Annotated in this window: 428 protein-coding genes, 8 tRNA genes, 1 other RNA gene and 2 riboswitches (2 of these 439 cut by a window edge); of the genes, 244 read left to right on the forward strand and 193 right to left on the reverse strand. The window is 66.9% G+C overall.

Annotation, left to right across the window (positions count from 1 at the left end; translation table 11 throughout):
* The 5 genes in view from WG901_RS01595 to WG901_RS01615 are tightly spaced (at most 53 nt apart) and all read left to right on the forward strand, a layout consistent with a single transcriptional unit that may run on beyond the window.
* Positions 1-148, forward strand: the end of a protein-coding gene (locus WG901_RS01595) for a CapA family protein (RefSeq protein WP_339585272.1). It extends 971 nt beyond the left edge of the window; only the last 148 of its 1,119 coding nucleotides appear in the window; the start codon falls outside the window, past its left edge; the stop codon is at positions 146-148.
* On the forward strand, positions 145-1,179 hold the full coding sequence (locus WG901_RS01600) for a hypothetical protein (protein ID WP_339585273.1): 1,035 nt from the start codon (positions 145-147) through the stop codon (positions 1,177-1,179). Before WG901_RS01595 ends, WG901_RS01600 begins: the two co-directional genes overlap by 4 nt.
* Positions 1,180-1,232: 53 nt before the next feature.
* Complete coding sequence (locus WG901_RS01605) at positions 1,233-2,630, forward strand: aldehyde dehydrogenase (protein ID WP_339585274.1); 1,398 nt, start codon at positions 1,233-1,235, stop codon at positions 2,628-2,630.
* A gap of 40 nt (positions 2,631-2,670) precedes the next feature.
* Positions 2,671-3,168 (forward strand): DUF3237 domain-containing protein, encoded by a 498-nt coding sequence (locus WG901_RS01610; RefSeq protein WP_339585275.1) that lies wholly within the window; start codon positions 2,671-2,673, stop codon positions 3,166-3,168.
* The gene (locus WG901_RS01615) at positions 3,165-4,526 is read left to right on the forward strand and encodes an MmgE/PrpD family protein (RefSeq protein WP_339585276.1); all 1,362 of its coding nucleotides are present in this window, start codon (positions 3,165-3,167) and stop codon (positions 4,524-4,526) included. Before WG901_RS01610 ends, WG901_RS01615 begins: the two co-directional genes overlap by 4 nt.
* Positions 4,527-4,552: 26 nt before the next feature.
* Here WG901_RS01615 and WG901_RS01620 read toward each other — a convergent pair whose 3' ends face one another.
* The 5 genes from WG901_RS01620 to WG901_RS01640 form a co-directional block, all read right to left on the reverse strand.
* The gene (locus WG901_RS01620) at positions 4,553-5,326 is read right to left on the reverse strand and encodes an OmpA family protein (protein ID WP_339585277.1); all 774 of its coding nucleotides are present in this window, start codon (positions 5,324-5,326) and stop codon (positions 4,553-4,555) included.
* Positions 5,326-6,819 carry a hypothetical protein gene (locus tag WG901_RS01625; RefSeq protein ID WP_339585278.1) on the reverse strand — a complete coding sequence of 498 codons (1,494 nt, stop codon included), beginning with the start codon at positions 6,817-6,819 and terminating at the stop codon, positions 5,326-5,328. The genes WG901_RS01620 and WG901_RS01625 overlap by 1 nt, the downstream gene beginning before the upstream one ends.
* A 19-nt stretch (positions 6,820-6,838) precedes the next feature.
* Entirely contained in the window at positions 6,839-9,025 is a 2,187-nt protein-coding gene (locus tag WG901_RS01630) for a TonB-dependent receptor (RefSeq protein ID WP_339585279.1), read from the reverse strand.
* Between the two features lie 69 nt (positions 9,026-9,094).
* Positions 9,095-10,270, reverse strand: coding sequence for a Bcr/CflA family efflux MFS transporter (locus tag WG901_RS01635; protein WP_339585280.1), 1,176 nt, complete (start codon positions 10,268-10,270; stop codon positions 9,095-9,097).
* A complete protein-coding gene (locus WG901_RS01640; RefSeq protein ID WP_339585281.1) occupies positions 10,267-11,565 on the reverse strand; it encodes an MFS transporter in 1,299 nt (432 codons plus the stop codon). Before WG901_RS01640 ends, WG901_RS01635 begins: the two co-directional genes overlap by 4 nt.
* Positions 11,566-11,635: 70 nt before the next feature.
* On the opposite strand from WG901_RS01640, the gene WG901_RS01645 reads away from it, so the two are divergent.
* From WG901_RS01645 to WG901_RS01665, 5 genes are all read left to right on the forward strand, one after another.
* Positions 11,636-12,817 (forward strand): cytochrome P450, encoded by a 1,182-nt coding sequence (locus tag WG901_RS01645; RefSeq protein ID WP_339585282.1) that lies wholly within the window; start codon positions 11,636-11,638, stop codon positions 12,815-12,817.
* 22 nt (positions 12,818-12,839) lie between these two features.
* Positions 12,840-13,841 carry a LacI family DNA-binding transcriptional regulator gene (locus tag WG901_RS01650; RefSeq protein WP_339585283.1) on the forward strand — a complete coding sequence of 334 codons (1,002 nt, stop codon included), beginning with the start codon at positions 12,840-12,842 and terminating at the stop codon, positions 13,839-13,841.
* Positions 13,842-13,843: 2 nt separating this feature from the next.
* Complete coding sequence (locus tag WG901_RS01655) at positions 13,844-14,716, forward strand: amidohydrolase family protein (protein ID WP_339585284.1); 873 nt, start codon at positions 13,844-13,846, stop codon at positions 14,714-14,716.
* A 100-nt stretch (positions 14,717-14,816) separates the two neighbouring features.
* Positions 14,817-16,058, forward strand: coding sequence for a flavin-dependent oxidoreductase (locus tag WG901_RS01660; protein ID WP_339585285.1), 1,242 nt, complete (start codon positions 14,817-14,819; stop codon positions 16,056-16,058).
* Positions 16,055-16,474 carry a DUF3237 domain-containing protein gene (locus WG901_RS01665; RefSeq protein WP_339585286.1) on the forward strand — a complete coding sequence of 140 codons (420 nt, stop codon included), beginning with the start codon at positions 16,055-16,057 and terminating at the stop codon, positions 16,472-16,474. The genes WG901_RS01660 and WG901_RS01665 overlap by 4 nt, the downstream gene beginning before the upstream one ends.
* A gap of 136 nt (positions 16,475-16,610) precedes the next feature.
* On the opposite strand, the gene WG901_RS01670 is transcribed toward WG901_RS01665, so the two are convergent.
* Positions 16,611-17,051, reverse strand: a complete 441-nt coding sequence (locus tag WG901_RS01670) for a MarR family winged helix-turn-helix transcriptional regulator (RefSeq protein WP_339585287.1) — start codon at positions 17,049-17,051, stop codon at positions 16,611-16,613.
* 82 nt (positions 17,052-17,133) lie between these two features.
* On the opposite strand from WG901_RS01670, the gene WG901_RS01675 reads away from it, so the two are divergent.
* From WG901_RS01675 to WG901_RS01690, 4 genes are read left to right on the forward strand one after another with little or no spacing between them, the layout of a single operon-like run.
* The gene (locus WG901_RS01675; protein ID WP_339585288.1) at positions 17,134-17,970 is read left to right on the forward strand and encodes a p-hydroxycinnamoyl CoA hydratase/lyase; all 837 of its coding nucleotides are present in this window, start codon (positions 17,134-17,136) and stop codon (positions 17,968-17,970) included.
* Between the two features lie 28 nt (positions 17,971-17,998).
* On the forward strand, positions 17,999-20,116 hold the full coding sequence (locus WG901_RS01680; RefSeq protein ID WP_339585289.1) for an acetate--CoA ligase family protein: 2,118 nt from the start codon (positions 17,999-18,001) through the stop codon (positions 20,114-20,116).
* Positions 20,113-21,282: a 4-hydroxybenzoate 3-monooxygenase gene (gene pobA / locus WG901_RS01685; RefSeq protein WP_339585290.1), complete on the forward strand. Its 1,170-nt coding sequence runs from the start codon at positions 20,113-20,115 to the stop codon at positions 21,280-21,282. Before WG901_RS01680 ends, pobA begins: the two co-directional genes overlap by 4 nt.
* A gap of 23 nt (positions 21,283-21,305) precedes the next feature.
* On the forward strand, positions 21,306-22,625 hold the full coding sequence (locus tag WG901_RS01690; RefSeq protein ID WP_339585291.1) for an MFS transporter: 1,320 nt from the start codon (positions 21,306-21,308) through the stop codon (positions 22,623-22,625).
* A gap of 1 nt (position 22,626) precedes the next feature.
* On the opposite strand, the gene WG901_RS01695 is transcribed toward WG901_RS01690, so the two are convergent.
* Genes WG901_RS01695 through ligK form a run of 3 tightly spaced genes read right to left on the reverse strand, consistent with a single transcriptional unit; the run spans position 22,627 to position 25,227 of the window.
* Entirely contained in the window at positions 22,627-23,508 is an 882-nt protein-coding gene (locus tag WG901_RS01695) for an amidohydrolase family protein (protein ID WP_339585292.1), read from the reverse strand.
* Positions 23,505-24,563, reverse strand: a complete 1,059-nt coding sequence (locus WG901_RS01700; RefSeq protein WP_339585293.1) for a 4-oxalomesaconate tautomerase — start codon at positions 24,561-24,563, stop codon at positions 23,505-23,507. Before WG901_RS01700 ends, WG901_RS01695 begins: the two co-directional genes overlap by 4 nt.
* Positions 24,556-25,227 (reverse strand): 4-carboxy-4-hydroxy-2-oxoadipate aldolase/oxaloacetate decarboxylase, encoded by a 672-nt coding sequence (ligK, locus tag WG901_RS01705; RefSeq protein ID WP_339585294.1) that lies wholly within the window; start codon positions 25,225-25,227, stop codon positions 24,556-24,558. The genes WG901_RS01700 and ligK overlap by 8 nt, the downstream gene beginning before the upstream one ends.
* Positions 25,228-25,347: 120 nt before the next feature.
* Between ligK and WG901_RS01710 the strand changes: the two genes are divergently transcribed.
* The 8 genes from WG901_RS01710 (at position 25,348) to WG901_RS01745 (ending at position 33,391) form a co-directional block, all read left to right on the forward strand.
* The gene (locus tag WG901_RS01710; protein WP_417602128.1) at positions 25,348-26,475 is read left to right on the forward strand and encodes a LysR family transcriptional regulator; all 1,128 of its coding nucleotides are present in this window, start codon (positions 25,348-25,350) and stop codon (positions 26,473-26,475) included.
* Between the two features lie 86 nt (positions 26,476-26,561).
* Entirely contained in the window at positions 26,562-27,362 is an 801-nt protein-coding gene (locus WG901_RS01715) for an NAD(P)-dependent oxidoreductase (protein ID WP_339586622.1), read from the forward strand.
* Position 27,363: 1 nt separating this feature from the next.
* Complete coding sequence (locus WG901_RS01720; RefSeq protein ID WP_339585296.1) at positions 27,364-28,389, forward strand: amidohydrolase family protein; 1,026 nt, start codon at positions 27,364-27,366, stop codon at positions 28,387-28,389.
* The gene (locus tag WG901_RS01725; protein ID WP_339585297.1) at positions 28,386-29,429 is read left to right on the forward strand and encodes an aromatic ring-hydroxylating dioxygenase subunit alpha; all 1,044 of its coding nucleotides are present in this window, start codon (positions 28,386-28,388) and stop codon (positions 29,427-29,429) included. The genes WG901_RS01720 and WG901_RS01725 overlap by 4 nt, the downstream gene beginning before the upstream one ends.
* Positions 29,426-29,842, forward strand: coding sequence for a protocatechuate 4,5-dioxygenase subunit alpha (ligA, locus tag WG901_RS01730; RefSeq protein WP_339585298.1), 417 nt, complete (start codon positions 29,426-29,428; stop codon positions 29,840-29,842). The genes WG901_RS01725 and ligA overlap by 4 nt, the downstream gene beginning before the upstream one ends.
* Positions 29,842-30,684, forward strand: coding sequence for a class III extradiol dioxygenase subunit beta (locus WG901_RS01735; protein ID WP_339585299.1), 843 nt, complete (start codon positions 29,842-29,844; stop codon positions 30,682-30,684). The genes ligA and WG901_RS01735 overlap by 1 nt, the downstream gene beginning before the upstream one ends.
* Entirely contained in the window at positions 30,681-31,640 is a 960-nt protein-coding gene (locus WG901_RS01740) for a Gfo/Idh/MocA family oxidoreductase (RefSeq protein WP_339585300.1), read from the forward strand. The genes WG901_RS01735 and WG901_RS01740 overlap by 4 nt, the downstream gene beginning before the upstream one ends.
* Positions 31,641-31,999: 359 nt before the next feature.
* On the forward strand, positions 32,000-33,391 hold the full coding sequence (locus WG901_RS01745) for a methyl-accepting chemotaxis protein (protein ID WP_339585301.1): 1,392 nt from the start codon (positions 32,000-32,002) through the stop codon (positions 33,389-33,391).
* A 1-nt stretch (position 33,392) separates the two neighbouring features.
* Here the strand turns inward: WG901_RS01745 and WG901_RS01750 are convergent, their stop codons facing one another.
* Both WG901_RS01750 and WG901_RS01755 read right to left on the reverse strand, forming a co-directional pair.
* Positions 33,393-33,956, reverse strand: a complete 564-nt coding sequence (locus WG901_RS01750; protein ID WP_339585302.1) for a nuclear transport factor 2 family protein — start codon at positions 33,954-33,956, stop codon at positions 33,393-33,395.
* Between the two features lie 26 nt (positions 33,957-33,982).
* Complete coding sequence (locus WG901_RS01755; RefSeq protein WP_339585303.1) at positions 33,983-34,882, reverse strand: SMP-30/gluconolactonase/LRE family protein; 900 nt, start codon at positions 34,880-34,882, stop codon at positions 33,983-33,985.
* A gap of 124 nt (positions 34,883-35,006) precedes the next feature.
* Between WG901_RS01755 and WG901_RS01760 the strand changes: the two genes are divergently transcribed.
* On the forward strand, positions 35,007-35,603 hold the full coding sequence (locus WG901_RS01760; RefSeq protein WP_339585304.1) for a TetR/AcrR family transcriptional regulator: 597 nt from the start codon (positions 35,007-35,009) through the stop codon (positions 35,601-35,603).
* A 3-nt stretch (positions 35,604-35,606) separates the two neighbouring features.
* Here the strand turns inward: WG901_RS01760 and yaaA are convergent, their stop codons facing one another.
* The 5 genes from yaaA to WG901_RS01785 form a co-directional block, all read right to left on the reverse strand.
* Entirely contained in the window at positions 35,607-36,359 is a 753-nt protein-coding gene (gene yaaA / locus WG901_RS01765; protein ID WP_339585305.1) for a peroxide stress protein YaaA, read from the reverse strand.
* A 212-nt stretch (positions 36,360-36,571) separates the two neighbouring features.
* The gene (locus WG901_RS01770; protein ID WP_339585306.1) at positions 36,572-39,052 is read right to left on the reverse strand and encodes a TonB-dependent receptor domain-containing protein; all 2,481 of its coding nucleotides are present in this window, start codon (positions 39,050-39,052) and stop codon (positions 36,572-36,574) included.
* A gap of 407 nt (positions 39,053-39,459) precedes the next feature.
* Positions 39,460-40,887, reverse strand: a complete 1,428-nt coding sequence (locus WG901_RS01775) for an efflux transporter outer membrane subunit (protein WP_339585307.1) — start codon at positions 40,885-40,887, stop codon at positions 39,460-39,462.
* A gap of 3 nt (positions 40,888-40,890) precedes the next feature.
* Positions 40,891-44,046 carry an efflux RND transporter permease subunit gene (locus WG901_RS01780; RefSeq protein ID WP_339585308.1) on the reverse strand — a complete coding sequence of 1,052 codons (3,156 nt, stop codon included), beginning with the start codon at positions 44,044-44,046 and terminating at the stop codon, positions 40,891-40,893.
* A gap of 6 nt (positions 44,047-44,052) precedes the next feature.
* A complete protein-coding gene (locus WG901_RS01785) occupies positions 44,053-45,198 on the reverse strand; it encodes an efflux RND transporter periplasmic adaptor subunit (protein WP_339585309.1) in 1,146 nt (381 codons plus the stop codon).
* 136 nt (positions 45,199-45,334) lie between these two features.
* On the opposite strand from WG901_RS01785, the gene WG901_RS01790 reads away from it, so the two are divergent.
* Both WG901_RS01790 and WG901_RS01795 read left to right on the forward strand, forming a co-directional pair.
* Positions 45,335-45,901, forward strand: coding sequence for a TetR/AcrR family transcriptional regulator (locus WG901_RS01790; RefSeq protein WP_339585310.1), 567 nt, complete (start codon positions 45,335-45,337; stop codon positions 45,899-45,901).
* Positions 45,902-46,309: 408 nt separating this feature from the next.
* Positions 46,310-54,220 carry an SdiA-regulated domain-containing protein gene (locus WG901_RS01795; RefSeq protein ID WP_339585311.1) on the forward strand — a complete coding sequence of 2,637 codons (7,911 nt, stop codon included), beginning with the start codon at positions 46,310-46,312 and terminating at the stop codon, positions 54,218-54,220.
* A gap of 309 nt (positions 54,221-54,529) precedes the next feature.
* On the opposite strand, the gene WG901_RS01800 is transcribed toward WG901_RS01795, so the two are convergent.
* The 5 genes from WG901_RS01800 to infA form a co-directional block, all read right to left on the reverse strand.
* Positions 54,530-54,605: transfer RNA gene (locus tag WG901_RS01800), tRNA-Phe, on the reverse strand.
* 84 nt (positions 54,606-54,689) lie between these two features.
* Positions 54,690-54,881 (reverse strand): DNA gyrase inhibitor YacG, encoded by a 192-nt coding sequence (gene yacG / locus WG901_RS01805; protein WP_339585312.1) that lies wholly within the window; start codon positions 54,879-54,881, stop codon positions 54,690-54,692.
* Positions 54,878-55,849 (reverse strand): Rne/Rng family ribonuclease, encoded by a 972-nt coding sequence (locus tag WG901_RS01810; protein WP_339585313.1) that lies wholly within the window; start codon positions 55,847-55,849, stop codon positions 54,878-54,880. The genes yacG and WG901_RS01810 overlap by 4 nt, the downstream gene beginning before the upstream one ends.
* On the reverse strand, positions 55,842-56,417 hold the full coding sequence (locus WG901_RS01815; protein WP_339585314.1) for a Maf family protein: 576 nt from the start codon (positions 56,415-56,417) through the stop codon (positions 55,842-55,844). Before WG901_RS01815 ends, WG901_RS01810 begins: the two co-directional genes overlap by 8 nt.
* Before the next feature lie 22 nt (positions 56,418-56,439).
* Positions 56,440-56,685 carry a translation initiation factor IF-1 gene (gene infA, locus WG901_RS01820; protein WP_168605162.1) on the reverse strand — a complete coding sequence of 82 codons (246 nt, stop codon included), beginning with the start codon at positions 56,683-56,685 and terminating at the stop codon, positions 56,440-56,442.
* A 267-nt stretch (positions 56,686-56,952) separates the two neighbouring features.
* On the opposite strand from infA, the gene WG901_RS01825 reads away from it, so the two are divergent.
* The 3 genes from WG901_RS01825 (at position 56,953) to uvrC (ending at position 62,862) form a co-directional block, all read left to right on the forward strand.
* Positions 56,953-59,508, forward strand: a complete 2,556-nt coding sequence (locus tag WG901_RS01825) for a TonB-dependent receptor domain-containing protein (RefSeq protein ID WP_339585315.1) — start codon at positions 56,953-56,955, stop codon at positions 59,506-59,508.
* A 224-nt stretch (positions 59,509-59,732) separates the two neighbouring features.
* On the forward strand, positions 59,733-60,557 hold the full coding sequence (locus WG901_RS01830) for a flagellin N-terminal helical domain-containing protein (RefSeq protein ID WP_339585316.1): 825 nt from the start codon (positions 59,733-59,735) through the stop codon (positions 60,555-60,557).
* 361 nt (positions 60,558-60,918) lie between these two features.
* Positions 60,919-62,862: an excinuclease ABC subunit UvrC gene (gene uvrC, locus WG901_RS01835; protein WP_339585317.1), complete on the forward strand. Its 1,944-nt coding sequence runs from the start codon at positions 60,919-60,921 to the stop codon at positions 62,860-62,862.
* Here the strand turns inward: uvrC and WG901_RS01840 are convergent.
* Positions 62,859-63,785 carry a polysaccharide deacetylase family protein gene (locus WG901_RS01840; RefSeq protein WP_339585318.1) on the reverse strand — a complete coding sequence of 309 codons (927 nt, stop codon included), beginning with the start codon at positions 63,783-63,785 and terminating at the stop codon, positions 62,859-62,861. The two genes, uvrC and WG901_RS01840, sit on opposite strands and share 4 nt — an antisense overlap.
* Here WG901_RS01840 and WG901_RS01845 point away from each other — a divergent pair.
* Positions 63,765-64,031, forward strand: a complete 267-nt coding sequence (locus tag WG901_RS01845) for a hypothetical protein (protein ID WP_339585319.1) — start codon at positions 63,765-63,767, stop codon at positions 64,029-64,031. The genes WG901_RS01840 and WG901_RS01845 overlap by 21 nt on opposite strands.
* 82 nt (positions 64,032-64,113) lie before the next feature.
* Here the strand turns inward: WG901_RS01845 and WG901_RS01850 are convergent, their stop codons facing one another.
* Entirely contained in the window at positions 64,114-65,865 is a 1,752-nt protein-coding gene (locus WG901_RS01850; RefSeq protein WP_339585320.1) for a cation:proton antiporter domain-containing protein, read from the reverse strand.
* A 152-nt stretch (positions 65,866-66,017) separates the two neighbouring features.
* On the opposite strand from WG901_RS01850, the gene WG901_RS01855 reads away from it, so the two are divergent.
* Entirely contained in the window at positions 66,018-66,479 is a 462-nt protein-coding gene (locus WG901_RS01855; protein ID WP_339585321.1) for a carboxymuconolactone decarboxylase family protein, read from the forward strand.
* Complete coding sequence (locus tag WG901_RS01860) at positions 66,479-67,351, forward strand: sigma-70 family RNA polymerase sigma factor (RefSeq protein ID WP_339586623.1); 873 nt, start codon at positions 66,479-66,481, stop codon at positions 67,349-67,351. The genes WG901_RS01855 and WG901_RS01860 overlap by 1 nt, the downstream gene beginning before the upstream one ends.
* Positions 67,352-67,439: 88 nt before the next feature.
* Here WG901_RS01860 and WG901_RS01865 read toward each other — a convergent pair whose 3' ends face one another.
* Positions 67,440-68,609, reverse strand: a complete 1,170-nt coding sequence (locus tag WG901_RS01865; protein ID WP_339585322.1) for a GNAT family N-acetyltransferase — start codon at positions 68,607-68,609, stop codon at positions 67,440-67,442.
* A gap of 148 nt (positions 68,610-68,757) precedes the next feature.
* Positions 68,758-70,878 carry a sodium-translocating pyrophosphatase gene (locus WG901_RS01870; RefSeq protein WP_339586624.1) on the reverse strand — a complete coding sequence of 707 codons (2,121 nt, stop codon included), beginning with the start codon at positions 70,876-70,878 and terminating at the stop codon, positions 68,758-68,760.
* 202 nt (positions 70,879-71,080) lie between these two features.
* Between WG901_RS01870 and WG901_RS01875 the strand changes: the two genes are divergently transcribed.
* The gene (locus WG901_RS01875) at positions 71,081-71,275 is read left to right on the forward strand and encodes a hypothetical protein (protein WP_339585323.1); all 195 of its coding nucleotides are present in this window, start codon (positions 71,081-71,083) and stop codon (positions 71,273-71,275) included.
* A 20-nt stretch (positions 71,276-71,295) separates the two neighbouring features.
* On the forward strand, positions 71,296-72,279 hold the full coding sequence (locus tag WG901_RS01880; RefSeq protein ID WP_339585324.1) for a fatty acid desaturase: 984 nt from the start codon (positions 71,296-71,298) through the stop codon (positions 72,277-72,279).
* A gap of 25 nt (positions 72,280-72,304) precedes the next feature.
* On the opposite strand, the gene thiL is transcribed toward WG901_RS01880, so the two are convergent.
* From thiL to hisG, 5 genes are all read right to left on the reverse strand, one after another.
* Entirely contained in the window at positions 72,305-73,189 is an 885-nt protein-coding gene (gene thiL, locus WG901_RS01885; protein ID WP_339585325.1) for a thiamine-phosphate kinase, read from the reverse strand.
* A complete protein-coding gene (locus WG901_RS01890) occupies positions 73,186-73,542 on the reverse strand; it encodes an endonuclease domain-containing protein (protein WP_339585326.1) in 357 nt (118 codons plus the stop codon). Before WG901_RS01890 ends, thiL begins: the two co-directional genes overlap by 4 nt.
* A 244-nt stretch (positions 73,543-73,786) precedes the next feature.
* Positions 73,787-74,248, reverse strand: coding sequence for a transcription antitermination factor NusB (gene nusB, locus WG901_RS01895; protein WP_339585327.1), 462 nt, complete (start codon positions 74,246-74,248; stop codon positions 73,787-73,789).
* Entirely contained in the window at positions 74,245-75,537 is a 1,293-nt protein-coding gene (hisD, locus tag WG901_RS01900; protein WP_339585328.1) for a histidinol dehydrogenase, read from the reverse strand. The genes nusB and hisD overlap by 4 nt, the downstream gene beginning before the upstream one ends.
* Before the next feature lies 1 nt (position 75,538).
* The gene (gene hisG, locus WG901_RS01905) at positions 75,539-76,204 is read right to left on the reverse strand and encodes an ATP phosphoribosyltransferase (RefSeq protein WP_339585329.1); all 666 of its coding nucleotides are present in this window, start codon (positions 76,202-76,204) and stop codon (positions 75,539-75,541) included.
* A 36-nt stretch (positions 76,205-76,240) separates the two neighbouring features.
* Here hisG and WG901_RS01910 point away from each other — a divergent pair, with 36 nt between their 5' ends.
* Positions 76,241-77,299, forward strand: a complete 1,059-nt coding sequence (locus WG901_RS01910; protein ID WP_339585330.1) for a DUF2332 domain-containing protein — start codon at positions 76,241-76,243, stop codon at positions 77,297-77,299.
* 7 nt (positions 77,300-77,306) lie between these two features.
* On the opposite strand, the gene WG901_RS01915 is transcribed toward WG901_RS01910, so the two are convergent.
* From WG901_RS01915 to WG901_RS01930, 4 genes are read right to left on the reverse strand one after another with little or no spacing between them, the layout of a single operon-like run.
* Positions 77,307-78,608, reverse strand: coding sequence for a low temperature requirement protein A (locus WG901_RS01915; protein ID WP_339585331.1), 1,302 nt, complete (start codon positions 78,606-78,608; stop codon positions 77,307-77,309).
* Positions 78,605-79,510, reverse strand: coding sequence for a pirin family protein (locus WG901_RS01920; RefSeq protein ID WP_339585332.1), 906 nt, complete (start codon positions 79,508-79,510; stop codon positions 78,605-78,607). Before WG901_RS01920 ends, WG901_RS01915 begins: the two co-directional genes overlap by 4 nt.
* Positions 79,507-79,977 (reverse strand): NUDIX hydrolase, encoded by a 471-nt coding sequence (locus tag WG901_RS01925; RefSeq protein ID WP_339585333.1) that lies wholly within the window; start codon positions 79,975-79,977, stop codon positions 79,507-79,509. Before WG901_RS01925 ends, WG901_RS01920 begins: the two co-directional genes overlap by 4 nt.
* A 12-nt stretch (positions 79,978-79,989) precedes the next feature.
* Positions 79,990-80,262, reverse strand: coding sequence for a BolA family protein (locus tag WG901_RS01930; protein ID WP_339585334.1), 273 nt, complete (start codon positions 80,260-80,262; stop codon positions 79,990-79,992).
* A 39-nt stretch (positions 80,263-80,301) separates the two neighbouring features.
* Between WG901_RS01930 and WG901_RS01935 the strand changes: the two genes are divergently transcribed.
* Positions 80,302-80,892, forward strand: coding sequence for a J domain-containing protein (locus WG901_RS01935; protein WP_339585335.1), 591 nt, complete (start codon positions 80,302-80,304; stop codon positions 80,890-80,892).
* Positions 80,893-80,972: 80 nt separating this feature from the next.
* On the forward strand, positions 80,973-82,433 hold the full coding sequence (locus WG901_RS01940; RefSeq protein ID WP_339585336.1) for a hypothetical protein: 1,461 nt from the start codon (positions 80,973-80,975) through the stop codon (positions 82,431-82,433).
* A gap of 136 nt (positions 82,434-82,569) precedes the next feature.
* Here the strand turns inward: WG901_RS01940 and WG901_RS01945 are convergent, their stop codons facing one another.
* The 10 genes from WG901_RS01945 to WG901_RS01995 all read right to left on the reverse strand — a co-directional run bounded on the left by WG901_RS01945 (position 82,570) and on the right by WG901_RS01995 (position 88,365).
* Entirely contained in the window at positions 82,570-83,019 is a 450-nt protein-coding gene (locus WG901_RS01945; RefSeq protein WP_339585337.1) for an SRPBCC domain-containing protein, read from the reverse strand.
* A 22-nt stretch (positions 83,020-83,041) separates the two neighbouring features.
* Complete coding sequence (locus WG901_RS01950) at positions 83,042-83,692, reverse strand: glutathione S-transferase family protein (RefSeq protein ID WP_339585338.1); 651 nt, start codon at positions 83,690-83,692, stop codon at positions 83,042-83,044.
* A gap of 111 nt (positions 83,693-83,803) precedes the next feature.
* Positions 83,804-84,307, reverse strand: coding sequence for a VOC family protein (locus WG901_RS01955; RefSeq protein WP_339585339.1), 504 nt, complete (start codon positions 84,305-84,307; stop codon positions 83,804-83,806).
* Positions 84,304-84,930, reverse strand: coding sequence for a glutathione S-transferase family protein (locus WG901_RS01960; RefSeq protein ID WP_339585340.1), 627 nt, complete (start codon positions 84,928-84,930; stop codon positions 84,304-84,306). Before WG901_RS01960 ends, WG901_RS01955 begins: the two co-directional genes overlap by 4 nt.
* A gap of 3 nt (positions 84,931-84,933) precedes the next feature.
* Complete coding sequence (locus WG901_RS01965; RefSeq protein ID WP_339585341.1) at positions 84,934-85,746, reverse strand: VOC family protein; 813 nt, start codon at positions 85,744-85,746, stop codon at positions 84,934-84,936.
* A gap of 3 nt (positions 85,747-85,749) precedes the next feature.
* Complete coding sequence (locus WG901_RS23830; protein ID WP_465263042.1) at positions 85,750-86,505, reverse strand: DUF1428 domain-containing protein; 756 nt, start codon at positions 86,503-86,505, stop codon at positions 85,750-85,752.
* Entirely contained in the window at positions 86,505-86,735 is a 231-nt protein-coding gene (locus tag WG901_RS01980) for a DUF4287 domain-containing protein (protein ID WP_339585342.1), read from the reverse strand. The genes WG901_RS23830 and WG901_RS01980 overlap by 1 nt, the downstream gene beginning before the upstream one ends.
* On the reverse strand, positions 86,732-87,415 hold the full coding sequence (locus WG901_RS01985) for a glutathione S-transferase family protein (RefSeq protein ID WP_339585343.1): 684 nt from the start codon (positions 87,413-87,415) through the stop codon (positions 86,732-86,734). Before WG901_RS01985 ends, WG901_RS01980 begins: the two co-directional genes overlap by 4 nt.
* Before the next feature lie 20 nt (positions 87,416-87,435).
* Positions 87,436-87,909 (reverse strand): VOC family protein, encoded by a 474-nt coding sequence (locus WG901_RS01990; protein ID WP_339585344.1) that lies wholly within the window; start codon positions 87,907-87,909, stop codon positions 87,436-87,438.
* A gap of 24 nt (positions 87,910-87,933) precedes the next feature.
* Entirely contained in the window at positions 87,934-88,365 is a 432-nt protein-coding gene (locus WG901_RS01995; protein ID WP_339585345.1) for a VOC family protein, read from the reverse strand.
* A 144-nt stretch (positions 88,366-88,509) separates the two neighbouring features.
* On the opposite strand from WG901_RS01995, the gene WG901_RS02000 reads away from it, so the two are divergent.
* A complete protein-coding gene (locus WG901_RS02000) occupies positions 88,510-89,133 on the forward strand; it encodes a winged helix-turn-helix transcriptional regulator (protein WP_339585346.1) in 624 nt (207 codons plus the stop codon).
* Here WG901_RS02000 and WG901_RS02005 read toward each other — a convergent pair.
* Positions 89,127-89,759, reverse strand: a complete 633-nt coding sequence (locus WG901_RS02005; RefSeq protein WP_339585347.1) for a glutathione S-transferase family protein — start codon at positions 89,757-89,759, stop codon at positions 89,127-89,129. The two genes, WG901_RS02000 and WG901_RS02005, sit on opposite strands and share 7 nt — an antisense overlap.
* 76 nt (positions 89,760-89,835) lie before the next feature.
* Between WG901_RS02005 and cobS the strand changes: the two genes are divergently transcribed.
* Complete coding sequence (gene cobS, locus WG901_RS02010) at positions 89,836-90,810, forward strand: cobaltochelatase subunit CobS (RefSeq protein ID WP_339585348.1); 975 nt, start codon at positions 89,836-89,838, stop codon at positions 90,808-90,810.
* A 56-nt stretch (positions 90,811-90,866) separates the two neighbouring features.
* On the opposite strand, the gene WG901_RS02015 is transcribed toward cobS, so the two are convergent.
* From WG901_RS02015 to fmt, 3 genes are all read right to left on the reverse strand, one after another.
* Positions 90,867-93,185, reverse strand: a complete 2,319-nt coding sequence (locus tag WG901_RS02015) for a putative bifunctional diguanylate cyclase/phosphodiesterase (RefSeq protein WP_339585349.1) — start codon at positions 93,183-93,185, stop codon at positions 90,867-90,869.
* Between the two features lie 105 nt (positions 93,186-93,290).
* Positions 93,291-94,079 (reverse strand): tRNA pseudouridine(38-40) synthase TruA, encoded by a 789-nt coding sequence (gene truA / locus WG901_RS02020; protein WP_339585350.1) that lies wholly within the window; start codon positions 94,077-94,079, stop codon positions 93,291-93,293.
* Positions 94,076-94,999 (reverse strand): methionyl-tRNA formyltransferase, encoded by a 924-nt coding sequence (gene fmt / locus WG901_RS02025; protein WP_339585351.1) that lies wholly within the window; start codon positions 94,997-94,999, stop codon positions 94,076-94,078. The genes truA and fmt overlap by 4 nt, the downstream gene beginning before the upstream one ends.
* Positions 95,000-95,046: 47 nt before the next feature.
* Here fmt and recR point away from each other — a divergent pair, with 47 nt between their 5' ends.
* The 4 genes from recR to WG901_RS02045 all read left to right on the forward strand — a co-directional run bounded on the left by recR (position 95,047) and on the right by WG901_RS02045 (position 98,738).
* Positions 95,047-95,643 (forward strand): recombination mediator RecR, encoded by a 597-nt coding sequence (gene recR / locus WG901_RS02030; RefSeq protein ID WP_339585352.1) that lies wholly within the window; start codon positions 95,047-95,049, stop codon positions 95,641-95,643.
* Positions 95,644-95,680: 37 nt separating this feature from the next.
* A complete protein-coding gene (gene def / locus WG901_RS02035) occupies positions 95,681-96,250 on the forward strand; it encodes a peptide deformylase (protein ID WP_339585353.1) in 570 nt (189 codons plus the stop codon).
* 194 nt (positions 96,251-96,444) lie between these two features.
* Positions 96,445-97,950 carry a DNA recombination protein RmuC gene (locus tag WG901_RS02040; protein WP_339585354.1) on the forward strand — a complete coding sequence of 502 codons (1,506 nt, stop codon included), beginning with the start codon at positions 96,445-96,447 and terminating at the stop codon, positions 97,948-97,950.
* A 17-nt stretch (positions 97,951-97,967) separates the two neighbouring features.
* Positions 97,968-98,738: a hypothetical protein gene (locus WG901_RS02045; protein ID WP_339585355.1), complete on the forward strand. Its 771-nt coding sequence runs from the start codon at positions 97,968-97,970 to the stop codon at positions 98,736-98,738.
* Between the two features lie 70 nt (positions 98,739-98,808).
* On the opposite strand, the gene WG901_RS02050 is transcribed toward WG901_RS02045, so the two are convergent.
* The 8 genes from WG901_RS02050 to WG901_RS02085 all read right to left on the reverse strand — a co-directional run bounded on the left by WG901_RS02050 (position 98,809) and on the right by WG901_RS02085 (position 104,703).
* Positions 98,809-99,198 (reverse strand): META domain-containing protein, encoded by a 390-nt coding sequence (locus WG901_RS02050; protein ID WP_339585356.1) that lies wholly within the window; start codon positions 99,196-99,198, stop codon positions 98,809-98,811.
* Between the two features lie 24 nt (positions 99,199-99,222).
* Positions 99,223-100,029 (reverse strand): TrmH family RNA methyltransferase, encoded by an 807-nt coding sequence (locus WG901_RS02055; RefSeq protein WP_339585357.1) that lies wholly within the window; start codon positions 100,027-100,029, stop codon positions 99,223-99,225.
* Between the two features lie 54 nt (positions 100,030-100,083).
* Complete coding sequence (locus tag WG901_RS02060; RefSeq protein ID WP_339585358.1) at positions 100,084-100,362, reverse strand: HPr family phosphocarrier protein; 279 nt, start codon at positions 100,360-100,362, stop codon at positions 100,084-100,086.
* A 44-nt stretch (positions 100,363-100,406) separates the two neighbouring features.
* Positions 100,407-100,811, reverse strand: a complete 405-nt coding sequence (locus tag WG901_RS02065) for a PTS sugar transporter subunit IIA (RefSeq protein ID WP_264442656.1) — start codon at positions 100,809-100,811, stop codon at positions 100,407-100,409.
* A 55-nt stretch (positions 100,812-100,866) separates the two neighbouring features.
* Complete coding sequence (gene rapZ, locus WG901_RS02070) at positions 100,867-101,853, reverse strand: RNase adapter RapZ (RefSeq protein ID WP_339585359.1); 987 nt, start codon at positions 101,851-101,853, stop codon at positions 100,867-100,869.
* A 77-nt stretch (positions 101,854-101,930) separates the two neighbouring features.
* Entirely contained in the window at positions 101,931-102,353 is a 423-nt protein-coding gene (locus WG901_RS02075; RefSeq protein WP_339585360.1) for an HPr kinase/phosphorylase, read from the reverse strand.
* Positions 102,350-103,909 carry an ATP-binding protein gene (locus WG901_RS02080; protein WP_339585361.1) on the reverse strand — a complete coding sequence of 520 codons (1,560 nt, stop codon included), beginning with the start codon at positions 103,907-103,909 and terminating at the stop codon, positions 102,350-102,352. The genes WG901_RS02075 and WG901_RS02080 overlap by 4 nt, the downstream gene beginning before the upstream one ends.
* 5 nt (positions 103,910-103,914) lie before the next feature.
* On the reverse strand, positions 103,915-104,703 hold the full coding sequence (locus tag WG901_RS02085) for a response regulator transcription factor (RefSeq protein ID WP_417602151.1): 789 nt from the start codon (positions 104,701-104,703) through the stop codon (positions 103,915-103,917).
* A 179-nt stretch (positions 104,704-104,882) separates the two neighbouring features.
* Here WG901_RS02085 and WG901_RS02090 point away from each other — a divergent pair, with 179 nt between their 5' ends.
* The 3 genes from WG901_RS02090 to WG901_RS02100 all read left to right on the forward strand — a co-directional run bounded on the left by WG901_RS02090 (position 104,883) and on the right by WG901_RS02100 (position 106,100).
* On the forward strand, positions 104,883-105,242 hold the full coding sequence (locus tag WG901_RS02090; RefSeq protein WP_339585362.1) for a hypothetical protein: 360 nt from the start codon (positions 104,883-104,885) through the stop codon (positions 105,240-105,242).
* Between the two features lie 142 nt (positions 105,243-105,384).
* On the forward strand, positions 105,385-105,897 hold the full coding sequence (locus WG901_RS02095) for a DUF937 domain-containing protein (protein WP_339585363.1): 513 nt from the start codon (positions 105,385-105,387) through the stop codon (positions 105,895-105,897).
* Positions 105,897-106,100: a hypothetical protein gene (locus WG901_RS02100; protein ID WP_339585364.1), complete on the forward strand. Its 204-nt coding sequence runs from the start codon at positions 105,897-105,899 to the stop codon at positions 106,098-106,100. The genes WG901_RS02095 and WG901_RS02100 overlap by 1 nt, the downstream gene beginning before the upstream one ends.
* A 162-nt stretch (positions 106,101-106,262) precedes the next feature.
* Here WG901_RS02100 and WG901_RS02105 read toward each other — a convergent pair whose 3' ends face one another.
* Positions 106,263-106,919, reverse strand: a complete 657-nt coding sequence (locus WG901_RS02105) for an alpha/beta hydrolase (RefSeq protein WP_217401153.1) — start codon at positions 106,917-106,919, stop codon at positions 106,263-106,265.
* A 160-nt stretch (positions 106,920-107,079) separates the two neighbouring features.
* Between WG901_RS02105 and WG901_RS02110 the strand changes: the two genes are divergently transcribed.
* Genes WG901_RS02110 through WG901_RS02120 form a run of 3 tightly spaced genes read left to right on the forward strand, consistent with a single transcriptional unit; the run spans position 107,080 to position 109,542 of the window.
* A complete protein-coding gene (locus WG901_RS02110; protein ID WP_339585365.1) occupies positions 107,080-108,132 on the forward strand; it encodes a cysteine desulfurase family protein in 1,053 nt (350 codons plus the stop codon).
* Positions 108,129-109,208: a cysteine desulfurase family protein gene (locus WG901_RS02115; protein WP_339585366.1), complete on the forward strand. Its 1,080-nt coding sequence runs from the start codon at positions 108,129-108,131 to the stop codon at positions 109,206-109,208. Before WG901_RS02110 ends, WG901_RS02115 begins: the two co-directional genes overlap by 4 nt.
* Before the next feature lies 1 nt (position 109,209).
* Positions 109,210-109,542: a 2Fe-2S iron-sulfur cluster-binding protein gene (locus WG901_RS02120; protein ID WP_339585367.1), complete on the forward strand. Its 333-nt coding sequence runs from the start codon at positions 109,210-109,212 to the stop codon at positions 109,540-109,542.
* On the opposite strand, the gene WG901_RS02125 is transcribed toward WG901_RS02120, so the two are convergent.
* Positions 109,534-110,556, reverse strand: a complete 1,023-nt coding sequence (locus tag WG901_RS02125) for a DUF4349 domain-containing protein (RefSeq protein WP_339585368.1) — start codon at positions 110,554-110,556, stop codon at positions 109,534-109,536. The two genes, WG901_RS02120 and WG901_RS02125, sit on opposite strands and share 9 nt — an antisense overlap.
* 76 nt (positions 110,557-110,632) lie before the next feature.
* Positions 110,633-111,154 (reverse strand): type 1 glutamine amidotransferase domain-containing protein, encoded by a 522-nt coding sequence (locus WG901_RS02130; protein ID WP_339585369.1) that lies wholly within the window; start codon positions 111,152-111,154, stop codon positions 110,633-110,635.
* A 102-nt stretch (positions 111,155-111,256) separates the two neighbouring features.
* Between WG901_RS02130 and parC the strand changes: the two genes are divergently transcribed.
* A complete protein-coding gene (parC, locus tag WG901_RS02135) occupies positions 111,257-113,545 on the forward strand; it encodes a DNA topoisomerase IV subunit A (protein ID WP_339585370.1) in 2,289 nt (762 codons plus the stop codon).
* 6 nt (positions 113,546-113,551) lie between these two features.
* On the opposite strand, the gene WG901_RS02140 is transcribed toward parC, so the two are convergent.
* From WG901_RS02140 to WG901_RS02165, 6 genes are all read right to left on the reverse strand, one after another.
* On the reverse strand, positions 113,552-114,202 hold the full coding sequence (locus WG901_RS02140) for a retropepsin-like aspartic protease family protein (protein ID WP_339585371.1): 651 nt from the start codon (positions 114,200-114,202) through the stop codon (positions 113,552-113,554).
* A 43-nt stretch (positions 114,203-114,245) separates the two neighbouring features.
* On the reverse strand, positions 114,246-115,409 hold the full coding sequence (locus WG901_RS02145; protein WP_339585372.1) for a CCA tRNA nucleotidyltransferase: 1,164 nt from the start codon (positions 115,407-115,409) through the stop codon (positions 114,246-114,248).
* On the reverse strand, positions 115,402-115,998 hold the full coding sequence (locus WG901_RS02150; RefSeq protein WP_339585373.1) for an NUDIX hydrolase: 597 nt from the start codon (positions 115,996-115,998) through the stop codon (positions 115,402-115,404). Before WG901_RS02150 ends, WG901_RS02145 begins: the two co-directional genes overlap by 8 nt.
* Entirely contained in the window at positions 115,995-116,540 is a 546-nt protein-coding gene (locus tag WG901_RS02155) for a DUF1285 domain-containing protein (RefSeq protein WP_339585374.1), read from the reverse strand. The genes WG901_RS02150 and WG901_RS02155 overlap by 4 nt, the downstream gene beginning before the upstream one ends.
* A gap of 239 nt (positions 116,541-116,779) precedes the next feature.
* A complete protein-coding gene (locus tag WG901_RS02160; RefSeq protein ID WP_339586627.1) occupies positions 116,780-117,289 on the reverse strand; it encodes a GNAT family N-acetyltransferase in 510 nt (169 codons plus the stop codon).
* 63 nt (positions 117,290-117,352) lie between these two features.
* Complete coding sequence (locus tag WG901_RS02165) at positions 117,353-118,498, reverse strand: PQQ-dependent sugar dehydrogenase (RefSeq protein ID WP_339585375.1); 1,146 nt, start codon at positions 118,496-118,498, stop codon at positions 117,353-117,355.
* A gap of 16 nt (positions 118,499-118,514) precedes the next feature.
* On the opposite strand from WG901_RS02165, the gene WG901_RS02170 reads away from it, so the two are divergent.
* The 4 genes from WG901_RS02170 (at position 118,515) to folP (ending at position 122,689) form a co-directional block, all read left to right on the forward strand.
* A complete protein-coding gene (locus WG901_RS02170) occupies positions 118,515-119,141 on the forward strand; it encodes a ribonuclease HII (RefSeq protein WP_339585376.1) in 627 nt (208 codons plus the stop codon).
* On the forward strand, positions 119,138-120,049 hold the full coding sequence (locus WG901_RS02175; RefSeq protein ID WP_339585377.1) for an oxidoreductase: 912 nt from the start codon (positions 119,138-119,140) through the stop codon (positions 120,047-120,049). The genes WG901_RS02170 and WG901_RS02175 overlap by 4 nt, the downstream gene beginning before the upstream one ends.
* 220 nt (positions 120,050-120,269) lie before the next feature.
* Positions 120,270-121,421 carry a site-specific DNA-methyltransferase gene (locus WG901_RS02180; RefSeq protein ID WP_339585378.1) on the forward strand — a complete coding sequence of 384 codons (1,152 nt, stop codon included), beginning with the start codon at positions 120,270-120,272 and terminating at the stop codon, positions 121,419-121,421.
* Positions 121,422-121,603: 182 nt separating this feature from the next.
* Positions 121,604-122,689, forward strand: a complete 1,086-nt coding sequence (folP, locus tag WG901_RS02185; protein ID WP_339585379.1) for a dihydropteroate synthase — start codon at positions 121,604-121,606, stop codon at positions 122,687-122,689.
* Positions 122,690-122,699: 10 nt separating this feature from the next.
* Here folP and WG901_RS02190 read toward each other — a convergent pair whose 3' ends face one another.
* From WG901_RS02190 to WG901_RS02200, 3 genes are read right to left on the reverse strand one after another with little or no spacing between them, the layout of a single operon-like run.
* Positions 122,700-123,047 (reverse strand): GFA family protein, encoded by a 348-nt coding sequence (locus WG901_RS02190; protein WP_339585380.1) that lies wholly within the window; start codon positions 123,045-123,047, stop codon positions 122,700-122,702.
* A gap of 19 nt (positions 123,048-123,066) precedes the next feature.
* Entirely contained in the window at positions 123,067-123,537 is a 471-nt protein-coding gene (locus WG901_RS02195; protein ID WP_339585381.1) for a nuclear transport factor 2 family protein, read from the reverse strand.
* 38 nt (positions 123,538-123,575) lie between these two features.
* Positions 123,576-125,000, reverse strand: a complete 1,425-nt coding sequence (locus WG901_RS02200) for a sigma-54-dependent transcriptional regulator (protein WP_339585382.1) — start codon at positions 124,998-125,000, stop codon at positions 123,576-123,578.
* Positions 125,001-125,205: 205 nt separating this feature from the next.
* On the opposite strand from WG901_RS02200, the gene WG901_RS02205 reads away from it, so the two are divergent.
* The 13 genes from WG901_RS02205 to gcvPB all read left to right on the forward strand — a co-directional run bounded on the left by WG901_RS02205 (position 125,206) and on the right by gcvPB (position 136,648).
* Complete coding sequence (locus WG901_RS02205; RefSeq protein WP_339585383.1) at positions 125,206-125,337, forward strand: aa3-type cytochrome c oxidase subunit IV; 132 nt, start codon at positions 125,206-125,208, stop codon at positions 125,335-125,337.
* Between the two features lie 2 nt (positions 125,338-125,339).
* Positions 125,340-126,461 carry an NAD(P) transhydrogenase subunit alpha gene (locus tag WG901_RS02210; RefSeq protein WP_339586628.1) on the forward strand — a complete coding sequence of 374 codons (1,122 nt, stop codon included), beginning with the start codon at positions 125,340-125,342 and terminating at the stop codon, positions 126,459-126,461.
* A 140-nt stretch (positions 126,462-126,601) separates the two neighbouring features.
* Entirely contained in the window at positions 126,602-126,958 is a 357-nt protein-coding gene (locus WG901_RS02215) for an endonuclease domain-containing protein (protein ID WP_417602160.1), read from the forward strand.
* Positions 126,959-127,237, forward strand: coding sequence for a proton-translocating transhydrogenase family protein (locus WG901_RS02220; RefSeq protein ID WP_339585385.1), 279 nt, complete (start codon positions 126,959-126,961; stop codon positions 127,235-127,237).
* A 1-nt stretch (position 127,238) separates the two neighbouring features.
* A complete protein-coding gene (locus WG901_RS02225; RefSeq protein WP_339585386.1) occupies positions 127,239-128,696 on the forward strand; it encodes an NAD(P)(+) transhydrogenase (Re/Si-specific) subunit beta in 1,458 nt (485 codons plus the stop codon).
* Positions 128,696-129,001, forward strand: a complete 306-nt coding sequence (locus WG901_RS02230) for a hypothetical protein (RefSeq protein ID WP_339585387.1) — start codon at positions 128,696-128,698, stop codon at positions 128,999-129,001. The genes WG901_RS02225 and WG901_RS02230 overlap by 1 nt, the downstream gene beginning before the upstream one ends.
* A gap of 68 nt (positions 129,002-129,069) precedes the next feature.
* Positions 129,070-129,765, forward strand: a complete 696-nt coding sequence (locus WG901_RS02235; RefSeq protein ID WP_339585388.1) for an aspartate/glutamate racemase family protein — start codon at positions 129,070-129,072, stop codon at positions 129,763-129,765.
* A 3-nt stretch (positions 129,766-129,768) separates the two neighbouring features.
* On the forward strand, positions 129,769-130,929 hold the full coding sequence (locus tag WG901_RS02240) for a deoxyguanosinetriphosphate triphosphohydrolase (RefSeq protein WP_339585389.1): 1,161 nt from the start codon (positions 129,769-129,771) through the stop codon (positions 130,927-130,929).
* 21 nt (positions 130,930-130,950) lie between these two features.
* Entirely contained in the window at positions 130,951-131,628 is a 678-nt protein-coding gene (locus WG901_RS02245) for an NAD(P)H-binding protein (RefSeq protein ID WP_339585390.1), read from the forward strand.
* Positions 131,629-131,693: 65 nt separating this feature from the next.
* A riboswitch (glycine riboswitch) is annotated at positions 131,694-131,801 on the forward strand.
* A 1-nt stretch (position 131,802) separates the two neighbouring features.
* Positions 131,803-131,927, forward strand: a riboswitch (glycine riboswitch).
* Between the two features lie 35 nt (positions 131,928-131,962).
* The gene (gene gcvT, locus WG901_RS02250; RefSeq protein WP_339585391.1) at positions 131,963-133,123 is read left to right on the forward strand and encodes a glycine cleavage system aminomethyltransferase GcvT; all 1,161 of its coding nucleotides are present in this window, start codon (positions 131,963-131,965) and stop codon (positions 133,121-133,123) included.
* A 10-nt stretch (positions 133,124-133,133) separates the two neighbouring features.
* Entirely contained in the window at positions 133,134-133,505 is a 372-nt protein-coding gene (gene gcvH, locus WG901_RS02255; protein WP_339585392.1) for a glycine cleavage system protein GcvH, read from the forward strand.
* 159 nt (positions 133,506-133,664) lie between these two features.
* On the forward strand, positions 133,665-135,035 hold the full coding sequence (gene gcvPA / locus WG901_RS02260; RefSeq protein ID WP_339585393.1) for an aminomethyl-transferring glycine dehydrogenase subunit GcvPA: 1,371 nt from the start codon (positions 133,665-133,667) through the stop codon (positions 135,033-135,035).
* On the forward strand, positions 135,032-136,648 hold the full coding sequence (gcvPB, locus tag WG901_RS02265; protein WP_339585394.1) for an aminomethyl-transferring glycine dehydrogenase subunit GcvPB: 1,617 nt from the start codon (positions 135,032-135,034) through the stop codon (positions 136,646-136,648). The genes gcvPA and gcvPB overlap by 4 nt, the downstream gene beginning before the upstream one ends.
* A 4-nt stretch (positions 136,649-136,652) precedes the next feature.
* On the opposite strand, the gene WG901_RS02270 is transcribed toward gcvPB, so the two are convergent.
* Together WG901_RS02270 and WG901_RS02275 are read right to left on the reverse strand one after the other, a co-directional pair.
* Complete coding sequence (locus WG901_RS02270) at positions 136,653-136,784, reverse strand: entericidin A/B family lipoprotein (protein WP_339585395.1); 132 nt, start codon at positions 136,782-136,784, stop codon at positions 136,653-136,655.
* A gap of 85 nt (positions 136,785-136,869) precedes the next feature.
* Entirely contained in the window at positions 136,870-137,784 is a 915-nt protein-coding gene (locus WG901_RS02275) for a DMT family transporter (RefSeq protein WP_339585396.1), read from the reverse strand.
* A gap of 80 nt (positions 137,785-137,864) precedes the next feature.
* Here WG901_RS02275 and WG901_RS02280 point away from each other — a divergent pair, with 80 nt between their 5' ends.
* The 3 genes from WG901_RS02280 (at position 137,865) to WG901_RS02290 (ending at position 139,016) form a co-directional block, all read left to right on the forward strand.
* On the forward strand, positions 137,865-138,026 hold the full coding sequence (locus WG901_RS02280; protein ID WP_339585397.1) for a hypothetical protein: 162 nt from the start codon (positions 137,865-137,867) through the stop codon (positions 138,024-138,026).
* 81 nt (positions 138,027-138,107) lie between these two features.
* The gene (locus tag WG901_RS02285) at positions 138,108-138,455 is read left to right on the forward strand and encodes a hypothetical protein (protein WP_339585398.1); all 348 of its coding nucleotides are present in this window, start codon (positions 138,108-138,110) and stop codon (positions 138,453-138,455) included.
* Positions 138,456-138,536: 81 nt separating this feature from the next.
* Entirely contained in the window at positions 138,537-139,016 is a 480-nt protein-coding gene (locus tag WG901_RS02290; RefSeq protein WP_339585399.1) for a protein tyrosine phosphatase family protein, read from the forward strand.
* On the opposite strand, the gene WG901_RS02295 is transcribed toward WG901_RS02290, so the two are convergent.
* Positions 139,013-140,542 carry a CpaF family protein gene (locus WG901_RS02295; protein ID WP_339585400.1) on the reverse strand — a complete coding sequence of 510 codons (1,530 nt, stop codon included), beginning with the start codon at positions 140,540-140,542 and terminating at the stop codon, positions 139,013-139,015. The genes WG901_RS02290 and WG901_RS02295 overlap by 4 nt on opposite strands.
* 95 nt (positions 140,543-140,637) lie before the next feature.
* On the opposite strand from WG901_RS02295, the gene WG901_RS02300 reads away from it, so the two are divergent.
* The 3 genes from WG901_RS02300 (at position 140,638) to WG901_RS02310 (ending at position 143,133) form a co-directional block, all read left to right on the forward strand.
* Positions 140,638-140,949 (forward strand): HNH endonuclease, encoded by a 312-nt coding sequence (locus WG901_RS02300; RefSeq protein WP_339585401.1) that lies wholly within the window; start codon positions 140,638-140,640, stop codon positions 140,947-140,949.
* A 183-nt stretch (positions 140,950-141,132) separates the two neighbouring features.
* Positions 141,133-142,539, forward strand: a complete 1,407-nt coding sequence (locus WG901_RS02305; protein ID WP_339585402.1) for a hypothetical protein — start codon at positions 141,133-141,135, stop codon at positions 142,537-142,539.
* Positions 142,540-142,638: 99 nt separating this feature from the next.
* Positions 142,639-143,133: a DUF6265 family protein gene (locus WG901_RS02310; protein WP_339585403.1), complete on the forward strand. Its 495-nt coding sequence runs from the start codon at positions 142,639-142,641 to the stop codon at positions 143,131-143,133.
* Positions 143,134-143,193: 60 nt separating this feature from the next.
* Here the strand turns inward: WG901_RS02310 and WG901_RS02315 are convergent, their stop codons facing one another.
* The 6 genes from WG901_RS02315 to WG901_RS02340 all read right to left on the reverse strand — a co-directional run bounded on the left by WG901_RS02315 (position 143,194) and on the right by WG901_RS02340 (position 149,760).
* Positions 143,194-143,451: an ATP synthase F1 subunit epsilon gene (locus WG901_RS02315; protein WP_339585404.1), complete on the reverse strand. Its 258-nt coding sequence runs from the start codon at positions 143,449-143,451 to the stop codon at positions 143,194-143,196.
* A gap of 5 nt (positions 143,452-143,456) precedes the next feature.
* Entirely contained in the window at positions 143,457-144,914 is a 1,458-nt protein-coding gene (gene atpD, locus WG901_RS02320; protein WP_339585405.1) for a F0F1 ATP synthase subunit beta, read from the reverse strand.
* 22 nt (positions 144,915-144,936) lie between these two features.
* A complete protein-coding gene (locus tag WG901_RS02325) occupies positions 144,937-145,812 on the reverse strand; it encodes a F0F1 ATP synthase subunit gamma (protein ID WP_339585406.1) in 876 nt (291 codons plus the stop codon).
* 66 nt (positions 145,813-145,878) lie between these two features.
* On the reverse strand, positions 145,879-147,408 hold the full coding sequence (gene atpA / locus WG901_RS02330) for a F0F1 ATP synthase subunit alpha (protein WP_339585407.1): 1,530 nt from the start codon (positions 147,406-147,408) through the stop codon (positions 145,879-145,881).
* Positions 147,409-147,410: 2 nt separating this feature from the next.
* Entirely contained in the window at positions 147,411-147,965 is a 555-nt protein-coding gene (locus WG901_RS02335; protein ID WP_339585408.1) for a F0F1 ATP synthase subunit delta, read from the reverse strand.
* A gap of 124 nt (positions 147,966-148,089) precedes the next feature.
* Positions 148,090-149,760, reverse strand: a complete 1,671-nt coding sequence (locus tag WG901_RS02340; RefSeq protein ID WP_339585409.1) for a S1 family peptidase — start codon at positions 149,758-149,760, stop codon at positions 148,090-148,092.
* Between the two features lie 26 nt (positions 149,761-149,786).
* On the opposite strand from WG901_RS02340, the gene WG901_RS02345 reads away from it, so the two are divergent.
* Positions 149,787-150,872: a bifunctional transcriptional activator/DNA repair enzyme AdaA gene (locus WG901_RS02345; protein WP_339585410.1), complete on the forward strand. Its 1,086-nt coding sequence runs from the start codon at positions 149,787-149,789 to the stop codon at positions 150,870-150,872.
* 34 nt (positions 150,873-150,906) lie between these two features.
* Here the strand turns inward: WG901_RS02345 and WG901_RS02350 are convergent, their stop codons facing one another.
* Together WG901_RS02350 and WG901_RS02355 are read right to left on the reverse strand one after the other, a co-directional pair.
* Complete coding sequence (locus tag WG901_RS02350) at positions 150,907-153,069, reverse strand: FdhF/YdeP family oxidoreductase (protein ID WP_339585411.1); 2,163 nt, start codon at positions 153,067-153,069, stop codon at positions 150,907-150,909.
* A gap of 50 nt (positions 153,070-153,119) precedes the next feature.
* On the reverse strand, positions 153,120-155,285 hold the full coding sequence (locus WG901_RS02355) for a primosomal protein N' (protein WP_339585412.1): 2,166 nt from the start codon (positions 155,283-155,285) through the stop codon (positions 153,120-153,122).
* Positions 155,286-155,362: 77 nt separating this feature from the next.
* Here WG901_RS02355 and WG901_RS02360 point away from each other — a divergent pair, with 77 nt between their 5' ends.
* The 9 genes from WG901_RS02360 to WG901_RS02400 all read left to right on the forward strand — a co-directional run bounded on the left by WG901_RS02360 (position 155,363) and on the right by WG901_RS02400 (position 165,287).
* Complete coding sequence (locus WG901_RS02360) at positions 155,363-156,100, forward strand: DUF4197 family protein (protein WP_339585413.1); 738 nt, start codon at positions 155,363-155,365, stop codon at positions 156,098-156,100.
* A 70-nt stretch (positions 156,101-156,170) separates the two neighbouring features.
* A complete protein-coding gene (fsa, locus tag WG901_RS02365) occupies positions 156,171-156,821 on the forward strand; it encodes a fructose-6-phosphate aldolase (RefSeq protein WP_339585414.1) in 651 nt (216 codons plus the stop codon).
* 151 nt (positions 156,822-156,972) lie between these two features.
* Positions 156,973-158,787, forward strand: coding sequence for a cobaltochelatase subunit CobT (gene cobT, locus WG901_RS02370; RefSeq protein ID WP_339585415.1), 1,815 nt, complete (start codon positions 156,973-156,975; stop codon positions 158,785-158,787).
* Entirely contained in the window at positions 158,787-159,455 is a 669-nt protein-coding gene (locus WG901_RS02375; RefSeq protein WP_339585416.1) for a nitroreductase, read from the forward strand. Before cobT ends, WG901_RS02375 begins: the two co-directional genes overlap by 1 nt.
* Complete coding sequence (locus WG901_RS02380; protein ID WP_339585417.1) at positions 159,452-160,120, forward strand: nitroreductase; 669 nt, start codon at positions 159,452-159,454, stop codon at positions 160,118-160,120. Before WG901_RS02375 ends, WG901_RS02380 begins: the two co-directional genes overlap by 4 nt.
* A 2-nt stretch (positions 160,121-160,122) precedes the next feature.
* On the forward strand, positions 160,123-161,031 hold the full coding sequence (locus WG901_RS02385; RefSeq protein WP_339585418.1) for an EamA/RhaT family transporter: 909 nt from the start codon (positions 160,123-160,125) through the stop codon (positions 161,029-161,031).
* 16 nt (positions 161,032-161,047) lie between these two features.
* A complete protein-coding gene (gene cysS / locus WG901_RS02390) occupies positions 161,048-162,505 on the forward strand; it encodes a cysteine--tRNA ligase (protein ID WP_339585419.1) in 1,458 nt (485 codons plus the stop codon).
* 31 nt (positions 162,506-162,536) lie between these two features.
* Positions 162,537-163,481, forward strand: a complete 945-nt coding sequence (locus WG901_RS02395; RefSeq protein WP_339585420.1) for a D-2-hydroxyacid dehydrogenase — start codon at positions 162,537-162,539, stop codon at positions 163,479-163,481.
* Positions 163,482-163,610: 129 nt separating this feature from the next.
* Positions 163,611-165,287, forward strand: coding sequence for an acetolactate synthase large subunit (locus tag WG901_RS02400; RefSeq protein ID WP_339585421.1), 1,677 nt, complete (start codon positions 163,611-163,613; stop codon positions 165,285-165,287).
* Positions 165,288-165,533: 246 nt separating this feature from the next.
* Here WG901_RS02400 and WG901_RS02405 read toward each other — a convergent pair whose 3' ends face one another.
* Together WG901_RS02405 and WG901_RS02410 are read right to left on the reverse strand one after the other, a co-directional pair.
* Complete coding sequence (locus WG901_RS02405) at positions 165,534-165,869, reverse strand: hypothetical protein (RefSeq protein ID WP_339585422.1); 336 nt, start codon at positions 165,867-165,869, stop codon at positions 165,534-165,536.
* Positions 165,862-166,065, reverse strand: coding sequence for a hypothetical protein (locus tag WG901_RS02410; RefSeq protein WP_339585423.1), 204 nt, complete (start codon positions 166,063-166,065; stop codon positions 165,862-165,864). The genes WG901_RS02405 and WG901_RS02410 overlap by 8 nt, the downstream gene beginning before the upstream one ends.
* Before the next feature lie 98 nt (positions 166,066-166,163).
* Here WG901_RS02410 and WG901_RS02415 point away from each other — a divergent pair, with 98 nt between their 5' ends.
* On the forward strand, positions 166,164-166,793 hold the full coding sequence (locus tag WG901_RS02415) for a S24 family peptidase (RefSeq protein ID WP_339585424.1): 630 nt from the start codon (positions 166,164-166,166) through the stop codon (positions 166,791-166,793).
* Positions 166,794-166,988: 195 nt separating this feature from the next.
* Positions 166,989-167,654, forward strand: coding sequence for an MBL fold metallo-hydrolase (locus tag WG901_RS02420; RefSeq protein ID WP_339585425.1), 666 nt, complete (start codon positions 166,989-166,991; stop codon positions 167,652-167,654).
* On the opposite strand, the gene WG901_RS02425 is transcribed toward WG901_RS02420, so the two are convergent.
* Entirely contained in the window at positions 167,651-168,043 is a 393-nt protein-coding gene (locus tag WG901_RS02425) for an MAPEG family protein (protein ID WP_339585426.1), read from the reverse strand. The genes WG901_RS02420 and WG901_RS02425 overlap by 4 nt on opposite strands.
* A 204-nt stretch (positions 168,044-168,247) precedes the next feature.
* On the opposite strand from WG901_RS02425, the gene rpmF reads away from it, so the two are divergent.
* From rpmF to WG901_RS02450, 5 genes are all read left to right on the forward strand, one after another.
* Positions 168,248-168,427 (forward strand): 50S ribosomal protein L32, encoded by a 180-nt coding sequence (gene rpmF / locus WG901_RS02430; RefSeq protein WP_217401048.1) that lies wholly within the window; start codon positions 168,248-168,250, stop codon positions 168,425-168,427.
* Positions 168,428-168,451: 24 nt separating this feature from the next.
* Positions 168,452-169,531, forward strand: coding sequence for a phosphate acyltransferase PlsX (plsX, locus tag WG901_RS02435; protein WP_339585427.1), 1,080 nt, complete (start codon positions 168,452-168,454; stop codon positions 169,529-169,531).
* Entirely contained in the window at positions 169,528-170,499 is a 972-nt protein-coding gene (locus WG901_RS02440) for a beta-ketoacyl-ACP synthase III (protein ID WP_339586629.1), read from the forward strand. The genes plsX and WG901_RS02440 overlap by 4 nt, the downstream gene beginning before the upstream one ends.
* Positions 170,500-170,605: 106 nt before the next feature.
* A complete protein-coding gene (locus tag WG901_RS02445; protein ID WP_264442780.1) occupies positions 170,606-170,902 on the forward strand; it encodes an integration host factor subunit alpha in 297 nt (98 codons plus the stop codon).
* Positions 170,899-171,282: a MerR family transcriptional regulator gene (locus tag WG901_RS02450; RefSeq protein ID WP_339585428.1), complete on the forward strand. Its 384-nt coding sequence runs from the start codon at positions 170,899-170,901 to the stop codon at positions 171,280-171,282. Before WG901_RS02445 ends, WG901_RS02450 begins: the two co-directional genes overlap by 4 nt.
* A gap of 6 nt (positions 171,283-171,288) precedes the next feature.
* Here the strand turns inward: WG901_RS02450 and WG901_RS02455 are convergent, their stop codons facing one another.
* From WG901_RS02455 to WG901_RS02475, 5 genes are read right to left on the reverse strand one after another with little or no spacing between them, the layout of a single operon-like run.
* Positions 171,289-171,504 carry a hypothetical protein gene (locus tag WG901_RS02455; RefSeq protein ID WP_339585429.1) on the reverse strand — a complete coding sequence of 72 codons (216 nt, stop codon included), beginning with the start codon at positions 171,502-171,504 and terminating at the stop codon, positions 171,289-171,291.
* The gene (locus tag WG901_RS02460; protein WP_339585430.1) at positions 171,501-172,043 is read right to left on the reverse strand and encodes a SixA phosphatase family protein; all 543 of its coding nucleotides are present in this window, start codon (positions 172,041-172,043) and stop codon (positions 171,501-171,503) included. Before WG901_RS02460 ends, WG901_RS02455 begins: the two co-directional genes overlap by 4 nt.
* 10 nt (positions 172,044-172,053) lie before the next feature.
* Entirely contained in the window at positions 172,054-174,774 is a 2,721-nt protein-coding gene (locus tag WG901_RS02465; RefSeq protein WP_339585431.1) for an ATP-dependent DNA helicase, read from the reverse strand.
* 41 nt (positions 174,775-174,815) lie between these two features.
* Positions 174,816-175,406 (reverse strand): hypothetical protein, encoded by a 591-nt coding sequence (locus WG901_RS02470; protein ID WP_339585432.1) that lies wholly within the window; start codon positions 175,404-175,406, stop codon positions 174,816-174,818.
* Positions 175,407-175,453: 47 nt separating this feature from the next.
* A complete protein-coding gene (locus WG901_RS02475; protein WP_339585433.1) occupies positions 175,454-176,356 on the reverse strand; it encodes a mechanosensitive ion channel family protein in 903 nt (300 codons plus the stop codon).
* A gap of 111 nt (positions 176,357-176,467) precedes the next feature.
* On the opposite strand from WG901_RS02475, the gene WG901_RS02480 reads away from it, so the two are divergent.
* Positions 176,468-178,066: a lysine--tRNA ligase gene (locus WG901_RS02480; protein ID WP_339585434.1), complete on the forward strand. Its 1,599-nt coding sequence runs from the start codon at positions 176,468-176,470 to the stop codon at positions 178,064-178,066.
* 3 nt (positions 178,067-178,069) lie between these two features.
* Complete coding sequence (locus tag WG901_RS02485) at positions 178,070-178,591, forward strand: DUF1003 domain-containing protein (RefSeq protein ID WP_339585435.1); 522 nt, start codon at positions 178,070-178,072, stop codon at positions 178,589-178,591.
* 22 nt (positions 178,592-178,613) lie between these two features.
* On the opposite strand, the gene purN is transcribed toward WG901_RS02485, so the two are convergent.
* Both purN and purM read right to left on the reverse strand, forming a co-directional pair.
* On the reverse strand, positions 178,614-179,579 hold the full coding sequence (gene purN / locus WG901_RS02490; protein ID WP_339585436.1) for a phosphoribosylglycinamide formyltransferase: 966 nt from the start codon (positions 179,577-179,579) through the stop codon (positions 178,614-178,616).
* Positions 179,572-180,666 (reverse strand): phosphoribosylformylglycinamidine cyclo-ligase, encoded by a 1,095-nt coding sequence (gene purM, locus WG901_RS02495; protein WP_339585437.1) that lies wholly within the window; start codon positions 180,664-180,666, stop codon positions 179,572-179,574. The genes purN and purM overlap by 8 nt, the downstream gene beginning before the upstream one ends.
* A gap of 71 nt (positions 180,667-180,737) precedes the next feature.
* Between purM and WG901_RS02500 the strand changes: the two genes are divergently transcribed.
* The 4 genes from WG901_RS02500 to WG901_RS02515 are packed head-to-tail and all read left to right on the forward strand — an operon-like array spanning position 180,738 to position 183,764.
* Complete coding sequence (locus tag WG901_RS02500) at positions 180,738-182,024, forward strand: heavy-metal-associated domain-containing protein (RefSeq protein ID WP_339585438.1); 1,287 nt, start codon at positions 180,738-180,740, stop codon at positions 182,022-182,024.
* 10 nt (positions 182,025-182,034) lie between these two features.
* Positions 182,035-182,628, forward strand: coding sequence for a P-loop NTPase family protein (locus tag WG901_RS02505; RefSeq protein WP_339585439.1), 594 nt, complete (start codon positions 182,035-182,037; stop codon positions 182,626-182,628).
* Positions 182,629-182,686: 58 nt separating this feature from the next.
* A complete protein-coding gene (epsC, locus tag WG901_RS02510) occupies positions 182,687-183,397 on the forward strand; it encodes a serine O-acetyltransferase EpsC (RefSeq protein WP_339585440.1) in 711 nt (236 codons plus the stop codon).
* A 7-nt stretch (positions 183,398-183,404) separates the two neighbouring features.
* Entirely contained in the window at positions 183,405-183,764 is a 360-nt protein-coding gene (locus tag WG901_RS02515) for a DUF2794 domain-containing protein (RefSeq protein WP_339585441.1), read from the forward strand.
* An 86-nt stretch (positions 183,765-183,850) separates the two neighbouring features.
* Here WG901_RS02515 and WG901_RS02520 read toward each other — a convergent pair whose 3' ends face one another.
* The gene (locus tag WG901_RS02520) at positions 183,851-184,423 is read right to left on the reverse strand and encodes a DUF4328 domain-containing protein (protein ID WP_339585442.1); all 573 of its coding nucleotides are present in this window, start codon (positions 184,421-184,423) and stop codon (positions 183,851-183,853) included.
* A gap of 140 nt (positions 184,424-184,563) precedes the next feature.
* On the opposite strand from WG901_RS02520, the gene WG901_RS02525 reads away from it, so the two are divergent.
* The 4 genes from WG901_RS02525 (at position 184,564) to WG901_RS02540 (ending at position 189,622) form a co-directional block, all read left to right on the forward strand.
* Entirely contained in the window at positions 184,564-184,932 is a 369-nt protein-coding gene (locus WG901_RS02525; protein WP_339585443.1) for a ribbon-helix-helix protein, CopG family, read from the forward strand.
* Positions 184,929-185,309 carry a PIN domain-containing protein gene (locus tag WG901_RS02530; RefSeq protein WP_339585444.1) on the forward strand — a complete coding sequence of 127 codons (381 nt, stop codon included), beginning with the start codon at positions 184,929-184,931 and terminating at the stop codon, positions 185,307-185,309. Before WG901_RS02525 ends, WG901_RS02530 begins: the two co-directional genes overlap by 4 nt.
* 15 nt (positions 185,310-185,324) lie before the next feature.
* On the forward strand, positions 185,325-187,148 hold the full coding sequence (glmS, locus tag WG901_RS02535; RefSeq protein WP_339585445.1) for a glutamine--fructose-6-phosphate transaminase (isomerizing): 1,824 nt from the start codon (positions 185,325-185,327) through the stop codon (positions 187,146-187,148).
* A 176-nt stretch (positions 187,149-187,324) separates the two neighbouring features.
* Positions 187,325-189,622 (forward strand): putative bifunctional diguanylate cyclase/phosphodiesterase, encoded by a 2,298-nt coding sequence (locus WG901_RS02540; RefSeq protein WP_339585446.1) that lies wholly within the window; start codon positions 187,325-187,327, stop codon positions 189,620-189,622.
* A 38-nt stretch (positions 189,623-189,660) separates the two neighbouring features.
* On the opposite strand, the gene purQ is transcribed toward WG901_RS02540, so the two are convergent.
* Together purQ and purS are read right to left on the reverse strand one after the other, a co-directional pair.
* Positions 189,661-190,344 carry a phosphoribosylformylglycinamidine synthase subunit PurQ gene (gene purQ, locus WG901_RS02545; protein ID WP_339585447.1) on the reverse strand — a complete coding sequence of 228 codons (684 nt, stop codon included), beginning with the start codon at positions 190,342-190,344 and terminating at the stop codon, positions 189,661-189,663.
* Entirely contained in the window at positions 190,341-190,577 is a 237-nt protein-coding gene (purS, locus tag WG901_RS02550) for a phosphoribosylformylglycinamidine synthase subunit PurS (RefSeq protein WP_339585448.1), read from the reverse strand. Before purS ends, purQ begins: the two co-directional genes overlap by 4 nt.
* 160 nt (positions 190,578-190,737) lie before the next feature.
* On the opposite strand from purS, the gene WG901_RS02555 reads away from it, so the two are divergent.
* Positions 190,738-191,649, forward strand: a complete 912-nt coding sequence (locus WG901_RS02555) for an SDR family NAD(P)-dependent oxidoreductase (protein WP_339585449.1) — start codon at positions 190,738-190,740, stop codon at positions 191,647-191,649.
* Between the two features lie 9 nt (positions 191,650-191,658).
* Here the strand turns inward: WG901_RS02555 and glmU are convergent, their stop codons facing one another.
* Positions 191,659-193,023, reverse strand: coding sequence for a bifunctional UDP-N-acetylglucosamine diphosphorylase/glucosamine-1-phosphate N-acetyltransferase GlmU (glmU, locus tag WG901_RS02560; RefSeq protein WP_417602182.1), 1,365 nt, complete (start codon positions 193,021-193,023; stop codon positions 191,659-191,661).
* 62 nt (positions 193,024-193,085) lie between these two features.
* Between glmU and WG901_RS02565 the strand changes: the two genes are divergently transcribed.
* The 3 genes from WG901_RS02565 to WG901_RS02575 all read left to right on the forward strand — a co-directional run bounded on the left by WG901_RS02565 (position 193,086) and on the right by WG901_RS02575 (position 195,647).
* Positions 193,086-193,754 (forward strand): HAD-IA family hydrolase, encoded by a 669-nt coding sequence (locus tag WG901_RS02565; protein WP_339585451.1) that lies wholly within the window; start codon positions 193,086-193,088, stop codon positions 193,752-193,754.
* A gap of 120 nt (positions 193,755-193,874) precedes the next feature.
* The gene (locus WG901_RS02570) at positions 193,875-194,747 is read left to right on the forward strand and encodes an isocitrate lyase/PEP mutase family protein (RefSeq protein WP_339585452.1); all 873 of its coding nucleotides are present in this window, start codon (positions 193,875-193,877) and stop codon (positions 194,745-194,747) included.
* Positions 194,748-194,840: 93 nt separating this feature from the next.
* Positions 194,841-195,647 carry an SDR family NAD(P)-dependent oxidoreductase gene (locus tag WG901_RS02575; RefSeq protein WP_339585453.1) on the forward strand — a complete coding sequence of 269 codons (807 nt, stop codon included), beginning with the start codon at positions 194,841-194,843 and terminating at the stop codon, positions 195,645-195,647.
* 38 nt (positions 195,648-195,685) lie between these two features.
* Here the strand turns inward: WG901_RS02575 and WG901_RS02580 are convergent, their stop codons facing one another.
* Positions 195,686-196,447 carry an SDR family NAD(P)-dependent oxidoreductase gene (locus WG901_RS02580; protein WP_339585454.1) on the reverse strand — a complete coding sequence of 254 codons (762 nt, stop codon included), beginning with the start codon at positions 196,445-196,447 and terminating at the stop codon, positions 195,686-195,688.
* Between the two features lie 154 nt (positions 196,448-196,601).
* Between WG901_RS02580 and WG901_RS02585 the strand changes: the two genes are divergently transcribed.
* Together WG901_RS02585 and WG901_RS02590 are read left to right on the forward strand one after the other, a co-directional pair.
* Positions 196,602-197,522, forward strand: a complete 921-nt coding sequence (locus tag WG901_RS02585; protein ID WP_339585455.1) for a TIGR03619 family F420-dependent LLM class oxidoreductase — start codon at positions 196,602-196,604, stop codon at positions 197,520-197,522.
* The gene (locus WG901_RS02590; protein ID WP_339585456.1) at positions 197,519-198,295 is read left to right on the forward strand and encodes an SDR family NAD(P)-dependent oxidoreductase; all 777 of its coding nucleotides are present in this window, start codon (positions 197,519-197,521) and stop codon (positions 198,293-198,295) included. The genes WG901_RS02585 and WG901_RS02590 overlap by 4 nt, the downstream gene beginning before the upstream one ends.
* Here the strand turns inward: WG901_RS02590 and WG901_RS02595 are convergent.
* Positions 198,282-198,866, reverse strand: a complete 585-nt coding sequence (locus WG901_RS02595; RefSeq protein WP_339585457.1) for a TetR/AcrR family transcriptional regulator — start codon at positions 198,864-198,866, stop codon at positions 198,282-198,284. The two genes, WG901_RS02590 and WG901_RS02595, sit on opposite strands and share 14 nt — an antisense overlap.
* 214 nt (positions 198,867-199,080) lie before the next feature.
* Between WG901_RS02595 and WG901_RS02600 the strand changes: the two genes are divergently transcribed.
* Positions 199,081-200,238, forward strand: coding sequence for an LLM class flavin-dependent oxidoreductase (locus WG901_RS02600; protein ID WP_339585458.1), 1,158 nt, complete (start codon positions 199,081-199,083; stop codon positions 200,236-200,238).
* A gap of 145 nt (positions 200,239-200,383) precedes the next feature.
* On the opposite strand, the gene WG901_RS02605 is transcribed toward WG901_RS02600, so the two are convergent.
* Together WG901_RS02605 and purC are read right to left on the reverse strand one after the other, a co-directional pair.
* Positions 200,384-203,239, reverse strand: coding sequence for a M16 family metallopeptidase (locus tag WG901_RS02605; protein WP_339585459.1), 2,856 nt, complete (start codon positions 203,237-203,239; stop codon positions 200,384-200,386).
* A 95-nt stretch (positions 203,240-203,334) separates the two neighbouring features.
* The gene (purC, locus tag WG901_RS02610; RefSeq protein ID WP_264442850.1) at positions 203,335-204,117 is read right to left on the reverse strand and encodes a phosphoribosylaminoimidazolesuccinocarboxamide synthase; all 783 of its coding nucleotides are present in this window, start codon (positions 204,115-204,117) and stop codon (positions 203,335-203,337) included.
* Between the two features lie 187 nt (positions 204,118-204,304).
* On the opposite strand from purC, the gene WG901_RS02615 reads away from it, so the two are divergent.
* Both WG901_RS02615 and WG901_RS02620 read left to right on the forward strand, forming a co-directional pair.
* Positions 204,305-204,760 carry a MaoC family dehydratase gene (locus tag WG901_RS02615; RefSeq protein ID WP_339585460.1) on the forward strand — a complete coding sequence of 152 codons (456 nt, stop codon included), beginning with the start codon at positions 204,305-204,307 and terminating at the stop codon, positions 204,758-204,760.
* Positions 204,757-205,344, forward strand: coding sequence for a GNAT family N-acetyltransferase (locus WG901_RS02620; RefSeq protein WP_339585461.1), 588 nt, complete (start codon positions 204,757-204,759; stop codon positions 205,342-205,344). Before WG901_RS02615 ends, WG901_RS02620 begins: the two co-directional genes overlap by 4 nt.
* A 5-nt stretch (positions 205,345-205,349) precedes the next feature.
* Here WG901_RS02620 and WG901_RS02625 read toward each other — a convergent pair whose 3' ends face one another.
* Positions 205,350-205,811: a low molecular weight protein-tyrosine-phosphatase gene (locus WG901_RS02625; RefSeq protein WP_339585462.1), complete on the reverse strand. Its 462-nt coding sequence runs from the start codon at positions 205,809-205,811 to the stop codon at positions 205,350-205,352.
* A gap of 143 nt (positions 205,812-205,954) precedes the next feature.
* Between WG901_RS02625 and WG901_RS02630 the strand changes: the two genes are divergently transcribed.
* A complete protein-coding gene (locus tag WG901_RS02630) occupies positions 205,955-206,332 on the forward strand; it encodes a PRC-barrel domain-containing protein (protein ID WP_339585463.1) in 378 nt (125 codons plus the stop codon).
* On the opposite strand, the gene WG901_RS02635 is transcribed toward WG901_RS02630, so the two are convergent.
* The 4 genes from WG901_RS02635 to ispH all read right to left on the reverse strand — a co-directional run bounded on the left by WG901_RS02635 (position 206,317) and on the right by ispH (position 209,777).
* Complete coding sequence (locus WG901_RS02635) at positions 206,317-207,288, reverse strand: alpha/beta fold hydrolase domain-containing protein (protein ID WP_339585464.1); 972 nt, start codon at positions 207,286-207,288, stop codon at positions 206,317-206,319. The genes WG901_RS02630 and WG901_RS02635 overlap by 16 nt on opposite strands.
* Positions 207,289-207,350: 62 nt before the next feature.
* Complete coding sequence (gene rnhA, locus WG901_RS02640; protein ID WP_339586630.1) at positions 207,351-207,785, reverse strand: ribonuclease HI; 435 nt, start codon at positions 207,783-207,785, stop codon at positions 207,351-207,353.
* A gap of 29 nt (positions 207,786-207,814) precedes the next feature.
* Positions 207,815-208,798: a homoserine kinase gene (gene thrB / locus WG901_RS02645; protein ID WP_339585465.1), complete on the reverse strand. Its 984-nt coding sequence runs from the start codon at positions 208,796-208,798 to the stop codon at positions 207,815-207,817.
* A 22-nt stretch (positions 208,799-208,820) separates the two neighbouring features.
* Entirely contained in the window at positions 208,821-209,777 is a 957-nt protein-coding gene (ispH, locus tag WG901_RS02650; RefSeq protein WP_339585466.1) for a 4-hydroxy-3-methylbut-2-enyl diphosphate reductase, read from the reverse strand.
* A gap of 65 nt (positions 209,778-209,842) precedes the next feature.
* Here ispH and WG901_RS02655 point away from each other — a divergent pair, with 65 nt between their 5' ends.
* Complete coding sequence (locus tag WG901_RS02655) at positions 209,843-210,514, forward strand: hypothetical protein (RefSeq protein ID WP_339585467.1); 672 nt, start codon at positions 209,843-209,845, stop codon at positions 210,512-210,514.
* Positions 210,515-210,522: 8 nt separating this feature from the next.
* Here WG901_RS02655 and WG901_RS02660 read toward each other — a convergent pair whose 3' ends face one another.
* The 6 genes from WG901_RS02660 to WG901_RS02685 form a co-directional block, all read right to left on the reverse strand.
* On the reverse strand, positions 210,523-211,272 hold the full coding sequence (locus WG901_RS02660; protein ID WP_339585468.1) for a lysophospholipid acyltransferase family protein: 750 nt from the start codon (positions 211,270-211,272) through the stop codon (positions 210,523-210,525).
* Positions 211,269-211,703 (reverse strand): Fur family transcriptional regulator, encoded by a 435-nt coding sequence (locus WG901_RS02665; protein ID WP_339585469.1) that lies wholly within the window; start codon positions 211,701-211,703, stop codon positions 211,269-211,271. Before WG901_RS02665 ends, WG901_RS02660 begins: the two co-directional genes overlap by 4 nt.
* A 78-nt stretch (positions 211,704-211,781) precedes the next feature.
* Positions 211,782-212,225 (reverse strand): Ros/MucR family transcriptional regulator, encoded by a 444-nt coding sequence (locus WG901_RS02670; RefSeq protein WP_339585470.1) that lies wholly within the window; start codon positions 212,223-212,225, stop codon positions 211,782-211,784.
* Positions 212,226-212,412: 187 nt separating this feature from the next.
* Positions 212,413-212,877: a GNAT family N-acetyltransferase gene (locus tag WG901_RS02675; RefSeq protein ID WP_339585471.1), complete on the reverse strand. Its 465-nt coding sequence runs from the start codon at positions 212,875-212,877 to the stop codon at positions 212,413-212,415.
* Positions 212,874-213,494 (reverse strand): tRNA (adenosine(37)-N6)-threonylcarbamoyltransferase complex dimerization subunit type 1 TsaB, encoded by a 621-nt coding sequence (gene tsaB / locus WG901_RS02680; RefSeq protein ID WP_339585472.1) that lies wholly within the window; start codon positions 213,492-213,494, stop codon positions 212,874-212,876. Before tsaB ends, WG901_RS02675 begins: the two co-directional genes overlap by 4 nt.
* A gap of 5 nt (positions 213,495-213,499) precedes the next feature.
* A complete protein-coding gene (locus WG901_RS02685; protein WP_339585473.1) occupies positions 213,500-214,075 on the reverse strand; it encodes a NifU family protein in 576 nt (191 codons plus the stop codon).
* A 352-nt stretch (positions 214,076-214,427) separates the two neighbouring features.
* On the opposite strand from WG901_RS02685, the gene WG901_RS02690 reads away from it, so the two are divergent.
* The gene (locus WG901_RS02690; protein WP_339585474.1) at positions 214,428-214,829 is read left to right on the forward strand and encodes a response regulator; all 402 of its coding nucleotides are present in this window, start codon (positions 214,428-214,430) and stop codon (positions 214,827-214,829) included.
* A gap of 116 nt (positions 214,830-214,945) precedes the next feature.
* The gene (locus tag WG901_RS02695) at positions 214,946-215,635 is read left to right on the forward strand and encodes an SDR family NAD(P)-dependent oxidoreductase (RefSeq protein ID WP_339585475.1); all 690 of its coding nucleotides are present in this window, start codon (positions 214,946-214,948) and stop codon (positions 215,633-215,635) included.
* 44 nt (positions 215,636-215,679) lie between these two features.
* Here the strand turns inward: WG901_RS02695 and WG901_RS02700 are convergent, their stop codons facing one another.
* Positions 215,680-217,074: an alginate export family protein gene (locus WG901_RS02700; protein WP_339585476.1), complete on the reverse strand. Its 1,395-nt coding sequence runs from the start codon at positions 217,072-217,074 to the stop codon at positions 215,680-215,682.
* 267 nt (positions 217,075-217,341) lie between these two features.
* On the opposite strand from WG901_RS02700, the gene WG901_RS02705 reads away from it, so the two are divergent.
* The 6 genes from WG901_RS02705 (at position 217,342) to WG901_RS02730 (ending at position 226,914) form a co-directional block, all read left to right on the forward strand.
* Positions 217,342-220,263, forward strand: coding sequence for a M16 family metallopeptidase (locus WG901_RS02705; protein ID WP_339585477.1), 2,922 nt, complete (start codon positions 217,342-217,344; stop codon positions 220,261-220,263).
* Between the two features lie 159 nt (positions 220,264-220,422).
* Entirely contained in the window at positions 220,423-221,796 is a 1,374-nt protein-coding gene (locus WG901_RS02710; RefSeq protein ID WP_339585478.1) for a class II 3-deoxy-7-phosphoheptulonate synthase, read from the forward strand.
* Positions 221,797-221,854: 58 nt separating this feature from the next.
* Positions 221,855-223,087 (forward strand): ergothioneine biosynthesis protein EgtB, encoded by a 1,233-nt coding sequence (gene egtB, locus WG901_RS02715; RefSeq protein WP_339586631.1) that lies wholly within the window; start codon positions 221,855-221,857, stop codon positions 223,085-223,087.
* A gap of 3 nt (positions 223,088-223,090) precedes the next feature.
* Positions 223,091-224,080 (forward strand): L-histidine N(alpha)-methyltransferase, encoded by a 990-nt coding sequence (egtD, locus tag WG901_RS02720; protein ID WP_339585479.1) that lies wholly within the window; start codon positions 223,091-223,093, stop codon positions 224,078-224,080.
* A 32-nt stretch (positions 224,081-224,112) separates the two neighbouring features.
* Positions 224,113-226,035, forward strand: a complete 1,923-nt coding sequence (locus tag WG901_RS02725; RefSeq protein WP_417602194.1) for a CocE/NonD family hydrolase — start codon at positions 224,113-224,115, stop codon at positions 226,033-226,035.
* 117 nt (positions 226,036-226,152) lie between these two features.
* Positions 226,153-226,914 (forward strand): SDR family NAD(P)-dependent oxidoreductase, encoded by a 762-nt coding sequence (locus WG901_RS02730; RefSeq protein WP_339585480.1) that lies wholly within the window; start codon positions 226,153-226,155, stop codon positions 226,912-226,914.
* 61 nt (positions 226,915-226,975) lie between these two features.
* Here the strand turns inward: WG901_RS02730 and WG901_RS02735 are convergent, their stop codons facing one another.
* The gene (locus tag WG901_RS02735; protein WP_339585481.1) at positions 226,976-227,770 is read right to left on the reverse strand and encodes an SDR family oxidoreductase; all 795 of its coding nucleotides are present in this window, start codon (positions 227,768-227,770) and stop codon (positions 226,976-226,978) included.
* Between the two features lie 136 nt (positions 227,771-227,906).
* Between WG901_RS02735 and lepA the strand changes: the two genes are divergently transcribed.
* Positions 227,907-229,724 carry a translation elongation factor 4 gene (lepA, locus tag WG901_RS02740; RefSeq protein WP_339585482.1) on the forward strand — a complete coding sequence of 606 codons (1,818 nt, stop codon included), beginning with the start codon at positions 227,907-227,909 and terminating at the stop codon, positions 229,722-229,724.
* A gap of 372 nt (positions 229,725-230,096) precedes the next feature.
* The gene (locus WG901_RS02745; protein WP_339585483.1) at positions 230,097-230,963 is read left to right on the forward strand and encodes an alpha/beta fold hydrolase; all 867 of its coding nucleotides are present in this window, start codon (positions 230,097-230,099) and stop codon (positions 230,961-230,963) included.
* A 40-nt stretch (positions 230,964-231,003) separates the two neighbouring features.
* Here WG901_RS02745 and WG901_RS02750 read toward each other — a convergent pair whose 3' ends face one another.
* The 4 genes from WG901_RS02750 to WG901_RS02765 all read right to left on the reverse strand — a co-directional run bounded on the left by WG901_RS02750 (position 231,004) and on the right by WG901_RS02765 (position 236,151).
* Complete coding sequence (locus WG901_RS02750) at positions 231,004-231,516, reverse strand: hemerythrin domain-containing protein (RefSeq protein ID WP_339585484.1); 513 nt, start codon at positions 231,514-231,516, stop codon at positions 231,004-231,006.
* Positions 231,517-231,621: 105 nt separating this feature from the next.
* Entirely contained in the window at positions 231,622-233,040 is a 1,419-nt protein-coding gene (locus tag WG901_RS02755) for an aldehyde dehydrogenase family protein (protein ID WP_339585485.1), read from the reverse strand.
* 62 nt (positions 233,041-233,102) lie between these two features.
* Positions 233,103-234,386 carry an MFS transporter gene (locus tag WG901_RS02760; RefSeq protein ID WP_339585486.1) on the reverse strand — a complete coding sequence of 428 codons (1,284 nt, stop codon included), beginning with the start codon at positions 234,384-234,386 and terminating at the stop codon, positions 233,103-233,105.
* Positions 234,387-234,516: 130 nt separating this feature from the next.
* The gene (locus WG901_RS02765; protein ID WP_339585487.1) at positions 234,517-236,151 is read right to left on the reverse strand and encodes an arylsulfatase; all 1,635 of its coding nucleotides are present in this window, start codon (positions 236,149-236,151) and stop codon (positions 234,517-234,519) included.
* A gap of 134 nt (positions 236,152-236,285) precedes the next feature.
* On the opposite strand from WG901_RS02765, the gene WG901_RS02770 reads away from it, so the two are divergent.
* Positions 236,286-236,696: an MbcA/ParS/Xre antitoxin family protein gene (locus WG901_RS02770; protein ID WP_339585488.1), complete on the forward strand. Its 411-nt coding sequence runs from the start codon at positions 236,286-236,288 to the stop codon at positions 236,694-236,696.
* A complete protein-coding gene (locus WG901_RS02775; protein ID WP_339585489.1) occupies positions 236,693-237,406 on the forward strand; it encodes an RES family NAD+ phosphorylase in 714 nt (237 codons plus the stop codon). The genes WG901_RS02770 and WG901_RS02775 overlap by 4 nt, the downstream gene beginning before the upstream one ends.
* Before the next feature lie 33 nt (positions 237,407-237,439).
* Here the strand turns inward: WG901_RS02775 and WG901_RS02780 are convergent.
* From WG901_RS02780 to WG901_RS02795, 4 genes are all read right to left on the reverse strand, one after another.
* A tRNA-Pro gene (locus WG901_RS02780) sits at positions 237,440-237,516 on the reverse strand.
* A 33-nt stretch (positions 237,517-237,549) separates the two neighbouring features.
* Positions 237,550-237,625 (reverse strand) — tRNA-Ile (locus tag WG901_RS02785).
* A gap of 67 nt (positions 237,626-237,692) precedes the next feature.
* Positions 237,693-238,721, reverse strand: a complete 1,029-nt coding sequence (locus tag WG901_RS02790) for a polysaccharide deacetylase family protein (protein WP_339585490.1) — start codon at positions 238,719-238,721, stop codon at positions 237,693-237,695.
* A gap of 88 nt (positions 238,722-238,809) precedes the next feature.
* Positions 238,810-240,465 (reverse strand): sensor histidine kinase, encoded by a 1,656-nt coding sequence (locus WG901_RS02795; RefSeq protein ID WP_339585491.1) that lies wholly within the window; start codon positions 240,463-240,465, stop codon positions 238,810-238,812.
* A 202-nt stretch (positions 240,466-240,667) separates the two neighbouring features.
* Here WG901_RS02795 and WG901_RS02800 point away from each other — a divergent pair, with 202 nt between their 5' ends.
* The gene (locus WG901_RS02800; RefSeq protein WP_339585492.1) at positions 240,668-241,144 is read left to right on the forward strand and encodes an Lrp/AsnC family transcriptional regulator; all 477 of its coding nucleotides are present in this window, start codon (positions 240,668-240,670) and stop codon (positions 241,142-241,144) included.
* Here WG901_RS02800 and aroQ read toward each other — a convergent pair.
* The 4 genes from aroQ to WG901_RS02820 all read right to left on the reverse strand — a co-directional run bounded on the left by aroQ (position 241,141) and on the right by WG901_RS02820 (position 242,695).
* Positions 241,141-241,578 carry a type II 3-dehydroquinate dehydratase gene (gene aroQ / locus WG901_RS02805; RefSeq protein WP_339585493.1) on the reverse strand — a complete coding sequence of 146 codons (438 nt, stop codon included), beginning with the start codon at positions 241,576-241,578 and terminating at the stop codon, positions 241,141-241,143. The two genes, WG901_RS02800 and aroQ, sit on opposite strands and share 4 nt — an antisense overlap.
* Positions 241,579-241,662: 84 nt before the next feature.
* The gene (locus WG901_RS02810; protein ID WP_339585494.1) at positions 241,663-242,013 is read right to left on the reverse strand and encodes a hypothetical protein; all 351 of its coding nucleotides are present in this window, start codon (positions 242,011-242,013) and stop codon (positions 241,663-241,665) included.
* Positions 242,014-242,092: 79 nt separating this feature from the next.
* The gene (locus WG901_RS02815) at positions 242,093-242,506 is read right to left on the reverse strand and encodes a holin family protein (protein WP_339585495.1); all 414 of its coding nucleotides are present in this window, start codon (positions 242,504-242,506) and stop codon (positions 242,093-242,095) included.
* A gap of 112 nt (positions 242,507-242,618) precedes the next feature.
* Positions 242,619-242,695: transfer RNA gene (locus WG901_RS02820), tRNA-Pro, on the reverse strand.
* Between the two features lie 205 nt (positions 242,696-242,900).
* Between WG901_RS02820 and yajC the strand changes: the two genes are divergently transcribed.
* Genes yajC through WG901_RS02840 form a run of 4 tightly spaced genes read left to right on the forward strand, consistent with a single transcriptional unit; the run spans position 242,901 to position 246,700 of the window.
* Positions 242,901-243,239: a preprotein translocase subunit YajC gene (gene yajC, locus WG901_RS02825; RefSeq protein WP_339585496.1), complete on the forward strand. Its 339-nt coding sequence runs from the start codon at positions 242,901-242,903 to the stop codon at positions 243,237-243,239.
* Between the two features lie 35 nt (positions 243,240-243,274).
* Positions 243,275-244,882, forward strand: a complete 1,608-nt coding sequence (gene secD, locus WG901_RS02830; protein WP_339585497.1) for a protein translocase subunit SecD — start codon at positions 243,275-243,277, stop codon at positions 244,880-244,882.
* Positions 244,883-244,893: 11 nt separating this feature from the next.
* A complete protein-coding gene (gene secF / locus WG901_RS02835) occupies positions 244,894-245,871 on the forward strand; it encodes a protein translocase subunit SecF (protein ID WP_339585498.1) in 978 nt (325 codons plus the stop codon).
* Between the two features lie 37 nt (positions 245,872-245,908).
* Entirely contained in the window at positions 245,909-246,700 is a 792-nt protein-coding gene (locus WG901_RS02840) for a hypothetical protein (RefSeq protein ID WP_339585499.1), read from the forward strand.
* Here WG901_RS02840 and WG901_RS02845 read toward each other — a convergent pair.
* Together WG901_RS02845 and WG901_RS02850 are read right to left on the reverse strand one after the other, a co-directional pair.
* Positions 246,697-247,884 (reverse strand): glycosyltransferase, encoded by a 1,188-nt coding sequence (locus WG901_RS02845; protein ID WP_339586633.1) that lies wholly within the window; start codon positions 247,882-247,884, stop codon positions 246,697-246,699. The two genes, WG901_RS02840 and WG901_RS02845, sit on opposite strands and share 4 nt — an antisense overlap.
* A gap of 8 nt (positions 247,885-247,892) precedes the next feature.
* Positions 247,893-248,468: a helix-turn-helix domain-containing protein gene (locus tag WG901_RS02850; protein WP_339585500.1), complete on the reverse strand. Its 576-nt coding sequence runs from the start codon at positions 248,466-248,468 to the stop codon at positions 247,893-247,895.
* Positions 248,469-248,555: 87 nt separating this feature from the next.
* Here WG901_RS02850 and WG901_RS02855 point away from each other — a divergent pair, with 87 nt between their 5' ends.
* Entirely contained in the window at positions 248,556-249,026 is a 471-nt protein-coding gene (locus WG901_RS02855; protein ID WP_339585501.1) for a DUF6456 domain-containing protein, read from the forward strand.
* A gap of 64 nt (positions 249,027-249,090) precedes the next feature.
* Here the strand turns inward: WG901_RS02855 and WG901_RS02860 are convergent, their stop codons facing one another.
* Positions 249,091-250,875, reverse strand: coding sequence for an ABC-F family ATP-binding cassette domain-containing protein (locus tag WG901_RS02860; RefSeq protein WP_339585502.1), 1,785 nt, complete (start codon positions 250,873-250,875; stop codon positions 249,091-249,093).
* Between the two features lie 118 nt (positions 250,876-250,993).
* On the opposite strand from WG901_RS02860, the gene WG901_RS02865 reads away from it, so the two are divergent.
* The 3 genes from WG901_RS02865 (at position 250,994) to WG901_RS02875 (ending at position 253,510) form a co-directional block, all read left to right on the forward strand.
* A complete protein-coding gene (locus WG901_RS02865; protein WP_339585503.1) occupies positions 250,994-251,287 on the forward strand; it encodes a PepSY domain-containing protein in 294 nt (97 codons plus the stop codon).
* An 80-nt stretch (positions 251,288-251,367) separates the two neighbouring features.
* A complete protein-coding gene (locus WG901_RS02870; RefSeq protein ID WP_339585504.1) occupies positions 251,368-252,045 on the forward strand; it encodes a response regulator transcription factor in 678 nt (225 codons plus the stop codon).
* A gap of 148 nt (positions 252,046-252,193) precedes the next feature.
* Positions 252,194-253,510, forward strand: coding sequence for a sensor histidine kinase (locus WG901_RS02875; RefSeq protein ID WP_339586634.1), 1,317 nt, complete (start codon positions 252,194-252,196; stop codon positions 253,508-253,510).
* On the opposite strand, the gene WG901_RS02880 is transcribed toward WG901_RS02875, so the two are convergent.
* Both WG901_RS02880 and WG901_RS02885 read right to left on the reverse strand, forming a co-directional pair.
* Entirely contained in the window at positions 253,511-253,642 is a 132-nt protein-coding gene (locus tag WG901_RS02880; RefSeq protein WP_339585505.1) for a hypothetical protein, read from the reverse strand. It abuts the gene before it with no gap.
* Positions 253,639-253,938, reverse strand: a complete 300-nt coding sequence (locus WG901_RS02885) for a chorismate mutase (protein ID WP_339585506.1) — start codon at positions 253,936-253,938, stop codon at positions 253,639-253,641. The genes WG901_RS02880 and WG901_RS02885 overlap by 4 nt, the downstream gene beginning before the upstream one ends.
* 77 nt (positions 253,939-254,015) lie before the next feature.
* On the opposite strand from WG901_RS02885, the gene WG901_RS02890 reads away from it, so the two are divergent.
* Complete coding sequence (locus WG901_RS02890) at positions 254,016-255,032, forward strand: polyprenyl synthetase family protein (RefSeq protein WP_339585507.1); 1,017 nt, start codon at positions 254,016-254,018, stop codon at positions 255,030-255,032.
* A gap of 28 nt (positions 255,033-255,060) precedes the next feature.
* Here the strand turns inward: WG901_RS02890 and WG901_RS02895 are convergent, their stop codons facing one another.
* Positions 255,061-255,261 (reverse strand): hypothetical protein, encoded by a 201-nt coding sequence (locus WG901_RS02895; RefSeq protein ID WP_339585508.1) that lies wholly within the window; start codon positions 255,259-255,261, stop codon positions 255,061-255,063.
* Positions 255,262-255,324: 63 nt separating this feature from the next.
* On the opposite strand from WG901_RS02895, the gene hrpB reads away from it, so the two are divergent.
* The gene (gene hrpB / locus WG901_RS02900; protein ID WP_339585509.1) at positions 255,325-257,763 is read left to right on the forward strand and encodes an ATP-dependent helicase HrpB; all 2,439 of its coding nucleotides are present in this window, start codon (positions 255,325-255,327) and stop codon (positions 257,761-257,763) included.
* Positions 257,764-257,794: 31 nt separating this feature from the next.
* Entirely contained in the window at positions 257,795-258,073 is a 279-nt protein-coding gene (locus WG901_RS02905; protein ID WP_339585510.1) for an ETC complex I subunit, read from the forward strand.
* 42 nt (positions 258,074-258,115) lie between these two features.
* On the opposite strand, the gene WG901_RS02910 is transcribed toward WG901_RS02905, so the two are convergent.
* The gene (locus WG901_RS02910; protein WP_339585511.1) at positions 258,116-258,586 is read right to left on the reverse strand and encodes a hypothetical protein; all 471 of its coding nucleotides are present in this window, start codon (positions 258,584-258,586) and stop codon (positions 258,116-258,118) included.
* Between the two features lie 105 nt (positions 258,587-258,691).
* Here WG901_RS02910 and ffs point away from each other — a divergent pair.
* The 4 genes from ffs (at position 258,692) to WG901_RS02930 (ending at position 261,319) form a co-directional block, all read left to right on the forward strand.
* Positions 258,692-258,789, forward strand: an RNA gene (gene ffs, locus WG901_RS02915) — signal recognition particle sRNA small type.
* Positions 258,790-258,833: 44 nt separating this feature from the next.
* Positions 258,834-260,669, forward strand: a complete 1,836-nt coding sequence (locus tag WG901_RS02920; protein ID WP_339585512.1) for a DNA polymerase III subunit gamma/tau — start codon at positions 258,834-258,836, stop codon at positions 260,667-260,669.
* On the forward strand, positions 260,666-261,001 hold the full coding sequence (locus WG901_RS02925; protein ID WP_339585513.1) for a YbaB/EbfC family nucleoid-associated protein: 336 nt from the start codon (positions 260,666-260,668) through the stop codon (positions 260,999-261,001). Before WG901_RS02920 ends, WG901_RS02925 begins: the two co-directional genes overlap by 4 nt.
* 150 nt (positions 261,002-261,151) lie before the next feature.
* Entirely contained in the window at positions 261,152-261,319 is a 168-nt protein-coding gene (locus WG901_RS02930) for a hypothetical protein (protein WP_339585514.1), read from the forward strand.
* Here the strand turns inward: WG901_RS02930 and WG901_RS02935 are convergent.
* Both WG901_RS02935 and WG901_RS02940 read right to left on the reverse strand, forming a co-directional pair.
* Positions 261,316-262,104 (reverse strand): TSUP family transporter, encoded by a 789-nt coding sequence (locus tag WG901_RS02935; RefSeq protein ID WP_339585515.1) that lies wholly within the window; start codon positions 262,102-262,104, stop codon positions 261,316-261,318. The genes WG901_RS02930 and WG901_RS02935 overlap by 4 nt on opposite strands.
* A 60-nt stretch (positions 262,105-262,164) precedes the next feature.
* Positions 262,165-262,560, reverse strand: coding sequence for a VOC family protein (locus tag WG901_RS02940; RefSeq protein WP_339585516.1), 396 nt, complete (start codon positions 262,558-262,560; stop codon positions 262,165-262,167).
* Between the two features lie 252 nt (positions 262,561-262,812).
* Here WG901_RS02940 and lon point away from each other — a divergent pair, with 252 nt between their 5' ends.
* A complete protein-coding gene (gene lon / locus WG901_RS02945) occupies positions 262,813-265,170 on the forward strand; it encodes an endopeptidase La (protein ID WP_417602573.1) in 2,358 nt (785 codons plus the stop codon).
* A gap of 245 nt (positions 265,171-265,415) precedes the next feature.
* Positions 265,416-265,688, forward strand: a complete 273-nt coding sequence (locus WG901_RS02950) for an HU family DNA-binding protein (protein WP_339585518.1) — start codon at positions 265,416-265,418, stop codon at positions 265,686-265,688.
* A 100-nt stretch (positions 265,689-265,788) separates the two neighbouring features.
* Here the strand turns inward: WG901_RS02950 and WG901_RS02955 are convergent, their stop codons facing one another.
* Positions 265,789-266,619, reverse strand: a complete 831-nt coding sequence (locus WG901_RS02955; protein ID WP_339585519.1) for a hypothetical protein — start codon at positions 266,617-266,619, stop codon at positions 265,789-265,791.
* Positions 266,620-266,650: 31 nt separating this feature from the next.
* On the reverse strand, positions 266,651-267,448 hold the full coding sequence (rlmB, locus tag WG901_RS02960) for a 23S rRNA (guanosine(2251)-2'-O)-methyltransferase RlmB (protein WP_339585520.1): 798 nt from the start codon (positions 267,446-267,448) through the stop codon (positions 266,651-266,653).
* Positions 267,449-267,602: 154 nt separating this feature from the next.
* Here rlmB and WG901_RS02965 point away from each other — a divergent pair.
* From WG901_RS02965 to pssA, 4 genes are all read left to right on the forward strand, one after another.
* Positions 267,603-267,688 (forward strand) — tRNA-Tyr (locus tag WG901_RS02965).
* 175 nt (positions 267,689-267,863) lie between these two features.
* Positions 267,864-269,177, forward strand: a complete 1,314-nt coding sequence (gene chrA / locus WG901_RS02970) for a chromate efflux transporter (protein ID WP_339585521.1) — start codon at positions 267,864-267,866, stop codon at positions 269,175-269,177.
* 280 nt (positions 269,178-269,457) lie between these two features.
* Complete coding sequence (locus tag WG901_RS02975) at positions 269,458-270,207, forward strand: phosphatidylserine decarboxylase (protein ID WP_339585522.1); 750 nt, start codon at positions 269,458-269,460, stop codon at positions 270,205-270,207.
* Positions 270,204-271,010 (forward strand): CDP-diacylglycerol--serine O-phosphatidyltransferase, encoded by an 807-nt coding sequence (pssA, locus tag WG901_RS02980; protein WP_339585523.1) that lies wholly within the window; start codon positions 270,204-270,206, stop codon positions 271,008-271,010. The genes WG901_RS02975 and pssA overlap by 4 nt, the downstream gene beginning before the upstream one ends.
* Here the strand turns inward: pssA and WG901_RS02985 are convergent.
* Entirely contained in the window at positions 270,958-271,212 is a 255-nt protein-coding gene (locus WG901_RS02985; RefSeq protein ID WP_339585524.1) for a hypothetical protein, read from the reverse strand. The two genes, pssA and WG901_RS02985, sit on opposite strands and share 53 nt — an antisense overlap.
* A gap of 238 nt (positions 271,213-271,450) precedes the next feature.
* Positions 271,451-271,717, reverse strand: coding sequence for a hypothetical protein (locus tag WG901_RS02990; RefSeq protein WP_339585525.1), 267 nt, complete (start codon positions 271,715-271,717; stop codon positions 271,451-271,453).
* Between the two features lie 373 nt (positions 271,718-272,090).
* Here WG901_RS02990 and rpsB point away from each other — a divergent pair, with 373 nt between their 5' ends.
* From rpsB to rpmE, 12 genes are all read left to right on the forward strand, one after another.
* Positions 272,091-272,867, forward strand: a complete 777-nt coding sequence (gene rpsB, locus WG901_RS02995; protein WP_339585526.1) for a 30S ribosomal protein S2 — start codon at positions 272,091-272,093, stop codon at positions 272,865-272,867.
* Between the two features lie 105 nt (positions 272,868-272,972).
* A complete protein-coding gene (gene tsf / locus WG901_RS03000) occupies positions 272,973-273,899 on the forward strand; it encodes a translation elongation factor Ts (protein ID WP_339585527.1) in 927 nt (308 codons plus the stop codon).
* Between the two features lie 177 nt (positions 273,900-274,076).
* Entirely contained in the window at positions 274,077-274,799 is a 723-nt protein-coding gene (gene pyrH, locus WG901_RS03005; protein WP_339585528.1) for a UMP kinase, read from the forward strand.
* Between the two features lie 2 nt (positions 274,800-274,801).
* On the forward strand, positions 274,802-275,359 hold the full coding sequence (frr, locus tag WG901_RS03010) for a ribosome recycling factor (RefSeq protein ID WP_339585529.1): 558 nt from the start codon (positions 274,802-274,804) through the stop codon (positions 275,357-275,359).
* A 68-nt stretch (positions 275,360-275,427) separates the two neighbouring features.
* Complete coding sequence (gene uppS / locus WG901_RS03015) at positions 275,428-276,072, forward strand: polyprenyl diphosphate synthase (protein WP_339586635.1); 645 nt, start codon at positions 275,428-275,430, stop codon at positions 276,070-276,072.
* A complete protein-coding gene (locus tag WG901_RS03020) occupies positions 276,059-276,742 on the forward strand; it encodes a phosphatidate cytidylyltransferase (protein WP_339585530.1) in 684 nt (227 codons plus the stop codon). The genes uppS and WG901_RS03020 overlap by 14 nt, the downstream gene beginning before the upstream one ends.
* Positions 276,743-276,744: 2 nt before the next feature.
* Complete coding sequence (locus tag WG901_RS03025) at positions 276,745-277,911, forward strand: 1-deoxy-D-xylulose-5-phosphate reductoisomerase (protein WP_339585531.1); 1,167 nt, start codon at positions 276,745-276,747, stop codon at positions 277,909-277,911.
* A 1-nt stretch (position 277,912) separates the two neighbouring features.
* Positions 277,913-279,031 carry an RIP metalloprotease RseP gene (gene rseP, locus WG901_RS03030; RefSeq protein ID WP_339585532.1) on the forward strand — a complete coding sequence of 373 codons (1,119 nt, stop codon included), beginning with the start codon at positions 277,913-277,915 and terminating at the stop codon, positions 279,029-279,031.
* Positions 279,032-279,228: 197 nt separating this feature from the next.
* Positions 279,229-281,985: an outer membrane protein assembly factor BamA gene (gene bamA, locus WG901_RS03035; protein WP_417602575.1), complete on the forward strand. Its 2,757-nt coding sequence runs from the start codon at positions 279,229-279,231 to the stop codon at positions 281,983-281,985.
* The gene (locus tag WG901_RS03040; protein ID WP_339585534.1) at positions 281,985-282,689 is read left to right on the forward strand and encodes an OmpH family outer membrane protein; all 705 of its coding nucleotides are present in this window, start codon (positions 281,985-281,987) and stop codon (positions 282,687-282,689) included. Before bamA ends, WG901_RS03040 begins: the two co-directional genes overlap by 1 nt.
* A 16-nt stretch (positions 282,690-282,705) precedes the next feature.
* A complete protein-coding gene (fabZ, locus tag WG901_RS03045) occupies positions 282,706-283,179 on the forward strand; it encodes a 3-hydroxyacyl-ACP dehydratase FabZ (RefSeq protein WP_339585535.1) in 474 nt (157 codons plus the stop codon).
* A 124-nt stretch (positions 283,180-283,303) separates the two neighbouring features.
* A complete protein-coding gene (gene rpmE / locus WG901_RS03050) occupies positions 283,304-283,531 on the forward strand; it encodes a 50S ribosomal protein L31 (RefSeq protein WP_339585536.1) in 228 nt (75 codons plus the stop codon).
* A gap of 301 nt (positions 283,532-283,832) precedes the next feature.
* Here rpmE and WG901_RS03055 read toward each other — a convergent pair whose 3' ends face one another.
* Positions 283,833-284,465, reverse strand: coding sequence for a prolyl hydroxylase family protein (locus WG901_RS03055; RefSeq protein ID WP_339585537.1), 633 nt, complete (start codon positions 284,463-284,465; stop codon positions 283,833-283,835).
* Positions 284,466-284,625: 160 nt separating this feature from the next.
* On the opposite strand from WG901_RS03055, the gene WG901_RS03060 reads away from it, so the two are divergent.
* From WG901_RS03060 to WG901_RS03100, 9 genes are all read left to right on the forward strand, one after another.
* Positions 284,626-284,702 (forward strand) — tRNA-His (locus WG901_RS03060).
* Positions 284,703-284,794: 92 nt separating this feature from the next.
* Positions 284,795-285,520: a heme ABC transporter permease CcmC gene (ccmC, locus tag WG901_RS03065; RefSeq protein WP_339586636.1), complete on the forward strand. Its 726-nt coding sequence runs from the start codon at positions 284,795-284,797 to the stop codon at positions 285,518-285,520.
* Positions 285,520-285,660 carry a hypothetical protein gene (locus WG901_RS03070; protein ID WP_339585538.1) on the forward strand — a complete coding sequence of 47 codons (141 nt, stop codon included), beginning with the start codon at positions 285,520-285,522 and terminating at the stop codon, positions 285,658-285,660. Before ccmC ends, WG901_RS03070 begins: the two co-directional genes overlap by 1 nt.
* On the forward strand, positions 285,657-286,124 hold the full coding sequence (ccmE, locus tag WG901_RS03075; RefSeq protein WP_339585539.1) for a cytochrome c maturation protein CcmE: 468 nt from the start codon (positions 285,657-285,659) through the stop codon (positions 286,122-286,124). Before WG901_RS03070 ends, ccmE begins: the two co-directional genes overlap by 4 nt.
* Positions 286,121-288,067 (forward strand): heme lyase CcmF/NrfE family subunit, encoded by a 1,947-nt coding sequence (locus tag WG901_RS03080; protein ID WP_339585540.1) that lies wholly within the window; start codon positions 286,121-286,123, stop codon positions 288,065-288,067. Before ccmE ends, WG901_RS03080 begins: the two co-directional genes overlap by 4 nt.
* Positions 288,064-288,624, forward strand: a complete 561-nt coding sequence (locus tag WG901_RS03085) for a DsbE family thiol:disulfide interchange protein (RefSeq protein WP_339585541.1) — start codon at positions 288,064-288,066, stop codon at positions 288,622-288,624. Before WG901_RS03080 ends, WG901_RS03085 begins: the two co-directional genes overlap by 4 nt.
* Positions 288,625-288,647: 23 nt before the next feature.
* Positions 288,648-289,031, forward strand: a complete 384-nt coding sequence (locus WG901_RS03090; RefSeq protein ID WP_339586637.1) for a cytochrome c-type biogenesis protein — start codon at positions 288,648-288,650, stop codon at positions 289,029-289,031.
* A complete protein-coding gene (locus tag WG901_RS03095) occupies positions 289,028-289,714 on the forward strand; it encodes a tetratricopeptide repeat protein (protein WP_339585542.1) in 687 nt (228 codons plus the stop codon). The genes WG901_RS03090 and WG901_RS03095 overlap by 4 nt, the downstream gene beginning before the upstream one ends.
* Before the next feature lie 102 nt (positions 289,715-289,816).
* Positions 289,817-291,769, forward strand: coding sequence for a potassium transporter Kup (locus WG901_RS03100; protein ID WP_417602216.1), 1,953 nt, complete (start codon positions 289,817-289,819; stop codon positions 291,767-291,769).
* Between the two features lie 48 nt (positions 291,770-291,817).
* On the opposite strand, the gene WG901_RS03105 is transcribed toward WG901_RS03100, so the two are convergent.
* The 11 genes from WG901_RS03105 to WG901_RS03155 form a co-directional block, all read right to left on the reverse strand.
* Positions 291,818-292,504, reverse strand: coding sequence for a peptidylprolyl isomerase (locus tag WG901_RS03105; protein WP_339585543.1), 687 nt, complete (start codon positions 292,502-292,504; stop codon positions 291,818-291,820).
* Between the two features lie 81 nt (positions 292,505-292,585).
* Positions 292,586-293,158, reverse strand: a complete 573-nt coding sequence (locus tag WG901_RS03110) for a urate hydroxylase PuuD (protein ID WP_339585544.1) — start codon at positions 293,156-293,158, stop codon at positions 292,586-292,588.
* Positions 293,159-293,314: 156 nt separating this feature from the next.
* Positions 293,315-293,968: an inner membrane-spanning protein YciB gene (locus WG901_RS03115; RefSeq protein ID WP_339585545.1), complete on the reverse strand. Its 654-nt coding sequence runs from the start codon at positions 293,966-293,968 to the stop codon at positions 293,315-293,317.
* Positions 293,968-294,891 (reverse strand): signal recognition particle-docking protein FtsY, encoded by a 924-nt coding sequence (gene ftsY, locus WG901_RS03120; protein ID WP_339585546.1) that lies wholly within the window; start codon positions 294,889-294,891, stop codon positions 293,968-293,970. The genes WG901_RS03115 and ftsY overlap by 1 nt, the downstream gene beginning before the upstream one ends.
* Positions 294,888-296,060 carry a MiaB/RimO family radical SAM methylthiotransferase gene (locus tag WG901_RS03125; protein ID WP_339585547.1) on the reverse strand — a complete coding sequence of 391 codons (1,173 nt, stop codon included), beginning with the start codon at positions 296,058-296,060 and terminating at the stop codon, positions 294,888-294,890. Before WG901_RS03125 ends, ftsY begins: the two co-directional genes overlap by 4 nt.
* A 3-nt stretch (positions 296,061-296,063) precedes the next feature.
* Entirely contained in the window at positions 296,064-296,876 is an 813-nt protein-coding gene (dapF, locus tag WG901_RS03130; protein ID WP_339585548.1) for a diaminopimelate epimerase, read from the reverse strand.
* An 88-nt stretch (positions 296,877-296,964) separates the two neighbouring features.
* Positions 296,965-298,014 carry an aspartate-semialdehyde dehydrogenase gene (locus WG901_RS03135; protein WP_339585549.1) on the reverse strand — a complete coding sequence of 350 codons (1,050 nt, stop codon included), beginning with the start codon at positions 298,012-298,014 and terminating at the stop codon, positions 296,965-296,967.
* A 214-nt stretch (positions 298,015-298,228) separates the two neighbouring features.
* The gene (locus WG901_RS03140) at positions 298,229-300,205 is read right to left on the reverse strand and encodes a TonB-dependent receptor plug domain-containing protein (protein WP_339585550.1); all 1,977 of its coding nucleotides are present in this window, start codon (positions 300,203-300,205) and stop codon (positions 298,229-298,231) included.
* A gap of 63 nt (positions 300,206-300,268) precedes the next feature.
* Positions 300,269-300,586 (reverse strand): hypothetical protein, encoded by a 318-nt coding sequence (locus tag WG901_RS03145; RefSeq protein ID WP_339585551.1) that lies wholly within the window; start codon positions 300,584-300,586, stop codon positions 300,269-300,271.
* Positions 300,587-300,627: 41 nt separating this feature from the next.
* On the reverse strand, positions 300,628-302,301 hold the full coding sequence (locus WG901_RS03150; RefSeq protein ID WP_339585552.1) for a putative bifunctional diguanylate cyclase/phosphodiesterase: 1,674 nt from the start codon (positions 302,299-302,301) through the stop codon (positions 300,628-300,630).
* 92 nt (positions 302,302-302,393) lie between these two features.
* The gene (locus WG901_RS03155) at positions 302,394-303,332 is read right to left on the reverse strand and encodes an isopenicillin N synthase family dioxygenase (protein ID WP_339585553.1); all 939 of its coding nucleotides are present in this window, start codon (positions 303,330-303,332) and stop codon (positions 302,394-302,396) included.
* 62 nt (positions 303,333-303,394) lie between these two features.
* Here WG901_RS03155 and WG901_RS03160 point away from each other — a divergent pair, with 62 nt between their 5' ends.
* From WG901_RS03160 to WG901_RS03170, 3 genes are all read left to right on the forward strand, one after another.
* Positions 303,395-303,835, forward strand: coding sequence for an EVE domain-containing protein (locus WG901_RS03160; protein ID WP_339585554.1), 441 nt, complete (start codon positions 303,395-303,397; stop codon positions 303,833-303,835).
* A gap of 93 nt (positions 303,836-303,928) precedes the next feature.
* Complete coding sequence (locus WG901_RS03165) at positions 303,929-304,111, forward strand: CsbD family protein (RefSeq protein WP_339585555.1); 183 nt, start codon at positions 303,929-303,931, stop codon at positions 304,109-304,111.
* A 137-nt stretch (positions 304,112-304,248) separates the two neighbouring features.
* Entirely contained in the window at positions 304,249-304,440 is a 192-nt protein-coding gene (locus tag WG901_RS03170; protein ID WP_339585556.1) for a hypothetical protein, read from the forward strand.
* A gap of 21 nt (positions 304,441-304,461) precedes the next feature.
* On the opposite strand, the gene WG901_RS03175 is transcribed toward WG901_RS03170, so the two are convergent.
* Positions 304,462-305,769 carry an MFS transporter gene (locus tag WG901_RS03175; protein WP_339585557.1) on the reverse strand — a complete coding sequence of 436 codons (1,308 nt, stop codon included), beginning with the start codon at positions 305,767-305,769 and terminating at the stop codon, positions 304,462-304,464.
* 116 nt (positions 305,770-305,885) lie between these two features.
* Between WG901_RS03175 and pgsA the strand changes: the two genes are divergently transcribed.
* From pgsA to WG901_RS03190, 3 genes are all read left to right on the forward strand, one after another.
* A complete protein-coding gene (pgsA, locus tag WG901_RS03180; RefSeq protein WP_339585558.1) occupies positions 305,886-306,479 on the forward strand; it encodes a CDP-diacylglycerol--glycerol-3-phosphate 3-phosphatidyltransferase in 594 nt (197 codons plus the stop codon).
* A gap of 427 nt (positions 306,480-306,906) precedes the next feature.
* The gene (locus WG901_RS03185) at positions 306,907-308,208 is read left to right on the forward strand and encodes a TonB-dependent receptor plug domain-containing protein (protein ID WP_339585559.1); all 1,302 of its coding nucleotides are present in this window, start codon (positions 306,907-306,909) and stop codon (positions 308,206-308,208) included.
* Positions 308,147-309,364: a TonB-dependent receptor gene (locus tag WG901_RS03190; RefSeq protein WP_339586639.1), complete on the forward strand. Its 1,218-nt coding sequence runs from the start codon at positions 308,147-308,149 to the stop codon at positions 309,362-309,364. The genes WG901_RS03185 and WG901_RS03190 overlap by 62 nt, the downstream gene beginning before the upstream one ends.
* Before the next feature lie 51 nt (positions 309,365-309,415).
* Here the strand turns inward: WG901_RS03190 and WG901_RS03195 are convergent, their stop codons facing one another.
* Positions 309,416-310,312, reverse strand: a complete 897-nt coding sequence (locus tag WG901_RS03195; protein ID WP_339585560.1) for a hydrogen peroxide-inducible genes activator — start codon at positions 310,310-310,312, stop codon at positions 309,416-309,418.
* Positions 310,309-311,547, reverse strand: coding sequence for a ribonuclease D (gene rnd / locus WG901_RS03200; RefSeq protein WP_339585561.1), 1,239 nt, complete (start codon positions 311,545-311,547; stop codon positions 310,309-310,311). The genes WG901_RS03195 and rnd overlap by 4 nt, the downstream gene beginning before the upstream one ends.
* Before the next feature lie 115 nt (positions 311,548-311,662).
* Between rnd and aspS the strand changes: the two genes are divergently transcribed.
* From aspS to WG901_RS03235, 7 genes are all read left to right on the forward strand, one after another.
* Entirely contained in the window at positions 311,663-313,447 is a 1,785-nt protein-coding gene (gene aspS / locus WG901_RS03205) for an aspartate--tRNA ligase (protein ID WP_339586640.1), read from the forward strand.
* Positions 313,448-313,551: 104 nt separating this feature from the next.
* Positions 313,552-314,460 (forward strand): hypothetical protein, encoded by a 909-nt coding sequence (locus WG901_RS03210; RefSeq protein WP_339585562.1) that lies wholly within the window; start codon positions 313,552-313,554, stop codon positions 314,458-314,460.
* Between the two features lie 129 nt (positions 314,461-314,589).
* Complete coding sequence (locus WG901_RS03215; protein ID WP_217400351.1) at positions 314,590-314,826, forward strand: acyl carrier protein; 237 nt, start codon at positions 314,590-314,592, stop codon at positions 314,824-314,826.
* Positions 314,827-314,950: 124 nt separating this feature from the next.
* The gene (fabF, locus tag WG901_RS03220) at positions 314,951-316,216 is read left to right on the forward strand and encodes a beta-ketoacyl-ACP synthase II (RefSeq protein WP_339585563.1); all 1,266 of its coding nucleotides are present in this window, start codon (positions 314,951-314,953) and stop codon (positions 316,214-316,216) included.
* A complete protein-coding gene (gene mltG, locus WG901_RS03225) occupies positions 316,216-317,190 on the forward strand; it encodes an endolytic transglycosylase MltG (protein ID WP_339585564.1) in 975 nt (324 codons plus the stop codon). The genes fabF and mltG overlap by 1 nt, the downstream gene beginning before the upstream one ends.
* 93 nt (positions 317,191-317,283) lie before the next feature.
* Positions 317,284-317,817 (forward strand): peroxiredoxin, encoded by a 534-nt coding sequence (locus WG901_RS03230; RefSeq protein ID WP_339585565.1) that lies wholly within the window; start codon positions 317,284-317,286, stop codon positions 317,815-317,817.
* Positions 317,814-318,362, forward strand: a complete 549-nt coding sequence (locus WG901_RS03235; protein ID WP_339585566.1) for a 2'-5' RNA ligase family protein — start codon at positions 317,814-317,816, stop codon at positions 318,360-318,362. The genes WG901_RS03230 and WG901_RS03235 overlap by 4 nt, the downstream gene beginning before the upstream one ends.
* A gap of 60 nt (positions 318,363-318,422) precedes the next feature.
* Here the strand turns inward: WG901_RS03235 and WG901_RS03240 are convergent.
* The 11 genes from WG901_RS03240 to WG901_RS03290 all read right to left on the reverse strand — a co-directional run bounded on the left by WG901_RS03240 (position 318,423) and on the right by WG901_RS03290 (position 336,183).
* A tRNA-Met gene (locus tag WG901_RS03240) sits at positions 318,423-318,499 on the reverse strand.
* A 93-nt stretch (positions 318,500-318,592) separates the two neighbouring features.
* Positions 318,593-319,096, reverse strand: a complete 504-nt coding sequence (locus WG901_RS03245) for a PilZ domain-containing protein (protein ID WP_339585567.1) — start codon at positions 319,094-319,096, stop codon at positions 318,593-318,595.
* 117 nt (positions 319,097-319,213) lie between these two features.
* Positions 319,214-323,662, reverse strand: a complete 4,449-nt coding sequence (locus tag WG901_RS03250) for a beta strand repeat-containing protein (protein ID WP_339585568.1) — start codon at positions 323,660-323,662, stop codon at positions 319,214-319,216.
* Positions 323,662-325,464 carry a ShlB/FhaC/HecB family hemolysin secretion/activation protein gene (locus tag WG901_RS03255; protein ID WP_339585569.1) on the reverse strand — a complete coding sequence of 601 codons (1,803 nt, stop codon included), beginning with the start codon at positions 325,462-325,464 and terminating at the stop codon, positions 323,662-323,664. Before WG901_RS03255 ends, WG901_RS03250 begins: the two co-directional genes overlap by 1 nt.
* 288 nt (positions 325,465-325,752) lie before the next feature.
* On the reverse strand, positions 325,753-326,475 hold the full coding sequence (locus tag WG901_RS03260; protein ID WP_339585570.1) for a hypothetical protein: 723 nt from the start codon (positions 326,473-326,475) through the stop codon (positions 325,753-325,755).
* A complete protein-coding gene (locus tag WG901_RS03265; RefSeq protein ID WP_339585571.1) occupies positions 326,462-328,444 on the reverse strand; it encodes an adenylate/guanylate cyclase domain-containing protein in 1,983 nt (660 codons plus the stop codon). Before WG901_RS03265 ends, WG901_RS03260 begins: the two co-directional genes overlap by 14 nt.
* 4 nt (positions 328,445-328,448) lie before the next feature.
* A complete protein-coding gene (locus tag WG901_RS03270) occupies positions 328,449-331,526 on the reverse strand; it encodes a CHAT domain-containing protein (protein WP_339585572.1) in 3,078 nt (1,025 codons plus the stop codon).
* 144 nt (positions 331,527-331,670) lie between these two features.
* Complete coding sequence (locus WG901_RS03275) at positions 331,671-331,967, reverse strand: PilZ domain-containing protein (RefSeq protein ID WP_339585573.1); 297 nt, start codon at positions 331,965-331,967, stop codon at positions 331,671-331,673.
* Positions 331,968-331,998: 31 nt separating this feature from the next.
* On the reverse strand, positions 331,999-333,513 hold the full coding sequence (locus tag WG901_RS03280; protein WP_339585574.1) for an efflux transporter outer membrane subunit: 1,515 nt from the start codon (positions 333,511-333,513) through the stop codon (positions 331,999-332,001).
* Between the two features lie 4 nt (positions 333,514-333,517).
* Positions 333,518-335,044, reverse strand: a complete 1,527-nt coding sequence (locus WG901_RS03285) for a DHA2 family efflux MFS transporter permease subunit (protein ID WP_339585575.1) — start codon at positions 335,042-335,044, stop codon at positions 333,518-333,520.
* 11 nt (positions 335,045-335,055) lie between these two features.
* Positions 335,056-336,183, reverse strand: coding sequence for an HlyD family secretion protein (locus WG901_RS03290; protein WP_339585576.1), 1,128 nt, complete (start codon positions 336,181-336,183; stop codon positions 335,056-335,058).
* Positions 336,184-336,256: 73 nt separating this feature from the next.
* Between WG901_RS03290 and WG901_RS03295 the strand changes: the two genes are divergently transcribed.
* Positions 336,257-337,054 carry a tyrosine-protein phosphatase gene (locus tag WG901_RS03295; protein WP_339585577.1) on the forward strand — a complete coding sequence of 266 codons (798 nt, stop codon included), beginning with the start codon at positions 336,257-336,259 and terminating at the stop codon, positions 337,052-337,054.
* A 2-nt stretch (positions 337,055-337,056) separates the two neighbouring features.
* Complete coding sequence (locus WG901_RS03300) at positions 337,057-337,827, forward strand: tyrosine-protein phosphatase (RefSeq protein WP_339585578.1); 771 nt, start codon at positions 337,057-337,059, stop codon at positions 337,825-337,827.
* Positions 337,828-337,836: 9 nt separating this feature from the next.
* Here WG901_RS03300 and WG901_RS03305 read toward each other — a convergent pair whose 3' ends face one another.
* Together WG901_RS03305 and WG901_RS03310 are read right to left on the reverse strand one after the other, a co-directional pair.
* A complete protein-coding gene (locus tag WG901_RS03305) occupies positions 337,837-338,706 on the reverse strand; it encodes an alpha/beta fold hydrolase (RefSeq protein WP_339585579.1) in 870 nt (289 codons plus the stop codon).
* Positions 338,707-338,749: 43 nt separating this feature from the next.
* Positions 338,750-339,463 (reverse strand): DUF899 family protein, encoded by a 714-nt coding sequence (locus tag WG901_RS03310; RefSeq protein WP_339585580.1) that lies wholly within the window; start codon positions 339,461-339,463, stop codon positions 338,750-338,752.
* A 153-nt stretch (positions 339,464-339,616) separates the two neighbouring features.
* Between WG901_RS03310 and trxB the strand changes: the two genes are divergently transcribed.
* On the forward strand, positions 339,617-340,594 hold the full coding sequence (gene trxB, locus WG901_RS03315; RefSeq protein ID WP_339585581.1) for a thioredoxin-disulfide reductase: 978 nt from the start codon (positions 339,617-339,619) through the stop codon (positions 340,592-340,594).
* Position 340,595: 1 nt separating this feature from the next.
* Here the strand turns inward: trxB and WG901_RS03320 are convergent, their stop codons facing one another.
* From WG901_RS03320 to WG901_RS03335, 4 genes are read right to left on the reverse strand one after another with little or no spacing between them, the layout of a single operon-like run.
* Positions 340,596-341,369: a hydrolase 1, exosortase A system-associated gene (locus tag WG901_RS03320; RefSeq protein WP_339585582.1), complete on the reverse strand. Its 774-nt coding sequence runs from the start codon at positions 341,367-341,369 to the stop codon at positions 340,596-340,598.
* On the reverse strand, positions 341,366-342,040 hold the full coding sequence (locus tag WG901_RS03325) for an alpha/beta hydrolase family protein (protein ID WP_339585583.1): 675 nt from the start codon (positions 342,038-342,040) through the stop codon (positions 341,366-341,368). The genes WG901_RS03320 and WG901_RS03325 overlap by 4 nt, the downstream gene beginning before the upstream one ends.
* On the reverse strand, positions 342,037-342,300 hold the full coding sequence (locus tag WG901_RS03330) for an acyl carrier protein (RefSeq protein WP_339585584.1): 264 nt from the start codon (positions 342,298-342,300) through the stop codon (positions 342,037-342,039). The genes WG901_RS03325 and WG901_RS03330 overlap by 4 nt, the downstream gene beginning before the upstream one ends.
* A gap of 51 nt (positions 342,301-342,351) precedes the next feature.
* On the reverse strand, positions 342,352-343,365 hold the full coding sequence (locus WG901_RS03335; RefSeq protein WP_339585585.1) for a GNAT family N-acetyltransferase: 1,014 nt from the start codon (positions 343,363-343,365) through the stop codon (positions 342,352-342,354).
* A 26-nt stretch (positions 343,366-343,391) separates the two neighbouring features.
* On the opposite strand from WG901_RS03335, the gene WG901_RS03340 reads away from it, so the two are divergent.
* The 12 genes from WG901_RS03340 (at position 343,392) to WG901_RS03395 (ending at position 359,321) form a co-directional block, all read left to right on the forward strand.
* The gene (locus tag WG901_RS03340; RefSeq protein ID WP_339585586.1) at positions 343,392-344,918 is read left to right on the forward strand and encodes an acyl-CoA ligase (AMP-forming), exosortase A system-associated; all 1,527 of its coding nucleotides are present in this window, start codon (positions 343,392-343,394) and stop codon (positions 344,916-344,918) included.
* A 181-nt stretch (positions 344,919-345,099) separates the two neighbouring features.
* Complete coding sequence (locus WG901_RS03345) at positions 345,100-345,741, forward strand: XrtA/PEP-CTERM system exopolysaccharide export protein (RefSeq protein ID WP_339585587.1); 642 nt, start codon at positions 345,100-345,102, stop codon at positions 345,739-345,741.
* A gap of 1 nt (position 345,742) precedes the next feature.
* Positions 345,743-347,266, forward strand: coding sequence for an XrtA system polysaccharide chain length determinant (locus WG901_RS03350; protein ID WP_339585588.1), 1,524 nt, complete (start codon positions 345,743-345,745; stop codon positions 347,264-347,266).
* Positions 347,267-347,277: 11 nt separating this feature from the next.
* Positions 347,278-348,345 carry a P-loop NTPase family protein gene (locus tag WG901_RS03355; RefSeq protein ID WP_339585589.1) on the forward strand — a complete coding sequence of 356 codons (1,068 nt, stop codon included), beginning with the start codon at positions 347,278-347,280 and terminating at the stop codon, positions 348,343-348,345.
* On the forward strand, positions 348,342-350,096 hold the full coding sequence (locus WG901_RS03360) for a TonB-dependent receptor (protein WP_339585590.1): 1,755 nt from the start codon (positions 348,342-348,344) through the stop codon (positions 350,094-350,096). Before WG901_RS03355 ends, WG901_RS03360 begins: the two co-directional genes overlap by 4 nt.
* Positions 350,097-350,111: 15 nt before the next feature.
* Positions 350,112-351,248, forward strand: coding sequence for an XrtA/PEP-CTERM system-associated ATPase (locus WG901_RS03365; protein WP_339585591.1), 1,137 nt, complete (start codon positions 350,112-350,114; stop codon positions 351,246-351,248).
* Between the two features lie 55 nt (positions 351,249-351,303).
* Entirely contained in the window at positions 351,304-352,188 is an 885-nt protein-coding gene (locus WG901_RS03370; protein WP_339586641.1) for an XrtA system polysaccharide deacetylase, read from the forward strand.
* Complete coding sequence (locus WG901_RS03375; RefSeq protein ID WP_339585592.1) at positions 352,185-353,261, forward strand: FemAB family XrtA/PEP-CTERM system-associated protein; 1,077 nt, start codon at positions 352,185-352,187, stop codon at positions 353,259-353,261. The genes WG901_RS03370 and WG901_RS03375 overlap by 4 nt, the downstream gene beginning before the upstream one ends.
* The gene (locus WG901_RS03380; RefSeq protein ID WP_339585593.1) at positions 353,258-354,490 is read left to right on the forward strand and encodes a TIGR03087 family PEP-CTERM/XrtA system glycosyltransferase; all 1,233 of its coding nucleotides are present in this window, start codon (positions 353,258-353,260) and stop codon (positions 354,488-354,490) included. The genes WG901_RS03375 and WG901_RS03380 overlap by 4 nt, the downstream gene beginning before the upstream one ends.
* Entirely contained in the window at positions 354,480-356,042 is a 1,563-nt protein-coding gene (gene xrtA, locus WG901_RS03385) for an exosortase A (RefSeq protein WP_339585594.1), read from the forward strand. Before WG901_RS03380 ends, xrtA begins: the two co-directional genes overlap by 11 nt.
* A gap of 11 nt (positions 356,043-356,053) precedes the next feature.
* Positions 356,054-357,952, forward strand: coding sequence for an XrtA/PEP-CTERM system amidotransferase (locus WG901_RS03390; protein ID WP_339585595.1), 1,899 nt, complete (start codon positions 356,054-356,056; stop codon positions 357,950-357,952).
* Positions 357,953-358,352: 400 nt separating this feature from the next.
* Positions 358,353-359,321: a crotonase/enoyl-CoA hydratase family protein gene (locus WG901_RS03395; RefSeq protein ID WP_339585596.1), complete on the forward strand. Its 969-nt coding sequence runs from the start codon at positions 358,353-358,355 to the stop codon at positions 359,319-359,321.
* A gap of 36 nt (positions 359,322-359,357) precedes the next feature.
* On the opposite strand, the gene zapE is transcribed toward WG901_RS03395, so the two are convergent.
* The 6 genes from zapE to WG901_RS03425 form a co-directional block, all read right to left on the reverse strand.
* The gene (gene zapE / locus WG901_RS03400) at positions 359,358-360,485 is read right to left on the reverse strand and encodes a cell division protein ZapE (protein WP_339585597.1); all 1,128 of its coding nucleotides are present in this window, start codon (positions 360,483-360,485) and stop codon (positions 359,358-359,360) included.
* A complete protein-coding gene (locus tag WG901_RS03405) occupies positions 360,482-360,955 on the reverse strand; it encodes a PaaI family thioesterase (RefSeq protein WP_339585598.1) in 474 nt (157 codons plus the stop codon). The genes zapE and WG901_RS03405 overlap by 4 nt, the downstream gene beginning before the upstream one ends.
* A gap of 4 nt (positions 360,956-360,959) precedes the next feature.
* Positions 360,960-361,742: a succinate dehydrogenase iron-sulfur subunit gene (locus WG901_RS03410; protein ID WP_339585599.1), complete on the reverse strand. Its 783-nt coding sequence runs from the start codon at positions 361,740-361,742 to the stop codon at positions 360,960-360,962.
* A gap of 95 nt (positions 361,743-361,837) precedes the next feature.
* On the reverse strand, positions 361,838-362,602 hold the full coding sequence (locus WG901_RS03415) for a ParA family protein (RefSeq protein ID WP_339585600.1): 765 nt from the start codon (positions 362,600-362,602) through the stop codon (positions 361,838-361,840).
* 125 nt (positions 362,603-362,727) lie between these two features.
* The gene (locus tag WG901_RS03420) at positions 362,728-364,164 is read right to left on the reverse strand and encodes an acyl-CoA reductase (RefSeq protein ID WP_339585601.1); all 1,437 of its coding nucleotides are present in this window, start codon (positions 364,162-364,164) and stop codon (positions 362,728-362,730) included.
* A 90-nt stretch (positions 364,165-364,254) separates the two neighbouring features.
* Positions 364,255-366,177, reverse strand: a complete 1,923-nt coding sequence (locus WG901_RS03425) for an alpha/beta hydrolase domain-containing protein (RefSeq protein WP_339585602.1) — start codon at positions 366,175-366,177, stop codon at positions 364,255-364,257.
* Positions 366,178-366,301: 124 nt separating this feature from the next.
* Here WG901_RS03425 and WG901_RS03430 point away from each other — a divergent pair, with 124 nt between their 5' ends.
* The 3 genes from WG901_RS03430 to WG901_RS03440 all read left to right on the forward strand — a co-directional run bounded on the left by WG901_RS03430 (position 366,302) and on the right by WG901_RS03440 (position 369,826).
* Complete coding sequence (locus WG901_RS03430) at positions 366,302-366,688, forward strand: hypothetical protein (RefSeq protein ID WP_339585603.1); 387 nt, start codon at positions 366,302-366,304, stop codon at positions 366,686-366,688.
* Between the two features lie 99 nt (positions 366,689-366,787).
* The gene (locus tag WG901_RS03435; RefSeq protein ID WP_339585604.1) at positions 366,788-367,564 is read left to right on the forward strand and encodes an SDR family NAD(P)-dependent oxidoreductase; all 777 of its coding nucleotides are present in this window, start codon (positions 366,788-366,790) and stop codon (positions 367,562-367,564) included.
* A 96-nt stretch (positions 367,565-367,660) separates the two neighbouring features.
* On the forward strand, positions 367,661-369,826 hold the full coding sequence (locus tag WG901_RS03440; protein ID WP_339585605.1) for a molybdopterin-containing oxidoreductase family protein: 2,166 nt from the start codon (positions 367,661-367,663) through the stop codon (positions 369,824-369,826).
* A gap of 68 nt (positions 369,827-369,894) precedes the next feature.
* Here the strand turns inward: WG901_RS03440 and WG901_RS03445 are convergent, their stop codons facing one another.
* Positions 369,895-372,678, reverse strand: a complete 2,784-nt coding sequence (locus WG901_RS03445; protein WP_339585606.1) for an Rne/Rng family ribonuclease — start codon at positions 372,676-372,678, stop codon at positions 369,895-369,897.
* 576 nt (positions 372,679-373,254) lie between these two features.
* Between WG901_RS03445 and WG901_RS03450 the strand changes: the two genes are divergently transcribed.
* The 9 genes from WG901_RS03450 to WG901_RS03490 all read left to right on the forward strand — a co-directional run bounded on the left by WG901_RS03450 (position 373,255) and on the right by WG901_RS03490 (position 383,781).
* Entirely contained in the window at positions 373,255-374,124 is an 870-nt protein-coding gene (locus WG901_RS03450; protein WP_339585607.1) for an N-acetylmuramoyl-L-alanine amidase family protein, read from the forward strand.
* Positions 374,125-374,193: 69 nt separating this feature from the next.
* Complete coding sequence (locus WG901_RS03455; protein WP_339585608.1) at positions 374,194-376,719, forward strand: penicillin-binding protein 1A; 2,526 nt, start codon at positions 374,194-374,196, stop codon at positions 376,717-376,719.
* Positions 376,720-376,865: 146 nt separating this feature from the next.
* The gene (locus WG901_RS03460) at positions 376,866-377,423 is read left to right on the forward strand and encodes a MarR family winged helix-turn-helix transcriptional regulator (RefSeq protein ID WP_339585609.1); all 558 of its coding nucleotides are present in this window, start codon (positions 376,866-376,868) and stop codon (positions 377,421-377,423) included.
* A 4-nt stretch (positions 377,424-377,427) separates the two neighbouring features.
* Positions 377,428-378,996, forward strand: a complete 1,569-nt coding sequence (locus tag WG901_RS03465) for an AMP-binding protein (protein WP_339585610.1) — start codon at positions 377,428-377,430, stop codon at positions 378,994-378,996.
* A 64-nt stretch (positions 378,997-379,060) separates the two neighbouring features.
* Positions 379,061-379,531, forward strand: a complete 471-nt coding sequence (locus WG901_RS03470) for a MarR family winged helix-turn-helix transcriptional regulator (protein WP_339585611.1) — start codon at positions 379,061-379,063, stop codon at positions 379,529-379,531.
* Complete coding sequence (locus WG901_RS03475; protein ID WP_339585612.1) at positions 379,528-380,604, forward strand: phosphotransferase family protein; 1,077 nt, start codon at positions 379,528-379,530, stop codon at positions 380,602-380,604. Before WG901_RS03470 ends, WG901_RS03475 begins: the two co-directional genes overlap by 4 nt.
* A gap of 134 nt (positions 380,605-380,738) precedes the next feature.
* Positions 380,739-382,061, forward strand: a complete 1,323-nt coding sequence (locus WG901_RS03480) for an acyl-CoA dehydrogenase family protein (RefSeq protein WP_339585613.1) — start codon at positions 380,739-380,741, stop codon at positions 382,059-382,061.
* The gene (locus WG901_RS03485; RefSeq protein WP_339585614.1) at positions 382,061-382,801 is read left to right on the forward strand and encodes an SDR family NAD(P)-dependent oxidoreductase; all 741 of its coding nucleotides are present in this window, start codon (positions 382,061-382,063) and stop codon (positions 382,799-382,801) included. Before WG901_RS03480 ends, WG901_RS03485 begins: the two co-directional genes overlap by 1 nt.
* Entirely contained in the window at positions 382,801-383,781 is a 981-nt protein-coding gene (locus WG901_RS03490; RefSeq protein ID WP_339585615.1) for an NADPH:quinone oxidoreductase family protein, read from the forward strand. Before WG901_RS03485 ends, WG901_RS03490 begins: the two co-directional genes overlap by 1 nt.
* On the opposite strand, the gene WG901_RS03495 is transcribed toward WG901_RS03490, so the two are convergent.
* Complete coding sequence (locus tag WG901_RS03495) at positions 383,782-384,831, reverse strand: AraC family transcriptional regulator (RefSeq protein ID WP_339585616.1); 1,050 nt, start codon at positions 384,829-384,831, stop codon at positions 383,782-383,784. It lies immediately after the preceding gene.
* Positions 384,832-385,192: 361 nt separating this feature from the next.
* On the opposite strand from WG901_RS03495, the gene WG901_RS03500 reads away from it, so the two are divergent.
* Positions 385,193-386,224, forward strand: coding sequence for a helix-turn-helix domain-containing protein (locus tag WG901_RS03500; protein ID WP_339585617.1), 1,032 nt, complete (start codon positions 385,193-385,195; stop codon positions 386,222-386,224).
* Between the two features lie 118 nt (positions 386,225-386,342).
* A complete protein-coding gene (locus tag WG901_RS03505) occupies positions 386,343-386,681 on the forward strand; it encodes a hypothetical protein (RefSeq protein ID WP_339585618.1) in 339 nt (112 codons plus the stop codon).
* A gap of 197 nt (positions 386,682-386,878) precedes the next feature.
* Here WG901_RS03505 and WG901_RS03510 read toward each other — a convergent pair whose 3' ends face one another.
* Positions 386,879-387,688 (reverse strand): enoyl-CoA hydratase/isomerase family protein, encoded by an 810-nt coding sequence (locus WG901_RS03510; RefSeq protein ID WP_339585619.1) that lies wholly within the window; start codon positions 387,686-387,688, stop codon positions 386,879-386,881.
* Positions 387,689-387,852: 164 nt separating this feature from the next.
* Between WG901_RS03510 and WG901_RS03515 the strand changes: the two genes are divergently transcribed.
* Both WG901_RS03515 and WG901_RS03520 read left to right on the forward strand, forming a co-directional pair.
* Entirely contained in the window at positions 387,853-389,529 is a 1,677-nt protein-coding gene (locus tag WG901_RS03515; RefSeq protein ID WP_339585620.1) for an FAD-binding protein, read from the forward strand.
* A gap of 29 nt (positions 389,530-389,558) precedes the next feature.
* The gene (locus tag WG901_RS03520) at positions 389,559-389,960 is read left to right on the forward strand and encodes a PaaI family thioesterase (RefSeq protein ID WP_339585621.1); all 402 of its coding nucleotides are present in this window, start codon (positions 389,559-389,561) and stop codon (positions 389,958-389,960) included.
* On the opposite strand, the gene WG901_RS03525 is transcribed toward WG901_RS03520, so the two are convergent.
* Positions 389,957-390,952, reverse strand: coding sequence for a zinc-dependent alcohol dehydrogenase family protein (locus WG901_RS03525; protein ID WP_339585622.1), 996 nt, complete (start codon positions 390,950-390,952; stop codon positions 389,957-389,959). The two genes, WG901_RS03520 and WG901_RS03525, sit on opposite strands and share 4 nt — an antisense overlap.
* Positions 390,953-391,126: 174 nt before the next feature.
* Between WG901_RS03525 and WG901_RS03530 the strand changes: the two genes are divergently transcribed.
* Together WG901_RS03530 and WG901_RS03535 are read left to right on the forward strand one after the other, a co-directional pair.
* On the forward strand, positions 391,127-392,854 hold the full coding sequence (locus tag WG901_RS03530; RefSeq protein WP_339585623.1) for a class I adenylate-forming enzyme family protein: 1,728 nt from the start codon (positions 391,127-391,129) through the stop codon (positions 392,852-392,854).
* Between the two features lie 51 nt (positions 392,855-392,905).
* Positions 392,906-393,667, forward strand: coding sequence for an SDR family NAD(P)-dependent oxidoreductase (locus WG901_RS03535; protein WP_339585624.1), 762 nt, complete (start codon positions 392,906-392,908; stop codon positions 393,665-393,667).
* 4 nt (positions 393,668-393,671) lie between these two features.
* On the opposite strand, the gene WG901_RS03540 is transcribed toward WG901_RS03535, so the two are convergent.
* Positions 393,672-394,457: a class I SAM-dependent methyltransferase gene (locus tag WG901_RS03540; protein ID WP_339585625.1), complete on the reverse strand. Its 786-nt coding sequence runs from the start codon at positions 394,455-394,457 to the stop codon at positions 393,672-393,674.
* Between the two features lie 104 nt (positions 394,458-394,561).
* Between WG901_RS03540 and WG901_RS03545 the strand changes: the two genes are divergently transcribed.
* Positions 394,562-395,200, forward strand: a complete 639-nt coding sequence (locus tag WG901_RS03545) for a nitroreductase family protein (RefSeq protein WP_339585626.1) — start codon at positions 394,562-394,564, stop codon at positions 395,198-395,200.
* Between the two features lie 173 nt (positions 395,201-395,373).
* On the opposite strand, the gene WG901_RS03550 is transcribed toward WG901_RS03545, so the two are convergent.
* Genes WG901_RS03550 through WG901_RS03560 form a run of 3 tightly spaced genes read right to left on the reverse strand, consistent with a single transcriptional unit; the run spans position 395,374 to position 397,959 of the window.
* Positions 395,374-396,399, reverse strand: coding sequence for an acyl-CoA dehydrogenase family protein (locus tag WG901_RS03550; protein ID WP_339585627.1), 1,026 nt, complete (start codon positions 396,397-396,399; stop codon positions 395,374-395,376).
* Positions 396,396-397,598, reverse strand: a complete 1,203-nt coding sequence (locus WG901_RS03555; RefSeq protein ID WP_339585628.1) for an acyl-CoA dehydrogenase family protein — start codon at positions 397,596-397,598, stop codon at positions 396,396-396,398. The genes WG901_RS03550 and WG901_RS03555 overlap by 4 nt, the downstream gene beginning before the upstream one ends.
* Positions 397,599-397,644: 46 nt before the next feature.
* Entirely contained in the window at positions 397,645-397,959 is a 315-nt protein-coding gene (locus tag WG901_RS03560) for a Rieske (2Fe-2S) protein (RefSeq protein WP_339585629.1), read from the reverse strand.
* A gap of 184 nt (positions 397,960-398,143) precedes the next feature.
* On the opposite strand from WG901_RS03560, the gene WG901_RS03565 reads away from it, so the two are divergent.
* From WG901_RS03565 to WG901_RS03590, 6 genes are all read left to right on the forward strand, one after another.
* On the forward strand, positions 398,144-399,859 hold the full coding sequence (locus WG901_RS03565; protein ID WP_339585630.1) for an FAD-dependent oxidoreductase: 1,716 nt from the start codon (positions 398,144-398,146) through the stop codon (positions 399,857-399,859).
* Positions 399,860-399,992: 133 nt separating this feature from the next.
* Positions 399,993-400,766, forward strand: a complete 774-nt coding sequence (locus tag WG901_RS03570; protein ID WP_339585631.1) for an SDR family NAD(P)-dependent oxidoreductase — start codon at positions 399,993-399,995, stop codon at positions 400,764-400,766.
* Positions 400,767-400,938: 172 nt separating this feature from the next.
* Entirely contained in the window at positions 400,939-403,275 is a 2,337-nt protein-coding gene (locus tag WG901_RS03575; RefSeq protein WP_339585632.1) for a TonB-dependent receptor, read from the forward strand.
* 139 nt (positions 403,276-403,414) lie between these two features.
* Positions 403,415-404,560: an acyl-CoA dehydrogenase family protein gene (locus WG901_RS03580; protein ID WP_339585633.1), complete on the forward strand. Its 1,146-nt coding sequence runs from the start codon at positions 403,415-403,417 to the stop codon at positions 404,558-404,560.
* Positions 404,560-405,480 carry an acyl-CoA dehydrogenase family protein gene (locus tag WG901_RS03585; RefSeq protein WP_339585634.1) on the forward strand — a complete coding sequence of 307 codons (921 nt, stop codon included), beginning with the start codon at positions 404,560-404,562 and terminating at the stop codon, positions 405,478-405,480. The genes WG901_RS03580 and WG901_RS03585 overlap by 1 nt, the downstream gene beginning before the upstream one ends.
* Before the next feature lie 233 nt (positions 405,481-405,713).
* Positions 405,714-407,966 carry a TonB-dependent receptor gene (locus WG901_RS03590; RefSeq protein WP_339585635.1) on the forward strand — a complete coding sequence of 751 codons (2,253 nt, stop codon included), beginning with the start codon at positions 405,714-405,716 and terminating at the stop codon, positions 407,964-407,966.
* 64 nt (positions 407,967-408,030) lie between these two features.
* Here the strand turns inward: WG901_RS03590 and WG901_RS03595 are convergent, their stop codons facing one another.
* Positions 408,031-408,855: an SDR family NAD(P)-dependent oxidoreductase gene (locus WG901_RS03595; RefSeq protein WP_339585636.1), complete on the reverse strand. Its 825-nt coding sequence runs from the start codon at positions 408,853-408,855 to the stop codon at positions 408,031-408,033.
* Positions 408,855-410,033, reverse strand: a complete 1,179-nt coding sequence (locus WG901_RS03600) for a DUF1214 domain-containing protein (protein ID WP_339585637.1) — start codon at positions 410,031-410,033, stop codon at positions 408,855-408,857. The genes WG901_RS03595 and WG901_RS03600 overlap by 1 nt, the downstream gene beginning before the upstream one ends.
* 97 nt (positions 410,034-410,130) lie before the next feature.
* Here WG901_RS03600 and WG901_RS03605 point away from each other — a divergent pair, with 97 nt between their 5' ends.
* From WG901_RS03605 to WG901_RS03635, 7 genes are all read left to right on the forward strand, one after another.
* Entirely contained in the window at positions 410,131-410,916 is a 786-nt protein-coding gene (locus WG901_RS03605) for an SDR family NAD(P)-dependent oxidoreductase (protein ID WP_339585638.1), read from the forward strand.
* 88 nt (positions 410,917-411,004) lie between these two features.
* The gene (locus WG901_RS03610; protein ID WP_339585639.1) at positions 411,005-411,886 is read left to right on the forward strand and encodes an FAD binding domain-containing protein; all 882 of its coding nucleotides are present in this window, start codon (positions 411,005-411,007) and stop codon (positions 411,884-411,886) included.
* The gene (locus WG901_RS03615) at positions 411,883-412,374 is read left to right on the forward strand and encodes a (2Fe-2S)-binding protein (protein ID WP_339585640.1); all 492 of its coding nucleotides are present in this window, start codon (positions 411,883-411,885) and stop codon (positions 412,372-412,374) included. The genes WG901_RS03610 and WG901_RS03615 overlap by 4 nt, the downstream gene beginning before the upstream one ends.
* A complete protein-coding gene (locus tag WG901_RS03620) occupies positions 412,371-414,629 on the forward strand; it encodes a xanthine dehydrogenase family protein molybdopterin-binding subunit (protein ID WP_339585641.1) in 2,259 nt (752 codons plus the stop codon). The genes WG901_RS03615 and WG901_RS03620 overlap by 4 nt, the downstream gene beginning before the upstream one ends.
* A gap of 3 nt (positions 414,630-414,632) precedes the next feature.
* Complete coding sequence (locus WG901_RS03625) at positions 414,633-414,875, forward strand: hypothetical protein (protein WP_339585642.1); 243 nt, start codon at positions 414,633-414,635, stop codon at positions 414,873-414,875.
* Positions 414,876-414,934: 59 nt separating this feature from the next.
* Entirely contained in the window at positions 414,935-415,735 is an 801-nt protein-coding gene (locus WG901_RS03630; protein ID WP_339585643.1) for a TauD/TfdA dioxygenase family protein, read from the forward strand.
* Between the two features lie 9 nt (positions 415,736-415,744).
* Entirely contained in the window at positions 415,745-416,143 is a 399-nt protein-coding gene (locus WG901_RS03635; protein WP_339585644.1) for a GFA family protein, read from the forward strand.
* Here the strand turns inward: WG901_RS03635 and WG901_RS03640 are convergent, their stop codons facing one another.
* Positions 416,144-417,190: an ABC transporter substrate-binding protein gene (locus WG901_RS03640; RefSeq protein WP_339585645.1), complete on the reverse strand. Its 1,047-nt coding sequence runs from the start codon at positions 417,188-417,190 to the stop codon at positions 416,144-416,146.
* A gap of 102 nt (positions 417,191-417,292) precedes the next feature.
* Here WG901_RS03640 and WG901_RS03645 point away from each other — a divergent pair, with 102 nt between their 5' ends.
* The 3 genes from WG901_RS03645 (at position 417,293) to WG901_RS03655 (ending at position 421,054) form a co-directional block, all read left to right on the forward strand.
* Positions 417,293-418,447, forward strand: a complete 1,155-nt coding sequence (locus WG901_RS03645) for a sulfotransferase family protein (protein ID WP_339585646.1) — start codon at positions 417,293-417,295, stop codon at positions 418,445-418,447.
* Entirely contained in the window at positions 418,447-419,379 is a 933-nt protein-coding gene (locus WG901_RS03650; RefSeq protein ID WP_339585647.1) for an SDR family NAD(P)-dependent oxidoreductase, read from the forward strand. Before WG901_RS03645 ends, WG901_RS03650 begins: the two co-directional genes overlap by 1 nt.
* Positions 419,380-419,536: 157 nt before the next feature.
* Positions 419,537-421,054 (forward strand): AMP-binding protein, encoded by a 1,518-nt coding sequence (locus tag WG901_RS03655; RefSeq protein ID WP_339585648.1) that lies wholly within the window; start codon positions 419,537-419,539, stop codon positions 421,052-421,054.
* A 36-nt stretch (positions 421,055-421,090) separates the two neighbouring features.
* On the opposite strand, the gene WG901_RS03660 is transcribed toward WG901_RS03655, so the two are convergent.
* The 4 genes from WG901_RS03660 to WG901_RS03675 all read right to left on the reverse strand — a co-directional run bounded on the left by WG901_RS03660 (position 421,091) and on the right by WG901_RS03675 (position 424,126).
* Positions 421,091-421,963, reverse strand: a complete 873-nt coding sequence (locus WG901_RS03660) for an OmpA family protein (RefSeq protein ID WP_339585649.1) — start codon at positions 421,961-421,963, stop codon at positions 421,091-421,093.
* A gap of 306 nt (positions 421,964-422,269) precedes the next feature.
* The gene (locus tag WG901_RS03665; protein ID WP_339585650.1) at positions 422,270-422,803 is read right to left on the reverse strand and encodes a nuclear transport factor 2 family protein; all 534 of its coding nucleotides are present in this window, start codon (positions 422,801-422,803) and stop codon (positions 422,270-422,272) included.
* A gap of 25 nt (positions 422,804-422,828) precedes the next feature.
* Positions 422,829-423,641 carry an SDR family NAD(P)-dependent oxidoreductase gene (locus tag WG901_RS03670; RefSeq protein WP_339585651.1) on the reverse strand — a complete coding sequence of 271 codons (813 nt, stop codon included), beginning with the start codon at positions 423,639-423,641 and terminating at the stop codon, positions 422,829-422,831.
* 98 nt (positions 423,642-423,739) lie between these two features.
* A complete protein-coding gene (locus tag WG901_RS03675) occupies positions 423,740-424,126 on the reverse strand; it encodes a hypothetical protein (protein WP_339585652.1) in 387 nt (128 codons plus the stop codon).
* 121 nt (positions 424,127-424,247) lie between these two features.
* Here WG901_RS03675 and efp point away from each other — a divergent pair, with 121 nt between their 5' ends.
* From efp to WG901_RS03730, 11 genes are all read left to right on the forward strand, one after another.
* Positions 424,248-424,811, forward strand: a complete 564-nt coding sequence (gene efp, locus WG901_RS03680; protein ID WP_339585653.1) for an elongation factor P — start codon at positions 424,248-424,250, stop codon at positions 424,809-424,811.
* Between the two features lie 7 nt (positions 424,812-424,818).
* Positions 424,819-425,643, forward strand: coding sequence for an inositol monophosphatase family protein (locus WG901_RS03685; RefSeq protein ID WP_339585654.1), 825 nt, complete (start codon positions 424,819-424,821; stop codon positions 425,641-425,643).
* Positions 425,644-425,680: 37 nt separating this feature from the next.
* Positions 425,681-425,764: transfer RNA gene (locus WG901_RS03690), tRNA-Leu, on the forward strand.
* A 56-nt stretch (positions 425,765-425,820) separates the two neighbouring features.
* Positions 425,821-427,137: an amidohydrolase gene (locus WG901_RS03695; protein ID WP_339585655.1), complete on the forward strand. Its 1,317-nt coding sequence runs from the start codon at positions 425,821-425,823 to the stop codon at positions 427,135-427,137.
* A 128-nt stretch (positions 427,138-427,265) separates the two neighbouring features.
* Positions 427,266-429,080 (forward strand): methyl-accepting chemotaxis protein, encoded by a 1,815-nt coding sequence (locus WG901_RS03700; protein WP_339585656.1) that lies wholly within the window; start codon positions 427,266-427,268, stop codon positions 429,078-429,080.
* 167 nt (positions 429,081-429,247) lie between these two features.
* Complete coding sequence (locus tag WG901_RS03705; protein WP_339585657.1) at positions 429,248-430,633, forward strand: TIGR03013 family XrtA/PEP-CTERM system glycosyltransferase; 1,386 nt, start codon at positions 429,248-429,250, stop codon at positions 430,631-430,633.
* Between the two features lie 10 nt (positions 430,634-430,643).
* Positions 430,644-432,767, forward strand: a complete 2,124-nt coding sequence (prsK, locus tag WG901_RS03710) for an XrtA/PEP-CTERM system histidine kinase PrsK (protein ID WP_339585658.1) — start codon at positions 430,644-430,646, stop codon at positions 432,765-432,767.
* Positions 432,764-434,131, forward strand: coding sequence for a PEP-CTERM-box response regulator transcription factor (gene prsR / locus WG901_RS03715; protein WP_339585659.1), 1,368 nt, complete (start codon positions 432,764-432,766; stop codon positions 434,129-434,131). The genes prsK and prsR overlap by 4 nt, the downstream gene beginning before the upstream one ends.
* Before the next feature lie 28 nt (positions 434,132-434,159).
* A complete protein-coding gene (locus WG901_RS03720; protein WP_339585660.1) occupies positions 434,160-435,857 on the forward strand; it encodes a tetratricopeptide repeat protein in 1,698 nt (565 codons plus the stop codon).
* Positions 435,858-435,921: 64 nt separating this feature from the next.
* A complete protein-coding gene (locus WG901_RS03725; RefSeq protein ID WP_339585661.1) occupies positions 435,922-436,971 on the forward strand; it encodes a CaiB/BaiF CoA transferase family protein in 1,050 nt (349 codons plus the stop codon).
* Positions 436,968-437,939 (forward strand): bile acid:sodium symporter family protein, encoded by a 972-nt coding sequence (locus WG901_RS03730; RefSeq protein ID WP_339585662.1) that lies wholly within the window; start codon positions 436,968-436,970, stop codon positions 437,937-437,939. Before WG901_RS03725 ends, WG901_RS03730 begins: the two co-directional genes overlap by 4 nt.
* A 130-nt stretch (positions 437,940-438,069) precedes the next feature.
* Here the strand turns inward: WG901_RS03730 and panB are convergent, their stop codons facing one another.
* Positions 438,070-438,939: a 3-methyl-2-oxobutanoate hydroxymethyltransferase gene (gene panB, locus WG901_RS03735; protein WP_339585663.1), complete on the reverse strand. Its 870-nt coding sequence runs from the start codon at positions 438,937-438,939 to the stop codon at positions 438,070-438,072.
* A 116-nt stretch (positions 438,940-439,055) separates the two neighbouring features.
* Here panB and WG901_RS03740 point away from each other — a divergent pair, with 116 nt between their 5' ends.
* Together WG901_RS03740 and WG901_RS03745 are read left to right on the forward strand one after the other, a co-directional pair.
* Positions 439,056-440,606 carry an amino acid permease gene (locus WG901_RS03740; RefSeq protein ID WP_339585664.1) on the forward strand — a complete coding sequence of 517 codons (1,551 nt, stop codon included), beginning with the start codon at positions 439,056-439,058 and terminating at the stop codon, positions 440,604-440,606.
* A gap of 32 nt (positions 440,607-440,638) precedes the next feature.
* Positions 440,639-441,367: an extensin-like domain-containing protein gene (locus tag WG901_RS03745; protein ID WP_339585665.1), complete on the forward strand. Its 729-nt coding sequence runs from the start codon at positions 440,639-440,641 to the stop codon at positions 441,365-441,367.
* Here the strand turns inward: WG901_RS03745 and WG901_RS03750 are convergent.
* Entirely contained in the window at positions 441,364-442,251 is an 888-nt protein-coding gene (locus WG901_RS03750) for an alpha/beta fold hydrolase (protein ID WP_339585666.1), read from the reverse strand. The genes WG901_RS03745 and WG901_RS03750 overlap by 4 nt on opposite strands.
* 100 nt (positions 442,252-442,351) lie before the next feature.
* Here WG901_RS03750 and WG901_RS03755 point away from each other — a divergent pair, with 100 nt between their 5' ends.
* Positions 442,352-443,116 carry an MBL fold metallo-hydrolase gene (locus WG901_RS03755; protein WP_339585667.1) on the forward strand — a complete coding sequence of 255 codons (765 nt, stop codon included), beginning with the start codon at positions 442,352-442,354 and terminating at the stop codon, positions 443,114-443,116.
* Here WG901_RS03755 and WG901_RS03760 read toward each other — a convergent pair.
* Positions 443,113-443,892 carry an SDR family NAD(P)-dependent oxidoreductase gene (locus WG901_RS03760; protein WP_339585668.1) on the reverse strand — a complete coding sequence of 260 codons (780 nt, stop codon included), beginning with the start codon at positions 443,890-443,892 and terminating at the stop codon, positions 443,113-443,115. The genes WG901_RS03755 and WG901_RS03760 overlap by 4 nt on opposite strands.
* Before the next feature lie 160 nt (positions 443,893-444,052).
* On the opposite strand from WG901_RS03760, the gene WG901_RS03765 reads away from it, so the two are divergent.
* Positions 444,053-446,080, forward strand: coding sequence for an alpha-ketoacid dehydrogenase subunit alpha/beta (locus tag WG901_RS03765; protein WP_339585669.1), 2,028 nt, complete (start codon positions 444,053-444,055; stop codon positions 446,078-446,080).
* A gap of 33 nt (positions 446,081-446,113) precedes the next feature.
* Positions 446,114-446,344 (forward strand): lipoyl domain-containing protein, encoded by a 231-nt coding sequence (locus WG901_RS03770; RefSeq protein WP_264443217.1) that lies wholly within the window; start codon positions 446,114-446,116, stop codon positions 446,342-446,344.
* 150 nt (positions 446,345-446,494) lie between these two features.
* On the opposite strand, the gene WG901_RS03775 is transcribed toward WG901_RS03770, so the two are convergent.
* Both WG901_RS03775 and WG901_RS03780 read right to left on the reverse strand, forming a co-directional pair.
* Positions 446,495-447,517, reverse strand: coding sequence for a phytase (locus WG901_RS03775; RefSeq protein ID WP_339585670.1), 1,023 nt, complete (start codon positions 447,515-447,517; stop codon positions 446,495-446,497).
* Positions 447,517-447,891, reverse strand: partial view of a TonB-dependent receptor gene (locus tag WG901_RS03780; RefSeq protein WP_339585671.1) — the 3' portion only. It continues 2,412 nt past the right edge of the window; 375 of the gene's 2,787 nt are visible here — the last part of the coding sequence; its start codon lies off the right edge, out of view — the gene reads right to left on this strand; the stop codon is at positions 447,517-447,519. Before WG901_RS03780 ends, WG901_RS03775 begins: the two co-directional genes overlap by 1 nt.

Raw genomic sequence — 447,891 nt, forward strand, 5'->3', positions numbered from 1 at the left:
CGGGCGTGACGCCGTGCCGCGGATCGTCGCGCCGGGCAGCGCGGAACACGGACAGGTGGTCGACTATCTGGCCGCGGTGACCGCAGAGGCCGGGCTCAACGCGCGCTATCAGACCGGGGCCGACATGGTCGAGCTGGTGGCGGCATGATGCGCGGGCGCTCGCTCGTCTCGGCCTTTCCGCTCGAGGGCTTCGTCGTCCTCTATCTGCTGGCCTATCTGCCCAACGTGATGATCACGCGGCTGGTCTCGACCACGCCGCATGCCGGGCTGGGCCGCCCGCTGACCGGGCTGGAGACTCTGCCTGCTTCGCTGATCGTCAGCCTGGTGCTGACCTACCTGTTCATCTGGCTCTCGGGCTGGCACCGCGATGCCAATGCCGTGCAGATCGCCGGCCGGCGCATTCCCGTGCCGACGCGTTACACGCTGATGTCGGGCGTGGGCACCTCGCTGGTGCTGTTCACGGTGCCGCTGTCCTTCACCATTCCCGACGTCTCGATCCCTTTCATTCAGTTGCTGATGCGCGGCGACGTGCTGGTGATCGCGCCGCTGGTCGACATGGCCTTCGGCCGGAAGGTGCGCTGGTGGTCGTGGGTGGCGCTGGCCATGGTCCTGGTCGCGCTGTGCATCACCCTGCTCGACCGCGGTGGTCTCAAGCTGCCGCCGCTCGCGATCCTGACCGTGGTGCTCTACACCGTGGGCTACTTCATGCGCCTGTGGGTGATGACCAAGATCTCCAAGAGCGGCGATCCCGCCTCGGTGCGACGCTATTTCGTCGAGGAGAAGGTGATCGCCCTGCCGCTGTCGGTGGTGGTGCTCGGGCTGATCTCGGCCTCGGGCATCGGCGGACAGTCTGGCGAGCTCGAATGGGGCTTCTTCGCGGTGTGGAGCGATCCGGTGATGTGGCCGCTGTTCTGGATCGGCTGCACGCTCACCGTGATCTCGGTGCTGGCGATCATCATCCTGCTGGACCCGCGCGAGAACGCCTACTGCGTGCCGCTGGAGCGCGCCGCCAGCCTCGTTGCCGGGGTTGGTGGTGCCGTCCTGCTGGCCTGGTTCTGGGGTCTGGCCATGCCGCGCACGGCCGAACTCATTGGCGCCGGCATCCTGATCGCGGCGATCGTCCTCTTGTCCATCGCGCCGCGGTTGTCGCAGCGGCAGGCGCGCGCGGAAACCAATTGACCGCCTCGCCATATTGCTATTAATTATAGCGAAATATCTCCGGGAGAGTCGAGATGGAATTCAACCGCATCAATCCGCTGACGGGCGAGGTCGCTTCGAGCGCGGCCGCCATGAAGGCCGCCGACATTCCGGCGATCGCGGCAAAGGCCGGCGCGGCGTTCCCCGCCTGGGCGGCGCAGGGCCCCAACGCCCGCCGCGCGGTGCTGATGAAGGCCTCGGCCGCGCTCGAAGCCCGCAAAGACGCGTTCGTCGCGGCGATGATGGCCGAGACCGGCTCGACCGCGGGCTGGGCCATGTTCAACCTGGGCCTCGCCGCGGGCATGGTCCGCGAGGCCGCGGCGCTGACCACGCAGATCGCCGGCGAGGTGATCCCCTCGGACAAGCCGGGCTGCCTTTCGATGGCGCTCAAGGAGCCCGTCGGCGTCATCCTGGGCATCGCGCCGTGGAACGCGCCGATCATCCTGGGCGTCCGCGCGATCGCCGTGCCGCTCGCCTGCGGCAATGCCGTGATCCTCAAGGCCAGCGAGACCTGCCCGCGCACCCACGCGCTGATCATCGAGGCCTTCGCCGAAGCCGGCTTCCCCGAGGGCGTGGTCCAGGTCGTGACCAATGCCCCCGAGGATGCGGGCGAGGTGGTAGGGGCGCTGATCGACGCGCCCGAGGTCAAGCGCATCAACTTCACCGGTTCGACCCACGTCGGCCGGATCATCGCCAAGCGCGCGGCCGAACATCTCAAGCCCTGCCTGCTCGAACTCGGTGGCAAGGCGCCGCTGCTGGTGCTCGACGACGCCGACCTCGACGAGGCGGTCAAGGCCGCGGCCTTCGGCGCCTTCATGAACCAGGGCCAGATCTGCATGTCGACCGAGCGGATCATCGTCGTCGAAGCCGTGGCCGATGCCTTCGCCGAGAAGTTCGGCGCCAAGGCGCAGTCGATGGCGACGGGGGACCCGCGCGAGGGCAATACGCCGCTCGGCGCGGTGGTCGATCGCAAGACCGTCGATCACGTCAACGGCCTGATCGCCGACGCTCTGGGCAAGGGCGCCAGGCTGCTTTCGGGCGGCGAGGCGGATTCGGTGCTGATGCCCGCGACCGTGGTCGACGGCGTGACCACAGCAATGAACCTCTACCGCGACGAGAGCTTCGGCCCGGTCGTGGCGATGATCCGCGCGCGCGACGCCGAGCATGCGATCGAGCTGGCCAACGACACCGAATATGGCCTCTCGGCCGCGGTCTTCACGCGCGACACCGCCAAGGGGCTTTCGGTCGCGCGGCGCATCAAGTCGGGCATCTGCCACGTCAACGGCCCGACGGTCCACGACGAGGCGCAGATGCCCTTTGGCGGCGTCGGCGCCTCGGGCTATGGCCGCTTCGGCGGGCGCCAGGGCATCGACAGCTTCACCGAGACGCGGTGGATCACGGTCGAGACCCAGCCCGGTCATTTCCCGATCTGATCGGAGGCGGACTATGCGGGGCATACTGGCTGCGGGAGCAATGGCTTTGACGGGAAGTGCGGCAATAGCGGGACCGGCAGCGCCGGCGCCCGGCCTCGAATATGCCTTCACCGCCACGGTGCAGGTCGCCGCGCCGATCGAGCAGGGCCAGGCCGACGGCGGCCGCAAGCGCTTCATCCCGATCACGGGCGGCACGGTTTCCGGCCCCATGCTTTCGGGCGAGGTCCTTTCGGGCGGCGGCGACTGGCAGGTGATCGAGGATCACGGCCTGACGCGGATCGAGGCGCGCTATTTCGTCAAGGCGAGCGACGGTACGGTGATCGAGATCACCAATCCCGGCGTGCGCGTGGCCGAGCCCGAGGTCATTGACCGGCTCGCGCGCGGCGAGGAAGTCGATCCGGCCGCCTATTACTTCCGCACGACGCCGCGCTTCGCGGTCGCTGCCGGCAAGCACGAATGGCTGCGCCGCTCGGTCTTCGTCGCGCGCGGCGTGCGCAAGCCCGATCGCGTGCTCGTCGACTTCTACGTGGTGCGATGAGCCTCTCCGATACGCTGTCGGCGCATGTCGCCGGCCTGACCTGGGACATGCTGCCGGATAGCGCGGCGCAGGCCGCCAGGCTGGTCCTGCTCGACGCCAGCGGCGTCATGCTCGGCGCGAGCGGGCTGGCCGAGGAAGTCCGCCCGTTCCTGCGCATGGCCGCGGCGACGGGGGCGGGGCCATGCACCGTGGTCGGCACCGATCTCACGGCCTCGGCGCCGATGGCGGCGCTGGCCAACGGCGCGCTGGCCCATGCGCTCGATTTCGAGGACGCCTTCGACCGCGCGCCCGGGCATCCCAACGCCAGCCTCGTGCCCGCGCTGATCGCGCTGGCGCAAGCGGGGGCGCCCGTCGATGGCAGGCGTTTCCTGACCGCACTCGCGCTGGGCGGCGACCTGTCGTGCCGCATGGGCCTGGCGCTGCGCCAGCCGATGGAGGCGGGCATGTGGTATCCGCCGCCGATGCTCGCCGCCTATGGCGCTACCGTCGGCGCGGCGAACCTGCTGGGGCTCGACGCGACACAGGTACGCGATGCCCTGTCGCTCACCTTATGCCAGGCGACGATGCCCGGCGAGATCAAGTACAGCGCCGGCACCGTCCTGCGCGCCGTGCGCGAGGCCTTTCCGGCGCAGGCGGCGGTGCAGTCCGCCCTGCTGGCGCGCGAGGGCGTCGCTGGCTTCGAGCAGCCGCTCGAGGGCCGCGCGGGGTTCTTCGCGCTCTATGCGGGCGGCAAGTTCGCGCCCGCCGATCTGACCGAAGCGCTCGGCGAGAGCTTCTGGATCGAGCACCTGACCTACAAGGCCTGGCCGAGTTGCCGCGGCACCCATCCGTTCATCGAACTCGCGCTGCAACTCCGCGAGGGGCTAGATCCCGCCGCGGTGGTGGCGATCGAGGTCGAGCACGACGACGTCCAGGCGATGCTGGTCGAACCGATCGAACGCAAGCGCGCGCCGGCCGTGGCGATCGACGCCAAGTTCTCGATCCCCTTCACCGTGGCACTGGCCTTGGCGCGCGGGCGCGTGGGGCTCGACGATTTCGATGTGACGGCGCTCGCCGATCCGGCCGTGCTGGCGCTGGCCGCCAAGGTCACCTGCCGGCAAGCGCCGCGCGACAGCTGGCAGCGCGGTTCGGGCGGAGCCCTGCGGATCGGGCTGGCAGGCGGAGCCATGCGCGAAGCCGCGGTCGACAACGCGCTCGGCTGCCCAGACCGCCCGCTCGGCGAAGCGGCGCTCGTCGAGAAGTTCGTCGCCTGCGCTGCTCGTGCCGCGCGGCCGCGCAGCGAGGCCGAGGTGCGGGAACTGGCGGCGAAGATCCTGGTGTTGGAAGAGTGCGAGGACGTCGGCGCGCTGTTCCGCTGATCACCGCTCCGGGAGCGAGGCTGGCCTCAGAAAACCGCCCGGATCTCCACACGGCGTTGCGATTGCCCTGGCAAGCCATCGGCCTCGGGCTCGTCGGTCGGCCTGGCGCCGGTCTGCCAGCGCGTTTCGATCACGAGCTCCGGAATAAGGCGCCTCAGGCTCTCGGCTATGGCTTCGGCGCGCTCGCGCGCGACCAGCGGGCGTTCGGCCAGGCGCTGGCCTGACACCGTCACGGGGTCGGTCGCGGCATAGCCCGTGACGACGACCTTCCGGGGCTTCGCAGCCTTGAGCCAGGTCTCGGCCTTGTCGAGCAGGTAGTCGTCGTACTGGTAGATCAGGAAGTCGTTGTCGAACTCGAAATAGACCGGGAACACGCGCTCGCCATAGGGACCCGGCGGCACCGCGCGGGCGACCGATAGCGGGTCGATGTAGCGGCCCGACAGCTTGTAGCGGCGGCCCGGATAGCCCTCGGCCGGGAGCATGTGGCGCGGGCAGGACTGATCGAGCAGGCGCGAGGTGCGCACGGGATCGAGCACCGGCGCGCCGCAGGCCTCGGGGCCGGCGGCTGCAACCTTGCCCTCGACCAGCACGGCGAAGTTCCAGTCGGGCTTGTAGGGCGAGAGCGACGTGTCCCAGCGCCGTCCCGTTGCGGGATCCTCGACCAGCCAGCAGCCCGACTTGCGGCCGGAATCGGCGTTGCGATAGGTCGGGCAGGCGACGAAGCGGACGAGCTTGCCGGTCTCCTCGGCATGGGCCGCGAGCGGCGCGGCGAGCATCAACAGGGCGGCGACAGTCTTCATCACAGCACGCTCATCAGGTTCACGAGGTCCTGCTTCTCCTGCTCGGTGTAGCCGATGTTGTAGCGTCGCTCGTAGTAGTCGACGACGCCGCGCAGGTCCTTGGCCAGGCCGTTGGAGAAATAGGGCGCGCGCGCCGAGAGCCCGCGCATCGATTGCAAGGTGATCTTGCCCGAATCCGCGCAGCGTCCCGTGGTCAGCGCGAAGCCCGGGTCCATCGTGTAGAACACGCGGCCGTAGTGCGGATGCGGGGTCTTGAGGCAGGTTACGCGGAACAGCGGCAGGTCGGGCATCGGATCGGCGAAGGGCAGGGTCGTGGTGCCGAGGTCGACCTGGCCGGGGGCGACGTCGTTCCCCATCTGCGTCATGTTGTGGCAGAACACGCAGCTGTTGCGCACGGGATTGCCGAAGCCGATCCGCGAATTGATCCCCGAGCTGTCGGTGATCAGGAAGGTCTTGTCGCGGAACACCCGCGCGCCGCGCGCGACCGAACGGCGGAATTCGAGCTGCGCCGGCGTCAGCGTCTTCGCGTCTTCGGGGCTGATCTTGTCCCAGGCGGCGAATTCGCTCCAGACGGGCTCGCCGATCGAGCCGAGGGCGCCGGGTTCGGAATCGCGCAGCTTGGCGGGGCCGCCCTTGGCGCCGAGCGTATCGAGCGCGCCGCCCTTGGTGCTGGTCTGCTGCGCGGCATAGATCGAGCGGATGAAGCCCTCGATCCGGCCGATCTGCGCGTCCGAAAGCTTGTCGAGCATCTGTAGGTGCGCGTCGCTGGCTTCGGTCATCTGCTGCTTGAGCGTGCCGAGCCGGCCGTCGGCCATGAGATTGCCCGACAGCACCACACCCGTCTCGGGATCGCGCGGCAGGGCATAGCCCTGCTTGGGATCGTAAGGGAAACCCACCGCGAGCAGGTACTTCATGTTCGCGATCGGTCGCGGCCGGCGATAGACCGAGACGTTGCCCGCGGCCGGGCCATAGCTCGGCCCCGAATTGCAGCCGTTGGGATCGCGCACCGTTTCGAGCTTGAAGTCGGGCACGACCTTGCGGCCGTTCCACACCTTGGCCGGCCAGGGGCGCTGCACGCGGATCAGCCCGCGATCGAGCAGCAGCGAATGCGAGCTACGTTCGGCCTGCGGCAGGGTGGGGCAGTTCGAGCCGTCGAACGGCGCGAACAGCGGGTCCTTGCCCTGGGTCTCCTCCCAGCGCGCGCGCGCGGTGGCGGCCGAAAGGCTCATCGAATCCGCCGGCTGGTGGCAGGTGACGCAGGCGCGGCCGTTGCGGCCGATCGGTTCGAAAAAGGGGTGGCCCTTGGTGTCGAGCGCGCCGCCGGTCAGCAGCAGCCGCAAGGTGCCTTGGGCATTGGTGTAATCGAGCTGCGCCGGGAAGCTGCGGCCATCGCCGGGCGACCACCAGCGCTCGGGCGCGTCGCCGAGCGCGCCGACCGAGGCCGACAGCGCTGCGGCGAGACCGGCCAGCGGAACGATCGCCTTACGAAACATCCCGCTGGCCCTCGCTGTCTCAGTTGCCGACCTTGACCACCAGACGCAGGCCGTAGGTCCGCGGCGCACCGTAGATGATGCCGCCGTCGGCGCTCGAGCTGTTCTGGATCTGGGTGGCGATATAGGTCTTGTTCGTCAGGTTGTTGACGAAGGCTTCGAGCTTGTACTTGTCGGTCCAGTCGAAGGTCACGCGCGCGTCGAACAGATCGCGGCCGGGGACCAGCGTGTTGACGCTGGGGAACGGCGTCGCGTTCTGCGCGGACAGGTGCGACCACTGGAAGCGCGGGGTAACCTCGAGCTCGCCGACCGGGATCGTGTACTGCACGCCGGCATTGACCGTCCACTTGGGCGAGAACGGCAGGACGCGGTCCTTGGGCACGAAGCGCAGGTTGGTCGGGCAGCCGGTGTCGGTGCCCGGCGCATTGGTGTCCGAGATACAGGCCGAGTTGGCGAACTTGGCGTCGAGATAGCCGAGGCCGCCGTTGATCTGGAACCCGCCCCACTGGCCGGTCAGCTCGAGCTCGCCGCCCCACGAATTGCCGGCCAGCGCGTTCTGCGTGGTGGGCAGGCCGCCGACCAGGCTCGAAAGCTGGATGTCCTTGTAGTTCGAATGGAACACGTCGCCGTTGATGCGCAGGTGGCGATCGAACAGCTCGGTCTTGAAGCCCAGTTCGTAGACGAAGTTGCGCTCGGGCGCGAAGTTCGGCGTGTTGGGCGTCAGATTGACGCCGCCGGCCTTGTAGCCTTTCGAGGCGGTGAAATAGATCAGGCCGTTGCCGTCGAAGTGATAGTTCACGCCGAGCTTGCCGGTGAGCTGGCTGGTGCTGGCTTCGCTGACGAAGGGCAGGGTGAAGCCCGTGCCCGGCACCGCGAGGCGCGTGTAGACCTGCTTGTCCCAGCTATAGCGGCCGCCGGCGAGCAGCTCGATCTGTTCGGTGACGTAGTAGTTGACCTGGCCGAACAGCGAATAGGAGGTGTTCTTCGCCTCGGTGATGATCGAGCTGTTCGACTGCAGCAGGTCGCGCGTGTTGCGGTTGTCGCGCAGCAGGGTAACGGGCACGTCCTCGTTGAGCAGGAAGCCGCCGACGACCCACTGGAACGGTCCCTTGCCGGTCGAGAGGAAGTTCAGTTCGCCGATCAGGGTCTTGAAGTCGGTCGTGGCGTTGCTGACGCGGCCCGGGAACAGCGCGGTGTTGGCACCCGAGGTCGGCAGGTTGGCCGGAACCGCGAGACGCGTGGCGGTGCGATCGCCATCGGTCTGGTCATGGGTGTAGCCGTCCTGCCAGGAAACCAGCGCGCGTGTCTGGACCGTGTCGGACAGGTCGTAGCGGGCTTCGGCCGAGAGGCGATAGCCGGCCTGGTTCTGGAACGAGCGCGCGTCTTCCTCGATCGTGAAGGGATCGCTGGTCACCGCGTCGAGGCGGTTCTTGACCGCGTTGTTGTCCGAGCGGACGTCGAAATATTCGCCGCGCACGTTGACGTTGAGTCGGCCGTCCATGCCGCGCAGGCGCAGGTTGGCGCGCACCGCGTCCATGTTGAGATTGCCGGGCTGGCTCTGGGCGTTGACGGCGATGTTCTTGGTGAAGCTGTCGCGCTCCTCGTGGACGTAGGCGACGCGCAGGGCGACGTCCTCGCCGCCGATGTTCGCGGCCAGGACGCCGCGATAGCGGTCGTAGTTGGCGACGGTCAGGTCACCCACGGCGGTGGTCGCGTTGAACTCGGGCTCGGGCGTGCGGACGTAGATCGCACCGCCGGTCGAGTTCTGGCCCGAGAGCGTGCCCTGCGGGCCGCGCAGCACTTCGATCGAGCCGATGTCGTAGAACGAGTGGCCGATGAACTGCTCGTGCGGGATCAACTGGCCGTCGATGTAATAGGCGACGCCGGGGTTCGAGGTCGGCGCCGACTGGGCGATGCCGACGCCGCGGATGTTGATGAAGGTCGAGCGGTTGAAGGTGTTGATCGCCACCGAGGGCGCGACCTGCTGGATGTCGTTGAGGTTGGTGACACCCTTCTTCTGCAGCTCTTCGCCGGTCAGCACCGTCGCCGAGATCGGCACGTCCTGCAGGCTCTGCTGGCGTCGTTCGGCGGTGACGATGATTTCGGACAGGCCGCCGTCATTGGCGTTGGTCGGCTCGCTCTGTGCGAGCGCGGGAACCGAAACGCCGGACATGAGAACGATAAGCGTGGCGCGGGCGATGCGAGTCATTGATCCCTCCCCAGGGTAGTGTTGATTGATTGATATGTTCTATAGCTATCGTGCAAGCCCTTGCATAGATCAAATCGACCGAGGCTGAAATAGGCCTGCCACAAAGGCGAGGAGCGCCGCGGCGACCAGCGCGATTCCCAGTCTTTCCATGTCGATAGGGGCGAAGTGGCCGAGCACGGCGGTAGCGAACCCGCTCGCCAGCATCTGCGTCGCGCCGGCGAGGCTGGTAGCTGTGCCGGCCAGGCCTTCCTCGGCGAAGAGCACGAGGGTGATCGCCGAAGGGCCGACGATTCCTGCGCCGAGCCCGAGCAGCAGCATCGGCGCGATCAGCGGCAAGGGGCCGGTGACCTGCGCCGCGGCGAGCGCGAGTTCGATCAGCGAGCCGGCCAGGATCAGGCCGGTGCCCGCCTTCAGTGCGTCGGTGCGGCGCGCCAGCCAGCCGACCAGGCGCGTGCCGGCGATGCTCGCGGCCGCGACCGCGAGGAAGCAGGGGCCGGCCTCGCTCTCGCTGAGACCGAACGAGCGCACCAGCAGGAACGGGGCCGAGGCGAGGAACATGTAGAGCGCGCTGCTGCCGCCCGCGAGCGTCAGCGCGGCGAGCACGAAGCGGCGATTGCGCAGCAGGCGGGCGACGTCGCGCGCGAGGTGCGGCTTGGCCTGGTCGGCGTCGATCCGGCGGGTTTCGGGCAGGCGCAACAGGGCGACGAGCATGGCCATGAAGGCGACGCCGGTCAGCACGGCGGGGATCAGTCGCCAGCCGCCCAGGTCCGCGAGCAGGCCGCCGATCACGGGGGCCAGCGCCGGCGAGACGAGCACGATCATCATCAAGGTCGCCTGCCGCCGGGCCGATTCCTCGCGGCCGAAGATGTCGCTGACCATGACGCGTGCGGTGACCACGCCCGCGGCGCCGCCGACCGCCTGGACCAGCCGCGCGGCGAGCAGCAGCGGCAGTCCCGGCGCCAGCGCCGAGGCCAGGGCGCCGGCGATGTAGAGCGCCAGGCCCGCGAGCAGCACGGGCCGCCGGCCGACGCGATCGACCAGCGGCCCGGCGAGCAATTGCCCGCCGCCGAGCCCGGCGAGGTAGACGCTGATCGCGAGCTGCGCCTGCTCGGGGCGCAGGTCGAGCTCATGCGCGAGCGCGGGCAGCGCGGGGACGAGCATGTGGATCGCCATCGATCCCATTGCCGAGATCGCCGCGAGCGCGAGGATCGTGGCGAGGCCCTTGCTCGCCGTCGTGCCGGTCATGCCCGCGCGAGGGTGCGGCGCGCCTGTTCGCGCGCGACGAGGCAGAGCAGCGCGCTGACCGTCGCGACGCCCAGCAGCAGCAGGGTCGGCGGCAGGAACGAACCCGAGGCCTGCCTGAGCGCGCCCATCAGCGGCGGGATCGTCGCGCCGGCGAGGCTGCCGACCATGTTGATCATGACGATCGCCATGGCGAGGCTGCCAGGCTTCAGCAGTTGCGGCGGGATCGCCCAGAAGGCGGCGACGGTGCAGCCCGTGCAGGCGCCGCCGAGTACCAGCGCGATCAGCCCCGGCAGGCCCGCGCCGAGCAGGTAGGCGCCGAGCAGCAATATCCCGCCGGCCAGCGCGGGCAGCGCGATGTGGAGGAAGCGTTCGCCGGTCTTGTCCGAATGGCGCGCATTGGCGAGCAGGCCGATTGCACTCGCCGCCCAGGGCAGCGCGACGATCAGGCCGGTCTGCGTCGGGCTGAGCCCGGCCATGCCCTCGACCACCTGCGGCAGCCAGAACATGATGCCGTAATTGCTCGCGAGGATGCAGTACCAGATCGCCGCGCAGGTCCAGCCGACCGGGCTGCGCAGTGCGGCCCAGCGCTCGGGATCGTGTTCGCCGGCGATCTTGGGCTTGCTCGCGCCGATGACGTTGGCGGTCAGCCAGGCGCGCTCGGCGTCGTTCAGCCAGCGCGCCTCGGTCGGGCGCAGCGGGAAATAGAGCGCGGCGAACAGCGCTAGGCCAAGCGCGGGCAGGGCCTCGATCACGAACATCATGCGCCAGGGCTCGATGCCGAAGGGGTTGGGCTGATCGAGCAGCCAGCCCGAAAGCGGCGCGCCGATCACCTGGGCGATCGAGATCGAGACGATCGGGATCGCCAGAATCGAGGCGCGGTAGCGCTCGGGCGCCCACTGGCTCAGGTAGAGCATCAGGCCCGAGGACAGCCCGCCCTCGGCGAAGCCGATCAGCACGCGCAGGATGTAGAGCTCCCACTGGCTGCCGACGGCGGCCATGGCGCAGGAGCAGATTCCCCAGGCGAGGGTGATCGTCGCCAGCCAGCGGCGCATGCCGACGGCCTCGTAGAGCAGCACGCTCGGATACTTGGCGAGCATGTAGCCGACGAACAGCACGCCCGCGCCGAAGCCGTACTGTGCGCTCGAGAGACCCAGCGATTCGTTCATGCGCAAGGCGGCGAAGCCGACATTGGTGCGGTCGATCGCGCCGATCAGGATGTAGAGCGCGCAAGGGATCACCAGCCGGCGGATGACCTTGGCGCCGATCCGCGCCTCCATTTCCCTCGTCGATTCCACCGCGATCCTCCCTGTTTGCAGCGATGATAGCGCTTGCATGGTCTGTGCACGATAGTTATGCATTATAGCTATGACAAGCATTCCGCAGGATTTCGATCCCGAAGCGCCCGAGGACTTCGAAAGCGCCCACCGCGACTATGCAAGGCTGCGCGGCGAATGCCCCGTGGCGCATACCGAGGGGCTCGGCGGTTTCTGGGCGCTGTCGCGCTATGACGACGTCAAGCGCGCAGCTTCGGACTCGGCGACCTTCATCACCTCGGTGCAGAACGTCATCCCCAAGATCGCCTTCACCGGCCGGCGGCCGCCGCTGCATCTCGATCCGCCCGAGCACACGCCCTATCGCAAGGCGCTCAACCCGCTGCTCTCGCTCGAACGCTCGGAGGCTTTCGCGCCCAAGACGCGCGAACTGGCGCGCGAACTGCTCGCGCCGATGGTCGCGGCGGGCGGCGGCGACATCTGTGTCGGCTTCTCGAGCCACTTCCCCGTCCACGTCTTCGGCGAGTGGATGCGGATGCCCGAGGAATGGCTCGAGACGCTGCACGACGCGGGCCGCGCCTTCATCCTGGCAGTCCACATGAACCATCCCGAGCGGATGAAGGACACCAGCCTGAAGCTCTACGAGATGGCGCGCGCGTTGATCGCGATCCGCCGCGAGCATCCCGAGGATCCGGCGGTCGATCCCGTCAGCGCCCTGCTGGAAGCGCGGCACGAGGGGCAGCCGCTGCCCGAGGAACTGCTCGTCGGCACGGTCCGTCAGGTCCTGCTCGTCGGTCTCGTCGCGCCGATGGTGATGATGGGCTCGATCAGCGTCCATCTCGCCGGCGATCCCGTGTTGCAGCAGCAGTTGCGCGAGAACCCTGCGCTGATCCCCGATGCGATCGAGGAATTCCTGCGGCTATACACCCCCTACCGCGGTTTCGCGCGCACCGCCGTGCGCGACGTCGAACTGCACGGCCGCACGATCCCCGCAGGCGAGGGCATCGCGCTGCTCTACTGCTCGGCCAACCGCGACGAGAGCGTGTTCCCGCAGGGCGACCAGTTCGTCATGAGCCGCCCCAACATCGGCGAGCACCTGGCCTTCGGGCGCGGGCCGCACAATTGCCCGGGGCTGCACCTGGGGCGCATGGAACTGCGCGTCGCGCTCGAGGAGCTGCTCGCGGCGACGCCGGGTGGCTTCGCGCTCGACGGCGAGATCACGATGAGCCGCTGGCCCGAGATCGGCCCGCTCGTCGTGCCTTTGCGCTTCGGCTGAGCGCGGGCTAGTCTCGCGCGCGATGAACGAGCTCAACGGCAGGAATCCCACGCTGGACGATGTGGCGCTGCAGGCCGGGGTCTCCTCGGCGACGGTCAGCCGCTTCATTAACAATCCCGCCGTGGTCGCCGCTGCCACCGCCGAGCGCATCCGCGCGGCGATCACCGCGACAGGCTATATTCCCAACCTGCTCGCCGGTGGCCTCGCTTCGAGCAAGTCGAAGATGGTCGCGGTGCTGATCCCGCATCTCGTCGATTCGATGTTCAACGCGACGATCGAAACGATGGTCGCCGAGCTTTCGGCTGCGGGCATGAATGTCATGCTGGGCCTCACGGGGATTTCCACCACGCGCACCAGCGAACTGATCCGCGCCGCGCTGAGCCGCCGGGTCGACGCGATCATCTCGACCGGCCCGCTCGACGCGGAAACCGTCGAGCTCGCGCGTCGGTCGCCCGCGCTGTTCCTGCAGGTCTGGGAACTGCCCGAGGACCCGCCGGGGCTCGCGGTCGGGTTCTCGCACAGGGACGCGGGTCGCGACATCGCGCGCTTCGTGCTGTCGCGCGGCTATCGCCATCCGCACCTCGTCACCGCCGACGGCACCCGCGCGCGGTTGCGGCGCGACGGTTTCGTCGAGGAATGGCAGGCGCAGGGCGGGGGCGCCCTGACCGAGACCACGGTCGCGATCCCTTCGACCTTCGGCCAGGCGCGCCGCGTCTTCTCCGAGATGCGCCGGCTCGACCAGCAGCCCGACATCGTCGTTTGCGGTTCGGACTCGCTGGCCCAGGGCATCATCGTCGAGGCCCAGGCCGCCGGCCTGCGCGTCCCCGACCAGCTTGCCGTCATGGGTTTCGGCAACAGCGCGATCGCCGGCGAGATGCGCCCGACGATCACCACGGTCGACATCGACGGCGCCCGCATCGCCCGCGAGGCGATCGCCGCGATCCGCAGCCACTCCGCTGGAGTTCCGAGCGAACACCGCTCGATCGACGTCGGTTTCCGCCTCATCGCCCGCGAAAGCGCCTGATCATGCCCATCGACCTTGCCCAGATCAAAGCCATCGACGTCCATGTCCATGCCGAGGTCTCGTGCCACGATCCCGAGGATCCGGTGATGGGCAAGTTCTTCGACGCGGCCTCGTCCTACTTCAAGGTCCCCCGCGAGCGGCCCAAGCTGCCCGAGATCGTCGAGATCTACCGCGCGCAGCAGATCGCCTTCTGCCTGTTCACCGTCGACTGCGAGAGCGGCATCGGCGCCAAGCGCGTCTCGAACTACGAGATCGCCGACTTCGCCGCGCAGCATGACGACATCTGCATCCCCTTCGCCTCGATCGACCCGCACAAGGGCAAGCTCGGCGCGCGCGAGGCGCGTGACCTGATCGAGAACCACGGCGTTCGCGGCTTCAAGTTCCACCACATCATGCAGGACATCGAGCCGGCCGCGCGGGTCGGCTACCCGATCTACGAGGTGATCGCCGAATATGGGCTGCCGGCGATCTTCCACACGGGCCATTCGGGCATCGGTACGGGGCTGCGCGGGGGCGGGGGCATCCGTCTCAAGTATGGCCAGCCGATGCTGGTCGACGACGTCGCGGTCGATTTTCCCGATATCAAGATCATCCTCGCGCACCCGTCGTGGCCCTGGGTCGACGAGAGCCTGTCGATGGCGCTGCACAAGGAGAACGTGTTCATCGACCTGTCGGGCTGGAGCCCCAAATACTTCCAGCCGCAGATCATCCAGTATGCCAACACCCAGTTGCGTCACAAGATGCTGTTCGGCAGCGACTTCCCGCTCATCCGGCCTGACAAGTGGCTCGAAGCGGCCAAGCAGGTCGGCTTCCGCGACGACGTGCTGCCGGGGATCATGAAGGACAATGCCGCGCGGCTGCTCGGGCTGGGGTGATGGGCGGCGGGTGACCGCGCTTGCATGACAGCTTTGTTATACCTAGCAGCATAAGCCGATTCTCGCGGATAGGACGCGACGGGCAGGGGTTTGGATTGCCATGAAGATTTGCATTGCCGGTGCCGGGATCACCGGTTGCACCGCCGCCATGCTCTTGGCCGAGGCTGGCCACGACGTCACTGTCTACGAGGCCGTGACCGAGGTCCAGCAGCTTGGCGTCGGCATCAACCTGCTGCCGCATGCCGTAGCGATCCTCGATCGGCTCGGCCTGGCGGACAGGCTCGAGGATCGCGGCATCGCTACCAGCGAACTCGTCTACTACAACCGTCACGGCCAGCGCATCTGGGGCGAGCCGCGCGGGCGCTATGCCGGCTATCCGGTGCCGCAAATCTCGATCCACCGCGGCGCCCTGCAGGTCACCCTGTTCGAGGCGGCGCGCGAGCGGCTCGGCGCCGATCGGGTGGTGACCGGCCATCGCTTCGTTTCGGTCAGCGACGACGAGAGGCCGATCGCGATGTTCGAGCGCGCCGACGGCAGCCGCACCGCGGTCGAGGCCGACATTCTGATCAGCGCCGAGGGCATTCATTCGGCGCTGCGCCGCCAGCGCTATCCCGACGAAGGCCTGCCGCGTTACGGCGGCCGCATCCTCTGGCGTGCGGTGACGCGAGCGAAAGGCTATCTGACCGGTGCCACGATGATCATGGCCGGGCACCAGGATCGCAAGTTCGTCTGCTATCCGATCGACAAGCCCGATGCCGAGGGCCTGCAGACGATCAACTGGATCGCCGAACTGACCGTACCGGTGATGACCGAGCGCGAGAACTGGAACAAGGAAGGCGACAAGGCCGATTTCGCCGACCAGTTCACCGGCTGGGACTTCGGCTGGCTCGATGTTGCGGGGCTGATCGACGGTGCAGCGCAGGTGTTCGAGTTCCCGCTGGTCGATCGCGACCCGCTGCCGACCTGGACCTTCGGCGCGACCACCCTGCTCGGCGATGCCGCCCATCCCATGTACCCGATCGGCTCGAACGGCGCCTCGCAGGGCATTCTCGACGCCGATGCGCTGGTGCGCGCACTGGCGGATCATGCCGATCCGGTCGAAGCCTTGCGCGCCTATGAGGCCGAGCGCCTGCCGGCGACGGCGAAGATCGTCCTCGCCAACCGCGGCAATGGCCCCGAAGTCTGCATGCAGCTCTGCGAGGAGCGCGCGCCCGAGGGCTTCGCCGAGATCGCCGAGGTCTTCGCCGAGGGCGAGCTCGAAGCCATAGCCGCGCGCTACAAGGCCGTGGCGGGATTCTCCAAGGAAGCCGTCCGGGCCAGGACGCCAGGGCTTCCGGCATGACCCCGTTCGGCCAGGAGCCGCTGTTCCGCCTCGAAGTCGAGGTGCGCGCGCCAGAGCCGCTCGATCCCGCGAGCGGCGGGCCGGTGCGGCTGGTCTCGATCACCGGCGGGCGCGTGCTCGGCGGGCTCGAAGGCGTGATCCTGCCCGGCGGGACCGACTGGCAGACCCTGCGCGCCGACGGCGCATTGGAGATCGAGGCACGTTACCTGCTCGAACTGACCGACGGCGCGCGGATCGAGCTGCAGTCGCGCGGACTGCGCGCGGCGGGGGCGAGCGGGTTCTGGTCGTCGATGTGGCTGCGCTGCGAGGCCGAGGCCTATGCCGGGCTGAACGCCACGCAGTTCCTCGCGAGCGGGCGCAAGCTCGAACCTCACGTCGCGATCGACGTCTTCGCGCTGCCGGGGTTCGCGGGCTGAGCATCCTCCCCGGAACGGGGAGGTGGCAGCCCGAAGGGCTGACGGAGGGGGCTCTCCCACGAGCGCGGCGCTAGCCGACAGCCCCCTCCACCACGCGCTTCGCGCGCGGTCCCCCTCCCCGTTTCGGGGAGGATAACTACCCGATCAACGCCTGCAGCGCCGGCACGAAGTGATCGCGGTGCTCGTCCGGAATCCGCGCGAGCAGGTCGGCCTCGAACGTCTCGGTGATCCGCCGCACGTCGATCAGCCGTTTGCGGCCCTCGTCGGTGAGCACGATCGCCTGCGACTTGCGGTCGATCGGCTCGCGCCGGATCAGACCGCTCGCTTCGAGTCGGTTGAGCAGCGGCACCATGTTGGCGCGCTGGATGTCGAGCATCTTGCCGATCTCGCTCGAGGTCATGTCCGCGCGGTCTGCGACCAGCAGCAGCACCGTCGCGTCGGAAATCCGCAGGTCCACCTTGCCCAGGCGCTCGGCGAGTTCGGCCATCATCGCATTGGCGGCGCGGCGCAGGACATAGCCGGGCAGGCCCGCCAGCGGATCGGTATCGACGGTAACCAGGGAGGCGGTCTCGGCCAAGGGATTCTCCAAAACGCTATTGACTATAGCAATCGTGTCGCTATGCAGGATAACAAACTAGATGACACCGTGGAGGTTTGCCATGTCTGATCGTGCAGAAGAAGATACCGTCGCCGTTACCGTCGAAAATCGTATCGCCTGGGTTTCCTTCAATCGCCCCGAAAAGCGCAACTGCATGAGCCCCAAGCTCAACCGCCAGATGCTGCGCGTGCTCGAGGAGCTCGAGTTCCGCGAGGACGTCGGCGTCGTCGTGCTGACGGGCGAGGGCACCTCGTGGTCGGCCGGCATGGATCTCAAGGAATATTTCCGCGAGAACGAGGCCAAGGGCCTGGGCGCCACCCGCGGCGCGCAGCGCGAAGCCTATGGCTGGTGGGAGCGCCTGCGCTGGTTCGAGAAGCCGACGATCGCCATGGTCAACGGCTGGTGCTTCGGCGGCGCCTATGGCCCGCTGTTCGCCTGCGACCTGGCGGTCACCGCCGAGGACGCGCAGTTCGGCCTGTCCGAGATCAACTGGGGCATCCTGCCCGGCGGCGGCGCGAGCAAGATCATCGTCGAGCTCACTGGCTTCCGCAATGCCATGTACCATGCGATGATGGGCGAGAACGTCGACGGCAAGAAGGCCGCCGAATGGGGCCTGGTCAACGAGGCCGTGCCCGCCGACCAGCTCAAGACGCGCGTCACGGCGATCGCCGAAGTGCTGCTGGGCAAGAACGCCCACGCGTTGCGCGCCACCAAGTGGGCGATCCGCCGCGTGCGCGAGATGACCTATGACAACGCGCAGGATTACCTGATCCGCACGCAGGAGGCGGCGAACTACTTCGACAGCGAGGGCCGCAAGGAGGCCACGCGCCAGTTCATCGACGACAAGACCTTCAAGCCCGGTCTTGGCGCCTACGACCTGGGCAAGCAGCGCGACTGATTGAGCGTCCCCAAGGGAGAAGGATAAGATGCTCGACCACACCAAGATCGCCCGCCTGCTGCGTCCCAAGTCGGTCGCGGTGGTCGGTGCCAGCGACAAGCCCGGGGCGCTCGGCGCCTCGGTGCTCGGCAACCTCGACCGCAACGGCTTTGCCGGGGCGGTCTACCCGATCAATCCCAACCGCGAGACGATCGGCGCGCGGGCTTGCCTGCCGTCGGTCGATGCGCTGCCCGAGGGCGTCGACGTCGCCGTGCTGGCGATCCCGCGCGCAGGCGTACTCGATGCGGTGAAGGGCCTGGCCGCGCGCAAGGCCGGCGCGGCGATCATCTTCTCCGCGGGCTTTGCCGAGGGCGGGCCCGAAGGCCTGGCCGAGCAGGCCGAACTGACCCGCATCGCCGCCGAGACCGGCATGGTCATCGAAGGCCCGAACTGCCTGGGCATGGTCAACCACGTCGACGGCGTGCCGCTGACCTTCGTCGAGACCGAGATCGTTGCGCCGGCCGGGCGCCGTGCGATCGGCGTGGTCTCGCAGTCGGGCGCCATGGCGGCGGTGCTTTGCACGACGCTGCTCGCGCGCGAGATGGCGGTCAGCTTCTCGGTCTCGACCGGCAACGAGGCCGCCTCGGGGGTCGAGGACTATGTCGATTGGCTTGTCGACGAACCCAACACCCACGTCATCGCGATGATCGTCGAACAGTTCCGCCAGCCCAGGCGCTTCCTCGCCGCGGCGAAGCGCGCGCGTGAGGCGGGCAAGCAGATCGTCCTGCTCCACCCCGGCACCTCGAGCGCCGCGCGCGAAAGCGCCGCGACGCACACCGGCGCCATGGCCGGCGACTACAAGCTGATGCGCGCCAAGGTCGAGCGCGCCGGCGTGGTCTTCGCCGAGACGCTCGAAGAGCTGGGTGACATCGCCGAGATCCTGGTGCGCTGCCCGAAGCTGGTGAAGCCGGAGCTGGCGGTGCTCGGGGAATCGGGGGCTTTCAAGGCGCTGACGCTCGATCTCGCCGAAGCGCTCGACCTGCCGCTGGCCGAACTCGACGACGACAACGCACCCGCGCTGCGCGCGGCGCTGCCGCCCTTCGTGCCGGTCAGCAATCCCCTCGACATCACCGCGCAGGGGCTCAGCCAGCCCGAGATTTATACCAGGACGCTGACCGCGCTGTTCGACGACGCGCGCGTGGGTGGCATCGTCGCGGGGATCATTCAGGGCGATCCGGTCACTTCGCAGATCAAGGTCCCCGCGATCCTGGCGGCGCTCGAAGGCCTCGACGGGGCGAAACCGCTGGTCTTCGCCGGGCTCGACGAGGGCGCGGGTATCCCGGCGCACCATATCGCCGCCTTGCGTGCCGCTGGCGTGCCGTGGTTCCCCTCGACCGAACGCGCCTTCCGCGCGCTGACGCGGCTCGGCAAGCTGGCGAGCCGCGACCTGACCGACGCTTCGCCCGAACCGACCGCGGTGCCCGGCCTGGCCGACGTGCTGGGCGTCGTTCCCGAATACCGCTCGAAGGCGCTGCTCGCCCCCCTGGGCATCGCCTTCCCCGCAGGCCGCTTCGCCGCTTCGGCGGACGAGGCGGCCCAGGCGGCCGAAGCCCTGGGCTTCCCCGTGGCGATGAAGGCCCAGGCGGCCGCGCTCGGGCACAAGAGCGACGCGGGCGGTGTGATCCTGAACCTGGCCGACGTGCAGAGTGTCCGCGCGGCCTGGGACCGCATGCACGCGAACGTCGCGGCCTACGACGCCTCGATCGCGCTCGACGGCGTGTTGATCGAGGCCATGGGCCAGCGCGGCATGGAAATGATCGTCGGCGCGCGCAACGATCCCGAATGGGGGCCGGTCGTGCTCGCGGGCTTCGGCGGGGTGACCGCGGAAATCCTCCAGGACGTTCGCCTGATCACGCCGGACCTGTCCGAGGATGCGGTGGTCGCCGAACTGATGCAGCTCAAGAGTGCGGCGCTGCTGCGCGGCTATCGCGGCTCGCCCGCGCTCGACGTGGCCGCACTGGCGCGGATGATCCGCCAGATCAGCGCCGTGCTTCTTATCGAGCCGTCGCTGGTCGAATTGGACCTCAACCCGGTCATCCTCCACCCCGAGGGCGAAGGCGTCGTCGCGCTCGATGCGCTGATGCTCGTGGATGGAGGAGCGGCATGAAGACCCAGGTCGCGATCATCGGTGCCGGCCCGGCCGGGCTGCTGCTCGGCCACCTGCTGCGTGCCGAGGGCGTCGACTGTGTCGTGCTCGAACGCCAGACGCCCGACTACGTGCTCGGCCGCATCCGCGCGGGTGTGCTCGAACAGGTCACCGTCGGGCTGATGGAACGGCTCGGGCTCGACGCGCGGCTCAAGGCCGAAGGCCTGGTCGAGGAGGGCTTCAACCTCGCCGATGGCGAGCGGCTGATCCGTATCGATGTCGCCGATCTCACGGGCAAGACCGTGGTCGTCTACGGCCAGACCGAGATTACCCGCGACCTGATGCAGGCCGCGCCCGAGCGTGGGCTCGAGGTGATCTACGGCGTCGGCGACGTCGCGCTCCACGCCATCGAGAGCGACGCGCCTTACGTCACCTATACCAAGGACGGCGTCGAACACCGCCTCGAAGCGCGCTTCATCGCCGGTTGCGACGGCTTCCACGGCCCGAGCCGCAAGGCGATCCCGGCCTCGGTCGCGCGCGAGTTCGAGCGGGTCTATCCGTTCGGCTGGCTTGGCATCCTGGCCGACGTGCCGCCGTGCCATCCCGAGCTGATCTATGCCAACCACGAACGCGGTTTTGCGCTCGCCTCGATGCGCAGCCACACGCGCAGCCGATATTACGTCGACGTGCCGCTGACCGAGAAGGTCGAGGATTGGTCCGACGATCGCGTCTGGGACGAACTGGCCTTGCGGCTCGGCCCTCAGGCGGCGGCCAACATCGTCCGCGGCCCGGCGATCGAGAAGTCGATCGCGCCGCTGCGCTCCTACGTGTTCGAGCCGATGCGCCATGGCAGCCTGCTGCTCTGCGGCGACGCCGCGCACATCGTCCCGCCGACCGGCGCCAAGGGCCTGAACCTGGCGGCGAGCGACGTCCACTATGCGGCCGAGGCGCTGGTCGCCTGGTTCGCCCGCAACGATGCCGATGCGGTCGCCGGCTATTCGACCAGGGCCCTGGCGCGGGTGTGGAAGAGCGAGCGCTTCTCCTGGTCGCTGACCAAGCTCATGCATCGCTTTCCCGAGGATGGACCGTTCGAGCGGGCGATGCAGGTGGCCGAACTCGACTACATTGCGTCGAGCACAGCGGCGCAGACGTCTATTGCAGAGAATTACGTCGGCTTGCCAGTATAAGGCGGCGCGCGAGGGAGAGACGAATGGCAACGATGGCAACCGGCGATCCACGCCGCACCCTGGCGCAGGCGCCGATGACGGCGCGGCAGGTGCTGGCGATCGCCATGTGCGTTCTGCTCAACGCGCTCGACGGCTTCGACGTGCTGTCGATCAGCTTCGCCTCGCCGGGCATCGCCAAGGAATGGGGCATCGACCGCGCCGCACTGGGCGTCGTGCTGTCGATGGAACTGATCGGCATGGCCGCCGGCTCGGTGCTGCTCGGCCAGATCGCCGACCGCGCCGGCCGTCGGCCGACGGTGATCGGCTGCCTGGTCATCATGGCCTTCGGCATGCTGAGCACGACCCAGGTCACCTCGATCGGCGCGCTCGCGGCGACGCGGCTGTTCACCGGGCTCGGCATCGGCGGCATGCTGGCGGTGACCAATGCTCTCGTCGCCGAATATGCCAATGACAAGTGGCGCGGCGCCGCCGTCGCGATCATGGCCGCGGGCTATCCGATGGGCGCGATCGCCGGAGGTTCGATCGCCAGCGGGCTGCTGCAGACCGGCGGCTGGCGCGACGTCTTCCTGCTCGGCGCGGGCATGACCGCGGTGTTCTTGCCGCTGGTGCCCTTCCTGTTGCCCGAGCCGGTGAGCGCGGTGCTGCAGAACCGCCGCGGCGACACGCTCGCCCGGCTCAACCGCAGCCTGCGCGCGCTCGGCCATGCGACGGTCAGAGCGCTTCCTGCGGAAGAGGCGGCGCCGCGCAAGCCGGGTCTCTCGGAGCTGTTCACGCGCGGCATGGCACCGGTCACCGTGCTGCTGACCGCGGCCTATTTCCTCCACATCATGACCTTCTACTTCATCCTGAAATGGGTGCCGAAGATCGTCGTCGACATGGGCTTCTCGCCGTCCTCGGCCGGCGGTGTGCTGGTTTGGGCGAACGTCGGTGGGCTGGTCGGCGGGCTCCTGTTCAGCGCGCTGAGCCTGCGCTTCGCGGTGCGTGGCCTGCTGGTGGTGTTCATGGTCGCCTCGACCGTGATGGTCACGGTTTTCGGACTGGGCCAGGCCGATCTGCAAGGCCTCTCGCTGGCGGCAGCGGCGGGCGGCTTCTGCACCAATGCTGCGGTGGTCGGCATCTATGCGCTGGTCGCGTCTTCGTTCCCCACCGCGATCCGCGGCGGCGGCACGGGCTTCGTGATTGGCGTGGGGCGCGGCGGTGCGGCGCTCGGCCCGATCGTCGGCGGGCTGCTGTTCCAGGCAGGCTTCGGCCTGGCCACGGTGGCGACGATCATGGCCAGCGGATCGCTGATCGCGGCCGTCGCCTTGCTGGCCCTGCCGAAGCGCAGGGCCGAAGGTTCCTGACCTAGTCGTTCCAGTACAGCGTCATCGGATTGGCCACGAGCAACTTGTGCTGGAGTTGCGGGGTCGGCGCGATGCGCGGGATCATGTCGACGAGATGGCCGTCGTCGGGGATCGCCTTCTCCATGTTGGGATGCGGCCAGTCGGTGCCCCAGAGCACGCGGCTCGAATAGTCGGACACCAGCGGCGCCACGGCATCAGCAAAGGCGTCCCAGGGTGCGCCCGCGGCGTCGAGGCGGTCGGGGCAGGTGGCCTTGAACCAGATATCGTGGCGTGAATCGAGCAGGCGGCGGAAGGCCTTCATGTCGGCGCCGTCGGGCCCCTGGGTCACGTCGGGCCGACCCATGTGGTCGACCACGACCGGCACGGGGATGGCGTCGATGAAGGGGCGCAATTCGTCGAGGATGTCGGCCTCGAAGTAGATCACGACGTGCCAGCCTGCGGGCAGCCGCCGCGCGACGTCGAGGAACCTGTCCTTGGGGGCATCGTCGACCAGGCGCTTGAGGAAATTGAAGCGCACGCCGCGGATGCCGCCGGCGTGGAGCGCGGCCAGTTCGTCTTCGGAGATCGCGGGATCGACCACGGCTACGCCGCGCGCTTTCCCATCGGACTTGGCGATGGCGTCGAGCGTCGCGGCATTGTCGGTACCGTGGCAGCTTGCCTGGACGATGACGTTGCGGCTGAAACCGAGATGGTCGCGCAAGGCGAAGAGCTTATCGGGTCCGGCATCTTCGGGCAGGTACTTCGCCTTGGCGCTGAACGGGAACTGCGCCATCGGGCCGAATACGTGGCAATGGGCATCGACCGCGCCCGGCGGCGGGATGAACCTGGGCTTAGACGGGTTGGCGTGCCAGCTTACGATACGCTGTTCGGTTTCGGCGCTCATGCGAAGACAACTCCATCCATCAGCTTGCGCGCGGTGCGCAGCAGGGCGGCGCTGGTGACCGCGCCGCTTTCATCGGTTTCGAGCACGCAGCTCATCTCGCCGGTCGGATGCTCGACCGACAGCGTCTTGCGCGGACCCTCGGGGATCACCGCGACCTCGGCCGCGGGCGAGTCCTCGATCAGGCAGGCCGTAGCAACGCTGACCGCGCCGAGCACGCCGATCGTGGCATGGGCGCGGTGCGGGATGAAGCTGCGCACGCAGATCGCGCCGCCCGCACGCGGCGGGGCGACGAGCATCATCTTGGGGACCGATTTCTCGCGCACGTCGCCCAGGTTCATCCGCTCGCCCACGGCCAGGCGGATCGCCTCGATCCGGGCCTTGAGTTCGGTGTCGGCATCGAGCGTGTCGCGGTCCTCGTAGCCGGTGATCCCGACGTCGGAGGCCTTCATCACCACGCAGGGCATGCCGTTGTCGATCAAGGTGACGGGCACCCCGTTCACCACGTCCACAGCATTGCCACTGGGCAGCAGCGCGCCGCAAGACGAGCCGGCGGTGTCGCGGAATTCGAGCGGGATCGGCGCGTGGGTGCCGGGCACGCCGTCGATCGCGGCATCGCCGGCGTAGGTCACTTCACCGCCGGGCGTCTGCACCGTGGCGATTGCGACCTGGCCCGTGTTCTCCATGAAGATCGCGACGCGCGTCTCTTCGCCTGTGGCGGCGATCAGACCGCGCTCGATGGCGAAAGGCCCAATTCCGGCGAGGATGTTGCCGCAGTTCTGCGCGTCGGTGACGATCGCCTGGTCGACGAAGACCTGGAGGAACAGGTAGTCGACGTCGATGCCCTCGCGGCTCGACTTGCTGACCACCGCGACCTTGCTGGTCAGCGGGTCGGCGCCGCCCATGCCGTCGATCTGGCGCGGATCGGGCGAGCCCATCACGCCGAGCAGGAAGGCGTCGCGCGCGGCCACATCGGCGGGCAGGTCATCCTTGAGGAAATAGCCGCCCTTCGACGTGCCGCCGCGCATCCATAGGCAGCGCACGCCGGACTCAGACATACTTCAGCCCTTCCTTCTCGAGCCGCTCGCGCATCTGGTACATGTCGAGCCCGAGCACGCCCGCGGCGAGCTTGGCGCGCTTCTCGCCCTCGTTCGCTTCGCGCGCCTGGGCGGCCTTGAGTACGGCCTCGGCATTCGCACGCGGGACCACGCAGACGCCGTCGTCGTCGGCAACGATCACGTCGCCCGGCTGCACCGCGGCGCCGGCGCAGACCACGGGGACGTTGACGGAGCCGAGGGTGTTCTTGACCGTGCCTTGCGCGAAGACTGCCTTCGACCAGACGGGAAATTGCATTTCGGTCAGGTCGCGCACGTCGCGCACGCCGGCGTCGATCACCAGGCCGCGGCAGCCGCGCGCCTGGGCCGAGGTGGCGAGAAGGTCGCCGAAATAGCCGTCCTCGCAGGGGCTCGTGGGTGCGAGCAGCAGGATGTCGCCGGCCTGGAGCTGCTCGATCGCGACGTGGACCATCCAGTTGTCGCCCGGCGGCGAAGAGATCGTCAGGGCCGAGCCGGCGATCCGCGCGCCGGTGTAGATCGGGCGCATGTAGCTGGCGAGCAGGCCGGTGCGGCCCTGCGCTTCGTGGACCGTGGCGACACCGCAGGCGGCAAGCCCGTCGATGACCTCGGGCGCGGCCCGCTCGATGTTCTGGACGACGATACCCATGGCTCTGCTCCCGAAGATACTGGCGGTCTGTCTGGTGCGCCTGCCTTGCGGCGAGGGGAAAGAGGAAGTCTCGCCAAGCGATTAGATTTCGCTAAAGATGAAGTTATGCCACTTTGGGAAATGAACCTTCGCCACCTGCAGGCCATCGTCCGGATCGCCGATCTCGGAACGATGAACGCCGCCGCCCAGGCGGTGAACCTGACGCAGCCGGCGATAACCCAGGCGTTGGGAAGAATCGAGCAACTGCTGGGCATCCCGCTTTTCGAGCGACGTCATGACGGCATGGTGCCGACCGACGCGGCGGATCTGTTCGTGCCACGCATCCGCGCCGCGCTCGAACATTTGGCAAGTTCGCACGTGACGATGTCGCGGATGCGTGCCTTGCTCGCGTTGGCCGACAGCGGTTCCTACAACGGCGCGAGCGTGGTCACCGGCCTGTCGCTGCCCTCGCTGCACCGCGCGGTCAACGATCTCTCGCTGTCGCTGCGGCGTGTGCTGGTAGAGCGGCGCGGCAAGGCCGTGGCTCTGACCGATGCCGGCCGGCAGATGGCGCGGACCTTTCGTCTCGCGCGGGTCGAGCTCGAAGCCGGGCTGGCCGAGCTCGAAGCGCTCAAGGGGCACGAGATCCGCTCGATCGCAATCGGCGCCATGCCGCTGTCGCGCGCGCGGGTCCTGCCCGCGGCGATCACGCGATTCCAGCGCCGGCATCCGCAGGTGCGCATCGCGATCATCGAGGGTTCGCGCGCCGAGCTGGTCGAACCGTTGCGCAACGGTGCGATCGATTTCATGGTCGGCGCGCTGCGCGATCCGCTGATCGAGCCCGACCTCGTCCAGCGCCCGCTGTTCCGCGATCGCCCGGCGATCGTCGCGCGCAAGGGTCATCCGCTCGAGGGCCGCGATCCGAGCCTCGCCGATCTCGCGGCCTATCCGTGGATCGTCGCCGCGCCCGGCGCGCCGCTACGCAGCACCTGGGAGCAGATGTTCGCCGAGGCCGGGCTCGAACAGCCACCGGTGCCGATCGAGTCGGGCTCGGTCATGATCATCCGCCAACTGCTGATCCACGGCGATCACCTGGCGCTGCTGTCGCTCGACCAGGTCGCGGTCGAGCTCGAGGCGCAGTGGCTGGTGGCGCTGCGCTCGGCGCCCGAGGGCATGGAGCGCTCGATCGGCGTGTCGACGCGCGCCTCATGGCGCCCGACCGCGGTCCAGGCCGAATTCATCGAGGATCTGGAGGCCGTCGCGGCTTGATGGCGTTCGGGCTCGATTAGTACCAGCTTATCGATTGGCGACACTTCCGATTTGCGACGGGGGAGGGCCGGGTGCAGTTCGAGACCATGCAGGATCGCCTTGCCCTCATCGGCTTCGGAGAGGCCGGATCCACCTTCGCCCGCGCCGCGGGCTGGGGTGACCGGGCCGCCGCTTTCGACGTCGATGCGGCGCGCGGCGCGGTCATGGCCGAATGCGGCGTGCGGCAGGCGCGCACCGTAGACGAGGCCTTCGCGGGGGTGGGCTTCGTCCTCTCGCTGGTGACCGCCGATCAGGCTGAGCGCGTGGCGCGTCACTATGCGCCATTTCTCGTTCCCGGCACGCTGTGGTGCGATTGCAATTCGGTGGCGCCCGAGACCAAGCGCAAGGCTGCGCTTGCGGTCGAGGCCGCGGGTGGGCGCTATGTCGACGTCGCCGTGCTGGCGCCGGTCGATCCGGCACGGCTGGCGGTGCCGCTGCTGATTTCGGGCGCGGCCGCAGCCGACGCCGAAGCGGCGCTGCGTCGAGCCGGTTTCAGCAATATCCGCCAGGTCGGCGAAGAGGTGGGCCGCGCCTCGGCGATCAAGATGATCCGTTCGGTCATGGTCAAAGGTCTCGAGGCGCTGACCGCCGAGATGATGCTCGGCGCCGAGGCTGCGGACGTGACCGACGAGGTCCTGGCCTCGCTCGACGCCAGCGAGAAACCGCGGCCATGGGCCGAGCGTGCCGCCTACAACCTGGAACGCATGGCCACGCACGGGCTGCGCCGCGCCGCCGAAATGGAAGAGAGCGCCAAGACGCTGTCCGCGCTCGGCGTCGAACCTATCATGACGGCCGGGACCGTCCGCCGCCAGCGCGAGCAGGCCGGCACGCCATTTGGGAGAGACTGACATGACCTTGGTGATCGACTGCCACGGGCACTACACGACCGCGCCCGAGCCGCACAACGCCTGGCGCGAGGCGCAGAAGGCGGCGTTCAAGGCCGGCCAGCCGGCGCCCGCCTATCCCGAGATCTCCGATGACGAGATCCGCGAGACGATCGAGCAGAACCAGCTGCGTCTGATCCAGGAACGCGGCGCCGACCTGACGATCTTTTCGCCGCGCGCCAGCGCCATGGCGCACCATGTCGGCGACCAGGCGATGAGCGAGGCCTGGGCCTTCCATTGCAACAACCTTATCGCGCGCGTGGTCGATCTCTTTCCCGAGACCTTCGTCGGCGTCTGCCAGCTGCCGCAGAACCCGCAGTCGGGGCTCGAGGCCTCGATCAAGGAACTGCGCCGCTGCGTCGAGGAGCTGGGCTTCATCGGCTGCAACCTCAATCCCGATCCCGGCGGCGGCCATTTCCAGCATCCGCCGCTGACGCACGAATACTGGTTCCCGATCTACGAGGCGATGTGCGAGCTCGACGTGCCGGCGATGATCCACGTCTCGGGCTCGTGCAACCCGGCGATGCACGCCACCGGAGCCTTCTACATCGCGGCCGATACGATCGCCTTCATGCAACTGCTCGAGGGCGACCTCTTCGCGCGGTTCCCCAAGCTGCGCTTCATCATCCCGCACGGCGGCGGCGCGGTGCCCTATCACTGGGGACGCTATCGCGGTCTCGCCGACATGCTCAAGAAGCCGACGCTCGACGGGCACCTGATGAACAACGTGTTCTTTGACACCTGCGTCTACCACCAGCCCGGCGTCAACCTGCTGGCCGAGGTGATCGAGACCAAGAACATCCTGTTCGGCTCGGAAATGGTCGGCGCGGTGCGCGGCATCGATCCGCAGACGGGGCACTATTTCGATGATACCAAGCGCTATGTCGATGCCCTGCCGGTCAGCGACGAGCAGCGCCACGCGATCTTCGAGGGCAATGCCCGCCGAGTCTTCCCGCGGCTCGACGCGCGGCTGAAGGACCGAGGGCTGTGACCACCTGGCTGACCAACGCCTGGTACGTCGCGGGCTGGGACGCCGAGGTCGATTCCGCGCCGCTCGCGCGGACGATCTGCGGCGTGCCGATGCTGTTCTACCGCAAGCTCGATCGTTCGGTCGTGGCCATGCGCGATGCCTGTCCGCACCGGCTGCTGCCGCTGTCGCTGGGCTTTCGCGAAGGCGACTCGATCCGCTGCAAGTACCACGGGCTCAAGCTGGGCCCCGACGGCGCGGCCGAGGAAATGCCGATCAAGACCGATCCGGTGAACCGCAAGGTCTGCGCGCAGACCTATGTCGTGCACGAACGGCACCGCTTCGTCTGGGTCTGGGTGGGCGAGGCGGAGAAGGCCGATCCGGCGCTGATCCCCGATCTGTGGCCCTGTTCGGCCGAGGGCTGGGTGTTCGACGGCGGCCACTATCCGGTCGCCGCCGACTATCGCCTGATGATCGACAACCTGATGGACCTGACGCACGAGACCTATGTGCACGATGGTTCTATCGGCCAGCAGGAGATCGTCGAGGCGCCGCTCGAGACGCAGGTGATCGGCGACCGCGCCTATGTCCGCCGCTGGATGCCGGGCATCGAGGCGCCGCCGTTCTGGCGTGGCGCGCTCAAGCGGGACGGGCTCGTGGACCGCTGGCAGATCTGCGAATTCCTGCTGCCCTCGGCGGTGATGATCGACGTCGGCGTCGCGCTGGTCGGGGCAGGGGCCAGCCTCGAAAGCCACGATCAGGGCGTGCGCGGTATGGTCGTCGACTTCATGACGCCCGAGACCGAAACCACGCATCACTACTTCTGGGGCATGGCGCGCAATTTCGACCTGGCCGATCCTGGCTTCACCGCGCGGTTCAAGCGCCAGCAGGGCGGGGTCTTCGAAGAGGATCGGGAAATCCTCGAAGCCCAGCAGAAGGCCATCCAGGCGAATCCCGATCTCAAGCTCTCGGCCTATCGCATCGACGAGGGCGGCGTGCGCGCGCGCCAGATCATCGCGCGGGCCATCAAGGCCGGCGGACAAAGCGCGGAGGCGGCGGCATGAGCCACGAAGACGAGCCCGACATCCACACCTACCTCGCGCAGTTCGACGACATCCCCGGCACGCGCGTCTACACCGCGACGCGGGCACGCAAGGGCTATCACCTCAACCAGTTCGCGATGAGCCTGATGAAGGCCGAGAACCGCGAACGCTGGAAGGCGGACGAGGCGGCCTATCTGGCCCCGTGGCCGATGACCGAGGAGCAGAAGGCAGCCGTGCTCGCGCGCGACTACAACCGCCTGCTCGACCTGGGTGGCAACATCTACTTCCTGTCCAAGATCTTCTCCACCGACGGGCTGAGCTTCGTCCAGGCGGTGAGCACGATGACGGGCATGAGCGTCGAGGACTATCAGGCGATGATGAACGCCGGCGGCCGTTCGCCCGAGGGCGTTCGGTCCATAAGGGAGGGCAACTGATGGCGCGTATCACCGCTGGCGTCGGCACCAGCCACGTCCCGCTGCTCGGCGTCGCCGCCGATGGCGGCAAGGACCGCGACGCCTATTTCGGCCCGATTTTCGCCGGCTACGACTGGACGCGCGAATGGGAGAAGGGCGAGAAGCCCGACGTCGTCATCCTCGTCTACAACGACCACGCCTCGGCCTTCGACGCCAACATCATCCCCACTTTCGCGATCGGCACGGGTGAGCGCTACAAGCCCGCCGACGAGGGCTGGGGCCCGCGCAAGGTGCCCGACGTGATCGGGGACCCCGATCTCGCCTGGCACATCGCCCAGAGCCTGATCCTCGACGAGTTCGACATGACCATCGTCAACGAGATGGACGTCGACCACGGCCTGACCGTGCCGCTGACGATGATGTTCGGCGCGCCCGCGGCCTGGCCGGTCAAGGTCGTGCCGCTGGCGGTCAACGTCGTCACCTATCCGGTGCCTTCGGGCAACCGCTGCTGGGCACTGGGCGAGGCGATCGCGCGCGCGGTCGCGTCCTATCCCGAGGATCTCAACGTGCAGATCTGGGGCACGGGCGGCATGAGTCACCAGCTCCAGGGGCCGCGCGCCGGCCTGATCAACGCCGAATGGGACAAGCGCTTCATGGACCGCCTGATCGGCGAGACCGACGAACTGCGCCACGTGCCGCATCTCGAATACCTGCGCGAAACCGGCAGCGAGGGGATCGAGATGGTCATGTGGCTGATCATGCGCGGGGCGCTGGGCAAGAAGACCCGGCTCCTCCACCGCCACTATCACGTGCCGTGCAGCAACACGGCCATCGGACATATCGTATTGGAGCCCGAAACATGAGAATCGCACTCGCCGGCGCCGGCGCCTTCGGAGAAAAGCACCTCGACGGACTGAAGCTGATCGACGGGGTGGAGATCACCTCGATCATCAGCCGCACCGGCGAACAGGCCGCGGAAGTGGCCAAGAAGTACGGCGCCAAGCACAGCTCGACCGAGCTCGAGGACGCGCTTGCGCGCGACGATGTCGATGCCGTGATCCTCTGCACGCCAACGCAGCTCCATGCCGAGCAGGCGATCGCCTGCATGAACGCGGGCAAGCACGTCCAGGTGGAGATTCCGCTGGCCGACAGCTGGGCGGACAGCGAGGCGGTTCTCAAGAAGCAGCAGGAAACCGGGCTGGTCTGCATGGTCGGCCATACGCGCCGCTTCAACCCCTCCCATCAATGGGTAAAGAACCGCATCGCGGCGGGCGAACTCACGCTTCAGGCGATGGACGTCGAAACCTTCTTCTTCCGCCGCAAGAACATGAACGCCAAGGGCCAGCCCCGCTCTTGGACCGATCACCTGCTTTGGCACCATGCGGCGCATACCATCGACATCTTCCAGTACATGACCGGATCGAAGGTCGTCGCGGCGAATGCGCTTCAGGGAACCAAGCATCCCGAGCTCGGCATCGCCATGGACATGTCGATCCAGATGAAGACCGAAGCCGGGCAGATCCTGACCCTTGCGCTGTCGTTCAACAATGACGGGCCGCTCGGCACCTTCTTCCGCTATATCGGCGACACGGGCACCTATATCGCCCGCTACGACGACCTCGTGAACGGCAAGGAAGAGCCGATAGACGTCTCGGGCGTCGACATCAGCATGAACGGGATCGAACTGCAGGACCGCGAATTCGTTGCGGCGATCCGCGAAGGGCGTGAGCCCAACAGCTCGGTGGCGCAGGTCCTCGACTGCTATCGCGTCATCGGCGAACTCGCGGCGAGCCTCGAACAGCAGGATGGCTGGTCCTAAGATCCGCGTTGCGGTCATTTTTACACTAAATTACACAAGCCCGGCGTTCACCGCGAATGCCGGGTTTTTCGCGATTCCGAAAGTCCATTCGCGGGTGCGCCGCGATTGGTGCTCCTAGGCACAAAAGCCTAGGCATTCGTACGTAGCGATTTTTTAACCATCGATCCTGTAGCCAGTCGTCCGTCGCGAGCGCTTCGCAATTGCGGAGGCGAGCGGGCGGAGCGTGCCTGAGTTCTCGGGTCGGTCCGTTCGTCTCGCATCGTTCCAAAATAGAAAAATCTTCTTCCTGAAACAGACGAGCAAACCCGCGGCGGCCGCCGTTTCCGATGGCCTTGCCCCTGGACGACTGGAGAACGACAATGCTGACGTGGTTTGAGCGCACGGCGCCGATCCGCCTGAAGTTCAAGGTTCTGCTGATCATTCACGCCAGCCTCACGGGCGGCGTTCTGGCGGCGGCTCTGTTGACCGGAGCGGGCGGACTCGTTCTCGGCGCCGCGGCGGCCTGCTTTGTCGCGACGGTCATCACCGTGCTGGTGGCGAGCCAGCGGATCTGCACGCCTTACGTCAACACGGTGGTGCGCATGGAAAGCCTGGCAGCGGGCGATACCGAGAGCCCGATCGCCTATATCGACTATCGCGACTGCGTGGGCCGCATGACCACGGCCATGTCGACCTTCCGCGACAATGCGGTAGAGATCCAGGCCGGTCGCGAGACCCAGGACAAGATCGTCGGCGCGCTCAGCGGCGGGTTGCAGCGCCTGGCGCAGAACCAGCTCGATGCCGAGTTGAGCGATGAATTCCCCGGTGCCTACGAAGCGCTGCGCCGCAATTTCAACGATGCGGTGGCCTCGCTCAAGGAAACCGTCGGCTCGGTGCGCAACACCGCCGCCAGCGTGCTGACCGGCGCATCCGAGATTCGTTCGGCCTCCGACGATCTCGCCACGCGCAACGAGCAGCAGGCCGCCTCGATCGAGGAGACCGCCGCGGCGATGAGCCGTGTCACCGGCGGGGTGCGGGATACCGCCGACAAGGCGGGCGAGGTTCAGCGTTCGATCGCCGACGTCCATCACGAAGCCGAAGAGGGCGGCCAAGTCGTCCGCCGCGCGGTTTCGGCCATGGCCGCGATCGAGAAGTCGTCGACCGAGATCACCCACATCATCTCGGTAATCGACGGCATCGCCTTCCAGACCAACCTGCTCGCGCTCAATGCGGGGGTCGAGGCCGCGCGTGCCGGCGATGCCGGCAAGGGCTTCGCCGTGGTCGCCAACGAGGTGCGCCTGCTCGCGCAACGCTCGGCCGATGCCGCCAAGGACATCAAGGGCCTGATCGACGCCAGCACCAAGCAGGTCAACGACGGCGTCTCGCTGGTCGGCGAGACCGGCACTCTGCTCGACACCATTCTCCAGCGCATCGGCGGGATCACCGTGCTCGCCGCCGAGATCGCGCAGTCGGCCGAGAGCCAGTCGGCCAATCTCCAGCACATCAATTCGTCGGTCGGCGAGATGGATCGCATGACCCAGCAGAACGCCGCCATGGTCGAGGAATCGACCGCCGCCGCGCGCAATCTTGCCGACGAGGCCAACGAACTGACCGACATGGTCGGACGCTTCCAGACCGGCACCGCCGCGCCGGTGCCGATCCGCGCCGCCGCTCCGGCCAAGCGCCGGCCGCCGGTGGCCGCGCCGATGGTCATGGGCAACCTCGCCCTGCAGTCCGAACCGTTTGGCAGCGACGACTGGGCCGAATTCTAACTCACCAACGCGCGCCGGCGCCCCCGACCACGTAAGGCCGGTGATAGGACAGGTCCTCGCGGTCGCGCGTGCCCTTGAGGAACCCCTTCACCGGCGGTGACTGCAGCCATGAGGCGTCGCCCTGCATCGCCGTCTCGACCGTCGAGCGGCGCCACAGGATGCGCCACTCGTCACCGCGCCGCTCGAGCTGGTCCATGTAGCGGCCGGCGGCGACCGTGCAGGTAAGCCCGTCGTGCGAAAGCATCGTGCCGACCACGTAGGTCTCGCAATAGGCGATATCGCCGTCGATCTCGCAGGAGTGGTTGGCCAGGTTGTGCTGGTTCATCACAAAGGCCTGGGCGTGGCCCTTGTTGGCGAGTTCGGGATAGACGGTCGCGGGTAGGGGAACGGCGCCATGCTCGTCGGCACCTTCGGGCCAATAGCAGCTTGCGGTCAGCTCGGTGTCGTGGCGATCGCGCCCGCGCGATTCGCGTACGATCACGTCGAGGATGTCCTGCCGGTCCTTGAGTTGGCGAACGGTCTTGCGCAGTTCGGCCAGTTCGCTTTCAAGATTTGCTTCACTCATCGTCGTTGTCCTGTGGCTATCCGTGATCAGGCCAGCGCGAAGCCGGCAGGCGCGATCGGCATGCCCGGAACGTCAGACCGGGCGCGGTAGAGGAAGGAGTTGGTCTGGGTGATCGCGCCGCCCTCCTTCAAGGTGTCGCCGCCGTCGGCAGGCACCGAGTTGAAATAGATGTCGCGTGCGTCCGCGCCGCCGAAGCGGAGCTGGGTGATCGAGCCGGCTGGGGTCTCGAAGCGGCCGATCGTGGTGCCGTCGGGACGCATGCGCGTCAGATAGTTCGAGCGGAACCCGGTGATCCACAGGTTGCCCTCGGCATCGAGCGCCATGCCGTCGGCGTCTTCCTTCTTGAGGAACAGCCGCTGATTGGTCAGCGCGAGGTCGTCGGTGACGTCGAACACCAGGGTGCCGTTGAAGGTATCGTTGCAGTAGAACCGCCGGTGCAGGGGGTCGTAGGCGATGCCGTTGGTGAAGCCCAGGCCATCGGCCAGCAAAATCAGCTCGCGCTCGACCGTGAGGCGATAGAGCGCGGTGGGCCGCGGCGTTTCGCCCTTTATGATCATCTCGATGTCGTTGGTGCCGAAGAAGATGCCGCCGGTGCCGTCGGGCACCAGTTCGTTGACGCCGTTGATCGGCTGGCCGTCGATGCGGTCGATCAGCCAGCCCGACCGGCCGCTCTGCGGGTCGTTCCATAGTATGCCGCCTTCGCCGGTGGAGAGCACCACGCCGCCGGCGTTCATCAGCACCCCGCCGGTCCACATGCGTTCGGGGTTGAGCACGCCGACCTTGGTGCCGTCGGGCTTCACGCCGTGGATGCCGCCGGCGATGACGTCGCTGTACCAAATCGTGTCGCGCTCGTGGTCGACCGCCAGGCCTTCGAGATAGAGGCCCGAGGCGATCGTCTCGAATCCGGCTTTCGTCGTCTCGCCCATGGGCCTCTCCCTTGCTTCGCTCGTCAAAGTGTTAGCAATTGACCTGTGCTGTCAAGCGGCTGCTCCCGGCCTTTACGGCTCCGCGCCGGAACTCTAGGCAGGGAGGCGCAAGGAACAGGGGCGAATGACGGAACAAAAGCTTGGACCCAACCGGCGCATGGGGCCTGCGGGCTCGGAAAACTGGCATGCGATGCTCGACGGGGCCGAGCAGATCCTGCGCGAGGAAGGTCACGCCAAGCTCACCTCGCGCCGCATTGCCGAGCAGATCGGCGTCAAGCAGCGGCTGGTCTACTACTACTTCCACACGATGGACGATCTCATCGTCGCGATGTTCCGGCGGTCGTCCGAGCGCGACCTGCGCCAGCAGCGCGAGGCCAGCGCCGCGCCGCGACCCTTGCGGCAGCTATGGGCGCTCAGCGCCTATTCGCACGATGCCCGGTTGATTTCCGAATACATGGCGCTGGCCAACCGCATTCCCGATCTCAAGACCGAGGTGATCCGGTTCATCGACGAATCCCGCGCGATTCAGGTGGCGACAATCACGCGAGCGCTCGATGCGTCGAAGACCGTGGCGAAGCTGCCCGCGACCGCGCTGGCGATCATCGCGACGAGTGTCGGCCTGTCGCTGAACCGTGAAGAGCAGTTGGGTCTGTCTTCGGGCCATGCCGACATGCAAGCGGTGCTCTCCGGATTTCTCGACCTCCTAGAGCCGCCGGATTGAGTTCTACGCGCGCGTGAAGCGCCAACGATCGGCCTCGCTCTCACTTGCGTCAAAGCGGTAACCGTCGCTGTCGAAGCCGCGCATCGCGTCGATGTCGGTGACGTGGTGCTCGCAGAGCCAGCGAGCCATCATGCCGCGCGCGCGCTTGGCGCTGAAGCTCACGAAGCGCGGCCCATCCGGGCCCGGCTCACGAAACTCGACTTCCACGACCCGCACGCCGGCGAGCTTGCCTTTGACGGCAGCAAAGTATTCCTGGCTGGCGAGATTGAGGATCACGCCCGATCCTTCTTCGGCAATCTGGGTGATCAGCAGTTCGGCGATGCGCTCGCCCCACCAGTCGGTCAGGCTCTTGCGCCGAGGCGCCCAACGCGTGCCCATTTCCAGGCGGTAGGGCCTGATCGTGTCGAGCGGTCGCAGCAGGCCGTACAGGCCTGACAGCATCCGCACATGGTCTTGGGCGAAAGCGATGCCTGCATCGTCCAGACTATGCGCCTCGAAGCCGGTATAGACGTCGCCGGCAAATGCGAACAGCGCGGGTCGTTCCGGGAGCTGGGAAAAGTCACGAAAGCGTTCCGCGTTGAGCTTGGCGAGGCGCGGTGAGATATGCATCAGATCCGCCAGCCGCTTCTGCGACAGGTTCGCTGCAGACTTGGCAAGGCCCTTTGCCTCAGCGGCGAAATGAGGGGTGGTTCCTTCTACCGGCGGAAGCGGGCTGTCGAAGTCGAGCGTCTTTGCGGGGGATAGCAGGGCGATCATGCCGTGGTCCGTAGCGGGGCGCTTGGCCGGCGTCAAAACCTCGGCTTGCGCCGCCGAAGCGCGCGGAGAGGGCATGCCATCTTCCACGAGCCGCGGCCCACGCGGATCGATTGCTTCAAGCCAGGGGGCGCACGTGGCGGCTTGCCATGCACCGCAGGAGAAGATCGCGCCCGCTTCCAGCCAGAAAGCGGGCGCGAAGGGATTGAAGTGGCTTAGAAGTCGAAACGAACGGAGGCCGAAACGGTGCGGCCATTGATCGCGGTGACGCTTCCGACGGTAGGCGCCAGGGCGGTCGGTACGACCAGCGTCGTAATGCCCTTGGTGTTGAACAGGTTGTTGACGTTCAGACTGACGGTCATCCGCTCGGTCGGGCGGACCTGGACGAATGGATTGACCAGCACGTAGCCGGGCATCTTGTAGTCTTCCAGATCGGTCGAGTAGCGGCTGGTGATGCCGTAGACGTTGGCCCCGATGCTGAAGAAATCGGTCGAAATCTCCGGCGTGAAATAGCCGAACAGCGTCGGCGCACCGGCCGGCTTGTTGCCGATGACGGTGGGGTCCAGCCTGTCGTTGCTGATCTCGGCATGGGTATAGGTCGCGCCCGCGGTCATGCTGAAGATGCCCGTGCGATAGGAGCTCTCGAGTTCGAGGCCGTAGGCCTTGTACTTGCGGTCGATCGTGGGGCCGAAATAGCTGTTGTGCTCGAGCGTGTTGGCCATGAACGCCGTACCGTTGAAGGTGAAGTTCGACGTGCGGTACTTGAAGCCGGCTTCGGCCTGCTTGACGTAGTCGATCAAGGCGTTGCGGTTGGCGAGGGCGCCGGTGACCGGGTTTATCGCGGAACTCCCCAGGAGTCGGTCAGAGTTCGCGCGGGCCCCGCGGCTATAGCGGGCGAAGACCGCGAAAGGCTCGGCGACGCGGTAGTTCACGCCTACCGAGTAGGACAGGTAGTGGTAGGTGTAGTCCACTGGCGAAAGGCCGTTCAGCGGCAGGAAGCCGACCTGGGTCTCCGGAAAGGAGATCGTGCCGTTGCCGTTCATGTCCTTGGGGAAGGACCCCACGCTGCCCGATAGCGCGTAGCTGGATACGGTGCCTTGCGCCCCGCCGAAGTCGTAGCGCAGGCTGCCGCCGATCGCGAGCGGGCCGGTCTTGAAGTTCAGCGAGCCGAAGGCGGCGTTGGTGTCGTAATCGACATTGATGCCCTTGCGCGGATAGCCGCCGAAGAACGTGCCATCGTAGCTGAAATAGCCGTTCTCGCTGAGCGCGAAGCCGTTTCCAGCCGTGATGTCGACCAGCGCCGCCTTGCCGCCGCCGACCACGTCGGACAGGGCCGAGGCATAGTTGGAGGAGGTCTCGGTCGTCTGGCGCGACTTGTAGAAGCCTGCGGTCGTCGTCAGTTCGCCGTCACCCAGCTTCCACACGCGGCTGACGCGGATGTCGTTGGTGATGTTGTCGAAACTGCCCAGCGTGTTGTCGGCCAGGCCCAGCGCAGCGATCAGACCGTTGCCGTTGGCGTTCGCCGGCACGAGCTGGCCCTTGTTCGGGCCGCCCGCGTAGCGCAACGTCGCGCCCGGGCCGCCAAACAGTGCGGCCACGGTCGCGCCCGGGGCGATGATCGCCGGGAACGGCGTGATGTAGCGGCCCGAGATCTTCGAGAAGCGGAAGCGTTCGGTAACGGTCCATTCCTGGATGTCGAACTGCGCCTCGAGGCCAACGCTCTTGACCTTCGTGCGGGCACCGTCGCGGATGTCGTGCACGACCGTGTTGTTGTTCTGGTCGAGTCCGAGCTGGCTGGTGATGTAGCGCGACAGGAAGGCATCCTTGTTCGCGTCGAAGCCCGGCAGCGGCGCGAACTTGAGGTCGGAGGCCGCGCCCGTGATCGTCATCGGCGAGGGCAGGTAGACCGGCGTGCGATCGTCGAGGATCTTGCCGTACAGACGGATGTGGCCGCCGGTGAACTGCTTGGTGATGTTGAACTTGAGCTGGCCGCCCTTGAGGGCATCGTAACCGGCCCTGCGCGGGCCTTCGCCCTGACGATAGAAACCGCCGATGTGGAAGCGCAGCGTGTCGCTGATCTTCGCTCCGTAGTCGAAGTCGGCGCGATACTCTTCGTAGTCGAGGCCCGTCGACAGCATCAGGGAGCCGCCTTCGACGTCGCCGGTCTTCGACATCAGGTTGATGATGCCTGCGGGCGAATTCGACGCGAAGGTCGAGGCCGAGCCGCCGCGGATCGCTTCGATCGCCGCAAGATTGAGGTCGGCGCGCATGAACATGTCGGCGCCGCCGGTGATGATGTCACCGAATTCGACGATCGGCAGGCCATCTTCCTGGATCTGCAGGAACTTCGCGCCGGTCGAGGCCATCGGCAGACCGCGGACAGTGACGTTGTTGTTCACTTCGCCGTTCGACACTTCGGAGCGGACGCCGGCGATGTTGTGGAAGATCTCTTCGAGCGAGCGCGCCGAGAGCTTCTGGATCTGGTTTTCGCGGATCGAGCTGGTCGAGATCGCGGAATCGAGAACGTCGCGCCCTTTGGCGACGCCGGTGCTGAACACCTGCTTGTTCGCATTGGGCGCTGAAACGCTCGGCGAGGTGCCGCTTTCCGAAGTGGCTTCGGCGTTCGCGTCGTTGGCCCAGGCGGGCGCAGCCAGCGCAAGCGGAGCGATGCTCAGAAAGAGATGAAATGCCCTCATGAAATTACCCTCACCCATTGTGTTCTCGGGGAGGTGGCTAGTGCGGCAATTTGGTTAATTATCGCGTTAAGGACTTTATGGTGTTGTCCGCAATTAGAATGAAAACATCGTAATGCAATGGCTGCTGGCGCAGGTGATCTCCGGGCATTCCTGGCGCCTTAAGCTGGCCGACTTGGCGGCGTTACGGGGCTCGCGGACGATGACACCGCTGAGCCATCCAGGCCTTGGCAGGTGATCGAAATGGATATAGGCTGATGCAATCGGGAAAACCCGAAGGAGAGGATCTATGACCCGCCTGGATTGGCTAGGTGACCGCTTCTGCGTTGGGCTGTGCTGGCTTGGTGTTGCCTATATCCTGTATTCGCACGTCATCGGTTGATCCTCGCGGCCTCGCGCAGATCTCCGGTTCAGTTGAGGCCACCTCCGAGCGCGCGATAGACTTCCACCGCATTGGCTTCGCGCACCAGCCGCGTGGCGACGAGATCCTGCTCCGCTGCATAGAAGCTGCGCTGCGCATCGAGCGTGTTGAGAAACCCGTCCACGCCTGCGCGGAAGCGCGCTTCCGACAATCGATAGGCCGCTTCGGAATTGCCTCTCAGCGAGCGTTGCGCGGCCAGCTGATCATCGATCGTGCCACGTCGCGCCAGGGCATCCGCGATCTCGCGAAACGCGGTTTGCAGAACCTTCTCGTATTGCGCGATCATCGCATCGCGGTTCGCCTGGGCCCCTTGCAGATTGCCGGCGTTGCGACCGAAATCGAAGATCGGCAGGTTCGCCGTGGGCGCGACCGACCAGTTTTCGCTGCCGCTGGCGAACAGGTTGGAAAGCCCGAGGCTGATCGTGCCCAGCGCCGCGGTGAGCGAAAGGCGCGGGAAGAAGTTGGCGCGCGCCGCGCCGATATCGGCATGGGCGGCGATCAGTTGATGTTCTGCCGCGGCGACATCGGGCCGGTGCAGCAGTATCTCGGACGAGAGCCCGCCGGGCAAACGGTCGAGAGTGACTCCCTTGTCCGCTAGGGCCTCGGGCAAGAGCGCCTGGGCCACGCCGGTGCCGGCGAGCAGGTTCAGCGCGTTCTGGTCCTGCGCCACCTGGGTCGTGAGTGCGGCGATATCGGCGCGGGCACGATCGTGGCTCGTGCCGGCTTGCCGGACTTCCAGATCCGACGCCACGCCCGCGCGGAAACGCGCCTGGGTCAGTTCGAGCGTCTGGCGGAAGGCGGCCTCGGTCTTGCGCGCGACCTGCAACCGTTCCTGGTCGGCGGCCATGGTCAGCCAGGCGGTGGCGACTTCGGCGACAAGCGCGATCTGGCTCGCCTTGCGGTTTTCCTCGACCGCGAAGAACTTCTCCTGCGCCGACCTGGTCAGATTGCGCACCCGGCCGAACAGGTCGATTTCCCAGGCCGATACTCCGACCGACGCTGAATAGATGTCGAAGCGTCCGGCGCCCGCGCCCACACCGCCGCCCTGAACGTTGCCTAGCGGCGACTTCTGATAGGTCGCGCCGCCGGTCGCGCTGAGGCTGGGGAAAATGTCGGCACGTTGTACGCGGTATTGCGCGCGGGCCTGTTCGACCCGGGCCAGGGCGAGCCGGAGATCGCGGTTGTTGGCCAGCGACAGTGCGATGACCTCGCGCAGCCGCGGTTCGGTGAAGAAGACCTGCCAGGACGTTTCTGCCAGCGCGGCCGCATCGCCCGTGTCGGCGGCGGGGCGATAGGCCGGACCTTGCGGCGTCTCGGCGGGGACGGGCAGGGCAGGGCGGACGTAGCGCGGCGCGAGGTTGCAGCCCGCCAGAGCGAGCGCCGTGGTCATCAGCAGCAGGTTGCGGATCGGCATCATGGCTCAGGCTTCCTGTGGGTGAGCGTGGTCGCCCGCGGCCCCGCTCGCTTCGGCCTCGGATCGATCCTGGCGGAACAGTCGTTTGACGACGAAGAAGAACAGGGGGACGAAGAAGATCGCGAGGATCGTTGCGGAGAGCATGCCGCCGACGACCGCCCACCCGATCGCGTTCTGGCCGCCGGCACCGGCACCGTTCGAAAGCGCCAGTGGCAGCACGCCGAAGACGAAGGCGAAGGAGGTCATCAGGATCGGCCGCAGTCGCAGCTTTGCGGCTTCGAGCGCGGCTTGCGCAGCCGGCATGCCCGCACGCATCTTCTCCTCGGCGAATTCGACGATCAGGATCGCATTCTTCGCCGAGACGCCGATCGTGGTGATCAGGCCGACCTGAAGATAGATGTCGTTGTTGAGCCCGGCGAGCGTCGCCGCGATCATCGCGCCCACCACGCCGAGCGGCACGACCAGAAGGACCGCAATCGGTACCGACCAGCTCTCGTAGAGGGCCGCGAGGCACAGGAATACGATCAGCAGCGACAGCGCATAGAGCAGGGGAGCCTGCCCGCCCGAAAGCTTCTCCTCGTAGGAAATGCCCGTCCATTCGAAACCGATGCCAGGCGGGAGCTTTGCCGCCAGTTCCTCCATAGCGGCCATGGCCGTGCCGGTGCTGAGCCCGGGAGCCGGCGAACCGGCGATCTGCACCGAGGATACGCCATTGTATCGCTCCAGCCGGGCGGGGCCATAGGTCCACTTTGTCGTGGCGAAGGAGGAGAACGGCGTCATCGCGCCGCCCGAGCCGCGAACGAAATAGTTGCCGAGTGCCTCGGGGGTGATGCGGAACTCGGCGTCGGACTGCGCATAGACGCGTTTAACCCGGCCCCGGTCGATGAAGTCGTTGATGTAGCTGCCACCCATGGCGACCGCGACGGTGGCGTTGATATCGGCCTGCGACAGACCGAGCGTCGCCGCTGCGACCTGATCGATCTCAAGCTTGACCTGTGGGTTGTCCTCGATGCCGTTCGGCCGGACCTGGGCCAGGCGCTTGTCCTGCGCGGCCATGTCCAGCAACTGGTTGCGGGCTTCGATCAGCTTGTCGTGCCCCAGATTGCCCATGTCCTTCAGCTGGAAGTCGAAGCCGCTGGCGTTTCCGAGCTCCGACACCGCGGGCGGGGCGAAGGCGATGATCTGGCCAACGTTGTAGCCCGCGAAATGCTGATTGGCGCGGCCGGCGACGGCAGAGGCGGTGTTGTCCGCGCCGGCGCGTTCGGCCCAGGGGCGCAGCTTGACGAAGGCGATCGCCACGTTCTGGCTCTGGCCGACGAAGCCGAAGCCGCTGACCGAGAATACCGCGGCGACATTCGCCTTCTCGGTCTCGAGATAGTATTTGCGCATCGTTTCGACCGCGCGCTCGGTCTCCTCCATGGTCGAGCCGGGCGGCAGGGCCACCTGGGTGAACATCATGCCCTGGTCCTCTTCGGGCAGGAAGCCGCCTGGCAGGCGGATGAACAGCAGCGCCATGCCGGCGACGATCAGTCCGTAGACCACCAGCGAGCGCACCCAGCGATGTTCGATGCGCCTGAGCCCGCCAGCGTACTTGTCGAGGCCGCGATCGAAGGTCTTGTTGAACCAGCCGAAGAAGCCGCCGCGCTCGCCGTGGTCGTGCTTCGAGGGCTTGAGGATCGTCGCGCAGAGCGCCGGCGTGAGGATCAGGGCAACGAAGACGGAGAGCACCATCGAAGAGACGATGGTGATCGAAAACTGGCGGAAGATCACGCCGGTCGAACCGCCGAAGAAGGCCATCGGCAGGAACACCGCGGACAGCACCAGGCCGATCCCGACCAGCGCGCCGCTGATCTCTTCCATCGACTTGTAGGCGGCTTCCTTGGGGCTCAGGCCTTCGTCCTGGATCAGGCGCTCGACGTTCTCGACCACGACGATCGCGTCATCGACCAGCAGGCCGATCGCGAGGACCATGCCAAACAGGGTCAGCGTGTTGATCGTGAAGCCCGCGGCCAGCAGGATCGCGAAAGTGCCCAGAAGTACGACGGGAACGGCGATCGTCGGGATCAGGGTCGCGCGCCAGTTCTGCAGGAACACGAACATGACGATGAAGACGAGGATGATCGCCTCGACGAGCGTGTGCACGACCTGCTCGACCGAGAGCCGGATGAAGGTCGAATTGTCGACCGGGAAATCGACCTTGATGTCGGCGGGAAAGTTCTTGGACAGCTTGGCGACTTCGGCCTTGACCGCCTCGACGGTATCGAGCGCATTGGCGCCGGGGGCCAGTTTGATGCCCAGGCCAACGGCCTCCTTGCCGTTGAACTTGGCGAGGAAGCTGTAGTTGTCGGCGCCGAGCTCGACGCGGGCCACGTCGGCCAGCCGCACGATAGCGCCGTCGCTGCCGGCGCGCAGCACGATCTGCTGGAACTCCTCGGGCGTGCGCAGACGGGATTGCGCGGTGACCGTGGCGTTCAGTGCCTGGCCTCCTACCGTCGGCAGGCTGCCGATCTGTCCGGCCGAGACCTGGGCATTCTGCGCCTGGAGCGCGGCGGTCACGTCGGGGACGGTCAGGCCGAGATTGCCCATTTTGAGTGGGTCGAGCCAGATGCGCATGGCATAGGGCGCGCCCATCAGCTGGATGTCGCCGACGCCGGTGACGCGGCTGATCGGGTCCTGAAGGCTCGAGGCCGCCAGATCGCCGACGTCGATCTGGTCGTGCGATCCGTCCTCCGAATAGAGCGCGACGACCATCAGGAAATCGGCCGTGCTCTTGGCGACGCTGAGTCCGGCGCGCTGGACTTCCTGCGGCAGGAGCGGCGTCGCCTGGGCCAGCTTGTTCTGCACCTGGACCTGCGCGATGTCGGGATCGGTTCCCTGCTCGAAGGTCAGGGTGATCAGCAGGTTGCCCGCGGCGTCGCTGTTCGACGAGAAGTATCGCAGATTGTCGATACCCTTCATCTGCTGCTCGATCAGCTGGGTCGTGGTGTTCTCGAGAGTCTGGGCATCGGCGCCCGGATAGAGCGTGCTGATCGTGACCGCGGGGGCGGCGATCGGCGGGAACTGCGCGATCGGCAGACTGCGCAGCGCGATCACGCCCGCCAGCATTACGATCACGGCGAGCACCCAGGCGAAAATGGGGCGGTCGATGAAAAAGCGCGACATGGCGGATCAGCGGCCCTTGGCCGGGGCGACCGTGATCTGGGTCGGTCGGCTCGGCGTCACGACGGCGCCGGGCTTGATGCCCATGAGGCCTTCGACGATCAGGCGGTCGCCCGGCTTGAGCCCCTCGGTGATCACCCAGTTGCTGCCGATCGGCCGCTCGGCCGTCACCTTGCGCTGTTCGACCTTGTTCTGCGCGCCCACGACCAGTGCGGTCGCCCGGCCGCGCGGGTCGCGGGTGATGCCCTGTTGCGGGGCCAGGATCGCGCGCTGGCGGACGCCTTCCACGATCTGCGCGCGGACGAACATGCCGGGCAGAAGAAGGCCGTCGGCATTGGCGAAGGTCGCGCGGAGCGTGACGCTGCCCGTCTGGGGATCGACCGCCACTTCGGAGAACTGAAGTCGGCCTTCGGCGGGATAGACGGTGCCGTTGGGCAAGAGCAATTTGACCCGCAGGCTTTCCTGGCCGGCATTGCTGAGCCCGCCGCGGGCCATGGCCATCTTGAGGTCGAGAATCTGCGCAGCCGATTGGGTAACGTCGACGAAGACCTGGTCGCTGCGCAGGATCGTCGCCAATGGATCGGCCTGGCCCGCCTGGACCAAGGCGCCGGCGGTGAATCGCGAACGGCCGATCCTGCCGGAGATGGGCGCGCGGATGCGGGCGAAATCGAGCGTGACGCGCGCCGAATCGACTGCCGATTTTTGCGCTGCAACATCTGCCCGAGCCTGGCGTGCCGAAGCCTCCGCATTGTCGAGTTCCTGCCGGCTGACGGCATTGATGCCGATCAGGCTGCGATAACGCTCTGCCTGTAGGCGGGTGGAATCGATGGTCGCCTGAGCCCTGGCGAGATTGCCGCGGGCCGTGCCCAGCGCCGCACGGTATGGCGCATCCTCGATCTCGTAGAGGACCTGCCCGGCTCGCACCATGGCGCCTTCGGTGAACAGGCGGCGGCGGATTATGCCATTGATTTGAGGTCGAACTTCCGAAGTTTCCAAAGCCGATATGCGACCTGGCAGCTCAGCCGTTAGCACGACGTCCTGCTCCTGGACCGTCACCACGCCGACTTTCGCCGGGGGCGGTGCGGGCGGCTGCTCGGCGCCGCAGGCCGCGACAAGGGCGAGCATGCCAAGCGGGAGCACGCGAACGCGGGTCATCATCTCATTCACCTGAAATAGTCGACGGCAACCGGAATGAACGTTCATTCCGGTTGCGTGCTCCTAAACGGGGCGGCTATGATGTGCAAGACCAGTTTGCTCGTTCCGGAGAGGGTTTTTTGCATTGCAGCATAAGGTGTCGGTCAAGGAGAGGGTTGTCGCTTCGGCTAAGCGATTGTTTTCCGAGCGAGGTTTTCATCGCACGGCGATGGCCGACCTGGCGCTCGACGCGCAGGTCAGCGTCGGCGCCATCTATCGGTCCTTCGCCAGTAAGGCTGACATCATCCGCGACATCATCCGGGCCGACACAGACGGTACGCTGGACGAACTGCGCGCCAACATCAGCGCCGTGCGCAGCGGTACGACGAGGGGGCATGACGCGATCGAGCAAATGGTCCTGGAATGGGCTTCGCCACAGCAGGACGACGCTCTCTACCACGAGATAGTCGCCGAGGCGCATCGTAGTCCCGAGGTCGCGCAGATGGTGACTTCGACCTGCGGCGAATTTCGCGAACTTCTTCGTGAACTCGCAACGCTCCTCAAGCCGGGCCTGACGCAGGCCGAGGTCGAGGGCGTGGCCGAATTGTTGCTGGCCTGTCTGTTCGGCATGGGCAACCGGGAGTTCACGGCTCCGACGCTGAGCCCCGAGCAGACAGCGGCGATCGTGACGCGCATCCTGTTGCAAGGCGTGAAGGCGGAATAGTCGGGCGTGGAGGATCGCCGCCCAACAACTGCGAGAGGCGCTTGCAGCAGGAAACGCGATGCAGCTGCTTGATCGTTGGAGCAAGCCGATCGGAAAGCGTATGGGATTTGCTAGCCCTGCCGACTAGGCGGTCGTCCAGATTATGGTGATCGCTTGCCGATAGCGGGCCTGCATTCAGGATCTGCAGCGAGGATAAAGAAAATACGCCGCAAGAGTTTCGGTAACGAAGCGAGCTTCTGGAATGTTCTGATATCGGGAGCATCGCATCAGCTGCATCGCTGCGATCGGCATGGCCAGCTACACTTTTTAGTATTGGCGACTGTCTTTTTTTCTTCACGAATATTCAATCCAGTCGTCATCGATGACCCCTAGCGCCCTTAACGGAATGTTAACGAAGGGCGAATCGACGTGACCAAGCTGACCAGCACCGGGACTGCCGCGACCGAGAATTTCGACACGCTTGCGACGTCTGGACCCGCCGGCACTCTGCCCGGTGGCTGGTTCTTCGCCGAAAGCGGAACCGGCGCGAACGGCACCTACGGGGCAGGTACCGGATCGAGCAATGCCGGCGATACCTACAGCTTCGGTGCCGCCGGCAATTCCGATCGCGCATTCGGCACGCTGCTCAGTGGTGCAGTAACGCCGACGATCGGCGCCGAATTCGTCAACGAGACCAATCAGACGCTCACCTCGCTGTTGATTGCCTACACTGGTGAACAATGGCGCCTGGGTGCGGTCGGCCGTCAGGATCGTCTCGATTTCCAGATCAGCTTCGATGCGACCAGCCTGACCACGGGGACCTGGACGGACGTCAATGCGCTCGATTTCGTGTCGCCTGTGCAGGCCGGCACCGTTGGCGCGCTCGACGGCAATGCCGCCGCCAACCAGACCGCCATCTCGTCCACGATCGCTCTCGAAAGTCCGCTGGCCGCAGGTGCCAAGTTCTGGATCCGCTGGTCCGACTCCAATGCGACAAGCTCCGACGACGGTCTCGCGATCGACAACTTCTCGATCACGGCCAATCCCGGGCCGGTCGCTCCGACCCCGGGCGTGTTCGGCATCGCCGCCGGCGCGGCGGCCGAAGGCGCTGGCTTCGTCGAGCTCAAGGTCACGCGCAGCGGCGGTTCGGCCGGCGCGTCCACGCTCGACTATCTGGTGAGCGCGGGAACGGCCAGCGCTGCCGATTTCGCCGGTGGCGCGCTGCCCCAGGGCCAGGTCTCGTTCGCCGACGGTCAGACCGAGGCGACGATCAAGATCGCGGTGGTCAACGACAGCGTGAGCGAAGCCGATGAGACCTTCACGGTCACGCTCGCCAATGCCACGGCCGGCACGATCGGCACCGCCGCGGCGACGGGCAAGATCCTCAACGACGATGCCCAGCAGATCGCGATCTATGAGATCCAGGGCGAGGCCCATAAGTCGACCTATGCCGGGCAGAGCGTGACCACCACCGGTGTGGTCACCGCCGTCGCGAGCAACGGCTTCTACCTGCAGGACAAGACCGGTGACGGCAACGCGCGCACCTCCGACGCGATCTTCGTGTTCACCACGACGGCGCCGACCGTGCAGGTCGGCCACGAAGCCACCGTGACCGGCAAGGTCGAGGAGTTCCTGCCCGGCAACGCCGCCACCAACCTCACCACCACCGAAATCGTCGCGACCGCGGTGTCGGTGGCCAAAGATGCGAACGGCACCGCCGTGGTCAATGCCTTGCCCGCGACCGTGCTGATCGGCACCAGCGGCCAGCTGCCGCCGACCGACGTCTTCGACGACGACAATTTTACCGTCTACGATCCGCAGAACGACGCTGCCGACTTCTTCGAATCGCTCGAAGGCATGCGCGTGACGGTCGAAGCGCCGATCGTCGTCGATCGCACCAATTCGTTCGGCGAGACCTATGTCGTCGCTTCGGGCGGCGCCGGCGTGACCGGGCTCAACGGCCGTGGCGGCATGACCATCTCAGGCAATGCCAACGGCTTCGACGACTACAACCCCGAGCGCATCCAACTCGACGATTCCAGCCTGTCGGACTTCAAGGGCAAGTATACCCAGGGCGACGAGCTCAGCGACGTCACCGGCATCATCAGCTACGACTTCCAGTCCTACGAGCTGCTGGTGACCGGCGCGGTCACCGTGACCAAGGACGCGCCGGAGCCGACCCGCGAGATCACGACGCTGGTCGGTGACGCCACCCATCTGACCATGGCGACCTACAACGTCGAGAACCTCGACCCCAGCGACAACAAGTTCACGATCCTCGCGCGTGACATCGCTTACAACCTGCGCGCGCCCGACGTGATCGCGCTGCAGGAGATCCAGGACAAGGACGGTGCGGGCACCGGCAGCGATCTTTCGGGATACGTCACCGCCCAGGGCCTGATCGACGCGATCAAGGCGCTCGGCGGCCCCGACTATGTCTACATCGAGATCACCCCGAGCGCTGCCGGCACCACGGGCGGCGAGCCCGGTGGCAACATCCGCAACGGCTTCCTCTACAACCCCGGCCGCGTCGACTATGTCGAGGGCAGCGCGGAACTGATCACCGGCGCGGCCTTCGCCAACAGCCGCAATCCGCTGGCCGCGACCTTCGAGTTCAACGGCGAGGAAATCACTGCGATCTCGGTCCATTCGAGTTCGCGCGGCGGCAGCGATCCGCTGTTCGGCGCGACCCAGCCGCCGGTCAACGGCGCCGAGGCCGCGCGCATCGCCCAGTCGGAGGCGATCCGCGACTATGTCGAGGATCTGATCGGCGCCGATACCGCGGCGCGCGTCGCCGTGCTCGGTGACTTCAACGGCTTCTACTTCGAGCAGTCGCTCGAACTGCTCGAAGCCGGTGGGCTGCTGACCAACCTCCACCGCACGCTGCCCGAGGAAGAGCGCTACTCCTACCTGTTCGGCGGCAATGCCCAGGCGCTCGACAATTTCCTGGTCAGTGGCACGCTCTACAATTCCGCGCAGTTCGATGCGGTTCACATCAATTCCGAGCAGGCCGACACCGCCGCGCGCGGCACCGATCACGATCCGCTCGTCGCCGCGTTCGAGATCAAGGGCGAGACGCCCGCGACGCCGCTGACGGTCGACCTGTCGACCTACGTCCGCACCGGCCGCTACGACTTGCCGACCACCAGCGCTGGCGTTCCGGCGAGCAACAAGCTCGCGACCGAAGCTTCGGCGATCACCTACAACTGGGACAAGGACACGCTGTTCGTCGTCGGCGACGGCACGACCGCGATCGTCGAGATCAGCAAGACCGGCCAGCTCATCGGTTCGATGACCCTGGCCGCCGGCGCCTTCGACGACATCGAAGGCCTGGCCTATGTCGGTAACGGCAAGTTCGTCATGGTCGAAGAGCGCACGCGCAGCGTCATCAGCTTCGAATACACGGCCGGCGGTTCGCTGGTCCGCACCGATACCCAGGTGGTCAAGCTCGGCACGACGACGGGCAATGTCGGTCTCGAGGGCGTGACCTACGATCCCGCAACCGGCGGCTACATCTTCGTCAAGGAAAGCGATCCGCAGGGCATCTTCCAGACGACGGTCGATTTCGCCAACGGCACCGCCAGCAATGGATCGGCGACCACCGAGAACGCGACCAACCTGTTCGATCCCGCGAAGCTTGCCCTGGGTGACATGGCCGACGTCTTCGCGCTGGCGAACCTGTCGACGATCGGCACGTCGGAGCGCGGCAACGTGCTCGTGCTCAGCCAGGAATCGGGCAAGATCCTCGAGGTCGACCGCGCGGGCAACGTGCTCTCGTCGCTGACGATCATCGGCGACGCAGGCAACAGCGCCAACCAGCAGCAGCATGAAGGCCTGGCGATGGACAAGGAGGGTAACCTCTACGTCGTCAGCGAAAACGGCGGCGGCGATGCCAGCCATCCGCAGCTCTGGGTCTACAAGCCGTCCACCGTGCCCAACGCGGCGCCGACGGCGATCGCGCTGACCAACGCCGCGACCGAGCTCTTGGAAAACACCAGCACGGCAACGCGCCTCAAGGTCGCCGACATCACGGTGACCGACGACCAGCTCGGCAACAACGTGTTCAGCGTCACCGGCGCCGACGCGCAATACTTCGAGGCCGATGCCTCGGGGCTCTACGTCAAGGCCGGCACGGTCCTCGACTACGAGACCAAGAACAGCTTCTCGGTCACGGTCCAGGTCGACGACGCGGCCGTCGGCGGCTCGCCCGACGCGACGGTGAATTACACGCTCGCGCTCAAGGACGTGGTCAACGAGGGCAGCGGTGGCAATTCGGGCCTCTACATCTCCGAAGCTGCGCCCTGGTCGAGCGGCAACAGCCCGGTCGGCGCCGACTGGTTCGAGATCACCAACGGCGGCACGAGCGCGGTCAACATCGCCGGTTGGAAGATCGACGACAGCTCGAAGGCCTTCAGCTCGGCCGTCGCGCTCAACGGCGTCATCAGCATCGGCGCCGGGGAATCGGTGATCTTCATCGAGAGCAGCACGCCTGCGGCGATCGATGCCTTCATCAACACCTGGTTCGGCGGCGTGAAGCCCGCAGGTCTGCAGATCGGCACCTACAGCGGCAGCGGTATCGGTCTCAGCACCGAGGGCGACGCGCTCAACCTCTACGACACCACGGGCACGCTCCAGGCGAGCATCACCTTCGGTGCGGCGGATGCCACCGCGCCCTACCAGACGTTCAACAACGCCGCCGGCCTCAACAACGCTACCGTCACGACGCTCAGCGAAGTCGGCAAGAACGGCGCCTTCGTGGCCGCGCAGGACAGCAACGAGATCGGCTCGCCGGGGTCGGTCGGTCGCCTGATCGTCTCGGAGGTTGCGCCTTGGTCCAGCGGCAACAGTCCGTTCAAGGCTGACTGGTTCGAACTGACCAACACCAGCACGGTCGCGATCGACATCACCGGCTGGAAGGTCGATGACGCCTCGAAGGACTTCGCTCAGGCGCTTGCGCTCAATGGCATCACCACGATCAAGCCAGGCGAGTCGGTGATCTTCATCGAGGGCAGCGCATCGCTTGCCGCGCAATTCATCGACACCTGGTTCGGGGGCAACGCACCGGCGGGTCTGCAGATCGGCAGCTATACCGGCAGCGGCATCGGGCTCAGCGCAGATGGTGACCAGGTCAACATCTACGACGCCTCGGGCAAACTCCAGGCGAACGTCATCTTCGGCGCCTCGGACAACACCGCACCCTATTCGACCTTCGACAACACCGCCGGCCTCAACGGCACGACGATCACGCAGCTGAGCGCCACGGGCACCAACGGCGCCTTCAAGGCGATCAACGACGCCAACGAGATCGGCTCGCCGGGCGGCGTCACGCCGCCGGCTGCGTCGAACAAGGCGCCGACCGCGATCGCCCTCGCCAACGCCACGACCGCGATCGAGGAGAACACCAGCACCGCCACGCGGATCAAGGTGGCCGACATCAACGTCACCGACGATGGCCTTGGCACCAACCAGCTCAGCGTCACCGGAACCGATGCGCAGTATTTCGAAGTCGACAACACCGGCCTCTACATCAAGTCCGGCACCACGCTCGATTACGAAGCCAAGCAGAGCTACGCGGTCACGGTCTCGGTCGACGACGTCACGGTGGGCGCCACGCCCGACGCCAGCACGACCTATACGCTCGGCCTCACCAACGTCGTCAACGAGGCGCCGCAGGGCAAGATCGCGATCACCGAGGTCGCGCCCTGGTCGAACGACAACAGCCCGTTCAAGGCCGACTGGTTCGAGCTGACCAACACGAGCACGGTCGTCGTCGACATCACCGGCTGGAAGGTCGACGACAACTCGAAGGACTTCACCAAGGCGCTCGCGCTCAACGGCGTCACCACGATCCAGCCGGGCGAGTCGGTGATCTTCATCGAGGGCGCTCCCGCGATCGCCGCGCAGTTCGTCGATACCTGGTTCGGCGGCACCCTGCCGGCCGGTCTCCAGATCGGGACCTATACCGGCAGCGGTATCGGCCTCGGCGCGGGTGGCGATCAGGTCAACATCTACGACGCCTCGGGCAAGCTCCAGGCGGACGTCACCTTCGGCGCCGCGGACGGCACCGCGCCCTATTCGACCTTCGACAACACCGCCGGCCTCAACGGCACGATCACGACGCTGAGCGCCGTGGGTGCCAACGATGCCTTCAAGGCGATCAGCGACGCGAACGAGATCGGTTCGCCGGGCGGGGTCGCGCTGAACAAGGGTACCGTCGCCGACGGCTATCTGAGCGGCGCGACGGTCTTCATCGACGCCAACGGCGATGGCTTGCTGACTGCCGGTGAGGCTTCCACCACGACCGACAGCCAGGGCAAGTTCACGTTCTTCAGCAACGCCACGGGCCCGATCCGTGCGGTTGGCGGCGTGAATACCGACACGAACCTGCCGAACAACTTGGTGCTCTCCGCGCCCGACGGCGCGACCGTGGTCAACCCGCTGACCACATTGATCCAGACGCTGGTGGATAGCGGCAAGACCGCGGCCCAGGCCGAAGCGGCGGTGAAGCAGGCCTTCGGTCTCGACGCCGGGCTCGCCCTCACGCAGGTCGATCTCGTCGCAGGGGCGGCCACCCCGGGGTCGCCGGCGTTCGAAGCGCAGAAGGTGGCCGCATCGGTCGCCGAAGTGCTCAACACGGTGAAGGACAACCAGGGCAACGTCGCCGACGCGCTCACGGCGCTCGGTGAACTCGCCAAGAACGGCCAGTCGGTCGATCTGACGAAGACCGAGGTTCTCGCTGAGGTCATCGGCGCCGGCCTGCCCGGCGCGGCTCCGGCGGTACTCGAACAACTGGTCCAAGAAACGCAGGACGTCACCCAGGCGATCGACGAGGCCCAGGATCTCGGCGACATCACCGATGTCCAGGAGAACGAGGCGCCGGTCGCGGTGAACGACGCGGTCAGCGTCACGGTCGATGCGACGACGGGCAACCTCTGGTCGCAGTTGCTCGCCAACGACACCGATCCCGACGGCGCTTCGACCTTGCGGATCAAGGAGGTCAATCTGACCGGCACGCTCGGCACGGTGGTATTCGACGCGGCGACGCAGACGCTGACCTATGCGGCCGACGACGATGCCTTCGACGCCATTCCGAGCGGCGGATCGGCCAGCGACACGTTCACCTACACGGTGACCGACGAGTACGGCGCGATCCACACGGCGCAGGTGGCGGTCACGGTGAACGGCAAGCCCAACACCGCGCCGACCGATCTGGCGATCAGCCATGCCGCGGTCGCCGAGAACCTGGCTGCGGGTACGGTGGTCGGCACTCTGTCGGCCAAGGACACGGTTGGCGACGTGCTCACCTACAGCCTGACGAACAACGCCGGCGGCCGCTTCGCGGTCGACGCGACGACGGGCGTCGTCACCACGACCAAGGCCTTTGACTACGAGACCGACAAGACCTTCCAGATCACCGCGCAGGTTCGCGACAAGGCGGATGCGGTAATCGCGAAGACTATCGAGATCGCGGTCGACAACGTCAACGAGGCGCCCACCGCCAAGGCCGACGCGATCGAGATCAACGAGGACGCCACTTCGGGCAATCTCTGGTCGCAGCTGATCGGCAATGACATCGACCCCGAAGGGTTCGCGATGCTGTCGATCAGCGCGGTGAGCACGTCGGGCACCAAGGGCACGGTCCAGTTCGATGCGGTGGCCAGGACGCTGTTCTACGTCGCCGACGATGAGAGCTTCGACGATCTCGACAATGGCGCCAAGACCAGCGACAGCTTCAGCTACACGGTCACCGACGGCCAGTTCACCAGCACCGCCACCGTCCAGGTCTCGGTGGCCGGCGTTTCGGATGGCGCGATCCGTATCGGCACCTTGCGCGCCGATACGCTGACGGGCACTTCGGGCGAGGATCTCATCGGCGGCCTGCTCGGCAACGACACGCTCTACGGTCTCGACGGCAACGACAAGCTGTGGGGCGGGCTGGGCAACGACAAGCTGTTCGGTGGCAACGGCAACGACATGCTCTCGGGAGACTTCGGCAACGACGAGCTCGATGGCGGCGCCGGCGATGACATGCTGTTCGGCGATACCGGCGACGACAAGCTGACGGGCGGCGCCGGCCGCGACACCTTCGGCTTCAGCCTGTTCGGCGGCAAGGACACCATCACCGACTTCAATGTCGCCGAGGACAGGCTGATGCTCGGCTTCGGCGTCTCGGTGTCGAAGACCAAGGTCAGCGACGTCAACGGTGACGGCAAGCAGGATCTGACGCTGACCCTGGGCCTGCTCGGCCTCAATGGCACGGTCACGCTGCTGGGCGTGAAGGACTATTCGCTGGTCCAGATCGACCGCGGTGACACCTTCATCAGCCAGTCGCCGTTCTAAATGCGTCGGCCCGGTTCGCTCGGCATCTTGCCGGGCGAACTGATGTGGACGCCTTCGGCGGTATAACCTAGCACCATGATCGCAGCGAAGGTGCGGTGATTGGCCTGCTGGAGGGGGGCATCATGTCGCCCATCGAGCGGCCGCCGCCGATGCGCACGACGTCGGCCAGTCGGGTGCTGCCGCCCACTCAGAGATGATCGATCAGCAGGACAATGTTGCCGGCGGCTGCCAAGTGCTCGGCGGTGCTGTAGCCCTCGTGCCCTGCGTCGCTGCGGGCGGCAACGCGTCCGTGACGTCGAACGAGGCAGATGGTGCCCGGGGACGGAATCGAACCGCCGACACCATGATTTTCAGTCATGTGCTCTACCAACTGAGCTACCCGGGCATCGCCGCGGCGGCGGGTCCGAGAGGACCGCCGCGCGTCGGAAGCGCGCCTATGGCGAAGCCGTGGCGGCTTGGCAAGCCAGAATCATTCGTCCTGTGGAAGATCGCGGCCGGGCAGGCCTTCCTCGTCGATTTCGGCGGCGGGGCCGGGCAGGGCATAGCCGTCGTCGAGCCACTTCACGAGGTCGCGGTCGCGGCAGCGGGTCGAGCAGAACGGCGCGTGGTCTTCGGCGCGAGGCTTGCCGCAGATCGGGCATTTGCGGGTAGGACGGGTCATAGGCTGACCAGTTGGGCATAGCCGCCGTCGAGCGCAAGCGCGGGTTCGTCCTGCCACCGGATTTGTTTGCCCGCGCGGCGGGCGAGGTCGTCGCGCCACGCGGGGCGGACCGCGGCGAGCACCTCCGGATGTGCCGCGACGAGCAGTGTGCCGCCACCTTCGACCCTCTCGGCGCGGCGCAGCAGCAGGCGTGCGGCGGCGGCGGTGCGGTAGCGCGCAAGCCGGTGGAGCAGCGACGGGCGTTCGAGCCGCGCGACAAGCTGGACGAAACCGAAGCCGTTGATGGCGGTGCGTTCGTGCCGCCAGTCGCCGAGCGCCTGGGCCAAGGCCTCGTCGACCGCGCGGCGATCGGCCTTGTCCGACAGGGTCGGAAAATCGATGCCGATCGATCCACCGAGGTCGAAGCGCTGCACGGCTTGGGCCACTGCGGGGATTGCGGCCAGAGCCAGCGCGCGCAGCGGCAGGATGCCGTCGATGTCGATCAGGGTCATCGCCGGCGTCGGGCTGATCGTCAGGCTGCCGCCCGCGAAGGCGATCTCGCCGGACCAGGCCTCGGCGAAAAGCTCGTCCCAGTCAGCGTCGAAGCGTCGGACCACGCGTGCGGCCAGGCCTTCGCCGCGGATCCGCTCGGCGAGCGTCGGGGCAGGGCGGAGCGCCTGTTGCGTAGGGCGCGCCTGGGCGCGCTTGAGGCGGCCGATTTCGGCGATCGCGGCACGGGTGACGACGGCCCGCAGCGGCGCGCCCTCGCTGGCCTCGCGCGGCAACTGATCGACCAGCGCTTCCTCGCCGCTGGCGAAGCGCAGCACACCGCGTTTGGCGCCCGCGGTGCGCGAGACGAGCACGGCGTCTTCAATCTGCCCCGCCGCCAACGCGCCGGGCCAGTCGATGCGCGCTGCGATGATCGAGCCGTGTTCGGTCAGGATCGCGCGATGCTCGGCGATCCCTTCCTCGATCAGCCATTCAGGCAATGGGAAAGCCCGCGGCCTTGAGCAGCGCGCGCGTCTCGTAGAGCGGCAGGCCGACGACGCCCGAATGGCTGCCCTCGATCCAGGCGATCAGGCCTTCCGCCGCGCCCTGGATGGCATAGCCGCCGGCCTTGCCGTGCCATTCGCCGCCGGCGATGTAGCCGTCGATCTCTTCGCGCGAGAGCGTCTTGAAGCGCACCACCGTCTCGGACAGCCGCTCGCGCAGCCCACCGTCTGGCGCGCGCAGCGCCACGGCCGAGAGCACGCGGTGGCGGCGACCCGACATCAGTTCTAGGCAGTGCCGCGCGGTCGTCTCGTCCTCGGCCTTGGGCAGGATGCGCCGGCCGAGCGCGACGACCGTATCCCCCGCGAGCACGTGTTCGCCGCCGCTCGCAACCGCGAGCGCCTTTTCGCGCGCCATGCGTCGCGCATAGTCACGCGGGACTTCGGCCTTGTGCGGGGTTTCGTCGATGTCTGCGGCGGCGATCCGCGCGGGTTCTAGGCCCAGGCGCGCGATCAGTTCGCGGCGGCGCGGACTGGCGGAGGCGAGGACGAGCTTAGAGGCGCTCATGCCCGCGCGATCCGATCAAAAATCAATAGGAACCGGGGCCGCCGCGGCCGGGCATGAAGCGGTAGGTGATACGACCCTTGGTCAGATCGTAAGGGGTCAGCTCGACGAGGACTTCGTCGCCCACCAGCACGCGGATACGGTTCTTGCGCATCTTGCCCGCGGTGTGGCCGAGGATCTCGTGATCGTTTTCCAACCGTACCCGGAACATGGCGTTGGGCAGCAGCTCCACCACCTGGCCACGCATTTCGAGGAGTTCTTCTTTCGCCATCGGCGAGGGGCTTCCACTTCTCATGTCTTGATAATGCGGCGCGCCATAGCTCCGAGCGCGCCAAAAGGAAAGCCTTTGGCGGTCATCTTGCAGTCAGCCCAAATCTATTATCCGCGAGTGTATCGGCGGCGTGACAATTTGATACCCCGCGCCGGCTTGTGCCGCAGCGCCGGGTCGACCATTTGCCGGAGCCGGAGAGGGACCTGACCGAATTTCAGGGTGGAGGATTTTTCGTTGCGTCCCTTGGTACTCGTTCCCCTTGCCGTCTTGGCCGCGCCCGTCTGGGCGCAGGATGCGTCGCCGGTAGAGGCTGTGCCCGCCGAAGGTTCGCCGGCGGAAAATGGTGGCGACGACGTGCTGACCGATTCCGAGGCCGGTGAGGAAATCCGCGCGATCGGCGACGAAATCCTGGTCGTGGCCACGCGTATAAAGGGGCAGGTCGAGGCACCGCAGGCGCCGCTGCTGGTGCTCGACGAGGCCGATATCTCCTCCTATGGCGCGGCCTCGCTCAGCGAGCTGCTCGAGCAGCTGAGCCCGCAGACCGGTTCGGGGCGCGGTCGCGGTTCGGGGCAGCCGGTGGTCCTGCTCAACGGCCGGCGCATTTCGGGCTTTCGCGAGATCCGCGACCTGCCGCCCGAGGCGATCCGGCGGATGGAGATCCTGCCCGAGGAAGTCGCGCTGCGCTATGGCTATCCGGCCAACCAGCGCGTCGTGAACTTCATCCTCAAGGACAATTTCGCCAGCCGTACCGTGGCGGTCGAATACGAGCCCTCGACCCATGGCGGCACGGCCGACAGCGAGATCGAGGCTGGACTGGTGACGATCAGCGGTCAGAAACGGTTCCATCTGAACGGCCGGATCAACGATACGACCGCGTTGACTGAAGCCGAGCGCGACATCGTCCAGACCGAGCGCAACACGCCGACCGTGGCGGGCGATCCCGATCCCGCGGCCTTCCGCACCCTCGTCGATGCCAGCCACAAATATGCGCTCAACGGCACCTGGTCGACCGCGATCGGCAAAGGCGCCGATGCGGCGGCCTTCACGATCAACGGTGCGCTGACGCGTAGCGACAGCCGCTCGTTCAACGGTCTCGACACGATCGCGCTGACCGGGCCGAGCGGCACGACCGAGCGACGCAGTCTGCCCGACCCGCTGCTGCGCAAGTCGCGCTCGACCAGCTTCGAGAGCGGGCTCGTGTTCAACCGGCCACTGGGGGCCTGGCAGTTCACCGCCACGGCCGACGGCAGCTACAGTGACACTCGCACCACGGTCGATCAGCCGCGCGACGCGGTGGCGCTCGCCGCACTGGTGAATGCCGCAGCAGCAGGAACGCTGGCGCCGGGCGGTCCGCTGCCGACGCTCGCCCCTGGCATCACCGATCGCGCGCGTTCGCAGGACTACGGTCTCAATTCGCTGGCGACCCTGTCGGGCACGGTCTTTCGCCTGCCCGCGGGCGAAGCCTCGCTGACGGTCAAGGCGGGCTATTCCTACACCCGTTCGGACAACAGCGATACGCGCAGCACCGCCGATCTGAGCTTCGATCGCAGCAATGCCTCGACCGGGATCAACCTCGGCGTGCCGCTCACCAGCCGCCGCAACGGCGTGCTCGGCGCGGTTGGCGACCTGTCGCTCAATCTCAGCGCAGGCATCAGCCACCTTTCGGACTTCGGTACGCTCAAGGACTGGAGCGCCGGCTTGACCTGGGCGCCGACCGAGAAGCTCAGCCTCCAGGCCAGCTATCTGGTCGACGAGGCCGCGCCCTCGCTCAACCAACTCGGCAATCCGACGCTGATCTCTTCGAACGTCGTCGTCTACGACTTCACGCGCGGCGAGACCGCGCTGGTGACGGTCGTCAACGGTGGCAACCCGGACCTCGTGCGCGAGAAGCAGCGCGACTGGAAACTGTCGGCAAATTGGGAACTGCCCTTCCTCAAGAGCTCGAATCTCGTCGTCGAATATTTCCGCAACCGTTCGACCGACGTGACGCAGGACTTCCCGCTGCTGACCCCGGCGATCGAGGCTGCCTTCCCGGGCCGTGTCGTGCGCGATGCCGTGGGCCAACTCGTCGCGATCGATCGCCGGCCGGTGACCTTCAGCGAGGTGAAAAGTTCGCGGATCCGCTGGGGCTTCAACGTCTCGGGCACGATCGGCAAGCCGCAGCCGCAGCGGCGCGACGGCTTCATGGGCATGGGCGGACCCGGCGGGCCACGTGGAGCGGGAGCGCCGGGCGGCGGCGGTCGGCCCGGTGGCGGCATGGGGCGCGGGCCGGGTGGGGGTGGACCGCGCGGCATGGGGCCGGGCGGCCCTGGCGGACCGGGCGGACAGCCGGGCAATGGCCAGGGACGCTGGAACCTGTCGGTGTTCCACAAGGTCGAACTGACCAACACCGTGCTGATCGCGCCGGGCGGCCCCGTGCTCGATCTGCTCGACGGTTCGGCGCTCTCGGCCGGCGGCGTCGCGCGCCACGGGCTCGAGATGGAGGGCGGCGTTTTCCACAAGGGCGTCGGCCTGCGTCTCAACGGCAACTGGTCGGCACCGGTGACGGTTCGCTCGACCGGCGCGCCGGGCAGTACCGACCTGCGCTTCGGCAGCCTATTGAAGCTGAATCTGCGCGCATTCGTGAATTTCGACCAGCAGAAGAAAATCGTCGACGACGTGCCCTTCCTCAAGGGCGTGCGCCTTTCGCTCAAGGTCGACAATCTGCTCGACTCGCGCCAGCGCGTGACGGATCAGACCGGCGCCGTGCCGCTGAGCTACCAGCTCGACTATCGCGATCCCAAGGGCCGCGTGGTGGGAATCGATTTCCGCAAGATGTTCTGACGCGGCCCATCATTCCGTCGTTCGCCCGCGAAAGCTTGCCGGAAGGGCAATGCGCTCACGCCCCACGATCGGATGCGGGCGAGGGGAGGTATCCGGCAACGATTTGCCGGACCGGCAAGAGAACCGGCACTTAATTTCCGCATCTGGTTGCCGCTCTAGTTCATGGCAGCCGCATCGAACCCTTTCGGTCGGCACCCTTTTTGGGTCTACTACGGGAGTTCCACATGGCGGTTATTAACACCAATATCGGCGCGATGAAGGCGGCTAACGCCGGCAACGCTGCAGCCAAGTCTCTGGGCAACGCGATGGAGCGTCTGTCGACCGGCAAGCGCATCAACAGCGCCAAGGACGACGCCGCCGGTCTCGCGATCGCCACGACCATGACCTCGCAGGTCCGCGGCATGACGCAGGCCATCCGCAACGCCAACGACGGCATTGCGCTCGCTCAGACCGCCGACGGCGCGCTGAACGAAGTCACCAACATGCTGCAGCGCGTCCGCGAGCTGTCGATCCAGTCGAAGTCGGGCACCTACCAGTCGTCGGACCGTACCAACCTGCAGGCCGAAGTCACCGAGCTCGCTTCGCAGATCGACGACATCCTGACCAACACCAAGTTCAACGGCGTGACGCTGTTCGACAAGACCTCGGCGGGTTCGGTCCAGGTGACCATCCAGGCCGGTTCGGACTCGGGCAACACGATCACCCTGACGGTCAAGGGCATCGACGGCACCAAGGCCACCGGTACGGCGCTCGACGTTTCGACGGTCACGCAGGCCGCCACGACGATCACCAACGTCGACTCGGCACTGGCTTCGATCAACACCACGCGTGCTTCGCTGGGTGCCAGCCAGAGCCGCCTGGAATCGGCGGTCAACAACCTGACCAACAACGTGACGAACCTGTCGGACGCCCGCAGCCGCATCGAAGACGCCGACTACTCGGCCGAAACGACCGCGCTCGCCAAGGCCCAGATCGTCAGCCAGGCTTCGACGGCCATGCTCTCGCAGGCCAACCAGAGCCAGCAGAGCGTCCTTTCGCTGCTCCGCTAAGAGCACCGACGAGACCGAATACGACACCTAACGACTACACAACCGATTGATCGACTGCCGCGGGTCCCTTCCCCGCGAAACACCAGAGCCCGGCGTCCTAGCCATGTCCGCCGGGCTCGCTTCTCCGTCAAACAGGCGCGACTAGTTCCCGCGCCTCCGTCGGAAGCAGGCGATCGACAGGACAAAACAGCCGGTCCCTTCCCGGCACTCGAGCTCGGTGGCCGCCATGACCACCGGGCTCTTTTCTTTGCGGGTTCGCGCTTCCGTGTCCGGTTTCGCCTTGCGTTCACGCCGCGCTGAATCGTGGACGAGGCGCTTGCGGCCTCTCCCCAATCCCGTCCGAACGCCCTATCTGGCCTGCATGGCCCGCACCCCTGCCGGAACTCCCCACGACCCCCGAGGCGCCGAACGCTTCAACGAGGATCGCGCGACCTATACCGTGCGGGGCTCGGACCAGCCCGATCTCGAGGCTGGCGTTGCGGCGATCCGTGAGACCGTGCGGACCCTGCCGGCGCGGCCCGGCGTCTATCGCATGCAGGATGCGCGCGGCGAGGTGCTCTACGTCGGCAAGGCGCGCGTGCTGCGCAACCGCGTGGCCAATTATACCCAGGTCGATCGCCTGCCGCTGCGGCTCAAGCGCATGATCAGCCAGACGCGATCGATGACGATCGTCACGACCAATTCGGAGGCCGAGGCGCTGCTGCTCGAGGCGCAGCTGATCAAGCGCTTCCGGCCGGCCTACAACGTGCTCCTGCGCGACGACAAGAGCTTCCCCTTCATCCTGCTGCGCGCCGATCACGCCTTTCCGCGGATCACCAAGCATCGCGGCGCGCGCAAGGCCGTGGGCAATTACTACGGGCCTTTTGCCAGCGCTGGCTCGGTCAACACCACGATCAACGCGCTGCAGAAGCTGTTCTTGCTAAGGTCCTGCACCGACAGCTTCTTCAGCCGGCGCGATCGGCCCTGCCTGCTCTACCAGATCAAGCGCTGCTCGGCCCCCTGCGTCGATCGCATCGATCAGGCCGGCTATGCCGAGCTCGTCTCCGAGGCGCGGGACTTCCTCGGCGGCAAGAACCAGGCCGTGCAAAAGAAGATCGAGGCGCAGATGCGCGAGGCGGCCGAGGCGATGGACTTCGAGCGTGCCGCGATGCTGCGCGACCGGCTGCGCGCCGCGACCTTCATCCAGGGCAGCCAGGCGATCAATGCCGAAGGCCTCGGCAATGCCGATATCTTCGCCATGGCCTGCAAGGGCGGGCAGGTCGCGATCCAGGCCTTCTTCATCCGCGGGGGCCAGAACTGGGGCCACCGCGCCTTCTTCCCGACGCACACCGAGGGCCTGTCCGAAGAGGAGGTGCTGACCGCCTTCCTCGCGCAGTTCTACGAAGAGGTGCCGCCGGCGCGGACGATCCTGATCGACCGTGCGCTGCCCGAGGCCGAACTGGTGGCCGAGGCCTTCCGCGAGGCGGCGGGCGGCAAGGTCGAGATCTCGGTGCCGCAGCGCGGCGATCGCAAGCGGCTGATCCAGCAGGCGACGCGCAACGCCGCCGAAGCGCTCGACCGGCGCATGGCCGAAAGCGGCAGCAAGGCCAAGATCATGCGCGAGGTCGCCGACTTCTTCGAACTGCCGGAGGTCCCGCAGCGGATCGAGGTCTACGACAACAGCCATATCCAGGGCGCTCACGCGCTTGGCGCGATGATCGTCGCCGGGCCCGAGGGCTTCCTCAACGGCCAGTACCGCAAGTTCAACATCAAGACCGCCCAGACCAACGACGACTTTGGCATGATGCGCGAGGTCATGGCCCGCCGCTTCGGCCGCGCGATGACCGAGGACCCCGATCGCCAGAGCGGCACCTGGCCCGATCTCGTGCTGATCGACGGCGGCAAGGGACAGATGTCGGCGGTGCGCGAGGTGGTCGAGGAACTCGGGGTCGAGGACCTGCCGCTGATCGGCATCGCGAAGGGTCCGCACCACGGCCGCGACGGGCGCGAGGTGTTCCACTTTCCCGATGGCCGCGAGAAGATGCTGCCGGTCAATTCGCCCGTGCTGTTCTATCTCCAGCGTCTGCGCGACGAGGCGCACCGCTTCGCCATCGGCGCGCACCGCGCCAAGCGCAGCCGCGCGATCACGGCCTCACCGCTGGACGAAATCCCCGGCATCGGTCCCGCGCGCAAACGCGCGCTGCTGCTGCATTTCGGCACGGCGGGGAAGGTGCGTGCGGCCAGCCTCCACGACCTCCAGCGCGCGCCCGGCGTCAGCGCGGCCGTGGCCCAGACGATCTACGATTTCTATCACCCGAACGGTTAGGCGATCATCAGCATCTCGGGCGCGACGCCGACCCATTCGACATAGGACGGCGGGCTCACCCAAGGAGCGCGGGTCTTGCCGCGGAAGCGGCGCAGCAGGTCGGTGAAGCCGCTGACCTCGGCCTCGAACTCGATCTGCGAGACGCGGTTGTCGTCGAGGATTCGGGGCAGGGCCAGCAGGTTTGCACCCTTGCGCGCGAGCCCGGCCTGGCAGGTCGTCGCGCTCTTGATCGCGGCGTCTTCCAGCACCGGGCGATGGGTGTGGTGCCAGCGGCCGCTCGGATAGCAGAAATGATCGAGCGGTCGGCCGAGCAGCGGCTCGATCGCCGCCCGGTTGTCGCGCAATTCGGTGGCTGCGGCGATGGGGCACTCGGGGAATTGGTGGCGATGGGTGTGGAGCTCGATCGCCATGCCCCCGGCCTCGAGTTCGCGCGCCTCTTCGGGGGAGATCAGGCTGAACTGGCGGCCCTTGCGGATTTTCGCGTAGTCGACGTCGAGCGCTTCGCCCAGACGCTGCGACAACGCGACCCTGCCGGCTTCATCGAGCTGGGTCGTGCCATGGGCGAAGATCTGCGCACTGGCGGCCGCGCGGTTTTCGGGTGTGAGATCGAATGCCGACGCTTCGGCCAGCGCCGTGACGCCGAGCCGTGACAGGTCGACCCGGCGCTTCGGCGATTTCCAGCACATGTAGTCGACCGCGAGTTGGAAGATCGGGGTCGACTTCTCGAAGTAGTAGGATGTCAGATAGAGCGTGGAGGGGAAGGCGTAGCGGTGCAGGACTTCGCGCGCGATGGCGTGGACGCTGTGGAAGCCGTCGTCGATCGTGATCGTTACGGGATCGCGCGGCAGGCTGCCGTCGGCGAGCCGATCGACAGCCTCGCTCAGCGGCAGGACCGTATAGCCGTGATCCTTGAGATAGCGCATCCGCCGGTCGAGGAAGCCGCGCTGGACGAACAGAGAACCACGGAACTGGTCTTCATCGTCAAGCGCGAAGCCGTGATAGCAAAGAATGCGAAGATCCTGGCGCGTGAAACGCCGTGCCAGAGTGAAAAGCCCGGCCAGCTTGCACAAATGGAATATCGTAAGGATCAACCGTCGCTTGATCACTGCCGCCACCCGTATTCCCAGCGGGGCATCCCTGATACGCCCCTTCAGGGCACCGGCCTATAAATTCAACCGTTAAACAACCGATGTTTTTTGGCCTAAGGTGCCCTTCGGAAACACTTTATTGCAATTGGTGGGGCCGTGGAAATCAGGGCTCGCGGCGGCCGGGCTGGGTGATGATACGGTCGCGTGCGGCGCGAAGATCACCCGTCTCGATCTGCTTGGCCAGGCGTTCCTTGTCGCGCGCACGGTACATGTCCTCGGCACGGTCGATGTCCTCGGGGCTGACGTCGAGCCCTTCCAGCGCCAGCCGCGACATCTTCATCGCCGATTCGAGCACTTCGCGCACCACCGCGGCGGCGGGCGTGTTGCCGAGCCGTACCGAGGATCGGCGATCGTAGCCGCGGATGTAGATCGCCGCGCGCGGGAAGGCCTCGTGCACGGCTTCGACCATCTCGGCGCTGAGCTGGTCGCCGTCGAGGCAGAACAGGATCAGTTCGGCTTCGGCGGCCCCGGCCTGGCGCAGCAGATCGAGCCGCGTACCGTCACCGAAATAGACCTTGGCGCCGAAGCCGCCGGCGATATCGATCATCTCGATGTCGGTGTCGATCAGCGTCACCGGGATGTTGCTGGCGATCAGCATCTGCGCGACGGTTTGGCCGAAGCGGCCATAGCCGACGACGAGGGCGTTGGCGCCGTCGGCCTCGGGGCCGTCGCGCTCTTCGGTGCGTTCGACCGGAGCCTCACGGAAGCGCTTCGTGGCGGCCATCAGGAACGGCGTCGTCGCCATCGACAACGTGACGATCGCGCCGAACAGGCTCGCGGCGTCGGAGGCGATCAGATAGGCCTTCTGCGCCTGGGCGAAGAGCACGAAGCCGAATTCACCGCCCTGGCTGAGCAGCACGCCGAGCGCGAGCGCCGCGCGCCAGGTCATGCGGAAGGCCATGCCGATCGCGAAGATCACCAGCGCCTTCACCGCGATCAGCGCCAGCGCCATCGCGATGACGAACAATGGCCGTTCGGCGATCGCATGCAGGTTCAGCATCATGCCGACGGTCAGGAAGAACAGGCCGAGCAGGATCGAGCGGAACGGCTCGACGTCGGCCTCGAGCTCGTGGCGATAGGGCGAGTCCGCGAGCATGACGCCGGCGACGAAGGCGCCCAGCGCGGTCGACAGGCCCAGCGCTTCCATCAGCGCGGCCGAGGCGATGACGGTGAACAAAGCCGCGAAGACGAACATCTCGCGCTCGCCCATATTGCCGATCAGGCGGAACATCGGCCGGATCAGGAAGCGTCCCGCGGTAATGAGGCCAGCCACGGCGGCAAAGGAATAGAGTGTCAGCAGCCAGCCCGGCGGCCCGCCCATGTCGGCGGGATTGCGGCTCATCGCCGTGATGATCGTGATCAGCGGGATGATCGACAGGTCCTGGAACAGCAGGATCGCGAAGGCGCGCTCGCCGAACGGCGTGCGCATGCGGCCCGAAGAGCGTAGCAGCGGCAGCACCTGCGCGGTCGAGGAAAGCGCCAGTGGCAGGCCGAGCGCGAGCGCCGCTTCCCAGGAAAAGCCCACGGCCAGGATCACGCCGGAAATCGCCAGACCGCAGAGCGTCACCTGGAGCAGGCCGAGTCCCAGGATATCGCGCTTCATTCGCCACAGGCGCGAGGGGTTCAGCTCGAGCCCGACGACGAAGAGCAGCAGGGTGATGCCCAGTTCGGCGATGCCCAGCTTGGACTCGGCATCGCCGACCATGTCGAGCACCTGCGGCCCGACGAGGATGCCCGCGACGAGGAAGCCCAGGGTCGCACCCAGGCCAAGCCGGCGGAACAGCAGGACGAAGACGAGCGCGAACCCAAGCAGCAGGAAACCGTCCTGCAGCAGCGAAGCTTCGGCGTCGTGCATCAGGCGGCGATAAAGTGCGGGAGGAGCATGGCCGCCTTCCTGCGCAATCGCAGCTTGGCGCACAAGCTATCCTGAAGTTTTTTTGATCTTCATGTCACAGCGACCGCGGCCGTTTCGTCATGTCGGTACAACCCAGCAAAGGACCTCTGACCATGACCCCCAAGCTCAATCCCTATACCGCCGCGCCCGAGATCATGAAGCCGTGGATGGCGGTGTCCGACGCCGTCAACACCAGCCTCGAGCACAGCCTCGTCGAACTGGTGAAGCTGCGCTCGTCGATCCTCAACGGCTGCGCCAACTGCATCAACATGCACGCCGCCGACGCCCGCATGGCCGGCGAGAGCGAGCAGCGGCTCTATCTCGTCGCGGCCTGGCACGAAGCGCCGGTCTTCACCCCGCGCGAGCGCGCCGCTCTCGCCTGGACCGATGCCTTGACGAAGCTCTCGCAAGGGCACACCCATGAGGCCGCGTGGGACGCGCTCGCCGAGCAGTTCACCGAGGAGGAGCGCGTGAACCTGACGCTGCTGATCAACGTCATCAATGGCTGGAACCGGATCGCCACGGCCTTCGGCCTGTGGATCGAAACCCCCGCCACGAAGAAGCTGGCGGCGTGATGCATCCGGCGACGCAGGAAGCGGCAGGGCATGAAAACGCGGCACGCGTATTCGATCCGTTGCGGCCGCGGCTGACCCGCGTCGCCTACCGCATGCTCGGCTCGGTCGCCGATGCCGAGGACGTGGTGCAGGAAGCCTTCATCCGCTGGCTCGGCACCGACCGCGCGGCGGTGCGCGAGCCCGAGGCCTTCCTGCACCGCACGGTGACGCGGCTCTGCCTCGATCAGCTCAAGTCGGCGCGTCACCGGCGCGAAACCTATATCGGCCCCTGGCTGCCCGACCCGATCGTCGAGGAAGAGGAGGTCGAGGACGTGACCCTGCCGCTGATGCTGGCGCTCGAGCGGCTGTCCCCGCTCGAGCGGGCCGCGTTCCTGCTCCACGACGTCTTCGGACAGAGCTTCGACGAGGTCGCCGTCACGATCGATCGCGACGCCGCCGCCTGTCGACAACTCGCCAGCCGCGCACGCAGCCACGTGCGCGATGCACGGCCAAGGTTCCAGGTCGAAAAACAGCGCGGGCTGGAGATTGCCGAGGCGTTCTTTGCCGCCACCCGCAGCGGCGACATGACCGCGCTCGGCGCGATGCTGGCCAGCGACGTCTCCAGCCATTCGGATGGCGGCGGCAAGCGTCCGGCGGCGATGCGCCTGATCCAGGGGGCCCGCCAGCTATTGCGGCTGCATCGCGGGCTCTCGGTGATGTATCGCAAGTATCCCTCGCGCCTGGTGCGCAAGGGCTTCGTCAATGGCCTGCCGGGCTTCGTCACGCAGGAGGCCGACGGCGAACTGCAGACCACGGCGCTCGAGATCGAGGATGGCAAGATCGTGGCTATCTACGTCATGCGCAACCCGGACAAGCTGAAGCACCTGCACTGACCGCGCGATCCAGCGCCTGTGGATAAGTCTGTGGGCAAGCGGTGGGTAAGCTGTGACGGAAGCTGTGGAATGCGGTGGAGAACTGCGCTCAGCCGTCCAGCCCGGTCGGGTTGCGGCCCAGTTCGGCGAGGGCGACGAGCGCGAACGCGGCGCGACGTGCGCGGCCGCCTATGGCGATCGAGAGACGGCCGATCGCGCGGCGCTCGCGCCAGATATGATCGATCATCGGATGATCGGCAGCGGCACAGCTGTCGCTCCAGGCGATGTCCGTCCGGTCCAGGATCGCCAGGTTCTCGCGCTGGAGCAGAACGCCCGGCGAGAAGCGCGCGTAGCGTTCGTCGAAGGCGGTCTTGAACGAGAAGGCGCCGGGCGACGCGAGGAAGGTTGCCAGCATCGCGATCGGCGCGCCGTCGAGCGACAAGGTCAGCCGCTCGAGCCGGCCGCGGGCCGCGGCGCCAGGAAGGCTGTCGCGGAAGAGTTGCGCGCTACCCGGTGCGGTCGCCAGCGCCGAGCCGGCCAGCCCCTTCCAGCCGGCCTGTTCGAGCGCGAGGAAATGCTCGATCCAGAGGGCGAGGCCCTCGGCATCGTCGCGGCGCTCGATCGTGACTTCGCCGAGTTCGGAAAGGCGCGCGAACTGGCGGCGCAGTTCCTTGCGCTTCTTGCCCGAGAGCGTCGCTTCGAAATAGGCCTCGGGCGTGTCCCGGCTGCACAGGAGCGCGCGCTCCTCGCGGTGGACGAGATGGGCATCGCGGCGCTGCTCGGCCAGGACCTCGACGAGCGCTTCGTGCAGGGCGCCTGCAAGCGGCATGTGTGCCAGATGCAGGAACAGTCCGAGCCCGGCCTGGCGATCGGCCCAGGTCAGCACTGCGCGCCAGAAATGGCGCTCGAGCCCGGCGGCGACGAGTGGCGCGCCGAGGAAGCAGTTGGCGTGGAGCCAGGTCGCGAGGTGGGGCAGGGGCTTGCCGTAATAGCGCCGCGGCCGGGCCAGCGGCAGGAGCCCGGCCAGTTCACCGTCGACCTCGAATCGCAGGATGACAATGCCGCCCTGCGGATCGAAAGCGGCGAGCGCGGGCAGCAGGTACCAAGACTCGAAGAAAGGATTGGGTTCGGCGGCGCAGACCGCGAGCGCGTCCCAGGCGACGATCTCGTCTGCGAGGCTCCGCCACGGCACGGCGTCGAGCACGAACGCGGGCTGGCGCACGGCCGCGGCATCGGGCCGCGTCGCAGGCTTGGGGAGAGACCCGGCCTTGCTCGCCACGCTGGTACTTCCTTGCAACGGAAGCTCGCGCGCTCCCACCGTGGAACTAGCAGGCGAACGCCAACGAATTGCTAACGAAGGCCCCAAGCAAAACCCCGCCCGGATCGCTCCGGACGGGGTTCGCCATCACCTTTGCCGGGGGCTGAAGTCAGCCGGCGGCATGGCTCGCCAAGGCTGCCAGGAGAAGCAGCGCGACGATGTTGGTGATCTTGATCATCGGATTGACGGCCGGACCGGCGGTGTCCTTGTAGGGATCGCCGACCGTGTCGCCGGTCACCGCGGCCTTGTGGGCTTCGCTACCCTTGCCGCCGTGGTTGCCGTCCTCGATGTACTTCTTGGCATTGTCCCAGGCACCGCCGCCCGAGGTCATCGACAGCGCGACGAAGAGGCCGCCGACGATGACACCCATCAGCAGGGCGCCGAGCGCGGCGAAGGCGTCGGCCTGGCCTGCCACCGCCTCGATGACGAAATAGACGACGATCGGCGCCAGCACCGGCAGCAGCGAAGGCACGATCATCTCCTTGATCGCGGCGCGGGTGACGAGGTCCACCGTGCGGGCATAGTCGGGCTTGGAGGTGCCCGCCATGATCCCCGGATTGTCGCGGAACTGGTCGCGCACGTCCTTGACGACGTCGCCCGCGGCGCGGCCGACGGCGGTCATGCCCATCGAGCCGAACAGGTAGGGCAGCAGTGCGCCGAGCAGCAGGCCGACGATCACATAGGGGTTTTCCAGGCTGAAGCTGACTTCGAGCGTCGGGAAGAACTCCTTGAGATCGGTGGTATAGGCGGCGAACAGCACCAGCGCGGCGAGGCCGGCCGATCCGATCGCATAGCCCTTGGTCACGGCCTTGGTGGTGTTGCCCACGGCGTCGAGCGCGTCGGTCTTCTCGCGCACGGAGTCGTCGAGCCCCGCCATTTCGGCGATGCCGCCGGCGTTGTCGGTGACGGGACCATAGGCATCGAGCGCGACGACCATGCCGGCCAGAGCCAGCATCGCGGTGGCGGCATAGGCGATGCCCATGAGGCCGGCGAGCTTGAAGGCGATGACGATGCCGGTGACGATCACCAGCGTCGGCAGCGCGGTCGATTCCATCGAGATCGCCAGGCCCTGGATCACGTTGGTACCGTGGCCGGTTTCAGAGGACTTGGCGATCGAGCGCACCGGGCGATAGTTGGTGCCGGTGTAGTATTCGGTGATCCAGATGATCAGGCCGGTGATGACCAGCCCGAGCAGCGAGCAGTAGAACAGCGAACGGCCGGTGAAGCCGTCCCCATTGCCCAGATCCGGCCCGATCGCGATCTCCATGGAGCCGAGCGCATAGCTGATCGCCCACCAGATCGCCGGGACCGAAAGGACCGCGGTGACCAGGAAGCCCTTGTACATGGCGCCCATGATGTTCTTGGAGCCGCCGAGGCGGACGAAGTAGGTGCCGATGATCGAGGTGACGATGCAGACACCGCCGATCAGCAGCGGCAGCGCCATCAGCGCCGGGAGCAGGTCGCCCGCGCCCTTGAGCAGCAGCGCGGTCAGCACCATCGTTGCGCCGACGGTGACGACGTAGGTCTCGAACAGGTCGGCGGCCATGCCGGCACAGTCGCCGACGTTGTCGCCCACGTTGTCCGCGATCACGGCGGGGTTGCGGGGATCGTCCTCGGGAATGCCGGCCTCGACCTTGCCGACAAGGTCGGCGCCGACGTCGGCGGCCTTGGTGAAGATGCCGCCGCCCAGACGCGCGAAGATCGAGATCAGCGAGGCGCCGAAGGCGAGGGCGACCAAGCCATCGACCACGGTGCGATCCTCGCCGCCGACGGTGTAGCCGCCGGGACCGGTCAGGTACCAGTAGAACACCGCGATCGCGAGGAGCGCGAGGCCCGCCACGAGCATGCCGGTGATCGCGCCCGCGCGGAAGGCCAGGGTCAGGCCTTCCTGCAGGCCCTTCTGCGCGGCGGCCGCGGTGCGGACGTTCGAGCGGACCGAGATGTTCATGCCGATGAAGCCGGCGACCCCCGAGAGGATCGCGCCGATCGCGAAGCCCAGCGCCGAGATGCCGCCCAGAGCCCAGCCGACGATGACGACGACGACCACGCCGACGATCGCGATCGTCGTATACTGGCGCTTCAGGTAAGCCTGTGCGCCTTCCTGAATGGCCGCTGCGATTTCCTGCATTTTCTCATTGCCGGCCGGGCTTCCTAGCACCTGGCGGCTGGTGACGAAGCCGTACAAGACGGCAAGCAATCCCAATACTATAGCGATTGTGACGAGATCCACGTAGGCCCCCTTCATCCTGTTTCCCAATGATTGCGCCCTTCTTTGGGGTCGCAAGTTGTCAAGGGCTATCGACTGGTCGGGGTACTTGCAAGCGTTTCGCCGCCGTTCTCTTCCGTTTGTCCTGGATCCGGAAAATAGGGCAGCGCTTCGACCAAAGTCGGCCTTGCTTGCCGGACTCCATGGTTTATGTGATGTTAACTGTATGGAAGTCGCACTCAAGAAGCTGTTCGTGGTGATGCCGCTGATCTTCGGGATCGGCTTCATCGCGCCGCTGATCGCGCAGACCATGGCCGCCTGGCACTGGGAGGCTCCGCTGGGGCTGACCCGCGTGAGCTTTGGCCTGACGGTGGGCTCGCTCTGGGGACTCTATGCGACGCTCCGCGGACGTTGGGTCTAGGCGATTGATTGGCGGGGGCCATGAACGACATCAATGACCTGATGCTGGGCGGCCAGGCCGCTGCCGGCGAACCGATCGAGGCGCTGACCCGCGAGGGGCCGGCAATCCCGCTGGCGCGTCCCGACCGCGATCTCGATGCCCATACGCGCAAGACGCTCGCGCAGATGGAGCGCGAGATCGGCCAGAAATATGGCGCGCACAACGTGCGGACCTGGCCCTACGTCGCGATCGCGCTGATCTGCTTCGCGGTCTTCGTGGCAACCTTTCCGCTGGCGATCATGGGCGTGATCCCATTGTGGCTGGGCTGCGCGATCAATTCGGTCTTCGTCGCGGGCGGCTATGTCGTCAGCCATGAGGCGATGCATTCGAACCTCGGGCGAGAGGGCACCAGGCAGCGCTTCTGGAACGAGCTGACCGGCTGGATAGCCGCGGTTCCGCTGATCCTGCCGTTTTCGATGCTCAAGGCGATGCACCTGCTGCATCACCAGTATACCAACGATCCCGACAAGGACCCCGACGCGATCCACTCCGCGTCGAACGTGTTCATGGCCGTGATCAAGTCCTGGCTCAACCGCCAGCCGGGCGCGGGCGGCACCGCCGCGCGCTGGCGCCGGCACATCGGCGAACTCGGCACGCCCGAGGCCAAGGCCGCGCTCAAGCACACGATGGCGATCCAACTCGTCGTGCTCTCGTTCTTTTTCGCCATGGCCTGGCAGGGCTATGCGATCGAAGTGGCGCTGCTGTGGTGGCTGCCGCGGCATATCGGCCTCAGCTATATCCACGCGGTGCTATCCTGGGCGCCGCACCAGCCGCACAGCGGAGTCGGCCGCTACGACAGCACGGCGATCATCCGCCACAAGCTCGGCCATTGGGGGGCGTTGGGGATCGACTTCCATCTGGTCCACCATCTTCACCCCTATATTCCGGTTCACGCCTGCAAGGCCGCCTACCGCGAGATGAAGCCGATCCTCGAAGCACGCGGCGTGGACTGCAGCGCGCACTGATACGATCGCGGCGTCGTAGACCGCCTCAGCCGTGTTCGAAGCCGAGGCCGGCGCTCTCGTCGATCGCCGCACCGTCGAGCAGCAGCGGTGCCGCACCCAGCAACAGGACCTCGCCGACCGGATGGGCCGCGACCGAAAGCGCTGCGTCGCGTGGTGCGGTGAACAGCAGCTGGTAATCGTCGCCCCAGCGCAGCGCGTCGGCGCGGCGCGCTTCGGGCGCGGCGATCGGTACGGCCGCGCTGTCGATCGCCAGGGTGACGCCGCTGGCGCGGGCGATCCGCGCGGCGTCGAGCAGCAGCCCGTCGGAGACGTCCATCATCGCGGTCACCAGCGGCGCCAGCTTCTGGCCCTCGGCGAGCAGTGCCTGCGGGCGGCGATAGGCCAGGCTTTCTTCGCCATCGGCGCCCAGGCCGCTTTGCAATGCCTCCAATCCCATCATCGCCCCGCCGACGGGGCCGGTAATGTAGAGCCGGTCTCCCGGTTCGGCTCCGGCGCGCGAGGGGACGGGCCGATGCGTCGCCCGACCGATCGCGGTGAGCCCCAGCGCCTGGGCACCGTTGCCGGACACGGTGTCGCCGCCGAGCAGCGGCGCGCCGTAATGCGCCAGCGCTTCTTCCAGCCCGGCCAGGAACCGCGCGTCGTCGCCGCCGAGCATATAGCCGAGCAGCACGCCCACGGGCTCCGCACCCTTGGCCGCGAGATCGGACATGTTGGAGGCGACGAGCTTCCAGGCGACGTCGGCCGGATCCTGTTCGGGCAGGTAATGGACGCCAGCGACCATCACGTCATGCGTTAGCACGACCGCCTCGCCGCCGAACTCGACCACCGCACAATCGTCGTCGAGCCCGCGGGCGCCGGGGTGGCTTGCCATCCGACGCAAGGCGGCGATGAAGGCGAGTTCGGAGGTCATGCGGGTGCATTAGAGTGCGAGAAGAACTGCGCCAACCGCATCATGCATCCGTCGCCGTTTTCCAAGACGTCGTTGTTCCAGAAGCGGATGACCCGGTAGCCTTCGGTTGCGATCGCGGCGGATCGCGGGGCGTCGCTTTCGGGTGTGTGTTGTCCGCCGTCGATCTCGATGACGACTTTCAGCTGGTGGCTGGCGAAGTCGGCGATGTAGTGACGGATGGGCACCTCGCGGCGGAAGTGGGCCGTGGGGAAGTTTTCCTTGAGCAACCGCCACATGCGTTTTTCCGCTTCGGTCGGGTTCCGCCGCAGGTTGCGGGCGCGGCTGACCGAGATGGCGGGCGGGTGCTTCTTCACGGGCCGCACTCTACTTCTTCCCCGTGAAAGGGGGAAGCCGAGTGCATTCTCTTCACCTCCCCCTTGATGGGGGAGGGATACGGAGGCTTGAGACCCCGGACTTGTTCCGGGGGAACTAGCCGCAGTTGGGTGGGGGTGAGGTGCCGGCGGGTGCTGCGCTTGCCGGCACCCTCACCCCCATCCAGCTACGACTAGGCAGCAAGCTGCCAAGTCTTCGCATCCTTCCCCCATCAAGGGGGAAGAATTAAGAGCGAACCGCCTTCGCCACGGCGTCGAGCACGCCGTTGACGAATTTCGCCTCGCGCGCTTCGAAGAAGGCGTGGGCGACGTCGACGTATTCGCTGATCGCGGTGCCGGTCGAGACGTCGGGGCGGGCGAGGATTTCGTAGCTGCCGGCGCGCAGGATCTGCAGCATGGTCTTGTCGAGCCGCTCGATCTTCCAGCTGTCGGCCAGCTTGCTCGCGATCAGGTCGTCGATTTCGTCGCGGCGGGCGATCGCGCCCTTCACGACGTCGTCGAAGAACTTCACCTCGGCGTCGACGTACTGGCTGTCGTCGACCTCGTCGTCGATCAGCCCGCCGAGGCGGTGGCGGTGGAACTCGTCGAGCAGCGGCGCGAGGAGCGTGCCCTCCATGTCGTGCTGGTAGAGCGCCTGGACGGCGGCGAGGCGCGCGGCGGCGCGGGCGCGCGAACGACCGCCGCTCACTGGCCGAGCCTCACGGCAACAGAGCGCGCGTGCGCGGGCAGGCCCTCGGCCTCGGCGAGGGCGACGGCGGCAGGGCCGATCGCGTGGAGGGCGCTCTCGTCGAGCTGGATGAAGGAGGTTCTTTTCATGAAATCGAGCACCGATAGGCCGGAGGCGAAACGCGCCCTGCGGCCGGTGGGAAGGACGTGGTTGGGACCGGCGACATAGTCGCCGACCGCCTCGGGGGTCATGCGGCCGAGGAAGATCGAACCCGCGTGGCGGATCGCATCGGCGAGCACCTGCGGATCGTCGACGGCGATCTCGACGTGTTCGGCGGCGAGCGCATTGGCGAGCGCGGGGGCTTCGTCGAGGCTGGCGACCTCGATGATGACGCCGTGGGTGTTCCAGGACTCGCTGGCGACGCGCGCGGTCTGGAGCAGGGCGAGTTCGACGCCCACCCTGTCGGCGACGGTGTCGGCGAACAGCGGATCGTCGGTGATCAGGATCGACTGCGCGGCGGGATCGTGTTCGGCCTGGCTCAGCAGGTCGGCGGCGATCCAGTCGGGGTCGTTCTGGCCGTCGGCGATGACGAGGATTTCGCTCGGCCCGGCGACCATGTCGATGCCGACGACGCCGTAGAGCTGACGCTTGGCCTCGGCCACCCAGGCGTTGCCGGGGCCGGTGACGACGTCGACCGGGCGGATGCGCTGGGTGCCATAGGCCAGCGCGCCGACCGCCTGCGCGCCACCGATGCGCCAGATCTCGTCGACCCCGGCGATGTGGGCGGCGGCCAGGACCAGCGGATTGATCTTGCCCTTGGGCGTCGGCGTGACGACGACGAGGCGTTCGACCCCGGCGACCTTGGCGGGGATCGCGTTCATCAGCAGCGACGAGGGATAGGCGGCGCGGCCGCCCGGCACGTAGAGCCCGGCGGCATCGACCCCGCGCCACTTGGCGCCGAGGCGCACGCCGGCCGCGTCGGTATAGTCGCGGTCCTCGGGCAGCTGGGCTTCGTGGTAGGAGCGGATGCGCTGCGCGGCGAGTTCGAGCGCGGCGCGCAGTTCGGGGTTGAGGTTGTCGTAGGCCTCGCGGCAGTCGGCCAGCTCGATCCGCCAGTTGGCGTCGTCGGCCAGCGAGTGGCCGTCGAAGCGCTGGGTCAGTTCGGCGAGCGCCGCGTCGCCGCGGTTGCGCACCTGTTCGAGGATCAGCGAGACGTCGCGCGCGACGTCGTCGTCGCTCTCGCGGCGGTCGCGGACCAGGCGCTGGAAGGCCTTGTCGAAGCCCGGATCACGGCTGTTGAGGCGCAGCATCTTAGGCGGCCTTCGCTTGTGCGACGAGCGCGCGGAAGCGCTCGACCAGCGCGCCGACGCGTTCGTCGGTCTTGAGCGCGGCGCGGTTGACGATCAGCCGCGCCGAGATCTGCAGGATCTGCGAGGTCTCGACGAGGCCGTTGTCCTTGAGCGTCTTGCCCGTTGAGACGAGGTCGACGATGCGGCTGGCGAGGCCGAGACCAGGGGCGAGCTCCATCGCGCCGTTGAGCTTCACGACCTCGGCCTGGATGCCCAGCTTCTCGAAGTGCTTGCGCGTGAGATTGGGATATTTGCTGGCGACGCGCAGGTGGCTGGCCGAACCGTTGCCCGACTCCTGCCCTACCGGCTCGGCGACCGACAGGCGGCAGTGGCCGATGTCGAGATCGACCGGCGCATAGAGGTCCGAATAGGCGAATTCCTCGACCACGTCCGAGCCGACGATGCCGACCTGGGCGGCGCCGTGGGCGACGAAGGTCGCAACGTCGAAGGCGCGCACGCGGATCAGGCGCATGTCGCCGAACTCGTCGCCCTCGCAGGCGAAGGACAGCGCGCGCGACTTCTTGTCGTGGAACTCGGCTTCGGGCACCACACCGGCATGGGCCATCAGCGGCAGCGCCTCGTCGAGGATGCGACCCTTGGGCACGGCGAATGTCAGCGGCTTCAGCATCGGCCGCGCATAGTCGGCGACAGGCGAAAGGGCAACATGGAGCAGGCACCGAGCAGCATCAGCGTGGCACAGGCCTTCGCCAACCAGGTCGCCTATTGCCGCGCCAACGACGCGCCGATCACCGCGCGCGTGGTCGCGGCATTGGCCGCGCAGCTCGACGATCCGCAGGCGGGCGCCTTCGTCCGCCGCATCCGCGACTGGCCGGGCGCGCCTTTGGCCGATGCCCTGCCGCTGCGCGCGACCGGCGGGATCCATGCGCTGCACCAAAGCGGCCGTGCGCCCGAACTGGCAGCAATCTATGCCGACGAGCCCGCTGACGATCGCGCGGTACTGGCCGAAGTGATCGGCGCGCATGAAGCCTTCCTTGCACCTTGGCTCGACGGGCCGCCGCAGACCAACGAGGCCGGCCGCTCCTGGGGCTTCGTCGCGGCGATGCTGTGGCTGGCCGACAAAGGGCTGCCCGAGCGGTTCCAGTGCCTCGAGATCGGCTCGAGTGCGGGCATCAACCTGATGCTCGATCGCTACGGCTACGACCTCGGTGGGGTGAAGGTAGGGCCCGAGCAGGGTGCGGTCATGCGTTTCGCGCCCGAATGGCAGGGGCCGCCGCCGCCCGACCGGGCGATAGACGCGGTTTCGCTCAAGGGTTGCGACGTCGCGCCGCTCGATCTGACCGATCCTGCGCAGGCGCTGAAGCTCAAGGCCTATGTCTGGCCCGAGCATGCGGTGCGCTTCGAGCGGCTCGACGCGGCGATCGCCGCGTCGCGGGTGCAGAAGCCCGATCTCGTGCGGATGAACGCGGCCGATTTCGTCGAACAGCAGCTGGCCCTGCCGCAGGAAGCGGGCACCACGCGCATGCTGATGCATTCGATCGTCTGGCAATACGTTCCCGCCGATCAGCAGGCGCGGATCACCGCGGCGATGGAGGCGCATGGCGCTGAGGCCACGCTGGAACGCCCGCTGGCCTGGGTCGCTCTCGAGGCCGATCGGACCTTGCTGCAGCACGGATTGCGCGTGCGCTACTGGCCGGGCGGCGAAGAGGCTGTGCTCCTGGCCGGTGCCCACGCCCACGGCGCGCGGGTGGAATGGCGCGGCTGACCTGTAGCTACTGCGGCCTTCGCGGCCGGCCCATGCCCGCCAGACGCCAGTTGGTATAGCGCCGCAGCAGCCGTCCCAGCCACCAGCCGCGGCGTTCCATGCGTTCGATCCAGCCGCCGTGGTACGAGCCCCATTCCCAGAGCGCCACGAAGGCGAAGGTCAGGGTCGAGCCCGCATAGAACAGCAGGGTCGGCGGATGCGTCAGCCACCCCCAGACCACGAGCGCGGTCGCCAGCAGCAGGCCCACGGTGTGCGAGGGCGGGAACCAGGCGTTGCGGCTGGTGATCCGCTTGAAGGTCATCGTGCCGCCGAGGAACAGCGCCATGCCGCCCGCGGTGACGAGCAGGAAGTCGCCGTGGACCGGTTCGAGCGGATGCGCGAGCGTCAGCTCGTCGGCGACCGCGATCAGGATCACGCCCGCAACGATGGGTATGTGCCAGTAGGTGAAGGCATCGCGCCCGACGATGCCCGGATGTTCATGGTGCTCGATATGCTCGGCGCCGCGTTTGGCGCCGACGTCGAAATAGACCCACCACATCGCGAAGGAGCCGAGGAAGGCGGTGAGGAAGGCGAGGATCGTCGGCAAGGTCGGTTCGAGCTTGCCGAAGGTGGCGCCGGTGATCAGCACGCCTTCGCCGAGCGCGATGATGATGAACAGCGCGCAGCGTTCGGCCATGTGGCCGCCGGCGATCTCCCAGTCGTCGGGAGTCGAACGGCCGAGCCGCGGCACCCAGTAGAAGAAGATCGGCCCCAGCGATTCGATCGTCAGCGCCGCCGCCCACCAGGCCATACGTTCGGCAGGATCGGCGGTCAGGCCGCCGATCAGCCAGAGCGGCGCCGAGGCGACGAACCACAGGGTGATCCGCACGAGGCTCCAGTTGTCGTCGCGCGTCCACTCGCCGCAGACCCAGGAGACGTAGAGCGAGCGGCCGATCTGCAGCGTGCTGTAAGCCACCGCGAAAGTCAGGCCGGCGCCGGCAAAGGCGTGCGGGATCGCGCTCGACAGGATCAGGCTGACGACCATGACGAGTCCGAGAAAGAGCCGATTGCCGCCGTGATCGGGATCGATCCAGTTGGTCGCCCAGGTCGTGTAGATCCAGGCCCACCAGACCGCGAGGAACAGCATCGCGGTCTGCAGCGCGCCCACCCAGTTCAGGTGTTCAAGGAGACCGTGCGAGAGCTGGGTGATCGCGAAGACGAAGACGAGATCGAAGAACAGCTCGATATAGCCGACCGCGGCATGGCTGCCATGGACCTGGCGGACGAGCGAGCTGCCCGGGCGCCTGGCGCTTTCGGGCGCGTCGCTCACGGGTAGGAGACGATCTTGGGCCGCCCATCGGGCAGCGGAATGAATTCGGCCTCGTCGCCGGGCACCTTGGGGAAATTGCCTGCACGCCATTCGAGCGCGGCATGTTCGATCCGCTCCTTCGACGAGGAGACGAAGTTCCACCAGATGTGGCGCGGGCTGGCGAAATGCTCGCCGCCGAGCAGCATCACGCGACCGCCGCCACCCGAGGTCAGCTTGAGCGGCACGCCGGGCGCGAGCACGGTCAGCTCGTAGAGTTCGAGCGCGACGCCATCGATCCGCGCCTCGCCGCCGACGAGCATGACCGCGCGTTCGTCGGCCTCGGCATCGATCGGGATCGCCGAGCCGGCATCGAGCAGGATCTCGGCATAGATCGTCTCGGCATACTGCGTGGTCGGCGCGGTCTGGCCCCAGAGCGTGCCCATGATGACCCGCGCACGCGCGCCGTGACCTTCGACCAGCGGCAGGCCGCTACGGCTCTCGAAGGCGGGGGCGATCTCCTCCTTGCCATCGGGCAGGGCGAGCCAGGTCTGCATGCCGTAGAGCGAAGGGCCGCCCTCACGTTCCGTTTGCGGGCTGCGCTCCGAATGGACGATGCCCGTGCCTGCGGTCATCAGGTTGACCTGGCCGGAGCGGATCGTCGCATAGGTGCCCAGGCTGTCCCGGTGATCGATCGCGCCTTCGAACAGCCAGGTGACCGTGGCAAGGTTGATGTGCGGATGCGGGCGCACGTCCATCGCCTGGCCCGCGTCGAGCTTGGCCGGGCCGAACTCGTCGACGAAAATGAAGGGGCCCACCATCTTGAGCCGCGGCGAGGGGATCGCGCGGCGCACGGTGAAGGCGCCGAGATCGTGCGCGATCGGCGTGACGGTCTGGAGGATGGGGCCGGACTGCGAATCGGTCATGCGCGGATTCCCTCGCTGGATTGGAGCGCCCTGGCGATCAGGTCGCGGATGTCTTCGGGAAAGATCGTCTCGGGCCAGTCGGCGATTTCGTCGGGCGCAAACCAGCGGTGCTCGAGCATGACGCTGCGCTCGAGCTCGGTATGGCCGCTGACATCGATGTCGGGCAGGGCGGTGCGCGCCCAGAAGAAGTGTTCGAGCGAGCGCACGGGTTCGTGCTGCAAGGTCACGAAATCGTCCTCGCGGACGTGGTCTAGAGGCACCGGCTCGGCGCGGATGCCGGTCTCTTCCAGCAACTCGCGCCGCGCGGCATCGGGAAAGTCCTCACCGGGATCGCATTCGCCGCCGGGCGCGGTCCAGAATGGCTTGGACCAGCTCGGCGTATAGCGGAACAGCAGCAGCCGGCCGTCGGGGCCGAACAGCAGCACCCGCGCCGCGCGGCGAATGCGGCGAGGCGCGGGCTCGGTCACTCGCCCCACCATTTATTCATTGGGTGCTCGCGCCTTGATCGCGAGAGCGTGGACCCTTTCGCCCGGAATGTCGCCGAGCGCGCGGTTGACCATGCGTTGGCGTTCGAGCCGCGAGACGCCGGCGAACGCCTGGCTCTCGATTTCCACCGTGAAGTGCGATTCGCCCCTGCCGTCGTGGCCGGCATGGCCATGGTGCTTGTCGCTGTCGTTGATCACGTCGAGGCGCGTGGGGGTGAATGCCTGGGTCAGGAGTTGACCGATTTCTTGTGCGAGTGGTCCTGTCATATCTTCACTTCTAGCCGATCTGTTGCCATCTGCCACCCGGTGAGACACGACAGATTCCACGGCCGACACCAGACCCAGGGACGGACCTGCCACGCACCGAACTGCGACGAGGCCGGCGAATTCCGCGCGCCCGGCGGGCGGGCACCGGGATTCGACGGGCCTGGCGACTATCGCTGGTTCTGCCTGGACCACGTGCGCGCGTTCAATTCGGGCTACGATTTCTTCCATGGCATGACTGCCGAAGAGATTCTCGAGGCGCAGTCGCCGCTCCACGGCTGGGAACGCGAGACGCGCGCCTTCCGCCCCAACGGCAATGTCGACGCCGCGCCGCACTGGGCCAATTTCGCCGATCCGCTCGAAGCGATCAGCGCCCGTGCCAAGGCACACATGCGGGCGCGCCAACCGGTGCAGCGCCAGGACGGCATCGTCCTATCGCCCGAACAACGCCGCGCGCTCGACGTGCTCGGCCTGCCGCTCGACGCCGATCGCAAGGCGCTGCGCAGCCGCTATTCGGAACTCGTGCGCAAGTACCACCCCGACCGCAACGGCGGCGACCGCGGCTACGAGACGCGGCTGCAGGAAGTGGTCGAGGCCTATCAGTTGCTGCGCAAGGCGGCAGCTTTCGCCTGATCTTCCCGGACAGCACGGGCGCACGCTTCCTTCACGTTTTTCGGTCAGGGTGCCAGGTTCAACGTGCTAGCGAGTAGCCTATGCCTGCGGTTCCACGATCGATCCTCGCGCTGAGCCTCGCCGGTCTGGCCGGGGCCGGCGTGGCGGCCGCGGCAGCCTCGGCCGCGCGCGACGAAGCGACGCCCAGGATCGTCGCCGAACCGGTTGCCACGGTCGAGGTTTCGGAGCCGGTCCGACAGGTTTCGAGCGGACCGGTACCGGCGCGCGACGACATCTACCCCTTCTACATGCCGATGAACGGCCTGCATCGCCCGGCGATCACGCTGCTCGTCAAGTGCGACGCGTCGCGTGCGGCGGGGCGGGAAGTCTATCAGGGCCGCGACGGTGCCTCGCTCTACGGCCGGGCCGAGGGTGGCTACGAATTCGTCTACGAGGCGCTCGACGGTGCCGGTCGACCTTGTGTCTATCCGTTCTCGCCCTGGATGCCCGACATCGTCGGAGCGCTACAGGGAACGCAGTACATCATGCGCTCGTCGATCCCGGGGCGGCAGGTAACCTTCCGCACCGACGGCGAGTGGGCGGCAATCAACCTGCGCATGTTCGAAGTCGGAACGCAGCGCGTCCATTTCGAGATGCGCGACATCGCACTCGACTTCCCCGGCGCCATCCAGCGCATGGGCGCGCTCCATCTCGAAGTGGTCGATACCGCGCGGCCCGGCCTGTTCACGGCGGTCTTGCGCCGTTCGAAGATCTTCGGCGGCAAGAACGCGATCTTCGTGCCCGGGGGCGAGACCATGCTCTACGTCGAGGACAGCGAGATCGCCGGAAACGTCGGCACCAACGTCGACCAGGAGCACAGCACCTACATCAATGGCACGCTGGTTTCGCACTTCCGCCATTCGACCTGGCGCGGCCAGCGCGCCTGGAAGGACCAGGCGAGCGGGCACCAGCTCAAAGACAAGGCCTACCTGCGCGTCTACGAGGACGTCACGGTGGAGAACACACCCAACGGTGGTCCGCCTTCGGCCATGCCGCTCGCCGACATCTCGGCCTTCGGCTTCACCTGGACGAACGGACTGCACCTCAAACGCCAGGCGCCTGCGCAGGAGCCGCGCGAGGGGCTCGTCGATCTGCGCACCGAGATCGTCTACGGCGCGCGCGACCACTATCCGTGGAATCTTTTGGTCAGCCCCGACTGGCGCATGCCGGCGGCGCCGCTGACCGCGCTCGACAAGGTCTATCTCTCGGTCTTCTTCAACACCACGGTCGAAAGCTTCCGGCCCGAGCCCTTCGTCTTCGCGCTGCGGTCGCAGGGGGACGCGCTGGGCGGCGACAACGGCGACATCGTCGAGGGAGACGACCGGACCACGCGCGCCCAGCAGCGGATGGTCTCCCTCGCCTTCGACACCGAGGGACGGATGCAGCGGGTCTATGCGCCCGGCGGCTGGACCTACGTCAACCCCGCGCTTCCGGCCGGTGCCGAATGGGTGACCGATCGCGACGCCTTCATCCGCCACGCTCTGGGATTGATTGGGCGGTAGTCATCAAGATCCTCCCCCTTAGGGGGAGGGGGACCGCCGGCGCAGCCGGTGGTGGAGGGGTGTCCCGGCCAGCGGTTACACCCCTCCGTCAGCCCTGCGGGCTGCCACCTCCCCTTGCAGGGGAGGATCTTTTGTCTCAATCCGCCTCGCAGAGCGCCTTGAGCTGGTCGGCGCAGACGCCCCAGCCTTCGACGAAGCCCATCTCCTCGTGCTGCTTGGCGGTTTCCGCGCTCCAGTGACGGGCGCGGGCGGTGTAGCGTGTGCCTTCGCCTTCGGGCTCGATTTCCCAGATGCCGATCATGAACGGTCCCGCGGGCTCGAAGTCGGCGGTGACGGCATCGGTGGTGACGAAGCGCTTGCCCTCGTCATAGGCCAGATAGACCCCGTTCTGCGGGCTCTGCTCGCCGTCGGGACCGTAGAAGGTCATGTTGCAGACGCCCATAGGCCGGCGGTCCTGCTGGTCGATCTCGGCGCGCCAGGGCTTGGGGCACCACCAATCCTCGGTGCGATTGACCATGATGTCCCAGACCTTGTCGGGTCTGGCGGCGATCAGGCGGGTGACGGACAGTTCGGTGTTCTCGGACATGCGGATGCTCCGGTGAAGAATGTCAGTCGCGGTCGGGCGCGCCGAGCGGGAAATAGGGGCGGAACGGCCGTGCCTCTTCGACGCAGCGCGCGACTTCGGGCAGGGCCAGCAGATGCGCGCGCCAGTGCTGGAGGCGCGGGAAGTCGTCGGCGATCGGATGGACCCAGTCGGCGTAGAACAGCGCGGGCGCGGCCGCGCATTCGATCAGGGTGATGTGGTCCATCGGCGGGTAGTATTCGAGCCAGCCTTCGAGCCAGGCATAGGTTCGCGTCAACTGCTCGCGCGCTTCGGCGATGCGCGCCTGATCGGGGTTCGCGCCGTCGCGGATATATTCGTTCACGACGATCTGCATGACGTTCATCACGTAGTTGTCGAACACCCGGTCGAGCATGCGCATGCCCAGCGCGGCGCTCGGCTCGTCGGGCACGAGCACCTGGTTCCGCGCATGGCGCTGCGACAGGTATTCGATGATCGAGGTGGATTCGAAGATCACGTTCTCGCCGTCCTGCAGCACGGGGAACTTGCCCAGCGGTCCGGCCGTCGCGATGAACTGCGCGTGTTCCGGATGGGCATCGTCGACCACGCGATAGTCGAATTCGATGTCGTTCGCGTAGAGCGCGATCAGCACCTTCCAGGTGTAGGACGAGAAGGGGTGGCCGTAGAGCGCGAGCATTTCGTTTCCTTTGTTCGACATCGCCGCAAGAACGGTGATCGCCGGCCGGCGTGGCTGAGCCTTGCCTGGCGTGGCTATCGGCCTCGGGTCAAGCCCGGGACGACGCCCGTTTCAGGCATTACGTGCGGCTTCGATCCTGGCGATGTCGATCTTCTTCATCGTGAACATCGCCTCCATCGCGCGCTTGGTCGCGGCGGGATCGGGATCGTTGTAGATGTCGATCAACTGGCGCGGGGTGATCTGCCACGACAGGCCCCACTTGTCCTTGCACCAGCCGCACTGGCTCTCCTGCCCGCCGTTGCCGACGATCGCATCCCAGTAGCGGTCGGTCTCGGCTTGGTCCTCGGTGCGCACCTGGAACGAGAAGCTCTCGCTCTGCTTGAAGACGTCGCCGCCGTTGAGCAGCAGGGTGGGGATGCCCATGACGGTCATCGAGACCATCAGCACGTCGCCCTCCTTGTTGCCCGGCGTGTCGGTCGGCGCGCGCTGGACGTGGAGCACTTCGGTGTCGGGGAAAGTCTCGGCGTAGAAGCGCGATGCGGGTTCGGCCTCGCTCGCGTACCACAGGCAGACCTGGTTCTTGGGATTGGGGACCTTGTCGGTTTTCGCGGTCATTTCTTGGCGTCCTCGATCAGCTTGTTGTCGACGGCCTTGGCGGCCTTGTAGCGGGGGCGCGCCTGGATCCGCTCGGCATAGGCGACCAGGGCGGGGCGCGGCGGCAGGATGCCGAAGTTCAGGCCCCAGTCGACCGAGCTCCCGACATAGACGTCGGCCATGGTGAAGCGCTCGCCGCAGACGTAGGGGCGGCTGTCGAGCATCGCCTCGAGCGTGTCCATCGTCCGGTCGAAGCTGCCCGAGCCGGCCATCATCTGCTGCTGGCCCTCGGGCTCGAACTTGAGCGCGCGGCTGGTGATCGACTGTTCGATCGGGCCGGCGGCGAAGAAGGTCCAGCGCAGGTAGTCGGCCCGTTCGTCGTCATGCGGCAACAGGCCGGCTTCGGAATGCGTCTCGGCCAGGTAGAGGCAGATCGCGGCGGCTTCGGTGATCACATGATCTCCGTCCTCGGCGTGGTGGACGATCGTCGGCACCTTGCCCATCAAGTTGACCTCTAGGAACTCGGCCGGCTTGTCCTTCCAGTCGACCAGGACCTGTTCGTAGTCGGCATCGACTTCGTGCAGCGCCCAGCGGGCGATCTGCCCGCGCGACATCGGGTTCGTGTAGAAGGTGTAGTCCGCCATGACTTACTGTCCTTTCGTGCCGACGAGCGAGAACGGCGCGCCTTGCGGGTCCATGCCGTTGATGATCCATTCGCCACCGGGCACTTCCATCGGTCCGTTGAACACCTGGCCGCCGAGCTCCTTGACCTTGGCTGTGGCGGTGTCGATCGAGCCCGGTACGCGGATGTAGAAATTCCACATCCCGACCGGCATGTCCGCAGACTTCTGCATCATGGCGCCGATCTGTTGGCCGCCGTGGTCGATGAAGCAATAGTCGCCCATTGGCCCCATCGGCATGATATCGTTGAATTCGAAGCGATAGTGCTTGGCGTAGAAGGCCTTGGCGCCTTCGAGGTCGGGCGACATGAGTTCGTTCCAGCCCACGCGCTGTTCGGCATGGCGATCATAGACGTCGCTGCGAGCGTCGGCCGGGGCGCCGGCGGGCGGCCGGGGTGTCATGACATAGTGCGGTACGCCCTGCGGATCGGTGACCAGGGCGATCCGGCCGACCTCGATGTCCAGGGCGGGCATCAGCGCCTTGCCGCCGTCGGCCTCGATCGCCCGCACCGCCGCGTCGACATCGGTCACGTGGTGATAGCCGATCCAGCAGGGGCGGGCGCCGCCGTCGCACATCTGCTGCGTCAGCTTGAGCACCCCGCCGGCGTTGCCGCCGTCGCTGCGTTCGATCATGCGGTAGTCCATTCCGTCCGCTGCGGACTGCGGATCGGAATGACCGATGATCTTCCAGCCGACGACCGGGCCGTAGAAGGCCGCGGCGCCTTCGGGATCGGTGGTCATCAGTTCGTACCAGATGAAGGCGCCGACGGGGTTGGACATGGCTCAGGCTCCCACGGGCTGCTTGGTCAGTTCTACCACGGGGGCGAAGCTGCCATAGACCATGCGCTTGCCGTCGAAGGGCGGCTTCTCGTCCTCGAAGCCCTTCATGCGTTCGTCCTGCATCATCTTCTCGTGCGCGCCGTCGCAGGCCTCGCGCGATTCCCATTCGATGAACGAGAAGACCACGATCTCGCCCTGCTCTGCCTTCACCGAGCGGAAGAAGTCGGTCTGCTTGCCGTGCGACACGTCGTCCTGCCAGGCCTCGACCACGCGCTTCGCGCCATAGTCCTTCATGATCTCCCACATGTCGATCGCCGCCTTGCGATAGGCGGCCTGGTTGCCTTCGGGCACGGGCACGATGAAGCCCTGGACATAGGGAGCGTCGATCGCCGTGCCTTCGTCGACCAGCGGGGTGAAGCCGCCGTAGATCATGCGCATGCCGTCGAAGGGCATGGGGTTCTTCTCCGGATCCATACGCGGGTCGGTCTTTACGAGCTCTTCGATCCCGTCCTGCGCGGCCTGGTAGGTTTCGCGGTCGGGCCACTCGATCCACGAGAACACGACCGATTCGTCTTCCTTGCAGTCGACCGCGCCGAAGAAGTCGGTGGTGTGTCCCTTCTCGACCTTGTCCTGCCAGCATTCGAGAATGCGATTGGCACCCTCGTCCATGAACACGCCGTCGCCGAGATTGGCGTGGGCGATGAACTTGTCCTTGTTCGCAGTGGGCACCGCGAGAACGAAACCTTGTACGTAAGTCATCAAGCGTCTCCTTCCTTCTTCGCCCCCTTGAGCAACGCGACGATCGCCATCGCGTGCCCGTGGCCAAGACCGAACTCGTCCTTGAGTGCGGTCACGATTTCCCCGGCCTTCACGCCCGGCGCCAGGCCCGCGCCTGCGCCGAAGCCTTTGTCCTTGCCCCAGGCGCGAAAGCCCGCGGGGTTCTTGCCGGTCTTGGCTTCGATGTTGTCGAGATAGGCCTGGAAGCTCATGCCGGTTCCCCGAGCTTGATCGGCGCGCCGAGATCGCCGGCCTGATCTGCCAGCGCCTGGATGAAAGCGGGGCGCACCTCGCCGCGCTCCTTGTACGCCTTGAGCTTGGGATAGTCGTCGAGAATGTCGGTGTGACGAATCTCGCGCAGGACCGTGACCATCAGGATGTCGGCGATCGAGAAGGTGCCGGCGAGCCAGGTGTCGGGTTCCATCGCCTCTTCGAGATGGGTCAGCCGCACCCGGAGGAAGTCGACGAAGCCCGGCCGCGCTTCCTTGGTCCAGCCTTCGCGGGCGCGGAAGACGTCGACCCATTGCAGGTCCATCACCGCGGGCTCGACCGTGTTGAGCGCGGCGATCAGCCACGAATAGGCGTCGCCGCGCGCCTGCGGCTCACGCGGGAGCAGCCGCTCGTCCTGCTCGCCGAGGTGAAGCAGGATCGCGCCGCTCTCGAACAGGCGGACGCCGTCGGCCTCGAGCGCGGGAACCTGCCCGAACGGCTGCCAGGCTTCGCGGTAACCGTCGGGACGCGGGGTCATCGCCTCGTAGATCTCGGTACGATAGGAGCGGTCGATCTCTTCGAGCGCCCAGCGCACGCGCAGGTCGCGGACCAGGCCATGGGCGAAGGCGGGCACGTTCTTCAGAGCGACGAGGACGGTTTCGGCTTGCGGGTCGATCGGCATGGCCGGTCTCCTTCGGGCTGTCAGTTGCCGGTGGCGGGCTGGCCGCACATCGCGTTCTCGGCCGCCTTGCGCAGTTCCGCTTCGCCCTGCGGCGCGTTCGGCAGCGGGTGTGCGATCGACCAGACATGGCCCCAGGGATCCTTCACCTGGCCATAGCGATCGCCCCAGAACATGTCGGTCGCGGGCATGACCACGCTGGCGCCGGCCTGGGCAGCGCGATCGATCGCGGCATCGGCATTGGCCACGCTGAGGTGCAAGGTCACCGGCGTGCCGCCGAGCGAATTCGGATCGAGCGCGCCCATCTCCTTCATCTCGTCGACGAGCATGACCATGGCGCCGTTGATCGTGATCGCGCCGTGCATCAGCTTCCCGTCGGGGCCGGCGAGCCGCATCATCTCCTCCGCGCCGAAGGCCTGCTTGTAGAATTCGATGGCGTCCGCTGCGCCGGCACAGACGAGGTGCGGGGCGAGGGCGGGCTGGGTGAATTCGGCCATGATCTGTCTCCCTTCCTGGTCGGATCAGTCGGCGATCTCGGGAACCGCGGCTTCACCGCTGGCGACGGCGGGATCCATCCACATGGTCTCCCAGATATGGCCGTCGAGATCGGTGAACGCGCGGCTGAACATGAAGCCGTGATCCTGCACCGCGAAGACGTCGGGCCGGCCACCGTTCTGTTCCGCCGCGTCGAGGAAGCCGTTGACCTCGTCCTTGGACTCGCAACTGATGCAGAGAATGACTTCGCTGCTGTCGGTCGAGGGGATCGGGCGACTGGTGAAGGTCTTCCATTTGTCGTGGGTCAGCAGCATCACGAAGATCGTTTCGGACAGCACCATGCAGGCAGCGGTCTCGTCGGTGAACTTCGGTTCGTTGGTAAAGCCGAGAGCCGCATAGAAGCGCTTCGACCGGTCGAGCTCGGTGACGGGCAGGTTCACGAAAATCATGCGGGCCATTGGCGTTCTCCTCATCACGCAGTTGCGCTGCGAATCATTCTTGCATTGTGATGCCGACGTGAGTTACTAAAAGCAACCATGGAGTTACAAAAAGAAACTAAGCCTGCTGAGCGTCACGGGAAGTGGTACGATGACGCCTGCGGCATGGCCTTCGCGCTCGAATTGGTGGGCGAGCGCTGGTCGCTGCTGATCGTGCGCGAGCTTATGTTCGGAGGAAGGCGGTTCTCCGACTTGCGGGCCGGAATGCCCGGAATCAGCGCCAAGGTGCTGACCGAGCGGCTGGAATCGATGGAGCGCGCGAAGATCGTCCAGCGCCGCCGGCTGACCACGCCGGTCACCGTGCAGCTCTACGAGCTTACCCCTTGGGGTTATCAGGCCGAGGAGGCCATGCTGGCGCTGTGCAAATGGGCGGTGAAATCACCGCACCACGATCCCAACCTGTGGCTGTCGCCGGCCTCGCTGATGCTGTCGATGCGCGTGATGTTCGTCGCGGCGCGGGCTGAAGGCGTCGCCACCCGCGGCGCGATCCGCGTCGGCAAAGACGGCTTCGTGGTCGAAGTGGCGGACGGCAGGTTCCACGTCGCGCGTGGCGAGCCCGAGGTGCCCGAATTCGTCTTCGAGACGCCGCTGGCCACGCCGATCATCTTCACCGCCTATGGCAAGATCCCGATCGAGGATCTGGCGGCGACAGGTCTGACCGTCAGCGGAGATCGCGCGGCGGCGCAGCGCTTTCTCGACTGCTTCCAACTGCCCGAAAAGGTCTACTGAGGCTTCTTCGGCCGATAGGCCTCGACCTCGGCGATCTTGCGCCACGACGGGCGCTCGCCGACGCGCGCGTACCAGGCGGCGGTCCTGGGCAGGTCCGGCGTGATCCCGACATAGGCGAGCGAGCGGAACACCGAGGCGACGGCGATGTCGGCCAGGGTAAAGTCTTCGCCCAGCAGCCAGCCGCTCTCGGGCGCCACGCTTTCGATATAGGCGAAGCTTTCCGGCAGCTCGGCTTCGCCTTCGACCGCGAGCGCCTCGTCGCAAGGCAGTTTGAGCAGCTTGGGACCGACGAAGCGGTTGAACAGAATCTTGAGACCCGAATGGGCGAAGATCGTGTCGGCGAATTCGTCGAACCACATCGCCCGGCCACGCGCGCAGGCTTCAGCGGGCAGCACCGGCCGTTCGGGATGCCTGGCTTCGAGATAGGCGATGATCGCGGAGGAATCCGACAGGCCGTAGTCGCCATCGCGGAGAGCCGGGATCTTGCCGAAAGGGGAAATCGCACGAAAGGCCGCGTCCTGGGCGTGTGGGGGAAGCTGCGTCAGTTCGTAAGGGAGGCCCTTTTCCTCCAGGACCAGGCACAGCTTGCGGACGAAAGGAGAGATGATACCGCCGAAAACCTGCATCGAAACACCCGAACAATTGCAATTGCCGGGAAAGCTTATTGCAGTCGCGCGCGGGCGGCTATAGGCGTTCGCCGCGATGACTGACTCTTCCACCAGCACCACCCGTCTGCCCGCGCCCGACACCGAAGTGAGCGTGCGCGAGGTTTTCGGCATCGATATCGACATGACCGTGCCGGCTTTTTCCGAAGCCGACGAGCGCGTGCCCGATCGTGACGACAGCTACGTGTTCGACCCGGACACCACCCTGGCGATCCTCGCGGGCTTCGCGTTCAACCGCCGCGTCATGGTCCAGGGCTATCACGGCACGGGCAAGTCGACGCATATCGAGCAGGTGGCGGCACGGCTCAACTGGCCCTGCATCCGCATCAACCTCGACGCGCACATCAGCCGTATCGACCTGATCGGCCGCGACGCGATCGTGCTGCGCGACGGTCTGCAGGTCACCGAATTCCGCGAAGGCCTGCTGCCCTGGGCGCTGCAGACGCCGACCGCGCTGGTCTTCGACGAATACGACGCGGGCCGTCCCGACGTGATGTTCGTGATCCAGCGCGTGCTCGAGACCGAGGGCAAGCTGACCCTGCTCGACCAGAACCGCGTGATCCGGCCGAACCCGTTCTTCCGCCTCTTCGCCACGGCCAACACCGTCGGCCTGGGCGATACGAGCGGCCTCTATCACGGTACCCAGGCGATCAACCAGGGCCAGATGGACCGCTGGAACATCGTCGTCGGGCTCAACTACCTGCCGCAGGCGGTCGAGACCGAGATCGTCGGCAAGAAGGCGACGGGCATTCCCGAGAAGCAGATTTCCGACATGGTCAAGGTCGCCGACCTGACCCGCCAGGGTTTCATCAACGGCGACATCTCGACCGTGATGAGCCCGCGTACGGTGATCACCTGGGCGCAGAACACCGCGATCTTCAAGGATCCGGGCTTCGCCTTCCGCCTGTCGTTCCTCAACAAGTGCGACGAGACCGAGCGGATGCTGGTGGCCGAATACTACCAGCGCGTATTCGGCACCGACCTGCCCGAGAGCGTGGTGGCGAAGGCCTGAGTTTCTAGATCCTCCCCGTTTTTCGCGCATCGCGAAAACAGGGAGGCTTTTGCGGCTTACTCGTTCACCGCCCGCTTCTGGCCCGGCTTGAACTCGAGCTCGCCCGCAGGAACTGCGCGACTGTAGAGGAAGCCCTGGGCCTGGTCGCAGCCGTCCTTGCGCAACTTCTCGAGCTGTTCGCCATATTCGACGCCCTCGGCCGTCGTCGTCATCTTGAGTTCGTTGGCAAGGCTGATGACCGAGCGCACGATCGCCTGGCAATCCTCGCGCTCGGCCAGCTCCGAAACGAAGCAGCGGTCGATCTTGATCTTGTCGAACGGGAAGCTGCGCAGATAGTTCAGCGACGAATAGCCCGTGCCGAAATCGTCGAGCGCGATCTTCACGCCGAGATCGCGCAGCTTGTGCAGGGTGGCGAGCACTTCCTCCGATTCCTGCATCAGCAGGTTCTCGGTGATCTCCAGCTCGAGCCGGCTCGGCAAGACGCCGCTCTGCGCCAGCGCGTTGACCACGACCGGGAGCAGGTTGCCGTCCTTCATCTGCGCGGGCGACATGTTGACCGCCACCGTCAGGTCCTCGGGCCAGCCGGCCGCTTCGGCCAGCGCGGTACGGATCACCCATTCGCCGATCTCGACGATGACGCCGGTCTCCTCGGCGATCGGGATGAACACGTCGGGCGAGACCGTGCCGCGGCTCGCGTGGTTCCAGCGCAGCAGCGCTTCGTAGCCCGCGGTGACGCCGCGGTTGATGTCGAGCAGGGGCTGGTAGTGCAGCTCGAGCTCGCCACGGACGATCGCGGCGCGCAGGTCGAGCTCGAGCGCGCGGCGCTCCTGCATCTGCACCTGCATGTCGGGGTCGAACACGGAGATGCCGCGGCGGCCGCGCGACTTGGCGTTGTACATCGCGAGGTCGGCGGCGCGCAGCAGTTCGTCGCCGGTCCGGCCGTCGGTGGGCGCGAAGGCAGCGCCGATCGAGGCGCCGATCGGCATGATCTGGCCTTCGATCTCGATCGCATTGCCGACCGCACCGAGCACGCGCTCGGCGATCGCGAGGCCCGCGGCGGGGGCATCGAGATCGGTCATCAGGATGACGAATTCGTCGCCGCCGAGGCGCGCGATCATGTCGCGCGGACGCACGACCTCCTCGAGCCGGCGCGAGATCTCGACGAGGACCTTGTCGCCGACGGCGTGGCCGTGACCGTCGTTGATCGCCTTGAAGTGATCGAGGTCGACATAGAGCAGGCCGATCGAGCCGTCGCGCGGGGTGCGGTGGAAGGCGCGGTCGAGCGTGGCGTTGAACAAAGTGCGGTTGGGCAGCTGGGTCAGCACGTCGTAATGCGCCATGAAGGCGACCTTGTCCTCGGCGCGCTTGGCCGCGGTGATGTCGGCGATAAAGCCGCGCCAGCCGATCGTCTGGCCCTCGCGCAGCACCGGGCGGCCGTTCATCGACCACCAGTTCTCGACGCCGCCGACGCGGATCGGCACCACGACGTTGCGGAAGGCGCGGCCCTCGTTGAACAGCTCGCGCAGGTCGCCCGCCTCGGGCGCATCGCCGATCAGCTCGATCAGCGACAGGCCTTCGAGTTCCTCGGGCTTGCGACCGCAGGCATCGGCGAAACGCTGCGAGGGATGCCAGATCTGGAACTTCGAGCCGATCTCGTAGAGCCAGTCGCTGCCCTCGTCGTCGTACTGGTTGAGCAGCAGCTGGATCGTCTCGTTCGACTGGCTGAGCCGCCGCGTGCGGATGCGCCGCGTCGCGAACATGTAGTAGAGGTTGTAGAGCGACCAGTGCATGAAGCAGGCCATGACACCGGCGACGATCGCGACGGGGGCGCCGTCCCAGCCGTTGCGGATCAGGAAGCCCGCGGCCATCGCCGCGCCGCCGCTGGCGCTGGCCGCGAGGCCCAGGTGCGGCAGCGACATGGCCGAAAGCCCGTCCATCATCATCATCGCCATGCCGAGTGCGATCAGGCCCTCGTGGCTCGAAACCGGCGCGATCAGCGCTGCGCCGAACAGGGTGCAGCACCACCAGAAGGCGCGCAGGCGGATCACGCCGAGGCGGTTGCGCAGCGCGCGCTTCTCGTCGAAGCCGGGGCTCGCCTCCTTGCGGCGGACCGATCGCTGAAGGACCATGACCGCGTACCAGCCGAAGATGGCGAGCAGGGTGAAGACCGGATTGGTGCGGGGGCCAACCAGCAGCAGCAGCAGCGCCAGGCGCACGGTCTCGAGCAGCGAGAGCGGGAAGTTGCGAATGTAGTCGGCGCGGCAGCGCGCGAACCAGTTCTCCTCGTGCGGCTCGACGTGATGTCGCGTGAGCGCCAGCAGGCTCAGCGGCGTCTCGACGATCAGCTTGCGCCCTGGCGGAGAAGAAACGACCATCCAGCAATGCCCCCAATGTTCCGGCCCGTTTCGTTGAACGGCCCGGCTTATCCCTATGTCTTGCAATTCGGGTGGGGCAGGTAAGCGAAGTTCCCTAGTATCTGGTTAAAGCACCTGTCCGGTGGGTAACCTTGCATTCATATCCGATGCATCTGCCGGATACTTGGCACCGATGAAGTAAAGGCCGTCTGCGGGTGCGTTGAGGCCCAGGGCCTGGCGATCGCGCGCCGCGAGGACTTCGGCCATACGCGCCTCGGGCCAGCGACCGAGCCCGACCAGCGCGAGGCAGCCGACCATCGAGCGCACCTGGTGGTGGAGGTAGGATCGTGCCTCGGTCTCGACGATCACCGCCTCGCCCTCGCGGCACACGTCGAGCCGATCGAGCGTCTTCACGGGGCTCGCCGACTGGCAATGGGCCGAGCGGAAGGTGGTGAAATCGTGGTGTCCGATCAGCGCCTGCGCGGCGCGATGCATCGCTTCGGCATCGAGCGGCTGTTGGACCAGCCAGGCCTGGCCGCGATCGAGCGTCAGCGGCGCGCGGCGGTTGACGATGCGATAGCGGTAGGCGCGGCCGAGGCAGGAAAAGCGCGCGTGCCAGTCGTCGGGCACCACCTCGCAGCCGATCACCGCGACCGGGGCGGGGCGCAGCTTGGCGTTGAGCGCTTCCTGCAGGCGGAACGGGGCCAGGTCTTTCTCGATGTCGACATGCGCGCGCATCGCCAGCGCGTGGACCCCCGCGTCGGTGCGGCCCGCGGCGTGCATGATTATCGTTTCGCCGGTGACCGCATGGGCGGCATCCTCGACCGCCTGCTGCACCGAGGGCCCGTGCGACTGCCGCTGCAGTCCCATGAACGGGCGGCCGTCGAATTCCAGGGTCAGCGCGAAGCGGGTCATTTCTGGCCGTGCTGCTTGAGCGAGCTACCCGCGGGAATCGGCTTGCCGCGCAGCAGTTCGGCGAGGTCCATCGCCGGCTTGCCCTGGCGCTGGATGCGTGTCGGGCGGATCGCGCCCTGGCCGCAGGCGATCGTCAGCTTGTCGTCGATCACCGAGCCCGGCCAGCCACCGCCTTCGACGATCTCGGCAAAGAGCACCTTGTAGCGCTCGCCCTCGAATTCGAAGAAGGCGCCGGGCACGGGCGCGAAGCCGCGGACCTGGCGCTCGACCTGCGGGGCGGGCAAGCTGAAGTCGAGCAGGGCCTCGGCCTTGTCGATCTTCTTGGCATAGGTCACCCCGTCCTCGGGCTGGATCTCGGGCGGATAGGCGGCGAGGTCGGACAGCACCTGTACGGCCAGCCGACCGCCGATCTCGGCCAGTTCCTGGGTCAGTTCGCCCGTGGTCTTGCGTTCGATCGGCGTGCGCTCGATCGCCAGCATCGGCCCGGTGTCGAGCCCCGCCTCCATCTGCATGATCGTCACCCCGGTTTCGGCATCGCCGGCCAGCACCGCGCGGTGGATCGGCGCAGCGCCGCGCCAGCGCGGCAGCAGCGAGGCGTGGATGTTGATGCAGCCGTGCCTGGGCGCGTCGAGCACCGCCTGCGGCAGGATCAGGCCATAGGCTGCGACCACCGCGACGTCGGCGTTCAGCGCGGCGAACGCGGCCTGTTCCTCGGCGCTCTTGAGCGAGACCGGGTGGCGCACTTCGATCCCGCGCGCCTCGGCCTCGCGCTGGACCGGCGAGGGGGTCAGCTCCTTGCCGCGGCGGCCACCGGGGCGCGGCGGCTGGCTGTAGGCTGCGACGACCTCGTGCCCGGCCTCGGCCAGCGCGATCAGCGCCGGCACGGCGAAATCGGGGGTTCCCATGAAGATGACGCGCATATGCGAAAGGCTTTCCCTATGAGCGCATGCGCCCTATCTGGGCGGGGATGGCATCGCAAGAGATCGAGACCCTGACATCCGTCCTGTCGCGCCTGCCGGGGCTCGGCCCGCGCTCGGCGCGGCGCGCCGTGCTGTGGCTGATCAAGCGGCGCGAAAGCTCGCTCGTGCAACTCCTCGACGCGCTCGCCGCTGTGCGCGAAACGCTCGTCGAGTGCCAGACCTGCGGCAATGTCGACACCAGCGATCCTTGCGCGATCTGCGTCGATCCGCGCCGCGACCAGCGTTCGCTCTGCGTGGTCGAGGACGTCGCCGATCTCTGGGCGCTCGACCGCGCGCGGCTGTTTACCGGCCGCTACCACGTGCTCGGCGGGCGCCTGTCCGCACTCGACGGGGTACGGCCCGAGGACCTGACGATCGGCCGGCTGATCGACCGCGTCGCCCAGGGCGGGATCGACGAGGTCGTCCTGGCGATGAACGCCACGCTCGAAGGCCAGACCACCGCGCACTACATCGCCGAGCGGCTCGAGGCCTACCCGGTGCGGCTGACCCAGCTCGCGCATGGCCTGCCCGTGGGCGGCGAGCTCGACTATCTCGACGAGGGGACTCTGGCCCAGGCCTTGCGCGCCAGAAGACCCGTCGGCTGATGTTGCGAATTTAAAGCTTCGCCATTATCTGGCCCTCATGGCCATCCGCGAAATCATCGAGATTCCCGACCCGCGTCTCAAGCAGGTCTCCGCCCCCGTCGAAACCTTCGACGACGACCTCAAGACGCTCGTCGCCGACATGTTCGAGACGATGTACGACGCCCCCGGCATCGGCCTCGCGGCGATCCAGGTCGGCGTGCCGCTGCGCGTGCTGGTGATCGATCTCCAGCCCGACGACGAGGATGCCGAGCCCGAGGTCTGCACCGCCCACGGCGATCACCACCACACGCACCAACCGACCAAGAAGGAACCGCGGGTCTTCATTAACCCCGAGATCCTCGATCCGTCGGAGGAGCTGTCGGTCTACAACGAAGGCTGCCTCTCGGTCCCCGAGATCTACGCCGAGGTCGAACGCCCCGCACGCATTCGCGCGCGCTGGCAGGATCTCGACGGCAAGGTCCACGAGGAGGAGATGGACGACCTCCTGGCCACCTGCCTCCAGCACGAGATGGACCACCTCGAGGGCATCCTGTTCATCGACCACCTCTCGCGCCTCAAGCGGCAGATGGCGATCAAGAAGCTCGAGAAGCTGCGCAAGGCGGCTTGATCGAAACAACCTGCCATCCCCGCGAAAGCGGGGATCGCTGGCGGTATCGCTGCACCCTCACCCCATCGTCACCCTGACTTGTTTCAGGGTGACGAGGAAGCTTTGGGGCAGCACAGCAAATCGGCCGCGGCAGCAATCCACAGCTTCCTTGCAAGCGGCTTTTCTGTCGACTTCGTTCGATGTATGTTCCGGTGATGGATATCGTCATCGCTCTCGTCGCGCTCGCTATCGGCCTCGGTCTGGGCTGGTTCTTCGGCTCCCGGCCCGCCACCGAATGGCGCGCGCGCTTCCAGGCGCGTGACACCGACGCGCGCGAACTCGACGAGAAGTTCCGCCGCGCCATCGCCGAGCTCGCCGGCGCCAGCGAACGCGCCAGCCGCGTCGATTCCCTGGCGGCCGAGCTGGCCCAGGCGAACGAGCGCAACGCCGCGCTCCAGGGCCAGTTCGCCACGGCTGCGACGCGCGCCGACAGCGCCGAACGCCTTGCCGCCGAACTGCCCGAGCTGCGCGCCTCGCGCGAGGCGCTGGCCGCCGAGCTGGCGACGCTCAAGGCCAATGCCTCGAACTTCGACGAGAAGCAGCGGCTGCTGCTCGAAGCGCAGGAAGCGCTCAAGAAGGAATTCCAGGTCGCCGGCGCCAAGGTCATGGAAAACGCCCAGAAGGCCTTTCTCGATCGCGCGCAGGAACGGTTCACCGTCTCCGAGCAGCGCAGCGAGGAAAAGCTCAAGGCGCTGCTGGCACCCGTGGGCGAGCGGCTCAAGAGCTACGAGGACCAGGTCTCGACCCTGGAGAAGCAGCGCGTCGACGCCTTCGGCCAGCTCGCCGGCGTGATCGAGGGGCTGCGCACGGGCCAGGAGGAAGTCCGGCGCGAGGCGCAGCGGCTCGGCAATTCGCTGACCAATGCGCCCAAGGCGCGCGGGCGCTGGGGCGAACGCGCGCTGCAGAACGTGCTCGAACAGTGCGGGCTTTCGGAACACACCGATTTCATCACCGAACATTCGATCGACACCGAGGAGGGCCGGCTGCGGCCCGACGCGATCGTGCGCATCCCGGGCAACAAGCAACTGGTGATCGACGCCAAGGTCTCGCTCAACGCCTATCAGTCGGCCTTCGAGGCGAACGACGATGCGGTGCGCAAGGCGGCGCTTGACCAGCATGCGAAGTCGATGCGCAACCACGTGCAGACTTTGGGCACCAAGAGCTATCAGTCGCAGTTCGAGGATGCGCCCGACTATGTGGTGATGTTCGTGCCGGGCGAGCACTTCGTCGCCGCCGCGCTCGAACACGATCCCGAGCTCTGGGACTTCGCCTTCCGCAACAAGGTCCTGCTGGCGACGCCGACCAATCTCGTCGCGATTGCGCGCACGGTCGCGCAGGTCTGGCGCCAGGACGGCCTCGCCCGCGAGGCGCGCGAGATCGGGCGCATGGGCGGCGAGCTCTACGACCGTCTGGCGACCGCCGCCGATCACCTCAAGGGCGTCGGCGCGGGGCTCGACCGGGCGGTGCGCAAGTACAACGATTTCGTCGGCAGCTTCGAACGCAACGTGCTCTCGTCGGGCCGGCGCCTCAAGGACAAGCACATCGAGATCGGCAAGCGCGAGATCGAGGAAGTGCCGCTGGTCGAGAGCGCGCCGCGCTATGCCGAGAGCGCCGCGATGGAACCTGCCGTGCCGCTGCTGGTTGAAACCGAACAGGAATAGGCAGCGAAAGGAAGCGGATGCGGTATCTCGGTCTTGGAAGTCTGACGGCCCTGGCTCTGCTCGCGGGCTGCAATTCGGAACCCAAGCCGCCGCAGGCGCCGCCCAGCGATGCCACCAGCGCCGCGTCCACGCCGATGCCCGCGGCCAATGCCGCCGATCCCGATCCGACCAAGGTCGCTGCGCTCTGGCTCGACGCCCAGGTCGAGCCGCGCCAGCCGGGCAAGTGGGCGCCGCGCGACGAATGCGGCGGCCTGCCCGGCGCGCGCGCCTTCCGCGAGAAGCTCGCCGCCGCGGTTCAGGCGCGCGATGCCGAGGCCATCGCCGCCATGGCCACGCCCGACATTCGCCTCGGCTTCGGTGGAGAGGATGGCAACAAGCGCTTCCTCGCCGCGCTCAAGGCGCCCGACGGCAAGCTGCTGAACGAACTCGCGGCACTGCTGCCGCTCGGCTGTGCCGGCAGTGACGGCGGCGGGCTGACGATCCCCTGGTACTTCCAGCAGGAACTCGGCGACGTCGACAGCGGCTCGGCCATGCTGGTGACCGGCGTAGACGTGCCCTTGCTCGCCGAGCCCAAGCCCGGGGCCGCGCCTGGCGAAAAGCTTTCGTGGGATCTGGTGTCGCTGACCAAGGGTTTGACGCCCGGCGCTCCGTTCCAGCAGGTGAAGAGCGCTTCGGGCAAGACCGGCTTCGTCGCCACCGACAAGCTGCGCAGCCTGCTGGCGCATCGCCTGCTGGCGGTGAAGCAGGGCCAGGAGTGGAAGATCACGGCGGTGCTGGCGGGCGATTGAAGCCTTTGGTCCCGCGATGAGGTAGGCGCGAAACGCCAATTGTCATCATCCCCGCGGCTCGCGTGAAACCCTATTTTCGCGCCAGCTTCGCGGAATGCTTGTCGCTCTTCAAGGTCAGCCGATCGCCGCTGAGCGTGGCCGCCGGTATCCCGCCCAGCAGATCGTTCAGGGCACGTTCCTGATCCATCTTGCCTTCGCAGAACATCCGCGTGCTCATCAGCGGGCCGACCACGAGCTTGCCGGCTTCCCCGCGCCAGGTGCCGCCCAGGCGGTTGCAGCCAGCGCTCGCCACCAGGCGATCGGCGCGGAAGGTCAGCGTGGCTTCGCCGACCGGCGGCGCGCCGTCGATCGCGGTCACGCGCCAGTCTGTGTCGGCGAGCGAAGGGGCGGTTCCGGTCGGCGCCGTGACGCAACCGGCGAGCAGCGCGGGCAGGGCGAGGAAGGCAAAGGCTTTGCGCATGGTTCGTCTCCTGACCGTGCGACCCTACGCCTTGGGCCGCAGGTGCGCCAGCGCCTCGTAGGCGAGCACCGCGCCGGCCACCGCGGCGTTGAGGCTATCGGCGCGGCCGAGCATCGGCATGTGCACGCGCAGGTCGCAGGCCTTTTCGTAGTCTTCCGGCAGCCCGCGCGATTCGTTGCCGACCATCAGGAAACACGGCCGGGCGTAGGGCGCGGTGCGGTAGTCGGTCGAATCGCGCAAGGAGGCGGCGACGAGCTGGCCGTCTCCGGCGCGCAGCCAGGCGTGGAACTCGTCCCAGCGCGCCTGGGCGATGGTCTGGGTGAACACGGCGCCCATGCTCGCGCGCACGGCCTCGACCGAGAAGGGATCGGCGCAGTCGTCGATCAGGATCAGTCCCCCTGCGCCGACCGCGTCGCCGGTGCGCAGCATCGTGCCGAGATTGCCCGGATTGCGCAGCGCCTGGGCGACGAGCCAGATCGGGGAGGCGTTGCGGTCGATTTGCGCGAGGCTCGTGTCGAATTCGGCGAAGACGCCGGCGACGGCCTGGGGGTTGTCCTTGCCCGTGACCTTGGCGAGGATGTCCTCGTCCATTTCGATCACCTCGCCGCCCGCGGCCGAAACGTCGGCAATCAGCGCGTCGAGCAGCGGGTGGGACTCGCGTTTGGTGGCCATGACCAGCATTTCGGGCAGCCGGCCCGATTCCCGCGCGTCGGTGAGCAGGCGCAGGCCTTCGGCGAGGAAGCGCTGTTCCTGCTTGCGGTGCTTCTTCTCGCGCAAGGAGCGGAGGAACTTGACCGTGGGGTTGGAGAAGCCGGTGATCGTGCGGAGCATGGGGCGTGCCCTAGGCGGTTTCGCCCGATCCGTCATCCCCGCGAAGGCAGAGGCTCAATCCTCGCCGAAGCCGTCCTTGACCAGGCCCGCCAGCTTCAGCAGCGCGGCTTCGGCACCGTCGCCGCTGACGGCGATCTCGATCGTGTCGCCCTTGGCGGCACCGAGCATCATCAGGCCGAGGATCGATCCGCCGGCGGCGTCGCTGCCGTCCTTGCTGACCTGGACCTGCAGCCCTTCGGGCAGCAGCGCGACCATGTTGACGAACTTGGCGCTCGCGCGTGCGTGCAGGCCGCGCTGGTTGATGATCTGGACGGTTTCCTTGAGCGCGATCATGCCTGCTCCCTCATGCATGTTGGCCCTTTAGGCGTGCTGCCCCCTCAGGCATGTTGACCAAGGTACTCGGACGCCATGGTGATGTAGTTGCGGCCGGCGTCACGCGCGGCGATCGCCGCGTCGGTCACCGACATGCATTCGCGCGCCTTGGCGAGGCGGATCAGCATCGGCAGGTTGATCCCCGCGATCACCTCGACCCGGCCGGCCTGCATCAGCGAGATCGCCAGGTTCGACGGCGTGCCGCCGAACAGGTCGGTCAGGATGATGGCACCTTCGCCGCTGTCCACGCGCTTGATCGCGGTCGCGATCTCGTGGCGGCGACGTTCCATGTCGTCATTGGGTCCGATGCACACGGTCGCGACCGCCTCCTGGCGGCCAACGACATGTTGCATCGCATTCACGAACTCCTCGGCAAGATTGCCGTGGGTCACCAGGATCATACCGATCATGCTGGAAATTTGCTCCGAAGGCCCTGCGAAACCGCCTGGATAGCGTTATGTCTTCTCACGATGCCTGGCCTCCCTCGATGAGGTCGGCGGCTCGCGAGCCCAGGTTGCGGTGCAGCAATGTGGGCGAAAAACCGGCGGCACGCAAGGCCGCTGCGATTTGTTCGGCGACGAACACCGATCGGTGCCGTCCGCCCGTACAGCCGAAGGCGATGTGGACGTAGGCCTTCCCTTGCGCCTCGTAGCGGGGCAGCAGCAGCAGCAGCAGATCGCGGATGCGATCGTAGGCCTCGGGGAAGGCGGGATCCTGGCGGATGTGCTCGCCCACGGGCGCGTCCTTGCCCGTCAGCGGGCGCAGCTCGTCGACCCAGTGCGGGTTGTCGAGGAAGCGCATGTCGAAGACGAGGTCGGCGACCGGCGGCATACCGCGCGAGAAGCCGAAGCTCGAGACGGTCAGGGTCAGCGGCTGATCGGTCGGCGTGAAGCGCTCGCGAATCACCTGCTGAAGGTCGTTGGTCGAATAGGCGGTGGTGTCGATCACGCCGTCGGCCCAGCGACGCAGCGGTTCGAGCAACTCGCGCTCGGCCAGGATGCCCGAGGCGACGGGCATGTCGGCGGCCAGCGGATGCCGCCGCCGCGTTTCGTTGTAGCGCCGTTCGAGCTCGCGGCTCGCGCAGTCGAGGAACAGGGTGGTGACTTCGAGATCCGCGCGCTTGGACAGCTTCTTGACCCGCTCGATGATGTCGTGCGGGTTGAAGCCGCGGGTGCGTGCGTCGAAACCGATTGCCAGCGGCGGGCGGTCGGCGGGCGCTGCCTGGGCGGATTGCGACGCCGTCGTGTCGATCAGGCGTTCGAGCAGGCGGACGGGGAAGTTGTCGAGCGCTTCCCAGCGCAGGTCCTCGAGCACGCGCAGCACGGTCGTCTTGCCCGCGCCGAGCAGGCCGGTGACCAGCAGGATGCGCTGAGGGCCCTGGGGCAGGCCTTGGCCGGGAGCGGCGTCAGGGGCGGCCTGGGCTGTGCCGCTATCTTCGATATCGCTGGGCATGGATCGCGGAAGTTTGCGCTTCTCACCAAAGAAAGGGAAGGGCCAAGGGATGGCTTTTACCCCAGCGAGACTTAACCCTAGCTGAGTCCGTAATAGGTAAGTGCCCGTTCCGCCTTGAGATGCAGCACCGGTCCCTCGGGCGACAGCCGCAGCATCGGCAGGGCGATGTCGGCACGCGTGACCGTCTCCGCCGTCTCGACGAAGCGCGGCGCTCCGGGATCGAGCACGAGCACCAGCGCGACCGGAGCCGCGTCGCACACCGCCTCGCGCAATAGGCCGAGATTGCGCACCTCGATCAGCCCGCGCGTGTTCGGATGCGGCATGGCGTGGAGCCGGCCCTGGCGCGTTTCGAGAAGCACGCCGTCGTCGCCGATGAGCAGGGCGCCGCGGTCGATCAGCGCCAGGGCCAGGCTCGACTTGCCCGTGCCCGGCGCGCCCTCGATCAGCAGGGCGCGGCCGTCGATCGCGACACAGGTGGCTTGGTGGGGAAGTGCGCTCATGCGCCGTCCCAGGCGGGCAGGTCGATCACCAGTCGCGCGCCGGGCTGGCCGTCGAAGCGATCCTCGGCGCTGAGCGTGCCGTAATGCGCCTCGACGATCGTGCGGGCGATGGCGAGGCCGAGGCCCGAGTGGCTGCCGAAATCCTCGCCCGCCGGGCGCAGCGAATGGAAGCGCTCGAACACCTTCTCGCGCTCGCTTTCGGGAATGCCGGGGCCGTGGTCCGACACCGCGATGCCGACGCGCTCGTCGTCGCCGGTGATGCTGACCTCGATCGTGGCGCCCGGCGGCGAGAACGAGACGGCGTTGTCGAGCAGGTTCTCGAGCACGCGCTCGAGCCGCGCGGCGTCGCCGGGAACCACGCAGGCGCCCGCGCGGCGATGGGTAACCTCGATGCTGGTCTCGCCGTTGACCCCGCGGCTGTCGCGCGCGGTGACAAGCCCGAGCACGAGCTGGACCATGTCGACCGGCTCGAAGGTCGTGCGGCTGAGTTCGGCGTCGATGCGGCTGGCGTCGGCGATCTCGGTGACGAGCCGGTCGATCCGCTGGACGTCGTGGCTGGCGATGGCGAGCAGCTGGCGGCGCAGTTCGGCATCCTCGACCCGGTCGAGCGTCTCGAGCGCGCTGCGCAGGCTCGCCAGAGGGTTCTTGATCTCGTGCGCGACGTCGGCGGCGAAGCTCTCGACGCCGTCGATCCGCTGGCTCAGCGCCGCGCTCATGTCCGAGATCGAGCGCGCGAGCATGCCGATCTCGTCGCGCCGTTCGGGCAGGCGCGGTACCACGACCTGGCGGTCGCGCCCCAGCCGCACGCGGATCGCCGCGCGCACCAGCAGGCGCAGCGGCTGGATGATCGTGCGTGCGAGGAACAGCGAGAGCAGGATCGAGACGAGCAGCGCCGCGCCGACGATGATCGCCAGGGTCTGGCGCGCGTCGCGGATGTTCTGGGTGATGTCGGGCGAATTGCGCGTGGTCAGCAGCACGTCGCCCTTTTCGCCGACGGGCGCCGCGGCGGTGATCACCGGCGTGCGATCGGGCGCGAGCCGCTGGCGCATGACCGTGGCCTTGGTCTCGCGCGCCTCGGCGATCTCGGGGAAGCCCGCGGCCTTGTCCGATTCCTCGTAGTTCGGGATCGGCGGCGCGCGCACGAGGAAGTCGAGGCTGCGGTCGAGCCCGCGCGCCGCGTGCATGTACCAGGGCTCCTTCTCGGGATCGACGAAGGTGAAGGCCGGGCCGACGAGCTCGAAGCTGTCGGCGATCAGCTTGTCCTTGCGATCGTAGAGCCGGATGCGCAGCTTCTGCTCGGCGCCGACACGCAGCAGCAGCGCCTTGCGCTTGGTGCGGTTGAGCGGGCCGAGGGCATCGGCGGTGATCTGCACTTCGGCGCGCGCCAGGCCGAAACGCTCGGCGATCAGCCGGTTGCGATAGGTGTCGAGGTAGAACACCGAGCCCGCGAGCAGCACCAGCGCGACGACGTTGACCGCGAGGATGCGCGAGGTAAGCGAGACGCGCCGCGTCCAGAACAGCCGTTCGGGGATCAGTTCGTCGGCGTCATCCGCCATCGGGGTCAGCCATCGGTGAACGAATAGCCGGCGCCATAGAGCGTATCGATCGCCGCGAAGGTCGAATCGACGCCGCGGAACTTGCGGCGCAGGCGTTTGATGTGGCTGTCGATCGTGCGGTCGTCGACGAAGATGTCGTCGCTGTAGGCCGCGTCCATCAGCTGGTTGCGGCTCTTGACCACGCCCGGCCGCATCGCCAGCGATTCCAGGATGAGGAATTCGGTGACGGTCAAGGACACGGCCTTGCCGTCCCAGGTGACGCTGTGGCGCGCGGGATCGATCGTCAGCCGGCCGCGCTGGATCGGCTCGGGCAGGCCCTCGGGCACGGGCTCGTCGGGCTCGGCGCGGACCAGTTCGGTGCGCCGCAGGATCGCGCGGATCCGTGCGACGAGCAGCCGCTGGCTGAACGGCTTGGTGATGTAGTCGTCGGCGCCCAGCGCCAGGCCCAGCGCCTCGTCGGGCTCTTCGTCCTTCGAGGTCAGGAAGATCACGGGCAGCGACGAGCGGTCGCGCAGCCGCTGCAGCAGCTCGAGCCCGTCCATCCGCGGCATCTTGATGTCGAATATGGCCAGGTCGGGCGGGTTCTCGAGCAGGGCCTTCAGCGCGGTCTCGCCGTCGGCATAGACGCGCGTGGCGAAGCCTTCCGCCTGGAGGAAGATCGACAGCGTGGTCAGGATGTTGCGATCGTCGTCGACCAGCGCGATGCACTGCTGCGGCACGGGCGGCGTGGCGGAACCGGCATCGGTGGGATTGCCGGCGGGGGAAGGGGAGGCTGGCGGCTCGGCCGTGGTCACTTGCGCGCGGATCCTCGAAAACTTGCTCGGCCTTGGGTTAGCCCTTCGGGCCGCCGCTGACAACGTGGCGTGTCCTTCCCTGAGAGGCGGTGCGCGAGGGCCCGCCCCACGCCTCAGTATCGCTTGCTTCCGCCGATGATCGGCGCATGTTCCGATTTCCCTATCCGGAGTCGAAGCCCATGAGCGTCCTCAACAGCATCTTCGGCCAGTTCGGCCAGCACGTCGACGTCGCCAACCTGGCCGAAAAGCTGGGAATCCAGCCGGCGCTTGCCGAGAAGGCGATCGCGGCACTCGGACAGTCGCACGCCGAGCCGGGCGACACGATCGCCGGAGCTGCCGCCAAGACCGGGCTCGACAGCGGCGTGCTCGGCCAGATCGTCGAACAGATCGGCGGCGAAGGCTCGCTCGGCGAATTCGCGCGCACGCTCAAGGATCATCCGCAGGCTTCGGGCCTCTTCGGTCTGCTCGACCGCGACGGAGACGGCAATCCGCTGAACGACGTCACCGATCTCGCGAAAGGGCTGTTCGGCAAAGGTTAAGGAATCGGCTGCCAGGCGCGGCCCTGCTGCGCTCCTGCGGCAAGACTTTATTATATTGTGTCCACTATCCAACAGACCGTCTGATAGGTTAGACGGTCGCAAAGGTCGCGACGAAATAAAGTGCCTCATCAAGGAGGGCACCATGGACTGGCTCACCACGCTGCGACGCAGCGGGGGCATCAATGCGCTTTCGCGCCAACTCGGCGCGAGCCCGGCCGACGTCTCGGCGGCCGCTACCGCCCTGCTGCCCGCGCTTCTTGCCGGGCTGCGACAGGCGGCGGACACGCTGGGTGAGGGCGATGCCGGTGTCCAGTCTCTCGTCGACGTGCTGGCCGAACTGGGCGGCGGACAGCTTGCTGCCGACGTGATGGGACCGGGGCCGCTCGACACTGCGCCGGGCGTTCTGCTTCTCGATCGTGTTCTCGGACCCGAAGTGGCGCGCCGCGCCGTGCTGGTCGAGGCCGAGCGCAGCCAGGGACTCGCTCTCGAACTGGGTGAACGGGTTCTGCCTGCACTGGCCATGCTGGTGGGCGGGTACATCACAGCGCGCGCGGGCGGCAGCGGTGCCGAGGGCAGCGGCGGGCTCGACGAGCTCGGCGGCCTGCGCGACACGCTGACCCCCGATGCCGGCGACAGCGGCGCCGATCGCATCTGATGGCTTCGACCGCGCTGTCGCTGCTCGTGCTGACCATCGTCGCGCTGACCGCCGGCGCGGCTTTCCTCTGGCGCCGCGGCGGCGGACGCAAACAGATCGTGCTGATGCTGGTGCTCGCGGCGGTCCTGGCGATCAACGTGGCGATCTGGGTCGTGCCGACTTCGGGCGGCCAATCGCTGGCCGGAAAAGCGGCGACGCAGTAAGGCGCACAACCGCAGTATTCTTTGCGTATTTCACTATTTTATCGTCATCCCGGCGAAGGCCGGGATCCATCGGGCCATCAGGTGTGGGCACGCGATGGATCCCCGCCTGCGCGGGGATGACGGCAGGGCGCAAGCGTCGCTACGCGCCGCGAACGGCTGCCGTCACTTGATCGGGCAGTCCGGCGAGAGCCGCATGTCCAGATAGTTGTCGACCGAGCGCATCATCTCGTCGAGTTCGTTCTCGAAGAAGTGGTTGGCGCGCGGGATCTCGTCGTGATGGATCGTGATGTGCTTCTGCGTGCGCAGCTTGTCGACGAGCTTCTGCACGGCGTTCGGCGTCACCACCGTGTCCGACACGCCCTGGACGATGATGCCCGAGGCGGGGCAGGGTGCCAGGAAGCTGAAGTCGTACATGTTCGCGGGCGGTGCGACCGAGATGAAGCCGCGGATCTCGGGGCGGCGCATCAGCAGCTGCATGCCGATCAGCGCGCCGAACGAATAGCCGGCGATCCAGGTGGTCGAAGCCTCGGGATGGATCGACTGCACCCAGTCGAGCGCTGCGGCCGCGTCGGACAGTTCGCCGATGCCGTTGTCGAACGAGCCCTGGCTGCGGCCCACGCCGCGGAAGTTGAAGCGCAGGGTCGCGAAGCCGCGGTTGACGAAGGTCTTGTACATCGCCTGGGTGATGCGGTCGTTCATGGTGCCGCCCGCCTGTGGGTGCGGGTGGAGAATCATCGCGACGGGCGCGCGCGGACGCGGACCGGGCTGGAAACGGCCTTCGAGGCGACCCTCGGGACCGGGGAAAATGACTGCTGGCATTGTGGCTATACCTGGTGAATGAGAATCTCGGGCTCGCCCGCCGGGGTTCGGCTGGCGATCGGTCCGTAAGATTCTAACGGGAATTGATGCGCTATATAGAAACAGCGATCGCGAAAACAACATTTTGCCGCATGATGCTTAACGCCAAGATAGTCAGGCCATGACCGCCGACCGCATTTATCTCGATCACGCCGCCACCACGCCGCTTCTGCCCGCTGCGCGCGAGGCGATGCTGGCGGGCTTCGCGCAATGGGCCAATCCGTCCAGCCCGCATCGCGAGGGGCGCGCGGCGCGGGCGATGCTCGAGGATGCGCGCGCGCGGATCGCCGCGGCTCTGGGCTGGGACGGCGAGGTCGTGTTCACCTCGGGTGCGAGCGAGGCGCTTGCTCTGGCGCTGGCCAAATCCCGCCAGCCGCTCGCCGCGGTCTCGCCCGTCGAGCACGAGGCGGTGCTACGCCATGCCGGGGGCGCCGAGCGGCTGGCGGTCGATGACCGGGGCCTCGTCGATCCCGCCACCGTGGCGCGGACCGGGCTGATCGCCGTCCAGCAGGTCAACAACGAGACGGGAGTGATCCAGCCGCTCGAAGCCATCGCCGCGGCAGTGCGCGGAGCGGGCGGGCTGCTGCTCGCCGACTGCGCGCAGGGCGCCGGCAAGCTGGCTTTGCCCGATGCGGACCTGATCGCGCTCTCGGCCCACAAGTTCGGCGGACCGACCGGCATGGGCGCGCTGCTCGTGCGCGACTGGGCTCTGCTCGATCCGACCGGCGGCCAGGAGCGCGGCTATCGCGCCGGCACCGAGAACCTGCCCGGCGCGCTCGCCATGGTCGCCGCGCTCGAGCACGGCGCGACCTGGCTCGACGGGGCGGCCAGTCTCCGACGGCAACTGGAGCTGTCCATCGGCGAAGCCGGCGGCACGGTGATCGCCGCCGATGCCCCGCGACTGCCGACGATCGGCGCCTATCGCATGCCCGGCGTTTCGGCCGCGGCCCAGCTCATCCGCTTCGATTCGATGGGGATTGCCGTTTCGGCCGGCAGCGCCTGTTCGTCGGGCTCGCTGCGCACCAGCCACGTGCTCGGCGCCATGGCGATCGAGGACAAGGCCGCGTCGGAGGTGATCCGCGTCAGCATCGGCCGCGAGACGACCGAGGCCGATATCGCACGTTTCCTGACGACCTGGCGCGAGATCGCCGGAACGGACCGGGCCGCGGCATGATCTATCTCGACTACCAGGCGACCACGCCGCTTGCGCCCGAGGCGCGCGAGGCCATGCTGCCCTGGCTTTCCGGCCCGGAGGCCATGGGTTTCGCGAACCCGCACAGTCCGCATCGCCCGGGCCGCGCCGCCGCCGCCGCGGTCGAGCTGGCGCGCGACCAGGTCGCGGCGTTGCTGCCGCCGGGTGGGCGCGTCGTGTTCACGGGCAGTGCCACCGAAGCGCTGAACCTCGCGATCCTCGGCTGCAAGCCGCGCCGGATTGCGGTCTCGGCGATCGAGCACGCCGCCGTGCTCGACACGGCGCGGGCCAGCGGCGCCGAGGTCGATAGGTTCGACGTCGACGGCGAAGGCCTGGTTGCGCCGAATGCCGCGATTCCGGCGGGTACCGACCTCGTCGCGGTCATGCAGGTCAACAACGAGATCGGCACGGTGCAGCCCGTCGCCGCGCTGGCCGAGGCAGCGCATGCCGCGGGGGCGCTGTTCCTCTGCGACGCCGTCCAGGGCGCGGGCAAGCTGGCACCGCCGGCGGGGGCCGACCTGATCGCGCTCTCGGCGCACAAGCTTCATGGCCCCAAGGGCGTCGGTGCGCTGTGGATCCGCGACGGGATAGAACTCGCGCCGCTGATCCACGGCGGCGGCCAGGAGGGTGGGCTGCGCTCGGGCACCTTGAGCCCCGCGCTCTGCGTCGGGTTCGGGGCCGCCGCCAAGCTGGCCGCGACGCGGCGCGAGGAAGACGCCGCGCATGTCGCCGACCTCTGGCTTCGCGCGCGCGATCGGTTCGCCGGCTGGACGCTCAACGGCAGCGCCGAGGCGCGCTGGCATGGGAATCTCAACCTGCACAAGCCCGGGCTCGACGTCGCCCGGCTGATGTCCGACCTGCGCGACCTCGCCTTTTCGGCCGGTTCGGCCTGCGCTAGCGGTTCGGGGCGGCCGAGCCACGTCCTTCGCGCGCTCGGGCTTACTGACACCGCTGCAAAAAGCTCTATTCGTATCGGATTCGGACGTTATACCCTCTCTCGGGAATTGGAGGATGCCTGCGCAAGGATCGTCGCAGCAGCGGCGGCGCAGGGAGTTTGACGTGGTCGCAGTTACGTTCATCACCGCCGAGGGCGAAAAGGTCGCTGCCGAAGCCGCCGAGGGCACGCGCCTGCTCGAGGTCGCCCAGGCCGCCGGCATGCCGCTCGAAGGCACCTGCGAAGGCCAGATGGCCTGCTCGACCTGTCACGTCGTCGTCGCGCCCGACTGGTTCGACAAGCTAAAGCCCGCTTCGGCCGACGAGGAAGACATGCTCGACCTCGCCGCCGACGTCACCCGCACCAGCCGCCTCTCGTGCCAGATCGCGCTGACGCCGGAGCTCGACGGCATCGAAGTGCGCATTCCCGGCGAAGCACGGGATATGCAGCTACGCTGAGACTTGTGGTTCGGTCGCGGACGATGGCTCCGAATCCGGAGCGGGCGTCGCTTTGTCCTTCCTGAAGAAGCGCCAGAGAAAGCGCAGCACGAGGACGACCAGCCCGATTGGCAGGAAGATCGTCAGCAAGGTGATGATCCAGGCGATGACGGTGCCCAGGATCGGACCGACGTTGCCTAGGGCTTCCTGAACCGGCGCCAGGAAGCCGCTGCGGCTTGGTGAGGGCGAACTGAACAGGGTCGATTGATAGCGGATGTTGACCCGCGCGAAATCGACCCGGCCCTGCATTTCGGCCAGCCAGCTTCGCGCCTGGTCGATCTCTTCGTTGACCTGCGCAACCCCGCGTTCGGCTTCGACGAGTTCCTGCACCGTGCCCTTGCGGGTGGAGAGAATTTCCATCAATCGATCACGCAAGACGGTCCTGGCGCGCAGACGGGCCTCGGTGTTGACGATTTGCTTTGACAGGTCTTCGCCGGAGATGCTGCTCGAAATTTCCTTGCCATCGCTTTGTCCGGCAATCTTGCTGAGTTCGGCTCCGAAGGAACGCGCGCGGGGTGAGGCAACGGCGAGTTGCAGCGAACCTGATCCGTATTCGCTTTCGCTACCTTCCTGCTGCATGTTGAGGATCCGGCAAATTTGCTGACCCTGTGCTTCACAGTAGTCGGCATGCTTCCGCTGCAATTCAGGGATGCGCTCCGATTTAAGGCGGTATCCGTAAGAGAATTGATAAGCTATCTTGGGGATACTGACCGCGATCTGTGTGGGTGACGGCGGCGGTCCCTGTGGGGCGCTGTCTTCTTTTATGTCAATAGCTGTCACTCGCGAGGGAGGCGGTGTATTATTACGTCCGAACTTTGGCAGTAGAGAAGGTTTTTCGAGGGCTTCTGCAAATCCGAATTTGTTTTGCGGCGCTGCCGATGAATAATTCGAGTATCTTTCCGAATCCTGTGGCCCCTGACTGCAGGCGGAAAGGCCTGTTATGGCGAAAAATGCCACGACAATGGATGTTTTCATCAATCACCCCAAGAGCTTCTCATAAGGTCTTCGTGGCGGTGAAATATAGTAGGCTCGTTACCGAATTCTTATGCTTTCACTTGAGAAAATCTATCAATGCTTTGGAGAAGGCCGGAATGTCCTCGGGTTTGCGGCTGGTGATGAGATTGCCGTCAACCGCGACCTCCTGATCGACCACCTCGGCACCGGCGTTCTCGAGATCGGTGCGGATCGACGGCCAGGCGGTCACGGTCCTGCCGTCGACGATGTCCGCCTCGACCAGCAGCCAGGGCCCATGGCAGATCGCCGCGATCGGCTTGTCGGCCTCGTTGAAGTCCACGATCAGGGCGATCGCGCGCGCTTCGAGCCGCAGCGCGTCGGGGTTCATCTGACCGCCGGGCAGCAGCAGCGCGTCGAAATCTTCCGCGGCGACTTCGTCGAGCCCCGCATCGACGGTCACGCTCTCACCCCAGTCCTTGTGGTTCCAGCCCCGGATTTCGCCACGCTTGGGGCTCGCGAGCACGGTTTCGAAGCCGGCCTGCTCGAGTGCCTTGCGCGGCTCGATCAGTTCGGATTGCTCGAAGCCGTCGGTGGCGAGGATGAGGACGCGCTTGGTCATGGGGAGGGGCTCCTGGACGAGGTCTGTCCTTCTTGAAGATTTGGCGGAAAAAGGCGTTCCAGCGGTTTCGCGCGGGCCGTCGCATTGCTAGGGCGGTCGGCCATGGCGAGCCCTACCCAGACCGATCCCGATCCGTTCGACGCCATCGTCGACGCGCCGTTCGACAGCGCGCTGTCCGAGCGCTACCTCGTCTATGCGCTGTCGACGATCACCGCGCGCTCGCTGCCCGATCTGCGCGACGGTCTGAAGCCGGTCCACCGCCGCCTGCTCTGGGCGATGCGCGGGCTCAAGCTCAACCCGACCGATGCCTTCAAGAAGTCGGCGCGCGTGGTCGGCGACGTCATCGGCAAGTATCACCCGCACGGCGACGCCTCGGTCTACGATGCCATGGTCCGCCTCGCCCAGGACTTCTCGCTGCGCTATCCGCTGGTCGAGGGGCAGGGCAACTTCGGCAATATCGACGGCGATAACGCCGCGGCCTATCGCTACACCGAAGCGCGGCTGACGCGCACGGCGATGCAGCTGATGGCCGGGCTCGACGAGGGTACGGTCGAATTCCACCCGACCTACAACGGCGAGGAGGAAGAGCCCGAGATCTTCCCGGGCCTGTTCCCCAACCTGCTGGCCAACGGCTCGACCGGCATTGCCGTCGGCATGGCGACCTCGGTGCCCAGCCACAACGTCGCCGAGATCATCGACGCGACCCTGATGCTGATCGACAACCCGGCCGCCGAACACGCGCAGCTCATGCAGGTGTTCCAGGGGCCGGACTTCGCCACGGGCGGCGTCGTCGTCGACAGCCCGGCGGTGATCAGCCACGCCTACGAGACGGGCAAGGGCGGCTTTCGCGTCCGTGCCAGGTTCCACGCCGCCGAAGCCAAGGCCGAGGCCGACCGCGAGGCGGGCATCGAGCGGCTCGGCAACGGCATGTGGCAGCTCGTGGTTTCCGAGATCCCCTACATGGTGCAGAAGGGCAAGCTGATCGAGCAGATCGCCCAACTGATCGCCGACAAGAAGCTGCCGATCCTCGAAGACGTCCGCGACGAGAGCGACGAGCAGATACGGCTCGTGCTGGTTCCGAGGAACCGCAACGTAGACCCTGATCTACTTAAGGAATCGCTCTACAAGCTGAGCGACTTGGAATCGCGCTTCAGCCTCAATCTCAACGTCCTCGACGCGCACCGCACGCCGGGCGTGCTCGGGCTCAAGGACCTGCTCAAGGAGTGGGTCTTCAGTCAGATCGACATCCTGCTGCGGCGCAGCCAGCACCGTCTCGACAAGATCGCGGCGCGGCTCGAACTGCTCGAAGGCTATATCATCGCCTTCCTGAACCTCGATCGGATCATCGAGATCATCCGCACCGAGGACGAGCCCAAGCCGGTGATGATGAAGGAATTCGACCTGACCGACCGTCAGGCCGAAGCGATCCTCAACATGCGGCTGCGCTCCTTGCGCAAGCTCGAGGAGATGGAACTGCGCAAGGAGCACGCCGAACTGCTCAAGGAGCAGGGCGAGCTTCAGGAACTGCTCGAAAGCCCGGCCAAGCAGCGCACGCGTTTGAAGCGTGATCTCAAGGCCTTGCGCAAGGAATATGCCGAGGATACCGAACTCGGGCGGCGTCGCACGACGATCGCCGAGGCGGCGCCGACGCGCGAGTTCTCGATGGACGCGATGATCGAGAAGGAGCCGGTGACGGTGATCCTCTCGGCCAAGGGCTGGGTGCGCGGCGCGCGCGGTCACATTGCCCTGGATGGCGACTTCAAGTTCAAGGAAGGCGACGGCCCGGCCTATGCCTTCCACGCGCAGACCACCGACAAGCTGCTGATCGCGATCGACAACGGTCGGTTCTACACGCTCGGCGCCGACAAGCTGCCGGGCGCGCGCGGCTTCGGCGAGCCGATCCGCACGATGCTCGACATCGATGCCGAGGCGCAGATCGTCGCGGTGCTGCCCTACAAGCCGAAGGGCCAGTTGCTGCTCGCCTCGAATGTCGGGCGCGGCTTCGCCGCCGAGGCCGACGAACTGCTGGCCGAGACGCGCAAGGGCCGTGGCGTCATGAACACCAAGCCTGGCGTCAAGCTGGCGCTGGTGCGCGAGATCCCCGCCGAGCACGACCACGTCGCGATCGTCGGCGACAACCGCAAGCTGGTCATCTTCAGCCTCGAGGAGCTGCCGATCCTGGCCAAGGGGCAGGGCGTCACCTTGCAGCGCTACCGCGACGGCGGGCTCTCGGACGCGATCACGCTCAAGCTTGAGGACGGTCTGAGCTGGAAGATGGGCGGCGAGACCGGGCGCACGCGCACCGAGCCCGACATGCGCATGTGGAAGGTCGCCCGCGGTGCCGCCGGCCGTCTGCCGCCGACCGGTTTTCCGCGCGATAACAAGTTCTAGGCGAGCCTAGCTCTTGCCCGCTTCCACCTGCGGGTGATTGGGCACCAGCACCAGGGTCCGCCCCTCGACCCGCCAGCTCGCCAGCCGCGAGAGCAGGTTCATGCCGATGACGTTGGTCTCGCCCAGCCCCGGCGCGATCACCGCGTCGAGGTCGCGCGCAACGACGTTGCCGAAGCGCAGCTCGTCGATGCGAGCGAGTTCGGCGCGGATCGTGCCGTTGGCGGTCTTCATCATCACCGACTGGCGCAATTGCTGCGTGGGAACCTGTGCGCCCGCCGCGGTGCTTTCGGACAGGGCCGTAAGGGTCGCGCCGGTGTCGACGAGGAAGCGATAGGGCTCGCCGTTGATCTTGGCCTGGATCCAGAAATGGCCGTCGTTGCTCATCGCGATCCGCGTCTCACCGCCGGTAACCCTTTGTTCGGGCAAGCCGATCTGGGGCAGGGCGAGGTCGTTGCCCGTGGTCAGCCGCGCGACCTGGACGATCGTCAGCAGCAGCGCCGCGACGAGCGAGAGGTTGCCCAGGCCCTGGATCAGCCCGCCGAGCCGCGGCGTGGCGCGCTTGATCATGCCACCGAGCGTGACCGCGAAGATCGCGCCGACCGCGAGTGCGAGCAAAGGCTGTTCGCGCAGGAAATCAAAGGTTTCGTGCAGGTTCACTGGCGCGTTCTAGCACGCGGAAGCTTGCTGGCGGCTGAGCGGATCACGCTCCCAGCGCCTCGTCGAGCAGCTCCTGAACCCGTTCTGCATTGGGGAAGCCCTCGGCCACCCAATGCGCCTCGACCATCAGCAGCACGCGCGCGACTTCGGGGCCCGCGGTCACGCCGCGCGCCACCACGGCGCCGCCCTTGAGCGGGAACACGGGTATCTCCCAGTCCTGCAGGGGGGCGATGTCCTGCCCTTCGAGCAGCAGCCAGTCCTCGGTCTCCTCGCGGCCGAGGTGATAGGCGAGCGCGTGGGCATTCTTGGGGCCGCTGACCCGCTCTGCGGCATGGATCAGCCGCTTCCGCTGCGCGCCCGAAAGACGAAAGCGCGCGGCGACCTGCTCGGCGAGCGGCGGATCGGGCGCGATTAGTGCCCCGAGACGGCGGATGGCATGCGGCGTAGCGCCCTGGCGCTGCTCCTCGGCCACCAGCCGCGTCAGAGCTTCGGTGTCGGCGTGCGGCAGAATGACGTCGAGCACGCCGAGTTCCTTCATCCGCGTCACGGTGGGGGCGGGATCGGGCAGGCTCAGCAGGTTGAGAACTTCCATGCCGATCCGCTCGCGCGACAGGCCCTTGAGCGTTCCGGCGAGTTCGGCACAGGCCGATTCCGATTCCTTATCAGGCGGTTGCGAGCCGAACCTGGCCTGGAAGCGGAAATAGCGCAGGATCCGCAAGTGGTCCTCGCGGATACGCTGGCGGGCATCGCCGATGAAGCGCACGCGGCGATAGCCGAGATCGGACAGGCCACCGAAGTAGTCGAACACTTCGCGCGTCGCGGGATCGGCATAGAGCGCGTTGATCGTGAAGTCGCGCCGAGCCGCGTCCTCGCGCCAGTCGGTGGCGAACTGGACCGTGGCCCGGCGGCCGTCGGTGCTGACGTCGTGACGCAGGGTGGTGATCTCGACCGGACCCTCGGGCAGCACGGCGGTGACCGTACCGTGGTCGATCCCCGTCGGCACGCTGCGGATGCCCGCCGCATCGAGCCGCGCGATCACCGCCTCTGGCACCAGCGGCGTCGCCACGTCGATGTCCTTGACCGGAATGTCGAGCAGCGTGTCGCGCACCGCGCCGCCGACGTAGCGCGCCTCTCCGTCCCCCAGCGCCGCGATCAGCGCGGCGAGATCGGCACGCTGCGTCCAGTCCGCCTCTGGCAGTTCAGCCATGCCAGCGTAGCCGGCGCGAGAGGTTGACGAGGATCGCTGCGGTGATCCCCCAGATCTGGTGCCCCTGCCAATCGATCTCGAAATAGGGACGCATCGAGCCCTCCCATTCGACCCATTGTTGCTTGTGGTTGGCGGGATCTAGCACGAAACGCGCGGGCGCTTCGAACCATTGCGCGACTTCGGTCGGATTCGGCACGATCTCCACGTCCGCGGGCACCACGCCGAGCACGGGGGTGATCGCGAAGCCCGAATGGGTCTCGTAGACGTCGCTCTCGCCGATCACGCGGACCTTGTCCTGGCGAATGCCGAGCTCTTCCCAGGTCTCGCGCCGCGCCGCCTCGATCGCGCTTTCGCCCGGATCGATCGAGCCACCGGGAAAGGCGATCTGGCCGGGATGCGAGCGCATGTTCGAAGGGCGGTGCAGCAGCAGGATGCCGGCATCGTCGCCGCGGTCGGTGAAGGCGGCGAGCACGGCGGCGGGGCGGAACTCGCTCATGCCGTCGAGCCGCTGGTCGGTCCACAGTTCGGGAGGTTCACCCGCGTGACCGATCTCATAAAGCCGGCTGAGCCGGTCGAACAGGTCGCTCATGCTGGCGTCAGTGCAAAGGTCGCGCCCTGGCTGGTCACGGTCAGGTCGCCACCTTCGATCGCGATTTCAGCCAGTTGCGCGTAAGTGCTACGATTCAGTCTGGCTTCCGTGCCATGGCGCACGCCGAGATAGAGCGCGGGCGTCTCGGGATCGCCGGCGGCGCGGATCGGATGATCGGGACCGGCGATGACGAGATCGTCGGTGTTGAGCCGGAAGACGAGGGCATCGCCGTCTCGCTTGACGTCGACCGCGACGAAGGCGGCGTCCTCGACCTCGATCGACTGCTTTTCCTGCGGCGTCACCAGCCAGTGCTGGCCCTGCGCGTCGCGCCACAGCAGCGAGGCGAAGGCGCGGATCATGGCGGCGCGGGTGATCTCGTCGCCTTCGTGGAACCAGCGGCCGTCGGCCTTGATCGTCATGAGGCTGTCGGCTTCGCGTTCCGGCGCCCATTGGTCGACCGGCGGCAGCTGGCGCGCTGCGGTCAGCTCGGCGATTTCGGCGAGGGAGAGGCCGGCAAGCTCCGGTGGCGGCTCGTAAGGCATCGGCTTGCCCTGCCATTTACCTTCCGGCCCTGCAAGGGGAGGGCCATCACATTGACCGTCCAACTCTTCCCGTCACCCTGAACTTGTTTCAGGGTCCATTTCTCCGCGTGAACCGAAGCTTTGTTGGCAGCACAACCGGGCAGCCGAGGCTATCCGCACAGGCCATGGTTGCGGCCCGATGGACCCTGAAACAAGTCCAGGGTGACAGAGAAGGGGAAAAGGGGAGGGAAAGAGTAATCCTAGCCCTTCCAAGGCCCGAGCGTTCCCTCGGCGGGCAGGACCGCCGGATTGTCGCAGCGCACGAGCAGGCGCGCGCGATCGAAGGGGCCGGGCAGGGCCCAGCCGCCGGTGGCTTCGTTGGTGAAGCCCCAGAAGCGGCCGTAATAGTCGGGATCGCCGATCATCACCTGCGGCAGCGGCGCGCGCGGGTCGAGCGCGGCGAGGCTCGCGGTCATCAGCGCCTTGCCGAAGCCGCGGCCCTGGTGTTCGGGTAGCACCGCGACCGGTCCGACCATGACCAGCGGATGCTTGCGCCCCGACGGATCGGTCAGCGCCACGGGCCAGCACTGGATCGTGCCGGCGAGCATGTCGTGCTCGTCGAGCGCGGCGAAGGAGAGGCCGCCAAGCGACTCGGTTCCCTCGCGCACCTTGTAGGCCGTGCGCTTGTGGCGGTCGGGCTCGAAGGCGCGGTCGAGCAGCGCTTCGATCAGCGCGGGGTCGACGTCGGCAAGGGGAATGATGTTGGCCATGGCCGCGCGCGGATAGGGGCGATGCGCCGGCTTGTCGATCAAGTTTACCGTTTTCCGGCCAGTTTACCGTTTGACCGGGGACAGGCGCAAAAGATGACCCGCGCCGGCCTCCTTGCCGTCCTCGAGCAGCCAGATCGAACCGTCCTCGCGTTCCTCGATCTCGCGCACGCGGTGCGACATCGGGTAGCGCGCGACTTCGCGCGCCTTGGTGCCGTCTATCGCGACGCGAACGATCGCCGAAGGCAGCATCGCCGCGATCACCGCCTGGCCGCGCCACTGCGGGAAATCGCTGCCGCGGTAGAAGATGAAATCGCCCGGCGCGATCACCGGGTTCCAGCTGATCGCCGGTTGCGCGAGATCGGGCCGGGTGGCGTTGCGCGGGATCGGGCGGCCGTCGTAGTGATCGCCGTCCGACACCAGCGGCCAGCCGTAGTTCTTGCCGGGCTCGACGAGGTTGAGCTCGTCGCCGCCCTTGGGGCCATGCTCGAGATCCCAGAGCCGCCCGCTCGCGTCGAACTGGAGTCCGAGGACGTTGCGGTGGCCATAGGACCAGATCTGCGACGTCACGCCGCCTTTTGCGGCAAACGGATTGCCCGGCGCAGGCTTGCCGTCGAGCGTGAGCCGCAGGATCTTGCCGAGATTGGCGTTGAGGTCCTGTGCCGGCGTGAACTTCTGCCGTTCGCCCGATGCGAGGAACAGGTGCTGCCCGTCGGGCGAAAAGGCTATGCGGTGCGAATAGTGGCCCTGGCCGGTGACCTTGGGCTCCTGCCGCCAGATCACCTGCAAGCCTTCGAGCTTGGGTGCGCCCTGGGTGACGAGCTTGGCGCGTCCGAGCACGGCACCGCGCGTGTCGTTGTCTCCGGCTTCGGCCCAGGTCAGGTAGACCGTGCCCGAGGTGGGGAAATCGGGTGCGAGCGCGACGTCGCCGAGTCCGCCCTGGCCGCCATAGGCGACCTGCGGCACGCCATCGACCTCGCGCACCTCGCCGCCTTCCTGCCAGAGCATCAGCTTGCCCTTGCGCTCGGTGATCAGCGCGAAGGGCGTGCCGGGCAGGAAGGCCATGGCCCAGGGCTCTTCGAACTGCGCCACCTGCGTGACGGTGAAGCCCGGATCGCCTGCGGTCTTGGCTTCGGCGGCGGCGGCCTTATCCCCTGTCGACGCCGAGCCGCAGCTTGCGAGGCCGAGCGCGGCGAGGGATAGCGGGGTCATCCATGTCGAGATTCGCATGCCCGCAGTAACGCACAGACTTCGCCTGGGTGCCACTGGCCTGATCATCGGCGTCGACGAGGCCGGTCGCGGGCCGCTGGCGGGGCCGGTCGTCGCCGGCGCCGTGCTGCTGTGCAAGCCGCGCCCGAGCGGGCTCGACGATTCCAAGAAGCTCACGCGCGATCGCCGGGCCGAGCTCGAGGCGACGATCAAGCGCCGTTGCCGCTGGGCCGTCGGCGTGGTCGAGGTCGACGACATCGACCGCCTCAACATCTTCGGCGCGACGATGGCGGCGATGACCCTGGCGGTCGAAGCTTTGTGCAGCGCGATCGGCGAGGATCCGGCCGAGGTGCTGATCGACGGCAACCTGACCCCCGCGGGCCGCAACGCCGGCTGGCGCTGGCCGGCGCGGCCGATCGTCGGCGGCGACGCGATCGAGCCCTGCATCTCGGCCGCCTCGATCATCGCCAAGGAGCACCGCGATCGCCTGATGCGCGATCTCGCGGCCGAGCACCCGCACTACGGCTGGGAGCGCAACGCCGGCTACGGCACGCCCGAGCACCTCGCCGCGCTGCGGCTGCATGGCGCGACGCCGCACCACCGCCGCTCTTTCGCGCCGGTGGCGCAATTGGAGATGTCGGTATGAGCGGATTTACGGCAGCGGACGTTCCCGACCAGACGGGCCGGACGATCATCGTCACCGGCGCCAACACCGGGCTCGGCTACGAAGCCGCCAGGGTCCTCGCGGCCAAAGGCGCGCGCGTTCTGCTGGCCTGTCGCGATCAGGCCAAGGCCGAGGCGGCCATGGCGCAGATCCGTGCCGAGGCGCCCGCCGCGGATCTCGCCTTCCTGCCGCTCGACCAGGCCGATCTCGCCTCGGTCCGCCGCGCCGCCGATCTGGCCGCGCAGGAGCCGCGGATCGACGTGCTGCTCAACAACGCCGGCGTCATGTTCCCGCCGCTGACGCGCACCAAGGACGGCTTCGAGCTGCAGTTCGGGGTCAACCACCTCGGCACTTTCGCACTGACCGGCCTGTTGCTGCCCAAGCTCGCCGAGACGCCGGGTGCGCGCATCGTCGTCACCGCCAGCCTCGCGCACAACCGCGGCAAGCTGCAGTGGGACGATCTGGGTGCCGAGAAGGGCTACAACCGCACCGCGCGCTATTCGGACAGCAAGCTCGCCAACATGCTGCACTTCGCCGAACTCGATCGGCGGCTGCGCGCAGCAGGTTCGCCGGTGATCGCGGTGGGCTGCCACCCGGGCGTCGCCGCGACCGAGCTGATGCGCCACGCCGGACCGTTCCAGGTGTTCACGCCGCTGTTCGGCCTGTTTCTCAACACCGCCGAGCAGGGCGCCTGGCCCGCGCTCGAAGCGGCGACCGCGCCGGGCGTGCAGGGCGGCGAATATTACGGGCCGCAGGGGCTCGGTGAGATGCGCGGCCGTTCGGGCCTGGCCAGGCGAACCGCCGCCGCGAAGGATCCCGAACTCGCCCGGCGGCTGTGGGACGTGTCGGTCGCGATGACCGGGATCGATCCCGGTCTGGCGCCGGCCTGAAGATTTTTTTCGGCCCCAGAGTCCACAAAGCCACACCACAAGATATCGAGTCGCAAGTCCTTGCTTGGACTCAACATCCTGTGCCGGGCTTGCTCCGTTCTCATCGTCGTTGATGCCCCGTTAACCATCGTCCGCTAGGATTCCCGCGGAGTCGCGACTTGACGCGGACTCCGCGAGGACTCACCCTAGGCAGCAATTCAAGGGGGCTTCAGCGGGCGGTATGGTTCAGGTTGTGGAAAAGACGCGGGTGCGTGCGCGCCCGCTTCGTCAGGCGCGTGACGAGCGCGTCGTGGCGAAGGATCTGCCGCTCGGGCGGATCCTCGAAGGCGACTGCATCGAGGCGATGCGCAGCCTGCCCTCGGCCTCGGTCGACATGGTCTTCGCCGATCCGCCCTACAATCTCCAGCTCGGCGGCGATCTCAACCGTCCCGACGGCAGCCACGTCGACGCGGTCACCAACGACTGGGACAAGTTCGACAGCTTCGCCACTTACGACAAGTTCACCCGCGAATGGCTGGCCGAGGCGCGCCGCGTGCTCAAGCCCAACGGCTCGCTGTGGGTGATCGGCTCGTACCACAACATCTTCCGTGTCGGCGCGATCCTGCAGGACCTGGGCTTCTGGATCCTCAACGACATCGTCTGGCGCAAGGCCAACCCGATGCCCAATTTCAAGGGCACGCGCTTCACCAACGCCCACGAGACGCTGATCTGGGCGGGCATGGGCGAGAAGGCCAAGTACACCTTCAATTACCGTACGATGAAGACGCTCAACGACGAGTTGCAGATGCGCTCGGACTGGGTCCTGCCGATCTGCTCGGGCCAGGAGCGGCTCAAGCGCGATGGCGCCAAGGCGCACCCGACGCAGAAGCCCGAAGCGCTGCTCTATCGCGTGATGCTGGCGACGACCAACAAGGGCGACGTCGTGCTCGATCCGTTCTTCGGCACGGGCACGACCGGCGCCGTCGCCAAGCGCCTCGGCCGCGAATGGATCGGCTGCGAGCGCGAGAGCGTCTATCGCGAAGTCGCGCTCGAGCGCATCGAGATGGCGCTGCCGCTCGACGAATCGGCGCTGACCACGATGCAGAGCCCCAAGGCCGCGCCGAAGGTCGCTTTCGGCACCCTGGTCGAAACCGGCTGGATCGCGCCGGGCGCGCTGCTGACCGACAAGAAGCGCAAGATGAAGGCGACCGTCCATGCCGACGGTTCGCTGCGTACCCCGGCGGGCGAGACGGGCTCGATCCATGGCCTCGGCGCCAAGCTCCAGGGCGCGCCTTCGTGCAACGGCTGGTCGTTCTGGCACCTGGAACACGAGGGCGAGATCAAGCCGATCGACGCGGTGCGGCAGCTCTATCTGCTGGCCACGGAACCATAAGCTCCGTCTGCCCCCTTTTTTCGTCACCCTGAACTCGTTTCAGGGTCCATTTCTCGGCTGGCTCTGCGGCGTCGGATGTGCGCAGGCGGCACCGTCGAGCTCAGGACGACAGCGCGGTGTTCGCGGCACGATGGATGCTGAAACAAGTTCAGCATGACGGGCTGGGAGGCTAAGGTTCGCGCATGACATACTATCTCCGCCCGATCGCGCTCGCCGAAAGTCCGCAGAGCGAGGAGGGCGAGACGCTGCGTCTGGCCGGCGGTCTCGCCTATGCCAGCCGCTTCGCGCTGATCGAGAGGTACGACGGCAAGATCGTCTCGCGGCGGCGGCTTTCGGCTGGCGATCTCAACGACTTGCCCGACGAAGTTCAGCCGCAGGTCGCGGCCTTGCGCCAGGCCCATGCGCCGCTGCAATGCGGGCCGCGCACGCTGCGGCTCGATCAGCCGCAGGTCGTCGGCATCCTCAACGTCACGCCCGACAGCTTCTCCGACGGCGGCCAGTTCCTCGACGATCCCGAAGTCGCCAATGCCCACGCCGCAGCGATGCTCGAGGCCGGTGCGGCGATGATCGACGTCGGCGGCGAATCCACCCGCCCCGGCGCAGCGGCCGTCTGGGAGGGTGACGAGATCAAGCGCGTGGTGCCCGCGGTCGAGCGTCTCGCGGCCGCCGGCGCCGCGATCAGTGTCGACACGCGCCGGCCTGGGGTGATGGAAGCCGCGCTGGCCGCGGGGGCGCACGTGATAAACGACGTCTCGGCCCTGCGCCACGATCCGCGCAGCCTCGAATTCGCCGCAAGCTCAGGTGCGCCGGTGATCCTGATGCACGCACCGGGGGATGGCGAGGATCTGCATGCGGGCGGCACCTACCGCGACGTCGTGCTCGACGTGTTCGACTGGCTCGCCGCGCGGCGCGATGCCGCTTTGGCCGCGGGCATCGCGCGCGCCAGGATCGTGCTCGATCCGGGCATCGGCTTCGGCAAGTCGCTCCAGGACAATCTCGCGCTGATCAACGCGCTGCCGCTGTTCCACGCGCTGGGGCACCCGCTGATGCTCGGCGCCAGCCGCAAGCGGATGGTCGGCGCGCTGTCGAACGAAGCGCCCGCGCACCAGCGGCTCGGCGGCTCGCTGACCCTGGCGCTCAAGGGGCTCGATGCGGGGGTTCAGCTCCTGCGCGTCCACGATGTCGCGGAGACGGTCCAGGCCGTCCGAGTCTGGCGCGGCCTGCGCGACGCGGCGCTCACCGACTTCGGCCAGTTGCCGCCGCTTTGAAGGTCGTCGCCTAGAAGCTCGCCCCATCGACCTTCTGCAACGCGAGCGCGTCGAGATCGATGTCGGGCACGCAGCGCAGATTGACCGCGCGGATCGCAGCGCCGTTCTGCTCGCCCTCGGCGAAAGGCTCGGTGCCGCAGGTCGGGCAGAAGCGGTGCACGATCTTGTGCTTGTTGAACAGGTAGGTCTTGAGCGCCTCCTCGCCCTGATCGAGCGTGAACTGCTCGGCCGGAACGAAGGTCAGGAGGAAGCCCTTGCGGCGGCAATGCGAGCAATTGCACGACATCGCCTGCTGGGGGGCATCGCCCTGGACGGTAAAGGTCACCGCGCCGCAGTGGCAGGATCCGCTATAGGCCATCTCGATCTCCTTCTCGTATTCAGGCGACTTCGACGCGCAGTCGCGTGATCCGCGTGGTCTTGAGCAGCCAGCGGCCGCCCTGCTTCTCATAGGTGTCGTGGTAATGACCATAGCCGGTCAGCCGCGCGAAAGGCGCGCCCGGGGGCATGAAGAATCGGTCGCTGAAGACCCAGATGCCGTTCGCGGTGGTCTCGCCGGTGATCTCGATCTCGCTCTGGTGGCCCTGGTGGACCGTGACGAGGCGCGGGCCGTCGCCGGGATCGAGATTGTCGGTCTGCCACGAATCGCGGCTACGCATGACGAGGTTCATCTGCGGCATGTGATCGGCGCCCGTGACCGGATCGGTGCAGCAGCCGTGGTAGTCGAGCACGCAGTCCTCGGCGAGGATCGAGCGGACCAGCGCGCCGTCGCCCGTGTCGACCCCACGCCAGTACCTGGCCTTGAGCTGCTTGATGTCCTCGATCGCGGCGAGCCGCTCGCTTTCCGTCATCCAGCCTCTCCGTCACCTTGCGGCGATGGTAGGGCGGGTCAGGCGGCGTTGTCGATGCCGAGTTCGCTCAGCTTGCGGTAGAGCGTCGAACGGCCGATGCCGAGACGGCGCGCGACCTCGGTCATGCGACCGCGGTAGAGGCCGATGGCGAGGCGGATCACGTCGGCCTCGATCTCTTCGAGCGGGCGCAGGTTGCCGTCGGCGGTATAGAGCATCACGCCTGAGCTTTCGGGCACCGAGGCCGAGGTGCGGATCGGCTGGCCCGAACCGAGCATGTTCGAAAGCTGCGGGAAATCTTCCGAGGTCAGCGCATCGCCGTCGCAGAACACCGCGGCGCGGAACAGTACGGCCTGGAGCTGGCGGACGTTGCCCGGCCAGTCGTAGGCAGAGAGCAGCGCCAGCGCACCGTCGGTGATGCCGAGCTGACGCAGGCCCGGCTGTTCGCCGATGCGTGCGAGGAAATGGCGGCAGAGCGTGGACATGTCGCCCGGACGCTGGCGCAGTGGCGGCAGCGAGAGCGACACGCTCGAGATCGCCTGGAGCAGTTCGGGCAGGAAATGCCCGCCCGCGACCATGTCCTTGAGCGGCAGGTTGCTCGCCGCGATCAGGCGGACGTCGACTTTGAAGCTGTAGGGCGCGCCGATCGGGCGCACGTCGCCGCGCGTCAGCGATTCGACGAGGCGTTCCTGCATCGCCAGCGGCAGCCGGTCGATCTCGTCGATCGCGAGCGTGGCGCCGTCGCACTGCTGGATCGCGCCGATCTGGCGATCGAAAGCGCCGGCGAAGGCGCCCTTCTCGTGGCCGAACAGCACCGATTCGATCGAATTGACCGGGGTGGTGCCGACGTTGACGATCCGCAGCGGCGTCTTCGCGCGCGGGCTGGCCGCGTGCATCGCGCGGATCAGCATTTCCTTGCCCGAGCCGCTCTCGCCTTCGATCAGCACGGGCGAGTGGCTGCGCGCGGCCTTGGCCGCGACGGCGAGCGCCGCGCGGAAGGTCGGTGCGGCGCCGATCATCGCCTCGAAGTCGGGATTCGAGGGCATCTTCTCGGTGAGCGGGGCGAGCTCGTCGCGCGGGGCCTCGCGCGTGGTGGCGCTGCGCAGGGCTTCCATCAGGCGTTCGGGGGCGACGGGCTTGATCAGATAGTCGGTGGCGCCGGCGCGCATCGCCTCGACCGCGAGCAGCGGCGAGGCGCTGGTCGTCAGCATGAGGATCGGCAATTGCGGGCGGCGCGACTTGAGTTCGGCGATGAGGCCGCAGGCGTCGTCGCCGGGCACCCACTGGTCGAGGATGATCGCGGCCAGCTGCATGCCCTGGCGCGTGCCGAGCGTGGCGATCGCGGTTTCCGAATCGCGGGCGATGATCGTGCGCCAGCCCTCGCGTGCGGCGAGCGCCGAGATCAACCGGCACTGAGCCGGTTCATCGTCAATCAGCATGAGCAGGCGCTGCTCGAGTTCAGCCATGGTGCTGCGCTTATCCATCCCCTGTGAGCCATCGTGGATAGCGCGATCGGGTAAAGACGGGATTAAGGCTAAGCTTTCGGCTTCCTGCGCGCGGGTGCCGCCCACGGTTAAACCGGGCCGACTAGAACGGACGGGACTTGAGCGATGACCGGAGGGACGATAGAGGCGGGGCGAACACGATTTTCCAGTTCCAAGGATCGAAGACATGGCATCGGGCAACGACATGAAGGCGGCGAACGAAACCTACGAGGGTTTCATCGGCATGGTTAAGTGGGGCTCGATCGCCGTTGCGCTCATCGTGATCCTGGTCGTCGGCCTGATCGTCTCGCACAAGTGACCCTGCGGCTCGCCGTTCCCGCCGAACGGGAAAACGGAGAGTCACGGATCGCTGCGACACCGGAAACGGTTCGCAAATTCATCGCGCTTGGCGCCAGCGTCGCGGTGGAAACCGGCGCTGGGCTGAGTGCATCCCTATCGGATGAGGATTTCCGGGCAGCCGGCGCCGAGGTGGCGCCGCTGCCCGAAGTCATGCGCGGCGCGCAGGTCGTGCTCGGCGTGCAGGCCCCCGATCCGGCGCTGCTGGCCGGCGCGGCCGCGGGCGCCTGGATCGTCGCCACGCTCGATCCGTTCGCACGGCGCGAACGGATCGATGCCTATGCCGCGGCCGGCTTCGAGGCGCTGGCGATGGAATTCATGCCGCGCATCACGCGCGCGCAGTCGATGGACGTATTGTCCTCGCAATCGAATCTCTCGGGCTACAAGGCGGTGATCGAGGCGGCCAATCTCTATGGCCGCGCCTTTCCGCTGATGATGACCGCCGCGGGCACGGTCAGCGCCGCGCGGGTCTTCGTCATGGGCGTCGGCGTCGCGGGCCTTCAGGCGATCGCCACGGCGCGGCGCCTGGGCGCGCAGGTCTCGGCCACCGACGTGCGTTCGGCAACGCGGGAGCAGATCCTCTCGCTTGGCGCCAAGCCGGTCTTCGTCGACAGCGTTGCGGGTATCGAGGGCGAGGGCGCGGGTGGTTATGCCACCGAGATGTCGCCCGAATATCAGAAGGCCCAGGCCGAACTCGTCTCGGCGCACATCGCCAAGCAGGACATCGTCATCACCACGGCGCTGATCCCCGGCCGCGCCGCGCCGCGACTGGTCAGCGACGCGCAGATCGCCTCGATGAAGCCGGGCAGCGTGGTGTTTGACCTCGCCGTGGCGCAAGGCGGCAATGTCGAAGGCGCGGTGGCCGACGAGGTGGTCGAGCGTCATGGTGTCAAGATCATGGGGTTCGCCAACACCCCGGCGCGACTGCCGGCCGACGCCTCGGCGCTCTACGCGCGCAATCTCTACAACTTCCTCTCGGCTTTCTGGGACAAGGAGGTGGGCAAGCCCGTGCTCGACGCCGAGATCGGCGATGCCGTGCGGCTGACGCGCGGTGGCAGGGTGGTGAGCGAGAGGTTGGCGGGGTGAGGGTTTATCGCTCCAGATCCTCCCCTGCAAGGGGAGGGGGACCGCCGGCGCAGCCGGTGGTGGAGGGGTGTCCCCGCCAGCGGTTACACCCCTCCGTCAGCGCTGCGCGCTGCCACCTCCCCTTGCAGGGGAGGATCTGAATGTTGCAAGGGGCGGAGAAGGCGCAAAAACAGGCTCGGGTCTTGCGCCGGGAGATGTCGCTGCCCGAAGTATTGTTGTGGCAGAGGCTCAAGTCACGCCCGAACGGACTGAAATTCCGCAAGCAGCATCCCGCAGGTCCCTTCGTGCTCGACTTCTATTGTCACGAGGCGAGGTTGATCGTCGAAGTGGACGGCGCCGCTCACGACATGGGCGATCGGCCCGAGCGCGACGAAGCCCGCGATCGGCATTTCCACGCGCTCGGTTTTCACATTCTGCGCATCCCTGCGACTGACGTTCTGCGCGATCCCGACGAGATTGCCGCTGCCATCCTAGCCTATGCTCTCGGGAACCACTGAATGACCTTTATCGCCATCCTCTCGATCTTCGTCCTCGCCTGTTTCGTCGGCTATTACGTGGTCTGGTCGGTCACGCCGGCGCTGCACACGCCGCTGATGGCGGTGACCAATGCGATCTCCTCGGTGATCGTCGTCGGCGCGCTGATCGCGGGGGCTTCGAGTGCGGGCTGGTCGAGCTGGCTGGGGCTGACCGCGATCGTGCTGGCGAGCATCAACATCTTCGGCGGTTTCGCGGTGACGGCGCGGATGCTCGCGATGTTCAAGCGGAAGGATCGCTGACTTGGAGCGTCACGGCCTGCCCGACTGGGCACTGATCGCCTACCTCGTTTCGGGGGTCTTGTTCATTCTCGCGCTACGCGGGCTGTCCTCGCCGACCACCTCGCGGCGCGGCAATCGGTTCGGCATGGCGGGGATGGCGATCGCCGTGCTGGTCACCTTGTTCACCCAGGCGCCGATCCCGCCGGGCCATTGGTGGCCGCGGCCGACGGCCGACGACCTGGTGACCCTGGTCAAGATCCTTGGTGCGATCGGCCTCGGCGCGGTCATCGGCCTCACCACCGCGCGGCGCATCCAGATGACCGCGATGCCGCAACTCGTCGCGGCGTTCCACAGCCTGGTCGGTCTGGCGGCGGTGCTGGTCGGCATAGCCGCCTATCTCGATCCCGGCGCTTTCGGCATTCTCGATGCGCCAGGCTTCATCGACCCGCTGAGCCGGGTCGAACTCGGCCTCGGCGTCGCGATCGGGGCGATCACCTTCTCGGGCTCGGTCATCGCTTTCGCCAAGCTCAACGGCAACATGAGCGGCGCGCCGATCCTGCTGCCCGCGCGCCATGTCATCAATCTCGGCACTGTCGCGGTGATCCTCGGGCTGACCGGCTATTTCACTCAGGACCAGGCGCCCTGGGTCTTCGTGACGATCACCGCGCTGTCGTTCCTGATCGGTTTCCTGCTGATCATCCCGATCGGCGGGGCCGACATGCCGGTCGTCGTGTCGATGCTCAATTCCTATTCGGGCTGGGCGGCGGCGGCGATGGGTTTCACCTTGCACAACACGGCGATGATCATCACCGGCGCGCTGGTCGGCTCGTCGGGCGCGATCCTGTCCTACATCATGTGCAAGGCGATGAACCGCAGCTTCGTTTCGGTCATCGCCGGCGGCTTCGGCACCGAGAACGGCGGCGGCGCGAAGGGCGAGCGGATCGACCGGCCGTGGAAGCGCGGCTCGGCCGAGGACGCGGCCTTCCTGCTGCGCGAGGCCGAGCAGGTTGTGATCATTCCCGGCTACGGCATGGCCGTCGCCCAGGCGCAGCACGTCCTGCGCGAGATGGCCGATCTGCTCAAGGCCGAGGGGGTGCGCGTCAAATATGCGATCCACCCGGTCGCCGGCCGCATGCCCGGCCACATGAACGTCCTGCTGGCCGAGGCCAACGTCCCCTACGACGAGGTCTTCGAACTCGAGGACATCCAGGGCGAGTTCGCCCAGACCGACGTGGCCTTCATCATCGGCGCCAACGACGTGGTGAACCCCGCGGCCAAGACCGACAAGTCGTCACCGATCTACGGTATGCCGGTCTTCGACGTCGAGAAGGCCAAGACGGTGATGTTCATCAAGCGCTCGATGTCGGGCGTGGGCTATGCCGGGGTCGACAACGAGGTGTTCTACATGGATCAGACGATGATGCTGCTCGCCGACGCCAAGAAGATGGTCGAGGACATCGTCAAGAGCCTGCAACACTGATGCGTGGCCTGCTCCTTCCGCTCGCGATCCTGCTCGCCACCGCCGGCTGCGTCGAGAAGATCGCCGAGAGCCGCGTGCGCTCGGCGCTGGTCCGCGCCGGCCTGTCCGAGCGCAATTCGGACTGCATGGCGCACCGCATGGTCGAGCGGCTGTCGATCGGCCAGCTCCGCAAGCTCGAGGTGCTGCAGGGCCAGAAGCGCTCGATCGCCGACTATGTCTATGCGGTCGAGCGGCTCAGCGATCCCGAAGTGCTCGGCGTCACGACCAGTTCCGCGGCCTTATGCGCAACGGGTCTCGTCCGCTAGCTGGACGCACTCGCCCGGCCTGGGCTAGGCCGGTTCCGACTTCATCATCGGAACAAAGGATCGGCCCCTTGCGCAAGATCGGCCTCATCGGCGGCATGAGCTGGTACTCGACCCGCACCTATTACGAGCACATCAACCGTGGCGTTCAGGCCAAGCTCGGCAAGCAGGCTTCGGCCCCGATGCTGATCGAGAGCCTCGACGGTTCCGAGCTCATCGGCCTTTCCACCGCCGAAGACTGGAAGCGCGCCAGCGCGGTCCTCGTCGATTCGGCCAAGCGCCTCGAGGCCGCAGGCGCGACCGCCATCCTCATCGGCTCCAACGCGATGCACAAGGTCTACGACGCGGTCGCGGGCGGGGTTTCGGTGCCCGTGCTGCACATCGCCGAATGCGTCGGCGAACGCATGGCCAAGGGCACGATCAGGAAGGCGGCGTTGCTGGGCACGCGCAACGTCATGGTCGAGAGCTTCTACCGGCAGAAGCTGATTTCCCGCGACATCGAGCTGCTGCCGCCCGAAATGGGTTTCGTCGATACGCTCGACCGCATCATCTACGACGAGCTGATCCTCGGCAAGGCGACGCGCCAGTCCGAGCGCGAGCTCAAGACGATCATCACCAACCTCGAAAAGGACGGCGCCGAGGCGATCGTGCTCGGCTGCACCGAACTCGAGATGGTGGTCGACGTCGACGCCAACGTCCTGCCGATCTTCGACTGCACGCGTATCCACGCCGATGCCGCGGTGGAGTGGATTTTGGGCGAGGGATAAGTCGTGACCCGCTCACCCCTTGCTTCCGACCTCGCCAAGTCGCGCGGGCGGCAGTTCTCGCTGGCCAGCGATCTCGCGCGCGGGCCGCGCAGCGATTACCAGCGCGATCGCGATCGGATCATCCATTCGATCGCCTTCCGCCGGCTGCGCTACAAGACGCAGGTGTTCATCGCCCCCGACGGCGATCACTATCGCGTGCGCCTGACGCACAGCCTCGAGGTCGCGCAGATCGCCCGCGTCATCGCGCGGTCGCTGGGGCTCGACGAGGATCTGACCGAGGCGCTGGCCCTCGCGCACGACATCGGCCATCCGCCCTTCGGCCATGCCGGCGAGGACGCGTTGCACGCGGCGCTCCACGCGCATGGCGGCTTCGATCACAACGCCCATTGCCTGCGCACCCTGGTGCGGCTCGAATCGCCCTATTGCGAGCATGACGGGCTCAACCTGACCTGGGAGACGCTCGAGGGCCTGGCCAAGCACAACGGCCCGCTCGGCGAGGTGAATTGGGCGCTCGCCGAGATCGACCAGGCCTGGCCGCTCGAGCTGACCACCTGGCCTTCGCTCGAAGCGCAGGTCGCGGCGATCTCCGACGATATCGCCTATGACAACCACGACATCGACGATGGCCTGCATGCGGGCTTCCTCGATCTCGACGAACTGCTCGCGCATCCCTTCGTTGCCGAGCGCTGGCAGGCGGTCGAGAAGCGTTATCCCACGGCGCCGCGCAACCGCCAGCTGCGCGAGCTGATCCGCTCGCAGATCGGGGTGATGGTCAACGACGTCCTCGCCGAGACGCGGCATCGCACCCAAGGCATGACCAGCGTCGCCGATGTCCGTGCCGCGGGTCGGGCCAGCGCCGCTTTCTCGCCCGAGATGGAAGAGGGTGAGCGCGCCTTCAAGCGCTTCATGTACGAAAAGCTCTACTACCACCCCGATCAGCTCGCGACCGCCGAGCGCGCGCGGGCGGTGACGGCCGAGCTCTATGCCGCCTATTCGCAGGAACCCGCGCTGATGGACGAAGAGTGGCACGCGAACCTGCCCGTCTACGAGCCGCAGCGCAGCCGCCACATCGCCGACTACATCGCCGGCATGACCGATCGCTTCGCGATCTCGTGCCACGCGCGGATCTATGGACGCACGCCCGAGGGCCTGCGCAATGTCTGAGCGGCTATCAGGATCTGGGCAATGAAGCCGATCCGTATCTGTCTCGTCGGGGCCACCGGCCTCGTCGGCTCGCGCATGATCGAAAAGGCGGTGATGCGGCCCGACCTGCGGCTTATCGGCGTCGCACGGCGCGAGGTCGCGCTGCCGCCCGGTGCGCGGATGGAAATGCTGATCGCCGATCCCGATAACTGGGGCGACGCGATCGCCGCGGCCAATGCCAAGGTTCTGGTCTGCGCGCTGGGCACGACCTTCGCCAAGGCCGATCGCGACGAAGCGACCTTCCGCGCGGTCGACCAGGACCTCGTGCTGGCCTGCGCGCGCCATGCCAAGGCGGCGGGGATCGGCCACATGATCCTGGTCTCGTCGGTCGGCGCCGATCGCGCGAGCCGCAGCTTCTATCTGCGCGTGAAGGGCGAGACCGAGGATGCTCTGGCCAAGGTCGGGCTCGCCCGGCTCGACATTCTCCGGCCGGGGCTGATTCGCGGGCCGCGCCAGGAGCGCCGGCTCGGCGAGCGGATCGCGATGCTGGCGAGCCCGCTGACCGATCTGCTGTTCCACGGTGGCTTGCGCCGCTATCGCTCGACCAGGGCCGATACCCTGGCCGAAGCGGTCTTCGCCCTGGCGCGCGAGAAGGCCGCCGGACGCTTCGTCCACGAGTACGACGCGATCCGCTATGCGATCCGGCGCGCGCGGGGATAATTCGCAGGTGCAGCAGGGGCCGCGGTTGACTCGTCGGCGCGGTCTTGCGCAGAGTCCCTCCCGTCGCTGACCGCGCGGGAGAGTTCCTGCGATTCGTGGAAACCCACGGCTCGCAGGGCGCCGAAGGAGCAACCGCCCCGGAATCTCTCAGGCAAAAGGACCGCGTGGGGTCGATAGCGATGCTCTGGAAAGTGTTCCGCCGCCGCATTTTGTGGGCGCGGTGGAGCCGCCGAAGGGGTAACCGGGTTCCGTCAGGGAACCTGGGAAAGCTCTCAGGTTTCCGTGACAGAGGGGGCACCGAACCGGTGTGCCAAGCTGTGCGGAGCTATGCCTTGTGAGCGAAGATTACGATAACGACGACCTCGATGCGGCAGAGCCCTTGGTACTTCCGCTCGATGGCTGGCACCGCGAACGCGGCGCCCGCATGGTCGAGTTCGCCGGCTACCAGATGCCCGTCCAGTACGAGGGAATCATCGCCGAACACCTGTGGACGCGCGAGAACGCCGGCCTGTTCGACGTCAGCCACATGGGCCAGCTGGGCGTCGCGGGTGCCGAGGGCGATTTGGCCTCCGCTGCGGAAGCGCTCGAGGCGCTGCTGCCGGGCGATATCTCGGCGCTGAAGCCGGGCCGGATCCGCTATTCGCTGCTGATGTCCGAGACCGGCGGCGTGCTCGATGACCTGATGGTGCTCAACACCGGGAAGGACTTCTCGGTCGTCGTCAACGGCGCGACCAAGTGGGACGACATCGGCCACCTGCGCGAGCATCTGCCCGACGAGATCGTCCTGACCTATTTCGACGAGCAGGCGCTGCTGGCGCTGCAGGGTCCGAAGGCGGCCGAAGCGCTGGGCCGGCTCGGTCTCGTGCCGATCGACGGCGGCACGCCGCTGGCCGAGCTCAAGTTCATGCAGGCCGACATCTACGACTGGCAGGGCAAGCGGCTCGGCGTCAGCCGCTCGGGCTATACCGGCGAAGACGGCTTCGAGATTTCGGTGAGCGCCGCCGACGTCGTGGAACTGGCCGATACCCTCGTGGCCCAGCCCGAGGTCAAGCCGATCGGCCTCGGCGCGCGCGATTCGCTGCGGCTAGAAGCCGGGCTGCCGCTCTACGGGCACGATCTCAACGAGGAGACCGATCCCGTCAGCGCCGATCTCGCCTTCGCGATCAGCAAGCGCCGCCGCGTCGAAGGCGGCTTCCTCGGCGCCGAGCGCGTGCTGGCGCTGCTCGCCGAGGGTGCCTCGGCCAAACGGGTCGGCCTTGCGCTCGAAGGTCGTCAGGCCGCGCGCGAGGGCGCGCAGGTCATGCAGGGCGACAGCCAAGTCGGCCAGGTCACCTCGGGCGGGTTCTCGCCGAGCCTGCAGCGTCCGATCGCCATGGCCTATGTCGACGCGGCGCTGGCCTCGCCCGGCACCGCGCTCGAGATCGACGTCCGCGGCAAGCGCCTTTCGGCGACGGTCGTGCCCCTGCCTTTCGTCCCCCACCGCTATCATCGCTGAGGAGCTTTCGATGAGCCGCTATTTCTCCAAGGATCACGAGTGGATCGCCATCGACGGCGATACTGGTACGGTCGGCATTACCGACTATGCCCAGGGCCAGCTCGGCGACATCACCTTCGTCGAACTGCCGGCCGTGGGCCAGGCGGTGAAGAAGGGGGACTCGGTATCGGTCGTCGATTCGGTCAAGGCCGCCTCGGACGTCTACACGCCCGTCAGCGGCGAAGTGACCGACGCCAACCCGGCACTCGCCGATGCCCCCGAACTGGTCAATGCCGATGCCGAGACCAGCGGCTGGCTGTTCCGCGTGAAGCTGGCCGACGCCGGTGAACTGGGCGATCTCATGGATGAGGCCGCCTACAAGGACTATGTCGACGGGCTGTAACCTCAAGATCCTCCCCCTGAGGGGGAGGGGGACCGCCCGCGCTGCGGGTGGTGGAGGGGTGTCCCGGCCAACGGTTTCACCCCTCCGTCAGTCGCTGCGCGACTGCCACCTCCCCTTGCAGGGGAGGATCGCTTAACCGCTCCTCCAAGGAACTCTCTGATGCGCTATCTCCCGCTCACCCCCGCCGATCGTATCGAGATGCTCGGCGTCATCGGTGCGGCTTCGGTCGACGACCTGTTCAGCGATGTGCCCGAGGCGGCGCGGCTTTCGGGGCCGATCGCCGGCCTGCCCGCGCACGCCAGCGAGATGGCGGTCGAGCGGCACATGAGCGCGCTGGCGGGCAAGAACCTCAGCTCCGGCGCGGCGCCGTTCTTCCTCGGGGCGGGGGCCTATCGCCACCATATCCCGGCCTCGGTCGATCACCTGATCCAGCGCGGCGAGTTCCTGACCGCCTATACGCCCTACCAGCCCGAGATCGCGCAAGGTACCTTGCAGGTCCTGTTCGAGTTCCAGACCCAGGTCGCGCGGCTGTTCGGCGTCGATGTCGCGAACGCCTCGATGTACGATGGTTCGACCGCCTGCTGGGAAGCGATCGCCATGGCCGCGCGCGTGACCCGGCGGAACAAGGCCGTGCTCTCGGGTGGGCTGCATCCGCACTACGTGGCCTGCGTCGAGACCATGGCGCGCTTCACCGGCGAGACGATCGACGCGCGCAAGCCGTTGCTCGAGGCCGCGTCCGATGACGCCGCAGTGATCGCAGCGATCGATGGCGAGACCGCCTGCGCGGTCGTGCAATATCCCGACATCCTCGGCCGCATTCCCGATCTCGCGGCAATCTCGGCGGCGACCCAGGCCGCGGGTGCGCTGCTCGTGGTCGTGGTGACCGAGCCCGTCGCACTCGGGCTGATCGAGGCACCCGGCCATCTCGGTGCCGACATCGTCGTGGGCGAGGGCCAGTCGCTCGGCGTCGGCCTGCAGTTCGGCGGGCCGTACCTTGGTCTGTTCGGCTGCCGCGAGAAGTTCGTCCGGCAGATGCCCGGCCGGCTTTGCGGCCAGACCGTCGACGCCGATGGTCGTCGCGGCTTCGTGCTGACCCTGTCGACGCGCGAGCAGCATATCCGCCGCGAGAAGGCCACCTCGAACATCTGCACCAATTCAGGGCTCTGTGCCCTAGCCTTCTCGATCCACATGAGCCTGCTCGGCGGTGAGGGCCTGGCCCAGCTGGCCGCGGTCAACCACGGCCGTGCGCAGACCCTGGCCAAGCGTCTGGCGCAGGTGCCCGGCGTGTCCGTTCTCAACGACGCCTATTTCAACGAGTTCACCGTGATCCTGCCCGGCGATGCGCGCGAGGTCGTGCGTTCGCTGGCCGACGCGGGCGTGCTCGGCGGGGTCTCGCTCGGTCGGCTCTATCCCGATGCGCAGGACCTCCACGGCGGCCTGCTCGTCACCGCCACCGAGACCACCACCGACGAAGACATCGAAGCCCTGGCCACTGCCCTGAGCGACGTTCTGGAAGGAGCAGCGGCATGAACGCGCCCAACGCCTCGGGCTGGAAGCCCGAACTCGGACCGGCCGGATCGGCGCAGCCCGCAACGTCCAGCGGTGACAAGGGTTTGCAGCTCGAAGAGCCCTTGATCTTCGAACTCGGCACCGGCGCCAACTACGGCGTCGATCTCGACGAGCCCGAAGCACCGCCACTCGCCGCGCTCGGCCGCTTCCTGCGCAAGGACAAGGCCGCGCTGCCCGGGCTGACCGAGCCCGAGGCCGTGCGTCATTACACGCGGCTGTCGCGCCAGAACTACGCGATCGACCTCGGGCCGTTTCCGCTGGGTTCGTGCACGATGAAGCACAATCCGCGGCTCAACGAGAAGATGGCGCGACTGCCCGGCTTCGCCGACCTGCACCCGCTGCAGCCGCAGCAGTCGGTGCGCGGTGCTTTCGAGGTGATGGAGCAGCTCGGCCACTGGCTGGTCGAACTGACCGGCATGGCCAGCGTCGCGCTGTCGCCCAAGGCCGGCGCGCACGGCGAGCTCTGCGGCCTGCTCTGCATCCGCGCCGCGCACGATGCGCGAGGAGAGAACCGCACGGTCATTCTCGTGCCCGACAGCGCCCACGGCACCAATCCCGCGACCGCGGCCTTCGCCGGCTACAAGGTCGAGGCGATCCCCGGCACCAAGGACGGCCGCGTCGATCTCGAGGCCTTCAAGGCGCGGCTCGGCGTGGGTGGGCCGGAAACAAGTGACGTGGCCGGCGTCATGATCACCAATCCCAACACCTGCGGCCTGTTCGAGCGCGAGATGAAGGACATCTCCGACGCGGTCCACGCTGCGGGCGGCTACGTCTATTGCGACGGCGCCAACTTCAACGCGATCGTCGGCAAGGTCCGCCCCGGCGACCTCGGCGTCGACGCCATGCACATCAACCTGCACAAGACCTTCTCGACCCCGCACGGCGGCGGCGGGCCGGGCTCGGGGCCGGTGGTGCTGTCGCAGGCGCTGGCGCCCTTCGCACCGCTGCCTTTCGTTACGCGCGATGCCGATGGCTCGGTGCGTCTCGTCGAGGAAGAGCAGGCTGCCCAGGACAGCCCGCAGGCTTTCGGCCGCATGGTCGCCTTCCACGGCCAGATGGGCATGTTCACGCGCGCGCTGACCTATATCCTGAGCCACGGCGCCGACGGTCTGCGCCAGGTCGCCGAGGACGCGGTGCTCAACGCCAACTACGTGCTACGCAGCCTCGAGGACATTCTCGACGCGCCGTTCGCTGCGAGCGGGCCGTGCATGCACGAGGCGCTGTTCAGCGACGACAACCTGCCCGACGGTTTCTCGACGCTCGACGTCGCCAAGGGGCTGATCGACGAGGGCTTCCACCCGATGACGGTCTATTTCCCGCTGGTGGTCCACGGCGCCATGCTGGTCGAGCCGACCGAGACCGAGAGCAAGCAAGGGCTCGATCGCCTGATCGGCTCGCTACGTGCGGTCGCGGAACGGGCGCTGGCAGGCGACGAGAGCCTCAAATCCGCGCCGCATTACGCGCCGCGCCGCCGGCTCGACGAGACCCAGGCGGCGCGCAAGCCGGTGCTGACCTGGCAGGGCCACGTCCAGCCACCGGCCACGCCGATCCCCAGCGAGATCGGCGGAAGCTGAGTGCTTAGTTGATCGCGTCGGAACCGGCCTTGCCGACCGACTCGATGTCGCGGCCGGCACCCTTGACGGTGTTGCAGGCCGCGGCGGTGAGGGCGATGCTTCCCACGGCGACGGCGACGATGAGCTTCCTGAGCATGACGTGATCCTTGTCCTGTGCAGATCGGCGCGCATGCCGACCGGCTCGCCGGGCTAAACGGCGATCGCGGCCGGATGTTCCGCGTTCAGGCGCGCAATTCGGGGTGGGTGTCTTCCTTGATGGCATCGCGGCGGCCGAGCCGGTGTTCGCGCCAGGCGATGACGAGCCCCGCGACGACGATCAGCGGCGCGCCGAGCCACATCATCGGCGAGGGCAGCTCGTCCCACAGGGCCCAGCCATAAAGTGTCGCCCAGATCAGCGCCGTATAGTCCATCACGATCACGCTGGTGACCGCGCCGAACCGCAGTGAGGCGGCCATGAGGAACTGCGCGACCGCGCCGATCAGGCCGATCGCCAGGAGCACCAGCCACTGTTCGCCGCTGTGCGGGCTATAGAAGAACGGCAGGGCAAGCGCGGCCAGGGGGGCGCCGAAGGCGGCAAAGTAGAAAGCCGTGGCCAGCGGCTCCTCGGTTCGGCCGAGATCGCGAATCTGATAGTTGATGATGGCGATGAAGAAGGCGGCCAGCAGTCCGAGCCCCGTGCCCAGCGCCGAGGTGACGTGGCTGCCGGGCTGGGCAATGACGAGCACCCCCAGAAATCCCAGCGCCACGGCCAGCCAGCGATAGGGACCGATGTGCTCGCGCCAGAGCAACGCGGCCATGACCACGGCGAACAGCGGGGTGGTGAAGCCGAGCACGGTCGCTTCGGCGGGCAGCAACAGGATCGCCGCGCCGAAGTTGAAGATCATGTTGGTCATGCCGAGCAGCGCACGCTTGCCGTGGCTGGCGAGGCGCTGGGTCTTGAGCCGGTGGAGACTGCCGGCCATGGCCAGGCCGCCAAGGATCAGCGGGACCGATACAGCCTGTCGCCAGAACATGATCTCGGGCAGAGCGACGCCGCTCTGGCTGGCATATTTGACCAGAACGAGGAGCGTCGCGAAGAGGAAGGCCGAAACGATACGCAGGCCGAGGGCGAGAAACGGGCGTTGGGGAAGGTCCACCTCCGCGCTTTAACCGCCGCGCCGCTTGAGGCAAGGGCGGGGGCATGGACGATTTGCGTATTGACGTTTTGTGGGCCGGAGTGGCGGCCGTGCTCCTCGCCGTGGTCGCCTGGCTGGCCGATCGCCGCCGCCGCAACCGCAGCGATCCCGACGCCGTGGGTTTCATGCCATGGACCACGCTGTTCTTCTGGGGTGCCTTCGTCGCTTTCCTGATGCTGGTGATGGCCTGGCAGCTGCAGTAGCGCAGGTTCCGCTAAACCTCTTGGTAATGCCTAGCTGGCATTCCACGTGAAGGGTCGCACCGAAACAGCGGAATTTCGGGCATGAAACTGTCGCTCAAGATCAATCCAAGATTCCCGCCGCGCGAGCCGCGCATGTCGGTTTCGATCGAGGCCAGCCTGCTGTTGCCGGGCGACACGGTCGTACCGATCGCCGTCCGCAACATCTCGGCCGAAGGCTTCATGGCCGAAAGCCCCATCGCAGTCGCTTGCGAAGGCTGGGTCGGCGTCAGCCTGCCCGGCTGCGGCATCGTGCCCGCAAGGATCCGGTGGAGCGTCGAGGGCGAACTCGGTGGCCAGTTCCGCCGGCCGCTCGACCTCGACCGGCTGGGCGTGCCGTCGGCGGACGACAAGCCGCTGTTCCAGTCGCGCGTGGTGCAGGGGCCACTCTGAATCCTGCTTGGCCGCCGCATCCTTGCACGGCGCTCTGGATTGTGATCCACCTGTTCTCATAAACTGAAGCCAGCCGAGGGGATGACGGTGGAGGGCGTCTACAATTCCATCGCGGTCGACGACCGCGTGGCGACCGCGGGACAGCCGACGGAAGCGCAGTTCCGCGCGCTCAGGGACGCCGGCTACGAGGTCGTGATCAATCTCGCGCCCGACGGCCTCGACACGTCGCTGGCCGGCGAGGACGCGCTGCTGGGTTCGCTGGGCATCGACTATCGGCATCTGCCGATCGCCTGGGCGGCGCCGGGGCTCGATCAGCTCGACGCCTTCATCACCTTGATGGAAGCGGCGCGGGGGCGGGCGACGCTGGTTCATTGTCAGGCGAACTATCGCGTCACGGCCTTCTACGGGCTCTATGCCCAGGCGCGGTTGGGCTGGACCGAGGCCCAGGCCGATGCGCTGATCGATCGGATATGGTCGGCCAATCCGGGCTACCGGATGGACGATACCTGGAAAGCCTTCATCGCGCAGGCGCGCGAGCGCCTGGCAGACGAGAGAACCTAGAGGCAGGCCTCGAGATAGGCCTGGTCGAAGCCGAACTGGCGGGCCTTTTCCAGCGTATAGGGGCGCAGGCCCGAGGCGCGGAATTCGCCGATGATCTTGCCGTCGTCGGTCTCGTCCAGATATTCGAACTTGAACAGTTCCTGGGTGACGATGACGTCGCCTTCCATGCCGATGACCTCGGTGATGTTGGTCGTGCGGCGCGAACCGTCGCGCAGGCGCTTGACCTGGACGATGAGGTCCACCGATTCGGCGATCTGGCGGCTGATGGCTTCCTTCGGGATCTTGATGTCGCCCATCAGGATCATGTTTTCCATACGGCCCAGGCATTCGCGCGGGCTGTTGGCGTGGAGCGTGCACATCGAGCCGTCGTGGCCGGTGTTCATGGCGGCGAGCAGGTCGAAGCACTCGGCGCCACGGATTTCGCCCAGGATGATGCGATCCGGGCGCATACGCAGCGCGTTCTTGACTAGGTCGCCGATGGTGATCGCGCCCTGGCCTTCGAGGTTCGGCGGACGGGTTTCGAGCGGCAGCCAGTGCGGCTGCTGCAGCCGGAGTTCGGCCGCGTCCTCGATCGTCAGCACGCGCTCGCCCGGGTCGATCATCTTCGACATGGCGTTGAGCATCGTCGTCTTGCCCGAGCCCGTACCGCCCGAGATGACGATGTTCATGCGGCAGGCGCCGGCGATCTTGAGCGCGGTCGCCATCTTGTCGCTCATCGAGCCGAAGCCCGCGAGCATGTCGATGGTGATCGGCTTCTCGGAGAACTTACGAATCGAGATGGCGGTGCCGCGCAGCGACAGCGGCGGCACGATGACGTTGACGCGGCTGCCGTCCTTGAGGCGGGCGTCGGCCAGAGGCGTGGTCTGGTCGACGCGGCGGCCGACCTGGTTGACGATGCGCTGCGCGATCTGGAACAGGTGCGCTTCGTCGCGGAAGCGGATCGGGGCGAGCTGGAGCTTGCCCTTCTTTTCGATGTAGGTCTGCTCGGGGCCGTTGACCATGATGTCCGAGACGTCGGGGTCGTTGAGCAGCTCTTCGAGCGGACCGAAGCCCAGCAGCTCGTCGATCAGCACCTTCTCGAGCGCGAACTGCTCGCGACGGTTGAAGGTGACCTTGAGCTCGGCCAGCACTTCCATGATGATCGGCCGGAACTCTTCCGACAGTTCGTCCTTGGTCAGCGTGGCGGCGGCTTCGGGATCGACGCGCTCGAGCAGGCGCGGCAGCACCTGTTCCTTGATCTTGTGGATCGAGGCCTCGAAGCCCGAATGATCATAGGTGTTCGCTTCGGCGGCCGCGTTGGCGCGGTCGCTGAGACGGCTCATGGCATCGGCATTGCGATCGTTGGAACGCGCTGCCGGCTCCTCGACGGGCAGGGGCGGGAACTGTTCGCCGCCACCGGGGGCGGTGGGCGCCGGGTTGGCGGGGCGCGCTTCCACGCCGCTCTTCATAGGCCGCGCGACACCGAAGGCCGGGCGTGCGCCCGGTCCCATGCCGCCTGCTCCATTGCGTCGCCCGAATGCGCTCATGCGTAGTCAAATCCTCTGTGCGAAAGCCGATCCATGGCTGGCATCCGCAAGCGTTCTTCATTGAATAATAAGGTTGAAGGTTTGATAACTTCCTAATGCGGGCGGGACGAATTGACCGGAGCACGGGCGATTTGCGGCGAGCGGAGCACTGTTGGCTCTGTTTACGACCACTGGGGCGGCGGATCGAATGGCACCATCCGATCCCCAAGAGCCGCGGCGGCCGCGAGGTCGTGCCGCTGCACCCGATCTGCCACCGCACGATCCACGCGACCTTCTCCAACGCCGAACTGGCGAAGGCCGGGAATATCGAGGCCCTGCGTGCCAATCCGGCGATCGCTCGGTTCCTGGCCTGGATCGCCGGGAAGCCCGTCGACTTCCACGCCCGGACGGCGGGCCGGCGATCGTAATGGATTAGCGGCAATGGGTTGATGCTTCGGTAACCAAGATATGCGACCACCGATCTCATCGCGAGAAGGGCGGAAGGAAGCGGCGACGTGCGAAAGATTGCAGTTGCTTCTTCCGGAGGGCTTCGGCCGGACGGCCCGGCGGCCTGGCCGCTCAGCGTGCTTTTCGCGGCGCTCCTGCTCGGGGTGAGCGGACGAATCCTCTACAGCACGGGCAAACCCTTCTGGTTCGACGAGACTTTCACGGGAGTCATCGCGAGCCAGCCCACGCTTTCCGGCCTGTTCGGCTGGTGCCGCGCGGAATTGACCGGTCCCGCCTTCTACGCGCCGATGTGGCTGTGGGCGAAACTGGCCGGATCGAGCGACTTCGCACTCCGCTTGCCCAGCCTCTTCCTGTCGATCGTGACGCCGCTGGCCGTGCTCTGGTGGGGGAATCGCGACGCTGCGCTGCGCTGGTGGTGGGCGGTGTTCATCCTGCTCTGGGGCCCGGTCTTCACCGTCGCGGGTGAGGCGCGGGCCTATGCCGAAATTTTCGCGCTCGGCACGGCCCAAACGGTTCTGTTCATGCGCCTCGTCGCGCAGCCGACGATCGCACGCGCCAGCGCCTGGATCGTGGTCTTCTCGTTGGTCGTGCTGTGCAACTACTGGGGCGCCATCCCGGCACTGGTCCAGGGGGTGGCCTTTCTCGTCGTGCACCGGCTGCGCGCCGTCAGGACCTGGCCCGCGTTCCTGCTCCTGGCGCCGCTGTTCGCCTGGGCCGCCTATCACCTACCATTCGTGCTGGCCTTCACCCAGGGCAGCAGCAAGGGCATCGACGGCCTGCCGCTTTCCGCGGTGCTGGAGATTCCCGCCTTCCTGCTGGGCATCAAGCTCAACGCCGTGCTGATCCTGGCGGTGGTCGCGGGATCGTCGCTGGTCAGACTGAAGCACGAGCGTTGGCGTCCGAGCCTTCCCGGCAGTCCGGAAGCGATCGCTGTCCTATGCGGCCTGACCAGCATCATGGCGATCCTAATTATCGCCTTCGTCCGTCCGGGTTTCGCGCCGCGCTACCTGACGGCCGTCATTCCTTCCTTCCTGCTCGGGCTCGCGCTGTGGGCGCGGTGGATGGCACCACGGCAGGCGAAAGCGGTGATCCTCGTTACGGCGCTCATGTTCGCGACCGCCGCCGGTATCCTCGGCGGAATCCTGCGCGATCCCGAAAGCGATCCGCGCCACAACTTCGAACTCGAACGGGCCTCGGCCTGGCTGGGCGAGCGGGCCCCTGGACATCTCGTCATGCTCTGGGACAATCCAATCGGCGAACGCTCGGACGCGGCCCGACTGGCCGAGGTCGGCGGCTTCTTCCTGCGCCGTGCGGGCCATCCGGTGTCGGTGGACGTGGCGCGCGCCGCCACTGCGGTCGATCCCAACCGCGTCGTTCTCGCGCTGACCGACGCTCGCCGGAAAAGCGCGATCCTGTGGTTCGCGAACGAAGCCGTGCCGAACAGCCGCCGGCCGCGGATCGAGCGCCATGACGCGCGTTATGAATGCCGCGATTTTGGGCGGGGCGAAGTCAACATGACGGCCTGCCGCTGGCGCCAGCCATCGCAGTGAGGCGGTAAGATAAGGGGCCGTGAAGACCGCGCACGCAAGCCGTAGACCCGGACGTGCGATTACGGCAAAATCGGTTCGTGCAGCGGAGGGGAGACGAAGATGTCCGAACGAGCCCGATATCCCGCGATCTGCGTGCTCTCCTTGGTTGCTATGGCCACTGTGCCGGCAAGTGCGGTCGAGGAGCCGATGGCCGCGCTGCCCGGCTGGATGGCCGGCTGCTGGCAGCAGGCGAGGGGCGAGGACTGGACAGAGGAATGCTGGACCATCCCGCGGGCCGGCCAGATGATGGGCAGCAGTCGCAGCGGCCGCGGGGAGCAGGTCAAGACCTGGGAGTTCATGCGGATATTGCGCGACGCGCCGAACGGTGACGCCCCCGTGGTCCGCATGGCGTTCCAAGCGGCGCCCCAGGGCCGGGACTGGACCCTGTTCGCCTGGAGCCCGTCGTCGGAGCCCGGCGTGACATTTACGAGTGCGGCGCACGACTACCCGCAGCGCATCCGCTACTGGCGCGAGGGCAGGCTGCTCAAGGCCGAGATATCGAAGCTCGACGGCAGCCATGCCCAAGGCTGGACCTACACGCCGATGACCCCGTGAAACGAAAAGGGCGCGCCGATCGCTCGGCACGCCCTTTCGGTGACTGGTGTCGGGCCTGGATCAGCCTTCGACGTGCTCCGCGAGCACGGTCAGGCCGCTGGCGCTCACTTCGGCGAAGCCGCCGGTGATGCGGATTTCTTCCGGGGCGGCGCCGTCGGTCTTGTAGACCTTGAGCGCGCCGTCGCGGATCGTCGACATGAAGGGCGCATGGCCCTCCAGCACGCCGAACTCGCCCTCGGAGCCCGGAACGACGACCATGTGGACGTCGTCCGAACGGACCAGGCGCGCCGGCGTGACGAGTTCGAAGTGGAGGGCCATCTTGCTTAGGCTTCCTCAGCCAGCTTCTTGGCCTTCTCGACCGCTTCGTCGATGCCGCCGACCATGTAGAACGCGGCTTCGGGAAGGTGATCGTACTCGCCGTCGACGACAGCCTTGAACGACTTCACGGTGTCTTCGATCTGGACGAACTTGCCCGGGATGCCGGTGAAGACCTCGGCGACGTGGAACGGCTGCGACAGGAACTTCTGGATCTTGCGCGCGCGGGCGACGGTGAGCTTATCCTCTTCCGAAAGCTCGTCCATGCCCAGAATGGCGATGATGTCCTGCAGCGACTTGTACTTCTGCAGCGTCTCCTGGACGCGACGCGAGGTGTCGTAGTGCTCCTGGCCGACGACGGCCGGGGTCAGAACGCGCGAGGTCGAGTCGAGCGGGTCGACCGCCGGGTAGATGCCCAGCTCCGAGATGGCGCGGTTCAGCGTGGTCGTCGCGTCCAAGTGGGCGAACGAAGCGGCCGGCGCCGGGTCGGTAAGGTCGTCCGCGGGAACGTAGATCGCCTGGACCGAGGTGATCGAACCCTTGTTGGTCGAGGTGATGCGCTCCTGCAGCGCGCCCATGTCGGTGGCGAGCGTCGGCTGATAGCCCACGGCCGAAGGAATACGGCCGAGCAGAGCCGACACTTCCGAACCCGCCTGGGTGAAGCGGAAGATGTTGTCGACGAAGAACAGAACGTCCTGGCCTTCCTCGTCGCGGAAGTATTCGGCCATGGTCAGACCCGACAGGGCGACGCGAGCGCGGGCGCCCGGGGGCTCGTTCATCTGGCCGAACACGAGCGCGACCTTCGAACCTTCCGAGGTGGCGTTGCCCTCGGCGTCCTTGGCGATGACGCCGGCGTCGAGGAATTCGTGGTAGAGGTCGTTACCCTCGCGGGTGCGCTCGCCGACGCCGGCGAACACCGAAACGCCGCCGTGGCCCTTGGCGATGTTGTTGATCAGTTCCTGGATGAGAACGGTCTTGCCGACGCCGGCACCGCCGAACAGGCCGATCTTACCACCGCGCGCATAAGGCGCGATCAGGTCGATGACCTTGATGCCGGTGACGAGGATCGCCGCTTCGGTCGACTGGTCGACGAATTCGGGAGCCTTGGCGTGGATCGGGGCGAACAGCTCCGAACCGACGGGGCCGCGCTCGTCGATCGGCTCGCCGATCACGTTGAGGATGCGGCCGAGCGTCTTGGGACCGACGGGCACGGTGATCTGCTTGCCGGTCGACTTCACGGCCTGGCCGCGGGTCAGGCCGTCGGTCGCGTCCATGGCGATCGTGCGGACGGTGTTCTCGCCGAGGTGCTGGGCGACCTCGAGAACGAGGCGGTTGCCGTTGTTGTCGGTTTCGAGCGCGGTCAGAATCGAAGGCAGTTCGCCTTCGAAGGTGACGTCGACGACGGCGCCGATGACCTGGCTGATCTTGCCGGCGGTGGTCTGGTTGAGCACGGGTGCGGTTGCCATTTTGGTTTCCTTGCCTTCGATCTTAGAGCGCTTCAGCGCCGGCGATGATTTCGATGAGTTCGGTGGTGATCGCGGCCTGGCGGCTGCGGTTGTACTGGATGGTCAGCGCGTTGATCAGGTCGCCGGCGTTGCGCGTGGCGTTGTCCATCGCGGTCATCGACGCACCCTGTTCGGACGCGTTGTTCTCCAGCAGGGCGCCGAACAGCTGCGTGCGCAGGTAGCGCGGCAGCAGCGCGGCGAGGATTTCCTCCTCGTCGGGCTCGTACTCGACCACGGCACCGGTGTCGGCGACGACGGCCTTCGGGGCGGGTACGGGGATGATCTGCTGTTCGGTCGGTTCCTGCGTCAGCGCGTTCTTGAACGTCGAGAAGAACAAATGGGCGACGTCGAACTTGCCCTGCTCATAGAGCGTGACCAGTTCGTCGGCGATGCGCTCGGCTTCGGCATAGCCGGGCTCGCGCACGTCGGTCGTGTCGAACATCTGCAGCACGGCCTTGGGGTAGTTGCGGCGGATGACCGCGCGACCCTTCTTGCCGACCAGGAAGAACAGCACGGTCTTGCCGGCGGCTTCGAGGTCACGCGCCTTGACCAGCGCGGCCTTGACGATGTTCGAGTTGAACGCGCCGGCCAGGCCCTTGTCCGAGTTGGCGACGACGAGCAGGTGAACCTGGTCGCTGCCGGTGCCGGCCAGAAGCTTGGGCGAGTTCTCGCTCACCGTGATCTTGCTGGCGAGGCTGGCCATGACTTCGGCGAGGCGCGACGCATAGGGGCGCGCGGCTTCGGCCGCAGCCTGGGCCTTGCGCAGCTTGGCGGCGGCGACCATCTGCTTGGCCTTGGTGATCTTCTGGGTCGACTTGACCGAGTTGATCCGCCCTTTGAGTTCCTTCAGCGAGGCCATGACGGCTCCCTAATTCGTCGTCCCGGTTTTCACCGGCCGGCTTCCACCAGGACGACGCGTTATTCCTTAGGCGAACTGCTTGCCGAACGTGTCGAGCGCAGCCTTGAGCTTGGCCTTGGGCTCGTCGCCCAGCGCCTTGCTCGTGCGGATGGCCGTCAGGACCTCGGCGTGCTCGGCACGCAGGTAGCTCAGCATTTCGGCTTCGTACTCGGTGACGCGGCTGACTTCGATGCCGTCGAGGTAGCCCTGGGTGCCGGCGAAGATCGACGCGGTCTGCTCCTCGAAGGGCAGCGGCGAGAACTGGGCCTGCTTGAGCAGCTCGGTCAGGCGCGAACCGCGGTTGAGCAGCTTCTGGGTCGAGGCGTCGAGGTCCGAACCGAACTGCGCGAAGGCCGCCATTTCGCGGTACTGCGCGAGCTCAAGCTTGATCGAGCCCGAAACCGACTTCATCGCCTTGGTCTGTGCGGCCGAGCCGACGCGCGACACCGAGAGACCGACGTTGATGGCGGGACGGATGCCCTGGTAGAACAGGCCGGTCTCGAGGAAGATCTGGCCGTCGGTGATCGAGATCACGTTGGTCGGAATGTAGGCCGAAACGTCACCCGCCTGGGTTTCGATGATCGGCAGGGCGGTCAGCGAGCCGCCGCCGTTGGCGTCGGACATCTTCGCGGCGCGCTCCAGCAGGCGGCTGTGGAGATAGAACACGTCGCCCGGGTAGGCTTCGCGGCCCGGAGGACGACGCAGCAGCAGCGACATCTGGCGGTAGGCCACGGCCTGCTTGGAAAGATCGTCATAGACGATGACGGCGTGCATGCCGTTGTCGCGGAAGTATTCGCCCATGGTCACGCCGGTGTAGGGCGCGAGGTACTGGAGCGGCGCGGGCTCCGAAGCGGTCGCGGCGATGACGATGGAATATTCCATCGCGCCGTTCTCTTCGAGCTGGCGGACGATCTGCGCGACGGTCGAGCGCTTCTGGCCGACGGCGACGTAGATGCAGTAGAGCTTCGCCTTCTCGTCGGTGCCCTTGTGGGCGTCCTTCTGGTTGATGAAGGTGTCGATCGCGACGGCGGTCTTGCCGGTCTGACGGTCACCGATGATCAGCTCGCGCTGGCCACGGCCGACGGGGACGAGGGCGTCGATGGCCTTGAGGCCGGTCTGCACGGGCTCCGAAACCGACTGGCGCGGGATGATGCCCGGGGCCTTCACTTCGACGCGCGAACGCTTCTCGGCGACGATCGGGCCCTTGCCGTCGATCGGGTTGCCGAGGCCGTCCACGACGCGGCCGAGCAGGCCCTTGCCGACGGGAACGTCGACGATCGTGCCGGTCCGCTTGACCTGGTCGCCTTCCTTGATCTCCGAGTCCGAGCCGAAGATCACGACGCCGACGTTGTCGGCTTCGAGGTTGAGGGCCATGCCCTTAACGCCGTTGGCGAATTCGACCATCTCACCGGCCTGGACGCTGTCGAGGCCGTGGATGCGGGCGATACCGTCACCGACCGAGAGCACCGAACCGACTTCCGAGACCTGGGCCTCGGTGCCGAAGTTGGCGATCTGGTCCTTGATGACCTTCGAGATTTCTGCGGCGCGGATGTCCATGTTCAGCCTTTCATCGCGTTAGCGAGGGTATTGAGACGGGTGCGGATCGAGCTGTCGATCTGGCGGCTCCCGATGCGGACGACGAGGCCGCCGAGAATCTCGGGATCGACGCTCGCCTTGATCTTCACTTCCTTGCCTTCGCGCGCCTTGAGCTTCTGCGAGAGCTGGGAAATCTGGTCGTCGCTCAGCGGGTGGGCGCTGGTCACCTCGGCGGTGACCTCGCCACGCTGGGCGGCCGCGATCGTCGCGAAGGCGCGGACGATCTCGGGCAGGGCGGACAGGCGACGGTTGGCCGCAAGCACGCCGATGAAGTTCTTGGTCAGGTCCGACAGGCCGAGCACGCCGGAAACGGCATCCATCGCCTTGGCGGTATCATCGCGGCTGATCTTCGGATTGCGAATCAGCGCGGCGAGATCGGGGCTGCCCTTGAGCGCTTCGCCAAGCTTGTCGAGATCGCTCTCGACTGCGGTAACAAAGCCCTTCTCACTGGCCAGGTCGAACAGTGCCGAGGCGTAACGCCCCTGCAAACTCGCCGTAATGCCGCCGGAATTCTCCACGCGTTTCGGTTCCCTCTTACCGGATGGGGCAGGCACGCTAAGCCATGCGAAAAATCGCCCGGCGGCCCGCAGTCGGGGCGCGCATAGCGACGAAATTATTTCGATGCAAGGCGGGGGGCGACGATCATGGCTTTGTCCCCGGCTCAGCCGCTTTGCTGCAATTGTAGACCAGCCGCTCGTTCGGCGCGTCGGGCAGCAGCGCCTTGAGCGCGAGCTGGCCCGAGGCCATGCGCCGGGCGGCGTCGAGACCACCGCCGCATTGGGCCGCGGGCTGCTTGTCACGCTCGGCGCGCAGCTGGGTCATCGCGGCGAGGTCGAGCAGGTGACGCTCGGCCTGGTAGACGCCGGTCGCCGGATCGAAGCTGGCGACCGTGGCGGTTTCGTCGTCGTTGGGCACCGCGACGCGGAACCAGCCGTCGGCGCCGCTGGCATATTGGTCGCGCTGGTCGACGCAGCCGTCGGCACGCCACGACAGCGCGAGATCGGCGGTCGGCGACACGGTCACGCGGCTGCGCTGGAGATCGAGCACGCAGGTCAGATTGCCCGAGAGGTCGCCCGCCTGGGGCTTGCCTTTGCCGCCCTTGCTCGCCTCGGCCAGCAGGGCATCGGCGCGTGTGTTGATATCGGCCAGCGAGGGGCGCAGGACCCAGGCCGTCACCGCCCCGCCGAGCAGGGCCACGGTCAGCACCCCGCCAATGATCGCATCGCGCTGGCGATCCTTGGTCAGCAGGAACAGGCCGGCACCGCCCGTCGCCAGCGCGAGCAGCAGCGCCAGGCCGGCGATCGCCATGCCGTTCTCGCGCTCGCCGATCACCGCGAGCTGGGCTTCGGTCCGCGCCTTGTCCTCGGCGACCGAGGCGACACGCTGCGCTTCGAAGGCGCGTTCCTTCTCGCCCGCGGCGCGCGCGGCCTCGTCGCGGCTGAAATCGGCGAGGCTGCGGCAGGGCGCGCCGGTCGCCTGCGGCTTGGCGTGGACGTTGAGCAGGAAGCGCGAGACCTCGCGCATCGAGGCGGCGAAGTAGAATTCGGAATCGGCGTCCTGCGAGATCGTGCCGAAGGAGTTGATGCCGATCACGCGGCCGCAATTGTCGAGCAATGGCCCGCCGCTGTTGCCCGCGCCGATCGGGGCCGTGTGCAGCAGCGTGTCGAACTGCTTCGACGAGCGCCCGGCCGAGACGTTGCCCCGCGTCTTCACCGGCGCCGAGGGGGCGGTGATGTCGCCGATCGAATAGCCCTGGGCCAGGTCGACATTGCCCGGATAGCCGACCGCGTAGACGTCCTGACCGTCGGCGACGGGCCCCGTGTAGAGCGTCGCCGCCGGCAGGGTGGCGCCCGTTTCGGTCAATTGCAGCAGCGCGAGGTCGTTGCCCGGCGAGACCGCGACGACCTTGGCGAACCAGCCGTTCTTGCCCTCGGACGGCACCACGCCGATGCGGATCGTGTCGTCCTCCTGCAGCGGCGCGATGACGTGGGCATTGGTCAGGATGCGATTCGGCGCGATCGCCACGCCCGAGCCGTGGCCGACGAGCGAGAGCTGTTCGCCGTCGCGCGAGACCAGGACGATGCGCACGACGCTGCGCGCGGCCGCGGCGATGTCGGCGGGTTCTGCGGCCAGCCGTGTCGCGGGCAGGCTCACTAGCAGTCCGGCGAAAGTGGCGATCAGGGCGAAGAGACGTGCGATTCGAGCCATGCGCCGCTGTTTGCCCGCCTTGCCGCCCTGCTGCAATGCAACCACGGCGCGGCCGATCGCTTTGAACGCAAGCGCCGGGACGCGGCGGCGGCGCGCATGCGGCATGGCTTGTCCTGAGAAGGAGACGTGCCATGTATCAGGACGTGACCAAGCCGCTGCCCTCCGATGTTCCTGCCCCCGAACCGGCCCCAGTACCCGCTGACGACGACGCCCGCTGGCGCATCGCGCTGGCCAAGGACCGGCGCTTCGACGGCGTGTTCATCACCGGTGTGCATTCGACGGGGATCTATTGCCGTCCCTCGTGCCCGGCGCGCCCGCCCAAGCGCGAGAACGTCTCGTTCTATGCGACCCCCGCCGATGCCGAGGCCGCGGGTCTGCGCGCCTGCCTGCGCTGCCGGCCCGACGATGTCTCGCGCGACGAACTGGCGGTGTCGCGGGCGATCCGGATGCTCCGCGATGCCGAGGAGACGGTGCCGCTCGATATGCTCGCCGCGGCGGCGGGCTACAGCACCGCGCATTTCCAGCGGCTGTTCAAGCGCGCGGTCGGCCTGTCGCCGGCGGCCTTCGCCCGCGCCCTGCGGATCGAGCGCGCCGCCGACGCGCTGACCGCGGGCGAGAGCGTCACCCAGGCGGTCTACGAGGCGGGCTTCGGCGCGCCTTCGCGGTTCTACGAGGCGAGCCAGGCACGCATGGGCATGACGCCCTCGGCCTGGCGCGACGGTGGCCGCGGCGCGACGATCCATTGGACCGTGGTCGCGACCAGCCTGGGGCCGATGCTCGTCGCGGCGACCGACAAGGGCGTCTGCCGGCTATCGTTCGACGAAGACGGTGCGAACCTCGCGACCCGCTTCCCGCAAGCCGAGCTGATCGAGGGCGGTGACGATTTCGCCGCGCTGTTCGCGCAGGTCGTCGCGGCGGTCGAAAGGCCCGGCGATTCGCGGCACATCCCGCTCGACGTCCAGGGCACGGCTTTTCAGGAAGCGGTCTGGCAGGAGCTGCGCCGGATTCCGCCCGGCGAGACGCGATCCTATGCCGAGATCGCCGCCGCCATCGGCAAGCCCGGCGCGGTGCGCGCGGTCGGCTCGGCCAACGGCGCGAACAACGTGGCCGTGCTGATCCCCTGCCACCGCGTGATCAAGTCCGGCGGGGCGCTCGGCGGCTATGCCTATGGCGAGACGATCAAGCGCGAACTGCTGGCGCGGGAAAAAGCGGACTGAACCCGATCCTCCCCTTGCAGGGGAGGATCTGCGATCACCGTTCCAGCCGCACGGGCGTCGCCTTGAACGAAGGCGTGCGCGAGCGCGGATCGACCGCGGTGCCGACGAGCACGTTGGCTTCGGGATAGTAGGCGAGCACCGATCCGCGCGCGATGTCGTAGGCCTTGAGCGTCACGCCGGGCAGGCGGCCGTGGTCGGAGACGAGGGTCGCGGTCTCGCCTGGAGTGAAGCCGGCCGCGGCGATGTCCTCTGCGTGCATCATCACGGTCATGCGATCGGCGCCGTCGCGGTAGGAATCGGTGCGCTCGTAGACGATCGAGTTGAACTGGCCCTCCGAGCGCACCGTCGTCAGCATCAGCCCTTCGCCGCGCGGCGCGGGCAGGGGGATCGGCACGAAGGCGGCCTTGCCGCCGGGGCGGTTGAAGCGCGGCGCGTGGAGCAGGCGGCCCGCGATGTGGAACTCGCGCTTGGCCACGTCGATGTCGGCGAGTTCGGCCATGCCGGGGATCGTCCGTGCGATCGCCTCGCGGATGTGGCGGTGGCGGGCGAAAGCGGGAAAATCGATCGGGCTGCTCGGCAGCACGCGCGCCGCGAGATCGGCGAGGATCGCGACTTCGGGACGGACGTTGTCGAGCCGCTCGATGCCGCCGTCCGACAGGCGGACGAAGTTGAACATCGATTCCTGCGTGGTCGGTTCCCACTCCTCGTCGCGCGCGGTGACGGGCAGGACGATGACCTCGCCGTCGTCCATGCCCTCGACATGGCCGCGGTTGAGCGTCGTCGTCAGGAACAGGCGGAAGCCGATCCGGCTCAGCGCCTCGCGGGCGAATTCGCGGTTGGGCGTGGCCTCCAGGAGGTTGCCGCCCATGATCACCGCGGCGTCGATTTCGCCGCGCTGCGCCGCCTCGATCCCGGCCAGCGTGTCGTAGCCCTTGCTCGTCGGCAGCTTGACGCCGAAACCCTCTTCGATCGCCGCGAAGACGTCGGTGGGGAGCACGGGCTTGACCCCGATCGTGCCGATGCCCTGCACGTTGGAGTGCCCGCGCAGCGGCAGCAGGCCCGCACCCGGCCGGCCGATCTGCCCGGTCAGCAGCGCCAGGCAGGCGATCGCCTCGACCGTCTCGCTGCCGTGGGTGTGGTGGGTCACGCCCATGCCCCAGGCGAAGACCGCGTTCTGCGCCGTCGCGATCTTGCGCGCGATGCCGGCGATCGTCGCCTGGTCGAGTCCGCAGCCGCGTTCGATCGCGTCCCAGTCGGCCGCGAGCACGTCGGCGCGGAAGGCCTCGAAGCCCTCGGTATGCGCGGCGATGAAGTCCCTGGCCTCGAGGCCGGCCTCGAGCACCGCCTTGGCCAGCCCCTTGAACAGCGCCGTGTCGCCGCCGATCCGCGGCTGGAGATATTCGCTGGCGATCCAGTCGCCGCCCTTGAGCATCGAACGCGGGCTCTTGGGCAGAGCGAAGCGGACGAGCCCGGCCTCCTTGGCCGGATTGACCACGATCACCTCGCCGCCGCGCGCGCGGCAGTCCTTGAGCTTGTGGATGAAGCGCGGGTGGTTCGACGAGGGATTGGCGCCGACCACCAGGATCAGGTCGCAGCGCGTCAGGTCGGCGAGTTCGACCGTCGCCGTGCCCGAGCCGATCGTCGAGCCCATGCCGACACCAGAGGCCTGGTGGCAGTAATACGAGCAGTTGTTGACGTTGTTCGTGCCGAAGGCGCGCGCGAAGAGCTGGAACAGGAACCCGGCCTCGTTCGACGAGCGGCCCGAGGAATAGAACAGCGCGCGGTCGGGTTCGGTCTCGCGCAGTCGCGAAGCGGCGCGAGCGAGCGCGAAGTCCCAGTCGGCCACGCGGTAGCGATCCTCACCCGCGGCCTTGAACAGCGGCGTGCCGAGCCGGCCGAGATGTTCGAGCTCGTAACCGTCGAGCTCGGCGAAATCGGCGAGCGCGTGGGTCAGCACGGCCTCGGGGATCGGCGGCTGGATGTCGGTCGACTGCGCCTGGATCGACTTGTTGCAGACCGCGGGAAACTCGCCGAGCTCGTTGGTCATGCCGCCGGCCTGGCCGCCCATGCCGAGCGCGCAGGCCTTGCAGGTGTTCTTGGCGGTCAGCGCCTTGGCGCTGTTCTTGAGCCCCATCCGCTGCGCGGTGCGGAGCGCGTAAAGGATCTTCTTGGCGCCGCCGCCGACGGTGGTGCTCATGCGGCGATGTCCCAGCAGTTCATGCGGAACCTATGCCACAGGCCGAGAGGTCAGACAAAGCTGTAGGGATCGATGTCGACATTCACCCGCACACCCTGCGGAAAGTCGAATAGCCCCAGCCATTCGCGCACGATCTTCTGCACTTCGGCCGAGCGGCGCGCGTTGATCAGCAGGCGGTAGCGGTAGCGGCCGCGCAGCAGCGACATCGGCGCCGGGGCGGGGCCGAGGATCAGGACGTCGGGCAGGTTCGGCGCCTTGCCGCCGATCGCGCGCGCGGCATCGCGGGCTTCGGCCTCGTCCTCGCTCGACACGATGATCGCCGCCCAGCGTCCGAAGGGCGGGGCGCCGGCGTCGCGGCGGGCTTCGGTCTCGGCGGCGTAGAAGGCGTCGCGGTCGCCCTTGGCCAAGGCGTCGATCACCGCGGCCGTCGGGTGGCGCGTCTGGATCAGAACCTCGCCGGGCTTCTCGCCGCGACCGGCGCGACCGGCGACCTGGGCGACCTGCTGATAGGTCCGCTCGGCCGCGCGCAGGTCGCCGCCTTCGAGCCCGAGGTCGGCGTCGACCACGCCCACCAGGGTCAGGTCGGGGAAGTGGTAGCCCTTGGTGACGAGCTGGGTGCCGACGATCACGTCGATCAGCTTGCCCTCGGCGGCGGCGACGAATTCGCCGATCTTCTCGGGGCTGTTCAGCGTATCCGAGGTGACCAGCGCGACCCGCGCGCCGGGCATGATCTCGGCCACCTCATCGGCGATGCGCTCGACGCCGGGGCCGCAGGCGACGAGGCAGTCGGGCGTGGCGCATTCGGGGCAGGCCGCAGGGACGGGCACTTCGTGGCCGCAATGGTGGCAGGCGAGCCGGCGCGACAGGCGATGCTCGACCAGCCAGGCCGTGCAGTTCGGGCACTGGAAGCGATAACCGCAATGACGGCACAGGGTCAGCGGGGCATAGCCGCGGCGATTGAGGAACAGCAGCGACTGCTCGCCGCGTTCGAGCCGCGCCTTGAGCTCCTCGACCAGTCGCGGTGCCAGCCAGCGGCCGCGCTCGGGCTGCTCCTCGCGCAGGTCGACGATCGAGATGTCGGGCAATTTCGCGCCGCCGAAGCGATCGGGCAGGACGATGCGTTGGTAGACCCCGGTATCGGCCAGGTGCATCGATTCGAGCGCGGGCGTGGCGCTGGCCAGGATCACCGGAACGCCCTCGAACCTTGCGCGGATCACGGCGACGTCGCGCGCGTTGTAGCGCACGCCGTCGTCCTGTTTGAACGAGGTTTCGTGCGCTTCATCAACGACTATGAGGCCGAGCCTGGCATAGGGCATGAACAGCGCCGAGCGCGCGCCGACGACGACCTGGGCATCGCCCGAGACGATCGCGCGCCAGGCGCGGCGGCGCTCGCTGGCCTTGAGCGACGAATGCCAGAGCACGGGCGACACGCCGAAGCGCGCTTCGAAGCGGCGCAGGAAGTTCTCGGTCAGCGCGATCTCGGGCAGGAGGACCAGAACCTGGCGGCCCTCGGCCAGCGCCGCGGCGACGCCTTCGAAATAGACCTCGGTCTTGCCCGAGCCGGTGACGCCGTCGAGCAGGAACGGCGCGAATTTCTTCGCTTCGACCGCGGCCACGAACATGTCCGCCGCAGCCTGCTGATCCTCGCTCAGGGTCGGCGCCGCGAAATCGGCGCGGGCGCGCGGGTAGGGGCGGTCGATGTCGACCACGACGGGTTCGAGCAGTCCGGCACCGACCATGCCGCGCAGCACGCCTTCGGAGACGCTGGCGATCTCGGCGAGTTCGCGAATCGTCGCCTGCTCGCCGTGGAGCGCGTCCATCGCCGCGGCGCGTTGCGGGGTGATGCGCTTGGGCTCCTCGCCGGTCAGGCGGTATTCGGTGGTCGTGCCGCCGCCGCGCAGCGCCGCGCTCGAACCCAATGCCATGCGCGCCACCGAGGAGAGCGGCGCGACATAGTAGTCGGCTGCCCACTCGATCAGCCGGCGCAACGGCGCGGGCAGCGGCGGCACGGGCAGGGCTTCGAGCAGCGGGCGCAGCTTGCTGTCGGGCACATCCTTCGTCGGCAGGCGTTCCGCATCCCAGACCACGCCGACGATCTGTCGCGGCCCCAGCGGGGCGACGACGACCGAGCCCGGTTCTATCGCCATTCCCTCGGGAACGCGGTAGTCGAGCGCGCCGAGCGCGGCATTGAACACGAGGAGTCTGGCGCGATTCATCTTGCGGGCTATAGCCATTCACTGCGCATATAGGCATGGCCCACGATGAAGACGCCGGAAGAGAAGAGGAAAATCGAATGACCGCAACCGCATACCCCGTCGTCGGCCGCCGCGAATTCCTTCTGGGCACGCTCGCGCTGGGCGTCATGGCGAGCTTGCCGGGCGTCGCTTTCGCACAGGTTGCCGCCGATCCGGCCAGCGACGCCGTGCGCCGGCTGATGGTGCTCTCGACGCAGAACGCGCTGAACCGGCTCGGCCAGCCCAACGGCTTCCTGACGAGCAACGTCGCGCGCTTCGGCATGCCCGTGCTGTTCGCCAAGGGTGCGGCCACCGCGACCGGACCGCTGTCGCAGGGCGCGTTTCGCCAGGAACTGATCCAGAAGCTCAACTATTTTGCCGAAGCGGGCGCGCGCGGCGCCGTGCCGGCCATGGCCGAAGCCTCGCGCAAGCTGCCGATCCCCAACGCCACGGCGATCGTCCAGGGCCAGCCGACCGCGGCGACTTCCGCGCTGCGGCTCGAAATGGGCTCGGGCCTGGTCAACGCGCTGCGCGGGCCGATCGAGCAGGCGCTGGTCGCGGCGCAGGATCCGATCATCGCCCAGGCCGTCGCGGCGCTGCCCGGCGTGACCTTGCGCGACGTCGCCCAGGCGATCGCGCTCTCGGCCGACAACGGCATCTGGTACGAGATCGGTTCGGCCGAGGCCGAGCTTCGCGCCAATCCCGCGGCGAGCGGCGATAGTGCCCTGGTAGCCGGTCTGGCGGCCGCACGCGCCCCGGTGCCGGCACCGCTGCCGCCGGCAGCTCCGCGGCCCTGAGGGGTCGGGGGGCCTAGCCCCCCCGGCCGGCGCGGCCTATAGGGGCGCGGAATCGCCCGCAGGAGCCATCATGAAATTCTTCGTCGACACCGCCGACACCGCTGAAATCGCCGACCTTGCCGAAACCGGCCTGCTCGACGGCGTCACCACGAACCCCTCGCTGATCGCCAAGGCGGGCCGCGACTTCATCGAAGTGACCAAGGAAATCTGCGGCCTTACTTCGGGGCCGGTCAGCGCCGAAGTCGTCGCGCTCGACCATGCCGGCATGATGCGCGAGGCCGAGGTCCTGCGTAAGATCGCCGACAACGTCTGCATCAAGGTGCCGCTGACGGTCGACGGTCTCAAGACCTGCAAGAAGCTGACCAGCGACGGCACGATGGTCAACGTCACGCTGTGCTTCTCGGCCAACCAGGCGCTGCTCGCCGCCAAGGCCGGCGCGACCTTTATCTCGCCCTTCGTCGGCCGCCACGACGACAACGGCTTCGACGGCATGGCGCTGATCAACGACATCCGTCTGATCTACGACAACTACGCGTTCTCGACCGAGATCCTCGTCGCCTCGATCCGTCACCCGATCCACGTGCTCGAAAGCGCGCGCATCGGCGCCGACGTCGCGACGATGCCGCCCGCGGTGATCCGCTCGCTGTTCAAGCACGTGCTGACCGACAAGGGCATCGAAGGCTTCCTCGCCGACTGGGCGAAGACCGGGCAAAGCATCTAGGCCAGTCGATCTAAATCGGCTTTCCTCCCTGTCATCGTCATGCTGAACTTGTTTCAGCATCCATCGTGCCGCAATCTCGGGCGTCGCGTTGACGGCACAATGGATCCTGAAACGAGTTCAGGATGACGATCTAGGATAGAATTGCGCTCGAATGTCCGACGAATCCCCAGCCGACCGCTTCAAGTCCGTCCTCGCCGGTGCTTCGCGCGCGCTGGCGCATGACGCCGAGGTCGAGGTCAACTGGACGGCCGACGCGCCGAGCCAGTCGGGCAACACCTTCCGCGTGCCGATGCCCGGCCGCAGTCTGCCGCGCGGCGCGGCGATGGAAGCGCGCGGCTTCGCCGACAGCTTCGCGCTCAAGCTGCGCCACCACAACGATCAGTTGCACAACCGCCACGCGCCGGCCGAGCCGATGGCGCGCGCCTGCTACGATGCGGTCGAACTCGTCCGCTACGAGGCGCTCGGCGCCAACGACTATGCCGGCATCGCCCAGAACCTCGATGCGGCGACGACCGTGCGGCTCAACGTCGATCCGATCATCCGCGCCAAGGCCGCCGACGAGGTGCCCGTCCAGACCGCGCTGTCGCTGCTGCTGCGCGAGCGGCTGACCGGCCAGCCGGTGCCTGCCGCGGCCAAGCCCGGGGTCGAGATGCTGCGCGGCTGGATCGAGGAGCGCGCGGGCGAGGACTTCGCCGCGCTCGCCGATTCGATCGAGGACCAGAAGGCGTTCCAGGCGCTGTCGCTGAACATGCTCCAGCATCTCGAACTGGTGCGCGTCGAGCCGCAGGACAGCCAGCCCGACGATTCGGACGACAACGACGGCGACGAGGAAACCGAGGAAGACGAGCAGGGCGACAACGCCGGCGAGGAGCAGCAGCCCTCGGAGATGGCGGCCGAACCCAGTGAAGGCGACGACGACGGCGAGAGCGAAAGCGAAGCCGAGTCTGCCGACGACGATCAGGAGGCCGATGCCGGCGATGACGGCGACGAGGGCATGCTGCCCGTCCGTCCGAACCGTCCCTGGACCGACCTGCCCGACGCCTTCGACTACAAGGTCTTCACCGAAAGCTTCGACGAAGTCGTCGCCGCCAACGAGCTTTGCGACGAGGAGGAACTGACCCGCCTGCGCGCCTATCTCGACGCGCAGCTCAAGGGCCTGCAGGGCATCGTCACCAAGCTCGCCAACCGGCTCCAGCGCCGGCTCATGGCGCAGCAGAACCGCTCGTGGGAGTTCGACCAGGAAGAAGGCATCATCGATGCGGCGCGGCTTGCGCGCATCGTCGTCTCGCCGGGCCAGTCGCTATCCTACAAGATCGAGCGCGACATCGAGTTCAAGGACACGATCGTCACCCTGCTGATCGACAATTCGGGTTCGATGCGCGGACGGCCGATCTCGATCGCGGCGATCAGCGCCGACGTGCTCGCGCGCACGCTCGAGCGCTGCGGCGTCAAGACCGAGATCCTGGGCTTCACCACGCGCGCCTGGAAGGGCGGACAGAGCCGCGAGGCCTGGCTCGGCGGCGGGAAGCCGCAGCATCCGGGCCGGCTCAACGATCTGCGCCACATCGTCTACAAGAAGGCCGACGAGCCCTGGCGCCGCGCGCGCCGCAACCTCGGCCTGATGATGCGCGAAGGCCTGCTCAAGGAAAACATCGACGGCGAGGCGCTGCTCTGGGCGCACAGCCGCCTGCTGGCGCGCCCGGAGGATCGCCGCATCCTCATGGTCATCTCGGACGGTGCCCCCGTCGACGATTCGACCTTGAGCGTGAACAGCGCGGGCTATCTCGAGACCCACCTGCGCAAGGTGATCGACTGGATCGAGCGCCAGTCGCCGGTCCAGCTCGTCGCCATCGGCATCGGCCACGACGTCACCCGCTACTACAAGCGCGCGGTCACGATCATGGACGTCGAGCAGCTCGGTGGCACGATGATCGAGCAGCTCGCGGGGCTGTTCGAGGACGATTGATGCAAGTCTCCGAAGCCGTTGCCACCCGTCGCTCGATCCGCGCGTTCCGGGACAAGCCCGTAGACCTCACCGTATTGCGGCGGGTTCTCGAACGCGCGCAGATGGCGCCGTCGGGGTGCAACTTCCAGCCGTGGCAGGCGACCGTGCTCGCGGGTGAGCCGCTCCGGCGGCTGCAGGAGAAGATGCTGGCCGCGCAGCCGCAGGACCCGATCGAATACGATTTCTCCGCGCCGCAGCAATCGCCCGCGCATCGCGATCGCCTGCGCACGCTCGGTGCGGCGATGTACGGCTCGATGAACGTCGCGCGCGGCGATAGCGAAAAGCGCTGGGACATCTCGCAGCAGAACGTGGTTTCGTTCGGCGCGCCGGCGCTGCTGGTCTGCTACTTCGAGCGCTTCATGGCCGCGCCGCAATGGGCCGACGTCGGCATGTGGTTGCAGACGATCATGCTGCTGCTGCGCGAGGAGGGCCTGGATTCCTGCCCGCAGGAGTGGATGGCGCTCTATGCCCGGCTCATCAAGGCCGAGATCGGCGTGCCCGACGAGAGCCACATCCTGTTCTGCGGCCTCGCCATCGGTCACCGCGAGGCCGAGGCGCCGGTGAACAATTTCGAACGCGGCCGCGTGCCGCTCGACGAGGCGGTGCGCTTCGTGGGCTTCGATCAGTGACCGTTGCCGAGGCGGTCGTCTCGCGCCGTTCGGTCCGGGCCTTTCTCGACACACCGGTCGATGCCGCGGTGCTGCGCCGCGTGCTCGAGACCGCGCAGCGCGCGCCTTCGGGCGGCAATGTCCAGCCGTGGAACGCGGTGGTCCTGGCCGGCGATCCGCTCGCGCGGCTCCAGGCCGCGATTGCCGAGACCGTCGCGGCGCGTGGCGAACGGACGATGGAATACGACATCTATCCCAAGGGGCTCGACGGCGCCTACGAGGAGCGTCGCGTCGAGGTCGGCGAGAAGATGTACGAGGCGCTGGGCATCGCCCGCGACGACAAGCGCGGCCGCTTCGCCCAGTTCGCGCGCAACTTCCGGGCCTTCGGTGCGCCGGTTGTGATGCTCGTCCACACGCCGCGCTACATGGGGCCGCCGCAGTGGTCGGACATCGGCATGTGGCTGCAGACGGTGATGCTGCTGCTGCGCGACGAAGGGCTCGATTCGTGCCCGCAGGAGTCCTGGGCGATGTACACGCGCCAGATCCGCGAGACGGTTTCTATCCCCGAGGACCATGTGTTCTTCTGCGGCCTGGCGATCGGCCATGGCGATCCCGCAGCGCCGGTGAACCGGTTCGCGGTGCCGCGCGCGCCGCTGTCCGAAGTGGTCCGGTTCGAGGGCTTCTGACGATGCCGTCGGCGCTGCTCTGGGTGCCCGTGACCGTGGCCGCCGCGACCGCGCAGGTCTTCCGCAACGGCGCCCAGGCCAACCTGACGCAGAAGATCGGCACGCTCGGCGCGACGCAGGTGCGCTTCATCTTCGGTCTGCCCTTCGCGGCGCTGTTCCTCGCGAGCGCGCTGGCGATCCTGGGTGCGGAAGTGCCGCCGGTCGGCGCGCCGTCGCTCGGCTGGTGCGGGCTCGGCGCGCTCGCGCAGATCGCCGCGACCGCGCTGATGCTCCAGGTCATGCGCGAGCGAGCCTTCGGCGTCGCCTATGCCTATATCAAGACCGAGCCCGTGCTCGTGGCCATCATGGGCGTGGTCCTGCTCCACGACGTGCTGGGCGCGCTGTCGTGGCTGGCGATCGGCGTGGTCACCGCGGGTGTCCTGCTCGCCTCGACCAAGCCCAGCGACGCGCGGCTGCTGCTCAAGGAGGGCCGGCTGATTGTCCTCGGCACGCTCGGCGGCGGGCTGTTCGGGCTCTCGGCGATCGCCTTCCGCGCGGCGATCGAGACGCTGGGAACAGGCGATTTCGTCATCAACAGCCTGTCGATGCTCGTGCTGTCGCTGGCGATCCAGAGCGCGCTGCTCGGCCTCTACCTGGCGCTGCGCCAGCGCGAGGCCTTCCTGGGCTCGCTGCGCGAATGGCGCGTGAGCCTGGGCGCGGGCTTCCTCGGCGCGGCGGCCTCGTCGGGCTGGTTCATCGCCTTCTCGCTGACCGCGGCGGCCAATGTCCGCACGCTCGCGCTGATCGAGATGCCGCTCGCGGCGCTGGTCTCGCGGCGGATTTCGGGCAAGGGGCTGGCCGCGAACGAGTGGTGGGGGACGGGGGTGATCCTCGCCGGTCTCGCGCTGCTGCTTTACGCCCACGCGGCTTGATTCTAAGGCGCGGCCTATGACCGATGCCGCACCGCTGAAGCTGTTCAACAGCCTGACCCGCTCGCTGGAGACCTTCCAGCCCGTCCATCCGGGCGAGGCGCGTGTCTATTCGTGCGGGCCGACGGTCTACAATTACCCGCACATCGGCAACATGCGCGCCTACGTCTTCGCCGACGTGCTCGGCCGCACCCTGAGCTTCAAGGGCTACAAGCTCACCCACGTCATCAACATCACCGACGTCGGCCACCTGACCGACGACGCCGACGCTGGCGAGGACAAGATGGAGAAGATGGCGAAGGAGCGCGCCCAGTCGATCTGGGACATCGCCGCGCATTACACCGAGGCTTACTGGGCGGACATCAAGGCGCTCAACATCCGCCAGCCGACCGAATGGTCGATCGCCACCAAGTACGTCCCGGCGATGATCGATTTCGCCAAGTCCATCGCCGACAAGCACTGCTACGAACTCGACAGCGGGCTCTACTTCGATGTCGCGACCGTGGCCGACTACGGCCGGTTGGCCCGCGCCCACACCGAAGAGGGAGAGGGGCGGATCGAGGCGGTCGAAGGCAAGCGCAATGCCGCCGACTTCGCGATCTGGCGCAAGACGCCCGAAGGCGAGACGCGCCAGATGGAATGGGATTCGCCCTGGGGCCGCGGCGCGCCGGGCTGGCATCTCGAATGCTCGGTGATGAGCGGCCAGATCCTGGGCTTTCCGTTCGACATCCACACCGGCGGCATCGACCACCGCGAGATCCACCACCCCAACGAGATCGCGCAGAACCAGGCGTTCTGCTGCACCAACGGGCTCGACCTGGCGAAGAACTCGGGCGCCAACGTGTGGATGCACAACAACTTCCTCGTCGAGCGCTCAGGGAAGATGAGCAAGTCGTCGGGCGAATTCCTGCGTCTGCAGCTGCTGATCGACAAGGGCTACCACCCGCTCGCCTACCGCATGATGTGCCTCCAGGCGCACTACCGGTCGGAGCTCGAGTTCTCCTGGGAAGGGCTGGGGGCTGCGCTGACGCGATTGAAGCGGATGGTGATCGCGGTCGCGCAGCTCAAGGAGCGCGGCGTGGTAGCCGAGCAGGCGGGCGCGAAGTTCGCGCCGTTCCTCGAACGCTTCGATGTCGCGGTGGCGGACGATCTCAACACCGCGGTCGCGCTGACCGTGTTCGACGAGGTGCTCGCGCTCAAGAAGGTCGATGCCGGCGAGAAGCTGGCGGCGCTCGCGGCGATGGATGCCGTGCTCGGGCTCGGCCTGCTCGATCTCGATCGCGCCGAACTGCGCCTGCGGCCCAAGGCCGCGGCGATCTCCGAAGCCGAGATCGAGGCGGTCATCGCCCGCCGCAAGGAAGCGCGCGCCGCCAAGGACTTCGCCGCTTCCGACGCGCTGCGCGACGAACTCGCGGCGCAGGGCGTCGAGGTCATGGACGGCGATCCGCTCGGCTGGGAGTGGAAGCTCGGCGATTGACGGGCTGCGTGGCCGCTCGCACGATGCGGGCATGACCAAGACCGTAGCCGTTCTCAACGCCATGGCGCGTCCGCTGCTCGAGCCGCGCTTGCCCGACTGGATCGAGCCGCGCTGGTTCACCTCGCGCGAAGAGCTCGCCGCAGCCGCGCCCGCGGCCGAGATCGGCTGGTTCGATACGCATCACCTCGGGCCGATCGACGAGATCGTGCGCAGCGCGCGGCACCTCAAGTGGCTCAACACGCTCGGTGCCGGGGTCGAGCTGTTCCCGCTCGACCTGCTGCGCGAGCGGAGCGTGGCCTTCACCAACGGTGCCGGGCTCAACGCGATCACGATCGCCGAATATGCGCTGCTCGGCATGCTCACGATCGCCAAGGGCTATCGCGACGTGGTCCGCGCGCAGGATCGGCACGAATGGTTGCACGACGCGCCGGGCAAGGGTGAGCTTTACGGCAGCAAGGCGCTGATCGTCGGCGCGGGCGGCATCGGTCGACGCGTGGCCGAACTGCTGGCGCCGTTCGGCGTGGCGGTCACCACGATGCGCCGCACGCCAGGTCCCGATGATCTCGGCCCCGATCAATGGCGTGCGCGACTGGGTGAGTTCGACTGGGTGATCGTGGCCGTCGCCGCGACCGAGGAGACGCGCGGCATGATCGGCGCGGCCGAATTCGCGGCGATGAAGCCTGGTGCGGCGATCCTGAATTTCGCGCGCGGTTTCGTCATCGATACCGATGCGCTGCTCGAAACGCTGCGCGACGGGCGACTGGGCGCGGCCTTTCTCGACGTGACCGATCCCGAGCCGCTCCCCGCCGACCATCCGCTGTGGAGCTTCGACCAGGTCCATATCTCGATGCACCTCTCGGGCCGCTCGCAGGAGACGCTGATCGTGCGCGCGGTCGACCGCTTCCTCGCCAATCTCGATCGCTACGCCAAGGGCGAGCCTCTTTCGCACCAGGTCGACCTCGCGCTTGGCTATTGAGGCGATGACTTGCACCTAGCCATTTGATACGGTTGTCGCCGTAAGGGCGGGGGGATACCGCTTTACCGGATCGCAACGACGAAACAGGGAGGCGGGCGCTCTTCGCGCTTGCCCGAGCAGGAGCAGGTAATGGCGCACGGTGAGGGCAAGAAGGCCTCGGACCTTTTCATTGAATGCCTCGAGGACGAGGGCTGCGAATACATCTTCGGCGTGCCGGGTGAGGAGAATCTCGATTTCCTCGATTCGCTGTCGCGCTCGAAGAAGATCAAGCTGGTCCTGACCCGGCACGAGCAGGGCGCGGGCTTCATGGCCGCGACCTACGGCCGTCACACGGGCAAGACCGGCGTCTGCATCGCCACGCTCGGGCCGGGCGCGACGAACTTCGTCACCGCCGCGGCCTATGCCACGCTCGGCGGCATGCCGATGCTGATGATCACCGGCCAGAAGCCGATCAAGAAGTCGAAGCAGGGCCGCTTCCAGATCCTCGACGTCGTCTCGATGATGGCGCCGATCACCAAGTTCACGCACCAGATGGCCTCGTCGGACAATATCCCGAGCCGCCTGCGCGAGGCCTATCGCCTGGCCGAGGAGGAAAAGCCCGGCGCCACCCATATCGAACTGCCCGAGGACATCGCCGACGAGCATACCGAGGCGGTGCCGCTCAAGCGCTCGATCGTGCGCCGGCCGACTGCCGACGTGAAGTCGATCCGCCAGGCGGTCGAGGCGCTGCAGAACGCCAAGAATCCCGTTCTGGTGATCGGTGCCGGCGCCAACCGCACGATGACCTCGAAGATGCTGCTCGAATTCGTCGAGAAGACGGGCATTCCCTTCATCACGACCCAGCTCGGCAAGGGCGTTATCGACGAGCGGCATCCCCGGTTCCTCGGCTGTGCGGCGTTGTCGTCGGGCGATTTCTGCCACCGCGCGATCGAAAGCTCGGACTGCATCGTCAACATCGGTCACGACGTGATCGAAAAGCCGCCGTTCTTCATGCGCAACGAGGGCCTCGACGGTCCCGGACCGGTCGTGATCCACATGTCGACCAAGACCGCCGAGGTCGATCCGGTCTACTTCCCGCATATCGAGGTGATCGGCGACATCGCCAATGCCGTCTGGCAGATGAAGGAAGCGATCGAGCCGTCGAGCGCCTGGCAGTTCGACCACATGTTGTCCTACCGCAAGGCCGAGATCGAACACACGGCCAAGCTGGCGTCGGACGAGCGTTTCCCGATCTTCCCGCCGCATGCCGTCCAGCAGGTGCGCGACGCTCTGCCCGACGACGGCATCGTCTGCCTCGACAACGGCGTCTACAAGATCTGGTTCGCGCGCGGCTACACCGCCTGCAAACCCAACACGGTCCTGCTCGACAACGCCCTGGCAACGATGGGTGCGGGCCTGCCTTCGGCCATGGCCTCGGCGATGGTCTATCCCGACCGCAAGGTCATCGCGGTCTGCGGCGACGGCGGCTTCATGATGAACAGCCAGGAGATGGAGACCGCGGTGCGCCTCGGCCTCAACATCACCGTGCTGATCCTCAACGACAATTCCTACGGCATGATCCGCTGGAAGCAGGCCAACATGGGCTTCGAGGATTGGGGGCTGACCTACAACAACCCCGATTTCGTGAAGTATGCCGAAAGCTACGGTGCCAAGGGCTACCGCGTCGAAAGCGCCGCGCATCTCAAGGACCTGCTGGCGACCTGCCTCAATACGCCGGGCGTGCACCTGATCGACTGCCCGGTCGACTATTCGGAAAACGACCAGATCCTGAACAAGGACATCAAGGCGCTGTCGAAGGCGCTGTGAGGGATCGGGGGAGGGCGGGCCTGATCCCGCTCTCCTCCCGCCTGTTTCCCGTCCCCTCCAAAACTCCGTTCGTCACCCTGAACTTGCTTCAGGGTCCATCGTGCCGCCACAGCTGCGTTTGCCGTTCGCGGGCAGACCGGGCCCCTTGGACTTGGCTGGCCGGCGCCGGGTAGGCGGAGGAATGGACCCTGAAGCAAGTTCAGGGTGACGACATGGAGTGGTGAGGAGGGGCGGCGTCCTTCGCGCTCACACCTCCTCCAGCAACAGCAGATCCACCTCCACGCCGAGCCTGACCTCGGGCAGAACCGCGTGCGTCACCGAAACCACCGCCGCATCGGCCACGAGTTGGCCGGGAATCGTGAATTCGTGCTCGGGCAAGGTGGTGATGAAGCGCTCGCCGGCCGCGACGGCTTCGGCACCGGTGAAGACGAGCGAAACCGTATGGCGGGTACCGGAGAAGGTCACGCTGGCCCAAGGACGCTCGACGTGGCGTACCAGTTCGGCTTTTCCGCCGGCCAGCCGCTGCAGCGTGGAAAGCAGGGCGCGCCAGGGCCGGCGCAGGCCGGGAACGCGGTTACGCATGATGGTTCTCCAAAGAGGCGCCGTCGTGACGATAGGTGTTCATGAAGCGGGTGATTCGCTCGGCCGTCGCGGCGCGGGGCTCGCGGCCGTTGCGAAGATCCTCGACGAAGCGCGGGTCGTGCGCCGCGAGTCGGCCGAACTTCGTCCAGGGCATCCCGGTCTCGCGCAGGAACTTCTCGATCTGTCGCAGCAACATGGGTCCTCCCTCGCAATTTTGCGCGAATCAATGTTCCATATTTGTTCCAATCGGAATCCTACTTGTCTAGGAAAAATCCTACGCGTAGGATCGAGGTCATGGCTGCTTCCGAACCGCGTCAGCGCCTGCTCGAACTGGCGAGCGAACGGGGGGTGAGCCTTGCCCAGCTATCGAGCATGATCGGGCGAAACCCCAGCTATCTCCAGCAGTTCGTCCGCAAGGGAAGTCCGCGCAAGCTCGAGGAGAACGACCGCGCCATGCTCGCGCGCTTCTTCGCCGTGGCTGAGGCGGAACTTGGCGGTGCGGAGGAAAAATCCTCCGAATCGGACTGGATAGATGTTCCGCGCCTGCCGCTCGGCGCTTCGGCCGGGCCGGGTGCTGCGATGGAGTCCGAGCGTCCGATCGGCGTTCTCCGCTTCGCGAGAAGCTGGCTGCGCCGGCAGGGGCTCGAACCGCAGCGGCTATCGGCCATCACGGTCGAGGGCGATTCGATGGAGCCGGTCCTGCGCGATGGCGACGAAATCCTGGTCGACGTCACGCCGCGGGCCTTGCGCGATGGTATCCACGTCGTGCGCGTCGACGGCATGCTGCTGGTCAAGCGGCTCGAAACCGGGCGGCCCGGACTGGTGGTGCTGCGCAGCGCCAATCCCGCCTATGACCCGATCGAACTGGCCGCGCGCGAGCTTGCCGTGGTGGGGCGCGTGGTCTGGAAGGGCGGGCGGCTCTAGGCTTTCCTACGGCCGGCGGCGACACTAGGCTTGCGCCCGGGCCGATCTCGCCATCGCGCGTCCGGCGTAAGGTGACACTTGGCTCTCTCTGGACCTGTCGCCTTTGTCACCTTCGTCACCTTGTGCGGCGATCCGTCGGGGCGGGCGTGGGGACGCGGCATTGCAATCGCGCGCCGGTCCCGCCATCTCCCCGGCATGACCGAAGCCAGCCAAACCCCGATGCGCGTTGCCATCGTGCCCGTCACCGCTTTCGAGCAGAACTGCTCGCTCGTCTGGTGCACCAAGACCATGCGCGGCGCACTGGTCGATCCGGGCGGCGATCTCGACAAGCTCAAGCTCGCGCTCGAGAAGACCGGCGTCACGCTCGAGAAGATCCTCGTCACCCACGGTCACATGGACCACTGCGGCCAGGCGGGCGTGCTCGCCAAGGAACTCGGCGTGCCGATCGAAGGGCCGCACGAGGGCGATCGCTTCTGGATCGAGAGCCTCGACGATCCCGCCAAGCGCTATGGCCTCGAAGGCGAGAGCTTCGAGCCCGACCGCTGGCTGGTGAACGGCGACCAGGTGACCGTCGGCGACCTGACGCTCGACGTCGTCCATTGCCCGGGCCACACGCCGGGGCACGTCGTGTTCCATCACGCGCCGTCGCAGGTGGCGCTCGTGGGCGACGTGCTCTTCGCCGGGTCGATCGGCCGAACCGACTTCCCGCAGGGCAATCACCAGGACCTGCTCGATTCGATCACCCAGCGCCTCTGGCCGCTCGGCGACGAGGTGACCTTCGTTCCCGGACACGGCCCGACGAGCACCTTCGGTCAGGAGCGCCGGACGAACCCCTTCGTCGCGGATTCGCGCTTCGGCTAGAACTTCCCCAGCGCGATCAGGATAGCCGCCACGGCGAGGCCGAGCAGGGTCAGCATGGTGACGAGCGTGCCGACGCCGCGCAGCGCCTGCAGGCGGCCGCCGTCCATGCCGAGCGCGTGGCAGACGCGGCCGAGCATGAACACCGCGCCGACCACAGCCAGCCAGTTCGCGCCCCTGGTCGCCAGATCGATCGCTCCCATCAGAATCAGCACGAGCGGCGCATTCTCGATGAAATTGGCGTGGGCGCGCATGCGGCGCGTCAGCGCCTCGTTGCCGCCGTCGCCAACCGAGACCTTGGCAGCATGGCGGACCTGGCCGACGCGGATCGAAAGCCAGAGGTTGATCACCGCGGCCGCGGCGGCCAGGCAGAGCGTGGTCTGAAGAAGCATGTTTCCCCCGTGTTTCCCTATTGATGCGCTCGCTATCGTGCTCGCCCTTGCAACGCACGCGAAAATCGCTATAGGCGCCCCTTCGCTGTTGCCGGGCCCCGGTTGCGGCGCAAGAGGCTGCAAATACGCAGGCTTGTGCGCCGATAGACCATGGCCTAGGGCGGCCTTCAGAAAACGTGATTAACTACTGGAACAGGTGCCGACATGGCTGTCCCTAAAAGAAAAACCTCTCCCTCCCGCCGGGGCATGCGTCGTAGCCATGACGCGCTGAAGGTCGAAGCCTTCCACGAGTGCGGCAACTGCGGTGAACTCAAGCGCCCGCACAACCTGTGCAACGCTTGCGGTCACTACAACGGTCGCGAGATCATCGCGGTCGGGCTCTAAGCCCACAAGCCCAGGAAACGCACGATGAGTCTACCGCGTATCGCTGTCGACGCGATGGGCGGTGATGAAGGCGTGCGCGTGATGGTGGAGGGCGCCGCGCTCGCGCGTCGCCGCCACGATCGCTTCAAGTTCCTGCTGGTCGGTGACGAGACGCGGATCAAGGCTGCGCTCGACAATCATCCGAACCTGCGCGGCGCGTCCGAGATCCTCCATTCGACCGACGTCATCAGCGGCGAGGACAAGCCGAGCCAGGCTCTCCGCCGCGCCAAGACGACGTCGATGGGCATGGCCGTCAATGCCGTGAAGGCGGGCGATGCCGGCGCTGCGGTCAGCGGCGGCAACACCGGCGCGCTCATGGCCATTTCCAAGCTCGCGCTGCGCACGATGCCAGGCATCGATCGCCCCGCGCTCGCAGCGCTGCTCCCTACTCTGGGCGACAACGACGTCGTCATGCTCGACCTCGGTGCCAATACCGAGTGCGACGCGCGCAACCTCATCCAGTTCGCGATCATGGGCTCGGCCTATTCGCGCGTCGTCACCGGTCGCGATTCGCCGCGCGTGCGCCTGCTCAACATCGGTACCGAGGACATGAAGGGTACCGATGAACTGCGCGATGCCGCGACCATCCTGCGCAAGGCCGCTGCCGATCTCTCGATGTCGTTCGACGGCTTCACCGAGGCCGACAAGGTCTGCCGCGGCGATGTCGACGTGGTCGTGACCGACGGTTTCTCGGGCAATATCGCGCTCAAGGCGATCGAGGGCACGGCCCGCTTCGTCGGCGACCTGTTGCGCCGCTCGTTCTCGAGCTCGCTGCGTTCGAAGTTCGGCTTCTTGGTCTCGCGCCCGGCGACCGAACTGCTCAAGCACCATCTCGATCCCAACAACCACAATGGCGCCGTGTTCCTCGGCCTCAACGGCATCGTCGTGAAGAGCCACGGCAGCGCCAATGCGGTGGGTGTCGCCAACGCCGTCCACGTGACGGCCAGACTTCTGGAAGAAAACGTGACCGAGCGGATTACCGCGGACCTGGCCCGTGTGGGCGAAGAAAGCCTGAAGATGAAGCGTGCCCCGGCCTCCGCTGCGACCACGGGGGACGCCGCCTGATGCGTCGTTCGGTTCTGATGGGGACGGGCTCGGCCCTCCCGCGCCGCGCGCTCGGCAATGCAGAGCTCGCGAAGATGGTGGATACCAGCGACGAGTGGATCGTCGAGCGTACCGGCATCCGCAACCGCCACGTTGCCGCGCCCGACGAAACCACCTCCACCCTCGGCACGGCCGCGGCGCGTGCCGCGATCGAGGCGGCGGGCATCGATGCCAAGTCGATCGACCTGATCGTCCTCGCCACGGCGACGCCCGATCAGACCTTTCCCGCCACCGCGACGATCGTGCAGAACGCGCTCGGCTGCAACGGCGGTATCGCCTTCGACGTCGCCGCGGTCTGCTCGGGCTTCCTCTATGCTCTGGGCGTCGCCGATTCGATGCTCGTCTCGGGCGCGGCCAACCGCGCGCTGGTGATCGGCTCGGAAACCTTTAGCCGCATCCTCGACTGGGAAGACCGCACGACCTGCGTTCTCTTCGGCGACGGCGCCGGCGCGATCGTGCTCGAAGCGCGCGACGAAGCCTCGGACCAGCCGCGCGGCGTGCTCTCGACCAAGCTCCACGCCGATGGCGCGCACAACCAGCTGCTTTTCGTCGACGGCGGGCCGTCGACCACGGGTACGGTCGGCAAGCTGCGCATGCGGGGCCGCGAGGTCTTCCGCCACGCCGTGACCAACCTGTCTTCGGTCCTGCTCGAAGTCGTCGAGCAGGCCGGCGTCGCGATCGAGGACATCGACTGGCTCGTGCCGCACCAGGCCAATGCCCGGATTCTCGAGGCAACCGCCAAGAAGCTCGGCATGTCGCCGGCCAAGGTCATCATGACCGTGGACCAGCACGCCAACACCTCGGCCGCCTCGGTTCCGCTCGCGCTCGACGCGGCGATCCGCGATGGTCGGATCAAGCAGGGCGATCTCGTCATGCTCGAAGCGATGGGCGGCGGTTTCACCTGGGGCGCAAGCCTCCTGCGGGTTTAGCCGCACCACTTCCGATCCGTTCGACCCATACCTCGCAGTGCATTGCTTTTTAAAAGAATCCCCATTACCCCTGCGAGGGGGTCGCGTTTAAGGGGATAGGGGCTTTATGCGCTCCACGGAAACGCTTACGCGCGCAGCGATTGCGGAGGCGATCAACCGCAAGCTTGGCTTGTCGCGGGCGGAATCGCTCGCGATGGTCGAGGCGATCTTGGATCATATGTGCGAAGCGCTCTCCAAGGGAGAGAACGTCAAGATTTCTGGCTTCGGCACGTTCTTGCTTCGCGACAAGGCCGAAAGGATCGGCCGCAATCCCAAGACTGGTGTCGAAGTGCCGATCACCCCACGTCGGGTGCTCACCTTCCGCGCCAGCCAGATGCTCAAGGATCGGATCAGCGGCAAATGAACGAACAGTCCAACTTCCCCGATTTCGATGACGGCAAGGCACCCGATGCCTTGCGAACGATCGGGGAGGTGGCTGCCGCGCTCAACATCCGCCAGCACGTCCTGCGCTATTGGGAAGAGCAGTTCCCAATGCTCAAGCCGATCAAGCGCAGTGGCGGTCGGCGCTATTATCGGCCCGAGGACATCCAGCTCGTCGCGACGATCGACCGTCTCGTGCACAAGCAGGGCTATACCCTGCGCGGCGCGCGTCTGGCGATCGAGGGCGGTGAGGGCAAGGCCGGGCAGGAAGCCAAGCCGGCGCCGAACCCGGTATCCGCCGATATGGTTTCGCAGCTCGAATCGATCCGCAACACGCTCGCGGCCGCTCTCGCCGCCGCCTGAGCGCGTCTATTTCGCCTGCCGCTTCATCTCGGCATAGGCGGCTTCGCGCGCCTCTGGCGCCAGGGCCTCGAGATAGCGGCTCGCATCCTTGTAGGTCAGGAACGGGCGATCATCGATGATGATCGGCACGGTGCGGCCATTGTAGATGCGCCGCAGCAACCGCCTTTGCGGCCGGCTCAGCGCCGGATCCTCGGTCGCGATCTGCTTCTCGGTGTCGCTCAAGCCGGTTCCGGCCCCAGCTCCGAATCGAGATCGCGCGGGCGCGTGAGCTGGACCAGGCGCGCGCCGCCGTCTTCGAGCTCGCTCCAGGTCGCGATGTCGAGCTCGAGCTTGGCGAAAGCTGCGGTGGGAAACTTCTCCTCGACGATGTCGCGCAGCGGATTGCTGCCGTCGTCGGGGACGAGATCGAAGATCAGGTCTTCGAGCCCCGGATTATGCCCGACCATCAGGATCGTCGTGGGATCGCCTTCCTGTTCGCGCAACAGGTCGATCAAGGTTGCCGAACTCGCGAGGTAGATGCGTCGATCCCAGCGCACCTGCGGGTTGATCTTCGCCGCCTGGGCGCCGAGCTCGATCGTCTGGGCCACACGCACCGCGGGCGAGGCGATGATTCGCTCCCAGTAGATCGGCTGCTGCGCGATGTGCAGCCCCATGATCGCCGCGCCCTTGAGCCCGCGCTTGTTGAGTGGGCGATCGAAGTCGCGTGCGGCGCGATCGTTCCAGTCGGACTTGGCGTGGCGCCAGATACCCAGGGTTTTCATGGGCGATTCTTCACGCGGGTTTTGCGGGGGCAGCGTCGGTCGTCACGGGATCACCTGAAACACCGCTGGCCACCCGTTGTAAAGCCTCGTCGAGCGTGAGGCGACGCACGGGCGTACCCGGCGGGAAGGCGGTGAGCAGCCGCGAGGGGAATGCCGAGGACAGGACGACGAAATGGCCGTGATCGGCGCGGCTGCGAATCAGCCGGCCAAATGCCTGGGCGAGGCGCGCGCGGATGATACGGTCGTCATAGGCCGAACCACCCCCCGCAAGACGCCGGGCACGGTGGAGAATCGAGGGCTTGGGCCATGGGACTTGTTCCATCACCACCAGTCGCAGCGAGTGCCCGGGTACGTCGACCCCGTCGCGGAGCGCATCGGTACCGAGCAGCGAGGCGCGCGGATCGTCGCGGAAGATGTCGACCAGCGTGCCCGTGTCGATCGGATCGACGTGCTGCGCGAACAGCGGCAGGCCGCCGCGGGCGAGGCGATCGGCGATGCGGCCATAGACCGCACGCAAGCGCCGGATCGCGGTGAACAGGCCGAGCACGCCGCCGCCGGTCGCCTCGATCAGCCGGCCATAGGCGGCGGCCAGGGCAGGAATATCGCCTTTGGGCACGTCGGTCACGATCAGCACCTCGGCCTGGGCGCCGTAGTCGAACGGGCTGTCGAAAGCTGCCAGCCGCGGTGCGACGTCGATGTGCGGGGCACCGCTGCGCGCGATGGCCGGGTCCCAGTTGTCGCCGTCGCGCAGCGTGGCCGAGGTGACCATGACGCCATGCGAGGGTTCGAGCACTACGCGCGCGAAGGGCTTCATCGGATCGAGCCAGCGCCGGTGCAGGCCGATGTCGAACTCGCGCGCATCGCCACGATCGACCGCGAGCCAGTCGACGAATTCGGGATCGGCCGGGCCGCCGAGCCGGTGGAGCAGGGCTTCCCAGGCCGAGAGCAGGTCGATCCGCCAGGCGAGCGAATGGCGCGCGCCCTCGATTCGCGCGCGGCCCGGGCCATCGAGCCAGTCGGGTGGATCTTCCAGCAAGGCTTCGAGCCGGAGCCCGAGCCGCATCAGTGGCTGCCGCAATTCCGCCAGCGCCGCCTCGGCCGCCTGGGACATCTCGATGAAGGGACCTTCGAGCTGCGCCGCTTCGGTTTCGAGGCCGTAGCCGGCTTCCTGGCCGCCGCTCTCGTCGCGCGCATAGACCGTCGCCCGCACCGCTGCGAACAGCTCTTCGAGCGGTCCGACGGGAAGGTTCTCGCTCAGGCGCTGCAGCCAGCCGTCGCTGGGGAGCGCCTCTGCAGCATGGGCTGCGGCGGCGATCGCCTTGGCGCCCTGCTCGTCGTAGCTGGCAATGTCGGCGAGGCGTGCGGAGAGCCCGCGGCGACGGCCTTTCGAGCCGCGCTCGGGGCCGAGAACCCAGCGCTTGAGCTCGATCGTCTCGGCGCCGGTCAGTGCCGCGGCAAAGGTCGAATCGGCGGCCTCGAAGACGTGGTGGCCCTCGTCGAAGATCAACCGCGTCGGCCGCGCGGCGTGATCGCGGCCGCGCGCGGCGTTGACCATGACCAGCGCGTGGTTGGCGATGACGAGATCGGCCTGCGCGGAATTGCGCGCGGCGCGCTCGATGAAGCACTTCCTATAGTGCGGGCAGCCGGCATAGACGCATTCGCCGCGACGGTCGGTCAGCGAGGTGATGCCGCGCTGGCGAAACAGCGTGCCGAGCCAGCCCGGCAGATCGCCGCCGATCATGTCGCCGTCCTGGGTATAGGCTGCCCAGCGCGCGACGAGTTGCGCCAGGATCGCCGCGCGACCGCCGAAGCCGCCCTGGAGCGCATCCTCGAGGTTCAGCAGGCAAAGATAGTTCTCGCGGCCCTTGCGCACCACGACGGGCGGGCTGCCGTCGGCGCGGTGCATGGGCCAGGCGCGGCGGCTCTCGCGACGCAATTGGCGCTGCAGGGCCTTGGTGAAGGTCGAGACCCAGACCGTGCCGCCCGATTGCTGCGACCAGACCGATGCCGGGGCGAGATAGCCGAGCGTCTTGCCGATGCCCGTGCCCGCCTGGGTGAGCAGCACGTGCGGCGCAGCCTCGCGGCGGCGCGGCGTGAAGGCATGCGCGGTCTCGGCCGCATAGGCGCGCTGGCTCGGGCGCTGCTCGGCCGTGTCGCCGGTCAACAGGGAGAGCCGATCGAGCACGGCCTGCTCGTCGAGCGTGACCTGCGCCGGCTGCGGACGATCGGGCGCTTCCTCCCACTCGGGCAGTTTGGAGAACAGCCAGCGCTCGGCGCGCTCGGGCTGGGCTATGCGCGAGGACAGAGGGCCGGCCCAAGGCCAGCGCATGCGGATCAGCGATTGCAGCACGCTCCACGCGCCTTCGCGCTCGGGCCAGTCGGGGCTCTCGCAGGTGTCGAGCAGGGCAGCGGCGGCGGCTTGGAGCAGCGCTGGGACGCCATCGTCGCCGTGGGGCTCGGGCAGGCCGAGCGCCGAAGCCAATCCTTTCGGGGTGGGCACCACGAACCGTGCCGGATGGATGAAGGCATAGAGCTCGAGCAGGTCGAGCCCCGAGAGATCCGGATAGCCGAGCCGCGTCGCGACCAGCGGGGCGTTGAGCATGAGCAGCGGCGTATCGGCCGCCGCCATGATCGCCTCGCCCTTGCCGAGCCCGCGCGTCACCCCGATCGCATCGCGCAGCCACACACCGCCATGGCTGGCGTGGATGGCGGGAAGGGGAAGGGCGGCCATGTCGCGTCGTTAGAACGAAACTGGAACCAATTGAAGCTGGATCAAGCCGGTTTCGTCAGGTTTTCCAGGAGCAGCCGTTCGAGCCGCGCGACATCGGGCACGCCCAGGACCTCGAAACGCTCGGTCACGCGGTCGCCGTCGCTGTCGACGCGGCTGTGGGTCTGGATTCGCAGGTCGCCGAAGCCGTCGTGGCTTTCGCGCCGGTCGATCGGACCGATCTGGTGGAGCATGACGCTCTCCACCTTGCGGTCGCGCGCCTCGGTGACGCGCAGCAAGCGTCGCCCGGTCAGGCCATAGGCGGTGGTCCCCGCCCGGCGCATCGCGCGGATCGGTTGCCACAGCATCCATAGACCGACGGCGACGAACGGCAGGCCGAACAGCGGGAAGATCACGCCGAAGCTCCACTGGATCGCGGTCGGGGTTTTCGTCGCGGCGCTCCACGGCAGCAGCGCCATAGTTTCCCAGAACAGTGCGAAAGCAGTCCAGGGTAGGGCGAAGAGCCAGATGCCGAAGCCGCGCTTGAGTTTGCCCGCGCGCGGTTGTCCGCTCCATAGCAGATGCTCGCCCGCGACGAGTTCACGGCGCAGCGACTGCTCCAGTTCGGGCGAAAGGCGTGGCTCGGCTGGCGTCATCCTACCGCTATTTTAGCGCGGCAAGGTTACCAAACCGCGCCGATGCCTCAGACCATTTCGTCGTGCCTGGACCTGGTCGGTTCCGCGGCCCTGACGGTGGAATCGCCATCTGCCGGTGGCGATTCGATCGCGATCGTCGTCGCATCGGCTCCGGTGACTTCCATACCCGCCTCGTCGAGCGCGCGCTTGATGCCGCGAACGATCTCATCCTGGATGACGAAGTCGTTGGCGCGTGCGCCCGACCACCAGCGCACGAGGAATTCGACCGAGCCTTCCTTGAATTCGCGGGCGAAGACATCGACCGGATGGCTCGATTCGACGCCCTTCACGCCTTCGACGACCTTGCGGATCACCGCTGCGGCCTCGTCCATGTCGTGATCCCAGACGATGCCGAGCGTGATCTGAAAGCGGCGATGCGGATTGTCGGTCGTTACCTTGACCGGGTTCTTGAACAGCACCGAGTTCGGCACGATCGTCAGCTCGTTCGACGGCGCGCGGATATGCGTCTCGCGCAAGGTGATGCGTTCGACCTTGCCGGTGATGCCTTCGCATTCGATCGAATCGCCTATCCGCATCTTGTCGCGCAGCATGATCAGCACGCCGGCGAGGAAGTTCTGGAAGATGTCCTGGAAGGCGAAGCCGATCGCCAGCGCGCTGACGCCCAGGCCGGCGAGGACCGAGCCCGCGGTGATGCCGGGCACCGCGACGGTTGCGGCGATCATCAGGCCGGCGATCCAGATGACCAGCCGCACCATGGTTTCCACCAACTGCTTGAGGTTCTCGCGCATGTGGACGTTGCGGGTCAGCCGGTCGGCAATGCTGACGGCGAAGCGTGCGAAGAACCAGGTGATCACCAGGATCGTCATGGCGATCGCCAGAGATGGCAGCTGCTGGACCAGCCCCTTGAGCATGGCGTTGACCTGATCGTGCAGGGTCTTGATGTAGTTCACGGGCAGATTCCTCGCATTTCCGCCCGAAATAACCGGGGAAGGCACGGTGGGGTTCCCAAAAGGCCCTTCGTGCTTGCCTCGCTGGCGCTTTGGCGCGAAAGGCGGCGGGTTATGACTGACGATGCACTCCGGACCGCCGCACAGACCTCCAAGGCTTGGCCCTTCGAGGAAGCCCGCAAGCTCGTGAAGCGCTTTCCGCAGGGCAAGAAAGATGGTTCTCCGGTGCTGTTCGAGACCGGCTACGGGCCTTCGGGCCTGCCGCACATCGGCACCTTCCAGGAAGTCCTGCGCACGACCTTGGTCCGCCGCGCCTACGAGGTTCTGACCGGCGGCGCGCCGACGCGCCTCGTCGCCTTCAGCGACGACATGGACGGGCTGCGCAAGGTTCCCGACAACATCGCCAATGCCGAGGTCCTGCACGCCAATTTGCACAAGCCGCTGAGCCGGATCCCCGATCCGTTCGGCACCCACGAGAGCTTCGCGCATCACAACAACGCGATGCTGCGCGATTTCCTCGACCGCTTCGGCTTCGACTACGAGTTCGTCTCGGCATCGGACCGCTACAATTCCGGCCAGTTCGACGAGGCCATCCGCGGCGTGCTGCGCAATTACGACGCGGTCATGGGAATCATGCTGCCGACCTTGCGCGAGGAACGTCGCAAGACCTATTCGCCCGTCCTGCCCGTCTCGCCGAGCACCGGCGCGGTGCTGCAGGTGCCCGTCGAAGTGCTCGACGCGGAAGCGGGCCTGGTCCGCTTCACCGACGCGGACGGCCAGGTGGTCGAGCAGTCGATCCTGGGCGGCCATGCGAAGATGCAGTGGAAGGTCGATTGGGCGATGCGCTGGGTCGCGCTCGGCGTCGACTACGAGATGTGCGGCAAGGACCTGACCGACTCGGTGACGCAGTCGGGCAAGATCGCCCAGGCGCTCGGCGGCCGTCGCCCCGAGGGCATGATCTATGAGCTCTTCCTCGACGAGAACGGCGAGAAGATCTCCAAGTCCAAGGGCAATGGCCTGACGATCGAACAGTGGCTGACCTACGGCAGCGAGGAGAGCCTGGGCTTCTACCTCTACCGCGATCCCAAGAGCGCCAAGCAGTTGCATGTCGGCGTGGTGCCGCGTGCGGTCGACGAATACTGGCAGTTCCGCGAAAAGCTGGCCGACCAGCCGATCGAGCAGCAGCTCGGCAATCCGGTCTGGCACCTGCTCAACGTCACCGATGAGGGCGCTGGCGCCGGCGACAAGCTGCCCGTGACCTACGGCCTGCTGCTCAACCTCGTCGGCGTGCTCGGCGCGCAGGCGACGCGCGATCAGGTCTGGTCCTACCTCGCCAATTACGTCGAGGACGCGCGGCCAGAGGCGCATCCGGCACTCGACACGCTGGTGACGACCGCGCTGGCCTATAATCGCGATTTCATCGCGCCCACGCTCAAGCGCCGCAAGCCCGAGAACGGCGAGGCAGCGGCGCTCGCGGCGTTGGACGAGGAGCTTGCCGCGCTGTCTGACGATGCCACGGCAGAGGAACTGCAGAACATCGTCTACGAGATCGGCAAGGATCCGCATTACGGCTTCGAACAGCTGCGTGACTGGTTCAAGGCGCTCTACGAAACCCTGCTCGGTTCGAGCCAGGGGCCGCGCATGGGCAGTTTCATCGCGCTTTACGGCGTGGCAAACACCCGGGCTCTGATCGCCGAGGCCCTAGGATCATGACGCATGCACAATCCGGGAAGAACGCCTGAACAGCTGGCCGAGGACCTCCTCGGCCGCCGGTTCGAAGAGCTCGAGGCCGAGGAGCAGAATGTCCTGCGGCGTATCGCCGCTGGCACGCTGATCGATCTCGACGCCGACGAGGAAGCCGCGCTTCACGCCCGTTATCCCGATCGGCTTGCGGACAACGTCGCGGCGGTCGGCGGTTCGTGGTCGTTCATCATCGCCTTCGGTGTGGTGCTGGTCGGCTGGATGCTGATCAACAGCCGCATTCTCGAGGCGTTCGGGCTGCATCCGTTCGATGCCTATCCCTACATCTTCCTCAACCTGATGCTGTCTATGCTCGCGGCGATCCAGGCGCCGGTGATCATGATGAGCCAGAACCGCCAGTCGGCGAAGGACCGGATCGCCGCGCGGCACGATTACGAGGTCAACCTGCGCACCCAACTCGAGATCGTGCGGCTGCAGCGCCGGTTCGACCGGCTGCTCGATCACCTCGCGCAAGAACGGGCCGTAACCAAGGACTGAGGCCTCGGGCCGGACCTGGGCCTCAGAACGCGTCGGCGGCGTCCATCAGCACGGTCAGGCGCTTGGGGGCGACCGAACGCCACGACCGCGCCAGCCACTCGGCCACCGCGTCCCAGTCGGTGTCGCCAAGATCGAGGCGGATGCCAATCCAGGCGTCGCCGAAATAGGCGGGACGGTAATAGCGGGCTTCGTCCTGTTCGATCAGATGCTGTTGCTCGTCGAGCCCGCTGATCTTGACCAGCAGCGCGACCTTGCCGTCGCCGTGGTGATCGCGGCTGAGATAGGCGAACTTCTTGCCTTTCACGATGCCGAAGCAGGGCATGCCGTGCGACGTGACCTCGTCGGTCTCGGGCAGGGCCAGCGCCCGTTCGCGCACTTGGTCCAGGAGATGTTCGGGATCGCTCGCCCTGGTGACGAGCTTGGCCAGCATGCGCGAATAGAGCTGGTGCTCGGCGATCAGGACGCGGGCAGCGAGGCTGTCGGCGGTGTCGCCGGGCAAAACCGCGACGGGGGTCTGGCCGAGCACCGGTCCGTCATCGAGTTCGGCGGTGACGAGGTGTACCGAGCAACCGGCATGGCTATCGCCGTTGGCGATAGCCTGATCGTGCGTGTGCAGCCCCTTGTACTTGGGCAGCAGCGAGGGATGGATGTTGAGCATCCGCCCCTCCCAGCCCGCGACGAAATCGCTGGTGAGGATGCGCATGTAGCCAGCGAGCGCGACGTATTGCGCGCCGCTCTGGCGGATATGCGCGTCCATCGCCTGATCATGGTCGCCGCGCGCCATGCCCTTGTGCGGCAGCGCGAAGGTCGCGACGCCCTCGGCCGCGGCGAGCTTGAGGCCGCCGGCCTCGGGATTGTTGCTGGCGACGAGGACGATCTCGAACGGGCAATCGTCGGCGCGGCTCGCATAGAGCAGCGCGGCCATGTTGGTGCCGCCTCCCGAGATGAGGACGGCGACCCTGGCGCGCCCTGGCCCCGATTCAGGCATTATGCGTGGCGCTCCACGGCGCGCGCGCGCTCCAGGTCTCGATGCTGCCGCTGACGGTGCAGCCGCGCGTGCCGGCTTCGATGCGGCCAACGGTAAAGGCCGTCTCGTCCGCGGCGGCGAGATCCGCCAGCACGCTTTCGATGTCGGCCGGCGCGACCGCGAGGATCATGCCCACGCCGCAGTTGAAGGTGCGCGCCATTTCCTCGGGCTCGATATGGCCCTGGGCCTGGAGGAAGGCCATCAGCCGTGGCTGTTCCCAGGCATCGGCATCGACCTGCGCGTGCAGGCCCTTGGGCAGGACGCGCGGAATGTTCTCGAGCAGGCCGCCGCCGGTGATGTGGGCGAGCGCCTTGATTTTGCCGCCACGGATCAGCGGCAGCAGGCTCTTCACATAGATCCGCGTCGGTTCGATCAGGTGGTCGATCAGCAGGCGGTCGGCATCGAACAGGGCGGGGCGGTCGAGCTTCCAGCCCTTGTCGGCGGCGAGTCGGCGGACCAGCGAATAGCCGTTCGAATGGACACCCGACGAGGCGAGGCCGATCAGCACGTCACCATCGGCCACCCTGTCGCCGGTGAGCTGTTCGCCGCGTTCGACCGCGCCGACACAGAAGCCGGCGAGGTCGTAGTCGCCCGCGGCGTACATGCCGGGCATCTCGGCGGTCTCGCCGCCGATCAGCGCTGCGCCGGCCTGGCGGCAGCCCTCGGCGATCGAGGCGACGACGCGCTCGGCGACGCCGTTGTCGAGTTTGCCCGTGGCGAAGTAATCGAGGAAGAACAGCGGCTCGGCGCCCTGGACGATGAGATCGTTGACGCACATCGCGACGAGATCGATGCCGATGCCGTCGTGGCGATCGTGATCGATCGCGAGCTTGACCTTGGTACCGACGCCGTCGTTCGCCGCGACCAGCAGCGGATCCTTGTAGCCCGCGGCTCGGGGGTCGAAGAACCCTCCGAATCCGCCGAGCTCGGCGTCGGCGCCGGGGCGCGCGGTGGACTTGGCGAGGGGCGCGATCGCTTTGACGAGCGCGTTGCCGGCGGCGATCGAGACGCCCGCCTGTTCGTAGCTATAGGACTTGTCTTCAGACATACGAAGGCGCCTATCGCTTTACGGCTTGGATTTCCATGACCGTTTGGGCAAAAGGCCCGCGGTTTTCCCCGATGCACCATTTCACCTTCCCCCAACGACTGGCGATTTTCCGCCCCGGACCGGCCGGCCAGCTCGTTATCGGGCTTGCGAGCGCGCTGGCGCTGGCGCTCGCCGTCACGGGTTCGGGCCGTCTGACCGCCCAGGTCGAAGGCGAGCGCGGCATCGCGCCACTGGCCACCACCACCGACATCCAGGTCGGCGGAATAGAGGTCAACACGACCGGAAAGACCGCCGAGGAAGCGCGCGAAGCGGGCTGGAACGAGGCCCAGCGCAAGGCCTGGGAGCAGATCAAGGGCGCCAAGCTCAGCGATGCCCAGATCGACGCGCTGGTCTCCGCCGTCGTCATCGAGCGCGAGCAGATCGGCCCGCATCGCTACGTCGCGCGGCTCGGCGTCGTGTTCGATCGGGCGAAGGCCGGCGGTCTGATCGCGGCTGGCGAGGGGGGAGTCGAGCGGTCACGCTCCGCGCCGCTGCTGGTGATGCCGATTCTCGAATCGGGCGGCGTCGGCCAGCTCTTCGAAGTGCGTGGCCTGTGGCAGCGCGCCTGGGCCAATTTCCAGACCGGCGCCAGCCCGATCGACTATGTGCGGCCGGTGGGTGCGGGCGGCGAGTCGCTGCTTCTGACTGCGGGCCAGGCGAACCGCCGCAGCCGTCTGTGGTGGCGGGGCATTCTCGACCAGTTCAACGCTTCCGACGTGCTGATCCCGATCGCGCGGCTCGAGCGGCAATGGCCCGGTGGCCCGGTAAAGGGCACCTTCACCGCACGCTATGGCCCCGACAACACCTATCTCGACAGCTTCACGCTGACCGCGCCCGACGAACGCGGCGTGCCGAAGATGCTCAATCAGGCGCTGGTGCGGATCGATCAGATCTATGCTGGCGCGCTGTATCAGGGCGTGTTGCGCCCCGACGCCACCCTGGTGACCGACCAGAGCGCGTTCTACGCCGCGCTGCAGGCGTTGCAGGCCGCTGCGGCCCAGGGCGCGCCGATCGATGACGGAGTCGCTAGCGTACCGGTGCCGGGCGTGACGCCGAGCGCGACGCCCAGCGTTGCGGTCAAGATCTCCACCTATACCGTCCAGTTCGCCTCGCCCGATGCGGGAGCGGTGGATACGGCGCTGGCCTCGGTGCGCAGTTCTGCCGGCGTCCAAGGCGCGGCGACCAGCTCGATCGCGATCGGCGGTACGTCTGTCATGCGCGTGACCTCGGGCGGCAGCCTCGAGGAACTGGCCGCCGCCCTGCGCGCGCGCGGGTGGCAGGTAACCGTCGGCAACAACGCCTTGAGCATCAGGCGTTAAGACGCAGGCCATGTCGCAGATTGCTCTTCCGCTCGCGGCCGGACAGGGCGCGGGGCCTTCGCGAATCGTCGCGGGCAAGGCCAATGCGGGTGTGCTCGATGCTTTCGCCCATGCCGAGGGCTGGCCGTTCCGCACCGCGATTCTGCTGGGGCCACCGCGCTCGGGCAAATCGCTCCTGGCGCGCTGGTTCGCCGAGCACAACGCAGGCGACGTGATCGACGATGCCGATACCGCCGACGAGACCGCGCTGTTCCATGCCTGGAACCGCACGCAGGAAAGCGGCCGGCCGCTGCTGCTTGTCAGCAATCGGGCTGACTGGCGGGTGATGCTGCCCGATCTCGGCTCGCGGCTCGGCGCGGCCTTGCGACTGGAGATCGGCGCGCCCGACGACGCCATGCTGGCCGATCTCGTCGCGCTCCATGCCGAACTGCGGGGGCTGGCGCTCGACGAAAGCGCGGCGGCCTATCTTGTACCGCGTATGCCGCGTAGCCACATCGGCGTCGAACGTCTGGTGGCGGCGATCGACCGGTTGAGCCTGGAACGCAAGCAGGCGCCGACGCTGTCGATCTGGCGCGATGCGCTCGACGCGATTTCAGGGAGCTGAGGCCGGGGAACCCGGCCGCGCTTGCTTTGGCAGGCGTTTGATGGGACAAAACAGGGCGATGTTCTCAAGACTTACTGCCTATCTGGACTCTATCGTCGCGCGCGATCCCGCGCCGCGCTCGCGGTTCGAGGTGCTGCTCTATCCGGGGCTCTGGGCCGTCGGTTGGCATCGCGTGTCGCACCGCCTGTTCAACGCGCGCCTGTTCTTCCTCGCGCGTGCGATCCAGCATTTCTCGCGTTTTCTCACCGGTTTCGAGATCCATCCGGGCGCCAAGATCGGCAAGCACCTGTTCCTTGAGCACGGCTTCATCACGATCGGTGAGACCGCCGTGATCGGCGACAATGTGACCATCTATCCCTGCGTTACCTTGGGCGGGACCAATCCGACCAACGGCAAGGGCGGCAAGCGCCATCCTACGCTGGAGGACAATGTCATCGTCGGCGCGGGTGCGCAGATTCTCGGGCCGATCACGGTCGGCCAGCGCGCGCGTATCGGCGCCAACGCCGTCGTGACCGACGACGTGCCCGAAGGCGCGACGATGGTCGGCGTCAAGGCGCGCTCGACGCTGGTCAAGGTCGAGACCTGGGCCAAGGACTTCATGCCCTATGGCACGCCCTGCAAGGAGCCCTGCGAACCCAGCGGCCAGCGGATCGAGGACCTGGAGGCGCGCATCGTGCTGCTACAGGCGCAGGTCGAGGAACTGCTGTCGGACCGCGAACTTGCCGGCGGGCCCGACGCGCCGGTTTCGCGCAAGCGGACGCGGAGCTGATCGCTAGATGGCGTCAGGAGCGGCAGTCAGCGGATCAAGCGCCACAATCCTAGCCTTTCCCAAGCTGCAGGTCGGTTTCGATCGGATCGAGCTGCAGCGCATTCTCGACCTCTACGGCCGCATGGTCGCGGCCGGCGAGTGGCGCGACTATGCGATGAACTTCGATCGCGACGCGGCGAGCTTCTCGGCCTTCCGTCGCGCTGCCGAGCGTCCGCAGGCGCGGATCGAGAAGCGTCCCTCGCTGCGCGCCAAGCAGGGCATGTGGACGCTGTTCGGCGAGGCCGGTCAGGTGCTCAAGCGCGGCCACGAACTCGCCGGCGTCCTCTTTCCGATCGAGCGGCGACTGCTCAAGATCGTGGAGGACTGACCGGCGAACCGTCAGGCGAAGGCCTGTGCCACTGTCGGGCCGTCGCGTTGCGCGGTGGCGATCTCTCCGATGACCTGGATCAGCAGTCAGGCCGCGCCCATCAGGATCGCGATCGCAGCGATGTCGAGCGCCTGGCCGACCGACATCGCAACCGCCTTGTCCGACTCCGTGTATCGCGTGGCGACATAGGACAGGAGATTGCCGACGATCCAGGCGCCCCACCAGGCCTTGAGCCGCGGGTCCGTTTCGCTGCCGTAGCTGTCCGGCTCGCCGCGCGAAGCGGCCCACAGTTCGCGCATGGCCTTGAACGGCTGCACGAAGTTGGCGAAAGGGATGAAGAACCAGCCAACCGCCCAACCGGGGGTGAAGGCCAGGCCATCGATCTCGGCAGCCCTGAGATTGGCATGGGCGCGGTAGATCCACAGTGCGACGAACACCATCGCGGCGATGAAAGCGATCACGTAGGCGAGGGATATCAGCCCCACCACGGCCATCACCGACGGCTCCGGGCTTTCCAGGTCGATGGTGCCCACGAATTCCGCGAATAGCAGCGCGAGATAGAACGCCGAGGCGAAGAGATAGGCCAGCAATGCAAGACGCGCGAACCGCGTGCGGCGGTCGAGCAGGTTCAGTCCTTCGGGCAGGCTCAATAAGGTCATGGTCGTTCCCCCTTTGATCCAGGGGGTAGTGCTAATTCGAAACAGGGGTGGAGCAATCCCAAATGGGTCGATTCCCGAGCAATCTCGGGCAGTGCCCTGCCGCGACTTGACCTGATATCATATGGTGATATCGAAGCTGCGTGACTCGCATTCTCGCAGATCTTCCCGACGACGACATCCGTTGGCTCGACCGCATGGCGAGCGAGCAGGGCAAATCGCGCGCGGCCGTGTTGCGCGAGGCGGTCAGCGCCTATCGCGCAGAGGGATCGCAGGACTGGATCGATCGCGGCTTCGGTGCCTGGAAGGATCGCGGCGACGGGAAGGGTGATGCCGTGGACTGGCAGCGACGCGAGCGCGCCGCCTGGACGCGGCCCTGGGATGACGACTACGAAGCTGTCCGAGCCGAATTTCCCGACGAGTTCGACGGTGAGGACGATCGCCAGCGCGCGCTTCACCGCGACATGATCGCCGGCCGCTATCCGCCCTTGCGCAAGCCCGATCCGGCATGAGCGGCTTCACGTTCGATGCGAACGTCGTCGTCGACGCGCTGACGGGTTTCGAGCCCGCGCGATCCGAGATCCGGCGCGCTGCGGGGCTGAGCCCGCGCGTCTGGATCAGCCGGATGGTGTGGATGGAAATCATGTCCAAGGGCAGCGACGACATGGTTCGCGATGCCGGGGCTTTTCTGTCCGGCTTCGGCATCGACGAGATCGATGCCGAGATCGGCACGCGGGCGGCTGCATTGCGGCGCGAAAGGCCGCAGCTGAACACGCCCAACGCCATTGTCCTCGCCACGGCGTTGATCCGCGGACGGGTTCTCGTCACACGCAATGTCAAGGATTTCCCGGCACAGATGCCGGGCGTCCGGGTCCCCTATTTTCTCTAGCGAAAGCGCAAATCCATGTGTGGAATCATCGGCATCGTCGGCAAGGAAGAGGTCGCGGACCGGCTGGTCGACGGCCTCCGGCGCATGGAATACCGCGGCTATGACAGCGCCGGCGTCTGCACGGTCCATGACGGACAGCTCGTTCGCCGGCGCGCTCAGGGCAAGCTCGTCAACCTCGTGCGCGAACTGGCGCGCGATCCGGCGCCGGGCGAGATCGGCATCGCCCATACGCGTTGGGCGACCCACGGCGCGCCCACCGCGGCCAATGCCCATCCGCACGCGACGGGCGAACTCGCGCTCGTGCACAACGGCATCATCGAGAATTTTCGCCAGCTCAAGGAAGCGCTGACGGCGCGCGGCCGCAAGTTCGAGAGCGACACCGACAGCGAGGTCGTCGCACACCTGATCTCCGAACAGGTCGAGGCCGGGGTCTCGCCCGCCGAGGCGGTGAAGGCGGCGCTGCCGCAACTGCGCGGCGCCTTCGCCCTGGCGATCGCGTTCCGGCATTTCCCCGACATGCTGATCGGCGCGCGGCTCGGCTCGCCGCTGGTCGTCGGCTATGGCGAGGGCGAGACCTATCTCGGCTCCGACGCGCTGGCGCTCGCGCCGCTGACGCAGAAGATCACCTATCTCGAAGAGGGCGACTGGGTGATCATCACCCGCGAAGGCGCGCAGATCTTCGACAGGGATGGCCAGGCGGTCGCGCGCGAGATCACCACCTCGGGCGCTTCCGCCGTGCAGATCGAGAAGGGCAATTACCGCCACTTCATGCAGAAGGAAATCTTCGAGCAGCCGACCGTGGTGGCCCAGACGCTGCGCAGCTACGTCCGCCAGATCGACCAGAGCGTGGCGTTGCCGCAGATGGATTTCGATCTGTCCAAGATCAACCGCGTGACCATCGTCGCCTGCGGCACGTCCTACTATGCCGGCCTCGTCGCGAAATACTGGTTCGAACAGTTCGCGCGCCTGCCGGTCGACATCGATGTGGCCAGCGAGTTCCGCTATCGCGATCCCGTGCTCGAGCCCGGCGGTCTGTCGCTGTTCATCTCGCAATCGGGCGAGACCGCCGACACGTTGGCCGCGCTTCGCCATTGCAAGGCGGCGGGCCAGACGATCGCGGTCGTCGTCAACGTCCCGACCAGCTCGATGGCGCGCGAGGCCGATCTGTTGCTGCCGACCCACGCCGGCCCGGAGATCGGCGTCGCCTCGACCAAGGCCTTCACCTGCCAGCTTGCGGTGCTCGCCGCACTCGCCGCACACCTCGCGGTCAAGCGCGGGCGGATGGACCGGGCCGAGGAGGCCGACGTCGTCAACCACCTGATCGAGACCCCCGCCGCGCTCAACGCCGCGCTCGGCCACGACGACGAGATCGCCGCGATGGCCCATCTGATCGCGCCGGCGCGCGACGTGCTCTATCTGGGCCGCGGCCCCGACTATCCGCTGGCGCTCGAAGGTGCGCTGAAACTCAAGGAAATCAGCTATATCCACGCCGAGGGCTATGCCTCGGGCGAGATGAAGCACGGGCCGATCGCGCTGATCGACGAGGCCGTGCCGGTGATCGTCCTCGCGCCGTCGGGTCCGCTGTTCGAGAAGACCGTGTCGAACATGCAGGAGGTTCGCGCCCGTGGCGGCAAGATCGTGCTGATCTCCGACGCGGATGGTCTTGCCGAGGCGGGCGAGGGCTGTCTCGCGACGATCGAGATGCCCAAGGTCCACCCGCTGATCGCCCCGCTGGTCTATGCCGTGCCGGTCCAACTGCTCGCCTATCACGTCGCCTGCGTGAAAGGCACCGATGTCGACCAGCCACGCAATCTCGCGAAGTCGGTCACGGTGGAGTGAGGAGTCGCCGCAACGGCCGAAAGATTTCCCCAGGAAAGTCTGTCGAATGAGCTGTTGCGGCTGCCTCGCATTTACGAGCTGCTAACCAGTCGCCGCGTAGATATGCGGGCGTGAGCCACCGACAATCCGCAACCGCATCGCTTCCCAAGGAGCTGCCAGTCCTGGCGGTCCTCGGCTTGACCGATCCTGGCGATGGGGATTGGGCGCGGCTGCGCGGCCTCCAGTATTCCTGCCTGCCGCGAGCCATGGCCTCGCGGCTCTGCGCGCAGAGCCTGGCGGCCCTGGCGGCGGCGAGCCTGTTGCTTGGCCATGTTCCCGTTCTTCTCACGCTCGCATGGCTCGCGCTGCTGTGCGGCAGCCTCTATTTCGGAACGCGGATCGACCGCTCGCTGCACGACGCTGACCGTCGGCGCCTGTCGAGCGGCGAGGTCAACCGCCAGACCTTGAGTTCGATCGTCAACGCGCTCGTCTGGGTCTTGCCGATCGCCGTGGCCTCGCTGTTCCTCGATCCCGAGACGCGGCTCAAGCTGTGGACGGTCCTGGCCATGCTGATGACCGCCTCGGCGATCCTGCTGCCGGGCGTGCCGATGGGCACGCTCATGTTCACCGGCATCGTCGGTGGCGCATCGGTGGTAAGCTTCCTCGTCGCCGGCATGTTCGACATGGCCATGGTGGCGACGGCCTTCGTCCTGACCGTCTGCCTCGGCGCGGTCGAGGGTGCCAAGCGCTTCCTGCAGGCCAAGGTGGCCGAGGCCGGCATGGTCGAGAAGAGCGAGGTCGTCTCGCTGCTGCTGCGCGAATACGAAGAGGGAGAGGCCGATTGGCTCTGGCAGATCGACCCGGCCCGGCGCGTGCGTGGCGTCTCGCCGCGCTTTGCCTTCGCGCTGGGCATGGATACGGCCGAGATCGACGGCCAGCCTTTCGTCCAGCTCGTCGCCGGTCCCGCCTGGGAATCGGGCCAGTTCCATTCGAGCCTCCACGACCTGGCCGAGCGCCTGAAACGCCGCGAATCTTTCTCGAACCTGCTGATCCGCGTGACGATCAACGGGAATCTGCGCTGGTGGGAGCTCTCGGGCACGCCCAAGCTCGACGAACACGCCAATTTCGACGGTTTCCGCGGAGTCGGTTCCGACGTCACCGAGCAGCGCGAGTCTTCGGACAAGATCGCCTACCTCGCCAGCTATGACACGCTGACCGGCCTGCCGAACCGCATGATGCTGACCGAGGGGCTCGGCGATGCGCTCAAATATGCCGAGCAGTGGCGCACGCGCTGTGCCTTCCTGATGATCGACCTCGATCGCTTCAAGGCGGTCAACGATACGCTCGGTCACCTGATCGGCGACCAGCTTCTCGCCAAGGTTTCGAGCCGCCTCCGCGAGCAGATGAGCGAGAACGAGGTCTGCGGTCGTCTGGGCGGCGACGAGTTCGCCGTGGTCATCCGCGATGCGACGGATCTCAGCCGCGTCGAACGCGTCGCCGAACGCATCATTGCGCGTCTCTCGGAACCCTACGAGGTCGATCATCACACGCTCTATGTCGGCGCCAGCGTCGGCTCGGCGGTGGGGCCGCGCGACGGCAACACGGTCGAGACGCTGATGCGCAACGCCGACCTCGCGCTCTATCGGGCCAAGGACGGCGGCGGCAACGCGCACTACACCTACGAGCCCGCGCTCCACGCCCATGCCGAAGAGCGTCGCAAGCTCGAATTTTCGATGCGCCGCGCGCTCGAACGCAACGAATTCGTGCTGCACTATCAACCGGTGGTCGACGCCGAGAGCGAGCGCATCCTCAGCTTCGAGGCGCTGGTTCGCTGGAACAGCAACGAGCACGGCTTCGTCAGCCCGGGCAAGTTCATTCCTCTGGCCGAGGACACGCGCCTGATCGTGCCGATCGGCGAATGGGTTCTGCGCGAGGCCTGCCACGAGGCGGTGAACTGGCCCGGCGACACCAAGGTCGCGGTCAACGTCTCGGGCGAGCAGCTGCTCGATCCCAGTTTCGTCGGCAGCGTGGTCAGTGCCTTGGCCGCAAGCGGGTTGCCGGCGCACCGGCTCGAGGTGGAAGTCACCGAAAGCATCTTCCTGCGCGACGCGACCATGGCGCGCACGGCGCTCGAGAACATCATGGCGCTGGGCTGCGGCGTCGCGCTCGACGATTTCGGCACCGGATATTCGTCGCTCGGCTATCTGCGCCGGCTGCGCTTCTCGACGATCAAGGTCGATCGCAGCTTCGTCCAGGGCGCCGCGACGGGCAATCCGGAAAGCCTGGCGATCATCCGCGCGGTCGTCGCCATGGCCGACAGCCTCGAGATGTCGACGACCGCCGAAGGCGTCGAGACCGAGGCCGAACTGCAGATGATCCGCGAGCTCGGCTGCCGCAAGATCCAGGGCTTCTTCTTCGGTCGGCCGATGCCGGCGAACGAAGCGAGCGCGCTGTTCCGCCAGTGGGACCTGCGCCAGAGCGGCTCGGCCGCCTGACGCAAGCGTCTAAGCCGGCTTGACCGGCCGCCTGTGGATCAGGCGCCGACCAGCCCGCGCACGGCGCTTTCGAACAGCGCGCGGCCGTCGATGCCGCCCTGGGCCTGTTCGATCATGCGCTCGGGGTGTGGCATCATGCCGAGCACGTTGCCGGCCTCGTTGAGCACGCCGGCGATCTGGCGGGCCGAACCGTTGACCTCTTCGGCATAGCGGAAAGCCACGCGGCCTTCGCCTTCGAGCCGGTCGAGCGTCGCCTCGTCGGCGAAGTAGTTGCCGTCGTGGTGCGCCACAGGAATGCGGATGCGCTGGCCCTTCATGTAGCCGGCGGTGAACAGGGTCTGGTTGTTCTCGACCGTCAGCGCCACTTCGCGGCAGACGAAGCGGATGCCGGCGTTGCGCATCAGCGCGCCGGGCAGCAGGCCGGCCTCGGTCAGGACCTGGAAGCCGTTGCAGACGCCGAGCACGGGAACGCCGCGGCCCGCGGCCTCGACCACCGCGCGCATGATCGGCGAGCGCGCGGCCATCGCGCCCGAGCGCAGATAGTCGCCATAAGAGAAGCCGCCGGGCAGGGCGATGAAGTCCAGGTCCGCCGGGAGTTCGGCATCGCCGTGCCAGACGCGGAACACGTCCTCACCGGTGACCTCTTCCAGCGCGACCGCCATGTCGCGGTCGCAGTTCGAGCCGGGAAAGGTGATGACGGCGGCGCGGAAGTTCTTCTTCACGCAGAAATCCTTTCGACGCGATAGTTCTCGATCACCATGTTGGCGAGGAGCTTCTGGCACATCTCGTCGAGCTGGGCATCGGTGACCGTCTCGTCGACCTCGAGCTCGATCAGCCGTCCGGCACGGACGTCCCGTACGCCCGAGAAGCCCAGGCCTTCGAGCGAATGCTGGATCGCGCGGCCCTGCGGATCGAGCACGCCGTTCTTGAGGCTGACATAGACGCGGACTTTCATCGCAAAGGCCTTTCGCGGGATCTGCAGGGTGGGATTCGTGCGGCCAGCCTATGGCTCCGTGCGCCCGAAGGAGCAAGCTTTTGGCCCGCTTTTACATTGAAAGCCCGCCGATGGCATGTCATCGCCCGGCTTTGCCCCATCACCCACGGAGCCTGCCAGCATGACCATCTCGTTCGAAGGACGCGTCGCGATCGTCACCGGTGCGGGCGGCGGCATCGGTCGGGCCTATGCGCTCGAGCTGGCGCGGCGCGGCGCGAAGGTCGTGGTCAACGATCTCGGCGGTGAGCGCGACGGCACCGGTCACTCGGACGCGGCGTTGGCGGTGGTCGAGGAAATCCGCGCCGGGGGTGGCGAAGCGATGTCGAACGGCGGCAATGTCGGCGAATATGGGCAGATGGTGGAGATGGTCGCCAGGGCCAAGGAAGCCTGGGGCGGCGTTCATATCCTGATCAACAACGCCGGCATCCTGCGCGACAAGACCTTCGCCAAGATGGAGCCCGAGGATTTCGAGTCGGTGATCCGCGTCCACCTGCTCGGCAGCGCCTTCGCCAGCAAGGCGGTGTGGGAGACGATGCGCGAGCAGAACTACGGCCGCATCCTCATGACCACCTCGTCGACCGGGCTCGGGGGCAATTTCGGCCAGTCGAACTACGGCGCGGCCAAGCTGGGCCTCGTGGGTCTGGCCAAGACGCTCTATCTCGAAGGCGCCAAGTACAACATCAGGGTCAACTGTATCGCCCCGACCGCGGGAACGCGCATGACCGAGGACATCTTCCCCGAGAAGGCGTTCAAGGCTTTCAGTCCCGAGTCCATCGCCCCGGCCGCGCTGTTTCTGGTGTCCGAGGACGCGCCGACCAATGCCATCGTCGGTGCCGGCGCCGGCGTCTACCAGAGCGCCTGGGTGACGCTGAACCGCGGCACTCTGCTGCCACCCGAGGAGCAGACCGTCGAAGGCTTCGCCGCCGCCTGGGACCGCATCAGCGCGCACAACGGCGATGCGCCGATGACCTCCGGGGTCGAGCAGTCCTACCACGCGATGGAACTGATCGCGGCGGCGGAAGCGAAAAGCTGACCCGCTAGGTCAGCCCTTCTTTTCGGCCTTTTTCTTCTTCATCGCGTCGTGGAATTCGTCGGCCCAGCCGGGCTTGACGAGTTGCTCGGCGCGCACGAGCCGCAGCTCGCCGTCGGCGACGTCGCGGCTGACCGCCGAGCCCGCGGCGACGATCGCGTCGGCGCCGATCCGCACCGGCGCGATCAGCGCCGAGTTCGAGCCGATAAAGGCGCGTTCGCCGATCACGGTCTTGTGCTTGAAATAGCCGTCGTAGTTGCAGGTGATCGTGCCCGCGCCGATGTTGGCGCCGGCGCCGATCTCGGCATCGCCGAGATAGGTGAGGTGGTTGGCCTTGGCGCCCTTGCCGAGAACCGCCTTCTTCATTTCGACGAAATTGCCGATCTTGCTCCGCTCTTCGAGCACGGCGCCGGGGCGCAGGCGGGCATAGGGGCCGACTTCGACCTTGCTGGCGATCGTCGCTCCCTCGATGTGGCAGAAGGCGTGGATGACGACGTCGTTGGCCACGGTCACGCCGGGGCCGAACACGACCTGGGGTTCGATCGTCACGTCGCGACCGATCTGCGTGTCCCAGGCGAACCAGACGGTCTCGGGCGCGATCAGGGTAGCGCCGTCGTCCATCGCCTGGCGGCGGCGGACGGCTTGCCAGCGGGCTTCGGCCTCGGCCAGTTCGGCGCGGCTGTTGATACCGGCGACCTCGTCGGGGTTCGTGGTGACCACGACCGCGCAGGTGGCGCCGTCGGCCGTGGCGATGTTGACGATGTCGGGCAGGTAGTATTCGCCCTGGGCGTTGTCGTTGCCGACACGGTCGAGCAATGCGAACAAAGCGTCCGAGCGCGCGGCGAGCAGGCCCGAATTGCACAGCCGCGTGGCGCGCTCGGCTTCGCTGGCGTCCTTGAACTCGACCATCTTGGCGATCCGGCCTTCGTCAGCGACCACGCGGCCATAGGCGAGGGCATCGTCGGGTTCGAAACCGAGCACGACCACGGCCGGCGCATCGGTCGCGTGGAGGCGATCGAGCATCGCGGCCATCGTCTCGGTGCGGACGAAAGGCACGTCGGCGTAGAGCACGAGCACGTCGCCCGCGAAGTCCGCGAGCGCTTCCCGGGCCTGGAGCACGGCGTGGGCCGTGCCGAGCTGCGGTTCCTGCACCGCGATCGTCGCGCGGCCGCCGAGCGCCGTCTCCAACTGGTCGCGGCCATGGCCGGCGATGACAACCAGGCGTTCGGCGCCGAGCGCGTTCGCGCTGGCCAGCAGGTGCTCGATCATCGGCCGGCCGGCGATCGGGTGGAGGACCTTGTGCCGGTCGCTTTTCATGCGGGTGCCCTTGCCGGCGGCGAGGACGACGAGGGCGAGCGGGGTATCGGTGGCAGCCATGATCATCCGCCAATGCCAGCAAATTCTTGCGGTTTCCAGAAGGCCGCGCCATCGATCGACGAATGGCAACGTTTCCTTTCGATGTCGTCGGCTTCGATCTCGACGGCACCCTGCTCGACACCCACGAGGATCTCGCCGCGGCGGTCAACCATGCGCTCGCGCTGATCGACCGCATGCCGGTTCCCGCAAGCGAGGTGCGCAAGCTCGTCGGCGGCGGCGCCAGGCTGATGCTGGAACGCGCGCTGACCTTGACCGGTGGCATTCCGGCGGAGGAATTCGACCGGCTGCACCACGAACTGCTCGCATTCTACGAGGCGAACATCGCCGTCCATACGCAGCTGTTTCCGGGCGGGCTGGCGATGCTCGACGGGCTTGCCGCACGCGGGGTCAAACTGGCGGTGGTGACCAACAAGCTCGAAGGCCTGTCGGTCAAGCTGTTCGACGAGCTCGCACTGACCGATCGCTTCTTCACGATCATCGGCGGCGACACGCTCGGCGTCGAGCGGCGCAAGCCCAAGCCCGACATGGTCGAAGAGATGATCCGCCGCGCCGGTAGCCGCCGTGCCGCCTTCGTCGGCGACAGCAGCTTCGACACCGGCGCCGCCCGCGCCGCGGGCGTGCCCTGCGTCGCCTGCAGCTTCGGCTTCAACGATCTGCCCGTCGACGAACTCGGCGCCGCGGCGGTGATCGATCACTTCGACGAGCTGATCCCGACGCTCGAAGCGCTCTGACCTCGCCATATATACGCATTTCGCCCGGGCGGTTTGCCGGGTTCTTGCCTTGCCCCCGGGGCCATGCAACCTTGGCCCGGACAGCCGGCACGACCGGCGCAATCCACCAAGGGAGAGACCATGACCAGCCCCGGAGCGAAACTGCGCGCACTCATCGACAAGGGCGAGCACTTCGTCTGCGGCGACACCTATTCGGCGATCACCGGGCGAATCGTCGAGCATGTCGGCTTTCCGGCGGCCTATCTCGGCGGCCATGCCTGCAGCGCGTTCCACTATGCGGTGCCCGACAACGGCGTCTATTCGCAGGTCGAGCAGATCGAGCAGGCCAGCCGCATCGCCAACGTCATGTCGATCCCGCTGATCGCCGACGCCGACACGCTGGGCGAGACCGTGGCCGACGCCTATCACTACACGCGCCGCTACATCCAGCAGGGCATCGCCGGTTTCCATGTCGAGGACGAGCGCAATCCCAAGCATTCGAAGCACGTCAACGGTCTCTGGTCGATCGCCGACCAGCAGGCGCGGATCGACGCCGCACGGCGCGCGCAGAAGGATTCGGGCCAGGACTTCGTCATCGTCGCGCGCTGCGACGAGCTCTACACGAGCGAGATGGGCGGCGGCGGGACGGGCAGCTGGGACGAGGCGGTCAAGCGCGGCCATGCCTATCTCGAGGCCGGCGCCGACGTGCTGTTCTATCCGCCGCGGCCCGACTGGGTCGGTGATCTGGTCAAGGAATTCGGCGGCAACAAGGTCGCGACGATGGGCTTCTCGGTCCCTGGCACGGGCTTCAACATGGCGACCGGCGGCTGGGTGACGGCCGCGGCCAACCACCTCAAGATGATGCGCGAGCTCAAGGACGAGGGGCAGGTCAAGTCGGGCAACTGGAACTTCCCCGAGAAGTACGAGCTGATCGACCACCCGCTCTACGATGGGCTCATCGAGGAGTGGGCGGAGAAGACCGGCCGCCAGTCGCGCCCGAACCACGCGCCCTGATTTGACGTAACGTGAATGCGGTGTCCGCACCCGGGCTTCGGTCCGGGACGGCGGAGCCTTGCCCGAAGAATGGGCCAAGATGGGAGAGACACTATGGGCAGCACAGATATGCTCGGCCTGACCGGCAAGGTCGGGATCGTTTGGGGCGGCGGCTTCGGCATGGGCGAGCGCTCCTCGCTGCGCCTGGCCGAGGCAGGGGCGGCGGTCGCGGTCGTCGATTTGCTTCAAGAGCGTGCCGAGAAGGTCGCGGCCGAGATCAATGCGAGCGGCGGCAAGGCCGTGGCGCTCGTCGCCGACTGCACCGACGAGGCGAGCACCCAGGCCGCACTCGATGCGGCCGAGGCGGCACTCGGCCCGGTCGACGTGATGATCACGGTGATCGGCCTCGGCGTCTGGGGCCAGCTGCTCGACTTCACCATGGACCAGTGGATGGATTCGCACCGGCTCAACCTGACCTCGTTCTTCCTGCCGGCACGCGCGGTGGCGCGGTCGCTGATCCGCAACGGCAAGCCCGGCGCGATCGCCTGCGTCAGCTCGGTCAGCGGCCTGACCGCGGCGCCGAACCACGGCGGCTACGGTGCGGCCAAGGCGGGCATGATCAACCTCGTGCGGACGATGGCCAACGAGTGGGGCCAGCACGGCATCCGCGTGAACGCGGCGATGCCCGGCGCAGCGGCCACGCCGCGGCTCGAAATGCCGCCGGCCGCCCTGGAGAAGTTCAAGGAGATGCTGCCGTTGCAGCGTCCGGCCAAACCCGACGAACTGGCCAAGGCGCTGGTCTTCCTCGTCTCCGACATGGCCAGCTACATCACCGGCGACAACCTGCGCGTCGACGGCGGCTGGACCTCGCGCTTCCTGATGCAGGGTGGAGTCGGCGGCATGTCGAAGACGGCGAAGTAGGACGGTTGGACCCTCCCTCTCCGGGGAGGGGCTCATGCTCAGCTCAACGGATCGCGATAGGGCCCGGCCAGGTGGCCGCCGTCGACCAGCAGTTCCGAGCCCGTGCAATAGGCGCTCTCGTCGGAGGCGAAGAACAGCACGGCGTTGGCAATGTCCTCGACCCGCGCCATGCGCTTGATCGGCTGGCGCGCGATCGCCTTTTCGAGCCGCGCCATCGCCACCGGATGCATCGCGCGCTCGTGCGTGCAGTCGACGATCCCCGGGTGGACCGAATTCACGCGGATGCCGCGGTCGCCGAGTTCGAGTGCAAGCGCCTTCGTCATGCCGGTGACGGCGAACTTGGTCGCGACGTAGGAACTCAGGTGCGAGACACCGGCGAGTCCGTCGATCGAGGAGATGTTGACGATCGAGCCGCCGCCGCGCGCTGCCAGGGCCGGCACCGCTGCGCGCACGCCCAGCCAGACGCCGTTGAGATTGAGATTGATCACCTTCTGGTGCGCCGCCACGGGCGTCGTCTCGATCGGTCCGCCGGTGCCATCGCCGGCGTTGTTGACGAGCACGTCGATGCCGCCGTGATCGGCGACGACGCCATCGATCGCTGCGCTCCAGCTGTCGGGATCGGTGACGTCGAGCGCGACGAAGGCTGCGCCGATGCTCGTCGCCAGCGCCTGGCCTTTCTCGCGCTGGATGTCGCCGATCACCACCACGGCATCGTGCTCGCGGAACTTGCGCGCGATTGCCGCACCGATGCCCTGTGCGCCGCCGGTCACCAGCGCGACCTTGCCCGAAAGCCTGCCCATCCTCGTCTCTCCTCTGCGGAAATCGCCCGCTTGCCGTCAGCCTAGTTGCCCGCACCGGCAATGGAACCGCGCGCGGGCTTGTCGCGGCTCCGGCGGCGGTGTTCCATATATACGCAAAAACCGCGCGGCACGGCGCGGCGGGGAGGAACGCGCGATGAAGCTGGGCATCACGACCAACTACACCTGGTTCGGTCCGCCGGTCACCGCGCTCGCGCAGACGATCGAGTCGCTCGGTTTCGAGTCGATGTGGATGGGCGAGCATCCGATCATCCCGATCGCGGCCGCCGAGGCCGAGCGCTACGGCGTGCCGCTACCGCCCAACTACCGCCACATGCCCGCCTTGTTCGTCAGCCTCTCTGCCGCAGCGGCGGTGACCAGCAAGATCCGGCTCGGCACCAACATCTGCCTGGTCCCCCAGCGCGATCCGCTGCTGCTGGCCAAGGAGGTGGCGACGCTCGACCGTATCTCGGGCGGGAGGGTGAGCTTTGCCTATGGCACCGGCTGGATCGAGGAAGAGGCGCCGGTCTTCGGCTATCGCTTCGACAAGCGGCTCGGCCGCACGCTCGACTTCATGCGTGCGGTCCAGACGCTCTGGGCCGAGGGCGATCAGGGCTACGAGGGCGAGCATATCTCTTTCCCACCGGTGCACTGCTATCCCAAGCCGCTGCAGAAGCCGCTGCCCGTGCTGATCGGCTCGGGCAACGACAAGACCGACAACACCAAGATCCTGCGCCGCGTCGCCCGCACGGCGGACGGCTGGCTGCCCTCGTTCCTGAGCCCGGCGCAGATGCGCGAGCAGCTTAGCCTGTTGAAAGAGTTCTGCGCGGAGGAAGGGCGCGATTTCGCCGCGCTCGACATCTCGCTGATCGTGCCCGCGATCAGCTTTGGCGTCGGCGACCTGCCACCCTGGGGTGCGGGCGCCTACGACAATCTCGAGCCGGTGAACGCGAAGGAACTCGTCGCCGAATATGCGGAGGCCGGGGTCGGACGCATTCTCGTCGGTGTCAACGACATGGAAGACGACGGCGCGTTCAAGGCGCTCGAGGACGTCGCCGAAGGGATGGGCCTGCTGTGAGCGGACCGTTCGATCGCCTGAGCCTGGCGGGCCGCGTCGTCCTGATTACCGGCGCGACCGGAGGCATCGGCAGTGAAACCGCAAGGCTATGCGCGGCGCGCGGGGCGGCCGTGGTGCTCGCCGACCTGAATGCCGAGGCGGGCGAGGCGCTGGTCGGCGCGATCCGGGTGGCGGGCGGGCAGGCGGCTTTCGTGCGCACCGATGTCGGCGCGGAAGCCGATGCCGCAGCGATGGTGCGCTTCGCGGTCGAGACCTTCGGTGGGCTCCACGCGGCTTTCAACAACGCCGGGATCGATACGGGACACCTGCCCGTCGCCGATACGCCGCTCGAACAGTGGCAGCGCAATCTGGGCACCAACCTGACCGGCACCTTCCTCTGCATGAAGCACGAGATCGCGCACATGCTTGCGCACGGCGGCGGCGCGATCGTCAACACGGCCTCGACCTCGGGCGCGATCGCGACGGTGACCTCGGCCGACTATACGGCGGCCAAGCACGGCGTCGTCGGGGTCACGCGCTCGGCCGCGGTCGACTACAGCGCGCGGGGTATCCGTGTGAATGCGGTCCTGCCCGGCGGGATCGCGACGCCGATGCTGATGGGCGCGCTCGTCGGCAACGATCCGCTGCGCAGGGTGATCGAGGCGAGCCACCCGATCGGCCGCATCGGCGAGCCGCACGAGGTGGCCGAAACGGCGGCTTTCCTGCTGTCAGACGCGGCCTCGTTCATTACCGGCGCCTGCATCATGGTCGACGGCGGCTTCACGACCCAGTGAGCCGCGCGCCGGCGAGCGCCGCCGCGATACCCTCGGCCAGGGTCGTTCGGATAATCTCCACGGGCCAGTCCTGGGGTGCGACGATAGCCTGAAGCGAAATCCCCTGGACGATCGAGTTGAGCAGGCGGCTGGCCTTGGCGAGATCGTGCCCTTCGCCATATGTCGCACGCAGCAGCCGCGCGATGTCGGCGATCCCCGCGGCGGTGGCGTCGCGAATGATCGCGGCGAGGCCTTCGTCGCGCGCCGCGGCGTCCCAGAAGGCCAGGTAGGCACGCCAGCGGCGGATGTTGGCCGGGCACCAGGCGGTGAAGGTCAGCAAGGCGTGGACCGGATCGTCGGGATGTTCGACGAAGGCCTGGTCGAACCGCGCGTCGCCCTGGGCCGAGAGCACGGCGAAGCTCCAGACGAGCAGCTCCTGCTTGCTCGCGAAATAGTGCGTCACCGCGGCCGTGCTGAATCGCGCTTCGCTGGCGATGCGGCGGATCGTCGCCGCGCCGATGCCCTCGGCAGCGATCACGTCGATCGCGATCTCGGCGATGTGGCGGCGGCGGGCGTCGTGGTCGATGGCCATCGGCAGCACATCCGGCAGGTGAGGGGCGGGCGCAAGCTTTCAGGCTCTGCCCCCGGCGGCAAGCCATGTTGCCTTGGCGCGAACCGCGACGAAGGGGAGAAATTGATTCGCTTGGGTTTAAAACGCGCGTTGTACGCCGCGCCCTAAATTCGTGTTGAATTACCGGCGTTTATCGCGAGTTTCGGGCTCACAAGAAAACACGAGAGAGGATCCCATGACGGCGCTCCAGCACGGGCTGTTCATCGCCCCCTACCACGATGTCACCGAGAGCCCGACGATCGGCCTGCGCCGCGATCTGGAAATCGTCGAGCACGTCGAGAAGCTGGGGTTCGCCGAGGCCTGGTTCGGCGAGCATCATTCGACCGGCTGGGAGACGATCGACTCGCCCGAACTGATGATCGCCGCCGCCGCCGAGCGCACGAGCCGGATCCGGCTGGGTACCGGCGTCGTCTCGATGCCCTACCACAACCCGCTGATGGTCGCGAACCGCATCCTCCAACTCGACCACATGACGATGGGCCGCGTGATCTTCGGCATGGGACCGGGACTGCTGCCGACCGATGCCGAGATGATCGGGGTCGACATCAAGTCGCTGCGATCCAAGCTCGAAGAGGTGGCGCAGATCATCGTGCCGCTGCTCTCGGGCGAGGAGGTCACCCACGAGACGAGCTGGTACAAGCTCGACAAGGCGCGCACGCACCTGCGGCCCTATACGCTGCCGCATCCCGAGATCGCCGTCGCCAGCGCGATCACGCCATCGGGCGGCATGCTCGCGGGCAAGTATGGGTTCGGCATGCTCTGCGTCGCCGCGACCGAGACCGCGGGCTTCGACGTGCTCGACGAGAACTGGAAGATCGCCCAGCAGATGGCCGAGGAGTACGGCACGCGGATGGACCCGGCCAAGCTGCGCCTGGTCGTGCCGATGCACATCGCCGCCACGCGCGAACAGGCGCGCAAGGACGTCGAACAGGGGCTGGCGCGCTGGGTTGAATATTTCGATCGCGTCGCGCCCAAGGGCATGCGCGGTATGAGCGGGGCCGGCGATCCGGCGGAACTGCTGGTGAACGCCGGCCGCGCGGTGATCGGTACGCCCGAGGACGCGATCACGATGATCGAGCGGCTCCAGGCCAAGCAGGGGGCCTTCGGCGTGATCCTGTTCCAGTCGCACAACTGGGCCGAATGGGAAGAGACCAAGAAGAGCTACGAGCTCTACGCCCGCTTCGTCATGCCGCACTTCGCCGGGACCAACCGCAATCGCCAGGCATCCTACGCGGCGCTCGAAAGCAACATCGACCGGCTCGAGAGCGAACGGACCAAGGGTGCCGAGGCGGCGTTCAAGGCCTGGGAAGACAAGACCGGGCGGAAAGCTTGATTTGCTAACGATCCTCCCCCTTAGGGGGAGGGGGACCGCCGAGCGGAGCTCGGTGGTGGAGGGGTGTCGCGCTATCGGGAGGGGGATCCCCTCGTCAGGCCTGCGGCCTGCCACCTCCCCTTGCAGGGCAGAATCTGCGGATCGCCTACTTCGGCTCTTCCACACCCTCGGGCAGGACCAGCACCTCGATCTCGTCCTTGGGATCGAGGTAGCGCAGAACCATCGCCTGGATGTCGGCCGTGGTCAGCATCTGGAGGCGGGCCTCGGCCTGGAGATAGCGATCGATCTCGGCAGGCTCGGTCTGCGCGCGGTCGACGAGGCTGAGCCAGCCACCGTTGCTCTTGAGCCCGTTCTGGATCGCCTCGATCATCGGCGCGCGGGCGCGTTGGAGGATGTCGTCGCTGACGGGCGCGGCGCGCAATTCGGCGATCGTGTCGAGGATCGCGGCGCGCGTTGCGGGCACTTCGTGGACATCGACCGAGGCGGCGATGCCGAATACGCCATAGTCCTTCCAGAAGCGCGACAGAGTCGATGCGGCGCTGGGGCTGTAGGCCTTGCCGAGCTTCTCGCGCAGCGTGTCGGTCAGCTCGATGCGGACGATGCGTTCGAGCAGTTCGAGCGTCAGCGACTGGACAGGATCGCTGTCGTCGCGCGTCGGCCAGGTCAGCCGCAGCAGTGCCTGATCCTTTGGGCCGGTATGGCGGATCACGCGTGGCTTCTCGTTCTTGGTGAAGGGACGGTTGCGCTGGGCCGTATAAGGCTTGAACTCGGCCTCGCGCGGGGCGATCGCACCGAAGGTGCCGCCGACCAGGGCGATCGCCTGGTCCTCGTCGATATCGCCGACGATCCCGATCTCGATCGCGCCGTGCGCGAGCCGATCGCCAATGTCGGTCTTGAGCTTGTCGAAGGTCAGCTTGCGATAGGCTTCGACCGGCTGCAGCGTGAAGCGCGGGTCGTTCTCCGAAAGAATCCCGCCGATGCCGTTGCTCAGCGCGGAGTTGGGGGTCGCGTTGCGCTGCGCGAAGAAGTTGTTGATGTTGAGCCGGTACTGGATCTCGCCCTCGGGGCGATAGCCGGCGTCGGTGACGAAGGCGGCCATGACCTGGAGCTGGAGTTGCAGATCGCGCGGCGTGGTCTGTGCCGAGGCGACGAAGGTCTCGGGTGTGGAGGAGATTCCGGTCGACACGGTGTGGCCGGCGAGGATCGATTGCAGATCGTCCTGGCTGTGCTTGCCGAGGCCGCCGACAGGCAGGGCCGAGACCATCTGCGTTGCCAGCGGATTGTCGCGCGTGTTGAGCATGTCGCCGCCGTCGACGCTGACCTGGACAAGGATCCGGTCCTTGTCGATATCGGTCTTCTTGAGGTTGAGACGCACGCCGTTGGTGAAGCGCACCTCACGAATGCCGAGCGCGGCCTCGCGCGTGTCGCTGAGGATCGTACCCGGAGTCCCGAAAACGCTGTAGGCGAAGCCCGGCGCAGCGATCTCTGCGCCCTTGGCCAGCGGTGCGCGCATCGCCTCGTTCCAGGCCGAGCGGATCGCCTTCTCGCCGCCCTCGGGCTGGCGCCGGCCCTGGAAGCGCAGGAGCGGCTTCTCCAGCGGTATGGCTTCGCGCTGCATCGCGGCCTGCACGGCCTCGGGCGTGATCTGGGGGATGAAGGCCTCGAGCCGGTCGAGCACGCCCTGCGGCGATCCGGGCACGACGTCGTTGCGCAGCAGGTCGAACACCGCGCCCATCAGCGCGCCATTGCTCCGCGTGCTTTCCGAGGCGGCGGCGTCGCGCGTCGCGGTGCGGATGTTGGCGACCTGCTCGGCCACTTCCGCCGGACTGAAGCCGAAGCGCAGCGCGCGGCGATATTCCACGGCCGCGGCGATCATCCCGCGGCGCCACTTGCCGTCGATCGTATCGACGATGAGATTGGTCGTGCGCCCATCGCGGAACACGTCGCCCGTGCCGAAGCCCGCACCGCGGAACGGCGGATCGGGCTGGCGGACGATGCGCAGCAGGCGCCGATTGACGATCGCATAACCGATCTGCCGCAGCAGGCCTTCGCGCCGCTGCGCGGTGGTGTCGGGGCCGTCGATCCAGCCGCCATGGCGCGAGGCCGTGATGCGTTCGGACAGCGCCGGATCGACATAGACCTCGGTCCGTCCGGCGGCCTTGACGTCGACCGGGCCGGCCTGGGGCGCGGGTTCGACGGGCTTGGCCTGCCAGGAGCCGAACTTCGCCAAGATCGCCTTCTCGACCACGGCCGGATCGAAATCGCCGATGACGATCACCGTCGCATGCTCGGGAACGTATTCGCGCTCCCAGAACGCGCGCAGGCTCTGGGCCGTGGCGGCGTTGATCGTCTCGGCCGTGCCCACCGGGAAGCGATCGGGATAGAGCGCCTGGGGATGGAGAAACTTGGCCTGGTCCATGCCGTTGCGCATCTGCCAGGTGTTGCGGTCGCGTAGCTCGGACAGGATCACGCCGCGCTCGCGGTCGACCGCTTCGGGCGAGATCGTCAGCTCGCTGGCGGTCTCGCGCATCAGCATCAGCGCGATGTCGAGCAGCTTGGGATCGGCGCGCGGCAGATCGAGCATGTAGGTCGTGGTCTCGAAACCCGTCGCGGCATTGGTATCGGCGCCGAAGGCCAGCCCGTTGCGCTCGAGCAGGCGGATCATCTCGCCTTCCTTGACGTTGGTCGATCCGTTGAACGCCATGTGCTCGACATAGTGCGCGAAGCCGCGCTCAGCCGGCGTCTCGTCGAGCGATCCTGCGGCGATCTCCATGCGCACCATGGCGGTGCCCTTGGGATTGGCGTTGCGGCGGATGACGTAGCGCAGACCGCTGGGCAGACGGTTGAACCGATACTGCTCTTCGGGCGCTATGTCGCTTTCGAGAAAGCCCCAGACCGGGCGTGGGCGGCTGACGGACGCAACCTGTTCGGCCTGCTGTGCGCAGGCCGAAAGCGCGAAGGAGAGCAGAAGGAAGAAGAATATGGACGGATTGCGTCGCATCTCGTCTCCCTTGGATCATCCTCGCCTAGGGCCGCGCGCTGGCGCGAACCCGCTCGGCCGCGACGCGCTGCGTCACGACCGAGCGATACAATGCATCACTTGCCGCGAAGTTTCCGGTGCTTCGACAGGTCGAAGACCTCGCTCGGACCGTTGTCGTCCTGGAGCAGGCCGAGACGGCGCGCGACTTCCTGATAGGCTTCGGATTCGCCGCCGAGATCGCGACGGAACCGGTCCTTGTCGAGCTTCTCGCCCGTGGTCATGTCCCACAGGCGGCAGCCGTCGGGGCTGATCTCGTCGGCCAGGATCACGCGGCTGTAATCACCGTCCCAGATGCGGCCGAACTCGAGCTTGAAGTCGACCAGGCGGATGTTGATCGCCGCGAACATGCCGCACATGAAATCGTTCACGCGGATGGCCATCGCCGAGATGTCCTGCATCTCTTCGTTGTTGGCCCAACCGAAGCAGGCGATGTGTTCCTCGGCGATCAGCGGATCGCCGAGCGCATCGTCCTTGAAATAGTATTCGATCAAGGTGTGCGGCAGCGGCTCGCCCTCGGGGATGCCGAGGCGCTTCGAGATCGAGCCCGCGGCGACGTTGCGCACGACGACCTCGATCGGAATGATTTCCACCTGGCGCACGAGCTGCTCGCGCATGTTCAGGCGGCGGATGAAGTGGTTGGGCACGCCGATGTGGTTCAGGCGCGTGAACACGTATTCGCTGATGCGATTGTTGATGACGCCCTTGCCCTGGATCGTGCCCTTCTTCTGGGCGTTGAACGCGGTCGCGTCGTCCTTGAAATACTGGATCAGGGTGCCTGGCTCGGGGCCCTCGTAGAGGATCTTGGCCTTGCCCTCGTAGATCTGGCGGCGACGGGACATCGATGCGTTCCTTGGAAGATAGCGAAACTGGGCGGACAGTACGAAAAGCAAGCCCCGGCAGAGGCAGGTCGCTTGCGCGGGACTGCACGGCCGGGGCGTTGCGGGCCTATATAGGCAAACGGCGGGCAAAAGCAAACTGGAGCCCCGCCCGCGGAGCGTGCACAAGGATGCAAAACGGGAGAACGGCGTGAGCAGCGCAATCGAGGATTTCATTCGCGCGAACGAGGGGCAGAGCCAGTTGTCCGACTGGATGCTCGTCGATCAGGACCTGATCGACCGCTTCGCCGATACCACGCGCGACTGGATGTTCATGCACGTCGATGCGGAGAAAGCCGCCGAGACCGAATTCGGGGGTACGATCGCGCATGGCTTCCTGCTGCTGTCGCTGTTGGCACCCTTGCGAGGCGAGATCGAGCGGCCGCGCGTGCCGGGGCTGCGTACGGGCCTGAACTATGGTCTCGATCGCGTGCGCTTCGTTTCTCCGGTGCGCTCGGGCAGCCGCATCCGTGCGCGATTCACGATCAGCGAACTGTCTCTCGAGGCGCCGGACAAGCTGCGAGAGGTGATGGACGTCACGCTCGAGGTCGAGGGCTCGGAGCGGCCCGCGGTGGTCGCGCGCTGGCTGACGATGTACCTGCTGTGAGCCTCGAGGTTCGAGTCCTTGCAGGCGCCGAGATCCTCGCCGCGATCGACGACCTCGCGCGGCTGCGCATGACCGTCTTCGCCGAGTGGCCCTATCTCTACGACGGCGATCCGGCCTACGAGGAGGAGTACCTGCGCGAGTTCGTGCAGGCCGAGCATGCAGTCCTGGTCGCGGCCTGTGACGGGCCGCGGATCGTCGGCGCCGCGACGGCCTGGCCGATGGCGGCGCAGGACGCCGATTTCAAAGCGCCTTTCGACGCGTGCGGCATCGACGTCGCCCGGCTGTTCTACTTCGGGGAAAGCGTGCTCCTGGCCGACTATCGCGGGCGCGGGATCGGCCATGCCTTCTTCGATCATCGCGAGGCGCAGGCTCGAGCCTGCGGAGCCGACGCGGCCTGTTTCGCCGCCGTGATCCGGGCGCCCGGCCATCCGGCGCGCCCCACCGGCCACGTCCCGCTCGATGCCTTCTGGGGCAAGCGCGGCTATGCGCCGGTCGCAGGGCTGGTCACGCACATCGCCTGGAAGGACCACGACGAGCCGGAAGAGAGCGCCAAGCCGTTACAGGTCTGGCTGCGCGCGCTCTGACGCGGTCAACCGAGCTTGCGGACCAGCGCCTCGGCGCCGAGGCTGACCTCGCGCCAGGTCTCGGCGAAACCCGAATCCTCGCCGAAATAGGGATCGGCTACCGACTGGCCAGCCATGCCGGGAACGTGGTCGAGCAGCAGCGAGATCTCGGCGCTGCCGTCGGAAGGTGCGATGCGGCGCAGGTCGGCGAGGTTCTTTTCATCCAGCGCGAGAATGTGGGTGAAGCGGCGGAAGTCATCGGGACCGGCCTGCCGGCCGCGGTAACCCGAGATGTCGACGCCATGGCGCAGGGCTTCGGCCTGAGCGCGCGGGTCGGGCGGCGAACCCAGGTGCCAGTCGCCGGTGCCTGCGGAGTCCACCTCGACGTCGAGTCCGGCTTTGGCAGCGGCCTCGCGAAATGCGGCTTCGGCCAGCGGCGAGCGGCAGATGTTGCCCAGGCAGACGAATAATACGGCGGTTCTCGGCATGGCATCGGGTGATAAGGACAAGCGCCGGGCATCTCAATCCCGCTCTGCCCCTGGGGTCGACCACGACTCACGCGCCGCCGAGGGAACCCGCGACGCGGCCCGCCGTTTCATCAGGGCAAGGACCATCACGAGAGGAACCGCCCATGGCCGACACGCTCATTGCCTCGCAGGAGAAGCATCGCCTGATCGCATCCGATCGCGTGGAAGGTACCAAGGTCTACAACCGCGAGGGCGACAAGCTCGGTTCGATCAAGAACTTCATGGTCGGCAAGGTCAGCGGCCAGGCCGAATATGCGGTGATCGAGTTCGGCGGCATCCTGGGCATCGGCAACGACTACTATCCGATCCCGTGGGACATGCTGACCTATGAGGAGGACAAGGGCGGCTACGTGGTCGGTTTGACCAAGGAGCAGCTCGAAAAGGCGCCGCGCCACAGTTCGGCCTTCCCCGAATACGATCACAACTACGGCCGCACGGTCTTCGACTACTACGGCATGGCCTATCCCTATCCGTTCATCTGAACGGCTGGCTGGGCACGGTCCGCGATCTGGGTGGCGAAGGCGTCCAGCCGGCGCCACAGCAGTTCGCGGCTACCCGCGAAGTTATGCATGTGCGCCATCCGCGGTGCTACGAAAAGCGCCAGGTCGGAGGTGCCCATGAAGGCCGCGAGCTCTCGCAGCGGATCCTGACAGACGTCGCGCTCGCCCATTCCGATCAGTATCGGCACGGTCACCACGGCTGCGGCGCCTGCAAGATGGCCCGGCAGCAGGCCGCCGCCGGCATTGGGCGTCGTCGCGGAGCGCCAGTAGGGCAGCGGACCGGTGCCGCGTTGGCCGGCCATGTCGGCGGCGACGAAGCGCTCGGGCACGTCCTCCCAGTGGAACGCGTACTGGAAGTCGAACCCGACCAGCGCGGAAAGCCCGGTCATGGGATCGTCCTGACCGCGCAGGCATACCGCGTCGGCCTGGTCGCGCGCGGGCAGGCGGGTCGACACCACGCTGCTGCCAAGGACGGCCAGTCCGTCAAAGCTCTTGTGCGCCGCCTGCATCAGCAGGCCGATGTGCCCACCCATCGACTGGCCGACGCCGATTACTGCGACGGGCTCTATCCCGGCGAGGTCGTCGGCCAATGTGCCACCCCGCAAGCGCTCCAGGATCACGCGTAGAACTGCATGGTTGGCGGCCGCGCAGGCAGCGAGGCTCGCCGCTTCCAGTTCTGGCAGATCGCTTTCGCCGACCCGCAGATGATCGAGCGCCACGACCACCATGCCCCGCGCGACGTGATGCGCGGCCTGATTGTAACCGTGCTCGCGCAGATCGAAATAATGCCGCGTATAGCCGCCGCCGGGCATCGCGACGATGACGGGCGCGCTCGACCCGGGGCTATCGGGCAGGTGTACCGTTGCGGCGAGCGTCCAGGACTGGCCGTCGTCCAGCGCGCCGGTCTCTACGCGCAGCTCGATCCGTCTGTGACTCATGTCGCTCTCCCCGGCCGCCTGACGCGGCTTTGCCGGAGAGCTTAGCGCTCAGGTGGCCAGGATCAACGGGCTGAGAGGGCGGCGTCGCTGGCCAGCTTGTCGACACGCTCGTTTTCGGTGTGGCCCGAGTGGCCGCGCACCCATTGCCAGTCGACCTGGTGGCGTTTCGCGGCATCGATCAGTTCGTGCCAGAGGTCGGCGTTGCGCACGGGCTGCTTGCTGGCGTTGACCCAGCCGTTCCGCTTCCAGCCGTTCACCCACTTGGTGATGCCGTCGATCACGTACTTGCTGTCGGTGTAGACCGTGACGTCGCAGGGCTCGATCAGGGCGCTCAGGCCCTTGATGACCGCAGTCATCTCCATGCGATTGTTCGTCGTCTGCGGCTCCGAGCCCGACATTTCCTTCTCGTGCTGACCCATGCGCAGCAGCGCACCCCAGCCGCCGGGGCCAGGGTTGCCCTTGCAGGCACCATCGGTGAAGACTTCGACCTTTTTCAGAACCGTACCCTCATCTTTTTCGTGGCGTCTCAGGCCCGGCCGAACAGCCCCGCATTGGCGGGATCGGCGTAGAATTCCAACCGCCGCGCGAAAGCCAGCGGGTCCTTGCGGGTGACCATGGCGTCGGCGGGCGTGTTCATCCAATCATAGGCGCGCGTCATCAGGAAGCGCATTGCCGCGCCGCGTGCCAGAATGGGAAGTGCGGCGCGCTCTTCGTCGAGCAACGGCCGGACGCTCTCGTAACCGGCGAGCAGGGCCTGCGACAGCGCAGCGTCGAAGTGCGTTCCGTCGTTGCTGAAGCACCAGGCCGCGTGAGTCACGGCCAGGTCGTAGGCCGTGATGTCGTGGCAGGCGAAGTAGAAATCGATGAGTCCCGTAACCCTGTCGCCGAGCATAAGCACGTTGTCGGGGAAGAGGTCGGCGTGAATTACCGAATGCGGCAGATCGCGCGGCCAGTGGGCCGCGAGATGGAGCAATTCGTCCGATATCTGACGGTCGAGACCCAGCGAAATCTCGTGGAGGCCATCGGCGCCGCAGGCCTCCGCGAGTTCGACCCAGTCGGCGAGGGCGAGGCCGTTGCTGCGCCGGCCAGGGAAATCCGCGGCGGCGAGGTGGACCTGCGCCAGCGCCGCGCCGACCGCGCGGGCCTGATCGGCGGTGGGTTCGCTGACCGAGACGCCGGGAAGGAATTCGATCAGGGCCAAGGCCTTGCCGTCGTGGAGGCGATAGGCCTGGCCGGCGCGGTCGTGGATCGTGCGCGGAACCGGGCAGTCGCGTGCGGCGAGATGGTCGAGCAGGCCGAGGAAGAACGGCAGTTCGCTCACCTCGGTCCGCGCCTCGTACATGGTCAGGATGAAGCGCGCGCCGTTCCCGTCCTTGCCCGCCGTGTCGATCAGCCAGTTGGAGTTCGACACGCCCTCGGCGATGCCCTTGGCCGAGACCAGGGCGCCGACATCGAATTCGGAGATGATGGCGGCGAGAGCCTCGGCGCCGAGCTGGGTATAGACCGCCATGATGTCCGTTTACGCGAGTTGACTAAGCCAGTTGGCGGGGCAGCTTGAAGACCATGCGCTCTTCGGCGGTGACGACCTGCTCTTCGGAGAGCTCGCGCCATTCGCCAAGCCGGGCGACGACCTCGCGCACCAGCGTCTCGGGCGCCGAGGCGCCGGCGGTGAGACCCAGGGTGTCGACGCCTTCGAGCCACTCGGGTTCGATCTCGCTGGCACGCTGAATCAGGAAGGCCCGCGTGCCGAGCCGCTCGGCCACTTCGGCGAGGCGAAGCGAGTTCGAGCTGTTGGGCGCACCGATCACCAGCATGAGCTGGCACTGCGGCGCGATGGCCTTGACCGCGGCCTGGCGGTTGGACGTGGCATAGCAGATGTCCTCGGCCTTCGGCGCGGTGACCTGCGGGAATTTCGCCTGGATTGCGGCGATGATCGCGGCCGTGTCGTCGACCGAGAGCGTGGTCTGGCTGAGAAAGGCCAGCGGCGTGCCTTCGGGCAGTTCGAGCGCGGCGACGTCCTCGACCGTCTCGATCAAGGTCATCGTGCCATCGGGCACCTGGCCGAAGGTGCCGATGACCTCGGGATGGCCGTCGTGGCCGATGAACAGGATGTGCCGACCGGCTTCGATCTGGCGCTCGGCCTGGCGGTGGACCTTGGAGACCAGCGGGCAGGTGGCGTCGAGCCATTCGAGCCCGCGCGCGCTCGCCGCCGCCGGGACGGCCTTGGGAACGCCATGCGCGCTGAAGATCACCGGAACGCCATCGGGCACTTCATCGAGTTCCTCGACGAAGATCGCGCCCTTGGCCTTCAATCCGTCGACCACGAAGCGGTTGTGGACGATTTCGTGCCGCACGTAGACCGGCGCGCCGTAGCGATCGATCGCCCGCTCGACGATTTCGATCGCGCGATCGACTCCGGCGCAGAAGCCACGCGGGGCTGCGATCAGAAGGCGCAGCGGCGGTTTTCCATGTGGAAAGGGGGCGTTCATATTCGGCCCTCTAGCGCTTTGCTGCGCGCCCGGCTAGGGCATGGCCGTCAAACAAGGATGCCCCGATGAGCCCTCGCTTCCGTCTCTTGCCTGCCGCAACGATCGTGATCGTCGGCGCTGCCGCGCTGGCCGGCTGCAAAACGAAGGGCGAACTGGTCGTCGACGAGAGCGTCGGCGTCACCGCCGTGCGCGGCGCCTGTCCGGCGATCGGCATTCCCGACTATACCGGCGACGTGACGCTGTTCCGCGCCGGCGGCGAGAAGACCGCGGCCAACATCGACATCGTCGCGGCCATGACCAACGTCAAATCGCAGTGCAACGATGGTGGTGATGGCGGTGCCAAGGTCTTCGTGTCGACCAGCTTCGACGTGCTCGCACGCCGCACCGACACGGCCGGCGCGCGGCAGGTCCAGCTTCCCTATTTCGTGACCGTGCTGCGCGGCGGCAGCGCCGTCGTTTCCAAGCGGGTCGGTACCTTGACGCTGTCCTTCGCCGACGGCCAGGAGCGCGCGCAGGTGACCGCGCAGGGTTCGGCCTATATCGATCGTGCCGAAGCGACGCTGTCTCCCGAGATCCGCGAGCGCATCACGCGCAAGCGCAAGGCGGGCGAGGCCGATGCCGCGGTCGATCCGCTGACCGAGCCCGACGTCAAGGCCGCGGTCCAGCGTGCGAGCTTCGAGGTTCTGATCGGCTTCCAGCTCGACCAGGCACAACTCGCCTACAACGCCACGCGCTGAGCGCCGCTTTAGCGGTTCATCGCTTCCACGATCGCAGCCCGGGCCGCCGTTGCGAGGGTCTTGCGGTTGGTCAGCGCTTCGCCCTTGAGCGGCGGAAGGAAGTGCAGTGTCAGCGCGACCGGCCGTGCACGGGCCAGGATGCGCAGGAAATTGTCGAGCCCGGGTTCCTCGCCGACCCAGGCGATGTCGCCTGCTTCCGCGCCATAGTCGAGCCAGATCGGCTGGACGGCTATGCCGGCGGGAATCGGATCGAGCGCCGAGAGCAGCGAGCTCTTGAACGGCAGCAGATCGGTGCCGTCGCTGGTCGTGCCTTCGGGGAAGATCGTCAGCGCGCCGGTGTCGCGGATCGCTTCGCGCACCTGTTCGACCTGATGGCCGACGCTGGCGCGGTCATGCCGGGCGACGAAGACCGTATCGTTCATGTCGCAGAGCCAGCGCAGCGGCCCGATCGCCGCCAGGCCGTCATGCGCGACGAAAGCGGAGCCGGTCGTACCCGCGATCGCCGGAATGTCGATCCAGCTGACGTGGTTGGCCAACAAAAAGGCGCCGCGCAGGCCGTGGTGACCCGGCGTCTGGGTGCCGGTGCGGGTGACTTCGACTCCCGCAATCCAGGCGATACCGCCTAGGAACACGCTCGGCCAAGGGTTGGTCGGCCGCAGTGTACGCCAGATGTAGTAGAGGACGATGCACAGCCCGAGCCAGGCCAGCATCAGGCCGAGCCTGATAGCGACCAGCAACCAGCCCAGCGGCCGGATCAATCCTGACGTCCGCCTTCGCGCTCCAGCTTGACGCCGTAGAGCTCCATGCGGTGGTCGACGAGGCGGAAGCCGAGCCGGTCGGCGATCTGCTTCTGCAGCGCTTCGAGCTCGGGGTCGACGAATTCGATGACCTTGCCGCTCTCCACGTCAATCATGTGATCGTGATGCGCCTCGGGTGCGGCTTCGTAGCGCGCGCGACCGTCGCCGAAATCGTGACGGTCGAGGATGCCGGCTTCTTCGAACAGGCGCACGGTGCGATAGACCGTGGCGATCGAGATGCCGGGGTCTATCGCTGCCGCACGTTCATGCAGCTTCTCGACGTCCGGATGGTCGTCGCTTTCCGACAGCACCCGGGCGATGACGCGGCGCTGCTCGGTAATGCGCAGGCCACGCTCGGCACATAGGGCTTCGATGTCTATCGGCTGCTGCACAAGAACTCCGCGGGTAGGAAAGCTTCACGCACCTTTCTAGGCGGGTGGGGCGCGATCCACAACCCGCGGGGAAAGGTTTCAGACTTTCACGGCTGCCTTGCGGCCGCGGCGCGGACCCGGCTTGCGACCGAGGCCGATCTTCTTGGCGAGGTCGCGGCGCTTCTCGGCGTAGCTCGGGGCGACCATCGGGTAGTCGGCCGGCAGATTCCAGCGCTGGCGATACTGATCGGGCGTCAGATTGTAGTGCGTCATGAGGTGGCGCTTGAGCATCTTCAGCTTCTTGCCGTCCTCGAGGCAGACGATGTGATCGGGCTTGACCGAGGCGCGGATCGAGACGGCCGGCTCGGGCGCCTTTTCCACGACCGGGGCGGCCTGCCCCAGGCCGGCGAGCGCCCCATAAACATTGGTGATGAGCAAGGGCAGATCGTCGACCGAGACGCTATTGTTGCTGACATGCGCGGCGACGATGTCCGACGTCAGCGTGATCAGCGTTTCGTTCATGTCGTTTTGGGGCGTTTCCATGCGATCCTCGGATTTATACTTGGCGGCTACTGTGTTCAAGTGGACACAATCGCGGTTGTTTGCACTATTGCCGCCTTGAACCAAGCGATGGTCGGACTCAAGCCAAATTACATGTCTGGACGATGTTTTTGCCGGTCAAGTAACCTGGCTGAAGATTGACGTCATACTGCAGTTCATCGGGCGTTAATCAGATGCTGTAGGCGAAAGTGATAGCATCGAGGGCCTGGCCGTCGGGGCCGCGATAATAATTGGGTCTTTCGCCGATCGGCAGGAAACCGAAGCGCCGATAGAGAAATTCTGCGGGATTGCCGCGGCGCATCTCCAGCAGCAGGCGATCCGCGCCGCGCGCCCGTGCCGAGCGGGCGAAGCGATCGAGCAGGGCGAGCCCCAGGCCCCGTCGGCGCCAGGTGGGGGCGATCGCGAAAAGCAGCAACTCCTCTTCCTCGAAGCCATAGCGCGACAGGAAGAAGCCGGCTACCGGCGCGCCATCCTGCGGAGCGCCGCCGTCGCCGGCGATCAGTTCGTAATGGCAATTGCCGATGACCAGGGCGTCCTCGACCTGGCGACGGGTCCAGGCCTCGCCATAGGCCGGGTCGAAGGCTTCGGCCATTACCGCCATCAGCCGGTCGATATCGTCGATCGGAGCGTTCATGCGCGCACCTGGGGAAGCTTTGCATCGGGCGCGCGGCCATAGAGCGGATGCACCTCGGCGGTTATCGCCGTGCTGGGCAGCAGTGCCAGGGCACGCGCGTCTGGCCACAGTGTGAGCGCCTCGCCGCTGCCGCGGTTTGCGACCAGGGCTTCGGCCTGGCTGCCTGCGACGAGGTTTTCGCTGGCCGCTGCCACGGCTGCCTGCGGCGTGAGCGACGCGCGCGGCGCGCGCGGCGTGCCGTCGTTGTCGAACGATTGGACGAACCATTCGCCATGGCCGCCGGTCATGGCGACCGCGACCGGGCCGGGGTGACGATCACGCGCCATGGCGCCGACGAGGTCGAGCGTGGGATAGCCGACGAGTTCGGCCTGCCAGGCGAAAGCGAGCGCACGCGCCGCGGCGAGGCCGACGCGGAGGCCGGTGAAGCTACCCGGGCCGAGCGCGACCGCGATCCGGTCGGCGCGGCCTTTGCCCGGCAGTGCGGCGATCATCGGCACGAGCTGTTCGGCATGGCCGCGGTTCAGCATGCGGAACTCGCCGGCGATGAGAGTGTCGCCATCGAACAGGGCGACGGAGCAGGCTTCGGTCGCGCTGTCGATCGCGAGAGTCAGGCGCACGGAGTTCAGGCGGCGCGGACTTCGGTCACTTCGGGGACGTAGTGCTTGAGCAGCCCTTCGATCCCCTGCTTGAGCGTCGCGCTCGACGAGGGGCAGCCCGCGCAGGCGCCCTGCATCGTCAGATAGACGACGCCCTCGCGGAAGCCGCGATAGATGATGTCGCCGCCGTCGTTGGCGACAGCCGGGCGTACGCGCGTCTCGATCAGTTCCTTGATCTGATCGACGATATCGGCGTCGGCGGGATCGCTGGCGAATTCGTCGTCCTCGGTCGGAACCGCGATGCCGCTGGCGTCACCGCCTGCGAACAGCGGGGATCCCGACACGAAATGGTCGAGCAGTACCGAAACGACCTGCGGCTTGAGTGCGCTCCAGTCGACACCTTCGCCGGCGGTGACCGAGACGAAGTCGCGGCCGAAGAACACGCCGGTGACGTCGCCAAGCGAGAACAGCGCGCCCGCCAGCGGCGAGGCCTCGGCATCTTCCTCGTTGGTGAATTCGCGCGTGCCCGCGGTCATGACCGGCTCGCCGGGCAGGAACTTGAGCGTGGCCGGATTGGGCGTGGTTTCGGTTTCGATGAACATGGTTCCCTGCATGTAGGCAACCTGCGAGGCGGGTCAAGTTCATGGAGTCCCCGATCGCACGGAACCTGGCGCGGATCGGGGAGGTCGGCGGCCAAGCATAGTGATCGTACGGCCAGTTTCGGGCTGCCTTCAGGATGTCTGTAGGGTATGCGCGCAAGCCCGTGCAGAGATGGGTCGAAATCGTCCCAGGCAGATTTCCCACCGATGCGGATGCTATTGTTGGCGCGATGCTGTGGGCTAGCGCGACGGTATGGCGTATTACGGAGACGAACCGAGTCTTGTCTTAGCGTAACAGAAACCACGTCATGCTCACATCAAAGCCCTGCTTGATTGAGGCGGTCGGAAAAACGACATGACGCACGCTACGGTACGCACGCTCTTTGTTGAGGACGAACCCGATCTCCGCGAGATCGTGAAGGCGGCGCTGGGCCTCGACCCCGGTTTCGTCGTTTCCACGTTCCCCTCGGCCGAAGATGCGCTCGAGGGTCTTCATGACAACAAGGAGCCCTTCGATCTCGCGCTGCTCGATATCCGTCTGCCCGCCATGTCGGGGATCGACCTGCACCATCGCCTGCGCGGCATCCCGGGGCTGGAGCGGATCAAGACCGTTCTGATGACCGCTTCGCTACTGCCGCGCCAGATGCCCAAGGGACTCACCGATCCGCGCGGAGAGGTGCTGGGTGTGATCCAGAAACCGTTCCATCCGCTCAAGCTTGCGTCCGACCTGCGGGCGATGCTGACCCGCTCGCGCTAGCCCGCACCAGCTTAAGGGCCTGACGCCGCCTGGGCGATCAACCGGCTTGGCGGTCGCGACGAATTCCCAAGGACACGAACCCGCGATAAGGCTGCGCGCCGAAGGAGATTCACGACATGGCGCGTTCGATCATCGTTACCGGCGGATTCGGAGTTCTGGGACAGGCCGTGGCGACGGCTTTCGCCGCGCGGGGCGACAAGGTGGCGCGCGTCGACTTCGCCGCGGCCGCCGCAGAGTCGCTAGCCGGTACGCTCGACATCGGCGGGGTCAATCTGACCGATGCCGATGCCACGCAGGCCGCGCTCGACAAGGTCGCGCAAGCGCATGGCGGGATCGACGTGCTGGTCAACGTCGCCGGTGGTTTCACCTGGGAGACGCTCGAGGGCGGTAGCCTCGATTCCTGGGCGAAGATGCAGGCGATGAACCTGATGACCAATGCGACGATCACCAAGCTGGCCTTGCCGGCGCTCAAGGCTGCGGGTGCGGCCGGCGGCGGTCAGATCGTCAACATCGGCGCGGGCGCCGCGATCAAGGCCGGGATGGGCATGGGCGCCTACACCGCGTCGAAGGCGGGCGTGCATCGCTTGACCGAGGCCCTCGCCGAGGAACTGGCCGGCAGCGGCGTGACGGTCAATGCGATCCTGCCGAGCATCATCGACACGCCGACCAACCGCCAGGACATGCCCGACGCCGACTTCAGCCAGTGGGTGACGGCCGAGGCGATCGCCGACGTGATCCTGTTTCTCGCCTCACCGGCGGCGCGCGGCGTGACCGGCGCGTTGATCCCGGTGACGCGCGGCGGCTGACGGTCGTCGCGCCCGGTCGTCCTGGCTTACCCGTCGATCCTGGCTTAGAAGAACGCGGTCAGCGCCGTCGCGAGATAGCGCGTATTGCCGGTGCGCGGCGCGTTGGGCGCGTCGCGCAGGAAGCGTCCCTTGAGCAGCAGATTGGCGTTGATTTCTGCGCGCAGGCGCTTGGGAATCGCCCACCAGCGCAGGCGCCCATCGACGTTGTGGCCGGCGAAGGCGCCCGAAGCGCCTGTGGCGTCGCGGACGCCCGAGGTGGAAAAGCTGTCGCGGCTGTTGGCCAGCCACATGGGATGCCAGGCGACGAAGCCTTCGAAGCGCTTGCCGGGGGCGACCTCGAACCGGACGCCGGGTGTGCTGATGTTCGCCCGTCCGACCGCGGCATAGATGCCCGAGGGCACGAAGTCGGCACGGCGCATGCCATAGAGCGTATCGAAGCGGCCATATTTGCCGCCCGGGCCATCGCCGCTGGCGTAATCGTACTCGACCGAGAGGCGCGCCTTGAGCTTGCCGGGGAAGGAGTAGCCGACATCGGCATGGGCGAACCAGGCCGAGACGTCGAGCTTGCTGGCGGTAAGTGCCGTGCCGCTGCTGATCGATCCGGTCTGGCGGACGCCCTCGACCTCGAAGTCGAACTGCCCGGGCTTGGGATCGGCCATCAGACGCGCGCTGAACGAAGCGAGCTTGCGGTCGCGCGTGAGCCGGCCCGGTCCGTCGCGCTCGGCGAAGCCGACATAGGCCAGTTCGGCCATGGTCCGGCCGATCACCTTGGGGCGGGCGACGAACAGGCCCCAGAGCTGGGTGTCGAAGTTCTCGCGATCCATCTGGACCTTGCCGCGGCGGAGCGAAGGCAGCTCTTCGGGCAGGCGGATCTGCGGCAGGACGTAGAGCGCGGTGGCCGTCGTGCCGTCCTTGAGCTTCGCGTCGGCGCGCAGGCCGGTGTAGCCGTTGGTCGTGTTGCGATAGTCGTCGGCCGCGATCAGGCGGCGCGAACCGATGTTGAGCATCATGCGTCCGGCCTGCAGCGAGGCCGTGCTGCCCTTGCCGAGCGCGTCGGGCAGGGCGAGCGTGGCATGGGCCTGGACCATTTCGAAGGTGTTCACCTCGTTCGGACCCACTACGCCGCCCGGGTCGATGCCGAAGACCCGGCTGTCCCAGAGTTCGGCGCCGAAACGCAGATTGCCGGCGCGATAGTCGGCCGTGACGATCGTGCGGAGGCTCACCAGATCCTCCTCCGAACGGAAGCCGGCGCGGGCCTGTCCGTCGAGCGTTTCGTAACGTAGGCGGCTGTTCGCGGTCAGCGTGAAGTCTTCGGGATTGTCGATGAGCGCCTGGAGCGTCACCGGATCGGCATCCTTCGCCACGGCCATGCCGGAATTCGCGCAGACTGCCAGGGCGAGCCCTGCGGCAGAGAGCAAGGTTGCGGCATTGCGAGGCATTCGGTTCACTCCGTAATTCATCTGCGATCGACGCGGCAGCCGTCCATGACGAAAGCATCCCGCCCGGATCACGCGGTGACCGGGCAGTGCTTCGCTGGTCGGCCTTTGAGAGCCGACGGACGCGCTATCGCCGAACTTGGTTAATTCGCTGTTTGTCGTGTTGCGGGATTGACCGCAATCTTTCGCAACATTCGCCGGGATCAGGATTTTCACTGGGGCCGCCTATTCACTGGCCCTTCATCCCCACCGACCCTATACCGGAGCCCGATGACCTTTTCCAAGCGCTTCTCCCGCTCGCTCGCCTCCTGCCTGATCCCGCTCCTGGTGCTCCCGGCCGCGATACCCGCGCCCGCCCAGACACCGCGTACCGCCGCGCAGCAGAAGGCGGCCGGCTGGCTCTACAAGAACAGCGACGTTCCGCCCGATACCGAATGGAACTTCGGCGAACTGGCGAACGGTCTGCGCTATGCCACGCGCAAGAATGGCGTCCCGCCGGGGCAGGTCTCGATCCGCATTCGCGTCGATGCCGGTTCGCTGAACGAGCAGGATAGCGAACAGGGCTTCGCGCATCTGCTCGAGCATCTGCTGTTTCGTCAGTCGAAATACCTCGGCAACGGCGAGGCGATCCCGACCTGGCAGCGGCTCGGCGCGAGCTTCGGCAACGACACCAATGCCGAGACCACGCCGACGCAGACGGTCTATAAGCTCGACTTGCCCAATGCCACGCCGGCTTCGCTCGAGGAGAGCTTCAAGCTGCTTTCGGGCATGGTCACCGCGCCGACTCTGAGCGAAGCCAACATCCGCACCGAAGTGCCGATCGTCCTCGCCGAGATGCGCGAGCGCGGCGGCGCCGGGCAGCGCGTGCAGGAAGCGACGCGACGCACCTTCTACGCGGGGCAGCCTCTGGCCGCCCGCGCGCCGATCGGCACGGTGGCGACGCTCAACGGCGCGCACCAGGATGCCGTGCGTGCCTTCCATTCGCGCTGGTACCGGCCCGAGAACGTCGTCGTCATCGTTGCCGGCGACATCGAGCCGGCCGAGAGCGCCGCGCTGGTCAAGAAGTGGTTCTCGAGCTGGAAGGTCTCCGGCAAGCCGATTCCGGCACCGAGCTTCGGCGATCCGGTCGCGCCCAAGGACGGCGATCCGGCCAATCCGGTGGGCGAGACGCAGGTCCTGGTCGAGCCCGACCTGCCGCGCGGAATCTCCTATGCGATCCTGCGGCCCTGGCGTCCGGTCAACGACACGATCGTCTACAACCAGGGGCTGATGATCGACAGCCTGGCCCAGGCGGTGATCAACCGCCGGCTCGAGGGCAAGGCGCGCGCGGGCGGTTCCTATCTGGTCGCGCAGGTCAGCCAGAACGACATCAGCCGCTCGGTCGACGGCACGTTCGTCGCGGTGACCCCGCTCGGCGCCGACTGGCAGGCCGCGCTCAAGGAAGTGCGCGCGGTGATCGCCGATGCCCTGGCGACCGCGCCGACGCAGGAAGAGATCGATCGTGAAGTGGCCGAAGTCGAGGTCGCGTTCACGAGCCCGGTCGAGCAACGTCGCCTGTTGCCCGGCTCCAAGGTCGCCGACGACCTCGTGACCGCGCTCGACATCCGCGAGACCGTCGCTGCGCCGGAGGCGGTGCTCGAGATTTTCCAGAAGTCCAAGCCGCTGTTCACGCCGCAGGCCGTGCTCGAGCACACGCGCGCGCTGTTCAAGGGCGCCGTGACCCGCGCGGTCTTCGTCACGCCCAAGGCGGGCGAGGGCGACGCGGCCTCGCTTCGCCAGGCGCTGTCCGTGCCAGTCGCGGGTGATGCCAGCGTGCGCCTGGCCAACAGCAAGCCGATCAAGTTCGAGGAGATGCCGCCGATCGGTGAGCCCGGCCGCGTCACGGCGCTGGCGCCGACGGGTCTGCTCGGCATCGAGCAGGTCGAGTTCGCCAATGGCGTCAAGGCGCTGATCTGGCCGACCCAGGACGAGCCCGGCCGCGTCGCGGTCAAGGTCCGCTTCGGCGGCGGCTATCGCGCTTTCGGTGCGGGCGACGCGCCTTATGTCGCGCTGGGCCAGATGGCGCTCGTCGGTTCGGGCGAGGGTACGCTCGGCCAGGAAGAGCTCGACCGTATCTCGACCGGGCGCAAGATGGGCTTCGATTTCAACGTCGAGGACGCCGCCTTCGAATTCTCCGCCGACACGCGTCAGCAGGACCTGGCCGACCAGCTCTATCTGTTCGCCGCCAAGTTCGCGATGCCGCGCTGGGACGTGAATCCCGTGCGTCGCGCCAAGGCTGCCGCGCAGCTGCAGTACGAGACCTACGAGACTTCGCCGCAGGGCGTGCTCGAGCGCGATCTCAAGTATCTTCAGCGCGATCGCGATCCGCGGTTCCACACGCCGTCGCCGGCCGAGATCGAGAAGACCACGCCCGAAGGCTTCCGCCAGGTCTGGTCGCGCGCGCTCGCCAATGGACCGATCGAGGTCCAGATCTACGGCGATTTCGATCGCGTAGCGACCCTGGCCGCGCTGCAACGGACCTTCGGTGCACTCAAGGCACGGCCGCCGCTGCCCAAGGATACCGCGCCGGCCAGTGCGCGTTCGCCTGCGCCGACAGCTCAGCCCGTGGTCCTGACCCATCGTGGTGACGACAATCAGGCCGCGGCGGTGATCTCCTGGCCGACCGGCGGTGGTTCGCCCGGTATTGCCGAGGCGCGCCAGCTCGAACTCCTCACGCAGCTCTTCACCAACCGCCTGCTCGACGCGATGCGCGAGAAGCTCGGCGCGTCCTATGCGCCGCAGGTCTATTCGTCCTGGCCGCTCGATCTCGACAGCGGCGGTTCGATCACCGCGCTGGCGCAGCTCCAGCCCGATGCGGTACCGGCCTTCTTCGCCACGGCGCAGGAGATCGCTTCGGATCTGGTCGCACGCCCGGTCACGGCCGATGAACTGGGCCGCGTGATCGAGCCGATGCGCCAGCGCGTGACCCGGGCTTCGACCAGCGCGGCCTTCTTCATGTACCAGCTCGAAGGCGCGACCGCCGATCCGAGCCGCCTGGGGGCGATCCGCACGATCCTGCGCGACTACACGGTGACGACGCCCGAAGCGATGCAGGCCCTTGCTGCGAAGTATCTGCAGCCGGGCAAGGCGTGGAAGCTCTCGGTCCTGCCGCAGGAGGCCACCGGTCAGGCGCCGACGCCGGCCGCGCGTTGATGAGGTGCGGCAGGGGCATCCGCCCCTGCCTGGACCGGTACCGCTTGCAACCGCCCGGTTGCAGCGCGACTCCGATCACGGTCGGCAGAAATCCAGCTTTTGCAATTGGTGCGCGCCGGCTGTATGCGCGCGGCTTGCATTTGATGGGAGTGCTCTGACGTGGCGAGTAACTGGACACCCGAGGGCTGGAAGGCGCAGGAGGCTCGGCATCTGCCGGTCTATGGCGATTCCGCGAAACTGCGCGAGGTCGAAGCGACCTTGACGAAGTTTCCGCCGCTCGTGTTCGCCGGTGAGGCGCGTGCGCTCAAGGCCGAACTCGCAGAGGTGGCGGCCGGCAAGGGCTTCCTTCTCCAGGGTGGCGACTGCGCCGAGAGCTTCGCCGAGTTTCATCCGGACAACATCCGCGACACCTTCCGCGTGCTGTTGCAGATGGCGGTGGTCATGACCTTCGCCAGCAAGCAGCCGGTGGTGAAGGTCGGCCGCATCGCCGGCCAGTTCGCCAAGCCGCGTTCGGCGCCGACCGAGACCGTCGGCGGGATCGAGATGCCCAGCTACTTCGGCGACATCATCAACGGCTCCGAAGGCAACGCGGAATCGCGTCGCAACGATCCCGAGCGGATGCTGCGCGCCTACAGCCAGTCAGCCGCGACCTTGAACCTGATCCGCGCCTTTGCGCACGGCGGCTATGCCAATCTGCGCCAGGTCCATCGCTGGACGCTCGACCACATCGGTCGCAGCCCCTGGGCCAAGAAGTTCAGCGACATGGCCGATCGCATCGGCGAGGCGCTCGACTTCATGCAGGCCTGCGGCATCGATCCCGAGACCGTGCCGCAGCTCAAGGGTACCGAGTTCTACACGAGCCACGAGGCGCTGCTGCTGCAGTACGAGCAGGCGCTGACGCGTCGCGATTCGCTGACGGGCGACTGGTACGACTGCTCGGGCCACATGCTGTGGATCGGCGATCGCACGCGCTTCGAGGGTTCGGCCCATGTCGAATATCTGCGCGGTGTCGGCAATCCGATCGGCATGAAGTGTGGGCCGAGCCTCGAGCCCGACGCGCTGCTCAAGCTGCTCGACACGCTGAATCCCGGCCGTGAAGCCGGCCGCATGACGCTCATCAGCCGCTTCGGCCACGACAAGGTCGAAGATGGCCTGCCCAAGCTGGTACGCGCGGTGCAGCGCGAAGGCCATCCGGTGGTCTGGTCCTGCGATCCGATGCACGGCAACGTCATCAAGTCGGACTCGGGCTACAAGACAAGGCCGTTCGACCGCATCCTGACCGAAGTGAAGGGCTTCTTCGCGGTCCATCGCGCCGAGGGCACGCATGCGGGCGGCATCCATATCGAGATGACCGGCCAGGACGTGACCGAGTGCACGGGCGGCGCCGTCGCCATTACCGACGCGGCGCTGGCCGATCGCTACCACACGCATTGCGACCCGCGTCTCAACGCCGCGCAGTCGATCGAGCTGGCCTTCCTGATCGCCGACATGCTCAATCTCGAGGCGACCGAGCGGACCAAGCAGGCGGCATAAGGTCAGGAAATAGGTATATAATGGGAGCCTAACACGCCTCTGCGTGTTAGGCTTTCGTATGCATGGTGGCGCGATCCGGGAGGACATAGGGGGAGGGCCTCGACTGGCTGAGCGCTATCGCTCCGTGCGAGAACTCAGCGCGGCGCTTGTCGCGCCACTGTCGGACGCGGACTCCACGCTTCAATCGATGCCCGATGCTTCGCCGGCGAAATGGCACCTCGCGCATACGACCTGGTTCTTCGAGACCTTCCTGCTGCGCGACAATCTGCCCGGCTATCGCCTGTTCCACGAGCGCTGGCCGTTCCTCTTCAATTCCTATTACGAAGCCGAAGGCCCGCGCCATCCGCGCGCCGCTCGCGGCATGCTGGCGCGGCCCGCCCTGGACGAGGTTCTGGCCTACCGCGCGCATGTCGACGCGGCGATGGCGGCTCTGCTCGAACGGTCCGATCTGAAGGACCTGATAGAACTGGGCCTCGCCCACGAACAGCAGCACCAGGAACTGCTGCTCACCGACATCAAGCACGCGCTGTGGAGCAATCCGCTGGGGCCGGCCTATGCCGCGCCGCCGTCGGTCAGCGCTTTCGCTTCGGCCGAGGCCTGGATCGATCATCCGGGCGGCATCGCCCGCATCGGCCATGCTGGCGAAGGCTTCGCGTTCGACAACGAGGGGCCGGCGCATCGCGTGCTGCTCGAACCTTTCGCTCTCGCCGAAAGTCTCGTCACCAATGCCGAGTGGCAGGCCTTCATCGTCGAGGGCGGCTATCGCACGCCGTCGCTCTGGCTCTCGGACGGCTGGGCCTGGGTGCAGCATGACAAGGTCGCGACGCCGCTCTACTGGCACGAGGACGAGGCCTTCGGACACGCCGGCTGGCAGAAGCGCGATCCCGCGGCGCCGGTCACCCATGTCTCCTATTACGAGGCCGATGCCTTCGCCACCTGGGCCGGCGCGCGGCTGCCGACCGAGTTCGAATGGGAAGCGATCGGCCAGAGCCATGATCCCGCCGCCGGCAACCAGCTCGACGCGGCCGGAGCGATCATGCCCTCGGGCTCGCCCGACCTCTTCGGCGATTGCTGGCAGTGGACGCGCTCGGCCTATCTGCCGTTTCCGCGCTTCCGGCCGGCCGAAGGCGCGGTTGGCGAATACAATGGCAAGTTCATGAGCGGCCAGTTCGTGCTCAAGGGTGCGAGCTGCGCCACGCCGCGCGGCCATTCTCGCGCCAGCTATCGCAACTTCTTCTACCCCCATCAGCGTTGGCAGTTCACCGGTCTGCGCCTGGCCAAGGATCTCTGACGCATGGCGACGCAGTTCGAGCAGGATCTGATCGAAGAACGCCCCGCCGGTCGCCTGCGCGACCAATTCCGCGCCGATGTTCTCACGGGCCTGCGCCAGCGGCAGAAGGTGGTCCCGGCGCGCTGGTTCTACGACCTGCGCGGCAGCGAGCTGTTCGAGGAGATCACGCGGCTGCCCGAATACTATCCGACGCGGGCCGAGATAGAGATCCTCGCTAACCAGTGCGGCGAGATCGGCGCTGCGGTGGGTGAGGGGCGCGCCGTGGTCGAGTTCGGCGCGGGTAGCGCCACCAAGACGCCGCTGCTGCTCGATTGCATCGCACCGGCCGCCTATGTGCCGATCGACATCTCGGGCGCGTTCCTGCGCGAGGCCTGCAAGCCGCTGGCCCGCCGCTATCCCGACCTGCCGATCGTGCCGGTCGAGGGTGACTTCACCCATCCGCTCGATCTGCCCGACGCGGTGGATGGCCGGCCGGTGCTCGGCTTCTTCCCGGGGTCGACGATCGGCAATCTTGCGCCGGCCGAAGCGGTCGATCTGCTGCGCGCGATGCGGGCCACCTTGGGTGACGGCAGCGTGCTGCTGATCGGCATGGACATGATCAAGGATCGCCAGGTCCTCGTCGAAGCCTATGACGACGGCGCCGGCGTCACCGCGGCGTTCAACCTCAATCTCGTCACGCGGATCAACCGTGAGCTCGGCGGCACCATTCCGATCGACGCGCTGCGTCACAAGATCGTGTGGAACGTCGAACGTGCCCGCATCGAGATGCATCTGGAGGCCTCGCGCGATATCGCGTTCGATATTTGTGCGCAGCATTTTTCGATGCGTGCGGGCGAGACGATCCACACCGAGAACAGTCATAAATACGATCTGGCCAGCGCCACGCAGCTCCTGCTGGCGGGGCACTGGACGCCCTTCGCGCATTTCCACGACAGCGAGCGTCGCTTTATGGTTCTGCTGGCGCGCGCCGATGCGGGGCTCATGACCGCTTGACCGTGGCGATGCGCGGGTTAAGCCTTGTCGGGGTGAACTTCCGCAACAGACTCGCCGGGCTGCTCCTCGCGATTTTCGCCGCCGCTTCGCCGGCTTTTGCTGCGCACAATAATACCACCAACGCTGCAGCAATAGCGACCGACCCGATCCGCAACGACAAGATCGGCACCTACGATTGGGTGCGCCCGCAGGCCGACTTCGTCCGCCGCGAGGTTATGGTGCCGATGCGCGACGGCACCCAGCTCTTCACGGTCATCGTCTATCGCAAGGGCACGCGCGACGCGCCGATCCTGCTCAGCCGCACGCCCTACAATTCCGGCGCGACGACCATGCGCAATCGCAGCCAGTTGATCACCGAGGTGCTGCCGATCGCCGACGCCGAGTTCGTCGACGACGGCTATATCCGCGTCTATCAGGACGTCCGCGGCATGGACCGGTCCGAGGGCGAATACGTCATGGCCCGGCCACTGCGCGGGCCGCTCAACAAGTCGCGCGTCGACCACTCGACCGATGCCTTCGACACGATCGCCTGGCTGGTGAAGAACCTGCCCGAGAGCAACGGCAAGGTCGGCATGATCGGCTCGTCCTATCTGGGCTTCACCGCGCTGATGGCGCTGGTCGATCCGCATCCGGCGCTCAAGGCGGCGGTGCCGCAGAGCCCGATGGTCGATGGCTGGATCGGCGACGACTGGTTCCACAACGGCGCCTTCCGCCCGCTCGGCTTCGACTATCTGCTCGCGCAGACCGCGACGCGCGGCGGCGGGCCGATGCCTGTCGGCAATTCGGTCGACGAGTACGAGACCTATCTCGAGACCGGATCGACGCGCGAGCTCGCGCGCAAGTGGGGGCTCGAGGATCTGCCCGCGGTGCGCAAGGTGCTCGAGCATCCGAACTACGACGATTACTGGCAGGGCCAGGCGCTCGACAAGTTGCTCGCGGCGCGCAAGCTGACCGTGCCCGTCATGCTCGTCGTCGGGCAATGGGACCAGGAGGATTCCTACGGTGCGCCGGCGGTCTATCGCGCGCTCAAGCCCCAGGATCCCGACAACAGCCTCGTCCACCTTGCGATCGGACCCTGGCGTCATTCGGGGGTCAACTACGACGGTTCGAGCCTCGGCGCGCTGAAATTCGAGGGCGATACGGCGCTGCAGTTCCGCAAGCGCTGGATGAAGCCCTTCCTCGACTGCCATCTCAAGACCAATGCGCCGCCCTGCGACACGCCGCCGGTCGTCACCTATGCGACGGGCGCCGATCGCTGGGAGGTTTCGCAACGCTGGCCCGACGGGACCGAAAAGCCGCTTTACCTGTCGTCGCGGTTCGGCCTGTCTTTCGCCAAGCCGGGCGAAGCGGGCTCGGACGAATACGTCTCAGATCCGGCAAAGCCCGTACCAATGCGTTCGCGGCCGGTGTTTCTCGACGGCGACGACTGGAAGTCCTGGCTGGTCCAGGATCAGCGCTTCGCGGACGGCCGCCCCGATGTGCTCAGCTATACGACGCAGGTGCTCGACAAGCCGCTCCATATCAAGGGCGCGCCGCGCGTCGAGCTGCACGCCGCCACCAGCGGGCGCGACAGCGACTGGGTGGTCAAGCTGATCGACGTCTACCCGCGCGAGTATACGCGGCAGGCCGAGATGGCCGGCTATCAGCTGCCGATCGGCATCGAGATATTCCGCGGACGCTTTGTCGGCGGCTTCTCGAACCCGGCGCCGCTCGAACCGGGCAAGCCCTATACCTTCCAGTGGTCGCTGCCCAACGTCGACCACGTCTTCCTGCCCGGGCACCGGATCATGGTGCAGGTGCAATCGAGCCTCTTCCCTGTCTACGAGCGCAATCCGCAGACCTGGGTTCCCGTTGTCTTCGATGCCAAGCCCGGCGACTATGCCAAGGCGACTCAGACGATCTTCCATGGTGGCGATGCGGCGAGCGCCGTGTGGCTACCGGTGGCCAAGGACTGAGCCGAAAATTCGAAGCCGCAGCGATCGGGCGCGCGCGTAGAGGAATATTGTCAAGAATCTGGCAGCCGCATGAAGAAACCGGGCAGGCGGCGCGGGACATGAAGGATGGGATGAGTAATGGCTGAGGCATTCGATCTTTCCGGCAGGGTGGCTTTGGTCACCGGTGGCGCCAGTGGCATCGGCGTCGGCATTGCCGAACTGCTGGCCGAGGCTGGCGCAACGGTGGTGATCGCCGATATCGACGCGACGCGCGCCGCGGCGCAGGCCGACGCGCTCAAAGGTGCTGGACATCAGGCGGCCTCGGTCGCGGTCGATCTCGGCGACGAGACTTCGGTGATCGCCGCCTGCGCCGACGTGGTCGAGCGCCACGGAGCGCCCTGGATCCTGGTGAACAACGCCGGACTGCAGCATCGCGAGCTGCTGCTCGAAGGCAGTGTCAGGCACTGGGACCGCAACAATGCGGTCAACGCGCGCGGGCCGTTCCTGATGATCCGCGAGCTGGCCAAGGCGATGGTCGCGGCGGGGCAGGGCGGGCGCGTGATCAACGTTGCCAGCTCGGGCCTGATCGGTCAGATGGTTCAGGGGCTCTCGGCCTATCTCGCTTCGAAGGGCGCGCTCGCGGCGCTGACCCAGGCCGCGGCGATGGAGCTCGCCGAGCACGGCATCACCGTGAACACCGTCCTGCCCGGCGGGGTCGGCACGCCTGGCGCGATCGGTGCCGAGGGTCCGCCGCCGATCGGCCCGGGCAACCGCCGCCCACCGCTCGGCATGTGCGAGCCGCGCGACATCGGTTCGGCCGTGCTCTATTTCGCGACGCCGATGGCGCGCCATGTCACCAACCAGACGATCTGCGTCGACGCCGGTTTCTCGATCACCTGACACGAAAAAAGGGGCCGTGCTTGCGCGCGGCCCCTCGATCTTCCGGCGATGTGGCCCGCGCTTACTTCGGGGGCATGCGGATCGCGCCGTCGAGGCGGATCAGCTGGCCGTTGAAGTAGGTGTTGCGCGTCAGCTCGAGCACGAGCGAGGCGAACTCCTCGGGCTTGCCGAGGCGCTTGGGGAAGGGCACGGCCTTGCCCAGACCATCGAACACCGCCTCGTTCATTTCCTTGACGCGCAGCATCGGCGGCGTCGCGAAAGTGCCGGGCAGGATCGCGTTGACGCGGATGCCCAGGTCCATCAGGTCGCGCGCCATCGGCAGGACCATGGCGTTGACCGCGCCCTTGCCGCCGCCATAGGCGACCTGGCCGATCTGGCCGTCCTGCGAAGCGGCCGACGAGGTGAAGATGATCGTGCCGCGCTCGCCGTCGTCGTTGAGCGGCTCGGCGCCGGCCATGCCCAGCGCGGCGATCGAGGCGACGCGGTAGGAGGCGGTGAAGATACCTTCTGCCGACTTGGCGATCTGCTCGGTCGCGGTGCGCTTGTAGCCGCCCGTGGTCTTGTCGAACGAGACGGTCTTGCCGCCGCCGGCGACGACCGCGCAGTGCACCACGACGCGCTCCTGGCCGTGCGCTGCGCGGGCCTTGGCGAAGCCCGCCTCGACGCTGGCCTCGTCCATGATGTTGACGTTGCAGAAGACGCCGCCGATTTCCTTGGCGAAGGCTTCGCCGGCTTCCTCGCTGATGTCGAACACGGCGACCTTGACGCCGGCGTCGGCGAGAGCCTGCGCGCTGGCGCGGCCGAGGCCCGAGGCGCCGCCCGTGACGACGGCGGCGATGGTATTGTCGATCTTCATGCAAACCTCCCGGTTTCTGGACGAATCAGAACTCGCCACGCGGGTAGCTCAACGTTTCCGACATGTCGAAGGCTGCGCGCATTCTATCGCTGGGGCGGGGGCTGACAGTATTCTCCGATGCGGCTAAGGGCGCGGGATGACCGAACGCTCGAAGATCCGCAATTTCAGCATCATTGCCCATATCGACCATGGCAAGTCGACCCTGGCCGACCGCCTGATCCAGTTCACCGGCGGCCTGACCGAGCGCGAGATGTCGGCGCAAGTCCTTGATAACATGGACATCGAGAAAGAGCGCGGGATCACCATCAAGGCCCAGACCGTGCGGCTGAACTACAAGGCCAAGGACGGCGAGACCTATGAGCTCAACCTCATGGACACCCCGGGCCACGTCGACTTCGCCTACGAGGTCTCGCGCAGCCTCGCCGCCTGCGAAGGCGCGCTGCTCGTCGTCGACGCCGCGCAGGGCGTGGAAGCCCAGACCCTGGCCAACGTCTACCAGTCGATCGAGCACGACCACGAGATCGTCCCCGTCATCAACAAGATCGACCTGCCCGCGGCCGAGCCCGAGAAGGTGCGCCACGAGATCGAGGAGGTCATCGGTATCGACGCCTCCGGGGCCGTGCTCGCCAGCGCCAAGTCGGGCATCGGCATCGAGGAGATCCTCGAGGCCGTGGTCGCCAAGATCCCGCCGCCCAGCGGCGACGACAAGGCCCCGCTCAAGGCCATGCTCGTCGACTCGTGGTACGACCCCTACCTCGGCGTCGTCATCCTCGTCCGCGTGATCGACGGCGTCATCAAGAAGGGTCTCCAGGTCAAGTTCATGGCCGGCGGCACCGAACACCTGATCGACCGCGTCGGCTGCTTCACGCCCAAGCTCGAACAGCTGAACGAACTCAGCGCCGGCGAGATCGGCTTCATCACCGCGCAGATCAAGGAAGTCGCCCAGGCCAAGGTCGGCGACACGATCACCACGGTCAAGCAGGGCGCCGCCGAAGCGCTGCCCGGCTTCAAGGAAGTCCAGCCCGTGGTCTTCTGCGGCCTGTTCCCGGTCGACGCCGCCGACTTCGAGAAGCTGCGCGAATCGATCGCCAAGCTGCGCCTCAACGACGCCTCGTTCAGCTTCGAGATGGAAAGCTCCGCCGCGCTCGGCTTCGGCTTCCGCGCCGGCTTCCTCGGCCTGCTCCACCTCGAGATCATCCAGGAGCGCCTGACGCGCGAATACGATCTGGACCTGATCACCACCGCGCCCTCGGTGGTCTACCGCATCCAACTGCGCAAATCGAAGACCGACGACGCGCGCGAGATCATGCTGCACAACCCGGCCGACTATCCCGATCCCAGCCGGATCGAGCAGATCGACGAGCCGTGGATCAAGGCGACGATCTACACCCCCGACGAATACCTCGGTTCGATCCTCAAGCTCTGCCAGGACCGCCGCGGCATCCAGACCGGGCTGACCTATGTCGGCGGTCGCGCCCAGGTGAACTACGAACTGCCGCTCAACGAGGTCGTGTTCGACTTCTACGATCGCCTCAAGTCGATCAGCCGCGGTTATGCCAGCTTCGACTACGAGCAGATCGGCCTGCGCGAGGGCGACCTCGTCAAGATGTCCATCCTCGTCAACAACGAGCCGGTCGATGCGCTGTCGATGATCGTCCACCGCGGCGTCGCCGAGGAACGCGGCCGCCACATGTGCGAACGCCTCAAGGACCTGATCCCGCGGCACTTGTTCAAGATCCCGATCCAGGCCGCGATCGGCGGCAAGGTCGTCGCCCGCGAGACCATCGCCGCGATGCGCAAGGACGTGACCGCCAAGTGCTACGGCGGCGACATCAGCCGCAAGAAGAAGCTCCTCGACAAGCAGAAGAAGGGCAAGGCCCGGATGCGCGAATATGGCAACGTCCAGATCCCGCAGGAGGCCTTCATCGCGGCGCTGCGGATGGGCGAGGAGTGACCGAAGGCGCTTAAGCGAACGGGGGCTGAAAAGCTGGTGCGCATGGCGCATCGCGCCTGACGAGGCCGCAGCGCGATGGAAGCGGCAGCGAATGCGAGGGCCATCGCCCTCGCGCCCTCATTCCCCAAACCTGCTCCCGTCACCCCCGGGCTTGATCCGGGGTGACGGGACGGTCTTTATGAGGGCGATGTCTGTTGTCGTCGCCGAGGTGTCGTTCGACGCGGGCTCTCGGGTTGGGGATGGGCTTCGGGAACATGCCATGAACATGACCCTGTAGGACAGCGAAGATCGTATTCGCTTCTTTTCCCCTTGCGGCGCCTGTCCGGTCGGTCAAAGGTGCCGCGCAAATCAGCCATCACGGGAGAGAATCAAATGCCACGCGCGACAATCAATGGCCTGGGAATAGAGTACGAGGTCCACGGACCCGAGGGCGCCCAGGCCGTCATCCTGACGCCGGGCGGGCGTTTCCACATGGACACGCCGGGCATCCGCGAATTCGCGCTCAAGCTGGCCGAGGGCGGCCGTCGCGCGGTGATCTACGACCGGCCAAACTGCGGCAAGTCCGACGCCTGCCTGCTCGGCGCGAGCGAGAGCGAGATGCAGGCCGAGGCGCTGTCGGGCCTGATCCGGCACCTCGACCTCGGGCCGACGGCGATCATCGGCGGTTCGGGCGGCAGCCGCGTGTCGATGCTGGCGGCGGCGCGCGATCCGGAGATATGCTCGCACCTCGCGCTGTGGTGGATCAGCGGCGAGCCCATCGGGCTCATGCAGCTCGCGACCTATTACGCGGGCGAGGCCGGTTCGCTGGCTTCGGTCGGCGGCATGGAAGCCGTGATGAACGCGACCTCCTGGGCCGAGAACTTCGCGATGAGCCCGACCGCCAAGGAATTCATCCGCAGCCAGGATCCGCGCCAGTTCATCGAGGTGATGCAGCGTTGGGCGGCGGCCTATGTGCCTTCGGACATCACGCCGGTGCCGGGGATGAAGCCGGTCGACTTCGCGCGGCTGACGATGCCGACCCTGGTCTATCGCAGCCATACCAGCGACCTGTCGCACACGCGCACGACCAGCGAATGGGTGCACCGCCTGATCCCGCAGAGCGAGTTCCGCGATCCGCCGTGGCGCGACGACGAGTGGAACTACCAGGCGGCCGAAACCGCATCGGGCAAGGGCCACTCGCTGTTCATCTCTTGGCAGAAGCTGGCGCCCGAGATCCTCGAGCTTACCGCCAAGCGCTGAGGCCAGCGCGGCGCCGCCCGGTGGCGGCGCCGCGGGGCTATCAGGCGGTGTGGAGCACGCGCAGTTCGGCGGCGGGCAGGCCTTCGCCTTCGGCCTGGGCGAGCAGCTCTTCCTTGCGGGCGAGCATCTGGTCGCGCAGCGCGACGAGGTCGACGTCGGTCTTGCGGCACTGGGCGAACATGCTCTCCGAGGGCATTTCCTCTTCCTTGACGTGGTGCGTGATCTCTTCGGACAGCACCTTGACCTTGGCCGCGTAGTAATCGTCGTCGGGCGAGCCGGCCATGATGTCGTTGATCAGCACCTTGGCGCCGTCGTGCTCGACATAGGCTTCGGCCAGGGTGTCGTCCTCGATCTTGCCCTGGAAGGCTGGGTAGAAGATCTCTTCCTCGATCGCGGTGTGGATCTTGAGCTCGTTGCAGATCTGCGTCGCGAGCTTCTGCTGGCGCGCGGCGTCCTTGGCTTTCTCGAACTGCTCGAACAGGTCCTCGACCTTGCGGTGATCGGCCTTGAGCAGGGCTATGGCGTCGGTGAATTCGGGTTTGGCGGCAGCCATCGGGTATTCTCCTTCCACGAAGCCCGCCTTGCGCGGCGGGCCTTTGTCGTTGCTGGAAGAATGCCTGCCAGACTTGCTAGGTTCCCGGGTCGAAGTGCCCGGACCTTAGCCGCCGACGATCGACTTGACCTCGAGGAAGTCGCGCAGCCCCCAGACCCCAGCCTCGCGGCCATTGCCCGAGCGCTTGTAGCCGCCGAACGGGGCGTCGGGCACCGGGCCCCAGGCGTTGACGCCGACGAGGCCCGCGCGGAGCTGGCGGGCAACGCCCTTGGCCACTTCGGGGTCGCCGGTGACCGCGGCCGAGAGGCCGTATTCGGTGTCGTTGGCGAGCGCGATGCCCTCGTCGAGCGTCGCATAGGTGGAAATCGTCGCGACCGGGCCGAAGGTCTCCTCGCGGAAGATGCGCATGTCGGGGGTGACGTCGGCGAGGACGGTCGGCTTGACGTAGTAGCCGCGGTTGACGCTCTCCGGCAGGCCGGTGCCGCCCGCGAGCAGGGTCGCGCCCTCGTCGATCGCCGACTGGATCAGCGCCTGGATCTTGTCGAACTGGCTCTTGTTGACGACGGGGCCGATGTGGCCGCCCTCCTGCGCCGGATCGCCGACCGGGGTGGCGTCGAACATCTTCTTGGCGAAAGCCTCGATATCGGCCTTCTGGCCCTGCGAAACGATGACGCGGGTCGGCGCGATGCAGGTCTGGCCCGAATTGGCGACGATGCCCGAGAGCATCTTGCCGAGGTGGGTGTCGATGTCGGCATCGGGCAGGACGAGGTTCGGGCCCTTGCCGCCGAGTTCCTGGTGCACGCGCTTTACCGTGGGCGCGGCGGCCTGGGCGACGGCCACGCCGGCGCGGGTCGAGCCGGTGAACGAGACCATGTCGACGTCGGGATGCGACGAGAGCGCCGCACCGACGGTCGGCCCGTCACCGTTGACGAGGTTGAACACGCCCGCGGGCACGCCGGCTTCGGCGAGGATCTCCGCGAAGATCACCGCGTTGGTCGGGCATTCCTCGCTGGGCTTGAGCACCATCGTGTTGCCCGCGGCGAGGCAGGGGGCGACCTTGGCGACGATCTGGTTGATCGGCCAGTTCCACGGCGTGATCATGCCGACGACGCCGATCGCCTCGTGCACCACGCGCGCGCCGCGCAGTTCCTCTTCCCACTGGAAACCCTCGAGCGCGTTGCGCGCGGACTTGAGGTGGCCGATGCCGGTTGGCGCCTGGGCGGCCGTGGCGAAGGAGATCGGCGCGCCCATTTCTTCGCTGATCGCCTGGGCGACGTCGCCCAGGCGGGCCTTGTAGACCTCGATCACGCGGTCGAGCAGCGCCAGCCGCTCGTCGACGCTGGTCGCGGCGAAGGCGGGGAAGGCGGCGCGCGCGGCCTTGACCGCGGCGTCGACGTCGGCCGCCGTGCCCAGGGTGATGACGGTGCAGGCTTCCTCGGTCGCCGGGTTGATCACTTCGTGGCGCGTGCCGCCCTGGCTCTCGACCCAGACGCCGCCGATGAACTGTCGCAGATGTTCGCGCATGACCGATCCTTCCCGAAAAACGTGACGCGCTTCTGGCACGCTAGGGTGGGAGGGGCAACGCGTCAGGGGGCGGTAACGGGCTCCGCATCGGCCGGTCCGTGCGATGTCGCGGGCACGATATCGCGCGGATGCAGGCGGATCTTCGGCACGACCAGCATGGCGCCGACCGCGAGGACAGAGAAGGCCCAGAAGATCGGCGAGTAGGAGCCGGTGCGGTCGAAGACGAAGCCGAAGATCGGCGGGGTCAGCAGCAGGCCGATCAGCGAAACGAGGCCGAGCAGGCCCACGGCCTTGCCCACCACGCCCGCGCCGAAGATGCGCGGCGCGACGAAGCTCTGCAGCGGGACGATCACGCCGCCGAGGCCGACCATCGCGGCGCCCAGCAGGATCAGGCCGTAGCCGCCAAAGCCGGTGGCGGCCATGGCCAGTGCCGCCATGCCTGCGGCGAAGGAGCCCAGCGCGCCGAGCATCAGCACGCGCGGGTTGATCCGGTCGGCGAGCGCGCCGAAGCCCAGCTTGGCGAGGAAGGCCATGCCCGCGTAGAGCGAGACCACCACGGCCGCGGCATTGGCGTCGATCCCCAGGTCGCGCGCCATCGGTACGATGTTGGTGACCGAGCCCATCATGCCCGCGAGCACGACCGTGACGACGAGCGCGAGCAGCCAGAAGGCCGGATCGGAGACGATGTCGCGTGCCGAGAGCGCGGCCGGCGCACCCGCGCCGCCGGCGGCGGCGCGCGGGGCTTCTGCCCCGTCGGCATGGAGTCCGCGGTCCTCGGGGCGATTGATGATGAAGGCCAGCGCGGGAACCGTGACGCAGGCGAGGATCAGCGCGAGCACGCGCAGCGCCTCGCGCCAGGCGAACTGGTCGAACAGGCCCTGGATCACCAGGGGGAAGATCATGCCGCCGGCGCCGATGCCCGAAACGGCGATGCCGAGCGCGAGGCCGCGGCGCTTCTCGAACCAGCGCGTCAGCAGGACGGTGCCCGAGATCGGCCCGGCCATCGCCTGGGTCGCGGCCATGCACAGGCCGTAGACCACGAGCACCGCGGTGAAGGAGGTGACGAAGGACAGCGCGACGAAGCCGCCGATCATGCTGAACACGCCGATCGCCATGATCCGGCGCAGCGACGATCGGTCCATGAGACTGCCGACGATCGGCGAGAGGATGCCCGTGGCGATCGACATCACCGTGATCGCCAGCATCAGCACCATGCGGGTCGAGCCGAATTCCTTGCCGAGATGAACGGCGATGATGCCGTAGGTCGGCGCGATCATGCCCGAACAGGACATGACGACCATCGACGCGAAGACCTGCCGCCAGCCGATGCCGAAACTGCGTTCCATCCCAATCCCTCTCCGTCGCCATTTGCGACGATTCGTTCGCTATTTCGGAAGGCTTATCACCCGAAAGGCGCGGATTGGAAACAGACGATTGATCGGTTCGGCCTGCCACGGAACCGGATGGCGATGGCGTTCAATCGTGGTCGCGCGGCGGGTTCGGGTGGAACGGCGGATCGGGCAGGACCACACCGACATCCCGCGCATAGCGATCCCATTCCGCGATCAGCGCCGCCTTGCGTGCCGGCTCGGCCGCGGCGAGATCGCGTGTCTCGCCGGGATCGCGCGCGAGGTCGAACAGGTGCCAGATGCCATCGCCGATATCGGTGATCTTCCAGTCGCCGCGTCGCAGCGAGCGGGAGCCGAACAGTTCGCTACCCACCGCGCGGTCGGGTGGATAGACCGCGGCCTTGCCGGCCAGCAGTCCGCGCCAGCTCAGTCCGTCGATCGGCGGCACGTCGCGGCCGGCGAAACGTCCGGGCGTGACGGCGACGCCCGCGAGGTCGAGCAAGGTCGGCGCGACGTCGCGCGCATTGGTATAGGCGCGTCCGATCGTGCCGGGACGGCGGACCACCGGGCCGGATACGAAGGCGGGGGCGTGGATGCCGCCCTCGGTCGCGAAGCTCTTGAACCGCCACGACGGGGCCGTGGCCGCCTGGGCCCAACCCGCGCCGTAGTTGGCGTAGGTCTTCGGGCCGCCGAGCGTTGCGAGGGGTGGGATCGGCGTGCCCGGTCGCGGTGCGGGGTCGCGCGCTTCGGCGCCGTTATCCGACAGGAAGACGATCGTGGTGCGCGCGAATTCGCCCTCGGCCTTGAGCTCGGCGATCACGCGGCCGATGGCCTTGTCGAGCTCCTCGACCATGGCCGCATAGATTTCCATCTTGCGGCTCGATGTCCGGCGCTCTTCGGCCGAGAGCGATTCCCAGGGCACGGTATCGACAGGTCGATGCGGCTGAGCCGCGGGGGCAAGCAGGCCGAGCTTGCGCTGGCGTTCGAGCCTTTGCTCGCGCAGCACGTCGTAGCCGGCATCGTAGCGACCGCGATACTTGGCGATCGTGGCCGGCGGCGCCTGCAGCGGCGCGTGCGGCGCGGTGAAGGCCAGATAGGCGAAGAACGGGCTTTCGCTGCGCGTCGCGCGGAGCTGGTCGATAAGCTGGCTGGCGAAGAAGTCCGACGAATAGAAGTCCGCCGGCAGGCTCGTCACCGTTTCGCCGTTGCGGGTATAGCCGAACATCTTGCTGCGGTCGGTCGAAAGACCCTGGCCGAAATGATCGTGGCAACAGTTGAGCATGGCGAAACTGTGCTGGAACCCGCGCGCATGGGGATCCTGATCGGGCGCGGTGCCGAGGTGCCACTTGCCGGAGAACAGCGTGCGATAGCCGCCGGCGGAAAGCCGTTCGGCCAGCGTCGCCGTGTCGGCGCGCAAGTGGCCTTCATAGCCGCGTCGTCCGGCCTGGTTGGGCGCCATCGATTCGGGCATGTTGCCCAGGCCGACGCGATGGCTGTCGCTGCCCGTCAGCAGCATTGCGCGCGTCGGTGCGCAGGCGGCTTCGGTGTGGAAATTCGCCAGGCGCAGGCCCGACAGGGCCAGGGCATCGAGGTTCGGTGTCGCGATCTCGCCGCCGAATGCGCCGAGGTCCGAAAAGCCGAGATCGTCGGCAACGATCACGAGAACGTTCGGCCGTGACGCCGGCCGCGCCTGCGCGCTCGGAAGCGCGAGCGCGGTGCAGCATAGGGTGGCGGCGAGCCGGATCCAGCGACGATGGGGCATGGGACGCGTCTCCTCCACGAATGCTGCGTGGGGTAATCGCGCGATGCCTGCGACACAATCGGTCAGGCAGGCCGCCTCATTGCCAAATGGCGAACATATATTTATATGACGCCATATGTCAGAGAGGTGACGTCATGCAACTCGTCAAGGTCGAGACCGATCCCCGGCCGTTCCTGCCCGAACCTATCACCGATGCAGAGGCTGCGGCGATGTTCCGCGCGGTGCTCGCCCTGTTCCGCCACTGGGGCGTCGCGGAAGATCAGGCGGCGGTCATCCTCGACCTTTCGCCACGCACCTATGCGCGCTGGAAGGCCGGCGCGCTCGGGCGTATCGGGCGCGACGGCAAGGCACGGCTGTCCAACCTGATGGGCATTCACAAGGCGCTGCGCCTGATCTTCCGCGAGCCGAGCCGCGGCTATGCCTGGATCAAGGCGGCGAACGCAGCCTTCAGCGGCCGCTCCGCGCTCGACGTCATGGCGGGCGGGGAACTCACCGACCTGATGCGCGTGCGCCGCTATCTCGACGCCGAGCGCGGCGGGTGGTGACCGATTCCGCGGAGATTCCCGTAACGCGCGTGGTCTGGCCGGGCGCGCGCCGGATCATCCGCAGCCTCTATCCGCCGATCGACCTGTTCGACGACATCGCCGATCCCGCCGACTGGCCCTTGCTGCTCGCCGCCGAGCAGAAGACCAATCCGCGCCTGATGGAGACGATCGGCCAGCTCGACCTGGTGCCGCCGGCACGGCGCGTGTCGGGGCCGGGTGCAAGCTATGTCATGGCCGCCTTCACCCACGCCAGTCCCGACCGGCCCGGACGCTTCCACGACGGTCGCTTCGGCGCGCTTTACGTCGCGCAAGCGTTCGAGACGGCACTGTTCGAAACGATCCACCACCACGCGGTCTTCATGGCGCGCACGCGCGAGATGCCGGGCTGGACCGCGCAGTTCCGCGAACTCGTGCTCGACCTCGATGCGCCGCTGCACGACCTGCGCGGCGAGAGCTCGGCCTGGGCCGAGGCGCTGGCGCCCGACGACTATGCTGCGTCTCAGGCCCTGGGGGCTCGGCTGCGGGCGGAAGGGTCCGAAGGTCTGGTCTATCCGAGCCGCCGCGATCCGCACGGCGAATGCGCGGGCCTGTTCCATCCCGATCGCGTGACCCTGCCCGTGCAGGCTCGCCACCTCGACTATCACTGGAACGGCGAGCGCGTCGATCTCTACCGCGATGCCGGCAGCGGCGAGGTCTATCGGGTTTCGTGAGCGATCGCGCCAAGGGGCGGCACGACAGGATGTTGGTCGGGGAGACAGGATTCGAACCTGCGACCCTCTGGTCCCAAACCAGATGCGCTACCAGGCTGCGCTACTCCCCGACCCTGTGCGGTCGGTCGACCGATCATCCGACGTGGTGGGCCCGGCAGGATTCGAACCCGCGACCTAGCCGTTATGAGCGGCCAGCTCTAACCGCTGAGCTACAGGCCCATCGCCGTGCCCGCCGTCGCCTGCGAAGACGATGTCGGATGCGCGGGCGTTAGCCGGGTGCCACGCGCTAGGCAAGCGCCAGCGAGCGCGTAAATTCCTGCACCGTGGTCGGCGCGACGCCACGACGCTCGAGATGGGCGAATATCTGGCGCCACCATGCGTAGAAAGTCTCGAGATCGGCGGCATCGCGCACGTAAGGGGTGTGCCCGGGCGCCAGCGAGGGGCTGTGGAACGAGAAGACCAGCAACGGCAGATCGTCGTCGAGCGCGGCGTCGATCGCGCGGATGCCCTCTGCCACCGTGGTGCCTTCGGGGCTTAGCGGAATGCGTTCGAGCAGGCCGCCGCGCGCCAGGGCGCCGAGCAGGCGGGGAACACGACCGAGCAGCGGATAGAGCGTCTGGCCCCAGCGGCGCAGACAGCCGGTGAACATGGCGGTCACCGGCGCCTCGACCAGTCGGCGTTCGCCGCCGAGCCAGTAGGGGCGGCGCGGATGCTGGCGGAAGTCGGGTCCGCCGATCGCGGTATATTCGTAAAGGCTGCGGACCGAAGTATCGATCACGACGCCGGCCTCGCGCAGGATGGCGGCGCTGTTCGGGCCGACGCCATAGCGGCCGGCGCGATAGATCAGCGGCGCGACGCCGAGGTTGGTCCTGATTGTCGCGTGGAGGGCGAGGAACTTCTCGCGCTCGATCTCGAAGGGAAGGTTGCCCGCAAAGCTGTTGAACTCGCTGACCTCCTCCACGAAGGGCGGATTGACCCAAGGGTGGAGGTGGATGCCGACTTCGGCCTTGCCGGCGGCGAGCGCGGGGCCGAGCGCCGCGGCGGTCTCGGGCGCGGTGGCGATCGGGTGGTCGATGAGGAAGACGGGAACCACGCCGAAGCCTTCGCAGAACTCCACGAAGCGCGCGAACTGGCCGATCGTCTCGAGGCCGTGACCCTCGCGGCGGGGCGGGCGGCTCCAGTCGAATTCCTCTTCGGTGTCGATCGTCACCAGGAAACGCGGCGCGCCCGCCGGAAAGCGCACGAAGTCCGGCTGGCGCGGTGGCGCGACAATGCCGACTTCGGGGCTGACTTCGGGGCTGACGCTGGAAACCAAGAACCGGAATCTCCATCGGCGCAAAGCCGCGGCACGGATCCCGACGCGCGTTCGGGATGACGATGGAGAGCGCTATAGACTGAAAAGATTACCGAACCTGCGCATCCGCTGCGGCCGATGGCTCCGCTATCGAGGCAAATGCCGCCGGCAGGGTTAGGCGCAATTTGTCCTGGCGGCGTTCGAGCGAGCCACCCGCCGCCTTGGCCTCGGCCGCCGCCAGTCGCAGCGCGAAGCCGGTGCCGAACATGCCGGCCGCGAGCGCCTGCGTTTGGCCGCCGGCGCCGGCGTCGAACAGCGCGTCGCCATCGCTGAAGGCGAGGCTCGCGGGCAGGCGCAGGGTCAGTCGCAGGCGATCGCCGCGCATGCGGCCGCGCAGGCGCAGCACTTCGCCGGGCGAAGCGGCGCCGGCCAGCGTCGCGAGCAGGCGCCAGATCAGCCGTTGCGCCTCGACCGGCGCGAGCGCGACGGGCAGGGCGGAATTCTCGCATTCGAGTTCGAGCCCGCTGCGACGCGGCGCGGTGAAGCTCTCGAGCTGGGCGATCGTCGCGGCGATGACGGGGAGCAGGTCGCTCGTGCCGGGGTCGAGCGCCAGGGCGCCGCTGTCGAGCTTCACCAGCCGTTCGAGCTCCTCGAAGCCGGCGAGCATGCGCGCGCCGTCGCTCGCCACGGTCGCCGCGAGCGCGCGATATTCGTGCGGGGTGGGACCGAACAACTGCTGCTGGATGACCTCGGCGAAACCCTGGATGGCGTTCACCGGCGTGCGCAGCTCGTGGAGGATCTGGCGCATGCGGTCGGCCTCGCTGTCGACCGGGACCACGGCGGCGCCAGCCGTGGGGCGACGCATGCGGCCGACATAGCCGGCGAAGCGGCCGCCGGGCTGGTCGAAGCGCGGTGCGGCGTCGATCCGCCAGTCGCCGGCGATCGCCGGGGCGCCCTCGATGCGCAGGGTGGCGCGGCCGATCGGCTGGCGGTGGCGGAACATGGCGAGCAGTTCGGGTGAGCTCTGCGCCGGGCTTTCGGGATCGCGTGCCGCGATCCGCAGGCCCACGGCGGCCGGCGCGATGCCGGCCTCGGCCCAGACGATGCGGCCTTCGGCGTCGGTGGCGAAATCGAAAGCGGTCAGGTTGCGCAGCGGCGCTTCGGCAGATGTTGGCGTCTCGTCATCGGCGGGCTGGCGCGTCTTGCGGAAGGCCTCGATACGGCGGACGATCGCGCCGATCTCATCGATCTGCGGCGGCGCCTCGGTCGGTTCGACGAGCGTCAGCGGGACGACGTTGGTCGCCTCCGCTTCTTCCGGCATCTCGGCCGGCGGCAGGCCGCGGTCGGCCACGCCGAGCCGCCCGAGCAGCACCGCGACGCGCGGCGAGAGCCCGCGGCGATGGCGGACGAAGCCGCGCGCGCCGACGGGCAGCGCCGGGATCAGGTCGAGCCACTGGTCTTCGTCGAGCTCGGCCCGCGCCATGGCGGCGGCGGCGACCTCTGGCTCGGCGACCGCGAGCTGGGAGACGAGGCGCGAAGCGCGCAGCCGCAGGACGGGTTCGCTCAGGATGGCGGCGCGTTCGCGCGCGGGGATCGCCGCGGCCAGTTCGCCGAGGCGAAGATAGGCGGCATCGACGCGCTCGCTCTGGGCCGTATCGGGCAGGCTGCCGAGCAGGTCGACGAGCTGCCGGAACTGCACGCGCGCGATCGTCTCGCTGCCGGCCGGGCTGCGCAGCACGGTATCGAGACGGTCGTCGAAATGCATCATGGCTCCGCTGCCCCGCGGCGAGGCGGTCACAAGCCCAGCCTCCTAGCACTTTGACGCATATGCGAAAGGGCGCGCACAGCCTGCGTTGCAAAGCGGGACGATTGCGAGGGCAAACAATAATATTATATCGAGGTGGTTGTTTCCGTTATAAATCGTGCCACAACACCGACCGTACCGTCATGGCGATAGGGGCGCAGGCATGGCAAATCTCGATCATATCGACCGTCGGCTGCTGGCCGAACTCCAGGACGAAGGGCGCGTGACCAACGTCGAACTGGCGCAGCGCGTGGGTTTGACCGCGCCGCCGTGCCTGCGGCGCGTGCGTGCGCTCGAGGAAGACGGGGTCATCAAGGGCTACCATGCCGAGCTCGACGCTTCGAAGCTCGGCTATGCGATCACCGTCTTCGCACTGGTCAGCCTGAAGAGCCAGGCCGAGGAATCCTTGCGTCAGTTCGAAGAGCACATGCGCAAGCTGCCCGAAGTGCGCGAGTGCCACATGCTCAACGGCGAGATCGACTTCATCCTCAAGATCGTCAGCCGCGATCTGCAGAGCTTCCAGGAATTCCTGACCTCGAAGCTGACTCCGGCGCCGAACGTCGCCAGCGTGAAGACCTCGCTGACGATCCGCACGGCCAAACAGCTTCCCGGCGTGCCGCTGGAACTGGGCGAGTTCTAGAGCAGGGCGGCCGCTTCAAGGCCGAGCAGGTAGCTCTTCGGGCCGAATCCGGCGATCGAACCCTTCGCGGCCATGCCGACGTAGCTCTTGTGGCGGAATTCCTCGCGCGTGTGCGGGTTCGACAGATGGACCTCGATCACCGGCGTCTTGATCGCGCGGATCGCATCGTAGATCGCGACGCTCGTGTGCGTGTAGGCGCCGGCGTTGAGCAGGACGGCGACCGCCTCTTCGGCCTGGGCTTCGTGCAGCCAGTCGATCAGATGGCCTTCATGATTCGATTGCCGCAGGTCGATCGTGAGGCCGAGCTCCTGCGCGCGGTCCTCGAGCATGGCGGCGATGTCGTCGAGCGTGTCGCTGCCGTAGATCGTCGGCTCGCGCAGGCCGAGCAGGTTCAGGTTCGGCCCGTTGAGCACGTATACGAGTTTGTCCGCCATGTTCCCCGTCCGCTGAATGATGGGGTGAGGACCTAGGCGGACGCGCCGAAGCTGACAAGCGCCGCGATCGGGCCTGACCCAGGGTCAGCCCTGGGCGGAGGGGTCGAAGCCCGAGGGCGAGCTGTCCGAGAAATCGCTGGGTGGCGCGACATCTTCGCCATGCGAGCTGAGCGAGCCGTCGCCCTCGTCGAGAGCATTGGGTGGCGGGGTCGGCTCGGGTGCGGGGGCAGGGCGCGACGCGGCGGCGACGGCGGCAGCGTTCTCTGCGGCCTTCTGCGCAGCGATCGCCTTGTTCGCGGCGGCTTCGGCTGCGGCGAGCTTCTCGTTCATCGCCTCGTCGTTGCTCTTGGCGCAGGCGCCGAGCGTCAGCATTGGCAGCAGCATCGCGACCGCAGCGATCCTGACGCGCCACGAGTTCCCGGCCGAACGGCTCATCGATATCTCCGAAAGGCGGCGATCTTGCCGCATAGGCCGGGTTATAGCGGCAAAGGCCTTAGTCTTTCTTAACCGGACCTCACTTGTCCGAGCCGGCGACCTTGCCCCATTGGCGCACGACCGAATAGCCGAGGTAGCCCGTGCCGAACAGCGCGTAGAGCGGTTCGGGCAGGCCGTTGAGATAGGCGGTCATGCCGCTGGCGATCGCGCTGGCCGTGGTCGGGCTGAGCGCGCCGATCAGGCCCATCGGCACGGCCCAGAGAATCATCGCATACATGACGTAGAGGAAGCTCGGCCGCGCGCGGCTGGTCCAGGGGTCGGCCGAGCCGGCTTCGGCGACGATCGCCGAGAGCCGCGCCTGGAGCAGGTCCATCTCCTGCGAGCCCTGCAGCCGCAGCAGTTCGAGCTTGGCGCGCTCGCGCGCGTCCTTGTCGGGGATGATCTTGTCGATGATCGAGGTCAGCGGGCCGAGCAACGAGTCGAGCACGGGCATGGGGCACTCCTGGCTAAGCGAGGAGCGGTCCAGATAACCAAATCGGTTCCTGTAGGAAAACGGATTTGCGGGCCGAGCTTTTTGAAGCTGGGATTTTTGGGGTGTGTCTCTTTGGTCGGGACGAGAGGATTCGAACCTCCGACCCCCACACCCCCAGTGTGATGCGCTACCAGGCTGCGCTACGTCCCGACCGAGGGGTGGGCCTATAGGCATGCCCGACGGCGATGGCAAGCGTGTGCTGACATGCTTATTTCATCGTGGCGGGAAGGCGGGTCGGCGCGCGTTGCCACACCTGCGCTTTGCTGCTAACCGCCCGCAATTCCGGCCATGATGCGCCTGGCCGTGCTTTCGGTCGTTTGGCGCCGATGCCGCAAACAAGGCAGATTTTCTCGCAATGAGCAGCTCCATCCTCGATATCCTCCAGGCCGCAGCCCCCGCCGCCGGCGAGCCGCCGGCCTGGGTGACGTTCATGCCCTTCGTCGGCATGGCGGTGATCTTCTGGTTCTTCATCCTGCGTCCGCAGATGCGCCAGCAGAAGGCCCATCGCGACAAGATCGCCGCGATCAAGCGCGGCGACCAGGTGCTGACCGGCGGTGGCTTCGTCGGCAAGGTCGTCAAGATCGACGAGCAGTACGCCGAGATCGAACTGGCGCCCAACGTCAAGGTCAAGGCGCTCAAGTCGACCATCACCGATATCGTCGGCCCCGGTGGCTCGGCGCCGGCAAACGACTGACCCCGCGCGGGTTTTTCGGGAGAGCACGTTAGGATATGCTCGATTTTCCGCGTTGGAAGCGCGTCACCTATTGGTTGGTGGCCCTGCTCTTCGCCCTGGCGGCCGTGCCGTCGCTCACCTCGATCGCGGGCATCAGCCTGCCGAGCGTGATTCCCCAGCCCAAGGTCAATCTCGGCCTCGATCTCGCCGGCGGTAGCCGCCTCCTGCTCGAGGCCGACGCCTCGCAGGTGCGGCGCCAGCGCATCGAATCGATGGAAGAGAGCGTGCGCCAGCGCCTGCGCGGTGCCGAGCCGCGCATCCGCATCGGCGACATCTCCAGCCGCGACGGCAACCTGAGCTTCGTGGTCGAGAACCCGGCGCAGGTCGACGCGACGCGCGAGCAGATCCTGCCGCTGACCACGGGTGCGGGCCTCACCGGCCAGCGCGACTGGGACATCAAGGTCGAGGACGGCAACCGCTTCATCCTCACCCCGACCGAAGCCGGCATCAACCAGGCGATCGACCACGCGATGGAGACCGCGATCGAGGTCGTGCGCAAGCGCATCGACGCGCTCGGTACGCGCGAGCCCGACATCCGTCGCCTTGGTTCGAGCCGCATCGACGTGCAGGTCCCCGGGCTCAAGGACCCGACCCAGCTCATCGAACTGCTCGGCAAGACCGCCAAGCTCGAGTTCAAGCTGGTCGACGAGACCGCCGCGCCCAGCGACGTCGTTCAGGGCATCGCGCCTCCGGGCAGCGAGATCGTGGCTTGCGTCGACGCGGGCGCCTGTCGCGGCCAGCCGGCCATCGCGGTCAAGCGCCTCGGCGGCATCAAGGGCGATCAGCTGACCAATGCGGTCCAGTCGAACGACCAGCGCACGAACGAGGCGGTCGTCTCGATCACCTTCGACCAGCAGGGCGGCGCCAAGTTCGCCAAGCTGACGACCGAGAACGTCAACAAGCCCTTCGCCATCATCCTCGACGGCAAGGTCCTCTCGGCGCCGAACATCAACGAACCGATCCTCGGCGGCAGCGCCCAGATCTCGGGCAGCTTCACGATCGAATCGGCGAACCAGCTGGCGATCGCGCTGCGCTCGGGCGCGCTGCCGGTCGACCTCAAGGTCGTCGAGCAGCGCACGGTCGGTCCCGACCTCGGCGCCGATTCGATCAAGAAGGGCGCGATCGCGATGCTGGTCGGCACCGTCGCGCTGATGGCCTTCATCCTGATCACCTATGGCCGCTTCGGCGTCTATGCGAACCTGGCGCTGATCCTCAACGTGCTGATGATCCTGGGCGTCATGGCCCTGGCCAACACGACGCTGACCCTGCCGGGTATCGCCGGCTTCGTGCTGACGATCGGCGCGGCGGTCGATGCCAACGTGCTGATCAACGAGCGCATCCGCGAGGAGCGCGCACGCGGACGGCGCGTCGTCCAGGCGGTCGAGATGGGCTACAAGGAAGCCAGCCGCGCGATCTTCGACGCGAACATCACCAACGTCATCGCGGCGGTGCTGATGTTCGTGTTCGGCTCGGGCCCGATCCGCGGCTTCGCGGTCGTGCTGATGATCGGCATCGTCACTTCGGTGTTCACCGCCGTCAACCTGACCCGCATGTGGGTCGCGATGTGGCTGCGCAAGGCGCGCCCCACCGAACTGGTGCTGTGAGGGTACGGCCGATGAAACTGCTCAAACTCGTTCCCGACAACACCAACATCCACTTCCTCAAGTGGCGGGTGCCGTTCTACGTGGTCTCGGTCCTGTTGATCGCGGCTTCGCTGACCCTCACCTTCACGCGTGGGCTCAACCTCGGTGTCGATTTCGTCGGCGGCCAGATGATCCGCTTCACCTTCGAGCGCAGCGCCACGGCGCCGATCGCGACGGTGCGCGAGGAGATCGACAAGCTCGGCTTCGGCGAGCCGACGATCCAGGAATTCGGCAAGCCCAACCAGCTGTCGATCCGCATGCGTCTGCCCGAGGGGTCGGAAAAGGATCCGGCGATCGCCGAGCGGATGTCGGCCAAGATCGTCGCCACGGTCAAGGCCGCGCATCCCGACGCGCGGCTCGACGGCAACGACACGGTCTCGGGCAAGGTCTCGGGCGAACTGTTCAGCAGCGGCATGGTCGCGCTGCTGGCGGCAATGGTGGCGATCTCGATCTATATCTGGATTCGCTTCGAATGGCAGTTCGGCGTGGGCGCGCTCTTCGCGCTGGTCCACGACGTCAGCCTGACCTTGGGGCTTTTCGCGCTGACCCAGCTCGAATTCGACCTCAACATCGTCGCGGCCCTGCTCACCCTGATCGGCTATTCGCTCAACGATACGATCGTCGTCTACGACCGTATCCGCGAGAACATGAAGAAGTACCGGCGCATGCCGATGCCCGAACTGCTCGACCTCTCGGTAAACGAGACGCTGTCGCGCACGATCGTGACCTCGCTGTCGGTGCTGATCACGCTCGTCGCCCTGCTGCTGCTCGGCCCCGACGTGATCTTCGGCTTTACCCTGGCGATCACCTTCGGCATCTTCGTCGGCACCTACAGCTCGATCTACATGGCGGCGCCGATCCTGATCTGGCTCAAGGTCAACGCCACCAGCTTCGTGCCGCAGGAAAGCGACATCGACCGGCAGGAACGATTGGCGCGCGAACGCAGCTGACGCCGGAACACATCGGCGCGGCCTTGGGAGAGGAACGATGCCGAAAGTATCCGTCGTCACGCCGGAAAAGGCGCATGCAGTGCAGGCACCCGCAGGCTTTTCGGGCCTGGCGGGTGCGCTCGCCTATTTCGACGACACCGGCAGTCCGCTGCACCTGCATCTCCACCGCATCGCGCCTGGCGAGACGCTGTGCATCGGGCCGCTGGCGACCGACTGTGTCGCCTATGTCTGGCACGGCGCGCTGGAGGCCGGGGGCTGGGCGCTCGCGCCGGGATCGAGCCTCATCGTCGAACACGGCGAGACGCTGGCCCTGCAGGGCGGCGACGAACCCGCCGAACTGCTGACCTTTCATGCTGCCTCGCCGACGGGCGACCTGCGCGCCGGTGGTCACATCCATCTGCTGCCGAGCGAACGCGTGCCGCGCCGCGCGGACATGGGTGGCGGCTCTTCGGTCGGTGGCGGCATGCACGCCGATGCTTCCTGCAAGACCTGCGCGGTCTGGCTCCACGAGAACCACTTCCCCGGCCGCGACACGCCGATGACGCCCGAGGAGGAGAAGCGCGGGGTCCATTCGCATTCGGAGGACGAGATCATCTTCGTCACCGAAGGCCAGATCAGGCTCGGGGCCAGGCTCTATGGCCCGGGTACGGCCGTGGCGATCGCGGCGGACACGCTCTACAGCTTCACCACCGGGCCCAAGGGGCTGAGCTTCGTCAACTTCCGCGCGGGCAGACCGGGCGACATCCGCTTCGCCAGCGGTGCGACGATCAGCGAGACGGGGTACTGGCAGGAACGGGCGATGACGCCCGAATACGTCGCGCCGCGCTAGCGTCCGGCGAGTTCGCGCCAGAAGCCGATCAGTTCGGCGGCGTTGGCCTCCCAACTGAAGCGTTCGGCATTGGCCGCGACGTCCTCCTGGCTCGGTGGATCGCTCAACAGGTCCGCGACCGCGGCGGCGATCGCCGTGGGATCGCGCGCGGCGATGCGGCCGGCCGAGCGGCCGTCGACGACCTCGCGCGCGCCGCCGACGTCGGGGATCACCAAAGGCGCACCGCAGGCCATCGCCTCGATCCAGACATTGGCGAGGCCCTCGCGCTCGGAGGGCAGGACGACGGCGTCGGCAGCCGAGAGCAGTTGCGGCAGGAGATCGTGCGAGACCTGGCCGAGGAACTGGACGCGGTCGGTCAGGCCGCGGCCCTGGGCGAAGAGCCGCAGCGCCGACTCGTCCTCGCCGACTCCGGCGAGCGCAAGGTGTGCTTCGGGCAGGCGCTCGAGCGCGGCGATGGCCAGGCGCTGGCCCTTGAGAGCGATCAGCGCGCCGGGGACGACGAGCAGCGGTCCTTCGGCCCAGATGCCGAGCTCTGGAATCGCCGAGATCAGCGCGCGCGCCGCCTTGCGCTCCATCGGATGGAAACGCTCGCGATCGAGCCCCGTGTAGTGCACGGAAATGCGATCCTCGGGCATGCCGAGGGCGATCATGTCGCGGCGCAGGGCATGCGACACGGAGAGGACGCGTCCGGCCTGCTCCGCCGCGCGCAGCATCTGTGCGAGCGCCTTGGGGCGCTGGCCCCAGTAGTGGATGTCCGACCCGCGCGCCTTGATCGAGAGCGGCAGGCCCAGCGCCTTGGCGACGAGTGCGGCCGCGGGGCCGTCGGGGAAGAAGAACTGCGCGTCGACCACGTCGAAAGGATCCTGCGCATGCAGGTCGCGCACCAGCGGCAATACGGCCTTGGCGATGCGCGCCGGGTTGCTGTCGCCGCCGAGCTTGGGGATCAGGGTGAAGCGCGGATGGAGCACGCGGATGCCGTCGCAGTCGCTTTCCGCGGGCAGTTCCTCGAGCTTGCGATAGCGGGCGCTGCGCGAGAGCGGCCAGGGCGGCACGCCGATCGGGCTGACCATGGTCAGGTCGACATCGCCGGTGGCCGCGACGCCGCGCATCTGGTTGGCGACGAACTTGCCGAAGGCCGGGCGCTGCGGGTTGGGAAACAGCGTCGAGAGCGAGAGAACGCGCAGCACGGTGGTCAGAGCTTCCGCACCAGCATTTCGGCGACCGCCAGCCAGGGCGGGTTGTCGATCACGACCTGCCGCTGACCTGCGCCCGGCGGCAACAGGGCGACGCGGTTTTCGGCGCGGTCGATCATCCGTCCGAAGGCGAAGCGGCCGCCGCTGCGCGGGGCGAGCACGTCGCGGTTGAGCAGGCGGGCATAGTCGTCGGCCTCGTGCTGGCGCAGCCAGACCTGGTCGCCCGCGCGGTATTCGCCGGCGCTGGCCTCGATCGCCATGGCGACGAGCAGGCCGCCGTTGTCGCCGAGCGCCGTCGGCAGGATCGCGTCGCGGGGGGCGGTCAGCGCTTCGGCGCCGGTATCGGTCATGCGGGCAATAAGCCGCGGCTGGTCGGCCTGTTCCCCGCGCACGAGCAATTCGGGATCGACCTCGAGCGCGGCGGCGATGCGGTTCATCCAGCCGAGCGAGAGATTGCGCGTGCCCGTTTCCAGCCGACCGATCGTCTGCGCCGTGGTCGGCGGACTGCAGCGCGCGGCGACTTCGGCCAGGGTCAGGTTCTTTTGGCGGCGGATATCGCGAATGCGGTTGATCATGGCCTGTCCAGGTTAACCAAATCGGTTTTCCGCTTTCCTACAGGCCGACGCATTTGGCAAGTCCGCGCGGCAAGCGAGGAGGCACCCATGCGCCAGGTCATCGAGGAACGCGAACTCACGGCCGAAGGTCCGTCACACCGGAGCGCACGGCGCGGTGGGCGCAGCGCTGCGGTCAATCTTGCGGAATCGCCGCTGACCTGGCTTCACGCACGGGGGCACCTGACCGATGCCCAGTTCGACGCCGGCGAAAGGCTGCGGGCCGATTGGGAACGCGCCCAGCTCGCGCCGAGCGTGACCATGCGCTGGGACCCGGTGCGCGTGTCTGGCGGCGGCGATTCGGGTCTCACGCAAGGCGAACGCCAGATCGTCGCGAAGGCGCGTTTCGATGGTGCCGTCGCGGCGGCGGGGCCGGGACTGGCCGACGTGTTGTGGCGCGTGGTCTGCGCGGGCGAGGGGCTGCCCGAGGCCGAACGCGCGCTCGCCTGGCCGGTGCGCAGCGGCAAGCTCGTGCTCAGACTGGCGCTCGACCGGGTGGCGGAGTTCTATCGCATCGGGTGAGCCAAGGTGACACTTCGCCGCTTTGGACCGTGTCACCTTCGTCACCTTTGTCACCTTGTGGGTTTCAGCCCTCGACCAGTTCCGCCAGTTCGAGCCAGCGCTCTTCGGCTGCGTCCTTGTCGGCGCGGGCCTTGGCGATCGCATCGCTGAGCGCGGCGAACTTCTTGGGATCGCGCGTGTAGAGCGCGGGATCGGCGAGCGCCGCCTCGTCGCGCAGGATCGCGGCTTCGAGTTCCTCGATCCGGCCCGGCAGCAGGTCGTAGTCGCGCTGGTCCTTGTAGGTGAGCTTGCCCTTCTTCGCCGGCATCGGCGGGGGCGGTGCTTCCGCAGCGAGCTTGGCCTTGGCAGTCCCGGTGACGAGGGGCTTCCTGCGCTGCTTCTCCCAGTCGGCATAGCCGCCGGCGACGACGTCGACCTTGCCCGAGCCGTCGAGGCCCAGGGTCATCGTCACGGTACGGTCGAGGAAGTCGCGATCGTGGCTGACGATCAGGACCGTGCCGTCGTAGTCGGAGATCACCTCCTGCAACAGGTCGAGCGTCTCGAGATCGAGATCGTTGGTCGGTTCGTCGAGCACCAGCAGGTTGGACTTGCGCGCGAACTCGCGCGCCAGCAGCAACCGCGAGCGCTCGCCGCCCGAGAGCGTGCCGATCCGCGCCTCGACCAGGCCGGGATCGAACAGGAAGTCCTTGAGGTAGCCCTGGATGTGCTTGCGCACCCCGCGCACGTCGATCCAGTCGCCGCCTTCGGCCAGGACATCGCGCACGCGCTTCTCGGGCGCCATGAGGCTGCGCTGCTGGTCGATCACGACGCCGTCAAGCGTCTTGGCGAGCGTGATCGTGCCCGCGTCGGGCGCGAGTTCGCCGGTCAGCATGCGCAGCAGGGTGGTCTTGCCCGAACCGTTCGAGCCGACCAGGCCGATGCGATCGCCGCGCGTGATGCGCAGCGTGAAGTCCTTGATGATCGTGCGCTCACCGAAGCGCTTGGCCACCTTGTCGGCGACGATCACCGCCTTGGTTTTCGAGCCGTCGCCGGCGATCTCCATCTTGGCGACGCCCTGCGGGCTCAGCATGGCCGCGCGCTGGGCGCGCATTTCCCAGAGCTTGGCGAGGCGGCCCTGGTTGCGCTTGCGCCGCGCGGTGACGCCGCGTTCGAGCCAGTGAGCCTCGATCTTGAGCTTGGCGTCGAGCTTCTCGGCGTTGCGCACCTCGTCGGCCTGGACCTGCTCTTCCCAGGCCTCGTAGCCGCCGAAGCCGACCTCCTTGCGCCGCAGCGAGCCGCGGTCGAGCCAGAGGGTTGCCTTGGTCAGGCGGGTGAGGAAGGTGCGGTCGTGGCTGATGACGACGAAAGCGCCGTTGTAGCGGCTCAGCCAGTCCTCGAGCCAGTCGATCGCGGCGAGGTCGAGGTGGTTGGTCGGCTCGTCGAGCAGCAGCAGGTCGGGCTCGGAGGCCAGCGCGCGGCACAACGCGGCGCGGCGCCGCTCGCCGCCCGAGGCGCTGTCGGCTGCGCGCGACAGATCGATGCCGAGCTGGCCGGCGATCGATTCCACCTCGTGCTGCGGCGGTGCGTCGGGCCCCGACCGCGCGAAGTCGAGCAGCGTCGCATAACCGGTGAAGAACGGGTCCTGTTCGAGCGTGATCACGCGCGTGCCGGGCTGGACCGAGCGCGTGCCCTTGTCGCCCTCGACCGTGCCTGCGAGCAGCTTGAGCAGGGTCGTCTTGCCCGCGCCGTTGCGGCCGATCAGCGCCAGCCGATCGCGCGGGCCGACGTTTATGTCGAGGTCCTTGAACAGCCAGCCGGAGCCCTGGATCAGGCCGAGGCCTTCCCAACTGAGTATCGGTGCTACTGCCATGGCGGCGCCCTAGGCGGTCGGCCCCCGCGTTGACAAGCGCATTGACGCTCAAGCTGGCTGGCGGAAAACCGCGCATTCACGCCTTGTTCAAAGCGCGGGTCTTAGGCAGAGCGCCAATATGAACCGTGCCGCTCTCGCCATCCTGCTCACCCTGGCCGTGCCTGCGCCCCTCGCGCTGGCGCAATCGTCGACCGTTCAGGGGCAGGTGCGCAAGGACATGAAGGCCGGCGCCGTGCGGCCGCTGCGCGAGATCGAGCAGCGCATATTGCCGACGATGCCGGGCATGGAATACCTCGGTCCCGAATATGATCCGGCCGCTCTGGTCTATCGTCTCAAGTTCATTCGCCAGGGGCGCGTGGTTTTCGTGGACGTCGATGCCCGTTCGGGCACAATCATCAGCCAGTCGCGTTGAAGGGCCGATAGGGTGCTTTGCTTGACGCGCTGCGGCTTTGGCCGCATTTTTCCGACGATTTTCTTAGGGGACAGCTTCGAATGCGCATCCTGATAGTCGAGGATGAACCCACTCTGGGCAAGCAGCTCAAGTCGACGCTCGAGCAGACCGGCTATGCCGTCGATCTCTCGGTCGATGGCGAGGACGGTCATTTCATGGGCTCGACCGAGGAATACGACGCGGTGATCCTCGATCTCGGCCTGCCCGAGATCGACGGCCTCACCGTGCTCGGCATGTGGCGCAAGGAAGGGCGCAAGTTCCCCGTGCTCGTGCTCACCGCGCGCGATTCCTGGTCCGACAAGGTCGCCGGGCTCGATGCCGGTGCCGACGACTACCTGGCCAAGCCTTTCCAGACCGAGGAACTGATCGCCCGCCTGCGCGCGCTGATCCGCCGCGCTTCGGGCAACACCTCGTCCGAGCTGATCGCCGGCGGCGTGCGGCTCGACACGCGCTCGGGCCGCGTCACGCTCGATGGCGAGCCGGTCAAGCTGACCGCGCAGGAGTACAAGCTGCTGTCCTACCTCCTCCACCACAAGGGCAAGGTCGTCAGCCGCACCGAGCTCATCGAGCACATCTACGATCAGGACTTCGACCGCGATTCGAACACGATCGAGGTCTTCGTCACGCGCATCCGCAAGAAGCTCGGCGCCGACGTGATCACCACGATCCGCGGCCTCGGCTACAGCCTCGACGATCCCGCCGAAGCCAACCGCGGCTGATAGCGGCGTGGCGGAGGACAACGCCCCGCCGCCGGTCAAGGCGAGCCTTGCGCAAGCCGCCGCGCCCGCCGTCGTGGTGGATGGGGCTGCCGAAGCGGCGGCCGAGGCCGACAAGCCCAAGCCGCACACGGGCTCGCTGTCGAAGCGCATGATGCTGATCGCGGCGGGATGGATCACCTTCCTGCTGCTCGTCGGCGGCCTCGCGCTCGATCGCGCGATGACCTCGATGATCACGAGCAATTTCGACCAGCAGCTCGACTACATGCTGACCGGCATGGTCGCCTCGACCGAGATCGGCCCCGATGGCGAAGTGTTCTTCAACCGGCCGCTCGGCGACCAGCGCTTCCTCGAGCCGAACTCCGGCCTCTACTGGCAGATCCGGGGGGCGGGCCACGACGATTTCAGCTCGCGCTCGCTGTGGGATCGCAGCCTGCAGGTGCGGGCCGACCATTTCGATGCCAAGCCGCACGTCTACGACAGCATCGAGTTCCAGGGTGAGAAGCTGCGCGTGATGGAGCGTTCGATCATCCTGCCGGGCAGCGAGACCAAGTGGTGGTTCTCGGTTGCCGCCGGCCGCGGTGAGCTCGATGCGCAGATCCGCCGCGTGCGTTCGATCCTGATTTACAGCTTCGTCATTCTCGGCCTGGGTCTCTTCGTGATGGCCGGCCTGCAATCGTGGTACGGCCTCGGTCCGCTGCGCCGCGTGCGTCGCGCGATCCAGAAGATGCGCACGACCGGGGCCAACCGCGTCACCGAACCGCTGCCGCTAGAAGTGGCGCCGCTGGTCGAGGAACTGAACGGCCTGCTGGTCCACATCGATCGCCAGGCCGAAGAGGCGCGCACCCATGCCGGCAATCTCGCGCATGCGCTCAAAACCCCGCTGACCGTGGTGATGAACGCGGCGACCGCCAGGGCGCCCGACCTTTCGGACACGGTGATCCGCGAGGCGGCGGTGATGCGCCGTCAGGTCGACCACCATTTGGCCCGCGCGCGCGCCGTCGGCCGCCGCGCCGTCGGCCAGTCGCGGGCCAATGTCTGGGCCAGCGTCGAGGCCGTGTTGCGCGCAGTCACGCGGCTCTACGAACGCACGCGCTTCGACCTCGACGGTAGCCGCGAGGCCAATGTCGCGATCGAGCGCCAGGATCTCGACGAAATCCTCGGCAACCTGATCGAGAACGCGGCGAAATACGGCGGCGGCAGTGTCTTCGTCACGGTCGGTCCAGCTTCCGACGCGGAGACCTGCGAAATCTGGATCGAAGACGACGGCATGGGCATCCCGGAAGAGGAGCGCATACGCATCTTCGACCGCGGCGCACGGCTCGACACGGGCAAGCCCGGTACGGGCCTGGGCCTCGCGATCGTGCGCGACGTGGCCGAGATCTATGGCGGCACGGTCGAACTGGCCGAAAGCGAGGACCTGGGCGGGCTGCTGGTCAAGCTCAGGCTGCCACGCGCGAAGGGTTGATCAACGGCTGATCGCGCCATGAATATGGGCAAGGCCGCCGATCAGGAGCAAGAGTACGGCAATCGCGATTGCGCCGAGCATCAGGCAGTTGCCGCCGCTGCCGGTCGTCGCGGCAGGGCGTCGTTTGCTCAACCCTTGGCCTGTGCCTGCTCGTGGTGGCGGATCACTTCCTGGATGATGAAGCGCAGGAACTTCTCCGAGAACTCGGGATCGAGCTGGGCGGCTTCGGCCAGGGCGCGCAGGCGGGCGATCTGGCGCTCCTCGCGGCCGAGGTCCGAGGCGGGCAGGTCGTGCTCGGCCTTGTACGCGCCCACCGCCTTGGTGATGCGGAAGCGCTCGGCCAGGATGTGGATCAGCGCGGCATCGATGTTGTCGATCGAGGCGCGGTAGCCGGCGAGCACCGGGTCGGGAGAAGCGGTTTCGGTCATCGCCGCACCCGCTAGCACGCCCGACCCGACGACTCTAGACTTGCGTTCGCCTCTTCGCACCTGCAATGCGCGAGCCCATGTCCGCCGAAATCGTCCCGCTGCGCCCGCGCGCGTCCGAACCCTCGCTCGCGCCGATGCTGGCCGTGACCGCGCCGGGGATGAACGCCGTCAACTCCGTCATCCTCGACCGGATGCAGAGCCAGATCCCGCTGATCCCGGTGCTGGCCGGCCATCTGATCTCGGGCGGCGGCAAGCGCATGCGGCCGATGCTGACGATCGCCGGGGCCGAGCTCTGCGGTTATCAGGGCACGCGCCATCACAAGCTGGCGGCTGCGGTCGAATTCATCCACACCGCGACCTTGCTGCACGACGACGTCGTCGACGGCTCGGACCTGCGCCGCGGCAAGGCCACGGCCAATATCGTCTATGGCAATCCCGCGACGGTTCTCGTCGGCGATTTCCTGTTCAGCCGCGCTTTCGAGCTGATGGTCGAGGACGGCAGTCTGAAGGTGCTGAAGATTCTCAGCCACGCCTCGGCCGTGATCGCCGAGGGCGAGGTCGACCAGCTCACCGCCCAGCGCCACATCGAGACCAGCGAGGAACGCTACCTCTCGATCATCGGTGCCAAGACTGCTGCGCTTTTCGCCGCGGCCACGCGCATCGCCGCGGTGGTCGCCGAAAAGAACGAGGCCGAGGAGCGCGCGCTCGAGGATTACGGCCGCAATCTCGGCATCGCCTTCCAGCTCGTCGACGATGCGATCGACTACGATTCCGAGGCTTCGGAAAGCGGCAAAGGCAAGGGCGATGATTTCCGCGACGGCAAGATGACCCTGCCGGTCATCCTCGCCTATGCCCGCGGCGACGCCGAAGAGCGCCGCTTCTGGCAGGACGCCATCGCCGGCTTCAGCAATTCCGACGAAGACCTCGCCCATGCGGTCGAGCTGATCAATCGCCACGACACGGTCAGCGCGACGCGCGAACGCGCCCGCCACTTCGCCCAGCGCGCGATAGACGCGATTGCGGGGTTCCCGGCGGGCGAGGCCCGGAACGCGATGGCCGAAGCCGCCGAGTTCGCGGTCTCGCGCCGCTACTGAGGTCTGCTAGCGCGAAAGACGAGAGCGCTTAGTCCTCGTCTTCTTCGTCTTCATCGGACTCGGCCGCTTCTTCCTCGTCCTCGTCGCGGTTCTCGATCGCTTCGACGATCTGGTCGAGCTGGTCTTCGTCGGCATTCCAGGTGGCGGTGCCGCCGTCCTCGTCCTCGAGCGTGATGCGATAGTCTTCGCCGGTGCGCTTGATGCTGAATTGTGCCAGGGTCTTGGCCATGTTCGTGTCCCGTCTGTTCGATCCGATGGCCAAACCCGGTTGGCGCAGTTTGGTTGCATCGCGATGAAAGACTTACCGATCCACGCCGTCCTGCCGGACCTGCTCGCCGCGCTGCGCGAGCGGGAAAGCGCCGTGCTGATTGCGCCGCCCGGCGCGGGCAAGACCACCTCGGTGGCGACGGCATTGCTGGCCGAACCTTGGTGCCGGGGCACGGTGATCCTGCTCAGTCCGCGCCGCGTCGCCGCGCGCGCCGCCGCCGAGCGCATGGCCGAACTGCTCGGCGAGGCGCCGGGGCAGACCGTGGGGTACCTGACGCGTCTCGACTCCAAGCGCTCGGCAGCGACGCGGGTGCTCGTCGTGACCGAGGCGATTTTCGTCTCGACGATCCTCGGCGATCCCGAACTTTCGGGCGTTTCTGCCGTGCTGTTCGACGAGGCGCACGAACGCCATCTCGACAGCGACCTTGGCCTCGCGCTGGCTATCGAGAGCCAGCAGGTGCTGCGGCCCGACCTGCGCGTGGTCGTCATGTCGGCGACGATCGACGGCACGCGCTTCGCCGGCCTGCTCGACGGGGCGCCGGTGATCGAAAGCGCGGGCAAGGCCTGGCCGCTGGCGATTCGCTGGCTCGGTGCTCGCCCCGAGCTGCGCATGGAGGACGCGATGACCTCGGCCGTGCTCACGGCCTGGCGCGAGGAGACGGGCGATATCCTCGCTTTCCTGCCCGGCGTCGGCGAGATCGAGCGCACGCGGGAGCGGCTCGAACAGCGGCTGCCCGGTGAACTGATCCTGCCGCTCCACGGCCAGTGCGAGCCCGGCGCGCAGCGCGCCGCGATCAAGCGCGACCCCGGCGGCCGGCGGCGGATCGTGCTGGCGACCGCAATCGCCGAGACCTCCCTGACCCTCGATGGCGTTTCGGTCGTGGTCGACGCGGGCCTCTCGCGCCGCGCCGAATTCGACAAGGCCGCGGGGGTGACCCGGCTCGTTACCCACCGCGCCAGCCAGGCCGCCGCCGCCCAGCGTGCGGGTCGCGCGGCACGCCAGGGGCCGGGAGTCGCCTATCGCCTGTGGGAAGAGGCGGCCCATGCCGGCCGCCCCGCCTTCGATCCGCCCGAGATGCTGACCAGCGATCTCGCGCCGCTGCTGCTGGCCTTGGCGCAATGGGGCGCGGGCGATCCCGCGGCGCTGCCCTGGCTCGATCCGCCGCCCGCGGCCTCGGTCGGCGCGGCGCGGGCGAAGCTCTCGTCCTTGCAGGCCATCGATGCCGAAGGCCGCATCACCGACCACGGCAAGGCGATGGCGGCGCTGCCGATGGAGCCGCCGCTCGCACACATGCTGCTCTTCGCGGCCGAGCACGGCGCGGCGCGCGATGCCGCGCGGCTCGCGCTGCTGCTGCAGGAACGCGGGCTCGGCGGGCGCGGCGAGGACCTTTCGCTGCGGCTCGATCGCTGGAACGGCGACCGTTCGGGTCGCGCCGAGGCTTCGCGCAAGCTGGCGTCGGGATGGGCCCGGCGGGTTCGAGATCGCGGCGATGACGACGGCATTCCGCTCGGTGTGCTGCTGGCCGACGCGTTCCCCGACAATCTCGCCAAGCGCCGTGATGCCAAGGGCGAGGACTGGCTGACCGCCGGGGGCAGGGGGCTGCGGCTCGATCCCGCCTCGTCGCTGGCGCGCGCCGAATGGCTGGCCGTGGGCGAGGCGCAGGGCTCTGCCGGCGGCGCGCGGATTACCGGTGCGATTCCCCTGACCGAGACCGAAGTGCTGCGCTGGCTCGGGCATCGCATCGAGAAGCGATCGACCCTACGCTGGGTGGCCGACGACAATCGCGTCGAGGCGCTGCTCGAACAAAGGCTCGGCACGATCACCGTGAGCAAGGGGCCGGATTCGGCACCCGACAAAGCCGCGATCGTCGCTTTTCTGCTCGAGCGCGTGCGGTCGGAAGGGCTCGAACTCGTGCCGTTCTCCGCCGGATCGCGCGCGCTGCTGACCCGCGCCCGTCACGCCGGGATCGAGGCTTTGTCCGACGCCGAACTGCTGGCGGATCTGGAGGACTGGCTGGCGCCGCTGCTCAATCGCCGGCTCGATACGCTCGAGGGCGGCAAGCTCCACGAGGCTTTGCGCAACCGCCTGACCTACGACGACCGGCAAAGGCTCGAGAAGCTGGCGCCCGCCGAATTCCGCAGCCCGGCCGGATCTACCCATGCGATCGACTATACCGACGAGGGTGGTCCTTCGGTCGAGGTAAGAGTCCAGGCGCTGTTCGGGCTCGATCGCCATCCGGGCTTTGGCCAGCCCCCACAGCCGCTGTTGCTCAAGCTGACGTCGCCTGGCGGCAAGCCGATCCAGGTGACGCGCGACCTTCCCGGCTTCTGGCGCGGGTCGTGGCGCGACGTCGTGCGGGACATGAAGGGGCGTTACCCCCGGCACCGCTGGCCCGACGAACCCTGGGCCGAGGATCCGAGCCTCAAGACCAAGAATGCCTTCGAGGCCTCACGCCGCACTTGATTCCGAAAGCGATTCGGGACAATCGGCGCTTATGACCGCACGCATCTATCAGCGCCCGAAGAACGCCATGCAGTCCGGCAAGGCGCTCACCGAACAGTGGATTCTCGAATTCGCGCCGGCCGAGGCCAAGCGCCCGGATCCGCTGATGGGCTGGGCTGGCAGCGGCGACACGCAGCAGCAGGTCGTGCTCAAGTTCGCAGAGCAGGCCGATGCCCAGTCCTATGCCGACAAGTACGGCATCGAGGCGCGAGTCACGCCGACGCCGCCCAAGCGGCTGAAGATCCAGGCCTACGCCGACAACTTCAAGTAAGCGAAAGGCCTCCCCCGCGACGCGGGAGAGGCTCGAAAAGGCCTACTGGCGCAGCTGCAGGCGGCCCTGGCGGAAGGCGGTGCGGCAGTCGGTCGCGTCGTGCTTGATGTCCGAATCGAGCAGCGGGGTCGAGGTCATGCCAGCGCCCTGGAAGCGCTTGTCGTCGCACTCGCCGTCCTTGGCATATTTGCCGGCGTCGTCGCCCCACTGAATGCGATCGGCGTCGCTTGTCGCGGCGACCGGAGTCGCGCCCGAGCGGCGGCCGCCCTGATATGTCAGCCGACCCTGGTTGTAGGCCGAGCGGCAATCGCTCGCATCGTGGCGGATGTCGCTGTCGATCAAGGTCGTGTCGGTCATGCCGGGACCCGAAAAGCGCATGTCGTCGCATTCGCCGTCCTTGGCGAACTTGCCGCTGTCATCGCCGAAGTCGATGTTCTGGGCATAGGCGACATGCGGCGTTGCTGCCGCGAGAAGTGTAGCTATACCAACGATTTGGGCGAAAGCCTTGCGCATGATAATCCCCCTGAATTGCCCCGCCTAATTGCCGCAAACGCGCGCAGCTTGCAACAATGACACGGAGGGCTCTTGCGGTTTTCCGCGACCGCCGCCATATGCGCGACCGGGAGTCCGGGCGGGCGTTTGCGCTCGCCAACTTGGTCAGGTCCGGAAGGAAGCAGCCACAACGGGTTGCGGCGGGTCGCCCGGCTCCTTTTCATCCGCTCGTGTTTCCATTTCCCCCTTGGGGGCCTAGGTAGAGCGCATGGGCGATTCACCCGACATGTTTGGCGACGAAACGCCCGAAGAAGAGCTTCCGCCGAGCGCGGCCGAGCTCGAGGCCGCGGGGCAATCCGCGCTGTTCGGCGAGCCTGCGCCGCCTGCTGCGGTGCTGCCAGAGCCGGCCCCGGTACTTCCGGTCGCCGTCTCGGCCCCGCCGCCGCCCGTTTCGGCGCCCGTCGCCGCGCCGTCGGCTCCAGCAGCGCAGCCCTATCGCGTGCTGGCGCGCAAATATCGACCGCAGACCTTCGCGCAGCTGATCGGCCAGGAGCCGATGGTCCAGACCCTGGCGAACGCGATCAAGCGCGATCGCCTGGCCCATGCCTTTCTGATGACCGGCGTGCGCGGGGTCGGCAAGACCTCGACCGCGCGCCTGATCGCCAAGGCGCTCAACTGCGTGGGCGCGGACGGGCAGGGCGGTCCGACGATCGATCCCTGCGGCATCTGCGAGCCTTGCGTGGCGATCGCCGAGGGGCGCCACATCGACGTGATCGAGATGGACGCCGCGAGCCACACCGGTGTCGACGACGTCCGCGAGATCATCGAGGCCGTGCGTTATGCCGCGGTCTCGGCACGCTACAAGATTTACATCATCGACGAAGTTCACATGCTCTCGCGCAACGCGTTCAACGCGCTGCTCAAGACGCTCGAGGAACCGCCGGCGCATGTGAAGTTCCTCTTCGCGACGACCGAGGCGGACAAGCTGCCCGTCACCGTGCTTTCGCGCTGCCAGCGCTTCGACCTGCGCCGCATCACCGTGCCGCTGCTGATCCAGCAGTTCACCGACATCTGCAAGGCCGAGGGCGTTCTCGCCGATGCCGAAGCCCTGGCGATGATCGCCGCGGCGGCCGAGGGCTCGTCGCGCGACGGCCTGTCGATCCTCGACCAGGCGATCGCTCATGCCGATCTCGATTCGGATGGCAAGGTCAGCGCCGAACAGGTTCGCGACATGCTCGGCCTGGCCGACAAGAGCGTCCAGCGCCGGCTCTTCGCCGCGTTGCTGGCGAGCGACGGCGGCACTCTGCTCGATCTCGTCGCACAGCAGTTCTCGCTCGGGGTCGAGCCGCTGGCGCTGATGCGCGGGGCGATGGACCTGACCCACAAGGTCACCGTCGCGCAGATCGGCGGTCATGCCGCCGACTCCGCTTCGGCCGAGGAGCGCGAGACGATCGAGGGCTGGGCCAAGGGGCTCAGCGCCGGCCAGTTGCACCGCCTCTGGCAGCTTCTGCTCAAGGGTTTCGACGAGGTCCGCACCGCGCCCGATCCGCTGGTCGCGGCGCAGATGGCGCTGCTGCGCGTCATGCATGCGACCGACATGCCCGATCCCGGCCAACTCGCGCGCAAGCTCGACGAGCTTGCCTCGCGCCCGGTGGTGATGGCCGCTTCGGTCGACGGCAGCCCGGCGCCGGCCGCCTCGGCGGTGGCGCTACCGTGGGAAGCGCTGGTCGAGCGGGTTAAGGACATCGAGTTCGGGCTGGCGACGCGCATGGAAATGCAGGTCCGCGTGGTCGAACTGACCGCGGATACGCTGCGCTGGTCACAGCCGCCGGGCTTTTCCGAGGACATGTCGCGCGAGATGCGCGTGGCGCTCGACAAGGCCACAGGCCAGAATGCGACAGGTCAGGGCTGGACCGTCGAGCGCTGCGACGCGCCGGGGCAGCCGACGCTGATCGAGCAGCGCGATGCCGTCAAGGCCGCGAACGAGGAGGCCGTGCGCCGCTCGCCGCTGGTCGAGGCAGTCTTCGCGGCTTTCCCCGACGCGCAGGAAATGAATGAAAGCGACGACGCCCAGTTCGGTCGCAAATGGAGTCAGAGACGATGAAATCGATGGAAGAGATGATCCAGGCCGCCCAGCAGGCAGCCGAGACCATCCAGAAGCAGATGAACGAGACCCAGGGCAAGCTCGACGGGATCGAGGTTGAAGGCCTCTCGGGCGGCGGGCTCGTCAAGATCCGCTGCTCGGCCAAGGGCCGCGTCATCGGCGTCACCATCGACGACAGCCTGATGACCCCGTCGGAAAAGCCGATCCTCGAAGATCTGATCGCCGCGGCCTACAACGACGCGCGCGTCAAGGCGGACTCGGTCGCAAACGAGGAAATGGCCAAGGCGCAGCAGGGCCTCGGCCTGCCGCCGGGCTTCAAGATGCCGTTCTAATAGCGGTTTCAGAGACCAGCCGTTCCCTGCTAGCGGCGTGGCGTTGGCTCGCTGTCATCAAGCGGTCTCGACTCCAACATAGCATTGCATGGTAAAGTCATCGCCGCCGCGAAATGGCGGCGAGGCTTCTTCCTGGGCAGGAGGATTACCATGCGCGTGCAGAACGAGAGATCGTCGGTCGGCAAGATCGTGCCATCGGCGGTTCGTGCGAACACCGCCGCCAGCGACCACCGCGGCGCGGTTCATCACCACCGTCACGACATCGGCGAGGACATCGCCGCACTCGACGAGCACTGGGTGTTCCGCAAGGCTCGCTAGCCTAGCCAGCCCAGCACCATCGCCGTCAGCGGATTGGCCGGATCGGCTAGCAGCTTGGCCGTGAGGCCCAGGCACATGACGATCAGCAGCGGCCGCACGGTGCCAGCGCCGAAGCGGATTGCGGTATGCGCGCCGACCTGACCGCCGGCGAGCGCGCCCACGGCCATGGCGAGGCCTACTGTCCAGACGACGTGCCCGCTGGCGATCAGCACGGCTAGGCCGGCCACGTTGCTCGCGAAGTTGAGCAGCTTGGTATGTGCCACCGCGCGCGTCACGCCGAGCCCGAACACCGCGACCAGGCCCGTGATGAAGAACGAGCCCGTGCCCGGCCCGAAGAAGCCGTCATAGCCGCCGATGACGAAGGCCATGGCGAGCAGCAGCGGCGGCCCGGCGAGGACGTGGCGGTCCTCGTCGGTCATCTTCGGCGCGAGCAGGAAATAGGCGGCCATCGCGATCAGCAGCAGGGGGATCAGCCCTGATAGGAAATGCGGGTCGATCAGGGTCAGCAGGAAGGCGCCCGTCGCCGAACCCGTGAACGAGGCGAGCGCGGGCAGGGCAAAGCGCTTGAAGTCGATCTGCCCCTTGCGCGCGAAAGCGAAGACCGCGCCACCCGTGCCGAACGAGCTCTGCAGCTTGTTGGTGGCGATCGCCGCGACCGGCGGCAGGCCGGCCGCGAGCAGCGCCGGGATCGTCAGCAGTCCGCCGCCGCCGGCGATGGCGTCGATCGTACCGGCAAGGAAAGCGACGCCCACGAGCAGGGCTATGATGTCGATACCCACGTCCATCCTTGCGCTCTAGCCTGTCGCGGGGGCTAGCGGAATGCGCGATTGCGCGATTGCGCGAAGCTAGAAGCTTACCTCGACGCTCGCGGCCGAGCGTTCGGCGGGCCCGTGGAACACCACTTCGATATTGTTGTCGTCGGGATCGAGCAGGAAAGCCGCGTAATAACCGGGGTGATAGTCGCGCTCGCCCGGCGCACCGTTGTCGCGTCCGCCGGCGGCGAGGCCGGCTGCGTAGGCCTGGCGCACCATGTCCTGGTCCGCGGCCTGAAAGGCGAGGTGAATGCGCGAGCCGCGCTCACCCTGGTCGATCCACAGCTCGTCGGCCTGGATATGGCTGTCGTCCACGACGGCTTCGATGCCGATCGCCTGCAGCAGCGCCGCGTAGAATTTCTGCGAGGCGGGCAGGTCGGCTGCGCGGATATGGACGTGGTCGATCAGGCGGCCGCGATGCAGTTTCACGGGTGTTCCTCCGGTCCGGGTTGCCGTTGCAACCGATCTGCGCGCCAAAGGTTTCCCGAGCTGAGACACCGCCACGGCCCATCCACAGCCTCTGGTCGCACGACCATTGCGCGCCGCGCACCTGCATCCCATATCATGCGGGAACGCCGGAACTCTCCGGCAGGCGCGCTTCCCGTGCGCCGTAGTGGGTGGATACTGACCGTGAATTTGCTTCCCCTCCTTCCCCTGCGCGACATTGTCGTTTTCCCCGGCATGGTCGTGCCGCTGTTCGTCGGCCGCGAGAAATCGGTTGCCGCGCTCGAAGCGGCGATGACCGGCGACAAGGACATCTTCCTGCTCGCCCAGCTCGATCCGGGCTGCGACGATCCCGATCGCGACGATCTCTACGACACCGGCGTGATCGCGCGTGTTCTCCAGCTGCTCAAGCTGCCCGACGGCACGGTCCGCGTGCTCGTCGAAGGCCAGCAGCGCGCGCAGCTCCAGTCCTTGCGCACCGAACAGGGCGCCAGCGGCGAAATGCTCGTTGCCCAGGTCGAGGCTGTGGAGCCGGCCGAGACCGAGGGCGCCGAAGTCTCGGCGATGATGCGCTCGGTCGTCGATCAGTTCGGCGAATATGCCAAGCTCAACAAGAAGCTCTCGCAGGATGCGGGCGAGCAGCTCGGCGACATCGAGGACGCCTCTAAGCTCGCCGACACGATCGCCGCGCAGCTTTCGGCCAAGGTTTCCGACAAGCAGTCCCTGCTGACCGAGATCGACGCGCTCAAGCGGCTCGAGATGGTCTTTTCCTTCATGGAGGGTGAGCTCGGCGTGCTGCAGGTCGAGCGCAAGATCCGTGGCCGCGTGAAGCGGCAGATGGAGAAGACGCAGCGCGAATACTACCTCAACGAGCAGCTCAAGGCGATCCAGTCCGAGCTCGGCGGCGGAGAGGGCGATGAAGCCAACGAGATCGCCGAGCTGGCCGAGAAGATCGAGAAGCTCAAACTCTCGAAGGAAGCCCGCGCCAAGGCCACGGCCGAGCTCAAGAAGCTCAAGTCGATGCAGCCGATGAGCGCCGAGGCGACCGTCATCCGCAACTACCTCGACGTGCTGCTGGGCCTGCCCTGGGGCAAGAAGAGCAAGCTCAAGAAGGATATCGCCGCGGCTCAGGCCGTGCTCGACGACGATCACTACGCGCTCGAGAAGGTCAAGGACCGGATCGTCGAGTATCTGGCCGTCCAGGCGCGCACCAACAAGCTGAAGGGGCCGATCCTGTGCCTCGTCGGCCCGCCGGGCGTCGGCAAGACCTCGCTGGGCAAGTCGATCGCCAAGGCGACCGGCCGCCAGTTCATCCGCCAGTCGCTGGGCGGCGTGCGCGACGAGGCCGAGATCCGCGGTCACCGCCGCACCTACATCGGCTCGCTGCCGGGCAAGATCGTCACCAACCTGCGCAAGTCGGGCGCGAGCAATCCGCTGTTCCTGCTCGACGAGATCGACAAGCTGGGCCAGGACTTCCGCGGCGATCCGGCCTCGGCCCTGCTCGAAGTGCTCGACCCCGAACAGAACGCCAAGTTCCAGGACCACTACCTCGAACTCGACATCGACCTGTCGGACGTGATGTTCGTCTGCACGGCGAACAGCCTGAACCTGCCGCAGCCGCTGCTCGACCGCATGGAGATCATCCGGCTCGAGGGCTATACCGAGGACGAGAAGGTCGAGATCGCGACGCGGCACCTGATCGCCAAGCAGATCGAGGCGCACGGGCTCAAGAAGGGTGAGTTCACCCTGACCGAGGAAGGCCTGCGCGACCTGATCCGCTATTACACCCGCGAGGCCGGCGTCCGCACGCTCGAGCGCGAGATCGCCAAGCTCGCGCGCAAGTCGCTGCGCCAGATCCTCGAGGGCAAGGTGACCGGCGTCACCGTCACGCCCGAGAACCTCGGCGACTTCGCCGGGGTGCGCAAGTATCGCCACGGCATGTCGGACGACGAGCACCAGGTCGGCGCGGTCACGGGCCTCGCCTGGACCGAGGTCGGCGGCGAGCTGCTGACGATCGAAAGCGTCACCGTGCCCGGAAAGGGCGCGGCGCGCACCACGGGCAAGCTCGGCGAGGTCATGACCGAAAGCGTCCAGGCGGCTTACAGCTTCGTCAAGGCGCGCAGCCCGGCCTACGGCATCAAGCCGTCGATCTTCGCGCGCAAGGACATCCATATCCACCTGCCCGAAGGCGCGGTGCCCAAGGACGGCCCTTCGGCGGGCATCGGCATGGTCACCTCGATCGTCTCGACCTTGACGGGCATTCCCGTCCGCGCCGACGTGGCGATGACCGGCGAGGTCACCCTGCGCGGCCGCGTGCTGCCGATCGGTGGTCTCAAGGAAAAGCTGCTCGCGGCGCTGCGTGGCGGGATCACGACCGTGCTGATTCCCGAGGAGAACAAGAAGGATCTCGCCGAGATCCCCGCCAACGTGAAGGAGGGGCTGGATATCATCCCCGTCAGCCACGTCGACGAGGTGCTCGCCAGGGCGCTCACGCAGCCGCTGGAAGCCATCGAGTGGACCGAGGCGGACGAACTGGCGAGCCAGTCGGCGGCGCCTCCAGCCAATGCTCCGTCGGCATCGCCGACCGCGCACTGATCCGGCGACATAGTATTGTTGCACTGCGGCGACTCGGAACCTGTTCCGGGTCGCCGTTTCGCATGGGGCCAGAGCGTCGGGGGCAAAATCGCGTTCTTTGCCCAAAAGCGCGGAAATTAGGGAAGATTCAAGGCCTGGAGCCACCATTTCGCTTTGACAGCTTCCGGAAAACTCGCTCAATTCGCGCCGCTTGTTGGAGAGGCGAAATCGGTTTCGGTTCCACTGAAAGGTAGGGGGTTTCCATAATGAACAAAAACGATCTAATCGGCGCGGTCGCGGATACCAGCGGTTTGACGCGCAGCGATGCCACGAAGGCTGTCGAAGGTATCTTCGAAGCCATCACGGGCGCGCTCAAGAAGGGCGACGAAGTTCGCCTGGTTGGTTTCGGTACGTTCTCTGTCGCCAAGCGCAAGGCCTCGACCGGCCGCAACCCCCGCACCGGAGAGCCGATGAAGATCAAGGCTTCATCGCAGCCGAAGTTCAAGGCCGGCAAGGGTCTCAAGGACGCGGTCAACTAAGCGTCCTATTCGCGCGGCATGCCTCTCGCCGCGCCACGAAAATAAAAAAGATTGGGAGTACCGGTGCCGCGTCTGACCCTCAGACGCGGCATTCTCATTTTTACGTCCCCAGCTTGATCAGCGCCGTAGGCGCTGCCGGCGTGCGCAGGTTCACGGCCCAGTCTAGCTTCTGCCCGGCCGGATCGGTTTGCGGCCCCTCATCGGTGTTGTTTGCCAGGATCGTGCCATCGGTGCGGACGGTGAACGTGCCGTCGGCCTGGGAGACGGGCGGCGCATTGTCCTTGGCGCCCATCATCGAACGGAACGGCTCGCCGCCCGACGCCGGAGCGAAACCCGGTGCATCGATGCGTACCGTGCCGTCGTTGCGCAGGGCGATCTGCACGAAGGCATTGGCCATCGGGAAACGCTCGATCGTCGGGAAGGTGAAGTCGTGGTCGAGCCGCCCCGAGATCGCGAAGTCGACGTCGAACAGCCCATCGCCCTTGTAGTCGACGCGCTTCCAGCCGGCCTGGCGCCGCAGCCGCGCGGCGAGCTCTTCGGCCGCCTTGGGGCTGCTCGGATCGATCCCGCCGAGGATCGCGCGCATCGACTGCGCGTCCTGCCGCCGCTTTTCCGCTGACCGCGCCTGCTCTTCTTCCCAGGCCTGCTTCTGCTTGGCCAGGTCCTCTTCGGTGCAGGGGCGCTCGTCGAAGCTGTCGTCCTTGTAGCAGGTCTCGGCGGTGAAACTCTCGGGCGCCTTGTTCGCCTCTTCGGCCAGCTTGCTCAGTGCGAGCATGTGTATCTCGCCCGTATAGGCGAAGCTGAACTGCCCATCCTTGCGCAAGTCGAGCGTCGAGGTGAACTTGCCCGGCGCGAAGAGACAGGCCGACAGAAGCAGGCTGATCAGGGCGAGCACGATGCCACCCGTTCGCGGCACGAAAATGGGCTGCATCGATTCTCCCCCCTTTGCGAGTGTCCGCCTCTTATCGCGTGGCGACCGCGTAGAGTGCAATGGCCGCGGCGTTCGAGACATTGAGGCTTTCCATCGCCTCGCTGATCGGCAGCCTGGCGAGCGCGTCGCAGTGCCCGGCGATGTTCTGGCGCATGCCTTCGCCCTCGGCGCCGAGCACCAGCGCGACAGGGCCGGCGGGCAGGGCCTCGGCCAGGCTGGACTTGGCCTCGCCCGCCAGGCCGATGCGCCAGTAGCCCGCTTCGGCGATCTCCTCGAGCGCGCGTGCGAGGTTCACCACGCGGATCCAGGGGACGACCTCCAGCGCGCCCGAGGCCGACTTCGCGACCACGCCCGATTCGGGCGGGGCGTGGCGATCCTGGGTGACGATCGCGCAGGCGTTGAAGGCCGCGGCCGAGCGCAGGATCGCGCCGACATTGTGCGGATCGGTGACCTGGTCGAGAATCAGCAGCGGCCGGGTGGGGTCGCCTTCCAGGATGTCGCCGAGAAAGATGTCGTCGAGCGGCGCGCATTCGAGCACGAGGCCCTGGTGGGGCGCGTCGCGCGCCACCAGTCGGGCGAGATCAGCCGCTTGGGCATATTCGACCGGGAAGTTGGCGGGCAGTTCGCCGTCGAGCGAATCGATGCCTTCGCGTGTTGCCCAGAGCTTGTGGTGGTTGCGATCGGGATTCTTGAGCGCGGCCTCGACCGCGTGGCGACCCCAGAGTCGCACCTGGCCGGTGCTTGCGCGCCCGCTGCCGCGGCCACCTTTCATCCGGCCGGCGCGTCCGCGCAGGGCTCGCTTCGGGCGATCTTCTTTGCCGGCGCTCATGTCATGTCCTTTTATATTCGCGTGAAACACCGCGCTCCTGCCAGTCGCCCCATTGACAGGCAAGGCTCGCTTCGCCATGAGCGCGCCTCTCGGCCGGAAGGCTCCCTTGTGGAGCCGCACGAAGCGGGGTTTACCCCGCACCGGCAACCGGTGTGGACAGGTGGCCGAGTGGTTAAAGGCAGCAGACTGTAAATCTGCCCGTGCAAGCGTACGCTGGTTCGAATCCAGCCCTGTCCACCACCGACCTCTGCGCCCTTCGGGGCGATCCTCCTTCCTCGATAGTCACCGGCTTGGCAGGTTTTCTGTGGGCTGCTAGACAGTGTCCACGGGATGAAGCAACCTCCCGTCCAGGCCCCGTCGCCCAAGTGTTGCCTTGATCGTCCGCAGTGCTGCGGACGAAAGGCATGAGGCGAATGTGACCGGCGTTTCCGAAAAACCGAATTTTCCCGAGCTGGTGCGCGTCTGCGCGCGCATCGGCTTTCTCAGCTTCGGCGGGCCCGCGGGCCAGATCGCACTGATGCACCGCGAACTCGTCGAAGAGCGCGGCTGGGTCAGCGAGGCGCAGTATCTCCACGCGCTCAACTTCTGCCATCTCCTGCCCGGACCCGAGGCCCAGCAACTCGCGACATGGATCGGCTGGAAGCTCCACGGTCTGCGTGGCGGCCTCGCGGCCGGCCTGCTGTTCGTGCTGCCCGGCGCGCTCGTCATCCTCGCGCTGTCGATGCTCTATGCCTGGTCGGCCCAGGTGGAGTGGTTCGTCGCGCTGTTTCTCGGGATCAAGGCGGCCGTTCTCGCGATCGTTGTCCAGGCGCTGATGCGAATCGCCGGCAGGGCGCTCAACACCCGTTTCAAGAAGGCGTTGGCGGTCGTGGCCTTTCTCGCCCTGTTCTTCCTCGACCTGCCGTTTCCGCTCGTCGTGCTGGGATCGGGGGCGATCGGCATAGTGGTCGCCGCGGTTCGGCCCGAATGGCTCGCGCTGAAGCCGCTGGGCGCTCCGCCGGCCGCGAGCCCGCGGCCCTGGAGGCAGACCGTGACCGCGGTTTTGGTCTGGAGCGCGGTCTGGGCCCTGCCTATGGGCCTCGTGCTGTTGGTGCTCGGGCGGGACCACGTGCTCTGGCACGTCGGCGTGTTCTTCTCGCAGCTCGCGATCGTCACCTTCGGGGGCGCCTATTCGGTGCTGGCCTATATGGCGCAGGAGGCGGTGCACGGCTTTGGCTGGCTGTCGGCGGGTGAAATGGCGGATGGGCTCGGTCTTGCCGAGACGACGCCGGGCCCGCTGATCATGGTCACGCAATTCGTCGGCTATCTGGCGGCTTTTCGCGCGCCCGAACCGTTCACGCCGCTGGTCGCGGGGATGCTCGGTGCGGCGTTGACCACCTGGGTGACTTTCGTGCCCTGCTTCCTGTGGATATTCGCCTTGGCGCCGTGGATCGAGCGGCTGGAGCATGCCCGGCGGCTTAATGGCGGCCTCGCCGCGCTGACTTCGGCCGTGGTCGGCGTCATCGCCAATCTCAGCCTGTGGTTCATGCTCCACGTTCTTTTCGCGCGCGTGGACGAGTTCCGGATCGGTCCTCTGCGGCTCTACGCGCCCGACTGGCCGACATTCGACTGGCGCGCCGCACTCCTTGCCGCGCTCGCCGCGGCGCTCATCTTCCGGTTCCGGCTCAACGTCATCAAGGTGCTCGTGATCGCCGCGCTCGGCGGGCTGATTCTGGCGCGGATCGGCTGACCTGCACGACGAGGCCGGGGGGATGGTCCCCCAAAAGAAGCCCCGCTCGATTGGGCGGGGCTTTAGGGCACGAGGGGCTGTTCTTCCCTCGGGGTCGTGCCGCGCCGGTTATGTGTGGGGTGCGCGGCAGAGGTATAACGCGCGAACGACCGATTTGTGTCCACCAGGCAGCATATCGACGACAGTTATGCCCGAGCCCTGGCGCTCGCGGCGGGCTTCTCCCGCGCGAAGACACGGGCTGCGCTTGGCAATCGCGCGGGCACTACCTAATACCCCCGGCATGGCAGGTGAAATTCTCGACAATCAAGGGCGCGGCGAAGCAAGCTGGCGCTGGCCCGCAATCCATCCCGAGGCGCGCAAGTTCGCGGCGATAGCGGCGGTGCTCTGCGCGCTCTTCGCGTTCCTCGCCTGGGAGACCGTGGCCTGGCCGATGGGCCTCCTGGTGTTCTGCATCTGCGCGTTCTTCCGCGATCCGCAACGCGTCACGCCGCAGGGCGATCGCTACATCGTCGCCCCGGCCGACGGTCTCGTGACCCTGATCCAGAAGGTGCCGCCACCGCGCGAACTGGCGATCGACGACGGTTCGGCCGCGGCGCGGCTCGGCGAGGCGCCGGTCACGCGCATCTCTATCTTCATGTCGGTGTTCGACGTCCACATCAACCGCGCCCCGATCGGCGGCACGGTGCGCCGGGTGATCTATATCCCCGGTCGTTTCCTCAACGCCGACCTCGACAAGGCCAGCGAGGAGAACGAGCGTCAGCACATCCTGATCGAGCGCGGTGACGGCACCGCGATCGGCTTCACCCAGATCGCCGGTCTCGTCGCGCGACGTATCGTGCCCTTCGTCAAGCCGGGCGACATGCTCGCAGCCGGTCAGCGCGTCGGCCTGATCCGTTTCGGCAGCCGCGTCGACGTCTACCTGCCAGAGGGCACCGATTCGCGGGTCTTGCTCGGCCAGAAGATCGTCGCGGGCGAGACGATCCTTGCAGAGATCGGCCAGGCTGGCCCGATCGAAGGGATCATGCAGTGACGGAAACCGACCCGCGCCGGCCCTCGCGCCGTCTGCGCGGCGGGCTGACCTTGCGGGCGATGGTGCCGAACGCGATCACCGCGGCGGCACTCTGCGTTGGACTGACCGGTATCCGCTTCGCGATCGCGCGCGATTTCGAGCAGGCCGTCCAACTCGTGATCCTCGCGGGCGTGCTCGACGGTATCGACGGTCGTGCGGCGCGACTGCTCAACGCGCAGTCGCGCTTCGGCGCCGAACTCGACAGCCTGGCCGATTCGATCTCGTTCGGCGTCGCGCCGGCGCTGATCATCTATCTATGGACCCTGCAGTCGCTGCCCAGCGTCGGCTGGTTCGCCGCGCTGGCCTTCGCGATCTGCTGCGTGTTGCGCCTTGCGCGGTTCAATGCGCGCATCGATTCCGAAAATCAGCCGCACAAATCAGCCGGTTTCCTTACCGGCGTGCCCGCGCCCGTCGGCGCCGGGCTGGCCTTCCTGCCGATGTATCTGTGGATGGCGAGCGGTCACCACGAAATCTTCGCCGCGCCGATCCTCGTTGCTATCTGGCTCGCGCTGATCGCCTTCCTGATGATCTCGAGCGTGCCGACCCTGTCCTGGGGAAAGCTGCGGCCGCGGCGCAATATCCGGCTGGAGATGATTGCCTTTGCCGGTCTGCTCGTCGCTGCGCTCGTCACAGAGCCCTGGCTCACGCTGGTGGTGATCTGCGCCGCCTATCTTTTGCTGATCCCCGTGGGACTGGTCAGCTATTCCCGGATCAGGCGGCCGCGGGAAGCGCGGGCCGCGAAGGATTCCGGCGCACCGCTCTGAACTGCGGGTGCAGGACGGTGGCGCTGGTGCGCACGGTAACCTCCTCGATCGTCACGCGCACTTCGCGCCATTCGCTATGGTCGACGAGTTCGCGGCGGAGTGCGAGGGCCTGGCGACCGTAACGGCGCCAGCTCGCGGCCATGACCGAAGCGGCCAGCAGGCCCGAGGCGGTGAACAGCGTCGTCAGGAGAACTGCAAGCATCTCGAAAACCCTTCGCCTCGGCACTCTGGTTTCAGAGTGGAAATCGTGTGGATAACCGCGGTAGAACCGGTTATGTTCCGGATGAAGCGAATATGTTCCTGTTTTGTTCCGACGGTCAAGCCCATTTTGCGGCCGTTTGCGCTTTTGCTGCGATGGGCTGAGGTCTTCACAGGAAATTCAACCACTTAAGGTTATGCGAAAAATGAGGCTCGGCGCCTTCGCCGGGCCTATGGTGCCGTCAGGCGACTGCGCGTCGCGGCAAACGGTTGCTGACGCGGTGAGTCACGGGCTTGGGGCCATGACGATGCCGCAGCGGACTCCGCGGCGCACGCACGAGCACGCGATGTTCGCGCAAAGTCAGCCTGACTTCATCGGTAAAGGTCGGCTGCCGCAGGGCTGAGCGCAATTCCGCGAGTGGTGCAAGGGCCTGACGGAAACTGGCGGCGATCGCGGCGAGGGCGAGGCCGCCCAGACCGGCAAAGACGAAATCCAACAACACGGACATGGACCTGCTCCTGATGCGTGCCCCGCAACTTGCCCCCGTGCTGTGCCCTAACCTGTGGAAAACCTGTTCAAATCCTGGTGAGGGCTTTCTATCACGGAGTTTTACCTAGGTAAAACTACTATTGCGCAGAAAGGATCCATTAACGCCTTGATCGTGCGCAAAAACCTTCGGGAGGGCGGGTGTTTTGACGAAATTGTGGCTGGATTTGTCGGCCAAATCGGACTAAGGGCGCCGCTTCCGCAGGTCGGTGTGCCCAATTTCGGGCATCCGGCGCAGCGGAAATCCACATGGGAAGCGCCACACACCGGTGCCGCAGCGGGCTATCCGCACGGTTCCAGCTTCCCAGAGGTCCAAACCGGAAGGGAATTATCCTATGGCGGCTCCTACCGTCTCCATGCAGCAATTGATCGAGGCCGGCGCACACTTCGGCCACCAGACCCACCGCTGGAATCCGCGGATGAAGCCGTACATCTTCGGCGCGCGCAACGGTGTCCACATCCTCGATCTGTCGCAGACCGTGCCGCTCTTCGCGCGCGCGCTCGACTTCATCTCGGCCACCGTCGCCGCCGGCGGCAAGGTGCTCTTCGTCGGCACCAAGCGCCAGGCGCAGCAGCCGATCGCCGATGCCGCCCGCGCGGCCGGCCAGCACTTCGTCAACCACCGCTGGCTGGGCGGCATGCTCACAAACTGGAAGACCATCTCGGGCTCGATCAAGCGTTTCAAGGCGCTCGAAGAGCAGCTCTCGGGCGACACCGCGGGTCTGACCAAGAAGGAAGTCCTCCAGCTGACGCGCGAGCGTGACAAGCTCGAGCTGTCGCTCGGCGGTATCCGCGACATGGGCGGCATCCCCGACGTGATGTTCGTGATCGACGCCAACAAGGAAGAGCTGGCGATCAAGGAAGCCAACGTCTTGGGTATTCCGGTCGTCGCGATCCTCGATTCGAACGTCTCGCCCGACGGCATCGCTTTCCCGATCCCGGCAAACGACGACGCCAGCCGCGCCATCCGCCTCTACTGCGACGCGGTGAGTCAGGCTGCCAAGAAGGGCGGCCGCGACGCCGTCGTCTCGTCGGGTGCCGATTTCGGTGCGCTCGAGAACCCGCTGGCTGAAGAGGCCATCGAGGAAACGGCTGAGGTCCCCGCGGCCTGATCGATGCCCGCCGCCCCCGCACGGGGGTGGCTGTCATCAAGTTGTCGCGCTCCGGGCTCACGGGCCCGGGCGCATCACAAGCTTTTCTACAAGAGGAAATCCGCAATGGCCTATACCGCCACTGACGTGAAGAACCTGCGCGAGCGCACCGGCGCCGGCATGATGGACTGCAAGAAGGCTCTCGACGAGACCGGCGGCGACATGGAAGCTGCCGTCGACAGCCTGCGCGCCAAGGGCCTTGCCGCAGTTGCCAAGAAGTCCAGCCGCACTGCGGCCGAGGGTCTCGTCGGCGTCGCCGTTTCGGGCACCAAGGGCGTGGCCGTGGAAGTCAACTCGGAGACGGACTTCGTCGCCAAGAACGACCAGTTCCAAGACTTCGTCCGCAACACGACTCAGGTCGCGCTCGATACGGGTACGTCGGACGTCGAGGCCCTCAAGGCCTCGGCCTATCCGGGCGGCGGCACGGTCACGGACACGCTGACCAACAACGTCGCGACGATCGGCGAGAACCAGCAGGTTCGCCGCATCAAGCAGGTCGCGGTGTCGCAGGGCATCGTCGTGCCTTACATGCACAATGCGGCCGCGCCGAACCTCGGCAAGATCGGCGTGCTCGTCGCGCTCGAATCGGAAGCCGGTGCCGACGTGCTCGAGCCGCTGGGCAAGCAGATCGCCATGCACATCGCCGCGGCCTTCCCGCTGGCGCTGAACGCTGAAGATCTCGACGCCGACACCCTGGCCCGCGAGCGCAAGATCGCGGCCGAGAAGGCAGCCGAGAGCGGCAAGCCCGCCGAGGTCCAGGCCAAGATGGTCGACGGCGCCGTGGCGAAGTATGCCAAGGACAACGCGCTGCTCTCGCAGCTGTTCGTCATCGACAACAAGACCCCGATCGCTCAGGTCGTCGAGCAGGCCGGCAAGGCCGCCGGCACCAAGATCGTGCTCAAGGACTACGTCCGCTTCCAGCTCGGCGAAGGCATCGAGAAGGAAGTCAGCGACTTCGCGGCCGAAGTCGCCGCGGCTGCCGGTCTGAACTGATCGCGCACCCTCTCCGTTCCGCTTCGGCGGAGCGGGGAGGGGCCATCGGGCCTTGCGGGGTCCGTCGCCTCCCTCGCTCTGCGCCGGGGAGGATTTTTTACGCCCAGCGCGCACTTGGCAGCCCCCCGCTTAGGGTTATAAGGGCCGCCTTCCCGCCAAACGGACGCTTTTGCACCCATGAGCTCGCCCAGCTACAAACGCATCCTGCTAAAGCTCTCCGGCGAAGTCCTGATGGGTAACCAGCAGTACGGCATCGACCCGGAGTTCGTCGCCGAGCTCGCGCTGGAAGTAAAGCAGGCCAAGGATAGCGGCCTCGAGGTCTGCCTGGTCATCGGCGGCGGCAACATCTTCCGCGGCATGGCCGGCGCGGCCAAGGGCATGGACCGCGCCCAGGCCGACTACATGGGCATGCTGGCGACGGTAATGAACGCGCTCGCCATGCAGAATGCGCTCGAGCAGATCGGCGTACAGACGCGTGTGCAGTCGGCCGTACAGATGGACGCGGTCTGCGAGCCGGTGATCCGCCGCCGCGCCGAGCGCCATCTGGAGAAGGGCCGCGTGGTGATCTTCGCCGCCGGCGTCGGCGCGCCTTACTTCACCACCGACAGCGGCGCTGCGCTGCGCGCGGCCGAGATGCGCTGCGACGCCTTGCTCAAGGGCACCAGCGTCGATGGCGTCTACGATGCCGATCCCAAGACCGATCCAAACGCGAAGCGTTACGATGCAGTCGATTACGACACGGTCTTGGCAAACAATCTCAAGGTCATGGACGCCTCGGCCGTGGCGCTGTGCCGCGACAACAACATTCCGATCGTCGTGTTCTCGATCCGCGAGAAGGGCAATCTTGCCCGCGTTCTCGTTGGCGAGGGCGTACAGACGATCGTGCAGAAGGGAGCCTGAACATGGCCAAGTACGACAAAGCGGATCTCGAGCGCCGCATGAAGGGCGCCGTCGAAGCGCTGCGGCATGACCTTTCGGGCCTGCGTACCGGGCGTGCGAACACCGCGCTGCTCGATCCGATCACGGTCACGGTCTATGGTTCGCAGATGCCGCTGAACCAGGTGGCGACGGTTTCCGCGCCCGAGCCGCGGCTGCTGTCGGTGCAGGTCTGGGACAAGACCAACATCGGCCCCGTCGAAAAGGCGATCCGTTCGGCCGGCCTCGGGCTGAATCCGATCAACGATGGCAACAACATCCGCCTGCCGATCCCCGATCTGACCGAGGACCGTCGCAAGGAACTTGCCAAGCTCTCGCATCAATATGCTGAAAAGGCTCGTGTTGCGATCCGCAACGTCCGCCGCGACGGCATGGATGCGCTCAAGGCCGACGAGAGCAAGAAGGAAATCGCCGAGGACGAGCGCAAGCGCGGCGAGGCCGAGGTCCAGAAGCTGACCGACGACCAGATCAAGGCGCTCGACGAGGTCGCGGCGCAGAAGGAAAAAGAAATCCTCACCCAGTGATCCTTCGTCAAGCTCAACAAGAGCCGAAGGGAGGGGCCGTGACCACCGCGAAGCATGTCGCGATCATCATGGACGGCAACGGGCGCTGGGCGAAGAAACGCCATCTGCCGCGCGTCGTCGGCCATCAGCGTGGTGTCGAGGCCGTGCGCAAGCTCGTTCGGGCCGCGCGCGCGATGGGGCTCGAAGCGCTGACTCTCTATGCCTTCTCGACCGAGAACTGGCGGCGGCCCGAGGACGAGATCTCGGCGCTGATGGGGCTGCTCAAGCGCTTCATCCTGAGCGATCTCGAAGAATTCGCCGCGGATAATGTGCGGCTCAAGATTATCGGCGATTACAAGGCTTTACCGGTCGATATTGTAGAGCTGATCGAGGGCGCGGTCGCGCGTACCGCGAGCAATACCGGCTCGACCCTGGCGGTCGCGCTCAACTATGGCGCGCAGGACGAGATCGCCCGCGCCGCGCGCGCCGCAGCGGCCAAGGGCGAGATCACGCCCGAGACGATCGCGGCCGAGCTCGACACCGCCGACTTGCCACCGCTCGACCTGCTTATCCGCACGTCCGGCGAGATTCGGCTGTCGAACTTCCTGCTGTGGCAGGCGGCCTACGCGGAGATGTGGTTCACCGAGGTGCTCTGGCCCGATTTCACCCCCGCGCATCTCGAAGAGGCGCTGGCCGCCTTTGCCGATCGGGAGCGTCGTTATGGAGGGCGCTGACCGCAAGGCCAAGGGCGCGTCCGATCTCGGCGTGCGCGCGGCTTCGGCCGTGGTCATGCTCGCGGTTGCGGGCGTGGCGCTGTGGCTGGGCGGCACTGTCTGGTCGGTCTTCGTCCTGGCGATCGCCGCGGGCGTCATGTGGGAATGGTCGCGGCTGACCTTGCGGATGACCGACAAGGTCGCGCCGCGGGTGATCTGGATACTCGTCGGCATCGTCTACATTACGGTTGCCGCGCGGATGCTCGAATATGTCCGCGGGCTCGAGCCCGATGGGCTGGTCGGGACCTTGGCGATCGTTGCGGCGGTGATCGCGGTCGACGTCGGCGCCTATTTCGCCGGCCGTTCGATTGGCGGCCCGAAGATCGCCCCCAAGATCAGCCCGTCGAAGACATGGGCGGGGCTCGGCGGTGGCATCGTCGGCGCGACCTTGCTGCTTGCGGCCTACTTCCATCAGACGACCGGTACGCCGAGCGCCGCGATCACCGCCGGGCCGGTCATCGCCGTGATTGCCCAGGCCGGCGACTTCTTCGAGAGCTGGATGAAGCGCCGCGCCGGGGTCAAGGATTCGAGCGCGCTGATCCCGGGCCATGGGGGCCTGTTCGATCGCGTCGACGGCCTGCTGGCCGTGCTTTTCCTGGCGGGAATCCTTCACGCCTTGGGTATGATGTGAAAATGCGCAAGATCTCGATCCTCGGTGCGACCGGCTCGATCGGCGCTTCCACGCTCGATCTGATCCGCCGCGCGCCGCTCGACTGGAAGGTCGTTGCGCTGACCGCCAACGGCAACGTCACCGAATTGGCCAAGCTCGCGCGCGAGTTCGGTGCCGAGATCGCGGTCACCGCCGACGCCGCCTGCCTGCACGACCTGCGCGAGGCACTCGCCGGTAGCGGCATCGAAGCCGCGGGCGGCCCCGCCGCGCTGGTCGAGGCGGCATCGCGACAGGTCGACATCACGATCGCCGCGATCGTCGGCTGCGCGGGCCTCGCCCCGACCATGGCGGCGATCGAGCAGGGCGGTACGATCGGCCTCGCCAACAAGGAAGCGCTGGTCTCGGCCGGTGACGTCATGACCTCGGCCGTGGCGCGCCATGGCGCCACCCTGCTGCCCGTCGATTCCGAGCACAACGCGATCTTCCAGTGTCTGGCGGGCAACGATCCTGCGCATGTCCGTTCGATCACCCTGACCGCGAGCGGCGGCCCGTTCCGCGACTGGTCGCTTGAGCAACTCGTCGGCGCTACGCCCGCCCAGGCGGTCAGGCACCCGAACTGGGACATGGGTGCCAAGATCAGCGTCGACAGCGCGACCATGTTCAACAAGGGCCTCGAACTGATCGAGGCGCATCACCTGTTTCCGGTGGGGCTCGATAAGCTGCGCATCATCGTCCACCCGCAGTCGGTGGTGCACTCGATGGTCGAATACCGCGACGGCTCGACCCTGGCGCAGCTCGGCCCCTCGGACATGCGCGTGCCGATCGCCTCGGTGCTGGCCTGGCCGCAGCGGATCGAGACGCCGCTGGCACCGCTCGATCTCGCCGCGATCGGTGAGCTGAGCTTCCGTGCGCCGGACGAAACGCGCTTTCCCGCCACTCGGCTCGCGCGGCAGGCCGCCGAGGCGGGCGGGGCGATCCCGGCCGTGCTCAACGCCGCCAACGAGATCGCCGTCGCTGCCTTTCTCGCCGGTCAGATTGGGTTCACGCGCATCGCCGCACATGTCGAGGACGTGCTTTCGTGCTATGCCCCGCCTGCGCCTGCCTGTCTCGCCGACGTTATCGCGGTGGACGCCGAGGCGCGCGACCGTGCCAGAGACCTGATTAACTCGGCGCCGATGGAGCCTGCCTGACTTGAGCCATTCCCCCTCGCTGCTGCTGACCCTGCTCGCCTTCGTCCTGGTGCTGGGGCCGCTCGTGCTGATCCACGAGCTCGGCCACTATCTGGTCGGCCGCTTCTTCGGTGTGAAGGCCGAGGCCTTCTCGATCGGCTTCGGCAAGGAGATCGCGGGCTGGACCGACCGGCGTGGTACGCGCTGGAAGCTCTCGGTGCTGCCGCTGGGCGGTTACGTCCAGTTCGCCGGTGACATGAATGCGGCCTCGATGCCCGATGCCAATGCCGCCGACGGATTGACTCCGGCCGAGCGCGCACAACTGTTCCAATCGAAGCCGCTCTGGCAGCGCGCGCTGATCGTCGCGGCCGGGCCGGTGACCAACCTGGTCTTCGCGATCGCGATCTTCGCCGCGTTCAACCTGGCCTATGGCAAGGTCGTGGCGACGCCCGAAATCGGTCTTTTCGCCCCCAATTCGACCGCGCAGGCAGCGGGCCTGCGGCTGGGCGACCGCATCGTCGCGATCGACGGTCACACGATCGAGAGCTTCACCGAAATTCCCGAATACGTCGTGCCCTATCCGGGCAAGACTGTCACCCTGGTGGTCGCGCGCGAGGGCCGCCAAATGACGCTGCCCGTGCCCGTGCAGGAGCGGATCGAGCGCGACAAGTTCGGCAACGAGGCGCGCATCGGCCGGATCGGCATCGCCGCCGGCAAGGGCCGGATCGTGCCGGTCGGACCGGGGGAGGCCGTGTCGCTGGCGGTCGATCAGACCGCGGGTATCATCCGCATGACGGTGACCGGCATCGGCCAGATCTTCGCCGGCGATCGTTCGGTCAAGGAACTCGGCGGGCCGATCAAGATCGCCAAGTATTCGGGCGAGCAATTGAGCCTGGGCTGGCAGAAATTCGTCAGTTTCGTCGCGCTGATCTCAATTAATTTGGCATTCATCAACTTGCTGCCAATTCCTGCCCTCGACGGCGGGCACCTGGCTTTCTACGCAGCGGAAGCGGTGCGCCGGAAGCCGTTGGGTCTCCGCAGTCAGGAATGGGCGTTCCGCACGGGCATGGCTTTGGTCCTGGCCCTGATGCTGTTCGTTACGATCAACGATCTGGCCGGACTGCCGCTTTTCGGTGGCTGAGCCGGTCTGGCCGGTGGAGAACTTGCAACTGACAGCCCTCGATACCGACTGACTGCTTGATTGGCCGGGCGCCATCGGGCAGAGGGCTGCGACTGCCTGCGGGAGCGGTAGCGCGGTCGGGTGGGAGGACTGCCTTTTGCCGCAATGTTTCGGACTATTGCCGAACTGTGACGGGATTTAGCGTGTCGATGATGGGAATGACGATGGTTCGCAGCCTTGATTATCGCCGCGCGTCCGGTTTGGCGGCGGCGCTTCTGGGGACCACGATCCTGGCGGGGCAGCCTGTCTACGCCCAGGCTGCGAACACGGCGCCACGCGCTCCGGCTCGCGCCGCAGCGCCGGCGCGTCCTGCGGCGCCCGCACCTGTCGTCGTACCGCCCGCGCCGGGCGAGGCCGCGATGCCGATCACGACGCTGACCGTGGTCGGCTCGCAGCGGCTCGAGCCCGACACGATCCTGTCCTACGTCAAGCTGCGCGTTGGCCAGCCCTATACGCAGACCGCGGCCGACCAGGCGCTCAAGGACCTCTTCGCCACCGAGCTCTTCTCCGACGCGCAGGTGCGCAACGACAACGGCAACGTCGTCATCCAGGTGAAGGAAAACCCGGTCGTCAACCGGATCATCCTGGAGGGCAACAAGCGCATCAAGGACGAGAAGATCCTGCCCGAGATCAAGGTCTCGCCGCGCCAGATCTTCACGCGTTCCAAGGTCCGTGCCGACGTGGCGCGCATCATCGAGCTCTACAAGCGCCAGGGCCGCTTCGCCGCCACGGTCGAGCCGAAGATGGTCAGCCTCGAGCAGAACCGCGTCGACATCGTCTTCGAGATCACCGAGGGGCCCAAGTCCAAGGTCCGCCAGATCAACATCATCGGCAACGAGAAGTTCTCCGACGGCGATCTGCGCGGCGAGATGGTCACCAAGCAGGCGCGCTTCACCCGCCTGTTCTCTTCGGGCACCAGTTACGATCCCGATCGCATGGCCTTCGACCAGCAGAAGCTGCGCCAGTTCTACCTGACCCAGGGCTATGCCGACTTCCGTGTGGTTTCGGGCGTGGCCGAGCTGACGCCTGACAAGAAGGACTTCATCATCACTTACGTGGTGGAGGAAGGCGAGCGCTACAAGTTCGGCGACGTCAAGGTCGACAGCCAGCTGCGCGACTTCGACGGCGAGCAGCTCGCCAAGCAGCTGCCGATGAAGGCGGGCGATTGGTACAACGCCAAGTTGGTGGAAGACACCATCGAGAAGCTCAACGAGACCGCCGGCGCCTTCGGCTATGCTTTCGCGGACGTGCGGCCGGACTATGCGCGCTCCAAGGAAGACCTGACGATGGGCGTCACCTTCCAGATCCAGGAAGCGCCGCGCGTCTATGTCGAGCGGATCGACGTCAACGGCAACACGCTGACCCAGGACAAGGTCGTGCGTCGCGAGTTCCGTATCGCCGAGGGCGATGCGTTCAATTCGCTCCAGGTCAAGCGTTCGAGCGCGCGCATCAAGTCGCTCGGCTACTTCCAGGAGAAGTTCGAGGTCGAGCAGAAGCCGGGTTCGGCGCCAGACCGTATCGTGCTCGAAGCCAACGTCGAGGAAAAGCCGACCGGCGAGCTCCAGCTTTCGGCCGGCTTCTCGTCAATCGAGAGCTTCATCTTCCAGGCTTCGGTCCAGCAGCGCAATTTCCGCGGCCGCGGCCAGACGATCGGTCTGTCGGGCTCCTATTCGCGCTATTCGAAGTCGATCGAGACGAGCTTCACCGAGCCCTACGTGTTCGACAAGAACGTCTCGGCCTCGGTCTCGATCTACCGCCGCGACTACAACAGCTTCAACTTCGCCAATTCGGATCGCCGCACGACCTACGAGCAGGCGACCACGGGTATGCAGCTGCGCGCGGGCGTGCCGCTGACCGAATACCTGACCGCCGTGGCGAGCTACACGCTGAACTACGACGACATTTCGCTCGATCGCAATCAGTTCTACACCGATCGCCTTAGCGCGGGGAATTTCCGCTGCGACCCGCTCCTCGCGGGCCGATATCTCTGCGAGGCCATCGGCAAACGCACGAGTTCTATCGTCGGCCTGTCGGTGATCTATGACAAGCTCGACAACCGCGTGCGCCCGTCGCGCGGCTTGCTCGCATCGACGAGCGTGGACTTCGCAGGCCTCGGTGGCTCGGTTCGCTACGCGCGCATGCGCGCCAATGCCGCGCACTACTGGCCGGTGGGCAAGGGCTTCATCTTCTCGATCTCGGGCGAGGGCGGCATCATCAAGTCGCTCGACAACAGCGGCAACGCTGCGCTGGGTATCGACGACGTCCGTCTGACCGACCGCTTCTACCTCGGCGAGCCGCAGATGCGGGGCTTCGACATCCGCGGCATCGGTCCGCGCGTCATCCGCAAGTTCTACACCGACACCAATGCCAACGGCATCAACGAGGACGGCGAGTTCTCGGCCGACCGCAATGACTGGGTCGATGACGCGCTGGGCGGCAAGTACTACTATCAGGCGCGTGCCGAACTCGAGATCCCGCTGGGTTCGGGTGCGCGCGAACTCGGCCTGAGGCCCTCGATCTTCGCCGACGTCGGCGCGGTTTGGGGCGTGCGTCGTCCGCTGACCGACGATTTCAAGACCGACCAGTTCATCCCGAGCCGCGACGCCAACGGCATTCCGCAGTATACGGTGATCTGCAACGGTTCGGCCACGCTCGTTTCGAGCGCCAACGGCGCGCCGGCCAGCAATCCGTCCTGCGTCGCCTCGGGCGACGGCGTTACCGCCGCGGGCAGCACGATCCCTGCCTACAAGGAGTTCTTCCTGGGCAACACCTGGAAGCCGCGTCTTGCCATCGGCATCGGCGTCAACTGGAATTCACCCTTCGGCCCCTTCCGCATCGACTTCTCGAAGGTCATCCTGAAGCAGGAAGGCGACGATCCAAAGACTTTCACTTTCAACGTGGGAACCCAATTCTGATGAAGACCCTTCTCAAGTCCGTTGCCGCGGCCGGTCTGATGCTCGCCGTCGCTTCGCCCGCTCTCGCCCAGGCCCAGGCCGCCGCCGGTCCGCTCGTTCCGGGTCTGGCGGTTGCCGATCTCGACGGCGTCGTCGCCAACTCGAACGCCTATCGCACCGCGCAGACGCAGCGTCCGACCACCTACAAGCCCCAGCTCGACCAGGCCGAGGCGCGCCGCAAGGCGATCGTCGCGCAGGTGACTCCGCTGGTCGACAAGTTCAACAAGGACCGTGCCCTGCCGAGCCCCAATCAGGCGGCGCTGCAGACCCAGGCTCAGCAGATCCAGCAGATCCAGCAGTCGGGCGAGCAGGAACTGCGCACGATCCTGCAGCCGGTCGGCCTGTCCGAAGCCTACGTTCAGGAGCAGATCGCCGACAAGCTCGACGCCGCGGTGAAGGCCGCCATGGCGAAGAAGAAGATCTCGCTGCTGCTCTCGCCCCAGGCCGTGACCGCGTTCAACAACAACGGTTACAACCTGAGCCAGGATATCGTGAACGAGCTAAACACGCTGATCCCTTCGGCCACGCTCGTCCCGCCCGCGGGCTGGGAGCCGCGCGAAGTCCGCGAGCAGCGCGCGCAGCAGCAGGCTGCTCAGGGCCAGCAGGGCGCTGCGCCGGCGCAGCCGGCCAAGCCGACCACCACGACGCAGCCCTCGGGTCGCTGAGGTCGGGGACCGGGGAATGGCTGAAGAAAAGAAGGCTGCCGAGGCGCCTGCCTACGATATCGTGAAGATCCTGAACGCGCTGCCGCATCGCTATCCGCTGCTGCTCGTCGACAAGGTCCTCTCGCTCGAGATCGGCGAAGAGATTCGCGCGATCAAGGCGGTCACTTTCAACGAGCAGTTCTTCCAGGGTCATTTCCCCGGCCGCCCGATCATGCCCGGCGTCCTCCAGATCGAGGCGCTGGCCCAGGCTGCGGCGATCCTGGCGATCGAGACGCTCGAACTCGCGGGTTCGGGCAAGCTCGTCTATTTCATGGCGATCGAAGAAGCGAAGTTCCGCAACCCCGTCGAGCCGGGCTGCCTGCTCGAACTCAACGTGGGCTTCGTCCAGAAGCGCGCGCGTGTGTGCAAGTTCTGGGGCAAGGCTTCGGTCGACGGCAAGGTCACCTGCGAAGTGCAGTTCACCGCGATGGTGGCCGACCCGCCTTCCTGACGAGCGTCGCGGGAACGTCCGTTCCCGCAACTCGGCTGTCAGGCTGGACAAACAGGCGAAGCGTCGCTATGCGCGCCGCTTCCATTCAGGCCGGTCGGAACCGGTCGCAACGAAAGCGAATGCGATGAAGAGCGGAATCCACCCCGACTATCACATGATCAAGGTCCAGATGACCGACGGCACCGTGTTCGAGACGCGCTCGACCTGGGGCAAGGAAGGCGACACGCTGGCGCTGGAAATCGATCCGACCTCGCACCCGGCCTGGACCGGCGGCAAGGCGCAGCTTCAGGACGGCGGCCGTGTTGCCCAGTTCAACAAGCGCTTCGGTGGGCTCACGCTCAAGAAGGACTGATTCGGGCTCATCGCCGGATATCACGAAGAGGGCGGTCCCGCGGGGCCGCCCTTTTGCGTTGGGCGTTTCGCATGCGATGCCGGCGATGTGCGAAAACTCACGCGGCGGCTGTGTCGTGAATCACAGATGTGGTCGCCGAGATCGGTCAAACCATCGGCAAGGCCCGGCGGTGCAGCATCGCAGGGCTGGGGCACGCAGCGTAGCGACAGCGCGTTGTGCAGAGGCCGGACGGGGTGGCGCTTTCCGATCGCCGCGACATTCCGTCCGGCCTTTAGCGTTTGCCTGTCGGAGCGCTGCGCGCTCAGCCCCAGGGGCGCTCGCGATACCAGCGCGTGATCACGTATTTGCGCCCCGCACGAACCTTCATGCCATGGTGGAGACTTGCGGGATTGACCATGCCGTCGGGGCGGCGGTTGTTCCAGATCAGCAGCTTGCCGCGTTCGGGCTGAACGGTCTTGTCGAGCCACTTGAACCGCGTCGCGCCGCCAGCCTCGACGTCGTTGAGGTAGATCATGAAGGTCCAGGTGCGCTGGCCTGGGACGGCGCAATGGATCTGGTAGTCGGTGCCGTTGGGCTCGAAATAGTCGGTGTGCGGCTTGAATTCCTGCCCGACGTCGTAGCGCTGGCCTTGCAGCGGCTCGCCATGGGCCGGATGAATCCCCGATATGTGGCCGAGCAGCCGGTCCAGCCCCGCGACGATCGGGTCCGATGCGTCGAGGTCGCAAGTCGAACTCGTGCGGAACAGGTCGTCGCCGTTGTCGTCGGCTATGGTCGAGGGGCGGTGTTGCGCCTCGATCCGCTCGACCAGCGCATCGCACGAGGCGGCATCGAGGAAATTGCGGTACTGGTAGAGCTCGAGCCGCGGCGAGGGCACGCGCTGCATGTTGGGAAACGAGAGCAGGTGCTCTGCCGATGATTCGCCCGGTCCGGTCATAGAGAGCGGTCATAAGCGGACGCGCGGCAGAAGAAAATCGGGGCGGAGCCCGCGCGGCGCAATTTTCGCTTCCCAATTCGAAGCGCTTGTGCAAATGCGCGCTCCCACCCGATGGCTCGGTCGAGCCTAGTGGTGACAGCGCCTTGTGCGCGATTTTGTGGCGATCGTAGCTCAGTTGGTTAGAGCGCCGGTTTGTGGTACCGGAGGTCGAGGGTTCGAACCCCTTCGATCGCCCCATTTCTCTCCTTTCTGCTCGGGCATTTCGGCGGGGTGTAAGCGCGCCTTGCCCCTTGCCCGAGGCGGCCTGCGCTGCCAAAAGCGCCGCGATCATGCACGGCTTCGCCAATCCCGCCCGTTTCCTGCGTATTGCGCGCTGGCTCATGCCTTTGCTGCTGATCTCGGGCGTCGTTCTGGCGGCCGGCTCGCTGGCCTGGGGCCTGTTCTTCGCTCCGGCCGAAGGCCTGCAGGGCGAGACCGTGCGCATCCTCTACGTCCACGTGCCGTCGGCCTGGCTGGGCATGGGCGGTTGGACCGCGATCGCCGTCGCCAGCCTCGTCGAACTCGTGTGGCGCCACCCGCTCGCCGGCATCGGCGCGCGCGCGATCGCGGTGCCCGGCGCCGTCTTCACCGCGCTGTGCCTCGTCACCGGCTCGCTCTGGGGCCGACCGGCCTGGGGCACCTGGTGGGTATGGGACGGGCGCCTCACCTCGATGCTCGTCCTGCTGTTCCTCTACTTCGGCTATGCCGCGCTCGCCCAGGCGGCGAGCGGCGAGGGGCAGGGCAATTCGCGCGTGCCCGCCGTGTTCGGCCTCGTCGGCGCGGTGAACATCCCGATCATCCACTATTCGGTGCTGTGGTGGAACAGCCTGCACCAGCCGCCTTCGATCTCCGTGGGCAAGTCGGCCATGGCGCTCGACTTCCTCGTTCCATTGTTGATCGCGACCTTGGGCTTCTCGCTGATCTTCGGCGGCGTCGTGCTCGCGCGGATGCGCGCGATCCTTGCCGACATCCAGGCCGAGGCGCGCTTGCGCCGCAAGGCGGGAGGGCTGGCCTGATGCGCGAAGCGATGGATCCCTGGACCTTCATATGGGCCGCCTATGCGATCGGCGTCGGCGGCACCGTGGCGATGATCGCCTGGAGCCTGATCTCGATGCGCGCGGCCGAGCGCCGGCGCGAGCGGAGCCGTGAGCGATGACTACGCAAACTGCCGGCATCAAAGCCAAGCACCAGCGGCTGGTGCTCGTCGTCATCGCGCTCGTCGCGCTGATCGGCGCGGCCTTGCTGGCGATCTGGGGTCTGCGTTCGCAGGCCAGCTATTTCTACGTGCCGAGCGACATCGTCGCGGCCCGGCCCGATCCCGACCGCGGTGTGCGCCTGGGCGGCATGGTCGAGAAGGGCTCGCTCAAGACCGAGCCCGACGGCGTGACGATCGCTTTCGTCGTCCACGACGGCAAGGCGCGCGTGCCGGTGCGGTTCAAGGGCATCGTGCCCTCGTTGTTCGTCGAGGGCTCGGGCGTCGTCGCCGAGGGCAAGCTCGCCGCCAACGGCACCTTCATCGCCGACAACCTCCTCGCCAAGCATGACGAGAAGTACGTTCCGCGCGAGATGAAGGAAATGACCGAGGCGCAAGCCAAACAGGTGGTGGCCGAAACGCAATGATCGCCGAATTCGGCCTTGCCGCGCTCTGGCTCGCGGCCGCCCTCGCGGGCCTGCAACTCCTCGCCGGCGCGCTCGGCCTGACCCGCGGCGGCGCGGCGCTGGGCGCGATCGTGCGCCCCGTCGCGATCGTCCAGGGCCTGCTGGCGCTGATCGCCTTCGTCGCGCTGATCGTGCTGTTCTGCCAGACCGACCTGTCGGTGAAGCTCGTGGCGATGAACTCGCATTCGGCCAAGCCGCTGATCTACAAGTTCGCCGGCACCTGGGGCAACCACGAGGGCTCGATGCTGCTCTGGGTGACCGTCATGGGCCTGGCCGGCAGCTTCGTTGCGCTGGTCGAGCGGCGTCTACCCGAGCCGACTATGCTCGCGACCCTGGCCGGCCAGGCCTTCGTCAGCCTGGGCTTCTATGCCTTCCTGCTGCTGTCCTCGAACCCGTTCGAGCGGATGCCGCAGGTGCCGACCGAGGGGCAGGGGCTCAACCCGCTGCTCCAGGACATGGGCCTCGCCTTCCACCCGCCGACGCTCTACGTCGGCTATGTCGGGCTCTCGATCGCCTTCAGCTTCGCGATCGGCGCGCTGATCACGCGCGAGGTCGGCCCGGCCTTCGCCCGCGCCATGCGGCCCTGGGTGCTCGGCGCCTGGATCTTCCTCACGCTCGGCATCACCGCCGGCTCCTACTGGGCCTATTACGAGCTCGGCTGGGGCGGCTGGTGGTTCTGGGATCCGGTCGAGAACGCCTCGCTGATGCCCTGGCTCGCGGCGACGGCGCTGCTGCATTCGGTATCGGTCCTCGCCGCGCGCAACGCGCTGCGGGCCTGGACGATCATGCTGGGCGTGGTCGCCTTCTCGATGTCGATGGTCGGCACCTTCCTCGTGCGCTCGGGTATCCTGACCTCGGTCCACGCTTTCGCGGTCGATCCCGAGCGCGGCTCCTTCATCCTGATCCTGCTGGCGATCTACATCGGCGGCGCGCTGACCCTGTTCGCCGTGCGCGCCGGCTCCGTGAGCGAGGGCGAACGCTTCGCCCCGGTCAGCCGCGAGGGCGCGTTGGTGTTCAACAACGTCATGCTCTCGGCCGTGCTTGGCATCGTCCTGTTCGGCACGCTCTATCCGCTCGTGGCCGAGGCGATGGGCGCCAAGGTCTCGGTCGGGCCGCCATACTTCAACCCGATGAGTGCGCTGTTCGTCGTGCCGATGCTGCTGGTCATGGCGGTTGGTCCGCTGCTGCGCTGGCGGCGCGATGGCTTCGCACGCGTGCGCGCCATTCTCGTCATTCCTGCGCTGCTGGTCGTCCTGGCGGCGATCGGCGTCGCGGCCTGGGGCGGGATCGGCGTGCTGCCCTTCATCGGCCTGACGCTTGCGGGCGGGCTGGCCGTCGCGAGCCTGCTGCCCCTGCGCGGCCGCAGCCTGCGCCGCACGCCGCTGGCGACCTGGGGCATGGTCGTCGCACACCTGGGCGTCGCGGTCGCGCTGTTCGGCATGGCCAGCGAGAGCGCCTTCTCGGTCGAGAAACTCGTCGCCGCGCGCGTCGGCGACACCACCGCCGTCGGACCGTGGCAGATCACGCTCAAGCGCGTCCGTCCCGTCGCAGGCCCGAACTGGACGGCGCTCGAGGCGGATCTCGACGCTTCCTATGACGGCGGCAAGGCGACCGCGGTCCATCCGCAAGCGCGCTTCTTCTGGTCGCCGCCGCAGCCGACCAGCGAATCCGCGCTTCTGACGCGCTGGAACGGACAGCTCTATGCCGTGCTCGGCGAAGAGGCGGACGATGGCCGCTGGCAACTGCGCCTCTGGTGGAAGCCCTTCGTCACGATGATCTGGTTCGGCGGGCTGATGATCGGCCTGGGCGGCCTGCTCGCGCTGCTCGGCCGTGTCGCCAGCGACCTCAAGCGCTACGTGGCGCGTGGCAAGATCGCTTATCGCCGCGAGAGGCAGGGGCGATGACCGATACCACCGCATCTCCGAAACCGCGCCGCTGGGCGATCTGGCTGCCGCTTGGGGTGTTCCTCGGCTTCGTCTGCCTCGTGCTGTTCGGGCTGTTTCGCCCGGCCGATCGCGAGGTGGCGAGCGCCATGGTCGGCAAGCCGCTGCCCGCGTTCGACCTGCCCGCCGCAACCGCCGACAAGCCGGGGCTAGCGCAGACGGACTTCATCGCGGGCGGCAAGCCGCGGCTGCTCAACGTCTTCGCCTCGTGGTGCATTCCCTGTGCGGTCGAGGCGCCGCAGCTCGACCAGCTTGCGAAGATGGGTATCGAGATCAACGGCATCGCCATCCGCGACCACCGCGAGGACGTGACCGCGTTCCTCGCCCGCAACGGCAATCCCTTCACCCGCATCGGCGCCGACGACGTCAGCAAGGTGCAGATGGCGATGGGGTCCTCGGGCGTGCCCGAAACCTTCGTGATCGATGGCAAGGGCGTGATCCGCTATCAGCACATCGGCGAGATCCGCGCCGACCAGATGCCGCTGATTCTCGAAAAGCTGAAGGAGGCGGAACAGTGAAGCGTCTGCTGATCCTGCTGCTGATGATCTTTGCCGCGCCGGCCTTCGCGCAGGATACCATGCCGCCGGCGCCCTATGCCTATCGCCAGCTCGACAACCCTGCGCAGGAGGAAAAGGCGCAGGCGCTGATGGAAACACTGCGCTGTCTCAAGTGCCAGAGCCAGTCGATCGCCGATTCGGACGCGCCGATGGCCGGCGACATGCGCAGCCAGGTCCGCGAGCGCATCGCCGCCGGCGAGGATCCCGAAGCGATCCGCGCCTGGCTGGTCGAGCGGTATGGCGACTACGTCAGTTATGCTCCGCGTGTGACCGCGCTGACCTGGCCGCTGTTCATCCTGCCGATCGTTTTGCTGGTGCTCGCCTCGCTGCTGCTGAGCCGGCGTTTCCGCAAGGAGGGCACGGAATGAGCTGGCTCTGGGCTCTTGTTCTCGCGATCCTCGCGCTTGCGCTGATCCTGCTGCTGCTGCGTTGGTTCGGCCAGCCGCGTGCGGGCTGGGAAGCGATCGCCGCGGCGCTGCTGCTGGGGATCGCCGGCTATGGCCTGCAGGGGCATCCCGGCATGCCGGGCGCGCCCAAGGCCTCCGCCGAAACCAGCGCGCCCAATTCCCCCGAACTGGTCGAGGCTCGCAAGGCGCTCGCGGGCGGGGGAGCAGGCGGAGAAACCAACAACAAGTGGAGTATCATCGCCGATGCTCTGGCGCGGCACGGTCAATATGCCGACGCGGCAGGTGTGTTGCTGGGCGCGGTCGACAAGAACCCGCGCGACGCCGACGCCTGGCTGGCTCTGGCCAATGCGCTCGTCGGTCATGCCGAAGGCTCGCTCTCGCCGGCCGCGCTCTTCGCGTTTCGCAATGCCGCGACGGTCGCGCCCGAGCATCCGGGACCCCCGTTCTTTCTCGGCCTGGCCATGGCGCAATCGGGGCGCTTCGACGAGGCACGGACGATCTGGACCGAACTCCTCGCCAGGACGCCGCCCGACGCTCCCTGGCGCCCGGATCTCGTCGACAAGCTCCAGCGGCTCGACATGATCGTCGCGCGGCAGAACGCCATGCAAGGCATGCCCGTGGGTCAGCCTGGAACAATGCCCTAAAAAACGGGTTTCTCACGCCGATTGCGGGGGACTTCGCTTGCTGCTAAGCGCCGCCTCCTTGCCGCGTTGCGGCATGGAAACAAGTCGCGACAGGGCGCTGGCATGAGCGAATCGATTTCGAACGACGCGGGTGCCAATGCCGATGGGGAGGGGGCGTCAGCATCGCCGACACCCGCCGTCGCGCATCATGGACATCACGAACACCATGGCGGCGCGCTGAAGCTCGCCGTCGGCGCTATCGGCGTCGTCTTCGGCGACATCGGCACGAGCCCGCTCTATGCGATGCGCGACACCTTCGCGGGCCATCACCGCCTGCCGCTCGATCCGCTGCACATCTACGGCATCGTCAGCCTGATGTTCTGGTCGATGATGGTCATCGTGACGCTCAAATACGTCACGGTCATCATGCGTGCCGACAACCGTGGCGAGGGCGGCAGCCTGGCGCTGCTGGCGCTGATCAACAAACACTCGGGCGTCAAGAAATGGTCGGGCGGGATCGTTCTGCTCGGGATCTTCGCGACTTCGCTGTTCTACGGCGACTCGATGATCACGCCGGCGGTCTCGGTGCTTTCGGCGATCGAGGGTCTGGCAGTCTATCAGCCGCATCTCGGCCCGGCGGTCGTGCCGCTGGTCGTCGGCATCCTCATCTTCCTGTTCATGATCCAGAGCCGCGGCACGGCCAAGGTCGCCGCCTTCTTCGGCCCGATCATGCTCGTCTACTTCGCCGTGATCTCGGTGCTCGGCGTGATCTCGATCGCGGCGATGCCTGAGGTGATCTCGGCCCTGAGCCCCCATCACGCGGTGACGATGTTCGTCCAGGACCCCTGGCGCGGCTTCCTGGCGATGGGTTCGGCCGTGCTCGCGGTGACGGGCGCGGAAGCGCTCTATGCCGACATGGGCCACTTCGGCCGCAAGCCGATCCGCATCTCGTGGCTCGCCTTCGTGCTGCCGGCGCTGGTGCTCAACTACCTGGGCCAGGCCTCGCTGCTGCTGCGCACCCCTGATGCCCTGGCCAGCCCGTTCTACCTGCTCGCGCCCGAGTGGTTTCAGTGGCCGCTGCTGATCATCGCCTCGATGGCGGCGATCATCGCCTCGCAGGCAGTGATCACGGGCGCCTTCTCGGTGACCCAGCAAGCGATCCAGCTCGGTTTCATTCCGCGCATGACGATCCGCCACACCAGCCTTCAGGCCGGACAGATCTACATCCCGGTCATCAACTTCGGCCTGATGATCGCGGTGATCCTGCTCGTGCTGGTGTTCCAGCGTTCGTCGAACCTGACCGCGGCCTATGGCATCGCCGTCACCGGTGCGATGGCGATCGACAACTTCCTGCTTGCGGTCGTGCTCTTCCAGCTGTGGAAGTGGAAGACCTGGCTGGCGGTGCCGTTGCTCGGCCTGTTCTTCGCGCTCGACGCCGCCTATCTCGGCGCCAACCTGACCAAGATCCCCGACGGTGGCTGGGTGCCGCTGATGATGGGCGTCGGCATCTTCACCCTGCTGACGACCTGGTCGAAGGGCCGGCAACTGATGCGCGCCAACATGGCCGAGGGGACGATCCCGATCGAGGTATTCGCCAAGAGCGCCCATTCGAGCGCGGCGCGCGTGCCCGGCACGGCCGTGTTCATGGCTTCGACCGATCTCGGCGTTCCTTCGGCGCTGCTCCACAACATCAAGCACAACAAGGTGCTGCACGAGCGGGTGGTGATCCTGACCGTGGCGATCCAGGGCATGCCCTATGTCGACGAGGCCGATCGCTTCACGGTCAAGGACATGGGTAACGGCTTCTACCGCTTGATCCTGCGCTACGGCTTCCTCGAGGAGACCGACGTGCCCGAGACGCTCAAGCGCGTGACGATGTGCGGCGAGCCGTTCCAGATGATGAAGACGAGCTTCTTCCTCTCGCGCCAGACGCTGCTGCCTTCGGCCAAGCCGGGCATGGCGCTGTGGCGCGAGAAGCTGTTCGCCTGGATGCTGCGCAATGCGGCCAGCGCGATGGAATTCTTCCGCTTGCCGACCAACCGCGTCGTCGAATTGGGCAGCCAGATCGAGATCTAGGGCTGACGCGATCGAAAGGCTGATCCCCGCTTTCGCGGGGATGACGGCTTAGTTGGTGGTCGGAGAGGTCGCGGGAGCCGGTGCCGCCGGGATCGCCACCCGCCGCACGGTCAGCACCCGGACGGGTTTCTCGATCATCTGCCCCTTCATCACGCCTTCGCCGAGCGTGGTCGAGAGCGGCACGTCGTAGATCTTCCGAACCACGTCCATGCCTTCGACGACGTGACCGAAGGCGGCGAAGCCGGCCTTGCCATCATCGGTCGTGGCATTGGGATCGGCGTCGAGTCCGGGCATGTCGGACAGCAGGATCGAGAAGTCGCCCGCGGCCGTGCCCGGGGCGTGGCGCGCCATCGAGATCGCGCCCGCCTTGTGGAGCACGCCGGTGACATTGGTCGGCTCGTGCGCGATCGGCGGCAGGTTCTTCTGCGGATTGCCGCGCGTGCCCGCCTGGATCAGCCCGTTGGGCTGCTCGCCCCACTTGAGCCGCATGACGCGGTAGAAGACGATGCCGTCGAAGCGGCGCTGGTCGACGTAGCGCACGAAATTGCGCGTCGTGACGGGCGCGTTCTTGGCGTCGAGGTCGAGCGTGATCGTGCCCTGTTCGGTGACCATGGCGACGCGCACCACATCGGGCAGCGGCGCGGGTCGGGCTGGCGCCTTCGGCGCGGCGCCATAAGCGGTAGCGGTCAGCGCCAGCAGGAGCGGCGCGGCGAGCGGGGCGAATCGAAGCGTCATGCCGCGATCATGCGACAAAAAGAAAGGCGCGGCATCCTTCCCGGAAACCGCGCCTCTCTTTGGCGACTATGCCCGCGAGGATCAGCCCAGGTTGGCGCTGACCATCGTGTAGAACATCGGCAGCGACAGCAGCAGGTTGGTGCGGCTGGCGATCAGCGCACGGGGAGCGGCCTTGGCCTTCTCCTCGTCGCTGGCTTCGACGATGCCGAGGATCTTCTTCTGCGCCGGCCAGATGATCAGCCAGACGTTGAGGAACATGATGATCGCGAGCCACATGCCCAGGCCGATCAGGTTGACGTTGCCTTCGCCCGAGAAGGTCAGCGCCTGGTGGCCGTAACCGGCGATGAAGGCGATCGCGAGACCGGTCAGCACGGTCAGCAGCGCGCCATAGCGGAAGAAGAAGAACACGTTCGGGGCGATGTAGCCGGTGACGCCCTTCTTCAGTTCGGCGGGGATCTTGGGCATGGTCGGCACCTGGACGAAGTTCAGGTAATAGAGCAGGCCGATCCACAGGACGCCGAAGAACAGGTGCAGCCAGCGCAGCACCGAATTGGCATCGACCGTCGCCGACGGCGCGAAGGCCATCATGACAGCGATGGCGAACACCAGGCCCACAGCGAGCACGAGGTGGAGGTTACCGAAAAGTTTGGCCATGTTTTCCCCCTAGGATTCCGAAGGCGCGACTACGCAGCGAACTGCAAAAGTTTGTTGGCCGGCCGCACGGAAAACCGCGGGTCAGCGCGCCATCTATTGCGGCATCGTGGCCGAATGTCACATGATTTTGCGTCATTGTGCACTTATTCGTGCACCTTATTCATGTGGGGGATTCGTCAGCACCTCGTCCTTCGATTCCTGGCCCAGGCCGTGGCGCAGCACCATCGGGATCTGGGTGAAGGTGAACAGGAACGAGAGGCTGGTGAAGCCCCAGAGCTTGGCCTGGAGCCAGCCATCGAAGGTCAGCACCTGGCGCAACACTTCGTTGAGACCGGCCAGGAACAGGAAGAACACCGCCCAGTTGCGCGAAAGCTTGAGCCAGCCGGCCTCGTCGAGGCCCTCGAAGGCCGACTGCAGCAGGTAGCGCAGCATCGGCTTGCCGCGCAGCAAGCCCGCGAAAAGGACCGTGGCGAACAGCAGGTAGATCGCGGTGGGCTTGACCTGGACCCAGAACGGATCGCCCAGCAGCACGGTCAGGGTACCGAAACCGAGGATCAGCGCCGTCGACAGCCAGAGCATCGGCGAGACGTGGCCCAGCCGCCAGCGCGAGACGATCAGCGCGATCACCGTCGCGATCATGAAGGCGACCGTGCCTTTGGTCACGGCCACGACGACGCCGAGACCCTGGTCATCCGAAGGCGGGGCAAAATGGCGATAGGCCAGGAAGAAGACGAGCAGCGGTCCGAAATCGACGACGAGGTTGATCCAGGAGCTCTTGGGTCTGTCCTTGGAGGGAACGGCTTCGCTCATCATGCCACTCCCGCGATGACGCGCGAGACGAGGTCGGGGTCGAAGGGGCGCAGGTCGTCGATCTTCTCGCCGACGCCGATCGCATGGATCGGCAGGCCGTATTGTTCGGCCGCGGCGACGAGCACGCCGCCGCGGGCGGTGCCGTCGAGCTTGGTCATGATAAGGCCGGTCACGCCTGCCACTTCCTTGAAGGTTTCGATCTGCTGCAAGGCATTCTGTCCGTTGGTCGCATCGAGCACCAGCACGACGTCGTGCGGGGCTTCGGGGTTGAGGCGGCCGAGGACGCGGCGGATCTTCGCCAGTTCGTCCATCAGCTCGCGCTTGTTCTGCAGGCGTCCGGCCGTATCCACGATTAACGCGTCGATGCCCTGCTGGGTTGCGGCTTTTACCGCGTCGAACACGATCGAGGCGGGGTCGCCGCCCTCGGGGCCGCGGACGATCGGCACGCCGATCCGGTCGGCCCAGACCGCGAGCTGGCCGATCGCGGCCGCGCGGAAGGTGTCGCCGGCGGCGAGCATCACGCCGTAGTCCTGTTCCTGGAACAGGTGCGCGAGCTTGGCGATCGTCGTGGTCTTGCCCGAGCCGTTGACGCCGATCACGAGGATGACCTGCGGGCGCGGAAAGGCCACGACTTCGAGCGGCTTGGCCACGGGGCGCAGGATCGCGGCGATCTCTTCGGCGACGGCCTGCTTGATCGAAACCTCGTCGGCGCCGCGCTCGAAGCGCTCGCCCGACAGGCGCTCGCGGATGCGCGCGGCGGCGCGGGGGCCGAGGTCCGAAAGGATCAGCGCGTCCTCGATCTCGTCGAGCTGGTCGTCGCTCAGACGCGTCTGCGAGACGATTCCGGCGAGGTTTTCGGAAAGCCGTTCGGAGGTCTTGCGGAAGCCCCCGAACAGGCGGTCGCTCCAGGTTTCCGCGCTCATGCGAGCATTCCTTCGATCACTTGGCTGGGCGTTATGGTCTGCCACTGCGACGCCGTGCTGCCGTTGGATAGACGCACGCGTGCGAAGTTGTCGGCATGGCCGGTGCCGTCACGCTCGGCGAGCACGCGCAGCGGCGTGCCGACCAGCGATTGCAGCCAGGTCGAGCGTTGCTGCGCGACCGCCTCGCGCAATTGCGCGGCGCGCGCTTTTACCGTTGCGGGTGCGACCTGCGGCATGCGCGCGGCCGGAGTGCCCGGGCGGGGCGAGTAGGGAAAGACATGGCCGTGGACGATGGCGAGGTCGGCGATGATCGAAAGGTTGTTGGCGTGCATGGCCTCGTCTTCGGTTGGAAACCCGGCGATCAGGTCGGCGCCGACCGCGATCCCGGGGCGGCGCGCGCGCAGGCGAGCGACGAGGTCGACCGCCTGCGCGCGCGTATGGCGGCGCTTCATGCGCTTGAGGATCATATCGTCGCCCGACTGCAGCGACAGGTGGACGTGCGGCATGACCCGCGTTTCGCCGGCGAGCAGTTCGAACAGTTGCCCATCGATCTCGATCCCGTCGAGCGAGGACAGCCGCAGGCGTTCAAGGCCGGGGAAGGCGTCCAGCACGGCCGCGACCAAGGCGCCGAGCCGTGGTTCGTCGGGCAGGTCGCCACCCCACGAGGTCAGGTCGACCCCGGTCAGCATGACTTCGCGCGCGCCGGCATCGAGATGGCGGGCGATGTCTTCGATCACGGCGCGGACCGCGCGCGAGCGGCTCGGGCCGCGGCCTTGCGGGATCACGCAGAAGGTGCAGGCGTGGTCGCAGCCGGTCTGCACGTCGACGAAGGCGCGGGTGTGCGCCTTGTGCGGCACGAGCGGCGCGGCGGGCACGTTCCAGGCGCGGGGATCGAGCTTGGCGGTGTTGGCAATCAGGCCGTCGACCTCGGGCATCGCCGCGAGCATGTCGCGCTCGATCTCGGCGGCGCAGCCGGTGACTAGCAGGCGCGCGTCGGGGCGGGCCTTGCGCGCGCGGCGGATCGCCTGGCGCGTCTGGCGCACGGCCTCGGCAGTGACCGCGCAGGAGTTGATGACGGTGAGCTGGTCGCTGGCGGACAACAGCCCGCGCAGGCTCTCGCTTTCGGACAGGTTGAGACGGCAGCCGAGCGACACGACCTCGAGCGTCACGTCCTAGGCTCCGTAGTCGGCGGGATCGAAGGCGCCGCGGAAGCTCTCGGCGGCAGCGCCGGTCATGACGATCTCGTCGTCGTCGCGCCATTCGATGCGCAGTGGGCCGCCGGGCAGGGTGACCGTGACCGCGCGATCGACGAGGCCGCGGCGCATCGCCCCGATCGCCGTGGCGCAGGCGCCGGTGCCGCAGGCCCGGGTCAGCCCGGCGCCGCGCTCCCAGACGCGCAGGCGGATAGAGTCGCGCGCGGTGATCGTCGCGACGTTGACGTTGATGCGCTCGGGGAACAGCGGATCGTGCTCGATCTCGGGGCCAAGGCGAGCAAGATCGACCGCGTCGGTATCGGGCACGAAGAAGATGACGTGCGGATTGCCGACGTTGACCGCTGTGGGGGCGTCGAGATCCTCCCAGCCCACGGGCATGGTCAGCGTGTCCATCGCATAGGCGAGCGGAATGCGGTCCCAGTCGAAGCGTGGCTGGCCCATCTCGACCGAAATGCCGCCTTCTGCGGGGCTTGCAGAGATCAGCCCGCCCGCGGTCTCGATCCGCGCCGCGGCACCGTGGAGCAGGCCGACCGCGCGTGTGGCGTTGCCGCAGGCCTCGACCTCGGAGCCGTCCGAATTGAAGATGCGCATGCGGAAGTCGGCGGCGTCCGACGGTTCGAGCAAGACGAGCTGGTCGCAGCCGATCCCGGTGTGGCGATCGGCGAGCGCGGCGGCCAGGGCATTGGTCATCGCCGGCACGCTCTCGGTGCGCCCGTCGAGCACGACGAAGTCGTTGCCGAGACCGTGCATCTTGACGAAGGGTACGCGCATAGTGGCCGCGCTCTAGAGGCTATCGGCGCAAAGGGAAAGCGCCGCGGTGCGAGTCCTTCTCAGGAAGGGACCGCACCGCGGCGATCTTTCAGAACTGGCCCGAGATCAGGACCTCGGCGATCTGTACGGCGTTGAGCGCCGCGCCCTTGCGCAGGTTGTCGTTGGCGACGAACAGAGTCAGGCCGTTGTCGGCCGAGGTGTCGCGGCGCACGCGACCGACGAAGACGGGGTCCTTGCCCGCGGCTTCGAGCGGATTCGGCACGTCGCTGAGCACCACGCCCGGCGCCTTGCCGAGCAGTTCAAGCGCCGTTTCGGGCGAGAGCGGGCGTTCGAACTCGACGTTGATCGCGATCGAGTGGCCGGTGAACACGGGCACGCGCACGCAGGTCGCGGCGACGCGCAGGCCGGGGATCTCGAGGATCTTGCGGCTCTCGTCGCGCAGCTTGAGCTCTTCCTCGGTGTAGCCGTCTTCGCCGAGCACGTAGTTGAGCGGCACGACGTTGTAGGCGATCGGCACCGACCACTTGCGCGGGGTGCCGAGGTCGACCGAGCTGCCGTCATACGACAGGTCGGCGCAGGTCTCGGCGCCGGCGACGATCTGTTCGCGCAGGATCTCGACGCCCTCGACGCCGCCGCCCGAGACGGCCTGGTAGGTCGAGGCGACGAGGCGGACGAGGCCGGCGGCGTCGTGCAGCGGCTTGAGCGCGGGCATCGCCGCCATCGTCGTGCAGTTGGGGTTGGCGACGATGCCCTTGGGCATCTGGCGCAGCGCGTGCTGGTTCACTTCGGCAACGACCAGCGGCACTTCGGGGTGCGAACGCCAGGCCGAGCTGTTGTCGATCACGACCGCACCGGCCGCGGCGACCTTCTCGGCGAGCGCCTTCGAGGTCGAGCCGCCGGCCGAGAAGAACACCACGTCGAGGCCTGCATAGTCGGCCGTCGTCGCATCTTCGACCACGACGTCGCTGCCGTTGAAAGCAATCGTCTTGCCCGCCGACCGGGCCGAGGCGAACAGCCGCAGCGTGCCCACCGGGAAGTTCCGCTCGGCCAGCAGCGACAGCATCATCGTGCCGACGAGACCCGTCGCGCCGACGACGCCGACGTTGTAGCGACCGGTGGTGTTGTCGAGGTAGTTCATGGAAATGCGTCTCCTTGAGTGCGGAGGCGCGGGATGCTTTGGCTTGCTGTGCAAGAGGCCCCGCGCTTCGGCGGGGCTGTGTCCGGGTGCCTAGGTCTTAACCGTCAGCACGACCGAACCGCCCCGCGATGCGGGTCGGCTTGGTGCTAATCGGTTTGATCGCCGTGGACATGGGCGGCCCGATAACCGAGCCGCCCAAGCCTGTAAACCACCTTTAGTCGCCGCCGCCGAACTTCCACCGCACGCCGCCGTTGAGCACGAAGCCTTCGGTCGGCGCCCAGACGTCGACGGTCCAGCGGCCGTCGGGCGCGCGGGTGCGACGGAGCAGCGGGTCGTGTTGCGTTTGGCGCTTGCCGAAGACGTTCTCGGCATTGAGGAACAGCCGCGCCTTGCCCAGCGCGATCTCGCCGAGGATGCCGACCTCGACATAGGGTTCCGAGCGCGTGCGATAGGGATTGTCCTCGAGCAACTGCCCACCCGTGTAATAGACCTCGAGCCCGAGCCGGCCCTTGTCGTGCTCCTCCCACATCGCGACGAGCCCGGCGGTGTGCTTGGGCGTCAGCGGCACCTGCCGGCGGCCGGGCCGATCGGGGTCGGGCTCGGTGGCATCGACGAAGACGTAGGAGCCCGTGACGGTGAAGCCGTTTTGGCGATAGCGCAGCAAGGTCTCGGCACCGCGGATACGCGTTTGGCCCGGCGCATTGACCAGGCGGACGCGATCGGCGGCGATTGTCTCCAATCGCGTCGAATTGCGCATGTTCGAGGCGAACAGCGTCAGGTTGGCCTCGATCGGGCCGCTGCGATAGCCGAGGTCGAACGAGGCGGTGCGCGCGGTCTCGGGTTCGAGATCTCCCAGCGGTTCGAGCCGCGAGAGCCCGGCCGCCTCGATCTCCTCGACGAAGGGCGTCGGCGCATAGAAGCCGCGTCCTCCCGACACACGGATCGTCCAGCGGCCGGGGCGATAGAGCAGCGACAGCCGCGGGCTGAACTGCGTGCCGTAACGATTGTGGAAATCGACGCGCGCGCTGCCCGCGAGCGTCAGGTCGGATGTGAGGTCTTGCTCGACCTGGCCGAATACACCCGGCACCTCATAGGCATAATCGAAGGCCTGGAAGGTCTGCGAGGCGAAGGAATCGCGCTGCCAGGCCAGACCGCCGACCCAGCTCGTGGCGTCCGCTTTGCCCGAGAGCGAGGCTTCGGCAAACAGCGTCGTGTGGCGATCGTCCTCGTGCACCGGGCCATAGAAGTGGTGGTGCTTCTGGGTCATGGCCGCGGCGCGCAGGTGCGCGGTGATCTCGCCGAGCGGTGCCTGCGCGACGAGGCCGCCGTCGAAGCGGTCGGTATCCTGCTCCTGGCGGAACGCCGTGCCGTCGGGCACCGTGCGGCCGGGCAGGGTACCGCCGCGGCGCTGTTCGGTCATGGCGCCGGCGGTGACGAACATCGAGGCGCCATCGCTCCCTTCCCAGAACAGCCGCGGGCGTATGGTCCAGCGACGGTAGCCGGGCATGTCGGCCCAGCCGTCGCCGTCGAGGTCCTGCCGGGTCTGGCGGTGGAAGCCGCCGGTCAGCGAGCCGCTCCACGCGTCGGACAAAGGCGTCGCGGCATAGGCGGTGACGTCTTGGCCGTCGCGCGTCGTGGCGTTGAGCAGGATTTCGGCCTCGGGCTCGTCTTTCGGGCGGCGCGAGACGAGGTTGATCACGCCACCGAGCGCCGAAGGGCCGTAGAGCGCCGAGGCGGCGCCCTTGATGACCTCGACCTGGCCGAGGTCGGTCGGCGGCACCTGCAGCAGGCCGAGCGACGAGGCCTGGCCGCCGTAGAGCGGCAGCCCGTCGGCGAGCAGCTGGGTGAAGCGGCCGTCCATGCCCTGGACGCGAACATTGGCGGCGCCGAGCGCGGGCGAGGTGACCTGGACTCTCAAACCGCCGGTCTCGCTGAGGATCATCGCCACGTTGCCGGGACGCATGAGGATCTTCTCCTCGATCTCCTCGCGGTCGATCACTTCGACGCGGACGGGCTCGTCCTGGACGCGGCGGCCCGAGCGCGTGGCCTGGACGATGATATCGTCTTCGCCGGCCTCGGCTTCGGTGGAGATGGGGGCGGGGGTGTCATCCGCCGCGGTCTGGGCGGCGAGGGCGTGGGCATCGAACAAGGCGACGCCTGCCAGTAGCAGGGCGCGGGTCTTCGCAAGCATGGGAAACTCCTGAACACGATCGAAGGCATGCGGCCGGGAGGCGGACCGCGTGACGTTCGGGGTTCAGGCTGCGGGCGGCTGGATCGGCGGTGCCGTGGCCCGCGAGCGCAGCCGCGCGACCGGGCGGTCGAAAAGCAGCGGCGTCATCGGCGTCGCATCGCATTGCGATGCCATCGCGTGTGGATCGGGGGCGATCGGGCAGTGGTGGTGGCCGGCATGGGCTGCGCCCGTGTGCGAATCGCCCGGGACTTCGTCGCCGTGCTCGGCGTGAGCGCGCGCTTCGGTCGCGTGATCGGTCAGCGCATCGGCCTCGGCGGGCGACAGGTGGGTGCCGCACAGAAGCACGGTCAGGATGACCAGGAAGTGCACCAGCCTACGCATGGTGCGGCCTTAGCGCGTCGCGATGCGCGGGGCTAGGCGGGTCAACCCTGGCTTGCGGCCTTGGGATCGGTCGCTGGCAAAGCGCTCTCCACCGGCGGCGCCGGCTGGTCGCTGAGCAGATCGAGGCTCGCGAGCCGGTCGCGCGTGACGTTGCCGGGCTGCGGCTGTCCGTAAAGGAAGCCTTGCCCCTTGATGTCGCCGTACTGCATCAGCCGCGCGAGGATTTCCTTGTTCTCGATGCCCTCGGCGGTGACGGGCAGGCCGAGATCCTTGCCGAGGCGGGTGACCGCGTCGACGATCGCCGCGCTGTCGCTGTCCTCGGTCAGGTTCGTCACGAACATGCGGTCGATCTTGATCCGGTCGAACGGCAGGCTGCGCAGCTGCGCGAGCGATGAATAGCCCGTGCCGAAATCGTCGAGGCTGATGCGGATGCCCTGGTTCTTGAGGCTGGTGACCAAGGTGCGCACTTCGGCGACGTTCTCGTGCAGGCACGATTCGGTGATCTCGATCTCGAGCCGGTGTGGCGGGAAATTCGCCTCGACCAGCATCTTGAGCAGCTTCTGCGCGAACCACGGATCGCGCATCTGCAGCGGCGAGATGTTGACCGAGAGCGTGAGCCTCGCGTCCCAGGTCTTCGCGTCTTCGAGCGCCTGGGCGATCACGCTTTCGGAAAGGTCGGCGATCGCGCCGATCTCTTCGGCGATGGGGATGAAGATCTCGGGGCTGATCACGCCGAGCGCAGGCGATTTCCACCGCGCGAGCATCTCGAAGCCGGTGAGCTCGCCGCTGGCGAGGTCGATCTGCTGTTCGTAGAACGGCACGAATTCGCCGAGGCGGATGCCGCGGCGGATGCCCTGCTCGATCTCGCGGCGGAAGCGCAATTCGTTCTGCATCGGCGCGTCGAACCAGAAGTAGCGGTTCTTTCCTGCGCGCTTGGCATGGTACATCGCGATGTCGGCCATGTGCAGAAGCGTATGCGCATCGGCCGGCTCTTCGCCGACCTCTCGCGAGAAGTCGCTGCGGGTGAGGCCCAGCGACGCGGTGATTTCGATGCCGCTGCCGCTCACGTCTGAGCGCGTGGCGATCGCTTCGATCAGCGCCACGGCGAGATCGTCGATCACCTCGGGGCGCTTGGGGTCGAGTGGCAGGACGCAGGCGAACTCGTCGCCGCCGAGACGCGCGAGCAGCCCGCGCTTGGGCAGCAGTGCCGCGATCCGCGTCGCGCATTCGCGCAGCACCTGGTCGCCCGTGGAGTGGCCGTTGAAGTCGTTGATCTGCTTGAAGTTGTCGAGGTCGATCATGACCAGTGCGACGACTTCGCCCCGATCGGTGCCAGCGCTGATGAGCTCGGCCGTGGCATCGGCCAGGCTGCGGCGGTTTAGGCAACCGGTCAGCGGGTCGGTTTCGGCCAGGAGCTTGGCCTGTTCCTCGGCCTTGCGGCGTTCCTGAACTTCCTGGCTGAGCTGGCGATAGCGGCGCCAGCCGAAGATGATCAGCGCGATGTTGAGCAGGAGCGCGCTGGTCAGCGCCTTGTCGGGGCCGAGGCCGCCCGCGAAGGAGCGTACGACCTGGGGGACGACGACTCCGCCGGTGCCCACGAACATGATGATCGCGGCGGTGGCGATGCCGAGTGCAACCATGTCGCGTTCGGCCTTGCCGAAGCGGTTTCTCGAGCCGTCCCTGGGGTCGCCGGGATTATGTTTCGTGTCCGCCATCCGCGTACCTTTTTCCCGCAATGTGCGGAGGATACCCGGGGCGGTCTGAAATTTCGGTTAAGCCCAAAGTCTAGCTGCGATCGGACGTGCTGTTATTTCTTCAGGCCGATTTCGCGCAGACGTTCCTGCAGATAGTCGTCGGCCGAGATCGACACCGGATAGCGATCGGGATTCTCGGTCGAAACGCATTGCGGCAAGGTGGCGAAGCGGAAGTCGCTGCGCAGGTGCAGGAAGAATGGCATCGAATAGCGGCTGTGCCCGGCGCGTGCGCCGGCCGGATTGCGCACGCGGTGCGTGGTCGAAGGCAGGACGTGGTTGGTCAGCCGCTGCAGCATGTCGCCGATGTTGATCACGACCGCGCCCTCGGGCGGCGCCACGGGCAGCCAGGAGCCATCTTTCGCGAGCAGCTCGAGCCCGGCCTCTTCGGCGCCGAGCAGCAGGGTGATCAGGTTGATGTCCTCGTGCGCGCCGGCACGGATCGCGCCGCCCTGATCGGGCCCGACCGGCGGATAGTGGAGCAGGCGTAGCACCGAATTGCCGTCGGCGATGGCCGGATCGAACCAGTCGGCGACTAGGCCCAGGTGCACGGCGATGCGCGAGAGGATCACCGAGCCGACACGGTCGAATTCGGCGAACAGCGGCTCGAACACCTCGCGGAAACCCTCGGGCCGGCGGGGCCAGACGTTGGGTGGCATCGAGCTCGTCGCGAGCGGGTGCCCGGCAGGCAGGTCGCGGCCGACGTGCCAGAACTCTTTCAGATCGGTCTCCTGTGCGCCCTTGGCTATCTCGGTGCGGAACGGCGTATAGCCGCGCGCGCCCGACATGCCCTGGAGCAAGTAGGAGCGTTTCTCTTCCTCGGGCAGAGCGAAGAGCTCTGCGGTTAGTCGCCAAGCGTCGGCGATCAGCTTGGAGTCGATGCCGTGATCGCGCACGAGCGCGAAGCCGAAGGCGCGGAAAGAATTGCCGATCTCGTCCGAAAACCGCTGCGGTTCGTCGGCGAGGCTCAGCACGGGGAGGGTCTGGAGGTCCATGGCTTTCCCAGTCCGGAAATGGTCGTTATGCCCGCCCTCTACCGGACAATGGGCAGGCATGCATGACCAAAATCAATGACGCAGGCACGGAAGCGCCGCGCTACTGGCTGTTGAAGTCGGAGCCCGACGCCTATGGCTGGAACGATCTCGTCGCCGAGGGCGAGGGCACCTGGGACGGCGTGCGGAATCACCGCGCCGCGAACAACCTGCGAGCGATGAAGCAGGGCGACAAGGCGTTCTTCTACCACTCGAACATCGGGCTCGAGATCGTCGGCATCGTCACCATCAGCCAGGCGGGCCTGACCGATCCCAGCGATCCCGAGGGCAAGTGGGCGGCGGTCAAGGTCAAGCCGGATCGGAAGCTCAAGCGGCCCGTGAGCCTGAAGGAGATCAAAGCCGATCCCGCGCTTGCCGACATGGAGCTCGTGCGCCTGTCGCGGCTGTCTGTGGCCGAACTGACACCGCAGGAGTGGGACTATGTCCTCGGCATGGCGGGGGGCTGATACACTCTTTTACGGAACCAAGCGCGCCTCGGGCACGTTCCCTTTCCGAAGCCTGAGACATCGGTCTCGGCGCCCAGGACAAGGAGTTACGACATGGGTGAACTCAAGGACAAGGCCAAGGGCCTCGCGAACGAAATCGCCGGCAACGTCAAGCAGGCCGCCGGCAAGGCCAATGACGATCCCGCGCTGCACGCCGAAGGCAAGGCGCAGGAACGCAAGGGTGAAGCACAGAACCTGCTCGGCAAGGTGAAGGGCGCTCTCGGCGACAAGGTCTGACGCGTTTCGCGATTGAAGAAAGAAGGGTCGTTCCCACGGGAGCGGCCCTTTTTCGTGTCTGTCCCGGAACGGGAAGGCGCGCATAGGTCTAGGTTAACCGGCTAGTACGATGGTGAAGAATTCCTTAACTCCACTGCATGACCAAGCGACGCGCCCTTGTCCTTTCGGACGAATCCGCCCGGCATCCGTTCCTCGCGAGCCTGCCGGCGCACGTGCGCCGCGTGGATCGTGATCTCGACGTGCGCAGCCGCACCGAAGGTACCGGCTGGCGCGATTTTTTGACCGCCTACAGCGCCTGCCTGGCGGCGGTCGCGACCTTCATCGCCTGACCTTAGGATGGGATGCGGCCTTCAGGCCGCGGCCGATAGTTCGGCCTTGTAGAGCAGCCGGCCGAGCCAGGCCGAGCCCAGGCACATCGCCGCGACGAGCAGGAGCTGGTCGGCGATGGCGACGCCCCCGGCGCTGAGGCCGACAGCGAGCAGCGATCCGACTACCATGGCCCCCGAATTGACGATGTTGTTCGCCGCGATCGTGCGCGCCGTCTGCGACTTGTCGACCGAGGTGGTGAGGAAGGCGTAGAGCGGCACGACGAACATGCCGCCGGCAATCGCGATGCCCAACAGGGTACCGAGCAGCGGCAGGGCCAGTGGCTGAACGATGAAGCCGGCCACATCGAGTAGCCCATCGATTTCCTGTGTACCCCAGTTGGCGCAAACCAGATGGAACGCGACGACGAAGACGCCCATGACGATGACCGAGGCGGGCGAATAGCGTGCCGAGACCTTGCCTTTCAGCAGGGCGTTGATCGTCATCGAGCCGATCGCGATGCCCACCGAGAAGATCACAAGGAACAGGCTGGCCACTTCCTTGCTGGCATGGAGCACGTTCTTGGCGAGCGGCGGAAACTGGATGAACAGGACGGCGCCGATCGTCCAGAAGAACGAGATCGCCATGATCGCGAGGAATACGCGGCGCTCGTCCATCGTCTTGCGGATCAAGGTCGCCGACGAGCGGAACACGTGGAAGTCGAGCGGCTGCGCGGCGGTGAGCGGCGGGGCGGGGGGGACCTGGCGGCCGGCGAAATAGCCGACCACCGCGGTCAGCACCACGCAGAGCGCTGCCCATTCGACCTCGATCCAGCCCGCCAGTATCGTTCCGGCGAGCACCGCCATGTAGGTGCCGGCTTCGACCAGCCCCGTTCCGGCGAGAACCTCGTCCGATTTCAGATGCTGCGGCAGGATGGCGTACTTGATCGGGCCGAAGAAGGTCGAATGGATACCCATGGCGAAGAGCGCGAGCAGCATCAGCGGGATCGCCACGGTCTTGACCAGCATGCCCTGCCAGGCGAGCACCAGGCCGGCGCCGCCGACCAGCATGATCAGGATTTCGCAGAACTTGACGATGCGGATGATCTTCGCCTTGTCGCGCATGTCGGCGAGCTGGCCCGACAGCGCCGAGAGCACGAAGAAGGGAATGATGAACAGCGCCGAGGCGATCGCGCTGAACCGCGCTTCCTCGGCCTCCGAGTTGTAGACGCTGTAAACGACGTACAACACCATGGCGTTCTTGAAGAGGTTGTCGTTGAAGGCGCCGAGCAGCTGGGTAACGAAAAGCGGCAGAAACCGGCGCGTGCCGATGAGGTGCGTGGTTGTTGTCATGGCCTCGTGTTCGGCAGTCTCTCTTGGCGCGCGACCCTAGCGGTTGCTTGGCCGTCCACAACCCCTTCTAGCGCCTCTTTTGTGCAGAAGTGTTACCCGCTATCTCTGGTGGCACGATGCTGACTCTGCCCAACATTCTCACGCTCTCGCGGATAGTCGCCCTGCCGATCCTGGCCGCCCTGCTATGGTGGCCGACCTGGCGCACGGGCTATGGAATCGCTTTCGTGGTCTATTGCCTGATGGGCATCACCGACTATTTCGACGGCTACCTGGCGCGCGCCCAGGGCACGGTGTCCAAGCTGGGCGTCTTCCTCGATCCGATCGCCGACAAGATCATGGTGGCGACGGTGGTCCTCGTCCTGACCGCGCAGGGCGTCCTCACTGGTCCCTATGTCGGCGACATGCACGTGATCGCCGGGCTGGTGATCCTGATCCGCGAGATTGCGGTTTCGGGACTGCGCGAATTCCTTGGTGGTCTGCAGGTATCGGTGCCGGTGAGCCGCCTGGCCAAGTGGAAGACGACTTTCCAGCTCGTTTGCCTGGGCGCGCTGATCCTGGGTAACGCGCTGCCTGGCTGGACGCTGACCCTGGCCGGCTTCACTTTCAACCTGCCGCATACGGTCGGTCTCACCACGCTCTGGGCCGCGGCGGCGCTGACTCTCGTGACCGGATGGGATTATCTGCGGGTCGGTCTCAAACACATGGATTGATCGTGCGCCTTCCGCGCGCGTTTCCGAATATTCATTGCCTCTTCCCAAGTGCATGAACGGATTGGTATTTTCGTTAAACGCCTATAGCTTACCTAGGTTACTAGTTTTCTGAAAGTCGAGGGGCAGTCATCGTCACGACGATACTGTGGAATAACTTAATGCGTTCGTGGAAACGCATTGTCTGCGATACGCAGTCGCTTATACTCCCGCCTTGAAAAACAAGAATTGGGAGCAATTCCAGACCGCTTGAAGACTCGCTCCGGCCCGCAATGGCGCGCGCCGGCAACCGAGCGCAGCGGCTGAGAATGGCCGGCCCGAGCGGGTCGGTCCTCATGGGGAGGAAGCGATGAAGCTGACTGGCATGTCCCGTAATTCTCTGCTCGCGTCCACGGCAATCACGATAGGCATAGGCCTGCCGTTACAAGCCTTGGCTCAGACGTCCGAAGGCACCGTCGGGCTCGAGGAAATCGTCGTCACCGCGCAGAAGCGCGAACAGAGTCTTCAGGACGTTCCGATCGCGGTGACCGCGGTCACCCAGGAAAACCTCCAGGCCAACCGTATCTTCACGGTCAACGATCTCTCGGCGGTCGCGCCGGGCGTGACGGTAAAACCCTCGGCCGGTGGTATCTCGACTCCATCGTTCACGATCCGCGGCCAGACGAGCTTCGGCGTCGTCGCCGGTTCGGACAAGCAGGTCTCGATCTATGTCGATGGCGTCTACATCGGCTCTCCGCGTGGCTCGATCTTCCAGCTGCCCGACATCCAGCGGCTCGAAGTGCTGCGCGGTCCGCAGGGTACGCTGTTCGGTCGCAACGCCACGGCCGGCGCGATCAGCGTGACCACGCGCGATCCCACCGGTGACGCGCGCGTGAAGCTCGAAGGGTCTTACGGCAACTACGACGCCTATCGCCTGCGCGCGACGGTGGAGACGCCGCAATTCGGTCCGTTCAGCGCCTACTTCAGCTACGTGCGCGACTATCGCCGCGGCGAGATCCGCAACGCCGCCGAAGGCACCCTGTGGGATCGCAGCAATTCGCCCTCGGGCTTCGGCGTGAAGCGCTCGCCGCGCTGGCTCGGGACGGTCGATTCGAATTCCTACTTCGCGGCAGTGAAGTTCGAGCCAAGCGACAGCTTCAAGCTGGTCTACAAATACGACCGCAACGACGACAAAGGCACGCCCGAAGGCACCGGCTTCATCGGCTATGACGCGGCGGCTGGCGGCGGCCTGCTCGGCGGCGTGCTGACCGCGCTCTATTCGAGCCAGCCGACCTATGCGGCCCGATGGCAAGCGCCCCGACGTCGTCACCAACGCCTGGGTGACCGCGCGCGAGCAGCGCGTTCAGGGCCACAGCGCGACCGCGACCTGGCAGGCGACCGACTCGATCGTCGTCAAGAACATCTTCGCCTATCGCAAGGCGACGGTCTTCGCGCCGTCGGCGATCGACGGCGTCGGCACGCTGACATTCACCCCGCAGGTGGTCCAGCCCTTCGCGCTGCTTTCGGCGGTCGGTCAGATCGGCGCGGGCTTCTTCGCCCTGCCGCAGGCGCAGCAGGCGGCGATCCTCGGTCAGTTCGCCGCGGGCCTCACGCCGCTGGTCGGTTCGCGCGTCGCCATCGTCAATTCGCAGGCTTCTTCGATCGCCAAGCAGTGGAGCGACGAACTCCAGGTGAACTATACCTCGGAACGCCTCCAGGCGACGCTGGGCGCGCTGTGGTATCACTCGGATGACGAGGCCGGCGGGCCGATCGGGCAGCAGAACACGCTGACCTTCGGTACCTTCCTGCCGGCCACGGGCGTGATCCCGCTCGGCAACGAAGGGCGCTACTTCAACAAGGCGACCTCGCTCGCCGCCTATGCCCAGCTCGAGTTCAAGGTGACGCCCGAGCTGGAGATCGTCGGCGGCGCACGTGTGACCTACGACAAGAAGACGAGTTCGTTCCGTTGGAACGTGCGCAGCGCCACGACCGGGGTGGTCTCGCCGCGACCGCTGATCGTGCCGCCCGAATACAGCAAGACCAAGCCCAACATCCTGATCGGCGTGAACTGGAAGCCGAGCCAGGAAATGCTGCTCTACGCGAAGTATTCGACCAGCTTCGTGTCTGGCGGCTCGACCGCTGGCATCGTCTATGAACCCGAGACCGCCAGCTCGGTCGAACTCGGCTTCAAGGGCGATTTCCTGAACAACCGCCTGCGCACCAACCTTGCGCTGTTCCATGTCGACTATAACCACTTCCAGTCGCCGCAATCGACCACGGCGGCGAACTCGGTGGCGGCGGTCTTGCCGACCCTGACAACGCTCTACGGCGCGGCTACGGCGGGCGAGCTGATCTCGAGCCTGTCCACCTTCGTGGTGGATCAAGGCAAGATCCGGGCGCGTGGTTTCGAACTCGAAGTCACGGCAGCGCCGACCCGCGGCCTGACCCTCGGGGGCAGCGTCAGCTATACCGACGTCAAGTTCCCCTTCATCAACCCGGCGGTCCTGGCTGGAGCGGGCGGCGTGTTTCGCGTGACGGCGCGACCGAAGTGGACCGCGAGCGCCTATGGCTCCTACGAGACCGAACCGTTGTTCGGCGAAGCGACGCTGAACTTCCGCGCGGACGTGCTCTATCGTTCGAAGATCCTCTACAGCCTCAATCCCGCGATCGACATCTACGCGTCGCGTAGCAATGCCTCGATGGCTGAGGTGAAGGGCTTCGCGCTGGTCAACGGCCGCGTGGCGCTGCGCCATCTGGCGATCGCCGGGGCCGATGCAGAACTCGCGGTTTGGGGCAAGAACCTGACCAACCGCAAGGATGCCACCTTCGCGCTGTTCACCCCGCTCGCGACCTCGGCGAACTACGTCGCGCCGCGCACCTACGGCGTCGAGCTCAGCATCGAATTCTGATAACAGGGGCGCGCCCGGGCCGGATGGTCCGGGCGCCGTCGCGGGCTGCGATCAGCCGGTCCGCAGTTCCTCGGCGAGCAGCCGAAATTCCTCGGCGCGCGGACTGTTCTTGCGCCAGACCAGCGCGATCTCGCGATTGGCGTTCGGCGCGTTCAACGGTCGGGCGACGACGTTGGTGCCGTTGAGGATGCCAGCATCGAGCGCCATCTCGGGCAGCATCGTCAGGCCCAGGCCGTTGTCGACCATCTGCACGAGCGTGTGCAGCGAAGTGCCGATCATCGTCGCGCTGGCGCGCAGCTCGGGCCGGTTACATGCGGCCAGGGCGTGATCCTTGAGGCAATGGCCGTCTTCAAGCAGCAGCAGCCGGTTTTCGTCGATCGCCGCTGGTGAGATCTCGGCGGGAGGATCGCGGGGATCGTCCTTGGGGAATGCGACGAAGAAGGCGTCGAGCTCAATCGTCTCCTTCTCGACCTCGCCCGCGGGATAGGGCAGGGCGAGCAGGACGCAGTCGGCGCGGCCGTGGTGCAGCGACTCGATCGCCGCCGCGCTCGGCTCCTCGCGCAGGAAAAGCTTGAGATTGGGACGCTCGCGCCGCAGCCGCGGCAGCATGCGCGGCAGCAGGAACGGTGCGATCGTCGGGATCACGCTCATCCGCACCTCGCCCGAGAGCGGCTGGCCGCTCGACTGGACGAGCTCCGAAAGCTCCTCGGCCTCGCGCAGGATGCGGTGGGCCTTTGCGACCACGGCATTGCCCAGCGGGGTGAAGCGCACCGCGCGCTTGGTGCGCTCGACCAGGACGACGCCGAGCAGGGCCTCGAGATCGCGCAGACCGGCGGACAGCGTCGACTGCGAAACGAAGGTGGCTTCGGCGGCGCGGCCGAAGTGGCCATGCTCGTGGAGCGCAACGAGATATTGAAGCTGTTTGAGGGTCGGGTGGTAGACCGTCACGCGGCGGTGTCGCCGACAGAATCGCCTTGGCTATCGTCCGCCACCTGCTCGGGTGCTTCCTCGACCACGTCGTCGACGTGCGTCATCTTGAGCTTACCGTCGACCACCGCAAAGGCCATCTTGCCCTCGACGAGGTCGAGCGCATCGTGGCCGAAGACGTCGTAGCGCCAGCCTTCGAGGATCGGCAGTTTCTTGCGCACACCAGCGGCCAGCATCTCGAGCTCGTCGCTGCGTGCGAGCAGGCGGGCGGCGACGTCGATCTCGCGGCTGCGGATCTTGAGCAGCAACTTGAGCAGATCGGCGACGAGCGCGCCTTCCTTGCCCAGCGGTGCTCCGCGCGGTGCGCGCGGGGGCATCTCGGCATCGGTCAGAGGCTGGGCGTCGGCCAGGGTCTGCATCAGGCGCCGGCCGATCTCGTTGTCCTTCCAGCCGGCGGAGAGTCCGCGGACCTTCGCGAGGTCGGCCTGGGTCTTGGGCGGATGGCTGGCGATGTCGGCTACGGTCTCGTCGCGAGCGATGCGGCCGCGCGGGATGTTCTTGTCCTGCGCCTCGACCTCGCGCCAGGCGGCGAGCGCGCGCAGGCGGCCGAGCACCGTGGCGTTGCGGCTCGGCGCCTTGATCCGCTCCCAGGCCTCGTTCGGATCGTTGCGGTAGTTCTCGGGATCGGCGAGCTTTTCCATCTCCTGGTCGAGCCAGGCACCACGGCCGGTCTTCTTCAGGCGTGCGAGGATCTTGGGGAAGATCTTGCACAGGTGGGTGACATCGCCGATCGCATATTCGATCTGCCGCTCGGTCAACGGCCGGCGCGACCAGTCGGTGAAGCGCGCGCCCTTGTCGACGACGATGCCCAGCCAGGACTCGACCATATTCGAATAGCCGATCTGCTCGGACTGGCTGATCGCCATCATCGCGATCTGCGTGTCGAAGATCGGGTGCGGGGTGCGGCCGGTGAAATTGTAGACGATCTCGACGTCCTGGCCGCCGGCGTGGAAGACCTTGAGGACCTCCTCGTTGTCGGTCAGCAGGTCCCACAGGGGCTTCATGTCGAGACCGGGCGCCAGCGGATCGACCGCGGCGGCCTCTTCGGTATTGGCGATCTGCACCAGGCACAGCTCGGGCCAGTAGGTGTTCTCGCGCATGAATTCGGTGTCGACGGTGACGAAATCGGATTTCGCAAGGCGGCCGCAGAGGTCGGCCAGCGCGTCGGTAGTGGTAATCAGAGGGTGTATCTTCATGGGTCTTTGTTCTGTTATGGGCCCGTGCGGGCCCTCGGCTTGACAAAATTGCGGCCATCGCCTGTTAGCCGCGCGCTCCCCCTGCCTTATTGGCGGCCGAATGGAAAGACTTTCGATGCATCCCTATCGCTCACACACCTGCGGCGCTCTCAATGCGGAGCATGTCGGCGAGACCGTCCGCCTCTCGGGCTGGGTGCACCGCAAGCGCGATCACGGCGGTGTGCTCTTCGTCGATCTGCGCGATCACTATGGCATGACCCAGATCGTCGCCGACAGCGACAGCCCGGCGCTGGCCGTGCTCGAGTCGCTGCGCGCCGAGAGCGTCGTGACGATCAACGGCGTGGTAAAGGCGCGCGCCGAGGGCACCGCCAACGCCAATCTGCCGACCGGTGCGATCGAGGTCTTCGCGCGTGAGGCGATCGTGCTGTCGCGCGCCGAGGAACTGCCGCTGCCCGTCGCGGGCGAACAGGAATATCCCGAGGATATCCGTCTGCGCTACCGCTTCCTCGACCTGCGCCGCGAGACGCTCCACGCCAACATCGTCAAGCGGACCCAGATCATCTCGGACCTGCGCCGCGGCATGGAAGGCGCGGGCTTCACCGAATATTCGACGCCGATCCTGACCGCGTCCTCGCCCGAGGGCGCGCGCGACTTCCTGGTGCCGAGCCGCATCCACGCGGGCAAGTTCTACGCGCTGCCACAGGCGCCGCAGCAGTACAAGCAGCTGCTGATGGTCGCCGGCTTCGACCGCTATTTCCAGATCGCCCCCTGTTTCCGCGACGAGGACCCGCGCGCCGACCGTCTGCCGGGCGAGTTCTACCAGCTCGATCTCGAGATGAGCTTCGTCACCCAGGAAGAGATCTGGGATACGCTCGAGCCCGTGATCGCCAGCACCTTCGAGACCTTCGCCGAGGGCAAGGCCGTGACGCCGGCCGGCCAGTGGCCGCGCATCCCCTACAGCGAGGCCGTGCTCAAGTACGGCACCGACAAGCCCGACCTGCGCAACCCGATCCTGATCCACGACGTCGGCAGCCACTTCGAGACCTCGGGCTTCGGCCTGTTCGAGAAGATCGTCGGCTCGGGCGGCAAGGTCCGCGCGATCCCGGCGCCGAACACCGCCGACAAGAGCCGCAAGTTCTTCGACGAGATGAACGAATGGGCACGCGCCGAAGGCCATGCCGGCCTGGGCTACGTCACCCGCAAGGGCGGTGAATTTGGCGGCCCGATCGCCAAGAACCACGGCGAAGAGGGCATGAAGGCGCTCTACGACGCGATGGGGCTCGGCCCCGACGACGGCTGCTTCTTCGCTGCCGGCAAGGAAGAGCAGGCGGCCAAGCTCGCGGGCTTGGCGCGCACCCGTGTTGGCGACCAGCTCGGCCTGATCGCCAAGGACCGCTACGACTTCTGCTGGATCGTCGACTTCCCGTTCTTCGAATACAACGAGGACGAGAAGAAGGTCGACTTCGCGCACAACCCGTTCTCGATGCCGCAGGGCGGTCTCGAAGCGCTGGAGAACCAGGATCCGCTGACGATCAAGGCCTTCCAGTATGACGCCGTCTGCAACGGCTACGAGGTCGCCTCGGGCTCTATCCGTAACCAGAGCCCCGAGCTGATGGTCAAGGCCTTCGAGCTCACCGGGCTCAGCCAGGCCGACGTCGAGGAGCGCTTCGGCGGCCTCTATCGCGCCTTCCAATACGGCGCTCCGCCGCACGGCGGCGCGGCTTTCGGCATCGACCGCCTGGTCATGCTCCTCTGCGGCGCGCAGAACCTGCGCGAGATCACGCTGTTCCCGATGAACCAGCGCGCCGAGGACCTGCTGATGGGCGCGCCCTCGAACGCCGAGCTCAAGCAGCTGCGCGAACTGCACATCCGCGTGATCGAGCCGCAGGCGAAGGCTTGAGGGCTGCCGTCGTCGTCTCTGCGAACGCGGGGATGACGGGGCAGGGATGATGGGCTACCCCTTCTCGCGGATCGAGAAGGGGGCTTCCGATGATACGTGCCGGATTGCGTGGACTCACCGCGAGCGTGCTGCTGCTCACCACGGCGGCTCAAGCCGAAGTGCTCACGGTCGAAGGCGTCTATCCCGCCGACAGCGATGGCGCCGCGGCGATGAAGACGATTGCGGTGGAATCGTTCGGTGGTTCCGACGGGGCCGATCTCGCGATCCGCATCGAGGATGCCCTGCGCGCCGTCGAGATCGACGGTCGCCCCTATTTCCGTGTGCTGCCCAGCGCCAGTGGCGGCGCCGACGGCGTGCTGCGCGGCACGGCCACGGCTGAGATCAAGCGCGAACGCTATACCGAACAGCGCGAGCGCTGCGTCGCCAAGGACGCAAACGGCAAGTGCACCGAGAAGCGCAAGGAAGACGTGCGCTGCACGCGCCGGCGGATCGAGCTCGTGCCCAACGTGCGTCTGATCGCTGTGCGCGACGGCGCCCTGGTCCATGCCGATAGCCAGCTCGAACAGGCCACGGATTCGCGCTGCGAGGACAATTCGTCCGAACAGCGCTCGCCCGAGACCGTGGTGCGCGAACTCACGGGCCGCATTGCCGGCCGCCTGCGCGGTGCCCTGGCGCCGACCTGGCGCCGCGAATCGATCCGCGTGCTCGAGGATCGCAAGGGCCTGTCGCGCGAGGATGGCGAGAAATTCAAGAACGCGCTGCGGCTGACCAAGACCGATGCCGGTGCTGCCTGCCGCCAGTGGCAGGCGATTGCCGATGCCAATCCGGGACACGCCGTGACCTTGTTCAACATCGGCCTTTGTGACGAGGCTGCGGGCAATCTGGACGGTGCCGAACGGCTCTATCGCGAGGCCGCGCAGACCTCGCGCGCGGGCAATGTCGGCGATGGGCTGGGGCGGATCGCCGCCCGGCGCCGCGCTTCGCGTCAGCTTGCGGCCCATTCGGCGCGATGAATCGGGTATATTTCCCTGCTGAGGCGTGGCTTTGCCTTGGTGCATCGCCCATTAGGCTTGCCAGCGGCACATGCGTTCTTTAGGGCGACTGCCGAGATTTCCATCCTCCGCTTTAGAAGGGGCAAATGCATGAGCGACACCGCCGATCGGGTTAAGAAGATCGTCGTAGAACACCTCGGTGTAGAAGCCGACAAGGTGACCGAGGACGCGAGCTTCATCGACGATCTGGGCGCCGACAGCCTCGACATCGTCGAGCTGGTCATGGCTTTCGAAGAAGAATTCGGCGTCGAGATCCCGGACGATGCCGCCGAGAAGATCAGCACCGTCTCTGACGCGATCAAGTTCATCAACGACAACAAGGGCTGACAAAGCCCATCATTCCCGGCTGCCCTGAGCCTGTCTAAGGGTCGTCTGTGGGGAGCCAGGGATGAATTATTCGGCAGGCTCGACCTCTCTGGAGGTTGAGCCTGTTGTTTTTTCGGAGAATTGCATGCGTCGTGTCGTCGTAACGGGTCTTGGTCTGGTCACTCCGCTGGGTGCGGACGTGGAAACGACCTGGAGCAATCTGATCGCCGGCAAGTCCGGCGCGGGCCGCATCACCCACTTCGATACCGAAGGCCAGAAGTGCCACATCGCGGCCGAAGTGAAGCCCAAGGACCACCCCTGGGGCTTCGACGCCGACAAGCGCGTCGATCACAAGGTCCAGCGTCAGGTCGATCCCTTCATCGTTTTCGGCATAGATGCCGCCGGCCAGGCGATCGAAGACGCCGGCCTGACCGAGATGACCGAGGAAGAACGCTACATGGCGGGCTGCTCGATCGGTTCGGGCATCGGCGGCCTGCCGGGCATCGAGAGCGAATCGCTCGTGCTCGCCAACAAGGGCCCGACGCGCGTCTCGCCGCACTTCGTGCACGGACGCCTCATCAATCTCATTTCGGGCCAGGTCTCGATCAAGTACGGCCTGATGGGCCCGAACCACGCGGTCGTGACCGCTTGCTCGACCGGCGCTCACTCGATCGGCGACGCTGCGCGCATGATCAAGGACGGCGACGCCGACGTCATGCTGGCGGGCGGCGCCGAGGCTACCATCTGCCCGATCGGCATCGCCGGCTTCGCCCAGGCGCGCGCCCTGTCGACCGCCTTCAACGACGAGCCCGAGAAGGCCAGTCGCCCCTACGACAAGGACCGTGACGGCTTCCTGATGGGCGAGGGCGCCGGTGTCGTCGTGCTCGAAGAGCTCGAACATGCCAAGGCGCGCGGCGCCAAGATCTATGCCGAGGTCATCGGCTACGGCCTCTCGGGCGACGCCTATCACGTCACCGCGCCGCATCCCGAAGGTTCGGGCGCGTTCCGGTCGATGAAGATGGCGCTCAAGAAGGCCGGCCTCGAACCGTCGGACATCGACTACATCAACGCCCACGGCACCTCGACCCCGCTCGGCGACGAGCTCGAACTCGGCGCCGTGCGTCGCCTGTTCGGCGATGCCATCGACACGGTCTCGATGAGCTCGACAAAGTCGGCGATCGGCCACCTGCTTGGTGGCGCCGGGGCGGTGGAAACGATCTTCTGCATCCTCGCGATCCGCGACCAGATCGTGCCGCCGACGCTCAACCTCGATAATCCGAGCGAGAGCTGCGAGGGCGTCGATCTGGTGCCGCACACCGCCAAGAAGCGCCCCGTGCGCGCCGCGCTGAACAACAGCTTCGGCTTCGGGGGCACGAATGCGAGCCTCGTGGTCCGCAAGTACGAAGGCTGATGCTTTCGCGTCGCGGCTTCATCCTGGCAGCGCTGCTTGCGCTGGCCGGTTTCGCCGCGACGTGGGGCGTTTTCGGCGCCTGGTACGGTAGTGGACCGCTGAAGGCGGACCAGGCCTTCGTCGTCCCCGACGGCGCCGGCCTGACCGTGGTCGCGGCCAAGCTGGAGAAGGAAGGCGCGATCGGCTCGGCCGAGGCCTTCCGCCTGCGCGCCCGCTTCTTCGCCAGCGCCGCTCCGATCAAGGCCGGCGAATTCATGCTGCCCAAAGGGGCGAGCCCTTCGAAGATCCTGGCGATCCTCCAAGGCGACGAGATCATCCGCCGCTTCGTCACCGTGCCCGAGGGGATGCCCTCGATCATGGTCTACGAGCGGCTGATGGCGCAGCCGCACCTGACGGGGAAGATCGCGGTACCCGCCGAAGGCTCGATCCTGCCCGATTCCTACGACTTCGCCCGCGGCGAGAGCCGCGAAGCCGTGTTGCGTCGCATGCAGGCGGCGATGCAGCGCCGGCTCAAGGAGCTCTGGGCCGAGCGTTCGCCCAACACCGTGGTGAAGACGCCGCAAGAGGCGATCACGCTGGCCGCGATCGTCGAGAAGGAGACGGGCAAGCCCTCCGAGCGTCGCCAGGTCGCCGGGCTCTATTCGAACCGTGTGCGCACCGGGATGCTGCTCCAGGCCGATCCGACGATCATCTATCCGATCACCAAGGGCAAGCCGCTCGGCCGCCGCATCCGCCAGTCGGAGATCGCCGCGGTCAACGGCTACAACACCTATACGATGGTCGGCCTGCCTCGGGGCCCGATCACCAATCCGGGCAGCGATTCGATCGCTGCCGTGCTCGATCCGGCGCCGACCAAGGCGCTCTACATGGTCGCCGACGGTACGGGCGGCCACGCTTTCGCCGACACTTTGACGCAGCATAATGCCAATGTCGCCAAATGGTTTGCGATCCGGCGCGCGCGTGGGGAATTGTGATCGCCTGAAGCGATCGAAGGTTTTACTTTATCCTGTTTAGGCGATGAAACGACCCCGGCTATCTCGGCGTTCGCCAACAGGAGGAGATAGTCCATGATCCAGCGCCCGATTCCCGACGTGACCCTGAAGACGCGCGTGCGCGACGAGAGCCTGGGCGGTCCCAATCCGTTCCGCTGGGAGGATTTCCGCCTGCGCGACGCTTTTGCCGGCAAGAAGGTGGTGGTCTTCTCGTTGCCAGGCGCCTTCACCCCGACCTGCTCGAACGAGCAGTGCCCGAACTACGAACGGCTATACGAGGAATTCAAGCAGTTCGGCGTCGATGAGGTCTACTGCGTCTCGGTCAACGACGCCTTCGTCATGTACCAGTGGGGCAAGAACCTTGGTCTCAAGAACGTCAAGCTGCTGCCCGACGGTAACGGCGAGTTCACGCGGCGCATGGGCATGCTGATCGACAAGAGCCACCTTGGCTTCGGCTTGCGCTCGTGGCGCTACGCCATGGTGATCGACGACAACGTCATCACCCACTGGTACGAGGAGCCGGGCATCAACGACACCGGCGAGGACCAGGATCCCTATGGAGAGACCGCGCCGGAGAAGCTGCTGGAAGAGCTGAGGGAGCCCGCTTGATCGACCGCGGCGCGCCGGGTGCGGATGCGGCTGCAGCGCCCCGGCGTGCGCCTCTGTTGATCACGGCGGAACTGCCGCAAGGCCTCCACGATTGGGCGAATGGTCTGCGCCGCGCGCACTACCCGCCTGAACGCAATCGCCTGCCGGCACACGTCACGCTGTTCCATGCGCTGCCGCCCTCTGCCGAGGGCGAAGTGCGTCGCCTGCTCGGCGACATGGCCCGCCGAAGGGCTCCCGAGGCGCAAGTGATCGGCTTGATGGATCTGGGGCATGGCACTGCCTTTGCGTTGGATAGCCCCGGCATGGTCGACATCCACGCCGAACTCGCCGAGCGGCTCCACGGCCTGATCCAGCAGCGCGACGACCGCGATCTGCGCCTGCACATCACGATCCAGAAAAAGGTGCCCCGCGCACAGGCCCAGGCGCTGCAGCAGGTGCTGGCGGCCAGTTTCGTACCGCGCAGTTTTCGCTTCCACGGGCTTGCGCTGGCGCACTGGCGTGACGAGCTTTGGCAGCAGGCGCAGTTCTACGCCTTCCGCGGCTAGATCGCGACATGGGACAGTATGGCCGATCGACGCCAGGTATCTGAGAATATCGGGAAATAATGGTAGCGGAGGAGGGACTCGAACCCCCGACACGCGGATTATGATTCCGCTGCTCTAACCAGCTGAGCTACTCCGCCACACGGCCGCCGTTGGCATCCAACGTGCGTGCGAGGGGCGCTCTTACGGCCGAGCGCGCGCGCGGTCAACCGGGGCCGTGGGCAAAAATTTCACTATCGCAAGGCCGACTGTATCTCGACCATCGGGGCGGAGAGCACCGAATAGACCTGGCTGCCGACGAGCCCTGCGCCGGCGATACCGACGATCGCGAGGACGCCCCAGTCGAACACCCGCGCGAAGGTTTGGCTCGACTGTTCGGTCGATACCGCTTTGGGCAGGGGCTTGGCGGCAAGAGCCTCGCGCGCGGCGCTGCGCCGATCGGCATTGGGGGCCTTGCGTTCGCCGCGTTGTTCGGCGAGCAGGCCGCGGATGTCGATCTGGTCCTGGGCGCGGATGCCGAAGCGCACGCCCTGCGACCAGCGGACATGGCCGACGATCGAGCTCGATCCGCAGCGCAGTTCGACGAATTCGCCTTTTTCCGGCGGCGTCAGCGCCTTCGCCATCGCACCGCGCGGCGAGAGGTTGCAGATGGTCACGTCCGACCATCCGTCTCCCTTGCGCATGCGCGCATTGAGCATCACGACCTGACGCTGCTCTCGTTGCTTCTGCGAGCCCATGCGCGCGGGCTTATGGTAAAAAGGCTTAAGAAAGCTCGGGCGACCCCATCCCCAAACCTACGATGACCGACTAAAGTCTAAGGTAGGAAGCGAAAATGCGGCGGTGAGCTCCCGTGCTCACGGTGCTGCGCCGGGGGCCGGACAATCGCCGTCCTTTCCGGCATCGCAGGCCGGCGTCCACAGATCGTCGTTGCCCGAGGCGGTGACGGGTTCGTCCACCTGCGGATCGTAATTGAGCCGGCCGAGATCCTGCACGTCGACCGTCGTCGTGATCATGACCGGACCGTCGGCCGTGGTGTCGGCCGGCGGCTCCACCGTCTTCTCGATCCGCTCCTGCGTCGGCGTGATTTCCTGACTGGTGGCCAGGGGCGGCGGAGGGGGCGGAGTCGGAGTTGGCGTGGGTGTCGGAGTGGGTGTCGGAGTCGGTGTGGGCGTAGGCGTCGGAGTGGGTGTCGGGGTCGGCGTGGGTGTTGGAGTTGGAGTTGGAGTCGGAGTTGGCGTGGGTGTTGGGGTCGGCGTGGGCGTCGGAGTCGGTGTGGGCGTCGGTGTGGGCGTCGGAGTCGGAGTCGGAGTGGGTGTCGGGGTCGGTGTTGGCGTGGGTGTAGGTGTTGGCGTGCAGTTACCGTTGGGAATCGCGCAGCCATTGACCGTCGATCCCGAGCGCCCGCCACTCGCAGTGGACGAAGGTCCGCCGTTCACCTGGACCAGGGGGAGAACGTCGAGCCCGACGGCTACTCCGCTGTTGCCGGTGCCGTTGATGATGATCAGCGGATCGGTACCGGCGCTACTCGTGGAGATGACGACCCCGCCCGATCCCGCCTGGAATCCGCGACGCTGTTCGTAGGTCGTGCCCGCACCGGTGTTCTGGATGAGCAGCGAGGGTGAGATGAAGGAGTCTTGATCGGTGATCTCGAACTGCAGCGTCCCTGCGCGGAGCACGCCAGCATTGTTGAACGAACCACCGTTGCTGGAGAGCAACGAATTGGCCGTGGTCGGATCGATCGAAGGAGTGGGCGTCGGCGTCGGCGAAGGGGTCGGAGTTGGGGTAGGCGTAGGTGTTGGGGTGTTGAGCGAGGATTCCGTGCCGGACGTGACCGCCCAGATCTTGTCGGCTTTGAATAGGAGCGTGCCGGCGAGCGCACTGCCCGTGCCGGTCAAGCTGACCAGACCGGTCTGATTCTCGATGATGATTTCGGGCGCTTCTACGCTGAACGTGTTGCCCGAACTCAGACCGGTGAAGGCAGCTACGCCTACGATGCGGACCTCGCCCGGGGCGTCGATGGCGAAAGTGCCGGTGCCGAGTTGGCTGCCTGAGCCAGAACCTAGCCCGGTCACGGTCATCTGTCTGATTTGAGCCTTGTCGGCCGGTCTCAGCGTAATGTTGTCGGCATGGAGGCGCGTGATCTCGGTGTCGGTCAGACTGTATTCGCCTGCGACGTCGACGCCGCCATAGTAGCTCGTGGCTGAGCCGACATCGGCGGCGTGTTCGAGAAGGATCGATTTCGTAACGGTCTGCGTGCCAAGGTTGGCCGCCACGTCGATCGACGACGAATAGAACTCGATGGTGTCGGCCGTGACGGGGGCGGCGACCTTTGCCAGTCCATCGACTCTGACAGTGAGCTTGCCGCCGGCTTCGACATTGCCCAGCGTGACCGCGTTGCCGCTGCCCAGGGTTGCCTTGAGGTCGATGTCGCCGGTGGTTTTGGTCTTGTCGATCACTACGGTGTTGGCATTTATGACTTTGAGTGAAGCAGAACCGGCACCAGCGGTGATTGCGTTCAGTTCGCTGAGCGTAACCGTTCCGCCGTTCGATTCCAGTTCGAGCCCTTTCGTCGCAAGCGTCAATGCTTTGGTGATGGTCAGGTTGCCGCCTGCATTGAGCTTGCCCGTCTCACTACGCAGTGTGAGCGTGCCAATCTCCAGATCGCCCCCGGCAAAAAGTTCGTTGCTCGGATTATAGTCGGTAAGATTACCGGTTACATCGAGCGCCTTGGCAATCAGATTGCCGGCGCTTCCTACCTCAATGCCGAGGCCCGAATTTGCCGTGATCGAGAGGTTCGTGCCTAGCAGACTGGCGCCGGTCTTGATCAAAACATTGTTGCCCTCAAGCGTCGACAATGCGTTCGAGGTGATGTCGGTGACGGCGATCAACTTGGCATTGCCGGCAGAGTCGATGGTACCGCCATTCAGCGCGATGCCGGCCGTGGTCGAGGTGACGTCGAGCGTCGTGCCGATGTCGAGCTTGCTGCCGCTGGCGATCGTGAACGTCGGCGTGCCGGCGCTTTCGACGTTGACGCCACCTGTGACCGTGACCGTACCGTTGGAAATGTCCACGTATGCGCTCTTGGTCGCCGCGGCGGTGTCGCCTTTGGCATAGAGGCTCAGGCTGGAATATTTGCCATGGCCGTTGGTGCCGCTGGCATCGTCGGTAAATTGTCCCTTGCCCGATGCCGCGGCGCCCTTGCCACCGCCGCCGCCGCTGAAGTTGCCGGCCTCGCCGCTCGCGTCGATGGTCAGCGTGCCGACGGTGCGGCTGTTCGCCGCGACATTGGCGGCGCCGGTATTGGTGAAGGTTGCGGTGCCGCCGGTGCCGGTGCCCGTCGAAGCCGCCCCCGAATCGCCTGCCTTGCCGGTGGCATCGACTTGCCAGCTCGTCCCGAGATTGAAGCTTTGTGCGTTGCTGCCGGTGAAGGTCGCCGTACCGCCGACGGCCGTGCCGCCTCCCGTGCTGCCGCTTCCCGCCGTGCCGCGCGCGCGGATGACACCGCTCGTCGCGGTCAGGTTGCCGCCGGTATTGACCTCGACCAGCGCCGTTCCGCCTTGCCCTCCGCCACCGATCGCGGCGAAGTCGTTGCCACCGGCGCCGATCCCCTCGACGGTGAGCACGCCGGTCGTTACCGAGGCGCCTGCGACCTTGAGCTGGGCCGTGCCGCCAGTGCCGCTGCTGCCTGCTCCGCCGGTGCCCGTAGAGCGGATCGTTGTGGTGCCGAGCGAGGCCGTGCCGCCATTGGCCAGGATCTGCGCCGTGCCGCCCTTGCCCGTGTCGCCGAGGCCCGAGCCCGAGCCGTCCGCATAGACCTTGGTCGCTCCGCCGACGCTCAAGCTGGGTGAGACTGACGTGGGAGTTGGCGTCGGCGTGGGTGTCGGAGTTGGTGTCGGAGTTGGTGTCGGAGTTGGCGTTGGCGTATCCAGGCGGATCGTGGCGATACCGCCCTCTGGCGTCCCGGCGCCCTTATAGCTGGCGTCCAGGGTGAGATCGCCGGTAACGCTGATCGTCGGGTTGGTCGATCCGCCCCCGGCGGTGCGCAACAGCACGTCGACCGCTTGTGGTGCCGTGAGCTTGAGATCGCCCCCGACCGAAATAGTCTCGCCGGGATCGACGGCCACTTCGATCGTCGTGGCCGAGGTGAAATCGGCATTGCCGCGGAAGATGGCGCTTCCCGAAGCGGTCGGGCTGACGGTGATCGCGCCCGTGCTCTTGCCGGTGACATTCGCCTTGAATTCCGACGTTGCAACATTGATTGCCACGAGCCCGGAAGCCGGCGTGGGTGTTGGGGTTGGAGTCGGCGTAGGGGTCGGCGTTTGCGTCTGCGTCTGCGTGGACGAAGCGACTCCGTTCGAAACGTTGTACCCGCCCGACAGGACGATCGTGCGGCCGGCGTCCGTCGCTTCAGCCTGGGTCGCGCCGAAGTTTCCGTTCAGCGCCATCGTGATCGCGCTGTTCTGCGGCGCGGCGAGGATGACGACGTTCTTCGCGGCGGCGCCCGCCGCGACCACGCCGGTGCTGCCCGTGTGGACGATCGCGTTGGTGACCGTCGTGCCTTCGTCCACGCTGATGGTGAACATGCCGTTGGCGATCGAGAACGTGGCATCCTGCGCTGCAACCAGCCCCGCCGAGCCGGCGCCGTCGATCGTTCCGCCCTGGGTGATCCCCGGCGCGATGAGCAGCGCATAGCCAGTGGTGGTGATTTTGCCATTGTTCACCACGCGCGCAGCTTCGCTGCCCGTCTGCGTTGTGAATTTGTATGGCGTGTTGATGCTGCCGGCGCCGCTGACACCGGGCGTGTACCCGACGTCGTTCGCGGTCAGGACGATGCCGTTAGCAGTAAAAGTCGAGTTGGTGCCGGAGACGATGCCGGTGGGACTGTAGAACCAGACGTTGGCGCTGCCCGACACGACCGAACCGGTCACCGTTCCGTTCAGCCCGACGGGTCGCGTCGTGCTGACGGGCAGGATACGATTGAGCACGGTAAAGCTGCTTGAGCCCGTGAAGTTGGCACTGTTACCATCGGGCAGAAAGTCGATCGTTCCGCCCGTCGTGGCCACATCGGTTGGAACCCAGTTGATCACTGCGGTTGCGCTGTTGACCGTGATCGTCGCGGGCGCTCCACCCGGATTGCTTACAGTCGCATCGCCCGCGTCGACCGTATAGGTGCCCGCGATCTGCGCTCTCACCGTCGCTCCGCGCGCCGCCGCGACCAGCGCGAGTGCCATCGCGCAACTCGTCAGCAGCGGCCTGACGCGGCGCGTCGAGCGGAGGGCGGTCGTTTCGGGAAGCTGGGTCATCAGCGTGTCCAGGGGAAAAGGTTGACGGTGAGCGAGACGAGCAGGCGGACGTCGCCCTTGACCTGGCGCAGGCCGGTCTGGTTCGCGGGGTCGGCGTAATAGGCGACGCGCTTGAGCGGCGCGGCGGCATAAGCCTCGAGCCGGGCGCGGTCGCCCCAGCGGGCGCGCAGGCCACCGCCGGCCGAATAGAGCGATTGCGGATCGCGCGGATAGGGTGCGCGCTGGTCCTGGTTCCACACGCGGGCGGCGTCGAAGAACGCGAAGGGCTGGAGCGCCCAGCTCTGCGCGCTGCGCGGCGCCAGGCTGCCCAGCCGCAGCTCGGCCTGGACGCCGATGCCGCTGTCGCCGGTCAGCACGCCGGGTTCGTAGCCGCGGCCGATCGTGTAGTTGCCGGTCGAGAATTCCTCGAAGGCGAGCAGCGGGTTCGGCGCATATTGCGCGCGCGGGGCCAGGCTGATCGTCAGCTTGGGTGCCGGACGGAACTCGGCATAGCCGGAGGCGCGCAGGACGAAGGCCGTTGGATCGGCCTCGGCGCGCGAAAGCAGCAGGCCGGGGCAGTTCGCATAGATCGGCGCGGGAACGCGCGGGCAGGGCGCGCTGGCGCCGAGAATGCTCACACCCTGGCGCAGCTCGAGCGATCCGCCGATCCGCCAGCGCGGCTCGTTCGCCGAATAGCCGCGCAGGCTGCCCATCGAGGCGGGGTCGATGCGGTCGTAGTCGAGCCGCGCGAAGAGGACGCGGATCTTGTCCTCGCTGATCGGCACGCCGGTGAAGTTCACGCGCTGGTTGGCGAGATCGAGCCCGCCGCCGAGCCAGAGGTTCTCCGAGAGGCTGCGCTGCAACGGATAGGAGGCGCGCAAGGTGGCGATCAGGGTGCGTGTGCGGAACGGATCGGCGCCGGCCCCGGTGCCGCCGACGTCGGGCCGCGTCCAGGCATAGGTGAAGTCGCCGCCCAGGGTCAGGCCTTCCTGGCCCAGCCGGAAGGCGTGCGAGGCCTGGAGCACGTGCTGTTCGCGCCAGTCGAAGGTGTTGAAATAGGCGAGCGTGGTCGTGTCGGCGAGGCCCGTCAGCCCATTCAGTCGCGCGCGGATCAGCCCGCCGAAGCGGCCGACCTCGCGCGAGCCGAGGTTCTGCACCGCGCCTTCGATCTCGATCGGCGTGTAGCGGACCGAGACTTCGCCGATTACCTCACCGGGGCGGGTGCCGGCCGGGCGCAGGGTCAGCCGCGCGTCGTAGCCGGGTATGTCCTGGACCAGCAGCAGATAGCGCTCGGCATCGAAGGTGTTGAACACCGGCTGATCCTGCAGCTTGCCGAGCTGGCGGGCGATCGTCGCTTCGGCGCGGCCCGTGTCGCCGCGCACCTGGATGCGGACGAGCTTGGCCATCATCACGTCGAAGCGGACCGTGCCGTTCTCCTCGATCCGCTGCGGCGGGACCTGGACCGCGGCGACGTAGCCCTGGCGGCGCAGGATCGTCGCGGCGCGATCGCGGATCTCGCAGACGGTGGCGACGGGTACGCTCTGGCCAACGAATTCGGCCCAGGTCGAGCGCAGCGCCTCGGGCGAGACGACCTGGAGGCCATCGAACTGCGCGCCCGTGATCGTCATGCGGACGCTGGCGAAGCGGGGATCGGCGAGCGGGCAGGGCGCCCGCTCGATGTCGCCCTCGACCGTGACGCGTGAGCCGGTGTCGCGCGGCGGCTGCGTCGCCTGCTCACGCTGGAGTTCTTCGCGCGTCGGCGGCCGCGACGGCAACGACTGCGCCGCCACGGCGAGCGGCGTACCCGTGCCGACTACGGCCATCAAGAAAAGCGCTGAGCGCGAGAATGCCATAGCTTGCCCCATATGCGACCGAACGCAGCCTGCGGGCGCGGTCAGCCGAAATTTCCCCACGGGGTCCAAAGTCCCGCGGCTCCCCGAACCGTCTGATGCCCGCGATTCTCTCATCCAGTCGCGCGGACCGGTTTTTGGGGTGCATCAAGCTGGCGAAATCGTCACGTTTTACAGTACGCTAGGCGGTAGGCCGGGTCACTCCCAAAATCGACGAAACGACCCGGCCGCTGCTTCTATTCGGGACTTATATCGTGGGCTTCAGTTCGGGCTCTTCAGGGCGCCGAGCAGAAGCTGCTTCTGAGCATCGCAGCCCTTGGCGTCGAGCGTCGCATAGGTGCCGGCCGGATCGCCGGGGGCCGCCGGTAGCAAGGCGAAGCGCACGCGCGTGGGCTTGGTCAGGCCGCCGCCGCTGATGACGTAGCTCGCGCCCTCGGCGATCGGCAGGCTGGCCGGCCAGGTCGCGACGTTCTGGCCGACGAGGAACGGCGCGCTGGCGCTGCCGCCCGAAGCCGGCGCGATGGTCAAGGTCTCTGCCTGCTCCATATCCGGGCGCCAGAGGCCGACCGCGGCGGGATCGGTGACGCAGACCGTGCCCTCACTGGCGACATTCACATACCAGAGGTTCGACGGCTTGGCGCTCTCGCCGGCACCGCGGATCGCTCCGGTGCGGGCGCGGCGGCGGTTCTGCGTGGCGACGAGCGCCGCGAAGCTCGGGTTCGCGGTGGTCGCCGAGGCGGCGGCGCTGGTCGTGACCGGGCCGCGCAGGGTGCGCGTGCCACGGCTGTCGAGCACGGTCAGGGTGTCTCCGGCGGCGAGGACGATGCGGCTGCCCGCGGCGAGCGACTTGCCGGCCGGGTAGCTGCGCGCCGAGGGCCCCGAGGCGCTGACGACGATCGTCTGCGCCGCTGCGGCTCCTGCGAAGCCGAGCGAGCAGGTCAGCGCAGCAAGGGCGACCTTCCAGCGAACGCTATTCGAGAACATAGGAACCTCCAGATTTGATCGACTGCATCCGATAGACAAGATTGGCGAGCGCCGCATCGTCCGGGCTGGCCGCCGCAAGGCCTTCCAGCTCGGCGAGAGCCCCGCCGTCACCTTTGGCTAGACGATCGAGAATCGCCTGTATGTGGCTTAACGCACCATTAGGCATGTCCGGCGTCGGTTCGAACACGTCGACCGGCGTGGCGCGACCGCGCAGGGTGATCCGCCCCATCGGGCGCCACCAGTCGAGCCCCGACCGGCTCACCGCCTCGGCGCTTGCGATAACGCTGGTATGGAGCTTCTTGTTCGCCGCCTCGAGCCGCGAGGCGGTGTTCATGCTGTCGCCCAGCGCGGTGTATTGAATGCGGTCCTCCCCGCCGAAATTGCCGACGATCGCCTCGCCAAAATGGAGGCCGACGCGGGTGCGGCCGATCGGCGGCACGCCGGGCGGGGCGGTGTTGCGGAACTCCTCGCCCGCCTGCCACATGGCATAGGCGGCGCGGGCTGCGCGCTCGCCGTCGTCGGGGCGCGAGATCGGCGCGCCCCAGAAGGCGACCACGGCATCGCCGACGAACTTGTCGATCGTCCCGCCATGCGCGAGGACGACGTCGCTCAGCAGGTCGAGATAGCGGTTGAGCAGCGTCGCGACCATTTGCGGGTCGAGCGCGTGGCTGAGCTCGGTGAATCCCTCGAGATCGCTGAAGATGACGAAAATCTCGCGCCGCTCGCCCTTGAGCGCGAGCTGCTCGGGATCCTGGATGATCTGGTTGGCGATGTCGCGCGGCAGGTACTTGCCCAGCGCGCCTTGCGCAAACTTGCGCTGCTCGGCACCGACCGCGCGCGCCGCCGCGCCGACCGCGATGAAGGCGAGGACCCAGCCGAGCGCCCAGCCGAACACGGGAAGGTTCTGTGTGTCGATCATCCGAGCCTGCATCCAGAACGGCAGTAGGGCCACGCCTGCCGCCTGGATCAGCAGCACGGGCCCCACGCGCCACCAGGCGCCCGCGGCCATGCTCGACAGCGCGCCGAGCAAGATCGCGGACAGCGCGATCAGCCAGAGCTGTGCGCCGGTGACCGGCGCGAAGGGGGCCTTGTCGAGCAACTGCGACAGGATCGTCGCGTGGACCTCGAGCCCGATCATCGTCCGGCCCTCGGTGGCCAGGCGGAGCGGGGTCTCGAACTGGTCGTAGTCGATCACGTCGCCGCCGATCAGCACGTATTTGCCGCGGATCTGGTCGGCCAGCGCGGGGATCTCCACGCCGGCGGCGAAGACGTCTATCGGCAGCTTGTTGTAGACCCCGTAGTCGGCGAACTTGGCCTGGCGGAAGCGGATCGCCCCGGCATAGGTCGCAAAATCGCGATCGTCTGGGACGAGCGCACGCGCCATCAGTGGAGGCAGGCCGGGCACGACCTTGGGCCAGGACCGCACGACGTTGTCGCTGTCGACCTCCAGGCGGATCGAAGTGGCCTTGGTCTTGTCGGTCGCGATCGCCTTCTGGAAATCGTCGAGGAATTGCTGCTGACGCTCGCTGATCTGGTCGCGGTTCGATCCGAACGAGGCATAGGCCAGATAGGTCGGCGTCTGCATGCCGCGAAGCGCCTCGACCAGTTCGGCGTCCTCGTCCTGTTCCTGGTCGATCAGGATATCGATGCCGATGCCCTTGGCGCCCATCGCGTCGATCGAACGCAGCGCTCGTGCCAGAGTCCCGCGGTCGAGCGGCGAGCGCTTGCGCGTGTTGTTCAAGGTATCGTCGTTGAACACGACCATGACCACGCGCGGGTCGGGCTCGACGATCGGGGCCGCCCAGGCTTCGCGCAGGTCGTAGAGCGACCGTTCGGCCACCGGGACGAAGGGCAAGGTCCAGGAATAGCGCGCGACCAGCAGACCCGCGATCAGCAGCAGCGCGGTGAGCACCGCGCGGGCGGGGCCGATCCGGCGCGCCAGCAGCCGCGTCGATTTGAGCCGCGGCATCGGCTCAGCGCTGGACGATGAGCTGCTGGGCGCCGTCGCCGACGATCGCGAAGTCCGACCAGTAATAGGGGTGCGAGGTCGAGGCCTCGTCCATCAGCGGACGTTGGGCATCGCGCAGCGCGACCGCCAGCGGCCGGCCGACGCCCTCGCGGAACAGCCCCGAGATCAGCCGCTGCGTGGCGCTGAAGTCGTCGGGCGCGGGCCAGTGGCTCGCGATCACCGTGCGGCTGCCCGCGCCGATGAAGGCGCGCACCAGACCGTCGAGCGCCGAGCCGCCGCCCGTGGTGACACCCGCTTCGCGCGTGGCCGCGCGGCTCGCCTCGCCGGCGGTGTCGCAGGCCGAAAGGATGACCACGTCGGCGTTGAGCTTGAGGTCGTAGATTTCCTTGAAGCTCAGCAGGCCGTCCGAATCGCCGTCGCCGAACGAGGTCAGCAGCGCCGGACGGGCCGGGCACTCGGGCCGCGGCGCCGTGACCAGGCCGTGGGTGGCGAAGTGGAGGATGCGATAGTCGGCCAGATCGGTGCGGCTGCGCACGGCCGTGTCGGTGAAGGCTGCGCCGGTGACGACCTGCGAGCCGCTCGAGCTGATCGCCGAGGCGGCCTGTCGCAGCTCGCTCGCCGAGATCGGCTTGTTCCACTCGCTGAGCGGCCAGGAGCAATCGGTCGTATTGCCGCCGTTCAGACCACGGGTCGCGCTGGCCTGTATCAGGCCCGGCGTCGCGGGAGCGTTGTCGCCGAAGCCGATATACTGGCGCGCGGCGGTCGAGGCCGGAGTGCGGCGGGTGTCGCGGAAGGCGCGTGCCGAGACCGAGGTGCTGACCGCATGGCTGCGGCCAAGCCATTCGATGCCACGGAAGTCGAATTCGTCGGCATTAGGATCGGCGGTGCGCGCCAGGTAGCGATCGACGCCGGCCTGATCAGCGATCAGCAGGTTGGGCGGCAACTGCAGCATCGCGCCATCGGGTTCGAAGATCAGGTGCTGGACCGGCGTTAGTCGGGCGGCGACCGGATCGAACAGGTCGCGATAGAGCGCGCGGGCGAGCTTGACGTCGAACGGATAGGTCACGTTCTGGCCGTTCTCGACCAGCGAGATCGTGCCGCGCAGTTCGCGGACCTTGGCGGTCAGGTCCGCGGCGGCGAGCGGCGTCTTCCAGGCGGTGGCACCCTGGGCGTCGACGTAGATCGCGTAGACGCCGCTGCCGGCCACGGCCAGCTTGTAATAGGCCTCGCCCTCGCGCAGCGATGCCTTCAGTTCGGCGAGCGTCATCGCCTCGGTCGACAGCGCGCGATACTGCGGAAATTCGGATAGCCGGGCGAAGGTCAGCGATTGCTGCTCGGTCAGCAGCTTCATGTCGCGATCGCGCGAGGCGATCTGCTCTGACACCGCGCCGTCCTTCTCCGGCAGTGCGTTCAGCCGCGCCAGTTCGATGCGCGTGCGCTCGATGTCGCGCGAAAGGCTGATCGCCTGGCGGAACAAGGCTGCCGACTCGCCGTCGCCGTCGCGCAGTTCGCGTGCGAGCACGGCCTGGGTATCGGCGACGCCGGGGCGGACGAGCGTCTGGCTGGCGAGGAACAGGTCCTCGACCAGTTCGGGCCGGCTGGGGATCTGGCTGGCGAGCAGCTCGAAATAGGGTGCGAGCTGGTTCGACAGGCCCGTGGTGTTGAGCCGGTTCGCGGTCGTGTTGGCGACGATCGCGCGATAGAGCTCCATCGCCTCGGCTGGCTTGCCGCGGCGGACGAGGAAGGCGGCGAGACGCGCCCGCCCGCCGTTCATCGCGGTCGTCTCGGGGTAGGAGTTGCTCAGCAGGTCGAGCGCGCCGCGCAGCAGGCTCTCGGCCGCACCGAAATTGCCCTGGCTCTCCTGGATCAGCGCGGTCTCGGCCATGATCTGTGCGCGCAGGCGAGTGATCGAGGTGATCCGCCCCTCGCGCACGGCAGTCGCGTCGGACAGGGCGCGATCGAGCAACGCGCGGGCGGGTTGCGGCTGGCCTTGCAGGCGCAGGACCGTGCCGCGCAGCTGGAGCGCCTGCGCATCGAGGATCGCGGCCCGTTCCTCTGGCGTGAGCGTCGTGGCCTGGACCGCGCCGAAGCGCCGTCCGTTCGGCAGCGAGGAGTTGATCTCGGCGGCCAGCGGCGCGGTGATATCGACCCCGCCACCCAGGCCGATCACGCCCACGGGCACGACCGAGCGCGTCAGCACGTCCGCGGCCTCGGCCAGTTTGCCCTGGTTGAGCAGGTGCATGCCCTCGAAGTTGCGGCGCAGGCGAAGCTGCACGGGATCGAGCGTCGACACGCGTCCGGCCGCGGCGAACAGCGAGTCGGCCTCGGCGAATTCGCCGAGGTTGGACTTCTGCAGCGCCTGGTTGACGAGGTATTCGTGCAGCCGCTGGTCGCGGCCTACGGTGGTGTCGCGCACCGTGTCCTCGGCATCGAGACGCGCCTGCAGCGTGTCGAAGAACTCGGCCGCCTCGGCGTAGGAGCCGGCGTTGTTGCGGCGATAGCCCTCGGCCAGGGTCTGCGCCGGATCGAGCGCGCCGGCCTGGACGCGCGCGAAGGCCACAGGATCGGCGAGGCCCGTCGTCGCGACGCGAATCTCACCGTCGAGGTTGCGGTCGGTGACGATCGTGCGCAGCGCAAGTTCGAGTGCGCTGTCGTAGCCGCTCAGCCCCTGCGCGGCATAGGTCACCTTGCCGACGCGGACACGGTAGATCTTGTAGCCGATGTTGGCGTCGGTCAGCCGGCAGAGCGTGACCGAGACCGGGCCGACGTCGGCGATCGTCGCGGTGGTCTCGGCGCTTTCGCAGACCACGCCGGGCTCGCGCGCCACGGCGAGGCGGGCCGTCGCGGTGGCATCGTCACGCAGCGCATAGACCTTGCCGACGGCGCGCGCGGCGTCGCGACAGACGATCGCCCAGGCGCGGTCGAACATGCCCTCGACCGCGGGATCGCCGCTCTGGCTCTGCATCTGGCACAGCGCGCCGCGGGCATTGCCCAGGCGGAAGCTGTCCTGCAGCGATGGACGCGCCTCTTGCGCGCTCGCCGAAGCGGTCGCGGCAAGCGCGGTCATGGCGATCGAAAGCATTGCGGCGCGCACGTGTCCCTCCGTCGGTCCTGCAAGACCGCCCCCCTGGCAGGTCCCCACGCTAACCGATTGATTTGCGACCGTCTGTTATCTTTGCGGTTCGGCGGAGGATAGCCCAGCCCGCGCGAAGAGTCGAAGGGAACTTCAGGCTGCTGCGCCGCAGAAGGCGGCGAAGAAGTCGACGATCGCGGTTTCGAGCGGCACGTGGAACTCGACCCCGGCGCTGTCCCGGCCGCGCCAGCGCACGGTCGCGGCGAGCGGGCCGATCGGCCCGAGGTTGAGAGCGATGACGTGGCCGATCGCGATGTGCGGCTCGACGTAGTTCAGCCGGCAACCGGTGGCGGAGATCGCGCTGAACACGATCTCGCGCTGGGCCGAGCCCGCGACTTCGTAGGATCCTGGCACTTCGACGAAGAGCCGGCTTTCGCGTCTGCGATCCACAGCGATCTCCTTTGTGATCTTGGCGTGGATCTTAGGGGTTTATACTTAAATCGGACCTGCCGAAGAGGGTTAGCCGCCGTTGACCACCGGCGGGCGGTGGTGCACTTGGCGTCGTGGCTGCATTTTCGAGCCAGCCGCCCGCGGTCGCGACGTAGAGCCGCGCGACGTTGAGATACTGGCGCGAGCGCGCATCGACGAGCGCGAGCTGGCTGCGCTGGTAGGTCCGGCTGGCGTCGAGCACTTGCAGCACGCCGGAATTGCCCACCTCGAAGCTGCGCCGGGACAGACGCAGCGAGCGCTGGGCGATCCGCGCCGATTCCTGGCGCGTCGCCAAGGAACGGCCATCGGTTTCGATCGCCGAGAGCAGGTTGGAAACCTGGCCGAAGGCTTCGAGCACGGTCTGCTGATAGGTCTCGGCCGCGGCGCGGGCATCGGCCTCGGCGCCGCGTTTTTGCGCCTTGAGCGTGCCGCCGTGGAAGATCGGCGCGGTGAGGCCCGCGAAGAGGTCAAAGCCGCGATATCTGTTGCTCAGCAGGTCGCCGGGCACCGAACTCGACTGCGCAAGGTTCGCGCCGAGCGTGACGTTCGGATAGAGTTGCGCCGTGGCGACGCCGATCGCCGCGGTGGCGGAATGGAGTCGCGCCTCGGCCTCGAGGATGTCTGGCCGTTTGTGCACGAGCGCCGAGGGCAGGGCGACGGGCACCTGCGCGGGCAGGGCGAAGCGGTCGAGCGCGAAGGGCGTCGGCTCGAGTTCGGCCGGCGACAGGCCGACGAGGATCGCGAGCATTCCGCGCGCCTCGACGAGCTGTTGCTCGAGCGCCGGCAAACCGCCGCGATCGTCCTCGAGCTGCGCCTGGGCGCTGAGCACTTCGACGAGCGTACCTACGCCGCCTTGCTGGCGCTTGCGCGTCAGGTCGACGTTACGCTCGTCCTCGGCGAGAAGCGCGCGTTCGGTGGCGATGCGGTCGTTTAGCGCAGCGATCGCGAGCACCTGCTGGACGACTCGCCCGGCGATGACGAGATGCGCGGCCTCGGTCTGGCGCTGGCTGGCTTCGGTATCGGCCCGGGTCTGTTCGAGCGCGCGGCGGTTGCGGCCGAATAGGTCGAGATCGTAGGTCACGCCGCCGCCGATCGTGTAGAGATCGAAGCGCGGATTCTTGATCGACTGGCCACCGCTCGTCGAAAAGGCATCGAAGCCGAAGGCCGAGAGGTTGAGCTGCTGGTATTCGGCGCGCGCATCGGCGTCGACCTGCGGCAGCATGCGGCCGCGCGCGGCATTGATCCGCTCGCGCGCGCGTTCGAGCGTCGCCCGGCTCGCGGCGAGGCTGTGGTTGCTGGCGATCGCGCGCGCCACCAGCGCGTCGAGCTCGGACGAGCCGAAGGCGGTCCACCAGCCCCGGTCGGGGCCTTGTCCCAGCGCGGCGCGGCCCGCGCCCTGGGTGGCATAGCCGGCCTGCGGCGGCGGCGCGGCCAAGGTCTCGAAGTCGGGCCCGACGGTGCAGGCACCGAGCAGGGCGAGCGGGATCAGGGGCAGGTATCGACGCATCGGGTCACTCCATCACCGGCAGCGGCGCCTGGTGGGCGCTGTGCTTGGGCGGGCGCAGAAACAGGATCAGCGGCATCATCGCCAGACTGACGTAGAAGACGAAGGCATAGACGTCGGCATTGCCGACCATGCTGGCCTGACGGCCGATCTCGGCGTTGAGCCGGGCGAGCACGTCGGCCGCGCCGGGATCGAAGTCGGGCATGCCGTACTGGACGATCGGATTGTCCGGCCGCACCCCCTCGACCAGATAGGCGCGCGAGGCAGCGGTGTCGTGGACCAGTTCGCGGCTCAGCAGCGAGATGCCGATGGCATTGCCGAGGTTGCCGGTCAGCGCGAACATCGCCGCGCCTTCGTTGCGCAGCTTGTCCGATAGTGTCGCGAAGACCATCACCGACAGCGGCAGGAACACCATGCCGCCCGACAGGCCCTGGACGAAACCGATGTAGAGCAGGGTGTCCTGATCGACGTAGAGATCGATCTTGGCATAGAGCAGCATCGACACGGCCGAGGACAGCAGCCCGAAGAACAGGATGATCCGCGAGTCCACCTTGCCGATGATCCGCGCGACGACGATCGTCGAGACGATCGTGCCCAGCGCGCGCGGCATGCCGACCATGCCCGTGCGGAAGGCCGAATAGCCGAGCAGGCTCTGCGTCATGACCACGACCAGCGGCACCGTTGCGAAAATCACGATACCCAGCAGGGCACGGACCGCGCTGCCGACCGCGAAATTGCGGTCGCGGAACAGCTCGGGGCGCAGAAACGTGTCGCGCGCGGTAAACAGGTGGATGATGCTGAGATAGACCGCCGCGGCCATGATCACGGCGTAGATCTGGATTTCGGGCGACTCGAACCAGTCGAGCTGCTCGCCGCGGTCGAGCATGAGCTGCAGAGCGGTCAGCGCCGTCGATACCGCGAGAAAGCCGAATATGTCGAAGCGCATGGGCTTTTCGGACCGGCTCTCGGGCATGAAGGCCAGCATGCCGAGGAGCGCCAGGAGCCCGACCGGGATATTGATGAAAAACACCCAGCGCCACGACATCGCATCGGTCAGCCAGCCGCCGAGCGAGGGACCGATGATCGGCCCGGCCATCGAGCCGAGCGAGAACAGCGCCATCGCCTTGCCCAGCCGCTCGGGCGGGTTGATGTCGAGCAGGATCGCCTGGCTCAGCGGGATCAGCGCTGCGCCGCTCGCGCCCTGGAGCGCGCGCGCCACGACGATCATCGTCAGGTCCTGCGCCGCGCCGCACAGCGCCGAGGCGATCGTGAACCCGGCGACCGACAGCACCATCACCAGCTTGCGGCCATAGCGGCTGGCCAGCCAGCCACTCAGCGGCGTCGCTATGGCGCCGGCTATCAAGTAGGAGGTCAGCACCCAGACGATCTGGTCGGACGAGGCCGACAGCGCCGACTGCATATGCGGCAGCGCGACGTTGGCGATCGTGATGTCTACGGCCACCAAGGTCGACGCCAGCATCGCCGGCAGCGTGATCAGCAGGCGCCGCGTCGGATCGGGATAGGCGGTAGCCACGCCGCTGGGGCTCAGGGCCGGTCGGCGGCTGGCTTGGCCTTGGGCGCATAGGGCGGCGTGTCGGCGCCGAACAGGTGGCGCTGGTGGCCGGTGTCGACCTCGACCTCGACGCTTAGCCCCGTGTGCAGCGGCAGGTCGGCCGCCGGCGCTTCGTCGAGCGCAATCTCGACCGGCAGGCGCTGGACTACCTTGACCCAATTGCCCGTCGCGTTCTCGGCCGGGAGGATCGAGAACGAGTTGCCGGTGCCGGGGCTGAAGCTGGCGACGTGGGCCTTGAGCTTGTGGTCGGGGAAGGCGTCGATCTTGACGAGCACCGGCTGGCCGACGCGCATGTAGCGCAGCTGGTTTTCCTTGAAGTTGGCCTGGACCCAGAAACGCGTTCCGCTGAGCATGAACACGGTGCGGCCTGCGGTAACATAGTTGCCGACCTGAAGCTGGTGGACGCGCGTGACCACGCCGTCCTGCGGCGCGCGGACGACGGCGTCGCGCAGGGCGATCCGCGCGCTCTCGAGCTGCGAGGCGGCCTGGCGCACCGCCGGCTGGGCGTCGGCGGGACCGCCGATCTGGCCGGCGAGGCTGGCGCGCAGGCTCTCCGCCTTGGCCTGGGCCGCGGCGATGGCGTCACGCGCGGTGCGCGCCTCGGTCGCGGCCTGATCGGCTTGCGCCTTCGACGAAATGCCTTCGCGCAGCAGCGAGGCCTGGCGGGCGGCTTCGTTCCGGGCATAGGCGGCGCGTGCCTGGGCGGCGCTGACCTGCGACATCGCCTCCTGATAGTCGGCCTGCTTCGCGCCGACATCGGTGCGGGCATTGGCAAGCTGCGCTTCCGCCGCGGCGACCGAAGTCTGGAAGCCGTCGGTGTTGATGCGGAACAGCACGTCGCCCTTCTTCACGCGCTGGTTCTCGGTGACCTCGATCGCGACGACCTTGCCCGAGACGCTGGCGCTGACCGCGACGAGGCCGGTCTGCAGCGAGGCGTTCTCGGTCGACTCGTAGCGGCCGCCGGTCAGGTAGAAATAGAGCGCGCCGACCAGCACCACGACGGGCGCGGCCAGCATGAGCACACGCCGCAGGCCGCGGCGCTGCCGGGGCACGTCACCCTGGCTGTCATCATCCACGGATATCGAGCTCTCGGCGTTCATAGGATTTCCTGTTTCCTCAACCGCGCGGCGGATACTAAGCATAGCTAGTATCGGCAATAGGAAGAACTTGATTATGTCGGAAGACCGCGTGCTTGCGTTGGATGGCGTACACAATTTCCGCGATTACGGCGGCTATTCCGTCGCCGGTGGCGGGCGTCTGCGGCGCGGATTGCTCTGGCGTTCGGGCCAGCACCACGGCGCCAGCGAATCGGATTTGGTGCGGATCGCGGCGCTCGATCTGGCATCGGTGTTCGACCTGCGCTCGTCGAAGGAACGGACGACACACCCGTGTCGCCGGCCCGAGGGATTTGCCGCAGCCGTGATCTTCGGCGAGGATCCGCCGGTTCGCCAGGCGGGCCATTCGGCCCCGCACGTCGCCGCCGCCCAGGCGCCGCGACAGCGCGACGTCACCTCGACCCGCGAGGGGCTGCGCAAGAACTACGGCATGATCGCCTTCCGCCCCGAACTGGTTGCCGCGATCCGTCAGATGCTGGCGACGCTCGCAGAAGGGCGCGGTGCGAGCCTGGTCAATTGCATGGCCGGCAAGGACCGCACGGGCATAGCCGTTGCCGCGGTGCACCTGGCCGCGGGCGTCCACCGCGACGACATCATCGCCGACTACCTGCTGACTAACACCGCGGGTGACGTCGAGGCGCGCATCGCAGCCGGCGCCGCGACGATCACGGCCTTGACCGGCCAACTCGACGACGAGGTCCTGCGCGTTCTGATGGGGGTGGAGGCCGAATACCTCGAGGGCGCTTTCGCGGCGATGGCCGAGCGACACGGTTCGACAGACGGCTATCTAGCCGAGGTGCTCGGCGCCGATGCGGCGCTGCGCGAGCGGTTGCGCAGCGCTCTGGTGGAGGCGTGACCATGACCGACAGCCGTGTGCTCAGCCTCGAGGGCGTCAACAACTTCCGCGACTACGGCGACTATGCCGTGGCCGGCGGCGGCCGCGTCAAACGCGGTGTGCTCTGGCGCTCTGGGCAGCACGTCGGCGCCAGCGACGCCGATCTCGATGTGATCGCGGGGCTTGGGCTGACCACGGTCACCGATCTGCGCGGCGATAGCGAACGGACGCTCAATCCCTGCAGGCGTCATACAAGCTTTGCCGCACAAGTCCTTACCTGCGATGGAGAATCGGCAGCACTGGCGTCCCACATCGACGCCGCGAAGGGTGTGCTGACCGAAGCCGATGCGCGCGGCGCGATGCGGCGGCTCTATGCCGAGATGCCGTATCGCGCGAACCTCGTCGCCGTGCTGCGTCGCCATTTCTCGGCACTCGCCGACGACGGGGTGAGTCTGATCCACTGCTTTGCGGGCAAGGACCGCACCGGGCTGTCGGTCGCGCTGACGCATCACGTGCTCGGAGTCCAAGCCGATGACGTCATGGCGGACTATCTGCTGACCAACACGGTCATGGCCGGCCGCGATTTCCACGGCAGGAGCGGCAGCGACGTGTCGAAGTACGAACGGATGGACGAGGCGACGGGCCAGGCCCTGCGTGGGGTCGAGGCCGAATATCTCGCCGAAGGCCTCGCTGCGATCCGCGCAAGCCATGGCACAATCGACGCCTATCTCGCAGAGGTGCTGGCAGTGGATTCCGCCAAGCAGGAACGAATTCGTGCTGCCCTTGTCATATGATTGAAAGAGTTAGAGGAATTCTCTGATGTCTGACATGAAGCGGTCGAACTGATCGTGGTGGAGCCAGTGGCCGGCCTTCTCGTAGACCTTGAGGCTGGCGGTCGGGAAATGGGCGAGACGGCCGTCCTTCTCGGGGTTCGAGGCGAAGCTGTCGGTGCCGTAAAACATCAGTACGGGGCAGGTGATGGCCTCCCACAGCTTGATCTGCTCGGCATGAGGCATGTCGTTCGCTGACCAGACGTTGAGATAGTTGTCGAACTTCCACGACCAGGTGCCATCCTCGTTGCGGCTCGCGCCGTGCACGGTCAGGTGGCGTGCCTGCTCGTCGCTGAGGAAGCCGTTCTCCTCCTTCATGCGCGCATAGGCGGCGGCGAGAGTCGGATAGCGGCGCGGTAGCCGGGCCGAGGCCTTGCGCTTGTCCTCGATCCACTTGCGCACGCGGTTGGCCGCGCCCTCTGCCTCGGCCTGGGCGCGCAGTTCGGGCGATGGGCCGAGGCCCTCGATGTTGACGAGCTTGCGCACCTTTTCGGGATAAAGCCCGGTGAAGCGCGTGGCGATGTTGCCGCCGAGCGAGTGCGAGACGATCGTCACCTGCTCGTGCCCGAGCGTGTGCACGAGCTGCGCGAAGTCGTAGACGAAGGCGTCCATGCCGTAGTGCCCCTCGGGTGACCAGGCGCTGTCGCCGTGGCCGCGCAGGTCGGGGGCGATGACGTGCCAGTCCTTGGTCAGTTCCTCGGCGACCCAGTCCCACGACCGGCAATGGTCGCGCCCGCCGTGCTGGAGGATCAATGGCGGGGCCTCGCGATTGCCCCAGTCGACGTAGTGGAGCCGCAGGCGCTGCGAGATGAAGCTGTTCGAGACGGGGCCGGTGGTACGCATGGCTCCGGGATGCGACCGCTGCGTCGCGACGTCAATCCATCCGTCAGATGGGCGGATAGTCGAGCTTGGGATACCAGTCTATGCCACGGCCCTCCGGCGTCAGGTCGAGCAGGTTCCACAAGGCCTGCAATTCCACGGCGCCGCGCGGGTCCTCGCCGGGATCGGCCATTTCCTGGCTGCCTTCGGCCATCCAGTGCAGGCGCACGATATCGCCCTGACGTCGTAGGACCAGCAGGGCCGGCATTTCCCATCCCTTGTCGGGATCGAGCCCGCCGATCTTCAGCGCCCAGTCGTCACCCACGCTCTGGAAAAAGCGCAGGTCCCGCCAGCCGCGCTCCTGCGCGAAGGCGATCTGCCGCTCGACCTTCGAGCGCCCCGTCACCGCCAGCGCCACGCGCTGGGCGATGTCGGCGCCGTTGCCGTTGAGCGAGCCGAGCGTCGCCGTGCACATCGGGCAGGGGCGCTCACGGTCGGGGCCGAACATCCAGTGATAGATCACCAAGGAGTCATGGCCGCCGAACATTTCCTCGAGGCCGATCTCCACGCCGTTGGGGTCGATGAAGCGATAGTTCTCGGTGATCTCGGGCCCCGGAGGGAGGGCGCGAATCTGCGCGGCGAGGCGACCGACATGGCGTCGCACCTCGATCTCCTCGGCGAGCAGCGCCTCGCGCGCCTGGGCATAGTCGGTGCTCTCCTCGGCAAAGGGCGGTTGGCGCTTGGCGGCGAGCTGTGCGGCGGGGGCGAGATTACTGGGCATAAGGCGGGCTCCTGCGGTTGCATCGGAAACGCGGCTCTGCGCGATAGGCTCCCCAGGATACCCGCCCTATCCGCGAGGAAAGGAATGCTGCGCAGGCCGGCTTGGCAAAGCCGCCCCATGCATCCTATCTCGCCAGCCAGCCGGAGGATTTTCATGACCGTTCATACCACCCGCATGCTCATCATCGGTTCGGGACCCGCCGGGCTTTCGGCCGCGATCTACGGCGCGCGCGCCGGCATGGAACCGATCGTCGTCCAGGGCCTGCAGCCTGGCGGTCAGCTGACGATCACCACCGATGTCGAGAACTATCCGGGCTTCCGCGATGTGATCCAGGGCCCCTGGCTGATGCAGGAAATGCAGGCCCAGGCCGAGCATGTCGGCACGCGGATGATCTGGGACACGATCCTCTCGGTCGATCTCACCTCGGGCCCCCCGTTCCGCGCGGTGGGCGACAGCGGCGACGTCTACGAGGGCGAGACCTTGGTCATCGCAACGGGAGCCCAGGCCAAGTGGCTCGGCGTGCCCGGCGAGCAGGAGCTCGGCGGCAAGGGCGTATCGGCCTGCGCAACCTGCGACGGATTCTTCTACCGCGGCAAGAAGGTCGTGGTCATCGGTGGCGGCAATACGGCGGTCGAAGAAGCGCTGTACCTGACGAACCACAGCCAGGACGTCACTCTCATCCATCGCCGCAACACCTTGCGTGCCGAAAAGATCCTGCAGGATCGCCTCGAAGCAAATCCCCATGTTTCAACGCTCTGGCACAAGAAGGTCGAAAGGTTCTTGCACGACGAGACCACCGGTGCGTTGCGCGGCCTGCTGCTGGTCGACACGATCACCGGCAAGGAGAGCGAGTTCGCCGCCGAGGGCGCCTTCGTCGCGATCGGCCATGCGCCGGCGACCGAGTTGTTCAAGGGCCAGCTCGAACTCGACGACAGCGGCTATATCGTCGTCCAGCCGGGTACGCCCAAGACCGCGATCCCCGGCGTATTCGCCTGCGGCGACGTCATGGACCATACCTATCGCCAGGCCGTGACCGCGGCGGGCACCGGCTGCATGGCCGCGCTCGACGCCGAACGCTTCGTCGGCGAGCGCGAGTTCGAGGCGGTCAAGCTGGCGGCGCAGGCGGGCTGAACTAAGCTCGCAGCATTTCGAGAATTTGCTCCGTAAGCCATTCCTGGGAATGGCTTTCCACGAAGCTGTGCGTCGCATTCGGACAGCGCCGGATGCGCGCGTCGGCCTTGTCCCAGGCGGCGAGAAAAGCCTGAGCCGTCCGGTCGCGCTCGGCGATGAGGAAACGGGTCGGACCGGCGAAATCGGCGAGCCCCCGCGCCAGGTTCTGGGTCAGCGTCGTCGGCGGCGCGGGCTTGCGCGTGGCGTCGCGCAACGAAGCCGCCAGCTTGCCGACCGAGACCTTGCCCGTCAGCAGCCGCCTGATCGCTGTCGGATCGGCCAGCCGTCGCTTGTAGTGATCGCGGAGCACCTCGGGCGGCTGCGCGGCATCGTCTTCCTCGATCGTCCAGGGATTGGAAAGAACGAGCCCCTCAAATCCCAGGCCGCGTGCCAGCATCAGCGCGCTCGCGCCGTCGCAATTGCCCCAGCCAATGACCCGGCTCAGTTCGGGACAGGTCTTCCGAAACGACGCGAGTGCCGCGGCGATGTCTGGCCCGCGCGTTTCGAAGCTGCCATTGGGGCCATCGCTGTCGCCGACGCCGCGATGGTCGAAGCGGAGTACGGGGAAGCCCGCTGCGGCGATCCGTGCGGCGATCCGCGCCTGGCCGGCCCAAGCGCCCGACCGCAACTCGTTCCCGCCGCTGACGATCAGCAGCCCTGCGGTACCCGGCGCCTCGTCAAGCGTAGCGACCATTGTCGAGCCTTCGCAGGCAAAGGTCAGATGCCGCCGGCTCATGCCTTGATGCCGATCGCCAAGACCGCTGCAAGCGCATCGGCCTGATTCCGGTCCTCCCCAGGCTCAGCGCGGAGCCAGAGGCCGCCACCGCCGATCATCTCCTGGTCGATCACGCTGGCGCCGTCGATGGCTTCCAGCCTCTGGAGCTCCTCGAGGAATTGCGCGCCCAGACCGAAACCGGATAGTTCGAGCCCCTCACGAAGTCCGGTTTCCAAAAGACTGTCCTGACTTTCTGAAATGCCTATTTCACGCGACGCAAGAATGCGTGCGCGGAAGAGCTGGCGCAGGATCGCGGCACCCTTCGTCGGCGCATAGTGCCAGCCCGGCAAGCTTGCGGGCGTCAGCATGGCGCCGCCGCGGATGCCCAGCACATGCGTTGCGCGGAAATGTTCGGCGGCCGCCCCCATCGCGCGGCGCCAGGTCGTCGGCGTCTGGATATCGAGCGGCTGGGGACTTTCGTTGCAGCCGGGCAGGTCGGGCAGAATGCTGTCGATCCCCGCCGCGTCGAGCCGGCGCATGACCTCGACGGTTAACCGGCGCAGGCGGTTGGCCTCATCGAACAGCGCAGGAACGATCAGCAGCCGGTCGATCCGGCCGCTATCGAAGCAAAGCGCATATTCGTCGGCGGTCGCGCCGTCGGATGTGGGGCAGGGCCAGGCGCCCGGGATCACGCTGTGGTGCGCTTGGCCTCGGCGAAAGCGAGCAGCGAGCCGTAGGTTTCCAGCAGTTCGCCATCGATCTCGTCGTCCTCGATCATGATGTCGAGGCGATCTTCCATCTCGGTCAGCAGACCGGCGACCGCCATGGAGTCGAGCTCGGGCAGGTGGCCGAACAGACCGGTGTCCGCCGTGAAGCCATCCGCCTGACCCGCCTTCAGTCCGAGGACATCGGTAAGGATGCGGCGCAGAAGCTGGTCGGTGTCGGTCTGCATGAGCGTTCTAGGGCGCCTTTCTGGCCGTTGAGCTGCGAAATTGGGCGGGCTCTAGCCACGCTTACCGCGGCCCGCAAGGCGCTTGAGTGCGCGCTTGGCGAGAAAGGGCCAGTTTTGCGGGGCTTCGGGACGGATCATCTCGAGACGATAGCGCGGGCGGACCTCCTCCATCCAGTCGCGCTTATAGCCGTCGTTACCCGTGCCGAAGTCGATCAGCCCGACTCCATCGGTGTCGATCACCTCGCGGAACAGGGCGGCGCTGAGCACGGTCCCGGGTGAAAGCGGCTTGGCGTCCTCCCGGTGCGCGAGCTTGTGGATGAAGGCCGTGCCGCCCTCGATGGTCCACATCTGTGCAGCCACCGCGCGTCCTTCGGCATAGGCCACACCGAGCCGAAGCCTCCCTGCCGCGCCCTCAGCCTGGGCGAAACCACGAAGGAAATCGGGCGAGCCCTCGCTAGGCTTCCAGCTTTCGGCGTAGATATCCTCATAGTCGGCCCAGGCTTCCGCATCGAACTGATTGAAAATGCGCGTTTCCACTTTCGCGGTCTTGCGCTTGAGCGTGGTGCGCAAAGGTCCCGGTCGACCTGCCAGATAGGCGTCGTAGCTGCGCCCCTGAAGGTGCAGGACGTGGTTGGTGTCGCAGGTTTCACGCAAGGCGATCCAGCCCGCCCGGCGGAACGCGGTTTCGACGAGTTCGGCGCTGCCGTCCTCGTCGGGAAGGCCTGCGAGCGTGAGGCGCGGCGCCTTACGCGCGAGGTCACGCGCCAGAGCCGTCAGCATTCCGGTCGCATCGGCGCCGGGTGAGGCGACAGGGCGCAGACGGAACGAGTACCAGTTGGCGAGGCCCGAGAGCGCGCCGTTGGCGCGCTGAAGCGGCAGTACCGTCGTGCTATCGCCATCGCGCGCCACCGCGAGCAGGGGCTCGATCCCGCAATGCTCGGCGAGCCCCTGCCACCAGGCGAGGCGGTCGAACGGCGTCTGCTGCATCTCCGAGGAAAGCAGGGTCGCGAGAGCCGCGTCCGATTGCACTTCCTTAAGATCAGCATGATACTCGATGGCGATCACCCGCCGTTCCCCCACTGGAGCCTGCCTTGCACGCCGACACCGAGACGACGATCCGGCCGCTCGACCATCTCGTGCTCCGCGGTGCCGACGAAGCGCCCGCGCTGGTGCTGCGCGAGGGAACGCTTAGCTACAAGGCCTTAAGATCGCGTGTCTCCCATCTGGCGGGCTGGCTTCGATCGCAGATACCCGAGCAGGGCGCCCGTGTCGCCACCTGGGCGGCCAAAGGCGAGCTGACCTGCCTGATGCCGCTCGCTGCGGCGCGCGCCGGGCTGGTTCACGTGCCGATCAATCCACTGCTCAAGCACGCGCAGGTCGCGCATATCCTCGCCGATAGCGGATCGCGCCTGATCGTCGGTACGCCGGCGCGGCTTTCGACGTTGGAAAAAGGTGATGTGCCTGATAGCTGCGAGAAAATCTCAGAAGCCGATGCGCTGACCGCTGCCGCTGCCCTTGCGGTCGACCTGCCGCTGTCCGAGTCCGATCCCGACGGACTCGCGGCGATCCTCTACACCAGCGGATCGACCGGCCGGCCCAAGGGGGTGATGCTCAGTCACGCCAACATGTGGCTCGGTGCCGAGAGCGTAGCTGACTATCTCGGCCTCGCGCCCGACGACCGCACGCTCGCGGTGTTGCCGCTGTCGTTCGACTATGGCCAGAACCAGCTGCTCTCGACCTGGTACGCGGGCGGCCGCGTAGTCCCGCTCGACTACCTGACCCCACGTGATCTCATAAAGGCGGTAGAGAAGCACGGGGTGACCACGCTGGCTGCGGTGCCGCCGCTCTGGGTCCAGATCTCCGAGCTCGACTGGCCCGAACAGACGCGCGCCAAGCTGCGCCGGCTGACCAACAGCGGCGGCGCTCTGACGCCCGATCTCGTACGGCGGCTGCGCGCGCTGTTCCCGCAGGCACGGCTTTTCGCGATGTACGGCCTGACCGAGGCCTTCCGCTCGACCTTCCTCGATCCCGCGCTGATCGACACGCACCCGACCTCGATGGGCAAGGCGATTCCCCATGCCGAGATCCTCGTGGTCAACGACGCCGGTGCGATAGCTGCCGACGACGAGGAGGGCGAACTCGTCCACGCCGGGCCGCTGGTGGCGCACGGCTATTGGCAGGATCCCGAACGCACGGCCGAGCGCTACAAGCCCGCACCCGCCGCATCGCGCTATGGCGGCATGGCCGTCTGGTCGGGCGACCGCGTGCGCCGCAGCGCCGAGGGCCTGCTCTATTTCGTCGGTCGGCGCGACGCGATGATCAAGTCGGCGGGCAATCGCATCAGCCCACAGGAGATCGAAGAGGCTGCGCTGGCGACCGGCCTGGTTGCCGAGGCCGTGGCGCTGGGCCTGCCCGACGAGCGGCTCGGCCAGGCCGTGCATCTCGTGGTCCGGGCGACCGCAGGAAGTTCCGAAGCCGAGGTAGAACTACCGCGCAAACTTATGCAGGAACTGCCCAATTTCATGCAGCCCAAGCTGATTCATTGGCGCGAGGCCATGCCGATCGGACCCAATGGCAAGATCGATCGCACGGCGCTTTACGCGGAGCTTGCGGGTTAGACCGACCGCTGTGTCGTATCGGGACACCGCGGCTCGCAAGCCGCGGTTCCCCAACGATTAGCGGCCAAGGCTAACGCAATATTCACCCTTTTTACCGATAGCTGCATCCGAAAACGTCTGGCTTGCGTGTGGGAATAGGCCAGTTCCCATCGCCGGCCGGCACTGTTGAGGATGTGCCAAAATGCCACGTGACCGCTTCTTCCGGCTCCTTGCAGGAAGTGCCATCGCGAGCCTCGCCCTCTCGGGTTGCGCGGGCTCGTCGAAGCCCGAACTGCCCTCCGCCTCATTCGTGGCGATGCAGGAAGGGCCCGGCGAAGAATACGTCATCGGGCCCCTCGACGAACTCACGGTTTTCGTCTGGCGCAACCCCGAATTGGGCGCGAGCGTTCAGGTCCGTCCCGACGGCCGCATCACCACGCCGCTGATCACCGACATGCCGGCCGTGGGCAAGACGCCTTCGATGCTGGCCGAGGACATCAAGCTCCAGATCTCGCAGTACATCCAGGATCCGCTGGTCTCGGTGATCGTGAACAAGTTCGCCGGCACCTTCAGCCAGCAGGTTCGGATCGTCGGCGCCACCGAGAAGCCGGCCTCGATCCCCTATCGCGCCAACATGACGCTGCTCGACGCGATGATCGCTGTTGGCGGACTGTCCGAATTCGCCTCGGGCAACCGCGCCAAGCTGATCCGCTTCGACAAGACGCTGGGCAAGCAGCGCGAATTCCAGGTGAAGCTCGGCGATCTGCTCAAGAAGGGCGACAGCCGCGCCAACGTGATGCTGATGCCGGGCGACGTCATCATCATCCCCGAAAGCATGTTCTGACATGAACGGGCTCTACGACGAGGTCCTGTCCGCGCTGCACAGCGTCTGGAACCGCCGCTGGCTCGCTCTGGCGGTGGCCTGGGGCGTGTGCCTTCTGGGGTGGCTCGTCGTCGCCCTGATTCCCAACAGCTACGAATCGAAGGCGCGCATCTTCATCCAGCTCGACGATGCCCTGGCCGAACAGGTGGGCATCGGCGTTGCCGACAAGAAGCGCGACATCGAACGCATCCGCCAGACGCTGACCTCCGCGGTCAACCTCGAGAAGGTGATCCGGTCGACCAAGCTCGGTGATTCGGTGAGCTCGCCCAAGGACATGGAAGGCGCGGTCATCGCGCTCGGCAAGTCGGTCAAGGTTGCCGCTACCGAAGAGAACATCTTCGAGATCACCGCCAAGGCTTCGCAGGGATCACTCTCGGAGGCCGAGAACGCCAAGCTCGCGCAGGAGATCGCGCAGAAGATGATCGACATCTTCCGCGAGGAGAACCTCTCGGGCGGCCGCGGCGAGATGACCGAGACCCTGCAGTTCGTGAACGGCCAGCTCCAGCAGCGCGAGAAGGAACTCGAGGCCGCCGAACAGCGTCGTCTCGCCTTCGAAGCCAAGAACCCCGACATGGTCGCGGGCGGCCAAGCCGGCCTGCAGCGGCTCGAGGCGGCGCGTGCCGAACTGCGCGGCATCGATGCCGATCTCGCCGGCGCGCAGAGCGCGGTCGCTGCGATCAATGGCCAGTTGGCGGGTACCCCGGCGACGATCGCGGGCGGTCCCGGCACCAGCAGCCCCAAGAGTTCGTTGGCGCAGGCGATGTCCGACCTAGCGCAGATGCGCGCACGCGGTTTGACCGATAATCACCCCGACGTCGTCTCGGTGAAGAACCAGATCGCCGCATTGCGCGCCGCGGCGCAGAGCGACAGCGGCAACGTCGGCGGCGTACCCAATCCGGCCTACAGCTCGCTGCAGTCGATCAAGGCGGATCGCGGGGCGAGCGTCCAGTCGCTTAACGCCCGCCGTTCGACGATCCAGGCCGAGATCGCCCAGCTTACGGCGCGCCAGATCAACGATCCCGAGATCGCCGCCGAGGCGCAGCGTATCGGTCGCGACTACGACGTCCTGCGTCAGCAGTACGATAAGCTTCTGCAGGACCGCGAGGAATTGCGCCTGCGCGGGGAGGTGAAGACCGAGCGTGAGGCGATCAAGTTCCAGGTCATCGATCCGCCGACGACGCCGCGCGCGCCGGTGGCTCCCAACCGTCCGCTGCTGCTGATCGGCGTGCTGATCGTGGGTGTCGGCGCAGGCCTTGGCGCGGCTTTTGCACTGGGCCAGCTCCGCACGACCTTCGCGACGACGAGCAAGCTCGAGGCCGCCACCGGCTTGCCGGTTCTGGGATCGATCTCGCGCACGCTCACCGAGACGGCCCAGGCGGCGCGGCTGCGCCAGCGCAAGCTGTTCTTTGCAGGGCTCGGCGCACTCGGCGGGCTTTTCGCTCTGCTGATGGCCGTCGAATTCGTCCAGCGCGGCATGGTGGCCTGAGGGGGTAACGTATGACCGAGCAGACCAAGATACCCCTCCCGAACGGAAATGGGCCCAAGGACGGCGGTTCGCTGATCGAGCGCGCCGTCGAGAGCTTCGGCTGGGGCCAGTTTGCAGCGCCGCCGGTGCCCGCGAGTTTCAAGTCGCAGATCGCTTCGAAACCCGCAGTTCCCGAGCCGGCCGCCGAGGTGCGCGCGGTCGCGGTCGAGCCGGCCCAACCCGAGATCCGTCCGGAAGTGGTGGAAGCCGAACCCGAGGCGATCGTCGAAGCGGCACCAGCAGCGGTCATGCCCGCGCCCGTCGTGCGTCCGGTCGTTGCGCCAGCCGCCTCGTCGCCGCGCGACGATACCGAACATCCGATCGATCGCGAGCATCTTCGTCGTCAGGGCTTCATTCAGCCCGAGGGCAACGTCTCGGCGACGCTCGAGGAGTTCCGCATCGTCAAGCGGCAGCTCCTGCTCAACGCTGCCGATCTCAAGCGCCAGGGCGCCGCGGCCAAGGGACAGCGTCTGCTGATCTGCTCGCCGCATCCCGGCGAGGGCAAGACCTACTGCGCTGTGAACCTCGCGCTGGCGATCGCCGCGGAGAGGGAGAGCGAAGTGCTTCTCGTCGACGCCGATTTCGCCAAGCCCTCGGTGCTGAGCGCGCTCGGCCTGCCGGGCGGACAGGGTCTGATGGACGCGCTTGCCGATCCCGCGCTCGATGTTGCCGATCTGGTGCTCAACACCGACATTCCAGGCCTCAAGGTCCTTCCTGCGGGCAATGCGACCAATCGCGATAGCGAGAACCTGAACTCGTCGCGAACCGCAAGCGTGCTCGATCGTCTGACCGAGGATGCGCCGCACCGCATCGTGATCTTCGACTCGCCTCCGGCGCTCGCGGCATCGCCCGCGGCCGAACTCGCCAAATATGCCGGTCAGGCGCTGGTCATCTGCCGCGCCGGCCAAACCGGCCAGCAATCGCTCGAAGATGCGATCTCGTTGCTGTCGGGCTGTCCCAACATCCAGCTCTTGCTGAACGCCGCAAGCTTCAGCCCGAGCGGCCGCAAGTTCGGCGCCTATTACGGATACGGAGCATGACCATGCAGTCACGCCATTCGAGGAATCTGGCCGCATTGCTGGCTGCGGGCGCCTGTGCGCTTCCGCTCGCCGCGACGGCACAGTCGATCGGCTACGGCAACGTCTCGGGCGGTGGTTCGGGAGGAAGTTCGGGCGGCGACGACGTCAAGGCGAGCGACGGCTCCGGATCGTCCGATCGCGGTGATCGCGCCGGACGGGGCGGTCGAAATGCGGGTAGCCGCGGCGTTCGGATCACGCCCTACATCGAAGCCGCGCAGATCGTCACTGCCGAGCTCTCGCCGGGTGACGACACGCTTACCTATTCGACGGTTGCAGCCGGTGTCGACGCCTCGATCCAGGGGCGCAACAATGGTCTCTCGGTTTCGCTGCGCTATGAGCATCGCTTCGGATGGGGGCGCGCTGCCGACAGCAATACGATCAGCGGCGTCGCCAATGGTTATGCCACGGTCGTGCCAGGCCTCACGATGCATGCCGGCGCACTCGCGGCGCGTACGCGCGTGGGAGTCGACGGTTCTTCGGCGCTTTCGCCGATCGACGTCGGCAACGACGCGGTGACTCAGGTCTATTCGGTCTACGCGGGACCGTCGCTCGCGACCCATGCCGGTCCCGTGGCGGTCAACGCCAATTACCGTATCGGTTACAGCAAGGTCGAGGCGCCGGACGCCTTCGTAAACACGCCGGGCCAGCCGCCGGTCGACGTGTTCGACGATAGCGTGGTCCAGTATGCCGACGTCAAGGCCGGGGTCAAACCGGGCCAGATACTGCCCGTCGGCTTGAGCGCCGGGGCGAGCTATTACCGTGAGGACGTGTCGAATCTCGATCAACGCATCGAGAATTTCGCAGCGCGGGCCGACGTGACCGTGCCGATCACCAATACGCTCCATGTCGTGGGCGGGATCGGTTACGAAGACGTCGAGATCTCGGGTCGCGATGCGGTGCGTGATACAGCCGGCAATCCGGTGGTCGGCAACGACGGCCGTTACGTTACCGACAAGAGCGGCCCGCGCCTGATCGGATACGACGTCAGCGGTTTGATCTGGGATGCCGGCGTGATCTGGCGTCCGAGCCGCCGCACCGCGCTCGAGGCGCATGTCGGTCGCCGTTACGGCTCGACCACCTATTACGGCACCTTCGCCTATGCGCCGAACCCGCGCGCGGCATTCAACGTTTCGGTCTACGACAGTATCGCCGGCTTCGGCGGCCAGTTGGCCCGATCGCTCGATGGCCTGCCGACCGACTTCGAGGTGGTCCGCAACCCACTCACCGGCGGCTTCGGTGGTTGCGTCTCATCGCTCGACGGCGGCAACTGCCTGAGCGGTGCGCTCAGTTCGGTGCGTTCGTCGGCGTTCCGTGCGCGCGGCGTGATGGCGACATACAGTGTCAATTTCGGCCGTATGAATGCCGGGCTTGGCGGGGGTTACGATCGCCGTCGCTTCATCGGTGCGCCAGGAACGGTGCTCGCGCAGCAAAGCGGCGTGGTCGACGAGAACTATTGGCTCGCTGGTTTTCTCAGTCGCCGGCTCGACGCGGACTCGGGTGTTCGTGGCGAAGTGCGCGCGAACTGGTTCCAGAGCGGATCGAGCCTGAACGGCGATGGAACGGCGATTGGGGCGACCGCGTCCTACTATCGAAACCTGACCCGTCGTCTCTCGGCCACGGCAGCCGTGGGCATCGACGGCATCGATCGCGAAGAGCCGCTGCCGGATCAGTGGATCGCTTCGGCGCTCCTCGGCCTGCGCTACAGTTTCTAAGCCCAGGGGGCACGAATGTTCGACGAATTCTACGGGCTTAGCGGCCGCCCTTTCCAGCTCACGCCCGATCCGGCGTTCTATTTCGAGAGCCTGACGCACCGCAAGGCGCTGTCCTATCTCTCCTATGGCCTCGCCCAGGCGGAAGGCTTCGTCGTGATTACCGGCGAGGTCGGCGCGGGCAAGTCGACCCTGGTCGCCTACCTCATGGCGACGATCGATCCCGCACGGCTGACCGCCGCGCAGATCGTCACCAGCAAGCTCGACGAAGGCGAGGTGATCCATGTCATCGCGCAGGCTTTCGGTCTGCCGGTACAGGGACATGACAAGGCTTCGGCGCTCGGAGCGATCGAGGCATTCCTCCACGACGAGGCGCGCGCGGGCCGGCGCTGCCTGCTGATCGTCGACGAATCGCAGAACCTGTCGATCGGCGCTCTCGAAGAACTGCGCATGCTGTCGAATTTCCAGCTCGGCTCGCACCCCTTGCTGCAGACGCTGCTGCTCGGCCAGCCCGAGTTCCGCGGCACTCTGCTCGACCATCCGCAGCTCGAACAGCTTCGCCAGCGCGTCATCGCCACGCATCACCTCGAGGCGATGGAGGCCAGCGAAGTCCAGGCCTATATCGAGCACCGCCTCAAGCGCGTCGGCTGGAACGGTAATCCCAGCTTCGACCAGCGCGTCTTCGCCGAGCTCTATACGGCCAGCGGCGGCGTGCCGCGGCGAATCAACCAGATCTTCAATCGTCTGCTTATGCTCGGCGCGGTCGAGCAGCGCAGCCACGTCGACAATGCGATGCTGCAGCAGGTTCTCGGTGAGCTCGGGCACGATGCTGCGCCGAAGCGGGAAGCCTCCGTTCCGGCACCGCAGTCCGCGCCTGTCGCGGTCGCGCCGCAGCCGATCGAGGGCGTTGCCGCCGCCGCGCTCCAGGTCGCTCTGGCCGAGCGAGACGCGCAGATCGCCGAGCTTCAGCACGCCATCGTCGAACTCGCCAACAAGGTCGAAACCCCGAGCGCGCAGAACGAACTCACGATCCTGCGCGATCGCGTCGGTGCACTCGAAAGCCAGGTGATCGAGCAGGAAAGCGCGATCCGCCATACGCTGACCATGCTGATCGAATGGATCGAGACCGAGAACGGCGCGCGCGCCGCAGCCTGATCCTGATGCCTCTCGCAGGGAGACTTCGCCCGTGACCGCCGCCCTGCCTATCGACATGCCCGCGCCCGGCGGGACCCGCGGGCCGATCAACGGCCTGTCGGTCGACGTCGAGGACTGGTTTCAGGTCGGCGCCTTCGAGACGGTCATCGACCGTGGCGACTGGCACGGGCTGACGATGCGAGTCGAACGCAATTGCGACGCGATCCTCGCGCTGTTCGCCGAGGCCGAGGTCAAGGCGACCTTCTTCACGCTCGGTTGGGTGGCGAAGCGCTATCCGGCGATGATGCGGCGCATCGCCGCGCAGGGGCACGAGATCGCCAGCCATGGCTGGGACCATGCGCGCGTCTTCACCATGGACCGCGCCGGATTTGCGCTCGATCTCAAGAAGAGCCGTGAAGCCATTGAAGATGCTAGCGGTGAGCGTGTCAGCGGTTATCGCGCCCCGAGCTTCTCGATCGACCAGCGCACGCCTTGGGCCTTCGCCGAACTCGCCGAGCAGGGCTACGCCTATAGTTCGAGCGTCGCACCGATCGCGCACGACCACTATGGCTGGCGCGAGGCGCCGCGCTTCGCCTTCCGCCCGCTCGCCGATGCCGATTTCATCGAGATCCCGGTGACGACGGCCGAATTCGCTGGCCGTCGCCTGGCTGCCGGGGGCGGGGGTTTCTTTCGCGTTCTGCCCTACCAGTTCTCGCGCTGGGCGATCCGCCAGGTCAACCGGCGTGACGACCGTCCGGCGGTTTTCTACTTCCACCCGTGGGAGATCGACCCCGAACAGCCGCGCGTGGCTCATGCGCCGCTCAAGTCGAAGCTGCGGCATTACACCAATCTCGACGGTATGGCCGGCAAGTTGCAGAAATTGATCGCGGATTTTGATTGGGGCCGCATGGACGATCTGGCCCGCGGCGAAGCGCTGCGCGCCATCGCGCTGGCCGTATGAACGCGCCTTTCGTCCCCCAGCGCGAGCGGATCCACCTCGCTGACCTGGCTGACCCGAATGAGACGGCGCGGATCGAGGCATTCGTCGCCGCGCATCCTGACGCGACACCGTTTCACCGTCTGGCCTGGCTGCAAGCGATCGCCGCGGGAACCGGCAATCGCCCGCTTGCGCTCATCGCCGAGCACCACGGTGAGATCGTCGCCTATCTGCCATTGAGCGAAATCCATTCGCCGATCTTCGGCCGCCTGCTCGCATCGAGCGGTTTCGCGGTCGACGGTGGCCTTCTTGCTAGCGACGATGTCGACGTGGCGGCGATTTTCGCCCAGGCCGAAGGCCAGGCGCTGCGGCGGTCATGCCCGGCAATCGAACTGCGCGGTGGCAGCCTGCCGCAGGACCGAGCGGGCTGGACTTTGAAGACCGAATCACACTGCGGTTTCGTGATCCCTCTCGCTGCAGACGACGAGGCTCAACTCCTGGCGATCCCGCGCAAGCAGCGCGCCGAGGTCCGCAAGGGGCTCGCCAATTCGTTTGAGATCGAGATCGGCACCAGCGCGCGCGACCGCGCGGCACACTATGCGGTATACGCCGAGAGCGTCCGCAATCTCGGCACGCCGGTCTTCCCGCGCGCGCTGTTCGATGCGGTGCTCGATCGCTTCGGTACCGATGCCGACATTCTGACCGTGCGCCACGAAGGCGTGGCCGTTGCGAGCGTGCTCTCGCTTTACCACCGCGGCGCCGTCATGCCCTATTGGGGCGGCGGCACTCAGGCCGCGCGGCTCCTGCGCGGCAACGATCGCATGTATTTCGAGCTCATGCGCCATGCGCGCGAGCGCGGCTGCAGCCATTTCGACTTCGGCCGGTCGAAGACCAACAGCGGCGCTTACCATTTCAAGCGCAACTGGGGGTTCGAGCCTGAACCTTTGACCTATGCGACCTGGACCGCCCCCGGCGAGGCGCCGCGCGACGCCGATCCGACGAGCAGAAAACACGCCCTGCAGATCGCGCTCTGGCGGAAGCTGCCGCTCGCCGTGGCGAACCGCCTGGGTCCCTGGATCGCACGGGGTCTGGGATGAACGGTGAAATCCTGTTCATCGCGCATCGCCTGCCGTTTCCGCCCGATCGCGGCGACAAGATCCGCTCTCACCATATCCTCAAGCACCTCGCAGACATCGCGCCGGTCCACGTGGCGACTTTCGCCGACGACGAAGCCGATTTCGCCGAGGAAGCGAGCCTCGCAAGCATGGCCGCGAGCTATTGCCTGCGTCGCCGGACCAAGCCGCTGCCACTGGCGGCGCTCCAGGCTCTCGCCACGGGGCGCCCGGTCAGCCTGACCGCGTTCCACGATCGCGCGCTTGCCGACTATGTCGCGCAGACCTTGGCGACGCGCTCGATCGCGGCGATCTACGTCTTCTCGGGGCAGATGGGCCAATACGTTCCCGCGGACTTCCCGGGCCGGCTGATCGTCGATCTGGTCGACGTCGATTCGGCCAAGTTCGAAGCCTATGCCGCCAAGCGCAGGGGGCCGATGGCGCTCGTCGAGGCGCGTGAGGCGAGGCTTCTCGGTGCCGAGGAAGCGCGGCTTGCAGCGCGCGCAGACGTCACCCTGCTGATCTCGGCTGCCGAGACCGAACTGTTCCGTTCTCGCCTCCCGGCAGGTTCGCCGGCCGAGGTTCGTGTTCTGGGCAATGGTATCGACAGTGCGGGTTTCGATCCCGTGCTGGTTTCGCCGGAACCGCGGATGCTCGCCTGCACCGGCCCCCGCCTGATCTTCACCGGGCAGATGGACTACGCGCCCAACATCGACGCCGCACGCCGCGTGATCGAGCGCGTGCTGCCGCGGATTCGTGCCATTCGACCCGAGGCCAGCTTTCATATCGTCGGCCGCAATCCGACGCCCGAACTGCTCGCGCGGCATGGCCGCGACGGCTGTCACGTCTGGGGCCGGGTCGATGACGTCCGCCCCTGGCTCGCCGCGGCTGACTGCGCGCTGATCCCGCTCGAGATCGGTCGCGGGGTACAGAACAAGGTGCTCGAGGCCATGTCGATGGCGCTCCCCGTCGTGTTGAGCCGTGAAGCGGCTACGGGCATCGCGGCGCAGGATGGCGAGCATTTCGCTGTGGCCGACACCGACGCTGCGCTGGCCGAGTCGGTGCTGACCCTGCTCGATGACACTGCCCGCGCGCGCCGATTGGGCGAGGCGGCGCGCCGTTTCGTCGTCGAGAACGTGAGCTGGGATGCAGCGCTCGCGCCGCTGGCGGAATTCATCCAAGCTAAGGGTGGGGCGCAGCGTCATGCCGCATGACATCGCCGCGCGGCTGCGCTCCGGCCCAGGCCTTTTCGCGAACGTTCCCCAGGCCTGGCGTGCCGCGCTCGGCCTGCTTGCGGGCGCCTGGATCGCGGACCTGCTGCTGTTCCTGTCCGACTGGGCGGACATGGCCGACCAGTGGTGGAACATCTCGACCTACAACCACGTGGTCCTGGTTCCCGCGATCATTGCCTGGTTGGTCTACGAGCGGCTGCCGCAGCTCGCGAAGCTGACGCCGCAAGCATGGTGGCCGGGGTTGGTGCTGAGCGCGGCTGCGGGCCTGCTCTGGGTGCTCGGCGAGTTTGCGGGCCTCTCGGTCGCGCGGCAGGCGGGTGCGGTGACCCTGCTTGCCGGTTCGGTGCTCACTTTCCTGGGCCCGAGGATCGGCGCAGTCCTTGCGTTTCCGCTGGTTTACATGGTTTTCCTGGTGCCGATCGGCGACGAACTGGTTCCGGCCCTGCAGATGATCACCGCGGCGATCACCATCTCTCTCGTGCATTTGAGTGGCGTGCCTGCAGTGATCGACGGCGTGTTCATCCATACGCCGGCGGGACTGTTCGAGGTGGCCGAGGCCTGTTCGGGGGTCAAATTCCTGATCGCCATGGCAGCCTTCGGCGTGCTGGCCGCAGAGGTCTGCTTCACCCGCTGGCCGCGCCGCCTGGCCTTCCTTGCGGTCTGCCTCGTCGTGCCGGTTCTGGCGAACGGAGTGCGCGCTTGGGCTACGGTCTTCGTGGCGCAATATGTCGGCGCGGAGCGCGCCTCGGGTTTCGATCACATCGTCTATGGCTGGATATTCTTCGCCATCGTGATCGCGCTCGTGCTGGCGCTGTCGTGGCGGTTCTTCGATCGCCCCATGGACGAGCCGATGGTCGATCTCGACCGGATCACGGCCTCGCGGGTGATCGCGCGGCTAGAAGCCTTGCGCATCGGCGCTATGCCTGCGCTGTTCGCGCTGATCGCGATCCTGTTCGTGGGACAGGTTTGGACACGCGCCGCCGATGCGCTCGCCGCGCCGATGCCGGGGGCCATCGATCTACCGCAAGTGGCCGGTTGGCAGCGCGTCGCCCACCGCCCGAGCCTGCCATGGGAGCCCCGCGCGCAGGGCGCCGATCATCGCTTGATCGGCCGCTATGCCGATGCCGCAGGTCATGAGGTCGACGTGTTCGTTGCGCTCTACGCTGCCCAGACCGAAGGGCGCGAAGCGGGCGGCTTCGGCCAAGGCGCGCTTCCGCCCGATGGTCTTTGGGCCTGGCAGTCGCCGGGGCCGGCGATCGCCGATGCCCGAACCGATCGCATGCTGGCCGAAGGCCGCGTCGAACGGCTTGCCTATACCTGGTATAGGACGGGAGATTTGCTGACCGGCAGTAACGCCCGGCTCAAGCTCGCCAATATGGCCGACCGGGTGTTTCTCCGCGAAAGGCCGACGATGATGCTGATCGTCTCGGCTGAATCTACGCCCGGACGTCCCACGAAGCTGGCTCTGGATCGATTCCTCCGTGCGATCGGTCCAACGGACCGATGGATGGACCGCGTGGCCGGCCTCCGCTAGGACTTCGGCCGATGTGCGGAATTGCGGGCATTTTCCATCTTTCGACACCCAAGCCGGTCGACCCGGCGCGGGTTGAGCGTATGTGCGACGCGATCGCGCATCGCGGACCGGACGGCCAGGGTGTCTGGACCGCACCCGGCGTGGGGCTCGGCCATCGCCGGCTCTCGATCATCGACCTTGCCGGATCACCGCAACCGATGGCCTCGACCGACGGGCGCGCGATGCTCGTGTTCAACGGCGAAATCTACAACTACCGCGAACTGCGCGAGGAACTACGCGCGACCGGCGCGGTGTTCCACACCGACGGCGACAGCGAAGTCATCCTTGCAGCCTGGCAGCGCTGGGGGATCGACTGCCTGCCTCGGCTCCACGGCATGTTCGCTTTTGCGATCTACGATCTCGAGCAACGCACGCTCTTCCTCGCGCGCGACCGGCTCGGGGTGAAGCCGCTGTTCCTGGCGCCGCTCGCCGATGGCAGCCTGATCTTCGGGTCCGAGCTCAAGGCGCTGACCGCCCATCCGCTGTTGCGTCGCGAGGCCGATCCGCTGGCGGTCGAGGACTATCTGACCTGGGGCTACGTGCCCGATACGCGGTCCATCCTGAAGGGCGTCGAAAAGCTGCCCGCGGGGCACTATCTGCTGCTGCGCCATGACGCTTCGATGCCGCGGCCCGTGCAATGGTGGGACGTCTCGTTCGCCGAGCGGCGTCGCGGCAGTGCCGCCGATCTCGAGGCCGAACTGGTGCTGCTGCTACGCCAAGCCGTCACCTCGCGCATGGTGTCCGACGTTCCGCTGGGCGCTTTCCTCTCGGGCGGGGTCGACAGTTCTAGCGTCGTCGCGCTGATGGCCGAGGCGAGCACCAATCCGGTCAAGACCTGTTCGATCGGCTTCGACGTCGCCGAACTCGACGAAACCGGCTATGCTAGGCAGATCGCCGAGCGCTTTCACACCGATCATCGCAGCCGCACGGTGTCTCAGGACGATTTCACTGCGATCGATACGCTCGCGGCCATGTTTGACGAACCCTTCGCCGATGCCTCGGCGCTGCCGACCTGGCGGGTCTGCCAGCTTGCGCGCGAGAACGTGACCGTGGCGCTGTCGGGCGACGGCGCGGACGAGGCGCTTGCGGGCTATCGCCGACACGTGTTCCAGCGCAACGAGGACGGGCTGCGCGGTTTGCTTCCGTCATCGCTGCGCCGCCCCGTGTTCGGTGCCCTCGGTGCGGCTTACCCCAAGGCCGACTGGGCGCCGCGGATGTTCCGCGCCAAATCAACCTTCCTCTCGCTCGCGGCGAGCAGCGAGGAGGGCTATGCCCGCGCACTGTCGGTGACGCCGCCGGAGGTGCGCGATCGCATCTATTCACCGGACTTCCAGCGGCTGCGCGGCGACTATCGCGCAGAGCAGCCACTGGTCGCGCTGATGCAGCAGGCTCCCGCACGCTCGGGGCTCGATCGCGCGCAATATGCCGATCTCAAGTTCTGGCTGCCTGGCGATATCCTGACCAAGGTCGATCGCGCGTCGATGGCGGTGGGGCTCGAGGCGCGCGAGCCTCTGCTCGATCATCGCCTGATCGAATTCGCCGCCAGTATGCCGGAGCGGCTGCGCACACAGCGCGGGCAGGGCAAGTGGCTGATGAAGAAGGCCATGCGCCGCTACCTGCCCGATGACATACTCTATCGTCCCAAGCAGGGCTTCGTGACGCCGATCTCACAGTGGTTTCGCGGTCCGCTGGCCGAAGCTGCGCGAGCGATCGGCGAGAGCGCCGGGCTCGCGCGCATGGGCTGGTTCGACCGCGAGCAGCTTAGTCTGCTCGCGTCTGCGCACATCGCCGGACGGGCCGACAATTCGCGCCTGTTGTGGCAGCTGCTCATGCTCGAGAGATCGCTCGAGCGGTTGGGCGCTGCAGCCTGACGTTTTTTCGAAATCGGCGGAATTCTGCGAATGTCTCGACGCCTGAAGGACGCCGGGATGGCCGCATGATGTTCGACCATTGTCTAATTTACGAAGCGACTCGAACGCCATAGGTTGTGGTAAATTTCAAGTTAACCATACAGGATACGGATTTTAATACGGGAATCTTCCGTGAGTATGATCACGGACGGCATTTCCGAGGACGCGAGCGGACCGTGCCTTTAATGACACGGTCAAGTGAAATTTATCCGTTTTGCACAGTGTTTATACGTAGTCGCGGTCCCTTGATGGACGCTGCGTCGCGCAAAATCCCTTTGCCAAGGGACTCCGTGCTCGCGTAGATTCTCAAGAGGCCGCGATAACATAACAACTGGCAGCGGGGTCGTAAGCGGGGTTATGTATGGATCGGCTGAGCGGCGATCTTGATAGACGGACTGAGCAGGACGGCGCGGATGATGCGCTGGCCATTCCTCTGACCAATGACGTCGAGCTTCTGCTCGAACGGTCGGAACGGCGCCTGGCCGTGCCGGAGCGCCTGCTCGCGCTCGAAGAGCTCGACGTCCTCTATGACGAAACGAAGCAAGCGCTGTGGACCTTCATGCGGCCCAAGGACCGCCCGAGCTTCACTCGCACGATGCTCACCGATTTCGAGGCCTGGCAGTCTCTGATCAAGCAGGGCTTCGGTCCCGAACGGCTGCCGCTGCGCTACCTCATCCTCGGCAGCCGAGCGCCCGGCGTGTTCTGCTTCGGCGGCGATCTCGCGCTGTTCCACCAACTCATTCGCGAGCGGGATCGCGAGGCTCTGGCGGCCTATGGCTACCGCTGCGTGGAAATCCTCGATCGCAACATGCACGCGCTCGACCTGCCGATGCTGACGATCGGCCTGGTCCAGGGCCAGGCGCTCGGCGGCGGTTTTGAATCGCTGCTGTCATTCGACTTCATCATTGCCGAGCGCGGCTCGACCTTTGGCCTGCCCGAAGTCACCTTCGGCTTGTTCCCCGGCATGGGCGCACACGCGATTCTCTCGCGCAAACTCGGCGCGGCCATGGCCGATCGCATCATCCTCTCGAACGAGACCTACTCGGCCGAAGAGATGTATGATCTCGGAATCGTTTACCAGCTCGCTCCGGCCGGCGAAGGCGTGGCCGCGGTGCGTGATTTCATGGCCAAGACCGACCGGCGCCACGCCGGCGTGGTCAATGCCCGCCGCGCCACGCGCGTCGCCAACCCGATCGAGATGTCGGAATACTATCGCATCGTCGACCTGTGGGCCGATGCGGCGCTGCAACTGCGTGAGCAGGATCTCAAGCTGATGCAGCGACTTGCCAGCGCCCAGGCGCAAAAGGCGATGCTGGCTCGGGCCTCCTAGTCAATCTCCGTCCCGGGCTTGCCCGGGGCGGCATGGCTATTCTTCGCCGTGTCCTAGCGCCAGGTAGTCGGCGCTCTGCATTTCGTTGAGCCGGCTGACCGTTCTCTCGAATTCGAAGCGGCCGCCTTCGTTGCCTTTGCCGCCGTTGTCATAGAGATTCTCGGGCGCCGCGTCGGCCGTTACCAGCAGCTTGACCTTGTGCTCATAGAGCGTGTCGATCAGCGTGACGAAGCGCGCTGCCTCGTTGCGCGTGTCCGGACCAATCTTCGGAATGCCGACGAGGATCACCGTGTGATAGGCGCGCGCGATCGCGAGATAGTCCGAGGCGCCGCGCGCTTCGCCGCAGAGTCGCTTGAAGCTGAACACCGCGACGCCCTTGAGGCTCTTGGGTACGAACAGCGCCCGCCCGCCGAGATCAAGCTCGGCCGAGGGAACGTGAGCGCTATCCTCGGGCGAATAGTCGGTCAGGCGAAAGAAGGCCTCGCGTACTTGCGCCGTGGCTTCGGGGCCGAGGGGCATATGCCACATGGCCATGCCACCGAGGCGATGCAGGCGGTAGTCGACCGGACCGTTCAGGGTCAGCACGTCGAGCTCGCGCTCGATCAGCGCGATGAAGGGAAGGAAGTGCTCGCGGTTGAGCCCGTCCTTGTAGAGATCCTTCGGCGCGCGGTTCGAGGTGGTGACGATCGTCACGCCCTGGTCTTCGATGAGCTGGGTGAACAGCCGGCTCATGATCATCGCGTCGGCCGAATTGTTGACCACCATCTCGTCGAAGGCGAGGCAGCGCAGGTCCTTGCCGATCGCCGCGGCGACGGGCGGGATCGGATCGCCCTGTTCCTTCTTGCGCTCGTCGCGCAGGCGTTCGTGGACCTCGAGCATGAAGGCGTGGAAGTGGACGCGGCGCTTCTCGTCGATCTTCAGGCTGTCGTGGAACAGGTCCATCAGCATCGACTTGCCGCGACCGACGCCGCCCCACATGTAGACGCCGCGGTGGCGGCTCTCGCGCTTCTTGCCGAACAGCTTGCCGATCAGGCCGCCCGTCGGCGCGCGTTCGAGTTCGCGCTGGAGCTTTTCGAGCCGTTCGGCCGCAGCCTCCTGTTCGGCATCGGGGCGCAGTTCGCCCGAGGCGATCAGCGCTTCGTAACGGGCGAGCAGGCCGGTCATCGCGGCGCGCTGGGCTTGCGGACGGTGCCGGTAAACGACGCGACGAGGCTCTCGTCCGCACCCTCGCCCTGCACGACCAATCCGCGCAGGAAGCCGAGCCGCCGAGTTTCGCGCAGGACCTGGACGACCGCGTCTAGCGGCTTGTCGGGGTTGCCGGGGCCGATGAACTGGCACGACACGTCGACCGTGGCTGCGCCCATCGCATTGATGCCGCGGACCATGAAGGCCCCGGCGAAAAGCGCGACGTCGATCATGCCGAGCACGGCGCCGCCGTGGACGTTGCCCCCGTTGTTGGTCAGGTGACGCACGGGTAGAATCCGGCAGCGCGCGGAATCGTCACCTTCGCGCCGCACCAGCATCGGGCCGAGTACCGCTTCGTTGTAGCGGGTTTCGTCGAGCAGGCGCCAGCGATGCCAGCCGGCATGATCCGGATCGGGCTCGCAGGAGAAGGCCGGGCCTTCCACGCTCACGTCCTCAGACGTGCCGTTCGGCCTGCATCTTCTTGATCTCGGCGATTGCGCGCGCCGGCGACAGGCCCTTGGGGCAGACGTTGGCGCAGTTCATGATCGTGTGGCAGCGATAGAGGCGGAACGGATCCTCGAGCTCGTCGAGGCGTTCGCCGGTCATCTCGTCGCGGCTGTCGGCCAGCCAGCGATAGGCCTGGAGCAGGATCGCCGGGCCGAGGAACTTGTCGCTGTTCCACCAGTAGCTGGGGCACGAGGTCGAGCAGCAGGCGCAGAGGATGCACTCGTAGAGGCCGTCGAGCTTCTCGCGCTGTTCGGGGCTCTGCAGGCGCTCCTTGCCCGAAGGCGTGGTCGAGACGGTCTGCAGCCAGGGTCGGATCGAAGCGTACTGCGCATAGAAGTGCGTGAAATCGGGGACCAGGTCCTTGATCACGTCCATGTGCGGCAGCGGCGTGATGCGGATTTCGCCCTTGAGATCCTCGATCGCGGTGGTGCAGGCCAGGCCGTTGCGGCCGTTCATGTTCATCGAGCACGAACCGCAGATGCCTTCACGGCACGAGCGGCGGAAGGTCAGCGACGGGTCCTGCTCGCTCTTCATCTTGATGAGCGCGTCGAGGACCATCGGGCCGCAGTTGTCGAGATCGATCTCGAAGGTGTCGTAACGGGGATTCTCGCCGCTGTCGGGATCGTAGCGGTAGACGGTGAACTTCTTGACCTTCGTCGCGCCCTCGGCGCGGTGGTGATTGCCCTTCTTGCTGATCACGCTGTTCTTCGGAAGGGTGAAGGTCGCCATCGAGAATGCCCCATGTTGCGGCTGCGAGAAGCCGGCTGTTTGCGCCTCTCTAGCGATTCACGGCGTCAGGGCAAGGGCGCTCGTGCGCGAAGGCTTCATCGTTTGGTCTTCGCCGGGATCTTCGCCAGCGGCGCTGCGGGCTTCTCGCCTTCGACCGCGCGCCAGACTTCGACGATGGCGCGCGCACCCGGAGAACTGCGGGCGAAATCGACGACGGGCGCCTGTTCCACTGCCATGCGCTCTACCGCGCTCGCCTGCGGGATGGCCGGCCAGTCGGGATGCGCCTCGCGCACTTGGCGGTGCAGTGACTTGCGGCGATCGACCATCGAGAGGACCGGCATGATCCGCGGCTTGCGTCCGTCCTCCTCGGCGAGGCGGGCTTCGACGAGATCGAGCGTGCGCAGTGCCAGGGGATTGGGTTCGACCGGCGCGACGATCAGTTCCACCGCGCGGAAGATGTGCTCGCTGATCTCGCCGAGGCCCGGAGGGCAGTCGAGGATGATGCGGTCGTAACGGTCCTCGAGCGTGCGCAGCAGCTTGCGCAGGCGCTTGGGCTTGTCGGCTTCGGCCAGGTCGCTTTCGAGGTGGCGCAGCGAGAGATCGGCGGCGATCAGGTCCAGCCCGGGCCAGCGCGTCGGTTCGGCCAAGTCCGCGGGATCGGCCTTGCCGGAAAACAGCTTCTTGGCGGTGTGGGAGGCTTCTGCCTGTCCCAGCAGGAAGGCCGAGCCGCCCTGCGCATCGAGATCCCAGAGCAAGGTGCGGTGCCCGCCGAGCACCGCCGAGCAATAGGCCAGGTTGACCGCCAGCGTCGTCTTACCGACGCCGCCCTTCATGCTGTAGACCGCGATGAATTTCGCCATGCCGCTCCGCTCTTCGAACCCACGAGCTTCGCTGTCTGACTCGCGCTTCGCTTGCGTGCAACCCCCGGCCGGCCCGTGTCACAAAAGGACGGTGCCGGCCAAGGCGTGTCGCGCGGAGAAGGCGATCAACTGCCCTCGACGCCGTCCTCGTTGGCCATCCAGTGGACGAAGCGGTGCAGCGGGTACATCGCATCGTGCGGGTTGCCGATCGCCGCGGGTCCGGCCTCGCCGAGCCGCACGACGCGCTGGGCGCCGCCGCTGGCAAGATGATCGCGCAGCGCGGGCATGCGGCCGAACGGATAGACGCCGACGGTCTGGGTCGCGACGTTGACGTATTTCATCGCTTCCATCAGGTCGGGCACGCAGACCACGTTCGAGGTCTTGCGCAGCGGGTGGAAGTCCACCGGTTCTTCCGATCGGATCGCGACGCCGCGGCCATCGGTCTTGCCGAAGACGGCATAGTCGTCGTCCATCATCCGCAGGACGTCGATCTGTTCCTTGAGTTCGCGATCGAGCGGGCGCGGCGTGCCTTCACCGGTGCGGTCGATGCGCAGGCGCTCGGCCAGGACCTCGGCATAGCGGTCACCCTCTTCAGGCGTCGCTTCGAGGAAGGTGAAGCGACTGCAGACGCAGGCCTCCTGGTTGAGGATCGAGACGTCGCGGGCGTTGAACTCGGCGGCCTCTGCCAAGGTCTCGGCCGAGGCGAAGGCCTCGCGCCCGACCATCGAGATCGAGGTCTTGGGATCGAACGAGACGAGTTGGAAGCCCGGGCCGATGTACTTCATCACGTTGTTGATCGCGTCGCCGCCGCCCCAGGCGACCAGCTTGTCGAAATACTGCGGGCGATAGAGCACGCGCTCGACGGCATCGTCGCCGCCGCGCCAGTAGATCGCCGACATCGACTGGACGACGGGGTGGTTGGGGTCGATCTCGGCCATGGTGCGCAGGAAGGCCGTGGTCGAAAACGGGTCGGCCGAGGCCATTTTGAACAGACTCACCGACTTGACCAGTGCCGACTGGGCGATCGAGCGGATGCCCATGCCCGGCGAATTGCCGGGCAGCACGTGGATCAGGCGCGGCGCATAGGCGCGGATGAAGCTGCGACGCCCTTGGTGGTCGGTGTGTGGTACCCACTCGTCGAGCGCTTTGGGGTTGGGGAAGTTCTGCTCGACGACTTCCATCAATACCTTCTTGTCGAGGTACTCGGTGGCGTGGAGCATCTGATGCTCGATCACCGCGCGCGGCGCGAGGCTGACCTTGGCCATGCGGTCGATGCAGGCCTGGACGTGCTCGTTATTGGGATCGCAGAGCCGCTGGCCCGATTCCACCAGGAAGTCGATGATCTCCGACAGTGGCGTGTTGAGCAGCGGCGGCAACTCCGTGCGCGGATGGACGAGGCTGTTGAGATCGAGCTTGGGCGTTGCGAAGGACACGCCGAGGTCGCGCGAGCGGTGAATCTGATCGGCACCGTCGATCACCTGTCCGCGAATGAAGAAAGGCGCGGAATCGGCCTCTGCCTGATCGGTCGACGGCGGGCTGCTCAGTTCGGTCAGCGTGTTCATGGCGATCCTCTTCACATACGTCGCGCCGCGACTCGGCTTAATGGCGACTGATGCGTTTCATTATGACTTTCTCCATGCGGAAGGCAAGCGTCATTTGCTTCCGACGAGGGTCGCGCGCAGGCGTGCGGCGTCTTCGGCCAGCAGCAGGCGCTCGGCAGCGAGTTCCCCGACGACCGCGGCCCTGCGCTCGGCGACGGTCGCAGGCGGCTCGCGTCTGTCAGCGGGAAAAGGCAGATAGGATCCGGCGATCAGGCAGAGGTCGCCTTCACCGAAACCCGGCTTGCGCAGGTTCCAGCCCAGGTAGGTGCCCTCGGCCACGGCGACCTCGGGCATGCGGATGCCGGGCTGGTCGTTGCCCTGGGTGTCGATCGCCGGGACATATTGCGGCCAGGCACGCTTGCCTGCCGGGGAAATGGGCTGATTGAACACCTTGGGCCAGACGATGCCCTCGGGTCCGCGCAGCGCGTCCACGGGTCGCAACTCGCCTTTCCCGAGGCTGGGCCAACGGCTCGCGGGCGGTTCTGCCCGGCCGAGTGTCCAGTCGACCATGCCGATGAGCAGCGCGCGAACGATCGGCGTATAGTTGAGCGGATTGGCCGGATAACGGCAGGCGGGCAGGGCCATGCCCGGGGCATGGGCGCCGCCGGCGATCATGTAGGCGCGCACGTTCGCGGGCAGGGCGACGTCGCGGTTGGTGCCGCCGGTGCCGACCAGCGAGGCGCCGGCCTGCCAGAATTCGCCGCTGGTATCGATGTGGAACACGCGCGGGCAAGTGCCGTCGGCGCTGCAGGTCGCGAGAATGCCGTCGCGCCTGCCGGTGACAGGATCGGTCAGGGTGGCATAGGTGAAGGGAAATCCGAAGCCGGGGACGTCGTGATCCTCATGCTGGCGCGAGAAGCGGCCCGGCTCGGCGAAGCGGTAGTTCGTGTAGGTCTGCCGTGCGCCGGGGATGAACGGGATCACCCCGTCGAACACGCGCCGCCCGGCGAGATCACTGTTGAAACCCTGCCAGAGAAAGTCGCGCAGGTAGCGCCCCGACTGCGAGCCGCCGAAGGCGATTGCCGCCGAAAAGGCGCCCCCGCGCGGATTGACGCAGGCCTGCTTCGCGTCCTTCTCGCACGGCGCTGCGGATAGATCGGCGAGCGGATTGCCCTGTGCGGCGCTGCCGTGGCGCAAGAAGGCGATCAGGTCGCGCGTCGCGGTGAAGCCGAGGCCCATGACCACGGGATCGCGCGCGACGTAGTCGAACCGATAGATTGCGCCGGCATCCATCGCTGCGGGGCGCGTGAGCGTGACATGGCGATCGTCTTCGAAGCGCCAGTCGCTGGCGGCAATTTCCCTTGCGGGCGCGCCCGTAACGGCGCGGACGGTGAGCCTGGCCGAGGCCTGATCGAGCGTCGCGGCGCGATAGGGCAAGGACAGGCGATTGGAACTGGTGTTGTCGAAGATCGTCTCGGTCGAGACGGGACCGGTCAGCGGCTTGTCGCCGTCACTCGCCACGGGGAAGCGCGCGCCGATCAGGCCTTTGCCGTTGCCCGACAGCGTAATGTCGCCCTGCCACCCGCTCCAGACCAGGGTATAGCCCTGGCGCAGCAGGAGGCCGTCGCCGGGCGCGATCGGGTCGCCGCCGCCCATCGCCGAGCCGCCGGTGAACATCGCCATCAGCTTCATGCCGCGGTTGACGACATCGTAGAGCATCACGCGCCGGGCCCTGGTGCCGTCTTTGGGACGCAGGATCACCACATCGACGTCGTAGGCGACCAGCCCGTCGGAATCGCGCGGTGCCTTGGCGAGATCGACGATGCCGCGGTTCGCTGCCGCCCTGGGATCGATCCGCAAGTGTGCAATGCCGGCGATACGTTCGTAAGGGCCGGCGTTGCCGAAGGTCCTGCCATCGTAGGCGTCGATCCGCGAGGTCACCTCGATGCGAACGTCGGGTATGGTTTCGGCCGCCATGGCCGGTGACGCGGCAACGGTCGCTGTCGCGAACAGGACGTGCGAAGCCAAGCGCATGATCTCTCTCTCCCAGATCGTTTTGCCCATGCTCGCAGACGGGCGGTGAATTGCAATCGAGGCTTGCTGCGCGTCGGGACGGGTGGGGCATTCGCCCGAGAACAGAACCTGAGGAGAGAGCGTCATGGCCGGTAGAGGGCACAAGGACATTTTCGCCGACGACATCGCCTGGGGGCAGGGCGCCTCGCCAGGCATCCAATACGCGCGCTTCCTGCTCGACGAGGACAATGCCGCGACTTCGCCGATGGTCATCCTCTCGAAGTTCGCGCCGGACGAAGTGGTCGAGCCGCACACCCACGGTTGCAACTATCTCGAATACATCATCGAAGGCTCGCAGATGGTCGGGAAGGCCAATTTCACAAAGGGCGACCTACGCTGGGCCAAGGCAGGAACCGGTTATGGCCCGATCGTCGTCGGCCCCGAAGGTTGCACGGTGTTGATCGTCTTCCAGGAGGCGGCGAAATCGAACACAATCCCTTTGGGCAAGGCTCGCACCCCCGAGAGCGCCTGACACGGGCATGCCCGTCGGCCGATTTCGCAAATATCGCCATAGCGGTTGCCGGCGCGCACGATTGTGCCATCACGCGCAACAAATTCGGGAGATGAACTGATGTCCGAGGGCAATTTCTACAGCAATCGCGTGGCCGTGGTCACCGGCGGCGGGCGTGGGTTCGGCAAGGCCTTCGGAATGGCGCTGGCCGCGCGCGGTGCCCATGCCGTGCTGGTCGACATCGACGGTACGGTGGCCGAGGAAGCCGCGGCCGACATCCGCGCGAGCGGTGGCCAGGCGACGGGCTTCGGCGGCGACGTCACCGATGAGGCTCGGATGGCCGAAATCATGAAGCAGGCGGCCGCGCTTGGCGCCAAGAATGGCAATCCCGGCATCGACATCCTGATCAACAATGCCGGGCTGCACAGCGACGAATACGGTCAGCCGATCTTCAAGATGGGCCTCGCCAAAGTGAAGCGCCTGTTCGACGTCAACGTCATCGGCGTTGTCACTTGCACGATCGCCGCGGCCGAATACATGCGCGGCCGCGCGGGTGCTTCGATGGTCAACATCGCCTCGTCGGCCGGGCACATGGGCGGATCGGCCTATGGCGACACCAAGCTCGCAGTCTCGGGCCTGACGATCACTTTCGCGCGCGAACTCGGCCCCGACGGCGTGCGCGTCAACGCGATCTCGCCGGGGCTCATGCTCACCGAGACGATCGCCGCCGAACTGCCGCCCGAGACCAAGGCGCGGGTCAAGGCGATGCAGATGATCGGCGACGACGGCAAGGAGGAGCACATCGTCGACGCCATGCTGTTCCTGACCTCGCCGCAGGCGAGCTTCGTCACGGGGGAGGTGCTGCGCGTCACCGGCGGCATGGCGGCAGGCGTCTAGTTGCGACACGCCTCTCGCGGTCAGCTTGATTGACTGCGGCGAGCGGCGTGTTCCTTTCGCGTTTTTCTCGTCGCTTGCCTGGTCTAGCTTGGCGCGATGGGAGAGACCGTAAAGACATTCTGCCGCAATTGCAGCGCGCTCTGTTCGATGGAGATCGACGTCGAGGAGGGGCGCATGGTGCGCGCCCGGCCCGACGGTACGGCCTCGCCCTATGGCGCCTATCTTTGCCCCAAGGGCCTCGCCGCGATCGACTTCCACAATGGCGCCGAGAACCGGCTGCTGCACAGCCTGAAGAAGCAGACCGACGGCACTTTTGCGGAGATCGCCGGGGATCAGGCGATCGACGAGATCGGCGCCAGGCTCAAGGCAATCTACGAAGAGCACGGACCCCGGGCGATTGCGGTCTATCACGGCACGGGCGCCTACCGCTGCGTGCTCGGCAACCTGATGGAGCGCGCCTGGGTGGCGGCGCTCGATACGCCCAACTTCTTCTCGTCGATGACCGTCGACCAGTCGGCCAAGTGGGTGACGATGGCGCGCATGGGCATCATGGCCAGCGGCCGCCACAATTTCCGCGACGCCGACTGCGCGCTGCTGGCCGGCGGTAATCCGCTCGTCACGCACCAGGGCGCGCCTTTCGCCGTGGCCGAGGTCGGCGCGCCGGCACGCGCTTTCGCTGCGGCCAAAGAGCGCGGCTGCAAGATCATCATCGTCGATCCGCGCCGGACCGAGACCGCGCGCTTCGCCGATCTGTTCATTCAGCCCTTGCCCGGCCACGATGCCGAACTGTTCGGCGCGATCGCCCACGTCATGTTGCGCGACGGGCTCTACAAGCGCGACTTCGTCGAGCGGTTCTGCATTCAGCTCGATGAACTGCGTGCGACGCTGGCCCCGTTCACGCCCGAGTTCGCCGCAGCGCGCGCGCAGGTGCCGGTCGAACAGATCGAGCTTGCGGCGAAGTGGCTGGGCGAGGCCGAGCGCCCGCTCGCCGGTAGCGGCACGGGTCCTTCGATGAGCACCCACTCGAACACGGCCGATCACATGATCGAAGTCGTGAACGTGCTCGCCGGGGGATACCGCAAGGCGGGCGATCGCATCCGCAATCCCGGCGTGCTCAAGGCCAAGGATGCCTACGAGATGGCGGTCTCGCCGACGCGCAGCTTCGAACACGAGCCGAAATGCGTGAGCGAGGATACCGGTCTGCTGGTCGGCGAATTCCCCACCGCACTGATCCCCGGCGAAATCGCCGCGGATTCGCCCGACCGTATCCGCGCGCTGATCTGCTTCGGCGGCGATCCGCTGATGGCGGTCGGCGATCCTGCACTCGCCAAGGCGGGGTTCGCCAAGCTCGACCTGCTGGTCTCGCTCGACAGCCGGATGAACGCGACCGGGGAGATGGCCGACTACGTCGTCGCCACGTCACAGCCGTTCGAGCGGCACGAGATATCGGTGCCCGGCGACGGTTCCTATCCCGAGCCCTTCGTTCAATACACGGCGCCCGTCGTTGCGAAGCCCGAAGGCGTCATCGACGACTGGGAGTTCTTCTGGGCCGTCTCGGCGAAGATGGGCGTGCCACTGACCTTCAAATACTGGAACTACGGGCTGCGCTTTCAGGACATTCCCGAAGGCATCGAACTGAGTCTTACCGACAGGCCCGATCCGGAGGATCTCTGTCGCTATCTTGCCAAGGACAGCGTGGTTTCCTTCGACGAAATCAAGGCGAATCCTTCGGGGGTAAGGGCCGAAGTGGCGCTGCGCACCGTGCTGCCCGGGCCGCCCGGTGCGTCCGGCCGGCTCGAACTGTGCCCGCCCGATGTGGCGGCGGAACTCGCCGCGATTGCCAAGGAGCCCGCGGAGACTGGCTACGGCTATCGGTTGACCTGCCGGCGCGTGCTCCATGCGCTCAATGGGGCCTTCCGGGACTCGAAGGAGGCGCGGCGGCGGTTCCCGGTGAACTACGCGTACATGAACCCGGAGGACATGGCGGCCGAGGGCCTGGCCGACGGCGACACGATCGAGATCGCGTCCGAGTTCGGCAAGGTCCGCACGCTCGCCAAAGGAGAGGATCGGCTGCGTCGCGGCGTGATCTCGATGACGCATATGTTCGGCCCGCTCGTCGGTTCGGGCGATCCTCTGGCCGACGGCGGGGCCAATGTCGGCCAACTGACCTCGCTGACCCGGCATGTACAGCCGATCAATTTCATGCCGCGGTTCTCGGCAATTCCGGTCAACGTGACGGTTCTCGCGCCAGCCGAAGCTTGATTGCCGCACCAACGGAAAAGGCCCGCCGCTCCTGAGAGCGACGGGCCTTTTCGCGTGTCGGTGTTAAATCAGGCGCCGAACGTGCGCTGCCACCAGCCGCGACGCGGAGAACCGCCTTCGCCGGCTTCGGCTTCCGCCGCAGCATCGGCTGCGACGTTTGCGGCCGGCTCGGCCGCCGCGGCTTCGGCTGCCGGCTCGGCTTCGGCGGCGACCGCTTCGGCTTCGACCTTCTTCTTGCGCGTGCGCTTGGGCTTGGCCGGCGCTTCCTCTGCCACCACTTCGGCGACAGGCGCGGCTTCGACCGGTGCTTCGGCGGCCGGAGCCTCCTCAGCGACGGCATCGGCCTTCTTCTTGCGCGTGCGCTTGGGCTTGGCCGGCGCTTCCTCGGTGGTCACTTCAGCGACAGGCGCGGCTTCGACCGGTGCTTCGACGGCCGGAGTCTCCTCGGCGACGGCATCGGTCTTCTTGCGACGCGTGCGCTTGGGCTTGGCCGGGGCTTCCTCAGAGGGAGCAGCTTCGGTCTCGGCAACGGGTTCGGCGCTCGGGGCTTCGGCGGCTTCGGCCGGAACCTCTGCGCCTTCGCTCTCGTCGTCGTTCACCGCAGCCTGATCGCCTTCACCGCGACCACGGCCACCACGCCGGCGACGGCCACGACGGCGACGCTTGCGCGGACCTTCACCGTCTTCGCCATTGTCGTCACCGGTCGTCTCGACCTCGTCGCCGGTTTCGTCGTCGGCTTCGCCGGCGTCTTCGGCACGATCTTCGTCCTGTGCGTCGTCACCCTGTGCGTCGTCACCCTGAGCGTCTTCACCCTGGGCTTCGTCGTCGCGACGGTCGCGTCCACGACCCCGGCGGCGCTTGCGACGCTTGCGGCGGCCATCACCGTCGCTATCGGCATCGGCGCGGCTGCCACCTTCGCGCGCCTCGACTTCGGCCTCTTCCTCGAGATCATCGTCCTCGGGCAGGTCCTCGTCGTCGAATTCCTCGACGATCGGTTCGAACTTGGGCACGAATTCGGGACGCGGACCCGAAGAGACGACGCGCATCTTCGCGCCTTCGTTCTCGCCCTCGGGGATCACCTCGACCCGCACGCCATAGCGGTCTTCGATCTCGGCGAGATCGGCGCGCTTGGCGTTGAGCAAGTAGACTGCGGCCTCGGTGCTGGCATAGAGCGAGATGACCGAACCGCGGCCCTTGGCGGCCTCGTCCTCGATCAGGCGCAGCGCCGACAGGCCCGCCGAACTGGCCGTGCGGACCAGGCCGGTTCCGTCGCAGTGCGGGCAGGTGCGCGTGGTCGCCTCGAGCACGCCGGTGCGCAGGCGCTGGCGGCTCATCTCCATCAGGCCGAAGCTCGAGATGCGGCCGATCTGCAGGCGGGCGCGATCGTTCTTGAGCGCGTCCTTCATCGCCTTCTCGACCTTACGGACGTTCGATCCGTATTCCATGTCGATGAAGTCGATGACCACGAGCCCGGCCATGTCGCGCAGGCGGAGCTGACGGGCGATTTCGCGCGCGGCTTCGATATTGGTGTTGAGCGCCGTCGCCTCGATGCCGTGTTCCTTGGTGGAACGGCCCGAGTTGATGTCGATCGAAACCAGAGCCTCGGTCGGGTTGATGACGATGTAGCCGCCCGACTTGAGCTGCACGACAGGGTCGTACATCGCGGTCAGCTGATCTTCCGCGCCATAGCGCTGGAACAGCGGCACGGGATCGACATAGGCCTTCACCCGGCGCGCATGGCTGGGCATCAGCAGCTTCATGAATTCGCGCGCAGCCCGGTAACCGTTCTCGCCCTCGACGACGACTTCCTCGACATCGCGATTGTAGATGTCGCGGATCGCGCGCTTGATCAGGTCGCTGTCCGAATGGATCAGCGCCGGCGCCGAAGACTTCATCGTGTTCTCGCGGATCTCGTCCCAGAGGCGTGCGAGATAGTCGAAGTCACGCTTGATCTCGGTCTTGGTACGCGCGAGGCCCGCGGTGCGGACGATGCAGCCCATCGACTTGGGCAGGTCCATCTCGGAGATGATCGACTTCAGGCGCTTGCGGTCCGAGGCCGAGCTGATCTTGCGGCTGATGCCGCCGCCATGGCTCGAATTCGGCATGAGCACGCAATAGCGGCCCGCCAGCGACAGGTACGTGGTGAGGGCAGCGCCCTTGTTGCCGCGCTCTTCCTTGACGACCTGGACGAGCAGAACCTGCCGCCGGTGAATGACGTCCTGGATCTTGTAGCGGCGGCGCAGCGCCATGCGCTTGGCGCGAAGTTCGTCGGCTTCCTTCGAACGGCCACGGCCACCCTGGCGTCGCTTGCCGCGGCGCTGACGGCCACCCTGGCTGTCCTCGTCGCCGGCTTCGCCCTCGGCGTGCTCGCCGTCTTCGTCCTCGAAGCCGTTCTCGACGTGGCCGTCCTCGATCGTGGCGACCTGGTCCTTGTCGGACGTGTCGACCTCGGTGACGCCCTCTTCGCCGAAGTCGTCGGAGAGATTGCCGTCACCATCGTCGTCGTGGCCGTAGTCTTCATCGTCGCCGTCGTCGGCGGCGCGCAGCGCGGCTTCTTCCTCGGCGTGCGCGGCTTCTTCTGCCAGCAGCGCTTCGCGATCCTCCTTGGGGATCTGGTAATAGTCGGGATGGATTTCACTGAAGGCCAGGAAACCGTGACGATTACCGCCGAAATCGACGAAGGCCGCCTGCAGAGACGGTTCTACCCGGGTTACTTTGGCTAGATAGATATTGCCTTTGATCTGCTTGCGATCGGCAGATTCAAAGTCGAATTCCTCAATACGATTGCCTTTGAGCACGGCCACCCGGGTTTCTTCCTGGTGGCGCGCATCGATAAGCATGCGCGTGGTCATTATAAATTCTCCAAGCGCGCCGCGGCACGGATCCCAAGCGATTGGGGGCCGGCAAAGTGGCGCGCATATGCAATGGCTCGCCGCCGGTCCCGAGAGGTTCGGGTTCCGTGGCGCGGCGATCGGTGGTGTGCGTAAAGCCCGGGCGCGAAAGCGCTCGGGCGGCTTGCTTCGTGTCTGCTAGCGGGAGAATGCGCGGCGTATTCGATCGCGCAGTACCGTCGAGCGGTGCGCCAGCCGTCCAAGCCTTCCGCGCCTGCAAAGGCTGCGGTTGGCAGAACGGCAAGTGGCTTCTCATGGCTCGCATCAACCTGTTCGGTCCGGATTGGAAAGCCCGGATGTCGGCCGGAAATGTGAACATCTCTGCGATCCCCGCCCGAATACGCTTGTTTCAGCTCTGTTTCGGAGCGTCGAGGATCGGACAGGTTCGCCCGGCTTCGTTCATCTAGCAGTCAATACCTTGATCGGCAAGGGTTGCCTCGGAGGCCGACCGGGCGGGCTTGCCCCCGCGAACGGGCGGGGGACACCGGTTCCCTCCACCATTGCGGATCCATGTGGGTGGCCCTAGCAAGACGTGCAATGCCGCGCCTGGTTCAGCTTGCCCTGCTTGTCGCTGCGCCGCTGGCGCTGGTCGGCGCCATGGTCGCGGCGGACCGGCTCTTCGCGTCGCCCGGGCGCGGTTATGCCTATGTCGAACGCATCGTCCTCGCGCCACCGACGAACGAGATCGGCCTGCCGCCGATCCAGGGGCCGCTCGACGGCAGTCGGCCGCTCGTCGTCATCGATGCCGGGCATGGCGGACACGATCCCGGTGCCGGCCGCGCACCCTTGGTCGAAAAGGTCCTGACGCTCGGCCTTGCGCGGGCCTTGCGCGACGAGTTGATCAAGAGCGGTGGCATCCGCGTGGCGATGACGCGCGACGACGATCGCTTCCTGTTGCTGCCCGAGCGTTCCGGCGTGGCGCGACGGCTCAATGCCGACCTGTTCATTTCGATCCACGCCGACAGCGTCGAGGGCAACGAGGATGCACGCGGTGCCAGCGTCTATACGCTGTCCGAACGCGGCACGAACGAGACCGCCGCGCGCCTAGCCGCGCGCGAGAACCGCGCGGACACGGTCAATGGCATTTCGCTCGCGAGCACCAGCGATGCCGTGAGCGCGATCCTCGTCGACCTGTCGCAGCGTGAGACCCAGGCGCGGTCCGAGCAGTTCGCTCGCCTGATCCTGCGCGAGGCTTCGGACAAGATGCGCTTCCACGATCGCAATCTGCAATCGGCGGCCTTCGTCGTGCTCAAATCGCCCGATATGCCCTCGGTCCTGTTCGAGAGCGGTTACATCAGCAATCCCGACGAGGCGGCGAGGCTGGCGTCTCCCGAGGGTCAGGCGACTTTCGCCAAGGCGACCGCGCAGGCGATCCGGGCCTTCTTCGCGCGGCAGTCGCAACCGTGAAGCGATCGGGTGAGACGATCGGCGAACGCGCTTCCCCTCGCGCGGGACACGCGATAAAGGCGGCGGGCAATGGCTGAGAACGCATCGTCCGACGGCGAGAACCTGAACTATCGCATCCGCCGCGAGGCGAGTGGCGCCTGGGGATGGCTGCGCGGTACCTGGCGCGAAAAGCGCTGGGTGCGGTGGCTGGGCTATGCCGGCGGTGGGTTCCTCGCGATCTTCATCGCGGCCTGGCTGCTCGTCGCACGCGATCTGCCCTCTGCCGACAAGCTGCTCGACTATCAGCCGCCGTTGCCGACGATCGTGCGCGGGATCGACGGACAGATCGTCTATTCCTATGCGCGCGAACGCCGCGTCCAGCTGCGCTTCGTCGATTTCCCGAAGCAGTTGACCGATTCCTTCCTCGCGGCCGAGGACAAGACCTTCTGGACCCACGGCGGCGTCGACTATCCTGGTCTGGCCGGCGCGGTCATCGACTATGCATCGAAGCTGGGTTCGGGCCAGCGCGCCAAGGGCGGCTCGACGATCACCCAGCAGGTGGCCAAGAACATCCTGATCGGCGACGAATATTCGGTGACGCGCAAGCTCAAGGAAATGATCCTCGCGCGGCGTATCGAATCCACGCTGAACAAGCAGCAGATCCTCGAACTCTATCTCAACGAGATCCCGCTCGGTCGGCAGAGTTTCGGCGTCCAGGCCGCGGCGCGTGCCTATTTCGGCAAGGACGTCGGCGAGCTCAAGCTGCACGAATCCGCATTCCTGGCGATCCTGCCCAAGGCGCCCGAGCGCTATGGGCGTGCCAAGAACGCCCAGATGGCGATCGAACGCCGCAACTATGTGCTCGAGCAGATGGTCTCGAACGGTTGGGCGACCCGGGAAGCCGCGGACGAGGCCAAGGCGCAGCCGCTCGGCATCATCGGCCGCCGGGTCGAGACCTACGATCCGTCGATGGGTTATTTCGTCGAGGAAGTCCGCCGCCAGCTGATCCAGAAATACGGCGAGAAGGCCGAGCAGGGGCCGAACAGCGTTTACGCGGGCGGGCTCTGGGTGCGCGCTTCGGTCGATCCCGAAATGCAGAAGGCCGCGCAGGATTCGCTGCGCGCAGGCTTGCTGCGCTATCACGGCGGCATGGGTTGGCGCGGTCCGATCGAGCATGTCGATATCGATGGCGACAAGTGGCAGACGCAGCTCATCACGCTCAACAAGTCGATCAGCTATCAGGACTGGCGCATAGGCATCGTCATCGCCCGTGAAGGCGCCAGCGCCTCGATCGGTTTTCCCGATGGCAAGACCGGCCGTCTTACGGGGCTGCCCGACAAGCTGCGCGCCGGCGACGTGATCGCGGCAGCGCCCGTAGGCGGCGAAACCTATGCGGTGAAGACCATTCCCGAGGTCTCGGGCGGCATGCTCGTCGAGAGCCCGGCCGATGGCCGCGTCGTCGCGATGCAGGGCGGGTTCGACGCGGGGCTCGCCTCGTTCAACCGCGCCACCCAGGCGCTGCGCCAGCCGGGTTCGACGATCAAGCCTTTCGTCTATGCGACGGGGCTCGACTTGGGCATGACCCCGGCGACGATGGTCTCGGACGGGACCTTCTGCGTCTATCAGGGAACCGCCGGGCAGAAGTGTTTCCGCAACTTCGGTGGCGGTGGCGGTGGCGGCACGCATACGATGCGCTGGGGGCTCGAGCAGTCGCGCAACCTGATGACCGTGCACATCGCCAACGACGCGGGCATGGAGAACGTCACGAAGACGTTCCAGCGCGTCGGCATCGGCAAGTACCAGAACTATCTGTCCTTCGCGCTCGGCGCGGGCGACACGACCGTGATCCAGATGGTCAACGCCTATGCCGCGCTCGCCGCCAACGGCGTGCAGTATCCGGCTTCGGTGATCGACTACGTCCAGGATCGCAACGGCAAGGTCATCTTCCGCGCCGACAACCGCCGCTGCACGACCTGCAACATGGCGCAGTGGGACGGCAAGCCGATGCCCCGCTTCGAGCCGCGCGGCAAGCAGGTGCTCGATGCCCGTACCGCCTATCAGGTGGTCCACATGCTAGAGGGCGTTGTCCAGCGCGGCACCGCGGTGGTGCTGCGCGATCTCAAGATTCCGCTGTTCGGCAAGACCGGCACGACCACGGGCCCGACCAATGTCTGGTTCGTCGGCGGTTCGCAGAAATACGTCGCCGGCGTCTATCTCGGTTACGACAAGCCGCGCTCGCTCGGCGGCTATGCCCAAGGCGGCCGCATTGCCGCGCCGATCTTCAAGCAGTTCGTCCAGGCGACGCGCAACCGCTGGAGCGAACTGCCTTTCGTCGCGCCCGAGGGTGTCCGCATGGTCCGCATCGATCGCACGAGCGGCAAGCGCGTGTTCGGCGTCGAGCCTGGCAGCGATCCTAAGGCCGGCGTGATCTGGGAAGCCTTCAAGCCCGATACCGAACCCTCGCGGGCGACGCGCGCCGACGAACTCTCAAAGCAGCGCTCGGCGCTGCTGGCCGCGATCCAGCGCGGACGGCAGGCGCGCCAGCAGGATGCCCGCGATGCGGCCCGTTCCGCGGAATCGGCCGACTTCGCCGAGGAGCAGGGCGGGGTCTACTGATCGCGCCCGTCTTCGGGAGACGTTGACACTCGGGTTCCCATAAGTTCATCTTCCTTACCAATTGTCAGGCGGCAGGCATTCGCTATCGTTGCCAGGCGATAACAAAAGGGATGGGAATGGGACCGAGGCATAGTTTCTGGAGCGTGTTGGGACCGGCGGAAGCTCCGAAATTCGGACCGGGTTCGCGCGCTGCACGGGGCGGCGTCAATCCGCCGGTCGCAAATTCCAGCGATGACGAGACTCAGGCCAAGGTCACCGAACTCGTCACCATCCTGGGCGAGGCCCACCGGATCGGCGTGCGCCTGCTGCAGATGTTCGCACGCGTGCGCGATGACTCGGGGCTTTCGGGCATCGAGGTCCTGACCCTGATCGGCGTAGCCAACGCGTCGCGGCCGCCGACGGTACCGCAGATGGGCCGCTCGCTGGGCCATCCCCGACAGGTGATCCAGCGCGCCGTCCGCGTGCTCGAGGAGGAAGGGCTGGTGGAGCTTCGGCCCAATCCCGGCCACAAGCGCGCCGCGCTGCTCGTCGCGACCGAGAAGGGACGCGCGCTGGGCGGCACGATAGACGCCCAGTCGGCCGAGATCATCGCCGATCTCACCGACGGGCTCGACCTCGACCTCGCAGACCTCGCGGCTATGAGCGACAGCCTGGTGACCTTGCGTCGCCGGATCGACGGCCGGCCTGCCGAACGGGCCGACTGAGCCGATGCCGGGCTTCCATCCTTCGCACCACGCCCGGACCATTCCCGATGCTGCCGCCATGGTCATCGCCGATACGGGCGAGGTTCTGACCTACCGTCAGCTCGATGAAGGCTCGAACCGTTTCGCGCAGTTCCTGCGCTCGCTGGGGCTCCAGCCCGGCGATCGCATCGCGCTGATGCTACGCAATTCGCCGGCTTTCCCGATCGCCTATTGGGGCGCGACGCGCTGCGGTGTGTTCGTCACCTTGCTCTCGACCCATCTCAAGCCGGTCGAGGCGGCCTATATCCTCGGCGATTCCGCTTCGCAGGTGCTCGTGCTCTCGGCTTCGCTCGGCGAGACGCCGCGCGTGCTGGCCCGAGAGCGCGAGACGCTGATCCCAGGTGTGGCGACCCTCCTCTATGCCGATGACGAGCCGATCGAAGGCGCCGGCTCGCTGCGCAACGCGCTCGCGGGAATGCCGCCGGTGCCGGTGGCCGACGAGATTTCCGGCTTTCACATGATCTATTCGAGCGGCACGACCGGGCGGCCCAAGGGCATCGTCCTGCCATTCACGCCAGGGCCGATCGACGAGTTCAATGCGCTCGAAGGCGGCATATCGCGTTATCACGAGATGGACCCGCTCGTGTATCTGAACGTTGGCCCGCTCTACCACGGCGCGCCGCTCTCGTGCATGATCGTGGCGCAGCGCCTCGGCGGCACTTTCGTCACCCAGCGCAAGTTCGATGCCGAAGGCGTGCTCGCGGCGATCGAGAGATATGGCGTCACGGCCGCGCAGTTCGTGCCGACCATGTTCGTGCGCATGCTGGCGCTGCCCGACGCGGTGCGGGCCGGCTACGACCTGTCGACCTTGCAGATCGCCATCCATGCCGCAGCGCCGTGCCCGGTCGAGATCAAGCGCCAGATGATCGCCTGGTTGGGACCGATCATCCTGGAATATTACGGCAGCACCGAGGGTGTCGGCGCCACTGCGATCAGCGCGGAGGAATGGCTGTGCAAGCCCGGCTCGGTCGGGCGGTCCTCGCTCGGCCCGATCCACATCTGCGACGAAGAGGGCGAAGAATTGCCCGCGGGTGAGCCGGGTCTGATCTGGTTCGAGGCGCTGCCTGGGCGCGGTGTGAACTATCTCAACGACGCGGCCAAGACCCGGGCCGCGACCCATCCACGCCACGCCGACTGGTTCTCCGTCGGCGACATCGGGCGGCTCGACGCGGACGGCTATCTTTTCCTGACCGACCGCAAGGACTTCATGATCATCTCGGGCGGGGTGAACATCTATCCGCAGGCGATCGAGGACTGTCTGATCGTGCATCCCAAGGTGCTCGACGTCGCGGTGATCGGCGTCGCCGATCCCGAATACGGCGAGGCGGTGAAGGCGATCGTCCAGCCCAAGGACTGGGCGGAGGCAGGGCCCGCGCTCGAGGCCGAATTGCGCGACTGGGTCAAGAACCGCATATCGAAAGTGACGCAGCCCAAGACCTACGAATTCGTCGAGGAGCTGCCGCGTATACCTTCGGGCAAGCTGGCCAAGCACGAACTCCGCAAGCTCTACGGCAATCCGGTGGCGGTGGTGTAATTCCCCGCCCGCGGCACGAGAGGAATAAATTGACACGATCATGTCAAACCGACACGATCGGAGCATGCATGGCAAATTCGATTCCCGACATCCGCTGGTGGGCCTCTCGGACGAGCTGATCCGGCTCAACGGCCGTCTCAAAGGAATGTTCGCTGGCGCGCGCCGGTCCGAAGGACTTGGCGATTCCGAGCTGACGGTACTCAACGCCGTGGTCGAGGCCGATCGCGCGCCGACCGTGCCGCAGATCGGCCGTTCGCTCGGCCAACCGCGCCAGATCGTCCAGCGCGCGGCCAATTCGCTGATCGAGGACGGTTTGATCGAGGTCGAGCCGAATCCCGACCACAAGCGCGCGGTGCTGCTGCGCGCGACCGCGCAGGGCGTGGCGCTCAAGCGTGAGATCGACGCGCGCGCCGATGCCATCGCCGAGGAGATCGCCGGCAGTCTGGACGCCGATCTCGTCCGGCGCGCGGCCGGCCTGCTCCACGACATCCGCAAGGAACTCGAAGCGCGGCTGCGGACGGGGGAGAGCAAATGACCAGCATGACCTACGATCTCGACGAGCTGGCCCCCAAGGGGCCGCTGACCGAATGGCTCGACGCGCATGTGCCCGAGCTCGGCAAGGGGCCGCTCGAGACCTCGGTGCTCAGCGGCGGCACATCGAACGTCGTGCTGACGCTCAGCCGCGGCGAAGAGCCGATGGTCATGCGGCGTCCGCCGGCGGTGCCGCCGCCGGGCGCGGAGAAGGGCGTGCTGCGCGAGGCGCGGATCCTGACCGCGCTGGGCCAGACCGAGGTGCCGCATCCGCGCTGCTACGGCGCCTGCGAGGACGTGTCGGTCGCGGGCGCACCGTTCTATGTCATGGAGAAGGTGCGGGGCTGGGCGCCGAACCTGCGCGACGAGAAGATCTGGAACGAAGCACCGTTCGATCAGATGCCCTACGAATACGGCATTCCCTTCGCGATCGTCGACGGGCTGATCGCGCTGGCCAATGTCGATTACGAAGCGATCGGGCTCGGCGACTATGGCAAGCCGGGCAAGTTCCTCGAACGTCAGGTCGATCGCTGGTCGGGCCAGCTCGCGAGCTACAAGGAGCGCTACGGCTACGCAGGCCGCCATCTCGAGGGCTATGCCGAGACCGAGGAATGGCTGCGCCAGGCCACGCTGCCCCAGGAAGTGCGCGGCATCATCCACGGCGACGTCGGCACGCCCAACATGATGTTCCGTCACGGCCCGCCGGCACGGCTCGCGGCGATGATCGACTGGGAGCTCTCGACGATCGGCGATCCGATGATCGACATGGGCTGGTTCACCGGCGGCATGCGCGACGAGGACTATCCCGAAAAGGAGTTCCCGACCGCGCTCAACAACCCGGCGAACTTCCCCACCAAGCAGGAACTGGCGCGCTACTACTGCGCGGGCACGGGCCGGGACATTCGCGATTTCGAGTGGTTCTCGCTGCTGGCCAAGTTCAAGTCGGGCTGCCTGCTCGAGTACAAGGTGGCGCAGGCCGAGGCGGGAATCCTGCCCAAAGAAACCGGCCGCTTCTTCGCGCGGATCGTCGAGAACGTGTTCAAGGAAACCAAGGCGCAGATCGCACGGATGCAATAACCGCAGCGCCACACATCCATCGTCATGCTGAACGTGTTTCAGCATCCATCTCTCCGCTGGCCCGACCTGAGCTGGACGAGAAATGGACCCTGAAACACGTTCAGGGTGACGGCTCATTTTCAAGGAGAGGTCAGATGATCGATTTCAGCATCGAACCCGAATTCCAGGCCAAGCTCGACTGGATGAACGCGTTCGTCCGCGAGGAATGCGAGACGATGGACCTGCTCTGGCCCGAGATGGGCGCCAATTTCGAGACGCACCGCGCCGACGCGCGCCGGCACCTCAAGCCGCTGCAGGACCAGGTCAAGGCGCAGGGCCTCTGGGCCTGCCACCTCGGGCCGCATCTCGGCGGGCCCGGTTATGGCCAGGTCAAGCTGGGACTGATGAACGAGATCATCGGCCGCTCGTCCTGGGCGCCGACCGTGTTCGGCACGGCCGCACCCGATACCGGCAATGCCGAAATCCTCGCGATGTTCGGCACGCCCGAGCAGAAGCAGAAGTACCTCGGCCCGCTAATGGACGGCGACATCGTCTCGTGCTTCTCGATGACCGAGCCGCAGGGCGGCGCCGATCCCGGCGAGTTCACGTGCAAGGCGACCCTGGTCAAGAACGACAAGGGCGAGGACGTGTGGGAGATAGAGGGCGAGAAGTGGTTCTCGTCGAACGCCAAGCTGGCGACCTTCCTGCTCGTGATCTGCGTTACCGATCCCGACAAGCCGCTGACCGAGCGCATGTCGATGTTCATCGTCCCCACCGACACGCCCGGCATCAACATCTTGCGCAATGTCGCCATCGCCGGCGACCGCGATCCCGAGAACGGCCACCACGCGCACATCCGCTATGAAAAGGTGCGCGTGCCGTTCGACCATATGCTCGGCGAGCGCGGCGGCGGCTTCAAGGTGGCGCAGGCGCGGCTCGGCGGTGGGCGCATCCACCACGCCATGCGCACGGTCGGCATCTGCAACCGCGCGCTGGAGATGATGCTCGAACGCGTGGTCTCGCGCCGCACGCGCGGCCGCACGCTCGGCGATCACCAGATGGTACAGGACAAGATCGCCTCGTCGATCGTCGAGCTCGAGGCCTTCCGCCTGCTCGTGCTCAAGACCGCCTGGATCATCGACGAGGTCGAGGAAGGGCGCCTGCCGCACGGATCGGCGCGCAACCATATCGGCATGTGCAAGATCGGCCTGGTGAAGATCTACCACGACGTCGTCGGCCGCAGCCTCGAACTGCACGGCTCGCTGGGCATCAGCCTCGATCTGCCGCTGGCCAAGTGGTACGGTGGGCACATGTCGCTGGCCTTCGCCGACGGGCCGACCGACGTGCACAAGTCGCAGCTGGCGCGCGCCTACATGAAGAAGGCCAAGCCCGTGGACGGCATTTTCCCGAGCGAGCACATTCCGACACGTACCGCGGCGGCGCTGGCACGCTATCCGAATGCGCGGGACGCCAAGTGATGGACCCGCTGTTCGACTTTACCGGCAAGGTCGCGCTCGTCACCGGCGGTTCGCGCGGGCTCGGCTACCAGATGGTCAGGGCCTTCGCCGAGCGCGGCGCCGACGTCATCATCGCCAGCCGCAAGCTCGAGAACTGCGAGGCCGTCGCCGAGGAAGTTCGTGCGCTGGGCCGCAAGGCGCTGGCGGTGTCCGCCCACGTCGGCCGCTGGGCCGAGTGCGATCGGCTGATCGAGGAGGCCTATGCCGCGTTCGGGCGTGTGGATATCCTTGTGAACAACGCCGGCATGAGCCCGCGCAGCCCGAGCCACGAGGTTTCGGAGGCCTTGTTCGATTCCGTCGTGAACCTCAACTTCAAGGGGCCGTTCCGCCTCGCCAGCCAGGTCGCGCATCGCATGAAGCAGGCAGGCGGCGGCTGCATCATCAACGTGACCTCGTCGGGCTCGCTGATGCCTCTGCCCGAGACCGTCCCTTACGGTTCTTCGAAGGCCGCGCTCAATGCCATGTCGAAGAGCCTGGCCTGGGAATATGCGCCCGAGGTGCGGATCAACACGCTGTCGCCGGGGGCCTTCCGCACTGACATTGTCGAGGCCTGGCCCGACAAGGGGCAGGGGCCGATAGCCATCCCGCGCGGCCATGCTGCCAATCCCGAGGAGATCGTCACCGCTGCGCTGTTCCTGGCGAGCCCGGCTTCGGTCAACGTCACCGGCTCGCTCGTGCGCTGCGATGGAGGACAGCACTGATGCCCCGCGCGATTATCGCCGACGCGTTTGGCCCGCCCGAAGTCTACGAAATCCGCGAGCATCTGACGTCCGAGCCCGGCCCTGGACAAATCCGCGTCGCGGTGAAGGCGATCGGCATTTCCTACGTCGATGTGCTCACCGCCGCGGGCAAGTACCAGGTCACGCCGCCTTTGCCCTTCATTCCTGGCAGCGAATGCGCGGGGGTTGTCGAGGCCGTAGGCGAGGGGGTCACCCACCTGGCCGTCGGCGACCGCGTCATGGGCTCGAGCTTCGGCGGCATCTTCGTCGAGCAGGGCACTTTCCGCGCCTCGAGCTTCAACAAGGTGCCCGATGCGCTGAGCCTGGAGCAAGCCGCGGTATTTCCGCCAAGCTACACCACCGCCTTTCACGCGCTCAGCGATCGCGGGCGGCTGCAGTCGGGCGAGACCCTGCTCGTGCTCGGCGCGGCCGGAGCGACTGGCGTGGCCGCGATCCAGACCGGCAAGGCGCTCGGCGCGCGGGTGATCGCTTCGGCTTCAAGCGAAGAGAAGCGTGAGCTCTGCCGCGAGGCGGGCGCCGATGCCGTGGTCAACACGCGCAGCGAGGACTGGCGCGGCGAGGTCAAGGCGGCGGCCGGCGGGCGCGGAACCGTCGACGTCGTGTTCGATCCGGTCGGCGGCGACATGACCGATCCGGCCTTCCGCACGCTGGGCTACGACGGGCGTTATCTGGTGATCGGATTCACCGGCGGGATTTCGGCGCTCAAGACCAACCTGCCGCTGGTCAAGACCGCGAGCCTGATCGGCGTCCAACTCCGCGCCTTCGGCGAGGCCGAGCCGGCCAAGGCCCAGGCCAACTTCGCCAAGGTTCTCGAGATCGCTGCGACGGGCGCGCTCAAGCCTGCGATCGGCCAGGTCTACGCCTTCGACGATTTTCGCGCGGCAATGAACGCCGCCTTCAAGGGCGAAGGCGCGGGGCGTGTGGTAATGAGAGTCGGCTGATCAACAGGCCGCGCGGAACTGTTGCGGGGTCAGCCCGGTCCAGCGCTTGAAGGCGCGACCGAAGCTGGTCTGCTCGCCATAACCCAGGCGATCGGCGATCTCGTCGAGTGTGAGCTGGCGCTGCGCGAGGTGCGACTTGGCGAGCTTGGCGCGCTGGCCCTCGACCAGTTCGGAGAACTTGGCGCCTTCGCCCGCGAGCTTGGCCTGCAGGGTGCGCACAGAAGTGCCGATCTTGTCGGCGCAGCGCTCGATCGTGCAATTCCCCGAGGCCAGCGAGCCACGAATGTAGCTTTCGACGCGGTCGATGATCGACTGGCTGTGCGAGGACTTCACGGTCTGGAGATAGGAACCGAGCAGGCGGAACAGCACGCGGTTGGCGCTGGGCACGACCTGATCGAGCGTATGCACGGGAAAGGCGATGGCGTTGTGCCGGCTGTGCGAGATGACCTTGCAGCCGAGCACGCGCTCGAGCTCGGGCAGATCGCTGGCGCGGGTGTCGGCCGAGAGGCTGATCCACGAAGGCTTGAAGCCTGGACCGCCCATCGCCTGGAGCAGCTTCACGTTGAGCATCGCCGCCTGGTAATTGGCCTGGTCGTTGACGCCGATGTCGGTGTTGACCAGCCAGGCGAGTTCGGCGGTCTCTCGCCCCTCGATCAGCACGACCTCGCAATCGGGCGCGTGGACCACGGGCAGGAAGTCGATCAGGCAGCGGATGCCCGCGCGCACGGTGGGCGCGGCGCGGCAGAGCGCGGTGACGCAGCCGAACACCTCGGGATCCTGCGCGATCGCGATGTGCAGGCCGAACAGCGGATCGTCGAACAGCGAGCTGCAGTATTCGAGCGTGTCGGCGAGCTGCTGCGGCGCGATCAGGCTTTCGGGATCGGTCAGCACGCGCGCTTCCATGCCGTAGCGTTCGACGATGCCGCGCGCGTCGCGGCCGCGCTGGCGCGCGACATCGGCGAGCCCGCTGAAATTGGCGGCCCGGCACTGGCCGCCGCCCGGCGCTATGTCGAGCGGCCCGTCGAGGCTGAAGAAGCTTTCCTGACCCATGGATCCCGTTCTCCCGGCCGGTCATTTGGCCGGCTATCTGTAGCGTACAATATCGACGGTCTCGCGCAAAATGCCAAGAGGGGGACTTGTCTGTGGCCGCAGGCGCAAGCTCCTTCGATAGGAAGTGCGATTGACTGTCGGTGCAAAGGGCACGCGGAGATCGGCTTTCGCAGGTGCAGCACGCGACTGCCGTCAGAGCAAAGTCCGATATGGAGGAATGGGGCCGAACGCGCCGATCAATCCGCCGGCTGCGCCAAATGTCGAAAGCGATGCGTCGCGTGCGTAGCGAGCGGCGGGGGTTGGCCTATGAAAGGCTCATAAGAAGGGCCGCGCATGTGCGCCCCACACCGGGAGAGACCCCATGGCGGAGACCCTGTTCTCCTTCGATCGTCGCAACTATCGCGATTGCCAGGACAAGTTCCGCGGCGACCGCGATCAGGAATACTATCGCGGCGATTTCTGGATCGAGGACGCTTCGACGATCGAAGTGCGCTCCGAGCGCAAGGCGGTCGGCGCAGTGTCGATCATCAAGCAGCGTTCGGCGACGAACCTCGGCTTCCGGCGCACGCGCCAGCACATCCGCGAGGATGCGACCGACCTGTCGATCCTGTGGTTCGTCAAGCACGGCAAGCTCGCCTTCTCGAACCAATGCGGCAACAAGATCGCGCAGCCCGGAGATTTCGCGATCACCCGCTCGATGTCGCCGTTCTTCATCGAGTGCGTCGTCGATTCGGAATCGGTGCACGAACTGCTCCACGTCACCGTGCCGACGCACATTCTGCGCGCGCATATCCCGCAGGATTTCTCGACCGGGCTGTTCATGCCGGCCAATCGCGCCGAGCTGGCGATTGCCGAGAACATCCTGACCGACGTCTTCGAGGATGACGGCTCGCTCGGCGAGGATTCGGCGCGCGTGCTCGTCGAGACCGCGTTGACCCTGATCGGCAATGCCGTGCGCACCAGCGAGGAAGCTGCGCCGGCGCGCCAGACGATCGCCGACCGCCGTCTGCAGGACGTGCTGCGCTTCATCGAAGTGCATCTGTCCGATCCGCAGCTCTCGACCGCGATGGTCGCCAAGGGGTGCGGCATCAGTCCGCGCTATCTCTCGTTCCTGCTGCGGCTCAAGGGCACCTCGTTCTCCGAACTGGTCTGGGAACAGCGGCTCGAGAAGGCGCGCAACTGGCTCTCGGCCTCGGATCCGCGCGACATCTCGATCAGCGAGATCGCCTATGGCGTCGGTTTCAAGAGCCCGGCGCATTTCAGCCGCATGTTCAAGCGCGTGTTCAAGGTGAACCCGCGCGAGTTCCGCGGCGAATGCACCGAACATTCGAGCCTGGCCCATGCCGACGAGCACGACGTCTTCGCGGAATTCGAAGGCGGTACGCTGCAGTAAGATCCTAGGCCTTCGTACGGTAACGGCCGGGCGGTATCATGCTCGGCCGGCGCCGCATGCTTGCATCGTTTGAAACCATCGCCGATGGTAGTGCGCGCTATCTGAGGAGGATGTCACGATGCCCAAAGTCAAACTTGTCGCCCTGACCACGCCGCTGCCAGGCAAGGAAGCCGAGTTCAACGACTGGTACCAGAACAAGCACCTCGGCGAGATCACGTCGGTGCCCGGGTTCGAGGGCGCCCAGCGGTTCCAACTCGTCGCCAAGCTCGCGGGCAATGATCCCAACACCTACCTCGCGATCTACGACGCCGATGTCGAGGATCCGGGCGCGCTGCTTGCCGGCATGGGCGCACTGGCGCAGTCGGGCAAGATGACCCCGCCGGACTTCCAGGACATGGCCACGACCTATACCGCGCTGTTCACCGAATGCGGCGAATACGTGAAGGCCGGGGGCTGACGCCATCTCCTTCCCCCTTGATGGGGGAAGGATGCGAAGACTTGGGCGCTTGCGCCCTAGTCGTAGCTGGATGGGGGTGAGGCTGCCGCAGACGCAGCGCTCGCCGGCCACCACACCCCTACCCAACTTCAGCTAGGCCGCTGCGCAGCCAAGCTTCCGTATCCCTCCCCCATCGAGGGGGAGGGCGTTCGTCTTGCTCAACGCTGCCCGAACTTCGGCGCGCGCTTTTCGCGCAGAGCGGCGATGCCTTCGAGGTGGTCGGCGCTGCGCACCGAGACCGATTCATAGGCGATACCCGCGTCCATCACGGCGGCGGCGAGGCGCTTGAGCTCCAGATTGGTCAGGATCTTGGTCGCGCGGATCGCGCCCGTCGCACCGTTCAGCAGCTTGGCGCAGAACGCATCGACCGTCGCGTCGAGCTCTTCCTTGGGCACGCACTGGTTGATCAGGCCGATCTCGGCCGCCTTCTGGGCAGTCAGGATCTCGCCGGTGAACAGGTACTCCTTGGCGCGGGCGAGGCCGATGCGCTGCGCCCAGATCACCGCGCCGCCATCACCCGCGACGAGGCCCAGACCGACGTGGGGGTCGCCGATTTTGGCGCCCTCGGCGCCGATGACGATGTCGCACATCAGCGCGATCGTCGCGCCCAGGCCGACGGCGTGGCCGTTGAGCCGGCAGATCACCGGCTTGTCGATGTCGAGCAGGGTCGAGATGATCCGCTTCGCCTGGCGCGCTTCGTGATCGAACAGCACGGGATTGGCGGCGTTGCGGGCGATATGTTCGAGGTCGCCGCCCGCCGAGAAGCCGCGGCCCGCGCCGGTGATCACGACCACGTCCGAGCCGGTGTCGCCCTGGGCGAACCAAAGCGCGTCGGGCAGTTCGTCGTGGAGTTCGAGGTTGATCGCGTTCATCGCCTCGGGACGGTTCAGGGTCAGGCGCAGCAGGCGGCCTTCGCGGGCGAACTCGATCGTCTTGAAAGTCGGCAGGGCCTGGGCAGTATCGGACATCTTTGCGGTCTCCCTAGTCGGCGCCCTCATAGAGCTTCGCTTTTGCCGGGCCAGCCAAAATCTTCGCGAGTGCGATGGTGCGCCGGGTTGCCAAGGTCAAGCCGGCATGCTGAACAGGCGCGCAGCAAGATTGGGCGCGGAAACGCGCGACGGAGAGGATCAAGATGGCGGATTTCGACGAGACGTTCGATTGGGTGGTCGTGGGCTGCGGCGGCGGTTCGATGAGCTCGGCGCTGTTGATGCGCCAGGCCGGCAAGTCGGTCGTGATCCTCGAGAAGTCGCCTTATGCCGGCGGCACCACCTGCAAGTCGGGCGGCGTGATGTGGTTGCCCAACAACCCCTTCATGGAGCCGGGTGAGGACAGCACCGAGAAGGGCATCACCTATCTCGACGCCGTCGTCGGCGATGATGCCGACGCGCCGGGCACCAGCCACGAAAAGCGCCTGGCCTACATCACCGAAGGCCGCAAGATGATCGAGTTCCTGGTCAAGCAGGGCGTCCAGCTCCGCCGCGGCTCGGTGTTCTGGCCCGACTATTACGACGAATATCCGGGCGGCTGCAAAACCAGCCGTACGATCGTCGCTGAACCGTTCGACAAGAACGAGCTCGGCGATTGGGCGCCGAAGCTGCGCAAGGGCTTCCTCGAAGTGCCCGTGCTGCTCGACGACGGCATGAAGCTTCCGTTCATGAGCACGGGCAAGAAGCTGGGCTTCTTCGCCAAGACCGGGCTCAAGGTCGTGCTCGGCAAGCTTACGGGCAAAAGCTACGTCACCGCCGGTGCCGCGCTCCAGGGCCGCATGCTCAAGGCCGCGCTCGGCGCCGGCGTCGACATCCGCGTCGAGACCCCGGTCAACGAGCTGATCATCGAGAACGGCAAGGTTCTCGGCGTGGTCGCGAGCAAGGACGGCAAGCCCTGGCGCGTCGGCGCGAACCTGGGCGTGCTGGTCAATGCCGGCGGCTTCTCGCGCAACCAGGAAATGCGCGACAAGTACATGCCCGGTACCAATTCGGCCTGGTCGATGACCAACGAGGCCGACGAGGGCGACATGCACCGCGAGATGGAGCGCCATGGTGGCGTGCTCGCGCAGATGGACCAGATGGTCGGCTTCCAGATGACCCGCGCGCCGGGCTGGGAAAACGACTACGTCGCTCCGGGCGCCCAGGCGGTCACGGCCAAGCCCCACGCGATCCTCGTCGACCAGACGGGCGTGCGCTATCTGAACGAAGGCGGTTCCTACGAGGAATATTGCGAGCGCATGGTCGTGCGCAATCGGACGTCGCCGGCCGTGCCGAGCTGGGCCGTGTTCGATCGCCAGTATATCGAACTCTATCCGCTGGCGGGCGGCGGCCAGGGCAAGATTCCGCAGAAGTGGCGCGGGACCGGCTATCTCAAGGAAGCCGCGACGATCGAGGAGCTGGCCAAGCTGATCGACGTCGATCCCGCGACGCTGCGTGCGACGGTCGATCGCTGGAACGGTTTCGTCGACAAGGGTGTCGACGAGGACTTCCACCGCGGCGAGCGCGCCTATGACGAATTCCTGGGCGATCCGCGTCGCGAGAAGCAGTTCCGTTCGCTCGGCCGCATCGACAAGGGGCCGTTCTATGCGGTCGACGTCGTTCCGGGCGATGTCAGCACCTATGGCGGCGTCGTCACCGACGTGAACTCGCGCGTCCTCCGCGGCGACGGTTCGGCGATCGAAGGGCTCTACGCCACGGGCGTCTCAACCGCTTCGCCAATGGGCAAGATCTATCCGGGCGCCGGCGCCAGCGTCGGTCCGTCGATGGCCTTCGGTTGGATCGCCGCAAAGCACGCCGCGGGCCTCGACAACGCCCAGCTCTGAGATCGGCGGCGATGGACGATGCCGGATTCATGACCGCGGGGTGGGCGCCTCTGCCCACCTCCGGCTTCTCGGCCGCGATCGGCAAGACCTGGATGAAGGGCGAGGCGGGCAACCGCGTGGTGGGGCTCGCGGCGCACGACGGCATCGTCAACGACTATGGTGCCGTCGTTCACGGCGGCGCTCTGATGACCTTCGCCGACATCGCGCTCGGCATGGGCGCAGCCGATGCGATCACCGGGCACAGCTATGTGACGGTCCAGCTCCAGTATTCGTTTGCCGGCGGCGTGGCCAAAGGCGCGCTGATCACCTGCGAGCCGGAACTCGTGCGCAAGACCTCGTCGCTCGCCTTCGTGCGCGGATTGATCAAGGCCGACGGCGCGGTGGTCGGTTCGGCCGACGGCATCTTCAAGGCGCTCGGGCCGCGTCGCTAGAGCAGGTTCACGCCGACCTTGCCGAAGAACTGCCCCGATTCCAGCATTTGGAATGCGTCCCGAATGCGGTCGAGGTCATAGACCACGTCGACCACCGGCTTGATCCGGTGCGCAACGATGAAGGCGAGCATGGCTTCGTGCTGGTCCCGGTTGCCCACACCGATCGGCTTGAGATCGACCCTGGGATCCTGCCGCGTCCAGGAGAATTCCGAACCGAGCATGCCGATTGCCGAGAGCTGGCCGCCCTCGACCAGCAGCGAGGCGTTGTCGGCGAACTGCGTCGCGCCGACCGTATCGATCACGTTGGTGATCTTGGCGCCGCCGATGGCATCGCGGATCGCCGCGGCCCAGTTCGGCGTCGTGCGGTAGTTGACGGTGACGTCGGCGCCGAGCGAACGCGCGCGGGAGAGCTTGGCATCGGACGACGAGGTGACGATGACCTGCGCGCCCATGGCCTTGGCGAACTGTAGCGCGGCGATCGAGACGCCGCCGGTGCCGTGCGCGAGGATCCAGTCGCCCGGGCCGGTCGGACGGAAGCCGGTCAACGCCGACCACGAGGTCAGAGCGGCGCAGGCCAGGGTGGCGGCCTCGAGATCGCCGAGCTCGTCGGGGTTCAGGACCAGGCTCTCGGCCGGATAGATCGCGTACTGCTGGGCGACGCCGTCGATCGAGCCGCCGAGCATCGTCGGCGTCGGCTGCGCGCCGGTGATCCAGCCGATGGTGAACTGTGGGGTCACGCGGTCACCGGCCTTTACCCGCGTTACGCCGTCGCCGACAGCCTCGACCATGCCCGCTGCGCACGAGAGCGGCACGAGTTCGGGTTCCTTGGCGATGCCGGGGATCAGGCCCTTGGCCATGATCAGGTCGCGGAAGTTCAGCGTGGCTGCCTGCAACCGCACGAGGGCTTCGCCTGGACCGGGCTGCGGCATAGCAACCTCGCGGATTTCCAGCGTCTCGATGCCTTTGCCGCTCTGAAGGACTGCCTGCTTCATCTCGTGTCTCCCGAATCCGTTTTGCGCTGACTAGCGCCCGAAGGCGGCGGCTTGCACGGAGAAACTGCGGTTTTGCCTCCAGCGGCGCAGCGCCGTGACTGGCGGGCGAAGCCGCGTTCCCAGGCCCGGCGGCCGTTGTTAGGCTTCGCACTTCATGGGGGAGGGAGTTCGCGCGTGCAAGACAGGTCACTTTCGTTGATCTACGGCAAGCCGCTTGCCGAGGAGCCGGGACAAGGCGCGCAGACCATCGGCGGTTACCTGCGTGAAGTCGTGGCGCGCTATGGCCCGCGCGAAGCCCTGGTGCTGCGCAAGGGCGATCGCCGCTTGTCGTGGTCCTACGACGATCTCCTCGCGCGCTCGATCGAGGTGGCGGCCGCGCTGATCGCGAGCGGGGTGGGCCGCGACTGCCGTGTCGGCATCCTGATGACCAACCGCCCCGAATTCCTCGCCGCGCTGTTCGGCACGGCGCTGGCGGGCGGCGTGCCCGTGGCGCTGAGCACTTTCTCGACCCCGAACGAGCTCGACCATCTGATCAAGGCGTCGCAGGTCTCGATCCTGCTGTTCGAGCAGACCGTGCTCAAGAAGGATTTTCACGGCATGATCGCCGAGCTCGATCCGACGATCGCACAGGGCGAACCCGGCGGGCTGAATTCGGCGAAGTTCCCGTTCCTGCGCCATCTGGTTTCGCTCGGCGGTGTCGAGGATATCGGCGAAGCGGCGGAATCCGCTGCCGGCGGCGCCGTGGAGCCCTGGGCGGCATTCGTCGCACGCGGCAGAGGCATTGCCGAAACCCAGGTCCTGGCGCGTGCGGACAGCGTAACGCCGGGCGACATCGGCGGCATTTTCTTCTCGTCGGGCACGACCAGCCTGCCCAAGGGCATCGTCCATGCCCAGCGCGCCTTCACCGTGCAGTGGTGGCGCTGGCCGCAGACCTTCGGGATGCACCATCCGGTGCGCGCCTGGACGGGCAACGGCTTCTTCTGGTCGGGCAACGTCTCGATGGTGCTCGGCTCGGCCTTCTCGACCGGCGGGGCGGTGATCCTGCAACGCTATTTCGAGGCCGAGGAGGCGATCGACCTGATCGAGCAGGAGGGCGTCCACTTCATCAACGGCCGCCCGCATCAGTGGGCGCGGTTCCAGGCCGCGGCGAACTGGGCCGAGGCCGATCTGTCTAGCGTCAAATACGTGCCGCGCGGCGAGCTGATCTGGGAGCACCCGACCGTGGACACGAACTGGCGCGTGCCGAATGCCTTCGGTTGCACCGAAACGATGACCGTCAACACCGGCTTCTCGGTCGAGGTCCCGCCCGAATACTACAAGGACAGCTTCGGCGCGCCGCTGCCGGGAAACATCCTCAAGATCGTCGATCCGCTGACCGGCGCGATCGTGCCGCGCGGGACCAAGGGTGAGCTCTGCGTCAAGGGACCGACCCTGATGACGGGCTATCTCGGCAAGACACTCGAAGACTGCTTCGACGCGCAGGGCTTCTTCTGCACGGGTGACGGCGGCCACGTCGACGAGGAGGGGCGCTTTTTCTGGCAGGGGCGTCTGACCGACATGATCAAGACCGGCGGCGCCAACGTCTCGCCGCTCGAGGTCGACGAGGTCTGCGCGCGGTTCCACGGCATCAAGCGCGTGCAGACCGTGGGTGTGCCCGACGACCTGCTCGGCGAGATGGTCGTGACCTGCATCGTGCCCGTCGATGGCGTGACGCTCGACGAGAGCGCGATCGTCGCTTTCCTCAAGACCGAGATCGCCAGCTTCAAGATCCCGCGCTGCGTTCTGTTCTTTACCGACGAGGATTGCGCGGTCACCGGCAGCGAGAAGGTCAAGCCCGCGGTGATGCGCGAACTGGCCGCAAAGACTCTGGGTATCGCGCCGGCTGTCCCCGCCGGGGGATAGACGCGCGCGATCGTCGTGCCACTCTCGTTGCGCAAACGAGGGAGAGGCGATGTGAGCAGGCTTCGGGACAAGGTCATCGTCGTGGCCGGTGCAGGCGGGATCGGCGGCGGCCTCGCGCGGCGTTATGCGGCTGAAGGTGCGGCCGTGGTGCTTGGCGATGTCGATGCGGCGAGCGTCGAGGCTACGGTGGCGGAGATCACGGCGTCCGGTGGGACGGCAATTGGCACCACACTTGACGGTGCGGACGAGGACTCCGTGACCGCCGTCGTGGCGCTCGCGGTTGCGCGCTTTGGCGGGCTCGACGGCTTCCACGCCAATTTCGCGAGTTTCAAGGACGGCGAGAGTGGCGCCGACATTCTCGGCCTGCCCATGGACGTCTACGACGAGGTCATGCGCGTCAATGCGCGCGGTGCCGTGCTCTGCAGCCGCGCGGCGATTCCCGAAATGCTCAAGCGCGGCGGCGGGTCGCTGGTGTTCACCACTTCGGGCGCGGCTTTCGCCGGCGAAACGGTACGTCTGGCCTATGCGATGAGCAAGGTCGCCACCCACGCGCTCGTCCGGAACATCGCCAACCGCTTCGGCCGCGACGGCATCCGCGCCAATGCCATCGCGCCGGGAGTGGTGACGCATGCGCGGTTCGAGGCGGTGCTCGATCCCGAGGTGGTCGCGGGCATGGCGGCGCGAATTCCGGTCGGCCGCCTTGGTCGGCCCGAGGACATTGCCGCCATGGGCGCATTGCTGATGTCCGACGAGGGCAGCTTCATCACCGGCCAGGTGCTCAGCGTCGACGGCGGCAATTCGATGCGTCAGTGAAAGGTCAGGGCTTGGTCCAGGCGATCATCGACATTGGGTAGGTGACCATCACCGCGCAGTCCTGAATCTGCGCGCGGAAGCCCAGGCGATCCTCACCGCTCGCCGCATCGTCACGCATCATCGCGAGCAGCTGGTCGCGCGTGCAGGTCTCGGGAAACGAGGTCTCGATCACGGCAGCATAGGGCATCGGCGCGGTGAGATTGGTCACCGTCCGCGCTTCGCCGAGGCCGGCATCGCGGCCGAGCGCCTCGAACTCGGCGATGGTGTGGGCATGGCCGTGCGACGGATCGCGCAGACGCTCCATGCGGTCGTAGGCTGTTGCCTTGTCCGCATCGGGCGTGACATCGAGCACGACGACGCGGCCACCCGGCCGGCAGACGCGGGCCATCTCGGCGAGCACGAAAGCCGGCTGCTCGAAGTGATGGAACGCCGCGCTCGAGCCGACCACGTCGAAGGCGCCATCGGGGAAAGGCAGGCCGGCGGCATCGCCCAGAATCCATTCGACGTTGTCGATGCCCAGCCGGGCCTGCGCCGCGCGCGCCTGGTCGAGCATGGCCGGGGTGATGTCGTAGCCGGTGACGCGCGCGGCATGGGGCGCGAGATCGAGCGCCAGCGAGCCGGGACCGCAGGCGACGTCGAGCACCTGGTCCTGCGCGGTCAACCCGATGAAGGCGCGCAGGCCGGCGCGGCGATCGCTGGCGATCATGCCTTGCGTGAGGCGGGCATAGCCTTCGGCCTGCCGGGTGTGCTGATCGACGATCGTCTCGTTGTAGGGCGTGTGCAGGGTCATCGCGGTTCTCCTCGCTCGATGACCTGCAGGATAGGTGATTGGCGCTTGGCCTGCGCGCGCGCTTCGGCCAGACTTCGTGCCCCAACGGCCAACGAGGACCTGCGATGCAATTCGACCTGGCGACCACCGACGCGTTGCTCTCGACCACGCGCGCGGTGCGCAAGCGGCTCGATCTCGATCGCGGCGTGCCACGCGAGGTGATCACCGAATGTCTCGAACTCGCGGTCCAGGCGCCGACCGCGAGCAACAGCCAGTCGTGGCGCTGGCTGGTGATCGACGATCCGGCCAAGCGGCTCGCGCTCGCCGAGATCTACCGCAAGGGCGCGCTGCCCTATCTCGCCTCGCCGCTCAAGGCCTCGAATGAGGCCGATCCGGGGCAGGGCGAACGCGTCCGCGATTCGGCGCAGTGGCTGGCCGAGAATCTCGAGAAGGTGCCCGTCCATGTCATCCCTTGCGTCGAGGGCCGCCCGCCGACGGGGGCGCCACCGATGATCTCGGCGGGGGTGTTCGGATCGATCTTTCCGGCGGTCTGGTCGTTCCAGCTCGCGCTGCGCGCGCGGGGCCTGGGTTCGGCGCTGACGACCCTGCACCTGCTGCACGAGCAGGAAGCGGCCGAGCTGCTCGGCCTGCCCGACAATGTCATGCAGGTGGCGCTATTGCCCGTCGGTTATACCAGGGGCACCGACTTCAAGCCGGCGGTGCGACCGCCGGTGAGTGGTATCACGCATTGGAACGGGTGGTAACAAACCAACCCTCTCCCGCTGGCGGGAGAGGCGCGAGACTTGGCAGCTTGCTGCCTAGTCGCAGCGGTGAGGGTTGGCGCGGCGTAGTGCTCCGCCACCCTCATCCAAGCTTCGCTAGCTCCTGACGGAGCAAGCTGCGCTATCCTTCTCCCGCCTGCGGGAGAAGGCTGAGATCAAGCAAACGTCGCCAACGCCTGACGTCCGACTCGTTCGCGCCAGGTGTCGAGGCTCTCGCCGAGCTGCAGGTTGAGCATCGCCCGCTTCATGAACAGGTGGATCGGATGCTCCTCGGTCAGGCCGATGCCGCCGTGGAGCTGGATCGCTTCCTCGACGACCAGACGATAGACGTCGGTCGCCAGCGCCTTGACCGCGCCGAGGTCGACGAGGCTCGCCTCTTCCTCGACCGCGCGCTTCCACAGCAGCGCTTCGGCCGCGACGACGCGGGTCTTGAGGTCGGCGACGCGGTGCTTGAGCGCCTGGAACATGGCCAGCGGGCGCTCGAACTGCTTGCGCGTCTTGAGGTATTCGATCGTCATTTCGAGCGCCGCGACCGCACCGCCGAGGCTGTCGGCGGCAAGCGCGAGCTGCAGTTCGCCGTGGAGGCGCTCGGCGATCGCGTGGGCCGCTTCGCCGCGTGCGACGACGAGCTGGGGCACGACCTGGTGGTTGCTCAGCGCGACGTCGAACAGGCGGCGGCTCTCGTCCCACAGCTTGCGTTCGGTCACGGTCACGCCGGTCGCGTCGAGTGGCACCAGAGCGGCGAGGCCCTTGGTCAGGACGAGAACGTGGCTGGCCAGATCGGCATCGGGCACGCAGGGCAGGGTGCCGCTCAGCACGATCGAACCCGAATTGGTCACCTCGACCGCCGCGGGCAGCAGGTTCGTGGTGATCAGTTCGCCCGTGGTGGCGCGTTCGATCCAGCTCGCCTGGTCGGCGAGCTCGTCGGCCGCGGCGAGCGCCTGGACGGCGAGCAGCGCGGGGATCAGCGGCGCGGTCGAGAGGACCTTGCCCAGTTCGAAGTGGATCGCGGCCGAGCTGTCGCGGCCGAGGCCGAGGCCGCCCGCGTCTTCGGGCAGCGGCAGCAGCAGCCAGCCCATCTCGGCGATCAGCGGCCAGCTGGTTTCGCGCGCGGGCTTGAGCTGGTCGGCAGGGAACGCCTTCTGCGCGGCGTCGTGGAGTTCGCTACGGTCGATGCTCACAGGACCCACCCCTTCGGCTCGCGCTGCATTTCGAGCATGCGCTCGGAAATGATGTTGCGCTGCACTTCCTCGCTGCCGCCGGCGATGGTCCAGGCGTAGCTGTTCATGAAATCGGCCATCCAGTTGCCCGTGGTGAGATCGCCGAAGACGATCGGGGCGCGGTATTGCTCGTCGATCCCGCCCAGGCGCGTACCGAGCAGGGTGAACTCGCGCAGCACGCGCGAGTAGGTGTTCTTGACGATCGAGGCGTCACCGAGGCCTTCGTGGCCGTCGATGCGGTTCTGCAGGAAGCGGTCGGCGATCGCGCAGGCCTCGTCGCAGCGCGTCACGAGCTGGCCGAAGTCGCGCAGCACGCCGCGGTCTTCCTCATAGCCGTTCTTGCGGATCAGTTCGGCCACGCGGCTCAACGCGCCGCGCATCTTGTAGGTCAGCTCCATCAAGGTCAGTCCGCGCTCGGACGACAAGGTCGCCTGGCTCACGGCCCAACCCTTGCCCTCTTCGCCGACGCGATCGGTGACCGGGATCACCACGTCGTCGAGGAACATCTCGCAGAATTCCTCGTCGCCCTGGATCTGTTCGATCGGGCGGACCGAGACGCCCGGCGCCTTCATGTCCATCAGCAGGAAGGTGATGCCCGCCTGCTTGGCGCCTTCGCTCGAGGTGCGCACGAGCAGCAGGCACTTGTCGGCATATTGCGCCATCGTCGACCAGACCTTCTGGCCGTTGATCACGTAGACGTCCTGGCCGTCGCGGGTCTGGCGTTCGGCCTTGCACTTGAGCGAGGCGAGGTCGGAGCCGGCGTTGGGCTCGGAGAAGCCCTGGCACCAGGTCTCACCCTCGAGGATCGCGGGGAGATAGCGGGCCTTTTGCTCGTCGGTGCCGCATTCGAGGAAGGTCGAGGCAGCGTGATAGGTCGAGACGAAGGAGAGCAGCAGCCGCGGCGTGTCGGCGCGCGCCAGTTCCTCGTAGATCACCTTCTGCTCGGCGAGGCTGCGACCGGCGCCGGGCGCCGAGCCCGCGGGCCAGTGCGGCACGGCATAGCCGCCCGCGACCAAGGTCTGGAACCAGTCGCGCTGCGCCTGGGCGAACTCGGCGTGGCTCATGGTCTTGTAGGCTTCACGCCAGCCCGTCGGGGCATGGGCGGCGAGCCAGGTGCGGACTTCGCTCCGCAGTGTGTCGAGTTGCGTGGTGTCGCTCATGCGGGCCTCTTGCAGCGCGTCGGGTTGGTCGTCAAACGCAGGAGCGTTAAATCGCGACTTCGATCGTGTCGCCGGTGACGCGAACCTCGTAGGTCTTGATCGCCATCGTCGCGGGCGGGTTCATCGGCTCGCCAGTCTCGAGATCGAAACGCGCGCCGTGGACGGGGCAGGAGAGCCAGCCGTTCTTCATCTTGCCGCAGTCGAGCTTTTCGTGCGCGTGGCTGCAGAGGTTCTGTACGGCGAAGATCTTGTCCTTCGTGTTGCACAGCACGAGTTCGACACTGCCCGCCATGGCCACGATCTTGGTGCCCGCGGGCAGTTCGTCGAGCTTGGCAACGGCGACGAAGGTCTTTTCGCTCATTGTCTCGGGTACTCTCTTTCAGGTCGATCTCGGCGCCCCCTGAAAGGGTCTCGGCCGCTGTTCAATCCGCCCTTGCCGCCAAACGCGCGCGGAAGCAATTGGCTCTACCCTGCCGGTCATTTCTCCGGCACTGTCCAAACCGATAATGGCACAGGCCCACAGATGGGTGCCGGGGAGTGGACGCGTGCAGGAAAATGAGACTTTCGATGTCGTCGTCGTGGGCTCCGGCTCGGCCGGCGCGATGGCGGCGCTGCGCGCTGCCGACCAGGGGCTCAAGGTCCTGATCATCGAGAAGGCGCAGAAGTTCGGCGGCACCTCGGCGACTTCGGGCGGGGTCATGTGGATCCCGAACCACCAGCTCGATGGCGACCAGGGCGACAGCCGCGAGGCGACCCTCCAGTATGTCGACAGCCTGATCGGCAAGCCGGTCAACCGCGAGCGGCTCGAGGCCTTCGTCGACGAAGCGCCGAAGATGCTCGCCTATCTCAAGAGCACCGGCGTACAGGTCGCCGCCGCCGCCTGGCCCGACTACTATCCGAGCAATCCCGGCGCGCGCGCCGACCGGTCGGTGATCGTTCCTACCTTCGACGGCCGCGATCTCGGCGACAATCGCTATGCGCTGATGCGCGAGCAGTACAACCGCTTCAAGCTGTTCGGCCGCTACGCGATGGACCTGACCGAGACCTTCACTCTGATGATGCAGTCGAAGGGGTGGCGCGGCGTCGCCGCCAAGGTCATCGCGCGCTACTGGATGGACCGTTCGACCCGTGCGGTCTCGCACCGCGACAAGCGCTTCACTTCGGGCGCGGCGCTGATGGGCGCGACCTACAAGGCCGTGTTCGACCGCGGCGCCGAGCTGCGCATGGAGACCAAGCTCGATCGTCTGCTGGTCGACGACGCCGGCCGCGTGACCGGCGTCGAGGTCAGCAACTTCGGCCGCACTTACACGATCAATGCGCGCCACGGCGTCGTGCTCGCTGCCGGCGGCTTCGAATGGAACCAGGAGCTGCGCGACCGCTTCTACCCGGTCCCCGGCCTGACGCGCCATTCGTCGACGCCAGAGGATGCCAATCGCGGCGAGGGCCTGATCGCCGCCGAGGCAATCGGCGCTTCGACCGAGCACACCGAGGCGGGCTGGTGGATCCCGACGATGCAACTGCCGATGCCCGGCGCCTCGAACTTCCACGAGATTCACCAGGCCGCCTTCGACGTCGGTCGGCCGTGGAGCGTCGTGCTGAACCGCAACGGCGACCGCTTCGTCGACGAGGCCTGCGGCTACGACCAGTTCGGCCAGGCGATGGTCGCCGATCACCAGAAGACCGGCGCCAACATGCCCTGCTGGCTGATCTTCGACGCGAAGTTCCGCAAGAAGTTCAGCGCCGGCGGCCTGATGCCGACCGTGCACACGCCCGAGAAGAAGGTGCCCGAGGACTGGTGGGACCACTATGTCTTCCGCGCGAACACGATCGAGGATCTGGCGAAGAAGATTCATCTGCCGGTCGACAAGGTCAAGGAACAGGTCCGCAAGATCGGCGAGTATTCGAAGACGGGCATCGATCCCGAATTCGGCCGCGGCATGAACCCCTACGACCAGATGTTCGGCGATCCCACGGTCACGCCCAATCCCAACCTCGGCCCGATCGACACCGCACCGTTCTATGCCGTGCCGATCAACAACGGCGATCTCGGCACCAAGGGCGGCCTGCGCTGCGATGCGCGGGCGCGGGTGCTCGATCAGGCGGGCAATCCGATCGCTGGGCTCTACGCCGCGGGCAACCAGTCGGGCACGCCATTCGGCGACGTCTACCCGGGTGCCGGCGCGACGATCGGCCCGGCCATGACCTTCGGCTACATCGCCGCCAACGACATTGCAGAGCGCTCTGGCAACCAGCGGGCTTGAGCGGAATCACACTGCACCCGTCATCCTGAACTTGTTTCAGGATCCATCGTGCCTCCCGGCGGAGGTCGTGCAGGACGGGAAATGGACCCTGAAACAAGTTCAGGGTGACGAAGAAAGATAGGAGTTCGAACGCATGGAAGGCAAAGTTGCGATCGTCACCGGCGGCGGCGGCGGGATCGGCGCGGGCATCGTCCGCGCGCTCGGCGCGAAGGGCGTGAAGGTCGTTGCGACCGGCCGCAACGAGGGCAAGCTCGCGCGCTTCGGCGAAGAGCTGGGCTCGAGCGTGGCCTATTCGTCGATCGCAGTCGACGCGACCTCCGACGATGCGCCCAAGGCGATCGTCGAGCATGCGCTGGAGAAATTCGGCCGGCTCGACATTTTGGTGAACAACGCGGGCTCGTTCAACTTCGGCCCGGTCCATTCGACCACCGACGACATGCTCGACGAAGTGCTCGGCATTTCGCTGCGTGCGCCGTTCCGCCTGACGCGCGAGGCGCTGCCGCATCTGGGGCAGGGCAGCTCGATCCTGTTCGTCGGTTCGACCTGGGGCATCTACGGCACGCCGGGCGGCGGCGCCTACTCGGCGGTCAAGGCCGCGCAGATCGGCCTGATGCAGACGCTGGCGGCCGAATATGGCCCGCAGGGCGTGCGCAGCAACTACATCGCGCCCACCGTCGTGCGCACCGAGATGACCGACGCGTTCTGGGATCTCGACTTCTTCCGTCGCACCAATCACGAGCTGACGCCGTTCCCCGGCGAATGCACGGTCGAGGACGTGGCCAACATGGCCGCGTTCCTAGCCTCGGACTTGGCGGCCTTCGTCAACGGCCAGACGATCGCGGTCGACGGCGGTATCTCGACCACGCGCTATCTGGCGCCCGAAGCGGTGAACGCCGAGCGGAAGTAGAGTGTTTCCAGACTGTTGCTGAAAAGTGTCACCCTCCGGGGAAATGCTGCGCTGCAACACAACTGTCATTGATCTAACACCCGCGAAGCCTAGTCGGGCCGCCAAGATGGCTGGCCCGACGACTTTCGTCTGCGCGCAACGGCCGTCTTCGATCAATCGGAGATACCTTTACATGAAATCGCAGACCGCACTCGCCTTCACGGCGCTTTGCCTCGCCACGGTGGCCCTGCCGTCGATCGCCGCCGCGCAGACCGCCGATGCCGGCGCCGACACCGGCCCCGAAACTGGCTTGGGCGAAATCGTCGTGACCGCAGAACGCCGCGCCGAGAACCTGACCGACGTTCCCGTCTCGGTCGGCGTGGTCAGCGGCGATGCCTTGCGCACCTTCACCGGCGGCGGCGACGACACGCTGCTCTCGCTCGCGGGCCGCGTGCCCAGCCTTTACGTCGAATCGACGACGGGCCGTATCTTCCCGCGCTTCTACATCCGCGGCCTCGGCAACGTGGACTTCTACCTCGGCGCCTCGCAGCCGGTCTCGATCATCCAGGACGACGTCGTGCTCGAGCACGTCGTGCTCAAGTCGAACCCGGTCTACGACGTCGCCCAGGTCGAAGTGCTGCGCGGTCCGCAGGGCTCGCTGTTCGGCCGCAACACCACGGCGGGCATCGTCAAGTTCGACACGATCCGCCCGACCATGGACCTCCAGGGCCGCGCCTCGCTGTCCTATGGTACCTACAACAGCGTCAACCTCGACGCCGGCATCGGCGGTCCGATCGTCGACGGCAAGGTCGCGGTGCGTCTCTCGGTGCTCGCGCAGCACCGCGAGGACTACGTCGACAACACCTACACCGGCCCGAGCCTCGACGGCACGGTGTCGCCCGCCAAGAACACGATGGGCGGCTTCACCGACCAGAACGCGCGCCTGCAGGTGCTGTTCACGCCGACCGAGGATCTCTCGCTGCTGCTCTCGGGCCATGTCCGCGACTATGACGGCACCTCGACCCTGTTCCTGCGCGGCGCGCTGACCAAGGGCTCGAACGAGAGCACGGCCTCGCGCACCCGCGTCGCCTTCGACGAGGCGCAGAACAACCCGCAGGCCTACAACACCAAGGGTGCCTCGGCGCGTCTCGCCTGGAACTTCGGCGATATCGAGCTGACCTCGATCACCGCCTATGAGCACACCGCCGGCTACAGCCGCGGTGACACCGACGGCGGCGCTGCGGCGAACTTCCCGGTGAACGGCGTGGCGAACGGCTATGGCCAGTCGCAGGGCCAGATCCGCGATCTCGACCAGTGGACGCAGGAACTGCGCCTCGCCAGCACCGGCGACGGTCCGTTCAAGTGGCAGGTCGGCGGCTACTACTTCGACAGCCGCGACATCACCGACTTCTACCAGCGTCGCTACTTCCTGACCGCGCCGTTCAGCGCGACCAACGCCCAGACCAACAACCCCGAGAACTGGGTGCGCCTGCACAACGTCAACACCTCGTGGGCGCTGTTCGGCCAGGTCAGCTACACGATCGGCGATCGCCTGACGATCACCGCCGGCGGCCGCTATACCGAGGACAAGAAGCGGACCCAGCTGATCAAGGTGGCGAGCACGGGCTCGACGGTGAACTTCCCGGCGACGGCGGCGCGTGACGTCAGCCTGACCGGCAAGGAGCCGAGCTGGGATCTCAGCGCGCTCTACAAGCTGAGCGACCAGGCGAGCGTCTATGCGCGTGTCGCGCGCGGCTTCCGCGGGCCGACGATCCAGGGCCGTTCGGCCGTGTTCGGTTCGGCCTTCACCACGGCGAATTCGGAAACGATCACCTCGGGCGAGGTCGGCTTCAAGAGCCAGCTGCTCGACAACCGCCTGCGCTTCAGCGCCAGCGCGTTCTACTGGCGCGTCAACGACATCCAGCTCAACGGCAACGATTCGGACGGCAACGGCGTCCTGTTCAACGCCGACAAGGCCGATGCCTATGGCGCCGAGGCCGAGATCGAGTTCCTGCCGGTCGACAACCTGTCGCTCTCGCTCGGTGGCAGCCTGCTGCACACCAAGATCAAGGACAGCCGCGTCTATGCGCAGGTCTGCGCGCTCAACGGCGTCGTGGTCTGCACGGTCGAGGATCCGACGATCACGCGTCCGGTCTTCGGCGCGCCGACGGTCTTCGCCTCGATCGACGGCAACCCGCTGCCCAACGCGCCGAAGTGGAACGTCAACTTCGCCGCGCGCTATGACATCCCGGTCGGCGATGCCGGCGGCTTCTTCATCGCCACCGACTGGAACGTCCAGGGCTACACGAACTTCGTGCTCTACAAGACGCGCGAGTTCTACTCGAAGAACAACTTCGAGGGCGGCCTGAAGATCGGCATCACCGGTGCCGACAAGTCGTGGGAGTTCGCGGCCTTCGCGCGCAACATCACCAACGAGAAGAACCTCAAGGGCGTGATCGAGAACTACATGGCGGCCGTCTATAACGAGCCGCGCATCTTCGGCGTCTCGTTCAGCGGCAAGATCCGCTAAAAACGCGATCCTGCGGGATCAGGGACGGGCTCCGGTCGCAAGGCCGGAGCCCGTTTCGTTTGACCCTGGGCGCAGAGGCCTTGTTCCGCGGCCCATCTGTCGTCTAACGGGGCCGCAGACCTGAGAGAGCGACAGCCCCATGAACTTCGAATGGACCGACGAGCAGCAGGCGTTCCGCCGCAAGCTGGTCGACTTCCTCGCGGCGAACCTGCCCGAGGACTGGGAGGAATTCTCCAAGCACGGCCCGGCCTCACCGGCGCTGACCGAATTCGCGCGGGGCTTCTGCCGCAAGCTGGCCGAGAACGGCATGCTGTTCCCGCACTGGCCCAAGGACATCGGTGGCGAAGGGCTCGGCCCTTGGGAGCAGCAGATCCTGGCCGAAGTGATGTGGGAGTACGGCGAGCCGCGCGGCGGTCAGTACATGAACGTCAACTGGATCGGCCCGACGATGCTGAAATACGGCACGGAAGGCCAGAAGGCCAAGTACCTGCCGCAAATCTCGGCGGGCGAGATGCTCTGGTGCCAGGGATTCTCCGAGCCGAATTCGGGTTCCGACCTCGCCAGCCTGCGCACGCGCGCCGAGCTTGAGGGCGATCACTACAAGGTCAACGGCCAGAAGATCTGGACCTCCTATGCCGGCCTCGCCGACACCTGCTTCCTGCTGACGCGCACCAGCGACGATCGCAAGAAGGGCATCACGATCCTGCTCGTGCCGATGGACACGCCGGGCATCACCGTGCGCCAGATTCCGAGCCTGATCGGCGAAGGCGACATCCACGAGGTGTTCTTCGACGACGTGATCGTTCCCGTCGGCCAGCGCTTCGGCGAGGAAGGCCAGGCCTGGGAGATCATCGGCTATTCGCTGACCAACGAACGCCTGGGCATCCCGCGTTACCACCTCGCGCGCGAGGCGCTCGACCGTGCGGTTGGCATCCTCAAGGCCGAGGGCGAGTTCACGCGCGAGACGGTCAAGGCCGAGGCCGCGCGCTGCGCCGCGCTCTGCGAGGCGGCGCGCACGGCGATCTACGCGATCGTCCAGAAGCGCGTCGACGGTGGCACGGTCGGGCCCGAGAGCTCCTCGGCCCGTTATGCCACGGTCCAGGCCGAGCGTGCGGTCAGCGAATTCGTCGTCGAATATGTGCCCGAGGCGCTGGCCGGCCAGTCGGCCTTCCTGCAGATGCACCACCAGCGCGGCATCGTCGCGGGCATCGCTTCGGGCGCGGCCGAGATTCAGCTCAACATCATCGCTTCCGATGTCCTCCAATTGCCGCGGGAGCCGCGCTGATGCTTCTGTCCCTGTCCGAAGACCAGACCCAGATCCTCGACTTCATCGACAGCCTGACGCGGCCCTATGCGACGGTGCCGATGCACGACGTGTCGTTCGCGCTGACCAGCGACGATCTCGACCGCGAACTCGTCGAGGGCGGCTTCCTCGACGTCATGGCGATGGAAGAGCTCGGTGCGGTCACGGCGGCGCTGGTGGTCGAGAAGCTCGCGCGGCTGCCTTTCGCGGTCGAGGCGGCCGCCTCTGCGCTCGTGCGTCCGTTGCTCGATCCCGAATTGCCGCGGCCGCTGTGCCTCGTCGAGGAAGGCTCTCTCCGTAAGCCCGTGCGCTTCCTCAAGCCCGGCGCGACCGTCGTCGTCGTGGGCGAGGGCGGGGTGCGCAGCTTCACTGCCAGCGACGAGCATGTCCGCTCTGCCGGCGACGAAGTGCTCTACGGCTATCCGGTGGCTTTCCTGACCAGCGTTCCCGCCGAGACGCGCAGCCATGACGTCACCTTCGAGCGGCTGCTGACGGCCTGGCGCGGTGCCTTGGCGGCCGAGGCCGCGGGCCTGCTCGCCGCGGCGCTGGCCTCGGTCACGACCTATGTCGGCGAGCGCAAGCAGTTCGGCCGCGCGATCGCAACCTTTCAGGCGCTGCGTCATCGCCTCGCCGAGATCCAGGTCGCGACCAACGGCGTCTACTGGCTCGCCCTGCGCGCGGCGATGACCGGCACGGCCGGCGATGCCGCGCTGGCGGCGCTGCACGCGCAGGAAGCGGCGAAGCGCGTGGGTTACGACTTCCACCAGTTCCTCGGTGCCATGGGCATGACGCTCGAGCACCCGCTGCACCTGTGGACCTATCGCCTCAAGCTGCTGACCGCCGAACTCGGCGGACGCGGGAGCCAGGCGGTCGCCGCAGCGGATGCGATCTGGCCCGACTGAGAGCGAAATGAGACGGCGAATATCACAAGTCGCCGTCTCGCCGCGTTGCGGTCCATTGCCCGCAGCAACGGCATTTGTCCGTGTCGGAACCGCAATGTCAAAAATGGCCCCGGTCGGTTCCTTTAAGCGTCTGTAAGATATTGGAAAACCGGAACAACTGAACGCTTGAACAGCGTTTCAGCCTCATTTGACACGACCGGCCGGCTCGCTGAGCATCCCCCCCAATAAAACACATGGGGGATTTGGATATGGGCGGGCATGCCAATCGGCGACACGTCGCGAGCACGCTTCTCGCGCTTTGCATCACCACGGCCCTGACCGGGGTTTCGACGCAGGCCTTGGCGCAGGAGACCGCGACGGTCGAAAGCACCGGCGTCGGAGACATCGTCGTCACCGCGCAGCGGCGCGAGGAAAACCTGCAGGACGTGCCAATCTCGGTCACGGCGATCAGCAACGAGACCTTGCAGGCCGTCGGCGTCGGCGGGACGACCTCGATCAGCCAGATCGTCCCCAGCGTCCAGGTGACCTCGTCGGGGCCCTCGAACATCTTCTTCATGCGCGGTGTCGGCAACACCAGCGGCAACGTCGGCGAGGAGGGCGCAAACGCCTTCTACGTTGATGGCGTATATCTGGGTGATCTGACCTCGGCCGGTACCAAGTTCAACAACATCCAGCGCATCGAGGTTCTCAAGGGCCCGCAAGGCACGCTGTTCGGACGCAACTCGTCGGGCGGCCTCGTCAACATCATAACGCGCGAGCCGGGCAACGAGGCAACGGTCCAGGGCAAGGTCGGTTACGGCAACTACAACACCCTGCAGGGCCAGCTCTACGCGGCGACGCCGGTGGGCGAGAACCTGAGCTTCGACGTGGCGCTGACCGGCAAGGATCAGAACGACGGCTTCGGCACCAATCTCGCCACCGGCAACGACATCGGCAAGGGGTGGTACTGGGGCGCGCGCTCGAAGCTGGTCTGGCGTCCGGGCGACGCGACCAAGATCGTCCTCTCGGGCGATTACTACAAGGACTACAACGACTACGTGAACGGGTTCTACCTGACCAAGGGTAGTGTCGGCACCGGCGGCTATCGCTTCCCGGGCGAGTACAACCTCAACACGCTCGACAACGGCTATGCCGATATCCAGACCTTCGGAGGCTCGCTGACGGTCGAGCACGAATTCGATTTCGCGACACTGACCTCGATCACCGCGCGCCGCGGGGTCAAGGTCCAGTCCTCGTTCGACGCCGACTACACCTCGTCGCGCCTGGTGATCGCCTATGTGCCGTCGCGGGTGAACACGTTCCAGCAGGAACTGCGCCTGGCCTCGGCCTCGACGACGCCGTTCAACTGGCAACTCGGCGTGTTCTACTACCACGCCAAGGCCAACGTCGACGGCTTCACCCTGCGCGGCTTGGCCTTCGGGGGGCTCAACAACGGCACGTCGACGCGCGCCGAGATGAAGACCAATTCCTATGCGGCCTTCGGCGAGGCGGGCTATGACATCACCCCGACCACGCACCTGATCGCCGGTGTGCGCTACACCAAGGACGAGCGCACCTATCGCGGGACGGTCACCGCCATCCAGACCGGGGTGGTCACGGTGGCACCGCCGCAGCAGGAGCTGTCGACGGGCAAGGTCACCTATCGCGTGGCGTTGCGCCAGGACCTCGGCGACAAGATCAACGTCTATGCCTCGTACAACCGCGGCTTCAAGTCGGGTATCTTCGCGGCGACGGGCAGCCCGCTCGATCCTGCCGTGGGTCCGCAGACGATCGATGCCTTCGAGGTCGGCCTCAAGTCGCAGTTGTTCGACAACCTGGTCCGCCTCAACCTCGCGGGCTTCCACTACAAGATCGACGACTACCAGATCCGTGCACAGCCTTCGCCGGGGCGTACCCTGCTGCTCAACGCCGCGACGGTGAAGGTCGACGGTCTCGAAGGCGAACTGACGATCGCGCCGACCGAGGGACTGACGCTCAACTTCTCGGGCACCTATTTGAATTCGCGTTTTACCGACTTCCCCGGCGCGCAATTCACCTATCAGAGCCCGGCGGTCTGCACGACCGGTCAACCGGCCGGACGCGCGCGTCCGGCGGGCCAGTCGACCGGCCCGGCGACGGGTGGCGGCATCAACTGCTTCGGCGATGCCACGGGCAACAAGACGCCGCTCTCGCCGACCTTCGCCTCGACGATAAGCCTCAACTGGCGCAAGAACCTGGGCAACGATGCCGAAGTGATCTTCAACGCGCTGTGGAACCACTCCAGCCGGATCTTCTTCGAGGCCGACAACCGCCTGACGCAGGGCGCCTACGACGTGGTGAACCTGTCGTTCGAGCTGCGGCCGAACAAGAACTGGGGCATCGAGCTCTGGGGCAACAACATGTTCGACGCGCGCTACTACCAGACCGGCGTCGGCGGCACGACCGGCGACCACAGCGAATACGCGCCGCCGCGGACCTATGGGGTGAGCCTGAAGTTCGATTTTTGATGGGAAGGCGAGGGGGGCTGCCGAGCGCCCCTCGCACTGTTCCGTTCAACCCAGCCTCTGCGCCTCACGCCTTCGTCAGCAGGGTCCCCAGTTCCTCGTCGTCTTCGAAGTTGATCATCCCGCCGAGCTTGGCACCGCCACCCACAGCCAAGGTCTCGCCGGTGATGTAGGACGCGGCGTCGCTGGCGAAGAACACGATCGCCTGGGCGACCTCGCGCATCGTGCCGTAGCGCCCGAGCGAGAAGGCCGACTTGGCCACTGCGGCGGCGTCGAATCCGCGCTTGTCCCAGCCGAGTTCGGCCGCCTCGGTCGCGGTCATGCCCGGCGCGACGCAGTTGACGCGGATGCCGCTGGGTCCCCATTCGGCCGACATGACCTTGGTCAGCATCTGCAACCCGGCCTTGGCCGCCGAATAGGCGCCAACGCCCTGGGTGCCGTTGACCCCGGCCATCGACGAGACGTTGACCACGCAGCCCTTTCTGCGCCGCAGATGCGGAAAGGCCGCTTGCGCGCAATATTGCGCGGCGCTGAGGTTGAGCTGGATGTCGCGGTCCCATTTGGCAAGGTCCATGCGGTGGAGCCCGACATGGCCGTGTGCACCGCCGGCATTGTTGATGAGCACGTCAAGCCGGCCGTACTCGGCCACTGCCGCCTCGATCAGCGCCTTGCAGGCATCGGGCTTGCGCACGTCGGTCGCGACGCTCAGCACGCGCCGGCCGGTATCCGCACGGATCGCTTCGGCCATCGCTTCCAGCGTCTCGATGCGCCGCCCCGCGAGGACCACGTCAGCGCCGCGCTCGGCCAGCAGGCGCGCGGTCGCGCCGCCGATGCCCGTGCCGCCGCCGGTGACCACGGCCACGCGGCCGCTGAGATCGAAGCCTTCGAGCATCACCAGCGCCTCCGACGTTGGCAGGCCCTGACTCTTTGCCTCAGTTCCTCGGCCCGTTCCTCGGGCGTGACAACAGGCGTGTCGGCGGGCAGGTGGTCGCGGATCTCGGAGACCTTGACGCGCTTCATCGTCGGCACCGGGTGGCTGTCGCAATCGTACCAGCGGCCGTAGATCGTGCCCTGGTAGAAGCCCGCCGCGTCGAGCCAGTTCGGCACGCCCGGGTCCTCCTGCGCGATCACGGCATAGAACCGCCCGTCCGAGGCGACGTGGGCGAAGTGGCCGTTGGTGCTCGACAGGCGGTAGACGTATTCGGTGGCGTTGAAATAGGGATCGTTGAGCTGCCAGTTCCAGTAGCGGCGCTGCGCCGGCAGGTCGGTCTCGACGATCAGCGCCTCGCCGGGCTCGAACTCGTAGACCGCCGGAAGATAGACCTGGCGGGTGAACGAGCCGCCGTAGACCGCCGGCTCGAACACGTTGACGCCGACATTGGCCTTCACCGCGTTCTGCATCGCGTAGAACAGCTTGGTCGCGCGCACGGGCATCCGCGCCATATGGTCGATCCGCTCGAGGATCTGCTCGGGGCTGAGGCGAGCCTTCAATCCCTTGGGATCGAGGCATTCTATCGACATGCGCGGATCGACCTCGTTGATCCAGTCGTAGCTGCGATAGCGCGTCATCAGCACGCGCGCGCCCGGCGCGATCTTCAGCCAGTTGCCCGTATAGCCCGCCGGCTTCTCGGCGCTGACCAGCAGTTCGAAGGTGCCGTCGGGTTCGACCTGCAGGTCGCCGCTGTCGATGTCGTTGTAGTAGGTGCCGACGAGATCGTTCTCCCAGGGCAGACCCGCCGAGCTCAGCGCCGTGGTGAAGGTGATCATGAACACCGAAACGCGGTCGCCGCTGATCCTGTAGCTGTAGTCGCTGGAGATCGGCGCGTAGAGGTAGATGTCGTCGGGATTGGGCTGGAGCGTGTAGACCGGGTTCCACAGCGGCGCCCAGTCGGGATGCTCGGGATCGGCGTGGAAGAAGGCGAAGTAGCCGTAGGACAGCTGCATCATGATCTGGCGGTAGACGTCAGCGCGATATTCGGGATCGTCGGGACGCCAGGTGTTGGCGATCTCGTTGACAGCGTCCTCCAGCGGTTGGAGGTACTGCGACAGCGGGCCGATTTGTGTCGTCATGGAAGCATCCTCTCGGCGATGTGGGACTCGCTTGCCTAGATGGTAAGCACTATCTAATCGGGCTGTAAATGGAGGATAGACTATGAGTGGAGAGGACATGATCGATCTGGGCGGCCAGGTGGCCCTGGTGACGGGCGCAGGTCAGAACGCGGGTCGCGCGATCGCGCTGGAGCTGGCGCGGCACAATTGCGGCGGCGTCGCGGTGAACGATTTCGTCGCCGAACGCGCCGAGGCCGTGGCCGCGGAAATCCGCGCGACCGGCGTGCCGGCCGTGGCCGTGCCCTTCGACGTTTCCGATCTCGAAGCCGTACGCGCCGCCGTGGCCAAGGCGACGGCTGAACTCGGCCCGATCACCGTGCTGGTCAACAATGCAGGCATGGCGGGTCCCGGCGGCTCGCTGCGTCCGACGCTGAACTTCTGGGAGGAAGATCCCGAGGCCTGGCCGCGCTATCTCGGCACCAATCTCTACGGCGTGCTCAACTGCTGCCACGCGATCATCCCGGCGATGGTCGAGGCCAAGAAGGGCCGGATCGTCACGATCGTCTCGGATTCTGGCCGCACCGGCGAGCCGAAGCTCGCGGTCTATGCCGCGGCCAAGGCCGGGGCCAACGGCTTCGTCCGTTCGATCGCCAAGGAAGTCGGCCGTCACGGCATCACCTGCAACGCGGTGTCGCTGTCGTCGCTGATGCCCGACATGCCGCAGGAACAGCTCGAGGAGTTCGAGAAGAGCGATCACGCCAAGAAGCAGCTCTCGAACTACATCGTCCGCCGCTACGGTCGCTCGCAGGACGTCGCCACCCTGGTGACCTACCTGTGCTCGAACGCGGCCTCGTGGATCACGGGGCAGACCTATCCGCTCAACGGCGGCTACGTGACAGCCTGAGACGATCGGGCAAGGGACTGCCGCATTCCGGCATTGACTAGTCGGGCAGGACGACGACACTCGGACCCCAAAACCAGAGGGAGTCTCAATGTCGTCGCCAGCCTATCACGCCCCAGAGACGATAGAGCAGGCGGTGGCGCTGCTGGCGGGTGACGCCGGCGCGCGACCGCTTGCCGGGGGCACCGACCTGATCGTGCAGATGCGATCGGGCCGCAACGCGCCCAGCGCGATCGTCGATCTCAAGCGTATCGCCGGCCTTTCGGGCATCCGCGCGCTGCCCGGCGGCGGTTTCGCCATCGGCGCGGCGACGGCCTGCACTGCTCTCAAGGACGATGCGGCGCTGGCCGCGGCCTGGCCCGGCGTGGTCGAGGCGGCGAACCTGATCGGCTCGGTCCAGGTGCGCAACCGCGCGACCATGGCAGGCAATCTCTGCAACGCCTCGCCCGCGGCCGACAGCGTGCCCGCGCTCGTCGCGGCAGGCGCGACCTGCCTCGTTGCCGGGCCGAACGGTGAACGCGAAGTGCCCGTCGAAGCCATTCCCGCGAGCCCCGGCAGGACCTCGCTCGCGCCCGGTGAAGTCGTGTTCGAGATCCGTCTGCCGGCGCAGCTCGGCGGCGATGCCTACCTGCGCTCGATCCCGCGGACCGAGATGGACATCGCCGTGGTCGGCGCCGGGGTCAGCCTCGTGCTCGATGCCGGCGGCGTCTGCACTTCCGCGCGCGTGGCGATCGGTGCCGTCGCGCCGACCGTGGTGCTGGTCGAGGCCGCCAGTGCGGCGCTCGTCGGTACCAGGTTCGACGACGCGGCGCTGGAAGCGGCGGCCGATGCCGTGCGCGCCGCCTGCAAGCCGATCGACGACAAGCGCGGCACCGCAGAATACCGCACGGCCATGGCCGGCGTGCTGGTCAAGCGGACCGTCAGGATCGCCCTCGAACGGGCCCATAACAATCAGGGCCGGAGTCAGGCATGAACAAGCTTCTCGTATCCACCACGGTCAACGGCGATCCGCAGCAGTTCCTCTGCGATCCCGACACCTCGCTGCTCGACGCGCTGCGCGAGGAGATGGACCTGACCGGTAGCAAGGAAGGCTGCGGCTCGGGCGACTGTGGCGCCTGCACGGTCGTGCTCGACGGCAAGATGGTCTGCGCGTGCCTGGTGCTTGCGCCCGAGGCCGAGGGGCGCCAGGTCAGCACGATCGAGGGCGTCGCCGAGGGCGGCCAGCTCCATCCGATCCAGCGCCAGTTCCTCGAACACGGTGCGCTCCAGTGTGGTTTCTGCACGCCAGGCTTCATCGTCGCATCCAAGGCCCTGCTCGACCACAATCCCGAGCCGAGCGAGACCGAGGTGCGCTATTGGCTCGCGGGCAATCTCTGCCGCTGCACGGGCTATGACAAGATCGTGCGCGCGGTGATGGATGCCGCGGCCGAGCTGCGCCAGGACAGGAGGACCGCGGCATGAACGCGCCCGAGAACAAGCAGCAGTTCCGTCTCGTCGGCACGCGCCCGGTGCGCCCCGACGGGGTCGAGAAGGTTACCGGCAAGGCGATCTACAGCCCCGATTTCGTCGCGCCGGGAATGCTCCAGGGCGCGGTGCTGCGCAGCCCGCATCCGCACGCGCATATTCGGGGTATCGATACGAAGAAGGCCGAGGCGCTTGCGGGCGTGAAGGCCGTCGTCACCGGTCAGGACTTCCCGCAGGCGGCGGACAAGCTCGTCGCCGGTGCCGAGAGCGCCTCGAACCTGCGCTGGGTCGCGCAGAAGTGCATGGCGATCGGCAAGGTCTACTACGAAGGCCAGGCCGTGGCCGCGGTCGCCGCGACCAGCCAGGCGATCGCCGAAGCGGCCCTCAAGCTGATCGAGGTCGACTACGAAGTCCTGCCGCATGTCATCGCCATCGAGGACGCGCTGGCCCAGGACGCGCCGGTGCTCCACGACGACGTGTTCACGCAAGGTTTGGCGGAGAAGCCGGCGAAGCCCTCTAACGCCTCGATGCGCTTTGCGATCGAGCGTGGCGATGCCAAGGCGGCGATCGCCGGCGCGGCCGCCAGCTTCACCGGTCGCTTCACGCTGCAGCCGGTCCACCAGGGTTACATCGAGCCACACGCCTGCGTCGCGCAGTGGCAGGCCGATGGCCAGGCGCAGATCTGGTGTTCGAGCCAGGGCCATTTCGCGATCCGCGCGATGACTGCAGGCATCCTCCAGATCGGCATCGCCGACATCCGCGTCCACCCGCTCGAGATCGGCGGCGGTTTCGGCGGCAAGACCACGGTCTATCTCGAACCCGTCGCCATGCTGCTGTCGAAGAAGGCCGGGCGTCCGGTGCGGCTGACGATGAAGCGCACCGACATCTTTCGCTCGACCGGTCCGGCGCCCGGCGCGGTGATCGACATCACCCTGGCCGCGGCGGCCGACGGCACGCTGCTGGGCACCGAGATCGAGTTCAAGTACCACGGCGGCGCCTTCCCCGGCGCGAACGAGGTCTATTCGGGCGTCGGCGGCGCGGTTGGGCACTATCGCGTGCCCAATGCTTCGATCGTCGGGTGGAACGTGCTCAGCAACATCCCGACGATGCACGCCTATCGCGCGCCGGGCGCGCCGCAGATCAACTTCGCGGTCGAGAGCGCGATGGACGAACTCGCCGCCCAGCTCGGCATCGATCCGATCGACCTGCGGCTCAAGAACATCGTCCACCCTGGAGAGCCCTCGGCCTCGGGCGTGCCGCTCGGCGCGATCGGCTATGCCGAGGCGCTGGAGGCGGCCAAGGCCCATCCGCACTGGTCGGCGCCGGTCGAAGCCGGGCAGGGCCGCGGCGTCGCCTGCGGCTTCTGGGGCAATTACGGCGGGCCTTCGACCGCCTCGGTCAAGCTCGGCGAGGACGGCTCGGTGCTCGTCACCGAGGGCAGCCCCGATATCGGCGGCAGCCGCGCCTCGATGGCGATCATGGCGGCCGAGACGCTGGGCGTGGCCTATGAAAAGGTGCGCGTGACGATCGCCGATACCTCGTCGATCGGCTTCTCGATGGTCACCGGCGGCAGCCGCACGACCTTCGCCACGGGCAAGGCGGTGATCCAGGCGACCGAAGGCGTGATCGAGCAGCTCAAGGACCGCGCCGCGCGGACCTGGGGCGTCGACGTCGCTGCCGTGACCTGGGAAGACGGCGCCGCGGTCCACGGCGACCAGCGCCTGACCCTGGCGCAGATCGCCGCCAAGACCAGCACGACCGGCGGGCCGATCTCGGCGGAGGCCGTGGTCGATCCGCACGACTTCCTGCCCGGCTTCGGCGTCCACATCTGCGACACCGCGGTCGACCGCGAGACCGGGCACGTCCTGGTCAAGCGCTACACCGTCGTCCAGGACGTCGGCCGCGCGATCCATGCCGACTATGTCGAGGGACAGATGCAGGGCGGGGCGGTGCAGGGCATCGGTTGGGCGCTCAACGAGGCCTATGTCTACGACCGTTCGGGCAAGCTCGATAACGCCGGTTTCCTCGACTATCGCATGCCTGTGGCTTCGGACATGCCGATGATCGACACCGTCATGGTCGAAGTGCCGAACCCCGCGCATCCCTATGGCGTCAAGGGCGTCGGCGAGGTGCCGATCGTGCCGCCACTGGCTGCTGTCGGTAATGCCGTCAGCCGCGCGACGGGCATCCGTATGCAAGACCTGCCGATCAGCCCCGACCGCGTCTACGGCCTGCTGCGCGCGGCGGAGTAGCGCTTGCGGATCGTCGTCATGCCGCCGTTCGACCGCGAGTTCTTCGGCGGGGAGGGTGTGCTCGAAATCGAGGCACCGACCTTGCTGGCTCTGGTCGACCGGCTTGGCGATCTCGCGCCCGACTTCGCCGACCAGGCCGAGGCGCGCGCCGCCTTTGCGGTCGACGGGGTGTTCGCGCCCGACTGGACGCGCTCGCTGGCCGGGGCGGAAGACGTCGTACTGCTCCAGCGCGTCGCCGGCGGGTGATTGCCCTTCGGTTTGGCACAAGGTAGATAGTGCTCACTTGTTATAACGAGGGTGAGGACATGACCGACGGCTTGATCTGGCGCGCGCTGGAGCCTTTCGGCGTCGAGATCGAACGCGACCTCGCGCAGCCGCTTTCGGCACCCGAGGCCGAGCAATTCCGCACGCTGTTCAACACCCACGGTCTCGTCATCGCGCGTGGCCAGGCGCTGACCATGGCGCGCCAGCGCGAGGTCTGCGGCCTGCTGGGGCCGATCCTGCTGCGCGAGGGCGAGAACGGCTATATGACCAACGAGGGCGGCGGGCCCTCGGCCTCCGAGCTCAACTGGCATTCGGACGCGGCCTATACCGCGCATCCGTTCGACGCGCTGTCGCTGCACGCGCTCGACGTGGTCGACGGCGCCTCGTCCACGCGCTTCGCCCGCGCCGAAATCGAGCTGCCCGACGATCTTCATGCCGTGCTCGATGGCCGCGAGCAGGAGATGATCGCGCCGCACTACACGGTGCTCGCCGAGGTCACCTGCGACGTCCGCGATCCGCTCGCGCAGAAGCGCGGCGTCAGGCCCGCGCTATACCGCAACCCGCACAACGGCCGCACCTGTGTCTGGGTCAATGCGATGCAGACCGCGCGGCTGCTCGACATGGGCTGGGAGGACAGCCGCGATCGGCTGCACGCGGTCTACGACCACCTCTATGCCCCGGCCAACGTCTACGAGCACCGCTGGCACAAGGGTGACATCGTGATCTGGGATAACATCGCGCTCCAGCATAGGCGCGGGAACGTCGAGGGCGTCGGCAAGCGCGTGCTGCAGCGGGTGATCGTCGGCAGCGAGGGTGTGGCCCCGCACGTTCAGGCAGGCTAGACGCCGCGGATGACCCAAGGTTCCTGCCAATGCGGCGCCGTCCGCTTCCGCGTCGACGGCGCGTTCGACAGCTTCTTCCTCTGCCATTGCGGCCGCTGCCGCAAGGACACGGGATCGGCGCACCGCGCCAACCTGTTCTCATCGAGCGCGAAGCTCGAGTGGCTGGCGGGCGAGGAGCAGGTCCGGACCTATCGCGTGCCCGACACGCGTCATGAGAAGAGCTTTTGCGCGACCTGCGGTGCGGCGCTGCCGCGCGTGCAGGAGGAGGTGGGCATGCTCGTCGTACCCGCGGGCAGCCTCGACGATCCTATCGAGATCCGCCCCAACGCGCACATCTTCGTCGCCGATCGCGCGGACTGGGATGAGGGGCTCGAAGCCCTGCCGCGGTTCGAGACCTTTCCCGGCTAGTCAGCCGACCTCGATCGTCTCGCCGTTCACCCACTGCCGCAGCACCAGGTAGCGCCCGTGCAGCGCGCCGCGGTCCTGGATACCGAAGCCGAGCAGGGTGCCGTCCGCACCCTCGGCCGCAGGCAGCCACTTGATCTGTTCGAGGCCCACTTTCACGCCCTCGCGGCTGAAGTCCTCGGCGCGGGCGAGGCCTTCGGCGACGAGCCGACCGAGATCGTAGCCCTTGGCGGCCCAGACCGCCTGCTTCGCATCGACGCCCATCCGCGCGCGCAGGGCATCGAGCGTGCGGTTCGAATCCGAATGCATGTCGATGTAGATCCAGCCGTCGCAGGCCTGGGCGAACGCGCCGTGGTAGCCGCGCAGGCCCGCGGTGTTCATGATCCGCGGTCCCTGCCAGCCGCTGGCGCTCAGCGGCCGCGCCACGGCCGGCGCCGACAGGCCGAGTCCAAGGTAGACGAAGCCTTGCGGCTGTGACGCCAGCACGCGTTCGACCGCCGCCGACGCGTCCTCCGACAGCGGCGAGATCGATTCCGCCGCGACCAGGTCCAGCCCGATGATCCGCGCCTCGTCCTCGAGATACTTAAGATGTCGCGTGCCGATCGGCGACTGGTCGTAGACCACGCCGACCCGATCCGCGCCGATCGCCTTGAGATGCCGCGCCATCACCAGCGATTCGTCCTCGTGCGACCCGACCTGGAGATGGAACATCCATTCGCCGCGGCCACGCTCGGCGCCGGCCCAATTGATCGTCGGCACGCGCGCCTGCTCGACCCAGGGCGTGGCGGCGAGGGCATTGTCGCCGATCGCCGGGCCGACGATCAGCGCCACGTCCTGCCGGACGAGTTCCAGGAAAGCACGCTCAACCGCCGCCGCCGTGCCAGCAGGCAGCCCGAGCCCATAGGCATGGACGAATTCGACCTCGGCATCGAGCCGCCCCGCAGCCTGCACGACTTCCACCTCGCGCCGCAGCCAGTCGGTAACGTCGCCCGGCGCGTCGGGGCCGTCGCCCATGTCGTTGAGCAGGCCTACCTTGATCGTCGTCGCCATCTTCATCCCTCCCGCGATGCGCCTCGCGCTTGCGGAGATAGCTGCCACTATCCTAGCCTGCGATCCAGAGCCTTTGAGGGCCGACAGCCCAGAGGGAGAGTGATGAGCAGAATATCGGATTTGCTGGACGCCGCGCGCGGCGCGACCGGCCTCGACAATTTCGGCGACGACAGCTTCCGCGAGGGGTTGGAACGACTGATCGCCTCGGGCGACGGCGAGGCACGGCTCAACGACGCCGGCCGCCGGATGTTCGACGGCCAGATCGTCATGCTGCTGATGAAACGGCTAGAGGTCGAAGACTGGTATGCGCGCCATCCCGAAATCGACGAGCAGGAGATCGTCGCGCCGCTGATGGTCCTCGGCCTGCCGCGCACGGGCTCCACCGCGCTGCATTGCCTGCTCGGTGAGGACCCGGCGGTGCGCGTCATGCGCAATTGGGAATGCATGAACCCGTGCCCGCCGCCCGAGACCGCGACCTACGATACCGATCCGCGCATCGCGCTGATGGACGAGCAGATGAAGCGCCGCGACGAGATGACGCCGCGGATGAAACAGATGCTGCCGAGCACCTCGACCTCGCCGACCGAAGACCAGCTCACGATGGGCTACAACTTCGTCTCGCAGATCTTCCAGGCGAGCTTCCATATCCCGTCCTACGCGCAGTGGCTGCACCACGACGCCGATCTCGAGCCGACCTTCCGCTACGTCAAGCGCGTGCTCAAACTGCTGCAATGGCGCTGTCCCCCCGGGCGCTGGCGGCTCAAGAACCCGACCTATTCGATGTTCATCACGGCGCTCGACAAGGTCTTCCCCGACGCGCGCTATTGCATGACGCACCGCGACGTCGCCAACGTCATCCCCTCGGTCGCCGATCTCTATTACGAGATGCACAAGCCCAACACCGACACGCCCGACAAGCTCTGGCTCGGGAAGATCAACGAGGAGTTCGGTCTGCTCGGCATGCAGCGGATGATCGCCTTCCGCGACGCGGGCAACGAGCAGCGCTTCTTCGACATCCACTTCGCTCCGTTCCAGAAGGATCCGTTCCCGACCATGGCGAAACTCTACGAGTTCCTCGGCGAAGAGTTCACGCCCGAGGCCGAGGCGCGAATGCGCGCCTGGCGCGAGAACACCCCGCGCGACAAGCATGGCCGCCACGAATACGACGGCGCCGACTATGGCCTGAGCACTGCGGAACTGCGCGAAACCTTCCGCTTCTACACCGACCGCTACGAAGTGCCGCTCGGCAAGGACTGATGTTCGGCTTCCACACCGAGGCCGCAGAGGTCGTTCGCGGGATCGACCTGACCGGCCGGCAGGTGGTGATCACCGGCGCGAGCTCCGGCATCGGTGTCGAGACCGCGCGAGCGCTCGGTTCGGCAGGCGCGGATCTCGTGCTGGGCGTGCGCGATGTCGCAAAGGGAGAGGAGGCGCTGGGCGGTGTTAGCGGAAGCGTGAGGTTGCTCCAGCTCGACCTCTCCGACCTCGCTTCGGTGGCGGATTTCGCGGCGCAGATCACCGCGCCGGTCGACGTCCTGATTTGCAACGCCGGCGTGTCGAAGACGCCCGACAAGCATCTGGCCAACGGCCTCGACGTCCGCTTCGCGACCAACCATCTCGGCCATTTTCACCTCGCGCATCTGCTGAAGCCGCAGATGGCGGCCAATGACCTTGGGCGCGGCGCGCGGATCGTCGTGGTCAGTTCGGCCGCGCACCAAGGCATGCCGGTGCGCCTCGACGACCTGCAGTGGCAGAGCCGCGAGCATTTCGACGGCGCCGCCTATGCCGAGAGCAAGAGCGCCAACATCCTCTTCGCGCAGGAAGCGACGCGGCGCTGGCGGGGCGGGGGCATCTTCGCCAATGCCGTGCTGCCGGGCTCGTCGCTGACCGGGCTGCAGCGCTTCCACGGCGAGGCGCTCAAGCGCAAGATCGGCTTCATCCACGAGGACGGCTCGCTCGATCCGCGAATGAAGACCGCGGGCCAGGCTGCAGCGACTTCGGTCTGGGCGGCGACGGCGGCGGGGCTCGAAGGCCGCGGCGGGCTGGTGCTCGAGGATTGCGGCGAAGCGCTGCCGGTGGGACCCGAGACCCATGCCTGGGCGGGCTACGATGCGAGCGTCGCCGATCCCGAGACCGCACGGGCGCTTTGGGAGCACTCGGAGGAACTGGTCGGGCAATTCCTCCCCTGAAAGGGGAGGGGGACCGCGCGCGAAGCGCGTGGTGGAGGGGTGTCACCCTCTCCGAGACTGGCCCCCCCTCCGTCAGCCCTGCGGGCTGCCACCTCCCCTTTCAGGGAAGGATCGATTGCCGCTTGCATCGCCTGTCCATCCGCGCGACCGAGCGGGCATGACCGACAACGCCAACATCTTCGCGCATTTCCTCGCCGTGGCCGAACAGGCCGGCGACAAGCCCTTCCTCGTCGAGAACGGTGCGACGGTTCTCGCCTTCGCCGATCTCGATGCGCGCACCGGGCGGCTCGCGGCGCGTCTGCAGGCGCTGGGCGGAACCGCAGGCGAGCGGATCGTCGTGCAGGTCGACAAGTCGCCCGAGAACGTGCTGCTCTATCTCGCGGCCGAGCGGCTCGGCATGGTCTTCGTGCCGCTCAACACCGCCTATACTGCGGCCGAACTCGCCTATTTCCTCGGCGATGCCGAGCCGGCGGTGGTGGTCTGCCGGCCCGCCGACGAAGCGGCCGTGCGTGACCTCATGACCACGGGCAGGCTGGTCACGCTGGGCACCGACGGCACCGGCAGCCTGCTCGACGATCTGCCGGCCGATCCCGTCCCGGTCGCGCTGCGCAAGGCGGAGGATCTCGCCGCGATCCTCTACACCTCGGGTACCACCGGGCGTTCGAAGGGCGCGATGCTGACCCATGCGAACCTGCTCAGCAATGCGCTGACGCTCAAGGACCTGTGGGGCTGGCACGCCGACGACGTGCTGATCCACATCCTGCCGATCTACCACGTCCACGGCCTGTTCGTGGCGCTGCACGGTGCGCTGCTCGCGGGGGCGACCGTGCTGTTCCACCGCGGCTTCGATCCCGCGGCGGTGATCGCCGACTTCGCGCGCGGTTCGGTGCTGATGGGCGTGCCGACGCATTACACGCGCCTGACCGCCGCACCCGAGCTGACCCCGGCGATCGCGGGCAACATGCGTCTGTTCCTGTCGGGCTCGGCGCCGTTGCTCGCCGAAGCGCACCAGCGCTTCGAGGCCAAGACCGGGCAGCGCATCCTCGAACGCTATGGCATGACCGAGACGGGCATGATCACCTCGAACCCCTACCAGGGCGGCGAGCGTGTCGCCGGTACGGTTGGCTATCCGTTGCCCGGCGTCGAGGTCCGCCTGCGCGGCGACGCCGATGGCCATGGGGGCGAACTGGCGGTCGAAGGTCCGGGCGTGCTCGAAGTACGCGGGCCCAACGTCTTCGCCGGCTATTGGCGCATGCCCGAGAAGACCGCGCAGGAAATTCGCGACGACGGCTTCTTCATCACCGGCGACGTCGCCACGCAAGAGCCGGACGGCAGGATCACGCTGGTCGGCCGCGCCAAGGACCTGATCATTGCCGGCGGGCTCAACATCTATCCCAAGGAGATCGAGGAGGCGATCGACGCGCTGCCCGGCGTCGACGAGAGCGCCGTGATCGGCGTGCCGCATCCCGACATGGGCGAGGGCGTCGTCGCCGTGGTCGTGCCACAGAAGGGTGCGGAGGTGACCGAGGACGAGATCCGCACCGCGCTCGAGGGTCAGCTTGCCCGGTTCAAGCAGCCACGCCGGGTCATCGTGGTCGCGGCGCTGCCGCGCAACGCCATGGGCAAGGTGCAGAAGGCGGCCCTGCGCGCCGACTACGCAGACCTGTTCGCCTGAAGGGGACGGGGTGAGCCTAAGCCCACCCCGAACGTCCTAGAGACCTTCGGCAGCCTTGCTGACGAGGACGTTCACCGCGACGCGGCGGTTCTGCGCCTTGCCTTCGGTGGTCGTGTTGTCCGCCAGCGGATCGGCCGTCGCCATGCCCGTGGGGGTCAGCATGCGGTAGGGCTTCCAGCCGCAGACCTGCTGAAGATAGTTCACCACGCGACCCGCCCGCTTCTCGCTGAGCTCCTGGTTGATCTCCTCGCTACCCGTCGAGTCGGTATAGCCGACGACCAGCAGCATCGCGTTCTTTTGGCCCTCGGCCTGGGTGGCCGCGGCGCAGAGATCGTTCTTCGCCTGGTCGGACAGCAAGGCCTTGCCGGTGTCGAAGTTGACGTTGGTGGTGGCCTTGATGTTGTACTGGTCGATGTCCGCCATGCGGCCGCGCAGAGCCTCGGTCGCTGCGGTCTGCTCGGCGAAGCGCTGGTCGGTGCCGTTGCGGATCATCGCCGCGGTCTTGAGGTCCTTGTTCTTGAGCGAGATCTGGCTCGCGACAAGGCTGCCGCCGCCCTGCAGCGTCTTGATGCTCACGGGCAAGCCGTTGAGCAGCGAATCCGCGGCAAGCTTGTTGCTGGCCATGCCCAGGAAGCCGCCGCTCGACTTGATGCGGGTGGTGTCGGTGACGGTGACGACGGTGTTGGTGCCGCCAGCGCTGGTGACCTGGATGCGGTTATCGCTGCGTGCCGAGATGAAGCCCTCGATGTCGGGGCCCTTGGTCATCTGGGCGGGGGCGGCGTCGTCGGTCACCGTCGCGGTGAGCTCGGCCTCGGGCGGGCTCGCGGGCTGGGCGATGACGGCAGAGGCCGTGCCGGCGAGCAGGGTGGCGGCGAAGAGAAGTTTCGGGGTCTTGGACATGACGGTCATAGTGGTGCTCCTTCAAACTCGGCCAGTGGGGGCCTGCGTGAGCGCAGCTTCTCGTCCGACTGCCATCCTCTCGGTGGTGTGTTCAGCTGTCAGAACCCTCTCCAATCTGGCTTCTTTGTGCGGCGTGTGATCGCACTGGAACCTGCGTGTTCAGCGCAACCTTGCGGGCAGATGAACGCTGCCCGCAACCATGGTCGCGGTGCGGGTCGTGCGAGCGCAACTTGCGATGAACCGAGCCGGCGCGGAGTCGTCATGACGTCAAGAATCGGCCGATCGCGCTCCGTCCCGGCCCGAGAGAATCCGGTTCTAGGCGCGCGGACCGCGCTGGAAGAAGCGTTGCTTGAGCTCGTCGTAGCTCGGATCGACCGGGCTGCTGCCGAGCAGGCCATCGCCGTCGAATGGGCGCGTCAGGTGCAGGTCGTAGGTCACCACGCGCTTGGCGAAACGCCATTGGCCGTCGGCGCAGCGACGGTAGTTGTCGATGTAGCGCACGGCCATGAAATCCTCGATCATCGCGCCGGGGTTCTTCTGGTCGGGGATATAGTGGATGGCGATGGCATAAACCTCGCCGTTGCCCTCGTCCCCCTCGACGCTGAGCAGGTGATTGCAGACGTGGTGGCCCGAGTAGTTCATGTAGGGGAGGGCGGCGGCGATGAAGTCGCAATATTTGTCCGCCGGACCGTCGAAGCTGGTGCCATGCGTGTCGGTTGCATCCTCGGTGTAGAGGTCGCGCAGCAGTTCCACGTCCTTGCGATCGATCGCGCGCGAATAGTGGAGCACGAGATCGCGGATCGCGTCCTTGTCGAGCAGGTGTTGCAGTGCGGTTTCGTCTATCGCCATCGTTTCTCTCCCTTTTTTCGTGATGCTACATCAGCGAACCGCCGTCGACCGGCCAGACCTGGCCGGTGACGAAGCTCGCACGGTCGGAGGCGAGCAGCGCGACCACCGCGGACATTTCCTCGGGCGTGGCGAAAGGCCGGCCGACGAAGGTACGCCGCTGGCGGATCGCGCGATCCTCCTCACTTACGCTGGCCAGGCCTTTGGCGAACAACCCGTTTTCAGGATTGAAGCGACTGCCCTTGCTGAAGGCGGCCGGATCCGTGGCGAAGGTCGCGTAGGGCGCGATCGCATTGACGCGGATCCCGTGCTGGCCGACCTCTTTCGCCAGGACCACGGTGAAGCTGTGCACCGCGCCCTTGGCGGCGGAGTAGACCGGCAGCATGTAGTCGCCGACGAGCCCTGCGGTCGAGCCGACATTGACGATGGCACCGCGCTTGCGCGCGATCATGCCGGGCAGGACCGCGTGGGTCATCCGCAGCACCGTCCCGAAGTTGAGATCGATGTCGCCCGCCCACTTGTCGGGATCGGAGTCGACGAAGAAGCCCTGATCGACGTTGCCGCCGACATTGTTCACCAGGATCTCGACCGGCCCGAGTTCCTCGGCTGCCGTGACGATGCGTTGCGGCGCGGCCTTGTCGAGCAGATCGGCCGCGACGAACACCGCGTCCTGCGCGCCACGAGCCTTGGCCGCTGCCACGGTGCGCGCCCCGGCTTCGGCATCGCGGCCGACGACCACGACCCTGGCGCCTTCGGCTGCCAATTCGAGTGCGATGCCACGGCCGATGTTCGCCGTCGCCGCGGTCACGATGGCGACCTTGCCCGTCAGTCCCAGATCCATCCCATCCTCCTTCGATCGACGTGCATTGGCACGCCGAGACCGGGTGAGGTCAAGAGGTTTTACGACAGACCTGTCGTAATTTTATGCGCGCCCTCGGCTCACTGCGCGCCGGGAATGTCGGGGAAGGTGTTGGTGCGGTTGGCGACCACGCAGCGCAAGTCGCCGTCGCTGCCGTCGGCATTCTGGCGACGCAGGAAGCCTTGGGTAATGCGGTGATAGCGCTCGCCTTTGCGCGGGCCGCTGGTGAAGACGATCTGATCTCCGGTCAGCAGGTAGGTGCCGCGCACGTCATTCGCCTCGTATCGCGAGCCGAAGATGATCGCGAAATCCTCGTCCGGCCGGACCTCGCCGCGCGGACCGAGCGCGTCGCCGGGCAGTTCGCAGGTATAGCGGCCCAGTTGCAGGGAGCCGATCTCTCCCCCCGGAACAGCCAGTGCGGGCGTGGCGAGAAAGGTGAGAGCGAGAACGGGAAGCGCGCGTTTCATGCCGCGAGCGCTACCACCGTCGCAGCGTGATTGCCATATCGCAGGGCGCACGCTAAGGGGCCGCTTTTCCGAGGGGGCGGACCACGCCCCCCTTTCGCTCTTTCGCATCAGAGGCACTCCCATGAAGATCAGCGGCGTCGACATTCGTCCCGGCAACATCCTGGAATACGAAAAGGGCATCTGGAAGGTTGCCAAGACGCAGCACACCCAGCCCGGCAAGGGCGGCGCCTTCATGCAGGTCGAGATGAAGAACCTGATCGACGGCCGCAAGACCAATGTCCGCTTCCGCAGCGCCGACACGGTCGAGCGCGTGCGCCTCGACACCAAGGACTTCCAGTACCTCTATGCCGAGGGCGACGACCTCGTGTTCATGGACAAGGACACCTACGACCAGATCACCCTGCCGTCGGACCTGCTCGGCGATGCCGCGGCCTTCCTCCAGGACGGCATGGAAGTGCTGCTCGAAATGTGGGAAGAGCGCCCGATCTCGGTGCAGTTGCCCGACCAGGTCGAAGCCACGATCGTCGAGGCCGACGCCGTGGTGAAGGGCCAGACCGCTTCTTCGAGCTACAAGCCCGCCGTGCTCGACAACGGCGTGCGTGTGATGGTGCCGCCGCACATCGGCAGCGGCACGCGGATCATCGTGGACGTCTACGAGCGAACCTACGTCGGCAAGGTGGGCTGATCACACCATGACGGCAATTTCAGGTCTGATCCGCGTGATGGAAAAGGCAGCCCGCAAGGCCGGGCAGCGCCTCCGTCGCGATTTCGGCGAGATCGAACACCTCCAGGTCTCGCGCAAGGGGCCGGCGGACTTCGTCTCGAAGGCCGATCAACAGGCCGAGCGCACGCTCTGGGACGAGCTGCGTGCGGCACGGCCCGATTGGGGTTTCCTGTTCGAGGAAGCCGGCGAGATCGAGGGGCAGCCCGGCAAGCCGCGCTTCATCATCGATCCGCTCGACGGCACCTCGAACTTCCTCCACGGCATCCCGCACTTCGCGATCTCGATTGCGGTGCAGGAACCCAAGCTCGACGGATCGGGCTGGGGCGAGGTCACGGCCGGGCTGGTCTATCAGCCGATCACCGACGAATCCTATTGGGCCGAGAAGAGCCGCGGCGCCTGGCTGCAGGACAAGCGCCTGCGCGTTTCGGGCCGCCGTCATCTCGATGAGAGCCTGATCGCCACGGGCATCCCTTTCATGGGCCGTGGCAACATTGCCGAGTGGACCAAGATCTACCTCGCGCTCGGCCCCCAGGTCGCCGGGATCCGCCGCTTCGGCGTCGCCTCGCTCGATCTCGCCTGGGTCGCATCGGGCCGCTTCGAGGGTTTCTGGGAATCGGGCCTGCATTCGTGGGATACCGCTGCGGGCTGCCTGCTCGTGCGCGAGGCAGGCGGTTTCGTTTCGGACTTCAAGGGGCGTTCGCAGGCGATCTGCGACACCGAAGTCCTCGCGGGCAACGACGCGCTGCATTCGAGGTTGCACAAGATTCTTGCGGGCGCGCTCAAGGCCGGTTGATGCGCTCGACGAGCCCGGCTATCGCCGGGCTCCCGCTGCCCCTGTGGCGGAATGGTAGACGCGAACGACTCAAAATCGTTTGTCGCAAGGCGTGCCCGTTCGAGTCGGGCCAGGGGCACCAGGATATCGGCGATCAGCGCGATTGCGGCTGCGCGAGCGCTGGCATAGGCTGAGCGCATGATCCGCTCGCTCCTCACCGTCACGCCGCTCCTCCTCGCGGCTCTTCCCGTTCAGGCCGAGACCGTCGCCGACCGCATCCAGGCCGACTTGCCGGGGCTGATCGCGACCTATCGCGATCTCCACGCCAATCCCGAGCTGAGCTTCCAGGAGGTGCGCAGCGCGAAGGTCATGGCCGATGCCGCGCGCAAGGCGGGTTTCACCGTGACCGAGAAGGTCGGCAAGACCGGCCTCGTCGCCGTACTGCGCAACGGAGCGGGGCCGACCGTGCTGATCCGCGCCGACATGGACGCGCTACCCGTCACCGAGCAGACCGGGCTGCCCTTCGCTTCGAAGCTGCGCGGCACCTCTACCGCCGGGGTCGAGAGCGGGATCATGCACGCCTGCGGCCACGACACCCACATGACCGCCTGGATCGAGACCGCCCGGCTGCTCGCCGCGCGCAAGGCCGAATGGTCGGGCACCTTGGTCATGATCGGCCAGCCGGCCGAGGAAATGGGGCTCGGCGCGCGCGAAATGCTCGCCGACGGGCTCTACACGCGTTTTCCCAAGCCCGACTATGCTCTGGCCTTCCACGACAGCGCCGATCTGCCTTCGGGCACGGTCGGCGTGCGGCCGGGCTGGGCGCTTGCGAACGTCGATTCGATCGACGTCATCGTAAAGGGTGTCGGCGGGCACGGGGCCTACCCGCACAAGGCCAAGGACCCGATCGTCCTGGCCAGCGCCATCGTGATGCGGTTGCAGACCTTGGTCAGCCGCGAACAGAACCCGGTCGATCCGGCCGTCGTCACGGTCGGCTCGTTTCACGGCGGAACGAAGCACAACATCATCTCCGACGAGGCCAAGCTCGAACTGACCGTGCGGAGCTTTTCGGACGAGGATCGCCAGCGTCTCATCGAGGGCATCCGCCGGATCGCCGCGGGCGAGGGCATGGCCGCGGGGCTGCCCCAGGACCGCATGCCCGTCGTGACGGTGAAGGAGCCCTATACCCGCGCCACATTCAACTCGCCTGACTTCGCGCGTGAGATCGCTGACGATCTTTCAGGGAAAATGGGCGCGCAGCGCGTGATCGTGCTCGAGCAGCCGGTCATGGGCGGCGAGGACTTCGACGAATATCGCCGCGCCGACGAGGCGCACGTGAAGTCGACGATCCTGTGGATCGGCGGCGTTCCGCCCGAGACGCTTGCAGCCGCCCGCCGCGGCGAAAAGCCGCAGCCGTCGATCCACAGCCCGTTCTGGGCACCCGAGGCCGACAAGGTCATCGCCACGGGGGCGGAAGCGCTGACACTGACGGCAATGCGGCTGATGAAGCGCTAGATGACGATCTGATTACCGGAAAATAGGCGGCGGACCTCGGCTTGTTCGCGGGTCTGTCTTACGCACATCTTAACCGCTGTGAGGCAAGGAATTCGGCCAATTCTCTTTCAAGGCCGACTGGATTCGTCATGCTTGCAAATCAGGTTCGTCGCGGCGCGACGGGGCTCATCGTTCTTCTCTGCGTAGCCATGGCGATTGCGGCGCTGGTCGTCGCCCAGATCCGCTTCGGCGGCCCGATCCATCGCGAAAGCGCGCTTCAGGACGAATTGCTGGCAGACATGCTGCCGCCGCCGCTGTTCGTGGTCGAGCCCTACATGCTCGCCGAGGAGATCAAGGACGCCGACGGCGCGGACTCTGCCGCGTTGGCCAAGCTCCAGGTCGTTCGCGACGGTTACGAAGTGCGCAAGGCCTACTGGCATCAGGCTGAAGTGCCGGCCGAGGAACGGGCGCAGCTCGAGACCACGATCAAGTCCGCAGACCTGTTCTGGCAGGAGATCGACAGCAATTTTCTACCCGCTGCCAAGCGGCATGACGGCGCTGCGATGGGCGCGATCCGTGACGGCAGGCTCAAGCAGCTCTACAACCAGCAGCGCGCCGACATTCAGCGTCTCGTCGAGCTGTCGGATAAGCACCGCGCAACGATGCAGGCGCAGAACGACCGGATGGTGACAATGGCCCTGGCGGCGATCGCCGGCCTGGCCTTGCTGGTCCTCGGCGCGATCTTCCTGGCCGGACGCTTCATCCGGACCCGCGTCGTCGCGCCGCTCGCCGAAACGGCTGAGACCATGCAGGTCATGGCCGCGGGGGACTACAGCCGCACGCCTTCGGGCCTCGATCGCACCGACGAGATCGGCCAGATGGCTGCCGCGATCGGCGTGTTCCGCGAAGCGGGCATTGCCCAGCGCGATTCGGCGGCGAAGCAGGCGGCGGTGGTCGACGGACTGTCCGACTCGCTGGCCAAGATGGCAGAGGGTGATCTCGTCCATCGGATGGATCAGCCGCTGGCGCCCGAGTACGAGCAGATCCGCAAGGCCTACAATCGCACCGTCGCCGAGCTCGCGCAGGTCATCCAGATGGTGACGCGCACGGCCAATGGCGTATCGTCGGGCGCAGCCGAGATCCGCACGGCTTCGGACGATCTGGCGCGACGCAACGAGCACCAGGCCGCAAGCCTCGAAGAGACCGCGGCCGCGATGAACCAGGTCACGTCGGGTGTGAACGAAGCCGCGGCCAAGACCCAGGAAATCCGCGCCTCGATCACGACGGCCAATACCGAGGCGCATGAGGGTGAAGTCGTGGTCGCACGCGCCGTTTCGGCAATGGGCGAGATCGAGAAATCCTCGGGCGAGATCACCCGCATCATCGACACGATCGACGCGATTGCGTTTCAGACCAACCTCCTTGCGCTCAATGCCGGCGTGGAAGCCGCGCGCGCGGGTGAGGCGGGCAAGGGCTTCGCCGTGGTCGCCAACGAGGTGCGTCTGCTCGCACAGCGCAGCGCCGACGCCGCGAATGACATCAAGGGATTGATTTCGAACAGCACCCAGCACGTCGATGCCGGCGCCAAGCTCGTGGCCGAGACCGGCGCGCTGCTCGCGGGTATCGCTGGCCGCATCGGCGAGATCGATCGCATGTTCGACACGATCGCTGCGACCAGCCAGGCCCAGGCCACGCACCTCCAGCAGGTCAATGTGGCGGTCGGCGACATGGACCGCATGACCCAGCAGAACGCTGCGATGGTCGAGGAATCGACTGCCGCCTCGCGCAGCCTGGCCGACGAGGCGGGGCAACTGGCCCAGCTCGTCACGCAGTTCCGCACGAGCTCGGGCAACGTCGTGCCGATCGCCGCGCCCTCGGCGCCCGCGCCAGCACGGACCACTGCGGCCCCGGCGCCGATGGTCATGGGCAACGTCGCCTTCGACGAGGACTGGACCGAATTCTGATGCCGAAGGGCACCGTCCGCTGTAAATTTTGCCGACAATGTCCCGATAAAGGCCGATAATTCGCCACTTGCCGATTGATCGGCACTGTCAGCTTTACCGACATTTTACGCCTTTGGCCTAGGCATGTTCGACGGTCCGTCACGGGCCGGACGCTGAGCAAGGCCATCATGATCAGGGTGTTCAAGCACTATATCCCGCACGCGGTCCTGCTGCTCGGGCTTTTCGACCTGCTGCTGCTGGTAACCGCGGGCGAGCTTGCCTGGCGGCTGCGCGCCGGGCAGATCGAGATGGATCCCGGCTTCTTTCACGAGCGCGTGTGGTCTCACGCCGGTTTCGCGGGCATGATGCTGGCGGCGATGATTTCGGTCGGCGTCTATGGTGCCGACTCGCTGCGTTCGATGCGCTTCGCCTGCGCAAGGCTGCTGGTCGCCGTCTCGCTGGGCATCATCGCGCTGTCGTTCATCGATTTCGTCCTCGACGCACACAACTTCTGGCGCTCGACCCTGGCCTACGGCATGGCTCTGGCGATCGTCCTGCTCGTGCTCAATCGTTTGGTCATCGGCGGCATTCTCGGCACCTCTGCGTTTCGTCGCCGCGTGCTCGTGCTCGGCGCGGGCAACCGCGCGCAACGCCTGCGCGAACTTGGCGACAAGTCCGAGAGCGGCTTCGTGATCGTGAGCTATGTCGGCATGAGCGAGAGCGCGCCGGTGGTCGAAGAGGCGATCGCGCGTTCGGCGATCCACAATCTCACGCGCTTCGTCGAGAACCTCGGCGTCAGCGAGGTCGTCCTCGCGCTCGAAGAGCGGCGCAACGCGCTGCCGCTCAAGGACCTGCTGCGGATCAAGACCGCCGGCGTCCACGTCAACGATTTCTCGAGTTTCCTCGAGCGCGAGACCGGCCGCGTCGATCTCGACACGGTCAATCCCTCGTGGCTGATCTTCTCCGACGGGTTCTCCTCGGGGCGCGCGGTTTCCAGCGTGGCCAAGCGCGCCTTCGACATCGGCGCGAGCGCGCTGCTGCTGCTGCTGACCGCGCCGGTGATCGTGATCTTCGCATTGCTGGTGAAGATCGACAGCCGTGGCCCGGCCTTCTACCGCCAGTCGCGCGTCGGGCTCTACGGACAGAAGTTCGACGTCATCAAGCTGCGCTCGATGCGCACCGATGCCGAAGCGGGCGGCGCGCAGTGGGCAACCAAGAACGACCCGCGCGTGACGCGTATCGGCAACTTCATCCGCAAGGTCCGCATCGACGAACTGCCTCAGGCCTGGACCGTGCTGAAGGGCGAAATGAGCTTCGTCGGTCCGCGTCCCGAGCGCCCCGAATTCGTCGCCGACCTCGAGGAACAGCTCAACTACTATGCCGAGCGTCACATGGTGAAGCCGGGCATCACCGGTTGGGCCCAGGTCAACTACCCCTATGGCGCCTCTATCGAGGATTCGCGGCACAAGCTCGAATACGACCTCTACTACGCCAAGAACTACACGCCCTTCCTCGATCTGCTGATCATCCTCCAGACCCTGCGCGTCGTGCTCTGGCACGAAGGCGCGCGGTAACGGCTCTGCGGTGACCGAGGACGCGATCAGCCCCTTCTGGACGCTGGCGGGCGCGAGCACGCACCTCGTCGGTGCGGTCGCCGCGGCGACCGCTGCCGTTTGGCTGCTGAGCCGGCGCAAGGGCTTCGGCGACGCCTGGCCGGCGATCGTGATCGGCCTCGCGCTGACCGCAATCCGCTGCCTGATCGTCGCCGTGCTGGGCGACGGCGGGCTGCCGGCATCGCTCGCCGAAGCGGCGCGCAATCTGGCCTGGCTGGGCGTGACCTACCGCCTGTTCGCGGTCGACGGGCGACATGCCAGTCTCGGCCCGATCCGCCCCGTTCTGGCGGTTCTCGCCGCCGTGGAGCTGCTCCAGGCGGCGATCGACGTGATCATCGTCCATCTCGCGTTTGGGCCTGCGATCGCCGATGTCGCGTTCGATTCTATCGTCCTGTTGCGCCTGCTGATCACGGTCGGCGCGCTCGTGCTCGTCCACAATCTCTATGCGGGCGCCTCGAACCAGTCACGCTCGGTGCTGCTCTGGCCGGCGACGGGCCTGGCGGTGCTGTGGACCGTCGACCTCAATCTATACACGATCGCCTATCTGACCAGCGGGTGGCCCGCCGAGGTCGCCGCGCTGCGGGGCCTGTCGGCGATCGCCTTGGCGGTGCTGCTCGCCTTGGGCGCGACGCAGGAGCGCGCCGGCCAGCGGTTCCGTCCCTCGCGTGCGGTGACCTTCCAAACCTTTTCGCTGATCGTCATCGGTGCCTATCTTGCGGCGATGGTCGCGGTCGCGCGCTGGCTGTCCTACGCGGGCGGCGACTATGCGCGCGTGATGGGGCTGGGCTTCGTGATCCTCGCCAGCGTCGCGGCGATCCTGTTCCTGCCTTCGCGCCGCCTGCGCGGATGGCTCAAGGTGACGCTGGCCAAGCACCTGTTCCAGCACCGCTACGACTATCGCGAGGAATGGCTGCGCTTCACCCGTACGATCGGCAACAGCGGCGGCGGCGCACCGCTGGGCGAGCGCGTGGTCCAGGCGATCGCCGACATCGCCGAGTGCCCGGCGGGACTGTTGCTCGCCCCCGGCGATCACGGCGAGATGACCCTGGCGGCGCGCTGGCACTGGCCCGCGGCCGACGTGCCCGCCGTGGCGCTGAGCCCGACCGCCGTCGCCTTCTTCGAGCGCGAGGGTTTCATCGTCCACATGGATGACCTGCGCTCCGGCCGGGATTCGCGCGGCGAGGGGCAGGTCGTGCCCGAATGGCTGCGGCAGGAATCGCGCGCCTGGGCATTGGTGCCACTGATCCATTACGAGCGCCTGGTCGGGCTCGTCGTGCTGGCTCGCCCGTCGATGGCGCGCCAGCTCGACTGGGAGGACTTCGACCTGCTGCGTGTCGTGGGCCAGCAGCTCGCTTCGTATCTTGCCGAACATGCCGGCCAGGAGGCGCTGGCCGAGGCGGGCCGGTTCGACGATTTCCATCGCCGCATCGCCTTCGTCATGCACGACATCAAGAATCTCGCGAGCCAGCTCAGCCTGCTCGCGCGCAACGCCGAAAAGCATGCGGACAAGCCGGCCTTCCGCGACGACATGCTGGTGACGCTGCGCAATTCGGCGGACAAGCTCAATGCGCTGCTCGCGCGTCTGTCGCGCTACGGCAACGGGGCTATCGAGAAGGTCGATGCCGTGCTCGCGACCGAGGTCGTCGACGCCGTGGCCGGCCGGTTTCGCGTCGGCCATCCGGTCGTGGTCGGCGAGTGCCTCGACGAGGCGGTCATGGCCAATCGCGAGGCGCTCGAACAGGTGCTCACCCATCTGATCCAGAACGCGATCGATGCCAGCGCCGCCAACCGCCCGGTCTATGTCAGCGCCGCGGCTGACGGCGTCCACGCGCGGTTCGACGTGGTCGACTCGGGCACGGGCATGTCGCCCGACTTCGTCAGGACGAAACTGTTCAAGCCGTTCTTCTCCTCGAAGACCGGCGGTTTCGGCATCGGCGCCTTCGAGGCGCGCGAACTGGTGATCGCCATGGGTGGACGGCTCGAGGTGGAATCGCGCGAAGGGCTGGGCTCGCGCTTCACCATTCGCCTGCCGCTCACAGCCACGAGCGAACTTTTCGACAATCGAGCCGGAACCCCGGCGGAGAAAGCTGCATGACCACCCCATCCAAGCCCAAGCTGCTCGTCGTCGAGGACGATGCCGGGCTGCAGGCGCAGCTCAAGTGGGCCTACGAGGACTTCGAGGTGATCGTAGCCGGTGATCGCGCCTCAGCGCTGACCGCCCTGCGCGCCGAGGAGCCGGCGGTGGTGACGCTCGATCTCGGCCTGCCGCCCGACCCCGACGGCACGACCGAGGGCTTCGCCGTGCTCGACGAGATCATGGCGCTCAAGCCCGACACCAAGGTGATCGTCGCCTCGGGCCACGGTGCACGCGAGTCCGCGCTCCAGGCCATCGCCAAGGGCGCATACGACTTCTACCAGAAGCCGATCGACATCGAGGCGATCGGCCTGATCGTTCGCCGCGCATTCGAACTCCATCGCATCGAGGGTGAAAACCGCACCTTGGCCGCGCGGCCCGCGAAGGACGATCGCGTGCTCGGCACCATGATCACCGCCGCGCCCGAGATGGTCCGCGTCGCGCGCACGATCGAGCGCGTCGCCAACACCAATGTCTCGGTCATGCTGCTCGGCGCCTCGGGCACGGGCAAGGAACTGCTCGCGCGCGGGCTGCACGAGGCGAGCGATCGCGCCGATGGCGCCTTCGTTGCGATCAACTGCGCGGCGATTCCCGAAAACCTGCTCGAAAGCGAGTTGTTCGGCTACGAGAAGGGTGCCTTCACCGGCGCGATCAAGACCACCGAAGGCAAGATCGAGCAGGCCGGAGGCGGCACGCTGTTCCTCGACGAGGTCGGCGACATTCCGTTCCAGCTCCAGGTCAAGCTGCTCCGCTTTCTGCAGGAACGCGTGATCGAGCGGATCGGCTCGCGCCGTTCTATAGCGGTCGACACGCGGATCGTCTGCGCCACGCACCAGGATCTCGAGACGATGATCGGCGACGGCCGCTTCCGCGAGGATCTGTTCTATCGCCTGGCCGAGATTGTCGTGAAAATCCCGAGCCTGGCCGAGCGGCCGGGGGACGCGACCCTGCTCGCCAAGGTCTTCCTCGCGCGCTTCGCCAAGGAGATGAACCCGCAGGTCCGCGGTTTCGCCGCCAATGCCCTGACCGCGATCGATGCCTGGCCCTGGCCGGGCAACGTCCGCGAGCTCGAGAATCGCGTGAAGCGCGCGGTGATCATGGCCGACGGCAAGCTCGTCACGGCTGTCGATCTCGATCTGGCCGAGCCCGATGCCGAAGTCGTTGGCGCGCTCAATCTCAAGACCGCACGCGAGGCGTCCGATCGCAAGGTCATCCGCCACGCGCTGGCCCGGAGCGAAGGAAACATCTCGAGCACGGCCAAGATGCTGGGGATCAGCCGGCCGACCCTCTATGACCTGCTCAAGCAGTATGACCTCAGCGCCTGATCGCATGCCGCGACGGCGGCCCTGGCTAATGACGGCGGCCCTGTTCGCCGCGGCGTTGGCGGGACCCGGCGTGGCCGAGCCGGGCTGGACCGATCTCGTTGGCGAGGCACGAGCGTCGCTGGGGCGAGGCGACGGCATCGCCGCCGAAGTCAGCCTGCAGCGCGCACTCGGTGCGGGCGCCCCACGCGCGGCGGTCGCGGCCTATATGGGCGAGGCCTACCTCGTCCAGGGGGAGCCAGAGAAGGCGCGTGACTGGCTCGCGCCCGAGGAATTCACCCGCGAGACCGCGGCCTGGGGCTTCCGCAAGCTGGCCCAGCTCGAGCGCGAGACCGGCGATCTTCTCGCTGCTGGCCGGGCCTTCGACGAGGCCATGGCGATCACTCCGCGCGACGCGTCGATGTGGGTGGAGATCGGACGGCTCCGCTATATCGGCGGTGAGCATATGCTCGCGAACGATGCGGCCGACTATGCGCTGAAGCTCGAACCCGGCAATGTTCGCGCGCTTGAATTCAAGGCCCAGTTCGTGCGCGATCAACAGGGGCTGGCCGCGGCCTTGCCCTGGTTCGAGCGCGCGTTGCGGCAGGCGCCGCGCGATGTCGACGTGCTCGGCGAATATGCCGCGACGCTCGGCGACCTCGGGCGCGCCAAGAAGATGCTCGAAACGACGCGGTTGATGCTCTCGATCGAGCCAGGCCACCCGCTCGCCTATTATCTCCAGGCCGTACTGGCGGCGCGTGCCGGCAAGGCCGAGCTGGCACGCGGCCTCTTCGCGCGCGCCGGCGACAAGCTTGACAAGGTGCCCGCGGCGCAATTGCTCGAAGGTGTTCTCGAGATGCAGGCGGGTAACTATGTCCTCGCGGCCGAGGCGCTGTCGCGGTTGAATCGGCTTCAGCCGGCCAATGCGCGCGCTCGCCTGCTGCTGGCGCAGGCCTATGCGCGGCGCGGTGAGAACCGACTTCTGATCCACGACTTTGCCACGGAAGCGGCGCGACCCGAGGCCTCGCCCTACCTGATGGCGCTGGTTGCCCGCGCCTACGAGGCCGAAGGGCGTCGCGATCTGGCGGCGCCATTGCTCGATCGGGCAGCCTTTGCGCGTCGACCGGATTTCGTCCCGGTGGTCATCGGCTCCGAATTCGGCGGGCTGCTGGCCGCAGGACGGATCGACGAGGCGCGGGCCGCCAGCGCGGCCAAGCTGGCCGCGAACCCCGGATCGGGCTTCAACCAGGCGATCGCGGGCGATCTGATGCTCGCTGGCGGCGATGCGTCGGGGGCGCTGGCGCATTATCGCCTGGCGGCCCACGTGCGGTTCTCCGAGAGCCTGATGCTGCGCATGGCGCTGGCGGCCACCCAGGCCGGCCAGGCGCCCCAAGCCAAGGCATTGGTCAGCGGGTTCCTCGCCGCCAACCCCGCCGATCGCATGGCCATGCGGATGATGGCAGGCGCCGCGGTCGAAACGCAGGACTGGCGGCGCGCGCGCGAACTCCTCGAAGCCTTGCGGGTCAACGGCGGCGGCGACGACGTGCGACTGCTCGTGGACCTGTCGCGCGTGCAACTGCGCGGCGGCGACGCCAAGGCGGCCGAGGCAACGGCGCGCGCGGCTTATGCGCTTCAACGCGGCAGCCCGCTGGCGACGGAGGCCTGGGGGTTCAGCTTGCAGGCACTTGGCCAGCCGGCTCGGGCGCAGGCTCTGCTCGACAAGAGCGCCTCGATGTTGGCCGGGACCTGATTCCCGTCTCGACAATCACACGGGCCTTGGGCATTCGCCGTCCGGTCGAGGACCGGGAGACGATATGGCAGGCGCGCTTGACGGCATAACGGTAATCGAGCTGGCCGGCATCGGACCGGCGCCGTTCGCCGGCATGATGCTGGCCGATCACGGCGCTCGGGTAATCCGCGTCGCGCGTCCCGGCGCCTCGCCCTTCGGCGATTTCGGAGCGCGCGACGTCCTCAACCGCAATCGTGACCCGCTGACGCTCGATCTCAAGCAGCCTGAGGCCGTCGAGCGCCTGCTTGCGCTCGTCGAGACCGCCGACGCTCTGATCGAAGGCAATCGTCCCGGCGTGATCGAACGGCTCGGCCTGGGTCCTGACGTGCTGCTCGCGCGCAATCCGCGTCTGGTCATCGGGCGCATGACGGGTTGGGGTCAGGAGGGCCCGAAGGCGCAGCACGCGGGGCACGACATCAACTACATCGCGCTGTCGGGGGCGCTCCACACGTTCGGGCCGGTCGAGCGGCCGATGGCACCGGTCAACCTCGTCGGCGATTTCGGTGGCGGTGGCATGCTGCTCGCTTTCGGCGTCCTCGCCGGGATCTTGTCCGCACGCACGACCGGCAAAGGGCAGGTGATCGACGCGGCGATGGTCGATGGTGCGGCGCTGCTGTCGGCTATGACCTATACGATGCTGGGCAACGGCATGTGGCAGGATCGGCGCGGCGTGAACGTGCTCGACGGCGGGGCTCCCTACTACGACACCTACGAGACGGCGGACGGCAAGTTCGTTGCGTTGGGGCCGCTCGAGCCGCAGTTCTACGCGCTGTTGCTCGAGAGGCTGGGACTTTCTGACGATCCCGATTTCGTGCGCGGCGGTCGGGCGGCCTGGCCTCGGGCGAAAGCGCGGTTGCGAGAGATATTCCGTGCCAAGACCCGCGACGAATGGTGCGCGCTGCTCGAAGACACCGATTCCTGTTTCGCGCCGGTACTCAGTCTCGCCGAGGCGCCGCTGCACGCGCATAATCGTGAGCGCGGCACGTTCATCGAGATCGACGGTCTGATCCAGCCCGCGCCGGCACCGCGCTTCCTCGGTACGCCGGCGCCGCCCGTGCGCCCTTCGGAGCGTTGATCGCCTTGTTGGGCAAGATCGATCCGATGGTGCGGCTGATAACGGCCGCGATCCTGCTCGCGACTGTGCTGCCGGTCGAAGGGCGCGCGCACGAGATCGCCCAGATGGTTTCGAACGCCGCGGTGTTCGTTCTCTTCCTGCTCTACGGCCTGCGACTGTCGCGGCGCGAGGTTCTGGCCGGGCTCGGCAACCATCGCCTGCTGCTGCCGCTGGTGGCTTTCGTCTTCGGCGTGATGACCGTGGCGGGATGGGGGCTGTGGCAGGCGAGTGCCACCGTGCTGCCGCCGATGCTGGCGCTCGGTTTCCTCTATCTCGGTGTTTTGCCCTCGACCGTCCAGTCTGCGACCGCCTACTCCTCGCTCGCGGGCGGCAACGTCGCGAGTTCGGTCGTGGCGGCGGCACTGATCAACATCCTCGGCGTCTTCATCAGCGCGCCGCTGTTTGCCTTGCTCGCAGGTAACGCGGGTGGCGAGTTCCATGGCGATCAACTGGTCAAGGTCGTGACCATGCTGCTGCTCCCCTTCGTCGCGGGTCAGGTGCTGCAGGGGTTCGTTCGCGGATGGATCATGGAGCACAAGCAGCTCATCACCCGGATGGATCGCAGCTCGATCGCCATAGCCGTCTACGTCGCCTTCTCGGGTGCGGTCGAGCAGGGGATCTGGACCAAGGTGGACGCCGTGGGCTGGGCCGGCGTGCTGCTGGGCTCGGCGGTGCTGATGGTGCTCGGCTACGGAGGTGCCTGGTTGCTCGGCGGCCTGCTGCGCCTGTCGCACGGCGATCGTATCGCCATGCTCTTCGCCGGCGCGCAGAAAAGCATCGCGATGGGCGCGCCTCTGGCCACCGTGCTGTTCCCTTCGGAGATGGCCGGCATCGTGATCCTGCCGCTGATCGTCTACCATCTCGTGCAGATGATCGTCGCCGCGCCGATGGCGACGCGGCTGCGCGGCGATCGCGAACCGACGCACTGAGCCGGACCAGGAAAAGCGGCTGTCCTACGGACCGAACTTCCGGCAAGGTGGAGTTCGTTGCTCAAGGTGACACAATCAGCCGTTGGGCGCCGTCACCTTTGTCACCTTTGTCACCTTGTCCATGCGGACGTCACTTGGGCTGGTAGGTCTGCTCGGGACCCGGGAAGACCCGCGCACGCACCTCTTCGGCATAGCGGACGGCCGCGCCCGAGATCGTCTCGGCGATCGTCTCGTAGCGCTTCACGAAGCGCGGCACGCGCTCGAACATGCCGAGCATGTCCTCGGTGACGAGCACCTGCCCATCGCATTGCGCCGAGGCGCCGATGCCGATCGTCGGCACTTCCACGGTCTTGGTCAGGGCGATGGCAATCGGTTCGAGCACGCCCTCGACGACGATGGCGAAGGCACCGGCATTCGCCACGGCCACGCCATCGGCGACGATCTTCTCATGCTCCTGCTGGCTCTTGCCGCGCGCGCCGTAGCCGCCCAGCGCGTTGACGGCCTGCGGGGTGAGGCCGACGTGAGCCATGACGGGGATCCCGCGGGCGGTGAGAAAGGCGATCGTTTCCGCCATCGCCTGGCCACCTTCGAGCTTGACCCCGGCGCAACCGGTTTCGGCCATGATCCGGCTCGCCGCGGCGAAGGCCTGCTGCGGACTGGCCTCATAAGTGCCGAACGGCATGTCGACGATCACGACGCTGTGATAGGATCCGCGCACGACCGCGGCGCCATGTGCGATCATCATGTCCAGCGTGACCGACAGCGTAGACGGCAGGCCGTAGATCACCTGTCCGAGCGAATCTCCGACGAGCAGCAGGTCGCAATGCGGATCGAGCAGTTGGGCCTGCCGCGCGGTATAGGCAGTGAGCATCACCAGCGGATTTTCGGTGCGGCCTTCGAACTTGCGTCGCTGGATTTGCGGCACGGTCAGGCGCTTCATTGGTGCCGGAGTCGGGTTGGCGCGGCTGGTGGCGGTGTCGAGCTGGAAGGTCGTGGACATGCCGGTCTTCTAGCTCCTGATACAAGGCTGGGGAAGGCCACGCGCGGGGCCTTGCCAATATGTCACCAGACTGTAGCCTCCCGGCCAATCCGCTGATTTCGGTGAGGGTCCCCTGCATGTTCGGTCGCGTGAAGCCGCTTGATGCCATTCTGGCCACGGCTGAAAAGAAATCCCTGCACCGATCGCTCGGCGCCTTCCAACTGACCATGCTCGGCATCGGTGCGGTCATCGGCACGGGCATCTTCGTCCTCACCGCCGAGGCCGCGCAGAAGGCCGGCCCCGGCATGATGGTCAGCTTCATCATCGCCGGTCTGGTCTGCGCCTTCGCCGCGCTCTGCTATGCCGAGATGTCGTCGATGGTCCCCGTTTCGGGTTCGGCCTATACCTACAGCTACGCGGTAATGGGCGAACTGATCGCTTGGATGGTGGGCTGGGCGCTGATCCTCGAATATGCGGTCGCCGCCGGCGCGGTGTCGGTTGGTTGGTCGGGCTACGTGATTGGCCTGCTTGAGCATGCGCTGAACATCGACATACCCGATACCCTGGTTGCCGGGCCTTTCGACGGCGGCGCGATCAACCTGCCAGCGATGTTCATCGCCGGCCTGGTCACCTGGCTGCTGGTCATCGGCACGCGCGAGAGCGCGACGGTCAATGCCGTTCTTGTCGTGATCAAGGTTTCGGCGCTCACGCTGTTCTGCGTGCTTGCCCTCCCGGTGATGAACAGCGCGCAGTTCTCGCCGTTCGCGCCGACGGGTTTCATCGGCGTCGGCATGGCGGCGGCCTCGATCTTCTTTGCCTATGTCGGCTTCGACGCGGTCTCGACCGCGGCCGAGGAAACCAAGAACCCTCAGCGCAACATGCCGATCGGACTGATCGGTTCGCTGACGGTCTGCACGGTCTTCTATCTCCTGGTCGCGGCCGGGGTCATCGGCGCGCCCGGGCTTTCCAGCCAGCCGGTGCGCGATGTCGCCGGCATCGCGCTGGAGCCGGGTAGCCGCGAACTGGCCGCCCAATGTGCCGCACGCGCGGCCGAGGGCTTCAAGGACGTCGTATGCTCGAAGGAAGCGCTGGCCTTCACCTTGCGCGAGATCGGTTGGCCGCAGATCGGCAACCTGCTCGGCCTCGCCGCCGGGCTCGCGCTGCCGTCGGTCATTCTCATGATGATGTTCGGTCAGACGCGCATCTTCTTTGTCATGAGCCGCGACGGCCTGCTGCCGGCCTCGTTCTCGAAGATCCACCCCAAGTACAACACGCCTCACGTCATCACGATCATCACTGGCGTCGCGGTCGCGCTGTTCGCAGCGTTCTTCCCGGTGGGGCAGCTCGCCAACATCTCCAACTCGGGGACACTCTTCGCCTTCGCGGCGGTGTCGATCGCGGTGATGGTGATCCGCAAGACCGATCCCACGCGGCATCGTCCGTTCCGCACGCCAGCGGTCTGGATCACGGCGCCGATATCGATCGCGGGCTGCATCTATCTGTTCGCGATGCTCGATCACAAGAGCATCATTCTCTTCGCGATCTGGGCGGTGATCGGCTTCTTCGTCTATTTCGGCTACAGCCGCTCGCGCAGCCACGTCGGGCTCGGCATCGTCGAGGTCCACGAGGAGGACGCCGACGTGCCGCCGCAGCCGGTTCCGCCGTTGCCGGGCGCGCCGATCGACTGAACCGGTGGCGCTCTCCCGCGTTGGGAGAGGCTATGGCCTCGCGACACCGCTTCAATCCCGATCGCTGGGCGATCGTGCTGATCGTCACGGCTGCGCTCGTCTTCACGGGTTGGCGGTGGTTGACCGAACATCCCGAGCACAACCCCTGGGTGCCGCTGCGGCTTTCCGATCGGGTGGGCTGGGCGACCGTGCGCAAGCTCGCCCATCTGCGCGCCGAGCCGGATGAATGCCGCGCCTTCCTGAAGCGCAGCGCGATCGCCTTCACCGCGCTGCCGCCGGTGGGCGAGGGCATCTGCCGCCGTGTGGATCGCGTAGCGCCTACGCCCGACGCAGCGAGTGGCCTGGCACTACGCCCTACCGGCGCGCAGGCGAGTTGCGCGGTCAGTGCCGCCCTGGCGCTCTGGCTGCGGCATTCGGTGCAACCGGCGGCGCGTGATCTTCTCCACACGCGCGTCGTGGCTATCGAACATCTCGGCACGAACAATTGTCGGCGGATCGGCGGCGGCGCGACGGGCGCCTGGAGCGAGCACGCGACGGGCAATGCGATCGACGTAGCGGGTTTTGTGCTCGCCGACGGACGCCGCGTCTCCGTGCTGCGCGACTGGTCGCGACCGGTGCCCGAAGCGGACTTCCTGCGCGCCGCGCGCAAGGCGGCCTGCCAGGTCTTCGCGACGACGCTTTCGCCCGATTACAACGCCGCGCATCGCGACCACCTGCATCTTGACCAGGCAGCGCGCCACGGCTTCGGCGTGTGCCGCTAAATCCGCTCGATCACGATCGATTGTTCGGTGATCGCGTCTAGTACCTCCTGGCGATCCTCCGGTGCCCGCCCTTCGAGAAATGCGAGCAGGTCGCGCTTCAGGCGTTCCTGCTGCGTCGCGAAGACCCCGTGGGCCTCGCCCTCGTATTCGATGAGATCGACATGCGGCACACGGCGCGCAACCTCACGCGCTGTCGCCTCGATCGGCACGGTCTTGTCGGCCGTGCCGTGGATCACCAGCGTCGGCACGGTCAAGGCGGCAAGATCGGGTCGGAAGTCGGTCGTCGCGAAAGCCCGTGCGGCGGCGAGCGTGGGATGGAGGCCGGCCTGCATCGCGGTCTGCCACGACAGGTCGAGAACCTCTTCGCTGACCGCGCGATCGAGCCAGCCCACGCCGTAGAAGTCCTTGAAGAAGCCACGGAAGAAGTGGGCGCGATCGGTGAGCATGTCCTCGGTCATTTCAGCGAAGACATGTTCGGGAACGCCGTCGGGATTGTTTTCGGCCTGGGCCATGTAGGGCACGACCGAACTGACCAGGGCCACGCGCGCCACGCCTTGTGCGCCATGACGCGAGAGAAACCGCACGACTTCGCCGCCGCCCATCGAGAAACCGACCAGCGCGACCTTCTCGCCGCCGGCGACCTGTCCGATCACCGCGGCGAGATCGTCGGCGAACGTGTCGTAGTCGTAGCCGTCGGAAGGTTGGTCCGACCGGCCGAAGCCGCGACGGTCGTAGGCGATTGCCTGAAAGCCGTTTTCGGCGAGATGGTGCGTGACCGGGTCCCAACTGTCGGCCGACAGCGGCCATCCGTGGATGAGGACCACCGGCGGTCCGTTGCCCCAAGACTTGGCGTAGAGGCGGGTCCCGTCGCGGGCTTCGATCATCGGCATATGTCTCTCCAGTCCGCACCCTTGCGAAAGGAAACCGCCTTCGCGCCGTTGGTTCCGGCTTCCCCTGCGGTCCAGCACCGCGCTAGGATGGTGCATGGAGTTCGAAACCCTCCCGGTGACCCGCTTCCAGCAGAACTGCTCGATCCTGTGGTGCGAGAAGACCCGGCGCGCGGCGGTGATCGATCCGGGCGGCGACATCAGCGAGATCCTCAACTTCATCGACATGCTCGATCTCGAGCCCGAAGTGGCCTTGGTTACCCACGGCCATTTCGATCATTGCGGCGGGGCGGCGCAGTTCGCCGATATGACCGGCGCGCGCATCGAGGGGCCTCACGTCGGCGATGCGCCGCTCGTTGCCCGGCTCGAGGGGCAGGGTGCCTTCTTTGCCGGCATGGCGCGGGCGGGCGCCGCGAACGAAGAGGTGGTCGCGCAACTCGAAAGCCAGGCAGCCGAGCCGCGCGGCAAGGTGCGCAGTTACGAACCGCTGCGCTGGCTCGAACACGGCGATCGCGTCCATTTCGGCGAGGAGGAACTCGAAGTCCTGCACTGCCCCGGACACAGCAAGGGCCACGTCGCCTATTTCAGCCGCGCGGCGCGACAGGCCTTCGTCGGCGACATCCTGTTCCGCCACACCATCGGCGCCTGGGAGCATCCCGACGGCGATCTCCCCACCTTGATCGACTCGATCCGTGGCCGGCTGTTTCCGCTGGGCGACGACGTGGCCTTCGTTCCGGGGCATGGTGATACGTCGACCTTCGGGCACGAACGGGCGGCGAATCCCTTCGTCGGCGATGAAGCATTCGCGCGCTGGTCCGCGAGATCCATCGATCCCGCTCTGGCAAAACCCAAGTATTTCTAGAGGCGGTAGCCCCCGTCGACCGAGATCGCCTGGCCCGTGATCCGCGCGCCTTCGGGCGAGACAAGCATCAGCGCCATTGCGGCAATATCCTCGGGGTCGAGGATGCACCCCAACGCCGCGCGATCGGTGGCATAGGCGCGGGCTTCGGCTTCGGCGATCCCCATGTGCGCGGCGGTCTTCTTGAAATCGACCATCGCCGTGTTGGTCCAGCCCGGGCAGATGCAGTTGGCGGTGATGCCGAAGGCCCCGCAATCCTGCGCGAGTTGCTTGGTCAGCCCGACGAGCCCGTGCTTGGCGGCGACATAGCCCGGAGGGCCGCCGTCATTGGCGCGCAGGGCCTCGGTCGATCCGATCGTGACGATCCGTCCATAGCGCGCTGCGCGCATAGCCGGCATGGCAGACTGGATCGTCCACCAGGCCGAAGTCAGGTTGAGCAGCAAGGTCGCCTCGAACCCCTCGCTGCCGCCGTCGAGGCTGGTGTGCATGCCGGCTACGCCGCCGACGTTGGGCACGACGATGTCGACCCTGCCGAACTGGGCGAGCGCCTCTTCCACGGGGCGATGGGCCTGGAGCCGGTCGGTGGCGTCGGCGACGACCGCGAGGGCGTCGACGCCCAGGCCTTTGGCTTCGGCCACGGTCCAGTCGAGTTCTGCCTTGTTGCGCGAGGAGACCACCACCGTCGCGCCTTCGCCTGCCAGCGCGACGGCGATCGCCTGGCCGATGCCGCGTCCGCCGCCGGTTATCACCGCCACTTGTCCTTCGAGCTTGTCAGGCACTTGATTGCTTCTCCATCGACCGATGTATCGCCCCAATGATTGCTGCGGCGAATTGCTCCAAACTATGGATTTGCGCGGCCCTCCGACGCAAGTTTCGATTGTGCACAGCGCCGAAGGCATGCTTATGCGCCGGTGGAATCATCTCGGGAGAGGCAGAATCATGGCGCAGGGAAATCTTGGTATCGAGCCCGAAGTGCTCAAGGCGATCTACGGTCAGATGACGCGCATCCGCGCCGTCGACAAGGCGATCCAGGCGGGGCTTTCGGCCGGCAAGTTCATGTTCACCTACTGGCCGATGACCGGCCAGGAGTGCATCCCGGCAACGATCTCGCAGCTCACCACCGAGCGCGACTACATGGTCACCACCTATCGCGGCATTCATGACCAGGTCGCCAAGGGTGTCGACCTCTACGGCATGTTCGCCGAAGCTCTGGGCCGCGAAGACGGCGTGAACAAGGGCAAGGGTGGCAGCCCGCACATCTCGGATCCCAAGTCGGGCTCGATGGTCACCACCGCCATCGTCGGCGCCGGTGCGCCGATCGCCAACGGCCTGGCCATCTCGGCCAAGGAGCGCGGTGAGGATCGCGTGACGATCGTTAACTTCGGTGACGGCGCGACCTCGATCGGCGCGGTGCACGAGGCGATGAACCTGGCCGGTGCCTGGCAGCTGCCGGTGATCTTCATGTGCCAGAACAACCAGTGGGGCGAATATACGCGCATCCCCACCTACACCGCCGGCCCGAACTTCTTCGGCCGCGCCGAAGCGCTCGGCTTCAAGGGCGTCCAGCTCGACGGCAACGATCCCGCCGCCTTCTACAAGGGCATGAAGGAGGTCATCGACCACGTCCGCGCCGGCAAGGGCCCGGTCTTCGTCGAGGCGATCACCTACCGCATCGGCCCGCACGCCGGCGTCGGTGACAACTACAACGCCACCAAGGAAGAACTGGCCGCAGGCAAGGAGCGCGCGCCGCTCGAGAAGACACGCGCGCTGCTGCTCGAAGCCGGCATCTCGACCGAGGAAGAGCTGACCGCACTCGAAGCCGCGGCCAAGGCCGAAGTCGAGGACGCGATCGCCCGTGCGCTCGAAAGCAAGCCGACCCCGCCGAGCGAGACGATCGTCGACGTGTTCGCCGATCCCGACAGCGTGCCGCAGCGCGGCCACTTCCCGGTCCGTGAAGCCGAGGGCGAGCTTTCGGGCGACACCGAGTCGATCTCGATGGCGATTGCCGTGCGCGATGCGCAGCACATCGCCATGACCAACAACAAGGAAGTCTTCATCCTCGGCGAGGACGTGGGCGATCCGCAGGGTGGCGTGTTCGGCACCAACAAGGGCCTGCAGACCGAGTTCGGCGACCGTCGCGTCCGTCCGACCCCGATCGCCGAGACCGCGATCATCGGCGCCGCGATCGGTTCGTCGATCGCCGGCATGAAGCCGATCGCCGAGATCATGTTCGTCGACTTCCTCGGCGTCTGCCTCGACCAGATCGCCAACCACGCGGCCAAGCAGCGCTACATGTCGGGTTCGGCGACGCATGCGCCGCTGACGATCCGCATGCAGCTCGGCGGCGGCATGGGCGGCTTCGGCGCGCAGCACTCGCAGAGCCTCGAAGCCTGGCTGACGCACACGCCGGGCATCAAGGTTGCCTATCCGTCGAACCCGGTGGACGCCAAGGGCATGCTGCTCTCGGCGATCGACGATCCCGATCCAGTCGTCATGCTGGAATCGATGATGCTGCTCTACACGCTCAAGGGCGACGTGCCGAAGGGCGAGTACAAGATCCCGCTCGGCGTCGCCAAGGTGCGTCGCCCGGGCAAGGACCTGACGCTGATCTCCTATGGCTACATGCTCAACCACTGCTTCGCAGCGGCGGAAGAGGTGGCCAAGGACGGCATCGACGTGGAAGTGATCGACCTGCGCTCGCTGGTGCCGATCGACTACCACCGCGTGCTGGACTCGGTGAAGAAGACCGGCCGCGCGCTGGTCGTCCACGCCGCGGTCGAGTTCTGCGGCCTCGGCGCCGAGATCTGCTCGACGATCAACGAGGAGCTTTGGGGCAAGCTCAAGGCGCCCGCGATGCGTTACGGCGCCGACTATGCGCCGATGGCCTATTCGAACGCGATCGAGTTCAGCCAGGTCCCGACGCCGCCCTCGATCGCCGCGCGCATCCGCGCTGCGGTAAAGTCCTGATCAACCGTCAAACGCACTACAGAAGGTAAACCGATGGCCACGACCCTGACCCTGCCCAAGCTTGAAATGTCGATGAGCGAGGGCACGCTTGCCGAGTGGAAAGTGGAAGACGGCGCCACCGTCAAGGAAGGCGACGTGATCTACGTGCTCGAAACCAACAAGACCGCGCGCGACATCGAGGCTCCGGCCTCGGGTACGCTCGTGCACAAGGCCGCCTCGGGCGAGACCTACGACGTGGGTACCGAGATCGGCGAAATCGTCTGATTGAAAGGTGAACTCCTCCCCGGTGACGGGGAGGGGGACCGCCGAAGGCGGTGGAGGGGGCTCTCGGCGCGCGCAGCGCTTGCCGGCAAACCCCCTCCGTCAGCCACTGCGTGGCTGCCACCTCCCCGTGCCGAGGAGGATTATTTTTGCCTAGAGACCCAGCGCCTTGCGCACGTCGGCCCAGGACACCAGCTTGAAGTTCTGCGCATGCGGCGCGTTGTCGCCGTCCTGCGCGACGAACAGGCCCGCGGGATAATCGGTGCCGAAGCCTCCCCCCATCAGCGCGATGCCGTCGGTCTCAGACGTCGCACCGAACTTGCCTGCAGCGATGCGGAAACGGCCGGCCGGTTCCATGCCCGGCAGGCGGTAGACGGCATAGGCATTGTCGCCCTGGCTCGAGGCGACGAGGTAGCCGCCCTTGTCGCCCTCGGTGATCAGCGCCAGGCCTTCGGTGTCCATCACCAGTTGCTTGCCGTCGGCCTTCGCAACGAGCGCACCCTGGGTGCTGCCCGCGGCGTAGCGCCAAACGCCGACGTCTTCCTCGCCGACATAGAGCGTCCCGTCGCGCGGATCGGCGACGCAGCCTTCGGCCTGGGTCGCGACCTTGCGCGTCGCCACGGGCACCGAACGCGGGGTACCGTCCAGTTCGAGGCGGAATTCCTCGACCGTGCCGTCCTTGAGTACCGAGAAGGCGTGCAGCGCTTCCCCGTGGACCCAGAGGCAGACGCCATAGGCCTCGCCCTTGCCGCCCGCGACCGCGCCGAGCGGGATCAGCTTCGCCGTCTCGGTGTCGAGCCGGTAGAGCCGCAGCTTCGCCGCCATGACGTCGTTGCGGTCGCTGGCCACGACGATCACGCCGCGCGGCCCCAGATCGACCAGGTCGACGTTGTTGAGCCGTCCGTCAGGCTCGAAGAACCGCGACGCTCCGCCGAGACCGTAAACGTGCAGACCCGCGCGCTTGTCCGTCGCGACGATCAGGCTCTTCGCCGGATCTGCCGGGTTGCGCCAGATCGCCGGATCGTCGGCCGCGTCGGCTGCGGCCGTTCCCACCGGGGCGGTTTCGGCGAGGGCGGTGACCTCCGCCGCCGGCAGCGAAGCTACCGGCGGGGTGGTCGCGGTGGTGGCGCAGGCCGAGCAGGCCAGCGCCGCGAGCAGGATCGTCTTGCTGCGCATCAGAAGTTGAACCGGATACCGCCGGTGTAACGGCGCCCGAAACGTTCCCACTCGATCGTCTGGCCGCTTGTGCTGGGCGAAGCCGTGCCCGTCGCGGTCAGCAGGTTGCCCGGATCGGAGAAGCGGCGGCCCGGGTGGTTGAGCAGGTTCGAGGCGTCGAAATAGATCTCGAAGTTCTTCGTGATCGCATAGCGCGCGGAGAAGTCGAGTTCGTCGTCCGAGTCCCAGTAGGTGTCGCCGGCATCGGCCAGGGTATCCGCCACCGTATCGAGCCACTTGCCGCGGTTCTGGTACTGCAGGCGCAGCGACAGGCCGTACTTCTCGTAATAGGCACCGAGGTTGTAGACGAAGTCCGAGGTGCCGGGCAGGCGGAC

The sequence above is a fragment of the Novosphingobium anseongense genome (assembly GCF_037482895.1).
GTDB lineage: Bacteria > Pseudomonadota > Alphaproteobacteria > Sphingomonadales > Sphingomonadaceae > Novosphingobium > Novosphingobium anseongense.

What these genes read in the sequence shown, in the direction of transcription:
- WG901_RS01600 (WP_339585273.1), top strand. Translation starts at nt 145, where the DNA reads ATGATGCGCGGGCGCTCGCTCGTCTCGGCCTTTCCGCTCGAGGGCTTC.
- WG901_RS01605 (WP_339585274.1), top strand. Translation starts at nt 1,233, where the DNA reads ATGGAATTCAACCGCATCAATCCGCTGACGGGCGAGGTCGCTTCGAGC.
- WG901_RS01610 (WP_339585275.1), top strand. Translation starts at nt 2,671, where the DNA reads ATGGCTTTGACGGGAAGTGCGGCAATAGCGGGACCGGCAGCGCCGGCG.
- WG901_RS01615 (WP_339585276.1), top strand. Translation starts at nt 3,165, where the DNA reads ATGAGCCTCTCCGATACGCTGTCGGCGCATGTCGCCGGCCTGACCTGG.
- WG901_RS01620 (WP_339585277.1), bottom strand. Translation starts at nt 5,326, where the DNA reads ATGAAGACTGTCGCCGCCCTGTTGATGCTCGCCGCGCCGCTCGCGGCC.
- WG901_RS01625 (WP_339585278.1), bottom strand. Translation starts at nt 6,819, where the DNA reads ATGTTTCGTAAGGCGATCGTTCCGCTGGCCGGTCTCGCCGCAGCGCTG.
- WG901_RS01630 (WP_339585279.1), bottom strand. Translation starts at nt 9,025, where the DNA reads ATGACTCGCATCGCCCGCGCCACGCTTATCGTTCTCATGTCCGGCGTT.
- WG901_RS01635 (WP_339585280.1), bottom strand. Translation starts at nt 10,270, where the DNA reads ATGACCGGCACGACGGCGAGCAAGGGCCTCGCCACGATCCTCGCGCTC.
- WG901_RS01645 (WP_339585282.1), top strand. Translation starts at nt 11,636, where the DNA reads ATGACAAGCATTCCGCAGGATTTCGATCCCGAAGCGCCCGAGGACTTC.
- WG901_RS01650 (WP_339585283.1), top strand. Translation starts at nt 12,840, where the DNA reads ATGAACGAGCTCAACGGCAGGAATCCCACGCTGGACGATGTGGCGCTG.
- WG901_RS01655 (WP_339585284.1), top strand. Translation starts at nt 13,844, where the DNA reads ATGCCCATCGACCTTGCCCAGATCAAAGCCATCGACGTCCATGTCCAT.
- WG901_RS01660 (WP_339585285.1), top strand. Translation starts at nt 14,817, where the DNA reads ATGAAGATTTGCATTGCCGGTGCCGGGATCACCGGTTGCACCGCCGCC.
- WG901_RS01665 (WP_339585286.1), top strand. Translation starts at nt 16,055, where the DNA reads ATGACCCCGTTCGGCCAGGAGCCGCTGTTCCGCCTCGAAGTCGAGGTG.
- WG901_RS01675 (WP_339585288.1), top strand. Translation starts at nt 17,134, where the DNA reads ATGTCTGATCGTGCAGAAGAAGATACCGTCGCCGTTACCGTCGAAAAT.
- WG901_RS01680 (WP_339585289.1), top strand. Translation starts at nt 17,999, where the DNA reads ATGCTCGACCACACCAAGATCGCCCGCCTGCTGCGTCCCAAGTCGGTC.
- pobA (WP_339585290.1), top strand. Translation starts at nt 20,113, where the DNA reads ATGAAGACCCAGGTCGCGATCATCGGTGCCGGCCCGGCCGGGCTGCTG.
- WG901_RS01690 (WP_339585291.1), top strand. Translation starts at nt 21,306, where the DNA reads ATGGCAACGATGGCAACCGGCGATCCACGCCGCACCCTGGCGCAGGCG.
- WG901_RS01695 (WP_339585292.1), bottom strand. Translation starts at nt 23,508, where the DNA reads ATGAGCGCCGAAACCGAACAGCGTATCGTAAGCTGGCACGCCAACCCG.
- WG901_RS01700 (WP_339585293.1), bottom strand. Translation starts at nt 24,563, where the DNA reads ATGTCTGAGTCCGGCGTGCGCTGCCTATGGATGCGCGGCGGCACGTCG.
- ligK (WP_339585294.1), bottom strand. Translation starts at nt 25,227, where the DNA reads ATGGGTATCGTCGTCCAGAACATCGAGCGGGCCGCGCCCGAGGTCATC.
- WG901_RS01710 (WP_417602128.1), top strand. Translation starts at nt 25,348, where the DNA reads ATGAACCTTCGCCACCTGCAGGCCATCGTCCGGATCGCCGATCTCGGA.
- WG901_RS01715 (WP_339586622.1), top strand. Translation starts at nt 26,562, where the DNA reads ATGCAGGATCGCCTTGCCCTCATCGGCTTCGGAGAGGCCGGATCCACC.
- WG901_RS01720 (WP_339585296.1), top strand. Translation starts at nt 27,364, where the DNA reads ATGACCTTGGTGATCGACTGCCACGGGCACTACACGACCGCGCCCGAG.
- ligA (WP_339585298.1), top strand. Translation starts at nt 29,426, where the DNA reads ATGAGCCACGAAGACGAGCCCGACATCCACACCTACCTCGCGCAGTTC.
- WG901_RS01735 (WP_339585299.1), top strand. Translation starts at nt 29,842, where the DNA reads ATGGCGCGTATCACCGCTGGCGTCGGCACCAGCCACGTCCCGCTGCTC.
- WG901_RS01740 (WP_339585300.1), top strand. Translation starts at nt 30,681, where the DNA reads ATGAGAATCGCACTCGCCGGCGCCGGCGCCTTCGGAGAAAAGCACCTC.
- WG901_RS01745 (WP_339585301.1), top strand. Translation starts at nt 32,000, where the DNA reads ATGCTGACGTGGTTTGAGCGCACGGCGCCGATCCGCCTGAAGTTCAAG.
- WG901_RS01750 (WP_339585302.1), bottom strand. Translation starts at nt 33,956, where the DNA reads ATGAGTGAAGCAAATCTTGAAAGCGAACTGGCCGAACTGCGCAAGACC.
- WG901_RS01755 (WP_339585303.1), bottom strand. Translation starts at nt 34,882, where the DNA reads ATGGGCGAGACGACGAAAGCCGGATTCGAGACGATCGCCTCGGGCCTC.
- WG901_RS01760 (WP_339585304.1), top strand. Translation starts at nt 35,007, where the DNA reads ATGACGGAACAAAAGCTTGGACCCAACCGGCGCATGGGGCCTGCGGGC.
- yaaA (WP_339585305.1), bottom strand. Translation starts at nt 36,359, where the DNA reads ATGATCGCCCTGCTATCCCCCGCAAAGACGCTCGACTTCGACAGCCCG.
- WG901_RS01770 (WP_339585306.1), bottom strand. Translation starts at nt 39,052, where the DNA reads ATGAGGGCATTTCATCTCTTTCTGAGCATCGCTCCGCTTGCGCTGGCT.
- WG901_RS01775 (WP_339585307.1), bottom strand. Translation starts at nt 40,887, where the DNA reads ATGATGCCGATCCGCAACCTGCTGCTGATGACCACGGCGCTCGCTCTG.
- WG901_RS01780 (WP_339585308.1), bottom strand. Translation starts at nt 44,046, where the DNA reads ATGTCGCGCTTTTTCATCGACCGCCCCATTTTCGCCTGGGTGCTCGCC.
- WG901_RS01785 (WP_339585309.1), bottom strand. Translation starts at nt 45,198, where the DNA reads ATGACCCGCGTTCGCGTGCTCCCGCTTGGCATGCTCGCCCTTGTCGCG.
- yacG (WP_339585312.1), bottom strand. Translation starts at nt 54,881, where the DNA reads ATGACCCGTCCTACCCGCAAATGCCCGATCTGCGGCAAGCCTCGCGCC.
- WG901_RS01815 (WP_339585314.1), bottom strand. Translation starts at nt 56,417, where the DNA reads ATGAGCGCCTCTAAGCTCGTCCTCGCCTCCGCCAGTCCGCGCCGCCGC.
- infA (WP_168605162.1), bottom strand. Translation starts at nt 56,685, where the DNA reads ATGGCGAAAGAAGAACTCCTCGAAATGCGTGGCCAGGTGGTGGAGCTG.
- WG901_RS01830 (WP_339585316.1), top strand. Translation starts at nt 59,733, where the DNA reads ATGGCGGTTATTAACACCAATATCGGCGCGATGAAGGCGGCTAACGCC.
- uvrC (WP_339585317.1), top strand. Translation starts at nt 60,919, where the DNA reads ATGGCCCGCACCCCTGCCGGAACTCCCCACGACCCCCGAGGCGCCGAA.
- WG901_RS01840 (WP_339585318.1), bottom strand. Translation starts at nt 63,785, where the DNA reads ATGCGCTATCTCAAGGATCACGGCTATACGGTCCTGCCGCTGAGCGAG.
- WG901_RS01850 (WP_339585320.1), bottom strand. Translation starts at nt 65,865, where the DNA reads ATGCACGACGCCGAAGCTTCGCTGCTGCAGGACGGTTTCCTGCTGCTT.
- WG901_RS01855 (WP_339585321.1), top strand. Translation starts at nt 66,018, where the DNA reads ATGACCCCCAAGCTCAATCCCTATACCGCCGCGCCCGAGATCATGAAG.
- WG901_RS01860 (WP_339586623.1), top strand. Translation starts at nt 66,479, where the DNA reads ATGCATCCGGCGACGCAGGAAGCGGCAGGGCATGAAAACGCGGCACGC.
- WG901_RS01875 (WP_339585323.1), top strand. Translation starts at nt 71,081, where the DNA reads ATGGAAGTCGCACTCAAGAAGCTGTTCGTGGTGATGCCGCTGATCTTC.
- WG901_RS01880 (WP_339585324.1), top strand. Translation starts at nt 71,296, where the DNA reads ATGAACGACATCAATGACCTGATGCTGGGCGGCCAGGCCGCTGCCGGC.
- thiL (WP_339585325.1), bottom strand. Translation starts at nt 73,189, where the DNA reads ATGACCTCCGAACTCGCCTTCATCGCCGCCTTGCGTCGGATGGCAAGC.
- hisD (WP_339585328.1), bottom strand. Translation starts at nt 75,537, where the DNA reads ATGCTGCGCCTCAACAGCCGTGATCCGGGCTTCGACAAGGCCTTCCAG.
- hisG (WP_339585329.1), bottom strand. Translation starts at nt 76,204, where the DNA reads ATGCTGAAGCCGCTGACATTCGCCGTGCCCAAGGGTCGCATCCTCGAC.
- WG901_RS01910 (WP_339585330.1), top strand. Translation starts at nt 76,241, where the DNA reads ATGGAGCAGGCACCGAGCAGCATCAGCGTGGCACAGGCCTTCGCCAAC.
- WG901_RS01920 (WP_339585332.1), bottom strand. Translation starts at nt 79,510, where the DNA reads ATGACCGATTCGCAGTCCGGCCCCATCCTCCAGACCGTCACGCCGATC.
- WG901_RS01930 (WP_339585334.1), bottom strand. Translation starts at nt 80,262, where the DNA reads ATGACAGGACCACTCGCACAAGAAATCGGTCAACTCCTGACCCAGGCA.
- WG901_RS01940 (WP_339585336.1), top strand. Translation starts at nt 80,973, where the DNA reads ATGCCTGCGGTTCCACGATCGATCCTCGCGCTGAGCCTCGCCGGTCTG.
- WG901_RS01945 (WP_339585337.1), bottom strand. Translation starts at nt 83,019, where the DNA reads ATGTCCGAGAACACCGAACTGTCCGTCACCCGCCTGATCGCCGCCAGA.
- WG901_RS01950 (WP_339585338.1), bottom strand. Translation starts at nt 83,692, where the DNA reads ATGCTCGCGCTCTACGGCCACCCCTTCTCGTCCTACACCTGGAAGGTG.
- WG901_RS01955 (WP_339585339.1), bottom strand. Translation starts at nt 84,307, where the DNA reads ATGACCGCGAAAACCGACAAGGTCCCCAATCCCAAGAACCAGGTCTGC.
- WG901_RS01960 (WP_339585340.1), bottom strand. Translation starts at nt 84,930, where the DNA reads ATGGCGGACTACACCTTCTACACGAACCCGATGTCGCGCGGGCAGATC.
- WG901_RS01965 (WP_339585341.1), bottom strand. Translation starts at nt 85,746, where the DNA reads ATGTCCAACCCCGTCGGCGCCTTCATCTGGTACGAACTGATGACCACC.
- WG901_RS23830 (WP_465263042.1), bottom strand. Translation starts at nt 86,505, where the DNA reads ATGACTTACGTACAAGGTTTCGTTCTCGCGGTGCCCACTGCGAACAAG.
- WG901_RS01980 (WP_339585342.1), bottom strand. Translation starts at nt 86,735, where the DNA reads ATGAGCTTCCAGGCCTATCTCGACAACATCGAAGCCAAGACCGGCAAG.
- WG901_RS01985 (WP_339585343.1), bottom strand. Translation starts at nt 87,415, where the DNA reads ATGCCGATCGACCCGCAAGCCGAAACCGTCCTCGTCGCTCTGAAGAAC.
- WG901_RS01990 (WP_339585344.1), bottom strand. Translation starts at nt 87,909, where the DNA reads ATGGCCGAATTCACCCAGCCCGCCCTCGCCCCGCACCTCGTCTGTGCC.
- WG901_RS01995 (WP_339585345.1), bottom strand. Translation starts at nt 88,365, where the DNA reads ATGGCCCGCATGATTTTCGTGAACCTGCCCGTCACCGAGCTCGACCGG.
- WG901_RS02000 (WP_339585346.1), top strand. Translation starts at nt 88,510, where the DNA reads ATGGCCTTCGCGCTCGAATTGGTGGGCGAGCGCTGGTCGCTGCTGATC.
- WG901_RS02005 (WP_339585347.1), bottom strand. Translation starts at nt 89,759, where the DNA reads ATGCAGGTTTTCGGCGGTATCATCTCTCCTTTCGTCCGCAAGCTGTGC.
- cobS (WP_339585348.1), top strand. Translation starts at nt 89,836, where the DNA reads ATGACTGACTCTTCCACCAGCACCACCCGTCTGCCCGCGCCCGACACC.
- WG901_RS02015 (WP_339585349.1), bottom strand. Translation starts at nt 93,185, where the DNA reads ATGGTCGTTTCTTCTCCGCCAGGGCGCAAGCTGATCGTCGAGACGCCG.
- truA (WP_339585350.1), bottom strand. Translation starts at nt 94,079, where the DNA reads ATGACCCGCTTCGCGCTGACCCTGGAATTCGACGGCCGCCCGTTCATG.
- fmt (WP_339585351.1), bottom strand. Translation starts at nt 94,999, where the DNA reads ATGCGCGTCATCTTCATGGGAACCCCCGATTTCGCCGTGCCGGCGCTG.
- recR (WP_339585352.1), top strand. Translation starts at nt 95,047, where the DNA reads ATGGCATCGCAAGAGATCGAGACCCTGACATCCGTCCTGTCGCGCCTG.
- def (WP_339585353.1), top strand. Translation starts at nt 95,681, where the DNA reads ATGGCCATCCGCGAAATCATCGAGATTCCCGACCCGCGTCTCAAGCAG.
- WG901_RS02040 (WP_339585354.1), top strand. Translation starts at nt 96,445, where the DNA reads ATGGATATCGTCATCGCTCTCGTCGCGCTCGCTATCGGCCTCGGTCTG.
- WG901_RS02045 (WP_339585355.1), top strand. Translation starts at nt 97,968, where the DNA reads ATGCGGTATCTCGGTCTTGGAAGTCTGACGGCCCTGGCTCTGCTCGCG.
- WG901_RS02050 (WP_339585356.1), bottom strand. Translation starts at nt 99,198, where the DNA reads ATGCGCAAAGCCTTTGCCTTCCTCGCCCTGCCCGCGCTGCTCGCCGGT.
- WG901_RS02055 (WP_339585357.1), bottom strand. Translation starts at nt 100,029, where the DNA reads ATGCTCCGCACGATCACCGGCTTCTCCAACCCCACGGTCAAGTTCCTC.
- WG901_RS02060 (WP_339585358.1), bottom strand. Translation starts at nt 100,362, where the DNA reads ATGATCGCGCTCAAGGAAACCGTCCAGATCATCAACCAGCGCGGCCTG.
- WG901_RS02065 (WP_264442656.1), bottom strand. Translation starts at nt 100,811, where the DNA reads ATGATCGGTATGATCCTGGTGACCCACGGCAATCTTGCCGAGGAGTTC.
- rapZ (WP_339585359.1), bottom strand. Translation starts at nt 101,853, where the DNA reads ATGCCCAGCGATATCGAAGATAGCGGCACAGCCCAGGCCGCCCCTGAC.
- WG901_RS02075 (WP_339585360.1), bottom strand. Translation starts at nt 102,353, where the DNA reads ATGAGCGCACTTCCCCACCAAGCCACCTGTGTCGCGATCGACGGCCGC.
- WG901_RS02080 (WP_339585361.1), bottom strand. Translation starts at nt 103,909, where the DNA reads ATGGCGGATGACGCCGACGAACTGATCCCCGAACGGCTGTTCTGGACG.
- WG901_RS02090 (WP_339585362.1), top strand. Translation starts at nt 104,883, where the DNA reads ATGAGCGTCCTCAACAGCATCTTCGGCCAGTTCGGCCAGCACGTCGAC.
- WG901_RS02095 (WP_339585363.1), top strand. Translation starts at nt 105,385, where the DNA reads ATGGACTGGCTCACCACGCTGCGACGCAGCGGGGGCATCAATGCGCTT.
- WG901_RS02100 (WP_339585364.1), top strand. Translation starts at nt 105,897, where the DNA reads ATGGCTTCGACCGCGCTGTCGCTGCTCGTGCTGACCATCGTCGCGCTG.
- WG901_RS02105 (WP_217401153.1), bottom strand. Translation starts at nt 106,919, where the DNA reads ATGCCAGCAGTCATTTTCCCCGGTCCCGAGGGTCGCCTCGAAGGCCGT.
- WG901_RS02110 (WP_339585365.1), top strand. Translation starts at nt 107,080, where the DNA reads ATGACCGCCGACCGCATTTATCTCGATCACGCCGCCACCACGCCGCTT.
- WG901_RS02115 (WP_339585366.1), top strand. Translation starts at nt 108,129, where the DNA reads ATGATCTATCTCGACTACCAGGCGACCACGCCGCTTGCGCCCGAGGCG.
- WG901_RS02125 (WP_339585368.1), bottom strand. Translation starts at nt 110,556, where the DNA reads ATGAAAACATCCATTGTCGTGGCATTTTTCGCCATAACAGGCCTTTCC.
- WG901_RS02130 (WP_339585369.1), bottom strand. Translation starts at nt 111,154, where the DNA reads ATGACCAAGCGCGTCCTCATCCTCGCCACCGACGGCTTCGAGCAATCC.
- parC (WP_339585370.1), top strand. Translation starts at nt 111,257, where the DNA reads ATGGCGAGCCCTACCCAGACCGATCCCGATCCGTTCGACGCCATCGTC.
- WG901_RS02145 (WP_339585372.1), bottom strand. Translation starts at nt 115,409, where the DNA reads ATGGCTGAACTGCCAGAGGCGGACTGGACGCAGCGTGCCGATCTCGCC.
- WG901_RS02150 (WP_339585373.1), bottom strand. Translation starts at nt 115,998, where the DNA reads ATGAGCGACCTGTTCGACCGGCTCAGCCGGCTTTATGAGATCGGTCAC.
- WG901_RS02155 (WP_339585374.1), bottom strand. Translation starts at nt 116,540, where the DNA reads ATGCCTTACGAGCCGCCACCGGAGCTTGCCGGCCTCTCCCTCGCCGAA.
- WG901_RS02160 (WP_339586627.1), bottom strand. Translation starts at nt 117,289, where the DNA reads ATGGCCAACATCATTCCCCTTGCCGACGTCGACCCCGCGCTGATCGAA.
- WG901_RS02165 (WP_339585375.1), bottom strand. Translation starts at nt 118,498, where the DNA reads ATGACCCCGCTATCCCTCGCCGCGCTCGGCCTCGCAAGCTGCGGCTCG.
- WG901_RS02170 (WP_339585376.1), top strand. Translation starts at nt 118,515, where the DNA reads ATGCCCGCAGTAACGCACAGACTTCGCCTGGGTGCCACTGGCCTGATC.
- WG901_RS02175 (WP_339585377.1), top strand. Translation starts at nt 119,138, where the DNA reads ATGAGCGGATTTACGGCAGCGGACGTTCCCGACCAGACGGGCCGGACG.
- WG901_RS02180 (WP_339585378.1), top strand. Translation starts at nt 120,270, where the DNA reads ATGGTTCAGGTTGTGGAAAAGACGCGGGTGCGTGCGCGCCCGCTTCGT.
- folP (WP_339585379.1), top strand. Translation starts at nt 121,604, where the DNA reads ATGACATACTATCTCCGCCCGATCGCGCTCGCCGAAAGTCCGCAGAGC.
- WG901_RS02190 (WP_339585380.1), bottom strand. Translation starts at nt 123,047, where the DNA reads ATGGCCTATAGCGGATCCTGCCACTGCGGCGCGGTGACCTTTACCGTC.
- WG901_RS02195 (WP_339585381.1), bottom strand. Translation starts at nt 123,537, where the DNA reads ATGACGGAAAGCGAGCGGCTCGCCGCGATCGAGGACATCAAGCAGCTC.
- WG901_RS02200 (WP_339585382.1), bottom strand. Translation starts at nt 125,000, where the DNA reads ATGGCTGAACTCGAGCAGCGCCTGCTCATGCTGATTGACGATGAACCG.
- WG901_RS02205 (WP_339585383.1), top strand. Translation starts at nt 125,206, where the DNA reads ATGGCATCGGGCAACGACATGAAGGCGGCGAACGAAACCTACGAGGGT.
- WG901_RS02215 (WP_417602160.1), top strand. Translation starts at nt 126,602, where the DNA reads ATGTTGCAAGGGGCGGAGAAGGCGCAAAAACAGGCTCGGGTCTTGCGC.
- WG901_RS02220 (WP_339585385.1), top strand. Translation starts at nt 126,959, where the DNA reads ATGACCTTTATCGCCATCCTCTCGATCTTCGTCCTCGCCTGTTTCGTC.
- WG901_RS02230 (WP_339585387.1), top strand. Translation starts at nt 128,696, where the DNA reads ATGCGTGGCCTGCTCCTTCCGCTCGCGATCCTGCTCGCCACCGCCGGC.
- WG901_RS02245 (WP_339585390.1), top strand. Translation starts at nt 130,951, where the DNA reads ATGAAGCCGATCCGTATCTGTCTCGTCGGGGCCACCGGCCTCGTCGGC.
- gcvH (WP_339585392.1), top strand. Translation starts at nt 133,134, where the DNA reads ATGAGCCGCTATTTCTCCAAGGATCACGAGTGGATCGCCATCGACGGC.
- gcvPA (WP_339585393.1), top strand. Translation starts at nt 133,665, where the DNA reads ATGCGCTATCTCCCGCTCACCCCCGCCGATCGTATCGAGATGCTCGGC.
- gcvPB (WP_339585394.1), top strand. Translation starts at nt 135,032, where the DNA reads ATGAACGCGCCCAACGCCTCGGGCTGGAAGCCCGAACTCGGACCGGCC.
- WG901_RS02270 (WP_339585395.1), bottom strand. Translation starts at nt 136,784, where the DNA reads ATGCTCAGGAAGCTCATCGTCGCCGTCGCCGTGGGAAGCATCGCCCTC.
- WG901_RS02285 (WP_339585398.1), top strand. Translation starts at nt 138,108, where the DNA reads ATGAAACTGTCGCTCAAGATCAATCCAAGATTCCCGCCGCGCGAGCCG.
- WG901_RS02290 (WP_339585399.1), top strand. Translation starts at nt 138,537, where the DNA reads ATGACGGTGGAGGGCGTCTACAATTCCATCGCGGTCGACGACCGCGTG.
- WG901_RS02295 (WP_339585400.1), bottom strand. Translation starts at nt 140,542, where the DNA reads ATGAGCGCATTCGGGCGACGCAATGGAGCAGGCGGCATGGGACCGGGC.
- WG901_RS02300 (WP_339585401.1), top strand. Translation starts at nt 140,638, where the DNA reads ATGCGGGCGGGACGAATTGACCGGAGCACGGGCGATTTGCGGCGAGCG.
- WG901_RS02310 (WP_339585403.1), top strand. Translation starts at nt 142,639, where the DNA reads ATGTCCGAACGAGCCCGATATCCCGCGATCTGCGTGCTCTCCTTGGTT.
- WG901_RS02315 (WP_339585404.1), bottom strand. Translation starts at nt 143,451, where the DNA reads ATGGCCCTCCACTTCGAACTCGTCACGCCGGCGCGCCTGGTCCGTTCG.
- atpD (WP_339585405.1), bottom strand. Translation starts at nt 144,914, where the DNA reads ATGGCAACCGCACCCGTGCTCAACCAGACCACCGCCGGCAAGATCAGC.
- WG901_RS02325 (WP_339585406.1), bottom strand. Translation starts at nt 145,812, where the DNA reads ATGGCCTCGCTGAAGGAACTCAAAGGGCGGATCAACTCGGTCAAGTCG.
- atpA (WP_339585407.1), bottom strand. Translation starts at nt 147,408, where the DNA reads ATGGACATCCGCGCCGCAGAAATCTCGAAGGTCATCAAGGACCAGATC.
- WG901_RS02340 (WP_339585409.1), bottom strand. Translation starts at nt 149,760, where the DNA reads ATGCCGCATGCGCGCCGCCGCCGCGTCCCGGCGCTTGCGTTCAAAGCG.
- WG901_RS02345 (WP_339585410.1), top strand. Translation starts at nt 149,787, where the DNA reads ATGTATCAGGACGTGACCAAGCCGCTGCCCTCCGATGTTCCTGCCCCC.
- WG901_RS02350 (WP_339585411.1), bottom strand. Translation starts at nt 153,069, where the DNA reads ATGAGCACCACCGTCGGCGGCGGCGCCAAGAAGATCCTTTACGCGCTC.
- WG901_RS02355 (WP_339585412.1), bottom strand. Translation starts at nt 155,285, where the DNA reads ATGAATCGCGCCAGACTCCTCGTGTTCAATGCCGCGCTCGGCGCGCTC.
- WG901_RS02360 (WP_339585413.1), top strand. Translation starts at nt 155,363, where the DNA reads ATGACCGCAACCGCATACCCCGTCGTCGGCCGCCGCGAATTCCTTCTG.
- fsa (WP_339585414.1), top strand. Translation starts at nt 156,171, where the DNA reads ATGAAATTCTTCGTCGACACCGCCGACACCGCTGAAATCGCCGACCTT.
- cobT (WP_339585415.1), top strand. Translation starts at nt 156,973, where the DNA reads ATGTCCGACGAATCCCCAGCCGACCGCTTCAAGTCCGTCCTCGCCGGT.
- WG901_RS02375 (WP_339585416.1), top strand. Translation starts at nt 158,787, where the DNA reads ATGCAAGTCTCCGAAGCCGTTGCCACCCGTCGCTCGATCCGCGCGTTC.
- WG901_RS02385 (WP_339585418.1), top strand. Translation starts at nt 160,123, where the DNA reads ATGCCGTCGGCGCTGCTCTGGGTGCCCGTGACCGTGGCCGCCGCGACC.
- cysS (WP_339585419.1), top strand. Translation starts at nt 161,048, where the DNA reads ATGACCGATGCCGCACCGCTGAAGCTGTTCAACAGCCTGACCCGCTCG.
- WG901_RS02395 (WP_339585420.1), top strand. Translation starts at nt 162,537, where the DNA reads ATGACCAAGACCGTAGCCGTTCTCAACGCCATGGCGCGTCCGCTGCTC.
- WG901_RS02400 (WP_339585421.1), top strand. Translation starts at nt 163,611, where the DNA reads ATGGCGCACGGTGAGGGCAAGAAGGCCTCGGACCTTTTCATTGAATGC.
- WG901_RS02405 (WP_339585422.1), bottom strand. Translation starts at nt 165,869, where the DNA reads ATGCGTAACCGCGTTCCCGGCCTGCGCCGGCCCTGGCGCGCCCTGCTT.
- WG901_RS02410 (WP_339585423.1), bottom strand. Translation starts at nt 166,065, where the DNA reads ATGTTGCTGCGACAGATCGAGAAGTTCCTGCGCGAGACCGGGATGCCC.
- WG901_RS02415 (WP_339585424.1), top strand. Translation starts at nt 166,164, where the DNA reads ATGGCTGCTTCCGAACCGCGTCAGCGCCTGCTCGAACTGGCGAGCGAA.
- WG901_RS02420 (WP_339585425.1), top strand. Translation starts at nt 166,989, where the DNA reads ATGACCGAAGCCAGCCAAACCCCGATGCGCGTTGCCATCGTGCCCGTC.
- WG901_RS02425 (WP_339585426.1), bottom strand. Translation starts at nt 168,043, where the DNA reads ATGCTTCTTCAGACCACGCTCTGCCTGGCCGCCGCGGCCGCGGTGATC.
- rpmF (WP_217401048.1), top strand. Translation starts at nt 168,248, where the DNA reads ATGGCTGTCCCTAAAAGAAAAACCTCTCCCTCCCGCCGGGGCATGCGT.
- plsX (WP_339585427.1), top strand. Translation starts at nt 168,452, where the DNA reads ATGAGTCTACCGCGTATCGCTGTCGACGCGATGGGCGGTGATGAAGGC.
- WG901_RS02445 (WP_264442780.1), top strand. Translation starts at nt 170,606, where the DNA reads ATGCGCTCCACGGAAACGCTTACGCGCGCAGCGATTGCGGAGGCGATC.
- WG901_RS02450 (WP_339585428.1), top strand. Translation starts at nt 170,899, where the DNA reads ATGAACGAACAGTCCAACTTCCCCGATTTCGATGACGGCAAGGCACCC.
- WG901_RS02460 (WP_339585430.1), bottom strand. Translation starts at nt 172,043, where the DNA reads ATGAAAACCCTGGGTATCTGGCGCCACGCCAAGTCCGACTGGAACGAT.
- WG901_RS02465 (WP_339585431.1), bottom strand. Translation starts at nt 174,774, where the DNA reads ATGGCCGCCCTTCCCCTTCCCGCCATCCACGCCAGCCATGGCGGTGTG.
- WG901_RS02470 (WP_339585432.1), bottom strand. Translation starts at nt 175,406, where the DNA reads ATGACGCCAGCCGAGCCACGCCTTTCGCCCGAACTGGAGCAGTCGCTG.
- WG901_RS02480 (WP_339585434.1), top strand. Translation starts at nt 176,468, where the DNA reads ATGACTGACGATGCACTCCGGACCGCCGCACAGACCTCCAAGGCTTGG.
- WG901_RS02485 (WP_339585435.1), top strand. Translation starts at nt 178,070, where the DNA reads ATGCACAATCCGGGAAGAACGCCTGAACAGCTGGCCGAGGACCTCCTC.
- purN (WP_339585436.1), bottom strand. Translation starts at nt 179,579, where the DNA reads ATGCCTGAATCGGGGCCAGGGCGCGCCAGGGTCGCCGTCCTCATCTCG.
- purM (WP_339585437.1), bottom strand. Translation starts at nt 180,666, where the DNA reads ATGTCTGAAGACAAGTCCTATAGCTACGAACAGGCGGGCGTCTCGATC.
- WG901_RS02500 (WP_339585438.1), top strand. Translation starts at nt 180,738, where the DNA reads ATGCACCATTTCACCTTCCCCCAACGACTGGCGATTTTCCGCCCCGGA.
- WG901_RS02505 (WP_339585439.1), top strand. Translation starts at nt 182,035, where the DNA reads ATGTCGCAGATTGCTCTTCCGCTCGCGGCCGGACAGGGCGCGGGGCCT.
- epsC (WP_339585440.1), top strand. Translation starts at nt 182,687, where the DNA reads ATGTTCTCAAGACTTACTGCCTATCTGGACTCTATCGTCGCGCGCGAT.
- WG901_RS02515 (WP_339585441.1), top strand. Translation starts at nt 183,405, where the DNA reads ATGGCGTCAGGAGCGGCAGTCAGCGGATCAAGCGCCACAATCCTAGCC.
- WG901_RS02520 (WP_339585442.1), bottom strand. Translation starts at nt 184,423, where the DNA reads ATGACCTTATTGAGCCTGCCCGAAGGACTGAACCTGCTCGACCGCCGC.
- WG901_RS02530 (WP_339585444.1), top strand. Translation starts at nt 184,929, where the DNA reads ATGAGCGGCTTCACGTTCGATGCGAACGTCGTCGTCGACGCGCTGACG.
- glmS (WP_339585445.1), top strand. Translation starts at nt 185,325, where the DNA reads ATGTGTGGAATCATCGGCATCGTCGGCAAGGAAGAGGTCGCGGACCGG.
- purS (WP_339585448.1), bottom strand. Translation starts at nt 190,577, where the DNA reads ATGAAAGTCCGCGTCTATGTCAGCCTCAAGAACGGCGTGCTCGATCCG.
- WG901_RS02555 (WP_339585449.1), top strand. Translation starts at nt 190,738, where the DNA reads ATGACCATCTCGTTCGAAGGACGCGTCGCGATCGTCACCGGTGCGGGC.
- glmU (WP_417602182.1), bottom strand. Translation starts at nt 193,023, where the DNA reads ATGGCTGCCACCGATACCCCGCTCGCCCTCGTCGTCCTCGCCGCCGGC.
- WG901_RS02565 (WP_339585451.1), top strand. Translation starts at nt 193,086, where the DNA reads ATGGCAACGTTTCCTTTCGATGTCGTCGGCTTCGATCTCGACGGCACC.
- WG901_RS02570 (WP_339585452.1), top strand. Translation starts at nt 193,875, where the DNA reads ATGACCAGCCCCGGAGCGAAACTGCGCGCACTCATCGACAAGGGCGAG.
- WG901_RS02575 (WP_339585453.1), top strand. Translation starts at nt 194,841, where the DNA reads ATGGGCAGCACAGATATGCTCGGCCTGACCGGCAAGGTCGGGATCGTT.
- WG901_RS02580 (WP_339585454.1), bottom strand. Translation starts at nt 196,447, where the DNA reads ATGGGCAGGCTTTCGGGCAAGGTCGCGCTGGTGACCGGCGGCGCACAG.
- WG901_RS02585 (WP_339585455.1), top strand. Translation starts at nt 196,602, where the DNA reads ATGAAGCTGGGCATCACGACCAACTACACCTGGTTCGGTCCGCCGGTC.
- WG901_RS02595 (WP_339585457.1), bottom strand. Translation starts at nt 198,866, where the DNA reads ATGGCCATCGACCACGACGCCCGCCGCCGCCACATCGCCGAGATCGCG.
- WG901_RS02600 (WP_339585458.1), top strand. Translation starts at nt 199,081, where the DNA reads ATGACGGCGCTCCAGCACGGGCTGTTCATCGCCCCCTACCACGATGTC.
- WG901_RS02605 (WP_339585459.1), bottom strand. Translation starts at nt 203,239, where the DNA reads ATGCGACGCAATCCGTCCATATTCTTCTTCCTTCTGCTCTCCTTCGCG.
- purC (WP_264442850.1), bottom strand. Translation starts at nt 204,117, where the DNA reads ATGTCCCGTCGCCGCCAGATCTACGAGGGCAAGGCCAAGATCCTCTAC.
- WG901_RS02625 (WP_339585462.1), bottom strand. Translation starts at nt 205,811, where the DNA reads ATGCCGAGAACCGCCGTATTATTCGTCTGCCTGGGCAACATCTGCCGC.
- WG901_RS02630 (WP_339585463.1), top strand. Translation starts at nt 205,955, where the DNA reads ATGGCCGACACGCTCATTGCCTCGCAGGAGAAGCATCGCCTGATCGCA.
- WG901_RS02635 (WP_339585464.1), bottom strand. Translation starts at nt 207,288, where the DNA reads ATGAGTCACAGACGGATCGAGCTGCGCGTAGAGACCGGCGCGCTGGAC.
- thrB (WP_339585465.1), bottom strand. Translation starts at nt 208,798, where the DNA reads ATGGCGGTCTATACCCAGCTCGGCGCCGAGGCTCTCGCCGCCATCATC.
- ispH (WP_339585466.1), bottom strand. Translation starts at nt 209,777, where the DNA reads ATGAACGCCCCCTTTCCACATGGAAAACCGCCGCTGCGCCTTCTGATC.
- WG901_RS02655 (WP_339585467.1), top strand. Translation starts at nt 209,843, where the DNA reads ATGAGCCCTCGCTTCCGTCTCTTGCCTGCCGCAACGATCGTGATCGTC.
- WG901_RS02670 (WP_339585470.1), bottom strand. Translation starts at nt 212,225, where the DNA reads ATGGAAACGCCCCAAAACGACATGAACGAAACGCTGATCACGCTGACG.
- WG901_RS02675 (WP_339585471.1), bottom strand. Translation starts at nt 212,877, where the DNA reads ATGAACGCTCCGATCGACGATATCGACCGGCTGATGGCGGTAATGGCC.
- WG901_RS02685 (WP_339585473.1), bottom strand. Translation starts at nt 214,075, where the DNA reads ATGTTCATCGAAACCGAAACCACGCCCAATCCGGCCACGCTCAAGTTC.
- WG901_RS02690 (WP_339585474.1), top strand. Translation starts at nt 214,428, where the DNA reads ATGACGCACGCTACGGTACGCACGCTCTTTGTTGAGGACGAACCCGAT.
- WG901_RS02695 (WP_339585475.1), top strand. Translation starts at nt 214,946, where the DNA reads ATGGCGCGTTCGATCATCGTTACCGGCGGATTCGGAGTTCTGGGACAG.
- WG901_RS02700 (WP_339585476.1), bottom strand. Translation starts at nt 217,074, where the DNA reads ATGCCTCGCAATGCCGCAACCTTGCTCTCTGCCGCAGGGCTCGCCCTG.
- WG901_RS02705 (WP_339585477.1), top strand. Translation starts at nt 217,342, where the DNA reads ATGACCTTTTCCAAGCGCTTCTCCCGCTCGCTCGCCTCCTGCCTGATC.
- egtB (WP_339586631.1), top strand. Translation starts at nt 221,855, where the DNA reads ATGCATGGTGGCGCGATCCGGGAGGACATAGGGGGAGGGCCTCGACTG.
- egtD (WP_339585479.1), top strand. Translation starts at nt 223,091, where the DNA reads ATGGCGACGCAGTTCGAGCAGGATCTGATCGAAGAACGCCCCGCCGGT.
- WG901_RS02730 (WP_339585480.1), top strand. Translation starts at nt 226,153, where the DNA reads ATGGCTGAGGCATTCGATCTTTCCGGCAGGGTGGCTTTGGTCACCGGT.
- WG901_RS02735 (WP_339585481.1), bottom strand. Translation starts at nt 227,770, where the DNA reads ATGAAGATCGACAATACCATCGCCGCCGTCGTCACGGGCGGCGCCTCG.
- lepA (WP_339585482.1), top strand. Translation starts at nt 227,907, where the DNA reads ATGACCGAACGCTCGAAGATCCGCAATTTCAGCATCATTGCCCATATC.
- WG901_RS02745 (WP_339585483.1), top strand. Translation starts at nt 230,097, where the DNA reads ATGCCACGCGCGACAATCAATGGCCTGGGAATAGAGTACGAGGTCCAC.
- WG901_RS02750 (WP_339585484.1), bottom strand. Translation starts at nt 231,516, where the DNA reads ATGGCTGCCGCCAAACCCGAATTCACCGACGCCATAGCCCTGCTCAAG.
- WG901_RS02755 (WP_339585485.1), bottom strand. Translation starts at nt 233,040, where the DNA reads ATGCGCGAACATCTGCGACAGTTCATCGGCGGCGTCTGGGTCGAGAGC.
- WG901_RS02760 (WP_339585486.1), bottom strand. Translation starts at nt 234,386, where the DNA reads ATGGAACGCAGTTTCGGCATCGGCTGGCGGCAGGTCTTCGCGTCGATG.
- WG901_RS02765 (WP_339585487.1), bottom strand. Translation starts at nt 236,151, where the DNA reads ATGCCCCATCGTCGCTGGATCCGGCTCGCCGCCACCCTATGCTGCACC.
- WG901_RS02770 (WP_339585488.1), top strand. Translation starts at nt 236,286, where the DNA reads ATGCAACTCGTCAAGGTCGAGACCGATCCCCGGCCGTTCCTGCCCGAA.
- WG901_RS02795 (WP_339585491.1), bottom strand. Translation starts at nt 240,465, where the DNA reads ATGCATTTCGACGACCGTCTCGATACCGTGCTGCGCAGCCCGGCCGGC.
- WG901_RS02800 (WP_339585492.1), top strand. Translation starts at nt 240,668, where the DNA reads ATGGCAAATCTCGATCATATCGACCGTCGGCTGCTGGCCGAACTCCAG.
- aroQ (WP_339585493.1), bottom strand. Translation starts at nt 241,578, where the DNA reads ATGGCGGACAAACTCGTATACGTGCTCAACGGGCCGAACCTGAACCTG.
- WG901_RS02810 (WP_339585494.1), bottom strand. Translation starts at nt 242,013, where the DNA reads ATGAGCCGTTCGGCCGGGAACTCGTGGCGCGTCAGGATCGCTGCGGTC.
- WG901_RS02815 (WP_339585495.1), bottom strand. Translation starts at nt 242,506, where the DNA reads ATGCCCGTGCTCGACTCGTTGCTCGGCCCGCTGACCTCGATCATCGAC.
- yajC (WP_339585496.1), top strand. Translation starts at nt 242,901, where the DNA reads ATGAGCAGCTCCATCCTCGATATCCTCCAGGCCGCAGCCCCCGCCGCC.
- secD (WP_339585497.1), top strand. Translation starts at nt 243,275, where the DNA reads ATGCTCGATTTTCCGCGTTGGAAGCGCGTCACCTATTGGTTGGTGGCC.
- secF (WP_339585498.1), top strand. Translation starts at nt 244,894, where the DNA reads ATGAAACTGCTCAAACTCGTTCCCGACAACACCAACATCCACTTCCTC.
- WG901_RS02840 (WP_339585499.1), top strand. Translation starts at nt 245,909, where the DNA reads ATGCCGAAAGTATCCGTCGTCACGCCGGAAAAGGCGCATGCAGTGCAG.
- WG901_RS02850 (WP_339585500.1), bottom strand. Translation starts at nt 248,468, where the DNA reads ATGATCAACCGCATTCGCGATATCCGCCGCCAAAAGAACCTGACCCTG.
- WG901_RS02855 (WP_339585501.1), top strand. Translation starts at nt 248,556, where the DNA reads ATGCGCCAGGTCATCGAGGAACGCGAACTCACGGCCGAAGGTCCGTCA.
- WG901_RS02860 (WP_339585502.1), bottom strand. Translation starts at nt 250,875, where the DNA reads ATGGCAGTAGCACCGATACTCAGTTGGGAAGGCCTCGGCCTGATCCAG.
- WG901_RS02865 (WP_339585503.1), top strand. Translation starts at nt 250,994, where the DNA reads ATGAACCGTGCCGCTCTCGCCATCCTGCTCACCCTGGCCGTGCCTGCG.
- WG901_RS02870 (WP_339585504.1), top strand. Translation starts at nt 251,368, where the DNA reads ATGCGCATCCTGATAGTCGAGGATGAACCCACTCTGGGCAAGCAGCTC.
- WG901_RS02875 (WP_339586634.1), top strand. Translation starts at nt 252,194, where the DNA reads ATGATGCTGATCGCGGCGGGATGGATCACCTTCCTGCTGCTCGTCGGC.
- WG901_RS02885 (WP_339585506.1), bottom strand. Translation starts at nt 253,938, where the DNA reads ATGACCGAAACCGCTTCTCCCGACCCGGTGCTCGCCGGCTACCGCGCC.
- WG901_RS02890 (WP_339585507.1), top strand. Translation starts at nt 254,016, where the DNA reads ATGTCCGCCGAAATCGTCCCGCTGCGCCCGCGCGCGTCCGAACCCTCG.
- WG901_RS02895 (WP_339585508.1), bottom strand. Translation starts at nt 255,261, where the DNA reads ATGGCCAAGACCCTGGCACAATTCAGCATCAAGCGCACCGGCGAAGAC.
- hrpB (WP_339585509.1), top strand. Translation starts at nt 255,325, where the DNA reads ATGAAAGACTTACCGATCCACGCCGTCCTGCCGGACCTGCTCGCCGCG.
- WG901_RS02905 (WP_339585510.1), top strand. Translation starts at nt 257,795, where the DNA reads ATGACCGCACGCATCTATCAGCGCCCGAAGAACGCCATGCAGTCCGGC.
- WG901_RS02910 (WP_339585511.1), bottom strand. Translation starts at nt 258,586, where the DNA reads ATGCGCAAGGCTTTCGCCCAAATCGTTGGTATAGCTACACTTCTCGCG.
- WG901_RS02920 (WP_339585512.1), top strand. Translation starts at nt 258,834, where the DNA reads ATGGGCGATTCACCCGACATGTTTGGCGACGAAACGCCCGAAGAAGAG.
- WG901_RS02925 (WP_339585513.1), top strand. Translation starts at nt 260,666, where the DNA reads ATGAAATCGATGGAAGAGATGATCCAGGCCGCCCAGCAGGCAGCCGAG.
- WG901_RS02930 (WP_339585514.1), top strand. Translation starts at nt 261,152, where the DNA reads ATGCGCGTGCAGAACGAGAGATCGTCGGTCGGCAAGATCGTGCCATCG.
- WG901_RS02935 (WP_339585515.1), bottom strand. Translation starts at nt 262,104, where the DNA reads ATGGACGTGGGTATCGACATCATAGCCCTGCTCGTGGGCGTCGCTTTC.
- lon (WP_417602573.1), top strand. Translation starts at nt 262,813, where the DNA reads ATGGTCGTGCCGCTGTTCGTCGGCCGCGAGAAATCGGTTGCCGCGCTC.
- WG901_RS02950 (WP_339585518.1), top strand. Translation starts at nt 265,416, where the DNA reads ATGAACAAAAACGATCTAATCGGCGCGGTCGCGGATACCAGCGGTTTG.
- WG901_RS02955 (WP_339585519.1), bottom strand. Translation starts at nt 266,619, where the DNA reads ATGCAGCCCATTTTCGTGCCGCGAACGGGTGGCATCGTGCTCGCCCTG.
- rlmB (WP_339585520.1), bottom strand. Translation starts at nt 267,448, where the DNA reads ATGAGCGCCGGCAAAGAAGATCGCCCGAAGCGAGCCCTGCGCGGACGC.
- WG901_RS02975 (WP_339585522.1), top strand. Translation starts at nt 269,458, where the DNA reads ATGGCAGGTGAAATTCTCGACAATCAAGGGCGCGGCGAAGCAAGCTGG.
- WG901_RS02985 (WP_339585524.1), bottom strand. Translation starts at nt 271,212, where the DNA reads ATGCTTGCAGTTCTCCTGACGACGCTGTTCACCGCCTCGGGCCTGCTG.
- WG901_RS02990 (WP_339585525.1), bottom strand. Translation starts at nt 271,717, where the DNA reads ATGTCCGTGTTGTTGGATTTCGTCTTTGCCGGTCTGGGCGGCCTCGCC.
- rpsB (WP_339585526.1), top strand. Translation starts at nt 272,091, where the DNA reads ATGGCGGCTCCTACCGTCTCCATGCAGCAATTGATCGAGGCCGGCGCA.
- tsf (WP_339585527.1), top strand. Translation starts at nt 272,973, where the DNA reads ATGGCCTATACCGCCACTGACGTGAAGAACCTGCGCGAGCGCACCGGC.
- pyrH (WP_339585528.1), top strand. Translation starts at nt 274,077, where the DNA reads ATGAGCTCGCCCAGCTACAAACGCATCCTGCTAAAGCTCTCCGGCGAA.
- frr (WP_339585529.1), top strand. Translation starts at nt 274,802, where the DNA reads ATGGCCAAGTACGACAAAGCGGATCTCGAGCGCCGCATGAAGGGCGCC.
- uppS (WP_339586635.1), top strand. Translation starts at nt 275,428, where the DNA reads ATGGACGGCAACGGGCGCTGGGCGAAGAAACGCCATCTGCCGCGCGTC.
- WG901_RS03020 (WP_339585530.1), top strand. Translation starts at nt 276,059, where the DNA reads ATGGAGGGCGCTGACCGCAAGGCCAAGGGCGCGTCCGATCTCGGCGTG.
- WG901_RS03025 (WP_339585531.1), top strand. Translation starts at nt 276,745, where the DNA reads ATGCGCAAGATCTCGATCCTCGGTGCGACCGGCTCGATCGGCGCTTCC.
- bamA (WP_417602575.1), top strand. Translation starts at nt 279,229, where the DNA reads ATGACGATGGTTCGCAGCCTTGATTATCGCCGCGCGTCCGGTTTGGCG.
- WG901_RS03040 (WP_339585534.1), top strand. Translation starts at nt 281,985, where the DNA reads ATGAAGACCCTTCTCAAGTCCGTTGCCGCGGCCGGTCTGATGCTCGCC.
- fabZ (WP_339585535.1), top strand. Translation starts at nt 282,706, where the DNA reads ATGGCTGAAGAAAAGAAGGCTGCCGAGGCGCCTGCCTACGATATCGTG.
- rpmE (WP_339585536.1), top strand. Translation starts at nt 283,304, where the DNA reads ATGAAGAGCGGAATCCACCCCGACTATCACATGATCAAGGTCCAGATG.
- WG901_RS03055 (WP_339585537.1), bottom strand. Translation starts at nt 284,465, where the DNA reads ATGACCGGACCGGGCGAATCATCGGCAGAGCACCTGCTCTCGTTTCCC.
- ccmC (WP_339586636.1), top strand. Translation starts at nt 284,795, where the DNA reads ATGCACGGCTTCGCCAATCCCGCCCGTTTCCTGCGTATTGCGCGCTGG.
- WG901_RS03070 (WP_339585538.1), top strand. Translation starts at nt 285,520, where the DNA reads ATGCGCGAAGCGATGGATCCCTGGACCTTCATATGGGCCGCCTATGCG.
- ccmE (WP_339585539.1), top strand. Translation starts at nt 285,657, where the DNA reads ATGACTACGCAAACTGCCGGCATCAAAGCCAAGCACCAGCGGCTGGTG.
- WG901_RS03080 (WP_339585540.1), top strand. Translation starts at nt 286,121, where the DNA reads ATGATCGCCGAATTCGGCCTTGCCGCGCTCTGGCTCGCGGCCGCCCTC.
- WG901_RS03085 (WP_339585541.1), top strand. Translation starts at nt 288,064, where the DNA reads ATGACCGATACCACCGCATCTCCGAAACCGCGCCGCTGGGCGATCTGG.
- WG901_RS03090 (WP_339586637.1), top strand. Translation starts at nt 288,648, where the DNA reads ATGATCTTTGCCGCGCCGGCCTTCGCGCAGGATACCATGCCGCCGGCG.
- WG901_RS03095 (WP_339585542.1), top strand. Translation starts at nt 289,028, where the DNA reads ATGAGCTGGCTCTGGGCTCTTGTTCTCGCGATCCTCGCGCTTGCGCTG.
- WG901_RS03100 (WP_417602216.1), top strand. Translation starts at nt 289,817, where the DNA reads ATGAGCGAATCGATTTCGAACGACGCGGGTGCCAATGCCGATGGGGAG.
- WG901_RS03105 (WP_339585543.1), bottom strand. Translation starts at nt 292,504, where the DNA reads ATGACGCTTCGATTCGCCCCGCTCGCCGCGCCGCTCCTGCTGGCGCTG.
- WG901_RS03110 (WP_339585544.1), bottom strand. Translation starts at nt 293,158, where the DNA reads ATGGCCAAACTTTTCGGTAACCTCCACCTCGTGCTCGCTGTGGGCCTG.
- WG901_RS03115 (WP_339585545.1), bottom strand. Translation starts at nt 293,968, where the DNA reads ATGAGCGAAGCCGTTCCCTCCAAGGACAGACCCAAGAGCTCCTGGATC.
- ftsY (WP_339585546.1), bottom strand. Translation starts at nt 294,891, where the DNA reads ATGAGCGCGGAAACCTGGAGCGACCGCCTGTTCGGGGGCTTCCGCAAG.
- dapF (WP_339585548.1), bottom strand. Translation starts at nt 296,876, where the DNA reads ATGCGCGTACCCTTCGTCAAGATGCACGGTCTCGGCAACGACTTCGTC.
- WG901_RS03135 (WP_339585549.1), bottom strand. Translation starts at nt 298,014, where the DNA reads ATGAACTACCTCGACAACACCACCGGTCGCTACAACGTCGGCGTCGTC.
- WG901_RS03140 (WP_339585550.1), bottom strand. Translation starts at nt 300,205, where the DNA reads ATGCTTGCGAAGACCCGCGCCCTGCTACTGGCAGGCGTCGCCTTGTTC.
- WG901_RS03145 (WP_339585551.1), bottom strand. Translation starts at nt 300,586, where the DNA reads ATGCGTAGGCTGGTGCACTTCCTGGTCATCCTGACCGTGCTTCTGTGC.
- WG901_RS03150 (WP_339585552.1), bottom strand. Translation starts at nt 302,301, where the DNA reads ATGGCGGACACGAAACATAATCCCGGCGACCCCAGGGACGGCTCGAGA.
- WG901_RS03155 (WP_339585553.1), bottom strand. Translation starts at nt 303,332, where the DNA reads ATGGACCTCCAGACCCTCCCCGTGCTGAGCCTCGCCGACGAACCGCAG.
- WG901_RS03160 (WP_339585554.1), top strand. Translation starts at nt 303,395, where the DNA reads ATGACCAAAATCAATGACGCAGGCACGGAAGCGCCGCGCTACTGGCTG.
- WG901_RS03165 (WP_339585555.1), top strand. Translation starts at nt 303,929, where the DNA reads ATGGGTGAACTCAAGGACAAGGCCAAGGGCCTCGCGAACGAAATCGCC.
- WG901_RS03170 (WP_339585556.1), top strand. Translation starts at nt 304,249, where the DNA reads ATGACCAAGCGACGCGCCCTTGTCCTTTCGGACGAATCCGCCCGGCAT.
- WG901_RS03175 (WP_339585557.1), bottom strand. Translation starts at nt 305,769, where the DNA reads ATGACAACAACCACGCACCTCATCGGCACGCGCCGGTTTCTGCCGCTT.
- pgsA (WP_339585558.1), top strand. Translation starts at nt 305,886, where the DNA reads ATGCTGACTCTGCCCAACATTCTCACGCTCTCGCGGATAGTCGCCCTG.
- rnd (WP_339585561.1), bottom strand. Translation starts at nt 311,547, where the DNA reads ATGAAGATACACCCTCTGATTACCACTACCGACGCGCTGGCCGACCTC.
- aspS (WP_339586640.1), top strand. Translation starts at nt 311,663, where the DNA reads ATGCATCCCTATCGCTCACACACCTGCGGCGCTCTCAATGCGGAGCAT.
- WG901_RS03215 (WP_217400351.1), top strand. Translation starts at nt 314,590, where the DNA reads ATGAGCGACACCGCCGATCGGGTTAAGAAGATCGTCGTAGAACACCTC.
- fabF (WP_339585563.1), top strand. Translation starts at nt 314,951, where the DNA reads ATGCGTCGTGTCGTCGTAACGGGTCTTGGTCTGGTCACTCCGCTGGGT.
- mltG (WP_339585564.1), top strand. Translation starts at nt 316,216, where the DNA reads ATGCTTTCGCGTCGCGGCTTCATCCTGGCAGCGCTGCTTGCGCTGGCC.
- WG901_RS03230 (WP_339585565.1), top strand. Translation starts at nt 317,284, where the DNA reads ATGATCCAGCGCCCGATTCCCGACGTGACCCTGAAGACGCGCGTGCGC.
- WG901_RS03245 (WP_339585567.1), bottom strand. Translation starts at nt 319,096, where the DNA reads ATGGGCTCGCAGAAGCAACGAGAGCAGCGTCAGGTCGTGATGCTCAAT.
- WG901_RS03250 (WP_339585568.1), bottom strand. Translation starts at nt 323,662, where the DNA reads ATGACCCAGCTTCCCGAAACGACCGCCCTCCGCTCGACGCGCCGCGTC.
- WG901_RS03255 (WP_339585569.1), bottom strand. Translation starts at nt 325,464, where the DNA reads ATGGCCGTAGTCGGCACGGGTACGCCGCTCGCCGTGGCGGCGCAGTCG.
- WG901_RS03260 (WP_339585570.1), bottom strand. Translation starts at nt 326,475, where the DNA reads ATGTTCTCGAATAGCGTTCGCTGGAAGGTCGCCCTTGCTGCGCTGACC.
- WG901_RS03265 (WP_339585571.1), bottom strand. Translation starts at nt 328,444, where the DNA reads ATGCCGCGGCTCAAATCGACGCGGCTGCTGGCGCGCCGGATCGGCCCC.
- WG901_RS03270 (WP_339585572.1), bottom strand. Translation starts at nt 331,526, where the DNA reads ATGCTTTCGATCGCCATGACCGCGCTTGCCGCGACCGCTTCGGCGAGC.
- WG901_RS03280 (WP_339585574.1), bottom strand. Translation starts at nt 333,513, where the DNA reads ATGCGTCGATACCTGCCCCTGATCCCGCTCGCCCTGCTCGGTGCCTGC.
- WG901_RS03290 (WP_339585576.1), bottom strand. Translation starts at nt 336,183, where the DNA reads ATGAACGCCGAGAGCTCGATATCCGTGGATGATGACAGCCAGGGTGAC.
- WG901_RS03295 (WP_339585577.1), top strand. Translation starts at nt 336,257, where the DNA reads ATGTCGGAAGACCGCGTGCTTGCGTTGGATGGCGTACACAATTTCCGC.
- WG901_RS03300 (WP_339585578.1), top strand. Translation starts at nt 337,057, where the DNA reads ATGACCGACAGCCGTGTGCTCAGCCTCGAGGGCGTCAACAACTTCCGC.
- WG901_RS03305 (WP_339585579.1), bottom strand. Translation starts at nt 338,706, where the DNA reads ATGCGTACCACCGGCCCCGTCTCGAACAGCTTCATCTCGCAGCGCCTG.
- WG901_RS03310 (WP_339585580.1), bottom strand. Translation starts at nt 339,463, where the DNA reads ATGCCCAGTAATCTCGCCCCCGCCGCACAGCTCGCCGCCAAGCGCCAA.
- trxB (WP_339585581.1), top strand. Translation starts at nt 339,617, where the DNA reads ATGACCGTTCATACCACCCGCATGCTCATCATCGGTTCGGGACCCGCC.
- WG901_RS03320 (WP_339585582.1), bottom strand. Translation starts at nt 341,369, where the DNA reads ATGAGCCGGCGGCATCTGACCTTTGCCTGCGAAGGCTCGACAATGGTC.
- WG901_RS03330 (WP_339585584.1), bottom strand. Translation starts at nt 342,300, where the DNA reads ATGCAGACCGACACCGACCAGCTTCTGCGCCGCATCCTTACCGATGTC.
- WG901_RS03345 (WP_339585587.1), top strand. Translation starts at nt 345,100, where the DNA reads ATGCCACGTGACCGCTTCTTCCGGCTCCTTGCAGGAAGTGCCATCGCG.
- WG901_RS03350 (WP_339585588.1), top strand. Translation starts at nt 345,743, where the DNA reads ATGAACGGGCTCTACGACGAGGTCCTGTCCGCGCTGCACAGCGTCTGG.
- WG901_RS03355 (WP_339585589.1), top strand. Translation starts at nt 347,278, where the DNA reads ATGACCGAGCAGACCAAGATACCCCTCCCGAACGGAAATGGGCCCAAG.
- WG901_RS03360 (WP_339585590.1), top strand. Translation starts at nt 348,342, where the DNA reads ATGACCATGCAGTCACGCCATTCGAGGAATCTGGCCGCATTGCTGGCT.
- WG901_RS03365 (WP_339585591.1), top strand. Translation starts at nt 350,112, where the DNA reads ATGTTCGACGAATTCTACGGGCTTAGCGGCCGCCCTTTCCAGCTCACG.
- WG901_RS03370 (WP_339586641.1), top strand. Translation starts at nt 351,304, where the DNA reads ATGCCCGCGCCCGGCGGGACCCGCGGGCCGATCAACGGCCTGTCGGTC.
- WG901_RS03375 (WP_339585592.1), top strand. Translation starts at nt 352,185, where the DNA reads ATGAACGCGCCTTTCGTCCCCCAGCGCGAGCGGATCCACCTCGCTGAC.
- WG901_RS03380 (WP_339585593.1), top strand. Translation starts at nt 353,258, where the DNA reads ATGAACGGTGAAATCCTGTTCATCGCGCATCGCCTGCCGTTTCCGCCC.
- xrtA (WP_339585594.1), top strand. Translation starts at nt 354,480, where the DNA reads ATGCCGCATGACATCGCCGCGCGGCTGCGCTCCGGCCCAGGCCTTTTC.
- WG901_RS03390 (WP_339585595.1), top strand. Translation starts at nt 356,054, where the DNA reads ATGTGCGGAATTGCGGGCATTTTCCATCTTTCGACACCCAAGCCGGTC.
- WG901_RS03395 (WP_339585596.1), top strand. Translation starts at nt 358,353, where the DNA reads ATGGATCGGCTGAGCGGCGATCTTGATAGACGGACTGAGCAGGACGGC.
- zapE (WP_339585597.1), bottom strand. Translation starts at nt 360,485, where the DNA reads ATGACCGGCCTGCTCGCCCGTTACGAAGCGCTGATCGCCTCGGGCGAA.
- WG901_RS03410 (WP_339585599.1), bottom strand. Translation starts at nt 361,742, where the DNA reads ATGGCGACCTTCACCCTTCCGAAGAACAGCGTGATCAGCAAGAAGGGC.
- WG901_RS03415 (WP_339585600.1), bottom strand. Translation starts at nt 362,602, where the DNA reads ATGGCGAAATTCATCGCGGTCTACAGCATGAAGGGCGGCGTCGGTAAG.
- WG901_RS03420 (WP_339585601.1), bottom strand. Translation starts at nt 364,164, where the DNA reads ATGAACACGCTGACCGAACTGAGCAGCCCGCCGTCGACCGATCAGGCA.
- WG901_RS03425 (WP_339585602.1), bottom strand. Translation starts at nt 366,177, where the DNA reads ATGCGCTTGGCTTCGCACGTCCTGTTCGCGACAGCGACCGTTGCCGCG.
- WG901_RS03430 (WP_339585603.1), top strand. Translation starts at nt 366,302, where the DNA reads ATGGCCGGTAGAGGGCACAAGGACATTTTCGCCGACGACATCGCCTGG.
- WG901_RS03435 (WP_339585604.1), top strand. Translation starts at nt 366,788, where the DNA reads ATGTCCGAGGGCAATTTCTACAGCAATCGCGTGGCCGTGGTCACCGGC.
- WG901_RS03440 (WP_339585605.1), top strand. Translation starts at nt 367,661, where the DNA reads ATGGGAGAGACCGTAAAGACATTCTGCCGCAATTGCAGCGCGCTCTGT.
- WG901_RS03445 (WP_339585606.1), bottom strand. Translation starts at nt 372,678, where the DNA reads ATGACCACGCGCATGCTTATCGATGCGCGCCACCAGGAAGAAACCCGG.
- WG901_RS03450 (WP_339585607.1), top strand. Translation starts at nt 373,255, where the DNA reads ATGCCGCGCCTGGTTCAGCTTGCCCTGCTTGTCGCTGCGCCGCTGGCG.
- WG901_RS03455 (WP_339585608.1), top strand. Translation starts at nt 374,194, where the DNA reads ATGGCTGAGAACGCATCGTCCGACGGCGAGAACCTGAACTATCGCATC.
- WG901_RS03465 (WP_339585610.1), top strand. Translation starts at nt 377,428, where the DNA reads ATGCCGGGCTTCCATCCTTCGCACCACGCCCGGACCATTCCCGATGCT.
- WG901_RS03470 (WP_339585611.1), top strand. Translation starts at nt 379,061, where the DNA reads ATGCATGGCAAATTCGATTCCCGACATCCGCTGGTGGGCCTCTCGGAC.
- WG901_RS03475 (WP_339585612.1), top strand. Translation starts at nt 379,528, where the DNA reads ATGACCAGCATGACCTACGATCTCGACGAGCTGGCCCCCAAGGGGCCG.
- WG901_RS03480 (WP_339585613.1), top strand. Translation starts at nt 380,739, where the DNA reads ATGATCGATTTCAGCATCGAACCCGAATTCCAGGCCAAGCTCGACTGG.
- WG901_RS03485 (WP_339585614.1), top strand. Translation starts at nt 382,061, where the DNA reads ATGGACCCGCTGTTCGACTTTACCGGCAAGGTCGCGCTCGTCACCGGC.
- WG901_RS03490 (WP_339585615.1), top strand. Translation starts at nt 382,801, where the DNA reads ATGCCCCGCGCGATTATCGCCGACGCGTTTGGCCCGCCCGAAGTCTAC.
- WG901_RS03495 (WP_339585616.1), bottom strand. Translation starts at nt 384,831, where the DNA reads ATGGGTCAGGAAAGCTTCTTCAGCCTCGACGGGCCGCTCGACATAGCG.
- WG901_RS03500 (WP_339585617.1), top strand. Translation starts at nt 385,193, where the DNA reads ATGGCGGAGACCCTGTTCTCCTTCGATCGTCGCAACTATCGCGATTGC.
- WG901_RS03505 (WP_339585618.1), top strand. Translation starts at nt 386,343, where the DNA reads ATGCCCAAAGTCAAACTTGTCGCCCTGACCACGCCGCTGCCAGGCAAG.
- WG901_RS03510 (WP_339585619.1), bottom strand. Translation starts at nt 387,688, where the DNA reads ATGTCCGATACTGCCCAGGCCCTGCCGACTTTCAAGACGATCGAGTTC.
- WG901_RS03515 (WP_339585620.1), top strand. Translation starts at nt 387,853, where the DNA reads ATGGCGGATTTCGACGAGACGTTCGATTGGGTGGTCGTGGGCTGCGGC.
- WG901_RS03520 (WP_339585621.1), top strand. Translation starts at nt 389,559, where the DNA reads ATGACCGCGGGGTGGGCGCCTCTGCCCACCTCCGGCTTCTCGGCCGCG.
- WG901_RS03525 (WP_339585622.1), bottom strand. Translation starts at nt 390,952, where the DNA reads ATGAAGCAGGCAGTCCTTCAGAGCGGCAAAGGCATCGAGACGCTGGAA.
- WG901_RS03540 (WP_339585625.1), bottom strand. Translation starts at nt 394,457, where the DNA reads ATGACCCTGCACACGCCCTACAACGAGACGATCGTCGATCAGCACACC.
- WG901_RS03545 (WP_339585626.1), top strand. Translation starts at nt 394,562, where the DNA reads ATGCAATTCGACCTGGCGACCACCGACGCGTTGCTCTCGACCACGCGC.
- WG901_RS03555 (WP_339585628.1), bottom strand. Translation starts at nt 397,598, where the DNA reads ATGAGCGACACCACGCAACTCGACACACTGCGGAGCGAAGTCCGCACC.
- WG901_RS03560 (WP_339585629.1), bottom strand. Translation starts at nt 397,959, where the DNA reads ATGAGCGAAAAGACCTTCGTCGCCGTTGCCAAGCTCGACGAACTGCCC.
- WG901_RS03570 (WP_339585631.1), top strand. Translation starts at nt 399,993, where the DNA reads ATGGAAGGCAAAGTTGCGATCGTCACCGGCGGCGGCGGCGGGATCGGC.
- WG901_RS03575 (WP_339585632.1), top strand. Translation starts at nt 400,939, where the DNA reads ATGAAATCGCAGACCGCACTCGCCTTCACGGCGCTTTGCCTCGCCACG.
- WG901_RS03580 (WP_339585633.1), top strand. Translation starts at nt 403,415, where the DNA reads ATGAACTTCGAATGGACCGACGAGCAGCAGGCGTTCCGCCGCAAGCTG.
- WG901_RS03585 (WP_339585634.1), top strand. Translation starts at nt 404,560, where the DNA reads ATGCTTCTGTCCCTGTCCGAAGACCAGACCCAGATCCTCGACTTCATC.
- WG901_RS03590 (WP_339585635.1), top strand. Translation starts at nt 405,714, where the DNA reads ATGGGGGATTTGGATATGGGCGGGCATGCCAATCGGCGACACGTCGCG.
- WG901_RS03595 (WP_339585636.1), bottom strand. Translation starts at nt 408,855, where the DNA reads ATGCTCGAAGGCTTCGATCTCAGCGGCCGCGTGGCCGTGGTCACCGGC.
- WG901_RS03600 (WP_339585637.1), bottom strand. Translation starts at nt 410,033, where the DNA reads ATGACGACACAAATCGGCCCGCTGTCGCAGTACCTCCAACCGCTGGAG.
- WG901_RS03605 (WP_339585638.1), top strand. Translation starts at nt 410,131, where the DNA reads ATGATCGATCTGGGCGGCCAGGTGGCCCTGGTGACGGGCGCAGGTCAG.
- WG901_RS03610 (WP_339585639.1), top strand. Translation starts at nt 411,005, where the DNA reads ATGTCGTCGCCAGCCTATCACGCCCCAGAGACGATAGAGCAGGCGGTG.
- WG901_RS03615 (WP_339585640.1), top strand. Translation starts at nt 411,883, where the DNA reads ATGAACAAGCTTCTCGTATCCACCACGGTCAACGGCGATCCGCAGCAG.
- WG901_RS03620 (WP_339585641.1), top strand. Translation starts at nt 412,371, where the DNA reads ATGAACGCGCCCGAGAACAAGCAGCAGTTCCGTCTCGTCGGCACGCGC.
- WG901_RS03630 (WP_339585643.1), top strand. Translation starts at nt 414,935, where the DNA reads ATGACCGACGGCTTGATCTGGCGCGCGCTGGAGCCTTTCGGCGTCGAG.
- WG901_RS03635 (WP_339585644.1), top strand. Translation starts at nt 415,745, where the DNA reads ATGACCCAAGGTTCCTGCCAATGCGGCGCCGTCCGCTTCCGCGTCGAC.
- WG901_RS03640 (WP_339585645.1), bottom strand. Translation starts at nt 417,190, where the DNA reads ATGGCGACGACGATCAAGGTAGGCCTGCTCAACGACATGGGCGACGGC.
- WG901_RS03645 (WP_339585646.1), top strand. Translation starts at nt 417,293, where the DNA reads ATGAGCAGAATATCGGATTTGCTGGACGCCGCGCGCGGCGCGACCGGC.
- WG901_RS03650 (WP_339585647.1), top strand. Translation starts at nt 418,447, where the DNA reads ATGTTCGGCTTCCACACCGAGGCCGCAGAGGTCGTTCGCGGGATCGAC.
- WG901_RS03655 (WP_339585648.1), top strand. Translation starts at nt 419,537, where the DNA reads ATGACCGACAACGCCAACATCTTCGCGCATTTCCTCGCCGTGGCCGAA.
- WG901_RS03660 (WP_339585649.1), bottom strand. Translation starts at nt 421,963, where the DNA reads ATGACCGTCATGTCCAAGACCCCGAAACTTCTCTTCGCCGCCACCCTG.
- WG901_RS03665 (WP_339585650.1), bottom strand. Translation starts at nt 422,803, where the DNA reads ATGGCGATAGACGAAACCGCACTGCAACACCTGCTCGACAAGGACGCG.
- WG901_RS03670 (WP_339585651.1), bottom strand. Translation starts at nt 423,641, where the DNA reads ATGGATCTGGGACTGACGGGCAAGGTCGCCATCGTGACCGCGGCGACG.
- WG901_RS03675 (WP_339585652.1), bottom strand. Translation starts at nt 424,126, where the DNA reads ATGAAACGCGCGCTTCCCGTTCTCGCTCTCACCTTTCTCGCCACGCCC.
- efp (WP_339585653.1), top strand. Translation starts at nt 424,248, where the DNA reads ATGAAGATCAGCGGCGTCGACATTCGTCCCGGCAACATCCTGGAATAC.
- WG901_RS03685 (WP_339585654.1), top strand. Translation starts at nt 424,819, where the DNA reads ATGACGGCAATTTCAGGTCTGATCCGCGTGATGGAAAAGGCAGCCCGC.
- WG901_RS03695 (WP_339585655.1), top strand. Translation starts at nt 425,821, where the DNA reads ATGATCCGCTCGCTCCTCACCGTCACGCCGCTCCTCCTCGCGGCTCTT.
- WG901_RS03700 (WP_339585656.1), top strand. Translation starts at nt 427,266, where the DNA reads ATGCTTGCAAATCAGGTTCGTCGCGGCGCGACGGGGCTCATCGTTCTT.
- WG901_RS03705 (WP_339585657.1), top strand. Translation starts at nt 429,248, where the DNA reads ATGATCAGGGTGTTCAAGCACTATATCCCGCACGCGGTCCTGCTGCTC.
- prsR (WP_339585659.1), top strand. Translation starts at nt 432,764, where the DNA reads ATGACCACCCCATCCAAGCCCAAGCTGCTCGTCGTCGAGGACGATGCC.
- WG901_RS03720 (WP_339585660.1), top strand. Translation starts at nt 434,160, where the DNA reads ATGACGGCGGCCCTGTTCGCCGCGGCGTTGGCGGGACCCGGCGTGGCC.
- WG901_RS03725 (WP_339585661.1), top strand. Translation starts at nt 435,922, where the DNA reads ATGGCAGGCGCGCTTGACGGCATAACGGTAATCGAGCTGGCCGGCATC.
- panB (WP_339585663.1), bottom strand. Translation starts at nt 438,939, where the DNA reads ATGTCCACGACCTTCCAGCTCGACACCGCCACCAGCCGCGCCAACCCG.
- WG901_RS03740 (WP_339585664.1), top strand. Translation starts at nt 439,056, where the DNA reads ATGTTCGGTCGCGTGAAGCCGCTTGATGCCATTCTGGCCACGGCTGAA.
- WG901_RS03745 (WP_339585665.1), top strand. Translation starts at nt 440,639, where the DNA reads ATGGCCTCGCGACACCGCTTCAATCCCGATCGCTGGGCGATCGTGCTG.
- WG901_RS03750 (WP_339585666.1), bottom strand. Translation starts at nt 442,251, where the DNA reads ATGATCGAAGCCCGCGACGGGACCCGCCTCTACGCCAAGTCTTGGGGC.
- WG901_RS03755 (WP_339585667.1), top strand. Translation starts at nt 442,352, where the DNA reads ATGGAGTTCGAAACCCTCCCGGTGACCCGCTTCCAGCAGAACTGCTCG.
- WG901_RS03765 (WP_339585669.1), top strand. Translation starts at nt 444,053, where the DNA reads ATGGCGCAGGGAAATCTTGGTATCGAGCCCGAAGTGCTCAAGGCGATC.
- WG901_RS03770 (WP_264443217.1), top strand. Translation starts at nt 446,114, where the DNA reads ATGGCCACGACCCTGACCCTGCCCAAGCTTGAAATGTCGATGAGCGAG.
- WG901_RS03775 (WP_339585670.1), bottom strand. Translation starts at nt 447,517, where the DNA reads ATGCGCAGCAAGACGATCCTGCTCGCGGCGCTGGCCTGCTCGGCCTGC.